The 454,876-nt window shown below is 66.1% G+C and carries 410 protein-coding genes, 1 other RNA gene and 8 pseudogenes (2 of these 419 cut by a window edge); 204 read left to right on the top strand and 215 right to left on the bottom strand.

What is annotated here, in order from left to right:
- The 4 genes from LRS53_RS09250 to LRS53_RS09235 form a co-directional block, all read left to right on the top strand.
- Positions 1-981, top strand: partial view of a CYTH domain-containing protein gene (locus tag LRS53_RS09250; protein WP_231355701.1) — the 3' portion only. 369 nt of this gene lie to the left of the window's left edge; only the last 981 of its 1,350 coding nucleotides appear in the window; its start codon lies off the left edge, out of view; the stop codon is at positions 979-981.
- 187 nt (positions 982-1,168) lie between these two features.
- Positions 1,169-2,950, top strand: a complete 1,782-nt coding sequence (locus tag LRS53_RS09245) for a GspE/PulE family protein (protein WP_017639492.1) — start codon at positions 1,169-1,171, stop codon at positions 2,948-2,950.
- A gap of 39 nt (positions 2,951-2,989) precedes the next feature.
- Positions 2,990-7,336, top strand: a complete 4,347-nt coding sequence (locus tag LRS53_RS09240; RefSeq protein WP_231355700.1) for a PAS domain S-box protein — start codon at positions 2,990-2,992, stop codon at positions 7,334-7,336.
- A gap of 73 nt (positions 7,337-7,409) precedes the next feature.
- Positions 7,410-7,724, top strand: a complete 315-nt coding sequence (locus LRS53_RS09235; RefSeq protein ID WP_064308157.1) for a DUF2388 domain-containing protein — start codon at positions 7,410-7,412, stop codon at positions 7,722-7,724.
- Between the two features lie 81 nt (positions 7,725-7,805).
- Here the strand turns inward: LRS53_RS09235 and gcvH are convergent, their stop codons facing one another.
- Together gcvH and LRS53_RS09225 are read right to left on the bottom strand one after the other, a co-directional pair.
- Entirely contained in the window at positions 7,806-8,189 is a 384-nt protein-coding gene (gene gcvH, locus LRS53_RS09230; protein ID WP_017639489.1) for a glycine cleavage system protein GcvH, read from the bottom strand.
- A gap of 77 nt (positions 8,190-8,266) precedes the next feature.
- Positions 8,267-9,310 carry a glycoside hydrolase family 5 protein gene (locus LRS53_RS09225; protein WP_331275296.1) on the bottom strand — a complete coding sequence of 348 codons (1,044 nt, stop codon included), beginning with the start codon at positions 9,308-9,310 and terminating at the stop codon, positions 8,267-8,269.
- A 442-nt stretch (positions 9,311-9,752) separates the two neighbouring features.
- Between LRS53_RS09225 and LRS53_RS09220 the strand changes: the two genes are divergently transcribed.
- From LRS53_RS09220 to LRS53_RS09205, 4 genes are all read left to right on the top strand, one after another.
- A complete protein-coding gene (locus LRS53_RS09220; RefSeq protein ID WP_231355699.1) occupies positions 9,753-11,078 on the top strand; it encodes a PQQ-dependent sugar dehydrogenase in 1,326 nt (441 codons plus the stop codon).
- 126 nt (positions 11,079-11,204) lie between these two features.
- Positions 11,205-11,879, top strand: coding sequence for a response regulator (locus tag LRS53_RS09215; protein ID WP_064308173.1), 675 nt, complete (start codon positions 11,205-11,207; stop codon positions 11,877-11,879).
- Positions 11,876-13,252 (top strand): sensor histidine kinase, encoded by a 1,377-nt coding sequence (locus tag LRS53_RS09210; RefSeq protein WP_093256920.1) that lies wholly within the window; start codon positions 11,876-11,878, stop codon positions 13,250-13,252. Before LRS53_RS09215 ends, LRS53_RS09210 begins: the two co-directional genes overlap by 4 nt.
- A 108-nt stretch (positions 13,253-13,360) precedes the next feature.
- On the top strand, positions 13,361-13,975 hold the full coding sequence (locus LRS53_RS09205; RefSeq protein ID WP_017639484.1) for a glutathione S-transferase family protein: 615 nt from the start codon (positions 13,361-13,363) through the stop codon (positions 13,973-13,975).
- 7 nt (positions 13,976-13,982) lie between these two features.
- Here the strand turns inward: LRS53_RS09205 and LRS53_RS09200 are convergent, their stop codons facing one another.
- Positions 13,983-15,218 carry an HD-GYP domain-containing protein gene (locus LRS53_RS09200; protein WP_231355698.1) on the bottom strand — a complete coding sequence of 412 codons (1,236 nt, stop codon included), beginning with the start codon at positions 15,216-15,218 and terminating at the stop codon, positions 13,983-13,985.
- Positions 15,219-15,324: 106 nt separating this feature from the next.
- Here LRS53_RS09200 and LRS53_RS09195 point away from each other — a divergent pair, with 106 nt between their 5' ends.
- Complete coding sequence (locus tag LRS53_RS09195) at positions 15,325-16,212, top strand: acyltransferase (protein WP_231355697.1); 888 nt, start codon at positions 15,325-15,327, stop codon at positions 16,210-16,212.
- A 72-nt stretch (positions 16,213-16,284) separates the two neighbouring features.
- On the top strand, positions 16,285-17,718 hold the full coding sequence (gene mdtD / locus LRS53_RS09190; RefSeq protein WP_231355696.1) for a multidrug transporter subunit MdtD: 1,434 nt from the start codon (positions 16,285-16,287) through the stop codon (positions 17,716-17,718).
- 87 nt (positions 17,719-17,805) lie between these two features.
- On the opposite strand, the gene LRS53_RS09185 is transcribed toward mdtD, so the two are convergent.
- Positions 17,806-18,015 (bottom strand): cold-shock protein, encoded by a 210-nt coding sequence (locus LRS53_RS09185; RefSeq protein ID WP_017639480.1) that lies wholly within the window; start codon positions 18,013-18,015, stop codon positions 17,806-17,808.
- 412 nt (positions 18,016-18,427) lie between these two features.
- On the opposite strand from LRS53_RS09185, the gene LRS53_RS09180 reads away from it, so the two are divergent.
- Positions 18,428-19,120: an HAD-IA family hydrolase gene (locus LRS53_RS09180; protein ID WP_231355695.1), complete on the top strand. Its 693-nt coding sequence runs from the start codon at positions 18,428-18,430 to the stop codon at positions 19,118-19,120.
- Positions 19,121-19,163: 43 nt separating this feature from the next.
- Here the strand turns inward: LRS53_RS09180 and LRS53_RS09175 are convergent, their stop codons facing one another.
- On the bottom strand, positions 19,164-20,378 hold the full coding sequence (locus tag LRS53_RS09175; protein ID WP_173148743.1) for an NAD(P)-dependent oxidoreductase: 1,215 nt from the start codon (positions 20,376-20,378) through the stop codon (positions 19,164-19,166).
- 287 nt (positions 20,379-20,665) lie between these two features.
- Positions 20,666-22,159: a lipid II flippase MurJ gene (locus LRS53_RS09170; protein ID WP_231355694.1), complete on the bottom strand. Its 1,494-nt coding sequence runs from the start codon at positions 22,157-22,159 to the stop codon at positions 20,666-20,668.
- 316 nt (positions 22,160-22,475) lie between these two features.
- Here LRS53_RS09170 and LRS53_RS09165 point away from each other — a divergent pair, with 316 nt between their 5' ends.
- Both LRS53_RS09165 and LRS53_RS09160 read left to right on the top strand, forming a co-directional pair.
- Entirely contained in the window at positions 22,476-22,730 is a 255-nt protein-coding gene (locus LRS53_RS09165) for a YebG family protein (protein WP_007161283.1), read from the top strand.
- Positions 22,731-22,786: 56 nt separating this feature from the next.
- The gene (locus tag LRS53_RS09160) at positions 22,787-23,740 is read left to right on the top strand and encodes a nucleoside hydrolase (RefSeq protein ID WP_231355693.1); all 954 of its coding nucleotides are present in this window, start codon (positions 22,787-22,789) and stop codon (positions 23,738-23,740) included.
- 83 nt (positions 23,741-23,823) lie between these two features.
- Here the strand turns inward: LRS53_RS09160 and fba are convergent, their stop codons facing one another.
- From fba to epd, 5 genes are all read right to left on the bottom strand, one after another.
- Entirely contained in the window at positions 23,824-24,888 is a 1,065-nt protein-coding gene (fba, locus tag LRS53_RS09155) for a class II fructose-bisphosphate aldolase (RefSeq protein ID WP_059316498.1), read from the bottom strand.
- A 118-nt stretch (positions 24,889-25,006) separates the two neighbouring features.
- Positions 25,007-25,336, bottom strand: a complete 330-nt coding sequence (locus LRS53_RS09150; RefSeq protein ID WP_064308164.1) for an MliC family protein — start codon at positions 25,334-25,336, stop codon at positions 25,007-25,009.
- The gene (locus LRS53_RS09145) at positions 25,333-25,530 is read right to left on the bottom strand and encodes a hypothetical protein (protein ID WP_017639473.1); all 198 of its coding nucleotides are present in this window, start codon (positions 25,528-25,530) and stop codon (positions 25,333-25,335) included. The genes LRS53_RS09150 and LRS53_RS09145 overlap by 4 nt, the downstream gene beginning before the upstream one ends.
- A gap of 5 nt (positions 25,531-25,535) precedes the next feature.
- Positions 25,536-26,699 (bottom strand): phosphoglycerate kinase, encoded by a 1,164-nt coding sequence (locus LRS53_RS09140; protein ID WP_231355692.1) that lies wholly within the window; start codon positions 26,697-26,699, stop codon positions 25,536-25,538.
- A 27-nt stretch (positions 26,700-26,726) separates the two neighbouring features.
- A complete protein-coding gene (epd, locus tag LRS53_RS09135; protein WP_017639471.1) occupies positions 26,727-27,770 on the bottom strand; it encodes an erythrose-4-phosphate dehydrogenase in 1,044 nt (347 codons plus the stop codon).
- A gap of 462 nt (positions 27,771-28,232) precedes the next feature.
- On the opposite strand from epd, the gene nrdH reads away from it, so the two are divergent.
- The 7 genes from nrdH (at position 28,233) to tssI (ending at position 36,204) form a co-directional block, all read left to right on the top strand.
- Positions 28,233-28,457, top strand: a complete 225-nt coding sequence (gene nrdH / locus LRS53_RS09130) for a glutaredoxin-like protein NrdH (protein ID WP_017639470.1) — start codon at positions 28,233-28,235, stop codon at positions 28,455-28,457.
- A 10-nt stretch (positions 28,458-28,467) separates the two neighbouring features.
- Positions 28,468-28,872, top strand: coding sequence for a class Ib ribonucleoside-diphosphate reductase assembly flavoprotein NrdI (gene nrdI, locus LRS53_RS09125; protein ID WP_183631641.1), 405 nt, complete (start codon positions 28,468-28,470; stop codon positions 28,870-28,872).
- Positions 28,854-30,995 (top strand): class 1b ribonucleoside-diphosphate reductase subunit alpha, encoded by a 2,142-nt coding sequence (gene nrdE, locus LRS53_RS09120; RefSeq protein WP_231355691.1) that lies wholly within the window; start codon positions 28,854-28,856, stop codon positions 30,993-30,995. Before nrdI ends, nrdE begins: the two co-directional genes overlap by 19 nt.
- A 10-nt stretch (positions 30,996-31,005) precedes the next feature.
- The gene (gene nrdF, locus LRS53_RS09115) at positions 31,006-31,986 is read left to right on the top strand and encodes a class 1b ribonucleoside-diphosphate reductase subunit beta (RefSeq protein ID WP_160922002.1); all 981 of its coding nucleotides are present in this window, start codon (positions 31,006-31,008) and stop codon (positions 31,984-31,986) included.
- Between the two features lie 196 nt (positions 31,987-32,182).
- Positions 32,183-33,718 carry a DNA-3-methyladenine glycosylase 2 gene (locus tag LRS53_RS09110; protein WP_231355690.1) on the top strand — a complete coding sequence of 512 codons (1,536 nt, stop codon included), beginning with the start codon at positions 32,183-32,185 and terminating at the stop codon, positions 33,716-33,718.
- On the top strand, positions 33,718-34,224 hold the full coding sequence (locus LRS53_RS09105) for a methylated-DNA--[protein]-cysteine S-methyltransferase (RefSeq protein WP_231355689.1): 507 nt from the start codon (positions 33,718-33,720) through the stop codon (positions 34,222-34,224). The genes LRS53_RS09110 and LRS53_RS09105 overlap by 1 nt, the downstream gene beginning before the upstream one ends.
- 117 nt (positions 34,225-34,341) lie before the next feature.
- Positions 34,342-36,204, top strand: coding sequence for a type VI secretion system Vgr family protein (tssI, locus tag LRS53_RS09100; protein WP_231355688.1), 1,863 nt, complete (start codon positions 34,342-34,344; stop codon positions 36,202-36,204).
- A gap of 68 nt (positions 36,205-36,272) precedes the next feature.
- On the opposite strand, the gene tkt is transcribed toward tssI, so the two are convergent.
- The 5 genes from tkt to LRS53_RS09075 form a co-directional block, all read right to left on the bottom strand.
- Positions 36,273-38,270, bottom strand: coding sequence for a transketolase (tkt, locus tag LRS53_RS09095; protein WP_231355687.1), 1,998 nt, complete (start codon positions 38,268-38,270; stop codon positions 36,273-36,275).
- Between the two features lie 94 nt (positions 38,271-38,364).
- Positions 38,365-38,964, bottom strand: coding sequence for a PqiC family protein (locus tag LRS53_RS09090; RefSeq protein WP_231355686.1), 600 nt, complete (start codon positions 38,962-38,964; stop codon positions 38,365-38,367).
- On the bottom strand, positions 38,961-40,607 hold the full coding sequence (locus LRS53_RS09085; RefSeq protein WP_231355685.1) for a PqiB family protein: 1,647 nt from the start codon (positions 40,605-40,607) through the stop codon (positions 38,961-38,963). The genes LRS53_RS09090 and LRS53_RS09085 overlap by 4 nt, the downstream gene beginning before the upstream one ends.
- Positions 40,591-41,232: a paraquat-inducible protein A gene (locus LRS53_RS09080; protein ID WP_442968491.1), complete on the bottom strand. Its 642-nt coding sequence runs from the start codon at positions 41,230-41,232 to the stop codon at positions 40,591-40,593. The genes LRS53_RS09085 and LRS53_RS09080 overlap by 17 nt, the downstream gene beginning before the upstream one ends.
- Entirely contained in the window at positions 41,229-41,870 is a 642-nt protein-coding gene (locus LRS53_RS09075) for a paraquat-inducible protein A (RefSeq protein WP_231355684.1), read from the bottom strand. Before LRS53_RS09075 ends, LRS53_RS09080 begins: the two co-directional genes overlap by 4 nt.
- Positions 41,871-42,085: 215 nt before the next feature.
- On the opposite strand from LRS53_RS09075, the gene LRS53_RS09070 reads away from it, so the two are divergent.
- The 5 genes from LRS53_RS09070 (at position 42,086) to LRS53_RS09050 (ending at position 48,709) form a co-directional block, all read left to right on the top strand.
- Positions 42,086-43,084, top strand: a complete 999-nt coding sequence (locus LRS53_RS09070) for an ArsR/SmtB family transcription factor (protein WP_231355683.1) — start codon at positions 42,086-42,088, stop codon at positions 43,082-43,084.
- Positions 43,085-43,200: 116 nt separating this feature from the next.
- A complete protein-coding gene (gene metK / locus LRS53_RS09065) occupies positions 43,201-44,391 on the top strand; it encodes a methionine adenosyltransferase (RefSeq protein WP_231355682.1) in 1,191 nt (396 codons plus the stop codon).
- Positions 44,392-44,561: 170 nt separating this feature from the next.
- Positions 44,562-45,191, top strand: a complete 630-nt coding sequence (locus LRS53_RS09060; RefSeq protein ID WP_231355681.1) for a phosphatase PAP2 family protein — start codon at positions 44,562-44,564, stop codon at positions 45,189-45,191.
- Between the two features lie 157 nt (positions 45,192-45,348).
- Entirely contained in the window at positions 45,349-46,398 is a 1,050-nt protein-coding gene (locus tag LRS53_RS09055; RefSeq protein WP_231355680.1) for a polyamine ABC transporter substrate-binding protein, read from the top strand.
- Positions 46,385-48,709: a putative bifunctional diguanylate cyclase/phosphodiesterase gene (locus LRS53_RS09050; RefSeq protein WP_231355679.1), complete on the top strand. Its 2,325-nt coding sequence runs from the start codon at positions 46,385-46,387 to the stop codon at positions 48,707-48,709. The genes LRS53_RS09055 and LRS53_RS09050 overlap by 14 nt, the downstream gene beginning before the upstream one ends.
- A gap of 51 nt (positions 48,710-48,760) precedes the next feature.
- Here LRS53_RS09050 and LRS53_RS09045 read toward each other — a convergent pair whose 3' ends face one another.
- From LRS53_RS09045 to thiI, 4 genes are all read right to left on the bottom strand, one after another.
- Positions 48,761-50,698: an autotransporter domain-containing SGNH/GDSL hydrolase family protein gene (locus LRS53_RS09045; RefSeq protein ID WP_231355678.1), complete on the bottom strand. Its 1,938-nt coding sequence runs from the start codon at positions 50,696-50,698 to the stop codon at positions 48,761-48,763.
- A gap of 478 nt (positions 50,699-51,176) precedes the next feature.
- Entirely contained in the window at positions 51,177-51,566 is a 390-nt protein-coding gene (locus LRS53_RS09040) for a lysozyme inhibitor LprI family protein (RefSeq protein ID WP_231355677.1), read from the bottom strand.
- A 146-nt stretch (positions 51,567-51,712) separates the two neighbouring features.
- The gene (gene typA, locus LRS53_RS09035) at positions 51,713-53,530 is read right to left on the bottom strand and encodes a translational GTPase TypA (RefSeq protein WP_017639451.1); all 1,818 of its coding nucleotides are present in this window, start codon (positions 53,528-53,530) and stop codon (positions 51,713-51,715) included.
- 157 nt (positions 53,531-53,687) lie between these two features.
- On the bottom strand, positions 53,688-55,142 hold the full coding sequence (gene thiI, locus LRS53_RS09030) for a tRNA uracil 4-sulfurtransferase ThiI (protein WP_231355676.1): 1,455 nt from the start codon (positions 55,140-55,142) through the stop codon (positions 53,688-53,690).
- A gap of 386 nt (positions 55,143-55,528) precedes the next feature.
- On the opposite strand from thiI, the gene glnA reads away from it, so the two are divergent.
- The 5 genes from glnA (at position 55,529) to ntrC (ending at position 60,975) form a co-directional block, all read left to right on the top strand.
- Complete coding sequence (glnA, locus tag LRS53_RS09025) at positions 55,529-56,935, top strand: glutamate--ammonia ligase (protein ID WP_017639449.1); 1,407 nt, start codon at positions 55,529-55,531, stop codon at positions 56,933-56,935.
- 174 nt (positions 56,936-57,109) lie between these two features.
- Positions 57,110-57,628: a DUF4124 domain-containing protein gene (locus LRS53_RS09020; RefSeq protein ID WP_160922016.1), complete on the top strand. Its 519-nt coding sequence runs from the start codon at positions 57,110-57,112 to the stop codon at positions 57,626-57,628.
- Positions 57,628-58,266 carry a DUF4124 domain-containing protein gene (locus tag LRS53_RS09015; RefSeq protein ID WP_231355675.1) on the top strand — a complete coding sequence of 213 codons (639 nt, stop codon included), beginning with the start codon at positions 57,628-57,630 and terminating at the stop codon, positions 58,264-58,266. The genes LRS53_RS09020 and LRS53_RS09015 overlap by 1 nt, the downstream gene beginning before the upstream one ends.
- A 171-nt stretch (positions 58,267-58,437) precedes the next feature.
- On the top strand, positions 58,438-59,502 hold the full coding sequence (gene glnL / locus LRS53_RS09010) for a nitrogen regulation protein NR(II) (protein ID WP_231355674.1): 1,065 nt from the start codon (positions 58,438-58,440) through the stop codon (positions 59,500-59,502).
- Positions 59,503-59,514: 12 nt separating this feature from the next.
- Positions 59,515-60,975, top strand: coding sequence for a nitrogen regulation protein NR(I) (ntrC, locus tag LRS53_RS09005; protein WP_231355673.1), 1,461 nt, complete (start codon positions 59,515-59,517; stop codon positions 60,973-60,975).
- Between the two features lie 1,089 nt (positions 60,976-62,064).
- On the opposite strand, the gene LRS53_RS09000 is transcribed toward ntrC, so the two are convergent.
- The gene (locus tag LRS53_RS09000; RefSeq protein ID WP_231355672.1) at positions 62,065-62,622 is read right to left on the bottom strand and encodes a hypothetical protein; all 558 of its coding nucleotides are present in this window, start codon (positions 62,620-62,622) and stop codon (positions 62,065-62,067) included.
- A gap of 72 nt (positions 62,623-62,694) precedes the next feature.
- Here LRS53_RS09000 and LRS53_RS08995 point away from each other — a divergent pair, with 72 nt between their 5' ends.
- Entirely contained in the window at positions 62,695-63,162 is a 468-nt protein-coding gene (locus LRS53_RS08995) for a tRNA (cytidine(34)-2'-O)-methyltransferase (protein WP_231355671.1), read from the top strand.
- A 76-nt stretch (positions 63,163-63,238) separates the two neighbouring features.
- The gene (locus LRS53_RS08990) at positions 63,239-65,587 is read left to right on the top strand and encodes an FdhF/YdeP family oxidoreductase (protein ID WP_231355670.1); all 2,349 of its coding nucleotides are present in this window, start codon (positions 63,239-63,241) and stop codon (positions 65,585-65,587) included.
- 280 nt (positions 65,588-65,867) lie between these two features.
- Here LRS53_RS08990 and putA read toward each other — a convergent pair whose 3' ends face one another.
- Together putA and LRS53_RS08980 are read right to left on the bottom strand one after the other, a co-directional pair.
- A complete protein-coding gene (gene putA / locus LRS53_RS08985) occupies positions 65,868-69,836 on the bottom strand; it encodes a trifunctional transcriptional regulator/proline dehydrogenase/L-glutamate gamma-semialdehyde dehydrogenase (RefSeq protein ID WP_231355669.1) in 3,969 nt (1,322 codons plus the stop codon).
- 259 nt (positions 69,837-70,095) lie between these two features.
- On the bottom strand, positions 70,096-71,085 hold the full coding sequence (locus LRS53_RS08980) for an LLM class oxidoreductase (protein ID WP_184289817.1): 990 nt from the start codon (positions 71,083-71,085) through the stop codon (positions 70,096-70,098).
- Positions 71,086-71,516: 431 nt separating this feature from the next.
- Between LRS53_RS08980 and LRS53_RS23850 the strand changes: the two are divergent.
- Positions 71,517-72,551: pseudogene (locus LRS53_RS23850) on the top strand (methyl-accepting chemotaxis protein); the annotation flags it as partial.
- A complete protein-coding gene (locus LRS53_RS23845; protein WP_442968505.1) occupies positions 72,534-73,409 on the top strand; it encodes a methyl-accepting chemotaxis protein in 876 nt (291 codons plus the stop codon). The pseudogene LRS53_RS23850 and the gene LRS53_RS23845, both read left to right, overlap by 18 nt.
- A 358-nt stretch (positions 73,410-73,767) precedes the next feature.
- On the opposite strand, the gene LRS53_RS08970 is transcribed toward LRS53_RS23845, so the two are convergent.
- The 4 genes from LRS53_RS08970 to yrfG form a co-directional block, all read right to left on the bottom strand.
- The gene (locus LRS53_RS08970) at positions 73,768-76,092 is read right to left on the bottom strand and encodes an FdhF/YdeP family oxidoreductase (RefSeq protein ID WP_231355667.1); all 2,325 of its coding nucleotides are present in this window, start codon (positions 76,090-76,092) and stop codon (positions 73,768-73,770) included.
- A gap of 16 nt (positions 76,093-76,108) precedes the next feature.
- Positions 76,109-76,924, bottom strand: coding sequence for a formate dehydrogenase accessory sulfurtransferase FdhD (gene fdhD, locus LRS53_RS08965; RefSeq protein WP_231355666.1), 816 nt, complete (start codon positions 76,922-76,924; stop codon positions 76,109-76,111).
- Positions 76,925-77,018: 94 nt separating this feature from the next.
- Positions 77,019-77,912: a LysR family transcriptional regulator gene (locus LRS53_RS08960; RefSeq protein WP_017639436.1), complete on the bottom strand. Its 894-nt coding sequence runs from the start codon at positions 77,910-77,912 to the stop codon at positions 77,019-77,021.
- Positions 77,913-77,981: 69 nt separating this feature from the next.
- Positions 77,982-78,641 (bottom strand): GMP/IMP nucleotidase, encoded by a 660-nt coding sequence (gene yrfG / locus LRS53_RS08955; protein ID WP_231355665.1) that lies wholly within the window; start codon positions 78,639-78,641, stop codon positions 77,982-77,984.
- A gap of 63 nt (positions 78,642-78,704) precedes the next feature.
- On the opposite strand from yrfG, the gene nudE reads away from it, so the two are divergent.
- A complete protein-coding gene (gene nudE, locus LRS53_RS08950; protein WP_231355664.1) occupies positions 78,705-79,271 on the top strand; it encodes an ADP compounds hydrolase NudE in 567 nt (188 codons plus the stop codon).
- On the top strand, positions 79,268-80,110 hold the full coding sequence (gene cysQ, locus LRS53_RS08945; RefSeq protein ID WP_231355663.1) for a 3'(2'),5'-bisphosphate nucleotidase CysQ: 843 nt from the start codon (positions 79,268-79,270) through the stop codon (positions 80,108-80,110). Before nudE ends, cysQ begins: the two co-directional genes overlap by 4 nt.
- 4 nt (positions 80,111-80,114) lie before the next feature.
- Here cysQ and LRS53_RS08940 read toward each other — a convergent pair whose 3' ends face one another.
- Genes LRS53_RS08940 through LRS53_RS08925 form a run of 4 tightly spaced genes read right to left on the bottom strand, consistent with a single transcriptional unit; the run spans position 80,115 to position 84,442 of the window.
- Positions 80,115-81,344 (bottom strand): 2-octaprenyl-3-methyl-6-methoxy-1,4-benzoquinol hydroxylase, encoded by a 1,230-nt coding sequence (locus tag LRS53_RS08940; RefSeq protein WP_231355662.1) that lies wholly within the window; start codon positions 81,342-81,344, stop codon positions 80,115-80,117.
- Between the two features lie 19 nt (positions 81,345-81,363).
- Complete coding sequence (gene ubiH / locus LRS53_RS08935; protein ID WP_231355661.1) at positions 81,364-82,545, bottom strand: 2-octaprenyl-6-methoxyphenyl hydroxylase; 1,182 nt, start codon at positions 82,543-82,545, stop codon at positions 81,364-81,366.
- Complete coding sequence (pepP, locus tag LRS53_RS08930; protein ID WP_017639430.1) at positions 82,532-83,881, bottom strand: Xaa-Pro aminopeptidase; 1,350 nt, start codon at positions 83,879-83,881, stop codon at positions 82,532-82,534. Before pepP ends, ubiH begins: the two co-directional genes overlap by 14 nt.
- Positions 83,882-83,887: 6 nt before the next feature.
- Positions 83,888-84,442, bottom strand: coding sequence for a UPF0149 family protein (locus LRS53_RS08925; protein WP_231355660.1), 555 nt, complete (start codon positions 84,440-84,442; stop codon positions 83,888-83,890).
- Positions 84,443-84,540: 98 nt separating this feature from the next.
- Between LRS53_RS08925 and LRS53_RS08920 the strand changes: the two genes are divergently transcribed.
- The 4 genes from LRS53_RS08920 (at position 84,541) to LRS53_RS08905 (ending at position 85,958) form a co-directional block, all read left to right on the top strand.
- A complete protein-coding gene (locus tag LRS53_RS08920) occupies positions 84,541-84,771 on the top strand; it encodes a TIGR02449 family protein (protein WP_017639428.1) in 231 nt (76 codons plus the stop codon).
- Positions 84,768-85,076 (top strand): cell division protein ZapA, encoded by a 309-nt coding sequence (locus LRS53_RS08915; RefSeq protein ID WP_017639427.1) that lies wholly within the window; start codon positions 84,768-84,770, stop codon positions 85,074-85,076. Before LRS53_RS08920 ends, LRS53_RS08915 begins: the two co-directional genes overlap by 4 nt.
- A 59-nt stretch (positions 85,077-85,135) precedes the next feature.
- Positions 85,136-85,313, top strand: a non-coding RNA gene (ssrS, locus tag LRS53_RS08910) — 6S RNA.
- 9 nt (positions 85,314-85,322) lie between these two features.
- Positions 85,323-85,958 carry a 5-formyltetrahydrofolate cyclo-ligase gene (locus LRS53_RS08905; protein WP_068384686.1) on the top strand — a complete coding sequence of 212 codons (636 nt, stop codon included), beginning with the start codon at positions 85,323-85,325 and terminating at the stop codon, positions 85,956-85,958.
- Here LRS53_RS08905 and LRS53_RS08900 read toward each other — a convergent pair.
- Complete coding sequence (locus tag LRS53_RS08900) at positions 85,925-86,092, bottom strand: hypothetical protein (RefSeq protein WP_017639425.1); 168 nt, start codon at positions 86,090-86,092, stop codon at positions 85,925-85,927. The two genes, LRS53_RS08905 and LRS53_RS08900, sit on opposite strands and share 34 nt — an antisense overlap.
- 182 nt (positions 86,093-86,274) lie before the next feature.
- Between LRS53_RS08900 and LRS53_RS08895 the strand changes: the two genes are divergently transcribed.
- Positions 86,275-86,730, top strand: a complete 456-nt coding sequence (locus LRS53_RS08895) for an EVE domain-containing protein (protein ID WP_231355659.1) — start codon at positions 86,275-86,277, stop codon at positions 86,728-86,730.
- A gap of 6 nt (positions 86,731-86,736) precedes the next feature.
- Here the strand turns inward: LRS53_RS08895 and LRS53_RS08890 are convergent, their stop codons facing one another.
- Positions 86,737-87,144: a flagellar basal body-associated protein FliL gene (locus LRS53_RS08890; RefSeq protein ID WP_017639423.1), complete on the bottom strand. Its 408-nt coding sequence runs from the start codon at positions 87,142-87,144 to the stop codon at positions 86,737-86,739.
- A gap of 45 nt (positions 87,145-87,189) precedes the next feature.
- Complete coding sequence (locus LRS53_RS08885) at positions 87,190-88,215, bottom strand: DUF5924 family protein (RefSeq protein ID WP_017639422.1); 1,026 nt, start codon at positions 88,213-88,215, stop codon at positions 87,190-87,192.
- A gap of 190 nt (positions 88,216-88,405) precedes the next feature.
- Between LRS53_RS08885 and glpT the strand changes: the two are divergent.
- Positions 88,406-89,736 (top strand): annotated as a pseudogene (glpT, locus tag LRS53_RS08880) (glycerol-3-phosphate transporter).
- Between the two features lie 86 nt (positions 89,737-89,822).
- Here the strand turns inward: glpT and LRS53_RS08875 are convergent.
- The 5 genes from LRS53_RS08875 to LRS53_RS08855 form a co-directional block, all read right to left on the bottom strand.
- Positions 89,823-90,791 carry a CDP-6-deoxy-delta-3,4-glucoseen reductase gene (locus LRS53_RS08875; RefSeq protein WP_231355658.1) on the bottom strand — a complete coding sequence of 323 codons (969 nt, stop codon included), beginning with the start codon at positions 90,789-90,791 and terminating at the stop codon, positions 89,823-89,825.
- A gap of 11 nt (positions 90,792-90,802) precedes the next feature.
- The gene (gene ubiD / locus LRS53_RS08870) at positions 90,803-92,269 is read right to left on the bottom strand and encodes a 4-hydroxy-3-polyprenylbenzoate decarboxylase (protein ID WP_017639419.1); all 1,467 of its coding nucleotides are present in this window, start codon (positions 92,267-92,269) and stop codon (positions 90,803-90,805) included.
- 118 nt (positions 92,270-92,387) lie between these two features.
- Positions 92,388-93,650 carry a transcription termination factor Rho gene (rho, locus tag LRS53_RS08865; protein WP_017639418.1) on the bottom strand — a complete coding sequence of 421 codons (1,263 nt, stop codon included), beginning with the start codon at positions 93,648-93,650 and terminating at the stop codon, positions 92,388-92,390.
- A 227-nt stretch (positions 93,651-93,877) separates the two neighbouring features.
- The gene (trxA, locus tag LRS53_RS08860) at positions 93,878-94,204 is read right to left on the bottom strand and encodes a thioredoxin TrxA (protein ID WP_017639417.1); all 327 of its coding nucleotides are present in this window, start codon (positions 94,202-94,204) and stop codon (positions 93,878-93,880) included.
- A 193-nt stretch (positions 94,205-94,397) separates the two neighbouring features.
- Positions 94,398-95,093 carry a FadR/GntR family transcriptional regulator gene (locus tag LRS53_RS08855; protein WP_017639416.1) on the bottom strand — a complete coding sequence of 232 codons (696 nt, stop codon included), beginning with the start codon at positions 95,091-95,093 and terminating at the stop codon, positions 94,398-94,400.
- A gap of 266 nt (positions 95,094-95,359) precedes the next feature.
- On the opposite strand from LRS53_RS08855, the gene LRS53_RS08850 reads away from it, so the two are divergent.
- From LRS53_RS08850 to ppx, 5 genes are all read left to right on the top strand, one after another.
- Positions 95,360-96,142: a transporter substrate-binding domain-containing protein gene (locus LRS53_RS08850; RefSeq protein WP_017639415.1), complete on the top strand. Its 783-nt coding sequence runs from the start codon at positions 95,360-95,362 to the stop codon at positions 96,140-96,142.
- 3 nt (positions 96,143-96,145) lie between these two features.
- A complete protein-coding gene (locus LRS53_RS08845) occupies positions 96,146-96,811 on the top strand; it encodes an amino acid ABC transporter permease (RefSeq protein ID WP_160922037.1) in 666 nt (221 codons plus the stop codon).
- Positions 96,808-97,458 (top strand): amino acid ABC transporter permease, encoded by a 651-nt coding sequence (locus LRS53_RS08840; protein ID WP_173148739.1) that lies wholly within the window; start codon positions 96,808-96,810, stop codon positions 97,456-97,458. The genes LRS53_RS08845 and LRS53_RS08840 overlap by 4 nt, the downstream gene beginning before the upstream one ends.
- Positions 97,445-98,176, top strand: a complete 732-nt coding sequence (locus tag LRS53_RS08835) for an amino acid ABC transporter ATP-binding protein (protein ID WP_231355657.1) — start codon at positions 97,445-97,447, stop codon at positions 98,174-98,176. The genes LRS53_RS08840 and LRS53_RS08835 overlap by 14 nt, the downstream gene beginning before the upstream one ends.
- 111 nt (positions 98,177-98,287) lie before the next feature.
- Positions 98,288-99,787 carry an exopolyphosphatase gene (gene ppx / locus LRS53_RS08830; protein WP_026083659.1) on the top strand — a complete coding sequence of 500 codons (1,500 nt, stop codon included), beginning with the start codon at positions 98,288-98,290 and terminating at the stop codon, positions 99,785-99,787.
- A gap of 879 nt (positions 99,788-100,666) precedes the next feature.
- Here ppx and ppk1 read toward each other — a convergent pair.
- Positions 100,667-102,886, bottom strand: a complete 2,220-nt coding sequence (ppk1, locus tag LRS53_RS08825; RefSeq protein WP_068384676.1) for a polyphosphate kinase 1 — start codon at positions 102,884-102,886, stop codon at positions 100,667-100,669.
- A 9-nt stretch (positions 102,887-102,895) separates the two neighbouring features.
- Positions 102,896-103,918 carry a porphobilinogen synthase gene (gene hemB / locus LRS53_RS08820; protein ID WP_231355656.1) on the bottom strand — a complete coding sequence of 341 codons (1,023 nt, stop codon included), beginning with the start codon at positions 103,916-103,918 and terminating at the stop codon, positions 102,896-102,898.
- A gap of 263 nt (positions 103,919-104,181) precedes the next feature.
- On the opposite strand from hemB, the gene LRS53_RS08815 reads away from it, so the two are divergent.
- A complete protein-coding gene (locus LRS53_RS08815) occupies positions 104,182-104,736 on the top strand; it encodes a DedA family protein (protein ID WP_017639408.1) in 555 nt (184 codons plus the stop codon).
- 121 nt (positions 104,737-104,857) lie between these two features.
- Positions 104,858-106,978 (top strand): putative bifunctional diguanylate cyclase/phosphodiesterase, encoded by a 2,121-nt coding sequence (locus tag LRS53_RS08810; RefSeq protein ID WP_231355655.1) that lies wholly within the window; start codon positions 104,858-104,860, stop codon positions 106,976-106,978.
- A gap of 17 nt (positions 106,979-106,995) precedes the next feature.
- Here LRS53_RS08810 and LRS53_RS08805 read toward each other — a convergent pair whose 3' ends face one another.
- Positions 106,996-107,457 (bottom strand): YaiI/YqxD family protein, encoded by a 462-nt coding sequence (locus LRS53_RS08805; RefSeq protein WP_231355654.1) that lies wholly within the window; start codon positions 107,455-107,457, stop codon positions 106,996-106,998.
- Positions 107,458-107,558: 101 nt separating this feature from the next.
- Here LRS53_RS08805 and LRS53_RS08800 point away from each other — a divergent pair, with 101 nt between their 5' ends.
- Positions 107,559-108,323: an SDR family NAD(P)-dependent oxidoreductase gene (locus tag LRS53_RS08800; RefSeq protein ID WP_231355653.1), complete on the top strand. Its 765-nt coding sequence runs from the start codon at positions 107,559-107,561 to the stop codon at positions 108,321-108,323.
- Positions 108,324-108,332: 9 nt separating this feature from the next.
- Here the strand turns inward: LRS53_RS08800 and LRS53_RS08795 are convergent, their stop codons facing one another.
- From LRS53_RS08795 to LRS53_RS08785, 3 genes are read right to left on the bottom strand one after another with little or no spacing between them, the layout of a single operon-like run.
- Positions 108,333-108,968, bottom strand: a complete 636-nt coding sequence (locus LRS53_RS08795) for a LysE family transporter (RefSeq protein WP_231355652.1) — start codon at positions 108,966-108,968, stop codon at positions 108,333-108,335.
- 4 nt (positions 108,969-108,972) lie between these two features.
- Positions 108,973-109,551, bottom strand: coding sequence for a mechanosensitive ion channel family protein (locus LRS53_RS08790; protein ID WP_017639403.1), 579 nt, complete (start codon positions 109,549-109,551; stop codon positions 108,973-108,975).
- Positions 109,551-111,464: an ATP-binding cassette domain-containing protein gene (locus tag LRS53_RS08785; RefSeq protein WP_231355651.1), complete on the bottom strand. Its 1,914-nt coding sequence runs from the start codon at positions 111,462-111,464 to the stop codon at positions 109,551-109,553. Before LRS53_RS08785 ends, LRS53_RS08790 begins: the two co-directional genes overlap by 1 nt.
- A gap of 47 nt (positions 111,465-111,511) precedes the next feature.
- Between LRS53_RS08785 and LRS53_RS08780 the strand changes: the two genes are divergently transcribed.
- Positions 111,512-111,976, top strand: a complete 465-nt coding sequence (locus LRS53_RS08780) for a TIGR02444 family protein (RefSeq protein WP_231355650.1) — start codon at positions 111,512-111,514, stop codon at positions 111,974-111,976.
- On the opposite strand, the gene LRS53_RS08775 is transcribed toward LRS53_RS08780, so the two are convergent.
- The 8 genes from LRS53_RS08775 to LRS53_RS08740 form a co-directional block, all read right to left on the bottom strand.
- Positions 111,973-112,449, bottom strand: a complete 477-nt coding sequence (locus LRS53_RS08775) for an Rsd/AlgQ family anti-sigma factor (protein ID WP_017639400.1) — start codon at positions 112,447-112,449, stop codon at positions 111,973-111,975. The genes LRS53_RS08780 and LRS53_RS08775 overlap by 4 nt on opposite strands.
- 304 nt (positions 112,450-112,753) lie before the next feature.
- Positions 112,754-113,239 carry a disulfide bond formation protein B gene (locus LRS53_RS08770; RefSeq protein ID WP_017639399.1) on the bottom strand — a complete coding sequence of 162 codons (486 nt, stop codon included), beginning with the start codon at positions 113,237-113,239 and terminating at the stop codon, positions 112,754-112,756.
- 88 nt (positions 113,240-113,327) lie between these two features.
- Complete coding sequence (locus LRS53_RS08765) at positions 113,328-114,536, bottom strand: heme biosynthesis HemY N-terminal domain-containing protein (protein WP_231355649.1); 1,209 nt, start codon at positions 114,534-114,536, stop codon at positions 113,328-113,330.
- Complete coding sequence (locus tag LRS53_RS08760) at positions 114,533-115,699, bottom strand: uroporphyrinogen-III C-methyltransferase (RefSeq protein WP_231355648.1); 1,167 nt, start codon at positions 115,697-115,699, stop codon at positions 114,533-114,535. The genes LRS53_RS08765 and LRS53_RS08760 overlap by 4 nt, the downstream gene beginning before the upstream one ends.
- A gap of 17 nt (positions 115,700-115,716) precedes the next feature.
- Entirely contained in the window at positions 115,717-116,475 is a 759-nt protein-coding gene (locus LRS53_RS08755) for a uroporphyrinogen-III synthase (RefSeq protein WP_231355647.1), read from the bottom strand.
- Positions 116,472-117,410 (bottom strand): hydroxymethylbilane synthase, encoded by a 939-nt coding sequence (gene hemC, locus LRS53_RS08750; RefSeq protein WP_231355646.1) that lies wholly within the window; start codon positions 117,408-117,410, stop codon positions 116,472-116,474. The genes LRS53_RS08755 and hemC overlap by 4 nt, the downstream gene beginning before the upstream one ends.
- A 93-nt stretch (positions 117,411-117,503) precedes the next feature.
- On the bottom strand, positions 117,504-118,250 hold the full coding sequence (locus LRS53_RS08745; protein ID WP_017639394.1) for a LytR/AlgR family response regulator transcription factor: 747 nt from the start codon (positions 118,248-118,250) through the stop codon (positions 117,504-117,506).
- 4 nt (positions 118,251-118,254) lie between these two features.
- On the bottom strand, positions 118,255-119,331 hold the full coding sequence (locus LRS53_RS08740) for a sensor histidine kinase (protein WP_017639393.1): 1,077 nt from the start codon (positions 119,329-119,331) through the stop codon (positions 118,255-118,257).
- 128 nt (positions 119,332-119,459) lie between these two features.
- Here LRS53_RS08740 and argH point away from each other — a divergent pair, with 128 nt between their 5' ends.
- Together argH and LRS53_RS08730 are read left to right on the top strand one after the other, a co-directional pair.
- A complete protein-coding gene (argH, locus tag LRS53_RS08735; RefSeq protein ID WP_017639392.1) occupies positions 119,460-120,854 on the top strand; it encodes an argininosuccinate lyase in 1,395 nt (464 codons plus the stop codon).
- Positions 120,855-121,131: 277 nt separating this feature from the next.
- A complete protein-coding gene (locus tag LRS53_RS08730) occupies positions 121,132-121,896 on the top strand; it encodes an endo alpha-1,4 polygalactosaminidase (RefSeq protein ID WP_231355645.1) in 765 nt (254 codons plus the stop codon).
- Positions 121,897-122,127: 231 nt separating this feature from the next.
- Here LRS53_RS08730 and LRS53_RS08725 read toward each other — a convergent pair whose 3' ends face one another.
- Both LRS53_RS08725 and LRS53_RS08720 read right to left on the bottom strand, forming a co-directional pair.
- On the bottom strand, positions 122,128-123,003 hold the full coding sequence (locus LRS53_RS08725) for an NAD(P)-dependent oxidoreductase (RefSeq protein ID WP_068384664.1): 876 nt from the start codon (positions 123,001-123,003) through the stop codon (positions 122,128-122,130).
- A 36-nt stretch (positions 123,004-123,039) separates the two neighbouring features.
- Positions 123,040-124,026: a magnesium transporter CorA family protein gene (locus LRS53_RS08720; RefSeq protein WP_017639389.1), complete on the bottom strand. Its 987-nt coding sequence runs from the start codon at positions 124,024-124,026 to the stop codon at positions 123,040-123,042.
- Positions 124,027-124,081: 55 nt separating this feature from the next.
- Between LRS53_RS08720 and LRS53_RS08715 the strand changes: the two genes are divergently transcribed.
- Entirely contained in the window at positions 124,082-124,360 is a 279-nt protein-coding gene (locus LRS53_RS08715) for a hypothetical protein (protein ID WP_231355644.1), read from the top strand.
- On the opposite strand, the gene rnk is transcribed toward LRS53_RS08715, so the two are convergent.
- Complete coding sequence (rnk, locus tag LRS53_RS08710; RefSeq protein WP_017639387.1) at positions 124,357-124,740, bottom strand: nucleoside diphosphate kinase regulator; 384 nt, start codon at positions 124,738-124,740, stop codon at positions 124,357-124,359. The two genes, LRS53_RS08715 and rnk, sit on opposite strands and share 4 nt — an antisense overlap.
- Before the next feature lie 190 nt (positions 124,741-124,930).
- Positions 124,931-125,260, bottom strand: coding sequence for an iron donor protein CyaY (cyaY, locus tag LRS53_RS08705; protein ID WP_059316577.1), 330 nt, complete (start codon positions 125,258-125,260; stop codon positions 124,931-124,933).
- 169 nt (positions 125,261-125,429) lie between these two features.
- Between cyaY and lptM the strand changes: the two genes are divergently transcribed.
- The 17 genes from lptM (at position 125,430) to LRS53_RS08620 (ending at position 143,847) form a co-directional block, all read left to right on the top strand.
- Positions 125,430-125,555, top strand: a complete 126-nt coding sequence (gene lptM / locus LRS53_RS08700; RefSeq protein WP_007161378.1) for an LPS translocon maturation chaperone LptM — start codon at positions 125,430-125,432, stop codon at positions 125,553-125,555.
- A 9-nt stretch (positions 125,556-125,564) separates the two neighbouring features.
- Positions 125,565-126,812, top strand: coding sequence for a diaminopimelate decarboxylase (gene lysA, locus LRS53_RS08695; RefSeq protein ID WP_231355643.1), 1,248 nt, complete (start codon positions 125,565-125,567; stop codon positions 126,810-126,812).
- Between the two features lie 10 nt (positions 126,813-126,822).
- Positions 126,823-127,653 carry a diaminopimelate epimerase gene (gene dapF, locus LRS53_RS08690; RefSeq protein WP_231355642.1) on the top strand — a complete coding sequence of 277 codons (831 nt, stop codon included), beginning with the start codon at positions 126,823-126,825 and terminating at the stop codon, positions 127,651-127,653.
- Positions 127,650-128,336, top strand: coding sequence for a DUF484 family protein (locus LRS53_RS08685; protein WP_017639383.1), 687 nt, complete (start codon positions 127,650-127,652; stop codon positions 128,334-128,336). Before dapF ends, LRS53_RS08685 begins: the two co-directional genes overlap by 4 nt.
- 15 nt (positions 128,337-128,351) lie before the next feature.
- Entirely contained in the window at positions 128,352-129,245 is an 894-nt protein-coding gene (gene xerC / locus LRS53_RS08680; RefSeq protein ID WP_231355641.1) for a tyrosine recombinase XerC, read from the top strand.
- Positions 129,242-129,964 carry an HAD family hydrolase gene (locus LRS53_RS08675; RefSeq protein ID WP_231355640.1) on the top strand — a complete coding sequence of 241 codons (723 nt, stop codon included), beginning with the start codon at positions 129,242-129,244 and terminating at the stop codon, positions 129,962-129,964. Before xerC ends, LRS53_RS08675 begins: the two co-directional genes overlap by 4 nt.
- A 959-nt stretch (positions 129,965-130,923) precedes the next feature.
- Complete coding sequence (locus LRS53_RS08670) at positions 130,924-132,303, top strand: pyridine nucleotide-disulfide oxidoreductase (RefSeq protein WP_231355639.1); 1,380 nt, start codon at positions 130,924-130,926, stop codon at positions 132,301-132,303.
- A gap of 44 nt (positions 132,304-132,347) precedes the next feature.
- Positions 132,348-133,520, top strand: a complete 1,173-nt coding sequence (locus LRS53_RS08665) for a DegT/DnrJ/EryC1/StrS family aminotransferase (protein WP_231355638.1) — start codon at positions 132,348-132,350, stop codon at positions 133,518-133,520.
- A 19-nt stretch (positions 133,521-133,539) separates the two neighbouring features.
- Positions 133,540-135,075: an oligosaccharide flippase family protein gene (locus LRS53_RS08660; protein WP_026083658.1), complete on the top strand. Its 1,536-nt coding sequence runs from the start codon at positions 133,540-133,542 to the stop codon at positions 135,073-135,075.
- A 1-nt stretch (position 135,076) separates the two neighbouring features.
- A complete protein-coding gene (locus LRS53_RS08655; RefSeq protein ID WP_231355637.1) occupies positions 135,077-136,012 on the top strand; it encodes a glycosyltransferase in 936 nt (311 codons plus the stop codon).
- A gap of 57 nt (positions 136,013-136,069) precedes the next feature.
- Positions 136,070-138,283 carry a polysaccharide biosynthesis tyrosine autokinase gene (locus tag LRS53_RS08650; protein WP_017639376.1) on the top strand — a complete coding sequence of 738 codons (2,214 nt, stop codon included), beginning with the start codon at positions 136,070-136,072 and terminating at the stop codon, positions 138,281-138,283.
- A 39-nt stretch (positions 138,284-138,322) separates the two neighbouring features.
- Positions 138,323-138,853, top strand: a complete 531-nt coding sequence (rfaH, locus tag LRS53_RS08645; RefSeq protein WP_017639375.1) for a transcription/translation regulatory transformer protein RfaH — start codon at positions 138,323-138,325, stop codon at positions 138,851-138,853.
- 35 nt (positions 138,854-138,888) lie between these two features.
- Positions 138,889-139,887, top strand: coding sequence for a glycosyltransferase (locus tag LRS53_RS08640; RefSeq protein WP_017639374.1), 999 nt, complete (start codon positions 138,889-138,891; stop codon positions 139,885-139,887).
- Positions 139,884-141,131 carry a glycosyltransferase family 4 protein gene (locus tag LRS53_RS08635; protein ID WP_231355636.1) on the top strand — a complete coding sequence of 416 codons (1,248 nt, stop codon included), beginning with the start codon at positions 139,884-139,886 and terminating at the stop codon, positions 141,129-141,131. The genes LRS53_RS08640 and LRS53_RS08635 overlap by 4 nt, the downstream gene beginning before the upstream one ends.
- Positions 141,132-141,161: 30 nt before the next feature.
- Complete coding sequence (locus LRS53_RS08630; protein ID WP_064307772.1) at positions 141,162-142,250, top strand: glycosyltransferase family 4 protein; 1,089 nt, start codon at positions 141,162-141,164, stop codon at positions 142,248-142,250.
- A gap of 58 nt (positions 142,251-142,308) precedes the next feature.
- Positions 142,309-142,602 (top strand): hypothetical protein, encoded by a 294-nt coding sequence (locus LRS53_RS08625; RefSeq protein WP_143075257.1) that lies wholly within the window; start codon positions 142,309-142,311, stop codon positions 142,600-142,602.
- 45 nt (positions 142,603-142,647) lie between these two features.
- Entirely contained in the window at positions 142,648-143,847 is a 1,200-nt protein-coding gene (locus LRS53_RS08620; protein WP_017639370.1) for a glycosyltransferase family 4 protein, read from the top strand.
- Positions 143,848-143,850: 3 nt separating this feature from the next.
- Here LRS53_RS08620 and LRS53_RS08615 read toward each other — a convergent pair whose 3' ends face one another.
- Positions 143,851-144,714 carry an isocitrate lyase/PEP mutase family protein gene (locus LRS53_RS08615; protein ID WP_017639369.1) on the bottom strand — a complete coding sequence of 288 codons (864 nt, stop codon included), beginning with the start codon at positions 144,712-144,714 and terminating at the stop codon, positions 143,851-143,853.
- A 298-nt stretch (positions 144,715-145,012) separates the two neighbouring features.
- Between LRS53_RS08615 and LRS53_RS08610 the strand changes: the two genes are divergently transcribed.
- The 20 genes from LRS53_RS08610 to LRS53_RS08515 all read left to right on the top strand — a co-directional run bounded on the left by LRS53_RS08610 (position 145,013) and on the right by LRS53_RS08515 (position 172,993).
- A complete protein-coding gene (locus LRS53_RS08610) occupies positions 145,013-146,221 on the top strand; it encodes a methyltransferase (RefSeq protein WP_173148617.1) in 1,209 nt (402 codons plus the stop codon).
- Between the two features lie 138 nt (positions 146,222-146,359).
- On the top strand, positions 146,360-146,572 hold the full coding sequence (locus tag LRS53_RS08605; protein WP_017639367.1) for a hypothetical protein: 213 nt from the start codon (positions 146,360-146,362) through the stop codon (positions 146,570-146,572).
- A gap of 470 nt (positions 146,573-147,042) precedes the next feature.
- Positions 147,043-148,452 (top strand): undecaprenyl-phosphate glucose phosphotransferase, encoded by a 1,410-nt coding sequence (locus LRS53_RS08600; RefSeq protein ID WP_017639366.1) that lies wholly within the window; start codon positions 147,043-147,045, stop codon positions 148,450-148,452.
- 156 nt (positions 148,453-148,608) lie between these two features.
- A complete protein-coding gene (locus tag LRS53_RS08595; RefSeq protein WP_017639365.1) occupies positions 148,609-149,046 on the top strand; it encodes a low molecular weight protein-tyrosine-phosphatase in 438 nt (145 codons plus the stop codon).
- Between the two features lie 15 nt (positions 149,047-149,061).
- A complete protein-coding gene (locus LRS53_RS08590) occupies positions 149,062-151,278 on the top strand; it encodes a polysaccharide biosynthesis tyrosine autokinase (RefSeq protein ID WP_231355635.1) in 2,217 nt (738 codons plus the stop codon).
- A gap of 201 nt (positions 151,279-151,479) precedes the next feature.
- Positions 151,480-152,355, top strand: coding sequence for a glycosyltransferase family 2 protein (locus LRS53_RS08585; protein ID WP_017639363.1), 876 nt, complete (start codon positions 151,480-151,482; stop codon positions 152,353-152,355).
- Positions 152,348-153,088, top strand: coding sequence for a WecB/TagA/CpsF family glycosyltransferase (locus LRS53_RS08580; RefSeq protein WP_017639362.1), 741 nt, complete (start codon positions 152,348-152,350; stop codon positions 153,086-153,088). The genes LRS53_RS08585 and LRS53_RS08580 overlap by 8 nt, the downstream gene beginning before the upstream one ends.
- Before the next feature lie 85 nt (positions 153,089-153,173).
- Complete coding sequence (locus LRS53_RS08575; RefSeq protein WP_231355634.1) at positions 153,174-154,451, top strand: hypothetical protein; 1,278 nt, start codon at positions 153,174-153,176, stop codon at positions 154,449-154,451.
- A gap of 55 nt (positions 154,452-154,506) precedes the next feature.
- Positions 154,507-155,778, top strand: a complete 1,272-nt coding sequence (locus LRS53_RS08570) for a flippase (protein ID WP_068384637.1) — start codon at positions 154,507-154,509, stop codon at positions 155,776-155,778.
- A 57-nt stretch (positions 155,779-155,835) separates the two neighbouring features.
- Positions 155,836-156,870: a glycoside hydrolase family 5 protein gene (locus LRS53_RS08565; protein WP_231355633.1), complete on the top strand. Its 1,035-nt coding sequence runs from the start codon at positions 155,836-155,838 to the stop codon at positions 156,868-156,870.
- Positions 156,871-157,155: 285 nt separating this feature from the next.
- Positions 157,156-158,268 (top strand): polysaccharide biosynthesis/export family protein, encoded by a 1,113-nt coding sequence (locus tag LRS53_RS08560; protein ID WP_231355632.1) that lies wholly within the window; start codon positions 157,156-157,158, stop codon positions 158,266-158,268.
- Between the two features lie 364 nt (positions 158,269-158,632).
- Entirely contained in the window at positions 158,633-161,356 is a 2,724-nt protein-coding gene (locus LRS53_RS08555; protein WP_231356114.1) for a bifunctional glycoside hydrolase 114/ polysaccharide deacetylase family protein, read from the top strand.
- Positions 161,337-164,933 (top strand): tetratricopeptide repeat protein, encoded by a 3,597-nt coding sequence (locus LRS53_RS08550; protein ID WP_231355631.1) that lies wholly within the window; start codon positions 161,337-161,339, stop codon positions 164,931-164,933. The genes LRS53_RS08555 and LRS53_RS08550 overlap by 20 nt, the downstream gene beginning before the upstream one ends.
- Positions 164,934-164,955: 22 nt before the next feature.
- Positions 164,956-165,471, top strand: a complete 516-nt coding sequence (locus LRS53_RS08545) for a penicillin-binding protein activator LpoB (RefSeq protein ID WP_231355630.1) — start codon at positions 164,956-164,958, stop codon at positions 165,469-165,471.
- Positions 165,471-166,844, top strand: a complete 1,374-nt coding sequence (locus LRS53_RS08540; protein WP_231355629.1) for a PelD GGDEF domain-containing protein — start codon at positions 165,471-165,473, stop codon at positions 166,842-166,844. Before LRS53_RS08545 ends, LRS53_RS08540 begins: the two co-directional genes overlap by 1 nt.
- Entirely contained in the window at positions 166,822-167,811 is a 990-nt protein-coding gene (locus tag LRS53_RS08535; RefSeq protein WP_017639353.1) for a tetratricopeptide repeat protein, read from the top strand. The genes LRS53_RS08540 and LRS53_RS08535 overlap by 23 nt, the downstream gene beginning before the upstream one ends.
- The gene (gene pelF / locus LRS53_RS08530) at positions 167,808-169,331 is read left to right on the top strand and encodes a GT4 family glycosyltransferase PelF (protein WP_231355628.1); all 1,524 of its coding nucleotides are present in this window, start codon (positions 167,808-167,810) and stop codon (positions 169,329-169,331) included. Before LRS53_RS08535 ends, pelF begins: the two co-directional genes overlap by 4 nt.
- A gap of 1 nt (position 169,332) precedes the next feature.
- Positions 169,333-170,703, top strand: coding sequence for an exopolysaccharide Pel transporter PelG (gene pelG, locus LRS53_RS08525; RefSeq protein WP_231355627.1), 1,371 nt, complete (start codon positions 169,333-169,335; stop codon positions 170,701-170,703).
- An 81-nt stretch (positions 170,704-170,784) separates the two neighbouring features.
- A complete protein-coding gene (locus LRS53_RS08520; protein WP_017639350.1) occupies positions 170,785-171,396 on the top strand; it encodes a hypothetical protein in 612 nt (203 codons plus the stop codon).
- Positions 171,397-171,499: 103 nt separating this feature from the next.
- The gene (locus tag LRS53_RS08515) at positions 171,500-172,993 is read left to right on the top strand and encodes an aldehyde dehydrogenase (RefSeq protein ID WP_160922064.1); all 1,494 of its coding nucleotides are present in this window, start codon (positions 171,500-171,502) and stop codon (positions 172,991-172,993) included.
- Between the two features lie 102 nt (positions 172,994-173,095).
- Here the strand turns inward: LRS53_RS08515 and LRS53_RS08510 are convergent, their stop codons facing one another.
- A complete protein-coding gene (locus LRS53_RS08510; protein ID WP_231355626.1) occupies positions 173,096-173,554 on the bottom strand; it encodes an Lrp/AsnC family transcriptional regulator in 459 nt (152 codons plus the stop codon).
- A gap of 110 nt (positions 173,555-173,664) precedes the next feature.
- Here LRS53_RS08510 and LRS53_RS08505 point away from each other — a divergent pair, with 110 nt between their 5' ends.
- Positions 173,665-174,264, top strand: coding sequence for a LysE family translocator (locus LRS53_RS08505; RefSeq protein WP_231355625.1), 600 nt, complete (start codon positions 173,665-173,667; stop codon positions 174,262-174,264).
- 19 nt (positions 174,265-174,283) lie between these two features.
- On the opposite strand, the gene gmk is transcribed toward LRS53_RS08505, so the two are convergent.
- Positions 174,284-174,904 (bottom strand): guanylate kinase, encoded by a 621-nt coding sequence (gmk, locus tag LRS53_RS08500; protein WP_133860406.1) that lies wholly within the window; start codon positions 174,902-174,904, stop codon positions 174,284-174,286.
- 10 nt (positions 174,905-174,914) lie between these two features.
- Positions 174,915-175,775, bottom strand: a complete 861-nt coding sequence (locus LRS53_RS08495; RefSeq protein ID WP_231355624.1) for a YicC/YloC family endoribonuclease — start codon at positions 175,773-175,775, stop codon at positions 174,915-174,917.
- A 172-nt stretch (positions 175,776-175,947) separates the two neighbouring features.
- Between LRS53_RS08495 and rph the strand changes: the two genes are divergently transcribed.
- The 4 genes from rph to LRS53_RS08475 all read left to right on the top strand — a co-directional run bounded on the left by rph (position 175,948) and on the right by LRS53_RS08475 (position 180,605).
- A complete protein-coding gene (gene rph / locus LRS53_RS08490; RefSeq protein WP_017639344.1) occupies positions 175,948-176,670 on the top strand; it encodes a ribonuclease PH in 723 nt (240 codons plus the stop codon).
- Between the two features lie 16 nt (positions 176,671-176,686).
- The gene (locus LRS53_RS08485; protein ID WP_017639343.1) at positions 176,687-177,049 is read left to right on the top strand and encodes a DUF4870 domain-containing protein; all 363 of its coding nucleotides are present in this window, start codon (positions 176,687-176,689) and stop codon (positions 177,047-177,049) included.
- A gap of 306 nt (positions 177,050-177,355) precedes the next feature.
- Positions 177,356-178,654, top strand: coding sequence for a membrane protein (locus LRS53_RS08480; protein ID WP_017639342.1), 1,299 nt, complete (start codon positions 177,356-177,358; stop codon positions 178,652-178,654).
- A gap of 46 nt (positions 178,655-178,700) precedes the next feature.
- The gene (locus tag LRS53_RS08475) at positions 178,701-180,605 is read left to right on the top strand and encodes an acyltransferase family protein (protein WP_231355623.1); all 1,905 of its coding nucleotides are present in this window, start codon (positions 178,701-178,703) and stop codon (positions 180,603-180,605) included.
- 227 nt (positions 180,606-180,832) lie between these two features.
- On the opposite strand, the gene garD is transcribed toward LRS53_RS08475, so the two are convergent.
- From garD to LRS53_RS08425, 10 genes are all read right to left on the bottom strand, one after another.
- Entirely contained in the window at positions 180,833-182,389 is a 1,557-nt protein-coding gene (gene garD, locus LRS53_RS08470) for a galactarate dehydratase (protein WP_231355622.1), read from the bottom strand.
- Positions 182,390-182,410: 21 nt separating this feature from the next.
- The gene (locus tag LRS53_RS08465; protein WP_017639339.1) at positions 182,411-183,769 is read right to left on the bottom strand and encodes an MFS transporter; all 1,359 of its coding nucleotides are present in this window, start codon (positions 183,767-183,769) and stop codon (positions 182,411-182,413) included.
- Positions 183,770-183,935: 166 nt separating this feature from the next.
- The gene (locus LRS53_RS08460) at positions 183,936-184,973 is read right to left on the bottom strand and encodes a LacI family DNA-binding transcriptional regulator (RefSeq protein WP_231356113.1); all 1,038 of its coding nucleotides are present in this window, start codon (positions 184,971-184,973) and stop codon (positions 183,936-183,938) included.
- Between the two features lie 256 nt (positions 184,974-185,229).
- Positions 185,230-186,270, bottom strand: a complete 1,041-nt coding sequence (locus LRS53_RS08455; protein ID WP_231355621.1) for a threonine aldolase family protein — start codon at positions 186,268-186,270, stop codon at positions 185,230-185,232.
- Positions 186,267-188,078: an aminopeptidase P family protein gene (locus LRS53_RS08450; RefSeq protein ID WP_231355620.1), complete on the bottom strand. Its 1,812-nt coding sequence runs from the start codon at positions 188,076-188,078 to the stop codon at positions 186,267-186,269. The genes LRS53_RS08455 and LRS53_RS08450 overlap by 4 nt, the downstream gene beginning before the upstream one ends.
- Before the next feature lie 120 nt (positions 188,079-188,198).
- The gene (locus LRS53_RS08445) at positions 188,199-188,369 is read right to left on the bottom strand and encodes a hypothetical protein (RefSeq protein WP_017639335.1); all 171 of its coding nucleotides are present in this window, start codon (positions 188,367-188,369) and stop codon (positions 188,199-188,201) included.
- 119 nt (positions 188,370-188,488) lie between these two features.
- Positions 188,489-189,430 carry a LysR family transcriptional regulator gene (locus tag LRS53_RS08440; protein WP_026083654.1) on the bottom strand — a complete coding sequence of 314 codons (942 nt, stop codon included), beginning with the start codon at positions 189,428-189,430 and terminating at the stop codon, positions 188,489-188,491.
- Positions 189,431-189,662: 232 nt separating this feature from the next.
- Positions 189,663-192,713: an efflux RND transporter permease subunit gene (locus LRS53_RS08435; protein WP_231355619.1), complete on the bottom strand. Its 3,051-nt coding sequence runs from the start codon at positions 192,711-192,713 to the stop codon at positions 189,663-189,665.
- Positions 192,710-193,780 (bottom strand): efflux RND transporter periplasmic adaptor subunit, encoded by a 1,071-nt coding sequence (locus LRS53_RS08430; RefSeq protein ID WP_231355618.1) that lies wholly within the window; start codon positions 193,778-193,780, stop codon positions 192,710-192,712. Before LRS53_RS08430 ends, LRS53_RS08435 begins: the two co-directional genes overlap by 4 nt.
- On the bottom strand, positions 193,777-194,880 hold the full coding sequence (locus LRS53_RS08425) for an efflux RND transporter periplasmic adaptor subunit (protein ID WP_231355617.1): 1,104 nt from the start codon (positions 194,878-194,880) through the stop codon (positions 193,777-193,779). The genes LRS53_RS08430 and LRS53_RS08425 overlap by 4 nt, the downstream gene beginning before the upstream one ends.
- A gap of 308 nt (positions 194,881-195,188) precedes the next feature.
- Between LRS53_RS08425 and LRS53_RS08420 the strand changes: the two genes are divergently transcribed.
- Positions 195,189-195,416, top strand: coding sequence for a hypothetical protein (locus LRS53_RS08420; RefSeq protein ID WP_143075250.1), 228 nt, complete (start codon positions 195,189-195,191; stop codon positions 195,414-195,416).
- Positions 195,417-195,541: 125 nt separating this feature from the next.
- On the opposite strand, the gene LRS53_RS08415 is transcribed toward LRS53_RS08420, so the two are convergent.
- The gene (locus tag LRS53_RS08415) at positions 195,542-195,751 is read right to left on the bottom strand and encodes a DUF1127 domain-containing protein (RefSeq protein WP_017639329.1); all 210 of its coding nucleotides are present in this window, start codon (positions 195,749-195,751) and stop codon (positions 195,542-195,544) included.
- Positions 195,752-196,106: 355 nt separating this feature from the next.
- Positions 196,107-197,495: a GABA permease gene (gene gabP, locus LRS53_RS08410; protein WP_064307758.1), complete on the bottom strand. Its 1,389-nt coding sequence runs from the start codon at positions 197,493-197,495 to the stop codon at positions 196,107-196,109.
- Positions 197,496-198,069: 574 nt separating this feature from the next.
- Between gabP and LRS53_RS08405 the strand changes: the two genes are divergently transcribed.
- Genes LRS53_RS08405 through LRS53_RS08390 form a run of 4 tightly spaced genes read left to right on the top strand, consistent with a single transcriptional unit; the run spans position 198,070 to position 202,621 of the window.
- Positions 198,070-198,801 (top strand): gluconate 2-dehydrogenase subunit 3 family protein, encoded by a 732-nt coding sequence (locus tag LRS53_RS08405; RefSeq protein ID WP_231355616.1) that lies wholly within the window; start codon positions 198,070-198,072, stop codon positions 198,799-198,801.
- Complete coding sequence (locus LRS53_RS08400; RefSeq protein WP_231355615.1) at positions 198,801-200,588, top strand: GMC family oxidoreductase; 1,788 nt, start codon at positions 198,801-198,803, stop codon at positions 200,586-200,588. The genes LRS53_RS08405 and LRS53_RS08400 overlap by 1 nt, the downstream gene beginning before the upstream one ends.
- A gap of 11 nt (positions 200,589-200,599) precedes the next feature.
- Positions 200,600-201,943 (top strand): cytochrome c, encoded by a 1,344-nt coding sequence (locus LRS53_RS08395; RefSeq protein ID WP_231355614.1) that lies wholly within the window; start codon positions 200,600-200,602, stop codon positions 201,941-201,943.
- A gap of 57 nt (positions 201,944-202,000) precedes the next feature.
- The gene (locus LRS53_RS08390; protein WP_231355613.1) at positions 202,001-202,621 is read left to right on the top strand and encodes a DUF2268 domain-containing putative Zn-dependent protease; all 621 of its coding nucleotides are present in this window, start codon (positions 202,001-202,003) and stop codon (positions 202,619-202,621) included.
- A gap of 2 nt (positions 202,622-202,623) precedes the next feature.
- Here LRS53_RS08390 and LRS53_RS08385 read toward each other — a convergent pair whose 3' ends face one another.
- Positions 202,624-203,538 (bottom strand): LysR family transcriptional regulator, encoded by a 915-nt coding sequence (locus LRS53_RS08385; protein WP_231355612.1) that lies wholly within the window; start codon positions 203,536-203,538, stop codon positions 202,624-202,626.
- A 103-nt stretch (positions 203,539-203,641) separates the two neighbouring features.
- On the opposite strand from LRS53_RS08385, the gene LRS53_RS08380 reads away from it, so the two are divergent.
- The 3 genes from LRS53_RS08380 to gpmA all read left to right on the top strand — a co-directional run bounded on the left by LRS53_RS08380 (position 203,642) and on the right by gpmA (position 206,095).
- On the top strand, positions 203,642-204,631 hold the full coding sequence (locus tag LRS53_RS08380) for an aldo/keto reductase (RefSeq protein WP_231355611.1): 990 nt from the start codon (positions 203,642-203,644) through the stop codon (positions 204,629-204,631).
- Positions 204,632-204,992: 361 nt separating this feature from the next.
- Complete coding sequence (locus tag LRS53_RS08375) at positions 204,993-205,220, top strand: hypothetical protein (RefSeq protein ID WP_231355610.1); 228 nt, start codon at positions 204,993-204,995, stop codon at positions 205,218-205,220.
- A 128-nt stretch (positions 205,221-205,348) separates the two neighbouring features.
- Entirely contained in the window at positions 205,349-206,095 is a 747-nt protein-coding gene (gene gpmA / locus LRS53_RS08370) for a 2,3-diphosphoglycerate-dependent phosphoglycerate mutase (protein ID WP_064307752.1), read from the top strand.
- Between the two features lie 458 nt (positions 206,096-206,553).
- On the opposite strand, the gene LRS53_RS08365 is transcribed toward gpmA, so the two are convergent.
- From LRS53_RS08365 to LRS53_RS08350, 4 genes are all read right to left on the bottom strand, one after another.
- Positions 206,554-207,528: a YihY/virulence factor BrkB family protein gene (locus LRS53_RS08365; RefSeq protein WP_231355609.1), complete on the bottom strand. Its 975-nt coding sequence runs from the start codon at positions 207,526-207,528 to the stop codon at positions 206,554-206,556.
- 127 nt (positions 207,529-207,655) lie between these two features.
- Positions 207,656-208,498: a glycosyltransferase family 2 protein gene (locus LRS53_RS08360; RefSeq protein WP_064307750.1), complete on the bottom strand. Its 843-nt coding sequence runs from the start codon at positions 208,496-208,498 to the stop codon at positions 207,656-207,658.
- On the bottom strand, positions 208,495-209,532 hold the full coding sequence (locus LRS53_RS08355; protein ID WP_231355608.1) for a hypothetical protein: 1,038 nt from the start codon (positions 209,530-209,532) through the stop codon (positions 208,495-208,497). Before LRS53_RS08355 ends, LRS53_RS08360 begins: the two co-directional genes overlap by 4 nt.
- A gap of 7 nt (positions 209,533-209,539) precedes the next feature.
- Entirely contained in the window at positions 209,540-210,616 is a 1,077-nt protein-coding gene (locus tag LRS53_RS08350) for a glycosyltransferase (protein ID WP_231355607.1), read from the bottom strand.
- A gap of 187 nt (positions 210,617-210,803) precedes the next feature.
- Here LRS53_RS08350 and LRS53_RS08345 point away from each other — a divergent pair, with 187 nt between their 5' ends.
- Positions 210,804-211,535 carry a glutathione S-transferase gene (locus tag LRS53_RS08345; protein ID WP_017639317.1) on the top strand — a complete coding sequence of 244 codons (732 nt, stop codon included), beginning with the start codon at positions 210,804-210,806 and terminating at the stop codon, positions 211,533-211,535.
- A 49-nt stretch (positions 211,536-211,584) separates the two neighbouring features.
- Here the strand turns inward: LRS53_RS08345 and LRS53_RS08340 are convergent, their stop codons facing one another.
- Complete coding sequence (locus LRS53_RS08340; RefSeq protein ID WP_026083651.1) at positions 211,585-211,776, bottom strand: CsbD family protein; 192 nt, start codon at positions 211,774-211,776, stop codon at positions 211,585-211,587.
- A 247-nt stretch (positions 211,777-212,023) separates the two neighbouring features.
- Between LRS53_RS08340 and gloA the strand changes: the two genes are divergently transcribed.
- The 3 genes from gloA (at position 212,024) to LRS53_RS23610 (ending at position 214,653) form a co-directional block, all read left to right on the top strand.
- Entirely contained in the window at positions 212,024-212,548 is a 525-nt protein-coding gene (gene gloA, locus LRS53_RS08335) for a lactoylglutathione lyase (RefSeq protein ID WP_017639315.1), read from the top strand.
- Positions 212,549-212,743: 195 nt separating this feature from the next.
- Positions 212,744-214,372 carry a methyl-accepting chemotaxis protein gene (locus LRS53_RS08330; protein ID WP_269216680.1) on the top strand — a complete coding sequence of 543 codons (1,629 nt, stop codon included), beginning with the start codon at positions 212,744-212,746 and terminating at the stop codon, positions 214,370-214,372.
- A gap of 158 nt (positions 214,373-214,530) precedes the next feature.
- Positions 214,531-214,653: a hypothetical protein gene (locus LRS53_RS23610; protein ID WP_256562921.1), complete on the top strand. Its 123-nt coding sequence runs from the start codon at positions 214,531-214,533 to the stop codon at positions 214,651-214,653.
- A 42-nt stretch (positions 214,654-214,695) separates the two neighbouring features.
- Here LRS53_RS23610 and LRS53_RS23840 read toward each other — a convergent pair whose 3' ends face one another.
- Positions 214,696-215,559: a methyl-accepting chemotaxis protein gene (locus LRS53_RS23840; protein WP_371099768.1), complete on the bottom strand. Its 864-nt coding sequence runs from the start codon at positions 215,557-215,559 to the stop codon at positions 214,696-214,698.
- Positions 215,551-216,321 (bottom strand): annotated as a pseudogene (locus LRS53_RS23835) (MCP four helix bundle domain-containing protein); the annotation flags it as partial. The pseudogene LRS53_RS23835 and the gene LRS53_RS23840, both read right to left, overlap by 9 nt.
- A gap of 669 nt (positions 216,322-216,990) precedes the next feature.
- Between LRS53_RS23835 and LRS53_RS08320 the strand changes: the two are divergent.
- The 3 genes from LRS53_RS08320 to LRS53_RS08310 all read left to right on the top strand — a co-directional run bounded on the left by LRS53_RS08320 (position 216,991) and on the right by LRS53_RS08310 (position 220,153).
- Positions 216,991-217,698, top strand: coding sequence for a carbonic anhydrase (locus tag LRS53_RS08320; RefSeq protein ID WP_017639311.1), 708 nt, complete (start codon positions 216,991-216,993; stop codon positions 217,696-217,698).
- A 209-nt stretch (positions 217,699-217,907) separates the two neighbouring features.
- Positions 217,908-219,455 carry a SulP family inorganic anion transporter gene (locus LRS53_RS08315; protein WP_231355604.1) on the top strand — a complete coding sequence of 516 codons (1,548 nt, stop codon included), beginning with the start codon at positions 217,908-217,910 and terminating at the stop codon, positions 219,453-219,455.
- Positions 219,456-219,877: 422 nt separating this feature from the next.
- Positions 219,878-220,153 carry an HU family DNA-binding protein gene (locus LRS53_RS08310; protein ID WP_017639309.1) on the top strand — a complete coding sequence of 92 codons (276 nt, stop codon included), beginning with the start codon at positions 219,878-219,880 and terminating at the stop codon, positions 220,151-220,153.
- Between the two features lie 88 nt (positions 220,154-220,241).
- Here the strand turns inward: LRS53_RS08310 and LRS53_RS08305 are convergent, their stop codons facing one another.
- The gene (locus tag LRS53_RS08305) at positions 220,242-220,409 is read right to left on the bottom strand and encodes a rubredoxin (RefSeq protein ID WP_007161456.1); all 168 of its coding nucleotides are present in this window, start codon (positions 220,407-220,409) and stop codon (positions 220,242-220,244) included.
- Between the two features lie 174 nt (positions 220,410-220,583).
- Here LRS53_RS08305 and LRS53_RS08300 point away from each other — a divergent pair, with 174 nt between their 5' ends.
- Positions 220,584-221,732: an MFS transporter gene (locus tag LRS53_RS08300; RefSeq protein WP_231356112.1), complete on the top strand. Its 1,149-nt coding sequence runs from the start codon at positions 220,584-220,586 to the stop codon at positions 221,730-221,732.
- A 54-nt stretch (positions 221,733-221,786) separates the two neighbouring features.
- On the opposite strand, the gene LRS53_RS08295 is transcribed toward LRS53_RS08300, so the two are convergent.
- The 4 genes from LRS53_RS08295 to LRS53_RS08280 all read right to left on the bottom strand — a co-directional run bounded on the left by LRS53_RS08295 (position 221,787) and on the right by LRS53_RS08280 (position 225,138).
- The gene (locus tag LRS53_RS08295) at positions 221,787-222,563 is read right to left on the bottom strand and encodes a MetQ/NlpA family ABC transporter substrate-binding protein (protein WP_044341151.1); all 777 of its coding nucleotides are present in this window, start codon (positions 222,561-222,563) and stop codon (positions 221,787-221,789) included.
- 68 nt (positions 222,564-222,631) lie between these two features.
- Positions 222,632-223,414 (bottom strand): MetQ/NlpA family ABC transporter substrate-binding protein, encoded by a 783-nt coding sequence (locus LRS53_RS08290; RefSeq protein ID WP_371913873.1) that lies wholly within the window; start codon positions 223,412-223,414, stop codon positions 222,632-222,634.
- A 51-nt stretch (positions 223,415-223,465) separates the two neighbouring features.
- A complete protein-coding gene (locus LRS53_RS08285; RefSeq protein ID WP_231355603.1) occupies positions 223,466-224,131 on the bottom strand; it encodes a methionine ABC transporter permease in 666 nt (221 codons plus the stop codon).
- Positions 224,131-225,138 carry a methionine ABC transporter ATP-binding protein gene (locus LRS53_RS08280; protein ID WP_231355602.1) on the bottom strand — a complete coding sequence of 336 codons (1,008 nt, stop codon included), beginning with the start codon at positions 225,136-225,138 and terminating at the stop codon, positions 224,131-224,133. The genes LRS53_RS08285 and LRS53_RS08280 overlap by 1 nt, the downstream gene beginning before the upstream one ends.
- A 285-nt stretch (positions 225,139-225,423) precedes the next feature.
- Here LRS53_RS08280 and katE point away from each other — a divergent pair, with 285 nt between their 5' ends.
- Positions 225,424-227,553: a catalase HPII gene (katE, locus tag LRS53_RS08275; RefSeq protein WP_231355601.1), complete on the top strand. Its 2,130-nt coding sequence runs from the start codon at positions 225,424-225,426 to the stop codon at positions 227,551-227,553.
- A 174-nt stretch (positions 227,554-227,727) separates the two neighbouring features.
- Here the strand turns inward: katE and LRS53_RS08270 are convergent, their stop codons facing one another.
- From LRS53_RS08270 to LRS53_RS08250, 5 genes are all read right to left on the bottom strand, one after another.
- A complete protein-coding gene (locus tag LRS53_RS08270) occupies positions 227,728-228,108 on the bottom strand; it encodes a RidA family protein (RefSeq protein ID WP_064307739.1) in 381 nt (126 codons plus the stop codon).
- Between the two features lie 59 nt (positions 228,109-228,167).
- Complete coding sequence (gene spoT, locus LRS53_RS08265; protein WP_231355600.1) at positions 228,168-230,327, bottom strand: bifunctional GTP diphosphokinase/guanosine-3',5'-bis pyrophosphate 3'-pyrophosphohydrolase; 2,160 nt, start codon at positions 230,325-230,327, stop codon at positions 228,168-228,170.
- A 3-nt stretch (positions 230,328-230,330) separates the two neighbouring features.
- Entirely contained in the window at positions 230,331-230,603 is a 273-nt protein-coding gene (gene rpoZ, locus LRS53_RS08260; RefSeq protein WP_007161465.1) for a DNA-directed RNA polymerase subunit omega, read from the bottom strand.
- A gap of 99 nt (positions 230,604-230,702) precedes the next feature.
- Positions 230,703-232,049, bottom strand: coding sequence for a sensor histidine kinase (locus tag LRS53_RS08255; RefSeq protein WP_269216679.1), 1,347 nt, complete (start codon positions 232,047-232,049; stop codon positions 230,703-230,705).
- A complete protein-coding gene (locus LRS53_RS08250; protein WP_231355599.1) occupies positions 232,046-232,789 on the bottom strand; it encodes a response regulator transcription factor in 744 nt (247 codons plus the stop codon). Before LRS53_RS08250 ends, LRS53_RS08255 begins: the two co-directional genes overlap by 4 nt.
- A gap of 180 nt (positions 232,790-232,969) precedes the next feature.
- On the opposite strand from LRS53_RS08250, the gene LRS53_RS08245 reads away from it, so the two are divergent.
- Entirely contained in the window at positions 232,970-235,165 is a 2,196-nt protein-coding gene (locus tag LRS53_RS08245) for a TonB-dependent siderophore receptor (protein ID WP_231355598.1), read from the top strand.
- 59 nt (positions 235,166-235,224) lie between these two features.
- Here the strand turns inward: LRS53_RS08245 and LRS53_RS08240 are convergent, their stop codons facing one another.
- From LRS53_RS08240 to glcD, 5 genes are read right to left on the bottom strand one after another with little or no spacing between them, the layout of a single operon-like run.
- Positions 235,225-237,399 (bottom strand): malate synthase G, encoded by a 2,175-nt coding sequence (locus LRS53_RS08240; protein WP_231355597.1) that lies wholly within the window; start codon positions 237,397-237,399, stop codon positions 235,225-235,227.
- Between the two features lie 37 nt (positions 237,400-237,436).
- Complete coding sequence (locus tag LRS53_RS08235) at positions 237,437-237,841, bottom strand: heme-binding protein (RefSeq protein ID WP_017639294.1); 405 nt, start codon at positions 237,839-237,841, stop codon at positions 237,437-237,439.
- A 14-nt stretch (positions 237,842-237,855) separates the two neighbouring features.
- Entirely contained in the window at positions 237,856-239,088 is a 1,233-nt protein-coding gene (gene glcF / locus LRS53_RS08230; RefSeq protein WP_231355596.1) for a glycolate oxidase subunit GlcF, read from the bottom strand.
- Between the two features lie 11 nt (positions 239,089-239,099).
- On the bottom strand, positions 239,100-240,146 hold the full coding sequence (glcE, locus tag LRS53_RS08225) for a glycolate oxidase subunit GlcE (RefSeq protein ID WP_231355595.1): 1,047 nt from the start codon (positions 240,144-240,146) through the stop codon (positions 239,100-239,102).
- Entirely contained in the window at positions 240,146-241,645 is a 1,500-nt protein-coding gene (gene glcD / locus LRS53_RS08220) for a glycolate oxidase subunit GlcD (RefSeq protein WP_231355594.1), read from the bottom strand. Before glcD ends, glcE begins: the two co-directional genes overlap by 1 nt.
- Positions 241,646-241,852: 207 nt before the next feature.
- Here glcD and glcC point away from each other — a divergent pair, with 207 nt between their 5' ends.
- Positions 241,853-242,620 carry a transcriptional regulator GlcC gene (gene glcC / locus LRS53_RS08215; protein WP_231355593.1) on the top strand — a complete coding sequence of 256 codons (768 nt, stop codon included), beginning with the start codon at positions 241,853-241,855 and terminating at the stop codon, positions 242,618-242,620.
- Positions 242,621-242,767: 147 nt separating this feature from the next.
- Complete coding sequence (locus LRS53_RS08210) at positions 242,768-244,132, top strand: hemolysin family protein (protein WP_051226129.1); 1,365 nt, start codon at positions 242,768-242,770, stop codon at positions 244,130-244,132.
- 12 nt (positions 244,133-244,144) lie between these two features.
- Here LRS53_RS08210 and LRS53_RS08205 read toward each other — a convergent pair whose 3' ends face one another.
- Both LRS53_RS08205 and LRS53_RS08200 read right to left on the bottom strand, forming a co-directional pair.
- Positions 244,145-246,046, bottom strand: a complete 1,902-nt coding sequence (locus LRS53_RS08205; RefSeq protein WP_231355592.1) for a sensor domain-containing diguanylate cyclase — start codon at positions 246,044-246,046, stop codon at positions 244,145-244,147.
- 188 nt (positions 246,047-246,234) lie between these two features.
- On the bottom strand, positions 246,235-247,122 hold the full coding sequence (locus tag LRS53_RS08200) for a M23 family metallopeptidase (protein ID WP_231355591.1): 888 nt from the start codon (positions 247,120-247,122) through the stop codon (positions 246,235-246,237).
- A gap of 350 nt (positions 247,123-247,472) precedes the next feature.
- On the opposite strand from LRS53_RS08200, the gene LRS53_RS08195 reads away from it, so the two are divergent.
- A complete protein-coding gene (locus LRS53_RS08195) occupies positions 247,473-248,273 on the top strand; it encodes a helix-turn-helix transcriptional regulator (RefSeq protein WP_231355590.1) in 801 nt (266 codons plus the stop codon).
- A gap of 215 nt (positions 248,274-248,488) precedes the next feature.
- Here LRS53_RS08195 and LRS53_RS08190 read toward each other — a convergent pair whose 3' ends face one another.
- The 7 genes from LRS53_RS08190 to LRS53_RS08160 form a co-directional block, all read right to left on the bottom strand.
- A complete protein-coding gene (locus LRS53_RS08190; RefSeq protein WP_231355589.1) occupies positions 248,489-249,388 on the bottom strand; it encodes a peptidoglycan DD-metalloendopeptidase family protein in 900 nt (299 codons plus the stop codon).
- A 76-nt stretch (positions 249,389-249,464) separates the two neighbouring features.
- On the bottom strand, positions 249,465-250,385 hold the full coding sequence (locus tag LRS53_RS08185; RefSeq protein WP_068384558.1) for a response regulator: 921 nt from the start codon (positions 250,383-250,385) through the stop codon (positions 249,465-249,467).
- Between the two features lie 72 nt (positions 250,386-250,457).
- Positions 250,458-251,183 carry a phosphate signaling complex protein PhoU gene (gene phoU / locus LRS53_RS08180; protein ID WP_007161478.1) on the bottom strand — a complete coding sequence of 242 codons (726 nt, stop codon included), beginning with the start codon at positions 251,181-251,183 and terminating at the stop codon, positions 250,458-250,460.
- A 58-nt stretch (positions 251,184-251,241) separates the two neighbouring features.
- Positions 251,242-252,063: a phosphate ABC transporter ATP-binding protein PstB gene (gene pstB, locus LRS53_RS08175; protein WP_231355588.1), complete on the bottom strand. Its 822-nt coding sequence runs from the start codon at positions 252,061-252,063 to the stop codon at positions 251,242-251,244.
- A 22-nt stretch (positions 252,064-252,085) separates the two neighbouring features.
- Positions 252,086-253,798, bottom strand: a complete 1,713-nt coding sequence (pstA, locus tag LRS53_RS08170; protein WP_231355587.1) for a phosphate ABC transporter permease PstA — start codon at positions 253,796-253,798, stop codon at positions 252,086-252,088.
- Positions 253,785-256,070, bottom strand: a complete 2,286-nt coding sequence (locus tag LRS53_RS08165; RefSeq protein ID WP_231355586.1) for an ABC transporter permease subunit — start codon at positions 256,068-256,070, stop codon at positions 253,785-253,787. The genes pstA and LRS53_RS08165 overlap by 14 nt, the downstream gene beginning before the upstream one ends.
- 95 nt (positions 256,071-256,165) lie before the next feature.
- Positions 256,166-257,137: a PstS family phosphate ABC transporter substrate-binding protein gene (locus tag LRS53_RS08160; protein ID WP_231355585.1), complete on the bottom strand. Its 972-nt coding sequence runs from the start codon at positions 257,135-257,137 to the stop codon at positions 256,166-256,168.
- Between the two features lie 265 nt (positions 257,138-257,402).
- Between LRS53_RS08160 and LRS53_RS08155 the strand changes: the two genes are divergently transcribed.
- The 3 genes from LRS53_RS08155 to LRS53_RS08145 all read left to right on the top strand — a co-directional run bounded on the left by LRS53_RS08155 (position 257,403) and on the right by LRS53_RS08145 (position 260,872).
- Positions 257,403-258,710 carry an MFS transporter gene (locus LRS53_RS08155; protein ID WP_231355584.1) on the top strand — a complete coding sequence of 436 codons (1,308 nt, stop codon included), beginning with the start codon at positions 257,403-257,405 and terminating at the stop codon, positions 258,708-258,710.
- Positions 258,711-258,721: 11 nt separating this feature from the next.
- Entirely contained in the window at positions 258,722-259,903 is a 1,182-nt protein-coding gene (locus LRS53_RS08150; RefSeq protein ID WP_231355583.1) for a M20 aminoacylase family protein, read from the top strand.
- Between the two features lie 102 nt (positions 259,904-260,005).
- A complete protein-coding gene (locus tag LRS53_RS08145) occupies positions 260,006-260,872 on the top strand; it encodes a hypothetical protein (RefSeq protein ID WP_231355582.1) in 867 nt (288 codons plus the stop codon).
- A 159-nt stretch (positions 260,873-261,031) separates the two neighbouring features.
- On the opposite strand, the gene LRS53_RS08140 is transcribed toward LRS53_RS08145, so the two are convergent.
- From LRS53_RS08140 to arnB, 9 genes are read right to left on the bottom strand one after another with little or no spacing between them, the layout of a single operon-like run.
- Entirely contained in the window at positions 261,032-262,714 is a 1,683-nt protein-coding gene (locus LRS53_RS08140) for a glycosyltransferase family 39 protein (RefSeq protein WP_231355581.1), read from the bottom strand.
- Positions 262,714-264,111, bottom strand: coding sequence for a UDP-glucose dehydrogenase family protein (locus LRS53_RS08135; RefSeq protein WP_068384545.1), 1,398 nt, complete (start codon positions 264,109-264,111; stop codon positions 262,714-262,716). The genes LRS53_RS08140 and LRS53_RS08135 overlap by 1 nt, the downstream gene beginning before the upstream one ends.
- Positions 264,108-264,509 carry a 4-amino-4-deoxy-L-arabinose-phosphoundecaprenol flippase subunit ArnF gene (gene arnF / locus LRS53_RS08130; RefSeq protein ID WP_231355580.1) on the bottom strand — a complete coding sequence of 134 codons (402 nt, stop codon included), beginning with the start codon at positions 264,507-264,509 and terminating at the stop codon, positions 264,108-264,110. The genes LRS53_RS08135 and arnF overlap by 4 nt, the downstream gene beginning before the upstream one ends.
- On the bottom strand, positions 264,506-264,847 hold the full coding sequence (locus LRS53_RS08125; RefSeq protein WP_017639273.1) for an EamA family transporter: 342 nt from the start codon (positions 264,845-264,847) through the stop codon (positions 264,506-264,508). Before LRS53_RS08125 ends, arnF begins: the two co-directional genes overlap by 4 nt.
- Positions 264,844-266,487, bottom strand: coding sequence for a lipid IV(A) 4-amino-4-deoxy-L-arabinosyltransferase (gene arnT, locus LRS53_RS08120; RefSeq protein ID WP_231355579.1), 1,644 nt, complete (start codon positions 266,485-266,487; stop codon positions 264,844-264,846). The genes LRS53_RS08125 and arnT overlap by 4 nt, the downstream gene beginning before the upstream one ends.
- The gene (gene arnD, locus LRS53_RS08115) at positions 266,484-267,365 is read right to left on the bottom strand and encodes a 4-deoxy-4-formamido-L-arabinose-phosphoundecaprenol deformylase (RefSeq protein ID WP_231356110.1); all 882 of its coding nucleotides are present in this window, start codon (positions 267,363-267,365) and stop codon (positions 266,484-266,486) included. The genes arnT and arnD overlap by 4 nt, the downstream gene beginning before the upstream one ends.
- An 11-nt stretch (positions 267,366-267,376) precedes the next feature.
- Positions 267,377-269,356 carry a bifunctional UDP-4-amino-4-deoxy-L-arabinose formyltransferase/UDP-glucuronic acid oxidase ArnA gene (arnA, locus tag LRS53_RS08110; RefSeq protein ID WP_442968490.1) on the bottom strand — a complete coding sequence of 660 codons (1,980 nt, stop codon included), beginning with the start codon at positions 269,354-269,356 and terminating at the stop codon, positions 267,377-267,379.
- Between the two features lie 14 nt (positions 269,357-269,370).
- Complete coding sequence (arnC, locus tag LRS53_RS08105) at positions 269,371-270,360, bottom strand: undecaprenyl-phosphate 4-deoxy-4-formamido-L-arabinose transferase (protein ID WP_231355578.1); 990 nt, start codon at positions 270,358-270,360, stop codon at positions 269,371-269,373.
- Entirely contained in the window at positions 270,357-271,505 is a 1,149-nt protein-coding gene (gene arnB, locus LRS53_RS08100) for a UDP-4-amino-4-deoxy-L-arabinose aminotransferase (protein WP_231356108.1), read from the bottom strand. The genes arnC and arnB overlap by 4 nt, the downstream gene beginning before the upstream one ends.
- A 300-nt stretch (positions 271,506-271,805) precedes the next feature.
- Between arnB and LRS53_RS08095 the strand changes: the two genes are divergently transcribed.
- The 5 genes from LRS53_RS08095 (at position 271,806) to LRS53_RS08075 (ending at position 275,427) form a co-directional block, all read left to right on the top strand.
- Entirely contained in the window at positions 271,806-272,081 is a 276-nt protein-coding gene (locus LRS53_RS08095) for a hypothetical protein (RefSeq protein ID WP_007161495.1), read from the top strand.
- Positions 272,078-272,368 (top strand): cell division protein ZapA, encoded by a 291-nt coding sequence (gene zapA / locus LRS53_RS08090; RefSeq protein WP_231355577.1) that lies wholly within the window; start codon positions 272,078-272,080, stop codon positions 272,366-272,368. The genes LRS53_RS08095 and zapA overlap by 4 nt, the downstream gene beginning before the upstream one ends.
- Before the next feature lie 377 nt (positions 272,369-272,745).
- Positions 272,746-273,297, top strand: a complete 552-nt coding sequence (locus LRS53_RS08085; RefSeq protein ID WP_231355576.1) for a chorismate mutase — start codon at positions 272,746-272,748, stop codon at positions 273,295-273,297.
- A 58-nt stretch (positions 273,298-273,355) separates the two neighbouring features.
- A complete protein-coding gene (locus LRS53_RS08080; protein ID WP_068384534.1) occupies positions 273,356-274,033 on the top strand; it encodes a response regulator transcription factor in 678 nt (225 codons plus the stop codon).
- Positions 274,030-275,427 (top strand): sensor histidine kinase, encoded by a 1,398-nt coding sequence (locus tag LRS53_RS08075; RefSeq protein ID WP_231355575.1) that lies wholly within the window; start codon positions 274,030-274,032, stop codon positions 275,425-275,427. Before LRS53_RS08080 ends, LRS53_RS08075 begins: the two co-directional genes overlap by 4 nt.
- A gap of 49 nt (positions 275,428-275,476) precedes the next feature.
- On the opposite strand, the gene LRS53_RS08070 is transcribed toward LRS53_RS08075, so the two are convergent.
- From LRS53_RS08070 to LRS53_RS08055, 4 genes are read right to left on the bottom strand one after another with little or no spacing between them, the layout of a single operon-like run.
- Positions 275,477-276,709: a thiolase family protein gene (locus LRS53_RS08070; RefSeq protein WP_442968504.1), complete on the bottom strand. Its 1,233-nt coding sequence runs from the start codon at positions 276,707-276,709 to the stop codon at positions 275,477-275,479.
- Between the two features lie 23 nt (positions 276,710-276,732).
- Entirely contained in the window at positions 276,733-277,284 is a 552-nt protein-coding gene (locus tag LRS53_RS08065; RefSeq protein ID WP_231355573.1) for a DUF3237 domain-containing protein, read from the bottom strand.
- A complete protein-coding gene (gene mhpT, locus LRS53_RS08060) occupies positions 277,277-278,509 on the bottom strand; it encodes a 3-(3-hydroxy-phenyl)propionate transporter MhpT (protein WP_231355572.1) in 1,233 nt (410 codons plus the stop codon). Before mhpT ends, LRS53_RS08065 begins: the two co-directional genes overlap by 8 nt.
- A 10-nt stretch (positions 278,510-278,519) precedes the next feature.
- Positions 278,520-279,983: an alginate export family protein gene (locus tag LRS53_RS08055; protein ID WP_231355571.1), complete on the bottom strand. Its 1,464-nt coding sequence runs from the start codon at positions 279,981-279,983 to the stop codon at positions 278,520-278,522.
- A 394-nt stretch (positions 279,984-280,377) separates the two neighbouring features.
- On the opposite strand from LRS53_RS08055, the gene LRS53_RS08050 reads away from it, so the two are divergent.
- Positions 280,378-280,713 (top strand): I78 family peptidase inhibitor, encoded by a 336-nt coding sequence (locus tag LRS53_RS08050; protein WP_231355570.1) that lies wholly within the window; start codon positions 280,378-280,380, stop codon positions 280,711-280,713.
- A 55-nt stretch (positions 280,714-280,768) separates the two neighbouring features.
- Here LRS53_RS08050 and LRS53_RS08045 read toward each other — a convergent pair whose 3' ends face one another.
- Entirely contained in the window at positions 280,769-281,416 is a 648-nt protein-coding gene (locus LRS53_RS08045) for an HAD hydrolase-like protein (protein ID WP_231355569.1), read from the bottom strand.
- 97 nt (positions 281,417-281,513) lie between these two features.
- On the opposite strand from LRS53_RS08045, the gene LRS53_RS08040 reads away from it, so the two are divergent.
- Positions 281,514-282,410: an alpha/beta hydrolase gene (locus tag LRS53_RS08040; protein WP_231355568.1), complete on the top strand. Its 897-nt coding sequence runs from the start codon at positions 281,514-281,516 to the stop codon at positions 282,408-282,410.
- Here LRS53_RS08040 and LRS53_RS08035 read toward each other — a convergent pair.
- Both LRS53_RS08035 and LRS53_RS08030 read right to left on the bottom strand, forming a co-directional pair.
- Positions 282,407-282,895, bottom strand: a complete 489-nt coding sequence (locus LRS53_RS08035; protein WP_231355567.1) for a GNAT family N-acetyltransferase — start codon at positions 282,893-282,895, stop codon at positions 282,407-282,409. The genes LRS53_RS08040 and LRS53_RS08035 overlap by 4 nt on opposite strands.
- Before the next feature lie 37 nt (positions 282,896-282,932).
- Positions 282,933-283,523, bottom strand: coding sequence for a TetR/AcrR family transcriptional regulator (locus tag LRS53_RS08030; RefSeq protein ID WP_231355566.1), 591 nt, complete (start codon positions 283,521-283,523; stop codon positions 282,933-282,935).
- A 76-nt stretch (positions 283,524-283,599) separates the two neighbouring features.
- Between LRS53_RS08030 and LRS53_RS08025 the strand changes: the two genes are divergently transcribed.
- The 3 genes from LRS53_RS08025 (at position 283,600) to LRS53_RS08015 (ending at position 285,719) form a co-directional block, all read left to right on the top strand.
- Complete coding sequence (locus LRS53_RS08025) at positions 283,600-284,229, top strand: glutathione S-transferase family protein (RefSeq protein ID WP_231355565.1); 630 nt, start codon at positions 283,600-283,602, stop codon at positions 284,227-284,229.
- 158 nt (positions 284,230-284,387) lie between these two features.
- Entirely contained in the window at positions 284,388-285,146 is a 759-nt protein-coding gene (locus LRS53_RS08020) for an SDR family oxidoreductase (protein WP_231355564.1), read from the top strand.
- Positions 285,147-285,185: 39 nt separating this feature from the next.
- Positions 285,186-285,719, top strand: coding sequence for a DUF924 family protein (locus LRS53_RS08015; RefSeq protein ID WP_231355563.1), 534 nt, complete (start codon positions 285,186-285,188; stop codon positions 285,717-285,719).
- A 31-nt stretch (positions 285,720-285,750) separates the two neighbouring features.
- On the opposite strand, the gene LRS53_RS08010 is transcribed toward LRS53_RS08015, so the two are convergent.
- Positions 285,751-286,401 (bottom strand): nucleoside/nucleotide kinase family protein, encoded by a 651-nt coding sequence (locus LRS53_RS08010; RefSeq protein ID WP_231355562.1) that lies wholly within the window; start codon positions 286,399-286,401, stop codon positions 285,751-285,753.
- Positions 286,402-286,673: 272 nt separating this feature from the next.
- Here LRS53_RS08010 and LRS53_RS08005 point away from each other — a divergent pair, with 272 nt between their 5' ends.
- Complete coding sequence (locus tag LRS53_RS08005; protein ID WP_231355561.1) at positions 286,674-288,128, top strand: YdgA family protein; 1,455 nt, start codon at positions 286,674-286,676, stop codon at positions 288,126-288,128.
- A 113-nt stretch (positions 288,129-288,241) separates the two neighbouring features.
- Here LRS53_RS08005 and LRS53_RS08000 read toward each other — a convergent pair whose 3' ends face one another.
- The 5 genes from LRS53_RS08000 to LRS53_RS07980 all read right to left on the bottom strand — a co-directional run bounded on the left by LRS53_RS08000 (position 288,242) and on the right by LRS53_RS07980 (position 291,557).
- A complete protein-coding gene (locus LRS53_RS08000; RefSeq protein ID WP_442968489.1) occupies positions 288,242-290,203 on the bottom strand; it encodes a DUF7844 domain-containing protein in 1,962 nt (653 codons plus the stop codon).
- Positions 290,200-290,520: a DUF2388 domain-containing protein gene (locus LRS53_RS07995; protein WP_007160025.1), complete on the bottom strand. Its 321-nt coding sequence runs from the start codon at positions 290,518-290,520 to the stop codon at positions 290,200-290,202. The genes LRS53_RS08000 and LRS53_RS07995 overlap by 4 nt, the downstream gene beginning before the upstream one ends.
- Before the next feature lie 34 nt (positions 290,521-290,554).
- On the bottom strand, positions 290,555-290,854 hold the full coding sequence (locus tag LRS53_RS07990) for a DUF2388 domain-containing protein (protein WP_037006567.1): 300 nt from the start codon (positions 290,852-290,854) through the stop codon (positions 290,555-290,557).
- A gap of 99 nt (positions 290,855-290,953) precedes the next feature.
- Positions 290,954-291,274 carry a DUF2388 domain-containing protein gene (locus tag LRS53_RS07985; protein WP_231355560.1) on the bottom strand — a complete coding sequence of 107 codons (321 nt, stop codon included), beginning with the start codon at positions 291,272-291,274 and terminating at the stop codon, positions 290,954-290,956.
- A gap of 73 nt (positions 291,275-291,347) precedes the next feature.
- Positions 291,348-291,557 carry a DUF1127 domain-containing protein gene (locus LRS53_RS07980; RefSeq protein ID WP_064307700.1) on the bottom strand — a complete coding sequence of 70 codons (210 nt, stop codon included), beginning with the start codon at positions 291,555-291,557 and terminating at the stop codon, positions 291,348-291,350.
- A 261-nt stretch (positions 291,558-291,818) separates the two neighbouring features.
- Here LRS53_RS07980 and argC point away from each other — a divergent pair, with 261 nt between their 5' ends.
- Positions 291,819-292,772 carry an N-acetyl-gamma-glutamyl-phosphate reductase gene (gene argC, locus LRS53_RS07975; RefSeq protein ID WP_231355559.1) on the top strand — a complete coding sequence of 318 codons (954 nt, stop codon included), beginning with the start codon at positions 291,819-291,821 and terminating at the stop codon, positions 292,770-292,772.
- A 189-nt stretch (positions 292,773-292,961) separates the two neighbouring features.
- Here the strand turns inward: argC and yihA are convergent, their stop codons facing one another.
- On the bottom strand, positions 292,962-293,600 hold the full coding sequence (yihA, locus tag LRS53_RS07970) for a ribosome biogenesis GTP-binding protein YihA/YsxC (RefSeq protein WP_017639244.1): 639 nt from the start codon (positions 293,598-293,600) through the stop codon (positions 292,962-292,964).
- Between the two features lie 201 nt (positions 293,601-293,801).
- Here yihA and LRS53_RS07965 point away from each other — a divergent pair, with 201 nt between their 5' ends.
- From LRS53_RS07965 to LRS53_RS07955, 3 genes are all read left to right on the top strand, one after another.
- Positions 293,802-294,431: a thiol:disulfide interchange protein DsbA/DsbL gene (locus LRS53_RS07965; protein WP_017639243.1), complete on the top strand. Its 630-nt coding sequence runs from the start codon at positions 293,802-293,804 to the stop codon at positions 294,429-294,431.
- Positions 294,432-294,608: 177 nt separating this feature from the next.
- A complete protein-coding gene (locus LRS53_RS07960) occupies positions 294,609-296,378 on the top strand; it encodes a GGDEF domain-containing protein (protein ID WP_231355558.1) in 1,770 nt (589 codons plus the stop codon).
- Positions 296,379-296,403: 25 nt separating this feature from the next.
- Positions 296,404-297,189 (top strand): N-acetylmuramoyl-L-alanine amidase, encoded by a 786-nt coding sequence (locus LRS53_RS07955; RefSeq protein ID WP_231355557.1) that lies wholly within the window; start codon positions 296,404-296,406, stop codon positions 297,187-297,189.
- A 15-nt stretch (positions 297,190-297,204) separates the two neighbouring features.
- On the opposite strand, the gene LRS53_RS07950 is transcribed toward LRS53_RS07955, so the two are convergent.
- Positions 297,205-298,302, bottom strand: coding sequence for a GlxA family transcriptional regulator (locus LRS53_RS07950; protein ID WP_017639240.1), 1,098 nt, complete (start codon positions 298,300-298,302; stop codon positions 297,205-297,207).
- A gap of 465 nt (positions 298,303-298,767) precedes the next feature.
- On the opposite strand from LRS53_RS07950, the gene choX (LRS53_RS07945) reads away from it, so the two are divergent.
- The 4 genes from choX (LRS53_RS07945) (at position 298,768) to choV (ending at position 303,112) form a co-directional block, all read left to right on the top strand.
- Positions 298,768-299,706: a choline ABC transporter substrate-binding protein gene (gene choX / locus LRS53_RS07945; RefSeq protein WP_231355556.1), complete on the top strand. Its 939-nt coding sequence runs from the start codon at positions 298,768-298,770 to the stop codon at positions 299,704-299,706.
- A 272-nt stretch (positions 299,707-299,978) separates the two neighbouring features.
- A complete protein-coding gene (locus LRS53_RS07940) occupies positions 299,979-300,917 on the top strand; it encodes a choline ABC transporter substrate-binding protein (protein WP_017639238.1) in 939 nt (312 codons plus the stop codon).
- Between the two features lie 116 nt (positions 300,918-301,033).
- Positions 301,034-301,876: a choline ABC transporter permease subunit gene (gene choW, locus LRS53_RS07935; RefSeq protein ID WP_017639237.1), complete on the top strand. Its 843-nt coding sequence runs from the start codon at positions 301,034-301,036 to the stop codon at positions 301,874-301,876.
- Positions 301,877-301,879: 3 nt separating this feature from the next.
- Complete coding sequence (choV, locus tag LRS53_RS07930) at positions 301,880-303,112, top strand: choline ABC transporter ATP-binding protein (protein WP_017639236.1); 1,233 nt, start codon at positions 301,880-301,882, stop codon at positions 303,110-303,112.
- Between the two features lie 310 nt (positions 303,113-303,422).
- Here the strand turns inward: choV and purU are convergent, their stop codons facing one another.
- The 6 genes from purU to glyA form a co-directional block, all read right to left on the bottom strand.
- A complete protein-coding gene (gene purU / locus LRS53_RS07925) occupies positions 303,423-304,280 on the bottom strand; it encodes a formyltetrahydrofolate deformylase (RefSeq protein ID WP_093253079.1) in 858 nt (285 codons plus the stop codon).
- A 98-nt stretch (positions 304,281-304,378) separates the two neighbouring features.
- Positions 304,379-305,008 (bottom strand): sarcosine oxidase subunit gamma, encoded by a 630-nt coding sequence (locus tag LRS53_RS07920; RefSeq protein ID WP_231355555.1) that lies wholly within the window; start codon positions 305,006-305,008, stop codon positions 304,379-304,381.
- A gap of 15 nt (positions 305,009-305,023) precedes the next feature.
- Entirely contained in the window at positions 305,024-308,044 is a 3,021-nt protein-coding gene (locus tag LRS53_RS07915) for a sarcosine oxidase subunit alpha (protein ID WP_231355554.1), read from the bottom strand.
- Positions 308,041-308,340, bottom strand: coding sequence for a sarcosine oxidase subunit delta (locus LRS53_RS07910; protein WP_017639232.1), 300 nt, complete (start codon positions 308,338-308,340; stop codon positions 308,041-308,043). Before LRS53_RS07910 ends, LRS53_RS07915 begins: the two co-directional genes overlap by 4 nt.
- A gap of 11 nt (positions 308,341-308,351) precedes the next feature.
- The gene (locus LRS53_RS07905) at positions 308,352-309,602 is read right to left on the bottom strand and encodes a sarcosine oxidase subunit beta family protein (protein ID WP_017639231.1); all 1,251 of its coding nucleotides are present in this window, start codon (positions 309,600-309,602) and stop codon (positions 308,352-308,354) included.
- Between the two features lie 78 nt (positions 309,603-309,680).
- On the bottom strand, positions 309,681-310,934 hold the full coding sequence (glyA, locus tag LRS53_RS07900) for a serine hydroxymethyltransferase (protein ID WP_017639230.1): 1,254 nt from the start codon (positions 310,932-310,934) through the stop codon (positions 309,681-309,683).
- Between glyA and LRS53_RS23830 the strand changes: the two are divergent.
- From LRS53_RS23830 to LRS53_RS07890, 3 genes and pseudogenes are all read left to right on the top strand, one after another.
- Positions 310,851-311,921 (top strand): annotated as a pseudogene (locus LRS53_RS23830) (PAS domain-containing protein); the annotation flags it as partial. The gene glyA and the pseudogene LRS53_RS23830 overlap by 84 nt on opposite strands.
- A complete protein-coding gene (locus LRS53_RS23825; protein WP_409258688.1) occupies positions 311,922-312,509 on the top strand; it encodes a methyl-accepting chemotaxis protein in 588 nt (195 codons plus the stop codon). It abuts the pseudogene before it with no gap.
- 81 nt (positions 312,510-312,590) lie between these two features.
- Positions 312,591-313,019: a universal stress protein gene (locus LRS53_RS07890; RefSeq protein ID WP_231355552.1), complete on the top strand. Its 429-nt coding sequence runs from the start codon at positions 312,591-312,593 to the stop codon at positions 313,017-313,019.
- Between the two features lie 58 nt (positions 313,020-313,077).
- On the opposite strand, the gene LRS53_RS07885 is transcribed toward LRS53_RS07890, so the two are convergent.
- Positions 313,078-313,857, bottom strand: coding sequence for an exodeoxyribonuclease III (locus tag LRS53_RS07885; RefSeq protein ID WP_007160046.1), 780 nt, complete (start codon positions 313,855-313,857; stop codon positions 313,078-313,080).
- A gap of 80 nt (positions 313,858-313,937) precedes the next feature.
- Here LRS53_RS07885 and pyrE point away from each other — a divergent pair, with 80 nt between their 5' ends.
- From pyrE to LRS53_RS07865, 4 genes are all read left to right on the top strand, one after another.
- Entirely contained in the window at positions 313,938-314,579 is a 642-nt protein-coding gene (gene pyrE / locus LRS53_RS07880; protein WP_017639227.1) for an orotate phosphoribosyltransferase, read from the top strand.
- 23 nt (positions 314,580-314,602) lie between these two features.
- Positions 314,603-315,199, top strand: a complete 597-nt coding sequence (locus LRS53_RS07875) for a DUF4124 domain-containing protein (protein WP_068384510.1) — start codon at positions 314,603-314,605, stop codon at positions 315,197-315,199.
- A 143-nt stretch (positions 315,200-315,342) separates the two neighbouring features.
- Entirely contained in the window at positions 315,343-316,008 is a 666-nt protein-coding gene (locus LRS53_RS07870; protein WP_064307690.1) for a GntR family transcriptional regulator, read from the top strand.
- A gap of 15 nt (positions 316,009-316,023) precedes the next feature.
- Complete coding sequence (locus LRS53_RS07865; protein WP_231355551.1) at positions 316,024-316,875, top strand: urea carboxylase-associated family protein; 852 nt, start codon at positions 316,024-316,026, stop codon at positions 316,873-316,875.
- 61 nt (positions 316,876-316,936) lie between these two features.
- On the opposite strand, the gene argB is transcribed toward LRS53_RS07865, so the two are convergent.
- The 4 genes from argB to coaBC all read right to left on the bottom strand — a co-directional run bounded on the left by argB (position 316,937) and on the right by coaBC (position 322,192).
- Complete coding sequence (gene argB / locus LRS53_RS07860) at positions 316,937-317,839, bottom strand: acetylglutamate kinase (RefSeq protein ID WP_017639223.1); 903 nt, start codon at positions 317,837-317,839, stop codon at positions 316,937-316,939.
- Between the two features lie 74 nt (positions 317,840-317,913).
- Positions 317,914-319,308: a phosphomannomutase/phosphoglucomutase gene (gene algC, locus LRS53_RS07855; RefSeq protein ID WP_197480243.1), complete on the bottom strand. Its 1,395-nt coding sequence runs from the start codon at positions 319,306-319,308 to the stop codon at positions 317,914-317,916.
- 1,212 nt (positions 319,309-320,520) lie between these two features.
- Positions 320,521-320,976, bottom strand: a complete 456-nt coding sequence (gene dut, locus LRS53_RS07850; protein ID WP_231355550.1) for a dUTP diphosphatase — start codon at positions 320,974-320,976, stop codon at positions 320,521-320,523.
- Positions 320,969-322,192 (bottom strand): bifunctional phosphopantothenoylcysteine decarboxylase/phosphopantothenate--cysteine ligase CoaBC, encoded by a 1,224-nt coding sequence (coaBC, locus tag LRS53_RS07845; RefSeq protein ID WP_231355549.1) that lies wholly within the window; start codon positions 322,190-322,192, stop codon positions 320,969-320,971. The genes dut and coaBC overlap by 8 nt, the downstream gene beginning before the upstream one ends.
- Positions 322,193-322,327: 135 nt before the next feature.
- Here coaBC and radC point away from each other — a divergent pair, with 135 nt between their 5' ends.
- Positions 322,328-323,002, top strand: coding sequence for a RadC family protein (radC, locus tag LRS53_RS07840; RefSeq protein WP_231355548.1), 675 nt, complete (start codon positions 322,328-322,330; stop codon positions 323,000-323,002).
- Between the two features lie 88 nt (positions 323,003-323,090).
- Here the strand turns inward: radC and LRS53_RS07835 are convergent, their stop codons facing one another.
- Positions 323,091-323,759 carry a uracil-DNA glycosylase family protein gene (locus tag LRS53_RS07835; RefSeq protein ID WP_231355547.1) on the bottom strand — a complete coding sequence of 223 codons (669 nt, stop codon included), beginning with the start codon at positions 323,757-323,759 and terminating at the stop codon, positions 323,091-323,093.
- Positions 323,760-323,900: 141 nt separating this feature from the next.
- Between LRS53_RS07835 and LRS53_RS07830 the strand changes: the two genes are divergently transcribed.
- A complete protein-coding gene (locus LRS53_RS07830; protein WP_068384497.1) occupies positions 323,901-324,278 on the top strand; it encodes a glutaredoxin family protein in 378 nt (125 codons plus the stop codon).
- 96 nt (positions 324,279-324,374) lie between these two features.
- Here the strand turns inward: LRS53_RS07830 and LRS53_RS07825 are convergent, their stop codons facing one another.
- The 11 genes from LRS53_RS07825 to LRS53_RS07775 all read right to left on the bottom strand — a co-directional run bounded on the left by LRS53_RS07825 (position 324,375) and on the right by LRS53_RS07775 (position 333,746).
- Positions 324,375-324,923 carry a DUF3299 domain-containing protein gene (locus tag LRS53_RS07825; RefSeq protein WP_231355546.1) on the bottom strand — a complete coding sequence of 183 codons (549 nt, stop codon included), beginning with the start codon at positions 324,921-324,923 and terminating at the stop codon, positions 324,375-324,377.
- A gap of 310 nt (positions 324,924-325,233) precedes the next feature.
- Positions 325,234-325,482 (bottom strand): GlsB/YeaQ/YmgE family stress response membrane protein, encoded by a 249-nt coding sequence (locus LRS53_RS07820; protein WP_231355545.1) that lies wholly within the window; start codon positions 325,480-325,482, stop codon positions 325,234-325,236.
- A 128-nt stretch (positions 325,483-325,610) separates the two neighbouring features.
- On the bottom strand, positions 325,611-326,693 hold the full coding sequence (locus LRS53_RS07815; protein WP_231355544.1) for a 5-(carboxyamino)imidazole ribonucleotide synthase: 1,083 nt from the start codon (positions 326,691-326,693) through the stop codon (positions 325,611-325,613).
- Positions 326,690-327,184: a 5-(carboxyamino)imidazole ribonucleotide mutase gene (gene purE / locus LRS53_RS07810; protein WP_007160060.1), complete on the bottom strand. Its 495-nt coding sequence runs from the start codon at positions 327,182-327,184 to the stop codon at positions 326,690-326,692. Before purE ends, LRS53_RS07815 begins: the two co-directional genes overlap by 4 nt.
- A 332-nt stretch (positions 327,185-327,516) precedes the next feature.
- A complete protein-coding gene (locus tag LRS53_RS07805) occupies positions 327,517-328,437 on the bottom strand; it encodes a dihydrodipicolinate synthase family protein (protein ID WP_231355543.1) in 921 nt (306 codons plus the stop codon).
- Entirely contained in the window at positions 328,434-329,225 is a 792-nt protein-coding gene (locus LRS53_RS07800) for an AraC family transcriptional regulator (protein ID WP_017639212.1), read from the bottom strand. Before LRS53_RS07800 ends, LRS53_RS07805 begins: the two co-directional genes overlap by 4 nt.
- Positions 329,222-330,457, bottom strand: a complete 1,236-nt coding sequence (locus tag LRS53_RS07795) for an NAD(P)/FAD-dependent oxidoreductase (protein ID WP_231355542.1) — start codon at positions 330,455-330,457, stop codon at positions 329,222-329,224. The genes LRS53_RS07800 and LRS53_RS07795 overlap by 4 nt, the downstream gene beginning before the upstream one ends.
- Complete coding sequence (locus tag LRS53_RS07790) at positions 330,454-330,690, bottom strand: (2Fe-2S)-binding protein (protein ID WP_231355541.1); 237 nt, start codon at positions 330,688-330,690, stop codon at positions 330,454-330,456. Before LRS53_RS07790 ends, LRS53_RS07795 begins: the two co-directional genes overlap by 4 nt.
- The gene (locus LRS53_RS07785; RefSeq protein WP_231355540.1) at positions 330,684-331,799 is read right to left on the bottom strand and encodes an NAD(P)/FAD-dependent oxidoreductase; all 1,116 of its coding nucleotides are present in this window, start codon (positions 331,797-331,799) and stop codon (positions 330,684-330,686) included. Before LRS53_RS07785 ends, LRS53_RS07790 begins: the two co-directional genes overlap by 7 nt.
- Positions 331,796-332,734 carry a 4-hydroxyproline epimerase gene (locus LRS53_RS07780; RefSeq protein WP_231355539.1) on the bottom strand — a complete coding sequence of 313 codons (939 nt, stop codon included), beginning with the start codon at positions 332,732-332,734 and terminating at the stop codon, positions 331,796-331,798. The genes LRS53_RS07785 and LRS53_RS07780 overlap by 4 nt, the downstream gene beginning before the upstream one ends.
- 106 nt (positions 332,735-332,840) lie before the next feature.
- Positions 332,841-333,746, bottom strand: coding sequence for a LysR substrate-binding domain-containing protein (locus tag LRS53_RS07775; RefSeq protein ID WP_059316971.1), 906 nt, complete (start codon positions 333,744-333,746; stop codon positions 332,841-332,843).
- Between the two features lie 154 nt (positions 333,747-333,900).
- On the opposite strand from LRS53_RS07775, the gene aspA reads away from it, so the two are divergent.
- The 6 genes from aspA (at position 333,901) to LRS53_RS07745 (ending at position 340,468) form a co-directional block, all read left to right on the top strand.
- Positions 333,901-335,334, top strand: a complete 1,434-nt coding sequence (aspA, locus tag LRS53_RS07770) for an aspartate ammonia-lyase (protein WP_231355538.1) — start codon at positions 333,901-333,903, stop codon at positions 335,332-335,334.
- Between the two features lie 98 nt (positions 335,335-335,432).
- Entirely contained in the window at positions 335,433-336,434 is a 1,002-nt protein-coding gene (locus tag LRS53_RS07765) for an AraC family transcriptional regulator (protein ID WP_231355537.1), read from the top strand.
- A gap of 45 nt (positions 336,435-336,479) precedes the next feature.
- Positions 336,480-336,839, top strand: a complete 360-nt coding sequence (locus LRS53_RS07760; RefSeq protein ID WP_231355536.1) for a cupin domain-containing protein — start codon at positions 336,480-336,482, stop codon at positions 336,837-336,839.
- 123 nt (positions 336,840-336,962) lie between these two features.
- The gene (locus LRS53_RS07755) at positions 336,963-337,994 is read left to right on the top strand and encodes a histone deacetylase family protein (protein ID WP_231355535.1); all 1,032 of its coding nucleotides are present in this window, start codon (positions 336,963-336,965) and stop codon (positions 337,992-337,994) included.
- 23 nt (positions 337,995-338,017) lie between these two features.
- Complete coding sequence (locus tag LRS53_RS07750) at positions 338,018-339,118, top strand: polyamine ABC transporter substrate-binding protein (RefSeq protein WP_068384477.1); 1,101 nt, start codon at positions 338,018-338,020, stop codon at positions 339,116-339,118.
- A gap of 144 nt (positions 339,119-339,262) precedes the next feature.
- On the top strand, positions 339,263-340,468 hold the full coding sequence (locus tag LRS53_RS07745) for a GGDEF domain-containing protein (protein ID WP_231355534.1): 1,206 nt from the start codon (positions 339,263-339,265) through the stop codon (positions 340,466-340,468).
- On the opposite strand, the gene LRS53_RS07740 is transcribed toward LRS53_RS07745, so the two are convergent.
- Positions 340,465-341,253 (bottom strand): helix-turn-helix domain-containing protein, encoded by a 789-nt coding sequence (locus LRS53_RS07740; RefSeq protein ID WP_017639200.1) that lies wholly within the window; start codon positions 341,251-341,253, stop codon positions 340,465-340,467. The genes LRS53_RS07745 and LRS53_RS07740 overlap by 4 nt on opposite strands.
- A 276-nt stretch (positions 341,254-341,529) precedes the next feature.
- Here LRS53_RS07740 and LRS53_RS07735 point away from each other — a divergent pair, with 276 nt between their 5' ends.
- On the top strand, positions 341,530-342,984 hold the full coding sequence (locus tag LRS53_RS07735) for an alanine/glycine:cation symporter family protein (RefSeq protein ID WP_068384473.1): 1,455 nt from the start codon (positions 341,530-341,532) through the stop codon (positions 342,982-342,984).
- Positions 342,985-343,145: 161 nt separating this feature from the next.
- Positions 343,146-344,129, top strand: a complete 984-nt coding sequence (locus tag LRS53_RS07730) for an asparaginase (protein WP_231355533.1) — start codon at positions 343,146-343,148, stop codon at positions 344,127-344,129.
- A gap of 380 nt (positions 344,130-344,509) precedes the next feature.
- On the opposite strand, the gene LRS53_RS07725 is transcribed toward LRS53_RS07730, so the two are convergent.
- Positions 344,510-345,412 carry a D-hexose-6-phosphate mutarotase gene (locus LRS53_RS07725; protein ID WP_064307051.1) on the bottom strand — a complete coding sequence of 301 codons (903 nt, stop codon included), beginning with the start codon at positions 345,410-345,412 and terminating at the stop codon, positions 344,510-344,512.
- A 170-nt stretch (positions 345,413-345,582) separates the two neighbouring features.
- On the opposite strand from LRS53_RS07725, the gene ampC reads away from it, so the two are divergent.
- Entirely contained in the window at positions 345,583-346,731 is a 1,149-nt protein-coding gene (gene ampC / locus LRS53_RS07720; RefSeq protein WP_231355532.1) for a class C beta-lactamase, read from the top strand.
- Positions 346,732-346,930: 199 nt separating this feature from the next.
- Here the strand turns inward: ampC and LRS53_RS07715 are convergent, their stop codons facing one another.
- The 4 genes from LRS53_RS07715 to LRS53_RS07700 all read right to left on the bottom strand — a co-directional run bounded on the left by LRS53_RS07715 (position 346,931) and on the right by LRS53_RS07700 (position 352,295).
- Complete coding sequence (locus tag LRS53_RS07715; RefSeq protein ID WP_093253020.1) at positions 346,931-348,601, bottom strand: Na/Pi cotransporter family protein; 1,671 nt, start codon at positions 348,599-348,601, stop codon at positions 346,931-346,933.
- Between the two features lie 163 nt (positions 348,602-348,764).
- Complete coding sequence (locus LRS53_RS07710; protein ID WP_017639194.1) at positions 348,765-349,517, bottom strand: TerC family protein; 753 nt, start codon at positions 349,515-349,517, stop codon at positions 348,765-348,767.
- A gap of 259 nt (positions 349,518-349,776) precedes the next feature.
- Complete coding sequence (locus LRS53_RS07705; protein WP_007160081.1) at positions 349,777-351,111, bottom strand: CitMHS family transporter; 1,335 nt, start codon at positions 351,109-351,111, stop codon at positions 349,777-349,779.
- A 242-nt stretch (positions 351,112-351,353) separates the two neighbouring features.
- Complete coding sequence (locus tag LRS53_RS07700) at positions 351,354-352,295, bottom strand: LysR family transcriptional regulator (RefSeq protein WP_231355531.1); 942 nt, start codon at positions 352,293-352,295, stop codon at positions 351,354-351,356.
- A gap of 100 nt (positions 352,296-352,395) precedes the next feature.
- On the opposite strand from LRS53_RS07700, the pseudogene LRS53_RS07695 reads away from it, so the two are divergent.
- A pseudogene (locus tag LRS53_RS07695) lies at positions 352,396-353,147 on the top strand (SDR family oxidoreductase).
- Positions 353,148-353,222: 75 nt separating this feature from the next.
- Here the strand turns inward: LRS53_RS07695 and LRS53_RS07690 are convergent.
- A complete protein-coding gene (locus tag LRS53_RS07690) occupies positions 353,223-354,125 on the bottom strand; it encodes a homocysteine S-methyltransferase family protein (RefSeq protein WP_231355530.1) in 903 nt (300 codons plus the stop codon).
- Between the two features lie 100 nt (positions 354,126-354,225).
- Between LRS53_RS07690 and LRS53_RS07685 the strand changes: the two genes are divergently transcribed.
- The 5 genes from LRS53_RS07685 to LRS53_RS07665 all read left to right on the top strand — a co-directional run bounded on the left by LRS53_RS07685 (position 354,226) and on the right by LRS53_RS07665 (position 359,690).
- Positions 354,226-355,047: a transporter substrate-binding domain-containing protein gene (locus tag LRS53_RS07685; RefSeq protein ID WP_231355529.1), complete on the top strand. Its 822-nt coding sequence runs from the start codon at positions 354,226-354,228 to the stop codon at positions 355,045-355,047.
- A complete protein-coding gene (locus LRS53_RS07680; RefSeq protein ID WP_231355528.1) occupies positions 355,044-355,850 on the top strand; it encodes an amino acid ABC transporter permease in 807 nt (268 codons plus the stop codon). Before LRS53_RS07685 ends, LRS53_RS07680 begins: the two co-directional genes overlap by 4 nt.
- 136 nt (positions 355,851-355,986) lie before the next feature.
- Positions 355,987-356,877 carry an SH3 domain-containing protein gene (locus LRS53_RS07675; RefSeq protein ID WP_231355527.1) on the top strand — a complete coding sequence of 297 codons (891 nt, stop codon included), beginning with the start codon at positions 355,987-355,989 and terminating at the stop codon, positions 356,875-356,877.
- Positions 356,878-356,889: 12 nt separating this feature from the next.
- A complete protein-coding gene (locus tag LRS53_RS07670; protein ID WP_231355526.1) occupies positions 356,890-358,683 on the top strand; it encodes a hypothetical protein in 1,794 nt (597 codons plus the stop codon).
- Entirely contained in the window at positions 358,683-359,690 is a 1,008-nt protein-coding gene (locus LRS53_RS07665) for a hypothetical protein (protein WP_231355525.1), read from the top strand. Before LRS53_RS07670 ends, LRS53_RS07665 begins: the two co-directional genes overlap by 1 nt.
- A gap of 9 nt (positions 359,691-359,699) precedes the next feature.
- Here LRS53_RS07665 and pdxR read toward each other — a convergent pair whose 3' ends face one another.
- Positions 359,700-361,115 carry a MocR-like pyridoxine biosynthesis transcription factor PdxR gene (gene pdxR / locus LRS53_RS07660; RefSeq protein WP_231355524.1) on the bottom strand — a complete coding sequence of 472 codons (1,416 nt, stop codon included), beginning with the start codon at positions 361,113-361,115 and terminating at the stop codon, positions 359,700-359,702.
- Between the two features lie 90 nt (positions 361,116-361,205).
- Here pdxR and LRS53_RS07655 point away from each other — a divergent pair, with 90 nt between their 5' ends.
- The 5 genes from LRS53_RS07655 to LRS53_RS07635 all read left to right on the top strand — a co-directional run bounded on the left by LRS53_RS07655 (position 361,206) and on the right by LRS53_RS07635 (position 365,112).
- A complete protein-coding gene (locus LRS53_RS07655) occupies positions 361,206-361,838 on the top strand; it encodes an FMN-binding negative transcriptional regulator (RefSeq protein WP_231355523.1) in 633 nt (210 codons plus the stop codon).
- 14 nt (positions 361,839-361,852) lie between these two features.
- Positions 361,853-362,302 (top strand): GNAT family N-acetyltransferase, encoded by a 450-nt coding sequence (locus tag LRS53_RS07650; RefSeq protein ID WP_231355522.1) that lies wholly within the window; start codon positions 361,853-361,855, stop codon positions 362,300-362,302.
- Complete coding sequence (locus LRS53_RS07645; RefSeq protein ID WP_231355521.1) at positions 362,299-362,964, top strand: GNAT family N-acetyltransferase; 666 nt, start codon at positions 362,299-362,301, stop codon at positions 362,962-362,964. The genes LRS53_RS07650 and LRS53_RS07645 overlap by 4 nt, the downstream gene beginning before the upstream one ends.
- A 67-nt stretch (positions 362,965-363,031) precedes the next feature.
- The gene (locus tag LRS53_RS07640; RefSeq protein ID WP_231355520.1) at positions 363,032-363,760 is read left to right on the top strand and encodes a response regulator transcription factor; all 729 of its coding nucleotides are present in this window, start codon (positions 363,032-363,034) and stop codon (positions 363,758-363,760) included.
- Positions 363,757-365,112, top strand: coding sequence for an ATP-binding protein (locus tag LRS53_RS07635; protein ID WP_231355519.1), 1,356 nt, complete (start codon positions 363,757-363,759; stop codon positions 365,110-365,112). Before LRS53_RS07640 ends, LRS53_RS07635 begins: the two co-directional genes overlap by 4 nt.
- A gap of 293 nt (positions 365,113-365,405) precedes the next feature.
- Here the strand turns inward: LRS53_RS07635 and LRS53_RS07630 are convergent, their stop codons facing one another.
- From LRS53_RS07630 to LRS53_RS07595, 9 genes are all read right to left on the bottom strand, one after another.
- Positions 365,406-367,349 (bottom strand): TonB-dependent receptor domain-containing protein, encoded by a 1,944-nt coding sequence (locus tag LRS53_RS07630; protein ID WP_231355518.1) that lies wholly within the window; start codon positions 367,347-367,349, stop codon positions 365,406-365,408.
- An 82-nt stretch (positions 367,350-367,431) separates the two neighbouring features.
- Positions 367,432-367,866, bottom strand: coding sequence for a CBS domain-containing protein (locus LRS53_RS07625; RefSeq protein WP_017639179.1), 435 nt, complete (start codon positions 367,864-367,866; stop codon positions 367,432-367,434).
- Positions 367,867-367,932: 66 nt separating this feature from the next.
- Positions 367,933-368,778: a metal ABC transporter permease gene (locus LRS53_RS07620; RefSeq protein WP_231355517.1), complete on the bottom strand. Its 846-nt coding sequence runs from the start codon at positions 368,776-368,778 to the stop codon at positions 367,933-367,935.
- Positions 368,778-369,632 (bottom strand): metal ABC transporter permease, encoded by an 855-nt coding sequence (locus tag LRS53_RS07615; protein WP_064307069.1) that lies wholly within the window; start codon positions 369,630-369,632, stop codon positions 368,778-368,780. The genes LRS53_RS07620 and LRS53_RS07615 overlap by 1 nt, the downstream gene beginning before the upstream one ends.
- On the bottom strand, positions 369,632-370,402 hold the full coding sequence (locus tag LRS53_RS07610; RefSeq protein ID WP_064307070.1) for a metal ABC transporter ATP-binding protein: 771 nt from the start codon (positions 370,400-370,402) through the stop codon (positions 369,632-369,634). Before LRS53_RS07610 ends, LRS53_RS07615 begins: the two co-directional genes overlap by 1 nt.
- On the bottom strand, positions 370,399-371,292 hold the full coding sequence (locus LRS53_RS07605; protein WP_269216676.1) for a metal ABC transporter substrate-binding protein: 894 nt from the start codon (positions 371,290-371,292) through the stop codon (positions 370,399-370,401). Before LRS53_RS07605 ends, LRS53_RS07610 begins: the two co-directional genes overlap by 4 nt.
- 187 nt (positions 371,293-371,479) lie before the next feature.
- The gene (locus LRS53_RS23605; protein WP_017639174.1) at positions 371,480-371,611 is read right to left on the bottom strand and encodes a hypothetical protein; all 132 of its coding nucleotides are present in this window, start codon (positions 371,609-371,611) and stop codon (positions 371,480-371,482) included.
- Between the two features lie 147 nt (positions 371,612-371,758).
- Entirely contained in the window at positions 371,759-373,564 is a 1,806-nt protein-coding gene (oadA, locus tag LRS53_RS07600; RefSeq protein ID WP_017639173.1) for a sodium-extruding oxaloacetate decarboxylase subunit alpha, read from the bottom strand.
- 10 nt (positions 373,565-373,574) lie between these two features.
- Positions 373,575-374,990 carry an acetyl-CoA carboxylase biotin carboxylase subunit gene (locus tag LRS53_RS07595; RefSeq protein ID WP_064307073.1) on the bottom strand — a complete coding sequence of 472 codons (1,416 nt, stop codon included), beginning with the start codon at positions 374,988-374,990 and terminating at the stop codon, positions 373,575-373,577.
- Between the two features lie 138 nt (positions 374,991-375,128).
- On the opposite strand from LRS53_RS07595, the gene LRS53_RS07590 reads away from it, so the two are divergent.
- Positions 375,129-376,100: a LysR family transcriptional regulator gene (locus tag LRS53_RS07590; RefSeq protein ID WP_269216700.1), complete on the top strand. Its 972-nt coding sequence runs from the start codon at positions 375,129-375,131 to the stop codon at positions 376,098-376,100.
- Here the strand turns inward: LRS53_RS07590 and LRS53_RS07585 are convergent.
- Positions 376,033-376,251 (bottom strand): PA3496 family putative envelope integrity protein, encoded by a 219-nt coding sequence (locus LRS53_RS07585; RefSeq protein ID WP_082900371.1) that lies wholly within the window; start codon positions 376,249-376,251, stop codon positions 376,033-376,035. The two genes, LRS53_RS07590 and LRS53_RS07585, sit on opposite strands and share 68 nt — an antisense overlap.
- Positions 376,252-376,325: 74 nt before the next feature.
- Positions 376,326-377,195: a transcriptional regulator HexR gene (hexR, locus tag LRS53_RS07580; RefSeq protein ID WP_017639169.1), complete on the bottom strand. Its 870-nt coding sequence runs from the start codon at positions 377,193-377,195 to the stop codon at positions 376,326-376,328.
- 340 nt (positions 377,196-377,535) lie between these two features.
- Between hexR and LRS53_RS07575 the strand changes: the two genes are divergently transcribed.
- The 3 genes from LRS53_RS07575 to LRS53_RS07565 all read left to right on the top strand — a co-directional run bounded on the left by LRS53_RS07575 (position 377,536) and on the right by LRS53_RS07565 (position 380,787).
- Positions 377,536-378,054, top strand: coding sequence for an Hcp family type VI secretion system effector (locus LRS53_RS07575; protein WP_017639168.1), 519 nt, complete (start codon positions 377,536-377,538; stop codon positions 378,052-378,054).
- Between the two features lie 132 nt (positions 378,055-378,186).
- Entirely contained in the window at positions 378,187-380,355 is a 2,169-nt protein-coding gene (gene uvrD, locus LRS53_RS07570; RefSeq protein WP_017639167.1) for a DNA helicase II, read from the top strand.
- Positions 380,356-380,358: 3 nt separating this feature from the next.
- Positions 380,359-380,787: an EamA family transporter gene (locus LRS53_RS07565; RefSeq protein ID WP_017639166.1), complete on the top strand. Its 429-nt coding sequence runs from the start codon at positions 380,359-380,361 to the stop codon at positions 380,785-380,787.
- 180 nt (positions 380,788-380,967) lie between these two features.
- Here the strand turns inward: LRS53_RS07565 and LRS53_RS07560 are convergent, their stop codons facing one another.
- A complete protein-coding gene (locus LRS53_RS07560) occupies positions 380,968-382,728 on the bottom strand; it encodes a cation:proton antiporter (protein WP_231355516.1) in 1,761 nt (586 codons plus the stop codon).
- Between the two features lie 272 nt (positions 382,729-383,000).
- On the opposite strand from LRS53_RS07560, the gene LRS53_RS07555 reads away from it, so the two are divergent.
- The 5 genes from LRS53_RS07555 (at position 383,001) to ybaL (ending at position 387,604) form a co-directional block, all read left to right on the top strand.
- Entirely contained in the window at positions 383,001-383,858 is an 858-nt protein-coding gene (locus tag LRS53_RS07555) for a Tim44 domain-containing protein (protein WP_017639164.1), read from the top strand.
- Positions 383,859-384,038: 180 nt separating this feature from the next.
- A complete protein-coding gene (locus LRS53_RS07550; RefSeq protein WP_017639163.1) occupies positions 384,039-384,440 on the top strand; it encodes an SMI1/KNR4 family protein in 402 nt (133 codons plus the stop codon).
- A gap of 68 nt (positions 384,441-384,508) precedes the next feature.
- Positions 384,509-385,267, top strand: coding sequence for an SDR family NAD(P)-dependent oxidoreductase (locus LRS53_RS07545; RefSeq protein ID WP_007160108.1), 759 nt, complete (start codon positions 384,509-384,511; stop codon positions 385,265-385,267).
- Positions 385,268-385,328: 61 nt separating this feature from the next.
- Entirely contained in the window at positions 385,329-385,811 is a 483-nt protein-coding gene (locus tag LRS53_RS07540; RefSeq protein WP_231355515.1) for an acyl-CoA thioesterase, read from the top strand.
- A gap of 74 nt (positions 385,812-385,885) precedes the next feature.
- On the top strand, positions 385,886-387,604 hold the full coding sequence (gene ybaL / locus LRS53_RS07535; RefSeq protein ID WP_231355514.1) for a YbaL family putative K(+) efflux transporter: 1,719 nt from the start codon (positions 385,886-385,888) through the stop codon (positions 387,602-387,604).
- Between the two features lie 4 nt (positions 387,605-387,608).
- On the opposite strand, the gene LRS53_RS07530 is transcribed toward ybaL, so the two are convergent.
- Positions 387,609-388,565 (bottom strand): energy transducer TonB, encoded by a 957-nt coding sequence (locus tag LRS53_RS07530; protein WP_231355513.1) that lies wholly within the window; start codon positions 388,563-388,565, stop codon positions 387,609-387,611.
- Positions 388,566-388,696: 131 nt separating this feature from the next.
- A complete protein-coding gene (locus LRS53_RS07525; protein WP_231355512.1) occupies positions 388,697-389,653 on the bottom strand; it encodes a CobW family GTP-binding protein in 957 nt (318 codons plus the stop codon).
- 66 nt (positions 389,654-389,719) lie between these two features.
- Between LRS53_RS07525 and LRS53_RS07520 the strand changes: the two genes are divergently transcribed.
- On the top strand, positions 389,720-390,055 hold the full coding sequence (locus LRS53_RS07520; protein WP_442968488.1) for an NADH:ubiquinone oxidoreductase: 336 nt from the start codon (positions 389,720-389,722) through the stop codon (positions 390,053-390,055).
- A gap of 18 nt (positions 390,056-390,073) precedes the next feature.
- On the opposite strand, the gene glmS is transcribed toward LRS53_RS07520, so the two are convergent.
- The 21 genes from glmS to rpmH form a co-directional block, all read right to left on the bottom strand.
- The gene (gene glmS / locus LRS53_RS07515) at positions 390,074-391,909 is read right to left on the bottom strand and encodes a glutamine--fructose-6-phosphate transaminase (isomerizing) (RefSeq protein WP_231355510.1); all 1,836 of its coding nucleotides are present in this window, start codon (positions 391,907-391,909) and stop codon (positions 390,074-390,076) included.
- Positions 391,910-391,975: 66 nt separating this feature from the next.
- Positions 391,976-392,746, bottom strand: coding sequence for a DeoR/GlpR family DNA-binding transcription regulator (locus LRS53_RS07510; RefSeq protein ID WP_231355509.1), 771 nt, complete (start codon positions 392,744-392,746; stop codon positions 391,976-391,978).
- 54 nt (positions 392,747-392,800) lie between these two features.
- Positions 392,801-394,168 carry a bifunctional UDP-N-acetylglucosamine diphosphorylase/glucosamine-1-phosphate N-acetyltransferase GlmU gene (glmU, locus tag LRS53_RS07505; protein WP_231355508.1) on the bottom strand — a complete coding sequence of 456 codons (1,368 nt, stop codon included), beginning with the start codon at positions 394,166-394,168 and terminating at the stop codon, positions 392,801-392,803.
- A gap of 154 nt (positions 394,169-394,322) precedes the next feature.
- Complete coding sequence (locus tag LRS53_RS07500) at positions 394,323-394,748, bottom strand: F0F1 ATP synthase subunit epsilon (RefSeq protein ID WP_007160117.1); 426 nt, start codon at positions 394,746-394,748, stop codon at positions 394,323-394,325.
- A 38-nt stretch (positions 394,749-394,786) separates the two neighbouring features.
- On the bottom strand, positions 394,787-396,163 hold the full coding sequence (gene atpD, locus LRS53_RS07495; protein ID WP_017641466.1) for a F0F1 ATP synthase subunit beta: 1,377 nt from the start codon (positions 396,161-396,163) through the stop codon (positions 394,787-394,789).
- Between the two features lie 30 nt (positions 396,164-396,193).
- Positions 396,194-397,057: a F0F1 ATP synthase subunit gamma gene (gene atpG / locus LRS53_RS07490; protein WP_007160119.1), complete on the bottom strand. Its 864-nt coding sequence runs from the start codon at positions 397,055-397,057 to the stop codon at positions 396,194-396,196.
- Positions 397,058-397,105: 48 nt separating this feature from the next.
- On the bottom strand, positions 397,106-398,650 hold the full coding sequence (gene atpA, locus LRS53_RS07485) for a F0F1 ATP synthase subunit alpha (RefSeq protein ID WP_017641467.1): 1,545 nt from the start codon (positions 398,648-398,650) through the stop codon (positions 397,106-397,108).
- Between the two features lie 18 nt (positions 398,651-398,668).
- The gene (locus LRS53_RS07480; RefSeq protein ID WP_017641468.1) at positions 398,669-399,205 is read right to left on the bottom strand and encodes a F0F1 ATP synthase subunit delta; all 537 of its coding nucleotides are present in this window, start codon (positions 399,203-399,205) and stop codon (positions 398,669-398,671) included.
- Positions 399,206-399,217: 12 nt separating this feature from the next.
- Positions 399,218-399,688: a F0F1 ATP synthase subunit B gene (locus LRS53_RS07475; protein WP_007160122.1), complete on the bottom strand. Its 471-nt coding sequence runs from the start codon at positions 399,686-399,688 to the stop codon at positions 399,218-399,220.
- Between the two features lie 55 nt (positions 399,689-399,743).
- Complete coding sequence (atpE, locus tag LRS53_RS07470; RefSeq protein ID WP_003097235.1) at positions 399,744-400,001, bottom strand: F0F1 ATP synthase subunit C; 258 nt, start codon at positions 399,999-400,001, stop codon at positions 399,744-399,746.
- A 139-nt stretch (positions 400,002-400,140) separates the two neighbouring features.
- The gene (gene atpB / locus LRS53_RS07465) at positions 400,141-401,004 is read right to left on the bottom strand and encodes a F0F1 ATP synthase subunit A (protein WP_007160124.1); all 864 of its coding nucleotides are present in this window, start codon (positions 401,002-401,004) and stop codon (positions 400,141-400,143) included.
- Positions 401,005-401,020: 16 nt separating this feature from the next.
- On the bottom strand, positions 401,021-401,425 hold the full coding sequence (locus LRS53_RS07460) for a F0F1 ATP synthase subunit I (protein ID WP_017641469.1): 405 nt from the start codon (positions 401,423-401,425) through the stop codon (positions 401,021-401,023).
- A gap of 146 nt (positions 401,426-401,571) precedes the next feature.
- Entirely contained in the window at positions 401,572-402,444 is an 873-nt protein-coding gene (locus LRS53_RS07455; protein WP_017641470.1) for a ParB/RepB/Spo0J family partition protein, read from the bottom strand.
- 9 nt (positions 402,445-402,453) lie between these two features.
- Positions 402,454-403,248, bottom strand: coding sequence for a ParA family protein (locus LRS53_RS07450; RefSeq protein ID WP_007160127.1), 795 nt, complete (start codon positions 403,246-403,248; stop codon positions 402,454-402,456).
- A gap of 8 nt (positions 403,249-403,256) precedes the next feature.
- Positions 403,257-403,901 (bottom strand): 16S rRNA (guanine(527)-N(7))-methyltransferase RsmG, encoded by a 645-nt coding sequence (gene rsmG, locus LRS53_RS07445; RefSeq protein WP_068384413.1) that lies wholly within the window; start codon positions 403,899-403,901, stop codon positions 403,257-403,259.
- Positions 403,901-405,793, bottom strand: coding sequence for a tRNA uridine-5-carboxymethylaminomethyl(34) synthesis enzyme MnmG (gene mnmG / locus LRS53_RS07440; RefSeq protein ID WP_064307085.1), 1,893 nt, complete (start codon positions 405,791-405,793; stop codon positions 403,901-403,903). The genes rsmG and mnmG overlap by 1 nt, the downstream gene beginning before the upstream one ends.
- A 444-nt stretch (positions 405,794-406,237) precedes the next feature.
- Positions 406,238-407,602, bottom strand: a complete 1,365-nt coding sequence (mnmE, locus tag LRS53_RS07435; protein ID WP_064307086.1) for a tRNA uridine-5-carboxymethylaminomethyl(34) synthesis GTPase MnmE — start codon at positions 407,600-407,602, stop codon at positions 406,238-406,240.
- A 63-nt stretch (positions 407,603-407,665) separates the two neighbouring features.
- Positions 407,666-409,381, bottom strand: a complete 1,716-nt coding sequence (gene yidC, locus LRS53_RS07430) for a membrane protein insertase YidC (RefSeq protein ID WP_064307087.1) — start codon at positions 409,379-409,381, stop codon at positions 407,666-407,668.
- Between the two features lie 2 nt (positions 409,382-409,383).
- On the bottom strand, positions 409,384-409,632 hold the full coding sequence (gene yidD, locus LRS53_RS07425; RefSeq protein ID WP_081594596.1) for a membrane protein insertion efficiency factor YidD: 249 nt from the start codon (positions 409,630-409,632) through the stop codon (positions 409,384-409,386).
- On the bottom strand, positions 409,625-410,026 hold the full coding sequence (gene rnpA, locus LRS53_RS07420) for a ribonuclease P protein component (RefSeq protein WP_026083891.1): 402 nt from the start codon (positions 410,024-410,026) through the stop codon (positions 409,625-409,627). The genes yidD and rnpA overlap by 8 nt, the downstream gene beginning before the upstream one ends.
- Positions 410,027-410,038: 12 nt before the next feature.
- A complete protein-coding gene (gene rpmH, locus LRS53_RS07415) occupies positions 410,039-410,173 on the bottom strand; it encodes a 50S ribosomal protein L34 (RefSeq protein ID WP_017641476.1) in 135 nt (44 codons plus the stop codon).
- A 525-nt stretch (positions 410,174-410,698) separates the two neighbouring features.
- Here rpmH and dnaA point away from each other — a divergent pair.
- The 4 genes from dnaA to gyrB are packed head-to-tail and all read left to right on the top strand — an operon-like array spanning position 410,699 to position 416,837.
- Entirely contained in the window at positions 410,699-412,168 is a 1,470-nt protein-coding gene (dnaA, locus tag LRS53_RS07410; protein WP_017641477.1) for a chromosomal replication initiator protein DnaA, read from the top strand.
- Positions 412,169-412,196: 28 nt separating this feature from the next.
- Positions 412,197-413,300, top strand: a complete 1,104-nt coding sequence (gene dnaN, locus LRS53_RS07405; protein ID WP_007160136.1) for a DNA polymerase III subunit beta — start codon at positions 412,197-412,199, stop codon at positions 413,298-413,300.
- A gap of 10 nt (positions 413,301-413,310) precedes the next feature.
- A complete protein-coding gene (gene recF, locus LRS53_RS07400) occupies positions 413,311-414,420 on the top strand; it encodes a DNA replication/repair protein RecF (RefSeq protein ID WP_017641478.1) in 1,110 nt (369 codons plus the stop codon).
- Positions 414,417-416,837 carry a DNA topoisomerase (ATP-hydrolyzing) subunit B gene (gene gyrB / locus LRS53_RS07395; protein ID WP_017641479.1) on the top strand — a complete coding sequence of 807 codons (2,421 nt, stop codon included), beginning with the start codon at positions 414,417-414,419 and terminating at the stop codon, positions 416,835-416,837. Before recF ends, gyrB begins: the two co-directional genes overlap by 4 nt.
- A gap of 385 nt (positions 416,838-417,222) precedes the next feature.
- Here gyrB and LRS53_RS07390 read toward each other — a convergent pair whose 3' ends face one another.
- Genes LRS53_RS07390 through glyQ form a run of 4 tightly spaced genes read right to left on the bottom strand, consistent with a single transcriptional unit; the run spans position 417,223 to position 421,539 of the window.
- On the bottom strand, positions 417,223-417,972 hold the full coding sequence (locus LRS53_RS07390; protein ID WP_173148779.1) for a lysophospholipid acyltransferase family protein: 750 nt from the start codon (positions 417,970-417,972) through the stop codon (positions 417,223-417,225).
- On the bottom strand, positions 417,972-418,514 hold the full coding sequence (gene gmhB / locus LRS53_RS07385; RefSeq protein ID WP_231355507.1) for a D-glycero-beta-D-manno-heptose 1,7-bisphosphate 7-phosphatase: 543 nt from the start codon (positions 418,512-418,514) through the stop codon (positions 417,972-417,974). Before gmhB ends, LRS53_RS07390 begins: the two co-directional genes overlap by 1 nt.
- Positions 418,515-418,516: 2 nt before the next feature.
- Positions 418,517-420,574 carry a glycine--tRNA ligase subunit beta gene (gene glyS, locus LRS53_RS07380; RefSeq protein ID WP_231355506.1) on the bottom strand — a complete coding sequence of 686 codons (2,058 nt, stop codon included), beginning with the start codon at positions 420,572-420,574 and terminating at the stop codon, positions 418,517-418,519.
- Positions 420,574-421,539, bottom strand: a complete 966-nt coding sequence (gene glyQ / locus LRS53_RS07375) for a glycine--tRNA ligase subunit alpha (protein WP_231355505.1) — start codon at positions 421,537-421,539, stop codon at positions 420,574-420,576. The genes glyS and glyQ overlap by 1 nt, the downstream gene beginning before the upstream one ends.
- A 357-nt stretch (positions 421,540-421,896) precedes the next feature.
- Between glyQ and LRS53_RS07370 the strand changes: the two genes are divergently transcribed.
- From LRS53_RS07370 to LRS53_RS07360, 3 genes are all read left to right on the top strand, one after another.
- Positions 421,897-422,481, top strand: a complete 585-nt coding sequence (locus tag LRS53_RS07370) for a DNA-3-methyladenine glycosylase I (protein ID WP_231355504.1) — start codon at positions 421,897-421,899, stop codon at positions 422,479-422,481.
- A 90-nt stretch (positions 422,482-422,571) separates the two neighbouring features.
- Complete coding sequence (locus LRS53_RS07365; RefSeq protein WP_231355503.1) at positions 422,572-423,459, top strand: lysophospholipid acyltransferase; 888 nt, start codon at positions 422,572-422,574, stop codon at positions 423,457-423,459.
- 168 nt (positions 423,460-423,627) lie between these two features.
- Positions 423,628-423,900, top strand: a complete 273-nt coding sequence (locus LRS53_RS07360; RefSeq protein WP_017641486.1) for a PilZ domain-containing protein — start codon at positions 423,628-423,630, stop codon at positions 423,898-423,900.
- Here the strand turns inward: LRS53_RS07360 and LRS53_RS07355 are convergent.
- On the bottom strand, positions 423,891-424,208 hold the full coding sequence (locus tag LRS53_RS07355; RefSeq protein WP_231355502.1) for a tetratricopeptide repeat protein: 318 nt from the start codon (positions 424,206-424,208) through the stop codon (positions 423,891-423,893). The genes LRS53_RS07360 and LRS53_RS07355 overlap by 10 nt on opposite strands.
- A 217-nt stretch (positions 424,209-424,425) precedes the next feature.
- Between LRS53_RS07355 and LRS53_RS07350 the strand changes: the two genes are divergently transcribed.
- The 3 genes from LRS53_RS07350 to LRS53_RS07340 are packed head-to-tail and all read left to right on the top strand — an operon-like array spanning position 424,426 to position 426,245.
- Positions 424,426-425,388 carry a M23 family metallopeptidase gene (locus LRS53_RS07350; protein WP_231355501.1) on the top strand — a complete coding sequence of 321 codons (963 nt, stop codon included), beginning with the start codon at positions 424,426-424,428 and terminating at the stop codon, positions 425,386-425,388.
- On the top strand, positions 425,369-425,728 hold the full coding sequence (locus LRS53_RS07345) for a hypothetical protein (protein WP_231355500.1): 360 nt from the start codon (positions 425,369-425,371) through the stop codon (positions 425,726-425,728). Before LRS53_RS07350 ends, LRS53_RS07345 begins: the two co-directional genes overlap by 20 nt.
- A gap of 16 nt (positions 425,729-425,744) precedes the next feature.
- Positions 425,745-426,245, top strand: a complete 501-nt coding sequence (locus LRS53_RS07340) for a bactofilin family protein (RefSeq protein WP_068384394.1) — start codon at positions 425,745-425,747, stop codon at positions 426,243-426,245.
- Here the strand turns inward: LRS53_RS07340 and rsmB are convergent.
- From rsmB to def, 3 genes are read right to left on the bottom strand one after another with little or no spacing between them, the layout of a single operon-like run.
- Positions 426,229-427,530 carry a 16S rRNA (cytosine(967)-C(5))-methyltransferase RsmB gene (gene rsmB / locus LRS53_RS07335; protein WP_231355499.1) on the bottom strand — a complete coding sequence of 434 codons (1,302 nt, stop codon included), beginning with the start codon at positions 427,528-427,530 and terminating at the stop codon, positions 426,229-426,231. The genes LRS53_RS07340 and rsmB overlap by 17 nt on opposite strands.
- On the bottom strand, positions 427,527-428,471 hold the full coding sequence (gene fmt / locus LRS53_RS07330; RefSeq protein WP_160922150.1) for a methionyl-tRNA formyltransferase: 945 nt from the start codon (positions 428,469-428,471) through the stop codon (positions 427,527-427,529). The genes rsmB and fmt overlap by 4 nt, the downstream gene beginning before the upstream one ends.
- A gap of 58 nt (positions 428,472-428,529) precedes the next feature.
- On the bottom strand, positions 428,530-429,036 hold the full coding sequence (gene def, locus LRS53_RS07325) for a peptide deformylase (protein ID WP_160922151.1): 507 nt from the start codon (positions 429,034-429,036) through the stop codon (positions 428,530-428,532).
- 229 nt (positions 429,037-429,265) lie between these two features.
- On the opposite strand from def, the gene LRS53_RS07320 reads away from it, so the two are divergent.
- From LRS53_RS07320 to LRS53_RS07310, 3 genes are all read left to right on the top strand, one after another.
- Complete coding sequence (locus tag LRS53_RS07320; RefSeq protein ID WP_026083893.1) at positions 429,266-430,297, top strand: LysM peptidoglycan-binding domain-containing protein; 1,032 nt, start codon at positions 429,266-429,268, stop codon at positions 430,295-430,297.
- 50 nt (positions 430,298-430,347) lie between these two features.
- Positions 430,348-431,433 (top strand): DNA-processing protein DprA, encoded by a 1,086-nt coding sequence (gene dprA / locus LRS53_RS07315; protein WP_231355498.1) that lies wholly within the window; start codon positions 430,348-430,350, stop codon positions 431,431-431,433.
- A gap of 64 nt (positions 431,434-431,497) precedes the next feature.
- Positions 431,498-432,052 carry an L-threonylcarbamoyladenylate synthase gene (locus LRS53_RS07310; protein WP_231355497.1) on the top strand — a complete coding sequence of 185 codons (555 nt, stop codon included), beginning with the start codon at positions 431,498-431,500 and terminating at the stop codon, positions 432,050-432,052.
- A 1-nt stretch (position 432,053) separates the two neighbouring features.
- On the opposite strand, the pseudogene LRS53_RS23820 reads toward LRS53_RS07310, so the two are convergent.
- From LRS53_RS23820 to LRS53_RS07300, 4 genes and pseudogenes are all read right to left on the bottom strand, one after another.
- Positions 432,054-432,371, bottom strand: a pseudogene (locus tag LRS53_RS23820) (response regulator); the annotation flags it as partial.
- 141 nt (positions 432,372-432,512) lie between these two features.
- Positions 432,513-432,752: pseudogene (locus LRS53_RS23815) on the bottom strand (ATP-binding protein); the annotation flags it as partial.
- A 201-nt stretch (positions 432,753-432,953) separates the two neighbouring features.
- Positions 432,954-434,468: pseudogene (locus LRS53_RS23810) on the bottom strand (PAS domain S-box protein); the annotation flags it as partial.
- Positions 434,469-435,595: 1,127 nt separating this feature from the next.
- A complete protein-coding gene (locus LRS53_RS07300) occupies positions 435,596-436,573 on the bottom strand; it encodes an NADPH:quinone reductase (protein ID WP_017641496.1) in 978 nt (325 codons plus the stop codon).
- Between the two features lie 118 nt (positions 436,574-436,691).
- Here LRS53_RS07300 and hemF point away from each other — a divergent pair, with 118 nt between their 5' ends.
- Both hemF and aroE read left to right on the top strand, forming a co-directional pair.
- On the top strand, positions 436,692-437,621 hold the full coding sequence (gene hemF / locus LRS53_RS07295) for an oxygen-dependent coproporphyrinogen oxidase (protein WP_231355496.1): 930 nt from the start codon (positions 436,692-436,694) through the stop codon (positions 437,619-437,621).
- 4 nt (positions 437,622-437,625) lie between these two features.
- Positions 437,626-438,441 (top strand): shikimate dehydrogenase, encoded by an 816-nt coding sequence (aroE, locus tag LRS53_RS07290; protein ID WP_064307101.1) that lies wholly within the window; start codon positions 437,626-437,628, stop codon positions 438,439-438,441.
- A gap of 112 nt (positions 438,442-438,553) precedes the next feature.
- Here aroE and LRS53_RS07285 read toward each other — a convergent pair whose 3' ends face one another.
- A complete protein-coding gene (locus tag LRS53_RS07285) occupies positions 438,554-438,979 on the bottom strand; it encodes a hypothetical protein (protein ID WP_231355495.1) in 426 nt (141 codons plus the stop codon).
- A gap of 71 nt (positions 438,980-439,050) precedes the next feature.
- Here LRS53_RS07285 and LRS53_RS07280 point away from each other — a divergent pair, with 71 nt between their 5' ends.
- Positions 439,051-439,401: a MerR family transcriptional regulator gene (locus tag LRS53_RS07280; protein ID WP_231355494.1), complete on the top strand. Its 351-nt coding sequence runs from the start codon at positions 439,051-439,053 to the stop codon at positions 439,399-439,401.
- 187 nt (positions 439,402-439,588) lie between these two features.
- Here the strand turns inward: LRS53_RS07280 and LRS53_RS07275 are convergent, their stop codons facing one another.
- Positions 439,589-440,140: a gamma carbonic anhydrase family protein gene (locus LRS53_RS07275; RefSeq protein WP_231355493.1), complete on the bottom strand. Its 552-nt coding sequence runs from the start codon at positions 440,138-440,140 to the stop codon at positions 439,589-439,591.
- A gap of 44 nt (positions 440,141-440,184) precedes the next feature.
- Here LRS53_RS07275 and prlC point away from each other — a divergent pair, with 44 nt between their 5' ends.
- A complete protein-coding gene (prlC, locus tag LRS53_RS07270) occupies positions 440,185-442,281 on the top strand; it encodes an oligopeptidase A (protein ID WP_231355492.1) in 2,097 nt (698 codons plus the stop codon).
- On the top strand, positions 442,278-442,550 hold the full coding sequence (locus LRS53_RS07265; RefSeq protein WP_017641503.1) for a YheV family putative zinc ribbon protein: 273 nt from the start codon (positions 442,278-442,280) through the stop codon (positions 442,548-442,550). The genes prlC and LRS53_RS07265 overlap by 4 nt, the downstream gene beginning before the upstream one ends.
- A gap of 13 nt (positions 442,551-442,563) precedes the next feature.
- On the opposite strand, the gene LRS53_RS07260 is transcribed toward LRS53_RS07265, so the two are convergent.
- The gene (locus LRS53_RS07260; protein WP_231355491.1) at positions 442,564-442,722 is read right to left on the bottom strand and encodes a hypothetical protein; all 159 of its coding nucleotides are present in this window, start codon (positions 442,720-442,722) and stop codon (positions 442,564-442,566) included.
- Between the two features lie 192 nt (positions 442,723-442,914).
- On the opposite strand from LRS53_RS07260, the gene LRS53_RS07255 reads away from it, so the two are divergent.
- From LRS53_RS07255 to gloA2, 3 genes are all read left to right on the top strand, one after another.
- On the top strand, positions 442,915-443,373 hold the full coding sequence (locus LRS53_RS07255) for an anti-virulence regulator CigR family protein (protein ID WP_231355490.1): 459 nt from the start codon (positions 442,915-442,917) through the stop codon (positions 443,371-443,373).
- 262 nt (positions 443,374-443,635) lie between these two features.
- Positions 443,636-444,802: a lactonase family protein gene (locus LRS53_RS07250; protein WP_184289272.1), complete on the top strand. Its 1,167-nt coding sequence runs from the start codon at positions 443,636-443,638 to the stop codon at positions 444,800-444,802.
- A 172-nt stretch (positions 444,803-444,974) separates the two neighbouring features.
- The gene (gene gloA2, locus LRS53_RS07245) at positions 444,975-445,364 is read left to right on the top strand and encodes an SMU1112c/YaeR family gloxylase I-like metalloprotein (protein WP_231355489.1); all 390 of its coding nucleotides are present in this window, start codon (positions 444,975-444,977) and stop codon (positions 445,362-445,364) included.
- Between the two features lie 9 nt (positions 445,365-445,373).
- Here gloA2 and LRS53_RS07240 read toward each other — a convergent pair whose 3' ends face one another.
- Positions 445,374-446,360, bottom strand: coding sequence for a choline sulfate utilization transcriptional regulator (locus LRS53_RS07240; protein WP_231355488.1), 987 nt, complete (start codon positions 446,358-446,360; stop codon positions 445,374-445,376).
- A gap of 118 nt (positions 446,361-446,478) precedes the next feature.
- Between LRS53_RS07240 and betC the strand changes: the two genes are divergently transcribed.
- Both betC and choX (LRS53_RS07230) read left to right on the top strand, forming a co-directional pair.
- Positions 446,479-447,978 (top strand): choline-sulfatase, encoded by a 1,500-nt coding sequence (gene betC / locus LRS53_RS07235; RefSeq protein WP_231356103.1) that lies wholly within the window; start codon positions 446,479-446,481, stop codon positions 447,976-447,978.
- A 21-nt stretch (positions 447,979-447,999) separates the two neighbouring features.
- Complete coding sequence (gene choX, locus LRS53_RS07230; protein ID WP_231355487.1) at positions 448,000-448,917, top strand: choline ABC transporter substrate-binding protein; 918 nt, start codon at positions 448,000-448,002, stop codon at positions 448,915-448,917.
- A 3-nt stretch (positions 448,918-448,920) separates the two neighbouring features.
- Here choX (LRS53_RS07230) and norR read toward each other — a convergent pair whose 3' ends face one another.
- Complete coding sequence (norR, locus tag LRS53_RS07225; RefSeq protein WP_231355486.1) at positions 448,921-450,459, bottom strand: nitric oxide reductase transcriptional regulator NorR; 1,539 nt, start codon at positions 450,457-450,459, stop codon at positions 448,921-448,923.
- A gap of 130 nt (positions 450,460-450,589) precedes the next feature.
- On the opposite strand from norR, the gene hmpA reads away from it, so the two are divergent.
- Positions 450,590-451,759 carry an NO-inducible flavohemoprotein gene (hmpA, locus tag LRS53_RS07220; protein ID WP_231355485.1) on the top strand — a complete coding sequence of 390 codons (1,170 nt, stop codon included), beginning with the start codon at positions 450,590-450,592 and terminating at the stop codon, positions 451,757-451,759.
- Between the two features lie 87 nt (positions 451,760-451,846).
- Here hmpA and LRS53_RS07215 read toward each other — a convergent pair whose 3' ends face one another.
- Positions 451,847-452,074, bottom strand: coding sequence for a DUF1161 domain-containing protein (locus tag LRS53_RS07215; RefSeq protein WP_231355484.1), 228 nt, complete (start codon positions 452,072-452,074; stop codon positions 451,847-451,849).
- Between the two features lie 44 nt (positions 452,075-452,118).
- The gene (locus LRS53_RS07210) at positions 452,119-452,334 is read right to left on the bottom strand and encodes a dodecin (RefSeq protein WP_017641514.1); all 216 of its coding nucleotides are present in this window, start codon (positions 452,332-452,334) and stop codon (positions 452,119-452,121) included.
- A gap of 218 nt (positions 452,335-452,552) precedes the next feature.
- Between LRS53_RS07210 and LRS53_RS07205 the strand changes: the two genes are divergently transcribed.
- Entirely contained in the window at positions 452,553-452,876 is a 324-nt protein-coding gene (locus tag LRS53_RS07205; protein ID WP_007160170.1) for a DUF883 family protein, read from the top strand.
- Positions 452,877-452,915: 39 nt separating this feature from the next.
- Here LRS53_RS07205 and LRS53_RS07200 read toward each other — a convergent pair whose 3' ends face one another.
- Complete coding sequence (locus tag LRS53_RS07200; protein WP_231355483.1) at positions 452,916-453,812, bottom strand: LysR family transcriptional regulator; 897 nt, start codon at positions 453,810-453,812, stop codon at positions 452,916-452,918.
- 92 nt (positions 453,813-453,904) lie between these two features.
- Here LRS53_RS07200 and trpB point away from each other — a divergent pair, with 92 nt between their 5' ends.
- On the top strand, positions 453,905-454,876 hold the 5' portion of the coding sequence (trpB, locus tag LRS53_RS07195) for a tryptophan synthase subunit beta (protein ID WP_231355482.1). Its footprint extends 237 nt past the window's final position; only the first 972 of its 1,209 coding nucleotides appear in the window; its start codon is at positions 453,905-453,907; its stop codon lies off the right edge, out of view.

Raw genomic sequence — 454,876 nt, 5'->3', positions numbered from 1 at the left:
GATTTCGTCCGCGACGCCGCGGAAATCGCCTGGGGCCGGGGCAAGACCCGTACCGTGATCGAGGTGGCCCTGGACCAGGGCGAGGTGCGCGCGGGCGAGCAGCGCGAGGCCATCGCCGAGGTCGAGCTGGAATTGCGCCAGGGCGAACCGGCGGCGTTGCTGGAGCTGGCCGAGCAACTGGCGGCCGAATTCCCGTTGATGCCGTGCGACATCAGCAAGGCCGAGCGCGGCTATCGCCTGCACGATGCGGCCAGCTACACCCTCTATCTGTCCGCACCGGAACTGGACGCCGAGACGCCGCTGGACGAAGCCGTCGCGCGCCTGGGCTGGCACCTGCTGGCCGGCAGTCAGCGCCTGGCCGAACAGTATCGCTGGAATGGCCACTGGCGCCTGCTGGTGGACTGGGTGCACCAGCTGACCGATCTGCGCGCCTTGCTCGGCAGTCTCGGCCAGGCCGCGCCGCGTGCCACCAGCCGCGAGCTGCGCCAGGCCCTCGATGACCTGCTCGCCGACTGGCGCCCGCTGGCCGCCATCGGCCAGGACGACGAAGAGGCCCGCCGCCAGGCGCCGCAGCGCTTCGCCGCCGAGCTGGAACAGCCGCGCTGGGGCCTGTTCTCCCTGCGTGCGGCGCGCTGGCTGCATGAGCGCGCCTGGATCCAGGGGCGTACCGGCCGCGGCGAGCGCCAGGGCGTGACGCCGCTGGGCCAATGGCTGCCACGCCTGCTGGCTCAGGAGGCGGCCGAACTGCCACTGCTGCGCGCCATCACCGAACCCGAGCTGATCCAGCAGCAGCTGCCGCGCCTGGAACGGATGCAGGTCTGGCTGCACCTGGCGCGTGGCGCCCTGGACCTGCCCGAGGCCGACCGCCTGTATGGCGAACTAGGCAAGCTGGCGCCGCTGAGCGCCCATGGCGATCTCGCCGGGGTGGCCGAACAGGCGCGCCTGGTCCATGGCCTGACGCCCTGGAAAGCCCTGGCCTGAGCCACCGGACGGCAGGAAAGCCTGGCGCGCCCAGCCGTCCATCCTGATGGCACAAGGCCGCGAGCGATTCCTTAAAACAAAGTCGCTATGCTGGAGGAGGCGACCAACCTGGCGGTACGGCAGGCGGGTCGTTCCCGGTCAGGCACCGGGCGCCACCCGAGTGTGACCACCTTTTCAAGGAGTCCAGATGTCCGCCATAGCTTCCCCTTCCGCTGATCGTTGGCTCGACCTGGGCGACATCCTGCGCGAGCTGGTCAGCCAGCAGCGGATCGACCAGCAGACCGCTGAGCAGTGCCTGCTCTTGCGCCGTGGCTCGGCCAATCCGCAGCAGCATCCGCTGGAGTTCCTGGCGGCGCAGAGCGTGGACGACCTCAGCCGACCGGGGCGCAAGCTGGATCTGGACAGCCTGACCCGCTGGCTCGCCGAGTACTCGGGCCAACCCTTCTACCGCATCGATCCGCTCAAGGTGGACGTGGCCTCGGTCACCCCGCTGATGTCCTACGCTTTCGCCCAGCGCAACAAGATCCTCGCCGTGGCGGTGAGCCCGGACGAGGTGACGGTGGCCAGCGCCCAGCCCTTCGTGCACAGCTGGGAGAGCAACCTCACCCATGTGCTGCAGCGACCGATCAAGCGGGTGGTGGCCAGCCCCGCGGACATCACCCGCTATACCCAGGAATTCTTTCGCCTGGCGCGCTCGGTCACCGGCGCCTCGGCGGTGGAGCAGAAGACCAGCGGCGTCGGCAACTTCGAGCAGTTGGTCAATCTCGGTGCCGCCGATGGCGAGCCGGATGCCAACGATGCCCACATCGTCAACATCGTCGACTGGCTGTTCCAGTACGCCTTCCAGCAGCGCGCCAGCGATATCCACGTCGAGCCGCGCCGCGAGCAGGGCGCGGTGCGCTTTCGCATCGACGGGGTGCTGCACACCGTCTACCAGTTCCCCGCCCAAGTCACCCTGGCGGTGGTCAGCCGGATCAAGAACCTCGGCCGCATGAACGTCGCCGAGAAGCGCAAGCCCCAGGATGGCCGGATCAAGACGCGCATGGCCGGCGAAAAGGAAGTCGAACTGCGCCTCTCGACCATGCCCACCGCCTTTGGCGAAAAGCTGGTGATGCGGATCTTCGACCCAGACGTGCTGCTCAAGAGCTTCGACCAGCTCGGCTTCTCCGCCGATGACCTGCGCCGCTGGGCCGGCATGACCGGGCAACCCAACGGCATCATCCTGGTCACCGGCCCCACCGGTTCGGGCAAGACCACCACGCTGTACACCACCCTCAAGCAGCTGGCCACGCCCGAGGTGAACGTCTGTACCATCGAAGACCCCATCGAGATGGTGGAAGACGCCTTCAACCAGATGCAGGTGCAGCACAATATCGAGGTGACCTTCGCCAGCGGTGTCAGGGCGCTGATGCGGCAGGACCCGGACATCATCATGATCGGCGAGATCCGCGACCTGGAAACCGCCGAGATGGCCATCCAGGCGGCGCTGACCGGGCACCTGGTGCTTTCCACCCTGCACACCAACGACGCCCCCAGCTCGGTGAGCCGGCTGATCGAACTGGGCGTGCCCTATTACCTGATCCGCGCCACGGTGCTGGGCGTCATGGCCCAGCGCCTGGTGCGCACCCTCTGCCCGGCCTGCAAGACGCCCACCGAGCTGGACCCGGCCGCCTGGCAGGAACTGACCAAGCCCTGGAACGCGCCGCTGCCCACCGGGGCCATGCAGCCGGTGGGTTGTCCGGAGTGTCGCGACACCGGTTACCGCGGTCGTGCCGGGGTATACGAAATCCTCACCCTCTCCGATAGTCTGCGCGAACTGGTGACGGCGGATACCGACATCACCGCGCTGCGGCGGCAGGCGTTCAAGGAAGGCATGCGCAGCCTGCGGCTGTCTGGTGCGCAAAAGATCGCCGCCGGTTTCACCACCGTGGAAGAAGTCCTGCGCGTCACGCCCCAGAGCGAACGTTAGCGCCCCAGCATCCCGCGAGCGGAACAAGGATAGCCAGCCGTGCAGACAACCGTCGTGAATCCTGCCGTAGGCGCCGAGGACGCCGAACAGCGCCGTCGCCGCCAGGAGGTCCTGACCGCCTACGGCGTGCTCGACGACCAGCCGGAGCCGGCCCTCGACGACCTGGTGGAACTGGCGGCCACCCTGTGCGAGACGCCCATCGCCGCGGTCAACCTGCTCGGTGAAGAGCAGCAGCTGTTCATCGCCGAGCGCGGCCTGGGCGTGGCGGAGATCCCCCTGGCCCTGTCCTTCTGCCAACACCTGCACGCGGCCCAGGAGGCGCGGCAGATCGAAGACCTGAGCCAGGACCCGCGCTTCACCGACAATCCCCTGGTCACCGATCCGGCCGGGCTGAGATTCTATGCCGGCGCCCCGCTGCGCACGGCGGAAGGCGTCTTTCTCGGCACCCTCTGCGTGCTGGACTGGCAACCGCGCGAATTGAGCGCCGCGCGCCTGAGCGGACTCGAACGCCTGGCGCGCCAGGTGCTACGCCTGTTCGAGACCCGCCTGCAGGCGGCGTCGCCCACCCGGCACAGCACCCTCGACGAAACCCATTACCGCGCCCTGATGGACGTCAATCCACAGATCATCTGGTTCGCGCGGCCCGATGGCAGCTTCGAATACGCCAATCGCTACTGGTACGAATACAGCGGCCTGAGTCCGGCCAACGTGGTCGCCGATCCCGATCTCTGGGCCGGCGCCATCCATCCCGAGCAGCGCCCGCAATTGCTGCGCCGCTGGCGCGAGGTGCGCGAGCAAAGAGTCGCCGGCAGCCTGGAGTTGCAGCTGCGCGATGCCGAGGGTCGCTACCGCTGGTTCGAAACCCGCACCATGCCCTTCACCAATGCCAGCGGCGAGATCGAGCACTGGGTCGGCGTGGCCCAGGACATCGACAGCCGCAAGCGGGCGGAAACGGCGCTGCGGGAGAGCGAGGCCTTCGCCCACCTGCTGCTCGAATCGACCCACGAAGGCTTCTGCGCCCTGGATCGCGACGGCCGCGCCACCCTGTGCAATCGCGCCTTCCGGCAGATGCTCGGGCTGTCCGAGGAACGAGACCTCCTTGGCGAACGCCTGGATACGCGACTCAGCTCCGCCCGCAGCGAGGATGGCGCCCGAGCCCTGCAACGAGCTGCCAGCGAAGGCGCCACCCTGCACCTGTCCGCCGATGCGCTGTTGCGCGAGGACGGCAGTCTGCTGCCGGTGGAATGGCGCGCCCAGCCGCTGTGGCGCGACGGCGAGGTCCAGGGCGCCATCTGCACCTTCGTCGATCTCAGCGAACGCATCCGCAGCCATGATCGCCAGCGCTTCCTGCTCGAACTGGGCGATCTGCTGCATGGCGTGACCCACACCGGCGAGGTCGCCTCGGTACTGGGCGACAGCCTTGGCCACCTGCTAGCCGTGCAGCGCATCGGCTACGCCCGGGTCGGTCGCAACGGCAGCCTGACCATCGACAGCGACTGGCTCGAACAGGGCCGTACCCATCGCCTCAACCTGCCCAGCCTGGGTCACTGGCACACCTCGGCGGTGGAGGAATTGCGCCGTGGCATCATCGTCAGCGTGGAAGACAGCGCCCAGGACAGTCGCCTGGGCGAGATGCGCGCCCAGTTGGTCGAGCATGGCGTGCGCGCCGGCCTGGTGGTGCCCTTGCTCGCCGAAGAGCAACTGGTTGGCCTGTTGTTCCTCTATGCCGACACGCCCCGTCACTGGACCATCGGCGATGTGGCCCTGGTGCGCGAGGTGGCCGAGCGCATCCGCATCGTCATCGAACGCACCGCGGCGGCCGAGGCCCTGCGCCTGGCCGAGCAGCGCATCGCCCTGGCCATGGACGTGGCCGACCTGGGCGTCTGGGACTATGACATCGACCGCGATCTGATCAGCTGGGATTCGCGCCTCGCCCATCTGGTCGGCGCCACGGAGCGCCGCTGCACCCTGCGTGGCGCGGCGCTGCTGCGCGCCCTGCATCCCGCCGATGCGCCCCGGGTGCGCGCCTATGTCAGCGCGGCCATCCAGGGCGGCAGCAATGCCTATGACCTGCGGCTGACCTTTCGCGTCCGCAGTCCGCGCCAGGGCGAACCGGTGTGGCTGAGCATCCGCGGCCGCGAACGTCTGGAGCCCGGCGGTCAGCGGCGGCTGGTGGGCATCGCTCGCGACATCACCCGTGAACGCCACGACGCCGATCGCATCAGCGAGACCAACCGCCAGTTGCGCCGGCAGATCGAGGAGCGCCGCGCCGCCGAGGCGCGTCAGCACGCCCTCATCGAACTGGGCGACCGCTTGCGTGAAGGGGATCCGGAAAGCACCGGCGTCGCTGCCGCCCTGGAGCTGGTGGGTACGCGACTGGGCCTGCGCCGGGTCGGCTATGCCCGTCTGGACGAGAATCGGGGCATCTTCGTCCCGCAGCAGATGTGGACGCCCAACGGCCATTGCGATCAGGCCCTGGCCTATCCCCTGCTCGCTCCCGACAGCCTGGGCAACCAGGAGGGCGCACCACCCCTGGTCATCGACGATGTCAGCCAGGATCCGCGGGCCCAGGCCAATGCCCAGCCCTTGCTCGAATTGGAGATCGCGGCGCTGGTGGACATCCCGCTCTATGAGGACGGTCGCCTGCGGGCGCTGTTCGTCGCCCATGACCAGCGCGCTCGGTTGTGGACGGAAGGCGAGGTGCAATTCCTGCGCGATGTCACCGACCGCCTCTGGGCGGCCATCTGCCGGCAGCGCTCCCAGGACGCCCAGCGCGAGAGCGAGGGCCGCTTCCGCCTCATGGCCGACAGCGCCCCGGTGTTGATCTGGGCCTGCGATGCCGATGGCCAGTTGCAATTCGTCAACCAGCGCTTCGCTCGCGAATTCGATCTGCACGACGCCGATCTGCATGACCAGGGCTGGAGTGCCCTGCTCCCGGACAGCGAATGCCCGGCCTTCGAGGGCGCCTTCAAGCAGGCCATCGCCACCCACAGCGCCCTGCGCGCCGAGGTGCGGGTGCGCAATGCCCAGGGTGAGTGGCGCTGGCTACGGCTGGAAGGTACGCCGCGACTGGAGCTCGACGGTGAGTTCCATGGCCTGGTGGGCTGTGGCGTGGACGTCACCGAGGCGCGCCAGACCACCGACCAACTGGAGCAGCGCATCGCCGAGCGCACCCAGGAGCTGGGACGCAGCCATGCGCGGCTGATCGCCGAGATCTACGAACGCGAGCGCACCGAAGAAGCCTTGCGCCAGTCACAGAAGATGGAAGCCATCGGTCAGCTCACCGGTGGTATCGCCCATGACTTCAACAACATGCTCACCGGCATCGTCGGGGCCCTCGACCTGATCCGCCTGCGCATCGCCAACGGGCGCACCCAGGACCTGGATCGCTACATCAACGCCGCGGTCAATTCGGCCGATCGCGCCGCCGCCCTCACCCATCGGCTGCTGGCCTTCGCCCGCCGCCAGACCCTGGACCCGCAGCCGGTGGACGTGCACCAGCTGGTCGGCTCGCTGCAGGACCTGCTGGTGCGTACCGTGGGCGAGAACGTCGCCCTGCGCCTGGATCTGGCGCCGGTCGCCTGGCTCGCCCACAGCGATACCCACCAGCTGGAAAACGCCCTGCTCAACCTGGTCATCAACGGCCGCGACGCCATGCCGGCGGGCGGCGAGCTGTGCATCGCCACCGCCAACCTCAGCCTCGACGCCGAGGCCGCCGCGCGCGAATCCCTGACCCCGGGCGACTACGTGCGCCTGAGCGTGGCCGACACCGGCACCGGCATGCCGCCGGAGGTCAAGGCCAAGGCCTTCGAGCCCTTCTTCACCACCAAGCCGGCCGGCCAGGGCACGGGGCTCGGCCTGTCGATGATCTACGGCTTCGTCAAGCAATCCGGCGGCACCGCGCGCATCGACACCGAGCAGGGTCAGGGCACCACCATCAGCCTCTATCTGCCGCGTCATCCCGAGCTGGCGGCGGCCACCAGCGAGCAACCGACGCTCAAGGTCGCGCCCCGTGCCGAGGCCGGCCAGACCGTGCTGGTGGTGGAAGACGAGTACGCGGTACGCATGATCGTGCTGGAGGTGCTCGCCGAACTGGGCTACATCGCCCTGGAGGCGAGCGACGCCGATGGCGCCCTGCCGATCATCGAGAGCGGCCAGCGGCTGGACCTGCTCATCAGCGACGTCGGCCTGCCCGGCATGAACGGCCGCCAACTCGCCGAGATCGCCCGCGGTCGGCGGCCCGAGCTCAAGGTGCTGTTCATCACCGGCTATGCCAAGAACGCCAAGGTGCGTGGCGAATTCCTCGGCGAGAACATGGACATGCTGATCAAGCCCTTCGACATCGATGCCCTGGCGGAACGCATCCACAGCATGATCCAGGGCTAGGCTGATGCAGCGGCCTGGAACTCAGCGGACGTCTGAGCTCTCTATAGGAGACCTCAAGAAGGAGATCTCATCCATGCGCCTGAAGAAGCTTGCTCTGGTTTCCCTGATCGGTCTGCCGCTACTGGCCGCGACCACCGCCGCCAATGCGGATGCGCGGTTCTGGCGGCATGCCGCGACCCTGGGGGCGACCTCCGGCTCGTTCTATACCACCAGCCGTGACGACCACAAGATCGTCGCCGCCACCCAGGACGACGCCAGCTCCTACCTGGCTAGCAACGGCCAGATCCGTGGTCCCTACCTGGAAGCCGCGCTGCGCGACATGCGCGCCGCCGAGCCGGGCCTCAAGGCCAGCGACAACGATCTCGCCATGCGTATCCTGACCCAATAAGGGCCAGGCAAAAAAGAACCCCGCCGGTCAACGCCGCGCGGGGTTCTTTTTTGCCGGTTGCCTGGGCGTGAGGCTGTCGCCTCAGCTCTCGCTGGCCGCGCGATAGCCGTCGGCGTCGAGCAGCCTGTCCAGCTCGGCCGCGTCCTGCGGCTTGAGCTTGAAGAACCAGGCGCCATAGGGCTCGCCATTGACCTGCTCGGGGGCGTCGGCCAGGGCCTCGTTGATGGCGATGACCTCACCGCTCACCGGAGCATAGATGTCCGAGGCCGCCTTGACCGACTCCACCACCCCGGCCTGGTCACCGGCCGCGAGGGTCTTGCCGACGTCCGGCAGTTCGATGAAGACCACATCGCCCAGGGCTTCCTGGGCATGGTCGGAAATGCCGACGGTCACGCTACCGTCGGCTTCCAGGCGCGCCCATTCGTGGCTGGCGGCATAACGCAGGTCGGCGGGAATCTGGCTCATGAGGGGTCCTCGGGGCTGGCACGGTTAAAACTCAAGGGTAGCCTGCCGACCCCAGGGACCGCCATCGCTGACCGGGCTTAATTGGGCCCGATGCTGGCGCAGCTGGTGTTGTCGACGTACTTCTTCAGGGTCGCCCACTGGGGACGATCCACGCCGTTGATGGGTTCCACCGCCAGGTTGTAGTTGCCCCAGCCCGGACCGGCAGCCCAATAGCTGGCCGGGATGCAGTGCTGCTTGAGATAGGCCAGCATGTTGTCCATGGCCACCAGCCAGCGCGGATCGTCGTCCGGCACACCGAATTCGCCGATATAGCCCTGCTTGCCGTTCTTTTTCAGCCAGTCGACGAAGGGCCTGACGCGCTTCACCCCGACCTGGGGATCGAAGCCGCTCATGTCCTTGCTGGCGTACTGGCCGCCGCCGTCGTTGTCGAAATAGACGTGGGCGGAAAAGATCAGCTTGTTGGCCGGATCCTTGAGCGCCAGCAGCGGATCGTTCCACTGTGGCCAACGGGCGGCGCTGGACCAGCCGTTGCCCTCGACGATGATCGGATGGACGTTGTCCACGGTACGGATGCCGTTGATGCCGTGCTGGGCGGCGGTCGGCCAGAAGGCCACGGCGTCGTGGGGCTCGTTCATGATGTCGTAGCCATAGAGCGCCGGATGCTTGCCGAAGCGGAAGGCCAGGCGGTAGGTCACGTCCCAGTAGTTGAAATAGGTGACCTTGCCGGCGCCGATGACCTCGCCGCGATAGCGCGCATAGTTGTGCAGGTCGAGGATCACCTTGACGTCGTACTTCTGGGCATAGTTCAGCGTCTGGGTGACCAGGGCGCCATAGTCCGGATCCAGCATGGAGTTCAGCTTGGGCTGGATACGCTCCCAGATGATCGGAAAGCGCACCAGCTTGATGCCCTTGGCGCTCCAGTCCTTGAAGTGCTGCTCGCTGGGAAAGATGTAGTTGCGGTTGTTGAGGCCGGGTAAGACATGGCTGGCGAAGCCGGCACCGGAAAAGTTGAGCCCGACCAGCTCGACCGCCTGGGCCGAACCGAAGAGGGCGCTGCTCAGGGCCAGGGTACCGGCCAGACGCAGGGAAAACTGGCGCACGCGCCGGGTAAGGGATTGCATGACTGCACCTGTGGAAAAGAAGACTCCCCGCCCCCGCAAGCTAACGGGTTCCAGCGTGGGCGAGCTCAGGCGACCGCGTTCTGTTGCGGCGCCGCTGGGTGCGACTTCGTCGTCATTGTTGGGGCTGCTATCGGCGTCACCGCCCCTAGCTTTAGTGAATTTTTTCCTGCAAAAACAGCCAGTTACGCCGTGAATCGCGTCAGATAGCCGCCACTTTTCTGCAACCACCAGCGCAACCGAGCTAACACCTTGAATCGACAAGACTTTCTGTATCCATAAAAGAACGGGTCAGACGCCGTGGCACGCAAAAAGACCAACATTCCCGAAAGAGTCATTTTCAAGACCCACTGGAGCGGACCTGCCAGATGACCCCAGGACCTGGCCCGGAACGTTCGCCGGAACCTGCGCTCTATCCTGCGAAGCCCACCGCGAGAGCCCTGCCATGCCCCTGAGCGCGCCCCTGCCGCTGCGTACCTTGGCCGTGACCCTGGCCACCTTGACCCTGCTTGGCTGTGGCGAGACCGCACGGCTGCAGCGCGAGGCCGGTTACGGCCCGGCACCGACCCTGCCGGAACCCCACAAGACCCTGCTGCCCACCATCAACGTGGCGCCGGCGGTCGGCTGGCCCGAGGGCGGCAAGCCCACTGCCGCGCCGGGCACCCAGGTGCAGGCCTTCGCCGGCGGCCTGGACCATCCGCGCTGGCTCTATGTATTGCCCAACGGCGATGTGCTGGTGGCGGAAAGCAATGCGCCCAGGCGCGAGGACTTTCCCGGCATCAAGAACTGGATTGCCGGCCTGTTCATGAAGAAGGCCGGCGCCGGGGTGCCCAGCGCCGATCGCATCACCCTGCTGCGCGATGCCGACGGCGACGGCGTCGCCGAGACCCGCCTGGTCTTCGCCGAGCACCTGCATTCGCCTTTCGGCATGGCCCTGGTGGGCGAGGACTTCTATGTCGCCAACGCCGATGCCCTGGTGCGCTTCACCTACCGCCCCGGTGCCACCCGCCTGGAAGGCCAGGGCACCCGGGTCACCGACCTGCCGGCCGGCATCAATCACCACTGGACCAAGAACGTCATCGCCAGTCGCGATGGCCGGAAGCTCTATCTCACCGTGGGCTCCAACAGCAACGTCGGCGAAAACGGCCTGGACATCGAACAGGGTCGCGCCGCCATCTGGGAGCTGGATCGCGCCAGCGGCCAGAAGCGCCTGTTCGCCACCGGCCTGCGCAACCCCAATGGCTTGGACTGGGAGCCCACCACCGGCAGGCTGTGGACGGTGGTCAACGAACGCGACGAGATCGGCAGCGACCTGGTCCCGGACTATGCCACCTCGGTACAGGATGGCGGCTTCTATGGCTGGCCCTACAGCTACTGGGGCAAGACCGTGGACAGTCGGGTGCAGCCACCCCGCCCGGATCTGGTGGCCAAGGCGCTGACCCCCGACTATGCCCTGGGCACCCACACCGCCTCCCTGGGCCTAACCTTCGCGAGCGCCGACTCTGGGCTGCCGGCCGCTTTTCACCAGGGAATGTTCGTTGGCCAGCACGGCTCCTGGAATCGCGATCCCAAGAGCGGTTACAAGGTCATCTTCGTGCCCTTCCAGGACGGCAAGCCCAGCGGCCCGCCGCGGGACCTGCTGACCGGTTTCCTCAATGCCAAGGAAGAGGCCCAGGGGCGTCCGGTCGGGGTGGTCAACGATGGTCGCGGCGGCCTGCTGGTGGCCGACGATGTCGGCAATACCATCTGGCGGGTCAGCGCCCAGCGCTGAGACCTTGTTAATCCGGCCTTAAGCGCCCGGGCCTAGGCTGGAAGCTGACCATCCTGGGGGATGGTCACCGCTCTTGCCGAGGCCGGCCCGGAGCGGTACAACCGCTCCACCGCCTGGGAAAAACCGATGAGAATTCTGCTGGCCGAAGACGACATGTTGCTGGGCGACGGCATCCGCGCCGGCCTGGCGCTGGAAGGCGATACCGTCGATTGGGTGACCGATGGCCAGGCCGCCCAGGCGGCACTGGAAACCGATCCCTTCGATCTGGTGGTGCTCGACATCGGCCTGCCCCGCCGCTCGGGACTCGAAGTCCTGGCCGCCCTGCGCAAGCGCGGCGACGCCACCCCGGTGCTGATCCTCACCGCCCGCGACAAGGTCACCGACCGGGTCACCGGGCTGGATACCGGCGCCGACGACTACCTGACCAAGCCCTTCGACCTCGACGAACTGCTGGCCCGGGTGCGGGCCCTCACCCGCCGCAGCGCGGGTCGGGCGCTGCCCCAGTTGGAGCACAACGATCTGCGGGTCGATCCAGCCACCCACCGGGTGACCCTGGCCGGTCAGCCGGTCGAACTGGCGCCGCGCGAATACGCCCTGCTGCGCCTGCTGCTGGAAAACATGGGCAAGGTGCTCTCGCGCAATCGCCTGGAGCAGGCGCTCTACGGCTGGGATGGCGACGTCGAGAGCAATGCCATCGAGGTCCATATCCATCACCTCAGACGCAAGCTCGGCAGCAGCCTGATCCGAACCGTGCGCGGCATCGGCTACGGCATCGACCAACCCGAGCGGCCGGCGCCGTGAGCGACGGCCCGGCCATCTCGCTGCGGCGGCGACTGCTGACGCTGCTGCTGTGCGGGATCTTCGCCTGCTGGCTGATCGCCGCCCTGGTGACCTACCAGCTGGTGCTGCGCCAGGTGAATCGCCTGGCGGACGAGGACATGCTCGACTTCGGTTCCGCAGCGCTGCATCTGGCCACCCTCGGCGCCGGCAGCGATCACAGCCTGCCGCCCGCGGCGCGTACTCTGGAGCGCAGCCGCACGGCCATCGCCGACTTGCCGCTGTTCAAACGGCGCAACGCCCTGGGCTATCTGCTACAGGCCGGTGACCAGCGCCTCGGCACCCCGGCGCCACCCGCCGGCCTGGCCGAGCAGCCGCCCGGTTTCAGCAGTCTGCTGGCCGAAGGGCAGCACTGGCGTGTGCTGCGCCTGAGCAGCGGCGACGGACGCATCTGGATCTACGAAAACCTGGCCGATCGGCGCGGCGCTACCAACCTGCTGCTGCTCGGCTCACTGTTTCCCCTGGCGCTGGCCCTGCCGGTGCTGGCCGCACTTATCTGGTTCGGCGTCACCCGCGGTCTCGAACCGCTGCGCCAGCTGGCCGCGCAGATCAAGCAGCGTTCCGCCCAGCGCCTGGAGCCCCTGGCACTGAACCGGGTCCCCCTGGAAGCGGCGGTGCTGGTCGAAGAGATCAACGCCCTGCTGCAACGCCTGGACGGCGCCCTGGAAGCCGAGCGCCGGCTGACCAGCGACGCCGCCCACGAGATCCGCACGCCCCTCGCCAGTCTGCTGACCCACACCCAGGTCGCCCTGAGATCCAGCGATCCCCAGGCCCACGCCCGGGGCCTGGTGCAGGTGCGCCGCAGCGCCGAACGCATCAGCCAGCTGATGGAGCAGATCCTGCTCCTGGCCCGCCTGGACAGTGGCGCCCTGCAGGAGCAGTTCGTCCCCGTCCACCTCGGTCGCCTGGCGGCGGACACCCTTTCGGAACTCGCGCCGCTGGCCATCGAAAAGCACATCGACCTGGTGCTGGAGGATCAGGAGGTCAAACTGTCCGGCATTCCTACCTGGCTGGGGGTGCTGCTCACCAACCTGGTGGGCAATGCCATCCGCTACACCCCCAGCGGCGGCCAGGTACTGGTGCGGGTTGTCGAGGACGTACCCGGTCGGGTACGCATCAATGTCTGCGACAGCGGCCCCGGGGTCAGTCCGGAAGAGCGGGCGGCGATCTTTACCCGCTTCTACCGCAGCGAGAGCGCCGGCCAGAACGTCGGCAGCGGCCTGGGCCTGCCCATCGTCAAACGCATCGTCGAAATTCATGGCGGCAGTCTGCACCTGGGCGAAGGCCTGCAAGGACGCGGGCTGGGGGTGTACGTCGAGCTGCCGGGCCTGGCCTGATCCAGCCGCCTACGACCAAGGCGATCTTTTACCCAGGCCGGCCTAGGGCTTACAGTGCAGGGCTTCGCCACCAGCGAAGGCAGTCCTGCCCTCTGGAGAGCCCGGCCCATGTCCATGATCCTGTACCACACTCCCGCCTCGCCCTTCGGTCGTAAAGTCGTGGTGATGCTCCACGAGACGGACCTGATCGAGCAGGTCGAAGTGGAAATCGTCCAGCAGACGCCGCTCAATCCCAACCGCGACGTTCTCGATACCAATCCGGCCGGCAAGATTCCCGCCCTGCGCCTGGCCGATGGCACCTGCCTGCACGACAGTCGCGTCATCCTCGACTATCTGGACACCCTGCACGAGCGCACCCCGCTGATCCCGCGTCAGGGCCCGGAGCGCTGGCGCCGCCTGACCCTGGCCTCGCTGTGCGACGCCATGATGGAAGCTGCCGTGCAGATCCGCTACGAGAGCTTCATGCGCCCGCCGGGCATGCAATGGAAACTCTGGCTGGACAACCAGCAGGAAAAGATCGCCCGGGCGCTGGACTACTTCGAGCGCGAGGCCATCCAGGAGCTGGACGGCGAATTCGACGTGGCCAGCCTGGGCATGGCCTGCCTGCTCGGCTATCTGGACTTCCGCATCCCCACCTTTGCCTGGCGCAGCGACTGTCCGCGCATCGCCGCCTGGTATGCCCGCACCGACGAACGCCCGTCGCTGCAGGCGACCCGCCCCTGAGCCGGCGCTAGGCCTGCTGCCAGAGCCGCTGCAGATTGCGAAAGCCCCACTCCTCCGGATCCTCGCGCCGCAGGATGCGTTCGTTGGCGGGGGGCCGGGCGAGATCCAGCAGCCGCTGCGGCAGGGGCGTGCGCGAGCGAGCGGAAAAGAACACCCGCACCCGCGGCGTCAGCAGGCTGTCCGGGTGCTGCTCGACCACCACCGCCAGCTGCTCGTTGCTCAGCCGCACCAGGGAGCCGATCGGATAGATACCCAGCGTCTTGACGAAGGCCTGGAACACCTGGGGATCGAAATGCCCCTGCCATTCCGCCATGCGCCGGATCGCTTCCGCCGGACTCCAGGCGGTCTTGTAGGGGCGGGTCGAGGAGATGGCGTCATAGACGTCGCAGACCGCGGCGATGCGCGACAGCAGACTGATCTGCGTCCCGGCCAGGCCACGGGGATAGCCAGTGCCATCGAATTTCTCGTGATGGTGCAGACAGACGTCGATCACCTCCGCGGCCGCGCCCCACTGCTGCAGCAGGGCGACGCCCTCCTCGGGGTGCCGCTGCATCACGGCGAATTCCGCGTCGGTCAGCTTGCCTGGCTTGTTCAGTACCTCCAGAGGGGTACGCATCTTGCCCACGTCGTGCAGCAGGCCAGCCTGGCCGGCGAGCTGCACCTGCTCCGCCGGCAGCTCCATCTGCCGCGCCACCGCCGTCATCAGGGCGCAGACCGACACCGAATGGATGTAGGTATACTCGTCGGCCGTGCGCAGCCGCGTCAGACTGATCAGCGCCGTGGGATGCCGCAGCACCGACGCCGAGATCTGCTCGACCACGGTCGCCACCTCGCTCAGCTCGATGGCCTGGCCCAGGCGCACGTCCTGGAACAGTCGCGCCACCTCCTGCTTGGCATGGGCGCTCACGGCGGAAGCCTGGGCCATTTCCTGGGGACAACTGATGGCAGTGCCTGGGGCGCTGGTCGCGAAGGTGGTGGGCGTAGGCCGGGCTGGCGCGACGGCGGGTTCAGGAGGCGTGACCGGAGCTACGGGCATCGCGCGTTCGGCCGGGGGCTGGCAATCCCGCCCCTTGGCGATATCGATCCACACGGCGGTCACGGCGCTGTCCTGGATCTTCTGCAGATCGCGCGGCTCCTGGAGCAGGAAGCGCGCCTTCCAGAACGGATGACCGATCCAGCTGCCTTCGAATCTGTGGATGTACATGCCGAGGCAGACCTCGGCACTGGTAACCTTCTTGAGCATGGCGTTCACTTCGCAGCTGATCGGCAGCAGCCATCCAGAAGCAAATGATCGCAAAATGCCAGGCCGCGCTAAAGACTATCGCCCTAAGTTCCAGACGAGAGAATCCATGCACCTCCTGACCGGTATCGCCGTCTCCCTGCTGCTCCTGCTGAACACCCTGGTCATGATCGGTCCGCTGCTGGCATTCGCCTTGATCAAGCTGCTGCCAAGCGTGGCGCTGCGCGATGTCTGCTCCCGGGTAGTCACGGCCATCGCCGAGACCTGGGCCGAGATCAACAAGGTCATCTTCGCCCGGCTTACCCCTACCGTCTGGGACATCCGTGGCACCGAGGTGCTCAGCCGGGACAGCTCCTACCTGGTCATCTGCAACCACCAGTCCTGGGTCGACATCCCCGCCCTGATCGAAACCTTCAACGGCAAGGTGCCCTACTTCAAGTTCTTCCTGAAGAAGGAACTCATCTGGGTGCCCTTCCTGGGTCTGGCCTGGTGGGCGCTGGACTACCCCTTCATGAAGAGATACAGCCGCGCCCAGCTGGCGCGCCGCCCGGAGCTCAAGGGCGCGGACCTGGCCATCACCCGCCGCGCCTGCGAGAAATTCCGTCGCCAGCCGGTGACCATCGTCAACTATCTGGAAGGCACCCGCTTCACCGCCGCCAAGCATGCCGAGCAGCATTCGCCCTATCGCCACCTGCTCAAACCCAAGGCCGGTGGCATGGCCTTCGTCCTCGCCGCCATGGGGGAGCAGCTGGACACCCTGCTGGACGTCACCCTGGTCTATCCGGACGGTCGCGTGCCCGGCTTCTGGGACCTGCTCTGCGGACGGGTCAAACGCGTTATCATCGATATCCGCGCGCGCCCTCTGGATCCGGCGCGCTGGGCGGGCGATTACAGCGAAGACGCGGAATTTCGCGCAGGCTTCCAGCAATGGGTCAGCCAGCTCTGGGCAGAAAAGGACCAACGGATCGAGGCGCTACTGGATTCCCGCTCGCATTGAATCAGCGGGGCACCCTGCCGCCTGCCGACAGTCAGAGTGCGGGTAGTCGGCTGTCTCGACAAGGACCCCTCAATGCCCACCCCGACGCTCGATACCACCACGACCCGCTGGCTTCCCTGGCTGATCGCCGTCGCCTTCTTCATGCAGTCGTTGGACGCGACCATCGTCAACACCGCCCTGCCGCGCATGGCCGCCGACCTCGGCGAGAATCCCCTGCGCATGCAGGGGGTGGTGATCGCCTACCTGCTCACCGTCGCGCTGTTGATTCCCGCCTCCGGCTGGATTTCCGATCGTTTCGGCAGTCGCCGCGTCTTCTTTACCGCCATCGCCCTCTTCACCTTTGGCTCACTGCTCTGCGCCCTGGCGCCCAGCCTCAACCTGCTGATCGCCGCCCGGGTCATCCAGGGCCTCGGCGGTTCGCTGATGCTGCCGGTGGGGCGGCTGGTGATCCTGCGCGTCTATCCGCGCAGCGAACTGGTGCGCATCCTCAGCTTCATCACCATTCCCGGCCTGATCGGCCCCCTGGCGGGCCCGGCGCTGGGCGGCTGGCTGGTGGAGGCCGTGTCCTGGCACTGGATCTTCCTGATCAACCTGCCGGTGGGCATCCTCGGCTGTCTGGCCACCCGCCGCCTGCTGCCGGACCTGCGCAGCCCTCTGCCGCAGCGCTTCGATGGCCTGGGCTTTCTGCTGTTCGGCACCTCCATGATCCTCATCAGCATCGCCCTGGAAGGCCTCGGCGAACTGCACCTGCCCCATGTGCGCGTGGTATTGCTGCTGATGGGGGGCATGGCCTGCATGGTCGCCTACTGGCTGCGCGCCCTGCATCACGACCAGCCGCTGTTTTCCGCCGAGCTGTTTCGTATCCGCAGCTTTGCCGTGGGCATCTTCGGCAATCTCTTCGCCCGTCTCGGCAGCGGCGCCCTGCCCTTCCTTATCCCGCTGCTGTTCCAGGTCGGCCTCGGCTATTCGCCGACCCAGGCCGGTCTGCTGATGATGCCCCTGGCCTTGTCGGCGATGCTGGCCAAGCCCATCGCCGGTCCGCTGATCGGCCGCCTCGGCTATCGGCGCCTGCTGGTGGGCAATACCCTGCTGCTGGGCTGCCTGATCGCCAGTCTCGCCCTGATCGGCCCTGCCACCCCCTTCGTCTGGCTGCTGATCCACCTGGGCATTCTCGGCGCGGTGAACTCCATGCAGTTCACCGCCATGAACACCATCACCCTCATCGACCTGCACGACCAGCAGGCCGCCAGCGGCAACAGCCTGCTGTCGGTGGTCATGCAACTGGCCATGAGCTTTGGCGTCGCCTGCGCCGCGGCGTTGCTGGGCGGCTTCCAGGACGACTATGGCGACACCGAGGTGCTGTCCGCCTTCCGCGCGACGTTCTTGAGCGTCGGTGCCCTGTCAATGCTGGCGGCGGCGATCTTCCTGCAGGCCTCCCGCGAAACCGGTCGCCGAATCAAGCCCCTGGTCGCCGAGCCGGAAAAGAGCGCGCAGAACGTGGAGTGACGCGGCCGGCCAGGCCGATCGAATCGGCAGAAACGAAAAACCCCGGCCTGGCCGGGGTTTTTCGTGAGCTTCGGGCGACGTCAGGTGTCAGATGACCTGTACGCGCTCTGCCTGCATGCCCTTCTGGCCTTGCACGACTTCGAAGCTGACCTTCTGGCCTTCAGCCAGGGTCTTGAAACCAGTGCCTTCGATGGCGCGGAAGTGCACGAACACGTCCGGACCGCTTTCGGGAGTAATGAAGCCGTAGCCTTTGGTTTCGTTGAACCACTTGACGGTGCCGTTCTGACGATTCGACATGACGGGTGTTGCTCCTTGGAATAACGGGTTTGTTATTGACACGTGCTGGCGCGGCAGTGCGTTGCATAGACCAAACGCCTGGTACTGAGTTGCAAGGAGTAACAAGAATCGAGCAGCAAGGGGTGGACGAAGAGCCTACCGCCTCAGGTCACGATCGACGGCGACCCAAGCAAACACAGTTCTCGAACTCTACGCCATATTTTTCTGGAAAGCGATTACCCTCCGGAGGCCGAATTCGTTTTAGACAAAGCGCGTTTTACGCCCCTTCGAAAGGCACCGACAAGCCTGTTTTCGACCGCCTGGGCAGCACCCCGGAATCACCGCCACGCCTGCCTTTGCGCTTCCCGCCACAGCTGTCGAAGGGCACGAGATCCACTGCCCCGACCATGAAATCCCCCTGCAAGGAATACCGATGAACCTTACCCCTGTGGAACTGCTGATCAGCGATTGCGATGGCGTACTGGTCGACAGCGAGATCCTCGCCGAACGCGTCGTCCTCGACGGTCTGGCCGCCCACGCACCGCGTGCCGAACTCGAAGCCCTGCTGCACGGTACCTTCGGCCTGACCACCCGGGACATCTTCGCCCTGGTCGAACAGCGCTTCGGCATCACCCTGCCGCCCACGCTGTTCAGCGAGCTGCGCGCCCAGGCCGAGACCCTGATCGCCAGCAGCGTCGAACCCATTCCCGGGGTGAAACGTGCCCTGGAAAGCATTGATCTACCGTTGGCGGTGGCCTCCAACAGCCTCAGGCACAGCGTTGAATCCTCGGTGCGCCGGGCGGACCTGGTGGATCGGGTGGCGGGCCATGTCTTCAGCGCCGACATGGTGGCCCAGCCCAAGCCGGCGCCGGATGTCTACCTGCTCGCGGCCAAGACCCTGGGCGTCGCGCCAGAGCGCTGCCTGGTGATCGAAGACAGCGCCACCGGCGCGCGTGCGGCCCTGGCCGCCGGCATGCGGGTCATCGGCTTCACCGGTGCCAGCCACATTCCGCCGAACCACGGCGACACCCTGAGCGCCCTGGGCGTGACCGCCCTGATCGCCCACATGGATGAACTGCCCGCGACCGTCGCCCGCCTCCGCGCAGCCGCCACCGACGGGCAATGAAAAAGGGGCCCTCAGGGCCCCTTCGCTTTTCGCCGCAGCGGAATCAGGACAGGACCGCCCCCACCGCCTTGGGCAATGCCATCGGTGCCAGGTCGGCAGCCGCGTTCCAGGCCGGCTCGCTCAACTGGGTTTCCAGCAGCTGGCGATGGATCGCCTCGCGATGCTGTTGCAGAACGATGTCCAGGGCGCGGCTGGGCGCCAGTTCGACGTCGTCGAAGGTGACGATCTGGCCGGGTTCCATGGCGCGCTTGAGCACGCTGTGCTTGAGCAGACCGATCGGCAGGTGATCCGGGCACTCGGCGATCTTCACCGCTTCGCCGCGCACGCTGTAGCCACCGATGCCGCGCTCGATGATGTCGCCAGCTGCCATGGGCTTCTTCATGATGGCGGCCACGCTCAGGGTCGGCGTGGTGGAGTTGTTGAGCAGGATCTTGCCGCCGGCGATCACGCGACGCAGGGTCTTGCCGACTTCCAGGGAGCAGAGGTGGAAGGGGCGTACCAGGACATAGTACGGACCCTTGCCCAGTTTGAAGTATTCGATGGCGCCGGCCTGGTCTTCGTCATGGCGACCGACCACGAAGACGCCACCGGCGGAATAGCCGCTCGGGATCACGTAGTCGACGATGGGCTGACCCAGTTGCTCGGCCATCTGCGCCAGGATGTTCGCGCTGTCCTGCAGATTGGTCGAATTCAGGCCTTCCAGACCCTGGCGGGTGATGGTGGCGCCATAGTTGTTGCCGACCACCACCTGCTCGATCTGCACCTTGGTGCCATCGGTGAAGGAGGTGGTCTGGTCGACGCTGGTGCCCTGGCGCGCGGACCAGTAGGCCATGTCTTCCGGGGTCGGGTTGTGGTTCAGATAGCCCTTCATGTTGCCGTAGACCAGCGGCTTGAAGCCCATCTGCACCGCTTCTTCGTGCAGCGCCGCCAGCGAACCCGGCTGGTCGCCCTCGGCCTCGGTGAGAAAGCCCTTGCCCGCCAGGTAGGAGCCCGTCGTCACCTGCAGCTCGGCATTGATGGTGACCACCTTGATGCCGGCCTCGAAGGCGCGCTCGATGATCTCGGTGCCATGGTAGGGATCACCGCTGCACTCCACCAGCAGGTCGCAATGATCGATGAGATCCGCCACCGACTGGGTGAGCGCCTCGGTCAGCGGATAGTCGGTGACCGTGGCGATGGGCCGGCGGGTCAGCACGCGGGTCACGGTCATGTCGTCATAGTGACGACTGATGAGCCGGGCCAGGCAACGCGAGATCATGCCGGTACCGACGATGCCGATACGGGTGACAGGGGATTGGGAGGACATAGGATCGATTCCTTTCAAAGAGAATGTCGGTAGCGAGCAAAGCCACCATGCAAAGTGCCGACCCCAACGACGTGTCCGATCTCTTGCAAATGGAAAAACCACTTCCATCAGAAATTCTTTGACTGGGATCAATCTTTCCGTGCGACTCGAAGCCAAAGCAAAAATTCATGACTTCGTAACAGATAGCGATCAATGGCTGCAGATCGCCATCTTTTTCCTTACCGTCCAGCGACGGCCGTTCAACTCGTCGGTTCTGTGCGCTCCGTGCTGGCCTCACCGCGCGCCCAATAGCCGCGGCGGAACAGATCACGTTCGCCCAGGACCAGCAACAGCAGTAGAAGGCCCAGCATCGCCACGCTGATGCTGACGATCAGCTCCAGCAGACCGACAGGCTTGGGCAACAGCACACTCAGCAGGGCCACGGCGCAGCCAGCGCCCAACCAGCGCAGCAGCAGCGACAGGTGCAGCCCGGCGAGGGAATGACGATAGAGTGCCAGCGCCATGAACACGGCCTGCAGGAAGGCGCCGGTGGTAAAGGAATAGGCCAGCCCCTGGGCGCCGAACGGCTGATAGAGCGCGGCATCCAGGGCCACGGTGATGAAGGAGCTGGCCAGGGTGGCATAAAGGAAGGTGCGGGCGCGCTGCTGCGACAGCAGGGCCCGGCCCCACAGCAGGGCCAGCCCCATCCAGGGCAGACCCATGGCATAGGCCACTACCAGGGTCGCGGTCGCCGCGCTCTGCTCGGCCCCGAAGGCACCGCGCTCCAGCAGGACCTTGACCACCGGCTCCGAATAGCTGAACAGCACCACCGAGGCCGGCACCAGGAACAGCAGGGTACCGAGCAGCGCTTTGCGCATCAGCGCGGCGTACTTGTCGGCATTGCCCTCGTTCCAGCTGCGGGTCAGCTCGGGAAAGATCATCGCCAGGATGGACAGCGCATAGAGCGTGAGCGGAATGGTCACGATGCGGTAGGAGAAGGACAGCATGGTGATGTTGCCTTCGGCCAGCAGGGAGGCGAAGAAGCGCTCGGCCAGCATGCAGCCCTGCTGGGCCCCGGCGGCGAGCAATACCGGGGCGAAGGTCACGGCGAAGGGACTGCCCGCGGGCTTCTTGAAGGCCACCGAACGCTGGCCGAGATAGCCCAGCCGCCGATGCTGGATGACGATCAGCAATACCTGGGGCAGCAGCATGCCGATGAACAGGGCGATGCCGCTCGGCTGCAGGATGACGATGGCCAGGATGGCGCCCAGGTTGAGCATCAGCGTCCGGGTCATTGGCAGGATGAAGATGCGGTCCAGGTTGAGCAGCGCGCCCTGGCAATAAAGGATGGCCTGCACGCAGATCAGCAGGGTACCGACGGCAAAGACCAGCTTGCCGGTCTCGACCTGCTCGTCGCTCCAACCCGGGGCCAGGGCATGCATCAGCCAGGGACTGGCGAGGACACCGATCACCGACAGCAGGAGACCGAACAGGCCGATGCGCCAGTACAGCCAGCGACCGACCTGCTCGTACTGGGTATTGCAGCGGTCACGGATGCGTTGCAGATAGGGAATCATGGCATCGCGCAGGGCGAGGCCGAAGAAGCTTTCGAAGAACACCGGCAGGATGAGGGCGACAAAGATCAGGTCGGCTTCCCAGCTCACGCCGAACTGCCGGGCGATCAGCAGGTCGCGCAGGAATCCCAGCAGGAAGCTGGCGACGGTGATGGCCAGGATGATCAGGGTCGAACTCACGCCCGCACCTCGGTCGACCCAGGCAGGCCACGTGCGGCAATAAGCGGACGAATAAAGATGGCAGGCATGGGCGGTCTCGTTCCGTGAGCCGGAGGTGATCCGGATAAAGGCGGGCAGAGCTGCCCGTTTGGTCCAGACTCAAAGACCAGCTTCCGCGCTTAAGTTTCCCGAGGCAATTCCAGAGACATGCAGAAATGTCGAACGATTGGCAAATTGCCATGACTGGTTGGGCACTGACCGCCGAGCGGTAGCCCTTGCAATCGGGCGGCAAGCCAACTACTGTATATATAACCAGATACAGAATACGAGGTGACGCATGGCCGTCGAAGTGTTGTATCGCAGCAGCCGAGATCCGGAGCGCCTGTTCATGGATAAAGCCGAAGCCGATCGTCACGATAAAATGTTGGAGCTGGCCGAGTCGCTCGCCAGTGTGCTGGACAAGGCCGTCCCCGGTCTTGCCGAAAAGCAGTGCGAAGACCTGGGGCTGTTCATGGCCCGCAATCGCGAAGTCTTTGCCCGGGCGTTTCGCAACCAGCCGGATGCGTTGGGCGAGTTGGACCTGCCCAGCTAGCGAGAGGCGCTGCCCCTCGGGTAGCCTGGGAAGAGATCTGAGCCGGAGAAAGCCTCTTGTCCCTTCCCATCATCTTCGATACCGATCCTGGCGTGGACGACGCCCAGGCCATCGCCCTGCTGTTTGCCGATCCCGCCTTCGAGGTGATCGGCCTGACCACGACCTTCGGCAACGTGCCGGTCAGCACGGCGACCCGTAACGCCTTGCTGCTCACCGAGCTGGCGGGCCGGGACACGCCCGTCGCCGCCGGTGTCGCCGAACCCCTGGTCAAGCCGGCCGGCAATCATGCCCTGCACGTGCATGGCCAGGATGGCCTGGGCAACCAGCAGCTCCCCGCGCCGCGCCAGGTGCCCCACGTCCTGGACGCCGCACGCTTCATCGTCGAGCAGACCCGCCTGCGACCGGGTGAGATCACCCTGGTAGCGGTCGGGCCGCTGGGTAACCTGGCCCTCGCCCTGGCGCTGGATCCCACGGTCGCCGACCGCGTCCGCGAGGTGGTGGTGATGGGCGGCGCCATCGTCGAGCCGGGCAACGTCACACCGGTGGCCGAAGCCAACATCTTTTCCGACCCCCATGCCGCGGCGCGGGTCTTTGCCGCTCCCTGGCCGCTGACCCTGGTTGGCCTGGATGCCACCCACCGCGCCGTGCTCGACCCGCCACGCCTGCAGCGCATCGCCGCGCGTCAGGGCGCCCTGGGTGAGGTACTCGCCCGCAGCTATGACTTCTATGCGGACTTCTACCGCAGCGTGAAGGACATCGACGGCTGCCATCCCCATGACAGCTGCGCCCTCGCCTACCTACGGCGCCCCGAACTGTTCCACACCGCGCGCGGCCATCTCAGCGTTGGTACCGAAGGCCTGGCGGAAGGCCAGACCTTCTTCGCGCCCGAGGGTCGCGCCTACCTGGACGGGCGCTGGTCCGGCAATCCGCTGGTAACGGTCTGCCTGGGCATGGACGGTGCAGGCATGGTGGCCTGGATGGAAGAGGTCCTGACCGCAATCGAGCGGTAAGGGGTAACGCGCCACCGTTCGGACTCCAAGCGATCGACAGGCATAAAAAAAGGCCCCTTGCGGGGCCTTTTCTACATCCCGGATCAGTTGACCTTGGGATCCAGTTCGCCGCGGGCATAACGCTCGAACATGGCATCCAGAGAGATCGGCTTGATCTTGGAGGCCTGGCCGGCGGTGCCGAAGGCTTCGTAACGGGCGATGCAGACTTCGCGCATGGCGGTCACGGTCTTGGCCAGGTACTTGCGCGGATCGAACTCGCTGCGGTTCTTGGCCATGAACTCGCGGATGGCACCGGTGGAGGCCAGACGCAGGTCGGTGTCGATGTTGACCTTGCGGACGCCGTACTTGATGCCTTCGACGATCTCTTCGACCGGCACGCCGTAGGTTTCCTTGATGTCGCCACCGTACTCGTTGATGATCTTCAGCCACTCCTGGGGCACCGAGCTGGAGCCGTGCATGACCAGGTGGGTGTCCGGGATGCGCGCATGGATTTCCTTGATGCGCTGGATCGACAGGGTATCCCCGGTCGGCGGCTTGGTGAACTTGTAGGCGCCGTGGCTGGTGCCGATGGCAATGGCCAGGGCGTCGACCTTGGTGGCCTTGACGAACTGGGCGGCCTCTTCCGGATCGGTCAGCAGCTGGCTGTGATCCAGGGTACCTTCGGCGCCCACGCCGTCTTCTTCACCGGCCATGCCGGTTTCCAGGCTGCCCAGGCAACCCAGCTCGCCTTCCACGGACACGCCGCAGGCATGGGCGAAGGCCACGGTCTGCTGGGTGACGCGCACGTTGTAGTCGTAGTCGGACGGCGTCTTGCCATCGGCCATCAGCGAGCCGTCCATCATCACCGAGGAGAAGCCCAGCTGGATGGAGCGCTGGCAGATGTCGGGGGTGGTGCCGTGGTCCTGGTGCATGACCACGGGGATGTGCGGGAATTCTTCCACCGCGGCCAGGATCAGGTGCCGCAGGAAGGGAGCGCCGGCGTACTTGCGGGCACCGGCGGAGGCCTGGACGATGACCGGCGAATCGGTCTTGTCGGCGGCTTCCATGATGGCGCGCATCTGCTCGAGGTTGTTGACGTTGAAGGCCGGGACGCCATAGCCGAATTCGGCGGCGTGATCCAGCAGCTGACGCATGCTGACGAGTGCCATTGGTGATTATCTCCCTACAAAGGCGGTGGTGGCGCCAGCCTGCATGAGCGGCTGGCAGGGTTCAAGCGGCCGACCCCTGGCCGCTGTGGATTAATCGGTTCAGCTGACATTCGCCGCTTCAAGGCGTCCGGCAGCCGCGGCCGATGAGGTCGTTGTTGGCGATCCAGTAGACGAGACCCTGGTCGCCACGAATATGGAAAGCCACCAGCCCATCGGTATAGGACTGGCCATCGGTGGCCGGTTCGCGGTTGAGATGACGGATCAGGCCATCGCCTTCCAGCTTGAGGTCGACGATGGACTGGCTGCGATCCACATAGCGCCAGTCGAAGGCCGCCTTGGAGTCGCAGACCCAGTGCGTCCAGCCGCCGGTCTGCGGCGCACTGCGGCCGGCACAGCCGGCCAACAGGGCGAGACCCAGCAGACCGAGGGCGAAGGTACGCCCCTTCACTGGGCGCAGCCGCTGGTGGGACGACCGGCGTTGGCGTTACCGGTGAGCGTATCGACGCGCTCGCCGTTCTGCGCCGTGGGCGTGGCGGCCGCCGCAGGGGGCGGCGCGAACACCGCGCAGGCCTTGTCGGCATTGCCACCGGCGCAACCGGCCAGCACGAATACAGCGGAACACACGAGCAGCGGCGTACGCATGGCGATTACTCCTGGGCGCGTTGCTGGAGGACTTCGACGGCTGGCAGGACCTTGCCCTCGACGAATTCGAGGAAGGCGCCGCCACCGGTGGAGATATAGGAGACCTTTTCACCGATGCCGTACTTGTCGATGGCGGCCAGGGTGTCGCCACCGCCGGCAATGGAGAAGGCGTCGCTGTCGGCGATGGCCTGGGCCAGGGTGCGGGTGCCTTCGCCGAACTGGTCGAACTCGAAGACGCCCACCGGACCGTTCCAGAGGATGGTCTTGGCCGACTTCAGCAGGTCGGCGAATTGCTGGGCGCTGACCGGGCCGATGTCAAGGATCATGTCGTCGTCGGCCACGTCGTTGATGGACTTGGTGACGGCTTCGGCGGTCTCGGCGAACTCCTTGGCGACCACCACATCCACCGGCAGCGGCACGTTGACCTTGGCGGCGATGGCCTTGGCGGTGTCCACCAGATCGGCTTCGTACAGCGACTTGCCGACCTTGTAGCCGGCCGCGGCCAGGAAGGTGTTGGCGATGCCGCCGCCGACGATCAGCTGGTCGCAGATCTGCGCCAGGGAATTGAGCACGTCCAGCTTGGTGGAGACCTTGGAGCCGGCGACGATGGCGGCCATCGGGCGGGCGGGATTGCCCAGCGCCTTGCCCAGGGCGTCCAGCTCCCCGGCCAGCAGCGGACCGGCCACGGCGACCTTGGCGAACTTGGCCACGCCATGGGTCGAGCCCTCGGCGCGGTGGGCGGTACCGAAGGCATCCATGACGAAGACGTCGCACAGGGCGGCGTATTGCTTCGCCAGCTCATCGGCGTTCTTTTTCTCGCCCTTGTTGAAGCGCACGTTCTCCAGCAGCACCAGCTGACCCGGCTCGACCTGGAGGCCGTTCAGGTAGTCCTTGACCAGCGGTACCTCGCGGCCCAGGGCCTTGCTCAGGTAGGCGGCGACCGGCGCCAGACTGTTCTCTTCGCTGAATTCGCCTTCGGTGGGACGGCCCAGGTGCGAGCAGACGATCACAGCGGCACCCTTCTCCAGAGCCAGCTTGAGGGTCGGCAGGGCGGCGACCAGGCGGGCATCGCTCTTGATCTGGCCTTCCTTCACCGGGACGTTGAGGTCTTCGCGAATCAGGACGCGCTTACCCTTCAGATCGAGGTCGCTCATTTTCAACACGGACATACAGGCAATCCCTTAGTTGTGCTTGTTTCAGGTGGGCTTGGCGATGCGCAGCCAATGGCCGGCGACGTCGAGCATGCGGTTGGCGAAGCCCCACTCGTTGTCGAACCAGACCAGCAGATTGACCAGCCGGGGGCCGGAAACGCGGGTCTGGCTGCCATCGACGATGGCGGAATGGGGATCGTGGTTGAAATCGCAGGAGGCGTGGGGCAACTCGGTGTAGTCGATCAGCCCGGCCAGGGGGCCGCTCTGGGCAGCGTCACGCAGCAGGGTGTTGAGCGCCGGCGCGGTGGTGTCCTGGCGGACGATGCAGGTGATGTCCAGGCAGGAGACGTTGACCGTGGGCACACGCACGGCGCGGGCCTGGATGCGCCCGCCGAGCTCCGGCAGCAGGCGTTCGATGCCCCGCGCCAGGCCGGTCGCCACTGGGATGATCGACTGGAACGCCGAACGCGTCCGCCGCAGATCTTCGGCATGGTAGGCGTCGATCACGGGCTGGTCGTTCATGGCCGAGTGGATCGTGGTGATGGAGACGTACTCCAGACCCAGGGTCTCGTGCAAAAGTTTCAGCACCGGGACACTGCAGTTGGTAGTGCAGGAGGCATTCGAGACCAGCGTCTCGTCGCCGCGCAGGCTCAGCTGGTTGACGCCGTAGACCACGGTGGCGTCCACGTCGGTCTCGCTGACCATGGGCTGGGAGAACAGCACCCGCGGCGCGCCAGCGGCCAGAAAGCGCCCGGCCTCGGCGCGGGTGCTGAAGGCACCGGAGCATTCCAGCACCAGATCGACGTCCAGCGCCGCCCAGTCGACCCGCTCGGGTTCGGCCTCGCGGCGGATCTCCAGGGCTTGGTCGCCGATGCGCAGGCGCTCACCCTCTAGCGCGACCCGGCCGGGAAAGCGGCCATGGGTGGAATCGAAGCGGGTGAGGTATTCCAGGCTGGGCCGGTCGGCCAGGTCGTTGAGGGCGACGATGGCGAGCTCGGTGGCCGCGCCGCGCTCGTGCAGCGCACGCAACACGCAACGACCGATGCGACCGTAGCCGTTGAGAGCGAGGCGATAGCGAGCGGAACTCATGCGTGAACGGACTCGGGCGCAAGCGAAAGGCCGATTATGCGGCGGTTCGACGACGAATGGGAGTCGCCAGGGTAGCCCACCGGCCTTTCTCACTACAAAAAAGCGCCCTCCTTGGCAGACGCAGAAAAATTCCACCGTCTGGCTTGGGCGTCCTGCGGTATCCGGGTCGGAGCGTTGTCTGCCGTGAACAGATAGAGGTAGCTCCCAGGGAAGCAGGACTACCGGCCGGCCTGCGATGCCCTAGCAGAAACGGTCATCGAAAGCTGATAGAGCAGAGCCATGACCTGGATCAAAAACCCTACTTGTTGTGCTGTAGAAATTGCAAAACACTATATGTAGTATCTGGACCGAACTTGAGACCCAAGACGAGCTCCAACGAGAAGACCCGTGCCGCCACGGCAAACGCCGGCTGGCGTCAGGCTTTTTCCCTTGAGTTCGCCACACTGAGGACAGGAGTCAGCCATGACCATCACCATCTACAGCAAGCCTGCCTGCGTTCAATGCAACGCCACCTATCGCGCCCTGGACCGTCAGGGGATCACCTATGAGGTGGTGGATATCGAGCAGGATGCCCAGGCGCGCCAGACCGTGGAGTCCCTGGGCTATCGCCAGGTGCCGGTGGTGGTGGCCGGTGATGACCACTGGGCCGGTTTCCGCCCGGACAAGCTCGGTCAGCTGGTGGCCTGAGGCCAGGGCCATGGGTGAGCTGCTGTATTTCTCCAGCACCTCGGAGAACACCCACAGATTCGTCGAGAAACTCGGTCTTCCGGCGCGGCGCATTCCTCAGGATCCCACCGCCGAACCGCTCAAGGCCCGCGAGCCCTACATCCTGGTCTTGCCGACCTATGGCGGCGGCGGCAGCAAGGGCGCGGTGCCCAAGCCGGTGATCCACTTTCTCAACGATCCGCACAACCGGGCCCTGATCCGCGGCGTCATCGCCGCCGGCAACACCAACTTCGGCGAGGGCTACTGCCTGGGTGGACGCATCGTCGCCCAGAAATGCGCGGTGCCCCTGCTCTACCAATTCGAATTGCTCGGCACGACGGAAGACGTCGACCGGGTGCGCACGGGAGTGAACGACTTTTGGCAACGTCAGGCCTGACCCCGACCGGCAGCGACGCGGACTATCATGCACTCAACGCCATGCTCAATCTCTATGGTCCCAATGGCGAGCTGCAGCTCGACAAGGACCGCCAGGCGGCGCGGCAGTACTTCCTCCAGCACGTCAACCAGAACACGGTGTTCTTCCATAACCTGGACGAGAAACTCGGCTATCTGGTGGACAAGGGCTACTACGAGGCGGCGGTACTGGAGCAGTACAACCCGGCCTTCGTCAAAGCGCTGTTCGAGCGCGCCTATGCCTACAAATTCCGCTTCCAGAGCTTTCTCGGCGCCTTCAAGTACTACACCAGCTACACCCTCAAGACCTTCGACGGCCAGCGCTACCTGGAACGCTACGAAGACCGGGTGTGCATGGTCGCCCTGAGTCTGGCGCGCGGTGACGAACATCTGGCCGAGTCCCTGGTGGACGAGATGATCAGCGGGCGCTTCCAACCGGCCACCCCGACCTTTCTCAACGCCGGCAAGCGCCAGCGTGGCGAGCTGGTGTCCTGCTTCCTGCTGCGTATCGAAGACAACATGGAGTCCATCGGCCGCGCGGTGAATTCGGCGCTGCAGCTCTCCAAGCGCGGCGGCGGCGTGGCCTTCCTGCTGAGCAACGTGCGCGAGGTCGGGGCGCCGATCAAGCGCATCGAGAACCAGTCCTCCGGCATTATCCCGATCATGAAGCTCCTGGAAGACGCCTTCTCCTACGCCAACCAGCTGGGGTCGCGCCAGGGCGCCGGGGCCGTCTATCTCAATGCCCACCACCCGGACATCCTCAGGTTCCTCGACACCAAGCGCGAGAATGCCGACGAGAAGATCCGCATCAAGACCCTGTCCCTCGGCGTGGTCATCCCGGACATCACCTTCGAGCTGGCCAAGCGCAATGCCGACATGTACCTGTTCTCGCCCTATGACGTGGAACGGGTCTATGGCGTGCCCTTCGCCGACATCAGCGTCAGCGAGAAATACGCGGAGATGGTCGCCGATGCGCGCATCCGCAAGCGCAAGATCAACGCCCGGGAATTCTTCCAGACCCTGGCGGAGATCCAGTTCGAGTCCGGCTATCCCTACCTGATGTTCGAAGACACGGTGAATCGGGCCAACCCTATCGCCGGGCGCATCAACATGAGCAACCTCTGCTCGGAGATCCTGCAGGTCAATACCCCCAGCCGCTTCAGCGAAGACCTGGGCTACGCGCACATCGGCCAGGACATCTCCTGCAACCTGGGCTCGCTGAACATCGCCCGCACCATGGATTCACCGGATCTGGGCCGCACCGTGGAAACCGCCATCCGCGGTCTCACCGCAGTTTCGGAGATGAGCGATATCCGCTGCGTGCCCTCGGTGGCCGCCGGCAACGCCGCCTCCCACGCCATCGGCCTGGGCCAGATGAACCTTCACGGCTACCTGGCCCGTGAACACATCCACTACGGCTCGGCGGAAGGCCTGGATTTCACCAACCTGTACTTCTACACCGTCACCTACCACGCGGTGCGCGCCTCCAATCGCCTGGCCATCGAACGCGGCCAGAGCTTCCAGGGCTTCGCCGATTCCAAGTACGCCAGTGGCGCCTATTTCGACCAGTACACCGAGGGCGACTTCACCCCCCGTACCCCACGGGTGGCCGAGCTGTTCGAGGTGGCCGGCATCCACCTGCCGACCCGCGCCGACTGGCAGGAACTCAAGGCTTCGGTGATGCAGCACGGGCTGTTCAACCGCAACCTCCAGGCCATCCCGCCCACCGGCTCGATCTCCTACATCAACCACTCCACTTCGAGCATTCACCCCATCGTCGCTAAGGTGGAGATCCGCAAGGAAGGCAAGCTGGGCCGTGTCTACTACCCGGCGCCCTACCTCGCCGACGACAACCAGGAGTATTACCAGGACGCCTACGAGATCGGCCCGGAAAGGATCATCGACACCTATGCCGAGGCCACCCGCCATGTCGACCAGGGGCTGTCGCTGACGCTGTTCTTCCGCGACACCGCTACCACCCGCGACATCAACCGGGCGCAGATCTATGCCTGGAAGAAGGGTATCAAGACGCTCTATTACATCCGCCTGCGCCAGGCCGCCCTGGAAGGCACCGAGGTGCAGGGCTGCGTGTCCTGCAGCCTGTGAGGAAATCGCCATGAACGCACCCGTCAACGCGCCGCGCCTGAACCGCATCAACGCCATCAACTGGAACCGCATCCAGGACGACAAGGACCTGGAGGTGTGGAATCGCCTGACCGGCAATTTCTGGCTGCCGGAAAAGATCCCGCTGTCCAACGACATCCCCTCCTGGGCGACCCTGACGCCCAAGGAGCAGCAGCTGACCATCCGCGTCTTCACCGGCCTGACCCTGCTGGACACCATCCAGAACGCCGTGGGCGCCCCGACCCTGCTGGCCGATGCCGTCACCCCCCACGAAGAGGCGGTGATCGCCAACATCGGCTTCATGGAAGCGGTGCATGCGCGCTCCTACAGCTCGATCTTTTCTACCCTCTGCTCGACGCCGGACGTGGACGAGGCCTATCGCTGGAGCGAGGAGAATCCCTATCTGCAGACCAAGGCCGACCTGATCCTGGCGCGCTACCACGCGGACGACCCGCTGCTGCGCAAGGTGGCCAGCGTCTTTCTGGAATCCTTCCTCTTCTATTCGGGCTTCTACCTGCCGATGTACTGGTCCAGCCGCGCCAAGCTGACCAATACCGCCGACCTGATCCGCCTGATCATTCGCGACGAGGCGGTGCACGGTTACTACATCGGCTACAAATTCCAGCAGGCCCTGGCCAAGGAAACGCCGGAGCGCCGCCAGCAGGTCAAGGACTTCGCCTACGAGCTGCTGCAGGACCTCTATGACAACGAGGTGGCCTACACCGAGGACCTCTACGACAGCGTGGGCTGGAGCGAGGACGTGAAGAAATTCCTCCACTACAACGCCAACAAGGCGCTGATGAACCTGGGCTTCGAGGCGCTGTTCCCCAGCAGCATGACCGACGTCAGCCCGGCGATCCTGGCCGCCCTGTCCCCCAGCGCCGACGAGAACCACGACTTCTTCTCCGGCTCGGGCTCGTCCTACGTCATCGGCAAGGCGGTGAGCACCGAAGACGAGGATTGGAATTTCTGACCTTAAATCGCGGCCATGGGCCGCTCCTACAGAAGTATCGAACGCCTGTAGGAGCGGCCCATGGCCGCGATAGGCATTTACTCGAAAACCAAAGCGGCCGCAGCGCCGGACCGCCATGGCCGCGATAAACCTCCACCTCGGCGCCCATGTCCGAAAACGGCCAGTCACCCTTCCCGGCCGGTGCTAACCTGCCGCCATGAACGCCTTCCCCGACATTCCCGCCTTCGAACGTGCCCGCCTCGCGCGGGACCCGCGCTTCGACGGCCTGTTCTACACCGCAGTGCTCACCACCGGCATCTATTGCCGACCGGTGTGCCCGGCGCAACCGCCGCGCCCGGAAAACGTCAGCTACTACCCCAGCGCCGCCGCCGCCGAGGCCGCCGGCTATCGCCCCTGCCTGAGGTGCCGCCCGGAACTCTCCCCTGCCGGTGGCCACTGGCAACGCGGCGACGCCACCCTGGCGCGTGCCCTGCGACTGATGGACGAAGGCCTGGAGGAAGGCGGTCTGCCCGCCCTCGCCGCCCGCCTCGATCTCAGCGAACGTCAGTTGCGCCGGCTGTTCGTCGAGCGCCTAGGCGCTGCGCCCCTGGCGGTGCTCACCACCCGCCGGCTGCTGTTCGCCAAGCAATTGCTCAGCGAGACCCGACTGCCGATCACCGAGGTGGCCCTGGCCGCCGGCTTCGGCAGTCTGAGACGCTTCAACACCGCCTTTCGCGATGCCTACGACCTGGCCCCCAGCCAGGTGCGCAAGGGCCAGGCCGCGGCTTCGCCAGTGCTGGTCCTGCGCCTGGCTTATCGTCCGCCCTATGATTTTGCCGCCCAGCTGGATTTCCTTCGCGGTCACGCCCTGCCCGGAGTCGAGGTGCTGGACGACACCAGCTACGCCCGGGTGATTGGCACGCCCGAACAGCCGGGCTGGCTGCGCGTCTCGGCCTGGGATGCCGACACGTCAGCGCTGCGCCTGGAATTGCACAGCGCCGCACCCGGCGAACTGCAGGCGGCAGTGGCACGCATCCGCCGCATGTTCGATCTGGACGCCGATCCCGAAGCCATCGCCCAGGGCCTTTCCGTCGACCCGACCCTGGCCGAACTGGTGGCGCGCCGGCCCGGCCTGCGCCTGCCCAGCGGCTGGGACGGCTTCGAGATCGCCGTGCGCGCCGTCATCGGCCAGCAGGTCAGCGTGGTGGCGGCTACCACCATGACCGCCCGAGTGGTGCAGCGCTTCGGCCGCCCCTGGGGCGAGCCCGGCCACGAGGCCAGTCGCCCGCCGGCGGGCCTGCACCACTTCTTTCCCACGGTGGAGGCCCTGGCCGAGGCCGCTCTGGAAGACCTCACCGGCCTCGGCCTGATCCGCGCCCGCGCCGGTACCCTGGGCACCGTGGCCCGGGCCTTGCGCGCCGGCGAGGTGGACTTCGACAGCGGACGCACCCTGGACGACTTCACCCGGCGCTGGATCGCCCTCAAGGGCATCGGCCCCTGGACCGCCCAGTACATCGCCCTGCGCGCCCTGGCCCACCCCGATGCCTGTCCGGTGGAAGACCTGGTGCTGCAGAAACGCCTGGCGCCGCCCGGCGAGCGCCTCACCGCCAAAGCGCTGTATGCCCGAGCAGAGGCTTGGCGGCCCTGGCGCGCCTACGGGGTGATGCAGGTCTGGCGCGAAGCCACCTGGAAGGCGCCCGCCGATACTCCCGCCGAACCCGTCCCCACCCGTCTCGCCAAGGAGTCGCCCTGATGATCGCCTACTGCCTGCTGGACAGCCCCATCGGCCCCCTCACCCTGGCCGCCGACGACAGCGGCCTGCGCGTGGTGGAATTTCCCGAGAATCGCTACCTGGCCAAGCGCGACAACAGCTGGGTCGCCGCCGACCATCCGATCCTCGCCCTGGCCTGCACGCAGCTTGGCGAGTATTTCGCCGGCCAGCGTCAGCGCTTCGAGCTGCCCCTGGCGCCGCGCGGCACCCCCTTCCAGCTGGAGGTCTGGCAGGCCCTGGCGGAGATTCCTCACGGCCAGACCTGGAGCTACGGTCAACTGGCCGGCCACCTCGGGCGGCCCCAGGCGATGCGGGCAGTGGGCGCTGCCAACGGGCGCAATCCGTTGCCTATAGTGCTGCCCTGCCACCGGGTGATAGGGGCCTCCGGCGCCCTGACCGGTTTTGGCGGCGGCCTGCCGACCAAGCAATTCCTGCTGGAGCTGGAAGGGGCCTTGCCACGACAGCAGGATTTCCTCGCCCTGGGCTAGACCGCTACTGCGCCAGAATTCGCCTGTGAAATCGCTCTAGAATGCGCCTCTTGCAGCTTGAACTCGTGCAGTCTGGCTGATCACATGGGCGTTTTCGATTCGCAAGGATGCGATCCGATGTTCACCCCAGCCGATACCCCTCAGTTCACCCTGACGCTGGACGGCGTCGCCCATGATTTCCAGGTGTTCGCCTTCGACGGTCGCGAGGCCATCGGCCAGCCCTACCGCTTCCAGCTCGAACTGGTCAGCGAGCGCCCGGACTGGCCGCTGGAGTCGCTGCTGCACCGTCGAGCCTTTCTCGCCCTCGGTCCGGCTGACCTGGGCGTCCACGGTCAGATCGCCGCCGTCGCCCAGGGGGATTCCGGCCACCGCCTGACCCGTTATCGCATCGAACTGGTGCCGCGCCTGGCCTACCTCGCCCACCGGACCAATTCCCGCATCTTCCAGGGGCTCAGCGTCCCTGAGATCCTCGCTCAGTTGCTCCAGGAGCACGGCATCCTCGACGGCGACTATCGCTTCGCCCTGGGCCCGACCCGCTATCCACCGCGCGCCTACTGTGTGCAATACGGCGAAAGTGATCTGGCCTTTCTCACCCGCCTTTGCGAGGAAGAGGGCCTGCACTTCCACCACCAGCATCGGCGCGACGGCCATGTGCTGGTCTTTGGCGATGACGCCACCGCCTTTCCGCGGTTGGCCGCCACCCGCTATCGGCCCGGCAGCGGTCTGGTGGCCGACGAGCCCGTCATCAGCCGCCTGGCGGTCGGCCTGCGGATCCGCAGCAGCGCCAGCCTCCTGCGCGATCACGATCCGCTGCACCCACGGCTGTGCCTGCAGAGCAGCACGGGAGCTGCGGCCCAGCCCAGGCTGGAAGACTATGGCTTTCCCGGCCACTTCACCGATCGCGCAGTCGGCCAGCGCCTCAACACTCGCCGGCTGGAGCGGCTGCGAGGCGACGTCCACCAGGCTCAGGGCGCGAGCGATCAGCCCAGCCTGGCGAGCGGGCATTTCCTGCTCTTGGAGCAGCATCCACGCGCCGATTGGAATCAGCTCTGGCTGCTGACCGACGTCCGCCATCAGGGGCGTCAGCCCCAGGTGCTGGAAGAAAACCTGCCCCAGGCCTCCGCTGAGGACTTCTACCAGGGCTATCGCAATACCTTCGTCGCCCGGCCCTGGACGCTGCCCTTCCGCCTGCCCCTGCGTCATCCCAGGCCCAGGCTGCTGGGTGCCCAGACCGCCGTGGTCACCGGACCGACCGGCGAAGAGATCCACTGCGACGCCCTCGGCCGGGTCAAGGTGCAATTCCACTGGGATCGCCAGGGCCAGGCGGACGAGCGCAGCAGTTGCTGGCTGCGCGTCGCCAGCGGCTGGGCCGGGGCGGGCTACGGCGCCCTGAGCGTGCCGCGGATCGGCATGGAGGTGCTGGTGGGCTTTCTCGAAGGGGATCCCGACCAGCCGCTGGTGATCGGCTGCCTGCATCACGCCGAACACCGTCCATCGCTCGATCTGCCCCGGGACAGGACCCGCAGCACCTTCAAGAGGCTAAGCAGCCCGGGCGGCAACGGTTACAACGAACTGCGCCTGGAGGATCGTCAGGGCCGGGAGGAGATCCACCTCCATGCCCAGCGTGACTGGAACGAACACATCGGTCATGACCACCGTAGCGAGATCGGCCACGAGCGCCATCAGCGCATCCGGGCCAACAGCTACAGCACCTTCCACGCCGAAGAGCACCGCATCACCCATGGCGAACGCCGCACCGAGGTGCGCGCCGATGACCACCTGGACGTCGACGAGAGTCAGCACCTGCGCCTGGATGGCGGCCTATTCGTCGAAACCGGTAGCGAAATCCAGCTGCAAAGCGGACAGAAGATCGTCCTGGAAGCCGGCGCCCACCTGACCCTCAAGGCGGGCGGCAGCTTCGTCCAGCTGGATGCCGGGGGCGTCACTCTGGTGGGGCCGAGCATTCGGGTGAATCCCTGAGCGCCTGCTACCTGTCAGGCATGAAAAAGCCCCGCCTAGGCGGGGCTTTTCGTATTACCGCGGCACACTCAGTCTTCCAGCAACTCGCCGGCGACAGCCAGGACGTTGTCCAGGGTGAAGCCGAAGTGCTCGAAGAGCGCCGCCGCCGGAGCGGATTCGCCGTAGGTGTGCATGCCGATGATACGACCGTCGAGACCGACGTACTTGTACCAGAAGTCGGCGATGCCGGCCTCGATGGCGATGCGCGCGCCGACTTCCACCGGCAGGACCTGCTGGCGGTACTCGGGGCTCTGGCGGTCGAAGACGCTGGTGCTGGGCATGGAGACCACACGCACCTGGCGCCCTTCGGCGGTCAGGCGATCATGGGCCTGCACCGCCAGCCCCACTTCGGAACCGGTGGCGATGAGGATCAGCTCGGGTTCGCCCACGCAGTCCTTGAGCACGTAGCCACCACGGGCGGCGTTGCCCAGGGTGGCGGCGTCACGCACGCTGTGGGTCAGGTTCTGGCGCGAGAAGATCAGCGCGCTGGGACCGTCGCGACGCTCCAGGGCCGAGGTCCAGGCGATGGCGGATTCCACCGCGTCGGCCGGACGCCAGGTATCCAGGTTGGGGGTGTAGCGCAGCGAGGCCAGTTGCTCCACCGGCTGGTGGGTGGGGCCGTCTTCGCCGAGGCCGATGGAGTCGTGGGTGAAGACATAGAGCACCCGCTGCTTCATCAGCGCCGACATGCGCACCGCATTACGGGCGTATTCCATGAACATCAGGAAGGTAGCGCCGTAGGGCACCAGGCCGCCGTGCAGGGCGACGCCGTTCATGATGGCGCTCATACCGAATTCACGCACGCCGTAGTGGACATAGTTGCCGCTGGCGTCTTCGGCGGTGACGCCCTTGGCGCCCTTCCACAGGGTCAGGTTGGAGCCGGCCAGGTCGGCGGAACCGCCGAGCAGTTCGGGCAGCAGCGGACCAAAGAACTGCAGGGCGTTCTGGCTGGCCTTGCGGCTGGCGATGGTCTCGCCCTTGCTGGCGACGTCCTGGATGAAGGCGGCGGCGCGCTCGGCGAAATCGGCGGGCAGGTCGCCGGCCATGCGGCGCTTGAACTCGGCGGCCAATTGCGGGTGGGCGTGGGCGTAGGCGGCGAACCGCTCGTTCCACTCGGCCTCGGCGGCGGCGCCGCGCTCCCGGGCGCTCCACTCGGCATAGATGTCGGCGGGAATCTCGAAGGGCGCATGGGCCCAGCCGAGCAGCTCGCGCGCGGCCTGGATCTCGTCGTTGCCCAGGGGCGCGCCGTGGCACTCTTCCTTGCCCTGCTTGTGCGGGGCGCCGTAGCCGATCACGGTCTTGCAGCAGATCAGGGTGGGCTTGTCGCTCTTGCGCGCGGTGTCCAGGGCGGTCTGGATCTCGTCGGCGTCATGGCCGTCGACGTTGCGGATCACCTGCCAGCCGTAGCTCTCGAAGCGCTTGGGGGTGTCATCGGTGAACCAGCCTTCGACCTCGCCATCGATGGAGATGCCGTTGTCGTCGTAGAAGGCGATCAGCTTGGACAGGCCCAGGGTGCCGGCCAGGGAGCAGGCCTCGTGGGAGACGCCTTCCATCATGCAGCCATCGCCCAGGAAGGCGTAGGTATGGTGGTCGACGATCTGGTGGCCATCACGGTTGAACTGGGCGGCCATGACCTTTTCCGCCAGGGCGAAGCCCACGGCGTTGGCGATGCCCTGGCCCAGCGGACCAGTGGTGGTCTCAATGCCCGGGGCGTAGCCGTACTCGGGGTGGCCCGGGGTCTTGCTGTGCAGTTGACGGAAATTCTTCAGGTCGTCGATGGACAGATCGTAGCCGGACAGGTGCAGCAGCGAATAGATGAGCATGGAGCCGTGGCCGTTGGACAGCACGAAGCGGTCACGGTCGGCCCACTGGGGATTGCCAGGGTTGTGCTTGAGCTGATCGTGCCAGAGCACTTCGGCGATGTCGGCCATACCCATGGGGGCGCCGGGGTGGCCACTGTTGGCCTTTTGCACGGCATCCATGCTGAGGGCGCGGATGGCGTTGGCTCGATCACGACGGCTGGGCATTGCGGTGTCTCCTGGCAGAGGCAGAGCGAAAGGGCGGCCATTTTCGCTCAGCCAGGGCACTTCCAGCAATCGGCGCGGTCGTGTAGGCGTTGCCTCAGCCCGTCGGGCACTCCGTGTCGCGATCGGCCACGAAGGCCCGTGCGACCGGCTCGATGCGCTTGGCCAGGGCGCTCAGCGCCTGGCGGTGCGCCGCGACAACCTCGGCATAGGAGGCGCCGGCGGGCTGGCTGATCCGGCTGCCACAGGTAAGCACCCGCTCACCCCCGGGCTCGGCCAACCGCAGGGTCCAGAGCGCATCCTGCTGGACGCCACGCCCGGGCTGCGAATCGAAGCGCTGCAGGTCCACCTTGATGCGCAGCACTGGTGCGCCGCTGCCACGGGGGGCATCGCCCAGGTCCAGGGTGCCCAGGTCCCGGGACAGGTCGGCGGACAGCGCACTGCGCACCTCGTCGGCCAGGGGGGCGATCCAACGCTCGTTTTCCAGCAGCGCGATGCCCTCGCCCTGGCGGATCACCAGCTGCGGCTGATCCACCTGCGGCGGCACCGAGACGCCCTGCAGGGCGAAGCGAAAGCTGGCCGCGCGACCACTGGCAGCGGGCTCCGCGGCACTGGTCAGGGTGTGGTAGTTGAGCGGCGCCTTGGACGAACAGGCGGCCAGCAGCAGGGGCAGAGCCAGGCAGGTCAGGCGCTTCATTGCAGTTTTCCTTTGGCGGGATCACGGGAGCCCGGTTCGAACTTGGGCGGCGGATCGGTCACCAGACCGCGGATCAGGGATTCCGGATGGCGGCCGAGGTAGTCGCCGAACACGCGCAGGGAGCGCGCCATGCGCTGCATCTCTTCGAGGGTCTGGGTCAGATTCTGCTGCACCGGGGAATCCGCGCCCAGGCTCTGGCTGGCGCTGCCGGTGAGTTGCTGCACGCCCATCAGGGTGGTGGTCAGCTGCGGTAGGACGCCCGCGTTGAGCTGCTTGAGAGTGCCACTGAGCTGCGCCAGGCTGGTGTCGAGATTCTTGCCGATGGAATCGAAGGGGATCTTGTCGATCTTGTTGACGATGCCGGCCATCTGCTCCTGCAGACGATCGAAGCTGCCGGTGACGGTGGGGATCGACAGCGGCTTGGCCTGGGGATCGAAGGCCACCTTGGGCGCGTTGGGCACGAAGTCGACGGAAATGTAGAGCTGTCCGGTCAAGAGGTTGCCGGTACGGGCCTGGGCGCGCAGGCCACGGGCCACCCAGCCAGCGAACAGCCTGCCGTCGCGGTCCTTGGTCTCGATGCGCTTGCCGACGTCACCCAATCGCTGGGGATAGATGACCGCGCCGACGATCAGCGAGAAGCGATCCTGGGCATCGTCGTAATCGGGGGTCAGGGAGACCACCCGGCCCACGTTCATACCGAGGAATTCCACCGGCGCGCCGGTGGCGAGGCCACGCAGCGACTGCTGGAATCTCATGCGCACATAGATGGGCTCGCCGTCTGGCGGTGCCAGGGCGCTGGTCTGATCGTCGAACAGAGTGAAGCCCTGGTCTTCCTGGGCCGCCTCCGGATCCTTCGGCCACTCCGGGGTAACGAAGGCGATGCCGCCCGCCACCACCGTGGCCAGCGACTGGGTATTGAGCTTGAGTCCGGAGGCGCTGAGGGAAACATCGACGCCGCTGGCGTTCCAGAAGCGGCTGTTGGCGGTGACGAAGCGATCATAGGGCGAATCGACGAAGATCTGCGCGCTGACGCCCTTGCCATCCTGGTTGAGGTGGAAGGACACCACACGGCCGACCTGGATGCGCCGGTAATAGACTGGCGAGCCCACGTCCAGGGAACCGATGTCGTCGGCGGTGACGATGAATCTCTTGCCCGAGGCGCCATGGATCAGCGCTGGTGGCTGCTCTAGGCCCTGAAAGTCGCGTTTAAGATCGGTAGAGTCACCGATGTCGGCGCCGATGAAGGCACCCGACAGCAGGGTATCGACCCCGGAGACGCCATTGACGCCGAAGCGCGGTCGCACCACCCAGAAGCGCGCGTCCTTGGTGGCGAAGCCCTCGGCGGACTTTTCCAGTTCGATGGTGGTGATCACCCGATTGCGATCCGGCGCCAGCTGGATGTCACTGACGGTGCCGATCACCACGTTCTTGTACTTGACCTGGGTCTTGCCGGCTTCCAGGCTTTCGGCGGTGAGAAAGGTCACCGTGATGGTCGGTCCGCGCGAGGCCCAGCTATGGATCACCATGGACAGCCCGATCAGGGCCGCCACGATGGGCACCAGCCAGATCAGCGATACGCTCCAGCGACTGCGGCGTACCTCGGGGGTAGGCGCCAGGGCGTCGGGTTCATGCCTGTCCGTCATCGTTCACCTCTGCATCCCAGATCAAGCGGGGATCGAAACTCATCGCGGCGAGCATCGTCAGCACCACCACGAAACCAAAGAACACGATACCCAGGCGCGGCGCTGCCGAACTCAGGGCACCGAAGTGCACCAGCGCCGAGACCAGGGCCACCACGATCACGTCGAGCATCGACCAGTAGCCGATCAGCTCGACAAAGCGATAGAGCCGGGCGCGCTGAGCCATCGCCCAGTCGCTGTGTCTCTGGCAACTCACCAGCAGGGTGCCGAGCACCAGAAACTTGATGGAGGGCACCGCCACGCTAGCGATGAAGATCACCAGGGCGACGCCCCAGGAGCCGCCTTCCCAGAATTCGATCACCCCTTCGAGAATGGTGCTCTCCACGCCGCGCCCCAGGGTACCGGTGAACATCACCGGCAGGGTATTGGCCGGGATATAGAGAATCAGCGCGGCGATCAGGTAGGCCCAGGTCTTGGCATAGACATTGGGCTTGCGGCGGTGCAGCGCCGAGCCGCAGCGCGGGCAGCCGGCCTTGTGGTTGCGCGGCGCGGTGCAGACCTTGCCGCAGACGTGGCACAGGCAGAGGCCGAGTTCGTCGGCGCGGGGTGGCAACTGGGGCGCGGTCACGGCTCGCGCTCCCCGACGGCGTCCCACAGCGGATGCAGGTCGCGCTTGGCGATGATCAGCAGCACCACCATCAGTCCGACCATACCGAACAGGCCCAGGCCCACCACCACGTGCAGCAAGCCGGCCAGCTTGATCACCGCCACCAGGGCGCCGAGCACGAAGACCTCGATCATGCTCCAGGGCCGCAGGTAGTGCAGGGTGACCATGGCCGTGGCGAAGCCGGGGGCCCGGCGACCGGCCTGGGCGAAGCCGAGCACCCAGAGCAGCAGCGCAATCTGCAGCAGCGGCACCACGAACAGGGTCATGGCCACCACCAGCGCCATGGGTCCGGCGAAGCCGCGACTCATGGCGATCACCGATTCCAGCAGGGTCGCCTCGCTGTGCAGGCCGCGAAAGCTGAGCTGCAGGATGGGCCCGACATTGGCGATCACGAACAGCACCGCGGCGGCGATCGCCAGGGCCAGCAGGCCCTGGATGTCCAGGCGGCTGGCGCGATAGAGCAAGGCGCCACAGCGCAGGCAATGCGCCCGCTCGCCCGCCGCGAGGGATTCGAGACGATGCACCGAATCGCAGTGCTCGCAGATCACCAGGCGCGTGCCGGTGGCGGGCGCGGAAGGGGACGGTGGCTGGACGGACATGGGGCTACCCGGTGACGCTCCTGGAAGGGGGCTGCAGGTTGGACGCGCGAGTTTCGCGGTCGTTACCGCAAGGCCGCGACGACTGCCGGCCAAACGGCCCCGGCATCTTACCTACATCTACGGACGTATGCGCGAGTCGATGCTTCGGACAAGCATCAAAACTTTTTGATGCTTTTCTTGCGAGGCCAGGATCGGGTCTCTAGACTAGCGCCCCTATGACCCCGCTACGTGTGCCGGCGCTCGGCCAAGAACCAGGAGATACCCTCGCCGCCCTGTGTAAGGCTGGCGGCGATCCCCTGCGCCTGAACGTTCTGCGCGCCCTGCACAGCGCCTCCTTCGGCGTGCTGGAGCTGGCGCAGATCTTCGCCACCGGCCAGTCCGGCATCAGCCACCACCTCAAGGTGCTGGCTCAGGCCCAACTGGTAGCCACGCGCCGCGAGGGCAACGCCATCTTCTATCGCCGCGCCCTGCCCCGCCCAGGCAGCCTGGGTGGCGCCCTGCACGCCGCCCTGCTCGAAGAGGTGGACGCCCTGGCCCTGCCCAGCGCGGTGCAGACACGGATCGGCGAGGTGCATGCCCAGCGCGCCGCGGTGAGTCGCGACTTCTTCGCCCGGGTGGCGGAAAAATTCCAGGCTCAGCAGGATCTCATCGCCAGTCTGCCGCAATATCGCGACGGCCTGCTCAGTCTGCTGGACGCCCTGGCTCTGGATCCGCGCGGCTGCGCCCTGGAAGTGGGCCCCGGCGACGGCGCCTTCCTGCCGGATCTGGCGCGCCGCTTCGCCCGGGTGGTGGCGGTGGACAACAGCCCGGCCATGCTCGAACTGGCGCGCCAGCGCTGCCAGCGCGACGGCCTCGCCCAGGTCGACTTACAGCTGGCCGACGCCCTCACCGAGCCCCTGCCCCAGGCCGACTGCGTGGTCCTCAACATGGTCCTGCACCATCTCGCCGCACCGGCGGAGGCCCTGCAGCAGCTGGCCCGCCGCGTGGCGCCGGGTGGCAGCCTAGTGATCACCGATCTCTGCCCCCACGACCAGACCTGGGCGCGGGCCGCCTGTGGCGATCTCTGGCTCGGCTTCGACCAGGACGAACTGGCCCGCTGGGCCCAGGCGGCCGGCCTGCAGGCGGGCGAAAGCCTCTACCTCGGCCTGCGCAACGGCTTTCAGATCCAGGTGCGCCAGTTCGCGCGCCCGGATCAGGGAAACACCCCGTCATGAGGCCACCTGGCCAGTGGCGGGCGGACCCGACGCTCAAGGGCGTCATGTCCAGCAAGGAAACTGCTGTCTCGACCGGCCTGCGGGCCCCTACCCCTTGGTAATTTAGGAACCATTCGATGAGCGAATATTCCCTGTTCACCTCCGAGTCCGTGTCCGAAGGCCATCCGGACAAGATCGCCGACCAGATCTCCGATGCCGTGCTCGACGCCATCATCACCCAGGACAAGCACGCCCGCGTGGCCTGCGAGACCCTGGTCAAGACCGGTGTGGCCATCGTCGCCGGTGAGGTCACCACCTCCGCCTGGGTCGACCTGGAGCAACTGGTGCGCGACGTCATCGTCGACATCGGCTACGACAGCTCGGACGTCGGCTTCGACGGCGCCACCTGCGGCATCATCAACATCATCGGCAAGCAGTCGGTGGATATCGCCCAGGGCGTCGATCGCAGCAAGCCGGAAGACCAGGGCGCCGGTGACCAGGGCCTGATGTTCGGCTACGCCTGCAACGAGACCGATGTGCTGATGCCCGCGCCCATCACCTTCTCCCACCGCCTGGTGGAGCGTCAGGCCGAGGCGCGCAAGTCGGGCCTGCTGCCCTGGCTGCGTCCGGACGCCAAGTCCCAGGTGACCTGCCGCTACGAAGGCGGCAAGGTGGTCGGCATCGACGCCATCGTGCTGTCCACCCAGCACAATCCCGAGGTCAAGTACGCCGACCTGCGCGAAGCCGTGATGGAGCTTATCGTCAAGCACGTCATCCCCGCCGAGCTGCTGCACAAGGACACCCAGTTCCACATCAACCCGACCGGCCAGTTCATCATTGGCGGGCCGGTGGGTGACTGCGGTCTGACCGGCCGCAAGATCATCGTCGACAGCTACGGCGGCATGGCCCGTCACGGCGGTGGCGCCTTCTCCGGCAAGGACCCGTCCAAGGTCGACCGCAGCGCCGCCTACGCCGGTCGCTACGTGGCCAAGAACATCGTCGCCGCCGGTCTGGCCGAGCGTTGCGAGATCCAGGTGTCCTACGCCATCGGCGTGGCCCAGCCCACCTCCATCTCGATCAACACCTTCGGCACCGCCAAGATCAGCGACGAGCGGATCGTGCAGCTGGTGCGCGAGCATTTCGACCTGCGCCCCTACGCCATCACCACCATGCTCGACCTGCTCCACCCGATGTACCGGGCCACCGCGGCCTACGGTCACTTCGGTCGCCATCCCCAGGAAATCACCGTGGGCGATGACACCTTCACCACCTTCACCTGGGAACGTACCGATCGCGCCGCCGCCCTGCGCGCCGCTGCCGGTCTGTAAGACGCCTCCCGGCAAAGAGCCCCGCCACCGCCGGTGCCGGGGCTTTTTTCTGGGTCTGCAACCGGGATCCCAGCGCTTTCTTGCGCCAGTCCACAGGCTGGCACGCGCGATGCAACCTCTGGGCGTCCGGTGGTCAGAATGCCTCGTCTTCTCCAGGAGTCTGCTTATCCATGTGGCTGTTCATCACCAACTTCGGCGATTCCTCGGTGATGCTCCCCTGCGCCGTGCTGATCGCGCTCTGGCTGCTGGCCGGCCTGTCCGCGCGGGCGGCGCTGCTCTGGTTGCTGCTGTTTGGTGCTGCCAGCCTCAGCGTTGCCCTGTCCAAGATCGCCTTCTTCGGCTGGGGCCTGGGCATTCCGCGTCTGGATTTCACCGGATTCAGCGGCCACTCCATGCTGGTGGGCAGCGTGCTGCCAGTGCTGGGCTGGCTGCTGGCCAGTCGGGCGCGACCGTCGCTACGGCTGACCGCGGCCGCCCTGGGCGCGCTGTGCGCCCTGCTCATCGCCGTCTCGCGGGTGGTGCTGGGCTATCACTCGATCTCGGAAGTGGTGACCGGCCTGCCCATCGGCTATGCCGCCAGCGGCACGCTGCTCTGGCTGCTGCGTGGCCAGGAGGTCAACCTGAAGCCACGCCAGGCCGCCCTGGGCGCCAGCCTGCTATTGTTGCCCCTGCTGTTGCTGCATGGCACCAACGCGCCGACGCAACGGGTGCTGGAACGGCTGGCGGTGAAGTTCGCCGACGAGCAGAATCCCTGGACCCGCGCCCATCAGCGCGCCGGGGTGGCGCCGCTGCAGAACTGAGGGGACTTAGGGCTCAGCGCGAGCACTATACAGCGCCTGCGGCTGGCGAATACGCAGAGGACTTCTAGACTGGCAAGAGCCCTGACGTTTCCGGGGTGAACGTCAGGGCCTTTCGGCCCCTCATATTCAAGTCAGTCCTTGCCGCCGAGTCGTCCGCATGCGCTACTGCCTCCCCCTTGTCTGCAGCCTGGTGTTCATCGGGTTGCCTGCATCACCCGTGACGGCTGCCGACCCGTTGCGGCTCTATACCTGGGAAGGCTATTTCAGCGGCACCCTGCTGCAGCGCTGGGCCAAGACCCATCCCCCCCTGCAGGAAATCTATTTCGACAGCAGCGACGTGCGCGACGCCACCCTGGCGCGCGGCGATGTCGATCTCGACCTAGTGGTGATCAACGAGGTCAGCGCCACCCGCCTCGGCCAGGACGGCCTGCTGGTGCGCATCGATCCCCAGCGCCTGCCCCATCTGAGCGAGCTTGATCCGCGCTGGCGCCAGAGCTGCGGCGACTATGCCGTGCCCTACGTCTGGGGCACCCTGGGCCTGCTCTATCGCAGCGATCGCCTGGCCCAGACGCCCACGTCCTGGCTGCCGCTGCTGCAGCCGGAGCCGACCCTGCACGGCCATATCGCCATGCTCGAAGACCACGACGACCTGCTGGTGGCGCCCCTGATCACTCTGGGCGCCGCCATCAACAGCGACGATCCCGAGTTGCTCAGACGCAGCTTCGCCCTGCTCAAGGCCCAGGCACCGGCGGTGCTGACCTATCAGTACGTGGTCAGCGCCCTGCACAATCCGGCCTACATTGATCGCATCGAGCTGGCGCTGGGCTACAGCGGTGACCAGCACCTGCTCAATGCCGCGACGCCCGGGCAGCCCTGGCGCTTCACCACACCTCGCGAAGGCAGCCTGCTGTGGGTGGACTGCGTGGCACTGCTCAGCAGCTCCCGGCACCAGGCCGCCGCCTGGCGCTTCATCGATTTTCTCAACGAACCGCGCAATGCCGTGCTGGCGACCGAGGAACTGCATCTGGCAACCCCCAATGCGGGGGCCCTGCGCCTGCTGCCGGCAGACCTGCGTCAGGACCCCAGCCTCTTTCCCCCCGAGGACGTCCTCGCCCGCAGCCAGGTCTTTCGCGAAGGTCCGCCCGACACCTTCCAGACCCGGCAACGCATTGGCAGTGCCCTGGTAGGTGGCCATGACGCTCAATAGACGCGCCCTGCTGTTGATCCTGCCGGTCGCCCTGCTCTGCATGCTAACCCTGGTGGGGCTGGGCTACACGGTGCAGCGCGAAGCGGTGATCGGCCTCGAACGCTCGCGGGTCAACCACGACCTGGCGGCGCTGGAAACCACCTACCGCGAGTACGACCATTTCAGCCGCAATCTGCTCTATGCCCTGTCCAACAGCGCCGCCCTGGGCAACTTTCTGCGGCAGACCAAGGTGCCCTATCGCAACGAAGCCCTGGGTACCCAACTGCAACTGGCGGTGCGCCAGCTGGCCGGCGACGATGCGCCCAGCCACATCTCCCTGGCGATCGCCCGCCCCGATCTCAGCCTGGCCTACTACTACGAACGCAGTGGTGATCCCTTCGCCCAGCTGACCGGCGCCCAGCGGCAGTTGCTCGAACGCCTGGCTCACGAGCCGAGCGGCCCGCTGGAGCGGCGTGACTACCTGCTCGACGAACAGGGGCGATCGCTGCTGGTGGCGACCACCTCGCTGCTGCCGAGCACGGCCGGACCACCCCTGCTGGGTCAGCGCGGCCTGGCGATGACGCTGCAACTGGCGGTCAGCCCGGACCGGATGGAGGCCATGCGCCGTACCCTGGAACAGAGCTATGGCGCGCCCCTGGAATTCAGCCGGACGCTGCCCGTACGCACCAGCGATTTCACCGCTGTCGTGCGCCTGTCACCCGATCTCTATGTGCGCCTGACCCCAGACCCGGGGCACCTGGACAAGCAATTGCGCCGCCTGGCGATCGCCTATTTCAGCGGCGGCCTGCTGGTGACCCTGGCCTGCATCCTGGTACTGATCGTCCTAATCCGCCGCTATATCACCCGGCCCATCGCGCGGCTGGACACTCAGCTCACCGAGGTGCTGGAAGGCCAGCGCCAGGCGCTCGAAACCGGCGACGAGCCCGGTGAGATCGGCCATCTGGGCGCCAACATGAAGCGCCTGCACGACAACAACCTGGCCATCCTGGCGCAGTTGCGCACGGCCCTGCGCACCGACGTCCTCACCCAGATCGGCAACCGCCGCTACTTCCAGCTCATGGGTGAATCCTGGCTGGCGGGCAAGCCGGACGGCCGCGGCATCGCCCTGCTCTATTTCGGCCTCGATCATTTCAAGTCGGTCAACGACCGCTTCGGCCACGAGGTGGGCGATGAGCTGCTGCAGGCCGTGGCCCAGCAGACCCAGCAACAGCTCGAGGCCTATCAGACGGGCAACGAGCTGGTGCTCACGCGGCTGGCGGGCGATGAATTCGCCATCCTGCTGCGCGGCCCGGCGGCAGAGACCGACGCCCTCGCCCTGGGCCAACAGCTGCAACAGAACCATGACAACGGCACCCTGGTTGGCGAGCGTCGCTATGCGGTGACGCTGAGCATCGGCCTGGCGACCCCCGAGGCCCCGCTGGACCTGGCCGACCTGCTGGCCCAGGCCGACCTGGCTCTGAACCGGGCCAAGAACGAAGGCGGCAACCGCCTGGTGCACTTCACCCCGGAGCTGGCCGCGCGCCAACGCCGTTACGATCTGCTGGACGAGCACCTGCGGCGAATGAATCCGGACGAGGAATTCCACCTCGTCTACATGCCGGCGGTCGACAGCAGCGGCCAGGTACGCTCCGCCGAAACCCTGCTGCGCTGGAATTCACCGCGCCTGGGTCCGGTATCGCCGGCGGAATTCATCCCCATCGCCGAACGCCAGGGGCATTTCCGCTGGATCGATCGGTGGGTCGTGGACCAGGCTTGCCGCGAGTATCGGGCGCTGCAGGAGGTGCTGGGCAGCGATCTGGTGCTGTCCGTCAACCTGTCATCCGCGCAATTGGATCAGGCCGACATCGTGCCCTATCTGCGCGAGCGGGTGCGCCACCACGGCGTCGATCCGGGCCATCTGGAACTGGAATTCACCGAGACCTTCGCCGCCGAGCTGAACGAGCGCACCCTGGGGCTGCTGCACGAATTGCGCGCCGAGGGCTTTCGCGTGGCCATCGACGACTTCGGCGTCGGCTACACCTCCATCCAGCAGGTCACCGACTATCCCGCCGACACCATCAAGTTCGACCGGCTCATCGTCGAGCGCCTCAGCCAGCCCGGTAACCAGGCAAGCCTGGATGCTTTGATCGCCTTCTGCCATGCCCGCGACGCCCAGGTCATCGCCGAGGGCGTGGATACCGAGCTCAAGCAGCTGTGCCTGCAGCAGGCCGGTTGCGATCTGCTGCAGGGCTTTCTGGTCTGCCCGCCGCGGCGTCTGGACGAGTTGCGCGACTGGCAACGCCAACGGCTGGGTGATCCCAGCCGGGTCTAGGGATAACGCGCGCTGACAAGGTCGGCGCCCGTTATCCAGGTCGAGCGACGCTTAGAAATCCAGCGACAGGCCCAGCCCCACGCCCTGCTGCTGGGTATCGCCCGCGCCGGCATAGCTGTAGCCGCCGCGCAGGGTCAGCTCCGGGGTCAGCCGCTGGACCACGCCCAGACTCAGGCGGGTGCGCTCGCTGTCGGGCTGGTAGCCATCCAGGGTGTAGTCCAGACCCGGCACGCTGTTCAGGCGCATGCTCACATCGCGGGTGCCGTCGGCGAATTCCCGCTCGCGACCCAGGTCGGCGAACAGCGCCGTGGCCGGTGCCAGTTGCCAACGACCCTGCAGGCCGAGCCCGAGGCGCCGCGAGGTGCTCGACTGGTCGTCGAACTCCAGCGCCGTGGCATCGTTGCCGCGCTCGCGATAGCCATCCACCTGGACGCGGGCATAGTCGGCGCTGAGATAGGGACTCAGGTGCCAAGGGCTGCCGGCCGCTGCCAGGTCATAGCCCAGGCGCGCCGAGAGGGCGCGCAGATCGCCGTCGGTATCGCCCTGCTCGCTGCGGGTGGTCGGGCCGAGGGCGAAGCGCCGGCTCAGGTCGTCGTAGTCCAGCCGTCCGCCGGTGGCGGTGAGATCGCCCCAGAGGCGCTCGCCCTGGTACTGGGCGAAGGCGCTGAGCAGATAGCTGTTGAGGCGATAGCTGGAATCGGCCGCGCCGGGTTCCAGGTGTTGCCGCGCGACCCCGGCGGCGACGCCGAGGCGCCATTCCTCGCTGAGCCGATAGCTGCCGCCCAGGTCCAGGCTGTAGCCGTTGCCATCGCCGCCGGCGGTGCTGCGCTGGTCGTCGACGTCCAGGCGTCGCGCGCTGGTATCCACATAGCCCTGCCAGCGACCTATCGGCTGCCAGGCATGCCAATCGCCCAGCCAGCGCTGGTGCAGGCCGTCCTGGTGCGCCCTGAGGGTGGACTGGGCCATCTCCGGCAGCAGGGTGACCTCCCAGGGCGCCGCCAGCAGCGAATAGGCGTAGTCGGCGATCAGTCGCTGACCGGTGATGGTCAGGTGGACGCGATCGTTGAACAGCAACTGGCTGGGATCGGCCGCCGCCGCGCCTAGGCCGTAGGTAGCGTTGCGGGTGCAGCTGTCGCCGCTGAAGCAGGTGCCGGTGAGATTCTGTCCGCTGGCCAGCCCATAGCGCCCCGGCTCGGCCACCACCTCGGCGAGCAGCTGCGGCACGTTGAGGCCGATGATCTCGGCGTCGATGCCGGCCAGGCGCGCCACCAGGGCCTGGTTGTAGACCCGACTCAGGGCCGAGCTGGCCGCCTGTTGCGGCGAACCGGCCAGGGCCGGGGTCTGGCCGATGTCCGGCAGCAGCCAGACCACCATATAGCGCGCGCCGGCCTGCTGCAGCGCGGCGACGCCGTCACCCAGGCGATTGGCCGCAGCCGCCGCGGTGGCCGGCGAGGTGACCAGCCCCTGGAGGAAGTCGTTACCGCCGCCGCTGATGTAGAACAGGGTGTTGGGATCCAGGCTCAGCCCCTGGCTGGCGAGCCCGGGCAGGTAGCCATCGCGGCTGCGCAGGGTCAGCCCACCTACCGCCACCACCGAGCCATTGCGGGCGGTGATGGAGTCGCGGATCTGCGCCGTGGTGTAGCCGCCCGTGGCCCAGTTGTCGCCATCGCTCAGGCCGATCCGCTGATTGATCAGCGAGGTAGAGGCGTCCAGGGTCCGGACGTCGAAGCCCAACTGCTGGCCGAGCAGGATCGAGGATACCGGTCCGGTCACCGCGCCGCTCGCCGGGCTGTAGCCGGGTCCGACGCGGTTGGTGAATCTGAGGCTGGCGCCGTTGATCCCGGTGTCGGGAAATTGCCCGGCATCGAGCAGGCTGTCGCCGAACACGGTGAAGCCACTGTAGGGATTGGGAGCCGCCTGGGCGGTTGCCGCGAGCGCCGTCGCCAGGGCGATGGCCAGCGGCAGGCGTTGCCTGAGAAAAGATGTCATGCCTGCATCCTAGATTGTTGTTATCGGAGCACGCGTCAGGGCGTGTCGTCTCACGCTAGACGGTTTTTGTGTCCCTGTATCCGGATGTGAACAAAAAAGTACGAGACGTTCGTTGCAGTGCTGAAAGGCAGGGGCCAGAGCGGTCGCTCAGGTGATGGGCAGCGGGACGCTGATGCGGTTGCGCTCGCACCTCAAGCCCTGCCCAGGGCCGCAACACCTTTGGATGATAGGAGTGTTGGGCTTCGCTGCGCTCAGCCCAACCTACGCAGGGCCGCTTTCCCCTCTTCCCCTAGGAGAAGGTTGGGGTGAGGGAGGCCCGAATAGCAAGAACGCTGGGCCGCTTTTCCCCCTCTCCCCCTGGGCGAGGGTTGGGGAAAGGATGGCCCGAATGGCAAGAGCGTTAGGCCGCTTTTCCCCCTCTCCCTCTGGGAGAGGGTTGGGGAGAGGGAACCGCCGGATCCCGCTCCCGCGGCTCACCTCACTGCCCCAGCTTGCCCGCCTCACAGCCGGTACTGGCGCACTCGCGCAGGCGCTCCTTGAGGGTCTCCAGGCGGCTTTCGGTCAGGCTGACGGCGCAGTCCAGATTGACGAAGTAGCCATCGGCTTCCTCGCGGGCGCACTGGCTGTCACGCTGCTTGATCCAGGCCAGCTGGCGCTGCTTGAGCACGGCCTGCTGATCGGCCGACAGCTGCTTGCGCAGTTCGCCATAGGTCTGGTTCAGCGACTTGTCGCTCTGGGCGAACAGGTTGCTGGCGCAGTAGACGGTATCGAAGGCGTTGCGCGGCGTGCCGCAACCGGCGGCCTGGGCAGTGGCGAGACCGAAGAGACCGGTCAGGGTCAAGACGGCGACGAGGGTGTTCTTGAGCATGGCAGCATCCTGCAGAAGAGGCCGTTCCGGGTGGCGCGACCGTAAGACAAACGCTAGCAGAGCCGCCAGTCCCACGCGCGGCACCTGCTGAAAAACAGCCAACAAAAAAGCGCCCGAAGGCGCTTTCCTGTACTACCCGGGCGGGATCAGACCTTGGAACGCTCGAAGCGCTTGCGGTCGTTCTCGTTCAGGTACTTCTTGCGCAGACGGATGGACTTGGGCGTCACTTCCACCAGCTCGTCGTCGGCGATGAATTCCAGCGCCTGCTCGAGGGTGAACTTGATCGGCGGCACCAGGGCGATGACTTCGTCCTTGCCCGAGGCGCGCATGTTGTCCAGCTTCTTGCCCTTGGTGGGGTTGAGCACCAGGTCGTTGTCACGGCTGTTGATGCCGCACAGCTGGCCTTCGTAGATCTCGTCGCCCGGAGCCAGGAACAGCTTGCCGCGGCTCTGCAGGGTTTCCAGCGAGTAGGTCAGCGCGGTACCGGTGGCCATGGACACCAGCACGCCGTTCTGACGGTTGCTCACTTCGCCGGCCTTGATCGGGCCGTAGTGGCTGAAGGTCGAGGTCAGGATGCCGCTGCCCGAGGTCAGGGTCAGGAAGTTGTTACGGAAGCCGATCAGGCCACGCGCCGGGATGGTGTATTCCAGGCGGATACGGCCTTTGCCGTCGGGGATCATGTTGGTCAGATCGCCCTTGCGCAGACCCATCTGCTCCATCACCGAGCCCTGGTGCTGCTCTTCGATGTCGATGGTGACGTTCTCGTAGGGCTCCTGCTTCTCGCCGTCCTTCTCGATGATCACCACTTCCGGACGGCCCACGGCCATCTCGAAGCCTTCGCGGCGCATGTTCTCGATCAGTACCGACAGGTGCAGCTCGCCACGCCCGGAAACCTTGAACTTCTCGGCCGACTCGCCCGGCTCGACGCGCAGGGCCACGTTGTGCAGCAGTTCCTTCTCCAGACGGTCCTTGATGTTGCGGCTGGTGACGAACTTGCCTTCACGACCGGCGAACGGCGAGTCGTTGACCTGGAAGGTCATGCTCACGGTGGGCTGGTCGACGGTCAGCGGCGGGCGCGCTTCGACGTTCTGCGGATCGCACAGGGTGTCGGAGATGAACAGCTCGTCCATGCCCGAGACGCAGACGATGTCGCCGGCTTCGGCTTCGGCCACTTCCACGCGCTGCAGGCCGGAGTGGCCCATGATCTTGAGGATACGACCGTTGCGCTTGCTGCCGTCATCGCTGATGGCGACGACCGGAGTGTTGGCCTTGATGCGGCCACGGGCGATGCGGCCGATGCCGATCACGCCGAGGAAGCTGTTGTAGTCCAGCTGGGAGATCTGCATCTGGAAGGGGCCGTCCAGATCGACCTGGGGAGCCGGGACGTGGTCGACGATGGCCTGGAACAGGGCATCCATGTTGTCGTCCATCTTCTCGTGGTCCAGACCGGCGATGCCGTTCAGGGCGCTGGCGTAGACGATCGGGAAGTCCAGCTGCTCATCGGTCGCGCCGAGGTTGTCGAACAGGTCGAAGATCTGGTCGATGACCCAGTCCGGACGCGCGCCGGGACGGTCGATCTTGTTGACCACCACGATCGGACGCAGACCGGCCTTGAAGGCCTTCTGGGTCACGAAGCGGGTCTGCGGCATGGGGCCGTCCTGGGCGTCGACCACCAGCAGCACGGAGTCGACCATGGACATCACACGCTCCACCTCGCCACCGAAGTCGGCGTGGCCGGGGGTGTCGACGATGTTGATGTTGTAGTCGCCCCACTTCAGCGCGGTGTTCTTGGCCAGGATGGTGATGCCACGTTCCTTTTCCTGGTCGTTGCTGTCCATCACCCGCTCGTTTTCCGCTTCTTTGCGGTCCAGGGTGCCGGACAGGCGCAGCAGCTTGTCGACGAGGGTGGTCTTGCCATGGTCGACGTGCGCGATGATGGCGATGTTGCGTAGATTCTCGATCACAGTGGTGTTCTCGGTATAGAAATGAAGGAGCTTCAGCCAGCAGGCTGACAGCCGGAGATTGCAAAGGCGCGAAACGCGGCCGACCGGTATGTGGCCGGCAGGCTAGAAGAGGTCGGGAGGGCGGTGGCGGATACTGCCACCCAGCAGGCCCGGCTGCTTAGGCCGGACGATAAACGCGCACATTGGCGTGCCCTTCGGTGAGCAGGTGATGGGCGTGCAGCCGGCTCATCACCCCGCGGTCGCAATAGAGAAGGTACTGGCGATTCTCGTCCAGTTCCTTGAAACGGCTGTTGAGCGCGAAGAACGGCATGGTCTGCACCTCGATGCCTGGCAGCTCCAGCGGCAGGTCTTCCTGGGCGTCGGGATGGCGAATGTCCACCACGATCTGCCCGGGCAGCGGCTGGTCCACCTCTTCCACCTGCACGTCCTTGCCCAGTTCCTCGATCACCTTGTCGACGGTGATGAAGCGTGCGCGTTCCAGGGCGGCGTCGAGCACCGCCAGGTCGAACTTGCCTTCCTCGTGCTCCACCCGCAGGGCCTTGGCCTTGGTGGTGGGATTCACCGAGATGATGCCGCAGTACTCGGGCATGTGCTTGGCGAAGTCGGCGGTGCCGATGCGCTGGGCGGTGTCGATGATGTCCTGCTTGTGGCTGGCCAGCAGCGGGCGCAGCACCAGGGTATCGGTGGCCTTGTCGATCACCGCGAGATTGGTCAGGGTCTGGCTGGAGACCTGGGAGACGGCTTCGCCGGTTACCAGCGCCTCGATCTGCAACTGCTCGGCGATGCGACTGGCCGCGCGCAGCATCATGCGCTTGAGGATCACGCCCATGTGACTGTCGTCGCACTGGGTGAGGATCTGCCCCACCACTTCCTCGAAGGGCACGCTGATGAACAGCACGCGCTGGGAGCGCCCGTACTTTTCCCAGAGATAGTGGGCCACTTCCATCACGCCCAGTTCGTGGGCTCGCCCGCCGAGATTGAAGAAGCAGAAATGGCTGACCATCCCGCGTCTCATCATCTGGTAGGCGGCCACGGTGGAGTCGAAGCCACCGGACATCAGCACCAGCACCTGCTCCAGGGCGCCCAGCGGATAACCGCCCAGGCCTTCGTGGTGCTCGTCGATGATGAACAGCTGCTGGTCGCGGATCTCCAGGCGGACGTTCACCTCGGGATTCTTCAGGGCGATGCCGGCGCCGCCGCAGCGTTCGCGCAGGCCACCACCGACATGGCGCTCCACGTCCATCGAGGAGAAGTCATGGCGGCCGGCACGCTTGCAGCGCACCGAGAACACCTTGCCGCGCACCCGCTCGCCGAAGTGGCGCACGCAGAGTTCCAGGATGGTCTCGAAGTCACCCAGCGGATACTCGTGCACCTCGAGGAACTGGCCGATGCCCGGGGTGCAGGCCAGGCGCTGCTTCATGTCCGCCAGCAGCCGCGGCTCGCTTAGCGCGGTCTCCAGGGTGATGTTGTCCCAGACCCCTTCCACGCGGACATCCGGATCCAGATCGCGCAGCACGACACGAATGTTCTTCACCAGCTGGCGAATGAAATTCTTGCGCACCGGGCGACTCTTGATGGTGATTTCCGGAAAGACCTTGATGATGAGCTTCATGAGCGGGAAACGGGGGGCGGGTTAACGCGAAAGAAAAGGGCCAATATCATACCTGAAAACCATCACGCACTCGAATCCAGCCGACAAAATCACTTGAGGCGCCATTTAGGTGCAGCGATGAATTAGAAAGCACCAAATTGGTGCGCTGATGCGTCGCTGATTGGCCTGAAAACGGCACGACAGGCGTCAGGAAGGGCCTCCAGCCCATTTAAGGGCACTGGCATACAACTTGCTCTCTTGTGAGGCAGCCGCCCCTGGGCCAGCATAGGGCGCTTTTCGTGGAACGCCGGTCGTGGACCAGGCAGTACGGAAGCGCCCCTCAAGGGCACAGCTGATACCGGGAGTACCGCCAACCGCTCCCGGCCGAAATTCCTCTGGAGGAAACCATGTCGAAGGCTGTTCAACTGATCAAAGAAAACGACGTGAAGTGGGTAGACCTGCGCTTCACCGACACCAAAGGCAAGCAGCAACACGTCACCATGCCGGCGCGTGACGCGCTGGACGAAGACTTCTTCGCCCACGGCAAGATGTTCGACGGCTCCTCCATCGCCGGCTGGAAAGGCATCGAAGCCTCCGACATGATCCTGCTGCCCGACGACAGCACCGCCGTTCTGGATCCCTTCACCGAAGAGCCGACCCTGATCCTGGTCTGCGACATCATCGAACCCTCCACCATGCAGCCCTACGAGCGCGACCCCCGCGGTATCGCCCGTGCTGCCGAGGAATACCTGAAGTCCACCGGTATCGGCGACACCGTGTTCGTCGGCCCGGAGCCCGAGTTCTTCATCTTCGACGAAGTGAAGTTCAAGTCGGACATCTCCGGCTCCATGTTCAAGATCTTCTCCGAGCAGGCGTCCTGGAACACCGATGCCGACTTCGAATCCGGCAACAAGGGCCACCGTCCGGGCGTCAAGGGCGGCTACTTCCCGGTACCGCCGGTCGATCACGACCACGAAATCCGTACCGCCATGTGCAACGCCCTGGAAGAGATGGGCCTGGTCGTGGAAGTCCACCACCACGAAGTGGCGACCGCTGGCCAGAACGAGATCGGTGTGCAGTTCAACACCCTGGTCAAGAAGGCCGACGAGACCCAGACCCTGAAGTACGTCGTGCACAACGTGGCCGATGCCTACGGCAAGACCGCCACCTTCATGCCCAAGCCCCTGTACGGCGACAACGGCTCCGGCATGCACGTGCACATGTCCATCTCCAAGGATGGCAAGAACACCTTCGCTGGCGAAGGCTATGCCGGCCTGTCTGATACCGCCCTGTACTTCATCGGCGGCATCATCAAGCACGGCAAGGCGCTGAACGGCTTCACCAACCCGTCCACCAACAGCTACAAGCGTCTGGTGCCCGGCTTCGAAGCTCCGGTCATGCTGGCCTACTCGGCCCGTAACCGCTCCGCCTCCATCCGTATCCCCTATGTGTCGAGCCCGAAAGCCCGCCGCATCGAAGCCCGCTTCCCGGATCCGGCTGCCAACCCCTACCTGTGCTTCGCCGCCCTGCTGATGGCCGGCCTGGACGGTATCCAGAACAAGATCCACCCCGGCGATGCCGCCGACAAGAACCTGTACGATCTGCCGCCGGAAGAAGGCAAGAAGATCCCCCAGGTCTGCGGCAGCCTGAAGGAAGCCCTGGAAGCCCTGGACGCCGGTCGCGCGTTCCTGACCAAGGGCGGCGTCTTCACCGACGAGTTCATCGATGCCTACATCGAGCTGAAGTCCGAGGAAGAGATCAAGGTGCGTACCTTCGTGCACCCGCTGGAATACGATCTGTACTACAGCGTCTGATCCCGCTGCAGTAACTGAAAGAGGCCTCCTTCGGGAGGCCTTTTCTTTGCGCGGGTTTTCTTTGCGTAGGAATAGCCGCCGCGACCGGCGCCAGCGCGGAGCGGCCGAGCTGCCTACCTGACCACACGACGCGCCTGCTACCCTTGATCTCCATCGCCCGGCCGAGATTCCGCCATGCCTCGCCTGCTTGCCTGCTGTCTGCTCTGCCTCGCCTGCTCCGCCCAGGCCGCGATCTACAAGTCGGTGGATGCCGAAGGCAACACGGTATTCAGCGATCAGCCCTCGGCCAATGCCAAGCCGGTGCAGGTGGCGCCCACCAACACCGTGGACAATCCACGACCGGCGCCGCCCATCCCCAGTGCGCCCGCGGCGGCGACCCCTGCCGGCCCGGCCTTCAGCCGTCTGGAAGTCAATGTGCCCGACGACGAGGCCATCCGCGCCAACAATGGCACCTTCTCGGTGGGGGTAGCCGTGGAACCGGCCCTGGGCCCGGGGCAGTCGCTGCAACTGCTGGTGGACGGCGCCCCCTATGGCAGCCCCGGTCAGAGCACCCGTTTCGGCGTGGCCAACCTGGAGCGCGGCGAGCACCGCTTCGCCGCCCAGGTGCTGTCCGGCACTGGCGAGGTGATCCAGACCAGTGCCGAGAAGACCGTTACCGTGCAGCGCATCAGCGTCAACAGCCCGGCTCGCTGATGCGCGCGCTCCTGGCACTGGTTCTGCTCTGCCTGCTGCTGCCCGCCCAGGCGGCGGTCTACAGCTATGTAGACAAGGACGGCAATCGGGTCTACACCGACCAGCCACCCAAGGGCGTCAAGGCGACCCAGGTGCCGATCACGGTGCCCAACAACCTCAATCAGCAGGGCCAGCCGACCCGCAAGCTGAGTCCGACACCGGCCGCACCGGTGGCCAGGACGCCCAAGGCCGCGCCCTTCCGCTACCAGATGCTGCGCATCCTGGTACCTGAGCCCGATGCTACGGTGATCGATCAGCAAGGGCAGCTCATCGTCAGCCTGGTCAGCGAACCGGAGCTGCAGCCGGGTCACAGCTACCGGCTGCTGCTGGATGACAAGGAAGCCGGCGTCGGTCGCAGTCCAGTGTTTCCCCTGGACAACCTGGATCGTGGCACCCATAGCCTGGTGGCGGAGATCCTCGCCGCCGACGGCAATGTGCTGGAGCGGACACCGGCGCAGCCCTTCCATCTGCGCCGCCCCTCGCTGGAGCAGAAGCGCCGTGCCCATCCCTGCAGTGACAAGGACTGGGGCAAGCGGCCGGAATGCCCATTGGACATGAAACCGCCCGAACCCTGGAAATCCTGGCTACCCTTCCTCTAGCGCACCTATTTGGTGCGCTTTTTCATTGTGCACCATCTTGATACAAATCCAGTTTCGTTCCGCCCGTCGCGCGGCGGCTGTTAGTGCACGTTTCAGCCATCTGCCCTAACTCGGGGCGTCTTGGTTTGCTTCTTGCATTTTCCCATCGTCCCTATAGCGCTGTGGCCCCTCATGCCTACCGACGTCATTCACCGACTCCTGCTCGACAACCTCACCACCGCAGTCATTCTGCTCGATGCAGAGTTGCGCCTGGAGTACATGAACCCGGCGGCCGAGATGCTCCTGGCCATCAGTGGCCAGCGCAGCCATGGCCAGTTCATCAGCGAGCTGTTCACCGAATCGCCCGAGGCCCTGCAGGCGCTGCGGCAGGCGGTCGATCATGCCCATCCCTTCACCAAGCGCGAGGCGCTGCTGATCTCCACCTCGGGCAACAGCCTCACGGTGGACTATGCGGTGACCCCGATCCTGGATCGCCACAACACCCTGCTGCTGCTGGAAGTCCATCCGCGTGACCGGCTGCTGCGCATCACCAAGGAAGAGGCCCAGCTCTCCAAGCAGGAGACCACCAAGCTGCTGGTGCGCGGCCTGGCCCACGAGATCAAGAATCCTCTCGGTGGCATCCGCGGCGCGGCCCAGCTGCTGGCCCGCGAGCTGCCGGAAGAGGCGCTCAAGGACTACACCAACGTCATCATCGAGGAAGCGGATCGGCTGCGGAATCTGGTCGACCGCATGCTCGGCTCCAACAAGCTGCCCAAGCTGGCCGTTACCAATGTGCACGAGGTGCTCGAACGGGTCTGCAGCCTGGTGGAAGCGGAAAGCCAGGGACTGATCAACCTGGTGCGCGACTACGACCCGAGCATTCCCGACCTGATGATCGACCGTGAGCAGATGATCCAGGCGGTGCTCAACATCGTGCGCAACGCCATGCAGGCCATCTCCCAGCAGAACGAACTGCGCCTGGGCAGGGTCACCCTGAGAACCCGCACCCTGCGCCAGTTCACCATCGGCCACCACCGCCATCGTCTGGTGTGCAAGGTGGAGATCACCGACAACGGCCCGGGCATCCCCCAGGACCTGCAGGAAACCATCTTCTATCCCATGGTCAGCGGTCGCCCCGACGGCACCGGCCTCGGGCTCGCCATCACCCAGAACATCATCACCCAGCACCAGGGGCTGATCGAGTGTGAAAGCCATCCTGGCCACACCGCCTTCAGCATCTTCCTGCCGCTGGAATAACGAGGAGTACGCATGAGCCGTCAGGAGACCGTCTGGATCGTCGACGACGACCGTTCCATCCGCTGGGTCCTGGAAAAAGCCCTGCAACAGGAAGGCATGACCACCGTCGCCTTCGACAGCGCCGACAGCGTCATGACCCGCCTCGGTCGCCAGCAACCGGACGTGGTGATCTCGGACATCCGCATGCCGGGGACCAGTGGCCTGGACCTGCTGTCGCGCATCCGCGAGATGCACCCGCGCCTGCCGGTCATCATCATGACCGCCCATTCCGACCTGGACAGTGCCGTGGCCTCCTACCAGGGCGGCGCCTTCGAATACCTGCCCAAGCCCTTCGACGTCGACGAAGCCGTGGCCCTGGTCAAGCGCGCCGGGCAGCACGCCCAGGAGCAGCAGGGCTTCGCCGAACCGGCGCACCTGACCCGCACCCCCGAGATCATCGGCGAGGCGCCGGCGATGCAGGAGGTGTTCCGCGCCATCGGCCGCCTCTCGCACTCCAACATCACGGTGCTGATCAATGGCGAATCCGGTACCGGCAAGGAGCTGGTCGCCCACGCCCTGCACCGCCACAGCCCGCGTGCCGCCGCGCCCTTCATCGCCCTGAACATGGCCGCCATCCCCAAGGACCTGATGGAGTCCGAGCTGTTCGGCCACGAGAAAGGCGCCTTCACCGGCGCCGCCGCCCAGCGCCGGGGCCGCTTCGAGCAGGCCGATGGCGGCACCCTGTTCCTCGACGAGATCGGCGACATGCCGGCCGACACCCAGACCCGCCTGCTGCGCGTGCTGGCCGATGGCGAGTTCTATCGCGTCGGTGGCCATACCCCGGTCAAGGTGGACGTGCGCATCATCGCCGCCACCCACCAGAACCTGGAAGGCCTGGTGCGCGAGGGCAAGTTCCGCGAAGACCTCTTCCACCGCCTCAATGTCATACGCATCCACATTCCGCGCCTGGCCGACCGCCGCGAGGACATCCCCGCCCTCGCCCGCCACTTCCTCGCCCGCGCCGCCCAGGAGCTGGCCGTGGAGCCCAAGACCCTGCGCGGCGAGACCGAGGAGTACATGAAAGGCCTGCCCTGGCAGGGCAACGTGCGCCAGCTGGAGAACACCTGCCGCTGGATCACGGTAATGGCCTCCAGCCGCGAGGTGCTGATCGACGATCTGCCGCCGGAGCTGCTCAACCAGCCCCAGGACGCCGCCCCCGCCGCCAACTGGGAACAGGCGCTGCGCCAATGGGCCGACCAGGCCCTTACCCGCGGCCAGTCCAGCCTGCTGGACAACGCCGTGCCGGCCTTCGAGCGCATCATGATCGAGACCGCCCTCAAGCACACCGCCGGCCGCCGCCGCGACGCCGCCGTCCTGCTCGGCTGGGGCCGCAACACCCTGACCCGCAAGATCAAGGAGCTGGGCATGAAGGTGGACGGGCCGGATGAAGAGGGGGAGGACCGAGGCTCTCTACCGTGCCGTAGGTTGGGCTGAGCGTAAGCGAAGCCCAACATTGCCAGGCTTGAACTTCATATCGGTGCCTTAGCTGCTTATCGTGTTTTGCTGGTAGCTCTTTTTTCGCCCACTCGGGCGACTCACTTTTTTCAGTCGCGGCTGCGCGCCCCGGACAAAAGTAAGCAAAAACGCTTGCCCCGACCATCCGGCCCTCCGCTGCGCTCCGGGTTCGCTCACACCAGCGCCGTTCCGGGGTCGGCCTACACGGGCCGTCCATGGCCCGTTAGGCCTCTCGCCGCATCCATGCGGCTCGACCCACTCCATGACACTGGCGTTCGCCCTCCTGAACGGGGCGACTCGCCAGACTGAAAGTGTTGGTTGAAGAAACGGAAGCGACTCATAGCGTGGACAAGGGCGAAGCCTTGTCCACTGATGGTGTCGGTGCCCAACAGTGGAAAACGCTGCGCGGTTTTCCACGCTACGCCCCCCCCTGAACTCCGAACTCTCAGGCTGGCGCCCCGTCCCCGTCAGTGAGGCCGAGTGCAGGTGTCGCGGAGGGGGGATGCGAGGCAGGACGCCGAGCAAGGCGCGAGGGGCAGGAGGCCCCTTCGTGCCGTGCCCCCGGAGCGCAGCGGAGGGCCGAAACGTGGGGACAGCGTTTTTGGTTACTTTTGTCCGGGGCGCGTAGCCGCGACTGGCAAAAGTGACTCGCCCGAGGGGGGCGAAAATAAAACGATCAGCAGACTGCGATAATCAGCTGAGGCAGCCTTAAGCCCGAACCCGAGACGTTTGGGCTTCGCTAACGCTCAACCCAGGTAACAAAGCCCCCCAAAACACCCAAACCAAAACTTGGCACACCTCCTGCAATACCCTAGTTAACTACCCTTTTGGGGACCTCGGTACAGGCAGGCTGGGGAATCCCCTCTTTTCTTCTCGAGGCCATCACCCACTGTGACGGCCTCTTTTTTTCGTCCGTGAAAAATCGCAAACCCCAGGCTAGAGCGCTTTTCACCCCACGGCCAAGCCCATGGGATTGGCAATGGCAGCCGAAGCACCAAGGCAACCCGGCACCCCACCCCGTTCCGCTCTGGTGCAAACAGCCAGCCTCTTGCCTGATAACGGGGCATTTCAAGGGGTCAGTGGGACCTCGACGTGGAGCACCCAGTCCTCGCCTTCCTCGACGATACGATCGCTGGCCTGCAGGGCGCCGCCGACGCCTACCAGCAAAATCTTCAGGTCCTGTCCGTCCTGGCGTACCGCCCAGGAAAAGCTGCCGCCCGGTCGTACCACTCGTCCCTGGCGTTCGCCACCGTCCCAGCGGGCCCGGGGCAGACGCAGGCTGAGGGCGCCGTCGGGGCGATAGCGTTCGTAGAACAGCGAGCGATCGGCGGTGATCAGCAATTCGAAGCGGCCGGCTTCCTGGCGACTGTCCACCCCCAGGATGACCGGGCGGCGGGCCTCGGACGACCAGGGATCGGGATGAGTACGCTGGTACACCAGCTGGCCGATGATCATGCCGAACAGGCCGGCGCCCAGGGCCGCCGAAGCCAGCCAAAGGGTCAGGCGCTGGCGCTGGCCGCGCCATTCGGCCTTGAGCAGTTCGGGATCCTCCACCCGCGCCAATTCCTCCCGGCGGGCACGCTGTTCGCGCAACAGCCAGTCGACCAGCCGGCGCCAGAGGTTCATCGCCCTACCCCGCTCGCGACGGCGCGACGGCGGCGCAGTACCATAGGCGCTTTGCCAGGCGCCCTGCCCTTCATGTTCGACATCATCCTCTACCAACCGGAAATTCCGCCCAATACCGGCAACGTCATTCGCCTGTGCGCCATCACCGGCTGCCGCCTGCATCTGATCGAGCCGCTGGGCTTTGCGCTGGACGACAAGAAATTGCGCCGCGCCGGCCTGGACTACCACGAGTGGTCCAGCGTGCGGACCCATGCCAGCCTCGCGGCCTGTATAGCAGATTTGCAGCCACCCCGACTGCTGGCCTTCACCACCAAGGCCAGCCATCCCTTCACCGAGATCGCCTATGCGCCGGGCGACGCCCTGCTGTTCGGCCCGGAAAGTCGCGGTCTGCCGACCGAGGTGCTGGAGTCCCTGCCGCCCGAACAGCGGCTGCGCCTGCCCATGCTGCCCAATCGCCGCAGCCTCAATCTGTCCAACACCGTGGCCGTGGCCGTCTACGAAGGCTGGCGCCAGCTGGGCTTCGCCGCACCGCCTGGCTGACCGCCAGAACCTTACTGCCAGACGCGCCGTCCCATGACCTACAGGCACATCGCCAGACCGTCACACGAGGCGCACCATGAGCAAGATCGGCAAACCCAAGGTTGAACGCTACGACGCGCCCTCCGGTGGTTGGGGCTCGGCGCGCTCGGTGACCGAGATCGTCTTGCGCGAGCGGGTGCCGCTCAAATCCGGTGCCCTGCTGACCCGGCAGAACAAGCATGGCGGCTTCGCCTGCGTGAGTTGCGCCTGGGCCAAGCCCGGCAAGCCTCACCCACTGGAATTCTGCGAGAACGGCGCCAAGGCCACCGCCTGGGAGGTCACCAGCAAGAGGTGCGGACCGGAGTTCTTTGCCGGTCATTCCCTCACCGAACTGCGCGGCTGGCGCGACTACGATCTGGAAGAAGTCGGACGCCTGACCCACCCCCTGCGCTACGACGCCGCCAGCGACCGCTATCGGCCGGTGAGCTGGGCTGAAGCCTTCGCCGACATCGGCGCCGAGCTCAAGGCCCTGGATCCGGATTCGGTGATCTTCTACGCCTCGGGTCGCGCGGCGCTGGAGACCTCCTACCTCTATCAGCTCTATGCCCGCCTGTACGGCACCAACAATCTGCCGGACAGTTCCAACATGTGTCACGAGAGCACCTCGGTAGCCCTGCCCAAGAGCATCGGCGTGACCGTGGGCACCGTGACCCTCAACGATTTCGATCAGGCCGACTGCCTGCTGTTCTTTGGCCAGAATCCCGGCAGCAACAGCCCGCGGATGCTGCATGACCTGCAGGAAGCACGCAAACGCGGCGCGCCCATCATCACCTTCAATCCCCTGCGCGAGCGTGGCCTGGAGACCTTCGTCAATCCGCAGTCGCCGGTGGAGATGCTGACCGATCACCCCACCCAGATCAGCACCCAGTACCATCAGCTCAAGCCGGGTGGCGACATCGCCGCCCTCGCCGGCATGTGCAAGGCGCTGCTGACCGCCGATGACCTGGCTCGCGAGCAGGGCCAGCCCGCAGTGCTAGATCATGCCTTCATCGCCGAGCACTGCCATGGCTTCGCCGAGTTCTGCGAGTGGCTGCAGCGTCAGGAATGGCCGCAACTGGAGCGCCAGTCGGGTCTGACCCGCAGCGCGCTGGAAGCGGCTGCCGCCGTCTATGGCCGTCGCCAGAAGGTCATCGGCATCTATGGCATGGGGCTGACCCAGCATCGCCATGGTGTGGAAACCATCCAGATGCTGACCAACCTGCTGCTCATGCGCGGCAACATCGGCAAACCCGGTGCCGGCATCTGCCCGGTGCGCGGCCATTCCAATGTTCAGGGTCAGCGCACCGTGGGCATCACCGAGAAACCGGAACTGGCGCCGCTGAAGCAGCTCGGCGAGCGCTTCGGCTTCACCCCGCCGCAGGACAAGGGCCGCAACACCGTGGAGGCCTGCGAAGGCATCCTCGATGGTTCGGTAAAGGCCTTCATCGGCCTGGGCGGCAACTTCCTGCGCGCCATTCCCGAGACCAGCCTGATGGAACCGGCCTGGCGCACCCTGCGCCTGTCGGTACAGATCGCCACCAAGCTCAATCGCAATCACCTCGTCCCAGCGGACAAGGCCTATCTGCTGCCCTGCCTGGGGCGTACCGAAATCGATCGCCAGAATGGCGTGGAGCAGGCTCACAGCACCGAGGACAGCACCGGCTGCATCCACGGCTGGCGCGGCGTGGCCGAGCCGCCTGAAGGTGACCTGCTGTCCGAGTCGGCCATCGTCGCTGGCCTGGCCAAGGCCACCCTGCCAGACAACCCCAAGGTCACCTGGGATGCCTGGGTGGCCGACTATGCGCTGATCCGCGACGAGATCGCCCTCTCCTTCCCGGAGATCTTCCACGACTTCAATGCCAGGATGTGGGAGGTGGGCGGCTTCCATCGACCGCTGCCGGCGGCCAAGCGCGAGTGGAAGACCGAGACTGGCAAGGCCAATCTCATCGTGCCGCGCAGCCTGGATGCAGATCCGGACATGCCTGCCAGCGGGCGTGACGTCCTCACCCTGATGACGTTGCGCAGCAACGACCAGTTCAACACCACCATCTATGGCTATCACGATCGTTTCCGCGGCGTGAAGGGCACCCGCGCGGTGCTCCTGATGAATCGCAACGACATCGAACGCCTGGGCCTGGCCGAAGGCGACAAGGTGCAGGTGTCGACGGTGGCCGATGACGGCGTGCGTCGTGAGGTAGGGCCGCTGCGGGTCACGCCCTACAACATCCCGGAAGGCGCCTGCGGTGGCTATTACCCGGAATGCAATGCCCTGATTCCGCTCTGGCACCATGCCGAAGGCAGCAAGGTGCCGGCGGCCAAGGCCATCCCGGTACGCCTGAACAAGCTGATCGCCGCCAACGACGGCGGCTTTCCGGTGGAGCCGGAGGGGTACGGGGCACAATACTGACGGCTGGCAACCAATGCGTGGCCAGAGATTGTCCCGGCTACGCCAGGACAGTCCAAAAAGCAAAAAGCCCAGCACTGACATGCTGGGCTTTTTGTTGCGCTCACCCTAACCCAAGGTATGAGTTCGAGCACCCCGACAACTAGGCTGATCATTGGGCTTCTGCGCTCAACCCAACCTACGGATGTGCTCTGATAGGTTGGGCTGGGACAGCTCCATCGTCGCAGCCCAACGGCTACACGAACGTCGGACTTCGCTGCATTCAGCCCAGCCCGACGATCCCTTAGCCGATGGTCATCAGACTGGCATTACCGCCGGCCGCTGCCGTATTCACGCTCAGGGCGCGCTCGATGAGCAGGCGCTCCAGCGGAATGGCGGTCTCGCCGCGGGCCAGGCCCTGGACGCCGACGATGGGGCCGTTACGCTTGGCTACCAACTGGCAGACCTGGCGCAGCTGGTCGGAGTCACCATGGTGCAGGACCGCCTCGAAGGCGACTTCATCCTTGCGCCAGTCGGCGGCTACCTGCACCCGCGACCGCACTGCTTGCGGCAAACGATTCAGGGTGGCCTTATGCGCCTCCTCGACCAGCGCGGTGCTGCCTACTGCCATGACCGCCGCCAGCTGTAGCAGCAGATCGCTTTCGTCTGCCGCCAGGCACAGTACTCGGCTGCGCGGCAGCAGGCTGTAGCTGTTGCGCTCACCGGTCGGGCCGGGCAGCAGGCGGGTCAGGCCGCTCAGGGACTCCTCGGCGAATCTCAGGCAGGCCTGCTCCAACTCGCCCAGGCCCTGTTGCTTGGCCCAGTCATGCAGAGCGCCCAGCGGATTGCCGGCCTGTTGACGCAGGGCATCGCGCACCTGCCATTCAGTCTCGCCGGTACTGCCCTTGGCCAGGGCCACGGCCGGATCGCCATCCGGACGGGTGCTGAGCAGGCGATAGAGGTATAGCGGACCACCGGCCTTAGGGCCGGTACCGGAAAGGCCTTCGCCACCGAAGGGCTGCACTCCGACCACCGCACCGACCATGTTGCGGTTGACGTAGAGGTTGCCGGCATGGGCGCGCTCCACCACCTTGGCGATGGTCTCGTCGATGCGGGTGTGGACGCCAAAGGTCAGGCCGTAGCCGGTGGCGTTGATCTGGTCGATGACCTTGTCCAGGTCCTTGCGGCCATAGCGCACCACGTGCAGCACCGGCCCGAAGACCTCGCGCCCCAGCTCGGCCAGGCTCTCCAGCTCGATCAGGGTGGGCATGACGAAGGTGCCGCGGTGGATGGCATCGCCTTCCACCCGTCCACCCTGGTGCACCCGACGACCTTTGCCGCGCAGGGCCTGGATGTGCTTGTCGATGGTGGCCTTGGCCTCGCCGTCGATCACCGGGCCGATGTCGATGGCCAGGTTCTCCGGGTTGCCCAGGCGGCATTCGGCCATGGCGCCCTTGAGCATTTCCAGTACGCGATCGGCCACGTCCTCCTGTACGCAGAGCACGCGCAGGGCCGAGCAACGCTGACCGGCGCTGTCGAAGGCGGAGGCGACCACATCGGCTACCACCTGCTCGGCCAGCGCCGAGGAGTCGACGATCATGGCGTTCTGGCCGCCGGTTTCGGCGATCAGCGGGATCGGCCGGCCCTGGGCGTCCAGGCGTCCGGCGATGTTGCGCGCCAGGATCTGGGCCACCTCGGTGGAGCCGGTGAACATCACGCCCTTGACCCGCACATCGTTGACCAGGGCGGCGCCGATGGTGGAGCCCTCACCCGGCAGCAGCTGCAGCACGCCTTCGGGGATGCCGGCTTCCAGCAGGAGGCGCACGGCCTGGGCCGCGATCAGCGGGGTCTGCTCGGCCGGCTTGGCCAGCACGGTGTTGCCAGCGGCCAGGGCCGCGGCGATCTGGCCGCTGAAGATGGCCAGGGGGAAGTTCCAGGGACTGATGCAGACCACCGGACCCAGCGGGCGGTGGCTGTCGTTGGCGAAGTCGCGACGCACCAGGGCAGCGTAATAGCGCAGGAAGTCCACTGCCTCGCGTACCTCGGCGATGGCGTTGGCGTAGGTCTTGCCGGCTTCGCGCACCAGCAGGCCCATCAGCGGCTGGATCTGCGCCTCCATCAGTTCGGCGGCACGATCCAGGGCGGCGGCGCGCTGCTCGGGCGGGGTGGATTGCCAGATGGGCGCGGCGGCCAGGGCTTCTTCCAGGGCGATGTCAACATCGGCGCGGGTGGCGTTGCTGACCTGACCGACGCGGTCGCGGCGATCGGCCGGGTTGAGCACCGGCTGCGGAATCGACGGCTCACTGGCGCGACCCAGCAGCGGACGCGCCTCCCAGGCGGTGTTGCCACTGGCCAGCAGCGCAGCGGACAGCGAACCCAGGCGGTGTTCGCTGGACAGGTCCAGACCGCTGGAATTGCAGCGCTCGGCGCCGTACAGGGCACTCGGATGGGGAATGCGCGGATGCGGCAGGCCGATGCCGCCTTCGTTGGTGGACTGCTGCTCGATCTGCACCACCGGATCGGCTACCAGCTCGTCCAGGGAGATGGAGTGGTCGGCGATGCGGTTGACGAAGGAGGTGTTGGCGCCGTTTTCCAGCAGGCGGCGGACCAGGTAGGCCAGCAGCGTCTCGTGGGTGCCCACCGGAGCATAGATGCGGCACGGGCGCGCCAGCTTGCCGTCCTTGACGCTGCCCACCACCTGCTCGTACAGCGGCTCGCCCATGCCGTGCAGGCACTGGAATTCGTACTGACCGGGGTAGTAGTTCTGCCCGCCGAGCTGATAGATGGCCGCCAGGGTGTGGGCGTTGTGGGTGGCGAATTGCGGGTAGATGGCTTCCGGCGCGGCCAGCAGCTTGCGCGCACAGGCCAGGTAGGCCACGTCGGTGTAGACCTTGCGGGTATAGACCGGATAGCCCTCCAGGCCTTCCACCTGGGCGCGCTTGATCTCGCTGTCCCAGTAGGCGCCCTTGACCAGGCGGATCATCAGGCGGCGACGACTGCGGCGGGCCAGGTCGATCAAATAGTCGATCACCAGCGGGCAGCGCTTCTGGTAGGCCTGGATGACGAAGCCGATGCCGTTCCAGCCGGCCAGCTGCGGCTCGAAGGACAGGCGCTCCAGCAGATCCAGGGAGATCTCCAGGCGATCGGCTTCCTCGGCGTCGATGTTCAGGCCGATGTCGTAACGCTTGGCCAGCAGAGTCAGCTCCAGCAGGCGCGGATAGAGCTCGCTCATCACCCGGTCGTACTGGGCGCGGCTGTAGCGCGGATGCAGGGCCGACAGCTTGATGGAGATGCCCGGGCCTTCATAGATGCCACGGCCGTGGGAGGCCTTGCCGATGGAGTGGATGGCCTGCTCGTAGGAGGCCAGGTAGCGGCGGGCGTCGGCCTCGGTCAAGGCGGCTTCGCCCAGCATGTCGTAGCTGTAGCGGAAGCCCTTCGCCTCGAACTTGCTGGCGTTGGCCAGGGCCTCGGCGATGGTCTCGCCGGTGACGAACTGCTCGCCCATCAGGCGCATGGCCATGTCCACGCCCTTGCGGATCACCGGCTCGCCGCTCTTGCCGATGAGGCGATTGAGCGAACTGGTGAGGCCGGCTTCGTTATGGGTCGAGACCAAGCGGCCGGTCAGCAGCAGGCCCCAGGTGGCGGCGTTGACGAACAGCGAGGGGCTGTTGCCCAGGTGCGGCTGCCAGTTGCCGGTGCTGATCTTGTCGCGGATCAGGGCATCGCGGGTGCCCTTGTCGGGGATGCGTAGCAGGGCTTCGGCCAGGCACATCAGGGCCACGCCTTCCTGGGACGACAGCGAGAACTCGCGGAGCAGGCTCTGCACCATTCCAGAGCGCCCGGTTGCACCCTTGGCATTGCGCAGCTTCTCGGCGATGCGGTGGGCCAGTTCATGGGTAGCCTTGGCCTGGGCTGCCGGTAGGCGCGCCTGCTCCAGCAGCAGCGGCAGTAGTTCCTCTTCCGGCCGGCGATAGGCGGCGGTGATGGCCGAGCGCAGCACCGATTGCGGCAGGATGCTTTCGGCGAATTCCAGGAAGGGCTGGTAGACCGGATCGGCCAGGGCCTCGACGGCTTCGTTGTCGCCCTCGGCCAGGCGCTGGGCGATGCCCTGCAGATCGGCCAGGCTCGCGCCGCTTTCCAGGGTTTCCAGATAGGTATAGATAGCCTGCTTGATCAGCCAGTGAGGTGTCCGATCGATACGACGTGCCGCTTCCTTGAGGCGATCGCGGGTGGCTTCGTCGAGCTTTACGCCCAGGGTAGTGGTGGTGGCCATGCGCAGGTCCTCAAGCAAGAAGGCATCGAAATTCGGCGCAGCTTAGCGCCGCTCGAAATAAAAGTGCAACTAAGTGCAACCCTTGAGGCTCTACCGTCGATCCGGTTGCACCAGCAGGCGGGTAACAGATCGCAAAACTATGCAGAGATCAGGCCAAGGGGTGCGACCGGGTTGAACCCCTGGCATAGGGGAATCCGGCATCAGGAGGAAATCGTTAGCCCGGCAAGTGTTACCTGGCTTCACACCCGGGCGGCGCTTACTACTGCAGGGAGGGAAAATGCGGCAGCACGAATTCGCCCAGTTCCTGGACGACCTCGCTGGCCGGACGCCGGGAGGGACGCAGGTTTAGAGCCAGGTGATTGACGCCTGCCTCCTGCAACTGGGCGAGGTAGTCCACCAACGCCCGGCGTCCACAGGACAGCCCGGCATGGATGGGCCGTGGCGGCTGGGCCGGATCGCTGGCCAGTTCGAAGAACAGCCCCTGGGCGAAGGGCTTGAACAATTCGCGCCCGCCGATCTCGTCCAGCGCCTCGCGCCAGACCCGGGTCAGCGCGGGGACGTGTTCGACCGGCACGAAGTAATAGAACCAACCATCGGCCTTGGCGGCGATCCAGTCCACCGTTTGCCGACTACGCCCGGTCACCAGCGCCGGAATGCGACCGTGCACCGGCTTGGGCACCAGATCGGCCTGCCCCTGCAGATCGCCGAAACGGCGGAATTCACCCAGGGGAAAATTCGTCTCGCCGGCCAGGCGGAACATCTCAAAGGCATCGCGAAAGCGCTCGCCCCGGCGCTCGAATTCGCTTTCCAGGCCAAAGGCCGGATATTCCACCGGGCGATCGCCGGACGCCACCCCCAGCACCAGCCGACCATCGCTCAGCTGATCGACCGAGGCCGCCATCTTGGCCAGGTGCAGCGGATGGCGCAGGGTGATGACGGCGCTGCCGGTGGCCAGCGTGAGGTGCTGGGTGATACCGGCCAAGTAGCCGAGATAGGTGAAGGGCTCGAACACCTGGCCGGCATCGTTGAAGCCCGGGTCATAGAAGGGCACATCGCGCGCCCAGAGTGCAGCGAAGCCCAACTGGTCGGCCAGCCGCGCCAGCCGGGCATGGTCGCGTAGGGTCGGCATGGGGTCATCGGGATAGCCTTCCAGCGGCAGCAGAAAGCCCAGAGTCAGGCGACCGGGCGCGAACAGCCGCGAAAAGCCCGGATGACGGATGAAGGCGCGGCGACGGTCCGTGGTGGACATGGGACTCCTGGCCGGAAAGGGTAAGCCTAATCTCCTCTATGGAGTCTAACCCTCCGGCAGGGTTCGGTCAGCTTCGCTGCAGCGGACATCCTGACCCCACCTGGCAGCAGCCCCGAGTCAGGGACTCGCCGGACTCGCGCCAACCATCGCCCGGTCATTCTCAACCTTCCAGAGCTGGGAAATCCGACTCAATCTAGTAATACCTTTGAATTAAAAATATTTACCACTGAACATTCAAATCCAGATAACTACTTATATTCATTGAGTCATTTCTAATGGCGGCAGTTCAGGCCTTGATGCGGAAACGAAACTATTCATAAATAATTATACTAAATAAATAACTTGTTGACAGGGTTGGCAATTTCCATCTTCATTCAATCGCTTAATACCTTACTTTTCAGTGACCGCGGTAGTGCGGCCAGGGTCTCGCCATGCAATTGAAAAATATCAGTGTCCGCTCGAAGCTGTTCCTGGGCTTTGCCTTGCTCATCATCCCTACGCTACTTGTCGCCTATAGCGGCTGGAGTGGTATCGAGTCGCTGAATCGACGCAGCACCCGCATCGAGTCCATCGATCAGCTGGGTTTCTATAGTCGGGACATGCGAATCGAAGGCCAGGCGTTCTCTCTCGACGATACGCCCGAGCAGGCGAACCAGTGGTTAAAAGTCACCAATCTTTTCGCGGACGAATTGCAGAGCATCGGCGCAGGCTCCAAAGTCCTGCGGAATCAACAACTCACTCAACAGGCAGAAGAGTTGCTCAAGCGGTATCGGGCCTTGCAGCAGACCCGAGTGAGCCTGTCAGCGGAGCAGGGCAAAAGTCGCGAGGCAGGAACCAAGATCGGCGATGACCTTACCGAGAGCCTCAAGTCGCTGTTGCACGCCAAGCAAGAGACGGAACAGGTGGCAGCCCAGCAGCAACTCAGCGAACTCTTCGCCGCCAGTCAGAAGATGCGCCTGGAATTACGTTCCTATAGAGCCGCTCCCAGTGCCGCTCAGCAGCAGCGCGTCAACCAGAGCCTCGATCAGGCCAGGACTGAGCTGCAGGACGTGATGATCTACGTACCTGCCGAGCAATTCCAGGCACTACAGAGCCAGCTCGACGCCTATGCCCGCTACTTCGCGCAGCAGGTCGACCTGCAGGCGAAGGTGACCGAAGTGCGCCAGGGACTCGACCAGAGCATCCAAAAGCTGCTGGATATCTCCAACGAGCTTAAGAACGTCCAAAGCGAGTTACGCCAGGCCGACATGAGCAACGCCAGGTATTCGCTACTGGGTTGGCTACTCGCCATCATCACCCTGAGCCTGGCCACCGCCTGGATCATCACCCGATCCATCGTGACTCCCTTGCGCGAGACGATACGCCTGGCCGAACAGGTCGCCAGCGGCGATCTGACCGTACAGGTCGCGGTCACGCGTCAGGACGAACTCGGCATGCTCCAGAGCACCATGCAACGCATGACCGGGAATCTGCGCGCCCTGATCAGCGAACTGCGCGATGGCGTGGTGCAGATGGCCAGCGCCGCCGAGGAGCTTTCCGCCATCACCCAGCAGACCCGCGCCGGCGCCACGGCGCAAAAGATCGAGACCGAGCAGATCGCCACTGCCATGCAGCAGATGAGCGCCACCATCGGCGAGGTGGCCCGCAATGCCGGACTGGCCTCCCACTCGGCTCGGGATGCCACGCGCAAGACCCGCGACGGCGACACCATGGTCAATCAGGTCATTACCCAGATCGAAGCCCTGGCCCAGGAGGTGAACACCACTCAGGACACCATGGAATCGCTCAAGCAGGACGCCGATCGCATCAATGGCGTGCTGGACGTGATCAAGGCGGTTGCCGAGCAGACCAATCTGCTGGCGCTCAACGCCGCCATCGAGGCCGCCCGTGCGGGTGAGGCCGGTCGCGGCTTTGCCGTGGTGGCCGACGAGGTACGCGGCCTGGCCCAGCGCACCCGTTCCTCCACCGACGAGATCGCCGGCCTGATCGCCAGTCTGCACGGCAGTACCGACCAGATGACCGCCGCCCTGGAGCGCAACATCCAGTTGACCGACAACAGCGTCGCCTTGACGCGCCAGGCAGGGGCCGTGCTCGGCAGCGTCAGCACTGCGGTGGGCGAGATCGAGACCATGAACGAGCAAATCGCTGCCGCAGTGGAACAGCAGAGCGCCGTCGGCGAAGACATCAGCCGCAGCATGGTCAAGGTGCATGAGGTGACCGACCAGACCGCCACCGCCAGCGAGGAAACCGCCCGCTCCAGCGGCGAACTGGCGCGCCTGAGTCTGCAGCTGCAGGAGTTGGCGGGACGTTTCAAGGTCAGCTAGGTCGAGTCCGCGGTCGCGGTCAGGGGGCCTGCACCTGAAACCGCGACCGACGCTCGAGCCAGCCCTTGGTCGCCAGACGCCGGCGAAAGGCCGCGGGGCGGATGCGCTGCACGGCCGCCCTTCCCTCCGAGCCTTTTCAAAGGCTGCTGCGCGTCGGCCAAACCGCGTTGAAAGTGGCCTGGAAGGCCAGCCCCGTCGGAATGCTCCTTTACTATTCGTAAACCCGAGCGCAGGCCCGATCCGCTTCCTCAGCTATTTTCGCAGGACCGCCTAGTCTTTTCGCGGGGCCGCCTAGGCCCTGTTTGGCTCTAACTCGCGAGACTTTGGACAGGCTCTCCGAGAGGACAGCCTACCCCGGTCAGGCCACCGAGGCGATGCGGTTGCCGGCGCTGGCCTTTTCGACCTTGATGGCGACGAACTTGGAAGTGGGCGTGAAGCTGCCCTCGCCATAGCTCTCCAGGGGCACCAGCGGGTTGGTTTCCGGGTAGTAGCCGGCAGCCTGGCCGACCGGGATGTCGAACGGCAGCGCGGTGAAGCCGCGGACCCGGCGCTCGATGCCGTCGTCCCACAGGGCGACCAGATCCACCTTCTCGCCGGCCGCCACGCCCAGGCGATCCAGATCGGCCTGGTTGACGAAGACCACGTCGCGCTGGCCCTTCACGCCGCGATAGCGGTCATCCAGGCTGTAGATGGTGGTGTTGTACTGGTCATGGGATCTCATGGTCTGCAGGATCAGGTCCGGCTTCACGCCCTGGCGGCGGACCGCGTCCGGCAACAGGTCATGCAGCAGCGCATTGGCGGCGAAGTTGGCCTTGCCAGTGGCGGTATTCCACTCCCGGCGACCGGCCTTGTTGCCCAGGTAGAAGCCACCGGGGGTGGCCAGGCGGGCATTGAAGTCCTGGAAGCCAGGGATGACGTCGGCGATCAGGTCGCGGATGCGGTCGTAGTCCTCGATCAGCCAGTCCCAATCCACCGGATGGTTACCCAGCACGGCCTTGGCCAGACCGGCGACGATGGCCGGCTCGGACTTCATCTGCGCCGACAGCGGCCGCAGGATGCCGGCGGAGGCATGCACCATGCTGAAGCTGTCTTCCACGGTGATGGCCTGCTTGCCGCCCTTCTGCACATCCATCTCGGTGCGACCCAGGCAGGGCAGGATCAGCGCCTGCTGACCGGTCACCAGGTGGCTGCGGTTGAGCTTGGTGGCGATGTGCACGGTCAGCCGGCACTTGCGCAGCGCCTTGTGGGTGCGTGGGGTGTCCGGGGTGGCCTGGGCGAAGTTGCCGCCCAGGGCGATGAAGACCTTGGCCTGCCCCTGCTCCATGGCGGCGATGGCCTCCACGGTGTTGTGACCGCGATTGCGCGGCGGTTCGAAGGCGAAGCGCTTGGCCAGGGCATCGCTGAGCCAGGCCGGGGCCTTCTCGTCGATGCCCATGGTGCGGTCGCCCTGGACGTTGCTGTGGCCGCGCACTGGGCAGAGACCGGCGCCGGGCTTGCCGATCTGGCCGCAGAGCAGCTGCAGGTTGGCGATCTCCTGCACCGTGGCCACCGAATGGCGGTGCTGGGTGATGCCCATGGCCCAGCAGATGATGACCTTCTCGGCGCGGGCATACATGCGCGCGGCCTGCTCGATCTCGTGCAGCGACAGCCCCGACTGGCGCTCGATCAGCTCCCAGGAGGTGGCGTCGACCTGGGCCAGGTAGTCGTCCATGCCGAGGGTATGGGCGGCGATGAACTCATGGTCGAAGATACGCTTGGCGCCCTTGGCAGCGGCCTCGCGCTCCCACTGCAGGAGGTACTTGGCGATGCCGCGCAGCGCCGCCATGTCACCGCCCAGAGCCGGACGGAAATAGGCGGTGTTGGTCGGCCGCGAGTCGTTGGTGAGCATCTCCAGCGGATTCTGCGGATGCTGGAAGCGCTCCAGGCCACGCTCCTTGAGCGGGTTGAAGCAGACCACCTGGGCACCGCGCTTCACCGCGTTGCGCAGGGTCTCGATCATGCGCGGGTGGTTGGTGCCCGGATTCTGGCCGATGACGAAGATGGCATCGGCCTCGTCCAGGTCATGATAGGTCACGGTGCCCTTGCCGACGCCGATGCTGCGGCCCAGGCCGACGCCGCTGGCCTCGTGGCACATGTTCGAGCAGTCGGGGAAATTGTTGGTGCCATAGGCGCGCACGAACAGCTGGTAAAGGAAGGCCGCCTCGTTGCTAGCGCGACCCGAGGTATAGAACTCGGCTTCGTCGGGGCTGGCCAGGGCCTTGAGCTCCTTGGCGATCAGCGCGAAGGCGGCGTCCCAGGCGATGGGCACATAGCGATCGGTGGCCGCGTCATAGCGCAGCGGCTCGGTCAGCCGGCCCTGGTATTCGAGCCAGTAGTCGCTCTGCTCCTGCAGCGAGGTCACGCTGTGGCGAGCGAAGAAGGCGGCGTCGACACGGCGCTTGGTAGCCTCCCAGTTGACCGCCTTGGCGCCGTTCTCGCAGAACTTCACCAGGCCGTTTTCCGGCGCCTCGCCCCAGGCACAGCCGGGGCAGTCGAAGCCGTGGTCCTGGTTGGTCTTGAGCAGCGTACGCAGATTCTTGAAGGCGTTGCCGCTGTCGAGCCAGAAGTGCACCACGCTCTTCAGGGCGCCCCAGCCGGCGGCGGGGCCTTGATAGGGTTTGAAGGACTGCTGAGGTTTGTTCATGGCGATTCCCGTGGGATCAAGGGGCTACCGGCGCCGGGGCATAGACCCGCGGCGGCGACCGATGTGGCAGGTGGATCAGATTGAGACGATGACGGCGCGCCCACTCCACCGCCAGCCCGGTGGGGGCCGACAGGGTGATGAGGGTGGCGAGTCCGGCACGCACCGCCTTGTGGATGAGTTCGAGGCTGCAGCGACTGGTGACCACCACGCAGCCCTCGCGCACCGGCTGGCGCTGGCGCAGCAGAGCGCCGATGAGCTTGTCCAGGGCGTTGTGGCGGCCGATGTCTTCGCGGCACAGGGTCAGTTCGCCCTGACCGTCGATGAACAGCGCGGCATGCACCGCCCCGCTGCGTTGACCCAGATCCTGGGCGGCGTCGATACGCTGGCGCAGGTCATGCAGGTGGGCAGCGGGTGGCAGCGGCACCTTGCGCAGGCGATCCAGCTGCGGCAGCGCCTGCTCCAGGGCCTCGACCCCGCACAGGCCACAACCGCTGGTACCGGCCAGTTGCCGACGCTGCTGCTTGAGCGCCCAGAAGGTGCGGCTGCTGATCTCGACATCGACATTGAGGGCTTCACCGACCCGGCGTACCTGGATGCCATAGATGTCGTCGATGGTATCGACGATACCGGCGCTGAGGCTGAAACCGACCACATAGTCTTCCACGTCGGCCGGGGTCGCCATCATCACCGCATAGCTGATGCCGTTATAGGCGATGGCCAGCGCCACTTCCTCGGCCAGCGGCTGTTCGCCCCGCACAATAGGCTGCTCCAGCTCGGCGAAGGCATAGCCAGCGGGGGGCGCGGCAACGAGGTCTGGCGATTGCTGGGACATGGGCGAAAACGACCTGCGGCGGTTTGACACAGATCAAAGATTAACCAGCACATCCCGGGGCGTCTAATCGCTATGACCGATGCCTTGATAAACGCTATCTATCACTCTCGGCGTAGAGCGCCTTGACCGCCTGGAAACAAGCATCGGCGACCGCCAGTCGGGGTTCGGTCCGACGAATGAGCAGGCCCAGGGGCGTCAGGGTGCGGGCCGTGTCGATGGGAATCAGCCGGGCGTGGGGCGTAAGGCGATCGAAGCCGCCGGCCAGGGGCACCACGGCGCAGCAGAGTCCGGCATTGACCGCCTGCAAGAGCAGATAGACCGCATCGGTCTCCAGCACCGGCTGCGGCGTCAGCCCCAGGCTGCGAAAGCCGTGGTCCACCGACTGGCGAAAATGCATGGCGCCGGTCAGCAGACCGAGCGGCAACCCGGCCACCGCCTGCCAGTCCAGCGCGGCCTGGTCGAAGCTGAAATGGCGCTCGTCATAGAGCAGGCCCATGCGCGTCTCGGTAAGGGTCAGGCTGTCGAAGCGCGTCGGATCCAGGTGTTCCAGGTAGGAGATGCCCAGCTCCAGGCGATTGCTGGCCACGGCTTCGAGGATGCGCTCAGTGCTCAGCACCTGGAGCTGGAAATGCAGCTTGGGGTGCAACAGGCGCAGGTGCTGCAGCAGCGGCATGGGATCGAAGCTGGCCAGGGGCACCAGGCCGACCCGCAGCGTACCCACCAGTTGCCCCTGGAAGGCCTGGGCTTCGGCATAGAGACCGTCGTGGGCGGCCATCAGGGTGCGCGCCCAGGCGAGGATGCGCTGGCCGGCTTCGGTGAAACCCTCGAAGCGCTGCCCGCGGCGCACCAGCTCCACCCCCAGCTCGTCTTCCAGGCCGCGCAGGCGCATGGACAGGGTCGGCTGGGTAACGTGACAGCGCGCCGCCGCCTGGCCGAAGTGCCGCGTCTCGTCCAGGGCGATGAGAAAGCGCAGTTGCTTGATGTCCACCGGTCTACTCCGCGCTCGCCTGCTTTACCCCCTCTCCCCCTGGGAGAGGGTTGGGGTGAGGGTCTTTCTTCAAGCGGGCAGCAACTCCCGATAATCCCGCACCGCCGCGAACTCCTCACTGTCCTTGGGCCCGCGGCGGCTGTCCGGCTCATGGATCGCCAACAGGTGGGCCACCCCGTAGTCGCGGGCGCTGCGCAGGATCGGCAGGTTGTCGTCGATGAACAGGGTGCGTGCCGGATCGAAGGCGAAGTCCGCCTGCAGGGCGTGCCAGAACTGCTGCTCTTCCTTGGGGAAGCCATAGTCGTGGGAGCTGATCAGCCGGTCGAAATAGGGCGCCAGCTCGATGCGCTCCAGCTTCAGCGACAGGGAGTCGCGATGGGCGTTGGTGATCAGCGCCACCCGCTTGCCGGCGCGCTGCAGGGCGGCCAGGAAGGTGTCGGCGTCGGGTCTCAGGGCGATCAGGTGAGCGATCTCCTCCTTGAGTTCGCGCATGGAAAAGCCCAGCTCGGCGCTCCAGAAGTCCAGGCAGTACCAGGTCAGCTTGCCCTGGTGGCTGAAAAACAGCGGCTCCAGCTCGGCCTTGGCCAGCGCCAGGGACTGGCCGTGGCGCTCGGCATAGCGCTGCGGCAGGTACTCCAGCCAAAAATGGTTGTCGAAATGCAGATCGAGCAGGGTGCCGTCCATGTCCAGCAACACGGTATCGATACGGCTCCAGTCGAGAGGGGTCATGGTGACTCCGGATAATGTAACAAGCGGGTTATCATACCCGTCCGCCCAGCCCAGGAGCCGTCCATGCGCCAGAAACCCACTGTTCTCGCCCGACAGATCGTGGCCAAGAGCCGTCTGTTCACCGTCGAGGAGATGCAGTTGCGCTTCGCCAACGGCGAGGAGCGCACCTACGAGCGCCTGGCCAACAAGGGCACCGGTCACGGTGCGGTGATGGTGGTCGCCCTGCAGGACGCCACCCGCGCCCTGCTCATCGAGGAATACTGCGGCGGCGTGGAAGACTACGAACTGTCGCTGCCTAAGGGCCTGGTGGAGCCGGGCGAAGAGATCCTCGACGCCGCCAATCGCGAACTCAAGGAAGAAGCCGGCTTTGGCGCCCATCGGCTGGAATACCTGACCGCCCTGTCGCTGAGCCCCGGCTACATGAGTCAGCGCATCCACGTCGTGCTGGCCCGCGATCTCTATCCCGAGCGCCTGCCGGGCGACGAACCCGAGCCGCTGGAGGTCAGCAGCGTCGACCTGCGCGAGCTGTCGCAGCTGGTGCAGAATCCGTGCTTTTCCGAAGGCCGCGCCCTGGCCGCCCTCTACCTGGTGCGCGACCTGCTCACCCAACGCGGAGAGCTGCCGGCATGATGGCGCCCGTTTCCATTACCGCCCCGCTGGTACTCAACGTCATCGACCTGGTACGCCAGGCCGGTGCGGCCATCCTGCCCCATTGGCGCCAGAACGTGGCGGTGCGGCAAAAGAGCGACGACTCGCCGGTGACCGCCGCCGACCTCGCCGCCCATCGGGTGCTGGCCGAGGGCCTGGCGCGCCTGACCCCGGACGTGCCGGTGCTGTCGGAAGAAGCCTGCGACATCCCCTTCACGGCGCGCAGCGCCTGGGACGTCTGGTGGGTGGTCGATCCTCTGGACGGCACCAAGGAATTCATCGACGGCAGCGAGGAATTCACCGTCAACGTGGCCCTGGTCGAACGCGGCCAGGTGATCTTCGGCGTGGTTGGCATCCCCACCCGGGATGTCTGCTTCAGCGGCGGGCGTGAACTGGGCGCCTTCCGCATCCAGGGTGAAGACGGCGTCGAGATCGGCGTGCGCAATCAGCCGGAAGACGCCTTCACCGTGGTCGCCAGTCGCCGCCACGGCAGTCCGGCGCAGCAACGGCTGCTGGAGGAGCTGGGCAACACCCTCGGCGAGCCCAAGTTGGTCAGCGTCGGCAGCTCGCTGAAGTTCTGCCTGCTGGCCGAAGGCCTGGCCGACTTCTACCCCCGACTCGCCCCCACTTCTCAATGGGACACGGCCGCCGCCCAAGGCGTGCTGGAAGGCGCCGGCGGCGAGGTCCTGACTCTGGACGGTCAGCCCCTCACCTACGAGATGCGCGAGTCCTTCCTCAATCCGCACTTCCTCGCCCTGCCCCGTGAGGCCGCCTGGAGGCAGCAGGTGCTGGAGCTGGCCGGCTCCTTGGGCGACGCCTGAGCCGTCAGACCACGACCCTGGCCAGCTCCGGCACATCACCCGACAGGCCCAGGGCGCGGCGCACGAACAGCGCCTTGGCCTCGAAATGGCGGTCGACCTGCTTGAGCGCGGCGTTGCGCAACCAGCGCAGCGGCAGGCGGTCGTCCTGGAACAGGCGCTGGAAGCCTTCCATCGCCGCCATCATCGCCAGGTTGTGCGGCATGCGGCGGCGCTCGTAACGTTCCAGCACCCGCTGTTCGGCGATGGATTCACCGCGCGCCTGGGCATGGCGCAGTTCCTCGGCCAGCACCGCGGCATCGAGAAAGCCCAGGTTGACGCCCTGCCCGGCCAGCGGGTGGATGACGTGGGCGGCATCGCCGATCAGCGCCAGGCCAGGCTCCACGTAGCGCTTGGCATGGCGCTGGCGCAGCGGGATGCACAGCCGCGTGTCGCTGCACTCCACCTTGCCCAGACGCTGCTCGAAAGCCTCGCCCAGGGCCTGGCAGAAGGCCGCGTCGTCCAGGGCCATCAGCCGCTCGCCCTGCTTGGGCGTGCAGGACCAGACGATGGAGCACCAGCGGGTATCGCCACCGCGGTCCAGCGGCAGGAAGGCCAGCGGGCCGTCGTCGGTGAATCTCTGCCAGGCGGTGCGCTGGTGCGATTCGGCGCAGCGCACGCTGGTGACGATGGCATGGTGCAGATAGTCCCACTCGCGGGTTTCCAGACCGGCCAGGCGGCGTACGGCGGAGGTGGCGCCATCGGCGGCCACCACCAGGGGGGCGCGGATCTGGCGGTCACCGGCCAGTTGCACCAGCCACTGGTCGCCGGAGCGACGCAGCAACTCCAGGCGCGCCTCGGGCAGGAGCAGGACGTTGGCCTCGGCCAGGCGTTCGAGTAGGGCGTCCTGCACCACGCGATTCTCGACGATATGGCCGAGCACTTCGGCATGTACGCTGGCGGCATCGAAATGCACGGCGCCGGTGCCGGAGCCATCCCAGACATGCATCGCCTGGTAGGGACTGACGCGGCGCGCGAGGATGCCATCCCAGGCACCCAGGCGCTGCAGGATGCGCTGGCTGGCCAGCGACAGGGCACTGACCCGGGGCTCGAAGGGTAGGTCGCCCTCGGTCGCGCCGGGTGTGAGCGGGCCGCGGTCGAGCAGCACCACCGACAGGCCGCTGTCGGCCAGGGCCAGGGCCAGAGCGCTGCCGACCATGCCGGCACCGACGATCACCAGATCCGCATGGGTCAGCATGCTCGTTTCTCCTCGCAGGTCAGGGACGGGTACCCAGGCCCATGGCCTGGCGGGCGAAGGCACTCTTGGCCGGCGGGCACAGCTCCAGGCCGACCAGGCCCAGGTTGCGTCCGGCACTGAGCCAGGGCCGACTGTTGGAAAACAGCCGGGTGATGCGATCGGAAAAGCCGATGGTCAGCTGCTGATCCAGACGCTGGCGCTGCAGATAGTTCTGCAAGGTGGCGAAATCACCGGGCGCCGCAGCGCTTTCCAGCAGGCACTCGGCCAGGCTGTCCACGTCGCGCAGGGACAGGTTGAAGCCCTGACCGGCGATGGGATGCAGGCTGTGGGCGGCGTTGCCCAGCACCACCAGATGCGGGCGGACCTGTTCGTTGGCCTCCAGTAGGGTCAGCGGATAGGCGTGACGGGTGCCGACCTGGGTGAAGCTGCCGAGGCGATAGCCCACCGCCTGCTGCAATTCGGCGAGAAAGACCGCGTTCGACGCCTGCTGCAGGCGCAGCGCCTCGGCATCCGGCTGGGTCCAGACCAGGGCGCTGCGCTGGCCCGGCAGGGGCAGCAGCGCCAGGGGACCATGGGGCGTGAAGCGCTCGAAGGCGCGGCCGCCATGCCCCAGATTGGTCGAGACGTTGGCGATCAGCGCGGTCTGCTCGTAGACCGTGCGGCGCACCTCGATGCCGAGGGATTCGCGCAGCGCCGAACGGCCGCCGTCGGCCAGTACCGCCAGGCCGCATTCGAGGACGTCGCCATCATCCAGCTCCAGACGATAGCCATCGGGTATGGCGGTGAGCGTGCGCACCTCGGCCGGGCAGCGCCAGTCCACCACCTCGCGATCCAGCCTCTGCCAGAGCACCTGGCCGATCCAGGCGTTCTCCACCACATAGCCCAGCGCTGGCAGATTCTCGTCACGGGCGAGCAACTGGGTCACGCCGAAGCGGCCCTGGTCGGAGACCTGGATCTCTTGGATCGCCTCGGCATGTTCGGCCAGGGCCTCCCACACGCCGAGACGCTGGTAGATCAGCCGTGAACCATAGGACAGCGCCGAGGAGCGGGCGTCGTAGCTGGGCTGATAGGTATCGCCGGGGGCGAAGGGTTCCACCAGCAGGATGCGCCAGCCGCGCGCCTTGGCGCCGGTTTGCAGGGCCAGGGCCAGGCTGGCACCCACCAGACCGCCGCCGATGATGGCGATATCAGGACGTTGCATGAGCGTTCTCCCGGCGGTCGCGCGCGGCCGCCATCAAGCCTTCGATCTCCGCGGCCGCCTTGGGCAGGCCGGCGGTCAGCACCTCGCAACCACTGCGCGTCACCAGCACCTCGTCCTCGATGCGGATGCCCAGGCCACGCCATTTGCGCGGCACCTCGGCGTCCGGCGGGATATAGAGTCCGGGCTCCACGGTCAGCACCATGCCCGGCTCCAGCATCCGCCACTGGTCGCCGATGCGATATTCACCCACGTCATGGACATCCAGCCCCAGCCAGTGACCGGCGCGGTGCATGTAGAACTCGCGACAGGCGCCCGCCTCGATCAGGTCGTCCAGTTGGCCCTGGAGCAGGCCCAGGGCCAACAGCCCTTCGGTGATCACCCTGACCGTGGCCTCGTGGGGTTCGTTCCAGTGCCGCCCGGGTGCCACGCAGGCGATGGCGGTCTGGTTGGCCGCCAGCACGATGTCGTACAGCTGCCGCTGCTCGGGCGAGAAGCGGCCATTGACGGGAAAGGTACGGGTTACGTCGCTGGCATAGCACTCCAGTTCGCAGCCGGCGTCGATCAGCACCAGGTCGCCGTCGCGCAGGGGCGCGTCGTTGGCCTGGTAATGCATCACGCAGGCGTTGGCCCCCGCGGCGACGATGGAGCCATAGGCCGCCAGCCGTGCGCCCCCCTGGCGAAAGCAGTAGTCCAGCTCCGCCTCCAGGTGATACTCGCGCAGCCCCGGCCGGCAGGCCTGCATGGCACGCAGGTGGGCGGCGCAGGTCAGCTCGGCGGCGGCCTTGAGCAGGCGCACCTCGGCGGCCGACTTGTACAGTCGGCTGTCGTGCAGCAGGGTATCCAGCGCCAGCAGCTCCCGCGGCGGCGAAGCGCCCTGATCGGCCTTGGCGCGGATCAGTTCGATCCAGTTGAGCAGTTGCCGCTCGAACTCCGGATGGGCACCCATCGCGTAGTAGACCCGCTCGCGGCCTTCCAGCAGGCCGGGCAGGATGTCGTCCAGATCGCCGATGGGAAAGGCGTCGTCCGCGCCATAGTCGGCCAGCGCCCCTTCCTGACCCGCGCGCCGGCCCTCCCAGCGCTCCATCTCCAGATCCCGCTCGCGGCAGAACAGCAGATATTCACCATGGGCACGGCCGGGAATCAGCACGGCCAGGGCCTCGGGTTCGGGAAAGCCGGTGAGGTACTGGAAATCGCTGTCCTGGCGATAGGGCTGCTCGATGTCGCGGTTGCGCAGGCACACCGGCGCAGCGGGCAGCAGGGCGATGCCGCCGTGGCCGATCTCGGCCATCAGGGCGCGGCGGCGGCGGGCGAATTCGGCCTTGTGGATTCGCGGCATGGCCGCTCAGTGCACCACGGGCGCAGGTTCGGGGAGGGGGCCGCGGCCGTACTCGCCATAGAGCAGCAGCGGGGCCACGCGCAGGTATTCGGTGACTTCCATGAAGTCGTTCTCACCCTCTTCGCCTTCCTCGGCGGGCTCCTGAATCTGGGCGATGGCTGCCAGATCTTCGAGCACCTCGCGCGCCTCGCCGGAGACTTCGCCCGTGCGCCCGGACAGGCCGAAGCCGGCCAGAAAGCCCTGGCACCACTCGCCCAGGGCGGCGGTGCGCTCGACCAGGGGGAATTCGTCCGGTGGCAGCATCAGCACCAGGGCCACCTGCTGGCCGGCGAATTCCTGCTGCACCATGCCCAGGAGCCCCGAGAGCGCCGCCTGCAGACGTTCGCCCGGCGCGCCACCGAGCAGCTCGCTGGCCGCGGCCAGCCAGTCGTTCTCGTCGAAGCCCGCGCCGCCACAGACCCGACCGAGCAGGTGACCGTGGAGTTCGGCGGGCGAGACCGGCAGAGCGGCCTCGGCAAGCAGGGTGGAGAAGGCGGCGTAGGCGGATGCTGAGCTGGACATGGCGTCGAGGTGAGGCGCTGGCTAGAATGAAGCCTTATCCTACGCGCTGACCCCGCCGGCGGCCAATCTCGTTGCACCCTTCTGGAGCTGTAGCCCTCATGAGCGAGTCTCGCGACACGCCCCTCGACGCCGATCTGGAAGCCCTCGGTGACCGTGTGGAGCGCCTGCTCCTGCGGCTTGAGGAATTGCAGCGGCAGAATCGACAACTGCGCCAGGGCGAGCGCAACTGGCGCCAGGAGCGCGCCGAGTTGATCGAAAAGAACGAATTGGCCAGATCGAAGGTCGAAGCGATGATTTTACGCCTGAAAGCTTTGGAGCAGGACTCATGAGCATCGAGACCGTGACCGTCCAGATAATGGAAAAGGAATATCGCATCAGCTGCCCGGCTGACGAGCGCGCCAACCTGGAGAGCACCGCTCGCTACCTGGACGGCAAGATGCGCGAGATCCGCGCCAGCGGCAAGGTCATCGGCGCCGACCGCGTGGCCGTGATGGCCGCCCTCAACATCACCCACGAACTGCTGCACCGCCAGGACGACGTCAGCCTGGAAGTCAGCAGCACCCGCGAGCGGGTCCGCGACCTGCTGGATCGCGTCGACCGGGCGCTTATCACCGAACACGACACCACTGCCTGACCGCCGACCCGGGGATCGGCGGGGGTTTGCATCTTGGCTCAGGGGCGTATACTGGAGGTCACTCTCTGGTGTGTGCGCCAGTCGGTCATGTCCCCGAGCCGATAAGCAACACCCCGGGGGTTGCTCGTAAGACTGGTGTGCATGTCCGCTACGGCGGAAAGCCTAAAGGTCTACGACTTCTCCCACCTTGAACCAAGGGTTCAAGGGCTACACCGGCAGCGGCATTCCGGAGAGCTCATTTCTTCCATGACCACCCCGCCTTCTACCGATCTCAGCAGGCCCGCGCTGCGCAAGCTTCTCCGCCAGCGACGTCGCGCCCTCACTCCCGTACAGCAACGCCAGGCCGCCCGCGAACTGTATCGCCAGCTTGCCCAACATCCGCTGTTTCGTCGCGCCCGCCATATCGCCTTCTACCTGCCCAGCGATGGCGAGATCGATCCGCGTCCATTGCTCGAAGAAGCCCAGCGCCGCGGCAAGGCCACCTATCTGCCGGTACTCTCCCGCTGGCCACGCACCGCCATGATCTTTCAGCGCGTCGGCCGCGGTGAATCCTGGGTGCGCAATCGCTTCGGCATCGCCGAGCCACGCCCGGATCGGCGCCTGGGTCGGCCGACCTGGGCTCTCGGGCTGATCCTGATGCCGCTGGTGGGCTTTGATCCCCAGGGCGGACGCCTGGGCATGGGCAAGGGCTTCTATGACCGCAACCTGGCCTATCTGGCACGCCGGCGGCAATGGCGCAGCCCGCAGCTGATCGGCTGTGCCCATGAATGTCAGAAGGTGGAGCGACTGGCACTGGCGGCCTGGGACGTGCCCATGGCGGCCGTGGTGAGCGATGGCGGCTGGTACGGTCAGCGTACCGGAGAGACTTCCCGCGCCGGCTGAGCGTCGCTGGTGTAGCGAGCGTATTGCTGCTGGTTCTGGCGCTGCTCCCAGAAGCTCTGGGTATACCCGGTGGTGACCACGCCCAGGGTAAAGATCAGGACCAGCACCCACAACAGATCAGGTTTGCGTTTCATCGAACTGGGCCACCCCCTTGCTGGCACCTTTGGGCAGGACAGGACGTCGCCCTGTTATGCTCAGCGCGTACGATCAGACTACATCCGGAATGCGCGGCATTCTGCGACAAGCGGTCGCCCCTTGCAATCGACCAGACCCTTTCCTGGAAGCTCCCGAGCCTCCATTCGTCAGGAGACGAACCGTGGCCTGCTGGCTGTTGAAATCCGAGCCCGATGAGTTCTCACTGGACGACTTGCAACGCCTGGGCCAGGCGCGTTGGGACGGCGTGCGCAATTACCAGGCACGCAACTTCCTGCGCGCCATGAAACCCGACGAGCTGTTCTTCTTTCATCATTCGAGTTGCGCCGAACCGGGCATCGCCGGCATCGGCCGGATCGTAGGCGAAGCCTTCGCCGACCCCACTGCCCTCGACCCAGAAAGCCCCTACCACGCGCCCAAGGCCAGCGCCGCAGACAATCCCTGGACGGCGCGCCAGGTGGCCTTCGTCGAGGCTTTTCCGCGAGTGCTGAGCCTACCGCGCCTGCGCCAGTTGCCGGCACTCGCCGACTTCGCCCTGCTGCGCAAGGGCAATCGTCTGTCGGTGATGCCGGTCAGCGCCGAGGAGTGGGCGGCGATCGTCGCCGCGGCCCGCGCCTGACCGCGCTCAGGGCTGGATGATCAGGTTGTTGAACAGCAGGTCTTCCACCAGGGGCTTGCCTTCCTCCTGGGTGAGCACGTTCTGCACCTGCTTGAGCGCCTCCTGGCGCAGTTTTTCGCGGGCTTCCACGCCGGCCAGGGTCTCGTCGGTCTGCTGGGCGAAGAGCATCACCAGCTGATTGCGGATCAGCGGCTCGTGGAACTCGACCTTATCCTTGGCTTCCTTGCCGGTCATCATCAGGGCGATGTCGGCCTTGTAGTACTTGAGCTTGGGCCCGCTGCCATAGTTGCCGACCAGGGCCGGGGTCAGGTTGTAGAATTCGGTCTTGGGGGCCTCCCCCTCCTTTTTCTCTTCGTTCGCCCAGGCAGTGAAGGCCAGGCAGAAGGACAACAAAACGGCGGCGACGGCTTTCACGGCGAATCCTCTAGAGATGGATGGCTGCAGCATAGCCAGCGGAATTCAAGGGGTCACCTCGAACCTGAGGGTTCCGATCACCTGGCCGACGTCCGTAACCACTTGCACCTGCCAACGGCCGGTCACGTCGCCGGGAAAGTTCTGTTTGTGGGTCCAGGCGCGATAACCGGCCTCGCGACCGCCGCTGATATCCAGGGGAATCCGATCCACCTCCCGACCGGCATGACGCCAGACATGGTAGATACGCTCGTTCAGGCCACGCGGTGCGTTGATGGCGGTGAAGGCATAGAGCCCCTGGGCGCGCAGCTGGGCGCTGCTCAGGCTCTTCACCGCATCGCCGGGCTGGCGCTTGAGGCTGTCGAAGTTGGTGCTCATGCCCATGTCGGTCAGCCACAGGGTGGCCGGCGGCACCCAGGCGCGCCCCAGCCAGCCAAAGGCGCCAATGGCCAGGCACAGGCCCAGCAGCCCCAGCCAGCGCCAGCCCAGGCGCACCCGGAAGGCCACCGCCAGACTGGGAAAGGACAGCAGCACGGCGACGCCCAGGGCCAGTTCGTAGCTCTGGGTAGTGGTCAGGTGCAGGATGATCGGTAGCGCCGTGAGCAGTACCGCGAACAGCGTCAGGGTGTGATAGCTGAGAAATACCCAGCGCCGCGGCGCCAGGGTCTTGTAGTAGAGCGGATCGATGATGGACACCAGGGCGGCCGCGCCGAGCAGTCCGGTGAACAGCGCCTGGCCGCTGTTCCAGGCCGTGGTGATGGCAAAAAACGGCAGGCAGAAGAACAGACTTTCCTGGTGGATCAACTGGGTGGCGTAGCGTAGCAGCGGTGGTGGCAATTCCCAGCCGAAACGGCGGCTGACCCAGCCCCGCAGCACGTTTTCCAGCATCAGCCAGACCCAACTCGCCAGCATGATCACCGCCATCACCGGGGCGAAACCCTTCTGCCGGTCCACCAGCAGGAAGCTGCAGATCCCCGAGATGAAGCCGGCCAGGGCGATCAATCGCGGATAGCGCTCGAACAGGGTGGTGATCAGGGTCAGGGCGCGGGAGGACAGGACTTTCCAGGCAGGCATGATGACTCGTGAAAACGGCAGCAAAGACGCGCCACCCTAGGCGCGCAACCCGTACAGATCAAGGGGGAATCCGGGCACCCACTGCCGCAGGGCGGAAAAGCCTATGCAGGCTGTAATATCATTGTAATATTCGAAAACGAACCTGGAATGTTCGCTTTCGATTAATACCTATAACAATACCGAGGCTCCCATGCTTGGAATCTTCGCCCCTGCGGCCCATCGCCCGCCGATCGCATCGATCCCGTCTACCGCCGTCTTCGCTGGCAGATCTTCGCCGGGATCTTTATCGGCTACGCGGGCTACTACCTGTTGCGCAAGAACTTCTCGCTGGCCATGCCCTATCTGGTCGAGCAAGGCTACAGCCGCGGGGAACTGGGCGTGGCGCTCTCCGCGGTGGCCATCGCCTACGGCCTGTCCAAGTTCCTCATGGGCCTGGTCTCGGACCGCTCCAACCCGCGCTATTTCCTGCCCTTCGGGCTGGTGATGTCGGCGCTGGTGATGCTGCTGTTCGGATTCGCGCCCTGGGCGACCTCCAGTGTCAGCATCATGTTCGTCCTGCTGTTCCTCAACGGCTGGTTCCAGGGCATGGGCTGGCCGCCCAGCGGTCGCACCATGGTGCACTGGTGGTCACAGAAGGAGCGTGGCGGCGTGGTCTCGGTATGGAACGTCGCCCACAACGTCGGCGGCGGCCTGATCGGCCCGCTGTTCCTGCTCGGTTTGGCCTGGTTCAACGACTGGCACGCGGCCTTCTATGTCCCGGCGGTCGTGGCCCTGGCGGTCGCGGTGTTCGCCTTCATCGCCATGCGCGATACCCCGCAATCCTGCGGCCTGCCGTCGGTGGAACACTGGAAACAGGATTTCCCCGAAGGCTACAGCGAAGGTCATGAACGCGAATTCTCCACCAAGGAGATCTTCGTCGAATACGTACTGAAGAATCGCCTACTCTGGTACATCGCCTTCGCCAACGTCTTCGTCTACCTGCTGCGCTATGGCGTGCTGGACTGGGCCCCCACCTACCTCAAGGAGGCCAAGCACTTCTCGGTGGACAAGACCTCCTGGGCCTACTTCTTCTACGAATGGGCCGGCATCCCCGGCACCCTGCTCTGCGGCTGGCTCTCGGACAAACTGTTCCGCGGTAACCGCGGCGCCACCGGGGTGGTGTTCATGCTCGGCGTGCTGGTCGCCACCCTGGTCTACTGGCTCAACCCGGAAGGCAATCCCGGCATCGACCTGGCGGCCCTGGTATCCATCGGCTTCCTGATCTACGGCCCGGTGATGCTGATCGGCCTGCAGGCGCTGGAACTAGTGCCCAAGAAGGCCGCCGGCACCGCCGCGGGCTTCACCGGCCTGTTCGGCTATCTGGGCGGTTCGGTGGCGGCCAACGCCCTGGTGGGCTACACCGTGGACCACTTCGGCTGGGATGGTGGCTTCATGCTGCTGGTCGGCTCCTGCGTCCTGGCCATCGTCTTCCTGGCGATGACTCTGAGACACACCGGCATGGTGGCCAAGTCGGCGCGATAGCGCTGGACGCCATTGAAAAATCGCGGCCATGGGCCGCTCCTACAGGTAGAGCTTACCCGTAGGAGCGGCCCATGGCCGCGATAGGCTCACCCCCGCGGCGCGTAGGCGAAGACGTCGGCGCGCATCTGGTGCGCGTCCATGCCGGCGTCCACCAGGGCATCCAGGGTGGCATAGACCATCGCCGGCGAGCCGCTGGCATAGACGTGCAGGCCGCCCAGGTCAGCGAAATCCGCGCGCACCACCTCATGCAACAGACCGCAGCGCCCTTCCCAGCCACAGGCCTCGCTCACCACCCGGTTCAGGGTGAGATTGGGCAGTTCCGCCCAGGCGTCCCAGGCCTCGATGGCATAGAAGTCGTCCGGCGTGCGCACGCCCCAGTAGAGGTGCACCGGATGGGCGAAGCCCCGGGTACGGGCGTCTTCGATCAGGCTGTGCATCTGCGCCATGCCGGTCCCGGCGGCGATCAGTACCAGGGGGCCTTCAGGCAATTCGGCCAGATGGGCGTCGCCATAGGGCAACTCGACCTGGGCCATGCCCCTGCTTTCCAGTTGCGCCAGCAGCGCCTGGCTGCTGGCCTCGCGGGCCAGCACGTGCAATTCCAGCTCACGCCCCTGGTGGGGCGCCGAGGCCAGGGAAAAGGCCGATTGCTTGCCGTCATCGCGCTGGATCAACAGGTACTGACCGGCGTGATAGCGCGGCGCCCGGCCGGCCGGCGCGCGCAGGCGCACCCGGCGGACATCGCCCCCCACGTCATCCAGGGCAACCACCTGACAGGCCAGCTGACGCACCGGCAACTCACCGGGCGCCAGGACGCCATCCCACTGCAGCAAGCAATCGCCGAGCGGTACCGCCACGCAGACATAGACCTCGCCGTGATCGACGGTCTTTCCGTGCTGGGTGACCTGCCCCTCCACCAGCAGCGCGGCGCAGAGCTGGCAGTTGCCGTTGCGGCAGCTGTGCGGTCCGCTGTAGCCGAGACGCTGCGCGGCGGCCAGGATGGCTTCGCCGGGCTGGGTTTCCAATACCGCACCCGAGGGCTGCAGGGTGACCTTCATCGTCGTCTCCGTTAATCGATCCCGAGACTGGACCACATCTCGTCCACCCGTTTGACCACCGCTTCGTCCTTGACGATCGCCCGCCCCCACTCACGCGTGGTTTCGCCCGGCCACTTGTGGGTGGCATCCAGGCCCATCTTCGAGCCCAGGCCGGAGATCGGCGAGGCGAAGTCCAGGTAGTCGATGGGGGTGTTGTCGATCATCACGGTGTCGCGCTTGGGATCCATGCGCGTGGTGACCGCCCAGATGACATCGTTCCAGTCGCGGGCATTGATGTCGTCGTCGGTGACGATCACGAACTTGGTGTACATGAACTGCCGCAAGAACGACCAGACGCCCAGCATCACCCGCTTGGCATGGCCGGGGTACTGCTTCTTGATGGTCACCACCGCCATGCGGTAGGAGCAGCCTTCCGGCGGCAGGTAGAAGTCGACGATTTCCGGAAACTGCTTTTGCAGGATGGGCACGAAGACTTCGTTGAGCGCCACGCCGAGGATGGCCGGCTCGTCCGGCGGTCGCCCGGTGTAGGTGCTGTGATAGATGGGGTCGCGCCGGCGGGTGATGCGTTCCACGGTGAACACCGGGAAGGTATCGACCTCGTTGTAGTAGCCGGTATGGTCACCATAGGGGCCTTCCGGCGCCGTCTCACCCGGATGGATGACCCCTTCCAGCACGATTTCGGCGCTGGCCGGCACCTGCAGGTCGTTGCCCACGCACTTGATCAGCTCGCTGCGACTGCCGCGCAGCAGGCCGGCGAAGGCGTATTCGGACAGGGTATCGGGCACCGGCGTGACCGCACCGAGGATGGTGGCCGGATCCGCGCCCAGGGCCACGGCCACCGGGTAGGGCTGGCCGGGATGCTTCTGGCACCACTCGCGGAAATCCAGGGCGCCGCCGCGGTGGCTCAGCCAGCGCATGATCAACTTGTTGCGGCCGATGACCTGCTGACGATAGATGCCAAGGTTCTGGCGTTCCTTGTTGGGTCCGCGGGTGACGGTCAGGCCCCAGGTGATCAGCGGCGCCACGTCGCCCGGCCAGCAGTGCTGGATCGGCAGCTTGCCCAGATCGACCGCCTCGCCTTCTTCGATCACTTCCTGGCAAGGCGCATCCTTGAGGACCTTGGGCGCCATGCTGATGACCTTCTTGTAGATCGGCAGCTTCGACCAGGCGTCCTTCAGGCCCTTGGGCGGCTCGGGCTCCTTGAGAAAGGCCAGCAGCTTGCCGATCTCGCGCAGGGCGCCGACGTCTTCGGCGCCCATGCCCAGGGCCACGCGCTGGGGCGTACCGAACAGGTTGCCCAGCACGGGCATGGAGAAGCCCACGGGATTCTCGAACAGCAGCGCCGGGCCCTGCTTGCGCAGGGTCCGGTCGCAGATTTCGGTCATCTCGAGGATCGGCGAGACCGGGGCGGTCACGCGCTTCAGTTCACCACGCTGCTCCAGGCTGCGGATGAAGTCACGCAGATCTCGGTATTGCATGCGGCCTCTTGGCACTGGGGAAAGTCTGGCAGTCTACCGCCTGAGTCGCGCATCGAGAAAGCATTGGCCCAGAAACGCCAAAGGCCGGGATTTCCCGGCCTTTGCTTGCGACTGCGCCTTACTTGCTGCGCTTCATCGAATCGAAGAACTCGTTGTTGGTCTTGGTCTGACGCAACTTGTCGAGGAGGAATTCGATCCCGGCGATCTCGTCCATCGGATGCAGGATCTTGCGCAGAATCCACATGCGCGACAGCTCTTCCTCGTCGGTGAGCAGCTCTTCGCGGCGGGTGCCGGACTTGTTGATGTTGATGGCCGGGAAGACGCGCTTCTCGGCGATCCGACGCTCCAGGGGCAGTTCCATGTTGCCGGTGCCCTTGAATTCCTCGTAGATCACCTCGTCCATCTTCGAGCCGGTTTCCACCAGCGCGGTAGCGATGATGGTCAGGCTGCCGCCTTCCTCGATGTTACGGGCGGCGCCGAAGAAGCGCTTGGGCTTCTCCAGGGCGTGGGCGTCGACACCACCGGTGAGCACCTTGCCGGAGCTGGGGATCACGGTGTTGAAGGCCCGCGCCAGACGGGTGATGGAATCCAGCAGGATGACCACGTCCTTCTTGTGCTCGACCAGGCGCTTGGCCTTCTCGATCACCATGTCGGCGACCTGCACGTGGCGGGTCGGCGGCTCGTCGAAGGTGGAGGCCACCACTTCACCGCGCACGGTGCGCTGCATCTCGGTCACTTCCTCGGGACGCTCGTCGATGAGCAGCACGATGAGGTAGCACTCGGGATTGTTGCGGGTGATGTTGGCCGCGATGTTCTGCAGCATGATGGTCTTGCCGGCCTTGGGCGGCGCGACGATCAGACCGCGCTGACCCTTGCCGATGGGGGCGCAGAGGTCGATGACCCGACCGGTGAGGTCTTCGGTGGAGCCGTTGCCGGCTTCCATGGTCAGGCGCTTGTTGGGGAACAGGGGCGTGAGGTTCTCGAACAGCACCTTGTTCTTGGCGTTTTCCGGCCGGTCGAAGTTGATGGTGTCGACCTTGAGCAACGCGAAGTAGCGCTCGCCCTCTTTCGGCGGACGAATCTTGCCGATGATGGTATCGCCGGTGCGCAGGTTGAAGCGGCGGATCTGGCTGGGAGAGACATAGATGTCGTCGGGACCGGCCAGGTAGGAGGAGTCGGCGCTACGCAGGAAGCCGAAGCCGTCCTGCAGGATCTCCAGCACGCCATCTCCGGAAATCTCGTCGCCACCTTTCGCATGCTTCTTGAGCAGCGCGAAGATGATGTCCTGCTTGCGGGACCGGGCCATGTTTTCCAAGCCCGCGGCATCCGCCATTTCCAACAGTTCCGTGATGGGCTTTTGCTTGAGTTCGGTCAGATTCATAGACGTATGTTGACGTGAGAAGAGGCGAAGGAGGGAATCGAGCTGAGCGGTCGGATGCGAGATTAGCTTCGCGGGATGCGTTCTGAAGAGGAGAACTGACGGCTGCAGCAGATGAGAAGACGACCCGCTGATGGGGTCGTGGGCTGGAATCTAGCACCTGCATGGGTGCTCGTCCAGCCGTCCAGGCATAAAAAAGCCCCGCATGGCGGGGCTTTCGACTGGATTCCTCAGACGTTGGCGTCGAGGAAGGCGGCCAGTTGCGACTTGGACAGGGCACCGACCTTGGTGGCCTCGACCGCGCCGTTCTTGAACAGCATCAGGGTCGGGATGCCACGCACGCCGTACTTGGGCGGGGTGTCCTGGTTTTCATCGATGTTCAGTTTGCAGACCTTGAGCTTGCCCTGGTAATCCTTGGCGATCTCGTCCAGGACCGGGGCGATCATCTTGCACGGACCGCACCATTCGGCCCAGTAGTCGACCAGCACGGGGCTGTCGGACTTCAGCACGTCCTGCTCGAAGCTGGCGTCGCTGACGTTGGTGATGTATTCGCTCATTGACTCTCTCCGAATTCGGGTGCGACTTGAAGTATGGCCATGATAGCCCTGCTGCCGTCACTTCGAAAGCATTCGAACATTGATGGTGACTATGACGGGCATTGATGGCAGAGGCAGCTCACGATCCGGCGAGCCGGCGATAGGGTCTTTTTAGCACCGTTTGACCACCGCGCCGCCGATCATGGACAGCTGGTTAGACAGCGGGCACCGGGAAAGGGGTTCCACTGCGCAGCGCCGCATTGCGGATATGTTCGCGCATGGCCTTTTGCGCCGCTGCCGGCGAGCGGCGACTCAGGGCCCGAAGGATACGCCGGTGTTCCTGCCAGGTTTCCAGTGCCCGCTCGGGCCGGACGAAGGGCAGCTTCTGACTTTCGTGAAAGCGCTCGGGGCTGGTGGTGATCACTGCCAGCATGGCCGGATTGTCCGCGGCCAGCAGCAGCTGGCGATGGAAATCGAAGTCCAGCGCGGCCGCTTCTTCCAGCTCATTGGCCCGCAGCGCCCGGTGCAGGGCGGCGAGATTGACCTCCAGGCGATCCAGGTCGGCGGGGCCCAGGGTAACGGCGGCCAGACCGGCCGCGAAGCCTTCGAGGGCAAAGCGCAGCTGGAAGACATGGGCGGCGGCGACCTCGCCAGCGAAGGGCCAGTGTCCGTCCGCCGTGCTCGCCGTCTCCTGGACATAGACCCCACGTCCAGGCTGCACGCTGACCAGGCCCAGGGCACTGAGGGTGGACAGCGCCTCGCGCAGGGAGGCGCGACTCACTCCCAGCCGCTCGGCCAGCTCACGCTGCGCCGGGAGCGCCGCGCCGGGGGCATAGCCTTCGGTCTCGATCAGCCGGCGAATGGCGTCGACGGCATATTGGGGTACGGCGCGGGTGGCAGCGAAGGGCATGGGGTGGTCAGGCCAGTCAGTCCGGAAGTTCGCCTTTTATGCCGATTTTCCCACCAGTTCAAGCCTGGCCCCATGGCGGAGCACGACACGGCAAGCGCGCACCAAAGCGGCCCACACCAAAAGCAGAGGTCTGCTTAGCCGCCGTTCAACTGTTCAGACCAGTAAGACCAATCCTCAGGTCTGACGGCCCTCGCTTCCGTCTGGCCAGGGACTGGCACATGAAATGCACTAAGCACAGCCACCCATCCTGCTTCCGGAGTCTCGTCATGCTCAAGCGCTGGACCGCCCTCTCCCTGCTCGCCCTGGGCCTGACCGCCCTGCACACCCCCGTCCAGGCCGACCAGCTGGCCGATATCCAGCAGCGCGGCACGGTGCGCATCGCCGTGCCCCAGGACTTTCCGCCCTTCGGCACCGTGGGCCCCGACCTCAAGCCCCGCGGCCTGGACATCGACACCGCCCAGTTGGTCGCCGACAAGCTGGGCGTCAAGCTGGCGCTGACCCCCGTCACCAGCACCAACCGCATCCCCTTCCTGACCACCGGCAAGGTGGACATGGTCATCTCCAGCCTGGGCAAGAATCCCGAGCGCGAACAGGTCATCGACTTCACCAAGCCGTATGCGCCCTTCTTTCTCGGCGTCTTCGGCGCCAAGGGCAGCGGCCTGAGCACGCCCGAGGAGTTGGCCGGCAAGACCATCGCCGTGACCCGCGGCGGCATCGAGGACATGGAGCTGAGCAAGGTGGCGCCCAAGGAGGCGGTGATCAAGAGATTCGAAGACAACAACGCCACCATCGCTGCCTATCTCGCCGGCCAGACCGAATTCATCGCCAGCGGCAGCTCGGTGATGGCCTCCATTGCCGAGAAGAAGCCCGAGCGCGCGCCGGAAATGAAGCTCACCCTGAAGAATTCGCCCAACTACATCGGCCTGGCCAAGCACGAACCGGCACTCAAGGCCAAGCTGGACAGCATCATCGACGCCGCTCGCGCCGACGGCAGCCTGGATCGCCAGGCCGAAAAATGGCTGGGCCAGCCGCTGCCCAAGGACATGTAAGGCATGGCCTATCAGTTCGACTTCCAGCCGGTCCTGCAGCAGGGTGACCTGCTGCTCAAGGGCGCCCTCTTCACCCTGGAGCTGACCGCCATCGGCGCGGTGCTGGGCATCGCCCTGGGCATCCTGGGCGCGGTCTGCCGCGCCTGGCAGCTCAAGCCCTTCGACCGGGTGTTCGGCGTCTATGTCGAGCTGATCCGCAACACGCCCTTTCTGATCCAGCTGTTCTTCATCTTTTTCGGCCTACCCTCGCTGGGGGTGCATATCAGCGAATGGCAGGCGGCGGTACTGGCCATGGTGATCAACCTGGGCGCCTATTCCACGGAGATCATCCGTGCCGGCATCCAGGCGGTACCCAAGGGCCAGCTGGAAGCCGCCGCGGCCCTGGCCATGACCCGCGCCGAGACCTTTCGCCACGTGATCCTCAGGCCCGCCCTGGCCAAGGTCTGGCCGGCGCTGTCGAGCCAGGTGGTGATCGTGATGCTGGGTTCGGCGGTCTGCTCGCAGATCTCCACCGAGGAGCTGACCTTTGCCGCCAACTTCATCCAGTCGCGCAACTTCCGCGCCTTCGAAACCTATCTGCTGACCACCCTGCTCTATCTGGTCATGGCCATCGGCGTACGCCAGCTGCTGCACTGGATCGGTCGGCGCTTCATCCAGGGAGGCCGCTGATGGACTTCACCCTCTGGGACATCGTCCGCAACCTGGGCACCGGGCTGTACTGGACCTTTGTCCTCTCGCTGGCGGCCTTTGCCGGCGGCGGTCTGGCCGGCCTGCTGGTGCTCTGGGCACGACTGTCGCCGCTGCGGACGCCACGCACGCTGGCGCGCCTGCACATCGAGCTGTTCCAGGGCACGCCACTATTGATGCAGCTGTTCCTGGTGTTCTTCGGCGTCTCGCTGCTGGGGCTGGAGATTCCCGCCTGGCTGGCCGCCGGCGTGGCCCTGACCCTGTTCACCAGCGCCTACCTCGCCGAGATCTGGCGCGGCTGCGTCGAGGCCATTCCCCATGGCCAGTGGGAAGCCTCGGAAAGCCTGGCCTTGACCCGCTTCGAGCAGTTGCGCCACGTCATCCTGCCGCAGGCCCTGCGCATCGCCGTGGCGCCCACCGTGGGCTTCTCGGTACAGGTGGTCAAGGGCACCGCGGTGACCTCCATCATCGGCTTCACCGAGCTGACCAAGATCGGCGGCATGCTCGCCAATGCCACCTACCAGCCCTTCACCGTCTACGGCCTCGCCGCCCTGGGCTACTTCCTCCTCTGCTACCCCCTGTCGCTGGCCGCGCGCTGGCTGGAAAGGAGACTGCATGCCGCTGCTTAGAGTGACCGCCCTGCACAAACACTATGGCAATCACCATGTGCTCAAGGGCATCGACCTGACCGTCGAGGAAGGCCAGGTGGTGGCCATCATCGGCAAGAGCGGCTCGGGCAAGAGCACCCTGCTGCGCACCCTGAACGGTCTGGAGTCGATCAACGACGGCGTCATCGAGGTGGATGGCGAGTACCTGGACGCCACGCGGGTCAATCTGCGTTCCCTGCGGCAAAAGGTCGGCATGGTGTTCCAGCAGTTCAACCTCTTCCCGCATCTCACGGTGGGCGAGAACGTGATGCTGGCGCCCCAGGTGGTCAAGAAGACGAGCAAGGACGAGGCCCGCGCCCTGGCCCGACAGATGCTCGACCGGGTCGGCCTGGCGGAAAAATTCGACAGCTATCCGGATCGGCTGTCCGGCGGCCAGCAGCAGCGGGTGGCCATCGCCCGCGCCCTGGCCATGTCGCCCAAGGTGCTGCTGTGCGACGAGATCACCTCGGCACTAGACCCTGAGCTGGTCAACGAGGTGCTGGCGGTGGTCAAGCAACTGGCCAGCGAAGGCATGACCTTGATCATGGTCACCCACGAGATGAGATTCGCCCGCGAGGTGGGCGACAAGCTGGTGTTCATGCATCAGGGCAAGGTGCATGAAAGCGGCCATCCCCAGGCGTTGTTCGCCCAGCCGCAGACCCCGGAACTGGCCCAATTCATCGGTCAAGTGGCCTCCTGAGCCGAAAAACCCCATTTTTTCTGCCACTTTGCGCAACCGTCACCGCTGTGCGCTTGAAGCCGTCACCGGCTAGCTGGCACGATGGCGCGGTTTATCGCCGAGAGCCTCCAGATGCAGCCTTCGCCAGCCGAACCCCACGAACTGATCGCCGCCATCGATTTGGGCTCGAACAGCTTTCATATCGTCCGGGCACGCAATTTCCACGGGGAGATCCGCATCCTTGAGCGGCTGGGCGAAAAGATCCAGCTGGCTGCCGGCCTGGACGACTCGCGCCTGCTCAGCGAAGAGGCCATCCAGCGTGGCCTGGACTGCCTGCGCCGCTTCGCCCAGCTGATCGCCGGCATGCCGCGCGGCGCCGTGCGGGTGGTGGGCACCAACGCCTTGCGCGAGGCACGCAATCGCGCCGAATTCATCCAGCGCGCCGAAGCCGTGCTCGGCCATGCGGTCGAGGTCATCTCCGGTCGCGAAGAGGCGCGTCTCATCTATCTGGGCGTGTCCCACTCCATGCCCGATGTGCCCGGGCGTCGCCTGGTCACCGATATCGGCGGCGGCAGCACCGAATTCATCATCGGCCAGCGCTTCGAAACCCTGCAGCGCGAGAGTCTGCAGATGGGCTGCGTCAGCTTCACCAAGCGTTTCTTCGCCGACGGCAAGATCACCGCCGCCCAGTACGCCCGTGCCTATACCGCCGCGCGTCTGGAATTGATGAACATCGACCAGGGTCTGCGCGAGATGGGCTGGCACCAGGCCCTTGGCGCCTCCGGCACCATTCGCGCCGTGGCTCTGGCGATCCAGGCCGCCGGTCGCGGCACTGGCGAGATCACCCCGGACGGCATCGAGTGGCTCAAGCGCAAGCTGCTCAAGCAGGGCGACATCAACCTGCTCAACATCGACGGCGTGAAGCCGGATCGGCGCGCCATCCTGCCCGGCGGCCTGGCCATTCTCGAAGCCCTGTTCAAGGCCCTGGAACTGCAGGAGATGCACCTCTCCGAAGGCGCCCTGCGCGAAGGGGTCCTTTACGACATGATCGGCCGGCACAGCCACGAGGACGTGCGCGAACGCACCCTCAAGGGCCTGGCCGAGCGCTACCACGTCGATCAGCGCCACGCTGAGCGGGTGGAAAAGCGCGCCCTGAAGTCCCTGGCACAGGTCGCCGAGGCCTGGGCCCTGACCGACGAGAACCATGCCGAACTGCTGCGCTGGGCGGCGCGCCTGCATGGCGTGGGGCTGGACATCGCCCACTACCAGTACCACAAGCACGGTGCCTACCTGATCGAGCACTCGGACCTGCCCGGCTTCTCCCGCCGCGATCAACAGGCCCTGGCCCTGCTGGTACGCGGCCATCGCCGCAACATCCCCTTGGAGCGCCTGCAGGAGCTCGGCCCGGAAGGCGAGCCGCTGCTGCGCCTGACCCTGCTGCTGCGCTTCGCCATCCTCTTCCACCACATCCGCCACAAGAGCATCCCGGACGTCCAGCTCAGCGCCGGCGAGCGCAGCCTGGACGTGCAGTTCCCCGACGGCTGGCTGGAGGAAAATCCCCTGACCCAGGCCGACTTTGAACTGGAAGCTCAGTGGCTGGAGCGGGTGGGGTATCGGTTGAGCGTTCGCTGAGGGGATTTTTCGTAGGTTGGGCTGAGCGTCAGCGAAGCCCAGCGCTTTGGGCTTTGACTCAGCTTAATCCTTGGCTGATTACCAGGTTCTGCTGATGGCCCTTGTTTCGCCCACCCGGGCGACTCACTTTTTTCAAACGCGGCTGCGCGCCCCGGACAAAAGTAACCAAAAGCGCTTGCCCCACGTTTCGGCCCTACGCTGCGCTCCGGGTCCCCTCGTTCCGGCGCCGCTCCAGGGGCACGGCACGAAGGGGCTTCCTGCCCCTCGCGCCTTGCTCGGCGTCCTGCCTCGCAACCCCCGCCACGACACCGGAACTCGGCCTCACTGACGGGGACGGGGCGCCAGCCGGAGGCCACAGTGTTTACAGACAGAACTAGAGCGGATTCGTAGCGTGGAAAACCGCGCAGCGTTTTCCACAGGTGAATACCGACGTCATCAGTGGACAAGACTTGGCTGTTGTCCACGCTACTAGTCGGCTCTGGTTTTCCAACCAAAACTTTCAGGCTGGCGAAATCGCCCCGTTCAGGAGGACGGACCCTAGCGTCGTGGAGTGGGTCGAGCCTCATGGATGCGGCGAGAGGCCTAACGGGCCATGGACGGCCTGTGTAGGCCGACCCCGGAACGGCGCTGGGGTGAGTGGACCCGGCGCTTCGCGCCGGGCCGGATGACCGGGGCAAGCGTTTTTGGTTACTTTTGTCCGGGGCGCGCAGCCGCGACTGGCAAAAGTGACTCGCCCGGGTGGGCGAAACGAGAACCATCAAAACACTCGATAGACAGCCAAAGCCGCACTACTGAAGCCCCGCAACGTTGGGCTTCGCTGGCGCTCAGCCCAACCTACGGAACGGTCAGGGCCCATGGCGGCATGGGCCCGAAACTCCCTCAGCGGGTATTCACCACCGGACTGGCCAGCCGCTCCAGCAGCGTCGCCTGCACGCTACGGGCGTTCTGGTTGCCGGTCGGCGACTGCCGCACGTAGCTGCCGTCTTCCTGCAGCACCCAGGCCTGGGTGTTGTCGGTGAGGTAGCCTTCCAGCTCCTTCTTGACCCGGCTGATGAGTTTCTTGCCTTCCACCGGGAAGCAGGTCTCGACGCGCATGTCGAGGTTGCGCTCCATCCAGTCGGCGCTGGAGAGATAGAGCTTCTCGTCGCCGCCGTTGAGGAAGTAGTAGATGCGGCTGTGCTCCAGGAAGCGGCCGATGATGGAGCGCACCTGGATGTTGTGGGACACGCCCGGTACGCCCGGACGCAGGCAGCACATGCCGCGCACCACCAGGTCGATCTTCACCCCGGCCTGGCTGGCCTTGTAGAGGGCGCGGATGACCTTGGGATCGGTAAGGCCGTTGACCTTGGCCATGATCTGCGCCGGTCGCCCCTCGCTGGCCGCCACCGCTTCGCGGTTGATCATCTCCAGCAGGTTCTTCTTCAGGGTGAAGGGCGCGTGCAGCAGCTTCTTCATGCGCAGGGTCTTGCCCATGCCGATCAGCTGGTTGAACAGCTTGTGCACGTCCTCGGTGAGGGCCACGTCGGCGGTCAGCAGGCTGTAGTCGGTGTACAGCTTGGCGTTGCCGGCGTGGTAGTTGCCAGTGCCCAGGTGGGCATAGCGGCGCAGCTCGCCGTTCTCGCGGCGCAGGATCAGCATCATCTTGGCGTGGGTCTTGAAGCCCACCACGCCATAGATGACCACGGCGCCGGCCTGCTGCAGGCGGCTGGCCAGCTGCAGGTTGGATTCCTCGTCGAAACGCGCGCGCAATTCGATGACCGCGGTTACCTCCTTGCCGCTGCGCGCCGCGTCCACCAGCGCGTCGACGATCTCGGAGTTGGCGCCGCTGCGGTAGAGCGTCTGCTTGATCGCCAAGACGTTGGGGTCCTTGGCCGCCTGGCGCATCAGGTCGATCACCGGGGTAAAGGACTCGAAGGGGTGCAGCAGCAGCACATCGAGCTTGCCCAGCACGTTGAAGAGGTTGTCCTTCTTCTGCAGCAGCTTGGGAATGGTCGGGGTGAAGGGGGCGTTCTGCAGCTCCGGGTGGCTGTCCAGGCCGGTGATGGAGAACAGCCGGGTCAGGTTGACCGGGCCGTTGACCTTGTACAGCTCGTTTTCGCCCAGGCCGAATTGCTTGAGCAGGTAGTCGGTGAGGTGTTTCGGGCAGATGTCCACCACCTCGAGCCGTACCGCATCGCCATAGCGCCGAGAGAACAGCTCGCCGCGCAGGGCGCGGGCCAGGTCTTCGACATCCTCGGTGTCCACCGAGAGATCGGCGTTACGGGTCAGACGGAACTGGAAGCAGCCCTTGACCTTCATGCCGGGGAACAGATCGTCGGCATGGGCGTGGATCATCGAAGACAGGAAGACATAGTTGTCCCCGGGTCCGGCGACCTCCTCCGGCACCCGGATGATCCGCGGCAGCAGGCGCGGCGCCGGGATGATGGCCAGGCCCGAGTCGCGGCCGAAGGCGTCCATGCCCTCCAGCTCGACGATGAAGTTGAGGCTCTTGTTCACCAGCAGCGGGAAGGGGTGGGTCGGATCCAGGCCGATGGGGGTGATGATGGGCGCGATCTCGTCGCGGAAGAACTTGCGCACCCAGGCCTTGATCTTTACGTCCCAGTAGCGCCGGCGGATGAAGCGGATCTGCTGCTCGGCCAGGGCCGGCAGCAGCACGTCGTTGAGGATGGCGTACTGCCGCTCCACCTGGCCGTGGACGATGTCGCTGATGCGCGCCAGCGCCTGGTGCGGCAGCAGGCCGTCGGCGCCGGCCTGCTCACGGGCGAAGGTGATCTGCTTCTTCAGGCCCGCCACGCGGATCTCGAAGAACTCGTCCAGGTTGCTGGAAAAGATCAGCAGGTACTTGAGCCGTTCGAGCAGCGGATAGGATTCGTCGAGGGCCTGCTCCAGCACCCGGATGTTGAACTGCAGCTGCGACAACTCGCGATGGATGTAGAGGCTGCTGTCATCCACATTGGCCGCCGGCACGCTAGGCACGGCCGGCAATTCGGCGGGGGCCGGCACCTCGGCGTCCAGCGCCAGCGTCTCTTCCGTGGATTCTGGAGACTCGGCGGCGACGGACTGTTGCAGATCGGTTTCGACGAAATCCTGGCTACTCATTGAAGCTCCTTAGGAACGCGAAGGCCCCTGGCAAAGTTGTTGGGCGGCGCGCTTGGCGAAATAGGTGAGGATGCCGTTGGCCCCGGCACGCTTGAAGGCCAAGAGCGACTCGAGGATGACGGCTTCGGACAGCCAGCCGTTCTGGATCGCGGCCATGTGCATGGCGTACTCGCCGCTCACCTGGTACACGAAGGTCGGCACGCGGAATTCCTCGCGGACCCGGCGGACGATGTCCAGATAGGGCATGCCCGGCTTGACCATCACCGAGTCGGCGCCCTCGGCCAGGTCGCCGGCGATCTCGTGCAGGGCCTCGTCGCTGTTGCCCGGATCCATCTGGTAGGTGGCCTTGTTGCCCTTACCCAGATTGGCGGCCGAGCCGACGGCGTCGCGGAACGGCCCATAGTAGGCACTGGCGTACTTGGCCGAGTAGGCCATGATCTGCACGTTGTGATAACCGGCGTCTTCCAGGGCGGCACGGATGGCGCCGATGCGACCGTCCATCATGTCCGAGGGCGCGATCACCTGGGCCCCGGCGGCGGCATGGGACAACGCCTGCTTGACCAGCACCTCGACCGAGATGTCGTTGAGCACGTAGCCGCGCTCGTCGAGGATGCCGTCCTGGCCGTGGGTGGTGAAGGGATCCAGGGCCACGTCGGTGATCACCCCCAGCTCGGGGAAGTGTTCGCGCAAGGCACGGGTGGCGCGCTGGGCGATGCCGTCGGGGTTGTAGGCTTCGGCACCGTCCAGGGACTTGCGCTCGGTAGGGGTGACCGGGAACAGGGCGACCGCGGGGATTCCAAGGGCCACCAGCTCGGCGGCCTCTTCCAGCAGCAGGTCGATGGACAGCCGCTCGACGCCAGGCATCGAGGGGATCGCCTCGCGGCGGCCTTCACCGTCGAGCACGAATACCGGCAGGATCAGGTCATCCACCGTCAGCACATGCTCGCGCATCAACCGACGGGAAAATTCGTCACGGCGCTGACGACGCATGCGAGTGGCAGGATAGCTACGGTTGATGGGGGTAAAACTCACGATCGACTCCCGGACCCGGATCACGGGTCAGTGTGAGGGGTTATAGGCCACAATCATGACCGATTGGTAACAACGGATGACAATATGGTGTGCCTATAGGTGCTATCCAAGGCAGACGCCGGCTGGACCCGGCGTGACACAGAGTCGCATGGAAATCGCGGACTGACCGTCTGGCACCCGGCGGACGGAAGTTCGTCACACTTTCTTTCCAGACGCCAACCGGGGTAGGCTGCGCCATCCTTATCCACCTCGTGTAGCGCCGAATGCTCCAGCAATTCCTCCACGATTTCGGCTATTTCGCCCTTTTTCTCGGTACTTTTTTCGAGGGCGAAACCATTCTGGTGCTGGCCGGCTTTCTTGCCTTTCGCGACTACATGAACATCCAGACGGTCATCTTGGTCGCCTTCTGCGGCAGCTACGCCGGCGATCAACTCTGGTATTTCCTCGGCCGACGCCACGGGCGCAAATTGCTGGCGCGCAAACCCAAATGGGAAGCTGCTGGCGAGAAGGCCCTGGCGCATATCCGGCGCCACCCGGATCTCTGGGTGCTCAGCTTTCGCTTCGTCTATGGCCTGCGCACGGTGATGCCGGTGGCGATCGGCCTGTCGGGTTATCCCCCGGCGCGCTACCTGATCCTCAATGGCATCGGCGCCATCGTCTGGGCCACGGTGCTAGGCTATGCCGCCTACCACTTTGGTGCCGTCCTCGAAGGCGTGCTGGGCAATCTCAAGCGCTATGAACTGATGGTGCTGGGCGGTCTGGTAGTCATCGGGCTGCTGCTCTGGCTGTGGCGACGCAGCCGTACGCCCAAGACCTGATTGCCAGCCAGCTCTTTACTCGGTACGTCTATCGAAACCGGATTAAAGGCTCGGTCAGCGCTGCCGATGCCCTGAGCATCAACCTCTTTCAACGCCCCGTGCGGCAAGCTGGCGATCGAGCATGCTGAACTTCTCCACCTTGCTTCCCCCCGGCCATCAGATCCTGGCTGCCAACGAGTACGAAAGCGTACTCGTGGTCCTGTCGTACCTGATTGCCAGCGCCGCTGGCTATACCGCCCTGGCCATGGACGACTGGGTCACCAATAGCCGCTCCCGTCGCGGCAGCGAGCTGGCCAAACTGATCGGCGCCATCGCCCTGGGCGGCGGCATCTGGTCGATGCATTTCCTCGCCATGCTGTCGTTCAAGATCGGCATCCATGTGCACTACGCGCCGTGGCAGACCCTGGCCTCGTTGCTGATCGCCATCGCCGTGTCCTACACGGTCATGCATCTGATCGGGCGTGAATCCCTCACCGCACCTCAGTACCTGCTCGCCGCCCTGGCTGCCGGCCTGGGCATCGCGACCATGCACTACACCGGCATGCTGGCCATGCAATCGGTCGCCGTGCAGCTCTATGATCCGCTGCTGGTGGTGGTCTCGGTGATGATCGCCAGCCTCGCCTTCCTGGGCGCCCTGCTGCTGGCCTTCCGCCTGCGTGGCAGGACCGGTATCAGGACCTTCTGGCTGCGCCTGCTGGGCAGCCTGGTCCTGGGCTTCGCCATCGTCTCCATGCACTTCACCGGCATGGCCGCCCTGACCCTGGCCGTACCCATCGGCTTCGAACCCGACGGCTTGGCGGAAATGAACCAGCACCTGGAGCTGGGCATGGGCATCGCCTTCGGCACCCTGTTCATCATCATGGTCGGCCTGCTCGCGGCCTGGGCCGGCGAACGCTTCCATGCCCAGCGCCTGCGGCTGGAGCGGGTCTCGACCACCCTCGACCAGATCACCCTGCACGATCCCCTCACCCACCTGCTTAACGGCGGCAGCTTCATCCAGACCGTCGACCGGACCATCGGCCAGGCCCGCACCGGTGAGCAATTCGCCCTGCTGATGCTCGACATCGACCACTTCAAGCGTATCAACGACAGTCTCGGCCATGCCCTGGGCGATGAACTGCTGATCCAGATGGCGCAGCGGATCCGCGCGGTCCTCGACAACGACCTGCCACTGGCCCGCTATGCCGGTGACGAATTCAGCCTGCTGCTGCCCCTCGGCCAGCGCGGCGACAGCCAGCCTCTGGCCATGCGCCTGCTGGAGCAGTTGCGACCGCCCTTCGAGCTGGCTGGACAGCGTATCGCCATGACCTTCAGCCTGGGTATCGCCCACTATCCCCAGGACGGTGCCAATGCCGGCCAGTTGCTGCGCAGTGCGGGCCTTGCGGTCGGCCATTGCAAGCGCAGCGGGCGCAATCGCAGCCAGAGATTCACCACCGAACTCCAGCGCGATGCCGACGACCTGCTCAGCCTGGAGATGGACCTGCGCCATGCCCTGAGCCAGGGCGGCCTGCATGTGGCCTATCAGCCCATCGTCGATCCCGCCGGTGCTCCGGTGGCCCTGGAGGCCCTGGTCCGCTGGCAGCATCCGGTGCTGGGTCCGCTAAGTCCCGAGCGCTTCGTCCGCGTCGCCGAGGAAACCGGCTTGATCGCCGACCTGGATGGCTGGGTGATGCGCCAGGCCTGCGCCGATTTGGCCCAGCTGCATCGCGAAGGCCATGCGGCCCTACGGGTATCGGTAAATTGCTCGGCGCTGAATCTGAGCGATCGGCTACTGCCTCAAGCCATTGCCCGAACGCTACAGGCCGAGGATCTGCCGGCATCGGCGCTGATCCTAGAGGTGACCGAGAATGCGCTGATGCACAGCCTCAACGTCGCCGTTGAGGTGCTCAACGAAATCCGTACCCTGGGCGTGCGGGTGTCCATCGACGATTTCGGCAGCGGCTATTCGTCCCTGGCCTACCTGAGCCGGCTGCCCGTGGACTCGCTCAAGGTGGATCGCGCCTTCGTCCGCACCATTCCCAAGCAGAGCAACGACATGGCCATCGCCGCGGCGATCATCGCCATGGCCCACAAGCTGGGCCTCAATGTCGTCGCCGAAGGGGTGGAAACCGTCGAGCAACGCCAGTTCCTGCAGGCCAATGACTGCAACTTCATGCAGGGCTACCTGTTCGGACGACCCATGCCGTTGCCGCACTTGCGCACCTGGCTGCAGCAATCCGCCATTGCGTCCGTGCCGGCCTAGCCGGCTGCAGATCGCAGCTAGCCCGCGACGTTGCGCTGGAGGCGGGTGATCAGCCGATCCAGGGCATTGGCGAAGGCCTGGCGATCACGCTCACCATAGCCGGCCTGGCCCCCACCCATCTGCCCTTGGTCGCGTAGATCGGTCATCAGATTACGCATGGCCAGGCGCTGGCCCATGTTGCGCTCATCGAATTCCTGGCCACGCGGATCGAGGGCGACCACACCCTTCTTCACCAGCCGATCGGCCAGGGGGATGTCGCTGCAGATCACCAGGTCACCCGGCTGCGCCTGCTCGACCAGGTGGTCGTCGGCGGCATCCGGTCCACTGGGGACCACCACCAGGCGTACGCAGGCGAACGGCGGCTTGATCTGCGGCTGACCGGCCACCAGCACCACCTCCAGCTTGCGCTTGAGGGCGAATTTGCAGACCAGCTCCTTGGCGGCGCGTGGACAGGCATCGGCATCGATCCACAGGATCACGAGGGATTTCTCCGGTAAAAGCCCAGGATACCGCGCCGCGGCGACGCACCCCAGCGCAGCGGTGCGGTCGGACAGGGATAGCGATCGGATTGGAGCTCCCCATGACCTTCTGGCAACGCCTGGAGCGACCTGCCCAGGCGCTGGTGTATGGCGCCACCGGCGGCCTTGGCCTGGCCCTGTGCGAGCAGCTGCTGGCCCGCGACGACGTCGCGCGGGTCTGGGCCTGCGCGCGCCACGCCGAGACTCATGAAGCCCTGGCCGCACTGGCACGGCGACATGGCCCGCGGCTGCGGCGGCTCGACCTCGATCCGTTGGCCGCAACCGACGTGGCGGCCCGGCTGGCGGCCGAGACGCCACGCCTGGATCTGCTGCTGTGCGCCTCTGGGCTGCTGCAGGGCGAGCGGGCGCGTGCCGAGAAGAGCCTGGCACAGGTGGACCAGGCCGGCCTTCTGGAAAGCTATCTGGCCAATGCCGTACTGCCGCTGCTGCTGATCCGCCAGTTGACGCCGCTGCTCAAGGGTCAGCACCCCTGTCAGATCGCGGCACTCTCGGCACGGGTCGGCTCCATCGGCGACAATCATCTGGGTGGCTGGTATGGCTACCGGATGGCCAAGGCCGCGCTCAACCAGGGACTGCGCTGCGCCAGCATCGAACTCGCCCGGCTCAACCCCCAGAGTTGCGTGCTGGCCCTGCACCCCGGCACCACCGACACGGCCTTGTCCCGCCCTTTCCAGGCGCGGGTACCGGTCGACAAGCTGTTCACGCCCGCCTATGCGGCCGAGCGACTGCTGGAGGTGCTGGCCGCGCGCGCGCCGGCCGAAACCGGCAGTTTCTGGGATTGGCAGGGGCACCCGGTAGTCTGGTAGCGCCTGGCTTCACACCGCGGCGCGGCGCACCGTGGACAGCAACGCTGCGGCGGCCAGGAACAGGCTGGCGAAGACCCGATTGGTCAGACGTTGCTGGCGCGGGGTGCGCAGCAGGGTCAATACCCGGGCGGCGAGGCCCGTGTAGCCGGCCATGACGATCAGGTCGACGGTGACCATGGTCGCCCCGATGATCAGGTACTGCGCGGCCAGGGGCGCCTGGGGATCGACGAATTGCGGCAATACCGCGAGCAGGAAGATCAGCGCCTTGGGGTTGCTCACGTTGACCAGGAACCCGCGCATGACCAGGGCGCTGATACGCGGTGGCAGACGTTCGCCGACCACCTGCTCGCCCAGGTCCAGCGGCGCCGCGCGCCATTGGCGGATGGCCAGGTAGGCGAGATAGAGCACCCCGAAACTCTTGATCAGGGTGAAGGCCAGCTGCGAGGTCGCCAGCAAGGCGCCGACGCCCACGGCGACCACGGCGATCTGCAGGGCCAGCCCTAGCTGCAGGCCCAGCGCCGTCCAGTAGCCGCGCCGGAAACCGTGGTTGACGCCCGCGCTCATGGAGGCGACGGCGCCTGCACCTGGCGAGAGGCTGATCATCCAGCAGGCGATGAAGAAACCGGTCCAGACCTGCAGACTCATGGGTTCACCTGTCGAGATGGAAATCGAAGGAGCCATCGGCATCGCGCCAGCGGCGTACCGACTTCTGGAAGAACTGGGTGTTGGGAATCTGCACCAGGGCGCCCTCCTGGTTGTCGTCCAGTTCCTGCAAGGTCACGAAGAGCATGTTGATGGCCACCACCCGGCCCTTGATGCCGGGCTTGTCCGAGGCGTCCAGCACCTCGATGCGATCACCCAGGCGGAAGGGTCCGACGGTAAAGATCAGCACTGCGCAGAACAGGTTGGAGAGCACGCTCCAGATGGCGAAGAAGGCCACCGCGGCCACGGCGACGAAACCGGAAATGGCCGTCCAGAGCACCGCCGCGGACACCCCGAAGCGCTCCAGGGCCATGAGGATGGCGCTGCCCATGATCAACCAGCGCAGGGTCCCGCGCAGCCCCAGGACGATCTGCGGCGGCAGCGGATAGCGCTCGCCCAGGCCGGTGACCGTGCGGGCCACGATGCGCTGCAGCACGTAGCCGATCAGCAGCACCAGGGCGACCTGACCGGCCACCAGCAGGTAGTCGCCCCAACCCGGTAGCCAGGTGTGCAGCCACTCGATCATCAGGCCCCCTCGAGTTCGGCTTGCAGGCTTTCCAGCCGTTCCAAGGCCTCCAGCCATTGTTCTTCCAGCTCGGCCTCGCGGTTCTTGGCGGCGGCCTGATCGGCCAGCGCTTGGCGCAGCTCCTCCTTGCGCGCGGCGTCATAGAGGCCGCTGTCACCCAACCGAGCTTCCAGGGCGGCGAGTTTTTCCTGCAGCTTGCCGAGTTCGGCTTCCAGCTTGTCGGCGGTCTTCTTCAGGGGGGCCAGCTGCTGGCGCAGGGCCGCGGCGGCCTGGCGCTGGGCCTTGCGATCGGTCTTGTCGACCGCAGCGCCCTCGCCGGTAGCGAGGCCTGGCTCCTGACGAGCGCGGAAATCCACCAGCCAGCGACTGTAGTCGTCCAGATCGCCGTCGAAGGCCTGCACCTTGCCATCGGCCACCAGCAGGAATTCGTCGGTGGTGCTCTTGAGCAGGTGACGGTCGTGGGAGACCACCAGCACCGCCCCGGCGAATTCCTGCAGGGCCAGGGTCAGGGCCAGGCGCATGTCCAGGTCCAGGTGGTTGGTGGGCTCGTCCAGCAGCAGCAGGTTGGGCTTCTGCCAGGCGATCAGCGCCAGGGCCAGGCGCGCCTTCTCGCCACCGGAGAAATTCAGCACCGCCTCGTCGCAGCGCGGCCCGCGGAAATCGAAGCCGCCGAGGAAATCGCGCAGACTCTGCTCGCGCTCGCCGGGGGCGATGCGCTGCAGGTGCAGCAGCGGACTGGCCTTGACGTCCAGCGAATCGAGCTGATGCTGGGCGAAATAGCCGATGGCCAGGTTCTCACCACGCTGCAGCCGGCCGCCGAGGGGTTCGAGTTCCGCGGCCAGGGTCTTGATCAGGGTCGACTTGCCGGCGCCATTGGGGCCGAGCAGGCCGATCCGTGCGCCCGGCGTCAGTTGCAGCTTGACCGGATGCAGGATGGTGGTCTCGCCGTAGCCGAGCCGACCCTCGGCCAGGTCGAGCAGTGGGCTGGACAGCTTGTCCGCCTCGCGGAAGACGAACTCGAAGGGCGAGTCGACATGGGCCGGCGCCAGCTCTTCGAGACGCTCCAGGGCCTTGATCCGGCTCTGTGCCTGGCGCGCCTTGGTCGCTTGGGCCTTGAAGCGGGCGATGTACTTCTCCATGTGGGCGCGCTGGGCCTGCTGCTTGTCGTAGGCCTGCTGCTGCTGCGCCAGGCGTTCGGCGCGGGTGCGCTCGAAGCTGGAATAGCCGCCGCGATAGAGCACCAGTTTCTGCTGGTCCAGGTGCACCACATGATCGACCACGGCATCGAGGAAGTCGCGGTCGTGGGAGATCAGGATCAGGGTGCCGGGATAGCCCTGGAGCCAGTCTTCCAGCCAGAGGATGGCGTCCAGATCCAGGTGGTTGGTGGGTTCGTCCAGCAGCAGGAGGTCCGAGGGGCACATCAGCGCCTGGGCCAGGTTCAGGCGCATCCGCCAGCCCCCGGAGAAGTCGCCGACCTGGCGCTCCATCTGTGCGGCGGTGAAGCCCAGACCGGCCAGCAGCTTGCGCGCCCGGGCATCGGCGGTATAGCCGTCGGCGGCCTCGAAGTCGGCATGCAGCCGGCCGAGGGCGTTGCCGTCCTGGGCGGCTTCGGCCGCCGCCAGCTCGCGCTGAATGCGGCGCAGGTCGATGTCACCGTCCAGCACATAGTCCACCGCCAGCCGCTCCAGGGTATCCACCTCCTGGCGCATGTGGGCGATGCGCCAGGCCGCCGGAATGTGGCAGTCGCCGGCGTCGGCCCCGAGCTGCCCACGCAGGAGGGCGAAGAGACTGGATTTGCCGGCGCCATTGGCACCGATCAGACCGGCTTTCTGGCCGGGATGCAGGGTCAGCTCAGCGCTTTCGAGCAGACGCTGTGGACCACGCTGTAGAGTAAGGTTCTGTAGTCGGATCATGGCGGCGGAGTGTAGCAGCTCCACCACCCACGAATGGGGAGGCGGACATGCAAGAGGACCTGTGGGAATTCGCGTTGGCAGTATACGCCCGGCCCGGCGTGGAAGGCGCCTGTTTGCGTCTGCAGGAAGCCGGTGCCGATGTCTGCCTGGTGCTGACGGCGCTTTGGCTGGATCGGCGCGCCTGCGCCCTGGATGCCCAGGGGCTGACCCGGCTGCAGCGGGCCTCGCAGCACTGGCAGGACACGGTGGTGCGCCCCCTGCGCCAGTTGCGGCAGGCCTGGAAGGCGCCGTCCGGCGCCGACGAACGCCTGGCGGCGCTGCGCGAACAGCTCAAGGGATTGGAATTGGCCGCGGAGCGTGAACAGCTCGCCCGCCTGGCGCGACTGGCCGGACATTGGCCGTGCCGCGATGCGCAGGACTCAAGGGGCTGGCTGCATGCACTGGCACCGCGCGAGGCAGTGCCAGCGGACCTCGACCTGCTGGCCGAGGCGGCACGAGCGATCCGGGTCTAGACTGACGCCAGCCGCGGTTGCTGGTGCGAGGTGTGCAGCACCTCGATCAGGCAGTCTTCCAGCTCGAAGCGCTCGCGCAGGGTTTCACCCAACAGCTTGAGTTCGATGGTCAGCAGACCCGGGTCCCGATAGGCCCCGCGCTCGAATCTGTCGTTGAAGTTCAGCGCGGCGTCGGTCAGGGCCTGCAGGCGCGGATAGACGCTGTCGGCGAACTCGATGGCGCGCTCGTCCTGGAATTCCCGGGCTTCGGCCACCAGTTGCTCGTAGATCTCGAAATGCGCGGTGGACATGTAGTCGACCAGCATGTCGCAGAGCCGCTCCAGTTCGCTCACCTCGCGTACCGGTGCCAGCAGGGGCTCCATGTCCAGGGTTTCATAAGCGGTCACCAGCTCGCGGCGGGCAATCAGCCAGCGGTCGATCAGCTGGTGGACCCCACCCCAGCGTTCCTGGGCATTGCGGCAGGTTTCTAGCATGACGGCAGCTCTCTATGCGGGCGAAACGATCCGGGCGCAGGCACCCGGCTGTTATCAGGAACTATACCGACATCGTCCCGCCAGGCGAGTGCCGTTGCTCGGAGAAAGGCCTGGTGTGGTGTTTCAGAAGTTACCTACACAATTTTGGCGGCGCTTTTTCTCCGCAGCGGCGGACCGCCTTGGACGTCGTTGCCACTCCTCGTCATAGCCCTGCTATGACTCGTCCCGGCGCCTAGTCCATTCGGGGCGCCGAACCGAACAAAAATCACTCGCCAACTCTTGCGCGAACTTCAGAAACACCACACTAGCGACGGCGGAAGATCTTGATCAGGCTCAAGGCCATGAGCACCACGAAGGCCAGCAGGCTCCATTCCGGGATGCTCAGGCCGAACAGCGTCCAGTTGACCTCGGCGCAGTCGGCGGTGCCGTGCAGAACCAGGCGGATGATCTCCTGGAAGGGCAGTGCCTGCATCATGTAGTCCAGGCTTGGCAGGCAAGCCGCCAGCTCTTCCGCCGGTACCGTCTGCAGATAGACCTGGCGACCCGCGGTGGCGGCGCCGGCCGCGGCCAGCAGCAGTAGGACCACGCCATAGATGCGCCGCCCACGCTTGCCGGGCGCCTGGATGCCCGCGATCAGCGCCACCACCCCGACCAGGATGAAGAAGATCCGCTGCACGACGCACAGCGGGCAGGGCTCGAGGCCGACCACGTGTTCAAGATAGAGACCGACACCCATGAGCACCGCACAGGTGGCGGCCATGAACAGAAAGATGAAGCGGGGACTATTCACGGACGCGCCGTCTCCAGCAAGGAATTGGGACGTTACGGTAGTGAAAGCCCGGGCACCTTTCAAGGACCCGGGTAGACGAGACGCGCCGTCAGACCCTGGGGGTCGGCAGCGACGTGGCATCCGACTCGCGCCATTGACTCTGCAGGAGCTGCTGACTGCGGTTCACATCGCCAAGCTGGATGGCCACCCGGGCCAGTTCGCCGGCGGTAACGGCAGACGGCCGCTGCGCCAGGCTGCGCTCCAGGTACTCCCGCGCCTTGCCCCACAGCTGGTTGTTCATGCACAGCCGCCCCAGGGCCAGCAGCAGCACCGGATCCTGGGGCCGATCCTTGAGCCAGCCTTCGGCATGGTGCAGCGGCCGGCTGGCGTCACGGGGACGCAATTGGCCATAGAGTTCGACCAGACGCTCGTCCCACTGGCGATTGAGGGTGATGTGCAAGACCTCTTCGGCCAGATCGTCGCGGCCGATGGCACGCAGCTGACGGGCATAGGCCAGCACCACCGAGGCATCACCCTTGAGCGCCGTCGGTACCTGCTGCCACTTGGCATCTACCGCCGATTCCGCGCCCTGGGCGGGGACCTCGTCGAGGGTGGCGATCCAGACCTTGCGTTCCAGGTCGTCCTGCTCCTGGGGCCGCAAGACCTGCTGCTTGCGCAGCTGCGGCAACAGGGCGATCAACGCCGGCCAGTCGCGCAGGGTCACCTGCAGGCGCTGCAGTTGCAGCAGCACCTCGCCATTCTTCGGATACTTGGCCTGCAACGGCGCCAGGCTGTCGCGGGCTTCCAGGTACTGGCCACGATCGATTTGCAGCCGGGCCTGCTGCAGGCCGATGGCCAGGTCGGCCTGGGGCTCACGCTCACGGGCCTGGCGCAGCAGGCGATCGCGCTCTTCCAGGTCGCCGAGTTCATTGGCGGCGCGGGCCGCGCCCAGCAGCACGAACAGCGGCTGGTCGGCGTGCTCGGCAGCGCCCTTCAGGTGCTTGAGCGCGCCGCTCCAGTTGCCTTCGGCCAGTTCCAGCTGGCCCTTGTGGCGCGCCTGCTCCAGACGGCGTTGGCGGTTGTGCCGCGACCAGGGGTTGAGTACCTTGCCGGTCAGGCCCAGGGCGCCCAGCACCAGCTTGAGGATGTAGAGCGCCAGCCAGACCGCCACCAGCAGGGCCAGAAAGGCCCAGAGACTCGATTCGTAGCGGAAGTTGCTGTAGGACAGCAGCACGTAGCCCGGCTCCTTGGCCAGCACCACGGCAACGCCCAGGCCGACGAGCAGGGCGAACAGGAACAGCAGGTACAGGCGCTTCATGGGCGATTCTCCTGAGCCGCGCCGGCGGCGGCATTGTTCGGCTGGATTTGCTGACGTTGCGCGATGTAGGCCTGCAGCGCGGTCAAGGCCGGCGTCAGGTCAGGCGCTTCGAAGGTGACCGGCCGCTCGGCCAGCTCCTGCAGGCGCAGCTTGACCGCACGGCTGTCGGGATTCTGGTTGTTGAAGTGGGCGGCGAGGACGTCTTCGGCCTGCTCGATGGCGAGTCGATAGACCTCCTGATTGCCGTTGAGCACGGCCCACTGCGCCTGCTCCAGTGCCAGGCTCATGGCAAGGCGCACCTGGGCCAGGGACTCCTCGGCCAGCAGCGGACGGATCGGCTGGTCGGCGGAAAAGTCGATGCGGAAATAGCTGGAGATGCGCTGGCGGAAATCCTGCCACCATTGCTGCAGGGCGTTGCTTGGCGGAACCGCGGCCTTTTCCACGCCAGGCTGGTCGGCCACGGTGGTGGAGAAGCGCGGCGGCAGGGGCTCCAGGCTCTGCACCTGGTTGCGCAGCGAGGCCAACTGGACGAACTGTCCGGTACGATCCAGATCAGGCAACTGACGCAGGGTCTGCTGGGCATTGGCCACCTGCTGGCGCGCGTTGAAGGCGGCCGGATCGTTTTGCGCCTTGAGGATGTCATCGACGCCCTGCAGCAGATTCTGGGCGCTGGGCACATCCTGCAGCGCGACCATGCGCAGAGTCGCCATGCGCAGCAGGTGCTCGGCTTCGGTCAGGCGCCAGGCCTGGCGACTCTGGCCGACCACCTCCTTGAACTGCTCGGCGAGGTGCTGCTGATCGCCCTGCAGGGCGCCCAACTGACGGCGACGCTCTTCCAGCTCGTCGGCCGAAGGCAGACGCCCCAGATCGGCACTCAAGGCCTGGTTGCGCATTTCCAGCTGGCGCAGCTGGCTGCGCAGATCCTCGGCCTGGGCGGCCTGGCCCTGCTCGGCCTGCCGCACCTGCTGCAGTTGCCAGACGCTCCAGCCACCGACACCCAGGCCACCGGCGGCTACCAGCAGGGCCAGCAGCGCCAGACCGGACGCCTTGCCCGACCCCTTGCGGCGCGCACCCGTCGGAGGGGGGGGCGGCGGCGGCGAGGCGGAAGTCACGACTGGATCAGGAGAGACGTCGTCGGCGCGGGGGGCTTGAGTTTCGCTCACGGGAATTCCTTGTAGGGTCAATCCGGATGGTGATGGGCAAGCGCGGTGATCAAGGCGCTGGCGCTGGCGCCCTGGCACTCGATGATGAGTTCACAGCCGCTGGCGCGAGCCAGTTCGGCCACACGGGCGCTGGGTACCAGCAGGGGATAACGGCGCACCGCGGGCCAGTCCGCACCCGCACAGGCCTGCAGATGCGCGAAACCCTGCCCACTGCTGACCATGATGGCATTCAGGCGTTCCGCTGCCAGGGTCTCTAGAACCTGCCCTGCCGGGTACTCCGGGCACTGGCGGCGATAGAGTTCGAGTACCTCGACGCGCGCGCCGCGGGCGGTGAGGGTTTCGACCAGCAGATCACGGCCGCCCTCCCCGCGCAGGAGCAGCACCTCGGGTTCCGGGCGCTGCAGGGCTTCCTGCAAGGCCGGCAGCGCCAGCAGGCCTTCGCTGTCTTCGCGCTGGGGATGATGCACCTGCAGTCCATAGTCTTCGAGCACGGCGGCAGTGGCCGCGCCCACGGCGAACCAGGCCTGCAACGGGGGTTGCGGCCAGTAGCGGTCCAGGGCGGCGAGCCCCAGGCGAGCGGCCGGCTTGCTCACCACCAGCACGGCAGCATAGCGGTCCAGATCGAGCCAGAGGGTGCGCTGCTCGGGGGTTTCCGCCAGCGGCTGGAGTTCCAGCAGCGGCAAACTGGCACTGGCGATGTCCGCCGCGGCCAGGGCAATGGCCAGGGGTGGATTCTCCTCCGCCGGCCGGGTCAGGAGCAGGCGCCAGCCGCTCATGACGCGCCGGAGGCCCCGTAAACGGCGTCGAGAATGTCCTGGGCGCCCTGGGCCAGCAGGTCTTCGGCCACGGCTACACCGAGACCGGCCGGATCGTTGACGGGACCACGGGCTTCGGCACGCAGCAGCAGACCGCCATTGGGCTGGCCGACCAGCCCACGCAACCAGAGCAGCTCGCCTTCCTGCACGGCATAGCAGGCGATGGGCACCTGGCAGCCGCCGTTGAGGCGACGATTCAGGGCGCGTTCCGCAGCGACTCGGCGCTCGGTGTCGAAATGGTGCAGGGGTTCGAGCAAGGCATGGACCTCGGCATCGTCGGTGCGGCATTCGATGCCCACAGCACCCTGGCCACCCGCGGGCAGGCTGTCTTCGACGGTCAGGGATTCGCGGATGCGCTCGGCGAAGCCCAGGCGGATTAGGCCGGCGGCGGCCAGGATGATGGCGTCATAGTCGCCGGCGTCGAGCTTGGCCAGGCGGGTATTGACGTTACCGCGCAGGAAGCGGATCTCCAGGTCCGGCCGCAGGGCCAGCAACTGGGCCTGGCGTCTCAGGCTGGAGGTACCGACTACGCTGCCCTGGGGCAGATCGGCGAGTCGCGCATAGCGATTGGAGACGAAGGCGTCGCGTGGGTCTTCCCGCTCGCAGATGGCGTATAGCCCAAGGCCCGCAGGAAATTCCATGGGCACGTCCTTCATGGAGTGCACGGCGATGTCGGCGCTACCGTCGAGCAGGGCGTTTTCCAGCTCCTTGACGAACAGACCCTTGCCGCCGATCTTGGCCAGCGGCGCGTCGAGCAGCTTGTCGCCGCGACTGGTCATGGGCAGCAGGCTCACCCGCAATCCCGGATGCGCCGCTTCGAGGCGGGCTTTCACATAGTCGGCTTGCCACAGTGCCAGGGCACTCTGGCGCGTGGCGATACGGATTTCGCGGAGCATGGGCATTACCGGCACGTCAGATTGCCGGCCATGATAGCAGGTCGACCGGCGCCCCTCCCCCGCTACGCGCCAGTCATCGACCCGGAAGCGACGTCAGATGCTGTGCATCAGGCGGCGCACACCGGCCACATGGCGGCGGCTGACGGTCAGGGCATCGCCGTTCATGCCCTTGAGGAACAGCTGGAAGTGGCCCAGAGGGGTGCGCTGCAGACGCTCGATGCGCTCGCGGGAGACCAGCGCATTGCGGTGGATACGCACGAAGCGCTCGCCGAATTCGTCTTCCAACGCCTTGAGCGGCTCATCCAGCAGCACCTCGCCGCCGGAGTGTCTCAGGGTCACATATTTGTGGTCGGCGATGAAATAAACCACGTCGTCCAGCGGAATCAGCTCGATACCCTTACGGGTCCGGGCGCTGATATGGCTGCGCGGCCCCGGACCACCGCTGGCCGGCGGCTTGGTCAGGGCGGCAAGCTGCATCCGGTTCGGACGCTGGGCCTTGCCCAAGGCGGCAGCCAGGTCTTCCTGGCGCACCGGCTTGACCAGATAGCCAACGGCACTCACCTGGAAGGCGTCGAGCGCGTATTCATCGTGAGCGGTCACGAAGATCACTGCGGGCGGCGATTCGCGCTCGCAGAGTCGCGCGGCCACCTGCAAACCGTCCAGACCCGGCATGCGGATGTCGAGCAGGACGATGTCAGGCTTGAGGTTTTCGACCAAAGCGAGGGCTTCCTCACCGTTGGTGGCTGTTGGCTCCAGGGCGGTATAACCGTCCAGTTGCCCCACCAGACGGGCCAGACGCTCGCGCGCCAAGGGTTCGTCATCGACGATCAGGACATTCATAAGCTCAGGCTTCCCGCATGAGTCGCTCGCATGGATAGCGAAGAGACGTTGTATGCCGCTGGTCGCGGCGTTCGATTTTGAGACTCGCAGCTGGTCCGAAAAGTGCCGTTAATCGCGCCTCGATATTGCTCAAAGCTTGACGAGTACCCTTTGGCGGGCGGGGCTGCTGCTCCACCTCGGGATCGTAGGGGTTACTGATCACCAGTTCGAACACCCCTTCTCGGTAGGTGGCGAAGATGGTTACCAAACCGCCTTCGATACGCGGCGCGACGCCGTAGATCAGGGCGTTTTCCAGCAGCGGCTGCAGAGTCAATTGGGGAATCGGCAGATCCGCCGGCACTCCGTCCACGTCCCACTGCAGTTGCAGGCGATCACCCAGGCGCAGGCGTTCGATCTCCAGGTAGCGGCGCGACAGCTCCAGCTCCTGGGACCAGCGCACCTTGGTGCCGGGCTGGGCCAGGCTGGCACGGAACAGGGCCGAGAGGTCCAGCACCGCGCGCTCGGCCTTGTCCGCATCCAGGGCGATGAGACTGGCGATGCTGTTCAGGCTATTGAACAGGAAGTGCGGACGGATGCGCGCCTGCAGGGACTCGATACGCGCGTGCAGTTCGGCCTGCTGCTGGCGGCGCCACTGGCTCTGCAGCCAGAAGTAGCGCAGCAGCAGCATGGACATGATCAGGGCGATCAGTGCATGGCGCATGTACAGCCGCACCTCGCCGGTCCGCTGCAGCGGACCGGCCAGTTGCAGCCAGTCGGCCACCAGGGTGCAGAGCAGGGTCAGGGCCACCACGATGGCGCAGCAGAAGCCGCCAGCCACCACCGGGCGATGCCGCGCGAGCCAGGGCCGCAGGCGACAGAGCAGCGCCGCCGACAGCAGCACGATCCACTGCACGAACAGCGACACCAGCGCCAGCCGGATCCAGTTGAACTGCAGGGTGAAGGGCTCCGCCAGGACCAGCACCAGCACCAGCAGCTCGGCCAGCACCACCAGCACGAGCAGGGCTTCCGGTTCGCAGAGCGCCGGGACGAAGAAATCGTCGACCTTGACCGGCCGAGGGGTTTTGCGGCGTTCGAGTATCATGGAGCCAGTGTGGGTCAGATACCACTCGTCGGCAAGTCGGCTCCGTTGAATCGGGCCGGAACCCGCTCAGGACTGCTATCATCGGCCCCCTCTCACTTCCACCGACAAGCCCAGCAGCAGGCCGATCCATGAGCAGCGAAAAAACCAACCAGTCCTGGGGCGGACGCTTCAGCGAACCCGTCGACGCCTTCGTCGCCCGCTTCACCGCTTCGGTGGACTTCGACAAGCGCCTCTACCGCCACGACATCCTCGGCAGCCAGGCCCATGCGCGCATGCTGACCCAGGCCGGCGTGCTCAGCGAAGCCGAGCGCGACGCCATCGTCGCAGGGCTGGACGAGATCCGCCGCGAGATCGAGGCCGGTACCTTCGAGTGGCGCGTCGATCTGGAAGACGTGCACATGAACATCGAGGCGCGCCTGACCGAGCGCCTGGGCGTGGTCGGCAAGAAGCTGCACACCGGCCGCAGCCGTAATGACCAGGTGGCCACCGACATCCGCCTCTGGCTGCGCGACGAGATCGACGCCATCCTCGTCGAGCTGAATCGCCTGCAGGCCGGCCTGCTGCAACTGGCCGAGACCGAAGCCGACACCATCATGCCCGGTTTCACCCACCTGCAGACCGCCCAGCCGGTGACCTTCGGCCACCACCTGCTGGCCTGGTTCGAGATGCTTTCCCGCGACCACGAGCGCCTGGTCGACTGCCGCAAGCGCGTCAATCGCATGCCCCTGGGCAGCGCGGCCCTGGCCGGCACCACCTACCCCATCCAGCGCCAGGTCACCTGCGAGCTGCTGGGCTTCGAGGCCATCGGTGGCAACTCCCTGGATGGCGTCTCGGATCGCGACTTCGCCATCGAATTCTGCGCCGCCGCCTCCCTGGCGATGATGCACCTGTCGCGCTTTTCCGAAGAGCTGGTGCTCTGGACCAGCGCCCAGTTCCAGTTCATCGACCTGCCCGATCGCTTCTGCACCGGCTCCTCGATCATGCCGCAGAAGAAGAATCCCGACGTTCCCGAACTGGTACGCGGCAAGACTGGCCGGGTGTTTGGCGCCCTTACCGGCCTGCTGACCCTGATGAAGGGGCAGCCGCTGGCCTACAACAAGGACAACCAGGAAGACAAGGAACCCCTGTTCGACGCCGCCGATACCCTACGAGACTCCCTGCGGGCCTTCGCCGACATGGTCCCGGCCATCAAGCCCAAGCGCGAGATCATGCGCGAGGCAGCGCGTCGCGGCTTCTCCACCGCTACCGACCTTGCCGACTATCTGGTGCGCAAGGGCCTGCCGTTCCGCGATTGCCACGAGATCGTCGGCCATGCGGTGAAGTACGGCGTGGATAGCGGCAAGGACCTGGCCGAGATGAGCCTGGACGAACTGCGTCGCTTCAGCGATCAGATCGAGCAGGACGTCTTCGCCGTCCTGACCCTGGAAGGCTCGGTCAATGCCCGCGACCACATCGGTGGCACCGCACCGGCCCAGGTCCGCGCCGCCGTGAAGCGCGGCCGCGAGCTGCTGGCCAAGCGCTGAAAGCTGTCTTGCGCTCCCCACCGCCTCTCAGCGGTGGTTGCCCGGGAGCAGGCAAGCCGTCCATCGGACGGCTCTGCCTGACGGAGAGCCAGGCCGTATGGCCTTGGTAGCACTGTGCCCGCCTGCAATCCGTCTACGACAGGGCTCTCTGGCTGAAGGCCTTGGCAGGCCGCTAAGCGGCCGCCGACCAGCCGTCGATAGGCACGACCACCGGCACTCAGGACAGTGACCAGGCCGCCGATACTGGAGACTTGACCAGCCGTTCGAGTCAAGTCTCATGCGCCTTTCAGCCTGCTCCATCCTGCTTTGCGGAATGTTCGCTGCGGCTTCCAGCCAGGCCGCCCTGCCGCCGCCGCTGCCACAGACGCTCACCTGGCATGTCCAGCTGAACGGCGTGCTGCAGAAGCCCAATCGCACCCTCTACGACATCGATCTCTATGACACCAGCAAGGCGGTGATCGCCAATCTGAAGGGCAATGGGAAGACGGTGATCTGCTATTTCAGCGCCGGTACCTGGGAGGACTGGCGGCCCGACGCCGCGCTCTATCCCAAGGCCGCTCTGGGCAAGGCGCTGGACGCCTGGCCGGGCGAACGCTGGCTGGACATCCGCCGTGCCGACGTCCGCGCCTTGCTGGCCAAGCGGCTGGACCTGGCGGTGCAGAAGGGTTGCCAGGGCGTGGACCCGGACAACGTCGACGGCTACTCCAACCCCAACGGCCTCAAGCTGACCAAGGCCCAGCAGCTGGACTTCCTCAACTGGCTGGCCGACGAGGCGCACAGGCGCAGTCTGCTGGTGGGTCTGAAGAACGCCGTGGATCTGGTGCCGAGCCTCTACACCAAGTTCGACTTCGCCCTCAACGAGAGCTGCTACGACTACGCCGAGTGCAACGCCTACAGCTACTTCCGCACCCAGAAGAAGCCGGTGATGATCATCGACTACGGTCTCTACAGCACCAAGCGCTGCAGCCAGGCCAAGACCTCGGGCTACAACCTGCAGTTCTATCCGCTGTCGCTGGCGGCGCTGGGCACCGCCTGCAAGTAGCCATGGCGCGGGATCTGGGTCAGGTCGCGCGAGCGGGAGCCACGTCCAACGCGGCTTGGCCGACGCGCAGCGGATTTTGAGCAGGCGCTCAGAACTTGTGTACGATCTTTTGGACTAGAGCCAGACAAGGCAAAAACAGCTGAGGAAGCGCAGTTTACAAGTTGTAAATGAGCATTCCGAAGCTGTTTTTAACGCCGTATGGCCGACGGCCAGGAGATCGTAAACAGGTTCTCAGTCGAGGCCGGCCTTCTTGTGCGACCTCTGCCCCAGCGCGATCCAGTCCAGATCGCCCTCGCCCTGGGCGACGGCCTCCAGCAGGTTGTCTCTCAGGACGCTGGCGAAGGGTAGCGGTACCGCCTTTTCCTGACCGGCCGCCAGGGCCAGGCCGACGTCCTTGAGTCCCAGGCTGAGCTTGAAGGCCGCCGGCGAGAACTTTCGCTCGGTCAGCAGGCGTCCGTAGTTCTGGTACACCGGGGCGGCGAACAGGGTGCTGGTGAGGATTTCCAGCAGCGCTGCCGGCTCCACGCCATAGCTGCGGGCCAGGGCGGTGCTCTCGCCCATGGTCTCGATGGCGCTGGCGATCATGAAGTTGCCAGCGATCTTCACCACGTTGGCCTGGCGCGGCTCCGCGCCCACCGGCCAGGTCTTGCGTCCCAGCACGTCGAGCAGCGGCTGGACGCGCTGGATCGCCTCGGGCTCGCCGGCCACCACGATGTTGAGCTGGCCACTGGCAGCTACGTCGGTGCGGCCGAAGACGGGTGCCGCCACATAGCCCAGGCCGGCCTCGGCATGGCGCGCGACCAGTTCGTCCACCAGGGCCACCGACAGGGTGGCCATGCTGACGTGGATCAGCCCGACCCGTGCCTGCTCAAGGGCGCCGCTGTCAAGGATTACCTCGCGGGTGGCGGCGTCATTGGCCAGGATGCTGAAGACCACCTCCACGTCGAAGGCCTCTGCCGGCGTCGCCGCCGCGCGGGCACCCTGCTCGACCAGCACCTGGACCGGCGCCTGGGAGCGATTCCAGACCACGACCTCATGACCGGCCTTGAGCAGATTGGCGGCCATGCCCTGGCCCATGCCACCCAGGCCAATGAATCCGATACGCATAGTGTTGCCTCCTCGAGGTGCGATGGATGCCGCCGACTACAGCCAGCGGCGAAACTTGAACCAGGCATAGGGAATCAACGCCGAGACCACCATGGCGCCCAGCGCCAGCGGATAGCCGAAGTGCCAGTCCAGCTCCGGCATGACCTTGAAGTTCATGCCGTAGACGGTGCCCACCAGGGTCGGCGGCAGGAACAGCACCGAGGCGATGGTGAACACCTTGACGATGTTGTTCTGCTCCACGCTGATCAGGCCCAGGGTGGCGTCGAGCAGAAAGCCGATCTCGCCGTTCATTTTGGCCTGGTAATCGCTCAGCGAGCGGACGTCGCGCTCCAAGGTCTTGAACCAGGTCTTGGCCGTGCCGGAGATCCAGGTGGCGCCCGCCCGGCGCAGGTAGGAGACGATGCGATTGATGCCCAGCAGACTCTCGCTGAGCTGGGCCAGCAGCTGATTGCTGCGCCCCAGCTGCTTGACGATGGATTGCAGGTCGGTCTTGGGCTGCTGCTTTTCCTGCGGTGAATCCAGGGGTTCGCGAAACACCGCCTTGGCCAGGCGATTGAGATGCGCCTGCACCGATTCGAGGATGTCGGCCACCCGGTCCACCAGGCTATCCAGCAGCGAGGCGAAGATGACATCGCTGCGACAGTGCTGGCTCGCCTGCTGCTGGGCCTTGCCGAGAAAGGTCTTGAAGGCCGCCAGTTCGGCGTAGCGCACCGTCACCAGCCACTCGGGCGTCAGCACGAAATTGACCACCGAGGCCTGCGGCTGATGCTCGCTGAAGCCACTGACGACGGTGGTGGTCAGGTGCAGAGCCTGGTCGGTCTGGTAGAGTCGCGAGGATTCCTCGATCTCGGCGATCTCTTCCCGGGTGGGGATGTCCATCGCCAGTGCCTGCTCCAGATAGCGCTCCTCCGCCTCGCTGGGGTCGAGCAGATCGACCCAGAGCAAATCGTCCGGCAACGCGTCTCCCGGCGACAGCGGCTGGGCCACCAGCTCGTTGGCGGACAGGCGATAGCAGGTGATCATCGAGAAGACTCCAGGCCAGAATCAGGGGTCGCACTGTAACAAAAGGTATCCGAACATGATTGACCACACCGATGACGAAGAATCCTTTGTCTCCTCCCATCTGATCGAAGCGGTGGAGAACCAGCTTGCCGCTGCCGAGCCGGCCTATGTCCAGGCCGTGCTCAACAAGCTGACCCTGGTCGGCTACGAACGCGAGGAAGCGGTGCTGCTGATGGCTCAGGCACTGTCCTTCGAGATCGAAGCCATGCTCGCCGCCGATCGCCCCTTCGACGGCGCCCACTACGAGCGCCTGCTACGGGCCCTGCCGGAACTGCCCGAGGTCGCGGACGACTAGGCCTCGACCGGCTCCAGCGCCAGCAGCTCCACCTGCTGCTCCTTGCCGCCGGGCACCGGCCAGCTGAGGCGCTCGCCGGGGGTCGCCCCGAGCAGCGCGCTGCCGGCCGGCGCCAGCACCGAAATCCGGCCCTCCGCGCCGGCGTCCTCCGGATAGACCAGCACCACCTGGTACTCCTTGCCGGTGTCGGTCTCACGGCAGCGCACCCGCGAATTCATGGTGACCACCGCGCCGATCTCCTCGGGCGCCACCACTCGCGCCTGAGCCAGTTCCTCGTCCAGGGCCTCTGCCACGGGCCCGAATTCGGGCAGGGCGTCGAGCAGCCGTTCGAGACGGGGCAGATCGACGGCGGAAACGGTGATGGGCGATGCATGACGCATGGCGGACTCCTGGAAGACGAGACGATGCGGCCCAACCGCGCGGTGCGGCGGACCACCGGGATGACGGGCGACCGGCGCCCAGCGAGAAGCCGCACAAGGGCGGCAAAAGAAAACGGCGCTCGAAGGGCGCCGTCAGATCACGCTAGCACAGGGCTCAAGGCTCGGGTCAAGCCGCACCGACCGCAGGTCATTACAGCCCGGGCAAGGCCACGCTCTCGCCGGTCTGCTCCAGGGTCACCCGTACCAGCAGCGCGCCGAGGGTCTCGGACGAGGTGTCGCAGATCCAGCTCTGGCCGTCCCAGTCGAAGTGATAGCCACCCGACCGCGCGGCGACCCAGAGCTGCACCAGCGGGGGCTGGCGGCTGAGAATGACCTGGCTGCCGTTGTCGAACTTGATCGTCAGCACGCCACCGGCATTTTCCAGATCGAGGTCCAGCCCGCTGTCGTCATAGGCGTCTTCGACCTGGCGCTGGGTCTGGTCGACGAGGTGATGGAATTGCGCTTCGCTGAGCCGGCTCATGACGATCCTCGAAAGAAGGGAAAGAATCGCCGCACGGTAGCGGGCCGCCCAGATGGCGTCCAGTCGCGGCTGTTGCCGGCAGCTGCGCTTCAGCCATCCGGGCGTGTCAAAGAGTCGCTCAACCCCGTTATACTCCGGGCAATATTCGCCTGAATAAAGGTTTCGCGTCATGAAGCGCCTGTCTCTCCTCTTCATCGCCTGCGCCTGCCTGCTGGCCGGCTGCGGTCAGAAAGGCCCGCTGTACCTGCCCGACGACCAGAAAGCCGCCAAAGAACACCGCCACGACGTGTTCTAGGGAGCCACCATGGAAGTCTTCGCTGTCCGTGCAGGTGAACTGCATGCGGAAGGGGTCGCCCTGAGCGCCGTGGCGCAGGAATTCGGCACCCCCGCCTACGTCTACTCGCGAGCGCACATCGAGGGCCAGTACCGCGCCTATACCGATGCGCTGGCCGGTCTGCCGCACCTGGTCTGTTTCGCCGTCAAGGCCAACTCCAACCTCGGTGTGCTCAATGTCCTGGCCCGCCTCGGCGCCGGCTTCGACATCGTCTCCCGCGGCGAGCTGGAGCGCGTCCTGGCCGCTGGTGGCGACCCGCACCGGGTGGTGTTCTCCGGGGTCGGCAAGACCCGTGACGACATGCGCCGCGCCCTGGAAGTGGGCGTGCAATGCTTCAACGTCGAATCCACCGACGAGCTGGAACGGCTGCAGCAGGTGGCCGCCGAACTGAACGTGGTCGCGCCGATCTCGCTGCGGGTCAATCCCGACGTCGACGCCGGCACCCACCCCTACATTTCCACCGGTCTCAAGGAAAACAAGTTCGGCATCGACATCGCCGACGCCGAGGCGGTCTACGCCCGCGCCGCCGCGTTGCCGAACCTGGAAATCCTCGGCGTGGACTGCCATATCGGCTCCCAGCTCACTACCCTGCCGCCCTTCCTCGACGCCCTCGACCGCCTCTTGGCGCTGATCGATCGCCTCGCCGAGCGCGGTATCGTCCTGCGCCACCTGGACCTCGGCGGCGGCCTGGGCGTGCGCTATCGGGACGAGCAACCGCCGCTGGCCGGCGACTACATCCAGGCCATCCGCGAGCGCATCGCTGGGCGCAGCCTGACCCTGGTGTTCGAGCCGGGCCGCTTCATCGTGGCCAATGCCGGCGTCCTGCTGACCCGCGTGGAATACCTCAAGCACACCACCCACAAGGATTTCGCCATCGTCGACGCGGCGATGAACGATCTCATCCGTCCGGCGCTGTACCAGGCCTGGATGGCGGTGGAGCCGGTGGTCGCGCGCCAGGGCGAAGCCCGCCGCTACGACTTGGTCGGTCCCATCTGCGAGACCGGCGACTTCCTCGCCAAGGACCGCGAGCTGGTGCTGGCCGAGGGCGATCTGCTGGCCATCCGCTCCGCTGGGGCCTATGGCTTCACCATGAGTTCCAACTACAACACTCGCGGCCGTGCGGCCGAGGTGATGGTGGATGGCGACCAGGCGCACCTGGTCCGTCGGCGCGAGACGCTGGAAGAACTCTTCGCAGGCGAGAGCCGGCTGCCGGCCTGAGGGGAGTTCCATGCAACTGCGCTTCACCAAGATGCACGGTCTGGGCAACGATTTCATGGTCCTCGACCTGATCAGCCAGCACGCCCACATCCAGCCCAAGCACGTCCGTCTGTGGGGAGATAGAAACACCGGGGTTGGCTTCGACCAGTTGCTGATCGTCGAGACCCCGACCACGCCGGACGTGGACTTTCGCTATCGCATCTTCAACGCCGATGGCTCCGAGGTCGAACAGTGCGGCAATGGCGCCCGCTGCTTCGCCCGCTTCGTCTTCGACAAGCGCCTCACGGTCAAGAAGCAGATCCGCGTCGAAACCAAGAGCGGCATCATCGAATTGCACCTCAAGGGTGATGGCCAGGTGCGCGTCGACATGGGCGCACCGCGTCTGCAGGCCGCCGAGATCCCCTTCATCGCCGAGGCGGAGACCCTGAGCCATGCCGTCCAGGTCGACGGCGAGACGGTCGAGCTGGCGGTGGTCTCCATGGGCAACCCCCACGGCGTGCTGCGGGTCGCCGACGTCGACCAGGCGCCGGTGCTCACCCTCGGGCCCAAGCTGGAGTGCCATCCGCGCTTTCCGCAAAAGGCCAACATCGGTTTCCTGCAGATCATCGACACCCAGCGCGCCCGCCTGCGGGTCTGGGAGCGCGGTGTCGGCGAAACCCGCGCCTGCGGTACCGGCGCCTGCGCCGCCGCCGTGGCCGGGATTCGCCAGGGCTGGCTGAAATCGCCGGTCAGCATCGAGTTGCCGGGCGGTCTGCTCAACATCGAGTGGGACGGCGTCGGCCAACCGGTGCTCATGACCGGTCCGGCCACCCGTGTCTACGAAGGCCAGGTAAGAGTATGAGCGATACCCCCGAACTGACCGCGGACCAGGTCGCCGACTGGCTGCTGGACCATCCGCACTTCTTCGCCGATCGCGAAGAGCTGCTGGCGGAGATGCGTGTCCCCCACCAGCGGGGGACCGCCATCTCCCTGGTCGAGCGGCAACTCGGCCTGCTGCGCGATCGCAACGGCGAGATGCGCCATCGCCTGGCCCACCTGATGGACGTGGCCCGGGACAACGACCGGCTGTTCGACAAGACCCGCCGGCTGATCATCGGCCTGCTGGACGCCAACAGCCTCGAAGAGGTGATCGGCACCGTCGAGGACAGCCTGCGTCATGAGTTCAAGGTGCCCTACGTCGGCCTCATCCTGTTCCACGAGCACCCGCTGCCGGTCGGCCGCAGCGTCACCCCCGCCGAAGCGCAAAAGGTGATCGGCGGCCTGCTGGGTGGTGAGAAGACCACCAGTGGCGTCCTGCGCGCCCACGAACTGGCCTTCCTGTTCGGTGACTCGGCCAAGGAAGAAGTCGGCTCGGCTGCCGTCGCCGCCCTCTCCCACCAGGGCCTGCATGGGGTCCTGGCGATCGGCAGCCCCGACCCCCAGCACTATCGCAGCAGCCTGGGCACGCTGTTTCTGAGCCATGTGGCGGAAGTCCTGGCGCGGGTACTGCCCCGCTTCCCCGTCCCCTTGCGCACGGTGCGCTGAGCCCGGGAGCGGAGCATGCAGATCCAGCTCGATGCCTATCTCGACCATCTGCGCCTGGAACGCCAGGTTTCGCCCCACACCCTCGACGGCTACCGCCGCGATCTGCGCAAGCTGCTGACCTTCGTCGAAGCCGAAGGGCTGAGCGACTGGGGCGGCCTGGACAGTCGCCGCCTGCGCGCCCTGATCGCCCAGCTGCACCGGGCCGGTGCCTCCAGCCGCAGCCTGGCGCGATTGCTTTCAGCCTGTCGCGGCTTCTATCTCTACCTGATTCGCGAAGGTCACTGCAGCCAGGACCCGGCCCATGGGCTCTCGCCGCCCAAAGCCCAGAAGGCCCTGCCCAAGGTGCTCGACGTCGACCGCTCCATGCAGCTGCTCGACGGCGCCGTGGAAGACGACTTTCTCGCCCTGCGCGACCAGGCCCTGCTGGAGCTCTTCTACAGCTCCGGGCTGCGGCTGTCCGAACTGGTGGGTCTGGACCTGGCGGATGTGGACCTGGCCCAGGGCCTGGTTCAGGTGCGCGGCAAGGGCAACAAGGAGCGGGTGCTGCCCATCGGCAGCAAGGCCCGCGACGCCCTGGAGACCTGGCTCAAGGTCAGGCCCCAGGCCGCCCCGTGTGACGATGCCCTGTTCATCGGCCAGCGCGGTCTGCGGCTGACGCCCCGCGCGGTACAGTTGCGGGTGCGCGAGGCCGGCGTGCGCGAACTGGGCCAGCACCTGCATCCGCACATGCTCAGGCACAGCTTCGCCAGCCACATGCTCAGCGCCTCCGGCGATCTGCGCGCGGTGCAGGAATTGCTCGGCCACGCCGACATCGCCACCACCCAGATCTACACCCACCTGGACTTCGGCCAGCTCGCCGAGGTCTATGACAAGGCGCACCCCCGCGCCAAGCGCAAGGCCAGCCGATGACGATTCGCCTCGTGACCTTCGACCTCGACGACACCCTCTGGGAAATTGCTCCCGTCATTCATTCCGCGGAGGCCCTGCTGCGCGACTGGTTCGCCGATGCCGCTCCGCGGCTGGGCAGCGTTCCGGTGGAGCACCTCTGGGCGATCCGTGATCGCCTGCTGCAGCAGGACGCCGGGCTCAAGCACCGGGTCAGCGAGATGCGCCGTCGGGTCATCCACCAGGCACTGCTCGATGCCGGCTATGGCGAACCCGAGGCCGCCCAGCTGGCCGAAGCGGGCTTCGCGGTCTATCTGGCCGCCCGCCAGCAGGTCACCCTGTTCGACGACGTCCACCCCACCCTGGAGCAACTGGCCGATCGCTACACCCTGGGCGTGCTGACCAATGGCAATGCGGACGTTCAGACCATCGGCCTGGCCGACTACTTCCGCTTCGCCCTGAATGCCGAGCAACTGGGCGTCGGCAAGCCCGACCCCAAGCCCTTTCGCGAAGCCCTGCGCCTCACCGGCATTCCCGCCGAGGCCACCGTGCACGTAGGAGACAACCCCGTGGATGATGTCGAGGGCGCCCAGCGCGCCGGTATCCGCGCGGTCTGGTTCAACCCCTTGCAGCATCCCTGGCAGGGCCCCGGCAAACCGGATGCGGAGGTCCGCAGCCTGAGCGAGCTTCCCATCGTGCTGGAGGGATGGTCAGGCAGACCGAAAAATAGTAATACTAAATAATGAAAAGCTGATTTTTTCGTGCTTGCCAGCCGTCTGCCTGCTCCTTCGATTCTGTTAACCAATCGTCAAAATATTCGTCACACTTGCAGCCTGCATTAGCAGTTGCTTTGCGACCCTCTTCACCAAAAACTTCGGGAGCCGACGGTTTTTTGCCAAGCACACCTCATTTGGCCGTCTATTCCCTAAGAACAACAGCAGTAATGGCCGTCTCGCTGACCAACTTCCCCTGCCGGACCTCGCGTTGACAGTCCAAACCCTTTTGACAATCATTGCCGCAGATTCGAAGTAGCGCTGGGATTGCGCGCTGAATCTGCTGCCGTACAGGTCAGGGAAGACAGCATTACCTCCCCCTCCTCTGCGTCTCGCCGATGGTTTCTCAAGTTTCTGGACGTTGCGTTGTCAGGCCTTGATATCGGTAACTAAACCCTCTGTTCATTCCGTCCAGGTGCAAACCCGTGCGGTAGCCATGTCCGAACCGGACCGGTTACCAGCCAAGACGCGGTAAACCTGTGCGGTAGCCATGCCCAGGCGCTGGACAGAGCGGGACGATCACCGTGCCAGCGAGCACCTGCAGGACTACATGGATGTCATCTGAACTGGACTTAATTCTCTTTGCTCACGCAACTTCGGTCTTGCCTGAAACGGGCAAGCGAATGGCGGTGCGGGCAAACAAGCTACCGCGGGCTTCAGCGCCCTGCGTGCTGGTTCGGATGAGTTCGCAAAGAGTGGAAAGCGCTCGCTAGACAGTCTCGAGCAAGTTGGCGAAGTCCTGGCACTGACAACCAAGCATTAGTTATCCGCACTGGCTGTCGCGAGCCCTGACCGACGTTCATCAGACGGTCATTTACTCAATAAAGATTAAAAAGCTCTGCTGCATTTTTTGCTGACTGCCGGGCATGGCGAAAGCCAGTTTCAACCACGTTAATTGCGCCCTGATGGCGCACGGAGAGGATGCCCCGATGGCAAGGAATGATCTATCGGAAGCGACATTAGGATGTCTAATTGGCGGCGCTGGTCCGGCGGGCCTGGGATTCCTGTTCAATGCCATCAAGCGTGGCGCCCTGGAGCAGCTAGCCCAGGCGGGCACCATCATCGTCGACGCCGGGACCGAACTCGGTGCCGGCAAGCTGGGTGACTATCAGATCATCGCCAACTCGGTGAGCGACGTCTTTCTGGACTGTCTGCGCGACCCCCTGTTGGCGCCCATCCTGGCGCCGCTGCAGGCCTCGCCGACCTTTCGCCACCTCAAGTTGAATGCTCAGGAAGCGCCGGCGCTGCCCATCGTCGGCCAGCTCTTCCAGCAGGCCGCCGGCCTGATCCTGCCCTGGCTGGAACGCCAGTACGGCATCCCCACCTGGCGCCAGACCCGTATCACCGAGGTCACCTGCGAAGGTTCGAGCTATGTCGTCTGGCTGGAACAGGCCGGCGCCATCCGCCGCGTGCGCACCTCCAGCCTGGTGCTGAACCTGGGCGGCAAGCAGACCCGCTCCAGCTTCGAGGAAAGCAGCCAGGCCATGGGTCTACAGCTGCCCCAGAGCGCCTCGATCGACAGCTCCGACAGCCTGCTGCGCCTGCAACCCGAGGCCCTGCGCCAGCGCTATCGTGCCAGGCTCAAGGATGGCGGTCTGATCTGCGTGGTGGGCGGGTCCCACAGCGCCTTTTCCGCCCTGGACAACCTGGCCAGTGCCCTACACCACGACGGCCTGCGCGAACTGACCCTGGTCCATCGCTCGCCGATCCGACTGTTCTACGAGACCGCTGCCGAAGCCCTGGCCGCCGGCTATGACTTCGACCCGCTGCAGGATATCTGCCCCATTTCCAAGCGGGTCAACCGCTCGGGCGGGTTGCGCTACCGAGCCCACGAGATCGGTCGCCAGGTCCTGGCCGGTCAGGGCATCGGCGGTACCCCGGTCAAGGTCAAGACGCTGCAACTGGATGGCAGCGCCGAGCGCCTCGCCAGCGCCCAGACGCTGTTCGACAGCGCCGCCCTGCTGGTTCAGGGCATGGGTTACCAACCCATAGTGCCCGAGCTGCGCTGCCAGGACGGTCGTCCGCTGACCCTGCGCACCCTGCGCGGCGGTCTGGATTCCGATGCGGCCGGCAGCCCGCTGGACCAGCACGGCCAGCGCCTCAAGGGCCTGCACCTGTTCGGCCTGGGTTCGGGGCTGGCGGTCGACCCCCGACTGGGCAGCGAAGCGTCCTTTTCCGGACGCATCTATGGGGTCTGGCAGTTCCACAACGATGCCAGTCGCGAGGCCCTCGAATCGGTTCTGGAGCGGCTGGACAAGCCCGGCGCCCCCTTCCGGCCGATGGCCAGCCCCGTCGCCGAACACGCTTGACCGAACCGACACGTATCAAGGACTCGATAAGCAGGTACCGGATCATGATCAATGTGACCAAGCCCTACCTGGGCGACAAGGAACGCTTCAAGGCGTATATCGACAAGATCTACGCCAACAACTGGATCACCAATCAAGGCCCTCTGCACGCTCAGCTCGAAGAGCGCCTGCGCGATTATCTGGGCGTCAGAAACATCATCCTGGTCAACAACGGTACCCTGGCCCTGCAGGTCGCCTATCGCGCCCTGGGCCTGTCCGGCAGCGCCATCACCACGCCGTTCAGCTTCGTCGCCACCACCAGCACCCTGCACTGGGAAGGGATCCGCCCGGTCTTCGCCGACATCCACCCGGAAACCTGGAACCTGGATCCGGCCAACGTCGAAGCCGCCATCGAGCCTGACACCTCGGCCATCGTCGCCACCCACGTGTTCGGCAATCCCTGCGATGTCCGTGGCCTGCAGCAGGTCGCCAACCGCCACGGCCTCAAGGTCGTCTACGACGGCGCCCATGCCTTCGGCACCCGCTTCGAAGGCCGCTCGGTGCTGCAGTGGGGCGACATCACCACCGTCAGCTTCCACGCCACCAAGCTGTTCCACACCATCGAAGGCGGCGCGATCATCACCGAAGACGACGAGCTCGCCGAGCACGTCCGCCGCATGATCAATTTCGGCATCGTCGATGCCGAGCGCATCGAAGGCGTGGGCATCAACGCCAAGCTCAACGAGGTATCCGCGGCCATGGGGCTGTGCATCCTCGACGAGCTGGAAGACATCCTGGCCCGCCGCGCCGTCATCGGTCAGCACTATGAGCGACGCCTGCAGGGCGCCTTCGACCTGCAGCGCCCCACCTACGGCAGCCAGCTGAACTACAGCTACTTCCCGGTGGGCCTGCGCGACGAGCCGAGTCTGCTGGACACCAAGAAGGCCCTGAACGCCGTCGGCATCAATCCGCGCCGCTACTTCTATCCGTCGCTGGAAACCCTGGACTACCTGCAGCCCCAGGCGATCAAGCCGGTCTCGCGCAAGCTGAGTCACCGCATCCTCTGCGTGCCGCTCTATCCGGACCTGCCGCAGGCGACCCAGGACCTGCTGATCGACACCCTGCTGTTGGCACAACAGAAAAAGACCAGCATGGAATCCCTGCGGGCACTCATCACCCCGGCACAGCTGCTGCCGAGCTGGGATTTTCCCGGCGACTCCTCTCCTGTTCTAACTTGATCCTGGCCCGCTATCTCCCATGACCAGTCCCGCGAAAGTGTCGGTGTTGCGCAACACCCTGATCAATTATGCCGGCCAAGCCTATGCGCTGCTGATCGGCATCTTGATCCAGCCGATGTATCTCGGTCATCTGGGTGCCGAAACCTATGGTCTGATCGGCTTCTTCGCCGTGCTGCAGACCTGGCTGCAACTCCTCGACGTCGGCATTTCCGCCTCGCTGGTGCGTGACGTCGCCCATGGCCGTGGCCAGACCGGCGCGGGGCGTACCCGTGGCCAGCTGCTGCGCTCGCTGGAATTCATCTTCATCCCCCTGGCGACCCTGGCCTTCGTCGCCATCGAGCTGAATTCGGAATGGATGGCGGGCCACTGGCTCAACGTCCAGGGCCTGCCCACGGAGACCGTGGCCCACTGCATCGGCCTGATGGGGCTGATGATCGCCTTCCGCCTGCTGTCGACGCTGTACAAGAGCGGCGTCCAGGGCGTCGAGCTGCACGGCTGGCTGAATCTGGTCAACGTATTGATCGCCACGGTGCGCTATTTCGGCGGCCTGATCCTGGTGATGTGGATTTCCCAGGAGCCGCTGGACTTCTTTGTGTTCCAGGCCTTCGTCGCCGTGTTCGAGATGCTGGTCTATGCGCTCAAGGCCTATCGCCTGCTGCCCAACCCCACCTGGTGGAGCGGCTTCGACTGGCAGCGGGTCAAGCCCATCGTGCCCTTCGCCCTGAGCATGTCCTTTACCTCGATCCTGTGGATCGCCCTGACCCAGCTCGACAAGCTGGTACTGTCCAAGGCGCTGCCCCTGGCCGAGTACGGCTACTTCAGCCTGGTGGCGCTGATCTCCACCGGCATCGTGACCCTGACCAATCCACTGGTGCAGGCGCTGCTGCCGCGCATGACGGTGCTGGTGTCCCAGGACAAACCGCTGGAACTGGAACGCCTCTATCGCAACGCGGCGCGCTTCGCCTTCGCCATCCTGCTGCCGCTGGCGGCCATGGTGGCCTTCCATGGCGAGGCGCTGATCTTCGCCTGGACCGGCGACAAGGTCTCCGCCCACTGGAGCGAGCCGATCCTGTTCTGGTACGCCCTGGGCTCGGCGCTGCTGGCCCTCAGTCAGTTCCAGTTCTATCTGCAGTACGCCTACGGCAAGTTGCGCCTGCACGTCTGGTACAGCCTGGTGTCCGCGGCCATTTCGGTGCCCATCGTGATCCTGGTGGTCCTGCATTACGGCGCCTACGGCGCGGCGCTGGCCTGGTTCTTCATGCGCCTGATCCCCTTCGTGATCTGGCCGATGATCGTCCACGGCCGCTTCGCGCCGAATCTGCAGCGCTACTGGAACCAGGACCTGCTGGTGGCCGTGGTGGTGACCGCCATCGGCGTGGGCCTGAGCAAGTTGCTGTACCAAGAGATTCAACCGCAGGAGCGGTTTGCCATTCTCGCCACCCTCGCCCTGAGCGGTGGCCTGACCCTGGTGTTGATGGCGCTGAGCTATGTGCTCTGTTCTCCGAAACAGACCCGCTCGCGCCTGTTTTCCCAACTCTACAAAGCAGGTATCTGACATGGACGCTCGGACCGAAGCAGAGATCATGAAGAACTGGCCGACGGATTGCAGTCGGCCGGTCGCCAGCATCGTCTGCCTGACCTTCAACCATCGCGACTACATCGGCCAGGCCATCGATGGCTTTCTGCGCCAGCAGACCGATTTTCCCTTCGAGATCATCATCAACGATGACGCCTCGACCGATGGCACCCGGGACATCCTCAAGGACTACGAGCGCCGCTATCCCCGGCTGATCCGCCTGATCCTGCAACAGGAAAATCAGTACAGCCAGGGCAAGCCCTATGGCATGCCGGTGTTCCAGCACGCCCGCGGCGACTACATCGCCTATTGCGAAGGCGACGACTACTGGAACGACCCGCGCAAGTTGCAGCTGCAGGTGGATTTCCTGGAGCGCAATCGGGACTACGCCCTGACCTTCCACGCCTCCTATGCCTTCAACAGCAAGGGGATCGTCAATCCGCAGCGTTTCAGTGGCCAGGATCACTACGACCGCAGCGAAACCGACCTGAAGAAGGCCCTGCCGCTGTCCACCCTGACCGCCTGCTTCCGCAATGTCCTACGGGAACTGCCGCCGGAGCTGGAAACCGCTGCGCTCATGGACATCGTCTGGTGGTCGCTGCTGGGTGCCCACGGCAAGGGCAAGTTCATGGACGAGATCCGCCCCGCCGCCTACCGCGTGCACGAGAACGGGATCTTTTCCATGCGCGCCAGCCAGAAGCGCCTGCAGATGGATCTCCACACCCAGTACTGCCTCGCCAACTACTACTACCGGCTGGGCGAGCGTGACCTGCATGTCTTCTTCCTGCGCCAGGTCCTGAGTCTTTCGCTGTCCTCGATTCCGCCGACCCAGAAGGTCAAGGCGCTCTTGCGGGCGGTAAGCAACATCACCCTCAACATCGGCCGACGCTTCGCCCCCAAACGCGTCAGCTACTGAACGTACACAGAGCAGTTTTCCGGCTGCGCTGTATCCAGCTAAAAGGAAGGGACCCCAATGACCGTCATGCAGCGCTCTTCGTTCGAACAACACGAAGAACAACACCTGGACCTCAAGACGATGGCCCTCACGCTTCTTGATCACAAGAAGCTGATCGCGGGCATCACCGCGGGCTTTCTCGCCGTGGGCATCACCTATGCCGTGCTGTCCACCCCGCAATACATCGCCGGGGCGATGATCCAGATCGAACCCAAGAAGAATGCGCTCACGGCGGTCGCCGAGACCGTGGTGCGCCCCAACTCGGCCTCGCCGGCCGTGGCCGAGATCGAGCTGCTGAAATCCCGCGCGGTGCTGGCCAAGACCGTGGAGAACCTGCGCCTGGACATCGAGGCCAAGCCACGCTTCTTCCCGCTGATCGGCCACTACCTGTGGCGCACCTACGAAGCCGACAAGCCGGGTCAGCTGGCGGACAGCTGGCCGCAACTGCGCGGCTTCGCCTGGGGCGGCGAAAAGATCGACGTCTTCCAGTTCGATGTCCCGGACGACATGTACGGCGAGACCCTGACGGTGGTCGCCGGCAGCAACGGTCGCTATCGCCTGCTGGACAAGGACAAGCAGCCGCTGCTGGATGGCCAGGTCGGCCAGATGGCCAGCGGTAACGGCTACCGCATGCAGATCAAGACCCTGACCGCGCGCCCCGGCACCGAATTCAAGGTGACCCGCAACCGCGTCATCACCACCGCACAGCTCTATCAGAACCGCATCAAGACCAGCGAAGCGGGCAAGGAATCGGGCATCATCTACCTGTCCCTGGCGGACGAGAATCCCGACCTGGCCAAGAGCGTGCTGTCCGAGATCAGCCGCCTGTACGTGCTGCAGAACGTCGAGCGCAGCTCGGCGGAAGCGGCCCAGCGCCTGGACTTCCTGCGTGGCCAGCTGCCGGCGGTGCGCAAGGACCTGGAAAGCGCCGAAGCGGCCCTGAACAGCTATCAGACCAACAGCCGCTCCGTGGACATCAGCCTGGAAACCAAGGCGGTCCTGGACAAGATCGTCACCCTCGACACCAACATCTCCCAGCTCAAGCTCAAGCAGGCCGAATACGATCGCCTCTATACCCGTGATCACCCCAGCTACAAGACCCTGCTGAACCAGCTCGCCCAGCTGGAAGTGGAAAAGCGCAGCCTGCAGCGCAAGGTGGAAGCCCTGCCCAGCACCCAGCAGGAACTGCTGCGTCTGAATCGCGACATGAAGGTCACCAACCAGACCTATCAGCTGCTGCTCAACCAGGCCCAGGAACAGGACATCATCCGCGCCGGCACCATCGGCAACGTGCGCCTGGTCGACAACGCCGACGTCAACCTCGACGAGCCGGCCACCAACCGCAAGATCGCGCTGATCCTGTCGCTGCTGCTGGGTCTGGTGACCTCCGTGGTGGTGGTCTTTGTCCGCCAGGCCTTCCAGAAGGGCATCGAGAATCCCGACACCGTCGAGCAAATCGGCCTGCCGGTCTATTCCACCCTGCCCTTCACCAAGGACCAGGAGCGCCTGAACCGTCGCCTGAAGAAAAAGACCCGTACCGGCGAACCCAATCTGCTGAGCGTGGTGCAGCCGGCCAACCTGGCGGTGGAGTCCCTGCGCAGCCTGAGATCCAGCCTGCACTTCGCCATGCTGGAAGCCAAGAACCGGGTGATCATGATTTCCAGCCCGACCCCGGGCGTCGGCAAATCCTTCGTCTCCAGCAACCTCGCCGCAGTGGTCGCCCAGTCGGGGCAGCGCGTGCTGCTGATCGACGCCGACATGCGCAAGGGCTATCTGCACCGCGTGTTCGGCCTGCAGCCGCAAGCCGGCCTGTCCGAGCTGCTGACCGGTCGCAGCAAGCTGCGTGAAGCCATCGTGCCGAGCGGTATCGCCCAACTGGACATCATCAGCTGTGGTCAGTCCGCACCGAATCCCTCGGAGCTGCTGATGCACGCCAACTTCTCCCGTCTGCTGGACGAAGTGGGCGGCCTCTATGACCTGGTGATCATCGATACCCCGCCGATCCTGGCGGTGACCGATGCCGCCCTGGTGGGTCGTCTCGCCGGCACCACGCTGCTGGTCACCCGTTTCGGCCAGAGCACCCTCAAGGCCGTGGAGAACTCCCGCCGGCGCTTCGCCCAGAACGGCATCACCATCAAGGGCGCCATCCTCAACGGCGTGCAGCGCAAGGCCTCGACGTCCATGGAAGACGATGGCGTCTACGGCTACTACGAATACGGCCCCCGTACCTGATACGCCGCAACCGATCGCCCCTAGAGAAGGAACTCGCCCATGACGCTCGCCCCTCCTACCGGTCACTGGTATCTGGTGCAGACCAAGCCCAATCAGGAAGCCAGGGCCGAAGAAAACCTGAGCAGACAGGGTTACGTCTGCTTCCGGCCCCAGCGCGAGCGCAAGGCGTCCGGCAGAAGTCGTGCGGTTGGCAGCGAGTCGCTGTTCCCGGGGTATCTGTTCATTCAGCTCAATGACGTGAACGACAACTGGTACCCCATCCGCTCGACGCGCGGCGTCAATCGGATCGTCAGCTTCGGCACCCAGCCGACGGCGGTGAGCGAAGGCATCATCGACGACATCCGCCAGCGACTCGCCGCCCTGGCGGAACCTGCGCCTGCCCACCAGCCCGGCGCGACCGTGCGGGTGCAGTACAGCCAGGAGCTGGAGATGGACGCGGTGTTCCTGAGTGCCGATGGCAACGAGCGGGCCATCATCCTGCTGCGCATCCTGCAACGCGAACAACGGGTCAGCGTCGCTCTTGATCAATTGTCGGCAGCGGCTCCCGTCAACCAACGGCTGCGCGCCTGACCAAGAACTGTAAGACCCTTTGGAGGAGTCTATTCATGCAATGCAAGACCACGGTCGTGACCGTCACCTACGGCAATCGCCTCGGCTATCTGGAGCAGCTGGTCACCCGCGCCCTGGCCGAACGCACCATTCACCAGGTCGTCGTGGTGAGCAATGCGGCGACGGTATCGCTGGATAGCCTCGAAACCCGCTGGCCCGGTCAGGTCAAGGTAATCGCCCTGAGCGAGAACACCGGCTCCGCCAACGGTTACGCCGTGGCCCTGGAAGCCGCTCTGGCCAGCGACACCACCCATATCTGGATGATGGACGATGACAATGCGCCCCTGGGCGATGCCCTCGACGTGCTGCACCGCCGCCTCGACGAACTCGGCGCCGTCCATGGTCGCGACAAGGTAGCCGTGCTCGGCTATCGGCCGACCCAGCAGGCCGACATCGCCCAGTGCATCCCGACCAAGATGATCACCCAGCCGCGTTCGAGCTACTTCGGCTTCCACGTGGCGCGCATTCCCTACAAGATCTGGCGCCGCCTGCCCTGGGGCCGTCCGCGCGGTGGCCAGCCGGAAGCCCTGGTCGAGCTGCCCTTCGCCCCCTATGGCGGCATGCTCGCCCACCGCAGCCTCTATGAGCGCATCGGCCTGCCCCTGCGCGAGCTGGTGCTCTATTCCGACGACACCGAGTACACCTACCGCATCACCCAGGCCGGCGGAAAGCTGTTCATGGTCACCGAGGCGGAACTCGAAGAGCTGGAGCACTCCTGGAACATCAAGGAAGGCACCAGCAACGTCTACCAGAACTACCTGCAGGCCGGCTCGGACTTCCGCGCCTACTACGCCGCGCGCAACCAGGCCTGGTTCGACAAGAACGTCTGGGCCAGCTCGCGGCCGATGTACAACCTCAACCGCTACGTCTTCCACACCCTGCTCAAGTGGTTCGCCCGTGATGACAAGAGTCGCCAGCGCCTGGCGCTGATCCGGCAGGCGGTCCAGGACGGCGAAACCGGCGCGCTGGGGATAAACCGCAGCTATCCGCTATGAAACTGCTCTTTCTCAACAGCTTCTATCCGCCCCATGTGGGCGGTGGTGCGGAGCTCATCCTGCAACGCAGCGTGGAAGGCTTCCAGCAGCGCGGCCACGACGTCGCCGTGCTGGTGACCGGTCCCGAGCAGGGTGTGCATGAGGAGACGGTGAACGACGTCCGCGTCTATCGCGCCGGGCTGAAGAACTTCTACTGGCCCCTGACCCAGCAGCGCCCCGGTCCGCTGGCACGCTTCGGCTGGCACTTTCGCGACCAGTACAACAGCGCGATGCGGCCCCCCCTGCGCCAGGTCCTGCAACGGGAAAAGCCGGATCTGGTGGTGTGCCACAACCTGTCCGGCTGGTCGGTAGCGGCCTGGGACGAGATCCGCGCCAGCGGCGTCCCCATCGTGCAGGTGCTGCACGACATGTATCTGCTGTGCCCGAAGAACACCCTGTTCAAGAAGGGCCAGAGCTGCCAGAAACTCTGTGGCAGCTGCGCCGCCCTGCGCCGGCCCCACGCCGAGCAGTCCGCCAAGGTGGATGCCGTCGTCGGCGTCAGCCGCTATCTGCTGGACACCATCGTCAACAAGGGCTACTTCGGCGGCGTGCCGCGCCAGGTGATCCACAACGCCAGCCTGATCGCCGGCAGCAATGGCGAAACCTCGACACCCAGTCCCGAGGGCGTCGTCCGCTTCGGCTACATGGGCACCCTGTCGGAAAACAAGGGGGTGGGCTGGCTGATCGAGCAATTCCAGCGGCTGTCGCTCAACGCGACCCTGACCATCGCCGGCAAGGGCCAGCTGGACTATGAAACCCAGCTCAAGGCCATGGCCGATCCGCACAAGGTCAGCTTCGTCGGCTATCAGAAGCCCAAGGACTTCTACCGGAACATCGACGTCTTCGTGGCGCCGTCGCTGTGGGCCGAGCCCTTCGGCATGGTCGCCGTCGAAGCCTGCGCCTTCCAGAAGCCGGTCATCGCCACCCGCATGGGCGGCCTGCCGGAGATCGTCCGGGATGGTGTCAACGGCCTGCTCTGCAACGCCGACGACCGCGACTCCCTGGGCCGCGCCCTGCAATGCCTGCATGACGATGCCGAGCTGCGCCAACGGCTGAGTCTGCTGAGCCGCACCGCGGTGGCCGATCTGCTGAACATGGACACCATGCTCGACCAGTACCAGGCGCTCTTCGAGGACGTGCTGGGCAAGGCGCAGCACGGCGCCGCCAAGCAGCTTCACGTCCCTCACACACAGCTTTCCAACTGATCCACCCAGGTCACGGCAACGGGCAGAATCATGATCATCGTCAATTCCCGCTTCATCACCCAGGATCTTCGCGGCGTCCAGCGCTTCGCGGAATGCATCTCGCTGGAGCTGGCGAAGCTGAGATCCGACCTGCGCTTCGTCGCGCCGCCCGGCGCCGTCAGGCCCGAGGTGGCCAAACGGCTGGGCATCGAAGTCATCGGCACCCGTCAGGGCCAGCGCTGGGAGCAATGGGACCTGCCGAACTGGCTGAAGAGCCAGGGCAGCCCGCTGCTGCTGTCACTGTGCAGCACGGCGCCGCTGCTCTACAGCAACCAGATCGCCACCCACCACGACATCAACTACGTGCGCTTTCCCGAGAGTTACTCGTGGAAATTCCGCACCTCGTACCGCTGCCTGATTCCCATGCTGCTCAAGCGCTCGAACGCCCTGATCACCGTGAGTGAATTCTCCCGCGACGAGATCTCGCGCTTCTATCGCTACCCGAGCGACTCGATCACGGTCGTGCCCAACGCCGTGGCCGACGCCTTCACCCTGGCGCCGCGGATCGACAGCGTCGACACCCCCTATCTGCTGGCGGTGTCCTCGCCCAGCTACCACAAGAACTTCTCACGGATGCTGGAAGCCTTCGCCGCCCTGCCGCGGGACCTCAAGGTCGAATTGCGCATCGTCGGCGACAGCCACGCCGTGTTCGGCCAGAGCGATCTGGCGACCCTGGCGGCCAGGGATCCGCGGGTCAAGCTGCTCGGCCGCATCGACGATGGCGAACTGGCGCGCCAGTATCGCCAGGCCACCGCCTTCGTCTTTCCGTCGCTCTACGAGGGGTTCGGCATCCCGCCCCTGGAAGCCCAGGCCTGCGGCTGCCCGGTGATCTCGGCCAATACCGCCTCCATGCCGGAAGTGCTGCAGGACAGCGTCCTCTATTTCGACCCCTACGAGACGGCCAGCATCACCCAGGCGATGCGCACCATCCTGCAGGACGCACCGCTCAGGGAGGCGCTCCGCGCCAAGGGCCTGGCCAACATCCAGCGCTTCAACTGGCAGACCTCCGCGAGAAAGGTCTCCGACCTGCTGGACAGCGCCCTGGCGACCACCACGAAGTCCGCGGCCAGGGCCGCCTGAAACGACCCCACAACAACAATTCAGCGATCAAGAACTCATGGAAGAGACAAGCAAAGCCATGGCTGGCCAGCGCCGTTCCTCTGTACCCCTGACGCTCGACGAATCGAACGTGTCCGGACGCGTCCTTCAGGTCGCTGATTGCCACCTTCTGCGCAGCAGCTCGGACGACACCGCGGCAGAGACCGCGGAGCGCCCGGAGAACGCTGAATGTTTCGAAACGCCTGCAACAGACGCCGTCTTTGCAAAAAGCCCAACCATCAAGTTGCACGAACTCGACAGCGCTTCGGACGACATCGAGATCACCCGGCTGCCCTGGGGATATGCAGTGACCAGAAAGACCCGCACTCCATGATTCAGCACCAGCACTTGATTTCATTTCACGCTTAAGGAAGACGACATGAAAATCGCCATCGTTCACGATTGGTTGGTAACCTTTGCTGGCGCCGAACGCGTGCTCGCCGAACTGCTCGACATCTGGCCGGAGGCGGACCTGTTCAGCGTGATCGACTTCCTTTCGGACGAAGATCGGGCGCAGCTGCAGGGCAAGCAGGCGACGACCACCTTCATCCAGCGGCTGCCCCAGGCCAAGAAGCGCTATCAGACCTACCTGCCGCTCATGCCGCATGCCATCGAGCAGCTGGATCTGTCCGGCTACGACCTGATCATCTCCAGCAGCCATGCGGTGGCCAAGGGCGTCCTGACTGGTCCGGACCAGCTGCACATCAGCTATGTCCACTCGCCCATCCGCTACGCCTGGGACCTGCAGCACCAGTACCTCAAGGAAGCAGGGCTCGATCGCGGCCTGAAGGGCAAGCTGGCACGCGTCATCCTGCACTATGTGCGCATCTGGGATCAGCGCACCGCCGCCGGCGTGGATGCCTTCGTCGCCAACTCCCACTTCATCGCCCGGCGCATCAGCAAGGCCTATCGCCGCGAAGCCAAGGTCATCTATCCGCCGGTCGACATCAGTCGCTTCACGCCCAGCGGCGGCAAGGACGACTTCTACCTGACGGCCTCGCGCATGGTGCCCTACAAGCGCATGCCCATGATCGTCGAAGCCTTCAGCTCGATGCCCGACAAGAAACTGGTGGTGATCGGCGCCGGCCCCGAATTCGAGAAGGCCAAGGAGGTCGCCGGTCCCAACGTCACCCTGCTGGGTTACCAGGACTTCGACTGCCTGCTCGACCACATGCGCCGAGCGCGGGCCTTCGTCTTCGCCGCCGAGGAAGACTTCGGCATCACCCCCATCGAAGCCCAGGCCTGCGGGACCCCCGTTATCGCCTATGGCCGGGGTGGCGTGCTGGAAACCGTACGCGGCCTGGATGCGCCCCATCCCACCGGCGTCTTCTATCCGGAGCAGAGCGTCGCCTCGCTGTGCGCCGCCGTGCGCCAGTTCGAAGCCCTGGAAACGCCGATCAGCCAGCAGGCGTGCCGGCAGAATGCCGAGCGCTTCGCCACCAAGCGTTTCCGTCAGGAAATGCGTGCCTTCGTCGAAGCCCGGGTTGCCGCGCTGCATCTGCCCGCCGACCTGGATCTGGAGATCGTCACGCCCTTTCCCAGCAAGGGTCTGCAGCCGAGTTCGCTGAGCACCGCCTGATCGTTACTCCTTCACGTCCATGAATTCCCGCGCCCAGACTCGATACTCCTGCAGTGTCGAGTACTTGGTGGACAGCTCGGACGCGGACAGGTCGGACGCGGTGATGTCGCGCTGCTCTCTCAGGCAATCGTAGGTCGCCTTGATCGCCGCGAAGTAGGCGGCGTGACCATTCACCACCACCCGCACCCCGGCCTTGGCCAGGCGGGCGTTGTCGCGCAGCTGGGGATTGCCGTAGGTCACCAGCATCACCGGCACGCTCAGGTGCTGGGTGATCTCTTCCAGATGATCGAAGTCACGAATCCCGACCATGCAGATGCCGTCCGCGCCCGCCGCCTCATAGGCCTTGGTACGGGAGATGACCTCTGCGGTGCTCAGTTCGGTGGCGTTGGTGCGGGCAAAGATGCTCAGGGCTTCGTCGATACGGGCTTCCAGCGCACCCTTGATCTTGCCGATGCCCTCTTCGACGCTCACCAGGTCGGTGGACTTGCGGCCATAGCCGGCCGGCAGCACGGTGTCCTCGATGGTCAGGGCAGCCACCCCGGCGCGCTCGAGCTCGGTGATGGTGCGCATGACGTTCAGGGCATTGCCGTAGCCGTGATCGGCGTCGGCGATGATGGGCAGCCGGGCGACCCGGCCGATGCGCGTGGCCTGTTCGACGAACTCGCTCAGGGTGATCAGGGCGAAGTCCGGAGCGGCGAGCACCTGCAGGGAAGCCACCGACCCGCCGAGGATGCCCATTTCGAAACCGAGGTCGTTGGCGATGCGCGCCGACATGGGATCGAAGACGGACGCCGTGTGGTAGCAGCTGTCCGATTTCAGCAGGGCTCTGAACGCTAAGCGCAGCTTGTGCGGGGAGGTTGGCTTCATAGAATTTTCCTTCTGGGATAAACCGAACAGACAATGTTAGCGCGACAAGTAGTGGTCACACGACCAGATGTCCGGCTTTGAGATAAATCGATTCATCCAACTGACCCACGGTCGCCGTTCGGCCTCGCCGCTCAGGCGCCGCAAGCCGCAGGTCGAAACTCGCGGAGATCGGATCAGCCCGGGTAACCCGCCGCTTGCCCAGACGCTGGAGATTTCGATACCCAAGCATGCCCAGGCAAAGTGACAATAGTGGCCAGGCTCAGCCTTTCTGCCAATCCCGTCATTGCCCAATGCCATCATGCTTGCTGCCGATTTTCTAGACCGCTTCACCGCCCTGGATCTTTTCCTGACCCGGCATCAGCACCTGTGGCGGCCCAGACCCTTCGTCGAGCGTGAGCTGCCCTGGGAGTCGAGCTGCCCGGAACTGGCCGATTGGTTGCGCGCCCGCAGCCTGGAAGCGGCGGAGGCGGCCCATAATACCCCTCAGCTCCTGGCTGCACCTGAACCCTTCCACTCCCTGGCCAAGACCTCGCTGGCGCTCACTCAGGTCCCCGAATACCAAGACGCTCCTGGCCGCAATCTGTCCGGCAGGCAAGACGTCGACGTACCGGGGCGCAAGTGGCTGCAGATCGAGGCCTTCAGCCGCAAGCTGGACTTCCAGCGACCGGTGCGGCGCTGGGTCGATTGGTGCGCGGGCAAGGGCCATCTGGCCAGGCACCTGACCTATCAGGGTGCACCAGCGGTCTGCCTGGAGGTCGATGCGGCCCTCGTCGCGGAAGGCGCAAGGCTCAGCCACCGGGCCCGGGCCTCCGTGCACCATTATCAGGCCGATGTGCTCCAAAGGCTGGCAGGCGACCAGCTTGGCAGCCGCGACACACCCGTCGCCCTGCATGCCTGCGGCGACCTGCACACCCAGCTGCTCAGGGTGACGGCAGCGCGCGGCTGTCAGCAACTGGCCCTGGCGCCCTGTTGCTATGACCGCATCTCCGCCGAAGTGTATGGCCCCTTGTCCGCGCCGGCGAAGGCCTCGGCACTGCGGCTGGACCGGGAAGCCCTGCGTCTGGCCCTCTGTGAAACCATCACCGGCGGGCAACGGGTACGCCGGGATAGAGACCTGTCCATGGCGCGACGGCTGGGCTTCGATCTGCTGCAACGCGAGGTCACGGGGCACGATGTCTATCTCAATACGCCGCCACTGCCCAGCCACTGGCTGCGCCAGCCCTTCGCCGCCTTCGGTGAAGAGCTGGCAAGACGCAAGGATCTGCTGCTGCCGAACGGAATCGACTGGCCGCTCTGGGAAAGGCGAGGCTTCCAGCGGCTGGCGGAAGTTCGTAATCTCGAGCTGTTGCGCGGCCTGTTCCGCCGTCCCCTGGAGCTCTGGCTGGTATTGGATCAGGCGCTGTTCCTACAGGAGCAAGGTTACAGAGTGACGCTGGGGACCTTCTGTCCAGCGCACCTGACACCGCGCAACCTGCTGCTGACGGCGGAAAAACCCCATTCGGCCTAGGCTCACAGCCGCTCTATCCTGCACGTTTGTCGGAATCTGAGCGACGGAATGTAAAAAATACCTTTTGGTGATGGACTTCTCACAAAGTCTGCACAATAGTTAGGTTGCAATCTCGCAAAAAAAGCAGGAATAACAAAAATGCGCTACTACCTGCCCGTTTGGACCGGCGTCGCCGGTTGCCTCGTCTTCGCCCAAGCCCAGCTGCCCTGGCTTGCGGTGGCCTCCCTCCTCGTCAGCTGGTCCTTCTTGCTGTTCTCGCACGACAACGCAAGGAATTCAGCCTGGCATTCCAAGATCTCCACCCTCCCCGTCAATTCCCCCTTGAGCTTTCAGTCCCACCATCGCCATTGAGGCGTGCTCCAGGCCAGGGACTGGCCTACACCCGACCTGACAGGTCTGGCTGTCTCATTGTTTAGTGAAGCAGCGCACAAATCCTGTATCCCGCATTAAAGTCCGACGGAACGTTTTCCTCCCTTCTGCTGCCTGGAAAAACCGCTCATCGCACCCTGCGACGAGAGAAGTGTGCCGGCCGTCCGCCCGCACTGTGACGCACTCCCTCCTTCTTTACATCCCCTCTCCTGCCGCACCTCGCCTGGCGTGCTATTTGCCCTGATTTGGGCTTGCTCGACAGCGCCTCCCCGCCTTTCTACCGTGTGAACCTCTTAATCAGTGCCGAGTCCTAACGTCGCTACAGCCATCATGGCATTTAGCGATCGGTGGCCAGTCATCGGTCCTAGAGCGCCATAGTGAACATTTCAGACGCTGGTAGCTGCCTCGCCCAGTTGAAAGTTCGTGCACGGTATACGCACAAGGATGGAACCATGAATTTGAAAGAACGCGGCATTTTGCATACGAATTCCTCGGCAATCTCGCTCGCACACCGCCTGCTCGACCTCGCCGTGATCACGCTGAGCGCCTACGTGGCAGGTACCTGGGCGTCGGAAACCGGCATGCGTCCCGAGCATTGGGTCGTCATCTTCCTGTCCTTGCTGATCTTCCATTTCCTCACCGAGCTGAACCACGTCTATGGTTCCTGGCGCGGTGAACGCATCACCGATGAACTGCTCAAGATCGCCACCTACTGGGTGCTGACCTTCGCGACCGTGTTCATGGTCGACTACTTCTTCTTCGACCAGTCCTACCTCTCGCCTGGCGTGATGCAGGGCTGGCTGGGCCTGACGCTGGGTACGCTGTGCGGCTATCGCGTGCTGCTGCGCTCGATCATGCACTCCCTGCGCAAGGCCGGCATCAACACCCGCAATGTCGCCATCGCCGGCAACGGCATGGTCGCCCAGCGCCTGGCGCACACCATCAGCACCGCGCCCTGGATGGGCCTGCGCATCGCCGGGTTCTACAGCGACAACCAGGACACCGGTGAAGAAGGCGTGCCCAGCCCAGTGCTGAATGGCGGTCTCGACCGGCTCATGCAGGACGTCCGCTCCGGCCAGGTCGACAAGGTCTATATCACGCTCGGCATGGCCGATCAGAGCAAGATCAATTGGCTGGTCCAGGAGCTGAGCGACACCACGGCGTCCGTCTACATCATCCCGGACATCTTCATGTTCCACCTGCTGCATGCCCGCAGCGAAAGCCTCGATGGCCTGCCCAGCATCAGCATCTTCGATACCCCGATGGATGGCGCCAGCCACATCGTCAAGCGGATCGAGGACATCGTGTTGTCTTCCATCATCCTGGCCATGATCTCCCTGCCCATGCTGGCCATCGCCATCGGCATCAAGATCACCTCGCCCGGTCCGATCTTCTTCAAGCAGAAGCGCTACGGCATGGATGGCAAGCCGATCGAAGTGTGGAAATTCCGCAGCATGAAGGTCATGGAAAATGGCGCCAAGGTCACCCAGGCGACCAAGAATGACACCCGCATCACCCCGTTTGGTGCATTTTTACGACGTACGTCTCTCGATGAATTGCCTCAATTCATTAATGTACTCCGCGGCGAAATGTCCATCGTCGGTCCCCGCCCCCATGCCGTCGCTCACAACGAGCAATACCGCAAGCTGGTGCAGGGCTACATGCTCCGCCACAAGATGAAGCCCGGCATTACCGGCTGGGCTCAGGTCAATGGCTGGCGCGGCGAGACCGATACCCTGGACAAGATGCAGAAGCGGGTCGAGTTCGATCTGGACTATATCCACCACTGGTCTTTCTGGTGGGACGTCAAGATCATCTTCCTCACGCTGTTCAAAGGCTTCATCAATAAGAACGCATACTGAGACCGGCCGGGGCCACTGGCCCGCCCCTCAGCACGACGATCTGGAGCCTGGACTCCCGACCCTAATTACATCGGCAGCAAGCGATCCCTGGAGACAGGCATCGCTGGCTATCTGCCGTCGATACCTGTTGTCCGGACAACAGGAAGGTTTTGAAGAATGATCAAGTCGATATTGGTTGTATGCGAAGGGAACATCTGCCGCAGCCCGGTCGCAGAAGCACTACTGGCCAAGGCGCTGGAAGGCCGTGACGTCCAGGTCGGTTCCGCTGGCATCAGGGCACTGGTTGGCCATGGCATCGAGAAGAACGCACAAGAGGTACTACGGCAAAACGGCATAGATTTCACCACCCACCAAGCTCGCCAGGCGGATGCAGAGATGCTGCGCAAGGCGGATTTGATTTTGACCATGGAAGAGTTTCACTCACGCTCCGTCGAAAGTATTGCTCCTGAAGTCAGGGGTAAGGTTTTTCTGATCGGGAAATGGTTGAGCAATCAAGAAGTACCAGACCCTTATCGCCTTTCTAAAGAGATGTTTCAAAATGTCCACATACTTTTGACGCGCTGTGTAAACAGTTGGCTTCCATACATCAAATAGGGAAGAAGGAATTTCATGACCACGATGCCTCGCTTTACTCCCGAAGTTAAGAATGAGTCGGATATCAACTTTTCCGCACTCTTCGGTATGTTGATCGATTACAAATGGCAACTCCTGTCGGTAATCGGTATTTTCGCCGCGCTCGGTATTGGCTACGCCATCTTGGCCACGCCCATGTATTCGTCCAACGCCATGATCCAGATCGAACTGGAAAAGAAGGGCGTTACCCGGTTGACTGAACAGTCCACCGGCATGCCGCCGCCCATGCCCGAGGCGGTGACCGAGATCGAGCTGCTCAAGTCGCGCTCCGTGATCGGCAAGGCGATCGAGAACCTCAAGCTGGATATCGAGGTCAAGCCGCGCTATTTCCCGCTGATCGGCAACTTCGTCGCGCGTCGTTTCGAGCCGCAGAATGACACCGACGTCGCCTCGCCCCTGCTGGGCCTGAACAGCTTCGCCTGGGGCGGTGAAAAACTGGTCCTCGACCAGCTGGAAGTGCCTGACAGCAACCTCGACAAGCCGATGAAGCTGAAGGTCGAGGACAACCAGAATTTCACCGTCTTCAATGCCGATGACGAAGTGGTGCTGCACGGTGGCCTCGGCCAGCCGGTGAGCAATGCGGGCTACCAGATCAAGGTCGCCACGCTGCAGGCTCGCCCGGGCACCGAATTCACCATCATGAAGAAGCGTTTCTCCAAGACCATCCAGGAATACCAGGGTCGCATCGTCGCCGGTGAGCGCGGCAAGATGTCGGGCATCATCGGTGTCGGCCTGCAGGATGCGGATCCGCTGAAGGCCCAGGCCATCGTCCAGGAGGTCGCGGACATCTATGTTCAGCAGAACATCGATCGCAACGCCGCCGAGTCCACCCAGAGCCTGGAATTCCTCCGTGCCCAGATCCCGGTCGTGAAATCCGATCTGGAAAAGGCCCAATCCGCGCTGAACTACTACCAGACCAACAAGAAGTCGGTCGATATCGACAGCGAGACCAAGGGCGTTCTGGAACAGACCGTTGCGCTGGACAACCAGATCTCCGAGCTGAACCTCAAGCGCACCGAGATGGATCGCAAGTTCACCCGTCAGCACCCGGCCTACCAGGCGCTGATGAGCCAGCTGGCTCAGCTGCAAGCTGAGCGTGCCAAGCTGCAGAAGCGCGTCGAAGTACTGCCGGAAACCCAGCAGGAACTGCTGCGCCTGAACCGCGACATCGAAGTGACCGGCCAGACCTATGCGCTGATGCTGAACAAGGCCCAGGAGCTGGAAGTCATTCGCGCTGGCACCGTGGGTAGCGTACGTATCATCGATAACGCCAACGCCAATGTCGATGACCCGTCCGCCCCCAACAAGCCGCTGATCATCGCCGTCGCCATCATCCTGGGCGGTATCGTCGGCCTGGCCATCGTCTACACCCGTCACACTCTGCGTCGTGGTGTCGAGACGCCGGAAGCCATCGAGCAGATCGGTCTGCCGGTCTACGCCTCGATCCCCTACAGCAAGAATCAGGCGGACACCACCAAGGTACTGGGCACCAAGCAGCCGGGCGAATCCTCGCTGACCGCTCTCACCCACCCAACCGATCTGAGCACCGAGGCGCTGCGCAGCCTGCGCACCAGCCTGCACTTCGCCATGATCGAGGCCAAGAACAACATCCTGATGATCTCCGGTCCCAGCCCGGGCGTCGGCAAGTCCTTCGTGTCCTCGAACCTGGCCGCGGTGATCGCCGAGTCCGGCCAACGCGTGCTGCTGATCGACGGCGACATGCGCAAGGGCTATCTGCACAAGCTGATGAACACCAAGCAGCAGGACGGCCTGTCCGATCTGCTCAGTGGCCGTATCGCCCTGAACGATGCCATCAAGAAGACCGAAGTCGGCAGCCTGGATTTCGTCTCCTGCGGCCAGTTCCCGCCGAATCCGTCGGAACTGTTGATGAGCCTCCGCTTCACCACCGTGCTGAAGAAATTCAGCGAGCTGTACGACATCGTGATCATCGACACCCCACCGATCCTAGCGGTGACCGAGGCCGGCATCATCGGCAGTCACGCCGGTACCAGCCTGATCGTCGCACGTTTCGGCGTGAACAGTGTCAAGGAGCTTGAGGCGACCAAGCGCCGCTTCGACCTCAACGGCATTCCGCTCAAGGGCGTGATCTTCAACGCCGTGGAGCGCAAGGCCAGTAACTACGGCTCCTATGGCAATTACCACTACTCCTACGAGCAGAACGCCAAGAGCTGATGCACTACCCCGGCTGGACGGTCTGATCGCCGTCCAGCCGATCCCTTCAGGGATCGCGGCAGTATTCGTACAGGCGCATCGAACAAGAAACTACCTCACACAGCGATTTCGAAGGGTTTCCTCCTGAACCCGGCCACGCTTGGCAGCCTTGCATCTCGACGCTGTACCGGATTGATGATTCTGAAGAATAGGAACACGCCAATGAACGTAGTCATGGTGCTCAACTACAAGGCCCCCAACGAAACCATCAGTTGCGTGGAGAGCATCCTCAAGCACTGCCCGTCCATCGATCACGCGGTGGTGGTGGACAACGATTCCCAGGACGGCTCCATCGACGTCCTGCAACGCTGGCAGGCCGACAACGCCCTGAGCCAGGTCACCGTGCTCGCCAGCCCGCGCAACGACGGCTACGCCGGCGGCAACAACTACGGCATGCGCTGGGCGCTGGACAATCTGGCGGTCAAGCATTTCTGGGTCGTCAACAACGACGCCTACGTCAAGGACGATGCCTTCGCCCCGCTGCTGGCCGAGCTGCAGCGCGCGCCCAAGACCATCGTCGGCTCGGTGATCCTGAGCTCCCAGACCGGGCGCCTGGAATGCTATGGCGGCGGCATCCTCTATCCACTGCTGGGCAAGTCCAAGCTGCTGGGCAAGGACATCGACGTCAGCGAGATTTCCCAGCTGGACCGTGAACCCGATTACATCATGGGTTGCAGCATGGCCTTCTGCGCCAGCCTGCTGACCGAGATCGGCTTCATGGACGAAGCCTACTTCATGTATTCCGAGGAAGTGGACTGGCAGCACCAGGCCAAACGCAAGGGCGTCGTGCTCAAGGTCTCACGCGAGAGCCAGCTCTATCACTACGGCTCCATGAGCTCGGGCGGTCGCAGCGCCTTCTATCACTACTTCCGTAATCGTGCGGCGACCCGCTTCAATCGTAAATTCCATGGCACTCCCTATGCGCTGGTGTCCGCCGTGCTCCTGTCCGGCATCACCGTGCTCAAGGAATTCAAGAATCCGAAACTGGCCTGGTCCGGCGTCAAGGGTGCCTTCAAGGGAGCGACGATGCATGTCTAACCTAAGCAACCAAGCCTTCGGTATCGACTTCTTCACCGGTACCAAGGACGAGCTGATGAGCTCGATCAGCCAGGACATCCATCGTCCCTACAGCTACATCGTCACGCCGAACATCGACCATGTCGTGCAGCTGCAGAGCAATCCGGACATGCGCGAGTCCTATCAGCGCGCCGGCAAACGCATCTGCGACAGCCGGATCCTGATGCCCATCCTCAAGTCGCTGGGCGTCGCCGTGCCCGAGGTCATCACCGGCAGCGATCTCACCCTGAGCATCCTGCGCAAGGCCAACGACGAGCGCCTGTCGGTGGTGCTGATCGGTTCGAGCGAGAATGACGTGGGCAAGCTGCGCCGGATGTATCCGCACATCCAGCTGGCGCACTACAACCCGCCGATGGGTTTCATCAACGATCCGCTGGAGACGCAGAAATGCGTCGACTTCGTGATGCAGAACCCTTCCGAGTTCATCCTCTATGCCGTCGGGGCGCCGCGCCAGGAAAAGCTCGCACGGCAGATCGACAGCAGCAAGCGTACCGGCGTCGGCCTGTGCATTGGCGCCTCCATCCTGTTCGCCGTCGGCACCGTCAAGCGTGCCCCGCGCTGGATGCAGAAGGCCAAGCTGGAATGGCTGCACCGGATGTGTTCGGAGCCCAAGCGGCTGGCCAAGCGTTACGTGCACGATGCCCTGAGCATCCTGCCCATCTATCTCAAGGAACGCAGCAGTCGACGCACCTGAGGCGCTGCCCCCGCAGCATTCTCAGCCGCAAGGAAGATGACCACCGGACAAGCAGTCCGGTGGTCCCGTCTGGATGGGTAGGTCTATGAGCATTCTCCGTAAAAGTACCGTTTCCTTCGTTCTCCTGATCCCGTTGCTGATCCTGCACCTGGACGTGTTCGGCGAAAGCCCGCACAACCCGGTCGGCATCCTCTATCTGAACGAGTTGTATCTGGCCATCTGCATGGCCTTCACCTTCTTCTACCTGCTGACCAGCATTGGCACCCAGCAGCGCGAATTCAAGATCCTGATGACCTACGCCGTCTATTCGTCGGCGGTCTTCATCGGGTTGCCGGCGATCTTTTCCTTTCTGTTCTACGGTCAGCCGATCTTCTACGGCCTGATCGAAGAGCGGCGGATCCTGTTCAGCTTCGGTTTCGCCACCCTGATGTTCCTTGGGCGCAACATGAGCGCCTCGCAATTCGAGAAAGCCCTGCTGATCACGGCGCTACTGGCAGCGGTCATGGCCTGGATGTTCAAGTTCGGCGCGCTGCCGGATCTACGTGACAAGCAGTCCTCCTTCGACCGTCCGGACCGTTCTTCCATCGGCGCGCCGGCGCTGTGCCTGGCCTACTTCTACTGCATCCAGACCTGGAACAAGGGCATCTCGCCGATCGACGGCTCGGCGCGCAGCAAGACCGTGCACATCGTGCTGGCCATGTTCTTCCTGCTGACCCTGGTGTTCGGCACCCAGACCCGGCAGCTCATCGTGCTGGCACTCTGCTTCACCGTGTTCTGCCTGAAGAGCAAGTCGATCGTCTGGATCTGCGTCTCCGCCCTGCTGCTGTCGCCCTTCTTCATCTTCCCGGACCTGATGAAGGTGCTGGGGCTGAATCTGGATTTCTACGCTCAGTCGGTGGAGGACGGCCCCACCGATGGCGTGCGCGAGCAGACCATCGGTTACATCTTCTCCCACCTCAGCCAGAACCACTGGCTGCCCAGCGGCTCGCTGTCGCTGATGTGGAACAACGGCTTCATTCCCTACTTCGGCGAGTATTTCTTCCTGTCCGACGTAGGCGTGTTCGGCACCCTGTTCCGCTTCGGCTTCCTGGCCTTCATCATCATCCCGGTGTCGCTGTTCCTCTACTATCGCTGGGCGAAGATGCTGCACCCCGATACCGGTTTCGTGGTGACCGCCACCCTGGCCCAGCTGGTGATCTGGCCGCTGGCCGGTTTCTTCGAGTATCTCCAGGCCACCATCTGCTACCTGATGGTGATCCAGGCGCTGCGCGCCCTGCATCACTACAGTTCCGCACCCGTCCAGGAGACCTACGTCAGCAGCCCCTACCCGCGTCCGAGCAGCCAGCTGGCTCGTTCGGTCTGATCCCTCGTGCCGCCCGGCGTCCGCCGGGCGGCCCCAAGGAGTTTTCACCCCCACGATGTCGATGATCAAAAACAGCACCTGGAACATCCTGGGTGTCGTCATTCCCAGTGCCATCGCGCTGCCCACCATGGGCGTGCTGTCGCGTCTGCTCGGTGTCGAGCAGTTCGGCCTGTTCACCCTGGCCTTCGCCATCGTCGGCTATGCCACCCTGTTCGATGCCGGCCTGTCGCGCGCGGTGATCCGCGCCGTCGCCATGCACCACGGCGACAAGGGGCTCAATCGACTGGTCATGGGCACGGCCACCGGCGCCGTCATCGGTCTGAGCCTGCTGGCGACGCTGCTGCTGTGGTTCGGCGCGGGCAAGGTGGTGAGTCTGCTGCACGTCTCGCCCGAGCATTTCGACAATGCCGTGGCCGGCTTTCGCTGGCTGAGCCTGTGCGTACCGCCCTTCCTGCTGGCGACGGTCTGGTTCGCCTACCTGGAGGGCAACGAGCGCTTTGGTGAATTCAACATCCTGCGGACCTTCTCCAACAGTCTGCTGGCGATCGCGCCGCTGATCGCGGTGCTGATCGAACCGAGCTTTTCCGCCACTGTGATCGGCCTGGTGCTGGCCCGGGTGGTCTCCATGGCGCTGGCCTACTGGCCGCTGCACAAGGACTTCCCGGAAGGCATCCGCACCTTCAAGGTGGAGGTGTTCAAGGAACTGCTGAAATTCGGCAGCTGGATGACGGTGAGCAACATCATCAGTCCGCTGATGGTCTATTTCGACCGCTTCGTGCTGTCGCACATGGTAGGCGCCAGCCGGGTGTCCTTCTACACCGCCCCTGCCGAGGCCGTGTCGCGGATGCTGATCATCCCCAATGCCGTTGCCCGGGTGGTGTTCCCACTCCTGAGCAAGAGCGGCGAAGACGCCGCGCGCCAGGCCAACAAGGCGTTCTGGGGCCTGCTGCTGATCAGCTTGGCGATGGTGTTGCCGATCCTGGTGCTGGCGCCCTGGATCATGACGGTGTGGATGGGTCCGGAGTACGGCGGCGATGCCGCGCAGATCCTGCGTATTCTGGTGGTAGGCTTCATCTTCAACGCCCTGGCGCAGATTCCCTTCGCCAAGATTCAGGCCCGGGGCCATTCGCGGACCACCGCGATGATCCATCTCGCCGAGCTGTTGCCCTATCTGGGCCTGCTGGTGGTGTGCATCCAGCATTTTTCCATCATGGGCGCCGCCATTGCCTGGACCATCCGGGTAACCGTGGACTACCTGGCGCTGGAATACTTCGCTCGGCGCACGCCGCCGCTGCAACCCACACCCGTCTATCAGCAGAGTCCCTGAGGGCGCTCTGCTTAGACGAACGTTCGCAATACACGAGAGGTGCTGTCCGTGTCACGAGTGAAACGTCGTATCGGTGGTGGCCTGCTGGCCACCGTATTACTGTCCGCGGCGCTTTATGGCCAGGCGCAGGCAGCGCCGGCGACAGCCAAGGTGGATCTGATCGGCATCAACATGTCGGCCGCCGGCTTCGCGGGTCAGGTCCTGCCGGGCGTGGAAGGTACCAACTACTTCTATCCCACCGAGGATTACTTCCGCCGCTACGCGGCCAAGGGCTTCCGCTTCATCCGCTTCCCCTTCCTCTGGGAACGGGTGCAGCCCCAACTGGGCGGTGAGCTGGACCAGGCCCAGGTCGCCCTGCTGCAGCGCACCCTGGATTTCGCCGACAAGTACGGCATCCGGGTGATCCTGGACATGCACAACTACGCGCGCTATCGCGGTCAGTTGATCGGCTCGCCGCAGGTGCCCTATGCCAGCTATGCCGATGCCTGGAAGCGCCTGGCCACCACCTTCCAGAAGCATCCGGCGCTGTACGGTTACGACGTCATGAACGAACCCCATGACACCCAAGGCCTCTGGCCCCAGGCCGCGCAGACGGCGGTGGACAGCATCCGCAGCGTCGACATGAAGACGCCGATCTTCATCGCCGGTGACAGCTGGTCCAGCGCCCAGCGCTGGCCCCAGGCGAACGGCGATCTGCTGATCAAGGATCCGGCGGACAACCTGATCTACGAAGCCCACATCTACTTCGACGAGGACTCCAGCGGCAACTATGCCTCCGGCACCAAGGGTGTCCATCCCATGATCGGGGTGGAAAGAACCCGGCCCTTCATCGAGTGGCTGAAAAAGCACAATTTGCGCGGCTTCATTGGCGAATATGGGATACCTGCACACCCACAGTGGCTGGAAGCCATGGACAATCTGCTGAGCTATCTAGGCGAGCAGTGCGTACCTAGCGCCTATTGGGCAGCCGGTCCGGGCTGGGGCGACTATCCCCTGGCCATCGAACCAAAGAACGGCGTGGAAAAGCCCCAGACGGCGCTGCTGGAAAAACACCTGAACCGGCATGACTGCCAGGCCATAGGACCTCGTTGAGGGAGATGTGACAGATTTCGAACGGCGTCACCTTTTTCCGCTCCGGGGGCGCTGAACTCGATGGCTAAAGGCCAGTCCTAGACCAGCAGACTTAGGTGCTCGTACAACTAAAAGCTGAGACCTCGAGTTCTCTCGCACGCTGGGCAGGCTAGCCGCATGGAAACCGGTCCACTGTCGAGAAGTGCCTCGTCTCGCGAAGGAACACCATGAATAACCGGCTCGTTGCTTCTACCTTCCGATTTATTCCTCTTGCTCACACTCAATCAGCAATCAAGGACGAATGACATGAAAACCAAATTTACCGCTCTGGCCTTGCTGTCTGGCATCGTCCTGCAGGGTTGTGCCTACTCCCCGGGTCAGTACCTGGACCAGGACGACCTCAAGAGCGACCCAAGCATCCAGGGCACCAAGGTCCAGCTGATCCCGATCACCAGCTCGCTGCTGATGAGTCAGGATTCCGCGGCCCTGACCAAGGCTCCCGACCTCAAGCCCCTGCTGGACTACAAGCCGCAGGCTTACCGCGTCGGTGCGAGCGACCTGCTCTACATCACCGTCTGGGATCACCCCGAACTGACCGCTCCGTCCGGCGCCCAGCAGCAGCTGGAAGCCAACGGTCGCCTGGTACGCCCGGATGGCACCCTCTTCTATCCCTACGTCGGCACCGTGCGCGCCGCCGGCAAGACTCTGGAAGAGATCCGTACCGACATCTCCCGTCGTCTGGCCACCTTCATCGACAATCCCCAGGTCGACGTCAGCGTGCTGAAGTTCGGTAGCCAGAAGGTCACCATCTCCGGCGCCGTGAACAAGGGCGACGCCATTCCCCTGACCACTAAGCCCATCACCCTGGTGGAAGCCCTGGGCCAGGTTGGCGTGGCCAACACCGGTGGTGCCGACCTGACCGGCGTGACCCTGGTGCGCGACGGCAAGGAATACCGCCTGGATACCGACAGCCTGAACCGCAAGGATTCCAAGCTGTACGGCATCTACCTCAAGGACGGTGACAGCATCCACCTGCCCTACAACGACGCCCGCAAGGTCTACGTGGTCGGTGAAGTCCGCACGCCGTCCGCGGTCAGCTACAAGATCACCAACCTGAACCTGATGGAAGCCCTGAGCCAAGCCGGTGGCATCCAGCAGGAAACCGCCAACGCCGATGCCGTCTACGTCATCCGTGGCCCGGAAGACCTGAAGGCTCCGGGTGCCACCGCCCAGGTCTTCCACCTGGCGGCCAAGAACCCCACCGCCTACGTGCTGGCGCAGAATTTCCATCTGCAGCCGCAGGACGTGGTCTTCGTCGGCCCGGCCGGTATCACCCGTTGGAACCGCTTCGTCAGCCAACTGCTGGGCTCCTCTAACGTCCTCTCCTCCAGCGCCAGCCTGAACAGCAGCTTCAAGTAATAGCGCTCGCTTGCCGTCATGCCGGTTACCGCCGCGCATGACGGCAATTCTCCTGACATTCAGCTACATCCCCTCCTGCCTTCCTGCGCTACACCTCCCCCCATCGCCACACTTGAAAATCGCTGCCTAGACGCGCTTGCCTGGCGGCCATCAATTATTTCGATACCTATTAACCTGGTAATTGCTGCCGCTCGGCTTGGCACGGGCAGTTTTTCGTCACGCTTTTGCGTAATGTAGCTAACCTGATACCGAAGTTGGGTACGTTTAAGGACTGGGTGTGGCGTCAGGCAAGGCAACAAGGGCGGGGTCCCGCTTCGGTGGGTGGCGCAAGCTGACGGTCTGGCTGCTGGGCTATCTGTCCTTCATGGGCACGGCCCTGGCCGCGCCCGCCAGCGTGGCCTTCTGGTACGCGGAAAAACCGCCAGTGGCCGAACTCGCCCAGTTCGACTGGGTGGTGCTCGAACCCGGCCATGCCAGTGCTGCCGATGTCCGCGCCCTGCGCGAGGGCGGTGCCCAGCCCTTCGCCTATCTGTCCATCGGCGAATTCGCCGGCGACGCGGCGGCGCTGGAGAAGGCCGGCCTCAGCGCGGGGGCCAGCCCGGTGGCCAACAAGGCCTGGGGCAGCCAGGTGATGAATCTGGCCACGCCGGTCTGGCGGGCCCATCTGCTCGAACGCGCCGCCCAGCTGGCCAAGGCCGGTTACACCGGACTGTTCCTCGATACCCTCGACAGCTTCCAGCTGGTGGCCGAAGACCAGCGCGAAAGCCAGCGCCTGGCGCTGAAGAGCCTGCTGGCCGAACTGCACCGTCGTCAGCCATCGCTCAAACTGTTTTTCAATCGCGGCTTCGAGGTGCAACCCGAGCTGCCCGGCGTGGCTGCCGCCATGGCGGTGGAGTCCATCTATGCGGGCTGGGATGCCGGCAAGAAAACCTATCGACCGGTCAGCGCCGGAGATCGCGAATGGCTGAAGCCGCGGATCGAGGCGGCGCGCAGTGCCGGCATCCCGGTCATCGCCATCGAATACCTGCCGCCAGAACAGCGTGACGAAGCCCGGCGCCTGGCCAAGCGGCTGCGCGACGAAGGCTATGTGCCCTATATCACCACGCCTGATCTCAATACCCTGGGTATCAGCTCGGTAGCCCTGCAACCACGACGGCTGGCGCTGCTCTACGATGGCCGCGAAGGCGCCCTGCGCCAGTCGGCGGTGCACCGCTTCCTGGGCAGCGCCCTGGAGTACCAGGGCTATCGCCTGGACTATGTCGATGCCTCCAAGCCGCTGCCCGCGATCTGGCCCAGTGCCCTCTATGCCGGGGTCGTGATGTGGATGACCAGTGGTCCGCCGCCCAATGCCCGGGCGTTCAACGACTGGATCGGTCAGCGCCTGGACGAAAAGACCCCCCTACTGATCCTCGGCGGCCTGCCGCTGGACAACGAGGCCCTGCTCAAGCGTCTGGGCCTTGGCGTCAATCGCAAGCCGCTGCCCGACAACCTGACCCTCAAGGTGCTTGAGCCTGCCCTCGCCGGTAACTTCGAGGCGCCGGTCAAGTTGCGGACCCGCGGCCTGCCCGCCGTGCAGACGCTGCCCGGGGGACCTGCGCCGGTGGTCAGCCTCGCGGGCCAGGGCGAGACCTTCGTGCCCATGGGCGTAGCCCCCTGGGGTGGCTTCGCCTTCGGTCCCTATGTCATGGAAGACGGCCCCGAAGCCAGTCGCTGGATCATCGATCCCTTCGCCTTTACCGCCAGGACGCTGCACCTGCCGCCCATGCCGGTGCCCGATCCGACCACGGAAAACGGTCGACGCATCGCCACCGTGCATATCGACGGCGACGCCTTCGCCTCCAAGGCGGAGATTCCGGGTGCGCCCTTTTCCGGCCAAGTGGTGCTGGAGCAGTTCATCCAGCCGCATCCCTTTCTGACCTCGGCGTCGATCATCGAGGGCGAGGTCGGGCCCAAGGGCCGCTATCCGGAACTGACCGCGCAGCTGGAGCCCATCGCCCGTCGTCTGTTTGCCGATCCCAAGGTGGAAGTGGCCACCCATACCTTCAGCCATCCCTTCTTCTGGCAACCGGCGGTGGCCGAGCAGAGCGAGAACTTCGAAGCCCAGTACGGCTACATGATGCAGATCCCCGGCTACGACAAGGTGGATTTCACCCGGGAGATCGTGGGTTCGACCCGCTATATCAACGAGCGCCTGACCACCCCGCAGAAGCCGGTGAAGATGGTCTTCTGGTCCGGTGACGCCCAGCCCGATGCGGCCACCCTCAAGCTCGCCTACGACAACGGCCTGCTCAACGTGAACGGCGGCAACTCGCACATCACCCGGGCGCAGCCTTCGGTAAGCGGACTCTATCCCTTCATCCGCCCCACCCCGGGCGGCCTGCAGTTCTATGCGCCGATCATCAACGAGAACGTCTACACCAATCTCTGGCGCGGTCCCTACTACGGCTTTCGCGATCTGCTCTATACCTTCGAGCGAACCGAGCACCCCCGCCGTCTGCGTGGGCTGCACCTCTACTATCACTTCTACTCGGGCACTAAGCAGGCCTCGCTCAAGGTCATGGAGGAGATCTACCAGGGCATGGCCGCCGAGCGTCCCCTGTCGCTGTGGATGAGCGATTACCTGAGCCGACTGCACGGCTTCTATACCGCCAGTCTCGCCCGCGAAGAAGACGGCAGCTGGTCGATCAAGGCCCTCGATGGCTTACGCACCCTGCGCCTGGATCCGCGCCTGGGCTGGCCGGATCTGCAGCGCTCCAAGGGCATCGCCGGGGTGCGTGACCTGCCGCAGGGGCGTTATGTCCACCTGGCCGGCGAGAGCGCCCAGCTGGTGCTGCGCGACAGTCGCGATCCCACCCCCGCGCTCGAAGAGGCCAACATTCCGCTGCAGCAATGGGAGTACCTGTCGCCGACCCGTATCCGTTTCGCCTTCGCCGGGCAGTTTCCGCTGGAGCTGACCCTGCGCGCATCCTCGGCCTGCGAGGTGCGGGTCGGTCGCGAGCGCTACAAGAGCCAGCGGGCTGCGGCCGGACTCCAGACGTTCAAACTTTCGCTAACACGAGTGAGTGACGGTGAGATCGTCTGCGGCTAAGAAAACCCGGCTCCTGAGTGGTTGGACGCTGCTGGGGGTCGCGCTCCTCATCGCACTGGTGCTGGTGCTGACCTTTCATGGCAAGCAGGTCTTCCTGCCCGGCGAGGAACCGGCCGACCAGGTGTCAATCAGCTACGCCCAGGTGCTGCTCAAGGCAACCCCGGACGATACCGGGCTGCGCATGAAGCTGATCGACCAGCTGATCGCCCTGGGGCGCATCGACGAGGCGCGGCGGCAGTTGCAACTGCTGCCGAAACCGCTGGCATCGACGCCCTTCTATGCCGTGGAGCTGGACATCCTGCAGGCGGAAGCCCAGCCGCAGGGCCTGGCCGATGCCGACCGCGAACGCCTGGCGCAACGGCTGAGCGCCCTGGACGTGGCGACCCTGAGCACGCCCCAGCTGCAACGGGTGGCCGAGCGCGCCCTGCAGCTGGCCGATCCGGCCACCGCGGCAGAGCGTTTCGTCGAACTGGCCCGTCGCGATCCGCCCCGGCGCCAGCAATGGCTGGAACAGGCGGCGCGTTGGAGCCTGGCCGGCGGGCGTCAGCAGGAGGCCGCGCGCCTCTATCTGCGGCTGGCCGATCTCGCCGACTCGGCCCAACAGCGTCAGGGCTACCGGCACCAGGCCTTCGATGCCTGGCTCGCCGCCGGCCAGGGCGCCGAAGCCGCCGCCCTGCTGGAACAGGAGCTGCCCCGGCTGCAGCACGATGCCCGTGGTCTGGACTGGCTGCAGGCCGGGGTGGCCGCGGCCCAGGGCAGCGGACGCCTGGATCTGGCCCAGCGCCTGATCGAGCGCTGGCGCGAGTGGCAACCGGACGATCCGGCCGCCCTGGAGGCCGCCTACCGGCTGGCCCTGGCGCGCGGTGACACCGAACGCGCCTGGGAGGAAGGTCATCAACTGCTGGCGCTGCGTCCTGACGATGAGCCACTGCTCGCGGAGCTCGCCCAGCTGGGTGAATGGACCGGACGGGTGGACGAGGCACTCGACCTCTGGCTGCGCCTGCTCGCCCGCCAGGATGACCCCGCCCGTCGCGATCATGCCTGGAAGCTGGCCGCCCGGGCCTTTCGCTTCGATGCCGTGGTCGAATTGCTCGGTCGGGTGTCCCACGAGCGCCAGCTGGACAAGACCGAACTGGATGCCCTGATCTTCGCCTACGAGTCCCTGGGTGATCCCGAGGCGGAAGAACGCTGGCTGCGCGGCTACATCAAGCGCCAACCGAAGCAGCGCCTGGTGTGGGAGCGGTTGCAACAGTTGCTGGCCCGCACCGAACAGGGCGAGGCCGAAGCCGAAGGCTGGGCCGCCTTTGGCAAGCGCTTCCCGCTGACCACCGAGGAGTACCTGGCCTGGGCCGACACCCTGTGGACCCTGTTCAAGCCCGAAGAGGCCTGGGCGGTACTCGAACGGGTCCCGGCCAAGCAGCGCCAGCGCGACGACTACTGGCGGCAGCGCGCGGAACTGGCCTGGGAACTGGAGCGCGACGCGGACGCCCAGGTGGCCTTCGAACGCCTGGCTACCAGCAGCAAGGGGCTGACGGCCAACGACGAGGATCGGCTGCTGGAGTTGTACCGGCGCACGGCGCCGCGCAAGGCGCTGGCGCTGCTGGAGCAGAGCTGGGAGAAGCGCAAGGACCAGCGGCGCCTGACCGAAGCCCTGCAATGGGCCGAGCAACTCAAGGATGCCACCGCGCTGGAGCGGCTGCTGGCCAGCGCCGCCCGCGAACCGGCGTCGGCCGACAATCCCGCCGTCTGGCTGGCGCGGTCGGGTCTCGACTTCCAACGCGGGCGCATCGCCCAGGCCGAAGAAGGCTATCGCCGGGCCCTGCAGCGCTTCCCGGACGACGACCGCTTCCGCGAGCGCCTGCTGTGGCTGCTCATCGACCAGAATCGCCAGACCGAACTGGCCACCCTGTTGCGCGACTGGAAGGGCCGGGCCCGCGACAGCGACGTGCTCTGGCTGCCCTTCGGCAGTGGCCTGGTGCTGCTGGGCCAGGCGGATGAGGCGCTGGGCTGGTATCGCCGCTATCTGGACGCCCATGCCCAGGACTGGCTGGTCCAGGCCGCCTATGCCGATGCCCTGGACGCCGCCGGCCACCAGGACGCGGCGTTGCGGCTACGCAAGGCGGTCACGCCGCATCTGGCCAACGACGAGGTGCCCGCCACCCCCGAGCGCTATGCCACCTATCTGCGACTGCTCTCCAGCCTGCGCGGTCCCCAGGCAGCCCTGGCCCAGGCGCGCGCCTGGCAGGACGGCTCGCCAAGCATGCTGCAGCTCTGGTTCGACCAGTGGCTCGACGCCCTCAGTCAGAACAACGACGACGGCCTCAAGAGCGAATGGCTGGCCTGGGCCAAGAGCCGTGGCCTGAAGGTGCGCCAGTACGAGCATTTGCAGGAGGTCCTGCGCCGGCAGAATCGCGGCGAGCTGGAGAAGTTGCTGGCGACCGGCGATCTGGATCCGGCGCAGCGCGTCGAGGTGCTGCAGCGCCTCGGCCATGCCGGCGACGCCCAGGCCGCGGCCCTGACCGCGGCCGGCAACGAGCCGCCGGAGGTCATCCAGCGACAGTTGCTGCGCCAGGCCACCGAGCAGGCCGAACGCACCCCCAACGGCGTCCAGGCCGGCTGGGAACGCCGTGACTATGGCGGCCTGGTCGAGCAGGGCACCGAGGTACGCGCCGCCCGGCGACTCAGTGATGACGTCTACGCCGATGTCCAGTTCAAGCAGAATCGCGTGGAAAGCGACGGCCTCAAGTCCGATGCCCTGGGCAACGAGCACCAGATGCTGCTCAAAGTGCTGAAGAATCTGGCCAACGGCGGTCTGGAAACCACCGTGGACGCCAGTCAGCGGTCGGACAGCAATCGCCTGGGCCTGGGCGTCGCCCGCACCTGGCGTATCGATGGCAACACCGAGATCGAAGCGGCCCTGGACTGGCACCGGCAACCCGACGAAAGCGGCTATCTGCGCGCCCTGGGTCGGCGCGACAGCGTCAGCCTGGCCGGCCGCCACAACCTCACGTCACGCGACCAGCTGAGCTGGCGGGCGGCGCACAATCGCTATTCCAGTCGCGACGGCGATGCCCTGGGCAGCGGCTTCGCCTTCAACCTGGAGCTGAGCCATATTATCTTCTTCGAAGGCCCTACCTGGCAGGTGCGCAGTGGCATCACCTACCAGCAGAACAAGGCGCGCAGCACCCTGCCCGCCAGCGTCACCCGTTATTTGCAGCCTCTGGCCGGCAGTGGCGAGAACGGCGAGGTCACCGTGGCCGACCTGGAGGCCCTGGGCGGTACCCAGCTCTTGCAGGATCGCTATGGCCAGCTCTATGTCGGCAGCAGCTGGCGGCGTGGCATTCCCGGTTCGCTCAACCGCACCCATCCCCAGTACACCTGGTTGGTGGATACCCTGGTCGGCTGGCAGTGGACCGAGCGCGAATTCAACTACGGTTTGAATGTCGGCCTGGGCATGGCAGTGCTCGGCGACGACGAACTGGCGTTCACCGCCGGCTACCAGTCCGCGCCCCAGGGCAGCGGCGGTCAGGCCGGCAGCACCCTGGGCATTCAATACAGCAATCGAATCGGTCGCTAGACCGCTTCAAGGGAGAGACCTCATGAACATCACGCGTCTGCTCGTCGCCAGTGTCGCCACCGTGCTGCTGGCCGGCTGCTCGAGCTTTACCCGACCCAGCGGCGAGGCCCTGCCCAAGGATGCCCGCTGGGGCCTGGTGCCCCTGGCCAACTATGCCCAGGCGCCCATGGCCGGCGACCGGGCGGCGCAGATCCTGGTCAGCGTGCTCGGCGAGCGCGGCATCCGCCCGCAGGTCTACGACGACAGTCAGGGCGGCAACCCCACCGACGACGAGAAGGCCCGCCAGCGCGCAGCCCTGGACTGGGCGCGCCAGCAGAATCTGCAATACGTGCTCACCGGCAGTGTGGACGAGTGGCAGTACAAGAACGGGCTGGACGGCGAGCCGGCGGTGGGCGTGACCCTGCAGGTGGTCGAGCCGGCCAGCGGCCGGGTGGTCTGGAGCAACAGCGGCGCCCGCTCCGGCTGGTCGCGCGAGAGCCTGGCGGCCACCGCACAAAAGGTCCTGCGCGGCACCGCGCAAAAGCTGCAGTTGCGCTGATGGCCTTGCAATCCGTCCACAAGGACTACACCCTGGCGCCGCGCGCCAGTGGCCGCCTGTCCTGGCTGGAGACCCTGCTGGTCACGGCGGCCGCTCTGGGCCTGGGCTTCTGGCTGGTGCCGGAAGACCCCCTGATGGTCGGCCTGGCCTTTCCCTGGGTGGTGTTCGCGCCCATCCTCATGGGGGTACGCTATGGCTTCATGCGCGGCCTGGTGAGTGCCGGCCTGCTGGTGGTGGCGCTGCTCTATCTGCATCGCCAGGGCTATCCGGCCTACGAAGAGATCCCGCCGTCCTTTATCGTCGGCGTGCTGCTCAGCGCCATGCTGGTGGGCGAATTCCGCGATCTCTGGGATCGCCGCCTGGAACGCCTGGACCTGGCCAACGACTATCGCCAGCTGCGTCTGGACGAATTCACCCGCGCCCACCACCTCCTGCGCATCTCCCACGATCGCCTGGAACAGCGCGTCGCCGGCAACGACCTCAGCCTGCGCAGCTCGCTGCTGGACCTGCGTCGCCAGCTGCGCGAGGTGCCCCGCGAGCAGGATGCCTTGCAGGCCCTGGCCGAGCCCATCGTCGGCCTGTTGACCCAGTACGGTTCGCTGCGCGTGGCGGGCCTCTACCGGGTCGACGCCAATGGCCGGGTGGATCGTCGCGCTCTCGCCAGCCAGGGCGAGATGCACGGCATCGATCCCGACGACCTGCTGGTGCGCCTGACCCTGGAGCGCGGTGAGACCCTGAGCATCCGCCAGGCGCTGCTGGAGCGCGGCGAGACCCAGCATTCGGCGCTGCAGGCCTGCGTGCCGCTGCTGGATACCGAGGAGCGGCTGCTGGCGGTGCTGGCCATCGAGCAGATGCCGTTCTTTTCCTTCAACGAGCGCACCCTCAATCTGCTGACCATCCTCGCCGGCCACATCGCCGACCTGCTGGGCAGCGATCCCCAGGCGCTGGCCCTGGCCGACGACGACGCCCAGCAATTCTCCCAGCACCTCAAGCGCTCGCTGCGCGATGCCCAGCAGCACGCCCTGCCCGCCTGCCTGTTCTGCTTCGAGATGACCGAGGCCGATGGTGGCGAACGCGCCCTGGCGCTGCTGGAAGGCAGCCGCCGCGGCCTCGACCTGCAACTGCGCCTGACCAATCAGGCCGGCCACCCCTGCCTGCTGGTGCTCTTGCCGCTGACCTCCTCCGACGGCCTGGAAGGCTACCGCCGCCGGCTGCGTCAGCTGCTGGCCGAGCGCCATGGCCAGGACAGCACCTTGGAAAACCTGGGCGTGCGCAGCCACGAGCACGAGCTGCTACCCAAGACCCGCGCCCAGGAGTTGCGCGTCTTCCTGTTCAACGAGTGTGGTCTGCATGAACAGCAAGTGGCTGTTTAGCGGCGCCTTCGCCTTCGAGGCCAGCAGCTGGGCGCTGCTGTTCGCCAATCTGCCGGTAGCGGCGGCGGCCCTGGCCTTCGCCACCGCCCATGCCGCCGGCAGTGCTCTGCTGGCGGGCGGTGCCTGGCTGTTGCTGCCGCGACGCTACCAGCGGCCACTGCCCTGGAGTCCGCTGTTTCTCTTTGCCCTGGCCTTCTTCATTCCGCTGCTGGGCGCAGTCGGGGTGATCGCCGCGGTGTTTCCGGCGCTCTATCTGCCGCGCAAGCACCGCGAGATCGCCTGGGAGGCGCGTAGCGTGCCCAATCTGCCGTTCCGCCCACTGGAGCGGCGCGAGGAGATGCTGTTCAGCGACGGCGGCCTGCAGGACGTGCTGCGCCATGCGCCCAGCACCGACAAGCGCCTGACCGCGCTCTTCGCCACCCGGCGCATGCCCGGACGCGACGCCATCCCCATCCTCAAGCTGGCCCTGCGCGATCCGGCCGACGACGTCCGGCTGCTCGCCTATTCGATGCTCGACCAGCAGGAAAGCCAGATCAACCAGCGCATCGAGACCCAGCTCGGCGAATTGGCCAGCACGCCTGCGGAACGCCAGCCAGCGCTGCATGGCACTCTGGCCCGCGGCTACTGGGAGCTGGCCTATCTGGGCCTGGCCCAGGGCAGCGTCCTGCGCCACGTGCTGGGTCAGGCGCGGGAACACATTGAGCTGGCCCTGGCCGGTGAAGAAAACGAAGAACTGCGCATCCTCGCCGGCCGCATCGCCCTGGAACAGGGCGAGCCGGAACGGGCCCTGGAATTCTTCCAGGCCGCCGAAGCGGCGGGCGTACCCCTGGCCCAGCTGGCGCCCTTCCGCGCCGAAATCGCCTTTTTGCGCCGCGATTACGCGGTCATCCCGGCACTGCTCGACAGCCTGCCGGCGGATCTGAAGAAGCGGCCGCCGTTCGCCGCCCTGGTGAAGTACTGGTTATGAAAGACGCCACCGCCGCGACCGTGACACCCGATGTCTGCCTGCTGCTGGAGGGCACCTGGCCCTATGTCCGCGGCGGGGTGTCGAGCTGGGTCAACCAGTTGATCCTTGGCCTGCCGGAGCTGGCCTTCTCGGTGTTCTTCATCGGCGGCCAGCGCGAGAACTACGAGAAGCGCCACTACGCCATCCCGCCCAACGTGGTGCACATCGAGGAGCACTTCCTCGCCGGCTCCTGGGTGCCCAAGGCAGCGCCCATCAGCCCGCGGCGCCAGGCGCCGGTGCAGCTGCTGCGCGACCTGCACGCCTTCCTGCACCACCCCGACGAACCCAGCGCCGCCCAGGGTGATGCCCTGGTGGACGCCTTCGCCCAGGGCAGCGTGACCCTGGACGACTTCATGTACAGCCGCGCCAGCTGGGAAGCCATCACCGAGGGCTACGAGCGCTATTGCACCGATCCTTCATTCGTTGACTACCTCTGGACCCTGCGCGCCATGCAGGCGCCGCTGCTGATGCTGGCCGAAGCCGCGCGCCGCCTGCCCCGACCACGGATGATCCACTCCATCTCCACCGGATATGCCGGCATGCTCGGCGCCATCCTGCAGCGCCGCTGGGGCTGCAACTTCCTGCTCAGCGAGCACGGCATCTACACCAAGGAGCGCAAGATCGACCTGGCCCAGGCCAAGTGGATCGCCGAAGGCCCGGACGAGGCCCTGCGTACCGGGCTGGACGTGGACGTCAGTTATATCCGCCGGCTGTGGATCCGCTTCTTCGAGCGTATCGGCCTGCTCACCTACAAGGCCGCCGATCCGATCATCTCGCTCTACGATGGCAACCGCCGCCGGCAGATCCAGGACGGTGCCGATCCCGCGCGCTGCCGGGTGATCCCCAATGGCATCAGCCTCACCCAGTGGCAGGACGCCCTGGAGCGGCGCCCCGAAGGCGTGCCGCCGGTGGTGGGGCTGCTGGGTCGGGTGGTGCCGATCAAGGACGTCAAGACCTTCATCCGTGCCATGCGCGGGGTGATCAGCGCCATGCCCGAGGCCGAGGCCTGGGTGGTCGGTCCCGAGGACGAAGACGAGGAATACGCCGCCGAATGCCACAGCCTGGTCACCAGCCTGGGCCTAGAGGGCAAGGTGAAATTCCTTGGCTTCCAGAAGATTGGCGACATCCTGCCCAAGCTCGGCCTCATGGTGCTGACCTCCATCAGCGAGGCCCAGCCTCTGGTGATCCTCGAAGGCTGGGCCGCCGGCGTGCCGGTAGTGAGCAGCGACGTGGGTTCCTGCCGCGAGCTGATCGAGGGTTCGCTCCCCGAGGACCGCGCCCTGGGCACCGGCGGCAGCGTGGTCGCCATCGCCGATCCCCAGGCCACCGCCCGCGCCATCCTCGCCCTGCTGCGCAACCCCGGTCGCTGGCAGGCCGCGCAGCGCACCGGGCTGGCTCGGGTCAATCGCTACTACACCGAGCCGCTGATGCTGGAACGCTATCGCGAGCTCTACCAGGACGCCATCGGGAGGGTCGTCTGACATGGCCGGCATCGGCTTCGAACTGCGCAAGATCCTCGCGCGCGACTCCTACACCGCCACCCTGCGCGCCTATGTCTATGCCGGCCTGATCAGTTCGGGCCCCTGGGTGCTGTCGATCATCAGCGTCATGCTGATCGGCGTGCTAGCCACAGGCATCGTCACCCCCAGCGTGCTGATCCGCCAGTTTCTGGTCACGGTGACCTACCTCATGGCCAGTTCGTTGATCCTCACCGGCGGTTTGCAGCTGTATTTCACCCGCTTCGTCTCGGATCGACTGTTCGAAGAGAAGCAGACCAGCATCCTGCCCAATCTGGTGGGCATCCTGCTGCTGGTGACCCTGGTCGCCGGCGGCCTGGGCTTCCTGCTGCTGGCCACCCTGTTCGACCAGCCCTTCGCCTACCGGCTGCTGGTGCTGGCCAACTTCGTCACGCTATGCGATCTCTGGCTGGTGATCATCTTCCTGTCCGGGATGAAGGCCTACAACCGCATCCTGGTGGTGATGACCCTGGGCTACGCCATCATGATCGCCGCCGCCTTCGTACTGCGCTTCCTGGGCATGGACGGCCTGCTGATGGCCCTGCTGCTGGGTCACGCCGCCCTGCTGTTCATGTTTCTCTACGACATCATCCGCGAATACCCGGCCAATCGCCTGGTGGCCTTCGACTTCCTCGACCGCAAGCAGATCTTCATAAGCCTGCTGGTCACCGGGCTGTTCTACAACCTGGGCATCTGGGTCGACAAATTCGTCTTCTGGTTCAATCCGCTGACCTCCGATGCCGTCATCGGCCCCCTGCGCGCCTCCATCCTCTACGATCTGCCAATCTTTCTCGCCTACCTCGCCATCATCCCCGGCATGGCGGTGTTCCTGGTGCGCATCGAGACCGACTTCGCCGAGTGGTACGAGCGGGTGTTCAACGCCGTGCGCGGCGGCGAGACCCTGCAGCACATCAGCCAGCTCAAGGAACAGATGATCCTGGCCATCCGCCAGGGCCTGCTGGAGATCTGCAAGGTCCAGGGTCTGACCCTGGTGCTGGTGTTCCTGCTGGCGCCGCAGTTGCTGGCCTGGCTCGGCATGTCGCACTACTACCTGCCGCTGTTCTACATCGACGTGGTGGGGGTGAGCATCCAGGTGGTGTTCATGGCGCTGCTCAACGTCTTCTTCTACCTGGACCGGCGCGACACCGTGCTGATGCTCTGCACCCTGTTTCTCGGCCTCAACCTGGCGCTGACCCTGCTCAGCATCGAGCTGGGCCCGAGCTTCTTCGGCTATGGCTTCACCGTCTCCCTGGCCTGCTGCGTGCTGCTCGGCCTGCACCGCCTGGACCGGGTGCTGGACGACCTGGAATACGACACCTTCATGCTCCGGCACTGAGGTGCCGCTGGCACCGGACGAACGGTGTGACCCGCTCCTGCTGCAGGCGTCCAACACAGCTCACCCCTGCAGGACCCTGCCATGAATACCGCCGCCTTGCGCCTCGTGATCCAGACCACCCAGGTGCGCGCTCGGGACAGTGGCGAGGCCAGCCGTACCTTCGCCGACCAGGCGGCGCGCACCGCCAGCGCCGATGCCACGCGCGGTCCGGCCCTGGAGCGCTTCGCCAGCGCCTATGTCGACAAGGTGCCCGATGCCTTGGAAGCCCTGCTGTTGCAGGCACGGGCGGTGGCCTTCGAGGCGCCCCTGGCCGGAGTGCTGGAACGCGCCCTGGCCGGTTTCGCCCCGGCGGCCCTGGCCCAGGCGCCGTCCGCCAGCCTGGCGCTGCTGGCCGCGGCCTATCGCCTCCATCGCCTGCTCGAAGGCCTCCAGGAACGCCTCGCCGCCTGGTGGGGTGCCGCCCGCGAACCGGCCGCGCCCAGCCTGGGCAATCTCATCGCCCACCAGGTGCTGGGGCAGCTCACCGTCGCCGCCCTGGAAGACGCCGTGGACGGCTGGCTCGACGACCTGGACGCCAGTGTCGCGGCGCCGCTCACCCAGCAGTGCTTTCAGCCACGGCAACGGCGCGGCGCCCTGGCCACGGCGCGACCCGCCCTGACCTTGAGTCGGCAACGCCAGCGCAGCGTTCGATAAAACGCACGTTTCGGCGCCTTTGGCGGCCGACTGTCAAATATATTGATAACCCTCCCGGGCCGGTTTAGGGTGGCTGCTCACCGCCAACAGCGAGGAGTCACCCATGAGCTTGCCCAGCCGCGCCGAGTGGGAGCAGCGCTTCCAAGGTCTCACCCTGGAAGGTCGCGCCTTCATCGACGGCGCCTATGTCGATGCCGCCGCCGGCGCCACCTTCGATTGCCTGAGTCCGGTGGACGGACGCTTCCTCGCCAAGGTCGCCCGCTGTGACGCCGCCGATGCCGACCTGGCCGTGGCCGCCGCCCGCGCCGCCTTCCAGAAAGGCACCTGGGCGCACCTGGCGCCGGCCCAGCGCAAGCGGGTGCTGATCCGCTTCGCCGACCTGCTGCTGGCCAATGCCGAAGAGCTGGCGCTGCTGGAAACCCTGGACATGGGCAAGCCCATCGCCGACGCCTTCACTATCGACGTACCCGGCTCGGCCAATGCCATCCGCTGGAGCGCCGAGGCCATAGACAAGCTCTACGACGAGGTCGCCCCGACGCCCCATGATCAGCTCGGCCTGGTCACCCGCGAGCCGGTCGGCGTGGTCGCCGCCGTGGTGCCCTGGAACTTCCCGCTGATGATGGCCTGCTGGAAACTCGGTCCGGCGCTGGCCACCGGAAACTCGGTGGTGCTCAAGCCCTCGGAGAAGTCGCCGCTGACCGCCATCCGCGTCGCCCAACTGGCCCAGCAGGCGGGCATCCCCGCCGGCGTGTTCAACGTGCTGCCGGGCTACGGCCATGAGGTCGGCAAGGCCCTGGGCCTGCACCCGGACGTCGACACCATCGTCTTCACCGGCTCCACCCGGGTCGCCAAGCAGCTGCTGGCCTATTCCGGCGAATCCAACATGAAGCGGGTCTGGCTGGAAGCCGGTGGCAAGAGCCCCAACATCGTCTTCGCCGATGCGCCCGATCTCAAGGACGCCGCCGCGGCCGCCGCCAGCGGCATCGCCTTCAACCAGGGCGAGGTCTGCACCGCCGGTTCGCGCCTGCTGGTGGAGCGTTCCATCAAGGAAGAATTCCTGCCGCTGGTGATCGAGGCGCTCAAGGGCTGGAAGCCCGGCCATGCGCTGGATCCGGAGACCAATGTCGGGGCCCTGGTGGACACCACCCAGCTGGAAACCGTGCTGCGCTACATCGAGGCCGGCCATGCCGAAGGCGCCACCCTGGTGGCCGGTGGCAAGCGCACCCTGGAAGAGACCGGCGGCGTCTATGTCGAGCCGACCATCTTCGACGGCGTGAGCAACGCCATGAAGATCGCCCGGGAAGAGATCTTCGGCCCGGTGCTCTCGGTGATCACCTTCGACACCGCCGAGGAAGCCGTGCAGATCGCCAACGATACCCAATACGGCCTGGCCGCGGCGGTCTGGACCCGCGACATCTCCAAGGCCCACAAGACCGCCCGCGCCCTGCGCGCCGGCAGTGTCTGGGTCAACCAGTACGACGGCGGCGACATGACCGCCCCCTTCGGCGGCTTCAAGCAGTCCGGCAACGGTCGCGACAAGTCCCTGCACGCCTTCGACAAGTACACCGAGCTCAAGGCGACCTGGATCAAGCTGTAAGCGTGCAGGAGGCCGGCCCAGCCTGGACCGGCCTCGCGCCTTTCCTCACGACGGGAGCGAAGCAAGCACGCCCCTGACGCGCTGCTGGACAGCCGTCGCGCATCAGCCAGCAGCCTCTTCGATGGGTAACGGACGCGGCGCTAGCCGGGTCGATAGCACCACCGCCGTCTCGGTCCGTCCATAGGGATCGAATACCGCGAGGGTGCGCTCCAAGTCGGTCAACGAGGGTGCCACCACCTTGAGCACGAAGGCCGCCTCGCCGGTGACATGGAAGGCTTCCCGCACTTCGGGCATGTCGGCCAACAGGGCCTCGATACGCGGATAGCGCTCGGCCGGCACGAACAGACGGATCAGGGCAGTGATGGGATAGCCTACGGCATGGCTGTCGATTTCCGTCCGATAGCCATGGATCACCCCCCGCTCTTCCAACCGTCGGAGACGCTCCGCCAAGGCTGGACTGGATAGCCCCACCCGCCGGCTCAGTTCGGCGAGACTGAGCCGTGCATTCGTCTGCAACTCCCTGAGTAGACGCCGATCGAGACGATCCAACGACTTACCCATCGACGAACCTCCATTCCTTCGGTTTGCCCCACAGCATACCTGCGAAAGGCCATGGAGCCGCGGCCTGCCAGATTGCCAGACTGGCTTCCTTCATCCGGGAGGAACGCCTCATGGTCGTCATGCAAGGAATGTTGTTGGGGATCGCCATCGCCGCGCCAGTGGGTCCGATCAGCCTGGTGTGCATGCAGCGCAGCCTCACTGGTGGCTTCGGCGCCGGCCTGAGGTTCGGTGTGGGTATCGCCCTGGCCGATGGCCTCTTTGCCGTGGCTGGAGCCTTAGGCGCCACCGCCCTGGCGACCTTGTTCGGCACCCTGCAGCCCTGGCTGCAACGTCTAGCAGCGTTCTATCTGGGCTATTTGGGCTGGCGTACCTGGCACGCTGCGCGAGCAACGGCGCCAGCCCAGGCACCGACGCCCGGCGGCTACCGGGAGATCGCCACGGGCTTCTCACTGACCTTGGCCAATCCCCTGACCATCGTCAGCTTCGCCACCCTGTTCATGGGTCTACCACCGAGCGCGCCCTCGCTGAGCAGCCAACTGAACCTAGCCGCCGGCCTGTTCCTCGGCTCCCTGCTCTGGTGGCTAGCGCTGGCAGGGCTCTGCGGCAGTCTGAAACGGACGCTGAAACCCCTCTGGCGGCGCAACATCGACCTGCTGGCAGCGCTGGCATTGGCCGGCCTGGGACTGCTCGTCCTGCTGCGCAGCTTTTGAGCAGACTCTGTTGGCCGGCTCAGCCCAGCAGATCCACCAGCAGGTCGTCATGCCGACGCTGCTGGCGATCCAGGCGCAGCTGGCGGGTGCGGAAGATCGATTTGAGGTCTTCCAGGGCACTGGCGAAGTCATCGTTGATGATCAGGTAGTCGTACTCGACATAGTGGCTCATCTCGCTGACCGCCTCGCGCATGCGCCGCTCGATGATCTCGGCGCTGTCCTGGCCGCGATTGTCCAGACGTTGGCGCAGCGCCGCCTGGCTGGGCGGCAGGATGAAGATCGACTGGGCGTGGGGCAGCTTGCGACGGACCTGCTGGGCGCCCTGCCAGTCGATCTCCAGGATCAGGTCGTGACCCTCGGCGAGGTCACGCTCCAGGGCGGCCTGGGAGGTCCCGTAATAGTTGCCGAACACCTCGGCGTGTTCGAGAAAATCGCCGTGCTCGAGCAGGTTGGTAAAGGTCGCGCAATCGACGAAGTGGTAGTTCACCCCGTCGGTTTCGCCTGGGCGCATGGCGCGGGTGGTGTGGGAGACCGACAAGCGGATGTCGGGCAGGGCGTCCAGCAGGGCCTTGACCAGGCTGGTCTTGCCGGCGCCGGAGGGCGCGGAAACGATATAGAGGGTGCCGGGAAGGGCTGTCATGGAGGTTCGCCTATTCGATGTTCTGCACTTGCTCACGCATCTGTTCGATGAGCACCTTGAGATTGATGGCCGCCTGGGAGGCGCGGGCGTCGATGGCCTTGGAGCCCAGGGTGTTGGCCTCGCGATTGAGTTCCTGCATGAGGAAATCCAGCCGCCGACCAGCCGCGCTACTGCCCGCCAGGACCCGCCGTACCTCGGCCACATGGGTCTCCAGGCGATCCAGCTCCTCGGCCACGTCGCTCTTTTGCGCCAGCAGCACCAGTTCCTGCTCCAGTCGCGCCGGTTCGAATTCGACGCCCGCCTCGGCGCAGCGCTCGAGGATACGCCGGCGCTGCAGGGCCAGCAGCTCGGGCAGCAGCGTCCTGAGCGTCGTCACCTCCGCCAGCACCTGGACCAGCCGCTCCTCGATCAGGCGCGCCAGTTCGCGTCCCTCGCGCTGCCGGCCTTCGAGCAACTCATCCAGGGCCGCCTCGAACAGCGCCAGGGTCTGGGCCCCGAGTTCGGCGTCATCCACCTCGGCGCCTGCCAGCACCCCCGGCCAGGCCAGCACGGCCAGGGGATCGAGCTTGGCCGGCCGGGCGATCAGCGCCGCGACATCTTCAGCGGCCGCCACCAGTTGCGCGGCCCGGCGGGCGTCTACGCGCAGGACCGCGTCTTCGTCGCGCGCCTCGCGCAACACGCACTCCACCTTACCCCGCGACAACCGTCGGCGCAGCGCCTCGCGCACACCGGATTCGAGCTCGCGAAAGGTCTCCGGCAGCCGCAGGTGCGGCTCCAGGTAGCGGTGATTGACCGAGCGCAGCTCCCAGCTCAGGGTGCCCTGGGGCCCCGGTCGCTCGATCCGGGCGAACGCCGTCATGCTATGCACCATGGCAGGATCCTCGTCTGACGATGCGTGGATCTGGGGCGATCCAGAGCGCCCACGCATGTAAAACGCACGATTCTAGCGCACCTGATCGGAGCGACCCAATGCATCCGTGTCGCATGAGCCGGACGCTCTCTATACTATGGACCTGATACCCATGCCTTACAGGAAGCCCGCAATGAAGCGTCCCAGTGGCCGCGCCGCCGATCAGCTGCGCCCCATCCGCATCACCCGTCAGTACACCAAGCACGCCGAGGGTTCGGTTCTGGTGGAATTCGGCGATACCAAGGTGATCTGCACCGCCAGCGTCGAGGCCGGGGTGCCGCGCTTTCTCAAGGGCAAGGGCCAGGGCTGGCTCACCGCCGAATACGGCATGCTGCCCCGCGCCACCGGCGAGCGGAATCAGCGTGAAGCCGCCAAGGGCAAGCAGGGTGGTCGCACCCTGGAAATCCAGCGGCTGATCGGTCGTTCGCTGCGCGCCGCCGTGGACCTGTCCAAGCTGGGCGAGAACACCATCTACATCGACTGCGACGTGATCCAGGCCGATGGCGGCACCCGCACCGCCTCGGTGACCGGCGCCTGCGTGGCCCTGGTCGATGCCCTGGGCGCGCTCAAGCGCCGCGGCAACCTCAAGGGCAATCCGCTCAAGCAGATGGTGGCCGCCATCTCCGTGGGCATCTACCAGGGCACCCCGGTGCTCGACCTGGACTACCTGGAAGACTCCGCCGCCGAGACCGATCTCAACGTGATCATGACCGATGCCGGCGGTTTCATCGAAGTTCAGGGCACCGCCGAGGGCGCGCCCTTCCAGCCGGCCGAACTCAACGCCATGCTCGAACTGGCCCAGGGCGGTCTGCGCGACCTGTTCGAGCTCCAGCAAGCCGCCCTGCGCGGCGAGTAACGAAAAGGGTCAAGCCATGCACGATCTCGTCCCCGCCCCCAGCGCCGAAGCCCGGCGCTGGGCCATGCTCTGCCACTACGCCGCCTTCCTGGGCTTCGTGGTGCCCTTCATCGGTAACGTCATAGGTCCGCTGGTGGTCTGGCAGTTCAAGCGCGAGGACGATCCCTTCATCGACCGCCAGGGCAAGGAGGCGCTGAACTTCCAGCTCACCGTCACCCTGCTGCACATGATCTGCTGGCTGCTGGTGTGGGTGCTGATCGGCTTTCCGCTGATGCTGCTGGTGGCCTGCGTGGCCTTCGTGCTGACGGTGATCGCCGGCATCAAGGCCAACCAGGGCCGCGACTACCGCTATCCCCTGACCTGGCGGATGGTTAATTAACGAGCTTTTTGTGGCCTGCTTCTGATATCCGCGCTGAGGATTTCCGGTCGGTCTGTCGTCGTTTGACAGGCGCCGGAAGCCCTCCGCTATCATCCCCCGCGTCTTGCTTTCTTTACCTGTCGTCCGTGGCCGTTTCTGACCGCCATGGGCGGTAGCGTGCCTGCCTTTCGCTGGCAGACCTCATCCAGCCCAGGGACCACGCCAAGGTGGCGAACCCTCTGCTGGTTACCCCTTTCGCGCTTTTCACGTCAGCGCAGCGGGCCACCCATGGCCGGCTGTTTCGGCATCAACACAGGGATGATGATCATGTCGGCCGTAGTCGCCCCCCCGCAATCGGCGTTCCAGCAGGCTTTGTCCTGGCGCTACTCGACCCTCGCGGTCTGGACCGCCATCTCGCTGCTGTTCGTCGAGACCTTTTCCGGCGCCCTGCGCTATTACCTCGACATGGCCGGCGCCTCGGCGCTGATCTACCTCCCCAAGATCGCCTGCCTGGCGCTCTTCGCCCTGCAACTGGCCACCGCCAAGCTGCCGCGCATCCTCTGGGTGGCCCTGCTCAGCATCCCGGCCTATGCGGCCCTGGCCCTGCTGCACGGCGCCAGTATCAACAACGTCTTCTTCTCGCTGTTCGTCTACAGCCCGCTGCTGTTCGGCCTGCTCTGCGGCCGTGAGTTGCTGGAACAGCGGCGCCTGCTCGGCCGGGTGGTCCTGGGCCTGCTGATCGCCTCGCTCATCGGCATCCTGCTGGACAAGTACACCTCGGTCCCCTGGAAGGGCTACAGCTACACCCTGGGTGGCAACGACATCGCCGGCAACACCAACTGGATGGCGGGCGAGGCCGACCGCATCGCCGGCTTCGCCCGCGTGTCCAACGTGCTGGCAGCCCTGATCGCCGTCTACTGCCTCTATCTCTCCTACTTCGCGCGCTCCTACACGCTCTGGCTGCTGATGGCCCTGACCGGTCTCTTCGGCATCCTGCTGACCACCAGCAAGGCCCCCGCTGCCGCCTTCGCCTTCACCCTGGTGCTGATGCTGGGCCGTCGCTTCCAGTGGTCCACCTACCTGCTGCTGCTGCTCGGCGTGGTCGGTGGCCTGCTGCTGCCGATCCTCAGCCTGATCCGCGACTTCGATCCCCACGTGGTCACCAGCGACAGCGGCCTGGCCTCCTTCTACGACCGTCTGGTCAACACCTGGCCCAACGTCGTGGAGGTCATGAGCGAGCCCGGCTGGACCCTGACCGGTGCCGGCTTCGGCATGTTCGGCAGCACCATGGCCGCCTTCCCCGTGCCGGGCATGGACCTGATGGTCAACTGCGACAGCAGCGTGGTCTATCTCTGGTGCGTGTTCGGCGTGGTCGGCATCGCCCTCTACTGCCTGCAACTGCCGCTGTTCATCCGCCTGCACCTGAGCCGCGATCGCGAAAGCCACACCCTGCTGGCCATCGCCTTCTGCCTCTGCCTGATCGGCTGGACCACCGACCTCTTCGAGATCGGCGTGGCCAACCTCTTCATCGGTATCACCCTGGGCTATCTGCTGCTCAAGCCCAAGACCGATCCCGGCCTGCACCTGGTCCGCCCGGCACCGGAAACCCTGGCCCCCCACGCCTAGCCCGACGCCCCTCTCCCGCCTTCCCCTTGCCGCCCGGATGCCGCTCATGGACTTCAGGAAAGATATCAATGGGCTGCGCGCGATCGCCGTGATCGCCGTCGTCCTCTTCCACTTCAATGCCGACTGGCTACCGGGCGGTTTCGCCGGGGTCGACGTCTTCTTCGTCATCTCCGGCTTCCTGATCACCGGGATCATCTTTCGCGCCCTCGAACAGCAGCGCTTCCGCCTGTCCGCCTTCTATCTGTCCCGCGTCCGCCGCATCGTGCCGGCGCTGGCGGTGCTCTGCGCCGTACTGCTGATCGCCGGCTGGTTCTTCCTGCTGCCCAACGCCTATGGCGAACTGGGCAAGCACGTGGCGAGCAGCCTGGGCTTCGTCTCCAACCTGGTCTACTGGAAGGAAGCCGGCTACTTCACCGCGGCCGCCCATGAGAAATGGCTGCTGCACACCTGGTCGCTGTCGGTGGAATGGCAGTTCTACCTGATCTATCCGCTGGTGCTGGTGCTGCTGTCCAAGGTGGTATCGCTCAAGACCCTGCGGGTGCTGATCCTGCTCGCCACCGCGGTCGGCTTCGCCTTCGCCGTCACTGCCTCGCTGCTTTGGCCGGAAGCGGCTTTCTATCTGCTGCCGACCCGCGCCTGGGAGCTGATGGTGGGTGGCGCCGCCTATCTCTTCCCGCTGCAGCTCGCCGCCCGCTCGCGCCGGCTGCTGGAAGGCGCGGGGCTGATCGCCCTGGCGGTGGGTTTCCTGACGCTCGCCGAAGGCGATGTCTGGCCAGGCTACTTGGCGCTGATCCCGGTGCTCGGCACCGCCGCCATCATCCTGGCCGCACGCCAGGATTCGCTGGTCACCGGCAACGGCTTCTCCCAGTGGACCGGCACCCTCTCCTATTCGCTCTACCTCTGGCACTGGCCGGTGGTAGTGTTCATGAGCTATGCCGGCCTGCTCGACCAGACGCCGCACCTGCTGCTGGGCATCGCCGCCTCCTTCGCCCTGGGCTGGGCCTCCTACACCCTGGTGGAAACCCGCGCCTTGCGCCGGAAGGGCCAGAGCGGTGCGGCCCTGGCCACCGGCACCGGACTGCTCGCCACCCTGTTCCTCAGCGCCGGCGCGGTGAATGCCACCGACGGCGCCATCACCCCACTGCGCAGCATCAGCCAGTCGGATCGCGCGCAATTCGTCCAGGAGTACCTGGATCGCCAGAAGAATCTCCATGATCTCTACTGGCTCAAGTGCGACGCCTATTCGGCCTTTACCCAGCGTCATCAGGACGCCATCGACCCCAGCTGCACCCATGCCCAGGGCAAGGGCGGCCTCTTCGTCTGGGGCGACTCCCATGCCCAGGCGCTGTCCTTTGGCTTGCGCAGCCTGCTGCCGGCCGGCCTGCCCTACTACCAGGTGGCCTCGGCAAGCTGCAAACCACGCCTTACCGACGACCTGGGACGGCAGACCGAGACGCGGGTGACCTGCAACTACTCCAACCGCACCGCCCTGGAAGCCATTCAGCGCCTGCGCCCGGACGTGGTGGTCATGGCGCAGAAGGCCGATCATGAAAAGACCGACTGGAAGGCCATCACCGAGCGCCTGCACAGCTATGGCGTCAAGCGCATCGTGCTGCTCGGCCCCGTTCCCCAGTGGAGTCCGTCACTGCCCAGCGTCATCGCCATCCGCCATTGGGGCTCCACCGATGACCACATCGCCGACTCCGCCCTGGATCGCCATGTCCTCGCCACCGACCAGGCCATGCGCCAGGCCAGGCTCCCGGCGGGGCTGGAGTACATCTCCCTGGTGCAACACCTCTGCGTCGAGGATGCCTGTCGGGTAAGGGCCGCGGATGGCCGTACCCTGCTGCAGATCGACGATGGCCACCTGAGCGACAAGGGCTCACTGTTCATCGTCGGTCACTATCTGCTGCCGAGCCTGCAACTGACGCCGGCCACCGCCCAGCGCTAGTGTGGTGTTTCAGAAGTTCGCGCAAGAATTGGCGCGTGATTTTTTGGCCTGGGCCAGGCGCCGCGACGAGTCATAGCAGGGCTATGGCGAGGAGTGGCAACGCAGTCCTGGCCGAAAAAGCGCTGCCAAAATTGTGTAGATAACTTCTGAAACACCACACTAGTTTCCAGGCGCCACGAAAAAGGGCCGATCCCAGGGGGATCGGCCCTTTTTTATTGTCCTGTGGCTCAGGTCACCGGGGCGGGATTGAACAGCGCCAGGTCGTTGTGCAGGCGATGGCGCTCCGCCCAGGTCTGGCGGCGACCGCTGGCCACGTCCAGGTAGCACTGGAAGATCTCCCAGCCCATCTCCTCCAGCGACAACCGCCCACTCACCACGCGCCCGGCATCAATGTCGATCAGATCCGGCCAGCGCTCGGCCAGCTGGGTGCGGGTCGAGACCTTGATCACCGGCACCATGGACAGCCCATAGGGGGTGCCGCGACCGGTAGTGAAGATGTGCAGGTTCATGCCCGCGGCCAGTTGTAGGGTGCCACAGATGAAGTCGCTGGCCGGGGTGGCGGCGAAATACAGGCCCTTGCCTCTGATCTTCTCGCCCGGAGCGATGACCCCGGCGATGGGGCTGGTACCCGACTTGGCGATCGACCCCATAGCCTTTTCGACGATGTTGTTCAGGCCGCCCTTCTTGTTGCCAGGGGTGGTATTGGCGCTGCGATCGGCCATGCCCCGCTCCAAGTAACGGTCGTACCAGTCCATCTCGCGGATCAGCGCATCGGCCACCTCCGGGGTGGCAGCGCGCGGGGTCAGCAGGTGGATGCCGTCGCGCACCTCGGTGTTCTCGGAGAACATCACCGTGGCACCGGCGCGCACCAGCAGATCGGCGGCCACGCCCAGGGCCGGGTTGGCGGTGATGCCGGAGAAGGCATCACTGCCGCCGCACTGCATGCCCACCACCAGCTCGGAAGCCGGCACCGTCTCGCGGCGGCGCTGATCGAGCACCTCCAGACGCGCCTCGATCAGACCCATGATCTGCTCGACCATGCCGGCGAAGCCGTTGGCCGAATCCTGCAGGCGAAACAGCCAGTCCTCTTCGTTCTGCCCGGCGGTGAGGTCGTCGCCCGGCATCAGTTGGCTGGCCTGCAGCTTCTCGCAGCCCAGGCCGATGACCAGCGCCTGGCCGCCGAAGTTGGGATTGCGACTGATGTTGTGCAGGGTGCGGATCGGGATCACCGCATCCGGGGCATTGATGGCCACGCCGCAGCCATAGCTGTGGGACAGCGGCACCACGTCGTCGACATGGGGATAGCGCGGCAGGATCTCCTTGCGCACCCGCTCCACGCAATGATCCAGCACCCCCACCACGCACTGCACGGTGGTGGTCACCGCCAGGATGTTGCGGGTGCCGACGCTGCCGTCCGGATTGCGGAAACCCTCGAAGGTGTAGCCCTCCAGGGGTTCGCCGATCTGGCCGGGCGCGGTGGCCTTGGGCAGGTTGTCCAAGGCGGGCGGCTCCGGCATGCGCAGCAGGGCTTCGGTGATCCAGCTGCCGGCCGGGATGTCCTGCAGGGCGTAGCCGATGACCTCGCCATAGCGCACCACCTCGGCGCCTTGCCTGAGGTCCACCAGGGAGACCTTGTGGCTCTGGGGAATGGCCTCGACGGTGGTCAGGCCGTCGGCGAAGGCGGTGCCGGCGGCCACGCCGGGTTCGTTGACCACCACCCCGACGTTGTCCTGGGGGTGGAGCTTGATGTAACGCGGCGAATCACGGTGATCGATCAGGTGCATTTTCTTATCCTCCGCCGGGGCTCAGGCCCGGACCGGGTCAGGCTGGGTCGCGCCCAGGATCTCGCCGTCGGCGGTACGCAGCTCGACGCGCTGGATGCGACCGACGATGAACAGGTAGCTGAACACCGCCACCAGGGCATTGGCGCCGACGTAGACCAGCGCCCACTTGAAGGAACCGGTGGCGGCGATGATGTAGCCGATGACGATGGGGGTGGTGATGGAGGCCAGGTTGCCGAAGGTGTTGAACAGGCCGCCGGAAAGCCCGGCGATCTGCTTGGGCGAGGTGTCGGCCACCACCGCCCAACCCAGGGCACCGATGCCCTTGCCGAAGAAGGCCAGGGTCATGAAGCCCACCACCATCCAGTCGGCATCGACGTAGTTGCAGAAGATCATGCTGGTGGAGAGCAGCAGGCCACAGACGATGGGCAGCTTGCGAGCGAAGGTCAGGGAGTGACCGCGGCGCAGCAGGTAGTCGGAGATCACCCCGCCGAGCACCCCGCCGATGAAGCCGCAGATCGCCGGCAGCGAGGCGATGAAGCCGGCCTTGAGGATGGTCATGCCACGCTCCTGCACCAGGTACACCGGGAACCAGGTCAGGAAGAAATAGGTGATGGCATTGATGCAGTACTGGCCGAGGTAGACGCCCAGCATCATGCGGTTGGTCAGCAGCTGGGTGATGTAGTGCCACTTGGGACCGCCGCCCTGCTGGCGGGCGCCGTTGTCCATGTCCACCAGGCCGCCGTTGTCGCGGATGTGCGCCAGCTCCGCGGCATTGATGCGCGGATGCTCCTTGGGGTTGTGGATGTACTTCAGCCAGACCCCGGAGAAGAGGATGCCCAGGGCGCCCATGATGACGAAGACGTGTTCCCAGCCGAAGTGGAAGACGATGCCGCCCATGATCGGCGCGAACAACGCGGTGGCGAAATACTGCGCCGAGTTGAAGATCGCCGAGGCGGTGCCGCGTTCGGCGGTAGGGAACCAGGCGGCGACGATGCGTGCATTGCCCGGGAAGGACGGCGCCTCGGCCAGGCCGACCAGGAATCTCAGCATGAACAGGGTGGTCACCGCCCAGGCCACCGGCAGGCCGCCGACCAGGCCTTGCAGCAGGGTGAACAACGACCAGAAGAAGATGCTGCCGGCATAGACCTTCTTCGAACCGAAGCGATCCAGCAGCCAGCCGCCGGGAATCTGCCCGGCCACATAGGCCCAGCCGAAGGCGGAGAAGATATAGCCGAGGGTGACGGCGCTGATGCCGAGGTCTTTCTGCAGGCTGGAGCCGGCGATGGCGATGGTGGCGCGATCGGCATAGTTGATGGTGGTCACCACGAACAGCATCAACAGGATCAGGTAACGCACCCGGGTGGGTCTTGTGGCATCCATGGGGATCCCTCTTGCGTGATTGTTTTTATTGAAGGCGCGGAATGCTGGATGATTGCGCAATCATGCCTTGATGCGACAACCTGACTCAGCCCCGGCGTTTGTCCAAGACTAAGCCATGATTGCGCAACCATACAAGTATGACGTCTAACGACTTCGACGCCGGTGGTCAGGTCGTGGCGCGGTCGATGATGTGGAAGCCGGTGTCGATGCGCACCGCGTCCCGGGCCCGCTCGCCCTGGTTGAACCGTTGCAGCAGCGCCTCTGCTGCCAGGGTGCCCATGCGATCGCCTTCGACGCTCACCGACGACAGCGCCGGGTGCATCTGGGCAGCGCTGGAGAGATTGCCGAAGCCGAGCACCGCCAGATCCTCGGGCAGGCGCAGCCCGCGACTCGCGGCTTCCGCCATCACCCCCTGAGCGACGGTGTCGGAGCTGCAGACCACCACGTCGAAGCCATCGTCGCGGGCCAGCAACTGGCGCAACCCCGCCCGCCCGGATTCCACCAAGGCTGGCGCCGGCAGGATTTCCAGCGGCGGTTCCGCCAAGCCCAACTCGGCCAGCCGGGCGACCAGGCTGCGGCAGCGGCGCAGAGCGCGGGGATCGTCCACCGAGACCACGGCGAAGCGCCGATAGCCGCGAGCGTGCAGGTGCTCGGCCTGGGCCCGGCCCACTGCTTCGTGGGAGAAGCCCACCTGCATGTCCAGCGGATCTTCGCCCAGGTCCCAGGACTCCACCACCGGGATGCCGGCCTGGGCCAGGCGCTGGCGACTGGCCGCGGTGTGCAGGGTGCCGGTGAGCACGATGCCATCGGGTTTGCGCCCCAGCACCGCGGCCAAGAGTTGCTCCTCCTGTTCGGCGCTGTAGCCGGTCAGGCCCAGCAAGGTCTGGTAGCCCGCCTGGGACAACCGCGCCATCAACGCCTGAACGGTCTCGGCGAAGATGGAGTGGACGATGGTCGGCACGAACAGCGCCACCAGGCGGCTGCGATTGGAGGCCAAGCCACCGGCCAGCAGATTGGGTACGTAGCCGGTGACCCGCACGGCTGCCAGCACCTTCTCCCGCGCCGCCTCGCTGACGATCTCCGGTCGATTCAGCGCCCGCGAGACGGTGATCGGCGACACCCCGGCGACCCGGGCCACGTCGATGAGCGTGGGGGCAGCGGGATTGACCGCGGCAGTGAGGGCTTTGCTGGACTTCTTGGCCATGGATCGCCAGGGATGATGGAGAGGTTGGCCATGGTAACGGTTGGTGGGGGCGGCGTCCCCGGTGAACACCGTAGCGTGGAAAACCACGCAGCGTTTTCCGTATGGGAATGGGTACCGATGGATGAGAAAGCAGCGAATCCCGTAGGAGCGGCCCATGGCCGCGATACACCCTATGCCAGGTTTGATCGCGGCCATGGGCCGCTCCTACAGAATCGAGTACGCGTCAGCAGCGGCCGCCTCGCCATGGCGGTACAACCTAACCCCCCATCGCCAGGCGAATATCCGCCGCCAGCTCCAGCACGCGAGCCTCTTCGGTGTCCCAGGAGCACATGAAACGCGCGCCCCCGCTGCCGATGAAGGTGTAGAAGCGCCAACCGCGGTTGCGCAGGAATTCCAGCGCCGGCTCGGACAGCTGCAGGAACACCGAGTTGGCTTCCACCGGGAACATGAAGTCCACCCCGGGCACGTCGCGCACGCGCCCGGCCAGCAGCTGAGCCATGGCGTTGGCGTGGCGGGCGTGGCGCAGCCAGGTGTCGTTTTCCAGCACGCCGAGCCAGGGCGCGGAGAGGAATCTCATCTTGGACGCCAGCTGGCCGGCCTGCTTGCAGCGGTACTCGAAGTCCTCGGCCAGATCGCGGTTGAAGAAGAGGATGGCCTCCCCCACCGCCATGCCGCTCTTGGTGCCGCCGAAGCAGAGCACGTCGACGCCAGCCTTCCAGGTCACCTCGGCCGGGGTGCAGCCCAAGCCGGCCACGGCGTTGGAAAAGCGCGAGCCGTCCATGTGCAGGTGCAGGCCGAGGTCGCGGCAGGTGGCGCTGATGGCCTGCAGTTCGTTGAGGCCATAAAGGGTGCCCACCTCGGTGGCCTGGGTGACGGTCACCGCGCGTGGCTTGGGAAAGTGGATATCGGCGCGCTTGGTGGCGATCTGCTGGATGGCACCCGGGGTCAGCTTGCCCTGGTGGGCCGGCGCCAGCAGCAACTTGGAGCCGTTGGAAAAGAATTCCGGCGCCCCGCATTCGTCGGTCTCGACGTGGGCGGTGTCGGAGCAGATCACGCTGTGGTAGCTCTGGCACAGCGCCGCCAGGGCCAGGGAGTTGGCCGCGGTGCCGTTGAAGGCGAAGAACACCTCGCAATCGGTCTCGAACAGCTGGCGGAAGCGATCGGCGGCGCGCGCCGTCCAGGTGTCGTTGCCATAGGCGGTCTCGTGACCGACGTTGGCCGCCGCCATGGCCGCCCAGGCCTCCGGGCAGATGCCGGAATAGTTGTCACTGGCGAATTGCTGGGCGTTGCTGCTCATGCGGCAGTCCTCGCGACGGGTTCGGTACGGGCCAGCAGCCAGTCACGGGCGGCGCCTTCCACTAGCGGCAGCACGCGGCGGCGGACCTCGGCGTGATAGCCATCCAGCCAGTCCAGCTCGTCGGCGCGCAACAAGGCGAGATCCAGGCAGCGGGTATCCAGCGGACAGAGGGTCAGGGTCTCGAAGGCCAGGAAGTCGCCGAATTCGGTGGTCTCGGCGCGGGTGCACAGGAGCAGGTTCTCCAGCCGCACGCCCCACTGGCCGGGACGATAGATGCCCGGTTCGTTGGAGGTGATCATGCCCTCGCGCAGGACATGGTGCGGGGTGACCGTGGCATAGAAGGAAATCGACTGCGGTCCCTCGTGCACATTGAGGAAGTAGCCCACGCCATGGCCGGTGCCATGGCCGTAGTCGATGCCGGCGGCCCAGATCGGCTCGCGCGCCAGGGCGTCGAGCATGGGCGCGGCGACCCCGGCCGGAAAGCGCGCCCGCGACAGCGCCAGCATGCCCTTGAGCACCAGGGTGAAGTCGCGCTTCTGGGCGGCGCTGGGGGTGCCGATGGGCACCACCCGGGTGATGTCGGTGGTGCCGCCCAGGTACTGGCCGCCGCTGTCGATCAGCAGCAGGCCGTCACCCTGGAGTTCGGCATGGGCTTCTTCGGTGGCCCGATAGTGCGGCAGGGCGCCACCAGCGTTGAAGCCGGCGATGGTGGCGAAGCTCAGGGAGACGAAGTGGGGCCGGGCAGCGCGGGCTTCGCTCAGCCAGTCGTCCACGGTCAGCTCGGTGAGGCGCTCGCCGCGGGCCAGGGCGGCCTCGAAACGGGCGAAGAAGACGCACAGGGCCGCACCGTCCTCCTCCATGGCGGTGCGTACCTGGGCCACTTCCTCAGCGGTCTTGCAGGCCTTGAGCAGGGTCGAGGGATTGATCTGCTCCAGGCGCTTGACGCTCGTCGGTGCGGCCTCGGCGAGGCCCAGGGTGACCCGCGCCGGGTCCACTAGCAGGGTGCTGTCCGCTGGCAGCAGGCCCAGCTCGGTGGCGGCCTGGGCGTAGTCGGCCAGCGCCACGCCATCCGCTGCCAGGGCCGCGCGGATCTCCGCCGGCACCTTGGCCCGATCGATGAACAGCTGACAGCTGTCCCTGCCCAGCAGCAGGTGGGCGAGGAACACCGGGTTGTAGGGCGCGTCGGCGCCACGCAGGTTGAGCAGCCAGGCGATGTCGTCCAGCGAGGAGATGAAATGCCAGTCGGCCTTTGCCTCCGCCAGCGCCTGGCGCACCTGGGCGAGCTTGGCGCTGCGCGGCTGGGGCGCATGGGGCGCGGCATGGGCATAGAGCGGCGCGGCCGGTAACGCGGGGCGATCGCTCCAGATCGCCGCCAGGGGATCGAGGTCGGTACGCAACTGGATGCCCTTGGGCTCCAGCGCCCGGCGCAGGGCGGCGGCGGAGCCTAGGGACAGCACCTGGCCGTCCACCAGCACCGTGCCACCCTCGGGCACCTGGTCGGCCAGCCACTGCAGGTGGGCCTGGGGCTGGCTGGCGACCTGCTTCATCAGGTCGATGCCGCTGTCCGCCAGCTCCTGGGTGGCCTGCTCCCAGTAGCGACTGTCGGTCCAGACGCCGGCGGCCTGGCGGGTCACCAGCAGCAGCCCGGCGGAGCCGGTGAAACCGGATAGCCAGGCCCGCCCCTGCCAGTGTTCGGGCAGGTACTCGGACAGGTGGGGATCGGCGCTGGGGATCAGGCAGGCATCGGCGCCCTGCTCGGCCAGGAAGGCGCGCAGGTGGGCGAGTCGTTGAGCGGGGGTGGCGGTCATGAGCACCTCGACAAGGTCAGAAGCTCAGTGTGCCGCAGATATAAAAAAGCCGCACCCAAAGGGTGCGGCGGAGAAAGACCAAAGGAGCAAAGAGGGGTGGTCTTTCGAAAACTGAGCGGCTCAGCGACGCAGGTTGGCGGCAGGAGCGGCCTGATCGCCGTAGTGCTGCATGGCGGCATGATTCTGATCGACCAGCTTGTATCTCAGGCTGGGATTGTCGTCGGCAGCAGCGAATTGGGCGGCGGTCAGGGTGGCAAGGGTCAGCAACAGGGCGGACAGAGAACGTTTCATAGCGAACTCCTAAAAAGGTCGTGTTCATCGGGGTACGGGACCATTCTAGGTAATGAATGCAGCCTAATAAATAGCATGCTAACTAATTCACTATTACAAAACCTGCAACAAGCCATGGCTTAGTCCTTAGCCCAGTAGCGTTGGTCTTCCAGCACCAGATTTTCTACCTGCAGGCGCTCGGGAAGTTCTTCCTTGAGGAAGTCGATCCAGGTCTTGATCTTGGCGTCGAGAAAGCGCCGCGAGGGATAGAGCGCATGGATGGTGCGCTCGCGTAGGCGGAAGTTGGGCAGTAGCCGTACCAGACTGCCATCGCGCAGGTAGTTGACCGCGATGTAACTGGGTAGCAGACAGATGCCCATGCCCTGCCGCGCCACGCTGGCCAGGGCCTCGGCGACGTTGACCTGGAAGACGTAGCGCGGCGCTACCTGCAGCTCGCCTTCGGGGCCAGCGAAGACCCAACGCTCGGAGAAGTTGGGATCCAGCAGCCGCAGGCAGTCGTGCTCGGCGAGATCGGCCGGTACCTTGGGCGCCGGACGCTGCGCCAGGTAGCTGGGCGCCGCGCAGACCACGCTATAGACGCCACCGAGACGCTGGGCGACGAAATCCGAATCGGCCAGCTCGGTGTCCAGGGTGATGGCGATGTCATGCCCATCCTCCAGCAGTGCCGGATGGTTCTGCGAAAGCGTCATGACGATCTCGACGTGGGGATAGCGGGCGCAGAAGCGCGACACCAATGGCGCCAGCAGCTGGGTGCCCAGGCCGGTCATGGAATGCAGGCGCAGATGGCCATGGGGCTTGAGATGGGCACCGCTGGCTTCGGCTTCGGCCTCGCCGACATCCTGCAGGATGCGCCGGCAGCGTTCGAGATAGCGCTCGCCCGCCTCGGTCAGTGCGAGCCGCCGGGTGGTGCGGTGCAACAGACGGGTCTGCAGGTGGCTTTCCAGTTCCGCCAGCAGGCGCGACACCTGGGCGGTGGACAGGGCGAGGGTGTGGGCGGCAGCCGTGAGACTGCCCAGATCCACCACCCGGACGAAGATGCGCATGCCTTGGAAAATATCCATTATTGCCTTTTTCGCAATGGAGTTTCGTCAAGCTGTCACTTTATTGAAAAAGTCACACGCCCGATAGTGGTGCGGTGAGCTGCTGTGGATTCGACATTTTGACCGCGCGAATCCTTCCCTCCGGCAGTGGCTCCTTGGATAGCTCCTTGCGGCCTTCCGACAGACGTCTCCTCTGGAGACCTCGGTCGGAAGGCCGTTTTTTTTGCCCGGCTTTTGGGCCAGGCCCGCTGCCTCAGCCCTTCCGCTCCGGCTCGCGAATGCGGTAGCTGGCGATATAGAGCGCCGGCAGGAACAGCAGGGTCAACAGCGTCGCCGCGACGATACCGCCGATCATGGCATAGGCCATGGGCCCCCAGAACACCTCGCGGGCGATGGGAATCATGCCCAGGCTGGCCGCGGCGGCGGTCAACAGGATCGGCCGGCGGCGGTGGCGGGTGGCTTCCACTACGGCGTCCCAGGGCGAGCGACCGTCACGCTCGAAGGCGTCGATCTGGGTCACCAGGATCACCGAGTTGCGGATGATGATGCCGATCAGCGCCAGCACCCCGAGGATGGCGACGAAGCCCAGTGGCTGGCCGAAGGGGATCAGCCCCAGCACCACCCCGATCAAGCCCAGGGGCGCCACGCTCGCCACCAGGAACAGCTTGCGGATGCTGTGCAGCTGGATCATCAGGAAGGTAGCCATGAGAAACAGCATCAGCGGCACCACCTCGGCGATGGGGCCCTGGGCCTTGCTGCTCTCCTCCACCGTACCGCCCACCGCCACCTGATAGCGCGGCGGCAGCTTGGCGATGAAGGCATCCACCTCCGGCTGCAGCTGCTTGACCAGGTCCGGTGCCTGGATCTCGCTGAGAATGGACGCCTTGAGGGTGATGGTGGGCAGGCGGTCGCGGCGCCACACCAGCGGCTGCTCCAGGGCGTAGTCGATGCGAGCGAAGGCCTTGAGCGGCACCGCGACGCCCTGGGGCGTCATGATCTGCAGATTCTCCAGGGTCTCCACCGAGCGCCGCTCGGCCTCGCTGGCCCGCGCCACCACGTTGACCAGGTAGATGTCGTCGCGCACCTGGGTCACCGGGGTGCCGGTCACCACGCCATTGAGGATCTGCGCCACGTCCTGGGAAGAGAAACCCAGCTGCCGCGCCTTGTCCTGGTTGACCTCGACCTTGAGCATCCGCGCCGGCTCGTTCCAGTCGTAGAGGAAGTCGCCCAGCTGCGGACTCTTGCCCAGCACGCTGGCCAGGGCCAGGGCCTGGCGGCGTACCTCGGCGACGTCCGGACCACTGATGCGGTACTGGATCGGCCGCCCCACCGGCGGGCCCATTTCAAGGGGCTGGACGTAGCCGGACAGCCCGACGAAGTCCTGGCGCAGGCGCTGTTTGAGCTTGGGCAGCAGCCGATTGCGGGCTTCCAGATCCTTGGCCACCAGGATCACCTGGCCATAGAAGGGATTCTCCAGCTGCTGGTCCAGCGGCAGGTAGAAGCGCACCGCGCCCTGGCCGACATAGGAACTCCAGTGGGCCACGTCCGGATCGTCGGCCAGGGTCTTTTCGAACCTGTCCATCTGCGCGCGGGTGGCGTCGAGGGAGGCGTTCTGCGGCAGGTTGAAATCGATCAGCAGCTCGGGCCGATCCGAAGACGGGAAGAACTGGTTCTGCACGAACTTCATGGCGAACAGCGCCGCGGCGAACAGCAGCACCGTGAGGATGATGGTCAGCCAGCGATGGCGCATGGCGCCCAGCAGCAGGCCGTCGGACCAGCGCGCCAGGCGACCGGGCTGGTCATGATCCTTCTGCTTCACCTTCTTCGGCAGGATGTGCACGCCGATCACCGGCGAAAAGAACACCGCGACGATCCAGGACAAGAGCAGCGCCACGGCGATCACCGCGAACAGGGTGAAGGTGTACTGGCCGGCGCTGCTGGAGTTGAGGCCGATGGGCACGAAACCGGCCACGGTCACCAGGGTGCCGGTGAGCATGGGAAAGGCGGTGGACTCGTAGGCGAAGGTCGCCGAGCGGTGCAGCGACTCGCCCTCCTCCCGTTTGGTCACCATCATCTCCACGGTGATCATGGCGTCGTCCACCAAGAGGCCCAGGGCGATGATCAAGGCGCCGAGGGAAATCCGCTGCATGGTGATGCCGCTGTATTCCATGAAGACGAACACCAGCGCCAGGGTCAGGGGGATCGACAGCGCCACCACCAGGCCGGCGCGCACGCCAAGGCTGATGAAGCTCACCACCAGCACGATGATGACCGCCTCGAACAACGCCTGGGTAAAGCCGCCGACGGCCTTTTCCACCACCTGCGCCTGGTTGGAGACCACGTGCACGCCGATGCCCACCGGCAAGGCGCCGGTCAGCTCCTGCATCTTCTCGGTCAGGGCCGCGCCAAAGGTCTGGATGTTGCCACCGCTGCTCATGGCGATGGCCAAGCCAATGGCCGGCTGGCCCTTGTAGCGGAACAGCGAACTGGGCGGATCGGCATACCCGCTGCGGATGTCGGCCAGATCGGTGAGGCGATAGAAGCGATCGTCGATGCGCAGATTGACCGCGGCCAGATCGGCGGTGGAGCGGAATTCGCCACTGGTACGCACGCTGATGCGCTCGGCGCCGGATTCGATGGTCCCCGAAGGCGTCACCGCGTTCTGCTGCTGCAGACTCTGCATCACCTGGCGCTGATCCAGCCCCAGGGCGGCCAGCTTGCGGGTGGAGAAGTCCAGGTAGATGACCTCGTTTTCCGCACCGATCAGTTGCACCTTGCCGATGCCCGACACGCTGCGGATCTCGCGGCGCACCTGCTCCACCTGGTCGCGCAGCTGGCGCATGCTGAAGCCGTCGCCGGTGAAAGCATAGATGCTGCCGAAGACGTCACCGAATTCGTCGTTGAAGGCCGGTCCCTGGATGCCCTGGGGGAATTCGCCCTGGATGTCGGAGACCTTCTTGCGCACCTGGTACCAGATGTCGGGAATCGCCTTGGCCGGCGTGGTGTCACGCAGATAGACGAACACCGTGGACTGGCCCGGCCGGGTAAAGCTCTTGGTGTAGTCCAGCGAGTCCAGTTCTTCGAGCTTCTTTTCCACCCGCTCGGTGACCTGGCGCAGGGTCTCCTCGGTGGTCGCCCCCGGCCAGCGGGTCTGGATGACCATGGTCTTGATGGCGAAGGACGGGTCTTCCTCGCGGCCCAGCTTCATGTAGGAGAAGACGCCCATCAGCAGGGCGACGAACATCAGGTACCAGACGAAGGATTGGTGGCGCAGCGCCCAGTCCGACAGGTTGAAGCCTTTCATGGCCGAGCGCCCTCCTGATCCTTCACCCGCTGTCCCTCCTCGAGACTGTTGACCCCGGCTATCACCACCCGCTCACCGGCGCTCAGACCGTTGCCGATCCATGCCAGGCCGTCCGCCTCGCGCAGCACCTCGACCGGCCGCTGGCGCACCTGCGCCTGCTCGCCTTGGCCTGCCACCACCCAGACCGAGGTCTGGCCGTTCTGGCGCCGCAGCGCCTGGGTTGGCAAAGACAGGCCCGCGACCGGTGGCGACGCCAGTTCGCCCTGTACCAGACTGCCGATGCGCAATGCGGCCGGTGGCTCGTCCAGGGTCAGGCGCACCCGCCGGGTACGGGTGGTGGCATCGGCCTGGGGCTCGATCTCGCGCACCTGGCCCTGCACCGCCACGGTCGGATCCAGCGCCATGCGCACGGTCAGGACACGACCAGGGGTCAACTGGCCGATGGCCTGGGCCGGCAGGTCCAGCACCGCCTCGCGGATGTCCGGGCGGGCGACCCGCACCACCGGCTGACCGGCGGACACCACCTGACCGACCTCGGCCTGCCAGGCGGTGATCACGCCGTCGAAATCGCTGTAGAGCTCGGCATAGTTGCGCTGATCGCGGGCCTGTCGCTCGGCGCTCTGGGCCTGTTCGCGGGCGGCCTCCAAGGTATGCAGGCGGGTCAGCGCCTGGTCCAGCTGGGAGCGCGAGCCGACGCCCTGGTCGAACAGCTGCTGCTGACGCCGGGCATCGTTGCGGGCATCGCGCCATTGGGCGTCGGCATCGGCGCTCTGGCCCTGGCGACTGCGTAGGGCATTGTCCTGATCGGTGGGGTCCAACGCGGCCAGCAACTGGCCGCGGCGCACCGGCTGACCCACGTCCAGCAGGCGGCGGGTCATGCGGCCACCGACGCGAAAGCCCAGCACGCTCTCGTAGCGCGCCTGGATGCTGCCGGCGAACACCTCGCGCTGGGGTTGCGGCGCGCTGAGGGTCAGGGTCGCTACCGGCCGGATCGGCGGCGGTGGCGCCTCGTCGTCGGAACAGCCGGCGAGAACCAGCAGCAGGCAGAGCGGCAGGAGGGGCTTCATGGGCGCACCTCGTTGAAGGCGGAGCGCTCGGCGACCTCGACCTTCTGGCCGGGACTCAGGGCCTGGCCGCCGGCGACCACTATACGGTCGCCGGCCTTGAGGCCGTCGCTGACGATGATGCTGTCGCGGGTGTAGCGCTCGATGCGTAGCGGCTGCAGGCTGACCCGGCCGTCTTCGTTCAGGCGCCAGGCGGCGGGCTGGTCGGTGGTGCCGTTCAGCGCCGTCCAGGGCAGGGCGAAGCCCTGCTCGGCCACGCCCTCCAGCTGTGCATTCACCACCGCGCCAAGGGTCATGGCGGTGGGTGGCCGGTCCAGCTGTACCTTGATGCGTACCGTGCCGCTGCTCGCCACCGTCGGGGCGATCTCGCGCAGGGTGCCCTGGGTCGCGATCGCCGGTTGCGCCTGCAGGGCGACGGGCAGCCGCTGGCCGACCTGGAGTTCGCGGGCCAGGGATTCGTAGAGATCGAAGACGGCATCGAGTTCGCCGCTCACCGCCAGGTCGAAGATCGCCGCGCCGGCCTGCACCACCTGACCGGCTTCGGCATGGCGGGCGGTCAGCACCCCAGCGGCGCTGGCGCGCAACTCGGTATAGCCCAGCTGCTTGCGCGCATCGTCGCGCTGGGCTACGGCGGTTTGCAGCGCACTGCGGGCGCCATCGAGGGTGGCCTGGGCCTGGTCGTACTGGCTGCGACTGGTATAGCCCTTGGGCAAGAGTGCGGCCTGGCGCTCGAAATCGACCCGCGCCAGCCGGGCGCGGGCTTCCTGGGCCTCCACCTGGGCCTGGGCGGCGGCCAGGTTGTTGCGCAGATCCTGGGGATCCAGCCGCGCGAGGATCTGGCCCTCGCGTACCCGATCCCCGACGTCCGCCAGCCGCTCGCTGATCTTGCCGCTCACACGGAAGCCGAGCGGTGCCTGCACCCGCGCCTGGACATCACCGGTGAAGGGAATGCACTGGGCATCCTTTATCGGGCTCAGCTGCGTCACCACCACCCGCGCCGGTTCCTCGGTGGGCGGTCGCTCCTGGGAACAGCCCGGCAACAGCGTTACCAGGGCCAGAGCGACCGTTACCTGGCAGAGGTGAGCAAGGCGGAGAGCCCTCATGATTATCCTTATCGGTGGAAGAGGCGCGATCTGCGAACTGACCACAGGCGGCGCGGGGGGTTCGTCCGACGAATTGTCCGGCGCTGGGCGCTGCTTGGGAAGCGCTACGGCGGTGCCGCCTGCGCAAATGGTCGGTACCAGAGCGGCAACTTGCCCACAAATGTTCACAAATGCTCTGGAACCCGGCATTCCAGGGCGCAGTCAACTACAACGAGCGCTGTGGACCTGCCCGTTCGCAGCTGATGCCCGTCTCTCCACTGGAACGGGCCCAACCAGATTCCCAGGTTTACTTCGACGAGGCCGAACTCATGAAAAAGCTGCTGATCACCTCTACCGCTGCTGTGATGCTGTCGATGGCCACGGGTGTCTTCGCGGCCGAAACCTCCAAGAGCGCCACGGCCGTCAATGGTTCGGCTACCGAAGCCGTACCGGGCAAGACCACCGTCAAGGGCGGTGCTGATGGTGGTGCCGAAGTCCCCTTCAAGAGCGAGAAGCCCAACAAGGTCGACGCGCGCAACCAGAACAACATGCAGTAAGCCCAGCTTTCTGGCGGTAACACAAAGCCCCGGCATGCCGGGGCTTTTTGCTGCCTGACGTTTAAGACGCAGACAAAACAAACCCCGCCGAAGCGGGGTCTGTGGAAACTGTGCAGCAGCCGGGCTTAGCGCCAGAACGGCTTGTGCATTTCCTGGTAGCGCTGGGCCTCGGTGATACCGGCGTCAGCCAGCATACGGGTGTCCAGGCGAGCCAGTTCGTTACGGCTGGCGATGCGACGCTGCCAGGTGGACAGGGTGGAGATAACGCGCAGGGCAACGGGCACACGGTTGCTGGGCTTGGCGTTGTACAGCGAGGAACTGAAGGTGCGTTCCATGGTGGCTTTCCTTCCCGCTTGTGACGGGTACTGGTCATCGAATGGCGCCATTGTCTCGCCAGGCGAGTGCTACCACCAGTAACAGTACAAGGAAAGGTTCGCGGATCACTCAGCACACAATTGCAACTGTACTGCTGCAATTTGGGTCATTCTGTAACGCTTTGCACCATTGCAGTGCAAAAATTGGTTACCAGAGGGAACATCGCGGAAATTCGAGCTATACAGTTGGCCCGAGGCCAACGAAACAGGACTGCTGTTCTACCTGTTACCGCACCCACTGTCCAGCCTGGAAACGCCGTCATGCTCCAGAAAGGAGCGCTTCCGACGCCCGGTGGGCGCCGGAAGCCTCTCACCGTCAACGCGCGGCAGCGGCCAGGCTCGGGGCGGCAGGCTGACGCCGACCCACCCAGGTACCGATGGCCACGACCACCAGTGCCAGCAGCCCGGTCGCCAGGATCTCGAAGCGATGGGCGTCGCTGAACAGCATCACGGTCAGGGCGCCAACGATGAAGACGATCACCGCCCAAGTCAGCCAGGGGAACAGCCACATACGGAATTCCAGACGCTCGCCACGGGCCATCAGCTTGCGTCTCAGGCGCAGCTGGGTCACGGCGATCACTAGGTAGACCAGCAGGGCTACGGCACCGGAGGTGGACAGCAGGAAGCTGAACACCGCCTCGGGCATGGTGTAGTTGGCGATGGTGGTCAGGAAACCCACGGCGGTGCTGGCCAGCACCGCCGTACGGGGCACGCCAGCGCTAGAGGCACGGCCCATCTTGGCCGGGGCATCGCCACGGCGGGCCAGGGAGTAGAGCATGCGCGACGCGGTGTAGAGCGCCGAGTTCAGGCAGCTGGCCACGGCGACCAGGACCACACAGTCGACGATCAGCTTGGCATTGGGAATCGACAGCACTTCCAGGGCGCGCTGGTAGGACCCCACCAGCGGCAGCTGGGCGTCGTTCCAGGGCACCATGGACACCACCAGGAAGATGGAGACCAGATAGAACAGCGCGATCCGCCAGATCACCGAGTTGGTGGCCTTGCTGATCTGCCGGGACGGATCCTTGGACTCGGCCGCGGCGATGGTGACGATCTCGGTCCCCATGAAGCTGAACATGGTGGTCAGCAGGGCGCCCAGCACCGCACCGAAGCCATTGGGCATGAAGCCACCGGTATGGGCCATCAGATTGCTCAGGCCACTGACCTCACGACCTGGCAGAGCACCGACCAGCGCAGCCGCGCCCAGAGCGATGAAGGCGACGATGGCGATGACCTTGAGCAGGGCGAACCAGAATTCGAACTCGCCGTACTTGGCAACGCTGAACAGGTTGGTCACGGTCAGGATGCCGGTGATGATCAGCGCGAACTGCCAGGTGGCAATGGCCGGGAACCAAGCATTGAGGATGGCGGCCGCAGCCACGGCTTCAAGCGGAATGACCAGCACCCAGAACCACCAGTACAGCCAGCCGATGGTGAAGCCGGCCCAGCGGCCGATGCCCTGTTGGGCATAGGACGAGAAGGAGCCGGTATCGGGTGAGGCGACCGCCATTTCACCCAGCATGCGCATGACCAGCACCACCAGGGTGCCGGCCAGGGCGTAGGCCAGCAGCACGGCCGGGCCGGCAGCGGCGATGGCATGACCGGAGCCGACGAACAGACCGGCACCGATCACTCCAGCGATGGACAACATGGTCACATGGCGCGGTTTGAGCGCCGGAGAGAGGTTGCATTCTACGTTGGACATAAGGTGTTACCTGACAACGGAAAGCCTCCCAAGTGCAACTTGCGCGCCACCCCCGCTGAAATCGGCACAAAATGAACTCAAAGGGTGCAACGCTTCGCGCAAAGTCGCGAAAAAGCGGCACTTTGCCTAGCTATTGCACTAACTATTTGATGTGCAAAACGATTTCTTTCGTGTGCCGCTGCGCTTCCACCTTGCTTCGTTAGGTATCACTTTGTGCAACTTGCACCATCATGGTGCCGACAAAGGTGGAACCTCAGGTAACCGCATGTGACGAGGATGCTACTGCCTCCACCCGGCGAGGCAGCACGAATGCCTCGGTCTCCTCAAGAAATATCCTTTCCACGGTAAAGGTCCATCGCAGCTACTCGGACTGACGAAATCAGGACTTCAAAGGCCAACAAAGAGGCCTTTGCGCATCGCCGCCCGGGTGAAGGGAACTTGAATGGCTGCCAAGCCTCTGCACAGCTGCGACAAAATGTAACTGCAGTGGCCATATATTGGTAATATTCCAACATATTAGCTAGCTAACCATAAGCCCTGCGGATCACGTCGGGCACCTGATGAGGCCCTGATCATGTCCGCAGACGATTCCGTCCCGGCCCGTCGCGACTTCCTGCGCAAGTCCCTGAGCCTGATCCCCGTGGTGGCCCTGGCGGGCGGCACGAACCCCGGCCTGGCCTTCGCCACGCCCGCCGCGGAAAACAAGCCTGGCAGCAGTCCGCGCGCCGACCACTACCAGCCGGTGTTCTTTTCCGCCGAGGAATGGGCCTTCGTACAGGCTGCGGTGGCCCGGCTGATTCCGGCGGACGAACTGGGTCCGGGTGCCCTGGAAGCCGGCGCGCCGGAATTCATCGATCGGCAGATGCAGACCGCCTATGCCCGCGGTGGCCTCTGGTACATGCAGGGCCCCTTCGCCGCCGATGCCGCACCGGAAATGGGCTATCAGAGTCGCCTGGTGCCGCAGGATCTCTATCGCCTGGGGATCGCCGCGGTGGACCGCTGGACCCGTCAGCAACACGGCAAGGTATTTGCCGAGCTTGCACCCGCCGAGCAGGACGCAACCCTCAAGGCCCTGGAAAGCGGTGACGCCGCCCTGGACGGCGTACCAGCCAAGCTGTTCTTCGCCCAGCTGCTGCAGAACACCAAGGAAGGCTTCTATTGCGATCCGCTGCACGGCGGCAACAAGGAACTGGTCGGCTGGAAACTGGTGAATTTCCCCGGCGCCCGCGCCGACTTCATGGACTGGGTGGAGCGTGACGAACGCTATCCGCTGCCCCCGGTCTCCATTCGCGGGGAGCGCGGTTGATGGCCAAGGTACTGCCCAGCAAGAACGTGGTGATCGTCGGCTTCGGCTGGACGGGGGCCATCATGGCCAAGGAACTGACCGAGGCCGGCCTGGACGTGGTGGCCCTGGAACGCGGCAGCTACCGTGACACCTATCCCGACGGCTCCTATCCCCAGGTGATCGACGAACTCACCTACAGCATCCGCAAGAAGCTGTTCGTCGATGTGTCCAAGGAAACCGTCACCATCCGCCACAGCGTCAACGACGTCGCCCTGCCCAACCGCCAGCTGGGCGTCTTCCTGCCCGGCGATGGCGTGGGTGGCGCGGGCCTGCACTGGTCGGGCGTGCACTTCCGGGTCGATCCGGTGGAGCTGCGCCTGCGCAGCCACTATGAAGAACGCTACGGCAAGAAATTCATCCCCGACGGCATGACCATCCAGGACTTCGGCGTCAGCTACGCCGAGCTGGAGCCCTACTTCGACTTCGCCGAAAAGGTGTTCGGCACCTCGGGCACCGCCTGGAGCGTCAAGGGCCAGGTGGTGGGCGACGGCAAGGGTGGCAATCCCTATGCCCCGGATCGCTCCAGCGACTTCCCGCTGCCGGCGCAAAAGAACACCGTCTCGGCACAGCTGTTCGAGAAGGCCGCGCGCGAGGTGGGCTATCACCCCTACAACCTGCCGTCGGCCAACACCTCGGGCCCCTACACCAATCCCTATGGGTGCCAGATGGGCCCCTGCAACTTCTGCGGCTACTGCAGCGGCTACGTCTGCTACATGTATTCCAAGGCCTCGCCGAATCTCAATATCCTGCCGGCGCTCAAGCAGGAGCCGCGCTTCGAGCTGCGCAGCCAGGCCCATGTGTTGCGGGTGAACCTGGACAGCACCGGCAAGAAGGCCACCGGGGTGACCTACCTGGACGCCCAGGGCCAGGAGCTGGAACAGCCGGCCGACATCGTCATCCTCGCCGCCTTCCAGTTCAACAACGTACGCCTGATGCTGCTGTCGGGCATCGGTCAGCCCTATGATCCCAAGACCGGCGAGGGCGTGGTCGGGCGCAACTTCGCCTATCAGAACATGGCCACCATCAAGGCCTTCTTCCGCCAGGATCAGCACCACACCAATCCCTTCATCGGCGCCGGTGGCAACGGCGTGGCAGTGGACGACTTCAACGCCGACAACTTCGACCATGGCCCCCACGGCTTCGTCGGCGGCTCGCCCATGTGGGTCAACCAGGCCGGCACCCGGCCCATCGCCGGGGCGGCCAATCCACCCGGCACACCCCAATGGGGCAGTGCCTGGAAAAAGGCCCAGGCCGGCTACTACAACCACCAGCTGTCGATGGACGCCCATGGCGCGCACCAGTCCTATCGCGACAACTACCTGGACCTGGACCCCACCTACCGCGACGCCTACGGCCAGCCGCTGCTGCGCATGACCTTCGACTGGAAGGACAACGACATCCGCATGACCCGCTTCATGGCGGCCAAGATGAAGAAGATCGCCGAGGCCATGAGCCCCGAGCACATCAGCGTTTCGGTCAAGGATTTCGGCGGGCACTTCAACACCGCCAGCTACCAGACCACCCACCTCAACGGTGGCGCCATCATGGGCACTGATCCCAAGACCAGCGCGGTCAATCGCTACCTGCAGAGCTGGGACGTGCACAACGTCTTCGTGCCGGGCGCCTCGGCCTTTCCCCAGGGCCTGGGCTACAACCCCACCGGCCTGGTGGCGGCCCTGACCTACTGGGCGGCGCGCGCCATCCGCGAGCAATACCTGAAGAACCCCGGCCCCCTGGTGCAGGCATGAGAGGCGCGCCCATGATCCTCCGTACCCTCGCGACCCTGCTGCTGGGCGCCGGTCTGGCCATGACGGCCCAGGCCGCCGAAGATCCTGATCCGGCGCTGGTCAAGAAAGGCGAATACCTGGCCAGGGCCGGCGACTGCGTGGCCTGCCACACGGCGCCGGGCGGTCAGCCCTTCGCCGGCGGCCTGCCCATGCAGACGCCCATCGGTACCCTCTACTCGACCAACATCACCCCGGATCGGCAGACCGGCATCGGCGACTACCGCTTCGCCGACTTCGACGCCGCTATCCGCCAGGGCATCGCCAAGGAGGGACACACCCTCTACCCGGCCATGCCCTACCCCTCCTACTCCCGGGTGACCGAGGGGGACATGCGCGCCCTCTATGCCTACTTCATGCACGGGGTCACACCGGTCGCCCAGGCCAACCGCGACAGCGACATCCCCTGGCCGCTGTCCATGCGCTGGCCCCTGGCGATCTGGCGCCAGTTGTTCGCTCCCGAGGTGGTGCAATTCCAGCCGGCCCCGGACCAGGATCCGGTGGTGGCTCGCGGCGCCTATCTGGTGGAAGGCCTCGGCCACTGTGGCGCCTGCCACACACCACGCGCCTTCACCATGCAGGAAAAGGCCCTCTCGCCTGCCGATGGCAAGGACTTCCTCGCCGGCAGCGCACCCCTGGAAGGCTGGATCGCCAAGAATCTGCGTGGCGATCATCGCGATGGCCTGGGCAGCTGGAGCGAAGACCAGCTGGTGCAGTTCCTCAAGACCGGTCGCTCCGCCGACAGCGCCGTGTTCGGTGGCATGACCGAGGTGGTGCAGCACAGTCTGCAATACCTGAGCGACGCCGACCTGCGCGCCATCGCCCGCTATCTCAAGGCCTTGCCGCCCAAGGATCCGCACGATGCGCCCTTCCAGCCCGATGGCCGCGCCGCCGCGGCGCTCTGGAAGGGTGACGACAGCGCCCGCGGGGCCCAGGTCTATGTGGACAACTGCGCCGCCTGCCACCGCACCGATGGCCAGGGCTACGACCGGGTGTTCCCGGCACTGGCCGGTAATCCGGTGCTGCGCACGGCCGACGCCAGTTCGCTGATCAACATCGTGCTCAAGGGCGGTACCCTCCCCGGCCTGCACACGGCACCCTCAATGATCGTCATGCCGCCTTTCGGCTGGCGGCTGAACGATGCCCAGGTGGCCGACGTGGTCAGCTTCATCCGCGCCAGCTGGGGCAACGACGCTGCCCCGGTCAGCGCCGCCGATGTCGCCAAGTGGCGCACCGATGACACCCGCGCCACCTCGGGCGATGACCTGGGCCAGGCCCTTGGTCACGGTCAGCCAGAGCCGCGCGAAGCGGGCAAGTAGCGAACGAAGGGGCGCGACCTCGTCTATAAAGACAGGCCGCGCTCCGGAGATGCCTGGATGACCTGCGTACTACATCTGCTCAACGCCAATGGTCGCTTGGACTCCTGGCGCGCCATCCTGCAGGAGACCTTCACCGATGCCCTGTCCCGTATCGCCGCGCACCTGCCCGAGCAACGGGTAGACGTGGTGGTGCAGGCGGGCGCCTGGGTGATCCCGGAGTTGGGTCTGAATGGCTACAGTCCGGACGCCGAGCGGGTGTTTCTGACCCTGGATCCCGACAGCCCGCGCCTGCAGCAAGCCTTCCCTGACAGCTTCACCGCCCTGCTTGGCCACGAATTGCACCACTGCCTGCGGCATGCCGGCCCCGGTTATGGCAGCACCTTGGGCGAGGCCCTGGTCAGCGAAGGCCTGGCCTGCCAGTTCGAGCGCGAGCTGATTGGCCGGCTACCGTTCTATGCCCAGGCCGCACCCCAGGAAATGGCGGCACACTGGGAAGCACTAGATGCTGAACTGGGCCAACCGTACGATCACGCCCGCTGGTTCTTCGGCAGTGGCGACCTGCCTCGCCACCTCGGTTATGCCCTGGGCAGCTGGCGAGTCGGTCGGTACCTGCAGCGTCACGGCCTGACGGCTGCCACCAGCGGGCAACGCCCTGCTGATACCTTCCTCGCAGGATGATCTCAACGCCGCAGCCAAGCCGGATCGACCCCGGCGAATATCTCCGTTAGCCATCCGACCCAGGCGCGAACCCGTGGCGAGGTCTGGCTGGCCAGGGGGTAGACCGCCGCCAGCGGCAGGCCCGGCGGCGGCAGGTCGGGCAGTACCTCGCATAGCCGGCCAGCCGCCAGGTCCGCCGCCACGTGGTAAAGCGGTGCCTGGATCATGCCCAGCCCGGCCAGGGCGGCACCGACATAGACGTCGGCGCCGCTGAGGGTCAGCCGTCCGGGTTGATTCAGGCAGTGCAGCTCACCCTCGCGCAGAAATTCGAAGGGCAACCGGCGACCGCTGCGCTGGGAGCGGTAGTGCACCAGCTGGTGACGAGTCAGGTCAGCCAGGCTCTTCGGCTGCCCCTCTCGCGCCAGATAGCCGGGGCTGGCACAGGTCACCTGCACCAGTTCACCCAGCGCGTGGGCGGCCAGGCCTTCGTCGAGCAGGGGTCCGCTGCGCAGCACACAGTCGATGCCCTCGCCGATCACGTCCACTGGTCGATCATCGGCGCTGATGACCAACTCCAGCTCCGGATAGCGCTGGCAGAAATCCGGCAACGCCGGCATCACCAGGGCCTGCCCCAGGGCACCAGGCAGATCGACGCGCAGTCGTCCGCGAGGCTGACGCCGGCGCTGACTGAAGGCGCCCTCGATATCGTCCAGCTCGGCCAGCCAGCCGACGCAGCGCTCGTAGTAGGCAGCGCCGTCCAGGGTCGGACTGACCCGGCGGGTGGTGCGATGCAGCAGTGTCACTCCCAGATAGGCTTCCAGCTGCTGCACCAGCAGGGTCGCCATCGCCGGTGACAGACCGAGATCGGCGGCGGCCCGGCTGAAGGAACGGCGCTCGACGATGCGTACGAAGCCACGCATGGCTGCCAATCGGTCCAAGATCATTCAGTCCTATCGAATACTGCCTGCCTTGATAACAGCTTTGTTCAATTTTGCTCAATAGCCAGACTGAGGGTCTCATTCATGAAAGGGAGCGAACGTCATGTTGCAACGACGACTGGGCCGCAATGGCCCACAGGTATCTGCCCTGGGGCTAGGCTGCATGGGCATGAGCGAATTCTATGGCGCCACCAATGAGGCCGAGGCCCTGGCCACTCTGGACCTCGCCCTGGAGCGTGGAGTGACCCTCCTGGACACAGCCGACGCCTATGGTCCTCATCACAACGAAGAGCTACTCGGCCGTGCTCTGCGCGGACGCCGCGAGCAGGTGTTCCTGGCCAGCAAGTTCGGCCTGGTGCGCAGCGACGATCCCAACACCCGCGGGGTGAACGGCCGCCCCGAGTACGTGCGCCAGGCCGTGGACGGAAGTCTGCGCCGGCTGGGGGTCGAGCAGCTCGATCTCTACTACCAGCACCGGGTCGATCCCGAGGTACCCATCGAAGAGACGGTGGGCGCCATGGCCGAGTTGGTATGGGCCGGCAAGGTGCGCTATCTGGGGCTGAGCGAGGCGTCCAGCGAGACCCTCACCCGCGCCCACCGGGTCCACCCCATCGCCGCCCTGCAGAGCGAATTCTCGCTGTGGTCACGAGACCCGCAGGAACATGGCGTCCTCGCCACCTGCCGCGAGCTCGGGGTGGCGCTGGTGGCCTACAGCCCCCTGGGCCGTGGTTTCCTCACCGGCGCCCTGAAATCGCCGGACGACTTCGCCACCGACGACTATCGCCGCCTGAGTCCGCGCTTCCAGGGCGAGAACTTCCAACGCAACCTGGAATTGGTGGAGCGGGTGCGGGCCTTGGCCGGCGCCAAGGGCGTCACGCCCAGTCAGTTGGCCCTGGCCTGGGTGCTGACCCAGGGCGAAGACATCATCCCCATCCCCGGCACTCGGCGGCGGCGTTATCTGCTGGAGAATCTCGCCGCCCTCGAGGTGCAGCTGAGTGGAGATGAAACAGCTGAGCTGGATCGACTCTTTACCCCGGAGCAGGTGGCCGGCACGCGGTATCCCGCGGCCTGGATGCAGCTCGTCGAGCGCTGAAGACCATCAAGCCCATCGCCGACCAGCGGGCTTGCGCGGCTGGCATCGATCCTGCTAGCTTGATTGGGTTAGTACCAAGCTGACCCCAATCGCTGGACGCCTTTCCGCTCGTTGTAGCAGCGCGAAATAAGCGTCATCCGGATCGAATCGATCCCTCGATTGCTCAGGATCTGCCGCCCTGGCCTCTGAATCTCGTGCCCGGCCGGTTGCCTGCCTTCCCAAGTACTTACCTGCATGCCTGGGCGTCTCGCCCACACGCTGCCTTCCTCCAGCCAGAGATTCAGCCGTCGGCCGTTATGGGTACGAGGTTGCTGGAGTTATTTCACCGCGCCGACTGAGCGTGGATCCCAAGGATAGTTAGATGAACATTCAAAATCAGGCCATTGCGGCCATGCAACACCTCCAAGCGGCCTTCGCGCCGTTTCAATGCATCACCACCCCGGCTTCGCGCAAAGGCGGCTTCAGTTTCACCGTGATCGACGAGCGCGGTGTCGCCTGTCGCAGCGAGCGCCTCTACCCCGAGCAGTACAACGCTGCCGACGGCCTGGAGCGGGTCATCGCCCGTACCCTTCGCGCCCTGGTGGCCTAAGGCTCCCTGCGAGTGCCGGACGCATCACGGTTTCCGTGATGCCCATGCCGGCAGCCTCCATCTGCGGTATGTTTGGCACAGCTTCGCGTAGGCGTGAGCCAAACAATGAATCCCAAGATGGAGGTCGCATGTCGCAAGTCGTATTCATCCGCCATGGCCAGTCGGCGTGGAACCTGGAAAACCGCTTCAGTGGCTGGGCGGATGTGGATCTGACCGAACAGGGGATCCGCGAGGCCCACGAGGGCGGCAAGGCACTCAAGGACGCCGGCTTCCTTTTCGACGTGGCCCACGTCTCGGTGCTCAAGCGCGCCGTGCGCACCCTGTGGCACGTGCAGGAAGGCATGGACCAGATGTGGCTGCCAGTGGTGAGCGACTGGCGCCTCAACGAACGTCACTACGGTGGCCTGACCGGTCTGAACAAGTCCGAGACCGCTGCCAAGTTCGGTGAAGAGCAGGTCTTGGTCTGGCGCCGCAGCTACGACGTACCGCCGCCCGAGCAGAGCGTCGAGGAGCAGCAGGCCCTGGCCGCTGATCCGCGCTATGCCGGTCTGTCGCTGGATCAGGTGCCGCGCACCGAGTGCCTCAAGGATTGCGTCGAACGCGTCCTGCCCTACTGGAACGAAGTCCTGGCCCCGGCCATTCGCAGTGGCCAGCGCGTGCTGGTAGTCGCCCATGGCAACTCCATGCGCGCCCTGATCAAGTACCTGGACAACATCTCCGACAGCGACATCGTCAGCCTTAACATCCCCAACGGCGTGCCGCTGGTGTACGAGTTCGACGAAGACCTCAAGCCCACCAAGCACTACTACCTGGCCGACCCGGACGAGGTCGCCGCCAAGATGGCTGCGGTGGCCAATCAGGGCAAGGCGAAGTAAGGCGCTTGTTCGCGGCCATGGGCCGCTCCTACAGGCTTCAAGGCAACCGTAGGAGCGGCCGCATCGGCGGACCGCTATGGCCGCGATGAGCGATACGCCCAGACCCACAGCGTGGCAAACCGCTTGGCGTTTTCCACAATAAAGGTCGCCGGTAGGCGATGGATAAGGCGGGCGCCGTTATCCACCCCACGGCCTGCTGACTTATTGCGGTCACGGGTCGCCGTAGGTTGGGTTGAGCGCAGCGAAGCCCAACAGGTCTCGCCTCAAGGTGCTGGCCATGTCGGGCTTCGACGGTGAAGCCGTCTCAGCCCAACCTACGATCTGCGCGGTCGTCCGCACAAAGCCGTTACAAGCCGAACCCTTGGATCCGTAGGGTGGAAAACTGCGTAGCGTTTTCCACCCTCAAAGTCTGTCGGTGTACGGTGGATAAGGCCGGCGCCGTTATCCGCCCTACGCCTTTAGGCATGACCGTTCGGGCGCGTTACCAACCGCGCCTCACTCACCACGCCTTCGTCCTGCCCCGCCTGAATCTCTTCGTCGGCCTCCACACCACCGTCGCCGGGCGTCTTCTCGCCCTTCTCCTTGCCTTCGTCACTGTGGTGCTCGATCACCGCATTGATTTCCGCGCCGAACAGCAGCACGGCTGAAGACAGATAGAAGTACAGCAACAGCACGATGATGGCGCCGATGCTGCCGTAGGTGGCGTTGTAGTTGGCGAAATTCTGCACGTAGTAGCCAAAGCCCAGCGATGCCAGGATCCAGACCACCACCGCCAGCATCGAGCCGGGTGTGATGAAGCGAAAGCTCTGCTTCACGTCTGGGGTGACGTAATAGAGCGCCGCGACGGCGATCATCAGCAGGAACACCGCCAGCGGCCAGCGGATCAGCGCCCAAAGGGTCACCATATAATCTTCCAGCCCTACATAGGCGGCCAGCCAGTTCATCACCTGAGGACCCAGCACCATCAACGCCGCAGCGCTGAGCAGCAGCCCGGCGAGACCTACGGTGTGCAGTACCGACAGCGGGATGCGCTTCCAGGCCGGGCGGCTTTCCACTACGTCGTAGGCACTGTTCATGGCGGTCATCAGCGAGCGGAAGCCACCTGAGGCGGACCAGAGCGCGATGATGATACTGAAGGACAGCAGACCACCCTGCTGCGTCTGCAGCTGGTCGATGATGGGATTGACCGTATCCAGCGCAGTGGGCGGCAACAGGTAGGCAGCCTGTTCGCGCAGGAAGGTGAAGAAATCCGGCAGGTGCAGGAAGCCGATCAGGGCGATCAGGAACAGCAGGAAGGGAAACAGCGAAAACAGCATCTGGTAGGCCAGGGCTGCCGCATAGGTGGGCATGTCGTCAGCAACGAACTCCTGGACGGCACGCTTGATGAGGGTGAACGGCGCAATGCCGCGCAGGTTGAAGGCAAACAAGGACATAACGGCTCCTGACGAACGCTCCCCGGAAAGGATTTCTGAGGGCTGTCCGCAAGGGCCTGCGCCCGGCGGCTTTTCAGACCAGCCCTACCTTCAGAGTGGCAGCGGCCGGGTTGGTTGCGCCCAGGTGTCAGAAGCCGGAGCCGGAGGCGTCTCGGCAAGCAGCGACCTCAGCGGCGCTGGGCGCCCTGACCATCTCTATTCCGCGGCTTTCATCGAAGTCGATATAACCGGCGGCGGCGAATTCGCGTAGCCAGCCATCCATGGGCCAGAGCCCCCAGCGTGCCCGAAACCGTCGCGCATTCTCCAGGATGCTGGCGAAGTGATTGAGTGGCGGATGGTAGGTGGGATGGTACTGGTGGAAGGCCCGCGCCTCGGCCTGATAAACGCGCACCTCGGCTTCGCGGGCACGAAAGGCGAAGTCGGTGTCTTCACCGCCATAGCCGCGATAACCCTCGTCGAAACCACCGATGCGGCTGAAGGTGGAGCGGGTGCAGGCGAAATTCAGTGACCAGAACAGTGGATGGGGAATCGCTTCCCCGCTCGGCCGATCCCGGTGCAGCGGATGGACGACGCCGGTTGCAAGCAACTCGTCCGGTGTCCAGTCACCTTCAGCGATACCGGCTGGCAGGTAGTGGACGAACCCCTGATGCAACGCGGCGGGTCGCGCCTTCAAGGCTTGGCGATAGACGTCGAGCAACGCCGGTGCGGGGATGCAATCCACATCGAGAAACACCAGCTCTTCTCCCGGCGCGGCCGCCACGGCCGCATTGCGCGCGGCGGCCAGGGGCAGGACGCCGTCGCCCTCGACGTGGAGTACCTGGATCGGAAAGCGTGGGCTGTGCAGTGCCCGCGGTGGCTCGTTCATCTGCACCACCACCAGGGCGGCAGGCGGCGTTGGAGCCAACTCCAGCCCCCGGATGAGATTGGCCAGTTGTCGTTCGCGGCCATGGACCAGGGTCAAGACGATCATGCCAGTACCTCCCGGGCGACTGCCTGGATGCAGGCCGCCGCGCGGCGAGCGCCTTCGCCGTCGCTTACCAGGGTCCAGCGCTCGGGATCGAGCTGACGCGCCCTGGCCAGCAATCCTGGCCAGGCGTCGGCAGCGGGCCAGTGCTCGCAGGTCACCGCCAGCGCCTGCTCGGCCAGACGGCGACTGGTGGACAGCTGTTCATCGAACGGCCGGGCTTCCGACAGGCAGACGAAGCGGCAACGTAGATCGGCCAGCTCCGCCACCAGGCTGTCGCCAGCGGAGCCGACCACCACCTCGGCAGTGGCCAGCCAGGGGCCGGGATCGGCGACGTTCCCAAGGAAGCGCAGATTGGCCGGCGCTAACGTGGCGTCGTCCGGTACCGGGCCCAGCACCGTCCAGTGCCACTCGGGACAGGAATGGGCCGCCGCGATCAGTCGCGTGCGGCTGAAGGCAGTGCCCCCATGGCCGGCGATGACGGTGACCGTACCGGGCTCGCGCACGCTGTCGAGCCGTTGCCCGGCATAGCGCGACAGGCTGCCGGCATAGCAGGTCTTAGCCCGCCAGGCGGCCGAGGTAGCGGGCTCCTCCAGGAGGTCCGGATAGGGCGCCAGCAGGCAGCTGGCGCTGGCATAGGCCAGTTCGTGGGCCGCATCGAAACGACTACCGCGCTGGCGCAGATAGATCGTCGGTACGCCGCATAGCCGAGCCAGCAGCGCAACCTCGACCGAGACGTCGACCACCAGCAGGCAGGGCCAGGCCCGGCGGAACCAGTCCACCAGCAGGCCCATGCGCTCGCGCAGCCCTGCCACCCCCAGCGGCGCATAGTGCAGGCAGGCGAAGGCTTCGCCCTCGACACCCGGGGCCACGTCGGGCGGCAGCGGGCAGAGCTGGACGTTGGGCAGCTCCACCTGTTCGGGCAGGCGACTGCTGAACAGGGTCAGGGGGCCATCGAAAGCGGCGGCGATGGCCAGGGCACGGGTCACATGGCCGGCGCCGTGATGGTGGGCGTAGTAGCCGATGTTCAGCTCAGCCACGGGCGGTCTAGCCACGGGCCACCCGACCGGCGGCGACATCGGCGAGCAGGCGCTCGTAGCGATCAATCATCAGGCGATGGCTCCACTGGGCCTCGGCCCGCGTTCGGCAGGCCTCGCGGGACAACGACAGGGCCTCGCGCAGGGCTGCGGCCAGGGCCGGGACATCACCCGGCGGGGCCAGGGCGCCGGTCTCGGCGGTGAGGAGTTCCGGCAGGGCACCGCGGGCGAAGGCCGCCACCGGCGTACCACAGGCCAGCGCCTCGGCGACGATCAGGCCGAAGGGTTCGTCCCAGCAAGGGGTCACCAGGCAAGCGCGGGCCTGGGCGACTTCGACAGCCAGGGCGGTGCGGTCCAGGTGACCGAGGTAAACGGCCTGGTCACCCAGACGCGGCGCGATCTCCTGGCGAAAGTAACGCTCGTCGGTGGCCTGGCCAGCCAGGCGCAGGGGCACACCGGCCGCCCGTGCGGCGTCCAGCGCCAGGTGCGGCCCCTTGTCGGGCACCAGGCGACCGAACCAGAGCGCATGGTCGCCGATTGGGGTACTGCGTGGCCGCCAGGCGTCGAGATCGATGCCGTTGGGAATCACGTGGCAGGCCGGCGCCAGGTGCGCCCAGTTGTCGGCATTGGCCTGAGACACGGTGCAGTAATGACCGCCACCGCGCTTGTGCAATTCGCCGATGGCGTTGATCAACTCGAAGAACGGCGGGGTATGCAGCACCGTGAGCATGGGCGTGCGGATCAGCCCGGACATGGTCACCGGCACATAGTGCAGGGCATTGTTGAAGATGACGTCGAAGCCATGGCTGTCGATGCGCTGCATGCAGTCGAGATAGCCGTGGTGCTCGTCGAGGTACTCGGAGCTGAGCACGTTGCGCTTGCGCCGGCAACCATCCGTCCCGTAGTTGCCATCGTCGAGGATGGGCACCACCTCCAGCTCCGGCGCCGAGGCCGAACTGGCGAACAGGGTCACCCCATGGCCACGCTCGCGCAGTTGCAGGGTGATGTCGTAGGTGAAGGCCTCGAGACCGCCGGCGAACGGCTGGCGTACCGGGTGTTTCACGTGGGTGAGAATACCTATGCGCATGGAGCCGTCCGCTTGCTGTTGACCGTCATCCCACCGTCCTCATTGCTAGCCGCTGGTTGATAGGAGTCTCAGCGATGGGAATTGGTTGTGCGCTTCGTCGTGAAAGCCGCGCGGCGGGAAAACCTCCGAACCCCGCAGGGAGTCAGCCTTCCTGGACCCGTATTCCCAGCAGACGACGGAGGTTTCCATGCGTTATGAACTGCACTACTGGCCCAGCATCCAGGGCCGCGGCGAATTCGTCCGCCTGGCGCTCGAAGAAGCCGGCGCGGACTACCTGGATGTGGGCAACGCCCCGGAGGACGAAGGCCTGGGCGTGCCCGCCATGGAGGACTACCTGCAAGGCAAGCAGACCCACCGCCCACCCTTCGCCCCGCCCTTTCTCAAGGCCGGCGACGAGGTCGTTTCCCATGTCGCCAACATCCTCCAGTACCTGGGGCCGCAGCTGGACCTGGTGCCGCCGGACGAGGAGTCACGCTTCTGGGTACATGGCCTGCAACTGACCATCACCGACCTCACCGCCGAGGCCCACGATGTCCACCATCCGGTGGCCATCTCCCTGACCTATGAAGAGCAGCAGGACGAAGCCCGGCGCCGGGCCAAGGCCTTTGCCGGCGAGCGAATCCGTACCTATCTGAGCTATTTCGAACGAGTGCTGGGTTACAACCCGGCGGGTGATACCTGGCTGGTGGGCGAGCGGCGCTCCTATGTCGACCTGTCGCTGTTCCAGGTGGTGGCCGGCCTGACCTATGCCTTCCCCAACGCCATGCATCGTCTCGCCCCAGAGATCCCACGGGTCCTGGCCGTGGCCGAACGGGTGGCGGCCCTGCCCAACATCGCCGCCTACCTGGCCTCGTCGCGCCGCCTGCCGTTCAGCGAGAACGGCATCTTCCGTCACTATCCGGAGCTGGATCCGGCCTGACGGGCAAAGAAAAGGCCGCCCGGGGGCGGCCTTTTCACTGTGGCTGGATTCAGGCGCGGTCGATGGTGTTCTTGACCGCTTCCTTACCCTTGCCCACGTTCTTTTGCAGTTTGCCTTCGGCTTCCTGGGCACGACCCTCGCCTTTCATGCGCGAGTTGTCGGTGGCATCGCCGACGCCTTGCTTGACCTTGCCGGCCACTTCTTTGGCGGTACCCTTGATCTTGTCGCTGGTGCTGCTCATATCAGTCTCCTTGGGATCGCACAGGCAGTGCGCTTGTAAAATCCGACTACGGCTCTAACCGGGTGGTTTCGACCACTCGTCGCCCAGCGTAACGGCCAGGAGCCTCAGGAAGCTTTGGGCAGCGGCCCTGGAAGCCTTTAGACTTCCCGCCCTTTTTCGTGAGCGATTGCCCAGGCGCCGCCCCTTGGCGGGAACGTTGCGCAGGGCCGCCTCTCCAAATTCCACACCCCTTCAATGGAGACTTCTGATGTCGCTGAGCCAATTCGACAACCTGCCGGGCGTGACCGCCCAGCCCGACGCCGCCACCCGCGAGTTCGTCTTCAACCACACCATGCTGCGGGTCAAGAACCTGGAGACCTCGCTGGACTTCTATACCCGCGTACTGGGTTTCACCGTGGTCGATCACAAGGACTTCCCGGACGCCAAGTTCAGCCTGACCTTCCTCGCCCTGGTCGATCGCAACCAAGTGCCCACAGACCCGGAAGCCCGCCAGCGCTGGCGCAAATCCACGCCGGGCATTCTCGAGCTGACCCACAACCATGGCACCGAGAACGATGCCGCCTTTAGCTACCACAACGGCAACAGCGATCCGCGTGGCTTCGGCCATACCTGCGTGGCGGTCCCGGACATCCGCGCCGCCTGCGAGCGTTTCGAGCAGTTGGGCGTAGCTTTCCAGAAGCGCCTGACCGACGGCAGCATGAAGGAAATCGCCTTCATCAAGGACCCCGACGGCTACTGGGTCGAAGTCATCCAGTTCACCCCGCTGTCCTGATCCCTCCGGGCCCGGCGTCCGTCGGGCCCACCCTGCCTGCCCTTCTGAAGACATCCGACGACTTTTCGGCGCTTAACTGATACCGACTGGCTCCAAGCCATCGACGCCTGCTCATGCCTTCGGCGTACTGCTGGCGAATAGCCTTACCAAAGTCGTATTGCGACCCCAGCCAGCGACGTCTTCAGAGAGCCCATCATGAAAAAAACAACAAGAATTCGGACGGGAATGTACAGCGTCCTCAGCCTGTTCGTCGCCTGCCTGCTGCTGGCTTGCCTGTATGGGTGGCTCAGCGCCCGGACCAGTGCCCAGCAGATCCGCGACCTAGATAGTCTGACCATGGAGCAGCTGGACAAGGTCAACAACGCCGCCACCTGGATCAGCCGCGCCAGTGCCAACTCCCATACCGCCATGCTCGATCGGGTCAATGGCGATGCGGCCAAGGCCGAAAAAGGCACGGTGCTGGCGCTGGAACGCCTGAACATCGCCCGCACGCTGATCACCGAGATGCTGGCCAGCACCACCGAGCCCAAGTTGCGCGGCCAGATCGATGCCATGCTCAAGGCCTTCGATGCCTACAAGGTCATCGTGGAAAATCAGATTATGGCCTGCCGCGCCGGTGATCTGCCGGGCTACATTCGCATCAGCGATGGCGCCAAGGACGCCAGCACCGCCTTCGCCGACACCCGCAAGGTCTTTACCGACGAGATCACCGGGCGCATCGACGCCACCCTGGCCGCCTCCGACAGCCGCGTGCTGCAGGCCGAGATCGGCACCCTGGTACTGGTTGGTCTGACCCTGCTGCTGGCGGTGCTCTCCGGCTGTTTCATCGCCCGCCGGGTGCTGGCCCCGTTGAACGAAGCCGGCGAGCACTTCGCCGCCATGAGCGAAGGCGATCTGACCCGCCGCATCGAGGTGCGCAGCCATGACGAGATCGGCCAGCTGTTCGCCGGCCTCGCCACCCTGCAACGCCGCCAGCGCGACACCCTGGCCCAGCTCAATCGCACCGCCGAGCAACTCGACGGCGCCGCCCAGGAACTGGGCCAGGTCACCGCCCAGAGCAATCGCACCCTGAACCAGCAGCAACAGGAACTGGAACAGGCCGTGACCGCGGTGACCGAGATGACCACCGCCGTGGAAGAGGTGGCTCGCAATGCCGCCTCCACCTCGGATACCGCCCGCGAATCCGATCGCCTGGCCACCGGCAGTCGTGGCCAGGTGGCCCAGGTCCTCAGCGAATTGCAGAGCATGCAGACCACGGTCAACGAAAGTGAAGCCGTGATCGCCAGCCTGGCGCAGCAGGCCAACCAGATCGGCAAGGTGCTGGACGTGATCCGCGCGGTCTCCGAGCAGACCAATCTGCTGGCGCTCAACGCCGCCATCGAAGCCGCCCGTGCCGGCGATGCCGGGCGTGGCTTCGCCGTGGTGGCCGACGAGGTGCGCAGCCTGGCCCAGCGCACCCGCCAGTCGACCCTGGAGATCGAGCAGATGATCGGCAACATCCAGGCCGGCACCGGCCAGGCGGTAACCGCCATCCAACGCAGCAACACCCTGGCCGGTACCACCCTCGAGACCACCGAGCGCACCGGCCAGAGCCTGGAGCACATCTTTGTCGCTATCGGAGATATCAACGAGCGCAACCTGGTCATCGCCAGCGCCGCCGAGGAGCAGGCCCAGGTAGCCCGCGAGGTGGATCGCAACCTGATCAACATCCGCGAACTGGCAGGCGTGTCCAAGCGCGGCGCCGACCAGATCGAGACCTCCAGTCGCCAGCTCGCCGAGCTGACCCGCGAGATCCACAGCCTGGCCGCGCGCTTCCGCGTCTAGCCCGGCGCGCCGTCGCTCCCAGGAAGAGTCATCCTGGGGCAGCGGTGGCTTTACCCATCTTTACCTTTTCTTGGCATGACGTCGCTGCCGGTACAGGCGAAAATTGGCCCCAGGCGCCCAGCGTGGCGCCGGTTTTCGCTACGGAGCTGCCTGACGTCATGACGACCTGCCCTACCCCGCGCGGCCCTCGCCTGAGGTGCCTGCTGCTGTCCGTTCTCGCCTCGCCCCTGGGCCTGCTGGTGCTGTTGACCGGCGTGCTGCAGCTGCTCGGTCCCGGCTAGTGGCGCAGCGTCCGGTCACCACAGCGACCGGACGCGCCAGGATCACAGGCGGAAGCGCGTCACCAGCCCATTGAGGTCCACGGCCAGGCGCGACAGCTCGGCGCTGGCGGCGCTGGACTGCTCGGCACCCGCCGCGGTCTGGACCGACAACTCGCGAATGTTCACCAGGTTGCGATCCACCTCGCGGGCGACCTGGGCCTGCTCTTCCGCCGCGCTGGCGATGACCAGGTTACGTTCGTTGATGCCGCCGATGGCGCCATGGATGCGCTCCAGGGCATGGCCGGCACCGCGCGCCACTTCCAGAGTGGACTGGGCGCGCTCGGTGCTGCTGCGCATCGCCGCCACCGCTTGATCGGTACCCTGCTGGATGGTGCCGATGGAGGTCTCGATCTCGCGGGTCGATTCCTGGGTGCGATGGGCCAGCGCCCGCACCTCGTCGGCCACCACCGCGAAGCCACGACCGGCCTCGCCGGCGCGCGCCGCCTCGATGGCGGCGTTGAGCGCCAGCAGGTTGGTCTGTTCGGCCACGCTGCGGATCACATCCAGCACCTTGCCGATGTCGTTGACCTGGACCGCCAGATCGCCCACCAGGGTGGCGCCGTGTTGGACATCCTCGCTCATGGTGGCGATAGCGCCCACGGTTTCCTGCACCAGATCGCGGCCATCACGGGCCACACCGGCCGACTCCTGGGACGCCTGGGAGGTGTTGACGGCGTTGCGCGCCACCTCGTCCACCGCCGATGACATCTGGTTCACCGCGGTGGCGGCCTGTTCGATCTCGGCGTTCTGGCGTTGCAGACCGCGACTGGATTCATCGGTCACCGCATTGAGTTCTTCCGCTGCCGAGGCGAGCTGGGTGGCCGAGCCAAGGATGCCCTGCAGGGTCTGGCGCAGCTGGCCCTGCATGGTCTTCATGGCCTGCAACAGGCGCGCGGCCTCGTCGCGGCCTTCGCTGTGGATCTCTTCGCTGAGGTCGCCGGTGGCGATCACCTCGGCCGCCCGCACGGCCCGGGCGATGGGCTGGGTGATGCTGCGGATCAGCAGCCAGGCGAAGACCACGGTCAACCCCGCGGTGGCACCCAGCAGCACCACCAGCCACTGGATGGCGCGACTGTAGTCGGTGGCGGACTGGGCGTTGGCGGCGGCGGTCTGCTGGTCGACCAGATCGGTGAGTTGCCTGAGCACCCCGTTGACCGCATCGGAGTTGGCCAGCAGGTCTTCGTTGAGCAGCCGGCGCAGGGGCTCCAGCTGATCGGCGGCGGAAAACGCCAGCATGCGTTGCTGCAGACCGTCGTACTGGGCGATCAACTGGCCGTAGCGACCGTAGGCGGTGCGTTCTTCGGCGGACTGGATCAAGGCCTCGTAGCGCTGCTGGGCGGCGCGCATCTGGCCGTTGCGCTGCTGGAACAAGGCCTGGGTCTTGGCGATGATTTCCGGCTCGCGATTGAGCAGCAGACGATAGGAGAGCACCCGCAGGCGCAGGGTCAGGGCGGTCAGCTCGTCGAGGGCGGCCACGCGCGGCATGGCGCGTTCTTCGATGGCCAGGCCCGAGGCGCGGATATCGTTCATCTTGACCAGGGCGGTGCCGCCGAGCAGCAGCAGGAGCAGACCGATAAAGGCGAAACCGAGCGTGGCGCGCCGCGCGATGGAGAGGTTGCGAAAGGACATGGAGAGTTTCCGTTGAGCCTGGAAAGTTCCCCTATCGACCGCTGGCGGCAGATCCTGAGGCCAATTATCGACCTGGATCCGGACGGCTTGCAGAAGCATGCGTCGAGCAAAGCCACCAAACCCTTGTCTCATAGGGCATTGGAGCTATTGAAAGGCTGGCGAAAGGTCTAGGCTGCGGCACTGTGCCGCAGATCACAGGCTGGATGCAAAGCGGGCGAAAGGCGAGCAATCTCCACCAGCGGCATTGTGTTCACATTTTTGCACATCTCTCGCAAGCCACTGATCATCAAGGAAATCTGTTCGGCTATCGCGATTTACATTTTCTTCACGGGGAAAAGCGTGATCCGGCGGCGAAATGCAGGGTTCGTGTCGATAAAAGGGCTAAATGCACTGATCATGTTGCGATAATGGCGGGATGATCTCAGTATTAGTTTGAAATATCTTCTGCGTTGTCGGTCACGAGCTATTGTTTCAGCGTGGATTAAGGTTGTGTTCACCAAGATGCGACACCGGGTGCCAGGACACCGCCCGACTACGCGATGGATTGCCGGAAAATGAAGCCACCAGAGCCCGAGATGGCCGGGGCGTATCGAAGCGATGCCAGGGGGCGTCTAGCCACTAACCAGCGCTTGCCGCTGCCATTGCGTACTTGAGAGAGGTCAGAAACAGATGAGCGACAACACGGATACCTTCGGCGCACCCGACGAGGCCCTTTTGCAGCTGGTCGATGGTTTCAAGCGTTTCCGCCAGGATGTCTTTCCCGAACAGGAAGCGCTGTTCAAGAAACTCGCCAGTGCACAGTCGCCCAAGGCCATGTTCATCACCTGCGCCGACTCGCGCATCGTCCCGGAACTGATCACCCAGAGTTCGCCAGGCGATCTGTTCGTGACCCGTAACGTCGGCAACGTGGTACCCCCCTACGGCCAGATGAACGGCGGCGTCTCCACCGCCATCGAATACGCGGTCGTGGCCCTGGGCGTGAAGCACATCATCATCTGCGGCCACTCCGACTGCGGCGCCATGAAAGCCGTACTCAATCCCGATCCGCTGGAAAAGATGCCGACGGTAAAGGTCTGGCTGCGCCATGCCGAGGTCGCCCGTACCGTGGTCGAAGACCATAGCCATTGCGACTGCGGCCACGGCGGCACCCTGGGTTTCCTGACCGAGGAAAACGTAGTGGCCCAGCTGGTGCACCTGCGCACCCACCCCTCGGTGGCTTCGCGCCTGGCCAGTGGTCAGCTGCAGATCCACGGCTGGGTCTATTCCATCGAGACCAGCGAGATCAAGGCCTACGACGCCCAGCAGGAACGCTTCCTGCCCCTGGATGGCGAAAACATGCCAGTCGCCACCCCGCGTCCGCGCCTGCAGCAGGCCTGATCCACCGCGGTCATCCGGTTCGCCGGCTGGCCGCCCGGAGACGGGTCCCTGGACCCGTCCCTATAACAGCGCACCGCGCCGGACGATCCCACCTGGGGCTCCATCGGGATCGCCCACCCTTTCCGCTAGCCGCCTGAATCCCGCACCGTGTCATATGACGTGATATGACGCGCGGGCACCTTTTTCCTAGTCGCTGGAGGACCAGGACCATGCTTGGCAATCAACAGACCCCGGGGCGCAATCTGTCGCGTGACGCCCTGGCCTCACTCGTAGTGTTTCTGGTCGCCCTGCCGCTGTGCATGGGGATCGCCATCGCCTCCGGCATGCCACCGGCCAAGGGCATCATCACCGGCATCATCGGTGGCCTGGTAGTCGGCTTTCTAGCCGGCTCGCCGCTGCAGGTCAGTGGTCCGGCCGCCGGCCTGGTGGTGCTGGTGTTCGACCTGATCAACCGGCACGGCCTCGAGGCCCTGGGCCCGGTACTGCTGCTGGCCGGTCTCATGCAGCTCGTCGCCGGTCTCACCCGGCTGGGTGCCTGGTTCCGCGTCACCTCGCCAGCGGTGGTCTACGGCATGCTCGCGGGTATCGGCATCCTCATCGTGCTCTCGCAGCTGCACGTCATGCTGGACGCCAAACCAGCGGCGTCGGGCCTGTCCAATCTGCTGGCCTTCCCGGGCGCCGCCCTCACTGCGGCCGGCCAGTGGAACGGCAGTGGCAGCGGCGCCCAGGCGGCGCTGATCGGCCTGCTGACCATCGCCAGCATGTGGCTGTGGGAGAAATTCCGCCCACAGCCGCTACGCTTCCTGCCCGGCGCCCTGATCGGCGTGACCCTGGCGACCCTGGCCAGTCTTTGGCTGGCGCTGGACATCCGCCGGGTCGAAGTGCCCAACAATCTGGCCGATGCCATCGACTGGGTGACCTTCGCCGATCTTGGCATGCTGGCCAATACCGAGCTGGTGGTGGCCGCCCTCGCCCTGGCCTTCATCGCCAGTGCCGAGACCCTGCTCTCGGCCGCCGCGGTTGACCGCATGCACAACGGGCCGCGCTCGCACTTCGACCGCGAACTGGGTGCCCAGGGCATCGGTAACCTGCTCTGCGGCGCCGTCGGGGCGCTGCCCATGACCGGCGTCATCGTGCGCAGCTCGGCCAATGTCCAAGCCGGCGCCACCAGTCGCGCCTCCACCATCTTCCACGGCCTCTGGCTGCTGGCCTTCGTCGCCGCCCTGCCCTTCGTGCTCAAGCTGGTGCCAGTGGCGAGTCTGGCCGGCGTGCTGGTGTTCACCGGCGTCAAGCTGGCCGACCCCAAATCGCTGACCGGACTCAAGCGCTATGGCCGCGCGCCCATGGCCATCTATGCCCTGACCGCGCTGATGATCGTCGCCACCGATCTGCTGACCGGGGTGCTGGTGGGCTTCGGGCTGTCGATCGCCTTCCTGGCGGTCAAGGCGGCACAGCTCAAGGTCAGCCTGACCTATCGCGAAGACCAGCCGGACCAGGCCGACCTGCGCCTGGTGGGCGCCGCGACCTTCCTGCGCGTGCCCCAGCTGACCAAGGTGCTAGAGCAGGTCAAGCCGGGCACCACCCTGCACGTGCCCCTGGAACGCGTCTCCTATATCGACCACGCCTGCATGGAGCTGCTGGAAGACTGGGGCCGCACTCAGGCCAGCAATGGCATGCGCCTGGTGATCGAGCCCAAGGCGCTGGAGCGGCGCCTGGAAGGTCAGGCCCCCGCCGGGCAAACGGTGATGTCGACCTAGGCGCCAGTTTGCTAGCGATGGCGGAGCCTTCTGGCCGCTCCGCCATCCGGTCTTTTTGGTAACGAAATGATGCAAGACGCCTTGACATCAAGAGTCTCCATTCGACCCGACAGTGGCTTGCCAGAGCATCTCGCTAAAATCTGGACGGCCTCGCCATTGGTCATATTGTGGACAATCTGTCCACAAATAGCGCGCAAATCAGCGGATAGGGGCCGAAGCCGGGGTCAGTTATCCTACCAACGGCTAATAGTCTGCTAATTAACTTTCGCTCTTCTCGGCTTTGCCTTATAACGCTATCTGGTTCGACTTTTGTCGCACCAAAGATCTTTGTGTCGGGCCGCCCTCTATCTCCGGGGTAATCGCTTTGCCAGGAAAGCCATGCGACGCCCACACGGCTAAAAATGACTCCACGAGAGGTAGCTATGCGCAAGCCTGAATTGGCGACTGTGATTGCAGAAAAAGTCGGACTTCCTAAGGAACAAGCCAACGTCGTGCTCAACACGCTGCTGGACGAGATCGCGAATGCGCTGCACCGCAAGGACAGCGTGACGCTGGTCGGCTTCGGTACCTTCCTGCCGCGTCACCGCGGTGCTCGCATGGGGAAGAATCCCCAGACCGGCGAGCCGGTCAAGATTCGTGCGAGCAACACGGTGGCGTTCAAGCCCGGCAAGGCACTGAAGGACAGCATCGAAGGCTGAGGATGAAGCGGCAGGGATGGCCGCTGCAGCCACAAGGCATCGCTCGTGCGATGCCTTTTTTGTGTCCGCGTGGCGCACGCGGAGCCGATCAGCCGATGGCGATCATCTCGAAGTCACCCTTGCCCACGCCGCAATCCGGGCACAACCAATCCTCGGGCACATCTTCCCAGCGCGTTCCGGGAGCGATGCCGTCGTCCGGCCAGCCCAGGGCTTCGTCATAGATATAGCCGCACACGATGCACTGCCATTTCCGCATGTTCTGTTATCTCTCAACCGGCTTCAGGTAGCGCGCACGCTACGCGAAAGCCTGGCAAAGGCCAACCGTGCCAGAACCCAGGCCGCTGCCGGTGGCTCTATAGCGGCTCTTGGCGACTGTCCGTCGTCCGCGTTCATCAGCTAGGCTAAGCCCATGACTTCCTCACCCTCCCCCATGCCTTGGGCCATCTATTTCGCCGTATTGGGCAGTGTCATCAGCGTGGGCCTGGCCATCGGCCTGTCGATGCCGCTGGTCTCGCTGCGCCTGGAGGGCTGGGGCTATGGCAACTTCGCCATCGGTGTCATGGCCGCCTCGCCGGCCATTGGCATCCTGACCGGCGCCAGCCTGGCCGGGCGCCTCGCTTCACGAGTCGGCACGCCACGACTGATGCAGCTATGCCTGGTGACCGGTGCCGCCTCGCTGATTCTGCTGTCGCTGCTGCCCAGCTACCCCCTGTGGCTGCTTCTGCGCCTGGCGCTCGGCGCCATCCTCACCCTGGTCTTCGTGCTGGGCGAAAGCTGGATGAACCAGGTCATCACCGATCGCTGGCGGGGTCGCCTGGTGGCCCTCTACGGCAGCAGCTACGCCCTGAGCCAACTGGCCGGTCCGCTGCTGCTGGGCGCGCTCGGTACCGAGGGTGACCAGGGCTTTTGGCTGGGCGCCGTGCTCATGCTCGGTGGCGCCGCCCTGCTGCTCGGCCGCCAAGGCGCCCCAGCCGCCGGCGGCCACACCGCCGCCTGGCAGGCGCTGCTGGATTTCTGCCGCGGCGCTCCGGCCATCGCCTGGGCGGTAGCGCTGTTCGCCTGCTTCGAGGCGATGATCCTTACCCTGCTGCCGGTCTATGCCCTCAACCAGGGCTTTGGCCAGCAACTGGCGCTGTACATGGTCAGCGCCGTGGTGGTGGGCGATGCTCTGCTGCAGCTGCCCCTGGGCCTGCTCGCCGACCGCCTCTCGCGCCAGGGCCTGTTCCTAGGCTGCACCCTGGGGCTGCTGGCGGTCAGCCTGGCCTTGCCACTGCTGTTGCACACCCCGGGCGTCTGGCCGCTGCTGGTGCTGTTCGGCGCCACCGCCGGCGGCCTCTTCACCCTGGCACTGATCCTGGTAGGCGAGCGCTACCGTGACGCCGAGCTGGTCAGCGCCAATGCCTGCATCGCCCAACTCTGGGGCCTCGGCTGCCTGGTCGGTCCGCTGGTCACCGGCGCCGCCAGCCAATGGCTCACCGGCCATGCCCTACCGCTGCTGATGGCGGCCGGCGCCGCGGTATTGCTGGTGATCGTTGGGCGCCGAGGTAGCGCGCCGGCGACGGTCACCGAGGCGACCTGAGCAGCCCATGAAAAACGCCGGCACTGGGCCGGCGTTTTTTATTTCAAACCACGATCAGAACGCGGGCACCACGGCACCTTTGTACTTCTCTTCGATGAACTGCTTCACCGCCGGGGTGTTCAGCGCCTTGGCCAGCTTCTGCACGGCGTCGCTGTCCTTGTTGTCCGGACGGGCGACCAGGATATTGGCGTAGGGCGATTCCTTGCCTTCCAGCAGCAGGGCGTCCTGGGTCGGGTTGAGCTTGGCTTCCAGGGCGTAGTTGGTGTTGATCAGCGCCAGGTCGACCTGATTCAGCACGCGCGGCAGGGTCGCGGCTTCCAGCTCCTTGAACTTGAGCTTCTTGGGATTCTCGGCGATGTCCTTGGGCGTGGCGAGGATGTTGGCGCTGTCCTTGAGCTTGATCAGGCCGGCCTTCTCCAGCAGCAGCAGGGCGCGACCGCCGTTGGTGGCGTCGCTGGGGATGGCCACGACGGCGCCTTCGCGGACTTCGTCGAGCTTCTTGATCTTCTGCGAGTAGATGCCGAAAGGCTCGACGTGCACCTGGGCGACGGTCACCAGGTCGGTGCCACGGCTCTTGTTGAACTCATCCAGGTAGGGCTGGTGCTGGAAGAAATTGGCGTCCAGACGCTTCTGGGCCACCTGCAGGTTGGGCTGCACATAGTCGGTGAAGACCTTGATCTGCAGGTCCACCCCTTCCTTGGCCAGCTGGGGTTTGACGAATTCGAGGATCTCCGCGTGAGGCACCGGGGTGGCGGCGACGCTGAGGGTCTCGGCGGCGTGGGCGGTCAGGCTGGCGGCCAGCAGGGCGGCGGTAGCGAGCAGTTTCTTCATGGCAGTTTCCTAAGGCGGGGTGGAACCGCCGGTGCCTCTGGGGGCGCCGGCGGCGATGGAGCTGAGACTCAGAAGGCGGGAACGACGGCGCCCTGGTACTTCTTCTCGATGAATTGCTTCACCTCGGGGGTGGTCAGGGCCTTGGCCAGCTTCTGGATGGCCGGGTCATTGGCCTTGTCGGCGCGGGTATAGAGCAGGTTGGCATAGGGCGACTCGCCGCTCTCGATGAAGAGGGCGTCCTTGGTCGGCACCAGCTTGGCTTCCAGGGCGTAGTTGGCGTTGATCAGCGCCAGGTCGACCTGGTTCAGCACGCGCGGCAGGGTCGCGGCTTCCAGCTCCTTGAACTTCAGGTGCTTGGGATTCTCGACGACGTCACGCGGGGTGGCGGTGACGTTGCTCGGATCCTTGAGGGTGATCAGGCCCTGCTTGGCGATCAGCAGGAGCGCACGACCGGAGTTGCTCGGATCGTTGGGGATGGCCACGGTGGCGCCGTCCTTGAGCTCCTTGATGTCCTTGATCTTCTGCGAGTAGGCACCGAAGGGCTCGACGTGCACCGCCACCACCGGCACCTGGTCGCTGCTCGGGTTGCTCTTCTGGTAGCTGGCGTAATAGGGCTTGGTCTGGAAGTAGTTGGCATCCACCTGCTTCTGATCGGTCTGGCGATCGGGCTGGATGTAGTCGGTGAAGACCTTGATCTTCAGGTCCACGCCTTCCTTGGCCAGCTGCGGCTTGATGAATTCCAGGATCTCCGCATGGGGAACCGGATTGACCGCGACGGTCAGGGTCTCGGCGGCCTGGGCGGCGGTGGCAACACCTAGGCCGAAGGCCAGGGACAGCAGGGTACGTTTCAGCGACATCTGGGATTTTCCTTGTGCAAAACCTTCGAGTGGATGAAGCCTGAATCAACGACGACTGAAATGGGCGACGAGCCGATCGCCGACCATCTGCAGTACCTGGACCAGCACCAGCAGCAAGAGCACCGTGACCACCATGACGTCGGTCTGGAAGCGCTGGTAGCCGAAACGAATGGCCAGATCGCCGAGGCCGCCGCCGCCGATCACCCCGGCCATGGCGGTGTAGGACACCAGGGCGATGGCGGTGACGGTGGTGGCCGCGATCAGCCCGGGCAGGGCCTCGGACAACAGGGTGCGGGTGACGATCTGCCAGAGACTGGCGCCCATGGCCTGGGTCGCCTCGATGATGCCGCGGTCGACCTCGCGCAGGGCGGTTTCCACCAGCCGGGCGAAGAAGGGCGCGGCGCCCACCACCAGCGGCGGGATGGCGCCCTCGACGCCCAGCGAGGTGCCGATCAGCCAGACCGTGATGGGGATCATCAGGATCAGCAGGATGATGAAGGGCACCGAGCGCAGCACGTTGACCACGAAGGAGAGGATGCCGTAGACCAGCGGCTGCTCCAGCAACTGGCGGCGGCTGGTGAGAAACAGCAGCACGCCCAGCGGCAGGCCGAGGATCAGGGTGAAGAGCATGGACCAGCCGAGCATGGCCAGGGTGTCCTGGGTCGCCTGCCAGATCTCGGCCCAGTCGATGTTGCTGAAGAGTTCGTCCATCAGCGCAGGACCTCCACGGTGACGTCGGCGGCCTGGAAGCGAGCCAGGGCGGCGTCCAGGTCACCGCCCACCAGGGCGATGGTGAGCTGGCCATAGGGCTCGTCCCGGATGCGGTCGATGCGACCGCCGAGAATGCTGTAGTCCACACCGGTCTCCCGGGCGACATGGCCCAGCAGCGGTGCATAGGTGGCTTCGCCGCGGAAGGTCAGGCGCAGGATGCGCCCTTCGACATGGGCATAGGCGTCGGCTAGTTCGGCCTCGTCCTGGTGCTCGGCTTCGAACACGAAGCGGCGGGTGGTGGGGTGCTGCGGATGCAGGAAGACATCGGCCACGGTGCCCTGCTCCACCACGGCGCCGCCGTCGAGCACGGCGACGCGGTCGCAGACGCGGCGGATCACGTCCATCTCGTGGGTGATCAACACGATGGTCAGGCCCAGTTCGCGATTGAGCTCGGCCAGCAGTTGCAGCACCTGGGCGGTGGTCTGGGGATCGAGGGCGCTGGTGGCCTCGTCGCAGAGCAGGATCTTCGGCTCGGTGGCCAGGGCGCGGGCGATGCCGACGCGCTGCTTCTGGCCGCCGGACAGTTGCGCCGGGTACTTGCGCGCCTGGTCGGACAGACCGACCCGCGCCAGTAGCTCCTCGACCCGCTGGGCGATCTGCGCCCGCGAACGGCCGCCGGCCAGTTCCAGCGGCATGGCCACGTTGGCCGCCACGGTCTTGGACGAGAGCAGGTTGAAATGCTGGAAGATCATGCCAATGCGGCGGCGGAAATCGCGCAGCTCGGTCGCGCCCAGGGTGGTGACCTCGGCGCCATCGACCTGCAGGCGACCGCCACTGGGGGCTTCGAGGCGGTTGATCAGGCGCAGCAGGGTGCTCTTGCCGGCACCCGAATGGCCGATCAGGCCGAAGATCTCGCCGGCTTCGATCCTCAGGTCGATCGGCTGGAGCGCCGCGACCTCGCGACCGCGCGTGCGGTACGTCTTGTGGACAGCGTGGAATTCGATCAATGGAAAAACCTTGTGGGTATCGTCAGACAACAGGATGGTGATCCAGCCGCGCAGTTTAACGTGCGCGCTTATATCTGCTTAGCACTTGTTGTCGGGTATTACGCCAATAAAGGCATATGGCCAGCCCAGACCCTGGTCGGGCGCCAGGCAAACAGCCCGTCGCTTCGCATCAGCCAAGCGGAACACCGGCTCTGGGCCGCAAGTCACTAGAAGACTGCCTGAATTCGCCCCACATTCCGTAGGGGACGCAAAGAGCGCCCTACAGGCGCCTGATGAGGACTTTCCATGGCTACGCCCCCCAAGAGCGAACTCGCCGGTACCGATACCCTGGATCGCCAGAACACCTCGAAGAAACTCGAGCAGCTGGAGCAGTTCCGCTCCGATGCCACCGGCCAGGCACTGCGCACCAACCACGGCGTGAAGATCGCCGACAACCAGAATTCACTGCGCGCCGGCACCCGCGGACCCTCCCTGCTCGAAGACTTCATCATGCGGGAGAAGATCACCCACTTCGACCACGAGCGCATCCCGGAGCGCATCGTCCATGCCCGCGGCACCGGTGCCTATGGCTACTTCCAGCCCTACCAGGACTGGTCCGACCTGACCAAGGCCGCCCTCTTCCGCGACCCCAACCACCAGACCCCGGTGTTCGTGCGCTTCTCCACCGTGCAGGGCCCGCGTGGCTCGGGCGATACCGTGCGTGACGTGCGCGGCTTCGCCATCAAGTTCTACACCGAGGAAGGCAACTGGGACATGGTCGGCAATAACATGCCGGTCTTCTTCATCCAGGACGCCATCAAGTTTCCCGACTTCGTCCATGCGGTGAAGCCCGAGCCGCACAACGAGATCCCCACCGGCGGCAGCGCCCACGACACCTTCTGGGACTTCGTCTCCCTGGTGCCCGAGTCGGCGCACATGGTGCTCTGGACCATGACCGACCGTGCCATCCCGGTGAACCTGCGCAGCATGCAGGGCTTTGGCATCCACACCTTCCGCATGATCAATACCGCCGGCAAGGGCGTCTTCGTCAAGATCCACCTGAAGCCCGCCGGTGGCGTGCGTTCCCTGGTGTGGGACGAAGCCCAGAAGCTGGCGGGCAAGGACACCGATGCCCACCGCCGCGACCTCTGGGAAGCCATCGAGGCCGGTGACTATCCCGAGTGGGAATTCGGCGTGCAGATCATCCCCGAGGAAGACGAGCACAAGTTCGACTGGGACATCCTCGACGCCACCAAGATCATTCCCGAGGAGCTGGTACCCATCACGCCCCTGGGCAAGCTGGTGCTCAACCGCAACCCGGACAACTACTTCGCCGAAACCGAGCAGGTGGCCTTCTGCCCCGGCCACATCGTGCCCGGCATCGACTTCAGCAACGACCCCCTGCTGCAGGGTCGGCTGTTCTCCTACACCGACACCCAGATCAGCCGCCTCGGTGGGCCGAACTTCCATGAACTGCCGGTCAACCGTCCGGTGGTGCCGAACCACAACGGCCAGCGTGACGCCAAATACCGCATGACCATCGACAAGGGCCGTGCCTCCTACGAGCCCAACTCCATCGACGGTGGCTGGCCCAAGGAAACGCCGCCGGCACCCCAGGATGGCGGCTTCGAGAGCTATTACGAGCGCATCGACGGTTACAAGGTGCGCGAGCGCAGCGAGTCCTTCGGCGACCACTTCTCCCAGGCCACGCTGTTCTACAACAGCCTGTCGGAAGCCGAGCAGGCCCACGTCGCCGATGCCTACAGCTTCGAGCTGGGCAAGGTCGAGCGCATGTGGATCCGCAAGCGTCAGGTCAACGAGATCCTCGCCAACATCGATCTGGACCTGGCGCAGAAGGTCGCCAAGAAGATCGGCGTGACGCCGCCCACCGCACCCACCGTGCAACCGCGCCAGATCTCCATCGACAAGTCGCCGGCGCTGAGCCAGCTCAACCTGCTGTCCGGCAATATCAAGGGCTTCAAGGTAGCGGTACTGGTGGGTGACGGCGTCATCGCCAGTGAAGTGGACGCCATCAAGCAGGCGCTCAAGGCCGAAGGCGCCCACGTGAAGGTGCTCGGCCCCACCGCCGGCCCGGTCAAGGCCGCCGATGGCAGCGAAGTGGCCGTGGACGGCTCGGCCGAGGGCATGCCATCGGTAGCCCTGGACGCGGTCTATGTGCCGGGCGGCGCCGAGAGCGTCAAGGCCATGCTCGACGACGGCGTGATCAAGCACTACCTGCTGGAAGCCTACAAGCACCTCAAGGCCATCGCCCTCACCGGCGAAGCCGAGCAGCTGCTCAAGGCGGTCTACCTGAGCCCCGACGAGGCACTGCTCACCGGCGGTGACTTCAAGGCGGTACAGCAGGATTTCTTCGCCGCCATCGCCAAGCACCGTTGCTGGGCGCGGATGCCGAAGATCAAGTCCATCCCGGCCTGATCCAGGCAGGCATGAAAAAGCCGACCGTCGCGAGACGGTCGGCTTTTTTATTTTAGGACTATCGCGGCCATGGACGAAGTCGCTCTGGCATTGGCCTAATCGCGGCCATGGCCCGCTCCTACAGAGGCCGATGCTCCTGTAGGAGCGGCCCATGGCCGCGATCAGCGATACCGATCAACCCAGCACCAACACCCCGTCCATTTCCACCTGGGAGCCCTTGGGCAACGCGGCCACGCCGATGGCGGCGCGGGCGGGATACGGCTGCTGGAAGTAGCGACCCATGATCTCGTTGACGGTGGCGAAGTGCGAAAGGTCGATCAGGAAGATGTTCAGCTTGACGATGTCGGCCAGCGAACCACCGGCGGCCTCAGCCACGGACTTGAGGTTTTCGAACACCTGGACCACCTGGGCCTCGAAGCCGTCTACCAGCTCCATGCTGGTGGGATTGAGCGGGATCTGCCCGGAGAGATAGACGGTGTCACCAACCTTGATCGCCTGGGAATAGGTACCAATGGCGGCAGGCGCCTTGTCGGTGTGGATCACTTGCTTGCTCATGGGTCGCTCCTGTGCGGGAAAGGCTCGATTCTGCAAGCCCGTGGCGACCCACTGCAACCTCAGCTACGAACCCGAGTGATACCAGCCACGCCCTTGAGCGTCCGCAGCTTCTTGATCACCCGCGCCAGATGGACACGGTCGCGCACGCTGACCACCAGCTGAACCACGCTGACCCGGCCATCGCGCTCGTTCATGCCGATCTTCTCGACGTTGGCGTCCGCGGCGGTGACGTTGTTGGCCAGCATGGCGATCAGGCCGCGCTGGTGCTCCAGCTGGACGCGCAATTCGACGCTGAATTCGCCAGTGACATCCTTGGCCCAGTTGAGCACGATGCATTTTTCGCTGTTGTGGCGGAATTCGGCGATGTTCCGACAGTTTTCCAGGTGGATCACCATGCCCTTGCCCGCCGACAGGTGGCCGACGATGGGATCGCCCGGAATCGGCGTGCAGCACTTGGCGTAGCTGATCACCAGGCCTTCGGTGCCACGGATGGCCAACGGCCCCTGGGGCGTGGTGCTGGCCTGGTGCTCCAGCGGCTCTTCCTGCTCGCTGCCGGACACCAGGCGCCGCGCCACCACATAGGCCATGCGATTGCCCAGGCCGATCTCTTCGAGCAGGTCTTCCAGCACCACGCCCTTGTACTCGCCCAGCACCGAGAGGATGCGCATCGGCGAGATCTTCGACAGCTGGGTTCCGAAGCCGGATAGCGCCTTGTTCAGCAGCCGCTCGCCAAGGCTGATGGACTCGGAGCGACGCTGCTGCTTGAGCGCATGGCGGATATTGGTGCGCGCCTTGCCGGTGACCACGAAGTTGAGCCAGGCCGGATTGGGCCGGGCACCGGGCGCGGTGACGATCTCCACCGTTTCGCCGCTGCCCAGCGGCTGCGACAGCGGCGCCAGGCGACGATTGATGCGGCAGGCGATGCAGCTGTTGCCCACGTCGGTATGCACCGCATAGGCGAAATCCACGGCCGTGGAGCCCTTGGGCAGCTCCATGATGCGGCCTTTGGGGGTGAAGACGTAGACCTCGTCGGGAAAGAGGTCGATCTTCACGTTCTCGATGAATTCCAGGGAGTTGCCCGCACGTTGCTGCAACTCGAGGATGCCCTTCACCCACTGGCGCGCGCGCAGGTGGCTGGCGCGCGGCTCGTCGCCCCCGGCCTTGTAGAGGCCATGGGCGGCGATGCCGTTGTTGGCCATCTCTTCCATCTCGCGGGTGCGGATCTGGATCTCGATGGGCACGCCGTGCATGCCGAACAGGGTGGTGTGCAGGGACTGGTAGCCGTTGGCCTTGGGGATGGCGATGTAGTCCTTGAAGCGCCCCGGGAACGGCTTGTAGAGATTGTGCACCGCGCCGAGCACCCGGTAGCAGGTGTCGACCTTGTCGACGATGATGCGGAAGCCGTAGACGTCCATGATCTCGTTGAACGACTTACGCTTGCCACGCATCTTCTGGTAGATGCTGTGCAGGTGCTTTTCGCGCCCGACCACCTCGCCGTCCAGACCGTCGCGGGCCAGGCAGTTGGCCAGGGATTCCTGGATCTTGCCGAGGATCTCGCGGCGATTGCCGCGCGCGGTCTTGACCGCCCGCTGGATGCGTTCGGCACGCATCGGGTGCATGGCGCGAAAACCCAGGTCCTCGAATTCCACGTAGAAATCGTGCATGCCCAGCCGGTTGGCGATGGGCGCGTAGATTTCCAGGGTTTCCTTGGCGATGCGCCGGCTCTTGTCCGGCGGCATGGCGTCCAGGGTGCGCATGTTGTGCAGCCGGTCGGCCAGCTTGACCAGGATGACGCGGATGTCCTTGGACATCGCCATGGTCATCTTCTGGAAGTTCTCCGCCTGGGCCTCGGCCTTGGTCTCGAACTTCATCTGGGTCAGCTTGCTGACCCCGTCCACCAGCTCCGCCACCGTCTCGCCGAACTGGCCGGCGAGGGCTTCCTTGGCGATGCCGGTGTCCTCGATCACGTCGTGCAGCATGGCCGCCATCAGACTCTGATGGTCCATGTGCATGTCGGCGAGGATGTTGGCGACGGCCAGCGGATGGGTGACATAGGGCTCGCCGCTACGGCGGCGCTGCCCGTCATGAGCCTGCTCGGCGTAGTAATAGGCCCGCCGGACCAGATTGACCTGGTCGGGGGTCAGGTAGTCCGCCAGTCGCTCGGCCAGCAGGTCGATGCCGGTCGGGCGGACGTCACCATAGGCAGGCTCGGCGGCCATGGCTTAGAGCGCCTCGCCGTCCGCTTCTTCGTTGACTTCGAAGGCGGCGAACAGCGGCTCTTCTTCAACGATGTCGTCCAGACGGATGACTTCCTCGTCGACCAGGCCTTCGGCGATCTCGCGCAGGGCGACGACGGTGGGCTTGTCGTTGTCCCACGGTACCTTGGGCTCCTTGCCGCCGGTGGCCAGCTGGCGCGAGCGCTTGGTGGCGAGCATGACCAGCTCGAATCGGTTGTCTACGTTGTCCAGGCAGTCTTCGACAGTAACGCGGGCCATGGTCTTCCTCGTGGCGATGATGATCCCGGGAACGGGGGACCCGATAGTATAAAAATTCGCCAGTGGCAAGGGAAGAGGCGGTGGTCGGAGGCTAGGCGGTCAGGCCGCTGGCAGTCGCAGCGTCAGGCGCAGACCCGGATGACGATTCTCGGCCTGGAGTTCGCCACCCTGCAGGCGGATCGCCGAGCGGGCGATGGACAGCCCCAGGCCATAGCCGTCGCCGCCAGGACGAGCGCCGTTGAGACGACTGAAGGGTTCGAAAATGAAGTCCAGCGCCGCCGCGGGCACGCCCGGCCCCTGATCCTCGATCCAGAACAGCCAGTCCGGGCCCTCGCGTCGACCATCCAGGCGGATATGGCCAGTCAGCGGCGAGTGGCGGATGGCATTGCGCAGCAGATTCTCCAGCGCCCGGCTCAGGGCATTGAGATTCGCCAGTACGGTGGCGTCCGCCGGCAGGCCGCAGTGCAGCCGAGCGCGTGGCCAGCCGCTTTCGAAAACGGCATCTTCGACCAGGATGTCCCAAAGCGTTGCCAGAGCCACGGACTCCCGTGGCAAGGCCGGCGGCTCGGTATCCAGCCAGGCCAGTTCCAGGGTCAGTTCCACCAGCTGCTGCATGCCTTGCACCTCCCGCGCCAGCCGGGCGCGCAGGGCATGGGCGTCGTCCTGACCTTCGCAGAGCACCTGCAGGCGCGACAGCGGGGTACGCAACTCATGGGACAGATCGCGCAACAGCCGCTGCTGATACCGCGTCTGGCCCTGCAGCCGAGCCGCCATGCCATCGAAGGTGCGGCCGAGATCGCCCAGCTCGTCGCGACGGCGGGTGATCTCCGGGGCGACGAAGGCGGCGCCCCGGGCGCCGGTGATCAGGGCCTGCTGGCGCAGGCGCCGCAGCGGTACCATGAGTTGCCGATAGAGCAAGGCGCAGAGCGCCAGGGTAACGATCAGCGGCAGCAGACCGTGGCTGAGCAGCCGGGAGACCAGGCCCACCGGATCGGGCTTGAGGCGCGCCGGCAACTCGAGAATCAGCCGGCCCTCCTCTGGCCGCTGGGGAAAGGGCACCTCCAGCAGTGGCGCGCCCTGGGTCCGAGCGCTGAGCGGCCAGTCGAGACCGCGCACCCCGCGCAGGCGCTCGGCTTCGGCGCGGGTCAGGGGCGCCTGGGCCAGGGACTGGAACAGCGGATCCAGGGCGATGGCCCAGACGCCCTCGGTCTCGCGCAAGCGCGCCAGGACCCTCTCCACTCCCGCACGTCCCTCGCTATGCCAGGCACGCTCCAACTGTCCGGCCAGCTCGCTGAGTTCGGCCCGCGCCGCCGGCTCCAGATGATAGCCACGGATCTCCATGGCCCGGCCCCAGCTCCAGCTGAGCCAGACGATCAGCAGGCAGGCGCCCAGGGTCAGGGCCAGCAGTTTCCAGAACAACGAATGGCGCGACGGCAGCGCGCTCATGCCTCGGTCCGAAGCAGGACGTAGCCCTGGCCCCAGACGGTGCGGATCTCCACCGCAAGGCAACCGGCCTGCTGCAATTTGCGGCGCAGATGGCTGACGTGCATGTCGAGACTGCGATCATGGCGCGACCAGGCGCGCTGCAAGGCCTGGTGATAGATCAGCGGTTTGCTCAGGACCACGCCGGCCTGGCGCCAGAGCAGCTGCAGCACGCGGTACTCCGACCCCGTGAGGCCCAGCCAGACATCCCGGTGGCGCACGTCCTGCTGCAACGTGGCGAACGCCAGCGGCACCTGTGCGGCCAGGGGTTCCGGCACGTCGCCCGCGGCGCGCTCGAAGGCGATGCGCCGGCGCAGGGCCTCGATGCGCACCTGCAATTCGTCGAGGCTGAAGGGTTTGGGCAGGTAGTCGTCGGCGCCACTGCGAAAGCCTTGAATGCGATCACCCTCGCTGCCCAGCGCCGAAATCAGGATCACCGGCACACCACTGCGCTGGCGCAGCTCGCGCAGCAGCTCCAGGCCATTGCCACCGGGCAGCAGGATGTCCAGCAGCACCAGCTCGACCGGCTCCGCGGCCAGCCACTGCCGCGCCGCCGCGGCGGTCACGCAGAGCCGCGGCCGGTAGCCACGCGCCTGGAGCTGGTCGCCCAGGTGGGCGCCCAGTACCGGATCGTCTTCGACGATGAGGAGGCGCAGCCCGGATAGAAGCGCCTCGGACCGCTCTGGCAAGGGGGACAGCTGCATGGCAACACCGGATGGGAGCGGAGACGGAGAGAAACTGTAATTTTCGTAAAGATAATATTTCTCAATTGAAAACGAATACTAACATCCTGCTCCGCGCAGATCAGCAGAGCGGTGCCCAGACCCCGAGTGGCCCTGGCAAAGCCGCCCCGAGCGCCTCTCGTCTTCTCTCTGGAGCATCGGATGCAACCTCGAATCACCCTCCTCCGTCTGGCCGTGCTGGCGGCCGTCACCCCTGTCGCTCCGGCGTTCGCCGTGGACGCGGACCCGCACCTGACCCAGGCCACCGCCCTGGAAGACACCGTCGTGCTCGGCACCGCCGAGGAAGAACTCAAGCAGGCGGCCGGCGTGTCCATCATCACCGCCACGGACATCGCCAAGCAGCCACCGACCAACGACCTGTCGGACATCATCCGCAAGATGCCGGGCGTCAACCTGACCGGCAACAGCGCCAGTGGCCAGCGCGGCAACCAGCGCCAGATCGATATCCGCGGCATGGGTCCGGAAAACACCCTGATCCTCATCGACGGCAAGCCCGCCAGCAGCCGCAACGCGGTCCGCTATGGTCGCCGCGGCGAGCGCGACAGTCGCGGCGATACCAACTGGGTGCCGGCCGAGCAGGTGGAGCGCATCGAGGTGCTGCGCGGTCCGGCGGCGGCGCGCTATGGTTCGGGGGCGGCCGGCGGGGTGGTCAACATCATCACCAAGGGGCCGACCACGGAGCAGCATGGCAGTCTCAATCTGTTCGCCAACGCCCCCGAGCACAGCGAGGAAGGCGCCACGCGGCGGGCCAACTTCGGCCTCAGCGGCCCGCTCACCGACACCCTCTCCTATCGGGTCTACGGCAACCTGAACAAGACCGATCGCGACGACGACAGCATCAACGCCGGCCATCAGCCGCCGGGCGAGACCCCGCCCGCCGGTCGCGAAGGGGTGCGCAACCGCGACCTCAACGCGCTGCTCAGCTGGCAGCCGACCCCGGCACAACGCCTGGATCTGGAGGCGGGCTTCAGCCGCCAGGGCAATCTCTACGCCGGCGACAGCCAGAACAACAACGACATCACCAGTGCCAACCTGTCGCGCTGGCTGGGCCGGGAGACCAATAGACTCTATCGCGACACCTTCGCCATCACCCACCACGGCGACTGGGATTTCGGCAGCAGTCTGGCCTATCTGCAGTACGAGCACACCCGCAACAACCGCCTCATCGAAGGCACCGGTGGCAGCACCGAAGGTGCCATCGCCGGCAGCGAGTACGGCAGCATCAACCTCAAGAGCTACACCGCCCACGGCGAGGTCAACCTGCCGCTGGACGCCTGGGTGCAGCAGGTGCTGACCCTGGGCGCGGAATGGACGCGCAGCGAACTGGACGATCCGGTCTCCACCACCCAGGGGCTGGGCTTCGGCACCATTCCCGGCTATGCCACCGGCGCTCGCGGCAGCGATTCCTCGGCGACCCTGAGTTCGCTGTTCGTCGAGGACAACCTGGAAGTGCGCCCGGGCACCATCGTCACGCCCGGTCTGCGGCTGGACCATCACGACCAGTTCGGCAGTAATTGGAGTCCCAGTCTCAACCTCTCCCAGGAACTGACCGAGGACCTGACCCTCAAGGCCGGCATCGCCCGTGCCTTCAAGGCGCCCAATCTCTATCAGCTCAATCCCGACTACCTGATCAGCAGTCGCGGCAACGGCTGCCCCATCGGCCGCAGCGTGAGCTGCTATCTGATCGGCAACGAGGACCTGGACGCCGAAGTCAGCGTCAACAAGGAACTGGGCCTGCAATTCCAGCGTGACGGCTGGGCCGTCGGCATCACCTATTTCCGCAACGACTACCGCAACAAGATCGTCGCCAGCAACACCGTCTTCGCCACCACCAGCAGTGGCGCCGACGTGCTGCAATGGACCAATGCCGAGCGCGCGGTGGTGGAGGGCCTGGAGGGCAACCTGACCATTCCGCTGGCGGCGCGCCTGACCTGGACCAGCAACCTGACCTGGATGCTGCAATCAGAGGACAAGGAGACCGGAGATCCGCTGTCGCTGATCCCGCGTTACACCCTCAATTCCATGCTCGACTGGCAGGTGACGCACAAGCTCTCCACCCAGCTGAACCTGACCAGCTACGGCCGCCAGAAACCGCCGAGCCGGCCGGCCCTGCGCCTGGAGGCGGCCAACGGCGTGAACGACGACGAACTGGGCAGCTACAGCCTGGTGGGCCTGAACCTAGGCTATCAGGTCAACGCCAACCTGCGCCTGGGCGCCGGCGTCGACAACCTGTTCGACAAGCGCCTGTTTCGCGAGGGCAACGCCAGCGACGCGGGCGCGGCCACTTACAACGAACCGGGCCGGACCTTCTATACCAGTCTCAGCGCCTCCTTCTAGGCCGGAAAGACAAAGCCCGCGGCGGTCATCTCGGCGCGGGCTTTGGCGTGGCGGCGGGATCAGGCGCCGGCTTTCTTCTTCAGACGCCAGGCGTGCAGCAGCGGCTCGGTGTAGCCGCTGGGCTGTTCGCGGCCCTTGAAGATGAGGTCACGGGCGGCGCGATAGGCGTAGGAGCTGTCGAAGTGGCCGGCCATGGGTTCGTAGAGCGCGTCGCCGGCGTTCTGGCCGTCCACCACCTTGGCCATGCGCTGCAGCGTCTCGTCCACCTGTTCGGCGCTGACCACGCCGTGGTGCAGCCAGTTGGCGATGTGCTGGCTGGAGATGCGCAGGGTGGCGCGGTCTTCCATCAGGCCGACGTCATGGATGTCGGGCACCTTGGAGCAGCCCACGCCCTGGTCGACCCAGCGCACCACGTAGCCGAGGATGCCCTGGCAGTTGTTGTCCAGCTCCTGCTGGATGGCCTCGGCGGACCAGTCGGGCGACTCGGCCACCGGTACGCTGAGCAGCCCGGCGAGCAATTCGCCGCGGGCAGCGTCGACGTCGCTGCGTTCCAGCTCCTGCTGGACCTGCTGGACGTTGACCTGGTGGTAATGCAGGGCGTGCAGCACGGCGGCGGTGGGCGACGGTACCCAGGCGGTGTTGGCGCCGGCCTTGGGATGACCGATCTTCTGTTCCAGCATGGCCGCCATCAGGTCGGGCATGGCCCACATGCCCTTGCCGATCTGCGCCTTGCCGCGCAGGCCGCAGGCCAGGCCCACTAGCACGTTGTTGCGCTCGTAGGCGGTGATCCACTTCGAGGTCTTCATGTCGCCCTTGCGCAGCATGGGCCCGGCCAGCATGGCGGTGTGCATCTCGTCACCGGTGCGGTCGAGGAAGCCGGTGTTGATGAAGGCTACCCGCGCGGCGGCGGCGGCGATGCAGGCCTTAAGGTTAACGCTGGTGCGGCGCTCCTCGTCCATGATGCCCAGCTTGACGGTGTTGGCCGGCAGCCCCAGCAGGGCCTCGACGCGGTCGAACAGCTGCACGGCGAAGGCCACCTCGGCCGGACCGTGCATCTTGGGTTTGACGATGTACACCGAGCCGCTACGCGAGTTGCCCTGGCGCTTGAGGTCGTGCATCGCGATGGTCACGGTGACCAGGGCATCGAGGATGCCTTCGGGGATCTCGCGACCCTCTTCCAGCAGCACTGCCGGGTTGGTCATCAGGTGGCCGACGTTGCGGATGAACAGCAGCGAGCGACCGTGCAGGGTCAGCGGCTGACCGTCGGCGCCCTGGTACTCGCGGTCGGGGTTGAGGCGGCGGGTAAAGGTCTCGCCAGCCTTGCTCACTTCTTCTGCCAGGTCGCCCTTCATCAGGCCCAACCAGTTGCGATAGGCCAGCACCTTGTCGGCGGCATCCACCGCGGCGATGGAATCCTCCAGGTCCATGATGGTGCTGACCGCGGCCTCCATGAGCAGATCCTTGACCCCGGCGGCGTCGGTCTTGCCGATGGCGCTGTCGCGGTCGATCTGGATCTCCAGGTGCAGGCCGTTGTGGCGCAAGAGCACCGCGGACGGCGCGGCGGCGTCGCCCTGGTAGCCGACGAAGGCCGCCGGATCGGCCAGTTCGCTGGTGCCGCTCTTGAGGTCCACCACCAGGCGACCGTCCTGGATGCGGTAGGCGGTGGCGTCCCGGTGCGAGCCACTGGCCAAGGGTGCCACGCCATCCAGCACCTGGCGGGCGAAGGCCACTACCTTGGCGCCGCGGGTGGGGTTGTAGCCCTTGCCGCGCTCGGCGCCATCGGCCTCGGGCAGGGCGTCGGTACCGTAGAGGGCGTCGTACAACGAGCCCCAGCGGGCATTGGCGGCGTTCAGGGCGTAGCGGGCGTTGAGCACCGGCACCACCAGCTGCGGACCGGCCTGCTCGGCGATCTCGCGATCGACGCCGGAGGTCGAGGCCTGCACCTGACCGGGCACCGGCTGCAGATAGCCGATGCTTTCCAGAAAGCTCTGGTAGGCGGGCAGGTCGGTGACCGGACCGGGATGGGCGCTGTGCCAGTTGTCCAGCTCCGCCTGCAGGCGATCACGCTCGGCCAGCAGTTCCCGATTGCGCGGTGCCAGCTCGTGCACCAGCGCGTCCACGCCCGACCAGAAGGCGGCGGTGTCGAGGCCGGTGCCGGGCAGTACTTCCTCGTCGATGAAGCGCTGCAGCTCGGTGGCCACCTGCAGGCGGCCCAGGGTAGTGCGGTCGGTCATGATGGCTTTCCTTGATAACGAAACTGTCGAGAGAGGGTTAACCCAGTGCGGCGATGGCGGCCTTGGCGACCTGCGCATCTTCCGGCGCCTTGACGCCGGAGACGCCGACCGCGCCCACCACCTGGCCGTCCACCAGGATGGGCACCCCGCCTTCGAGCATGCCCTGCATCAGCGGCGCGCTGAGAAAGGCGGTGCGGCCGTTGTTGATCATCTCTTCCAGCACCTTGGACTCCTTGCGCGCCAGGGCGGCGCTGCGGGCCTTTTCCGGGGCGATGTAGGCGCTGTTGGGCGCCGCGCCGTCGAGACGCAGCAGGGCCAGCGGATGACCGCCGTCGTCGGCCACGGCGATGCACACGGCCCAGCCCTGGCGCTCGGCTTCGGCGCGCCCGGCGGCCAGCAGGGTGTCGATCTCGGCAAGGGTGAGCACGGCTTTGGTCTTCATGGGGCCTCCAGGGTTCAGGGTTGGGTCGGAGCGGCCAGGGCCGCGTCGAGGATTTCGATCCAGTGGCGCACGGGAGTTCTCCCAGCGCCGTCGAGATGGCTCTGGCAACCGATGTTGGCGGTGGCGATCAGCTCGGGGTGACCACTTTCCAGGGCATCGAGCTTGGCGTCACGCAGCCGCCGCGACAAGTCCGGCTGGGTCAGCGAATAGGTGCCGGCCGAACCGCAGCAGAGGTGACCGTCCGGCACCGGCGCCAGCGGAAAGCCGAGGCGTTGCAGGACGCCTTCCACGGCGCCACCCAGGCGCTGGGCGTGCTGCAGGGTGCAGGGGCAGTGGAAGGCCAGCCGCGGGGTGTCCTTCAGCCGCAGCTCTTCCAGCGGCAGCTCGCGCAGCACCTCCACCAGGTCGCGGGTGCGCGCCGAGACCTCGCGGGCCTTGGCGGCATAGGCCGGGTCGTCCTTGAGCAGGCTGGCGTACTCCTTGACGAAGGCGCCGCAGCCGCTGGCGGTCTGGATGATGGCCTCGGCGCCGCCCTGCAAGGCCGGCCACCAGGCGTCGATATTGCGCCGGGCACGATCGAGGCCAGCCTCCTGGGCATTGAGGTGATAGTCCACCGCGCCGCAGCACCCGGCGCGGGGCGCGGCGTCCAGGCTGATGCCGAGGCGATCCAGCACCCGCGCGGTGGCGGCATTGGTATTGGGCGACAGCCCCGGTTGCACGCAGCCTTCGAGGATCAGCATGCGCCGGGCATGCCGAGGTGCCGGCCGCACGCCCGGGACGGCGATACGCGCCGGCAGCTTGGCCTGGACGCTGGCCGGCAACAGCGGCTTGAGGGTCTGGCCGCCTTTCAGCAGGGCGCCGAACAGCCGCGGCTGCGGCAGCACCTGGCGCAGGCCGGCGCGCAGCAGGCGCTGCGCCAGGGGCCGCGGCACCCGGCGCTCCACCTCGGCGCGGCCGATGTCGAGCAATTCGTGATAGGAGACGCCCGAGGGACAGGTGGTCTCGCAGTTGCGGCAGGTCAGGCAGCGGTCGAGATGCTCGCGGGTCTTTTCGCTGACCTCGCCGCCTTCGAGCATGCCCTTGATCAGGTAGATGCGCCCGCGGGGCCCGTCCAGCTCGTCGCCGAGCAGCTGGTAGGTCGGGCAGGTGGCGTTGCAGAAGCCGCAGTGCACGCAGCTGCGCAGCACCCGCTCGGCATCGGCGGCGCGGGGCAGTTCGCGGGCGGCGGGACTCAGATTGGTTTGCATAGGTCGCTCCCTTAGAGCCCGGCGTACAGCCGACCCGGATTGAAGATCCCCTGGGGGTCCAGGCGGGCCTTGAGGCGGCGGTGGTAGTCCAGCAGCGCGGCCGGCAGCGGATGCTGGGCCTCGCGCTCGGCGTCCGGCGTGTAGCACAGCGCATGGCCACCGGCACGCTCGGCGATCTCGCGCAGGACTGTGGCCGGGGCATCGCTCTTGAGCCAGTACTGGGCACCGCCCCAGTCCAGCAACCGGGTGCCGGGCAGCTCCAGCAGCGGGGTATTGACCGGTACCGACAGCCGCCACAGCGGCCTGGGGTCGTCGAAGAAGGCCAGCCGCTGTTCGTTGAGCTCGTCCCAGAAGGCCTCGCCCAGGGCTTCACCGCCCAGGCGATCGACCGCCGAGCGCACCGAGCCCTCGCCGCCCTCCAGGCGCAGGTGCAGACGCTGGCCGTCATGGCAGGCCGCCGAGATCGGCAGGGCTTCACGGCCCCAGACGGCGAGGCGCTGCAGGGCGCGCTCGGCGTCCAGTTCCAGACTCAGGCTCTGGGTGCAGCGCGGCCTGGGCAGGACCTTGAAGGACACCTCGGTGACCACCCCCAAACACCCCTGGCTGCCGGCCAGCAGGCGGGAGACGTCGTAACCGGCAACGTTCTTCATCACCTCGCCGCCGAATCTCAGGTGTTCGCCAGTGCCGGTGATCAACCGCGTGCCCAGGACGAAGTCCCTCAGGCTGCCGGCCCAGGGCCGGCGCGGACCGGAGAGGCCGCTGGCCAGGGTGCCGCCGACCGTGGCGCCCTCCCCCAGTTGCGGCGGTTCGCAAGGCAGCATCTGGCCTTGCTCGGCCAGGGCGGCATTGAGTTCGGCCAGCGGCGTGCCGGTGCGCACCGTGGCCACCAGCTCGGTGGGGTCGTAGTGCACCAGGCCGCGATGGCCACTGACGTCCAGCGGCTCACCCTCGACCGCACGCCCCAGGTGGGCCTTGGTATCACCGCCATGGATGCGCAGCGGCTGGCGACGGACCAGGGCCTCGCGGACCTGATCGAGGAGCAGTTCCAGGCTGTCCATCAGAAGCGCTCCAGTTCGGGGTGGGGCAACTGGCCGTGATGCACGTGCAGGCCACCGAATTCGGCGCAGCGGTGCAGGGTCGGCACGTTCTTGCCGGGGTTGAGCAGCCCGGGGGCATCGAAGGCGGCCTTAACCGCATGGAAGAAGGTCAGCTCGCCCGGCTGGAACTGGGTGCACATGGCGTTGATCTTCTCGCGACCCACCCCGTGCTCGCCGGTGATGGTGCCGCCCACCGCCACGCAGAGGTCGAGGATGCGCCCGCCCAGGGCCTCGGCCTGCTCCAGTTCGCCGGGCCGGTTGGCATCGAAGAGGATCAGCGGATGCAGGTTGCCGTCGCCGGCGTGGAAGACGTTGCCCACCGCCAGGCCGTATTCCGCCGATAAGGCCTCGATGCCGCGCAGCACCTCCGGCAGGGCGCGGCGCGGGATGGTGCCGTCCATGCAGTAGTAGTCGGGCGACAGCCGCCCCACCGCGGGAAAGGCATTCTTGCGCCCGGCCCAGAATTTCTGCCGCTCGGCCTCGTCGCGGGCCAGGCGGATCTCGGTGGCACCGGCGGCCGCCAGCAGGCTGCTGACGCGCTCGATGTCGGCGGCCACGTCGGCCTCCACCCCGTCCAGCTCGCAGAGCAGGATGGCCGCGGCATCCACTGGGTAGCCGGCGTGGATGAAGTCCTCGGCGGCTCTCAGGGTCAGGTTGTCCATCATCTCCAGCCCACCAGGGATGATGCCGGCGGCGATGATGTCGGCCACCGCCGCCCCGGCGCGCTCGATGTCGGCGAAGCTGGCCATCACCACCCGAGCACAGGGCGGCTTGGGCAGCAGCTTGACGGTCACCTCCACCACGACGCCGAGCAGGCCCTCGGAGCCGGTGAACAGCGCCAACAGGTCGAAGCCGGGGCTGTCCAGGGCGGCGCTGCCCAGGGTCAGGCGTTCGCCCTCCAGGGTGACGATCTCCACCGCCAGCACGTTGTGCACGGTCAGGCCGTATTTCAGGCAGTGCACGCCACCGGCGTTCTCGGCCACGTTGCCGCCGATGGAGCAGGCGATCTGCGACGAGGGATCGGGGGCGTAGTAGAGGTCGTGGGGCGCCGCGGCCTGGGAGATGGCCAGGTTGCGCACCCCGGGCTGGACCCGGGCACGGCGGCCCTCGGGGTCCACGTCGAGGATGCGATTGAAGCGCGCCATCACCAGCAGCACGCCCTGCTCCAGTGGCAGGGCGCCGCCGGAGAGACCGGTGCCGGCACCGCGCGCCACCAGGGGCACGTTCAGCTCATGGCAGAGGCGCAGGGTCGCCTGCACCTGCTCCACCGTTTCCGGCAGCACCACCAGCAGCGGCGTGGTGCGATAGGCCGCCAGGCCGTCGCATTCGTAGGGCTTGAGGTCTTCCCTGTCGTGCAGCAGGCAGTGCTCGGGCAGCGCAACGCGCAACCGCTGCAGCAGTTGCGCCTTGTCCGGGCGGGGCAAGGCGCCGTCGAGACGTTCGTCGTAGACCAGGCTCATCAGGTAACCGCCATTGTTGTTGTTCTGGCTGGAGAGGCTTCGTTGTACCCTGAGACTTGACCGCGAGTCCATCGCCCAAACCACTGGTCATACCAGTTTTTTCACCCTCTTCGACCAAATGATTACCCGCTTTCAGCCTGCTTGACGGCGAATCCGGCCGGTGGCTCACTAGGGCTGAATCTCGTGGTCATACCAGCAGGAACCCCCATGTCTGCACCCGCCCCCCGCCTTCCCGTCGCCGAGAACGTCAGTCAGCAGATCGAACGTCTGGTGGTGGACGGGGTGCTCAAGGTCGGCCAGCCACTGCCGTCCGAGCGGCGCCTGTGCGACAAACTCGGCGTCTCCCGGACCGCCCTGCGCGAGGGCCTGGGCCTGCTGCGCGCCCGCGGCATCATAGAAACGCGCCACGGCCAGGGCAGCTTCGTCGCCCGCCTGGCGGCGCCGGCGGCGGAGAATCCCCTGCTGCACCTGTTCAGCAGCCAGCCGCGTACCCTCTACGACCTGCTGGAGGTACGCGCCCTGTTGGAGGGCGAAGCCGCGCGCCTGGCCGCGCTGCGCGCCACCACCGCCGACCTGGTACTGATCGGGCGGCGCTACGAGGAGCTCTGCGCCGCCTGCCAGGATCCGGCCAGCCTGCCGGCAGAAACCCATGCCCGCCTCGACCACGCCTTCCATCTGGCGATCAGCGAGGCCTCGCACAATCCGGTGCTGGTGCACACCCTGCAGTCGCTCAACGAATTGCTGCTGGGCTCGGTATTCGCCTGCATCGCCAATCTCTACCATCGCCCGCCGCAACGCCGCGAGATCGATGCCCAGCACGCCCGCCTCTATGCCGCGATGAGTAGACGCCTGCCCGACGAAGCACATGCCGCCGCCCGCGAGCATATCCACAGCGTGAGGGACAGCCTGCGCGAGATCGAGCAGGAAGAGCAGCGGCTGGTGCGGGCGACCATGCGTCTGGAAGGCTGGACCTAGATAAAAGGTCCCGCCGGCAAAGGTCAGTGCCAGAGCCGCTGTCCGTCAGCCCGCAGCATGCCCCCGTCCCCTCGGCGGGCGTAACATCTTGCAACTGCCCTGCCCCGCCCCCATGCTTAACCGACCTTTCTGCAGCTCTCGGCCCTAATGGACCCTTCCACCAGTCTCGCCTCGACGTTGTTCGCCGATCTCGGCCTCGTGTTCTTCGCCTTCTTCCTCGTGCTGCTCAACGGCTTCTTCGTCGCCGCCGAGTTCGCCATGGTCAAGCTGCGCGCCACCCGTGTGGAGGCCATCGCCAAGAAGCACGGCTGGCGCGGGCGCATCCTCAAGAAGGTGCATAACCAGCTCGACGCCTACCTTTCCGCCTGCCAGCTCGGCATCACCCTGGCCTCCCTGGGCCTGGGCTGGGTCGGCGAGCCGGCCTTCGCCGAATTGCTCGAACCCCTGCTCGGCGCCGCCGGCGTCCGCAGCCCCGAGGTGATCCACGGCGTCGCCTTCTTCTCGGCCTTCTTCATCATCTCCTACCTGCACATCGTGGTCGGCGAGTTGGCGCCCAAGTCCTGGGCGATCCGCAAGCCCGATCTGCTGTCGCTGTGGACGGCGGTGCCGCTGTACCTCTTCTACTGGCTGATGTACCCGGCCATCTGGCTGCTCAACGCCAGTGCCAACGGCATCCTGCGCATCGCCGGCCAGGGCGAGCCGGGCGCGCACCACGAACACCACTACAGCCGCGACGAACTCAAGCTGATCCTGCACTCCAACCGCGCCACCGACCCGGACGCCCGGGTGCTGGCCTCGGCCGTGGAGCTGGGCGAGCTGGAGGTGGTGGACTGGGCCAATTCCCGCGAAGACCTCATCTACCTGGACAGCAAGGCCAGCCTGGAGGAGATCCTCACCCAGATCCGCCGCTCCAAGTACAGTCGCTACCCGGTCTATGACGAGGACAGCCAGACCTTTACCGGGGTGCTGCACATCAAGGACCTGCTCCTGGCCATCGCCGGGCTGGACAGCGAAGCCGCTTCCTTCGACCTCGACGACCTGGTGCATCCGCTGGAACGGGTGACCAAGCACATGCCGCTGTCCGACCTGCTGGAGCAGTTCCGCCGCGGCGGCGCGCACTTCGTGCTGGTGGAGGAAGCCGACCACAAGGTCATCGGCTTCCTGACCATGGAAGACGTGCTCGAGGTGCTGGTGGGCGACATCCAGGACGAACACCGCAAGACCGAACGCGGCGTGGTCGCCTATCAGCCGGGCAAGTTGCTGGTGCGTGGCGACACCCCGCTGTTCAAGGTCGAGCGCCTGCTGGGCATCGACCTGGACCACGTCGAGGCCGAGACCCTGGCCGGCCTGATCTACGACAGTCTCAAGCGCGTTCCCGAAGAGGAGACGGTGCTGGAGGCCGAAGGCCTGCGCATCATCGTCAAGAAGATGAAGGGTCCCAAGATCGTCCTGGCCAAGGTCATCAAGCTGGATCCCAAGGACGTCCGCCGGCGCCAGCCGGAGGAGCGCTGAGGCGACGCGGCCTCAGCCGCGTCCGCTGCCCAGTTCCGGCAGACCGTCGCTCAGGCAGACGCGATTGCGCCCGCCGCGCTTGGCCGCATAGAGCGCCCGATCGGCGTCTTCCAGCAGGCCCAGGCCGTGCTCAAGATTGCTCGGCACGCTCACCGCGACACCGATGCTGACCGACGGTCGCAAGCGCCCCTGCTCGGTCTGCAACTCCAGCCCCGCCACCTCCTGGCGGATACGCTCGGCCAGGAGCTCGGCCGCCGCCCGGTCGCTGCCGGGCAAGGCGATGACGAATTCCTCGCCGCCATAGCGCGCCGCCACCTCCCCCGCGCGCTGGACGTGCTGGCGCAACACCTCGGCCACGCACCTCAGGCACTCGTCGCCGAGGGTGTGGCCATGGGTGTCGTTGACCGCCTTGAAGTGATCGAGGTCCACCAGCAGCACCGCCAGCGGCAGTTCGGCACGGATGGCGCGGCGGATCTCCTGTTGGAAGACCCGCTCGAAATGCCGGCGATTGCCGAGCCCGGTCAGGGAATCGGTCTGGCTCTGGTGCAAGAGTTCGCGATTCAGCCGCTCGAGGCTGGCCTTGGCCTGCTGCAACTCCACGGTGCGCAGCGCCACCCGCAATTCCAGCTCGACAAAGGAGGCTTCGCGCTCGCGGGCCAGGGCGTTGGAGGCTTCCAGGGCCTGCCGCTGGGCTTCGATTCGCGCCCGCCGCTGCAGACTCAGGCCCTCGGTAAGCCCCAGCGACAGCATCACGAAGCCCAGGGTGAAACCGGCTATCTGCCCATGGAAAGCCGGACTGTCGGCGGCCAGCCAGCCGGCCACAGCCAGCAGCTGGATCGCGCTGCCCAGCAACAGCAGGGCCCAGGCGGCGCTGAACCACAACGCCATGCGGCTGCCGCGCAGCGCCAGGTAGGTGGTGGTGCCCAGCAGGCCCAGGCAACTCAGCGCCATCATGCCGAGCATTTCCTGGAAGCTCAGCAGGTGCGGCCAGATCAGCGTGACGACCAGCGCCACATTCCAGTAGCCGATCAGCAGACGATTGCCAAAGTCGATCCAGCGGCCGCCGTGATAGAGACTGAGCAGATAGCGCACGAACAACCCGCCACTCAGAAAGCACAGGGCGGCGAAGGCCAGGTGCGCACGCAGGGCGAAGGCCGGGCTCTCCGGCCAGAGTTGCCAGGCGCCATAGCCGCTGGTGACCGCCTGATAGCCGATGACGCTGAGCAGATAGAGGGCATACCAGCCAAAGCCCGAGCGGCGGCCGAATCCCCACAGCGTGAGGGTCAGCAGCAGGATGGTGATCAGGCAGCCAAAGAAGCTGCCAACCAGCCAGGCATCCTGCTGGGCCTCGCGCAGATAGGTGGCCGGGGTCACCAGGCGCAGCGGCAGGATGAAGGTCTCCCGCGAATCCAGCCGCAGGTAGACCTCCTCCACGGCGCCGGCGGTCGGCGCCAGGGCGAACATCAGCTGGCGCCCGGGCAGCGCCCGTTGCGTCGCCGGCAGCGCCAGGCCGCTCTGCTGCAGCGGGCTCCAGCGACCATCGGCTCCGCGGGTGCGCAGGTCCAGGCGATCCAGCACCGGCCAGGTCGGAATCAGCCACCAGGCCTGGTCGTCGCGACTCTGGATGGCAAAGCGCAGCCAGAGGCCCTGGCGGCCGTCATGGAGCAGCATTTCCAGTTCATCGGGCGCATGCCAGCCGTCCTCGCCACCGCTTGGGCGCGCGGCGGCCTCGGCAAAGGTCAGACTGGCGGGCGCCTTGAGAATCTCCAGTGCCGGTCGGGGATCGTAACTGCGCGCCGGATCGTCGAGGCGCAGCACCTGCGCCTGGCCGTCGAGGGCGATCAGCAACAGGACCAGCAGGTGCAAAGCCCGATTGCGCCCACCGGCGCACAGGGTGGCCAGGAATCCTTTCATAGGGCGGCATCCATAGCCTGAAGGAAGAAAAGGCCGCCGTAAAGCCCGCGCCCTGGAGGAAATAGCGTGGTGATAGCATAACGCCACCAAGCCTGGTCCTGCCAAGGGATTTCTACAGGCGACAGGGTGCCTCGGCCCTGGATGGGCCCGGTGGCGTCAGCCTGTCTGGAACGCCCTGAAGCGCGGACTCAGCGGTCGCCCAGCGCCATGTTGGGCAGGGCCGCCAGCGGCCGCACGAAACGGAAGGGAATGGAGACCATTTCACCGCCCGTGTGGGCCTGGACGACGAAATGCAGATGGGGACCGGTGCTGCGACCGGTGTTGCCCGACTCCGCCAGAGGCGTGCCGATCTCCACCCGCTCCCCGGGTCGCACCTTGACCGAACCGCGGCGCAGGTGCAGGTAGGCGCTCTGGCTGCCGTCCTCGTGGGCGATGCGCACGAAGTTGCCGGAGGGGTTGGGACCATGGCCGAACTGGCCGTTTTCGACGTCGATCACCGTGCCGGCGCGAGCGGCGCTGATCGGCGTACCTTCGGGCATGGCGATGTCCACCGCATAGCGCCCCTTGGGCGTGTTGTGGCTGAAATCACCCCCGGCGCCCTGGGTCACGTAGTAGACCCCTTGCCGCCAGGGCCAGGCGTAACCATAGCCGATGCCGTTGTCGGCACCACTCGCGACATTCGTCGCCAGCGATGGCAGGGTGCCGACCGGCAGCTGCGGACTGTAGCTGAAGGCCTGGTCGAAGTGCATGGGAAAGCCCTGCTGGCGCTTGCGGATCACCGCCAGCTGCACCGTGGAGCGCGGCTCGATGACCTGGCGGATCGGGCGCTCGGCACCGGCCACGTTGACGGTGCGTTGCAGGCGCAGTTCGACGCGCACGGGCACGTCGAAATCGTTGCGGACTTCGAAGATGCGACCTTCGCTGCCGTTGCGGACCTTGAGCTTGACCTGCCCCTTGCGGGCCGGGCTCTTGGCGGAGGTCTTGGTCAGGGTCGCCTTTTCGGCAGCCGGCGCAACGGCAGGCACGGCCAGGGCGAGACTCAGGCAGGTGATCAGGGCGGTCAGGCGTCGGTCCATGGCATAGGGCCACCATGATGGGCAAGGACAGAACCTAACAAAGCCGCGCGAGGCGGGCGATGGTCAAACCGCGGCTTTGTGAAGCCGCTGGCAAAGCATCGTCGCGAATAAAAAAGCGTGGCACTCAAATCCCTGTGCCACGCTGCCACCGATCGGACGGTAGTTCAAATACAGGCCTGATGGTTCAGGCAGGTCAGCCAAGCGGCGGGTGTTCTGTGCGACACTCCCGCAAGAGGCAGATTTTCGGCGTGCAGAGGGATCACCTCTTGGGCGCGCCCAATGCTCCGGCCATAGTGCTGCAGGTTAGGTCCTGGCACCTTGACCCTGCCCAACCGAAACGGACAGCCGCTATGCAGGAACAGACAATCGACCTGACGCGAAGCGTGGCTGCGGATGCGCCTATCCCGCCCGCCGGGCCGCTGGTATCCCAGCTTGGCACCTTCGCCCACGGCCAGGCGTGGCCGCCGCATGTGCACGATCAGGCGCACCTGATGTACACGGTCAACGGCGTGCTGGAGGTCACCACCCACGAAGGGGTCTGGTACGTTCCACCCAAGCAGGCGATCTGGATTCCGCCCCGCGTCGAGCACCAGGCGCGGGCCAACGGCGAGGCCACCCTGCAGGTGGTGATCATCGAATTGCCGAGCGGCCTGCCCTGCCCCGAGGCGGCCACCCGCATGGTGCTCATCTCGCCGCTGCTGCGCGAATTGCTGCGCTGCCTGCGACGCGGCGGCACCTCCTATGGCGAGGCCGAGCTGGGCAGCCATGTGCGGGCGCTGATGCTGGCGGAACTGGTGTTTCTCGAAGAGACGGCCCTGCACCTGCCGGCGTTGGCCGATCGCCGGCTGCAGACCATCCAGACCACCCTGCACGCCGATCCGGCCAACGATACGGCCCTGGCGACCTGGGCGCAGGAGCTGCACCTCTGCTCGCGCAGCCTGGCCCGACTGTTCCTCAAGGAAACCGGCACCAGCTTTTCCACCTGGCGCCAGCACACCCGGCTGATGCTGGCCCTGCCGCGGCTGGCCGCCGGCGAGCCGGTGACCCGGGTGGCCCTGGATCTCGGCTACGCCTCGCCCTCGGCCTTTACCCGGATGTTTCGCCGGGTGCTGGGAGTGTCGCCGAGCGAGTACCTCGACGCCCAGGGCTGAAACTGGACGAGGGTAAGAGCCTGCTCAAAGGCTGGCGAGCCAGAGCCAAACAAGGCCTAGGCGGCCCCACGAAAAGCTCTGAGCAAGCGGATCGGACCCGCGCTCGGTTTACCGATGGTAAATGAGCATGGCAACGGGGCCGCCCAGGCGGGGCTGGCCTTCCAGGGGCTTTTCAACGCCGTTTGCCCGACGCGCAGCAGCCTTTGAACAGGCTCTCAAGGTCCGCCGACGGCGAAATTCGGCAAGCTGTCCACTGCCTGGGCGAAGCGGAAGGGAATGGATTCGACCGCCTCGCCGGTGTTGCGCTGGACCACGAAGTGCAGGTGCGGCCCGGTGCTGCGCCCGGTGTTGCCTGAAGCGGCCAGGGCCTGGCCGGTGCGTACCCACTGCCCCTCGGTGACCTTGATCGAACCGCGCTGCAAGTGCAGGTAGACGCTCATGGTGCCGTCGTCGTGGAGGATGCGCACGAAGTTGCCGGAGGGGTGGTTGCCGCGACCGTCCTGGGCGTTCTCCACCTCCACCACCTGGCCGGCGCGCGAGACCACGATGGGCGTCCCCTCGGGCATGGCGATGTCCACCGCATAGCGACTCTTGGGCGTGTTGTGGCTGAAACCGCCGCCGGCGCCCTGGCTGACGTTGAAGGGCCCGCCCAGCCAGGGCAGCGGATAGGCGAAACCGGAGGCGAAGACCGGGGTGGCACTGCCCATCAGGGTGGTGAGCTGGGGGGTGTAGCGCTGCGGACGACTGGGATCCGGCGCGATCAGGGTCGCCAGGCGGGTCAGGCTGCGCGCCGGCAGGACCTTGCGGATCGGCGCCTCGCCCACCCCGCTGACGTTCTGCAGCGCCGACAGGCGCAGGGTGACGGTCACTGGCAGAAAGCTGTCGTTGCGCACCTCCAGCACCGTGCCGCCGGCATAATGCCGCGGCTGCAACTTGACCCGCTGGTCCAGCCGCTCGATGGGGTCGTCGCTGAAGGTCATCACCTTGGCGCCCTTCTGCGCCTTGTCGGTGTAGGTGACCACGCCATTGGCATCGACGTACTTGTAGATGGGCGCCGCCAGGGCGGGACCCGCAAGGGTCAACGACAGCAGCAGCAGGTGACGGGCAAGGGGCATGGGCAGGGCGTCAGAAATCCGCGATACCTGAGCGCGAAGCAGTCTCCGTGCCAGCCCCCTCATGGCGTTGCCCTCTTCAGGCGCCCGGCACGTAGTGCCGCTGGGCGGTGCCCTTGGCAATCAGCCGCGACAGGTAGTCGAGCTTGGCCGGGTCCCGGTCGATGAAGCGGAAGTTGACCTGCACCCACTCGCTGGCCGGCGTCGCTTCCAGCGCGGCGAGGGAATGCAGATAGCCGTTGAGGCGCGCCACGTCGTTGCCGTCTTCGCCCTGCTCCAGGTCGAGCACGGCGGTTTCCAGGATCTGCGGCAGCGGATCGCCGCGGCGGACCACCAGCAGGGCTTCCTTGAGGCTGATGGCCTTGATCAGGCAGGCCATGCTGGCGTTGGGCAGGCGCAGCTGGCCCTGGCCGAAATTGGCGGCCGCCTTGCCGCGGGCAGGTGCCGGCGGCGCGGCGCCGGTGAGCAGAGCGGCACTGGAGGAAGCGGCTGGCGCCGCGACCGGTGCGGCGGCGGGCTGGACCACGTCGCTGCGGCCGGCGGTCAGGGCGCCGAGGGAGTCATTGGCGAAGCCGGTGGCCGGACGCGGCTGGGCGCCGGCCTGCAACTCGGCGAGCTTGCCGGTGCGCTGCAGGGCCTTCTTGACCTTGGCCGCCAGTTGCTCGTTGGAGAAGGGCTTGCCCATGTAGTCGGACACGCCGGCCTGGATGGCCTGGACGACGTTTTCCTTGTCGCCGCGGCTGGTGACCATGATGAAGGGCACGCCCTGGTGGTCCGGCTGGGCACGAAACCAGGACAGCAACTCCAGACCGGTCATGCCGGGCATTTCCCAGTCGCAGAGGATGAGGTCGAAACGCTGCTTGCCGAGCATCGTCTGGGCGCGGCGACCATCGGCCGCCTCGTCCACCACGAGCCCGGGAAACAGATTGCGCAGACCCTTCTTGATCAGATCGCGAATGAAGGGCGCATCATCCACCACCAGTACGTTCAACTTGCTCATCGGTCACTCCATGCCAAGTCTTCCAGCATAGCAGGCGGCTCCGCAGCGCCACCCGGGGAGTGACCGGGCGGATCATTCGCGCGACCGATTGACCTCTTCGGCCATGCGCTTGAGGCCCATGTGCCGTACGTCGGTACCCTGGACCAGGTAGATCACCAGCTCGGCGATGTTGCGCGCGTGGTCGCCGACCCGCTCCAGGGAACGCAATACCCAGATGATGCTCAGCACCCGCGAGATGGAGCGCGGGTCTTCCATCATGTAGGTAGCCAGTTCGCGCAGCGCGGACTTGTATTCGCGGTCGATCAGCTTGTCGTACTGGGCCACCGAGAGGGCCAGCTCGGCGTCGAAGCGGGCGAAGGCGTCCAGCGCCTGATGGACCATCTTGCGCACCTGCTCGCCGATGTGGCGGACCTCGACGTAGCCGCGCGGGGCCTCGCCGTCCTCGGTCAGCTCGATGGCGCGGCGGGCGATCTTGGAGGCTTCGTCGCCGATGCGCTCCAGGTCGATCACCGACTTGGAGATGCTGATGATCAGGCGCAGGTCGGAGGCCGCCGGCTGACGACGGGCGAGGATGCGCAGGCATTCCTCGTCGATGCCACGTTCCATGATGTCGATCTGGTCATCGATGGTGCGTACCTGGCGCGCCAGGCCAGCATCGGCGTCGATCACCGCGCGCACGGCATCGCTGACCTGCTTTTCCACCAGACCGCCCATGGCCAGCAGGTGACTGCGGACCTCTTCCAGTTCGACGTTGTATTGCTGGGAGATGTGCTGCGTGTGGCCTTCTTTGTTGATCATGCTGTCAGTCCTGCCTGAGAGGATCGAGTCGCCGGGTGGGGCACCGGCCTGCCTGGAACTAGCCGTAGCGGCCGGTGATGTAGTCTTCGGTCTGCCGCTTCGCGGGATTGGTGAAGAGGGTGTCGGTGTCGCCGTGCTCGACCAACTGGCCCAAGTACATGAAGGCGGTGTAGTCGGACACCCGCGCCGCCTGCTGCATGTTGTGGGTGACGATGGTGTAGCGCTGTTTCAGTTCGTGGATCAGCTCTTCCACCTTGAGGGTGGAGATGGGATCCAGCGCCGAGCAGGGTTCGTCGAGCAGGAGCACATCGGGTTGCACGGCGATGGTGCGGGCGATCACCAGGCGCTGCTGCTGGCCACCCGAGAGGCCCAGGGCCGACTCGTGCAGGCGATCCTTGACCTCGTCCCACAGCGCCGCGCCGTGCAGCGCCCACTCCACCGCTTCGTCGAGCACCCGCTTCTGCTTGATGCCCTGGATGCGCAGGCCGTAGACCACGTTCTCGTAGATGCTCTTGGGAAAGGGATTGGGCTTCTGGAACACCATGCCCACCCGCCGCCGCAGCTCGGCGATCTCGGTGCCGCGGGCATAGATGTTCTGCCCATCGAGCAGGATCTCGCCGTCGATGCGGCAGTCTTCCACCAGGTCGTTCAGGCGATTGAAGCAGCGCAGCAGGGTCGACTTGCCGCAGCCGCTGGGACCGATGAAGGCGGTGACGCGCTGGCGCGGGATCTCCAGGGCGATGTCCTGCAAGACCTGCTTCTTGCCGTAGAACAGATTGAGCCGTGGCACCGACAGGGCCACGCCACCTTCGCTCGCCGCAGGCTGGGCACTGGCCGCGTAGGCGGCGGCGGTTCTGAAGATGGAGGAATCGGAAGGCATGGGGTCTCCTCGGCCGCGGGCGCTAGTCTTCCAGCAGCCGGTACTTTTCGCGCAGCCGGTTGCGCAGGAACACGGCGGACAGGTTCAGCCCGGCGATCACCAGCACCAGCAGCAGGGCGGTGGCGTAGACCAGCGGGCGGGCAGCTTCCACGTTGGGGCTCTGGAAGCCGACGTCATAGATGTGGAAGCCCAGGTGCATGATCTTCTGGTCCAGGTGCAGATAGGGATAGTTGCCGTCCAGCGGCAGCGAAGGCGCCAGCTTGACCACCCCCACCAGCATCAGTGGCGCCACCTCGCCGGCGGCGCGGGCCACGGCCAGGATCAGCCCGGTCATCAGCGCCGGGCTGGCCAGCGGCAGCACCACCTTCCACAGGGTCTCGGCCTGGGTCGCGCCCAGCGCCAGGGAGCCCTCGCGGATGCTGCGGGGAATGCGCGCCAGGCCCTCTTCGGTGGCGACGATCACCACCGGCACGGCGAGGATCGCCAGGGTCAGCGAGGCCCACAGCAGCCCCGGGGTGCCAAAGGTCGGCGTGGGCAGACTGGCCTGGAAGAACAGCTGGTCCAGGGAGCCACCCAGCACATAGACGAAGAAGCCCAGGCCAAAGACGCCATAGACGATGGCCGGCACCCCGGCGAGGTTGTTGACCGCGATGCGGATGGTACGGGTCAGCGGGCCCTGGCGGGCGTACTCGCGTAGGTAGATGGCGGCGATGACGCCAAAGGGGGTGACGATCACCGCCATCAGCAGGGTCATCATCACGGTGCCGAAGATGGCCGGGAAGACCCCGCCCTCGGTATTGGCTTCGCGCGGATCGGCGCTGAGGAATTCCCACAGCTTGCTGCCATAGAAGCCGAGCTTGGCGCCCAGGCCCATGGCGTTGGGCTGATAGGCGCGCACGATGCGGGCGAGATTGAGTTCCAGGGTGCGGCCCTCGACGTCGCGCAGCACCACGCTGTCGCGGCGGCGCTCCTGGCGCAGGCTGGCCAACTGGTCTTCCAGCTCGCCGTAACGGGCTTCGAGCTCGGCGCGGCGGGCGGCTAGATCCGCCTGGGCGGCGGCGTCGAGACGCCCGTCCAGCTCCAGGCCGCGGCCCTCCAGGCGCAGCCGCTCCAGGGCATGATTGACGCCGCCGATGTCCTGCTTTTCCAGGCGCTCCAGGCGCTCGCTCAGGTCGCGGGTGCGCAGCAGGCGGCGCTGCAGTTCGGGCACCGCCGCGGCGCCCTTGGCCACCTGGCGTCCCGCTTCGCGCACTTCCAGCGCATAGCCGTAGAAGTTGCCCCATTCGCGGCGCTCCAGCACCAGGGCGTCGGCCGGGGTCTGGCGATCCTGCAGCCAGTCGCCGACCAGCCAGACGAAGTCGCTGCCATAGAGATCGCGATTGCCCAGCTTGAAGAGTTCGCGGGTCAGGGTTTCGCCACTGTCCGCCGGCAGGGCTACCCCGGCGCTACGCAGCCGCTCGGCCGGGATCGTCTCCTGTTCCACCACCTGGCCCAGCACCAGGCGCGCTTCCAGGCCCGGCGGCGTGTAGCGCGCCTGCACCACCTCGGCCGGCCAGAAATGCGCCAGGCCGCGCACGGCGAGGATGCCGATCAGCCCCAGGGTCATGAGCACGGCGATGGCCACGGCGCCGGCGCTGAGCCAGATCCCGGGCGCGCCGCCACGCAGCCAGACGCCCAGGGAGCGTCGCTGCCTGGTGCCCTGCCCCTGCGGCGCGCCGGCGCTAGAGGGCTGCATATTTTTTCCTCAGCCGCTGGCGGATCAGTTCGGCCAGGGTGTTCATCAGGAAGGTGAAGCTGAGTAGTACCAGCGCGGCCAGGAATAGCAGCCGGTAATGGGTGCCGCCCACCTCGGATTCGGGCATCTCCACGGCGATGTTGGCCGCCAGGGTGCGCATGCCCTCGAACAGGTTGGCATCCATGATCGGGGTGTTGCCGGTGGCCATGAGCACGATCATGGTCTCGCCCACGGCGCGGCCCAGGCCGATCATCAGCGCCGAGAAGATGCCCGGACTGGCGGTGAGCAGCACCACCCGCGTCAGGGTCTGCCAGGGGGTGGCGCCCAGCGCCAGGGAGCCCAGGGTCAGGCTGCGCGGCACGCTGTAGATGGCATCCTCGGCGATGGAGAAGATGTTGGGGATGACGGCGAAGCCCATGGCCAGCCCGATGATCAGGGCGTTGCGCTGGTCGTAGGCGATGCCCAGCTCCTGGCTCAGCCAGAGGCGCAGGTCGCCGGCGAACAGCAGCCCTTCCAGCGAGGGGCTGAGCCATAGCGCCAGGGCGGTGGTCAGCAGCACCACCGGCAACAGCAGCAGGCTTTCCCAGCCTTCCGGGAGGCGCTCGCGTAGCGTGAGCGGCAGGCGCGACCAGCCAAAGCCCGCGGCGAGGATGGCCAGCGGCAGGAGCAACAGCAGGCTGAACAGCCCGGGCAGGTGGTTTTCCACGAAGGGCGCCAGGAACAACCCGGCGAAAAAGCCGAGGATCACCGTGGGCAGGGCCTCCATCAGCTCGATGACCGGCTTGACCGTGCGCCTCATGCGCGGCGCCATGAAGTAGGCGGTGTAGATCGCCGCGGCGATGGCCAGGGGCGCGGCGAACAGCATGGCGTAGAAGGCCGCCTTGAGGGTGCCGAAGGTCAGCGGCGCCAGACTCAGCTTGGGTTCGAAGTCCGCGGTGGCGGCGCTGGACTGCCAGACCCGCGCCGGTGCTTCGTAATTCTCGTACCAGACCTTGCCCCAGAGCGCCGACCAGGAGACTTCCGGGTGCGGATTGTCCAGGCGGAAGCCGAGCAGCCGACCGTTCTCTTCCAGCAGCAGCCGGTCGGCGCGCGGCGACAGCGCCAGCACCCCGGCGGCGGGGGCGAGCTGCTCACGCAGCAGGGTGCGCCCGGCGGTGCTGTGGAAGACCCCGAGTTCACCGGCGGCATCCAGCGCGACGAAGCCCTTGCGCCGCTGCTCGGGCACCAGCTGGACGATGGGCGCAGCGCCCAGCTGGAAGCTGCGGATGTGCCGCAGCACCGGCTCGCCATCCGGGCCGCGGACCATGAACCATTGGCCGATGCCGCCCTTGGCGGTGCCCACCAGCAGCGATACGCCGCCCAGCAGCTGGGCGCTGGCAGTGACCTCGTTGTCGGCGGCGTCGAGCAGCTTGTAGTGGCCGTTGAGACTGCCGTCATGCAGGTCGAAGACATCCGCCTGGGCGCGGCCATTGAGGGCATAGAGCCAGCGGCCGCGAGGATCGAGGTGAATGGCCTTGACCGCGGCATTGAGCGGCCCGAGGGTGATCGAGGTGCGGACCGGCGTGGCCTGGTCGCCGGTCACCGGGGTCGCCAACCCGCCGAGACGCAGGGCCGTCACCCGGTTGCCCTGGGCCCCGGCCAGCACCAGCAGGTCCTCGTCACCTGCGATGGCGACCCGCTCCAGGGCCGCGCGCGGCGCGCCCAGGTCCAGGGGCTCGCGCCCGTAGGGGAAGTCCAGTTCAGGGGTGATGACCCGCTCGCCCTGGGGATAGCGGGAAACATAGCGCTTGTGCGCCACCAGCACGCGACCATCGGACAGACCCAGGGCGATCAGCCCACGGGGGGCATCCTGGGCCTGGCTGCTGATGGTGACGCCAGGCGGCAACGGCAGGCGCTCGCGGATGACCGGCTGGCCGTCGGCCAGGGTGAAGAACGTCGCTTCGCCGCCCTGGGAGAGGTGCAGGCCGAGGCGATTCTGTTCGTCGATGCCCAGCAGCAGCGGCGCCCCGGTGGCCGCCAGCCAGTCGGGCTGGGGCAGCGGCTGGGCTTCCAGACTGGCGCCACGCAGCAGCGGCAGCACCACATAGGCCAGATAGAAGAAGATCAAGGTGATGGTGGCCAGCACGGCCAGCCCACCGGCCAGCACCGAGCCCCGTATCAGGCGATCCTGCAGGGCCCGCCAGCGCCGCCGCCGGCGTAGTGCAGGCGTGTTGAAGTCCAGCCGAGCAGGGCCGCGAGGATCGGGCGGGGACGGGGGTACCGGGGATATCATGGCGCAGAGCCTAATCACGTCGTGTGACAGAAAGGTTACAGCGAATGGACGACCAGAGACGCTACGCCCGGCGCGGGCGCAGGGCCTCTGGGCACTCAGTAGCCCAGGGTCTTCAGGGCCTGTTGCACCACCGCTGCCGGCAAGGGGATATAGCCATCCTTGACCACGGCCTCCTGGCCGCTGCGCGAGAGGATCAGCCGCAGGAATTCTCCTTCCAGGGGATTGAGCGGGCGATTGGGCGCCTTGTTCACATAGACGTAGAGATAGCGCGCCAGGGGATAGCGCCCGGACAGGGTGTTCTCCTGGTTGTCCGCGACGAAGTCGGTGGTGCCCTGGCGGGCCAGCGCCAGGGTATGGACGCTGGCGGTCTGGTAGCCGATGCCGGAGTAGCCGATGCCACCCAGGGACTGGCTGATGGCCTGGACCACCGAGGCCGAGCCCGGCTGTTCGTTGACGTTGGCGCGGAAGTCGCCACGGCACAGCGCCGCTTCCTTGAAGTAGCCGTAGGTGCCCGACACCGAATTGCGGCCGAAGCGCTGGATCGGGCGCTTGGCCCAGTCGCCGGTCAGGCCCAGATCGCCCCAGGTCTTGAGTTCGTGCGGACCGCCGCAGAGCCGGGTGCTGGAAAAGATCGCGTCGACCTGTTCCAGGGTCAGCTGGCGCAGCGGATTGTCCTTGTTGACGAAGATCGCCAGGGCATCGATGGCCACCGGCACCGCGGTGGGCTGGTAGCCGAAGCGCTGCTCGAAGGCCTGGAGTTCGGCGTCCTTCATCTTGCGACTCATGGGGCCGATGCCAGCGGTGCCCTCGGTGAGCGCTGGCGGCGCGGTGGACGAGCCGGCCGCCTGGATCTGGATATTGAGATTGGGATACTGGCGCTTGTAGCTCTCGGCCCAGAGCGTGACCAGGTTGGCCAGGGTGTCGGAGCCCACGCTCGACAGATTGCCGGAGATTCCGCTCACCTTCTGATAGTCGGGGATGGTCGGGTCGACGCCCTCGGCCCGAGCGGTCGTGCCACCTAGCGCCAGGGCGAGCGCCACAGCGGTCAGCGGACCTTTGATGTCCATACCGGATTCCTCGCGGGGATGGGAGACGGGCCTGGGCCGGCGACGCTCAGACGCGACCTGGCACTTTAGCCGGGCATTGTGACGGATTTATGAGAGACCGCCAGCCAGGGTGGCGGGTTCGACTAGGCTGCAAGAGGGCCTGCGCTGCACCACCCTAGCGCAGGCCTGGCGTCCGGACCTGCCTGATCGCTCTCGCTGGCGGCCTTGATGGACCGGACCAACATTTGCACAGCTAAGCATTCATCTCAGTGCAGAGGAACGCACCATGGCCCAGGCTCTTCCGACGTCCTCCACCCCGGCCGCTCAGGCGACCGCCGCCCCGGTCTCCCCGCCCTCGCGCGCCAAGCTGATCGCCGCGGCCAGCCTCGGCAACGGCCTGGAGATGTTCGATTTCACGGTGTTCAGCTTTTTCGCCGCCATCATCGGCCAGCTCTATTTCCCCTCGGATACCCCCTACGGCTCGCTCCTGATGGCAGTCGGGGTATTTGGCGTCGGCTTCGTCATGCGGCCGCTGGGCAGCATAGTGCTGGGCGCCTATGCCGACCGCCACGGGCGCAAGCAGGCCATGCTGCTGACCATCTCCCTGATGGGCCTGGGCAGCGCCCTGATCGCCTTTACCCCGACCCACGCGCAGATCGGCCTCGCCGCACCGCTGATCCTGCTCTTGGGACGGCTGTTGCAGGGCTTTTCCGCCGGCGGCGAGATCGGCGCCGCCACCACCCTGCTGCTGGAATCGGCCAGCCCCGGCCGACGCGGCTTCCATGTCAGCTGGCAGGTGATCAGCCAGGGCGGCAGTGCCCTGCTCGGCGCCGCCCTGGGCGCCCTGCTCACCCGCAGCCTGTCCGAGGCCGAGCTGCACGCCTGGGGCTGGCGTATCCCCTTCCTGGTCGGACTGCTGATCATCCCGGTCGGCCTCTATATCCGCCGCCAGGTGGACGAGACCTGGCGCGGCGCCGGCGCGGTCGAGGGCGGTCCGGTGCGCGCCTTCCTGCGCGAGCATCCGCGGCGCTTCGGCCTGGGCCTGTTGATCGTGATGTCGGCCACCCTGCTGACCTACCTGATGCAGTTCTACATGCCCACCTACATGACCCGCATCGTCGGCCTGCCGGCCACCAGCGCCTACCTGGCCGGGGTGGCCTCCAGCGCGGTGCAGATGGCCGCCGCCCTGGCCGCCGGGCTGCTGTTGGACCGCTTCGGCCGCTACAAGCCGGTGGCCCTGGTCAGCCTGGCGGTGGCCCTGCTGGGCATCTACCCGGCCTTTGTCTGGTTGAACGACCCCACCACCCAGGGCCTGGCCTTCGCCGCTCGCTTCGTGGTGATCACCGCCATGAGCGTCAACATGACCGCCGGTCTGCTGCTGATCCTCGCCGGGTTGCCGCGGCCGGTGCGCGCCACGGGTCTGGCCATGACCTACGCCCTGGCGGTGACGCTGTTCGGCGGCACCGCCCAGTTCATCGCCACCTGGCTGATCGAGGCCACCGGCAGCCCGCTCGCCCCGGCCTGGTACCTGATCGTCATGCTGCTGATAGGATGGATGGCCTTGCTGAGCTATCCCGAACGCCACCTGGATTGAGAGAGATCGCCATGAGCCTTGCCACCGCTGCGGATCAAGACGCCACCGCCCGTCATATCGCCGGCTACCTGCCGGAAATGGTCGCCCTGCGCCGCGACATCCACCGCCATCCCGAACTGGGCTACCAGGAGCAGCGCACCAGCGACCTGGTAGCCGCCGCCCTTCAGAGTTGGGGTTACGAGGTCCATCGCGGTCTGGGCGGCACCGGAGTGGTCGGTACCCTGCGCGCCGGCAGCGGCAGCAAGGTGCTGGGCATCCGCGCCGACATGGACGCTCTGCCGATCCTGGAAACCACTGGGCTCGACTACGCCAGCCAGCACCCCGGACGCATGCACGCCTGCGGTCACGACGGCCACACCACCACCCTGCTCACCGCCGCCCGCTGCCTGGCCGAGACCCGCGCCTTCGACGGCACCCTGCACCTGATCTTCCAGCCAGCCGAGGAAGGCCTGGGCGGTGCCCTGAAGATGATGCAGGACGGCCTCTTCGAGCTGTTCCCCTGCGACCAGGTGTTCGGTCTGCACAACATGCCCGGCGTGCCCACCGGCAAGTTCTGCTTTGTCGACGGCGCCGCCATGGCCTCCTCGGATACCGCCCTGCTGCGCATCCGTGGTCAGGGCGGGCACGGCGCGGTGCCGGACAAGGCCGTCGACCCCATCGTCGCCAGCGCCGCCACGGTGATGGCGCTGCAGACGGTGGTCTCGCGCAACGTGGCGCCGCTGGATACGGCGGTGGTCACCGTGGGCAGCATCCACGGCGGCGAGGCCTCCAACGTCATCCCCGACACGGTGGAGATGAAGCTCACCATCCGCGCCTTCCAGGACAGCACCCGCGACCTGCTGGAGCAACGCATCGGCGCCCTGGTGCGCGCCCAGGCGGAAAGCTTTGGCGCCACGGCCGAACTGGACTACCAGCGCGGCTATCCGGTGCTGGTCAACCACGACGGCCCCACCGCCTTCGCTCGCCAGGTGGCCGTGGACCATTTCGGCGCCGACGCCCTGCACCCCTTCGCGCCCATCCCGGCCAGCGAGGACTTCGCCTACATGCTGCAGCAGGTGCCCGGTTGCTACCTGTTCGTCGGCAATGGCCCGAGCGCCAACCTGCACAACGCGGCCTATGACTTCAACGATGCCCTGCTGCCGGTGGGCGCGCGCTACTGGGTCAAGCTGACCGAGGCCTTCCTCACCGCCTGAGGCGCCGCCCCGCCGGCACCCTCACCCGGGGTGCCGGCGACGGATTCTTCACGCGCGGGCCGCTAGACTGCCCGGTCATCGTTCAGCCACAGAGAGATCGCCATGCGCCGTGTTCCGCGCCTGGGCTGGCGCCAGGGTCTGGCGCTGGGTGTCGCCGTGCTGGCCGCGGGCTTCGCCTATCCAGCTTGGCGGCATTTCCATCCGGTGAGTGCCGCCGCGGGCTGGAGCTACCGGGAATTCGCCGCGGACATCCCCATGGTCAGTGCCCTGGCCGTGGATGCCGACGGCAGCCTGTTCGTCACCCAGGAGTTCTCCAGTCGCCGCGGCAGCCTGCTGCGCCTGCTGGCCAATGGCGAGCGCCAGCCGGTGCTGGGCGAGCTATCCAAGCCGGATGGCCTGGTGATGTTCCAGGGCGGTCTGGTGGTCAGCCAGGAAGGCGGTCCGCTGCCGGTGTTTCTCCTGCGCGACGGGCATCGCGACGCCCTGTTCGACGGTAACGACGTCGAGGGCGTCGCCACCGATGGCCAGACCCTCTATGCCATCGAGGACCTGCCGCGCGGGCGTCTGCTCAGCTACGACCCGGTGCAGCGACGCCTGGCGGTGCTGCGCGACGGCTTGGAAGAAGGCGAAGGGGTGGCGCGCTGCCCGGATGGGCGGCTGTTCTATACCGAAAAGGCCAAGGGCTGGGTCAAGCAGTGGCAACCCGGGGGTGCAGACACCCTGGTCGCCACGGGCCTCGACGCCCCCGGTTTCGTGCAGTGCTCGGCCGATGGCCTGTGGATCACCGAGGACGCCACCCACGGCGCCCGGGTGCTGCTGGTCAAGCCTGATGGCAGCCTGGTCACGGTGCTCTCGCACCTGCGCTCGGCGCAGACCCTGATCCCTCGCGGCGACGGCAATTATCTGGTCGCCGAGCAGGGGCGCAACCGCATCCTGGAACTGTCGCGAGAAGCCGGAGCCGCTCGCTAAGAGTCTGCTCATAATCTGCTGCGCGTCGGCCAAACTACGTTGAAAAGGCTTTCGGAATGCTCATTTACGATCTGTAAACTCCGCTTCCTCAAGCCTTTTCGCCTTGTTTGGCTCTAGCTCGCGAGATTATGAACAGGCTCTAAGTCGGCTCCGGGGGCCTCAGGGCAGGCGATACACCAGGCAGGGGTTGCCGTTGAGGCGGCGACCCAGCACTGGGGTGAGGTCGGCCAGCGGCGTGCCCGCCAGCAGTTCACGGTCGTCGCGGGCGAGGATGATCCAGGCACCGGACGGCAGGTGCGCCAAGTCCGCGACCTGGGGTCGGGCGATGAAGATCGGCTGCTCGTCGTGGTCCAGGTTCATCATGTAGCGGATCGCCCAACTGTCCTGGCCGAGACCAAAGAACACCAGCGGACCCGGCTGCTGCTGACGCAGACCCTCCACCTGCTGGACGAAGCCGCGGGTGTCGTACTGCAGGTCCTGCGCCGGCTCCACCACCGCGACCAGCATCAGCCACTGGGAGGCCAGCGCCAGGGCGCTCAGGGCCAGCAGCCGGCGGCTGCCGGTCAGGCGGCGCCAGCCGACCAGGGATGCGATCTGCAGGGCGACGAAGACTGGCACCAGCAGCGCCAGGGAGACGTCCGGCCAGTAGCCGTGGCGCTGCCAGAGGTGACGGCAGACCAGCATGGCGATCAGGGCGAGCCCTGGCAGGGCCAGTACCAGCGCCGTGTAGAGCGGCGCGACCCGGCGGAACCAGCTCTCCGCACGCAGCAGGCCATGGGCGGCGATGGCGGCCAGGAAAGGCACCATGGGCACCACATAGTAGGCGCGCTTGAAGTGCGGGATGGACAGTCCGACCAGGATCAGCAGACCGCTGCCGGCCAGGCCCAGCAGCAGCCGGCGCTGGGCGGTGTGCGGCCAGGCCAGCAGGCGGCGGCGCTCGGCGATCAGCACCAGCAGCGCCAGGGGCAGCACCGGCAGATAGCGATACAGACCCAGTTGCAGATAGAACCAGAAGGGCTTGCCGCTCTCGTCCAGCCGGCCGGTGACCTGCATGTGCCAGACCTCGGCGGCGAAAGCCGCCCCGCCCTCGTGATGGGCCAGCTGGATCAGCGTCCACCAGCCAAGGGCGAGCAAGGCGAGACCGGCCAAGCCATAGCCAAAGAGGCGCTGCAGGGCGAAGGTGCGGCGCGCCGGCTCGCCCCAGGCGACCACCAGCCAGTAGAGGCAGACCACGCCACAGGGCTCGATCAGCCCCAGCGGGCCGCGGATGGCGAAGCCCAGGGCGAACAGCGGCAACACCAGCAGGCGGCGCAGCGGGCGGCCGTCGCGGTCGGCGCTATGGAGCAGGTAGAAGCAGAGCAGCACCACCAGGGCGACCAGCTGGTCCAGGCAGACCGCACGAGCCTTTTCCAGCCATTGCGGGGTCAGGGCCACCAGCAGCACCGTGAGCAGTGCCCAGGCACGGCGGGTGTCGGCCAGCAGCCGATAGGTCAGCGCCAGCACCGCGGCCGAGGCCAGGGCGGTGGGCAGCACGTTGGCCAGGTGGTTGGGCGCGCCGATCACCCGCGCGGCCAGCCAGCTCAGCCAAGTGGCGGTGCCGGGATAGTCCGGATAGGGCTGGCCGTAGGTGGTGGCGAAAAAGGATGGGCCATGGCGAAACATCTCGCCGAGGAAGACCGCCCAGCGACCGTCGAAGCCCTGGGGCGCCTGGTTCCAGATGCCGAGGGTGAACATCAGGGTGGCGACCAGTCCGAGCAGCAGGCTTTCACGGCGCAGGCGACTGGCCGCCGGCAGCGCGTAGAGGGGCGCGCTGCGTGGGGTCAGGGGCATGGGCGAGACCATCAGGCGGCATCCACGCGGCGGGTGACCTGAGGACCGCCCAGGGCGGCGCCACGCCCGATGGCGAAGTATTCGATGCCGCGGCGCTCCATGCGCTCGGGATCGAACAGGTTGCGCCCGTCGAAGATCAGCGGCTGGTTGAGCTGGCGGGCGATCAGATCGAAGTCCGGCGCCTTGAACTGTTGCCACTCGGTGCAGATGACCAGGGCATCGGCCCCGGCCAGGGCGGCCTCGGGGGTACCCATCAGCGCCAGGCGTTCGTCATGACCATAGAGGCGCTGGGCCTCGGCCATGGCCACCGGATCGAAGGCGCGCACCTTGGCGCCGGCCGCCCAGAGGGCCTCCATCAGCACCCGGCTGGGCGCATCGCGCATGTCGTCGGTGTTGGGCTTGAAGGCCAGCCCCCAGAGGGCGAAGGTACGGCCGCGCAGGTCACCGTCGAAGTAGGTATTGATGCGCTCGAACAGCTTGGTCTTCTGGCGCACGTTGATGGCTTCCACGGCGCGCAGCAGATCCAGCTCCACGGCGTTTTCCTCGCCGGTGCGGATCAGTGCCTGCAGGTCCTTGGGGAAGCAGGAGCCGCCGTAGCCGCAGCCTGGGTAGATGAAGTGGTGGCCGATGCGCGGATCGGCACCGATGGCCTGGCGCACCGCCTCGATGTCGGCGCCGACGTGCTCGGCGAGTTCGGCGATCTGGTTGATGAAGCTGATCTTGACCGCCAGCAGGCTGTTGGCGGCGTACTTGGCCAGCTCGGCGCTGCGCAGGTCCATGCACTGGATGCGGTCATGGTTGCGGTTGAAGGGCGCATAGAGTTCGCGCATCAGGTCGCGGGCCACCGGCGAATCGGTGCCCACCACGATGCGATCGGGCTTCTTGCAGTCGGCGATGGCGGCGCCTTCCTTGAGGAACTCCGGGTTGGAGACCACCTCCACGTGCAGGGTGCGACCCTCTTCGGCGAGCACCTCGTGGATCAGCGCGCGGACGCGGTCGCCGGTGCCCACCGGCACGGTGGACTTGTTCACCACCAAGAGCGGATCGCGGGAGACCGGCTGGCCGATCAGCGGCTCGCGCCGCAGGCGGGCGATGGTCTCGGCCACGGCGAAGACGGCGGACAGATCGGCCGAGCCATCGGCGGCCGGCGGGGTGCCGACGGCGATGAACTGCACGGCGCCATGGGCCACGGCCTCGGCGGCCTCGTGGGTGAACACCAGGCGCCCGGCAGCCAGGTTGCTGCGCACCAGCTCTTCCAGACCCGGCTCATAGAGGGTCACCTCGCCGCGCTTGAGCTTGTCGATCTTGGCGCGATCGATGTCCATGCACACCACCTGGTGGCCGACTTCCGCCAGCACGGCGGCCTGCACCAGACCCACGTAGCCGATGCCGAAAACGCTGATGTTCATAGGGTATTCCTCAGGGTGGGAGCGGCGCTGGCGCGGGGCCCGCCGACGAGGGCGACGCCGGCCACAACCAGCGCGACGCCCAGGGTTTTCCAGGGGGTGAAGGATTCGGCGGCGCCCGGCAGCCAGGCCGCGCCGAGGTGGACGAAGACGTAGGAGAGGCCGAGCGCCGCATAGGCGCGACCCAGCGGCAGGCGTGCCAGGGCGGCCAGCCAGGCCAGCAGCGACAGGCCGTAGCAGAGGATGCCCAGGGCCAGCAGCAGACCGGCCGCGCCGAACAGCGCCGACGGCGTGCTCAGCCAGGTGGCCATCACCGGCAGCCGCACCAGGGCGGCGCGCAGAGACAGTTGCGCGAGGGTGGTGAGCAGGATGCTCAGGCCGAGCGGCAACAGGCCGTTCATAGCTGGCCTCCCAGCAGGGCGGCGCCGGCGACGATGCACAGGCAGCCGCACCAGGCGCGGGCATCCACCCGCTCGCCGAACACCAGGCGGGCCAGCAGGGTCACTGCCAGGGTGTTGAGCGAGAGCAAGGGATAGGCGACGCCCACCGGCACCCGCTGCAGCACCGCGCACCAGACCAGCAGGGCCAGGCCCAGGCAGACCAGGGCGCCCCACAGCCAGGGCGAGCGCAGTCGTGCGGCCAGGGCATTGCCGGCAGTCACCGCGCGCTTCTGGCCCAGTTGGCCGGCGCAGGTGAGGCCGATCACCACGGCGATCAGCAGGCCGTCGAGGGCGGTCACGGTGTCGGCCTCGGATAGACCAGCAGCACCAGGCGCTCGCTGGCGATGCTCTCGCCGGGCTCGGGCAGGCTGTCGAGCAGCTGGCGATCGCTGGGGCCGTCGACCCGCAGCAGGATGGCCACCGGACCCTGGTCGCGATGGGCGGCGAGCCAGGCGGCCAGGTCGCGCTCTTCGATCAGGCGGCCGCTGGCCGGTTCGCGGGCGAAGCCGTACTTGAGCTCGCCCGGACCGCCCACCAGCACCACGTCGTCGCGGTGGCTGGCCCAGGCCAGGCTGGCGGCCACGCCGAGGTCGTTGCTGACCAGCAGGCCGGCATTCTTGAAGTGGCCGAGCTGGGCCTGGATGAAGCTGCTCGGCAGCTTGTTGTCGACCAGGCTGTTGGGCAGGGCGATGGACAGCAGCGGCAGCAGCACCCAGAGCGCCAGGGCCGGCGCCAGCAGGGTGCGCCGCGGCCAGACCAGGGCGGCCAGACCGGCCAGCAGTAGCGCCAGGGGCGCCAGCAGGGCCAGGGCACGGGTCAGGCCTTCGCCGCTTTCATAGAGGCGACCGCCATAGATCAGCAGGGCGGCAACGCCGGCCAGGCCCAGCAACAGATTGCACAGGCCGTTCAGGCGCAGGGCGCCGGTGGCGCCGCGGCGGCCCGCCTCCAGCAGGGTGCGCGCCAGCAGCGGCACCAGGGCGGCCAGGGTCGGCAGCAGGTAGGTGGGCAGCTTGCCGCGGCTGAAGCTGAAGAACAGCAGCTGGCCGACCACGGCAATGCCGAGGAAGGCGGTACCGGCATGGCGGCGCTCCTGCCAGGTCCGGCCCAGGGTACGCGGTAGCAGGCCGGCCCAGGGCAGGATGGCCAGCAGCAGCACCGGGCCATAGAACCAGAACGGCCGCTCGTGCTGGGCATCCTGGCCGGCGAAACGCTGGATGTGCTCGTGCCAGAAGAAGAAATTCCAGAAATCCGCATCGCGCTGGGCCACCAGCAGCGCCCAGGGTGCCACCACCAGGATCGCCACCAGCACCGCCAGCGGACCGCGGCAGAGCAACTCGCCCAGGCGCCGCTGCAGGAGGAAGAAGGGCACGGCCACCAGCACCGGCAGCACCAGGGCGAGAAAGCCCTTGGTCAGCAGGCCGCAGCCACAGGCCAGTCCCAGCAGCGCCCACTGGGCCAGGGCCGCGCCGCGGGTCTCGGCGGCCTGGGCCTGCCAGAGGGCGAGCAGCGCCAGCGCCATCCAGAAGGCGAACTGGGCGTCGAGGGTGACGTAGGTGGCCAGACCAGCCACGGCCACGCAGGAGAGATAGACCACCCCGGCAAGCAGCGCCAGCGGGCGGTCCTGCCAGATCAGCCGGGTCAGGCGCACTACCAGGGCGGCGGTGGCGAGACTGGCCAGCAGCGGCACCAGGCGCACGCTCAGCAGCGAATCCCCGAGCCAGGCCTGGGCGATGGCCTGGGTCCAGTAGCCGCCGATGGGTTTCTCGAAATAGGGCAAGCCGAGGAAGTGCGGTACCACCCAGTCGCCACGCCGCCAGAGCTCCTGGGCGATCTGCGCATAGCGCGACTCGTCCGGAATCCACAGGCCGCGCCAGGCCAGCGGCAGGGCGTAGGCCAGCAGCGCCAGCGGCAGCAGCATCCACAGGCGTCGCCGACTCATGCCTGCACGCCCAGCCAGCCCTGGCGTCCGGCCAGGCTGCCCCGCACCAGATTGCCCGCGGGCAACTGGCGCGGATCGGTCGGCAGACGGTCGCCCAGGGTCAGGAACAGGACGCCCTCCTCCCGCGCCGCCTTGAGCAGGGCGCGAAAGTCCTCGGCGAAGGCGATGCCTTCCACCTCGGCGTGCAGGGTGTAGACGTTGAGCGCACCCGGACGGAAGCGCTTGAGCAGATAGTCGTTCCAGTCACCGGCGGCCAGCTCCGGGCCGACCACCTCGTCGAAGGTCGGCATGTCCACCGGCACCTGGGGGGTGCCGTGGCTGCCGTTGCCCAGTCGCGGGCGGAACAGCGCACTGCCGCGGCAATCGCTGTTGTACCTGAGGCCGAAGGCTTCCTTGGCCAGCACCACCCGCGGATCGGCACGCCAGCCGGCGGCGGCGGAGCAGTCGACCCGGGCGCCGAGGATGTCTTCCAGGGCCTGCAGGCCACGGCCGAATTCCGCGCCCAGGCGCTCCAGGCTCCAGCTGCCGGTGTGGGCCTGCCAGGCATGGTGATCCCAGGCGTGCAGCCCGACCTCGTGGCCACGGGCGCGGGTCTCGCGCATCAGGTGACCGAGGTCGCGGCCGATGGGCCGGCCCGGCCAGGCGGTGCCGGCCAGCAGGATGTCCCAGCCATAGAGGCTTGCGGCCTTGGATCTGAGCATCTTCCACAGGAAGGTGGGCTTCACCAGGCGCCACAGGTGGCGCCCCATGTTGTCCGGTCCGACGCTGAAGAAGAAGCTGGCCTTGACCCCGGCTTCGTCCAGCAGGTCGAGCAGCCGCGGTACCCCTTCGCGGGTGCCGCGATAGGTGTCCACGTCGATGCGCAGGCTGGCCGGGATCAGGGCTTTCATCAGGCCTCCCGCTGCGCCATGGCTTCGCGCAGGAAGAAGTCCAGCGTCTTGCCGACGGTGGCGGCCATGGCGGTGCTCGGCTGCCAGTCGATCAGGCGGCGGGCGTTCTCCACGCTGGGCTTGCGGTGGGCCACGTCCTGGTAGCCATCGCCATAGAAGCTCTTGCTCTCCACCTCGCGGAAGCCGGCGAAGGGCGGGAATTCATGGCGCAGCGGATGGGCCTCGAACTGCGCCAGCAGCTCTTCGGCCAGCTCGCGGATGCTCGCTTCGTTGTCCGGATTGCCGATGTTGATGATTTGGCCGTCGCAGCGACCGCCCTGGTTCTCGATGATGCGGAACAGCGCCTCGATGCCATCGTCGACGTCGGTGAAGCAGCGCTTCTGGGCGCCGCCGTCCACCAGCTTGATCGGGGTGCCTTCCACCAGGTTGAGGATCAGCTGGGTGATGGCGCGGGAACTGCCGATGCGCGCGGAGTCCAGACGATCCAGGCGCGGGCCCATCCAGTTGAACGGACGGAACAGGGTGAATTTCAGGCCCTTGGCGCCGTAGGCCCAGATGACCCGGTCGAGCAGCTGCTTGGAGACCGAGTAGATCCAGCGCTGCTTGTTGATCGGGCCGACCACCAGGTTGGAACGGTCTTCGTCGAAGCGCTCGTCCTGGCACATGCCGTACACCTCGGAGGTGGACGGGAAGATCACGCGCTTTCCGTACTTCACGCAGTGGCGAACGATCTTGAGGTTTTCCTCGAAGTCCAGTTCGAACACGCGCAGCGGATTGCGGGTGTATTCGATGGGAGTGGCGATCGCCACCAGCGGCAGCACCACGTCGCACTTCTTGATGTGGTATTCCAGCCACTCGGTGTGGATGGAGATATCGCCCTCCACATAGTGGAAATTCGGATCTAACTTGAGGCGCTCGATGGCATCGGAGCCGATGTCCAGGCCATAGACCTCGTACTCGCCATCAATTAGCAGACGTTCGGAAAGATGGTTGCCGATGAAGCCGTTGACGCCCAGGATCAGCACCCGGGTGCGGCGCTTGGTGCGGCGATCCTGGCGGTGCAGGCGGGCACCAACCACCAGGCCGGCTTCACGGGCCAATTGTGGGCCAGACAGATAGAGGCCGTTGTCGCCCAGCTGGCCGGCCTGGATTTCCAGGACGCCTTCGCCACAGGCGATGCGCAGCGGCTCCAGGCTCAGCACGCTGCCGGGGGCCTGGCCATGGCTTTCCTGACGCGCCTGAGCGCTCCAGACGATCAGCTTGCGATCACCGATCCAGCCGAAGGCGCCCGGATAGGGTTGGGTCACGGCGCGCACCAGGTTGCCCAGCTCCACGGCCGGACGGCTCCACTCCAGCTCGCCATCGGCGGCGCTGCGGCGGCCAAAGGTGGTGGCCTGGCTCTCGTCCTGCTCGCGCTCGGTCAGGCGGCCTTCGGCCAGGGCCGGCAGGCTGTCGCGCAGCAGCGTCTGGCTGGCTTCGCGCAGCTTGGCGTGCAGGGTCAGGGCGGTGTCGTCGGCGGCGATGGCGACGCGTTGCTGGGCGACGATGGCGCCGGCGTCGGCGCGCTGGATCATGCGGTGCAGGGTCACGCCGGTCTCGGTCTCGCCGTTGACCAGCACCCAGTTGGCCGGGGCGCGACCGCGGTAGCGCGGCAGCAGCGAACCGTGCAGGTTGTAGGCGCCGCGCTTGGCGCAGGCCAGGACGTCGTTGGACAGCAGGTTGCGGTAGTAGAAGGAGAAGATGAAATCCGGCTCCAGGGCGCGGATGCGCTCGACCCAGATCGGGTGGTTGACGTCTTCCGGGGCGTGCACCGGGATGCCGTGGCGGGCGCAGAGCTGGGCCACCGAACCGAAGAAGCGGTTCTCGCTCGGGTCATCCGGGTGGGTGAAGACGGCGGCGATGGGATAGCCGGCCTGGATCAGCGCGGCGAGGCCGGCGCAGCCGATGTCGTGGTAGGCGAAGACGATGGCGGTTTTCATCAGGGGCTTTCCTGTTACTGGACCTGGCGCAGCGGCGCCGGCGAAGGAGAAAGGGTGGCGGCGCGGATCACTTGTTCCACGTGGAACCGGGGCCGGGCACGGACGTCGTGGTACACCCGGCCGAGGTACTCGCCGAGCAGACCGAGGCCGACGAACTGGGCGCCGGTAAAGATGAACAGCACGGCGAACAGCGAGAACACGCCATCGGCCGCCCACTCGGCGCCGTGGGTGACGCGCAGCACCAGCAGCAGTGCGGCGAAGAGGAAACCGAAGATGGCCAGGCCACCGCCGAACAGGCTGAGCATGCGCAGCGGGGTGGTGGTCATGCAGGTCAGCAGGTCGAACATCAGGTTGATCAGCTTGAGGAAGCCGTACTTGGAATCCCCGTGTTCGCGCTCGGCGTGGGCCACCTCGATCTCGGTGGTGTGGCGGGCGAAGCTGTTGGCCAGGATCGGGATGAAGGTGCTGCGCTCGTGGCAGGCCAGCATCGACTGCACCACCTGGCGGCGATAGGCGCGCAGCATGCAGCCGTAGTCGCGCATGGCGACGCCGGTGGAACGCTGCACGGTGCGATTGATCAGCCGCGACGGCAGGGTGCGCAGGTAGGAGTCCTGGCGCTGCTGGCGCACGGTGCCGACCACGTCATAGCCCTGGGCGGCGGTGTGCACCAGGCGCGGGATCTCTTCCGGCGGATTCTGCAGATCGGCGTCCAGGGTGATGATCAGATCGCCACGGGCCTGCTCGAAGCCGGCGAGGATCGCCGAGTGCTGGCCGTAGTTGCGATTGAGCAGCACCGCCACGACGGGACTGTCCGGCTCGCTGGCGGCCTGCTGCAGCAGTTCGGCGCTGCGGTCGCGGCTGCCATCGTCGACCAGGATGATCTCCACCTGGCAATCCAGCAGGCGGCAGGCGGCGCGGGTGCGGCGCAAGAGTTCCGGCAGGCTGGCTTCTTCGTTGTAGACGGGGATCACCACGGATACCCGGTCGATGGCATAGGGCTTCATGCGCCTTTCTCCAGCAGGTCTTCGATGGCGCCGGCCACGCGGTCGACGTCGGCGAGGGTCATGTCGGGAAACAGCGGGATGGAGCACAGCCGGGCCGAATTCCATTCGCTGTTGGGCAGCGCCAGCTCCGGCCAGCGCTCGCGGTACCAGGGGTGCAGGTGGGTGGCGGTGAAATGGATACCGGTGCCGATGCCGCGCGCCTTGAGGCCGGCCATGAAGGCTTCGCGCTCCATCCCGCAACGCTCGGGGCAGATGCGCAGGATGTAGAGGTGCCAGGCGTGGGTCTGGGCATAGTCGGGCAGCGCCAGCGGGGCGACCGGCAGGTGCGCCAGGCGCTGGGTGTAGGCCTGGGCCAGCAGCCGCCGGCGGCTGTTGATGTCGCCCAGGCGATCCAGCTGCACCAGGGCCAGGGCGGCGTGGATGTCCGAGAGGTTGTATTTGAAGCCGGGCTCCTGCACCTGGGCCTGGGGCTTGCGGCCCAGGGCGTGACGGTCGAAGGCATCCACCGCCAGGCCATGGAATTTCAAGCGGCGCACCCGCTCGGCCAGGGTGGCGTCGTCGGTCACCAGCATGCCGCCTTCGGCGCAGGTCAGGTTCTTGATGGCGTGAAAGCTGAAGATGGCGGTGCCGCGCTGGCCGATGGACTCACCCTGGTAGCGGGTGCCGGCGGCGTGGGCGGCGTCTTCGATCAGCGCCACGCCATGCTCACGGGCCAGGGCGCGCAGCGGGGTCAGGTCACAGCTGGCGCCGGCATAGTGCACCGGCACGATGGCCTTGGTGCGCGGGGTGATGGCGGCGGCCACCTGCTCGGCGGAGACCATCAGGGTGTCGCGGTCGACGTCGACGAACACCGGGGTGGCGCCGATCAGGGTGATCATGTTGGCGGTGGAGACCCAGGTCAGCGAGGGGGTGATCACCTCGTCGCCCGGGCCGATGTCCAGCGCCAGCAGGGTCACGTGCATGGCGGCGGTGGCCGAGCACAGGGCCACGGCGTGGGCGGCGCCTACCGAATCGGCGAAGCGCTCTTCCAGCAGGTTGGCCTGGGGCCCGGTGGTGATCCAGCCCGAGGTCAGCACCCGGCTAACCGCGGCCACTTCCTCGGCGCCGATGCTGGGTCGGGAGAACGGCAGGAAAGGCTCGTCCAGCTGACGCGGGGCGGTGCTCTGGGACAGATCGGTCATGGCGGCTCATCCGAAGCGAGGGGCGCCGGGACAGGACAGCCGACGCGATGAGCCCAGGCTAAGGCGTCTTGCCTTACGGCCCCCTTAGCGCAACCTGACAACTGCCTGACAGCCGGTCAGCTCGCCGGCCACCCCCGTGAACCCCTTGGCAAAACAAGGGCTTAGCCTGTTACGAATGGGGTGCCGGTGGTCGGTGAGAGGCCTAGAATGCTGATCCCTGCCCCCTTGGCAGTCCCGAACCTGACACGAGAGACGACCGCGCCCATGCTGGACAACACCCTGAGCGAACTGGAAACCGCCATCCGCGACCTGCTGCAGCGCAACCAGCGCCTGACCGCCCGCACCCAGGAACTGGAGCAGGCCCTGCTGGCCGCGCGCGAGGAAAATGACACCCTGCAACTGAGTCTGCTGGAGCAGGAAGAACACGGCGCCAGCACCCGCCAGCGCGTGGAAGGCCTGCTGGCCCTGCTGTCTGCCCAGTCCGTCGAGCAGGCGGTAGCCGCCGACGCCGAGCAGCGCCACGCGGCCAGCGTCGAGTGAAGACCGCAGGCGCAGGCGCCAACGACGAGGTGGAGGTGCTCGGTCGCCGCTACCGCTTCAAGGTGGCCGAAGGCGACCGCGCCGCCCTGCAACAGGCCGCCGCCCGCCTGCGCGACGAACTGGTCGCCATCCAGGGCGATCGCCGCCGCGGTGACGCCATCGAACTGCTGGTCCTGGCCGCCCTGCGCCTGAGCCTGGACACCGCCGCCGATGCCGGCGCCCTGAGCGCCCTCGACGCCCGCCTCCAGGCCCTGACCGCCGAGGTACGGGCGACGCAGGAGGCCTAGCCTCATCCACAGAGGCACGGCACCCACGCCGCTCTGCCCTCTCTCCCATGGGAGAGAGTTGGGGTGAGGGCGCCGCTCCGCGCGAAGCCGACCTGCGCTCGACGCCGCCGTGTTGGGCTTCGACGATGGGGCCGTCTCAGCCCAACCTACGAAAGCCACAGGTTCCACCTGTGCGCGACTCCGTAGCGTGGATGACGGCGCAGCTTCATCCACGGAGGCACGGCACCCGCTCCGCCCCCTCTCCCTCGGGGAGAGGGCTGGGGTGAGGGCCACCCCCACTCTCTCATTCCCGCGCAACCGCCCTGCCCCGCTCATCTTGACCGCCCCGCGACCCCGTGCGAGTTTCGGGGTCCTTTCCCCTGCCCTGGAGGTCCGTCATGTCGGGTGTTCGCTGGCTCGCCCTGCCGTTGTTGAGTCTCGCCCTGGGCGCCCAGGCCGCGTCGGCACCGCTGCCGGACCTGCTGGACGCCATGGCCCAGCGCCTGACGCTGGCCGATCAGGTGGCCCGCAGCAAGTACGACAGCGGCAAGCCGGTGCTGGACGAAGCCCGCGAACGCCAGGTGCTGCAGGACGTCGCCCAGGCCGCGCCTGGCGCCAGCGTCTCCCCGGCCACCGCCCAGATCTTTTTCGCCGCCCAGATGGAAGCCAACAAGCTGGTGCAATACGGCCTGCTGCAGGCCTGGCGGCGCAACGAACAGCCGCTGCCCGCCAGCACGACGGACCTCACGGCACTCAGGACCCAGCTGAACGAACTCCAGGCCAGGCTGCTCGGCGGTCTCGCCGCCACCGGCGAATTGCGCGCCGCCGCGGACTGCCCGGCGCAGCTGGAGCACGCCCTCGCCGCCCATCTCGCCGCCGCGCGCCCCGATGATCTCCACCGCCTGGCCCTGGTGCGGGCGCTGGGCGATTTCTGCACACTGCCGCGCTGAGAGCCTGTGCATAATCGGCGGCACGGCGACCGAACCGCGTTGAATCCAAGGACCCTACATGCACATCCTGCTCGTTGAAGATGACGCCACCCTGGCCGACGGTATCCGCCGCGTCCTGGAAGGCCATGGCATGCAGGTCGACCTCCTGCGCACCGGCGCCGAGGCCGACGCCTGGCTGCGCACCACCCGCTTCGCCGTGGTGGTGCTGGACATCGGCCTGCCCGGTGGCCTGGACGGCTTCGAGGTGGTCCGCCGTCTGCGCCAGCGTGGCAGTGATCAGCCGGTGCTGCTGCTCACCGCCCGCGACGCCATCGACGACCGGGTACATGGCTTCGAGGTGGGTGCCGACGACTACCTGGTCAAGCCCTTCGCCGTGCCCGAGCTGGTGGCGCGGATCAAGGCGCTGGTCCGTCGCGCCGGTGGCCAGAACAGCGCCGACCTCACCCTTGGCGTCTTGCGCCTGGACACCGCCGCCCACCAGGCGCGCCTTGGCGACACCTCGCTGGATCTCTCGGCCCGCGAGTGGGCGGTGCTCGAACACCTGCTGCGCCAGGCCGGCAAGGTGGTCTCCAAGCAGCAGATCATCGACGCCCTGGCCCCCTGGGGCAGCGAGGACCTGACCCACAACGCCGTGGAGGTCTATGTCTCGCGGCTACGGCTGAAACTGGCCGACTCCGGGGTCGGCATCCGCACCGTGCGCGGCTTCGGCTATCGCCTGGAAGAAGCCGCGCCATGACGACCGCCACCGCGCCCAGCCTGCGCCGGCGGCTGCTGAAATGGCTGGTGCTGCCGGTGCTGCTGGTCAATCTTGGCGGCGCCCTGGTCAGCTACCAGTTCGCCCGCAAACCGGCGTTCAGCGCCCTGGACGGCGATCTCACCGATGCGGCGATCCTGTTGCTCGAACAGCTGGAAGTGGATGGCAACGGCCGCCTGTGGCTGCCGACCGAAGCCGACTACCTGCTGCGCCACAACAGCCACGACCACGTCTGGCTGGCGGTGCGCAGCCTCGAAGGCCAGCTGCTGTTCGGCGATGCCGCCATGCCGGTCCAGGAAATCACCGACGAGATGCGCGACGGCCATACCACCGCCCTGCGCACCCGCATCAACGATCGCTCGGTGTTCATGGTCGGCCGCCTGGGCGTAGTGGCCGGGCAACGGGTGGTGGCCAGCGTGGCCCAGACCCTGAGTCGCCACACCGCCGCCCTGCAGCGCATGGTGCTGACCCTGGTGGCGGTGCAGATCCTGGTCGCCCTGCTGATCGCCGCCCAGCTGCTCTGGGCGGTGCGCCGGGGCCTCAAGCCCCTGGAACGGCTGGAGCGTCAGCTCGACAGCCGCCACTACGATGACCTGGCGCCACTGCGCGAAGAGGGTGCGCCTCGCGAACTGGGCACCTTCGTCACCGCGCTCAACGGCCTGCTGCTGCGCATCCGCGAGGGCGCACGCAACCAGCGCGCCTTTCTCGATGACATGGCCCACCAGTTGCGCACCCCGCTGGCCGGCATCAGCACCCTGACCCAGTGGCTGCGCCAGCGCCATGCCGGGGATGCTGAAAGCGCCGCGGCCCTGGCGCAACTCCAGGCCGCCACCGAGCGCATGACCCGCCAGACCAACCAGTTGCTGACCCTGGCCCGCGCCGCCACCGCACGCCTGGAAAGTCCGCCACGCGAACCCCTGCGGCTGGACGAGCTGATCGGCGCAGCCATGCCCAGCCAGCTGGCCCAGGCCGATGGCCACGGCATCGACCTGGGCTACGAACTGGAGCCGCAGACCGTGCAGGGCAACGCCTTTCAGCTGCGCGACCTGCTCGACAACCTGGTCGACAACGCCCTCAGATACACCCCGCGCGGCGGTCAGGTCACGGTGCGGCTGCGTGGCCAGGCCGGAGCGACGGTACTGGAGGTGGAAGACGACGGCCCGGGCATTCCCGAGGCGGAGCGCGAGCGGATCTTCGAGCGCTTCTATCGCCTCGACAGCGGCATCCACGGCACGGGTCTGGGGCTGGCCATCGTCCGCGACATCGCCACCGCCCACGACGCCGGCATCGAACTGGCGACCGCAGCAGGCGGCCAGGGCCTGCGCGTGGCCATCCATTTCCCGCCCCTGGTCGTGACCCCGGCGGAGGCTTCGTAGGTTGGGCTGAGCCCTGCGAAGCCCAACACGCCCTGGCCAACCCTACACCTTAGCACCCTCGCCACCCCGGATTCTCCAGCAACACCGCCATCCCCTGCCCGCCACCAATGCACACCGCCGCCACGCCATACCTGAGCCCCTCGGCGCGCAACTGACGCGCCAGGGTGATGGCCAGGCGCAGCCCGGTGGCGGCCAGCGGATGACCCAGGGCGATGGCGCCGCCGTGCACATTGAGGCGCGCCGGATCCAGCTCCAGGGCGCGCTGCACCGCCAGCAGCTGGGCGCCCTGGGCTTCGTTGATCTCCAGGCGGTCGATGGCGTCCAGCGCCAGGCCGGCGCGGTCGAGCAGGCCCTGGATGGCCGGCACCGGACCGCTGCCCATGAGGTCCGGCGGCACCCCGACCACGCAGCTACTCCGCACCCAGGCCAGCGCCCGTTCCGATGCGGCGTCCGCGCCCCGCGCCAGCAGCACGGCGGCGGCGCCGTCGGCCACCGCGCAGCTATTGCCGGCAGTCTGGACGCCGCCCGGATGTACCGGCGTCAGCCGCGCCAGAGCCTCCGGCGACGTCTCGCGCGGATGGCTGTCATGCTCGACCACCGCGCAGCCCCGCGGCAGGCGCAATTCCCTTGGCGCCAGCCCCGCAGACTCGAAGCGAGCCGCCGCCACCGGCACGATCTCTTCCGCGAACCAGCCCTGGCGCTGGGCGGCCAGGGCGCGCTCGAAGCTGCGCAGCGCCCAGGCATCCACAGCCTCGCGGGCGATGCCGTGGCGCTGCGCCAGGCGCTCGGCGGTGGCGATCATGTCCAGCCCGACCGCCGGGTCCTTGAGCGCCTCCCAGAGAAAGTCGTGGAATTCCACCGGCGCGCCGAGGCGAAAGCCGCTGCGGTGGGTGTAGGCGGCGATGGGATTGCGGGTCATGGACTCGGCCGCCACACCCAGCACTCGACTGGCCTGGCCGCTCTGCAACTGGTCACTGGCCTGGCGCAGGAGTTCGAGGCCGGTGCCGCAGACCCGTTGCACCTGCAACGCCGGTACCGCCTCGGGCACCCCAGCATAGAGGCCGATATGGCGTGGCAGCAGATAGGCGTCGAAGCTGGCCTGGGCCACCGAGCCGGCCAGCACGGAATCCACCGCCCCGGCGTCGTGGCCGCGCGCCAGCAGCGCCCGGGCCACGGCGATACCCAGGTCGGTGGGTGATACCTGCCCCAGAGCGCCATTCAGATCGGTCCAGGGCGTGCGCACGCCATTCAGCAGCAGGACATCGTCGTAGAGCGCACTCATTCCGCTAGCCATCGGGTACTCCTCTATTGCAGCAGATAGGCGTCGTAGACCACCGCCTTGCCCAGGCGCATGGCACTGCCCACGCCAATGGCGCGGTTGAGCCAGGCATAGGCCGGGGCGGCGGTCTCGAAGGTCAGGGTGACGCGAAAGAAATAGCGCCGTGGGTCCACCGGCTTGCCGGCGGCCAGCTCGCGCATCACCTCTGGCGGGCCATAGCGATAGCCCTTGGTCTGCAGATAGATCAGGGCGCCGTCGTCGGTCTGCAGCAGATAGCGGGTGTCGATGATGGCCAGGCCATCGGCGGTCACCACCTGCCAGTCGGCGCCGTTGTCGAGGATCCGCCCGTGCAGGCGCTGGCCGTCGAAGCGGCCGCCGGTGATGGGGATGATGCGCCGCTTGCCCAGGTCGCTGGTCTGGCCCAGCTCCCACACCGGCGCGTCGAGGGCTACCTCGAAACGCGCCAGGGGTTCGAGCTGCAATGGTGGTGGCGTGGCGGTGGCCGGATCGCCGTCCGCCGTGGCCGCGCGGGCCAGGCCGGTCATCATCAGCAACGTGACCAGCAGCAGGCTACGCATGACGGGGAGCCTCCACGCGGGCGGTGGCCGCGGGCGCCGCCGTCCGCCTTTGCAGCAGGGCCAGCACCGCGCCCGCGGCCACCAGCACCGCCGGGGTGGTGGCCACCACCAGGGTCGCCGCACCCCCGCCCAGGGCCAGGACCTGGCCCGCCAGCAGCGGTCCGGCCATGGCGCCCAGGCGCCCGACCGCCACCGCCGCACCGGTTCCGGTCGCCCGTACCGCCGCCGGATAGAGCTGCGGCGCCAGGGCATAGAGCACCAGTTGGCCGCCAACCACGAACAGCCCGGCGGCGAAACCGGCCAGGGCCACCAGCGGATAGGCCTTGGCCAGACCCAGCCCGGCCAGACCCAGCAGGATGCCCAGGTAGATGGCCAGCACCGTCAGCCGTGGCCGCCAGCGATCCATGAGCAGGCCGAACAGCACCGAGCCGATGCCGCCGCCCAGGTTGAAGAGGATCTGCACCCCCACCGCCTGGCCGCGGCTGAAGCCCTGGCCCACCAGCAGCGAGGGCAGCCAGTTGAGCAGCATGTACATCACCGTGAGGGTGAAGAAGTAGCCCAGCCACAGCAGCAGGGTGGTCGATAGCGGGATGGCGCCCAGCCAGGCCCCGCGCGGCCCGTTCGCCTGAGGTCCGCCTCGATTGCGCAGAAAGCCGGCGGTCTCCGCCAGGTAGCGTCCGAGCAGCGGCGCCACCAGCAGCGGCGCCAGGCCGCCGACATAGAACACCGTCTGCCAGCGGCCGACGTCCAGCAGCCCCACCACCGCCGCCAGGGCGCCACCCAGGGGTACGCCGCAGTACATCAGGCTGACCGCCGTGGCGCGGGCGCGCTCGTCCACCGACTCGGCGGACAGGGCGATCAGATTGGGCAGGGCGCCGCCCAGGCCGATGCCGGTGAGCAGCCGCGCCAGCAGCAGGCTCTCCAGACTCCAGACATGGGCGGTGGCCACCGAGAAGACCCCGAAGATCAGCACGCAGGCGATCAGCACCTTCTTGCGGCCGATGCGATCGGCGCACCAGCCGCCGATGAAGGCGCCGGGCAGCAGGCCGAGGATGCTGGCGCTGAACACCAGGCCCATCTGCCCCGGCTGGAAGCCGAAGGCCTTGGCCATGGCCGGGGCGGCGATGCCCATGGCCTGGAGGTCCATGCCCTCCAGCAGGGCGACGATAAAGCACAGCAGCAGGGTCAGGCGGGCCCCGGGCGGGGCGGTCGAGAGCAGGCGCATGGTGGGCTCCTCAGAAGCGGAAGGTGGTGGCGGCCATCAGGAAGCTGGTGTCGTCGCCAGCGGCCTGACGCACGGCGGCACCGGCCTGGAAGTAGCTGTATTCCAGGTCCAGGGTCAGGTTGGCGGTTGGCATCCAGCGCAGGTTGTTGCGCCAGAGGGTGCCGGCCTTGCGCGCCGAGCTGGCCGCGGTGCCCGGCACTGTGGTCATGCCCGGCAGGTAGACGCCGTCTTCGGTGCTCTGCCGCCAGACGCCGAACAGCCCGCTTTCCAGCTGCAGGGTCGGTCGCGGCGCCAGGGTCAGCAGCGGGCCGACCAGATAGAGGTTGGCCAGGGTGGTGAGACCGGAGTCGCCATAGAAGCCATTCTTCGGATAGAGCGGATCGAAGGTGCCGACGCGGTCGTCGCCCAGGCCGTGATCGCCACTGGCGGCGTCCACCCGCAGGGCCAGACGCGGCTTCCAGGCGCCGCCCAGGCGATAGCCGGTTTCGCTGCTCAGGCCCCAGGCGCGGATCCGGGCGCCGGCCAGATGCCCGCCCTGCCCGGCCAGGTCCCAGCTCCAGTCCCAGGGACCGGCGTTGCCGAACAGGCGGATGCCGGCGGTGTAGCGCTTTTCCGCACCGGTCAGACCGTCCAGGGTGCGCTGATCGGTCTCCAGGCCGAAGCCGTAGACATCCAGCTTGAGCGGTCCGGCCAGCGGCAGGGTGCCGTAGAGGCCATAGAACTTGACCGCGTTGTTGGAGCCATCGTCGAAGCTGTCCTCGCCGGTCACCACGGGCCTCAGGCCGAAGGCGTCCAGCCGGTAGCCGTCCGGGCGACTCCAGGCCAGGCGCAGGCCGTCGAAGTTGAGGCGGATGTTGCGGGCGTCGCGGTAGGTGACGAAGGCCTGGTTGCCGTAGCCCAGCTCCTGGCGGCCGATGCGGGTCATCAGCTTGCCGCCGGCCAGCGGTGTGTTGAGGTCGATGAAGGCCTGGTGCAGTTCGGTGCGGCTCTGGTCGTAGGGCCCGTAGAGCGCCTTGTTCCAGGCGCGGGTGTTTTCCAGCTGGACGAAGGCGCGCACGGCGTCGTCGAACAGGTGCAGGTCGGCGTGCAGCTGCAGGCGCTGCTGGATGTAGTGATCGGTATCCACCCCACGCCGGCCAAAGACCGGATTGCGGATGCTGTCGAAGCGATAGCGCGCCTCGCCGCCGGTCTGCAGCCAGGCCGAATCGCCGAGGCGCTGGTAACGCAGACCGTCGAAGGGATCGGTGCGCTTGGCCGGATCGTCGAGGAAGCGATAGTCCTCGGCCCAGCGCGGCGGCCCGGGCGGCAGGGGACGCGCCGTCTCCAGGCTGTTGAGGGGCTTGGGGCGGGCACTTTCCAGGGTGGTGGAAGGCGCGGCGAAGGCGCCCTGGCTGGCCAGCAGGGAGGCGAGAGAGGCAAAGGCGAGGCACGAGCGGGCCCGTGCGCAGGCCAAAAGCGAGCGCGAAAGAGACATGAGGTGACCGTCCTGACGAAAGAGGCGGAGGGCGCCGCGAGGCGCGGGGATCAGGGCCTAGCGGGCGCGGATCGGCTGAGCGTCAGGAGGGAAAGCGGTGGGATAGCGAGCTGACATGGCGGGTGTTCCTTTTTTGTTGTTGTCGTCACCGTAAGAGGCCGTGCGGCCCTGGTTCGATGATGGTCGATGCCAAAAATGGATCAAGCCATCCCACCCGAATCTGGCCGATTACCGAACGTTATATTTGTTAACTTTATCGCTGGGAGACGACTGGTCACCTGCGCCTATCAACGTCGCCTGACTCGCGATTTGTAACAATGCCTACCCTGGAGGGGTCCATGAGGAGGCCCGTACGGGTTAAGGTTCCTTCTCTCACGATCGAAAAGGCGAACTCATGAGCTCCAAGACCCCTCTCCTGCTGGCCGGTGCCGCGCTCTTCACCCTGCTGGCGGGTTGCGGCTCGCACGAAACCCAGAGCAGCCCGACGGCGGCCTCCTCGGCCCCGAGCGGTGCCGTCAGCAGCAGTGGCCGGTGCAACTCCGATGCGGTCCAGGATCTGGTCGGCAAGGCCCTCTCCCCGGCTCTGGCCGAAGAAGGCCGGCAGCGCGCCGGTGCCCAGGTCGTCCGCGTGGTCCGTCCGCAGGACCCCATGACCATGGACTTCAACTCCCAGCGGCTGACCATCACCACCAGCGCCAGCCTGGTGGTACAGACCGCCACCTGCGGCTGATCCCTAGCGCACCCCACGACCTGCCGGCCACTGCCGCGCAGGTCGACGTCTGCCGCTAGAGGCCGAAGCCCTGGCGCAGGGCCGCCACGCTGTGGAAGTGAAAGGCCGGGCGGTGGCGCTCCAGCTCTTCCCGACTGCCGAAGCCATAGCCCAGGGCCACCGCCGCCACGCCGTTGGCCTGGGCGGCGATCAGGTCGTGCTCGCGGTCACCCAGCATCAGGCAACTCTCCGGCGCCAGGCCTTCGGTTTCCAGCACGAAACGCAGCAGCTCGGTCTTGTCGGTGCGGGTGCCATCCAGCTCGCTGCCATGCAGGGCGGTGAAGAACTCCGTCAGGGCGAAATGTCTGAGGATCTCCACGGCGAACACCCGCGGCTTGGCCGTCACCAGATAGAGCCGCCGCCCGGCCGCCTGCAGCTCGGCCAGCAACTCACGGATGCCCGCATAGACCTCGTTCTCATAGAGGCCGGTGGCGCGAAAATACCCCCGATAGGCTTCCACCGCGCGCCAGGCCCGCGCCTCGTCGAAGCCGTAGTGGGTCATGAAACTCTGCAGCAGCGGCGGGCCGATGAAGACCTCCAGCTTGCGCAGATCGGGCTCCTCGATGCCCTCGGCGCGCAGCGCCACCTGGATCGCCCGGGTGATGCCCAGGCGCGAATCGGTGAGGGTGCCATCGAGATCGAACAGCAGATGGGGGTGATGCATGGGGTGTCCTGGGCGGCGGAGATACTGGCCAGTATGGCGACCGGGGGCAGAGATCGGTAGGCTCGACTGCTCCACTGGAAATGAGTCTTGTTCGCTGATGCCGCTTTCGCCCCGTTTCGCCCGTCAGAGCGCCTGGCTGGCCCTGCCGCTGCTGCTCGCCCTCGCCGCTCCCGGCCAGGCCCGTCCCATCGATCAGCCCATGGATGCCCAGGTGCTCCAGCAGCCGGGCCACGGCTATGCCTTCAGCGAGCTCAAGCTGGATTCCGTCGATGGCGCCCGCCACTACCAGGTATGGATCGCCCGACCCGCCACCCCGGTACCGGCCGCCGGCTATCCGGTGCTCTACCTGCTCGACGGCAACGCCGCCCTGGGCGGGCTGAACGCCGAGTTGCTCGACACCCTGGCCAAGCGGCCCAATCCGCCCGTACTGGTCGCGGTGGGCTATGTCGGCGGCAAGCGCATCGACGGCCCCGGACGGGCCTACGATTACACGCCGTCGGCGCCTACCAGCGAACGCTTTCGCGAGATGGCCACCGGTGGCGCCGACGTCTTCCTGGCCTGGCTGCTGGACCGCCTGGAACCGGCAGTTGGCCGTCAGGTGCCGCTGGATCATGGCCAGCGCGCGCTCTGGGGTCACTCCCTGGGCGGGCTGTTCGTCCTCCACGCCCTGCTCACCCGCCCGGACGCCTTCGCCCAGGGCTACGCCGTGAGTCCCTCGCTGTGGTGGAGCCCTACCGTGCTGCCGCAAGACGACGAGCAATTGAAAGAGCGTTTCAAGGCGCACCCGGCCCGCCTGGTGCTACTGCAGGGCGGCGCCGAACGCGAGCTGCCCGCGCACTTCCAGAGCGAGGTCCCTGCCGATGCCACCCGGCGCCTGGCCGACCGCCTCGGCCAGCTCCCCGGCATCCGGGTGCGCTACGAGGTGCTCGAAGGCCTGGGCCACGGCCCCATGTTGCCGGCCTCGCTGAAAGCCGTGCTGAGCGAGTGGCGCTAGTCCGCCAGCCAGCGATACATCACCAGGCAATCCACCAGCCCCAGGCTGGCATGGCGATAGGCCCTGGGTAGGGTACCGACGATCTCGAAGCCGTGTTTCTGCCACAACCGCACCGCCACTTGGTTGCTGGCCACCACCGAGTTGAATTGCATGGCCTGGAAGCCCAGTTCGCGAGCCACCTGCACGGAGTGCTCGCAGAGAGCACCGGCCACGCCCTGGCCACGGGCGGCGGGAGCGACCATGTAGCCGCAATTGCAGACGTGATCGCCCGGGCCCATGGCATTGGCCTTGAGGTAGTAGCTGCCGAGAATCTGGCCATCGCGTTCGGCGACGAAGGTTGCCCGGGGCAATTCCACCCATAGTCGCCAGGCGTCGTCGCGGCTCATGTCCGGGTCGTAGGCGTAGGTCTCCCGGGCCTGGGCGACCTGCTGGATCAGCGGCCAGACCTGATCGAAATCGGCGGCTACGAAGGGGCGAATCTGCATGGGTGACTCCGGTGGACGAAAGAGTTGCCAGTGTCGCCTAGCCGGCTGCCGCTGCCAAATCATCGCCCTCTTCCAGCAGTCCCTGACCGCCCTGGCGACAGGCCGCCAGCAACTCCTCGGCCAGGCCCTCGTCGTCCAGCGCCCGCGCCAGCGCCACGCCACCGATCAGGGTGGTGACCAGCTGCAGCGCCCGGGCGCGCCGCTGCGCCGGCGGCCCCGACAGATCCCGTTCCAGCCGGCTGACGAAGCGCGCGAAGAAGCGCGTATAGCTGCCACGGATGGCGGCCTCCCGATGGGTGACATCGGCCGCCAGAAAGGCCAGCGGACAGCGCAGCGAATCGCCCTCGGCATGCTCGCGACTCAGGTAATGCTCGACCAGCTGGCCGAGGCCTGAGCGGCCGAGACTGTCGAGCCGGGCGCTGCCGACCTGGGCGGCATGGGCGATGGCCTGGTCATAGACCTCGGTCTTGTTGCGGAAGTGGTGATAGAAAGCGCCGCGGGTGAGACCGGCATCGGCCATCAGGTCATCGAGTCCGACCGCATCGAAGCCCCGGAGGGCGAACAGGCGGGCGGCGCTGTCGAGGATGCGCTGGCGGGTCTGCGCGCGCTGATCAAGGGGCCAAGCCATGGTTGCTCCAGATTATGTTCTTGAACATAAGGTCTCCTTTGCCAGCATCGCGGTTTCTTTGCAAGGAGTCTGCAGCATGAAGCCCTATCTCTTCGGCCCCGCCTTCAGCACCCTGGTGCGCAGCGTGCGCCTCCATGCTCTGGAGCGCGGCCTGGACCTGCCCTGTGGCCTCGCCCCGGGTGGCCAGGCCATCGCCTGGCGCAGCGAGGCCCACCTGGCGCTACATCCCTTCGGCCAAGTGCCGGTGCTGCTCGATGGCGAGCAACGGATCTTCGAGACCCTCGCCATCTGCAGCCATCTCGATCGTCAACTCGCGCCGGAGCACGGCGGTAATCCGGAGCAGGACGCCTGGAGCAGTGCCCTGCTGACCACAGTGGATACCCATCTGGTCCGCCGCTATCTGCTGCGGATCGCCGGGCCACGACCCGAGCCCTTCCGCACGCCGGAAGAGCAGCAGCGCGCCCTGGCCGCCGTCGACGCGACCCTGGGCGTGCTCGATCGCCAGCTGGGTGACCAGCGCTTTCTCTGCGGCGCCGAGTTCAGCCTGCCCGACGCCCTGCTGGTGCCCATGCTGGACTACCTGGAGCCCCTGCCGGAACTCCGCTGGCCGGCGAGCTGGCCCCGCCTCGCCGCCTATCTCGACCGCCTGCGCGCGCGACCCTCCGGCCAGGCGATCCTGGTGGCGACCGACTTCAAGCTGCGGTGAGCCCGTAAGAGCCACTGGAGCTACCGGTGACCACTTACCGTCCCCAACACACCCCACCATCCCCTCTCCCTCGGGGAGAGGGCCAGGGTGAGGGCTCACCCACCACCCCCGCCTACCTGCTAGCCTTGGAAGCTCCCTCCTCAGCCCAAGGACCGCCCATGACCACCGTCCGTCCCATCGCCCTCGTCACCGGTGCCTCCCAGGGCATCGGCCGCGCCGTCGCCCTCGGCCTGCTCGCGGACGGCTTCCGCGTGGTCCTGGCAGCCCGTCGCGCCGAACCCCTGGAGGCCCTCGCCGAAGAGGCCCGGCAACAGGGCGGCGAAGCCCTGGCGGTACCCTGCGATGTCACCGATGCCGCCAGCGTCGAGGCCCTGTTCGCCCGCATCCGCGACACCTATGGCCGTCTCGACCTGCTGTTCAACAATGCCGGCGTCGGCGCCCCGGCGGTACCCATCGACGAGTTGGAGCTGGACGCCTGGCACCGGGCGGTCAACACCAACCTCACTGGGGTCTTTCTCTGCAGTCGGGCCGCCTTCGCCCTGATGCGCGCGCAGTCGCCCCGTGGCGGGCGCATCATCAATAACGGCTCCATCTCGGCGCACACGCCCAGGCCCTTCAGCGCGCCCTACACCGCCACCAAGCACGCCGTGGCCGGTCTGACCAAGGCCCTGGCTCTGGACGGTCGCGCCTTCGATATCGCCTGCGGCCAGATCGACATCGGCAACGCGGCCACCGAGATGACCGAGCGCATGGCGAGTGGCGTGCTCCAGGCCGACGGCAGCACTGCCGTGGAACCGCGCATGGACGTCAAACACGTCGCCGACGCCGTCCGCTACATGGCCAGCCTGCCACTGGACGCCAACGTTCAGACACTGACGGTGATGGCGACCAAGATGCCCTATGTGGGTCGGGGCTAAGGGGTTCCACGTGGAACCCGATCAGACAGGGAGCAGGAAATGAATCCAACCGAAGTCGTCTCCTTCTGGCGCGCCGCCGGCCGGCGCCAGTGGTTCAACGGCGGCCCTGCCTTCGATGCCGAATGCCGCACTCGCTTCGAGGCCGCGCATCTGGCCGCCAGCCGCGGGGAACTGGACGGCTGGGCCACCGGCGCCGAAGGCGCCCTGGCCCTGTGCCTGCTGCTCGATCAGATCCCGCGCAATATCTATCGTCATAGCGGCCACGCCTTCGCCACCGACGGCCTGGCCTTGAGGCACGCGCGCCAGGCGATCGACGCCGGCCTGGATCAGCAGGTCGAAGCCGAGTTGCGCGCCTTTTTCTATCTGCCGTTCGAACACTCCGAAGCCCTGGCCGATCAGCAGCGCTCGCTCGACTTGTTCGAGGATCTGGGCATCGAGCACTACCGGCGCTATGCCGAGGCCCACTTGGAGGTGATCGCTCGCTTCGGTCGCTTCCCGCACCGCAACCGGGCGCTGGGGCGGCTCAGTACGCCGGAGGAACAGGCTTGGCTGGATGCTGGCGGCGGTTTCTAGCCGTTTCTTCTGGCCGCCGAGACAGGCTGCCTCAGCCCCGCCACTCCACTACCAGATCCGCCCGGGCTCTATCGCCGTCGATCAGTCGCGCATTGGGCTCGTCGGTGCTTTCCACCCAGGCCTCGGCCTCCGCGCGGCTGCGGCCGAAGTGCATGTGGCGGGCGACCAGGCGTTCACGGCGCTCCGCGGGATCGACGCGCACGTACCAGCACTCGTCGAACACCTCGGCGACATCGCTCCAGGGCGCCTGGGTCAGCAGCAGGTAGTTGCCCTCGCTGATCACCAGCTGGGTCTCGGCGGGGACCGGGATGGCATTGGCGATGGGCTCCTCGATCTCGCGATTGAACAGCGGCGCATAGACGGTCTCCCTGGCCACCGGCGTCTTCAGCCGCTGCAGCAGGGCGCGATAGCCGCGCGCATCGAAGGTGTCCGGCGCGCCCTTGCGTTGCGCGCGACCCAGGCGGGCCAACTCGCGATTGGCCAGGTGATAGCCGTCCATGGGCACCACCACGGCACGCTCGCCCAGCGCCGCCGCCAGCAGCTCGGCTACGGTCGACTTGCCCGCACCCGGGGTGCCCGCGATGCCCAGCAGGCGACGTCCACCCTGGGCCAGCAGTGCCGCGGCGCGGGCCAGCAGTTCAGCTGGGAGTTGCAGGCCATCGACCGGACGCTGGCTGCTCATGCCGGCACCCCCGGCAACGTGAGGATGGAAACCGCAGGCAGACATGGGAAAACGGTCATGGCGAAGGTTCCGGCAATAGGGATCGCGGCACGCTAGCACCCACCGCCGCGGTCGTCGACTCGGGGGCTGCGCCGGCGGAAAGCGATCACAGTCTGCAGCCATACGAGCGGATCACCGCTGCGCCCCCTCGGCATCCACCCGGCGCTCTCGTACACTCCGCTTCCAATCGGCCGCAAGCCGCCGTGTGCCTTATACAAAGGGATTTGGTCGCCATGAAGAAACCATTACTCACCACCCTCGCCGGTGTGGCCCTGGTCGCCGTCGGCACTGCCGTGGGCGGCGCCTGGTACACCGGCACCCGGCTGGAGGGCGAATTGCGCCAGGCCGCGAGCCAGGCCCAGGTGGCCCTGCAGGCGCAACTGCCCGAGTACCCCTTGCAGCTGCAGCTGGTCGAGCTGCAACGCGGTGTCTTCAGCAGCACCGCCACCTTCAGCCTGACCGTGCAGGCCGAGGATCGGCCGCCCGTGGAGGTACTGCGGGTGCTCGACGACATCCAGCACGGCCCCTTCCCCCTGACCCGCCTCAAGTCCCTGCAGCTGGCGCCGGTCATGGCGGTCAACCGCTTTACCCTGGCGCGTACGCCGCTCACGGCCGATCTCTTCACCCTGGCCAAGGGCGCCGAACCCGTGCAGCTCGACGCCACCCTGGGCTACGACCGTGCGGTGGACGGCGGCCTGACCCTGGCCGCCCTGCACCTGGACCAGCCCCAGGGCGCGGTGGCCTTCTCCGGTCTGAACGCCACCTTCCACACTGACATGGAGGCCAGCCGACTGCGTCTGGACAGCACGGTCGGCCAATTCAGCCTCAATGTGCGCACGCCGGATGGCTGGGCCAAGCTGGAGACCGAAGGTTTCGGGCTGACCGGCGACAACCGCCGCAATGCCGATGGCTTCTGGCTGGGCCCGGGTCAGCTGCGCCTGGGGCGCCTGCTGCTGGCCATGCCCGGCAAACCCGCGGTGGAGCTGCGGGACCTGCAGCTCCAGGGCGACACCCAACAACAGGGCCAGCAACTGGCGGGGACGCTCAATGCCAGCCTCGGCCGACTCGACATCGCCGGCCAGACCCTGGGCAAGGCGAGTCTGAGCAGTCACTACAGCAATCTCGACAGCCCGGCCCTGGCCCAGCTCAACGCCCTGCTGCAGCACCTGCAGCTGGATACCGAGCAGGGTCTCGATCCCACCACCCAGGCGACCTTGCAGCAGCACCTCGGCGATGTGCTCGCCGCGCGTCCCCAACTGGTGGTGGATGACCTGCGCTTCGATACTCCCGGCGGCAGCAACCACCTGCGCCTGGACCTGACCCTGGCCAAGCCAGCGACCTACGATCTACCGCCGGAGCAACTCGCGGCCCAGCTGCTGGCCGGTCTCGATGCGCGCCTGTCGGTGGCGCGGGGCAGCCTGGTGGATGGCGTCCTGTTCCAGGGCGGCGCCCAGCGCACTCAGCCAGCCATGCAGCAACAGGCCCAGGCCACCGCCGAAGCCTTGGCCGGCATCGGCCTGAACAGCGGCCTGCTCAAGGCCGAAGGCGAGGATCTGGTGGCCACCCTGAATTACAGCGCCGGGCGGCTGATGCTCAACGGCCAGGAGGTACCGCCGGAACAGCTGCTGGCCCTGCTGGAACGCCCGCAACCCACGGCACCCGCCAAACCCCAGGGCAAGGCGCCGTAGCGCTAGTGGATGTTTGGGCTGTTGGGCTTCGACGATAAAGCCGTCTCAACCCAACCTACGCAGGCTCCGTAGGTTGGGTTGAGCTACGCGAAGCCCAACAGGCCCCAACCGACCTACTTCAACTCCAGCCCGCCACTGGCCTTATTCAGCTCGCGCAGGTGCTTGCCGAGCAGGTCCAGGTTACCTTCGGTCAGGTCCAGGCCGTCGCGGGCCTCTGGCGAAAGCAGCTGGCGGACCTCGTTGTTGAGGGTGTCTCTGAGGCTGCGCAGGTGCGCCTGGCGCTTCTGGCTCTCGGCGGTCAGCTGTTCCCACTCGCCCGGTTGCGGCAGGCCGTAGCCGTCGGTGCCGAGCAGCTCGGCGGGGCGGCTCAGGTAGCCGCTGTCCTTGAGGATCTGCTCCAGGGCACCACCGGCCTTGCCGAAGCGCGCCTTGTCCACCGCATCCTGGCCCAGGTAGCGATCCTTGAGCTCGGTCTGCGCCTGCAGCAAGGCTCGGCGATAGGCCGCCTGCTCCAAGAGCAGCAAGGCGGCGCTGGCGCGCAGATCGGCGCGCTGGAAGTGCTCGCGGCGCTGCTGCGGGGTCAGCGCCAGCCAGGCCTCGACGTCCCCCTGGGGCAGGTTCAGGCGCTCCCTGGCCACTTTGAACATGGCCTGGAAGCGCTCGCGGAAGCTGTCGAAGCGATAGCCCAGCCGCAGCGCCTCGCGCGGATCGTCCAGCACCGAGGTGTCCACCAGATCCTTGAACCTGAGCGCGTCCATCAGCCCGGTGGGGGTGATGACATCGAGCTGGGCATCGGCCAGACGCGGCACGCCGTCGTGCAACAGCTTGAAGGTTTCCACAGCGCAGTTGTTGGTGACGAAGTAGTACTGGCCGTCATAGCTCCAGTGCACCTGGGCGGTGCGTTCGAGAAAATCGGCGATCTCCGGGCGGGTCAGCTTGAGCGGGACCGATTGCAGGCCGCGCAGCTCCACCTTGGTGTACTCGTCCACCACCTGGGCCAGCGGCAGCACGAACAGCCGCGAGGGGTAGGAGCCGGTCAGACCGCGCCAGCTGGAGAGCTGGACGTCGTTGACGAAGGCCCGGAACGACAGCACCAGGTGGTATTGCAGGTCCAGCCGGCAATCCGGGCCGCGTGGCCGACCGGGGGCGCAGACCACCAGGCGCAGCATGCTGTGGCCCCAGCGGCTCATGACCTTCTCGTTGCCCTCGGCCAGCAGGTAGTCGACCGCATAGACCCGCTCCGGATCGAGCCAACCCAGGGGCGCCTCGCCGAAGTCGTTGCCGGCGTTGAGATAGGGATAGCGCCCCGGACAGGCATCGTGCGCCGGCGACCAGCCGAAGTGCTCGGCGAAGTAGCGCTGCAGCGCCGGCCGCCGGCAGGCGTAGCTCGGGTCGAGCAGGAAGTACTCCATGTTCACCGCCACGAATTCCTTCGGGTTGGTGACTTCATAGAGATCGGGACTGCGGGCGATGAAGAGGTTCTTGGACTCGCGATTGCCATGCTTGCGCGTCTTTACCTGCCAACCGGCCAGGTCCAGCAGCCGCGGATCGTCGGACAGGGTGTAGCTGCGCCCGGCCTGGCCCTGGCATTTCACCGGCAGCTGGTCGGAGGTTAGCCCCAGGCCGCCGCAGGAGAGGATCAGCTGGCGCTGCGCGGGCGTCCAGACGCGCTCGCGGTCATAGAAGTGGGTCAGCTCGTGCAGCACCGTGGCCAGCAGTTCGCGGTGCTGGGTGCCGTGGGGGCGACCGGTCTGGATGCGGGTGTCGCTGCCGTCCACCAGACTGGGCAGCAGGCGGCGATTGAGCAGCAGGTTGCGCCGATCCGCCTCGCCATAGGCTTCTTCCAGCAGCTCGCTGCTCCAGCGTACCGGGATGCGCTCATCCAGCGCCGCCTTGAATTTGGGTGGCAGCAGGGCCTGGGCTTCAGCCAGCAGTTGCTGGGTCGCCTGTATCTGCGCGGGCGTCAGGCCCTGGGTGTCGAGTTCGAGGTGCAGGGCGGCCTGGGCCCCACCGAGGGCCAGGCCGGCCGCGAGGCCGGCCAGCCACTGCCGCAGCCGGCCGGCGCGGTTCTTCACAGCGCCAGGATGGCCTGGGCCAGCTGCAGGTCGTTGGCCTGGCGCGCAGCCGGGAACTGGTCGCGCAGGCTGCGGAAGGCTTCTTCCAGCTGGACGCCACGGATGTCGCCGTCGGTGGCGACGAAGCTGGCGGCATCGCCACGCGCGGCCTGGATCATCTTGGCGTCGCGGATGGAGGTGGTGGTGTCGGAAGTGAAGTCGATGCTGCGCTGCAGCGCCCGCACCACGATGTTACTGGTGGCCACCAGGGTCTGGGCCTGAGCCAGGCTCGAAACGCCCAGGGTCAGGGCAGCGGCGATAAGCAGGGAACGGCGCATGGATACTCCAGGGATGTCACGGAATTGAAACGGACTACTGACTCAGAATCGCCTGGGCGAGTTCCCGGTCGGAGGCGTGCAGCGCCGGATCGGCCGCACGCAGGGCTCTCAAGGTTTCTTCCAGCTGGGCACCGCGCAGGGCGCCGTCGGTGGCGACGAAGGCCGCGGCATCGTCACGGGCCGCCAGGACCAGCTTGTTCTGGAAGGGACCGGTGGTGAGCTGGCTGGTGCCGTAGATGGTCTTGACCAGACCCTCGGTGGTGGAGTCGAACGCCAGGACCGGCGTGGCGAGACAGAGGCCGAGCAACAGCGCGGCAGAACGACGGATATGCATGGATGACGACCCTCCGGTGGCAGATGGTCGCCAAGGCTAACGCAGCCCCCCGTTCCGGGCTAGCAGCCACGGAGTACGGGGGTATCGCGGTGTTGCGCGTCAGATGGCGAGAATCGCCTGGGCCAGCTGACCATCACTGGCCTGACGCAGTTCGGGCGCCTGACTGCGCAGGTGGTCCAGCGCCGCTTCCAGGCGTACGCCGCGGATGTCGCCGGCGCTGCCAACGTAGGTGGCCGCATCGTCACGGGCTTCCTGGACCAGCTTGTCGTTCTTGAAGGAGCCGGTGATGGACGAGGTGGTGTCCGAGGTCGCATCGATGGCGTTGACGATGATGTCGGTCGTGACATAGAAGCTCGACGCCGAGGCGGCGGTGGACAGGCAGAACAGCGCCGCGGCGGCGCCCAGGTGCAGGGTTTTCATGGGGGACTCCCGTCTGGATAGGCTTGACTGAGACTACCGCCAGCCCGAGGAAGTCGCACTTCGGCGCAGATTTTCACTCCCGCCAGAAGGGCTTGCCGCCTTCGCGGTACTGATCCGCGAGATTCAGTCCCAGATCGGCCAGGGCGCGGCTGTCCAGTTGCTGCAGTTGCCGTCGGCTCTGGACCCGCGATCGCCAGCGGACGAGCAGCTCGCACAGGTGGCGTAATCCACGCCGGTGAATGACGAAACGGGCAAGGGCGATACCGGGCGATAAGCGATCCATGGCGAGATCCAGCGAGGTGGCAGAGGAGTCTCAGCTTCGCCGCTGGCACCGGAGCGAACCACTTACAGCTGCGCGACACTGTATCCGTACAAAATTAAAAATTTTTAATCTGTACCTGTCGCTACTGTCCGGACCGCTCTAGCAGGGCGGACTGCGCCGGTTGGAAGGCACACGGCTGTATCCCCGCCCTGCGGCGTATGCCTGATCTGCCCGAGTCGCTACAATCGACCCTTTCAGCGCCCATTCGCGAGAGGCACCGCCATGAGCTTCAAAGTTTTCGTCGACGGCCAGGAAGGCACCACCGGCCTGCGTCTGCTGGACTACCTGACCGGCCGTTCGGACATCGAACTGCTGCGCATCGACGAGAGCAAGCGCAAGGACCCGGCCGAGCGCGCGCGCTTTCTCAATGCCGCCGATGTGGCCTTCCTCTGCCTGCCCGATGCCGCCTCCCGGGAAGCGGTCGGTCTGGTGACCAATCCCAACACCTGCATCATCGACGCCAGCACCGCCTTCCGTACCGACAGCGGCTGGACCTACGGCCTGCCCGAGCTGGCCCCCGGTCAGCGCGAGGCGCTACGCGCCAGCAAGCGCATCGCCAACCCCGGCTGCCACGCCACCGCCTTCATCCTGCTGGCCCGACCGCTGGTGGATGCCGGCCTGCTGGCCCCGGACACCCCGCTGTCGGCCTTTTCCCTGACCGGCTACAGCGGTGGCGGCAAGCAGATGATCGCCGCCTACGAAGCCGGCGGCGAGGCGCGCCTGCTGAGTCCGCGTCCCTATGCCATGGGCCAGGGCCACAAGCACCTGCCGGAAATGCGCGTGCAGAGCGGTCTGGCCGCCGCGCCGGTGTTCAGCCCCATTGTCGGCCCCTTCCTCAAGGGCCTGGCGGTGACCATCCCGCTGCACGCCAGCCAGCTGCGCCCGGGCACCAGCGCGGCCGACCTGCAGGCGGCGCTGGCCCGCCACTATGACGGCGAAGCCTTCATTCGGGTGGCGCCGGTAGCTGCCGAGGAGGAGTTGGACAATGGCTTCTTCGACGTCCAGGCCAACAACGATACCAACCGCGCCGACCTCTTCGTCTATGGCAATGCCGAGCGGATGACGCTGGTGGCGCGCCTGGACAACCTGGGCAAGGGCGCGGCCGGCGCTGCGGTTCAGTGCATGAACGTGCACCTGGGCGCCGACGAGGGTCTGGGACTCGCCAGCGGCCGCTAGTCAGGGCGCCGGCTTTCTGCACGGGCGGGGCGAACCTTTCTCGAGGCGCCCCGTCTGAATTGCTGAACGGTTCGGATAACCGTTCTGCTCCTTTGCTGTTTAGTGTTGGCAGATGCTGGACCCCTGCTGTGGCGGTCCAGTCTTGAACTCCGGACTTCTCCCCTCCCCCGATGGAAGTCCGGAGTTTTTTTATGCCTCGGCGGCGGGCTCGTCGAGACCCAGCCAACTGGCCAACACCCGCTGGGCATCTTCTATCCCCTGGCGCTTGGGCGCCGAGAACAGCTGGATGCTGGCGGTATCACCCCAGCCCTGACGCACCTCGCGCTGGACCTTGAGCAGGGCGTTCTTCTGCGCGCCGAAGGCCAGCTTGTCGGCCTTGGTCAGCAGGATGTGCAGCGGCATGGAACTGGCCTGGGCCCAGTCCAGCATCAGACGGTCGAATTCGGTCAGCGGATGGCGGATATCCATCATCAGCACCACGCCGCTGAGCGAATTGCGGCTGCTCAGATAGGCTTCCAGGTGCTCCTGCCAGTGCTGCTTGAGCGGGATCGGCACCTTGGCGTAGCCATAGCCGGGCAGGTCCACCAGGCGCCGCTCCTCGTCGAGGGTGAAGAAGTTGAGCAGCTGGGTGCGCCCCGGCGTCTTCGAGGTGCGCGCCAGATTGGCGTGGGTCAGGGTGTTGAGCGCACTGGACTTGCCGGCGTTGGAGCGACCGGCGAAGGCCACTTCCAGACCGCTGTCGAGCGGGCACTGATCGACCTTGGCGGCACTGATGAGAAAGGACGCCTGCTGGCACAGACCGACGATGGGATTCTTGAAGCTGGACATGGGGGTACTCGCGAGCGCGCGGCAAAGCCAGCAGTATATCGGATGCGCTGGGCGAGGACCGCGCTCCTGGCAACCTGAACGAAGCCTGAACATGGCCGGCCTCGACGGCGTCAGCGACTAGGCGCGGCGATGCACCCGGCTACAATGCCCGCAATCCGTCATGCCCGGTTGGTGGGCGTGCTTTCTTCCAGGAGTAGTCCCATGCGCAACCTGCTTTTCTCCGCCGTGTTCGCCGCCGCCAGTCTGTTCGGCGCGGCCGCCCATGCCGACGACATCCAGGCCGGCAAGCAGTACACCGAACTGAGCAGTCCGGTTCCGGTGTCCGAACCCGGCAAGATCGAAGTGGTTGAGCTGTTCTGGTACGGCTGCCCGCACTGCTACGCCTTCGAGCCCACCCTCAACGCCTGGTCCAAGAAGCTGCCCGACGACGTCACCTTCAAGCGCGTGCCGGCCATGTTCGGTGGCGTCTGGAACGTCCACGGTCAGCTGTTCGTGACCCTGGAAGCCATGGGCGTGGAAGCCAAGGTGCACGACGCCGTCTTCGCCGCCATCCACAAGGAGCACAAGAAGCTCGCCACCCCCGAAGAGATGGCCGACTTCCTCGCCACCCAGGGCGTGGATCGCGACAAGTTCCTCAGCACCTACAACTCCTTCGCCGTGAAGGGTCAGGTGGAAAAGGACAAGAAACTGGCCATGGCCTATCAGATCACCGGCGTACCAACCATGGTGGTCAACGGCAAGTATCGTTTCGACCTGGGCTCCTCGGGTGGTCCGGACGAAACCCTGAAAGTCGCCGACTTCCTGATCCAGAAAGAACGCGCCGCCAAGTAAGCTTCATCCGCCGCCGCGTCCTGCGGCGGCGGCTCCTCAGTTCGTCCCGCCCAAGCGGCCTCTGGTCGTCCTGCTCAAACTTTCCCCGAAACCGCCGATACCCTAGCCACTATCAAGTTGGTTGGGCGCCCCGTCGTGCCTGCCTGCTGGCCACCCTCAAGCCTTTGGAGCGGGCGGATGGAGCGCGCGGACGTCGAACGCTGGAAAAACAAATACCTGGAGAGCCTCGAGAATCTCGAACGCCTGGAGAGCCGGTGGGAAAACCGCCTGGACCTGGTGCGTCGTGGCCTCGTGCGCAGCAGTCTGGCCGCCGAAGGCAACGACGCGGCGGTGGACGCCTGCCTGGTCGAATTGCGCGACATTCTCCGCCGGGACGACAGCGACGCCGATCTCGCCAAGCTGATTCCGCGCCTGGAGCGCACCGTGCTCGATTCCGAGCAGCGCCGGGAATTGCGTGCGCGCCAGGTAACCGAGGCCTTTGCCGAACTCTGCCGGCTGCTGCAGACCCTGGAGTTGCCGCGTGACCAGCGCAAGGCGCTCAAGGGTTTCGCCAAGCGCGCCCAGGCCGCTGCCGGCCAGCCGAGCGAGCTGCCCGCGCTGCTCGGCGAGTTCAGCCGCCTGCAGCAACAGGCCCTGAGCCAGCTGCACCCCGAGCAGCCCGCCCGCCCCGGCTTCCTGCAGCGCCTGCTGGGAGGACGAGGCGAGCATGCGGAAGAGGCGCCAGCGACGCTACCGGCGCAGATGCCCGACGCCGCTGCGCCTCTCGCCCAGGCCGAGCCGGCGGAAACGTCCGAACCGCCAGCGCTGGCCAGTCCGCCAGCCGCTGCCGTCGAGATCAGCGGCGATGCTTCGCTTGCGCCGGCCGATCCGGCCTATGCCCTGCCACCGGTGCCCGAGCCCGGCTACAGCGCCATCGCCCCGCATCTGGAAGCCACCCTTTTGCGCCTGCTCGACGACCTGGCGCTGCCCGATAGCCACAAGCCCCAGGCCGAGCACCTGCGCCAGCGCATCCAGGGCAGTCTGAACTGGTACGAACTGGTACCGGTGCTCGACGACCTGTCGGTACTGGTGCTGGCCCTCAACCATTCCGGGCAGAGCGAATTCCAGCTCTATCTGCGCCGCCTCAACGAGCGCCTCGCCGCCTTCCAGACCGGTCTGCAACACGTCCACGACCAGCGTCAGGACGGCCAGACCCAGGAGCGGGCCTTTGGCGAGGCCCTGCGCGGTCAGGTCAACGAACTGCAGAGCGAGGTCCAGGAGGCCACCGACTTGGACAGTCTCAAGCTGTCCCTCGACAGCCGACTGGAAGGCCTGCTGACCAGCCTGGCCGAGCAGCAGAGCCAGCGCGAGACCCGCGAGCAGGAAGCCAGCGAGCGATTCAACGCCCTCACCGAGCGCGTCGCCGGCATGGAGCGCGAGGCCCAGCAGTATCGCGGCCACCTCGAAGAACAGCGACAGAAGGCCCTCTGCGACCCCCTCACCGGGCTGCCCAATCGCGCCGCCTGGAGCGAACGCCTGGAACTGGAGGTGGCCCGCTGGCAACGCCATGGCGGCGACCTGCTGCTGGCGGTGCTCGATGTCGATCTGTTCAAGCGCATCAACGACGGCTACGGTCACCTGGCCGGCGACAAGGTGCTCAAGATCATCGCCAGCGAATTGCAGCGCCGCCTGCGCAAGACCGACTTCATCGCCCGCTTCGGCGGCGAGGAGTTCGTCGTGCTGTTGAGCGCCACGCCGGTCGCCGGCGGGGTGACCCTGATCGAGCAGCTACGCGCCGCCGTCGCCGCCTGCCCCTTCCATTTCAAGGGCGAGCGGGTGGTGATCACCCTGTCCGCTGGTCTTGCCGCCTTTGCGCCGGGCGAGGATGCCGATACCGTATTCGAACGTGCCGACCAGGCGCTCTACCGCGCCAAGCGCGCCGGACGCGATCGCCTGGACGTGGCCTGACCCTTCCGCCGTTCGCGAGGTAATCGTGCGAAATCCCTTCAAGTTCCTCCCCTGGCTGCTCTGCGGCCTGCTCCTGGCCGGCTGCTCCAGCGGTCCGCGCATCAACGACGACTACACCGCCCGCGACCAGGACAGCCGGGTGCAGTACATCGTGCTGCACTACACCGCAGCGGGCTCCCAGCAGTCGCTCAAGCTGCTGACCCAGGCCGGCGTCAGCGCCCACTACCTGATCGACACCGATGGCACCATCTACCGTCTGGTGGATGAGAATCGCCGCGCCTGGCATGCCGGCGTCAGCGAATGGGAAGGCCGTACCTGGCTCAATTCCACCTCCATCGGCATCGAGATGGTCAACCTGGGCTTTCGCGACACCCCGGCCGGACGCCAGTGGTATCCCTTCAGCGAAGCCCAGATCCAGGCGCTGATTCCGCTGCTCAAGGACATTGAACAACGCCACGGCCTGGATCGCCGCGCCATCGTCGGCCACAGCGACATCGCCCCGGGACGCAAGCAGGATCCGGGTCCGCTGTTTCCCTGGGCGCGCCTGGCCGCGGCGGGGCTGATCAACTGGCCGAATCAGAACGTGGTCGCCCAGCGCCAGGCCAGCCTGGGCGGCGTGCTGCCGCCGCCGGCCTGGTTCCAGGATCAGCTGGCGCGGATCGGTTATGCGGTGCCGCGCACCGGCGTGCTCGATGCGGCCACCCGCGATGTCATCGGTGCCTTCCAGATGAAGTACCGGCCCGGCCGTTTCGACGGCCAGCCGGATCTGCAGACGGCGGCATTGCTGCTCAGCCTGCCCAGCGGTCGCTAGGCCGGCCGAGGCGACCTACAGCCGCACGCTGGCGAAGGTGGATTCGCCCTGGGCCTGACTCAGGGCCGCCAGCGCGGACGAGGCCGGCATCAGCGACAGCTCCTGGGACAGCGGCATCAGTGCGATGGGCTGCTGGATGGTCGGACCCTGGCGCTCGTCGCGCGGCGGGATGCCGAAGTATTCGCGGTAGCACTTGGAGAAGTGCGGGGTGGAGACGAAGCCGCACACCGAGGCCACCTCGATGATCGACAGGGTGGTCTGCTTGAGCAGCTGCCGGGCGCGGATCAGCCGCAGCTTGAGGTAGTAGCGCGACGGCGAGCAGTGCAGGTACTTCTGGAACAGGCGCTCCAGCTGGCGCCGGGACACATCCACATAGACCGCCAGCTCGTCGAGGTCGATGGGCTCTTCGAGATTGGCCTCCATCAGCGCCACGATCTCCTGCAGCTTGGGCTGGTTGGTACCCAGCATGTGCTTGAGCGGGACGCGCTGGTGATCCTGCTCGTTGCGGATGCGCTCGTAGATGAACATCTCCGAGATCGCCGCCGACAGCTCGCGACCATGCTCGCGACCGATCAGGTGCAGCATCATATCCATCGGCGCGGTACCGCCCGAGGCGGTGCAGCGGTTGCGGTCGATGGTGAACAGACGGGTGCTGAGCACCACGCGCGGATAGGCTTCCTGCAGGGCCGCCAGGGTTTCCCAGTGCACGCTGCAGTCGTAGCCGTCGAGCAGACCGGCACGGGCCAGGGCCCAGCTGCCGGTACAGACCGCGCCCAGCTTGCGGCCCTGGCGCGCCTGGCTCTGCAGCCAGGTGCAATGCTCGCGCGACACGCTACGCTGGATGCCCACGCCGCCGCAGACGATCACCATGTCCATTGCCGGGGCGGCGCTGACGGCGCTGTCCGGAGTGATCTGCAAGCCGTCGCTCGCCCGCACCGGACGGCCGTCCAGACTCAGGGTGCACCAGCGATAGAGTTCGCGTCCCGACAGCTGGTTGGCCATGCGCAGCGGCTCCACCACCGACGCCAGGGAGATAAGTGTGAAGTTGTCCAGCAGCAGAAAGCCGATGGACTGGATCGCACGGGCCTGTGACGAGGTGGGAATGGGCGACATGGTTTGAATCTCCTTCACGCAGGCTGGGGCCCTTTGCTGGGCTCTAATGAGGTGCGGCGGACAACGTTGGGCGAAAGATGTGTCGCGGACGCATAAGTCATGTCGCAATTCCCATGCCGAAAATGGGTGAACCCCGCTGCAGGCAGGCTGTCTGGGGCGAATAATCCATTAAGCAGCGGTCAATGGCGTTGATTAGATAGGGTTTTTAATTGCGACCTTTCAGGTCTGAGACCGACCTCTGGGAGATAGCACTTCGCCAGAGGTATCCCATCGGTAACACCAGGACATAACCGATGCGCGCCAAAATGTGGCATGGCGACTCAGTTGGCACGGTTGTAGTTCAGGCCAGCGACCGTTGGTCGCCCTTCTGGCCACTTGTGGCGAAAAGCCATCAAGACCGGGACCAGACGGACCGGTACGTGCAGTGGCCAGGGTCCTTCCCTTCGCGATTCCCTGGAGTTCAGGATGAAAATCTCCCAAGCGCTGTGGTTGTCCGGTCTGTTGCTGAGCTCGACCGTGCAGGCGGGCGAGGCCGAAAGTTGCCAGCAGGTGCGCCTGGCCGATGTCGGCTGGTCGGATCTCAATATCACCAACGCCATGACCCGCTATCTGCTCAGCGCCCTCGGTTACGAGACCGAGGTGCTGCGCCTGTCCCTGCCGCAGACCTACGACGCCCTGGCCGCAGGCGAGGCCGATGTCTTTCTCGGCAACTGGATGCCGGCGCAGGCCAAGCTCAGCCAGCCCATGGTCGACGCAGGAGCGGTCGAACGCCTGCACGCCAATCTGGAGGGCGCTCGCTACACCCTGGCGGTGCCCGAGTATGTCTACGAGGCCGGGGTCAAGAACTTCGCCGACATCGCCCGCTTCGCCGAGCGTTTCGACCGCACTATCTATGGCATCGAGCCCGGCAACGACGGCAATGCCCTGGTCAAGAAGATGATCGCCAGCAACGCCTTCGGCCTGGGCGACTTCAGGCTCGACGAATCCAGCGAGCAGGGCATGCTGACCCAGGTGCGGATGAAGGAGCTGCTGGACCGCCAGTGGATCGTCTTTCTCGGCTGGGAACCGCATCCGATGAACGTCCGGCACAAGCTGGCCTACCTGGACGGCGGCGACGACTACTTCGGACCCAATCAGGGTGGGGCGACGGTCTACACGGTGGTGCGCAAGGGCTATGCCCAGCAGTGCCCCAACGTGGCCCGGCTGCTGGGCAACCTGGAGTTTTCCCTGGACATGGAAAACCAGCTGATGGATCGGGTGCTCAACGAAAAGGACAATCCGCGCCGCGCCGTGCGCAACTGGCTCAAGCGCAATCCCGAACGCCTCGACGCCTGGCTCAAGGGCGTCGCCACTCGCAGCGGCGCGCCGGGCAACGCCGCGGTGAAGGCCAGCCTGGCCAACTGAGTCGCGGGCCTGTGCGATGGCTATCAACCCCTCTGGGCAGCGGCTCGCCGCAAGGGGCATGTGCGCTCGCACCGCCGCCTCGCGCGGCCACGCCGCCCTAGGCGCGGACCTGCCCCGGGGCTCGTGCTGGATACGACATTTCCGCTTCTGGTTGCGACGCCGCGTACACTGGTAGCGACGCAGGCGGTAGGCGAGCCTGGGGGGATGGGTTACAGATAAATACACGTGGGGCGCACCGAAAGGTACCCCGCCAAACGCAAGGAGATGTGTCCATGAAAGGTTGTTCCCGTTGGCTCTTGAGTGCCGCTCTGCTGGCGCCACTCGCTGTTCAGGCGGCCGAACCGGCTTCCTGTGCCAAGGTGCGCTTTGCTGACGTCGGCTGGACCGACATCACCGTGACCACGGCCGTGACCAGCGAGGTGCTGCACGCCCTCGGCTACCAGACCACGACCAACATGATCTCCGTACCGGTTACCTACAAGTCCCTGCAGAACAAGGACATCGACGTCTTCCTCGGCAACTGGATGCCGAGCATGGCGGCGGACATCAAGCCCTATGCCGACAATGGCAGCGTCGAGACCGTGCGCGCCAACCTGGAGGGCGCCAAGTACACCCTGGCCGTCCCCCAGTACGTCTATGACGCCGGGGTCAAGAGCTTCGCCGACATCGCCAAGAACGCCGACAAGTTCGACGGCAAGATCTACGGCATCGAGCCGGGCAACGATGGCAATCGCCTGATCCAGGGCATGATCGACAAGAACACCTTCGACCTGGGCAAGTTCAAGCTGGTGGAGTCCAGCGAGGCCGGGATGCTGTCGCAGATCCAGCGCGCCGAGCGGCGCCAGCAGTGGGTGGTCTTCCTCGGCTGGGAACCCCACCCGATGAACACCCGCTTCAAGATGGCCTATCTCCAGGGCGGCGACGACGTCTTCGGCCCCAACTACGGCGGCGCCACCATCTACACCAACGTGCGCAAGGGCTACGTCCAGGAATGCCCCAACGTGGGCAAGCTGCTGACCAACCTGTCCTTTACCCTGGACATGGAAAACCAGCTGATGGACAAGGTGCTCAACGAAAAACAAGCCGCGAGCGCCGCCGCCAAGGCCTGGCTCAAGGCGCATCCGCAGGTGCTCGACCAGTGGCTGGCCGGCGTGACCACCCGCGATGGCAAGCCTGCGCTGGAGGCGGCGAAGACCGCCCTGGCCCCCTGAGCGAACACTAACATTCGACTGTCCCGCGCCAGTTCGGGCGGGTACTGCCACAGCCGAAGCACGAATCAGCGGTTCTCGTGCTTCGACCTGTCCACTCCTACCTGACGGGCACCGTTATGTTAATCACCGACCACAAGCTCCCTCTCGGCCAGCAGATCGCCGATTTCATCGACTGGCTGACGCTGCATGGCGCCAGCGTCTTCGACAAGATCTCCGATGTGCTGTCCGGCCTCATCCACGGCCTCACTGCCGGCCTGATGTGGTTCCACCCGCTGGCCTTCATTGCCCTGGTCGCGGTAGGGATCTATCTGCTGCAACGCAGCATCGGCCTGGTGATCTTCGCCCTCATCTCCCTGCTGCTGATCCTCAACCTGGGGTACTGGCAGGAAACCATGGAAACCCTGGCCCAGGTGGTCTTCGCCACCCTGGTGTGCATCGCCGTCGGCGTGCCGCTGGGTATCATCGCCGCGCACAAACCCTGGTTCTACACCGGCCTGCGCCCGGTCCTGGACCTGATGCAGACGGTCCCCACCTTCGTCTATCTGATTCCGACCCTGACCCTGTTCGGCCTGGGCGTGGTGCCCGGGCTGATCTCCACGGTGGTCTTCGCCGTGGCCGCGCCGATCCGCCTGACCTGCCTGGGCATCCAGGACGTTCCCGCCGAGCTGATGGACGCCGGCAAGGCCTTCGGCTGCTCGCGCTGGCAGCTGCTGACCCGCATCGAGCTGCCCCACGCCATGCCCAGCATCGGCGCCGGCATCACCCAGTGCATCATGCTGTCGCTGTCCATGGTGGTGATCGCCGCCCTGGTGGGCGCCGATGGCCTCGGCAAGCCGGTGGTGAACGCCCTCAACACCGCGGACATCGCCCTGGGCTTCGAAGCCGGCCTGTCCATCGTCCTGATCGCCATCCTGCTCGACCGGGTGTGCAAGCAACCCGCCCCACGCGAGGTTAAATAAGTCATGACCGCCATACGTTTCGAACACGTCGACGTCATCTTCGGCAAGCAGAACAAGCGCGCCCTGGAGCTGCTCGACCAGGGCAAGGGTCGCAGCGAGATCCTCCAGGAAACCGGCCAGGTACTGGGCGTCGAGGACGCCTGCCTGGAGGTCCAGAAAGGCGAGATCTGCGTGCTGATGGGCCTGTCCGGCTCGGGCAAGTCCAGCCTGCTGCGCTGCATCAATGGCCTCAACACCGTAAGTCGCGGCAAGCTGCTGATCGAGCACCAGGGCGCCGAGGTGGACATCGCCAACTGCTCGCCCGCCGTGCTCAAGGACATGCGCACCACCCGCATCGCCATGGTGTTCCAGAAGTTCGCCCTGATGCCCTGGCTGACCGTGGCCGAGAACGTCGGCTTCGGCCTGGAGATGCAGGGCCGCTCGGCTGCCGAGCGCAAGAAGCTGGTCGACGAGAAGCTGGAGCTGGTGGGCCTGACCCAGTGGCGCAACAAGAAGCCCGACTCCCTCTCTGGCGGCATGCAGCAGCGCGTCGGCCTGGCTCGGGCCCTGGCCATGGACGCCGACATCCTGCTGATGGACGAGCCCTTCTCCGCCCTCGACCCGCTGATCCGCCAGCAACTGCAGGACGAATTGCTGCAGCTGCAGGCCAAGGTCAACAAGACCATCGTCTTCGTCAGCCATGACCTCGACGAAGCCCTCAAGATCGGCACCAACATCGCCATCATGAAGGACGGCCGCATCATCCAGCACGGCCGCCCCGAAGACATCGTGCTCAATCCGGCGGACGAATACGTGCGCACCTTCGTTGCCCATACCAATCCGCTCAACGTGCTCAGCGGCTATAGCCTGATGCGTGGCCTGGACAAGTGCGGTCGTGAAGGCAACGAGATCTGCCTGGAGCGCAGCCACGATATCTGGCTGGCCCTGGAAAACCAGACGGTCAAGGCCCTGCGCCGTGGCGGCGAGAGCCTGGCCCTGCAACGCTGGACCCCGGGCATGCCGGTCACCAGCCTGCAACGCCAACCGACCCTGGCACCGGCCGACATCCGCATGCGCGATGCCCTGGAGATCCGCTACCACACCGGGCACAAGCTGGTGCTGGAGACCGAAGGCCGCGCCGTGGGCATCCTCGGTGACAAGGAGCTCTACCACGCCCTGCTGGGCAAGAATCTGGAAAAGGCCGGCGAAGACGTCGCCCCGCCTGCGGTCCGCTCGACCCTGTCCCAGGCCGGCTGACCGCCTGCCCCGCCACCCGCCTCTCCCCTACGGAGGCGGGTGCGCACCGCCCTCCTGCTCCACCGCCGGCAGCACCATCCACGGCGCGCTTACCCGACACCTCTGCTCATCCCGAGCTACACCTCCATCCCTGGCCGTCGCTCAGCCTGACCCTGTTCACCTAGCACGGCCAAAGGACGCGCGCACGTCTCCGGGCAGCGCCTGATGGGTACCGCCGTGCCGATAGAAAAATGATCGAGGTGGCGCAGGACAGGCAGGCTGCGAACGCCTTGGCGATCTCGCAGCCTGCCGGGATGGGTAGCGAGAAGGGTTAGAGCACCACCGTCCGCCCGGCGTTGAGGAAGACGCGGCGTTCCAGGTGATAGCCCACCGCCCGGGCCAGGGTCAGGCACTCGATGTCACGGCCGCGGGCCACCAGGTCTTCGGCATAGTGGGCGTGGTCCACGGACTCGACGCCCTGGGCGATGATGGGGCCTTCGTCCAGGTCGTTGTTGATGTAGTGCGCAGTGGCACCCACCAGCTTGACGCCCTTGGCATAGGCCTGGTGATAGGGCCGCGCGCCCTTGAAGCCGGGCAGCAGGGAGTGGTGGATGTTGATCGCCCAGCCGTCGAGGCGACGGCAGAGTTCCGGCGACAGCACCTGCATGTAGCGGGCGAGGATCACCAACTCGGCGCCAGTCTCCTGCAGCACCTGCCAGACCCGAGCTTCCTGGGCCGGCTTGTCCTGGGGATCCAGGGGGAAATGGTGATAGGGAATGCCGTGCCAGGCCGCCAGGGGTTCCAGGTCCGGGTGGTTGGAGATCACCGCCACCACGTCCATGGGCAATTGGCCGATGCGCTGGCGATAGAGCAGGTCGTTGAGGCAGTGGTCGGCCTTGGAGACCATGATGGCGACCTTGGCTCTATAGCCTGGCGGGGTCAGTTCGAAGGTCATGTCGAAGGGGGTGAAGCGCAGGTCGAGGCCGACGCGGAACAGGCCTTCGTTGAAATCGCCGGGCACCTGGAATTCCACCCGGATGAAGAAGCGCTGGGCCTCGCGATCATCGAAGCTGTGGTGCTGGGTGACATAGCAGCCCTGCTCGAACAGGTAGCGCGTGACCACGTCCACGGTGCCGAGGCGACTCGGGCTCTGGGCGGTGAGGATCCAGGTATCGGGCGTGCGGCTCATGATGAATTCCTTTGCATGGAGATGAAGCCAGAATCACAAAACCCGACCTGCGCACAACACAGGTCGGGTTCGATAGAGCGACTGAACGCAGCGATCGGTCAGGCCTCGATGCGCAGTCCGTACTCGGCGCTCGCGTCCTGCAGCCACAGCCAGACGTAGTCGGCGAAGCTGCGGCGCACCACCAGCTCCCAGGTGTCTTCCGCCGTGTGGCGGATGATCAGCTGGGACTTGGCGAACACCGTACCCACGGCCTTGCCCACCGGGAAGTTGCTCGGGTGGACGTCGTAGGAGGTGGACTTCATCAGCACTTCACGCACCTTGGGGCCCTTGAGTTCGACCAGCGTCTGGCCGCCGCCGACATTGACGATGGCGACATGGCGCTCGCCCAGCGCCTGGCGCAGGGCCTGCTCGGTGGCGAACTCGCTGCCACCGGGCACCACCAGCAGCCATTCGTCCGGGCCGAGCCACTGCAGCGAGCTCTCGCCCTTCTGGGTGATCGCCAGCGGACCGGGCACTTCCAGGCCGACCACGCTCTGCACGGCGCCGGTGAAGCCTTCGTCATGGGCATCGCCACGGAGCACCAGGTGACCCAGCAGGGCCCGCTCGCGCAGGATCACCCCGGCGGTGGCCGGGCCCCGTCCGGCGAGCTTGCTCAGCTCGGCGTGGAACAGCGGGGATTCGGCGCGCGCCTTGGCGGAGTATTGGTCGTACACATTGATGTTGTTCATGGGGCGCTATCCTCGTTAGGCGACGTTCTGCCGCTCACCCTTGGGGTCGTAGAACACCGGCGAGACGATCTCGGCAGCGATGTAGCGGCCGTCGGCCAGCGGGGCGTAGACGGTCTGGCCCATGCGGCCCAGCCCACCCTTGACCATCGCCATGGCGAAGCCGTAGCCCAGGGTCGCGCTGTGGTAGCTGGAGGTCACGTGACCGACCATGTCCATGGGGATCGGCTGGTTGCGCTCGAACACCAGCTGCGCGCCTTCCGGCAGCACGTCGCGGGCATCCAGGGGCTTGAGGCCCACCAGCTGCTTGCGATTCTCGCGGACGCAGTCCACGCGATGCATACCGCGCTTGCCGATGAAGGAGAAGCTCTTGTTCAGGCTCACCGCCCAGCCCATGCCCAGGTCCTGGGGCGTGACCGAACCATCGGTGTCCTGACCGATGATGATGAAGCCCTTCTCCGCTCGCAGTACGTGCATGGTCTCGGTGCCATAGGGGGTCAGGTCGAACTCCTTGCCCGCGGCGACCACCTGCTCCAGCACGCCCATGGCGTAGTTGGCCGGCACGTTGATCTCGTAGGAGAGCTCGCCGGTGAAGGAGATGCGGAACACCCGCGCCGGCACCCCGCCCACCTGGCCTTCCTTCCAGGCCATGAAGGGGAAGGCGGCGTTGTCCAGATCGATGTCGGTCAGCTTGGCCAGCAGCTTGCGGCTGTTGGGACCGGACAGGGTCAGGGTCGCCCAATGGTCGGTGACCGAGGTGAAGTACACCTCTAGCTCCGGCCATTCGGTCTGGTGGTACAGCTCCAGCCATTCGAAGACGCGCGCCGCGCCGCCGGTGGTGGTGGTCATCAGGAAGTGGTTGTCGGCGAGACAGGCGGTGACGCCGTCGTCGAAGACCATGCCGTCTTCCTTGCACATCAGGCCGTAACGGGCCTTGCCGATGTCCAGCTTGGTCCAGGCGTTGGTGTAGACGCGATTGAGGAACTCGCGCGCATCCTTGCCCTGGATGTCGATCTTGCCCAGAGTGGAGGCGTCGAGCAGGCCGACGCTACGGCGCACGGCCAGGCACTCGCGGTTGACCGCGGCATGCAGGTCCTCGCCCGCCTTGGGGAAGTACCAGGGGCGTTTCCACTGGCCGACGTCCTCGAACAGCGCGCCCTGCTTGAGGTGCCAGGCGTGCAGCGCGGTGTAGCGCTTGGGCTCGAACAGGTGGCCGCAATGCCGTCCGGCGATGGCGCCGAAGGTGATGGGCGTGTAGTTCGGGCGGAACATGGTGGTGCCGACTTCCGGGATGGCCTTGCTCTGCACGCGGGCAGCGATGGCCAGGCCGTTGATGTTGCCCAGCTTGCCCTGGTCGGTGCCGAAGCCCATGGCGGTGTAGCGCTTGACGTGCTCGATGGACTCGAAGCCCTCGCGGCAGGCCAGCTCGATGCCGGCGGCGGTCACATCGTTCTGCAGGTCGACGAACTGCTTGGGCGCCCGCGACGACGGCTTGTCGTGGGGCACCTGGAACAGCGCCAGACTCGGCTCTTCCTGGCGGAATTCGGCCTGGGGCAGTTCACCGCTGACCACCTTGGCACCGGCTTCGGCCGCCGCGGTGGCGCCAGCCTCGAAACCATCGGCCAGGACGTCGCCCAGGGCGAATACGCCGTTCACGCCACCGGCGCAGACCCGCTTCTGCGGCGCCGGACCGGGCACGAAGGCCTGGATGTCCTCACGCCACTGCGGACGACCGCCCAGGTGCGAGGCCAGGTGGACCACCGGGCTGTAGCCGCCGGAGGTGGCGATCAGGTCGCAGTCGAGCCACTCGCCGCCACCCAGGGTGCGGAAGGCGGTCAGGTCGATGGTGGCGATCTTGGCGCCGGTCACGCGGGTGTTGCCACGGGCTTCGCTTACGGCGGTGCCGCCCATGACCCGCACGCCACGCTTGCGCACTTCCTCGACCCAGGCACCGCGCGGATTGGGCCGCGCATCGGCCACGGCCACCACCTGGCGACCGGCTTCGAGCCAGTCCAGCGCCACGCGGTAGGCGTAATCGTTGTTGGTGGACAGCACCAGCCGCTGACCCGGGGCCACGGCATAGCGGCGGATGTAGGTGGAAACGGCGCCGGCCACCATGTTGCCCGGCAGGTCGTTGTTGCCGTACACCAGCGGCCGCTCGTGGGCGCCGGTGGCCAGTACCACGCGGGTGGCGCGGACACGGTGCAGGCGCTGACGCACCTGGCCATGGGGCGCGCGATCACCCAGGTGATCGGTCAACCGCTCGTGAATGGTGAGGAAGTTGTGGTCGTGGTAGCCGTTGACCGTGGCGCGCGGCAGCAGGACCACGTTGTCCAGGCCCTGCAGCTCGGTGACCGCCTTGGCCGCCCAGTCGGCGGCCGGGGCGCCGTCGAGACGCTCGCGGCTGTCCAGCAGGCTGCCACCGAATTCTTCCTGCTCGTCGGCCAGGATCACCCGGGCACCGCTGCGACCGGCGGCCAGGGCCGCCGCCAGACCGGCAGCGCCACCGCCCACCACCAGCACGTCGCAGTGCTGGTTGAAGTTGTCATAGGTGTCGGGATCGACCTGGGTCGGCGCACGCCCGAGGCCAGCGGCCTTGCGGATGTACTTCTCGTAGGTCATCCACAGGTTCTGCGGATACATGAAGGTCTTGTAGTAGAACCCGGGCGGCATCATCTTGCCGCCGACCTTGCCGAGAATGCCCATGAGGTCGTTGTTGACGCTCGGCCAGCCATTGGTGCTGGCGGCGACCAGGCCCGGATACAGCGCCTGCTGGGTGGCCCGCACGTTGGGCACCTGGGTGGCCTCGGTGGCGCCGATCTGCATGATGGCGTTGGGCTCTTCGGCACCGGCGGCGACGATGCCGCGGGGGCGGGAGTACTTGAAGCTGCGCCCGATCACGTCCACGCCGTTGGCCAGCAGTGCCGAGGCCAGGGTGTCACCCTTGAAGCCCTGGTAGGTCTGACCGTTGAAGGTGAAGGTGATGGCCTGGCTGCGGTCCAGGCGACCGCCCTGGGTGAGTCGATGGACCTGGCTCATGTGCGCTCTCCTCGCTCGGCGGTGAAGCGGGGCTGCTCGCCGATCGGATAGGTTTCGAGAATTTCGTAGGTCTCGGTGTTACGGGTCGCGTTGAAGTACTGGCGGCAGCCCGACGCGTGGACCCACAGCTCGTGACGCAGACCGCGCGGATTGTCGCGGAAGAACATGTAATCGCCCCACTCCGCGTCGCTGCAGGCCTCGGGATCCAGCGGACGCGGGATGTGCGCCTCGCCAGCGGCGTGGAATTCTTCTTCGGAGCGCAATTCCCCGCAGTGGGGGCAGTGGATGTACAACATGCTCGGGCTCCTTAGTGCGCGACGGCCGCTGCGCCGTGTTCGTCGATCAGCGCGCCGGTGTGGAAACGGTCGATGGAGAAGGGCTTGGCCAGCGGATGCATCTCGCCGGAGGCCAGGGACGCCGCGAAGACGTTGCCCGAGCCGGGAGTGGCCTTGAAGCCGCCGGTACCCCAACCGCAGTTGAAGAACAGGTTTTCCACCGGGGTCTTGGAAATGATCGGGCAGGCATCCGGCGAGGTGTCGACGATGCCGCCCCACTGACGGTTCATGCGTACCCGCGAGAGGATCGGGAACATCTCGACGATGGCCTGCAGGGTATGCTCGATCACCGGGTAGGAGCCGCGTTGGCCGTAGCCGACCCAGCTGTCGATACCGGCGCCGATCACCAGGTCGCCCTTGTCGGACTGGCTGATGTAGCCGTGCACCGCGTTGGACATGATGACGCTGTCGATGATGGGCTTGATCGGTTCGGAGACCAGCGCCTGCAGCGGGTGGGATTCCAGCGGCAGGCGGAAGCCCGCGAGCTTGGCCATGTGCCCGGAGTTGCCCGCGGTGACCACGCCGACGCGACGGGCGCCGATGAAGCCGCGATTGGTTTCCACGCCGATCACCTTGCCGTCCTGCTTGCGGAAGCCAGTGACTTCGGTCTGCTGGATCAGGTCCACGCCCAGGGCGTCGGCGGCGCGGGCGAAGCCCCAGGCCACGGCGTCGTGACGGGCCACACCACCACGACGCTGCACGGTGGCACCGAAGATCGGGTAGCGGGTGTTCTTGCTGCAGTCCAGATAGGGAATCTCCTCGGCCACCTGGCGGGTGTCGAGCAGCTCGCCGTCCACGCCATTGAGGCGGTTGGCACTGACCCGGCGCTCGGAATCGCGCATGTCCTGCAGGGTGTGGCAGAGGTTGTAGACGCCGCGCTGGGAGAACATGACGTTGTAGTTCAGGTCCTGGGACAGGCCTTCCCACAGCTTCATGGCGTGCTCATAGAGGTGCGCCGACTCGTCCCACAGATAGTTGGAGCGAACGATGGTGGTGTTGCGTGCGGTGTTGCCGCCGCCCAGCCAGCCTTTCTCGATCACCGCGACGTTCTTCACGCCGAATTGCTTGGCGAGGTAGTAGGCGGTGGCCAGACCGTGACCGCCACCGCCGACGATGACCACGTCGTAGACCGGCTTGGGCGTCGGGGTACGCCACATCCGCTGCCAGTTCTCGTGATGGCTCAGGGAGTGCTTGAAGAGGCCGAAGCCGGAATAGCGTTGCATCTGGAGACTCCTGCAGACGACGCCCCTTTCCGCGAGGGGGAAAGGGGTTGGATAGGGGTTGCGTCAGGCGCGCGGCGACTAGCGGTAAACCGGGTAGTCGCGGCACAGCGCGGCCACCTGGCGCGCCACCTGGGCTTCCACATCGGCATCGCCGAGGTGGTCGAGGATGTCGCAGATCCACCCGGCGACGCGTTCGCTTTCGCTGACGCCCAGGCCACGGGTGGTCAGGGCCGGGGTGCCGATGCGCAGCCCCGAGGTCACGAAGGGCGACTGGGGATCGTTGGGCACGGCGTTCTTGTTCACGGTGATGCAGGCGCGACCTAGGGCGGCGTCAGCATCCTTGCCGGTGATGCCCTGCTTGATCAGGCTGACCAGGAACAGGTGGTTGTCGGTGCCACCGGAGACCACGTCGAAGCCGCGGGCCTTGAACACGCCAGCCATGGCCTGGGCGTTCTTGATCACCTGCTGCTGGTAGGTCTTGAAGCCGGGCTCCAGGGCTTCCTTGAAGCACACGGCCTTGCCGGCGATGACGTGCATCAGCGGACCGCCCTGGGCGCCCGGGAACACCGCGGCGTTGAGTTTCTTCTCGATGTCGGCGTTGGCCTTGCACAGGATCAGGCCGCCACGGGGGCCGCGCAGGGTCTTGTGGGTGGTGGTGGTCACCACGTCGGCGAAGGGCACCGGGTTCGGATAGACACCGGCAGCGACCAGACCGGCCACGTGGGCCATGTCGACGAACAGCAGGGCGCCCACGCTGTCGGCGATGTCGCGGAAGCGCTGGAAGTCCAGGGTCTTGGAATAGGCGGAGAAGCCCGCCACGATCATCTTGGGCTTGTGCTCCTCGGCCAGACGCTGGATCTCGTCATAGTCGATCAGCCCGGTGTCGGTGTTGATGCCGTACTGCACCGCGTTGTAGAGCTTGCCGGAGGAGCTGACCTTGGCGCCGTGGGTCAGGTGACCGCCATGGGCCAGGCTCATGCCCAGGATGGTGTCGCCGGGTTGCAGCAGCGCCAGGTAGACGGCCGAGTTGGCCTGGGAACCGGAGTGCGGCTGGACGTTGGCATAGTCGGCGCCGAACAGCTGCTTGGCGCGCTCGATGGCCAGCTGCTCGACCTTGTCGACGTGCTCGCAGCCACCGTAGTAGCGCTTGCCCGGATAGCCTTCGGCGTACTTGTTGGTCAGCACGCTGCCCTGGGCTTCCATGACGCGCTGGCTGGTGTAGTTTTCGGACGCGATCAGTTCCAGGTGATGCTCCTGGCGCCGCGCTTCCTCGCCCATGGCGGCGAACAACGCATCATCGTAGCCCTGGATTTGGTCCTGCTTGCTGAACATCGCGGCGCTCCTAAAGTCTGTGGCGGTGAAAACCACCCCCTTGGCCGCGATGGTAGGCCCGGCCCCAACCCCCAAGATGCCTGTTTACGCCCCGGGCCGGCGCGTTTGCGACAGCCGTCCAGACGCCGTGTTCCACCGCTCGCCGAGTCCCTTCAAGTCGGCTCGCTTGGAGCCGATAGGCTGGCTACGTCTTTATCCCAGCCAGCGAGTTCTGCCATGTTCAATGCGCATCTAAAGAAGACCATCGCTCGGCTGGAAGCCGAGGCGAACGCCAACCAGGGCCTGACCCAGGCACTGGAGCGTTCCATGGCGGTGATCGAGTTCGATCTCGACGGCACCATCCTGCGCGCCAACGACAACTTTCTCCGGCTGACCGGCTATCGCGCCGACGCCCTGGTCGGCCAGCAGCACCGCCGACTCTGCCCGGCCGCCGTGGTCCAGGGTCGCGACTATGGCGATTTCTGGGCGCGCCTGAAACGCGGTGACTTCGTCTCCGGCACCTTCCAGCGCCTGGACGCCCAGGGCCGTACCCTCTGGCTGGAAGCCAGCTACAACCCGGTACCCGACAGCAGCGGCAAGATCGCCAAGGTGGTGAAGTACGCCCTCGACATCACCGCCCAGGTCGAGCGCGACAGCGAAGCCCAAAGCAAGCTCAAGGCGCTGGACCGCGCCCTGGCGCGCATCGAGTTCGACCTGGACGGACGTATCCTGGACGCCAACGACAACTTCCTGGCCACCCTGGGCTACGGCCTGAAGGAGATCCAGGGCCAGCAGCATCGGCTATTCTGCGAACCGGCTCTGGTCAACAGCAGCGAATACGCCGACTTCTGGCGCCGCCTCAACGCCGGTGAATTCTTTCGCGGCCAGTTCAAGCGCCTGGGCAAGCATGGTCGGGTGATCTGGCTGGAAGCCAGCTACAACCCGGTGTACGACGCCACCGGCCGGCTCTATAAGGTGGTCAAGTACGCCAGCGATATCAGCGAGCGGGTGGAAAAGCACGAAAGCGACGGCCGCAGCGCCTCGCGGGCCTATCACATCTCCGCCGAGACCGAGAAGGTCGCCGAGCACGGCACCCGGATCATCCAGGCCGCTGCGGGCGAGATGCGCGAGATCGCGCACAACGTCAGCGCCTCCGCCGAGGTGATCGGCCAACTGGGTCAGCGCTCGGAGCAGATCACCGCCATCGTCAACACCATCCGCGGCATCGCCGACCAGACCAACCTGCTGGCGCTCAACGCCGCCATCGAGGCCGCCCGCGCTGGTGACCAGGGCCGTGGCTTCGCCGTGGTCGCCGACGAGGTCCGCCAGCTGGCGGGGCGCACCAGCAGCGCCACGGCGGAAATCGCCGAGATGATCGGCCGGATCCTCAGCGAAACCCAGCAGGCGGTCGCCAGCATGGAAAGCACCCAGGGCCGGGCGGCCAAGGGCGTCGAGCTGGCGGACCAGGCCGGTGCGGTGATCGTGCAGATCCGCGATGGCGCCAGCGACGCCGTGGAAGCCGTGAGCATGTTCGCCAGCAAGCTGGACGAATCCGAGGTGATTCCCAAGGGCGCGCGTAACTGGGTGGGCCATTGAGGGTGCTGGCTTGATCGGGATCAAGCGTCCCTGACGACCAGGGTCTAGCATGAAGGCATACCCCTCTCGTGGAGATGCCCCATGCACAATGTCCTGGTCGCCTACGACGGTTCCCCCAGCGCCGACAACGCCCTGCGCTACATCCTCGACCTGGTGAAGGCTGGGTTGTCGCTGCAATTGCATCTGCTCAACGTGCAGAACGAGCCGGAGATCTACGGCGCGCCTTTCGACGACCGCATCTTGCGCGAATGGCGCGGCAGCCTGCAGGACAAGGCCGAAGACATCCTGGTGCGGGCGCGCCCGGCCCTGCTCGAAGCCGGTATCGAGGCTCAGAGCCATGTCGGTTTCGGCAGCATCGCCGAGACCATCGGCGAGACGGCGCGGCGCCTGGAGGTGGACACCGTGGTCATGGGCACCCGCGGGCTGGGGTCGCTCAGTGGCCTGCTGCTCGGCTCGGTGGCCCATCGCGTGGTGCACCAGGTGCCCTTGCCGGTGATCCTGGTGAAATAGCCGCCCAACAAAAAACCAGCCACTGGGCTGGTTTTTTCGTTTCCGGGCACCGCGTGGATCAGATGCTCAGGGTCCAGTCGTAGTCGACGATCAGCGGCGCGTGCTCGGAAAAGCGCGGTTGCCGCGGCAGGCGCGCCGACCGCACGAAGCGGCGCAGACCCGGGGTAAGGATGTTGTAGTCGAAGCGCCAGCCCAGGTTCAGGTGCTCGGCCTGGTCGCTGTCCGGCCACCAGCTGAACTGGTCGCCTTCGCGACTCACTTCGCGCAGGGCATCCACATAGCCCATGTTGCCGATCACCTCGTCCATCCAGGCTCGCTCGGGGGCCAGGAAACCGGGGATCTGCTGGCAATCGCGCCAGTTCTTCACGTCCTGCTTCTGGTGCGCCACATACAGCGAGCCACAATAGATGTACTCGCGACGCTTGCGGCGCTGCTTGTTCAGGTAATGGGTGAAGTCGTCCATGAACTTGAACTTCATGTTCAGATCCTCATCACCGCGCTTGCCCGAGGGCAGCAGCAGGCTGGCGATGCTGACCTTGTCGAAGTCCGCCTGCAGATAGCGACCGAAGCGATCGCAGGACTCGAAGCCCAGGCCGCTGATCACCGCCTTCGGCTGGACGCGGGTATAGAGTGCGACCCCGCCCTGGGACGGCACTTCGGCGTCGCAGGCATAGAGGATGTAACCTTCCAGCGCATAGGCCGGATCGTCCATGTCGTAAGAAGAGGCGCGCGTATCCTGCAAGCAGATCACGTCGGCATTCTGCGCCTTAAGCCAGGGCAACAGGCCCCGCTCCACAGCGTCCTGAATACCATTGACGTTCAAGCTGATGATCCGCATAAATGGCCCCCAAAAAATCGTGGATGTATGATACCCGAGCTAAACCGGTTTAGCTAAATACAAGCCGCGCAAGGACTTATATGCAGGCGTATCAGCGTAATTTCATTCGTTTCGCCATCGAGCGCGGAGTTCTGCGCTTTGGTGAATTCACCCTGAAATCGGGACGCATCAGCCCCTATTTCTTCAACGCCGGCCTGTTCCACAGCGGTGCGGCGCTGGCCCAGCTCGGCCGTTGCTACGCCGATGCGCTGGTGCAGGCCAACCTGCCCTTCGATGTCCTCTTCGGCCCGGCCTACAAGGGCATCCCCCTGGCCGCGGCCACGGCGGTGGCCCTGGTCGAGCACCACGGCCGCGATGTGCCCTGGTGCTTCAACCGCAAGGAAGCCAAGGACCACGGCGAGGGCGGCCTGCTGGTGGGCGCGCCCCTGACCGGTCGGGCGCTGATCATCGACGACGTCATCACCGCCGGCACCGCCATCCGCGAGGTCATGCAGATCATCGACGGCCAGGGCGCTAGCGCGGCCGGGGTGCTCATTGCCCTGAACCGCCAGGAGCGCGGCCGCGGCGAGTTGTCGGCCATCCAGGAAGTCGAGCGCGACTATGGCATCCCGGTGCTCAGCATCGTCGCCCTGGACCAGGTGCTCGAATACCTGGCCGAGGACGCCGAGCTCAAGCGTCACCTGCCCGCCGTCCAGGACTATCGCGCTCAATACGGTATCTAGTCGTCAGCCCAGGAGAGACGGTCATGGTCGTACGTCGCGCCGCTGCCAGTCTGTTGCTCATCGCCCTGCCGCTGGCCGGCCAGGCGGCCGAGCTGTATCGCTATCTGGACCGCAACGGCACCCTGGTCATCGACCGCCAAGGCGTGCCGCCGGAATACGCCGGCAAGGGCTACGACGTGCTCAACGAGCAGGGCCGGGTGATCCGCAAGGTCGCACCGGCACTGCCCGCCGCCGAACTCGACCGCCGTGAACGCGAGCGCCAGCAGGCCCTGGTCGATGGCCAGCTGCGCAGGCTCTACAGCAATGTCGAGGACGTCGACCGTGCCAAGGCGCGCAAACTGGCCGAGCTGGACGGCCTGCTGCAGATCAAGAAGGCCAACCTGGAAGCCACGCGCCAGTTGCAGAGCCAACTGATGGAGCAGGCGGCGGTACAGCAGCGCAATGGCCAGGCGCTCCCGGCCGATCTGCAGGCCCGCCTCGACGCCGCGGCGGCCGATCAGGTGCGTCTGCAGGCCGATCTGCAGCGCTTCGACGAGCTGCGCAGCAGCACCAGCGCTGCCTTCGACGCCGACCGTGCGCGCATGCAGCGACTGGAAGCGGCTCAGGGCGCGAATCGCTAGTCCTGCAGAATCCGCTACCTGGTCGTATCCGGCCATCGCCACCTGGGTAGCGACGAACTCCCTGACTCTTTCAAGCCAGATTCTGGCACGCACCGTGCAAAACGGTTTTCAACACATTGTTGAACAATCGGGCGTGAAGATTCATGAGCGGCAAAGACGCCAGCGAGCTACCCCTGGGGGCGCAGCTGCTGCTGGAAATGCGCGAAGACATCATCGGCGGTCGCCTGCTGCCCGGCACGGCGCTGGTCGAGAGTGAACTGGTCAAGGCCTACAACGCCTCGCGCAACACCATCCGCGAAGCCCTGCACCAGCTGGATCGCGAGGGCCTGGCCACCTATGTGCGCCACAAGGGGGTGATGGTGCGACGCCTGGGCCTGGCCGAGGTGCGTGACCTCTTCACCGTGCGCCGCACCCTGGAACTGCAGGCCATCCTCACCAGCCGCCCGCTACGTGAATACCAGTCTGATCGGATGCTGGACGCCCTGGAGGCCGCCGAGCTGGCGCAGTCGCGGGAAGACTGGCGCGCCCTCGGCACCCACGGCCTGCATTTCCATCAGCACATCGTCGGCCTGCTGCGCAGCCCGCTGTTCGATGAATTCTTCGCCACCGTCGCCGCCCAGATGCGCCTGCTGTTTTCCCTCGCGCCCGACGAGGAACACTTCCAGCGGCCCTGGACAGCCCGTGACCGCCAGATCCACGACCTGCTCGGCGCCGGACAGCGCCAGGCGGCGGCCGAGGCCATGGCCAGCTATCTCGACGATTCCGAAAACCGGTTGCTGGATCTGCTCAGCGCAGCCAGGCCGCTCTGACCGAGGAGACCTCCCATGTACAAGGACTACCCCGCTGCCTACCAGTCCACCCAGGGCTCCGCCCTGCAGGTCGATCAGGCCTTCTATGATCGGCTGCGTGAACGCAAGGACGGGCGCACCCTGATCGAGCAATTCGAGATTCCGATCCGCACCGGCCGTGCCTGGAAGGTCCCGGCGGGCCATCTGTTCCGCGTCACCACCCCGCACGGCCCCCAGGTCGGCGACTTCAACGTCTGGAACGCCGAGGATCCACGCGAACGGATGTGGGCCGCGCGTACCCGGCAACTGCAGGGTGCCCACGTCAGCACCTACGACCGCCTCTGGTCGAATCTGCCCTTCCTGCGGCCGCTGCTGACCATCACCGACGACAGCCTGGCCAGCTATGGCATCGACGAACACGGCGGCCGCCTGCATGACCTGCTCGGCACCCGCTGCGATCCCTACGTCAACAAGATGCTCACCGGCGAGGACTTCCACCACCACTGCCATTCGAATCTGACTCGCGCGGTGCTGCCCCACGGCCTCACCGAATTCGACGTCCACGATGTGCTGAACATCTTCCAGTGCACCGGCCTCAACCACGACGACCTGTACTTCATGAAGGCCTGCCCGGCCAAGCCCGGCGACTACCTGGAATTCTTCGCCGAGATCGACGTGCTCTGCGCCCTGTCCACCTGCCCGGGCGGCGATCTGTCCCTGGCGATGTGGGGGCCCGAGGCCGAGGACCCGCTCAAGGTCTGCCGTCCACTGGGGGTGGAGATCTATCGGGTCGAGGAAGAGCTGCTGCAGGGCTGGGAATCACCCAAGCGAGCGGCCTACAACGGCCAGCACGGCTTGACCCTGCCCAAGGCCAGTTGGGAACAGTAGGTTCCGGCAGCAATGAAAAACGGCGCCCTGGAGCGCCGTTTCTGGGTCCGACCGAAAGCGCTCAGCGCTTGCGGTTGGAGATCAGCGTACCGACGCCAACGTCGGTGAAGATTTCCAGCAGCACCGCGTTGGGCACCCGGCCATCGATGATGTGGGCACTCTGCACCCCGCCCTGCACCGCTTCCAGCGCGCAGCGGATCTTCGGCAGCATGCCGCCGTAGATGGTGCCGTCGGCGATCAGCGAATTGACCTGCTCGGTGGACAGCCCGGTGAGCACCTGGCCCTGCTTGTCCATCAGGCCGGCGATGTTGGTCAGCAGCATCAGCTTCTCGGCCTTGAGCGCCTCGGCCACCTTGCCTGCCACCAGGTCGGCGTTGATGTTGTAGGACTCACCGTCCGGACCCACGCCGATGGGCGCGATGACCGGGATGAAGTCGCCGCGCACCAGCATGTTGATCAGGTCGATGTTGACCCCGGTGACCTCGCCCACGTGGCCGATGTCGATGATCTCCGGCTTGGTCATCTCCGGCGTCTGCCGGCTGACCTTGAGCTTGGTGGCGCGGATCAGACCCGCATCCTTGCCGGTCAGGCCGATGGCCTTGCCGCCATGGCGGTTGATCAGGTTGACGATGTCCTTGTTGACCTGGCCGCCCAGGACCATCTCCACCACATCCATGGTCTGGGCGTCGGTGACGCGCATGCCGTCGATGAAGTGACTCTCGATGGACAGGCGCTTGAGCAGGTCGCCGATCTGCGGACCGCCGCCATGCACCACCACCGGGTTGATGCCCACCGCCTTCATCAGCACGATGTCACGGGCGAAGCCGGCCTTGAGCTCGTCGCTCTCCATGGCGTTGCCGCCGTACTTGATCACCAGCGTCTTGCCGACGAACCGGCGGATATAGGGCAGCGCCTCGGACAGCACCTCGGCGACGTGCGAGGCATCCTCGCGGCTCAGGGTCATGGCTCACCTCTCAAGGTCGACTAAGAAAAGACAAAGGGCGCCTAGGCGCCCTCTGTGCTACCGCTGACTCACGTTCAGAACGGCAGATTCAGATCCGGCTCCACCGCCAGCAGCTGCTTGCGGAACACCGTCTTGATGCGCTCCAACTCCTCGAGGGTTTCCGCCTCGAAGCGCAGCACCAGCACCGGCGTGGTGTTGGACGCACGCACCAGACCCCAACCGTTCTGGTAATCGACGCGAACGCCGTCCAGGGTGGTGATCTGGGCATCGCCCCACTGGGCGTCGCGCTGCAGGGTCTCGATGATGCCGAACTTGCTCTCTTCGGTCACCTGGATATTGATCTCCGGGGTGGAGATGTCTACCGGGAAGGTATCGAACACCTGTTGGGCGCTGTGCTTCTCCTGGCTGAGGATCTCCAGCAGGCGCACGGCGCTGTAGATGCCGTCGTCGAAACCGAACCAGCGTTCCTTGAAGAACACGTGGCCGCTCATCTCGCCGGCCAGCAGGGCGCCGGTTTCCTTCATCTTCTTCTTGATCAGCGAGTGGCCGGTCTTCCACATGATGGGACGACCGCCGTAGCCGGCGATGAGGTTGTTCAGGCGGCGAGTGCATTTGACGTCGAAGATGATGTCGGCGCCCGGATTGCGGGAGACCACGTCCTTGGCGAACAGCATCAGCAGCTGGTCGGGATAGATGATCTTGCCTTCGTTGGTCACCACGCCGACGCGGTCGCCGTCGCCGTCAAAGGCCAGGCCCAGGTCGGCGCCGGTTTCCTTGACCTTGGCGATCAGGTCTTCCAGGTTTTCGGGCTTGCCCGGATCCGGATGGTGATTGGGGAAGTTGCCGTCCACCTCGCAGAACAGCGGGATGACCTCGCAGCCCAGGGATTCGATCAGCTGGGGGGCATTGACCGCGGCGACACCGTTACCGGCGTCCACCACCACCTTGAGCTTCTTGGCCAGCACCACGTCGTTGCGGATGTAGTCGGCATAGCTCTTGAGCACGTCGACCTGCTTGATCTGGCCCTGGCCGCTGGCCACGTCGCCGGTCTCGATGCGCTCGCGCAGACGCTGGATGGATTCGTTGGCCAGGGTCTCGCCGGCGATGACGATCTTGAAGCCGTTGTAGTCCGGCGGATTGTGGCTGCCGGTCAGCATGACGCCGGACTTGCCTTCGAGCACGTTGGCGGCGTAGTAGAGCACCGGGGTCGGCACCATGCCGACATCGCTGACATTGGCGCCGCTATCGGCCACGCCCTTGATCAGTTGGGCGACCAGTTCGGGGCCGGACAGACGGCCATCACGGCCGACGGCCACGTTGGGCTCGCCACGCGCCAGGCTCTCCGAGCCGATGGCGCGCCCGATCCAGTAGGCGGCTTCGGCAGTCAGGGAGTCACCCACCACGCCACGGATGTCGTAGGCGCGGAAGATGCTGGCGTTGAGTTGGGGGGCTTGCGGGGTAGTGCTCATCGGGGGTTTCTCCAATCCCAGGAGATCCTGGTCTTCGTCGAGGATACTGATATCGAGGATGTCGGTGGTCTGGAACAGCGGCTCGCTCTGTTGAACGCGGCCTCTGTCGGCAAACTCCGCCAGGGTCTTGGCCACGGCATCGCTAGGTGCCGCAGCATATAGGTCCGGCGACGACCCGGCCGATCGGCTGGCCAATCGGGCCGTCGACTTGGCCACGGGTTCCATTACCGCCAGGCGCAAAGTCGGGCTTTTGGCTATCTGATTGGATTCAAGTTCCTCGGCATAGGCCGTCAGACTGCGGACGTCGTCACGGAGCCGACGTGACAGCTCCCGGGAAAACAGCCAAAAGCCCGCCAGCACGCCGAACAGCGCCAGCAGCAGCGCTACCAGGGGAAGGCCCAACGGGGTATCGGCGCCGGCCTCGGCGGCCGGTGCCAGTTCCAGCGTCCAGAGCGGGCTGCCGGTGGCGAGCCGGCGCATCAGCGCCGGATCACCGGGGCTGCCGCCGCTGGCCAGGACCTGCACACCGCCACCGGGAAATTGCTGCAGCAGGCGCCACTGGCCGACATTCGCCGGCGGCGTGGCCCAGCCCTGCAGCACCGCCGGCAGCGCTTCCACCAGCACGGCGCTGCCGAGCAACTGATCGCCACGGCGGATGGGCTGGGCACTGTAGACCAGCCAGCGATCCCCCAGGCGATAGGCTTCCGGTGGAGTCCGCTGGCCGCTTTCCAGGCGCTTGAGCAGATCGAGGGCGGCATAGTTGAGGGGACCGGGACGGTCGTCTTCGATCTGGCGCATGCCGGCCGGCACCACCAGCACATCGACCACGCCGAGGCGCTCGCGCAGCTGGCTTTCCGCCGCCGCGCGCGCCGCGGGGTCATCGCCCTGCAAGGCCTGCAGCACCAGGGCATCCCCGGCGACGCCCTGCAGCCGGCGGGTCAAGCCGACCAGCAATTGATTGAGGGAGGCCGCCTGGGCCTGCAGCGCCTGGTCCGCCTGCTGCTCCTGATTGCGCGCGCCCTGCGGCTGCAACACCAGGAACCACAGCAGCAGCGCGGCCAGCAGCAGACCGGCGAGCGCCAGCAGCAGCCCCGCGCCCATACCGGGCAAGCCCGCGACCCGAGGGGCCGTCTTGCGCACATCCTTGCCGTTCTTGCCCCTTGCCATGCCGTTCTTCTCCTTTATGTCACGGCGCGCCTTGCGCATCTGGCGTCAGCGGGTACCGGAGTGCCCGAAGCCGCCAGTACCCCGTTCGGTCTCGGTAAAGCTCTCGACGATGTCGAAGTGCGCCTGGACCACAGGTACGAGCATCAGCTGGGCGATACGTTCGCCGATGCTCACAGTGAAGGTGGTCTGGCCGCGATTCCAGCAGGAGACCATGAGTTCGCCCTGGTAGTCCGAGTCGATCAGGCCGACCAGGTTGCCCAGCACGATGCCGTGCTTATGACCCAGCCCCGAGCGCGGCAGGATCAGCGCCGCCAGCGACGGATCGGCCACATGGATGGCAAGCCCGGTGGGGATCAGCGCGGTCTGGCCCGGCTCCAGCACCAGATCCTCCTGCAGCATGGCGCGCAGGTCGAGGCCGGCCGAGCCGGGGGTGGCGTAGGACGGCAGCGGGAAATCGCGCCCCAGGCGCGGGTCGAGGATCTTGGCTTGAAGGCTATGCATGGTTCTGGGCGGTATCTTTGAGATGGGTGGAAATCAGGGCGATGAGCTGGCGGGCGATCTTGCCCTTGCTGGTCTGCTCGAAGCGGATCTCGTGCAGGCCACGGTCGATCACGGTGACCGCGTTGTCTTCGCTGTTGAAGCCGATGGCCGGATTGGCCACATCGTTGGCGACGATGAGGTCGAGATTCTTGTCACGCAACTTGCGTTGGGCGTACTCCAGCAGATTCTGGGTTTCCGCGGCGAAGCCGACGCTGAAGGGCCGATCCGGGCGGCCCGCCAGCGTGGCGAGGATGTCCGGGTTGCGCACCAGCTCCAGCAGCAGGCCGTCACCGCGGGTGGGGTCCTTCTTCAGCTTGTGCGGCGCGATGACCTCGGGGCGATAGTCCGCCACCGCCGCCGAGGCGATGAGCACGTCACAGGGCATCAACGCCTCGCAGGCGGCCAGCATGTCGCGGGCGCTGATCACGTCGATACGCTCGACGCGATCAGGCGTCGGCAAATGCACGGGCCCACTCACCAGGCTGACGCGGGCACCCGCCTCCGCCGCCGCTTCCGCCAGGGCGAAGCCCATGCGACCGGAGCTGTGGTTGGTGATGTAGCGCACCGGGTCGATGTTTTCCTGGGTCGGGCCGGCGGTGATGACTATGTGGCGACCGGTCAGGTCGAGGCGCTGGAAGCAGTCGGCAGCGAGCTGGGCGAGGTCGGTGGCTTCCAGCATCCGGCCGGGGCCGACGTCGCCACAGGCCTGACTGCCGCTGGCCGGGCCGAACAGCTTGATGCCACGGCTGCGCAGGAGCTCGGCATTGGCCTGGGTGGCCGGATCGCGCCACATGGCCTGGTTCATGGCCGGTGCCAGGGCGACCCGGGCATCGGTGGCCAGCACCAGGGTGGTGAGCAGATCGTCCGCCACGCCCTGGGCCAGGCGCGCCATCACATCGGCGGTGGCCGGCGCGACCAGCACCAGATCGGCCCAACGGGCCAGCTCGATATGCCCCATGGCCGCTTCGGCGGCCGGATCCAACAGATCCAGGTGCACCGGCAGCCCGGACAGCGCCTGCAGGGTCAGCGGCGTGATGAATTCGCGCCCGCCGCGGGTCAGTACCACCCGCACCTCGGCGCCCTGATCCTTGAGGCGGCGCACCAGCTCGGCGCTCTTGTAAGCGGCGATGCCACCTCCGACGCCCAGCACGATGCGTTTACGATGGAGCCGCTGCATATAGCCTTTCCGTTCTCGAACCGTCTAGAACGGGCATCGCACGGCCAATCGAGGCCTGCGCGCACCCGCGAATGATCCGGTTAAGATAGCACAGCGCCTGCAGGACGCAGACGCCCCGCCAGACAAGGAGCGCCCATGAGCATCAAGGATTGGCCGGCCCAGGAACGGCCGCGGGAGAAACTGCTGGAACAGGGCGCCCAGGCCCTCACCGACGCCGAGTTGCTGGCGATCTTTTTACGCACCGGCGTGGCCGGTAAAAGCGCGGTGGATCTCGCCCGCCAGTTGCTCGGGGAATTCGGCAGCCTGAGAGCCCTGCTGGAGGCCGACCTCGCCGCCTTCAGCGCCCACCTCGGCCTTGGTCCGGCCAAGTACAGCCAGCTGCAGGCGGTACTGGAAATGGGTCGGCGCCATCTCGCCGAAGGCCTCAAGCGCGACTCGGCGCTGGAAAGCCCCCAACAGGTCCGCGACTATCTAAAGGCGCGCCTGCGCCACGAACCCCACGAAATCTTCGGTTGCCTGTTCCTCGACACCCGCCACCGGGTGCTGGCCTTCGAAGCCCTGTTCCACGGCACCATCGACGGCGCCAGCGTCTACCCCCGCCAGGTGGTCAAGCGCGCCCTCGCCCACAACGCCGCCGCCGTCATCCTCACCCACAACCACCCTTCCGGCATCGCCGAACCCAGCCAGGCCGACCGCCTGCTCACCACGCGTCTGAAGGACGCCCTGGCGCTGGTCGATGTGCGGGTGCTGGATCATTTCATCGTGGGGGATGGGGAGCCGCTGTCGATGGCGGAATATGGGTGGCTCTAGGTTTCCAACTTCATTCCGGACATAACTGACGCCAACTTCATGGAGCACGGGCAAGAACGGGCTTAGATAAGATTTTGATCCTGACGAGCTACAGGAGCGTCTTGATTCTGTTATCCAACAACCCCGGAAACCTCGTATACCACGTCTGATTCAACGGCGACGGATGCGGTAGTGGATAGAGGGTCAGCGTCTTGCGGGTGCCCTCCTCTGTTTCCAGGGTAACCTCGATGCTGCTTTCGAAGCGGTCTTCGCTCTTCCAGAAGGCTTCCAGGCGGGCGCGTTCTTCCTTGGGTTGGCCGATGCCAAACCAGAGGAAGGCCTCGCGACCGAAGGTGATGAGCTGGGTGCCGTGCCAGTGTTCCACCAGCAGGCGGCGCATCAGGGGGTGGAAGGTCTTTTTCACCCGTTCCGACCAGGCTTTGTTACCGACTGGTTTGTAGGGCACGGTGTTGGCCCAGAAAAATTGCTGGCTCAGGCTGCGACTGGCTTCGAAGTCGGCTGGGGGCTGGCCGTGCAGGTGGGTATAGAGGACCTTGCGGGCGATCTGGCCGCCGCTGCCAATGAAGGGCTCGCCGTACTTCACTTCCTCCCGCCCCGGATCGCGACCGAAAAAGCCCAGGGGCGCCTCCGGATCGCCCAGACCGATGATGGGGTCCAGCGGGTCCTTGGCGAATTGTTGATAGACCGGAAGATCGACACTCGGAAGATCGGCAGCGAGCTGGCGAAAGGCTTCGCGCTCTGCGGAAGACAGCGGCATGCAACAGCTCTCCATCGAGGAATTAATCCCTCTAGTAGAGCGCTGCCCGGCGGTTGACGTTCCGTAACGACTGGCGGAGCGGCAGCCCTGGGGCGATAGGGTAAACTGCCCGGCTCGAACGACCTCTCAAGGTGAATCCCGTTGATCAATCTGCTACGCAACGGCCTCGGCCAGGTGATCGTCGGCCTGGATCTGGTGACCCGGCCGCGCAAGCTCCAGCGCCCTGAGCAGGCTCAGGCTGCCATCGAGGCGGAGCTGGCGAATCTGTCGCTCTATCAGTTCCAGGCCTGCCCTTTTTGCGTGAAGACGCGGCGGGCGCTGCATCGGCTGAACCTGCCGATCCGCCTCAAGGACATCAAGAAGGATCCACAGCTGCGCGCCGAGCTGGAACAGGGCGGTGGCCGGGTGAAGGTGCCTTGCCTGCGGATCGACGAAGGCAGCCAGAGCGTATGGATGTACGAGTCGGACGACATCATCGCCTATCTGGAGCAGCGCTACGGCGAGCGGCAGCCGGGGTAACGTTCAGGTAGCGACTAGGATGGACAAGGCGGCGGCGTTGCTCAGGCTGACGCCTTGGCGTATTGGGCTCCGCTGCGCTCAACCCAACCTACGGGGCTAGAGGTCGCTTTCTTCGACCTTGCGGACCTTGCTGGCGTCCAGGGTATAGGACGCTTCAGCCAGGTCGTTGTCGACCGCCTCGGTGTGCAGGGTGCCGATGACCCAGTAGGGCTCGTAGATATCGGGTAGCGGCACGCCTTTGGGGTAGCGCACCAGCACGATCTGGTTCGGCGGCGGTGGCGGGACGTGGATGCAGGCACCCGGATAGGGCACCAGGAAGAATTCGCGGAAATTGCCCTTGGCGTCGGTCTCAAGCGGCACCGGAAAACCGCCCAGGCGCACGTTCTTGCCATTCAGGGCGGCCACGGTGCGGGTGGAATGCATCACCTCGGGCAGGCCATTGTCCTTCTGCTTGAGCCCGCCCGGCGAGCCGAACCCGCCCGGTGCTTCGGGGCTGTTGTGGCTGATCTCGGGCATGGTTTCCAGGGCCCGGCGATCTTCGGCGGTGAGCAGATCGAGCCAGTCGGTTTCCGGCGGTTCGCCCTTGGCGGCGTGGGTCAGCAGCGGCAGGCTGGCGAGCAGCAGGGTAATGAGCAGTCTGGGCATGGTCGGCAGGTCGGACGCAAAAGTCCGAGTGTGCGGCGCGCCAGGTCAGGGGTCCAGCCCCAAGGCCGCAAAGCAGAGCCTCGCCCATTAAAAAGCCCCTGGATCGACGGGCGACACCAGGGGCGGAAACGCTGTGCTACTTGGCTTCGCCGAGGCGAAGCGGCGTCTTAGAACCTATTCACGATCTGCTGCGCGTCGGCCAAACGGCGTTGAAAATGACTTCGGAATGCTCATTTACCCTTTGTAAACTCCGCTTCCTCAGCCATTTTCGCCTTATTTGTCTCTAGCTCGCGAAATCGTGAACACGTTCTTAGCGACGCTTGGTCACCATGCCGTAGATGAACAGCACGATGATGGCACCGATCACGGCGCCAATGAAGCCTGCGCCTTCACCGGCACGGTAGATGCCCAGTGCCTGGCCCAGGTAGCTAGCGACCACGGAGCCGACGATGCCCAGAATGATGGTCATGATCCAGCCCATGCTGTCGTCACCCGGCTTGAGAAAGCGGGCAACCAGGCCGACGATGAGACCGATGATGATGGTTGCGATGATGCCCATGTGAAGAATCCCCTGTTTGAGTGCTGGTAAGACAACGCCGGTCAGCAGGCGTCGTTGTACTCTCCGACCACCGGTGATCCTTCGAGGTTCAGGGGAAAACGGCTTCCGTGTGCGGAAGCCGTCTGGCATCAGGCCTGGATCAGGGCTTCCAGGGCGGCGATGCGGGTCTGCAGGGTCGCGGCATCGGCGCTGCGCAGGGTGGCGTGACCGACCTTGCGCCCGGCCTTGAAGGCCTTGCCGTAGTGGTGCAGGTGGCAGTCTTCCAGGGCGGTGACGGCCGCTACCGGCGGCACCGAGCCAATGAAGTTGACCATGGCGCTCTCGCCCACCTTGGCGGTGGAGCCCAGCGGCAGGCCGGCCACGGCGCGCAGGTGGTTCTCGAACTGGCTGCACTCGGCGCCTTCGATGGTCCAGTGCCCGGAATTGTGCACGCGCGGGGCGATCTCGTTGGCTTTCAAGCCACCCTCGACTTCGAAGAATTCGAAGGCCAGCACGCCAACGTAGTCGAGCTGCTCCAGCACGCGGCGGGCATAGTCTTCGGCCAGGGCCTGCAGCGGATGGTCGGAACTGGCCACCGACAGGCGCAGGATGCCGCTTTCATGGGTGTTGTGTACCAGCGGATAGCAGGCCACCTCGCCGTCACGACCGCGCACGGTCACCAGGGACACCTCGCCGGTGAAGGGCACGAAGCCTTCCAGCAGCAGGGGCACGCTGCCCAGTTCGGCGAAGGCGCCGGTGACGTCTTCCGGCTGACGCAGGACCTTCTGGCCCTTGCCGTCGTAGCCCAGGGTACGGGTCTTGAGCACCGCCGGCAGGCCGATACGAGCCACGGCGGCGTCCAGGTCGGCCTGGGACAGGACATCGGCGAACGCAGGAGTAGGAATGCCCAGGTCGCGGAACATGGACTTTTCGAACAGGCGATCGCGGGCGATGCGCAGGGCTTCGGCGGACGGATAGACCGGCACGAATTGCGAGAGGAAGGCCACGGTCTCGGCCGGGACGCTCTCGAATTCGAAGGTCACCAGATCGACCTCGTCGGCCAGCTGGCGCAGGTGATCCTGGTCGCCGTAGTCGGCGCGCAGGTGTTCGCCCAGGGCAGCGGCGCAGGCATCCGGCGCCGGGTCGAGAAACGCGAAGTTCATGCCCAGCGGCGTGCCGGCCAGGGCGAGCATGCGGCCCAGCTGGCCGCCACCGATGACACCGATCTTCATGCCTGCTCCCTCGGATCGGGATTGTCCAGCACGGTGCGGGTCTGCTCGTCACGGAAGGCGTTCAGCCGCTCGTGATACTCGGGATACTTGCCGCCGAGGATGCTGGCGGACAGCAGCGCGGCGTTGATGGCGCCGGCCTTGCCGATGGCCAGGGTGGCGACCGGCACACCGGCGGGCATCTGCACGATGGACAGCAGGGAGTCGACGCCCGAAAGCATGGACGACTGCACCGGCACGCCGAGCACCGGCAGGTGGGTCTTGGCGGCGCACATGCCCGGCAGGTGGGCGGCGCCACCGGCACCGGCGATGATCACCTCGATACCGCGACCGGCGGCCTCTTCGGCGTACTGGAACAGCAGGTCGGGGGTGCGGTGGGCGGAGACCACCTTCACTTCGTGGGGAATGCCCAGCTTGTCCAGCATGTCGGCGGTGTGGCTCAGGGTGGACCAGTCGGACTTGGAGCCCATGATCACGCCTACGAGTGCGCTCATCGTCGTGCCTCTGAAATGAAGAAGCCACGCGGCGGACGTGGCTTGGGAAATGAGCGGCACAGTATAGACGAAAGCGGGGCGGAGCGTGCCCCTGCGCCGGGTATCGCCTGTCGGTTGCAGGACAGGCTGTGGCGCCCATGGGATGGGTGGTGGTGTGGGGTGAAAGGTACGGGCCAGAGGCCTGGGGTGGGGCGTGGCGTTAGGGGGTTGGCTTTTATCGCGGCCATGGGCCGCTCCTACAGCAGCAGCTCCTACCGTAGGAGCGGCCCATGGCCGCGATTAATGCAGAGCGGGCGCGTTAGCGGATCACCTTGGCCGCGATAAGCCCTGCCTCAGATCCCTACATCCGGCAATTGCGGACGGGTTTCCAGGGCCTTGGCCATCAGGCGTTCGACGAAGGCGCGATCCGCGTCGGGCAGGGCCAGGCGGGGTGGGCGGGTCAGGGCGCGGCCGCGGCCGGCGAGTTCTTCGCAGAGTTTGATGCACTGCACCAGGTCCGGGCGGGCGTCCAGGTGCAGCAGCGGCATGAACCACTCGTAGAGCGGCATGGCGTCGGCGAAGCGGCCGGCCTTGGCCAGGCGGAAGATGGTTTCGCCTTCGGTGGGGAAGATGTTGGACATGCCCGAGACCCAGCCCTCGGCGCCCACGGCGATGCTTTCCAGCACCACGTCGTCGAGGCCGGCGAAGAGCACGAAGCGATCGCCCACCTCGTTGCGCACGTCGATGAAGCGGCGGGTATCGCCGGAGGAATCCTTGAAGCAGACGATGTTGTCGACGTCGGCCAGGGAGATGAGGATGTCCGAGGTGACGTCGTTCTTGTAGATCGGCGGGTTGTTGTAGACCATCAGCGGCAGGTCGAGGGCGCTGGCCACGCTGCGGAAGTGGGCGGCGGTCTCGTGGGGCTTGGCCGAGTAGACCAGCGCCGGCATCAGCATGATGCCGTCGGCCCCGGCGCGACCCACCGCCTGGGCGGTGCGGGTGGCGTTGAGGCTGGTGAATTCGGCCACGCCGCAGATCACCGGCACGCGACCACCGGCGGCGTCCTTAGCGACCTCCACCAGGGCGATCTTCTCTTCCAGGGTCAGGGAGGTGTTCTCGCCCACGGTGCCGCACATCACCAGACCGGAGACGCCATCGCGCACCAGGTTGCTGATCACGCCATGGGTCTGGTCCAGATTGACCGAGAAGTCATCGTTGAATTGGGTGGTGACGGCGGGAAAGACGCCGCTCCAGTTGACGCGGGGAGTGCTCATGCAGGGGTTTCCTCCAGACGCAGACGGGGCTTGAGAGAGTCGCGGTATTGCCGGGGCGACAGGCCGGTGAGACGGCGGAACTGGCGGCTGAAGGCGCTGTGGTCGGTATAGCCACAGGCCAGGGCCACTTCGGTGACGGGCAGATCGCGGGCCAGCAGACGCGAGGCGGCGTCGAGCCGGGCCTTGTGCAGCAACTGCTGGGGCGTGAGGCGCAGGATGCGTTTGCACTGGCGTTCGAGCTGGGAGACCGACAGGCCCACCCGCTGACTCAGTTCGCCCACCGAAAGCGGCTGGGCATAGTGCTCGCGCAGATAGCGATCGACCTCGGCCACCTTGGCGTGGGCCGGATGATCGGCGGCCGGTGCCTGCAGGTCGTGGGAGATGCCGGCCATGCCCATGAGTCGGCCCTGGGCATCGTGCAACGGCAGCTTGCGGGTCAGGCACCAGCCTGGGGTACGGCCGGCATAGAGGTGCAGCTCCAGTTGATCGTCCAGCGCCAGGCCCTCGCGCAGCACGCGGCGATCCTGTTCGGCATAGGCGCCGCCCAGGGGGGCGGGAAAGACTTCCTCGGCGGTCTTGCCGAGCAGTTCGCTGACGTCTTCATAGCCGCAGCGCTGGGCCAGGGTCAGGTTGACCAGCACATAGCGCGCCTCCAGGTCCTTGACGAAGAACACCACGCCGGGAATGGCGTCGAGCAGCGGCGCCACCAGGCTCAGGCTGGCGAGCAGCGCGGGCAGGTCGGCGGGCCGGGCGCGGTTCAGGGCGTCCAGGTGGGCAGCGGCGTTCATCTCTCGTCCTCGGTCAGGGCCAGCAGACTGTCGATACGGGTGGGTTGCAGGGGAAAGCGCGGAACCGGGGGCGTCCAGCCCAGCAATACGCAGGTAGCCTGGCCGCAGATGCGGCCCTGGCAGGCACCCATGCCGCAGCGGCTACGCAGCTTCGCCTGGGTCCAGTCGGCATGACCGACCAGGGCACCAAGGGCCACGTCTTCGCAGCGGCAGACCAGGGTATCCGGCTGGGCGAGACGGGCAATGGCCGGATTCAGGGCGAAGGTGCGGGCCAACTGGGCGGCGAAGCGGCGCCAGGGGCGTGATTCCGCCTGCACGGCATGGGCAGCGTCGAGCTGGCTGGTGGCGACCAGGCCGGCGATCCGCCCGGTGACCTGGGCCAGTTCGTTGCCGCCGATTCCGGTGCATTCGCCGGCCGCCAGGATATGTGGCTGGCTGGTGCGCTGGTGTTCATCCACCGCCACGGCGCCGTCCAGGGTGGCACAGCCCAGGCTCTGGGCCAGTTCGACATTGGGCACCAGGCCATAGCCACAGGCCAGGCGGTCGCAGGCGACCTCCCAGCGACGCTCGCCCTGGCGCAGGCGCACGGCTTCGAGACGCTCGGTGCCGAGCGCCGCTTCGACCCAGGTACCCGACCGATAACGGGGTGTGGCCAACGTCAGCGCCTGGCGCAACTTGTTCGGCCAGCGCCAGAGCCCCAGGCCGAAGTCGAGCACGGCGCGGCGCCTGGCCTGCTCGGCGACCAGGGCGATGCGGGCACCCGCCTGGCGCGCCGTGGCGGCACTGGCCAGCAGCAGCGGACCGGTACCGGCGACGACGATGCGTTCATCGGCGACTTCGACGCCACCCTTGATCAGTGCCTGCAGGCCGCCGGCACCGGTCACGCCGGGCAGGGTCCAGCCGGGAAACGGCAGCAGCAGTTCGCGGGCGCCGGTGCAGAGGATGAGGGTATCGAAGGCCAGCGTGCGGCCGCCGTGTGCGTCCTCCAGCAGCAGCTGGTGTGCGCCCAGGACCGCGGCGACCCGGGTCTGGGTGAGCAGGGTCACATCCGCCGGCAGGCTACCGACCTCGGCGGCGACCTGGCCCGCACGGGCGCGCCAGATCTGGCCGCCGGGCAAGGGATTGTCGTCCAGCAGCACCAGCTTCAGGCCGCGGCCACTGGCGGCGCGGGCAGCGGCGAGACCCGCCGGGCCGGCGCCGATGATGAGCAGATCGCAGCTCGCGCTATTCATGACAGGCGCTCCACCTGCATGCTGTCCTGGCAGGGGGTCTGGCACGCCAGCCGGCGTACGCCATCGACCTGCACCCGGCATTCCTGGCAGATGCCCATGCCGCAGAAAGGCGCCCGGGCCTCACCGCCTACCGAACGGCGCGCGGCGGGGTTGCTACTCTTGGCCAGAGCGGCGGTGAGCAGACTGCCAGGGCGGACTTGCAGGCGCTCGCCATCGATGAACAGGGTCAGCATGCCTGGCTCCTCGGCGCGGTGGTGAAACGCGCCGGTGCGAAGGGTTCCACGTGGAACGTCGAAGACTCGCCGAATAGTCCGTTGGCGATGGCTTCGGCGGTGGCCGGCGCGGTGGTGACGCCCAGGCCTTCGTGACCGACCGCCAGCCACAGACCGGGCTGGTCGGGGTGGGCGCCGATCAAGGGCAGGCCGTCGGGACTGGCGGCGCGCTGGCCGGTCCAGCCGCGGATCAGCGAGGTATGGGTCAGGCCCGGCAGGAAGTCCAGGGCGCGACGCAGCAGCTGGCCGACCACCGCGGGTTCCACAGCCATATCCGGACGCTCGAATTGCCGCGACGAACCAATCAGCAACTGCCCCGTGGGCCGTGGCTGGACGTTGAAGGCCACCGAAGCACCGCTGCTGGCGTGAGCGCTGGCACCGTAGCCGATTTCCACCAGCTGATGGCGAACCTGCTCGGGATAGCGGTCGGTAATCAGCAGATGGCCTTTCTTGGGTACCAATGGCAGGTCCGGACAGAGACTGGCGGCCTGCAGGCCGGCGGCAAGCACCACGGCATCGGCAGTCAGCCAGCGGCCATCGTCCAGCCGCACGCGCCGGCCTTCGACGGCAGTCACCCGGGCGCGCTGGCATTCGATCAGCGGCGAGCGCTGCAGCAACCAGGCGGCGACTACCGGGGCATAGAGCAGGCCGTCGCCAGGTACCTCCAGGCTGCCGGCCAGGGCAGTCAGTGCCGGTTCGGCGGCAGCGGTCGCCGCAGCGTCGAGCGGCTGGTTGGCAACGCCCTGGGCATCCAGGCGCTGACGTTTCTCTTCGATCAGCTCCAGCTCAGCGGCGTCGCGAGCCAGCCAGAGGGTGCCGCAGTTGCGGTAGTCGGCGGCGCCCGGCAACTGGGGCACCAGCTCACGCCAGAGTGCCAGGGAGCGGGCGCTCAAGGTCAGTTCGGCGGGGTCGTCGTCCATCACCACCAGGTGGCCCATGCCAGCGGCGGAGGCGCCGGGCAGGCCGGCGTCCAGCACCCGCACGCGACAGCCGCGCGCGGCCAGGGCCGCGGCGCAACTGGCACCGACGATGCCGGCGCCGACGACGAGGACCTCCGCTACCGACTTCACCCCGGAATGCCCCAGGCGAAGGGATCGTCGGCGGCCAGCAGCAGGGTCGCCTCGGCCATGACGTGGGCGCGTCCACGGATCACCGGCAGGATGCGGCCCTCGTCGCCCGGCTGGTAATGGGCCTCGAAACGACTGCCGATGACGCTGGCCTGCTGCCAGACGGCGCCAGGTTCGAGATCGCCGTCCGCCGCCAGGCAGGCCAGCTTGGCGCTGGTGCCGGTACCGCAGGGCGAGCGGTCATAGGCGCGCCCTGGGCAGAGCACATAGCTGCGACTGTCGGCGCCGTCCGGGTCGTCGGCGAAGAGTTCGATGTGATCGATATGGCCGCCCTGCTCGCCGGTGATCCCCGCGGCTTCCAGGGCGCCCCGCAGGGCCAGGCTGAAGGTGAGCAGCTCTTCGAGGTTATCGGCGGCGACGCGCTGGCCGTGATCGGCACAGAGAAAGAACCAGTTGCCACCCCAGGCGATGTCGCCGGTGGCCGGCCCATGGCCGGGAATCTCCACCTGCACGCCCTGCCGGTAACGATAGGCCGGGACATTACGCACGCTGACGCTGCCATCGTCGTGCAGGGTGGCGGTGACATCGCCCACCGGCGTCTCGATCAGGTGATCGCCGGTACCGATCCGGCCGAGATGGGCCAGGGACACCACCAGGCCGATGGTGCCATGGCCGCACATGCCCAGATAGCCGACCTCGTTGAAGAACACCACGCCAGCGCTGGCGGCAGGAGATACTGGCTCACAGAGCAGGGCGCCGACCAGCACCTCGTTGCCGCGCGGTTCGCGCATGCAGGCCCGGCGGAAGGCGTCATGCTCGCTGGCCAACAGGGCGCGGCGCTCGGCCATGCTGCCCTGGCCCAGATCGGGAAAACCATCGAGGACCAGGCGCGTGGGTTCACCGCCGGTGTGGGAGTCGATGACGCGGATGCGCTGCATGGCTGACCTCCGTGAGAGAGGCTCCAGTGTCGCGCAGACAGGCGCAAAAGGCTTGCAGGACGTCGGCTAGCTAAAAGCCGATATCGGCATAATCGCCTGCCGTCGATCAGCCGCCGTGGCTTTGACTTTCCAGATGTCGCCAGACCTGCTGCACCAGCCGCTTGCGCAACAGGGCACAGCGGTAGAGGCGGATCTCCAGGCCGACCTGCCAGGCGGCGTCGCCACACACGGCCAGTTCGCCCCGGGCCAGTTCCGCGGCCACCGACAACTGCGGCACCCAGGCCACGCCCAGGCCCTGCAGGGCCATGGTCTTGAGGCTGTCGGCCATGGCGGTTTCGTAGAGGGTCACGGCGCGCAGCTTGCGCTGGCGCAGGAGCAGATTCACCGACCGGCCGAGAAAGGCACCCGCGCTGTAGGCCAGCAGCGGCACACTGCTCTGCCCGTCCAGCTGGAACATGGGGCGGCCCTCGCCATCGGTGGCGCAGACCGGCAGCATGGCGGTGTGCGCCAGGTGCAGCGAAGGAAACAGCTCCGGGTCCATCTGCAGGGCGGCGTCGGGATCGTGGAAGGCCAGCATCAGGTCGCAGGCACCGTCGCGCAGGGCGTGGATGGCATCGCCGACATTGGTGGCCACCAGGCGACTGGCCAGCGCCAGGCCCTGGCCGCGCAGGCCGGCGATCCACTGCGGAAAGAAGCCCAGGGCCAGGGAGTGGGCGGCGGCGAATTGCAGCACCTCGCCCTGCCCGCCTTCCAGGTGATGCAGATGGCGCACCGTCTCACCCAGTTGCTCCACCACGCTGCGCGCCGTGACCAGAAACAGCTGACCGGCCTCGGTCAGGCTGATCGGGGTGTGGGATCTGTCCACCAGGGTCAGGCCGACGCTTTCCTCCAGCGCGCGGATGCGTCGGCTGAAGGCGGGCTGGGTGACGAAACGTTTTTCGGCGGCCTGGGAAAAACTGTAGGTGGCCGCCAGGGCCACGAAGTCTTCCAGCCATTTGAATTCGATGTTCATGGCGCCCATACGTCGTCTGATCTCGTGAGGTCACAACCTGAGTTATGCCGATCCGGCATGAGGCTTGGCGGATTGGCATTGGCCGGGATCGGCTGGCAGGCCTAGATTCTAGGGCATCGCGGCGTCCGCCGCTTGATCGAAGCCCAACGCTATCATGTCCGACTCTGCATCATCCGTCCGCCTCGAAAAAGATCTTCTCGGTACCCTCGACGTCCCCGCCGATGCCTACTACGGCATCCAGACCCTGCGCGCCGTGCAGAACTTCCGCCTCTCCGGCGTGCCCCTCGGTCACTACCCCAAGCTGGTGGTGGCCCTGGCCATGGTCAAGCAGGCGGCAGCCGACGCCAACCACCGGCTCGGCCACCTGCCGAGCAAGAAGCACCAGGCGATCAGCGATGCCTGCTCGCGCATCATTCGCGGCGAATTCCACGACCAGTTCGTGGTGGACATGATCCAGGGCGGGGCCGGCACCTCGACCAACATGAATGCCAACGAGGTGATCGCCAACGTCGCCCTGGAGCTGCTCGGCCATGCCAAGGGCGAGTATCGCCACCTGCACCCGAACAACGACGTCAACATGGCGCAGTCGACCAACGACGCCTACCCCACCGCCATTCGCCTGGGCCTGCTGCTCGGCCATGACGCCCTGCTCGCCAGCCTGGACAGCCTGATCACCGCCTTCGCCGCCAAGGGCGTGGAATTCGCCGAGGTGCTGAAGATGGGTCGCACCCAGCTGCAGGACGCGGTGCCCATGACCCTTGGCCAGGAATTCCATGCCTTCGCCACCACCCTGGGCGAAGACCTGGCGCGGCTGAAGAGCCTGGCGCCGGAGCTGCTCACCGAGGTCAACCTGGGCGGTACCGCCATCGGCACCGGCATCAACGCCGACCCCGGCTATCAGTTGCTGGCCGTGCAGCGCCTGGCGGACATCAGCGGCCAGCCGCTGACCCCGGCCGCCGACCTGATCGAAGCCACCTCGGACATGGGCGCCTTCGTGCTGTTCTCCGGCATGCTCAAGCGCACCGCGGTGAAGCTGTCGAAGATCTGCAACGACCTGCGCCTGCTCTCCAGCGGTCCGCGCACCGGCATCAACGAGATCAACCTGCCGCCGCGCCAGCCGGGCAGCTCCATCATGCCGGGCAAGGTCAATCCGGTGATCCCCGAGGCGGTCAACCAGGTGGCCTTCGAGATCATCGGCAACGACCTGGCGCTGACCCTGGCGGCCGAGGGCGGCCAGCTGCAGCTCAACGTCATGGAGCCGCTGATCGCCTACAAGATCTTCGACTCCATCCGCCTGCTGCAGCGCGCCATGGACATGCTGCGCGAGCACTGCATCACCGGCATCACCGCCAACGTCGAGCACTGCCGCCGCCAGGTGGAGCACTCCATCGGCCTGGTCACCGCGCTCAACCCCTACCTGGGCTACGAGACTTCCACCCGCATCGCCAAGACGGCGCTGGAAACCGGTCGCGGCGTACTGGAGCTGGTGCGCGAGGAAAACCTGCTGGACGAAGCGACCCTGGACGACATCCTGCGCCCGGAAAACATGATCGCCCCGCGGTTGGTGCCCCTGAAGGCCAAGGTCTGAGCCTCGTACGCCAGACCTGAGCGGTAAGCGCGGCAACTCCCCGTGAGCGCGGTATCCTTCTTGCTTGGAAGGCTGCCACCGCTCCGGGGAGTTTTCACATGCGTCAGTCCGGCTTGATCAATCTCAACCTGGTGTCCCTGGTCCTCCAGCAACTGGCGGCCGACACGCCTGCCCGGGCGGAACCGCTGCTGGCTGGTAGCGGCCTGCAGCTGGACGACCTCGAACAGCCCCATCGGCTCATCACCCTGGCCCAGGAACAGCGGGTCATCGCCAACGCCCTGCCGGTCGCCCCGCCCGAACTGGGGCTGCTGCTGGGCTGGCGGCTGCGCGTCTCCGGCTACGGCCTGCTCGGCTATGCCCTGCTCAGCGCCCCGGCCCTGGGCGCGGCGCTGCAGGCGGCCCTGGCCCACCAGGGGCTGCTCGGTGCCTATTTCACCCTGCGCCTGGAGCGCCACGGCGAGCTGGCCTGGCTCAGGGCTGATGACCACCCCTTCGCACCCGAGTTGGAACGCTGCAACGCCGAGTGCTGCCTGGCCTCGCTGCGGGCGATTTGCTGCGACCTCCTGGGTACGCCTCTACCCCTGGTGCAGGTGGCCTTTCGGCACCCCGAGCCGACCTATCGCGAGCGCTATGACGATTGCTTCGGCGCCGCGCCCCTGGCCTTCGGAGCCACCTTCAATGGCCTTGCCTTTCCCGCCACCTGGCTGGAGCGCGGCCTGCCGCTGGCCGATCCAGTGACCCATCGCGACGCCCTGGAGCAGTGTGGTCGCCTGGCTCCGGAACAGGATCGCCAGCGCGCCCTGCTCGCCCGCATCCGCACCCTGCTGGGCGCCGACCTGGCTGCACCACCCTCCTTCGCGGCCCTGGCCGGCCACCTCGGCATGGCGCCGCGCAGCCTGCGCCGACACCTGCAGGCGGGCGGCAGCGGCTATCAGCAACTGCTCGACGAACTGCGCTTCGAACGGGCACGTGATCTGCTGGCCCAGGAGCGCCTGCCCATCTATCGCATCGCCGAGGTGATGGGCTTCAGCGAAACCGCCAGCTTCCGCCATGCCTTTCGCCGCTGGAGTGGGCAATCGCCACGGGGTTATCGGCTCTAGCGGCTGGCGTATGCTGGCGGTTCCTGCACACCGAGAGGCTCTGCCATGCCAGCCCTGCACCTGCTCGCCGCACGCGGCCAACCTACCGACCAATACCGGCTGCCGGCGGAAAAGCGCCTGGAAGGCGATCCGCTGCAGAGCCTCTGGCTCGACTACGAGGATGCCAGTGGCGTCTTCGCCGTCGGCCATTGGCACAGCGAGGTGGGCAAGTGGCGCGTCCAGTACACCGAGGAGGAGTATTGCCAGGTCCTCGAAGGCCTGAGCCTGGTCACCGATGACCAGGGCCGCACTACCCGCCTGGGGCCGGGCAGCACCTTCGTCGTGCCGCGTGGTTTCCAGGGGACCTGGGAGGTCGTGGAGCCAACCCTGAAGCGGTTCGTGGTCTACGAAGCCAAGGGCAGCTGACATCTCTTGTGACGGCGCAAGGTGAGAATCTGGCCGGATCTATCCCATTTTGGCCGCTGCGCCTCTCGTCGCGAGGCGCCGGGCTGGCAAGAATCAGGAGAGAACCCGCCGCCCGGAGTCACCATGCGCATCCACCACAGTCCCGATCACGCCCTGCACCATGGTCGCTGCGAATTGATCGACGGCCAGCTACAGCCCTGTTTCGAAAAGCCCCAGCGCGTCGAATTCATCCTCGCCGAGTGTCACCGCCGGCAGCTCGGTGAGGTGGTGGCGCCCAGGGACTTTGGCCGGGCGCCCATGGCGCGTGTCCACAGCGAGGCCTATCTCGACTTTCTCGCCGGTGCCTGGGACGAATGGGCCGCCGGGGGCGAGACCGTGGATCTGCTGCCCTATACCTGGCCCGCACGCACCCTGCGGCAGGTGCTGCCGCCCACCAGCCTGCATGGGCGTCTGGGCTACTACAGCTTCGACGGCGGCGCTCCCATCACCGCTGGTACCTGGCAGGCCGCCTACAGCGCCGCCCAGGTGGCCCTGAGCGCCGGTGCCGAGGTCGCCGCGGGCACGCGCAGCGCCTTCGCCCTCTGCCGTCCGCCGGGCCATCACGCCGCCGCCGATGTCATGGGCGGCTACTGCTATCTGAACAACGCCGCCATCGCCGCCCAGGCCGCCCTCGACGGCGGCGCCCGGCGGGTCGCCATCCTCGATGTCGACTACCACCACGGCAACGGCACCCAGGACATCTTCTATTCCCGCGACGATGTCCTGTTTCTCTCGTTGCACGGTGATCCGGGCTTCGAGTTCCCCTTCTTCCTTGGCTATGCCGACGAGACAGGCACCGGGGCGGGCCAGGGCTTCAACCTCAATCTGCCGCTGCCGGCCGGCAGCGCCTGGGACAGCTGGAGCGCCGCCTTGGAAGTAGCGCTGGCGCGACTCCAAAGCTATGCCCCGGACCTGCTGCTGGTCTCCCTGGGCGTGGATACCTTCAAGGCCGATCCCATTTCCCAGTTCAAGCTGGAGAGCGACGACTACCTACGCCTGGGCGAACGCCTGGCGCGGCTCGGCCTGCCGACCCTGTTCGTCATGGAAGGCGGTTACGCCGTGGCGGAGATCGGCATCAACACGGTGAACGTCCTGGCCGCCTTCGACGGCGCCTGATCCCCCTCCCGAGGAATCCGACCATGCACAGCCTCCTGCGTCCGCTCACCGCCCTGCTCGGTGGCGCCCTGCTCGCCACCGCCGTCCAGGCCGCCGATCCTGGCGAACTGCGGGTCTACAACTGGGCCGACTACATCCTGCCCGAGACGCCCAAGGACTTCGCCAAGCAGACCGGCATCCGTGTCACCTGGGACACCTTCGACAGCAACGAGTCGCTGGAAGCCAAGCTGCTCACCGGCCGCTCCGGCTACGACCTGGTGATCCCCTCCAACCAGTTCCTGGAAACCCAGATCAAGGCCGGAGTGTTCCAGAAGCTGGACAAGACCAAGCTGCCCAACTGGCAGAATCTCGATCCCGAGTTGCTCAAGCTGCTGGAGGTCAACGATCCGGGTAACCAGTACGGCGTGCCCTACATGTACGGCACCATCCTCATCGGCTTCAATCCGGCCAAGGTCAAGGCGGCGCTGGGCGCGGACGCACCGGTGGACAGCTGGGACCTGGTGTTCAAGCCGGAGAACATGGCCAAGCTCAAGAGCTGCGGCGTGGCCATGCTGGATTCGCCCTCGGACATCCTGCCGGTGGTACTGCACTACCTGGGGCTGGACCCCAACAGCGCCAACGCCAAGGACTACGAAAAGGCCACGGCGCTGATGCTCAAGATCCGCCCCTACATGGCCTACTTCAATTCCACCAAGTACATGACCGATATCGCCAACGGCGACATTTGCGTGGCAGTGGGCTATTCGGGCAGCTTCTACCAGTTCGGCAACCGCGCCAAGGAGGCCGGCAACGGCGTGGTGGTGGACTGGCGGCTGCCACGCGAGGGCGCGCCCATCTGGTTCGACACCTGGGCCATTCCGGCCAGCGCCGCCAATGTCGACCAGGCCCATGCCTTCATCAACTACCTGCTCGAACCCAAGGTGATCGCCGGAATCAGCGACTACCTCGGCTACCCCAACGCCAACAAGCCGGGCATGCCGCTGGTGACCGCCGCCATCCGCGACAACCACGACCTGGTGCCCACCCCGGAAATGCTCAAGAAGCTCTATGTGGTGCAGCCGCTGCCGCAGCCCATCGAGCGGGTCCGCACCCGTGCCTGGAGTCGCATCAAGGCCGGCAACTAGCGGCAACGGCGTCCACGACCATCCGAATGGTAGCCAATGGCTACCATTCGGCGGTTACATCCCCGCGCCCGGGAACCCTCTATCGCGCTAAGGGACTTACTGTGCTGAAGTGACCCATTGGATTTACCTGCCAGGTACGGCGTCATGTCCCTCAGTCTCGCCCTCACCCGAGCGCTGGCTCGCCCTTTCTGGGCCCTGCGCTTCGAATCGGTATTGGAACGGCATTACCAGCACGACATCGCCCGTTCGCGCCGGCGGCACCTGCGCATTACCCTGACCGTGGCCATCCTCGCCTACGCCAGCTTCTCGATCTGGGACTGGATCCTGATGAACGAGGCCTTCTGGCTCATCAGCCTGCTCAGCGCGCTGGTGGTGATTGGCGGCGGGCTGGTCTTGCTGGCGCTCGGGGTGATACCCGCCGAACATCCCGCGCGCGAGTGGCTGGGCATCCTGCCCTGTCTGCTGGCCTATCTCCCGCCGCTGCTCGACGTCGAGGCCACCGATGCCGCGCATCGCGCCCTCTGGCTGGCGACCATGCCGCTGATGACGCTCTTCACCAACAGCTGCATCGCGCCGCCCCTGCGCCAGGCCGCGGTCCACAGCCTGTTCGCCCTGCTGGCCATCGGCCTGGCCACCCAGATGCATACCCTGCCGGCTCTGGAGGCTTCGCTGGTCATGACCCTGGCGTTCGCCACCGCGAGCTTTACCCTGCTCAACAACTTCTGGATGGAGCGCGCCCGCCGTCAGGGCTATCTGCTGATCCTGCGCGACCGCTTACGCAACGAAGAGCTGGCCGCCACCAATCGCGTTCTGGAACAGCAATCGGCCACGGACCCCCTCACCGGCGTGGCCAACCGCCGGGCGCTGATGCAGGCCCTGGCCACCGCCCTGGCCTATCCCCCGCCCCGGCCATTGCTCCTGCTGATGATCGACGTCGATCACTTCAAGGCCTTCAATGACCGCTATGGGCATCCGGCCGGCGATCGCTGCCTGCAACAGGTCGCCACCGCCCTGGCCAATGAATTGCGCGCCGGCGACTGCCTGGCCCGCTACGGTGGCGAGGAGTTCGCCATCCTCTGCACCCCTTCGCGCGAGGAGGATGCCAGCAAACTGGCCCAGCGCCTGCTCGATGCGGTACGGCGCCTGGAGATTCCCCACCTCGGCCCCCCTGCTGGTCCGCGCGTGACCGTGAGCATCGGCGGCGCCTGCGCCCGACTGGACCACGACTGCGCCGAAACCTTTCTCGAAGCCGCCGATCGCCAGCTCTACTGGGCCAAGCAGGCCGGGCGCGACCGCGCCATCCTGGAGGATTGCGATCGCTGCCAGACCCAGGTCGCTGAACCCAGCTAGCCCAGGCGATAGACCCGATCGACCAAAGTCGCGCTGGCCAGGCGCTGGCGCAGATCGTCGTCCAGGTGAGGGTCCTGCCAGTCGTAGAGACCGATGCGGCCATAGGCCTGACCGCGCCGGGGGCGGGTGCCCAGGTACTCCCAGACCACTCGGGTGCAGGCCGGCTCGCGGCGGTCGGAGGCGCTGACGCCCAGCTTGAGGCCGTTGAGGCGATCGATACGATTGCGCGCGCTGGGCAGCAGCACCGTCTGCGACAACTCGTTGCCGGTGAGGGATTCGTAGTCGGTGAAGAACAGCCGGCTTTCCAGGCTCATGGCCAGGCCCAGGTAACGAAAGCGTGCCTGGCTCGTGGCCTCGCCCTGACGACGCAGGCGTTCGAAACGCACATAGCGAAAGACGCCTTCCTCCTCGAACAGCCGCACCAGCCCACAGAGCACTACGCCTGGGGTGGAGAGCGACGGATAGTATTCGTGGTAGTAGCCCTGGTAACGGACCAAGCCTTCCTGGCGTTCGCCGAACAGGGCCAGCGCCTGCCCCGCCCACCCCGTCTCCTGGCTGACCGGTGCCCCCAGGCGCGCCGCGAATTGCCGTTGCGGCAGCTGCAGATCACTGGCCGGCAATCCGAAGAACTCCGCCAGTCGCTGCAGGTTGTAGGGCGACGGACGGCTCTGGCCGTTGAGGTAGCGATTGAACTGGGCACGGTTGATACCGACGGCGCGACAGACGGCGGCAATCGAGCGGTGGCGCTGGCAGAGCAGCTGCAAATTGGCGGAAAAATCGCTCATGAACCCTGCCCAAGCTTGACAGACGGCCGGAAAACTAGCATCAAGTCGCGCCATTTTGAAGCGAGGCGCGGAATTGTCCACGCCGGTGGGATAGCCGAACCTAGGCGGCCCGGTCCGTCTTACTGCCCGTTCCACCCGGACCGATCCGTCCCAGCGCCCTGTCCCGGTCGTCTCCCCACGACCGGGCGCGGTGTCGGGAGCGGGATATTCCACAATAATAGCCCCAAGGCTTGCGAGCCGGCCTTGGAGCATCACTAGCATGCTCGAGGATTCTTCATGCACTACCTAGAAATGCTCAACGACTTCCTGTCCGGCCACGTGCTCATCGTGCTGATCGTCGGCCTGGGCAGCTATTTCACCCTGCGCTCGCGATTCGTGCAGGTGCGCCACTTCCCGCACATGTTCACGGTGTTCAAGGATTCCCTGCGCAACAGCGGCGACGGCCTGAGTTCCTTCCAGGCGCTGATGCTCAGCCTGGCCGGCCGCGTGGGTGCCGGCAACATCGCCGGTGTGGGCCTGGCCGTGACCCTGGGTGGCCCCGGTGCGGTGTTCTGGATGTGGGTGACCGCCCTGGTCGGCATGGCCAGCAGCTTCTTCGAGTGCACCCTGGCGCAGGTCTACAAGCGCGCCGATGGCGACGGCCTCTACATCGGCGGTCCGGCGTACTACATCCAGCACGGCCTCAACAAACGCTGGATGGCGCTGATCTTCTCGGGCCTGCTGCTGGTGACCTACGGCTTCGCCTTCGTCGGCCTGCAGTCCTTCACCGTGACCCACTCGCTGGAAAACGCCTTCGGCCTGCCGGTGCAGTACACCGGGATCGCCCTGGCCATCCTGCTGGGCCTGGTGTTCATCGGTGGCATCAAGCGCATCGCCGCGGTCTCCGACGTCCTGGTGCCGGTCAAGACCCTGGCCTACATCGCCGTCACCCTCTATGTGATCGTCACCCAGATCGACCTGGTGCCCGGCACCCTGCTGACCATCGTCAAGAGCGCCTTCGGCCTGGAGCCGGCCTTCGCCGGTCTGCTGGGCGCCGCCATCACCATGGGCGTCAAGCGTGGTGTCTTCGCCAACGAAGCCGGCCTGGGCGCCGCGCCCAACGTCGCCGCCGTGGCCGCGGTCAAGCACCCGGCCGCCCAGGGCGTGGTGCAGGCCTTCAGCGTCTTCCTCGACACCTTCGTCATCTGCACCTGCACCGCGCTGCTGATCCTGCTCTCCGGCTTCTACGCCCCGGGCTTCGACGGCGACGGCATCGTGCTGACCCAGAACTCCCTGGCCGCGGTGGTCGGTGACTGGGGCCGCATCTTCATCAGCGTCGCCCTGTCGCTGTTCGTCTTCACCTGCATCCTCTACAACATCTACCTGGGCGAGAACGGCCTGCGCTACCTGCTCGGCCGCGGCAAGGCCGTGCTGCTGGGCTATCGCGGCCTGGTGCTGGTACTGATCTGCTGGGGCTCCATGCAGAACCTGACCACGGTGTTCGCTTTCGCCGACATCACCATGACCTGCCTGGCCTTCGTCAACCTGATCGCCCTGGCCATGCTGATCAAGGTCGGCATGCGCATCCTCAACGACTACGACGCCCAGCGTCGTGCCGGGGTCGACCAGCCGGTGTTCGATGCCGACCAGTTCCGCGACCTGGACCTGGATCGCCAGGCCTGGCCGTCGCTGGATCGTCTGGAAGACACCGTCGCCGAGGCCCGCGCCGCGCAGCCGCGCCAGGCGCACTGACCGCCGCAGCGGTCACCTTGGGCTGCGCTGCGCTCAACCCAACCTGCGCCATCCGTAGGTTGGGTTGAGGCGGCTCCAGCGCCGAAGCCCAACGGCCCCGAACCATGATTCGCTTGTCTGCCCCCACCTCGCGTGGGGGCAGTCCTATCAGGAAGTCCCCCATGACCTCACCCTACCTGCACATCCTCTACACCGGCGGCACCATCGGCATGCAGGCGACCGCCGCCGGCCTGGCCCCAGCCGCCGGTTTCGAGGCGCGCATCGAGGCCCTGCTGGCCAGCCGCCCGGAACTGGGCAACCCGACCTGGCGGCTGCAGGAGCTGCTGCCGCTGATCGACAGCGCCAACATGAGCCCCGCCGCCTGGGAGCGCATGGCCCAGGCCATCGTCGCCGCGGCCGCGGACCCGGCCTGTCGCGGCGTGCTGGTGCTGCACGGCACCGATACCCTGGCCTACAGCGCCGCCGCCCTGGCCTTCCGGCTGCTGGGTCTGGCCATTCCGGTGCTGCTGACCGGCTCCATGCTGCCGGCCGGCGTGCCGGACAGCGATGCCGACGGCAACCTGGCCGACAGCTTCGCCGCCTTCGCCAGCGGACTGACGCCGGGGGTGCAGGTGCAATTCCATGGCGAACGCCTGCCGGCGGCGCGCTGCACCAAGCAGGCCAGCAGCGGCTGGAAGGCCTTCGTGGCAAGTGCCCGGCCGCGCAGTGGTGACGCCCTGGTCGCCGCACCTGCGGCCCTGCGCTTCGACCAGCCGCGCCAGGCGGTACGGGTAGCGGTGCTGCCGCTGTTTCCGGGCGTCGATGGCGCCACCTTGCGCGGTCTGGCGGGCAGCGGCGTGCAGGGGCTGGTACTGGAGTGCTATGGCAGCGGCACGGGCCCCGCCGACGACGCCGACTTCCTCGCGGCGCTGGCCGAACTGCGCGATGCCGGGGTACCGGTGGTCGCCCTCAGTCAGGGTGCTCGCGGCACGGTGGAACTGGGCACCTACGCCGCCGGCAGCGGCCTGGCCGACGCCGGGGTGATCTCCGGTCGCGGCATGACCCGCGAAGCCGCCCTGGGCAAGCTGCACAGCCTGCTCGGCTGCGGCCTGGAGCGCGCGGCGGTGGCCGAGTGGATCGGGCGGAATCTGTGCGAGGAGTTGTGATCTTCGGCTGGGTGCCGGCTGCTCCCTCACCCCGGCCCTCTCCCAGGGGGAGAGGGGGCGTTTGGGTAGACGCCGCAGCACGGCAGTGACCCTGCCAAGCCAAGAGTGAGCCCTGCGCACGCTCCAATACCCAACACGCCAAAGCCTATCGGAGCATCCCCTCTCCCTCTGGGAGAGGGCCAGGGTGAGAGTCCGCTTGAAGCCTGACAGCCCCAAGCCCTTCGCACCAAACTCCCCTGCGCGCCCCCTCTCCCCCCGGGAGAAGGCCGGGGGAAGGGCCCGCTTGACGCCTGACACAACGCACCAAACTCCCCTTGAGCGCCCCCTCTCCCTTTGGGAGAGGGCCGGGGTGAGGGCAAACCCTGACGCCAAAGTAGCCCCTACAGCGCCTCGCGCCACAGGCTCACCGCCATCTCGGCCGAGGCGCCCGGCGCCACGGTCAGGACGTCGTCCATTACCCGGGCGGTCTCGATGCACAGCATGCCGGTCCAGGCGTCGTCGGCGAACTGGCTCAGGCGCGCGGCCTTGTCGATCCAGGGATTCCACAGCACCGCCGAATGGCTGTTGCGGGTCTCGACGAACAGTCGGCGCTGCCACTGAGTATCGCGGATCGCCAGACGCGCCGGCAGCCCGACATAGACCCGGTCGGTCTCGGCGGTGATGGTCGGCTCGCCGTTCTGCCGCTTGCGGGTCCAGCCGTCCAGGCAGTCGTAGTAGTCGGCGTTGGCCAGGCCTTCGATGCCCACCTCGCGCACGTCGCTCACGGCAAAATAGGTGTGCAGCGCCTGGCTCAGCACCAGCGGGTGATCTTCCAGATTGCGCACGCTTAGGGTCAGCTCCAGGCGTTCGCCCACACTCAGGCTCAGGGTCAGCTCGGTGGCATGGGGCCAGCCCGGAGTAGTCTCGGCAGAGGTGCGGTGGTGGAAATCCAGGCGCACCCGGTCGGTATCCACCTCGACGCCACCCGCCTGCCAGGCGACCTGGCGCGCCAGGCCGTGGGCCGGGGCGTCCGCGGTGGTGGTGCACATCGCCTGGACTTCGGCCGGATTCTTCAGCAGGTCGCCGAACCAGGGCCAGCAGACCGGGATGCCGCCACGGATCGGGGTGCCGGGCTCGAACACGGCTTCCGGATTGCCCCAGACGATGTCCGGTTCGCCGTCGAAGCCGTAGCGCAGCACATGGGCGCCCTGGCAGGCCACCAGGGCTTCGGCCTGGCCGACGCGGATGCGCCAGACGGGCAATTGGCCCAGTTGGATCTGTTCGACGAGGGGGGCAGCGGACATGGGATGACTCCTGGAAAAGGTGAGAGGCGACTGTAGTCCAGTCGAGGACCGGGCTCCAGCCAGCCATGGACAGCGCCGGCGGCAAAAGCTTCCAACGTCGCCCGCGTCTCATACCCGCTCGGCGGCGCTCGGCTAGACTCCTGGCCTCGTCCCCCAGGAGCCGCTCCGCCATGTCGGCTTTCCCGCGCCTTTCCGTTCTGCTCGGCCTGACCCTGCCGCTCCTGGCCAACGCGGCGACCTCTCTCGACGACGAGGTCCGCACCGCCGCCCGCGCGGTGATGGCCGAGCAGGACATTCCGGGCCTGGCCGTGGGTGTCACGGCCCCGGGCCTGCGCCGGCTCTACTACTTCGGCACCGCCGATCGCCGTAGCGGCCAGGCGGTGGACGCCGCCACCCTGTTCGAGATCGGCTCCCTGAGCAAAACCTACACCGCCACCCTGGGTGGCTACGCGGCGGCGACGGGCCGGCTGCGGCTGGACGAAACGGTTGCGCAGGTTCGCCCGGCCCTGGCCGGCAGCGCCATCGGCCAGGCCAGCCTGCTGCAGCTGGCCACCTACAGCGCCGGCGGCCTGCCGCTGCAATTTTCCGACAGCGTCACCACAGACGACCAGACGACGGCCTTCTACCGCGCCTTCCAGCCGCCCTTCCCCGCCGGCAGCCGCCGCCTCTACTCCAATCCCAGCATCGGCCTGTTCGGCGCCCTGGCGGCCCAGCGGCTCGACGAGCCCTTCGCCCCGGCCCTGCAGCGCCACGTACTGACGCCCCTGGGGCTCAGTCACACCTATCTGCAGGTGCCGGCAGCGGCTCAGGCCCACTACGCCTGGGGTCATGGCAAGAACGACCAGCCGCTGCGGGTCAATCCGGGCGCCTATGCCGAAGAGGCCTATGGCATCAAGACCACTGCCGGGGATCTGCTGGGTTTCGTCGAGGCCAACCTGACTCCTGACCGGCTGCCGGCACCCCTGGCCAAGGCGATCGACGCCACCCAGCGGGGCTACTACCGCAGCGGTGCTATGACCCAGGGCCTGGGCTGGGAGGCCTACGCCTATCCGCTACCCAAGGCCCGGCTGCTGGCCGGCAACACCCCGGCGATGGCCCTGGAGCCGCAGCCGGTGGACTGGCAGCACCCGCCATTGCCGGCAACGGGCGCTCGGTTGCTGAACAAGACCGGCTCCACCAACGGCTTCGGTGCCTATGCGCTGCTCATCCCGGAGCGCCGGATCGGCCTGGTGATCCTGGCCAACCGCAACTACCCGAATTCCGCGCGGATCGAGACGGCCTGGCGGATCTTGCAGCAGCTCGATGGCGGGGTGCAGTAAGCGAACGTGTTGCCGCGGCCATGGCACTCCGCTCTACCGGTCGCCGTAGGTTGGGTTGAGCGCAGCGAAGCCCAACGTCGTCTTGGGACGCAGGCATTGTTGGGCTTCGACGATGGAGCTGTCTCAACCCAACCTACGGACCAAAGCGAGGGCGTAGGTTAGGTGGATGACGGCGCAGCCTCATGCGCGAAGTCCAACCTCAGGCCCCGCCCGACTCCTCCCGCCCCTCCGCCGGCACCTCGTGCTCGGTGGCGTAGCCAGCGTCGGCCGCTTCCAGCACGCCATGGGCGATGCTGCAGAACAGCGAATTGACCCGGCGCATGTCGCTGAGCAGGCCCAGGTGCAGGGAGCTGGTCTCGAAGCTCTCCACCACCTGCTGATGCAGCCGCTCGACGTGGGCATGGGCATAGCGCCGCTCCAGCAGGCGGAAGCGCTGCTTGAGCCGACGCAGGCGGCGCGCTGCGTCCAGGTCGCCGGACAGATAGACCGACAGGCACAGCTTGAGGCTGTCGACCAGCAGCCGGTGGAGCGCGGAGAGCTCGTCCACCCCGGAGGCCGAGAAGGACCGCCGGGCAGCGATCTTCTTGCTGTCGACGTCGCTGGCCATGCGCTCGATCAGATCGCCGGCCTGCTCCAGGTTGATCGCCAGTTCGATGGTCTCGGCCCAGCGCCGGCTGTCGCGCTCGTCCAGGTCGTCGCGCGGCATGCGCGCCAGGTACAGCTTGATCGCCGTGTAGAGAGCGTCGACGTCGTCGTCGAGACGGCGCACCTCACGGGCCAGCTGCTTGTCGCCGGCATTGATCAGCACCAGCAGGTGCTGCAGCATCTGCTCGATGACATCGCCCATGCGCAGGAGCTCGCGCGAGGCGTTGGTCAGCGCCAGGGCCGGGGTATCCAGGGCCGCGGTGTCCAGGTGGCGCGGTCGCAGGATGGTCTCGGCACTGTCCTTGGCCGGCAGCATGGCGGTGCAGAAGCGCGCCAGGGGCCCGGTCAGCGGCAGGAACAGCAGGCAGCGCACCAGGTTGTAGGCGACGTGGAAACCGATCACCACCTCGGCGTCGTTGAAGTCGTAGCCCTGCAGCCAGTCGGCCAGCAGGCCGATCCAGGGCAGCACCAGGATGCAGCCGGCGAGCTTGAACAGCAGGCTGCCCACCGCCACCCGCCGCGCCTCCACGCCCTGCTTGGCCGCGCCCATCAGCGCCAGCACGCCGCTGCCCAGGTTGGCACCCACCACCAGGCACAGCGCCACCTTGAGCGAGATGACCCCGGAGCCGGCCAGAGTGGCGGTCAGCAGCACCGCCGCCAGGCTGGAATAGGAGACCATGGCGAACACCGCGCCGGTCAGGGCGTCGAGCAGCTGGTCGCCGGTCAGTGAAGAGAACAGCACCTTGACCCCGGCGGCGTGGGTCATGGGCGAGGCGGCCTCGACGATCAGCTGCAGCGCCAGGATGATCAGGCCCAGGCCGATGGCGACCCGGCCGAGCTGGCCGGCGCGGGTCTGCTTGCGACCGAGAAAGAACACCACCCCAAGAAAGATCAGCAGCGGCGATAGCCAGGACAGGTCGAAGGTCAGCACCCGAGCCATCAGCGCAGTGCCCACGTCGGCGCCGAGCATGATGGCCAGCGCCGGGGTGAGCGGCACCAGGCCTTGGGCGACAAAGGAGGTCACCAGCAGCGCCGTGGCGTTGCTGCTCTGCACCAGGGCGGTGACGGCGATGCCCGAGAGAAAGGCCAGCGGCATGCGCTGCATGCTGCGGCTGAGCACCCGCCGCAGGCTGGCGCCGTATACCCGCAGGATACCGGTGCGCACGATATGGGTGCCCCACACCAGCAGGGCGACGGCGGATAGCAGATTGAGCAGTGTCAGCATCGTGGCGCCCTCCCGGCGCGTGTCCAAGAGCTCCTGGCGAGCTTGTCACAAATCGTAATGACCGTTCTGCACAGACGCACGAGCCCGAAGGCAGGGCACCTTCGGGCTCGTGGGGACTTGCTGGATTAGGCGGCGGAGACCCGGGTGGGTTCCGCCGCGGCGCTTAGATCTGCTCTTTGCGCAGCTTGACCGCGTCGCGGGCCTTGGCCTTGCCGCGCAGGCGGATGTTGATAGCTTCCACCGCCAGCGAGAAGGCCATGGCGAAGTAGACGTAGCCCTTGGGCACGTGGACTTCGAAGGCTTCGGCGATGAGCACGGTACCCACCACGATCAGGAAGGACAGCGCCAGCATCTTCAGGCTCGGGTGCTTGTCGATGAAATTGCTGATGGCCCCGGCCGCCAGCATCATCACCAGCACCGCGACGATGATCGCCGCCACCATCACCGGCACATGGCTGACCATGCCGACCGCGGTGATCACCGAGTCCAGGGAGAAGACGATATCGATGATGGCGATCTGGATGATGGTGCCGATGAAGCCGCTGCCCTTCTTCTGGGGTGCATCCTCGTCTTGTTCTTCCTCGCCTTCCAGGCCGTGGTAGATCTCGGCGCTGCTCTTCCACAGGAGGAACAGACCACCGAAGAAGAGGATGAGGTCACGCCCAGAGATGCCCTGGCCGAAGACAAAGAACAGATCGGCGGTGAGACGCATCACCCAGGTGATGGACAGCAGCAGCAGGATGCGGGTGACCATGGCCAGGGCCAGGCCGAAGAAGCGGGTCCGCGCCTGCATGTGCTTGGGCATGCGGCTGACCAGGATGGAGATCATGATGATGTTGTCGATGCCCAGAACGATTTCCAGGGCCGTCAGGGTAAAGAAGGCGACCCAGATTTCCGGGTTGGTCAGCCAATCCATTGCAAAATCCTCTCGTAGCTAAGGCGCGCTCAGAGCCTGTTCATAATGTGCTGCGCGTCGGCCAACCTGCGTTGAAAAGGCCTTCGGAATGCTCATTTACCATTCGTAAACTCCGCTTCCTCAGGCCTTTTCGCCTTGCTTGGCTCTAGCTCGCTAACTTATGAACACGCTCTTGGCGCGCGCTCTAATGGAAAAGGCGCGTCGGACGACGCGCCGTTTTCGAACAGCCGGCAAGGCTAGTCGTACATTTGGTAAAACTCTAGCGGCTGTACAGCGGAAACACACCCAGTAACAAAGCGCCGACCAGCAGGAACATGCAGGTCACGGTGGCCCATTTCAGGGTGAAGCGCTGATGGTCACCGAACTCCACCTTGGCCAGGCCCACCAGCAGGTAGGTCGAAGGCACCAGGGGGCTGAGCAGGTGCACGGGCTGACCGACGATGGAGGCCCGGGCGATCTCCACCGGACTGATGCCATAGGCCGCAGCGGCCTCGGCCAGCACCGGCAGCACGCCGAAGTAGAAGGCGTCGTTGGAGATGAAGAAGGTGAACGGCAGGCTGACCAGGGCGGTAATCACCGCCATGTACGGGCCCAGGGCGTCCGGAATCACCGCCAGCAGGCCCTTGGACATGGCGTCGACCATGCCGGTACCCGAAAGGATGCCGGTGAAGATGCCCGCGGCGAAGATCAGCGAAACTACTGCCAGGACGTTCTCGGCATGGGCGGCGATGCGCTGCTTCTGCATGTTCAGGCAACGGTAGTTGACGGTCATGGCGATGCCGAAGGCGATCATGAACAGCACCGGCATCGGCAGCACGCCGACGATCAGCGCGGCCATCAGCGCCAGGGTCAAGAGGCCGTTGAACCAGCGCAGGTGCGGGCGGCGGGCCTCGGCGCACTGGGAGACGGTGACGTCGGCGCCTTCGGTCTCGCCGATCTGCAGGATGCCCAGGCGCGCGCGCTCGCTGCGACCATAGAGGTAGGCCAGGAAGAACAGCCAGGCGATGGCCAGCAGCATGGGCGCAATCATGGGCACGAAGACATCGGCCGGATCCACGTGCAGTGCACTGGCGGCGCGGGCGGTCGGACCGCCCCAGGGGGTCAGGTTCATCACCCCGCTGGAGAGCAGCATCAGGCAGGTCATGATCAGCGGATTCATGCCCAGGCGCCGGTACAGCGGGAACATGGCCGCCACGCAGATCATGTAGGTGGTCGAGCCGTCACCGTCCAGGGAGACCACCAGGGTCAGGAAGACGGTGCCCATGGCCACCTTGAGCGGATCGCCCTTGACCAGCTTGAGGATCCAGCGCACCGCCGGATCGAACAGGCCGGTATCGATCATCACGGCGAAGTAGAGGATCGCGAACAGCAGCATCACGCCGGTGGGCGCCAGCTTGCGGATGCCGTCGAGCATCATCGGGCCGAGGGCGTCGAGCTTGACGTGGCCGAGGCTGGCGAATTCGCTGGACAGCGCCCAGGCCAGCACGGCGAAGGCGATCGGCACCATGGTCAGGGCGATCAGCGGAGACAGGCGCTTGGTCATGATCAGGTACATGAAGGTCATGACCATGGCGAAGCCGAGGAAAGTCAGCATGGGAATACCTCTGAATTTTCGCGAAGAGAAGGAGGGTTCAGCCGCGGCGCAAGGGCGCGGTGAGGGCGAAAATCCAGGGGAGGCGGGCGCACGGGGACGCCTGGAAGGACAGATACGACATGGCAAGAATCCTGGTTATTTTTGTAGGCACGTCGCCCGCTCACGGGGGCGGGTCTTGAGCGGATCCTAAGAGGTCAACCTTTCGCCAGCCTTGCGTGGTGGCGAATGGATGTTGCCGGATGTCACGAAGCCGACACGGACGAGGGCTGTTCGCCCCGCTGCCAGCCCGGGATGCTCAGGTGCTCGACGAAGAAATCGAGCAGCACCTGGATCTTGGTCGGGCGACTGCGCGCCGAGGGGGTCACGAAATAGAGGCCGCCACGGGTCAGCTGCCAGTCCGGCAGCAGCGGCACCAGCCGGCCATCGGCCAGGTAGTCGTTGGCGATGAAGTCCGGCAACTCGGCGATGGCCAGGCCTTCCAGCAGCACCGGCAGCAGGGCTTCGGAATTGGTGACGCGCAAGGGACCACGCGGCAGCACGCTTTCCTCGCGACCGTCGTCCCCGCTGAAGCGCCACACCTGGCTGCGCGCCCGGTAGGCGTAGCTCAGGCAGGCATGTTCGGTCAGCTCCTGCGGATGTTGAGGACGGCCATGGCGCTCGACATAGGCCGGCGCCGCCACCAGCAGCTGGCTGACCGCGCAGAGCCGCCGGGCGACCAGCGAGGAGTCGGGCAAGGCGGCGATGCGCAGGGCGGCGTCGAAGCCCTCCGCCACCAGATCCACGGTGGCATCGGACAGGTGCAGATCCACCGTCAGCTGGGGATAGCGGCGCAGCAGCTCGGGCAGCAGCGGCGCCACCCAGCGCAGGCCGAAGGCCATGGGCACCGCCAGCCGCACCTGGCCGCGGGGCTGCACGGCGCGCGCCTGGGCAGCGCTTTCGGTCGCCTCCGCCTGGCGATAGAGATCACCGGCCTGGGCGGCCAGCTCGCGGCCGAATTCGGTCAACGCCAACTGCCGCGAGGTGCGATTGAACAGCCGCCCGCCGAGGCGCTCCTCCAGGCGCGTCACCGCCCGCGAGACAGTGGCCACCGACACGCCCAGCACCCGCGCCGCGGCGGCGAAGGAGCCCTCCTCGGCGACCTTGGCGAACATCGCCAAGCCTTCGAAATCCGGCAATCTGCTCATTTCATTTCTGCAACGATGACTTGCCAATCATTCTATTTTGCAGAGAGGCCAGGGTCGATAGGCTGACTCCACCTGATCACAACCACTCGGAGATTCAGCCATGACCCTCAAGCTCGCCGACAAGATCGCCCTCGTCACCGGCGCCACCAGCGGCATCGGCCTGGCCGCCGCCAAACTCTTCGCCCAGCAGGGCGCCCATGTCATCCTCACCGGCCGGCGGCAGGCGGAACTGGACGCCGCGGTCGCCCAGGTCGGCAACGCCACCGGCATCGCCGTGGACTCCTCGCGCCTGGACCAGCTCGACGCCCTCTATGCGCGCATCCGCCGCGAACACGGACGCCTCGACGTGCTCTACGTCAACGCCGGGGGGGCAGCATGCTGCCCCTCGCCGAGGTGACCGAAGCCCACTACGACGACACCTTTGATCGCAACGTGAAGGGGGTGCTGTTCACCGTGCAGAAGGCCCTGCCGCTACTGGCGGACCATGCCTCGGTGATCCTGGCCGGCTCCACCGCCGCCAGTACCGGCACCCCGGCCTTCAGCGTCTACGGCGCATCCAAGGCCGCCGTACGCGCCTTCGCCCGCAACTGGATCCTGGAGCTGCAGGGCCGCGGCATCCGCATCAACACCCTGAGTCCGGGTGCCACCCGCACCCCGGGGCTGGTGGAACTGGCCGGTCCGGATGCCGCCCAGCAGCAGGGTCTGCTGGACCACCTGGCCAGCCAGATCCCCCTGGGTCGCGTCGGCGAGCCGGAGGAAATCGCCAGGGTTGCCCTGTTCCTGGCCTCCAGCGATTCCAGCTTCGTTAACGGCGCGGAACTCTTCGCCGATGGTGGCCAGGCGCAGGTCTGAACGGCGTCTGGCGGCAAGAAAAAAGCGGACAACGCCCTGAGCGCTGTCCGCTTTTTTGCCGACTGAATGCGGGCGTCAGCCGCGCAGTCGCGTGTTGAGCACGGCGATGTGCTCCGGGCCGATGCCGCAGCAGCCGCCGATCAGGCTCGCGCCACGCGCCTGCCAGTCCTGGGCGAAGCTCAGGTAGCCGGGCGGATCCAGGTCCGGACGCAAGGGGTCGAGGCCGTCGTTGGCGGTGGCCTCTTCCGGCTGGGGCGGGAAGGCGTTGGCATAGGCGCCAAAGGGAATCTCGACTCCCGCCGCGGCGAAGGTCGCCCGCGCGGTATCCAGCGCCGCGGCCATCACCTCGGGCTGGCTGCAATTGAACAGCAGCGCCCCGGCGCCCAGCTCCACCGCCAGCTGCGCGGCCTCGGCCACCGGCTCGCCGGATCTCAGCCGTGGGATCTCGTCGACGTCTTCGTCCTTCAGGGTGAAGGACAGCCACAGCGGCTTGCCATCCCCGGGCAGCCCGGCGGCGATGGCACGCACCTCGGCCAGGGAACTCTGGGTTTCCGCCAGCCAGAGATCGACATGGGGCGCCAGGCCGCGGATCAGCGGCTGCAGCACCTCGTCCACCCGCGCCGGCTCGAACAGATCGGGGCGATAGGAGCCGAACAGCGGCGGCAGCGAACCCGCCACCCGCACCGGCTGACCACTGGCCACCACCGCCTGCCGCGCCAGCTGACCGGCCCGCGCGGCCAGGGCCTCGCCTTCGGCGGCGAAGCGCTCCTCGCCGATATGGAAGGGCACCACCGCATAGCTGTTGCTGGTGATCACCTGGGCACCGGCCTCGATATAGGCCCGATGCACCGCCTCCACCTGCTCCGGCGCCTCGCTCAGGGCCAGGGCCGACCACTCCGGCTGACGAAAGGGCGCGCCACGGCGCTGCAGTTCGCGGCCCATGCCACCGTCGAGCAGAACTAGATTCATGTTGGCCATATAGCTATTTCACTTTTCCTTATAACCAAAACAGAGTTCAATATCGGTTCTCATATCTCTCTAATACCAGGCCCTCTTTCCCTTTGCAAAGGACGCCCCCATGAGAACCGCTCTGCTATCGGCCCTCGGCCTGACCCTGGCGCTGGCCGCCACCTCGGCCTCGGCCGGCGCCACCCTGGACCGCATCAAGGCCAAGGGCGAGCTGGTCAATGTGCTCATGGAGAGCTATCCGCCCTTCTCCCAGCTCAATGCCCAGAATCAGCTGGAAGGCTTCGACGTGGACGTGGCCAAGGCGGTGGCCGACAAGCTGGGCGTCAGGCTGCGCCTGGAAACCCCTTCCTGGGACGTGATCGCCGCCGGTCGCTGGAGCGGTCGCTACGACGTCTGCATCTGCTCCATGACGCCCAGCCAGGCGCGCGCCCAGGTGTTCGACTTCCCGGTCAACTACTACGCCTCGCCGGCGGTGATCGTGGTCAACGCCGGTGACGACCGCATCCAGGGTGCCAAGGACCTCTCCGGCAAGAAGGTCGGCGTCACCAGCGCCTCCTCCTACGAAGGCTACCTGAACAAGGACCTGACCATCGAAGGCCAGGAGGACAAGCCGCTGAGCTATCCCTTCGACCAGGTGCAGGTGGTGCCCTTCCCCGACGACAACGTCGCCTTCCAGGACCTGGGCCTGGGCGCCGGCAAACGCCTGGACGCGGTGCTGACCAACCTGGTGACCGCCCAGCCGCGCCTCGCCCAGGACGCCAAATTCAAGCTGGCGGGCGCGCCGCTCTATGCCGAGCCCAACGCCGTGGCCATCGAGAAGGGGGATGCGGAATTCGCCGCCAAGCTGCGCGAGATCATCGAGGGGCTGCGCCAGGACGGCACCCTCAAGCGGATCTCCGACAAGTGGATCGGTGCCGACATCAGCCAATGAGTCAGCTACCACCCCCGGTCGAATCGCGTCCCCTGCTGAGCTTTCGTACCCGCGTCTGGCTGACCTGGCTGGCGCTGCTGGCCGGGGGTGTGTGCTTCGTGCTCGGCTTCGACCTCAAGTTCGCCAGCGTCTGGCCGCGCCTGCCCAATCTGGTGGGCTGGCGCCTGGGGCCCAACGGCTTCCTGCAGGGCGCGGCCTTGACGCTGTTTCTCAGCCTCAGCTCCATCCTGGTATCGGTGCTGCTGGGCTTCGCCGCGGCCCTGGGGCGGCTGTCTTCCAGCGCCCTGGCCTATGGCGTGGCGACCTTCTACGCCTCCTTCTTTCGCGGCACCCCGCTGCTGATCCAGATCCTGCTGATCTACCTGGGCCTGCCGCAGATCGGCGTGGTGCCCGGCGCCATCAGCGCCGGCATCCTCGCCCTGTCGCTGAACTATGGCGCCTACCTCAGCGAGATCTTTCGCGCCGGCCTGCTTGGCGTCCCCGCCGGTCAGCGCGAGGCGGCCCTGGCCCTGGGCCTGTCGCCGCGGGTGATCTTCTGGCGAGTCACCCTGCCCCAGGCCATGCGCAGCATCATCCCGCCCACCACCAGCCAGTTCATCTCCATGCTCAAGGACTCCTCTCTGGTTTCGGTGATGGGCGTCTGGGAGGTGATGTTCCTCGCCCAGTCCTATGGCCGCTCCAGCTATCGCTATCTGGAAATGCTCACCACCGCGGCGGTGCTTTACTGGCTGATGTCCCTGGCCATGGAATTCATGCAGTCGCGCCTGGAGCGGCACTATGGGAAGGCCTATCGGGGGCGTTAGCGCCTTTCGCTGCGCCTTCTGGGCCATGCTAGCCCTTTGATGCCAAACCCGCTTTCAGTGAATCAGGTCACAACGTCTCTGGAGCAAGCCTCTACCATTCCCTCCTCCTAAATTTTCGCTTCGGAAAGGACTCGTTATGAAGCCTCGTCATCGCCTTGCCGTTCTCTGCCTGGGTGGCAGCCTCGCCGTCACTGGCTGCTCCAACATGTCGCAGAACGAATGGCTCAATCAGGAAAACGTCGGCACCGTGGTCGGGGCGGCGGCCGGCATCCTCATCGGCAGTCAGATCGGTGGTGGCAGTGGCCGTACCGCCGCCATGCTGGCCGGTGCCCTCGCCGGTGGCGCCCTGGGCAAGACCCTTGGGGCCAAACTCGACCAGCGTGATCGCGAGGCCCTGGCCGTGCAGACGCAAAAGGCGCTGGAGCACGCCCAGGATGGTCAGGTGACCACCTGGACCTCCGACCACAGTGGCGCCACTGCCCGCATCGTGCCGGTGGCGACCGAGACCGAAGCCCGCCAGGTGGCGGTCAAGCGCACGCCCAAGGTGCAGAAGGTCGAGCAGTTGACCCTGCTCAACAAGCCCTATCAGTCGATCAAGTCGGCCAACCTGCGCGCCGCGCCCAACGACAACGCCGCCAAGGTCGGCGGACTGCCTACGGGTACCCGCTTCACCGCTTTGGGCCGTACCGGCAACGACTGGATCGCCGTGGGCCGCAAGGGCGTCACCATCGGCTATGTCTACGCGCCCCTGGTGACACCGGCGACCGCTGCCACGCTGGCGACCGCTGGCAAGACCAAGGCTCAACCGGTACCTGCGGTGGATCTGGACACCCTGGACGTGGCCAGCGCCAAGCAGCAGGGCGTGGACCTCGACGCCGCCGATCTCGATGCCGCGCCGGTGCAGGACAAGGTCGCCGCCAAGACCACCTGCCGCACCCTGAACTACAGCCTGAGCCAGGACGGTCAGCAGGATCAGCAGACCACCAAGGCCTGCCAGGCCGCTGACGGTGCCTGGGAACTGATCTAAGGAAGGATGACCATGAAACCCACCCTGCTGGCCCTGACGCTGCTGGCCACGGCCACGGCTGCCCAGGCCGAAAGCACTCGCCTCGCCTATTCCAAGGCCGAAGACGTCGAGGTCTTCGTCGATCACTCTGCAGCCGCCTGGTGCGCCCCCGACCTGGCGCTGCGCTTCGTCTATGGCAAGCCTGCCGAGGCCATGCCCGTCGAACGCCTGATGCCCAAGATCGGCGCATTGCTCGGCAAGCAGTGCGACCAGGCCGAACGCCTGACCTGGACGGCGACCGGTACCACCGACGCCCGGCTGAAGGGCTCGGCCACCAAGGCCACGGCCTGGACGGCGCAGGTACAGAATCCGGCTGCCGTCGAGCCGCCCAAGGCGGCGCCTGAGACGGCCAGGCCTGCCACTCCCCCGGTAGTCCCAGAGGCACCGGCACCCGCAGCGCCAGCGGCCCCGGTCGCCGAATCGACACCTGTCGCGCCGGCCAAGGTCGAGCCTGCACCTGCAGCCAAGGCGCCTGCCGGTCAGATCGCCACCGATTTCGATGTCGCCGGCTGGCGTCCGGGCGATGGCGAGGCCGAACTGGCCAAGAGCGACTTCATGACCACCCTCAAGGACAGCCAGGGTTGCGCCTTCCGCGTCCCCTTCAAGGCCGAGGAAGACAGCCGCTACCTCCAGGTTCGCTCCAGCGGTATCCGTTGCGAGAACGGCCTGGCCCAGGGCGAGGGTGAACTCGTTCTGGAGCGGAGCGACGGCAAGCAGTTGCAGCGCTGGAAGGGTTTCTTCCTCAACGGACTGCCGCTGGACGACCACCTGCCTCCCCTGCGGTTTGTCGGTTTCGACGATCAGAAGCGCGCCCTGTTCCTGCTGGCTAGCGACCCGGCCACCGCCAGCTATAGCCTCTTGCGGCTACGCTACTCCTATCAAAGGGGTTGGCTCGTGAACTATCCAACGGTCCTTTTCGTGACAGCCGATAGTGAGCAATTCCGCCAGCTCTCACGGATTCAGCCCATCATCGAGCAGACCCAGCACCAGATATCGGCACTAAAGGTGGACATCCAGCAATTCTCCGTTCTTGCCATGCGGGATTTCCACAAAGGCTCTACGCAACAGTCATGGGGTAGCGGCGAGGTCAGCCAGGACTACTGGCTCTACGAGGTTGCCATTGGTCAGAACTGGCGCAACAAGGCCTGGCAATTCAATCCCGAACAGGCCACCAACTACCTTTTCCGCTGGGACGAGAAGCAGGCGCGCCAGCGCGAGCAGGCCGCACGCGAGCGTGAGCGCGAAGCCCGGCAGGCACGGATGCAGCAGGCGGCCCGTGCCCGTGACCAGCTCGATACCTACGAGCGCCTGACCCGGGAAGCGCGCAGCAATCCCCAGGCGCTGCTGGCGCGGCAGGTCAACGATGTGGACTACGCGCCGGGCAGTGGTGGCGACTATGGCGACCTGGTGCGTGGCGCTACCCATCCCGTACGCCTGATCGCCAGGGTGACCAAGACGAATAGCGATGGCTGGACCCTCGACTATCCCTATCCGATCCAGGCGCAGGTACCAGCCGGCACCTCGGCCAAGACCGGCTGGTATGTCCTGAGCGGCACTCTGCAGCTCGATCCGAAGGCGCGTGACGCCGACGACCTGCCCCTGACGCACCTGACGGCCAAGGTCGTGCAGCCCTGCACCAGCGAAGGTTGCAGCGACCTGCGCGATCCCCTGGCGCTGGCACGGGTGCAATTCGAAGACCCCGCCTGGACCCCCGAGGCGGCCCGCCAACAGCTCAAGGATGCCGGTCTCGGCGAGGAGCGCTTCTGATGAAACGGACTCTCAACGTCAAACTCCTGGCCGGGGCAGCGCTGGTCGTGGTGATCGGCGGCTATTTCGGTCTCAAGGCCTACGCCGCTCATGTCGCCGACGGACGTCTGCGCGACTGGCTGTTCGAACACCGCCTGCAGGACCGGATCAGCTGGCAGTCGCTGTCCTCCTCACCGCTGGGCGGCACGATCAAGCTGCACGAGGTGCGCATCAGCGATGGGCCGAGCATCGCCCAGTTGACCCTCTCCGACCTCAAGGACGAACCGGCTCACCGCCGAGCCGATGTCCAGTTCGAAGGCGTGGCTTTTCCGCCCGACGCCAAGGGGCGCTCGACGGCGCTGCACCTGCCCCTGGTTGGTGGTCTGCTGCTCGCCAGCGGGCGTGCCGAACTGGCGCCCTTTTCCGGCCGGCTGAAATGGAACGTCGAGGATGAGCTGGCGGACATCGGCCTGACCCTGGACCTGCCGGAACTGCTGGACGTGGATGCGAGCCTGTCGCTGGCTCAGGTCCGCCGCCTGGCGGAAGACCTGAGTGACATGGCTGAAAATGGCCAGCAGGTGGGCCAGCGCGGTCTGCTGTCATCCTTCGGTCTGCTGGGCAAGCTGCAGCAGAGCGCGCAACGCGCCGAACTTAAGGGCTTGCGGGTGGATGTCACGGATCAGGGCTATTTCAAGCGCAGCCTGGCCCTGACCCGCCGTTATCTGCCGCTCGACCCTACCGCGGGCGACTTCGACAAGCAGCGTGACCGGGTCCTGGCCGCGGCGTACCAGCAGCAGCGCAATGACTGCCTGCAGGAGTTCCAGAGCCTGGGTGCGCGCGGCAAGGATCTCTGCAAGGGTCTGGTCGATCTGGCCTCTGGCGAAGAAGACGGTCTGCGGGTAAGCCTTGCGCCCAAGGAGCGCGTGCGTCTGGGCGATACCCTGGAGGTCGCGCTGACCGCAGCCCTGGATCCCGCGGGCGCCGCCGGCCTGCTGGACCGCCTCAACCTGGAGTCGAAAAGCCTCTGACGGCAGCGCTCAGGCCCAGGCTCTCCGCAGCCTGGCCAGCGCCTCGACAATCCGCGCCTCCGGCACCGCCGCAAAACCCAGCACCAACCCGGCGCGAGCGTCGGCCGGGGTCGGGGCCTCGGGCAGCCAGTATCGCGACAGCGCATTGAGTTCCACCCCGACCGCGGCCGCCCAGGTCACCAGTTCGGCTTCGCGGGCCAGGTGGGTGACCGGCAGGCACAGATGCAGGCCGGCCACCGGGACGCCCGGCGGGGCGCAGCCGGCAACCTCTGGCCAGCCGGCCAGCAGGGCATCGCGGCGACTGCGCGCCGCACGTCGCATGCGCCGGATGTGGCGCTGGAAATGGCCCTGTTCGATGAAATCGGCCATGACCGTCTGGGTGGCGCTGTCGAGATGGCGGATGCCGGCCCGTTGCAGCTCCAGCAGCGCCGGCACCAGCGCGGGCGGGGCCACCAGATAGCCCAGGCGCAGACCGGGAAAGGCGATCTTGGAGAAGGTGCCGACATAGAGCACCCGACCGTGACGATCCAGCGCGGCCAGGGGCGCCAGCGGCGCGCCCTGGTAGCGGTACTCGCCGTCGTAGTCGTCCTCGACGATCCAGCCGTCCCGCTGGCGCGCCCAGTCCAGCAGCGCCAGGCGGCGCGGCAGGGACAGCACCGCGCCGGTGGGATACTGGTGCGAAGGAGTGACGTAGACCAGCCGGCAGTCCGGCAGCCCTGCCAACTGCTCCACCATCAGCCCGGCCCCATCCACCGCAACGCCCTGCAACCGCGCCCCGCTACTCTGCAAGGCCAGGCCCGCGGCGCGATAGCCAGGATCCTCCATGGCCGCCCGGGCTCCGGGCGCCAGCAGCAACCGGGCGCAGAGTTCGATGGCCTGCTGGGCACCGCTGGTGATGAGGATCTGCTCGGGTGCGCAGACCAGGCCCCGCGCCTGGCGCAGGTAGGCGCTCAGCAGGCGGCGCAGCCGCGGTTCGCCGCCAGGTTCGCGATAACCCAGCAGCGCCGGCTCCGGCTGGCGCCAGAAGCGCTGCTGCAACCGCGCCCAGGTGGCGAAGGGAAACAGGTCCACCGCCGGCAAGCCGACCCGAAAGGCGCACGGCGCGCCGGGCGGCACGCTGGCCAGGGGTACGGGTGTCGCACTGGCCGTGGCTTCGGGAGCAGCCAGCGCCCGGGTCACGGGCGCGACATAGGTGCCGTCACCCGGACGGCTGTCGAGAAAGCCCTCGGCCAGGAGCTGCTCGTAGGCGGCGGTTACGGTATTGCGCGACACGCCCAGCAGCCGCGCCAGTTCGCGACTGGCGGGTAGCCGCACTCCAGCGGCCAGCTCGCCGGCCAGGATGCGCTCGCGCAGGCCCTGGTAGAGCTGGCGCGCCAGGCCCTGACCCGATTCCAGCAACAGCCCCGACGGCTCGAATCCCAGCATGGATTGGCACCCTGAAAGTCATGGACATTGGCTCTTACAGGGAGCCAAAGCCGACCTTAGCATGGCCGGACGTCACTGGAGTTCCTGCCCATGTATCCCAATCCCGCCTTCCGCCTCGACGACCTGCCCAGGCTGCACCAGCACCTGCGCGATCACGCCCTGGCGCTGCTCATCAGCCAGACCGACACCGGTCCGCTGGTGAGCCATCTGCCGCTCTGGCTGGAGCCCGACGAGGGCCCCTATGGCACCCTCTACGGCCATCTGGCGCGTAGCAATCCCCAGGCCCCGGCGATGGTCGAGGCGGGACAGGTACTGGCGGTGTTCCAGGGACCCCAGGCCTATGTCAGCCCGGCCTTCTATCCCGGCAAGGCCGAACATGGCCGGGTGGTGCCGACCTGGAACTACCAGGCGGTGCACGCCCGCGGCCGCGTCGAGGTGTTCGATGACCCCGAGCGCCTGCTACCGCTGCTGGAGCGCCTCACCGACCAGCACGAAGCCGGGCGCGCCCGGCCCTGGCAGGTCGCGGATGCACCAGCGGACTTCGTGCGGGGCATGCTGCGCGCCATCCGTGGTCTGCGCCTGCCGCTGGACAGCCTCCAGGGCATCGCCAAGCTCAGCCAGAATCGCACCGCCGCCGACCGCGAAGGCGTCCGCCAGGGGCTGGCCGCCAGCCCTGTACCCGGCGACCAGGCCCTGGCCGCCCTGATCCCCTCTCCCGCCTGACCTTGGAATCACCCATGACCATCCGCCCCCTGACCGAAACCGATCACGCCGTCTGGCACGACCTCTGGCAGGCCTACCTGGCCTTCTACGAGACCGTCCTGCCAGCAACGACCTATGCCCGCACCTGGCAGCGCCTGCTCGATCCCGCTCAGCCCCTGAATGGCGCCCTGGCCTGGGACGGCGAGCGGCCCCTGGGCCTGGTGCATTTCATCTATCACCCGTCCTGTTGGACCGAGACCGACTACTGCTACCTGCAGGATCTCTATGTCGCCGAAGGCCATCGCGGTGGCGGCCTGGGCCGCGCCCTGATCGAGCATGTCTATGCCCGTGCCGAAGCGGATGGCTGCGACCGGGTGCACTGGCTGACCCAGGAGACCAACCAGGCGGGACGCCAGCTCTACGACCGCATCGCCACCCGCCCCGGCTTCATCCAGTACCGCCACCTGCTGGGAGACAGGGCATGACCGCCCTCGACTGGACCCCCGCCCGCCTGCCTCAGCCGCGCCTGCTGCAAGGCCATCATGTACGTCTGGAACCCCTCGATCCGCAGCGCCACGGCGCCGATCTCTGGCAGGCCCTGCACCACCATGACCCGGCCCTGTGGGACTTTCTGCCCTATGGCCCTTTCACCGAGCAGGCGGCCTTCGACGGCTGGCTGGCGGGCCTGGCCGAAGGTCCCGATCCGCTGTTCTACGCCGTGGTGGATCCCCGCGACAGCCGTGCCCTGGGGCAACTCAGCCTGATGAGCATCGTCCCTGAACACGGTAGCATCGAGATCGGCCATGTCGCCTTTGGCGGGCGTCTGCAGCGTACGCCCCTGGCCACCGAGGCCTTCTATCTGTTGATGCAGGAGGCCTTCGCCCTGGGCTTTCGCCGTCTGGAGTGGAAATGCGACAACGCCAATGCCCGTTCCAAGCGCGCCGCCGAGCGACTGGGCATGCGCCCTGAAGGTCTGTTCCGCCAGCACCGGGTGGTCAAGGGTCGCAACCGCGACACCGCCTGGTTCAGCTTACTGGATCACGAATGGCCCGCGGTGGACGCAGGCTTCAGACGTTGGCTGGCGGCGGAGAACTTCGATGCGGCAGGGCGCCAGCTGAGCGCCCTGGCGATCACGTCCAGCAAATGAGAAGCAATACCAAGGAGGCGGGCAAAGCGCTATCCTAGAGAGGTTGCTACCACCAGTCTCCTTTGCCGTGACCGCCATCCACGTTCTGCTCGTCGACGACCACCGCAAGCTGCGCGAACCCCTGGCGATCTACTTGCGGCGCCAGGGGTTCGAAGCCACCACCGCGGCCGATGCCACGCGAATGAAGGCGCTGCTCGCGCAGCAGCGCTTCGATGTCATCGTCCTCGACGTGATGCTGCCGGATGGCGACGGCTTCAGTCTCTGCCGTGAGCTGCGCCAGCGCGACACGACGCCGGTGATCCTGCTCACCGCCCGGGGCGAACTGGACGATCGGGTGCTGGGCCTGGAACAGGGCGCCGACGACTACCTGACCAAGCCGTTCGAACCGCGTGAATTGGTGGCGCGGATTCGCACCCTGCATCGTCGCTCCCGGACGACCGCGCCGCCGCCTCCGCGCGAGTCCATCCCAGCGGCAACCTATCGTTTCGCAGGCTGGCACTACGCCGCCGTCAGTCAGCGCCTGCAGTATCCCGATGGCAGCACCCGCCGCCTGGGCCAGGCGGAGGCCCGCCTGCTGCTGGCGTTCCTGTGCCAGCCCCAGACCGTGCTGCATCGCGATCTCTTGCTGGACCGGGTGCGACCGCCCGATCGCGAGTTGGAAGACCGCAGCCTGGATCGCCAGGTCAGTCGGCTGCGCCTGCGCCTGGCCGATTCGACCGGCGAGTCGCCGCTGCGCACCGTCTGGGGGCGCGGCTATCTGCTGGACTGCCCGGTAGAGGCACTGGACGGGCCATGATCGCTCCCTGGCGGCGCTGGCTGCAGGGCATCACGCCGCGCCTCTGTCTGCTGTTCTGCGCCGCCTTGCTGCTGGCGCACGCGGCCGCGGCGCTGGTCCTGCACCAGACCGGCGCGCTGGTCCATTCGCTGTCCTATGGCCAGGCCTTGGAGCGCCTGGCGGTGGCCCGTACCGCGGTCGAACGCCTGCCGACGGTACAGGCGCAGGCCCTGCTGCGAGTGCTGGCCGAGGCACCGGCGCAGGTCTGGGTGGCCGCGACGCCTGAGGTGACGCCCTTCGCCATGCTCGCCGAGGAACGTCGCCTGACCCGGGATCTGGCGCGACGCCTGGGGCAGACCGAAGACGGCCTGGTGATGCAGTTGGAAGGCCTGGCGGGCGACGCCGCCCGCGCCTCACCGCTGACCCCGGCCGGCTGGGCCCCCCTGCGCTTGCGCAGCAGCGTGCGCCTGCCGGACGGTCGCTGGCTCAATGCCGTGCAGTATCCGGCGCGCAGCGACGGCTGGCTGACCGCCCTGGGCTGGTCGCTGCTGCTGGGCGCCCTACCGGTGCTGCTGCTGGCTTGGTTGTTGATCGGCCAGCTGGTACGGCCGCTGCAACGGCTCACCCGCGCCGCCGAGGGACTCAGCCGGGGCGAGCGCAGTCGATTGGAGGTCCGCCAGGGCCCGCGCGAGGCCAGGGAACTGGCCGCGGCCTTCGAGCTGATGCAGGAGCGGCTGCTGCGCCACCTGGACGATCGGGTGCGCATGCTGGCCGCCATCAGCCACGACTTCAACACTCCGCTGGCCGCACTGCGGGTGCAGCTGGCCCTGCTAGAGCCCTCGGCCGAACGCGACGACATGGAGGAAAGCCTGGCCGAACTGGACGCCATGGTGCAGGAAACCCTCGACTTCATCCGTGGCGAACGCCAGACCGAAGCCCATCAGGAGGTCGACCTGAGTGCCCTGCTGCAGGACCTGCACGGGCGTTACCGGGCGCTGGGCCAGCCGGTGACCTGGTCGGGCGCCGCCGCGACACCGCTCCGCGGTCGTCCGCTGGCGCTCAAGCGCGCCCTGGGCAATCTGCTCGACAACGCCCTGCAGCACGGCGGCAGCGCCGTCCTGGAGCTGTCGCGACCCGAGCCACAGCTGCTCCGATTGGACATCCTCGACGACGGCCCCGGCTTGCCGGAGGATCAGCTGGAGCAGGTCTTCGAGCCCTTCTACCGGCCCCCGGGGCAGGACTCCGCCCGCGGCCTGGGTCTGGGCCTGGCCATCGCCCGCGCCTGCATCCTCGCCCATGGCGGGGAACTGCAGCTGCACAATCGCCCGCAAGGCGGCCTCTGCGCGCGGATCCTGCTGCCGTCGACCCCCTAGCAGCCGGATATCCCGTAGGAGCGGCCCATGGCCGCGATAGTCCAAACAAAAGGCCTTGTCACGCCAGAACAATCACTCCCAAAGTAGCGACACCTGATCGATCAGGATTTCGCTGGGGCTGGACACGAACGCCTGCTCGGCTAGCCCCTCTCCCTTTGGGAGAGGGTTGGGGTGAGGGCGCGCCTCACAGCGGATTTCCTGGTGGAAAAGGCTCCGCCGTTTCCCACGCTACGGTTCCGGCACCAACGCGCGTCCACCACAGTGGAGGTTCCACGTGGAGCATCCGAGTCCCCCTAGAAACTCAAGGTCGCACTCACCCAGAGATGCCGGCCGTAGTTCACCGTGCCATAGGTCTCGTCGTCCAGGCGGCGGTCGTTCAGGTTGCGGATGGCGGCATTGAAGCTCAGGTTGCGCGTCGCCACGAAGCCACCGCCCACGTCCCAGGTGGTATAGGCCGGGGCGGCCTCGCCGGTCAGGGTAGCGTCGTACTCTTCACCGTAGTAGTCCAGCGCCGTCCACAGGTTGAGGCGGTCCGACAGGGTCCAGTCCAGGCGGACGTTGGCCTTGCGCTCCGGGGTCAGGGCCAGGGGCGCACCCTGGTTGGGACCGCTGCGCTGCTCTGAGTCGAGATAGGTGAAGTTGCCGCCCAGACGCAGGGCCTCGGTGATGTCCCAGCCACCGCTGAGCTCCACACCGCGGATCACCGCCTCGTCGACGTTGATGCGATCCATGCGGATATAGCCGTTCCAGCGCTCGGTGGTGGTGACCGTGGACAGCTTGTCCCGGAAGTCGTTGTAGAACAGCGTCGCCGCCGCCTCCAGATTGCGCCGGTTGGACCAGAGCGCCGCCACCTCGTAGTTGGTGCTGGTTTCCGGCTTGAGATCCGGATTGCCGAGCATGACGAAGCGGTTGCGCCGCAGATAGGCATAACCCGGCGCCACGGCGCGGATTTCCGGTGCCTTGAAGCCGCGCGAGACGCCGCCCTTGAAGGTCCACTCGGAGGTTGCATGCCAGACCCCATAGAGCCGCGGACTCCAGTGATTGCCATACAGCTCGTGGTGATCCAGGCGCAGCCCGCCGGTGAGGGCGAAGCTGTCGGTGATGGCCCACTCGTCCTCGGCGAACAAGGCCTGCTGGGTCACCGCGAAGGAGTACTGACGGCGATCGTTCAGCCCCTGGTTCCAGTCCTGCACCTCGCCGCGGTTGTATTGCAGACCGGTGGTGAGCAGGTGGTCGTCCAGTGGCGTCACTAGCTTGGCGTCGAACACGGTGTTCTCGACCTGCGGCTTGCGCCCATAGACATCGGTCTGCGCCGGCGTGGCCAGGCCTTCGCGGGAGGTCTCCTCGTGCAGCAGCGACACGTCCGAGCGCAGCCCGCCGGCCCAGTGGCCAGTGTGACTCAGCGACCAGTGATCGCGGTCGTTGTCCTGTTGGCGGGTCGCCCAGTTGTCGCTCAGGCCGTCGCCGTTGCGCAGACGTGTCTGCCCGGCCTCCAGCAGAAATTCATGATTCTCGTTCGGGGTGAAGGCCAGGCGCCCGGTCAGGTCGCGATGGCGCGCCTTGCTGAAGCCCTGGGTCTGCTCGATGTCGTCGTCGGCCTGGCGATCCAGGTAGCGGCCCCACAGCTGCAGGCCGAGCAATTCGCTGTGCAGCGGCCCGCTGAGAAAGAACTGGCCCTGGCGCGAATTGCCCTGATCGCTGTGCTGCTGGGCGATGTAGTCGGTGGTCAGGGAGCCATGCCAGGTGGCGGTGTTCTTCTTGGTGATGATGTTGATCACCCCACCGATGGCATCGGAGCCGTACAGCGAGGACATGGGCCCCCGCACCACCTCGATGCGCTCAATGGCCGCGGCTGGTGGGATGAAGCTCTGCTCGTAGCCGCGATTGCCGTTGACCCGTGACTCCCGCGCGCTTTGCCGCTTGCCGTCGACCAGAATCAGGGTGTAGTCCCCCGGCATGCCGCGGATGGAGATGTCGGTCTCGTTGGCCGCGCCGTTGACCACTACCCCCTCGACGTCGCGCAGGGCATCGCCCAGATCGCGGATCGGGCGCTTGCGCAGGGTCTCGGCGTCGATCACCGTGACCGAGGCCGGGGCGTCCTCCAGCCGCTGTTCGAAGCCTGAGGCGGTGACCACCGTGGTGTCGAGATCGGTGATCTCTTCGGCCTGGATCGCCAGACTGGCCACAGCCAGGCCGAGCGCCAGGGGCGTAGGGATGAAGCGTTGCAACCTTGCCATGCAGCGTGCCCTCCAGACGGGAAAGGGCACGGATGGTAATGATTGACGTTACGCAAATTGGGACAGGTTGGGACAGATGCCCTCACTCGCCGCGGATGTAGCCTTCCAGGTGGCGGATCAGCTCCGCCTGCTGCACGGTGGTCGCCTTGACCAGGTCACCGATGGACAGCAGTCCGATCAGCTTGCCATTGCCCATCACCGGCAGGTGGCGCAGGTGGTGGTCGGTCATCATCTGCATGCAGTCGCCCACGGTCTGCTGCGGCAGCACGATGATGACCGCCTCGGTCATGATCTCGCTGACCGGGGTGGCATAGGAGGAACGCCCCTCCAGCGCCACCTTGCGCGCATAGTCACGCTCGCTGACGATGCCCACCAGCTCGCCATCGCGCATCACCGGCAGGGCCCCGACGTTCTTTTCCGCCATCAGCCGCAGGGCGTCGAGCACCCAGGCGTCCGGAGCGATGGTGTAGACGTCCTGCTGGGTCTTGAGGGCGAGCAACTGGGCGACGGTTTTCATGGTGGTTCTCCTGAGGTAAGGCGAGCGTGACCGGCGACGCCTGGCAGAGCCGGTCAGCTGATTACATCAGGCCGCTTGAACGCCCTTGTCGCCCGAACGACGTCGATCCCGCCACAGGCGCCATGCCAGGGCCAGCAGGAAACCGACCGTCAGCAGCAGCACCATGGTCGGTGCTGGCGCGCTGTCCCAGACCAGGCTCAGCAACACCCCGCCCAGGGCGGCCGCCACGGCCAGCGTCGTGGCCACCAGCAGCATCCAGCCAAAGGAGTGGGTCAGCAGGAAGGCGGTGGCACCGGGGGCGATCAGCAAGGCCACCACCGGCACCATGCCCACTGCCTGCAGGGCGCCGACCACGGTCAGGGCGATGAGTCCGAGCAGGCCGTAGTGCAGCAACTCCACCCGCAGGCCCAGGGCCCGTGCCTGGGCGGCATCGAAGGCCAGCACCAGCAGGTCGCGCCAGCGACAGACCAGCGCCAGCAGCACCAGGGCGGCGATCACCGCCATCTGCCAGAAGGCCTCCGGGGTCACTCCCAGCAGATCGCCGAGCAGGATGTGGTCCAGGTGCAGCTCGGTGGGCAGCCTGGCGTGCAGCACCAGGCCCAGGCCGAACATGCCGGAGAAGACCACGCCCATGAGGGTGTCCTGCTTCACCCGGCTGTGGCGCTTGAGATAGCCGGTGGCCAGGGCGCAACCCAGTCCCGCGACGAAGGCGCCCACGACCAGGGGCGCCCCCAGCGCCGAAGCCAGCACCAGGCCGGGAAACACCGCGTGGGCGATGGCGTCGCCCAGCAGCGCCCAGCCCTTGAGCACCAGGAAACAGGACAGCAGCGCCGTGGGTACCGCCACCAGCACGGCCATCAGCAGCGCCTGGCGCATGAAATCGACTTCCAGGGTCAGCAGCAGCCAGTCCATCAGCCCGTCTCCGCCGTCTGCCGGGCCCGGCGCCGATTGGCCAGCAGGCCGTGACGCGGCGCCAGCACGAAGGCCAGCAGAAAGATCAGCGTCTGCAGGACCACCACGCAGCCTCCGGTGGCGCCGTCGAGGAAGTAGCTGAGATAGGTGCCCAGCAGGCCGCTGCCGACGCCGATGGCCACGCTGATCAGCACCACCCGCGAGAAGCGATCACTGAGCAGATAGGCCGTCGCCCCCGGCGTCACCACCAGGGCGATGACCAGGAAGGCGCCCACCGTCTGCATGGCCGCCACGGTGCTCAGCGCCAGCAGGGTAAAGAACAGCAGCTTGTAGCCGGTGGGATTGAGGCCGCAGGCACGCGCCTGGCCCTCGTCGAAGAACACCAGCAGGAGGTCGCGCCACTTGAGCAGCAGCACCAAAAGGGAGACGGCGGCGATGATCAGCAGCTGGCGACTGGCCTCGGGGGTGATGGCCAGGATGTTGCCGAAGACGATGGTCTGGATGTCCACCGCCACCGGCGCCAACGAGACCAGGAACAGGCCGCCGCCAAAGAAGGCGCTGAAGATCAGGCCGATGATGACGTCTTCTTTCAGCCGGGTGTACTGCCGCAGCCCCAGCATGGCCCCGGCCGCCGCGCCGCCGGCGAGAAAGGCGCCCAGGGCCAGCGGCAGCCCGAGCAGATAGGCGCCGGCCACCCCCGGTACCACGGCATGGGACAGGGCATCGCCGATCAGCGACCAGCCCTTGAGCATCAGATAAGCGGAGAGAAAGGCGCACAGCCCACCCACCAGGGCCGCCGCGCCCAGGGCGTTTTTCATGTAGCCGTAGGCCAGGGGTTCCAGCAGCCACTCCATCAGGCACGCTCTCGCCACTGGGGCGGTTGCGACGCCTGGCGTCCCCCCTCGAACAGGCGCAGGGCGCCACCGAAGGTCCGCTCCAGATTCTCCCGGGTAAAGACCTCGGCCGTCGGCCCCTGGGCCAGCACGGTGCGATCGAGCAGCACGGTGCGGTCGCAGAAGCGCTCGATGCTGGCCAGGTCATGGGTCGAGACCAGCATCGAGCGACCCTCGGCGCGCAGGGCCTGGAGCAATTCGATGATGGCGCGCTCGGAGGTGGCGTCCACCCCGGTGAAGGGTTCATCCAGCAGGATCACCCGGCTGTCCTGGGCCAGTGCGCGGGCGAGGAAGACGCGCTTCTTCTGGCCACCGGAGAGTTCGCCGATCTGCCGTTTGCGCAAGTCGGTCAGCCCTACCCGGGCCAGGGCGGCGGCCACCGCCTGGTGATCGGCGGCGCGCGCCAGGCGCAGGAAATTCATCCGGCCATAGCGCCCCATGAGCACCACGTCTTCCACCCGCACCGGAAAGTCCCAGTCGACGTCTTCGCTCTGGGGCACATAGGCGACCAGATTACGCTTCAGGGCCTGGGCCACCGGCAGGTCATCGACCCGCACCTGACCGGTGCGCAGGGGCACGAAGCCCATGATCGCCTTGAACAGGGTGGACTTGCCGCTGCCATTGACGCCCACCAGGGCGGTGATGGACCCGCCGGGCACCACCAGGCTGGCGTCGCGCAGGGCGGTATGGCCATTGCGATAGGTCACGCCGACCCCGTCGAGAGCGATCATGGCGCTAGCCCCTTGACCAGGGTTTCGGTGGTGACCCGCAGCAGGTCGAGATAGGTGGGCACCGGACCGTCGGCGGCGCTCAGGGAATCCACATAGAGCACCCCGCCGTAGCGGGCGCCGCTCTCCCGCGCCACCTGCTCGGCCGCTGCGGCGGACACGGTACTCTCGCTGAACACCGCCGGAATCCGCTCGGCGCGCACTGTCTCGATCACCCGGCGCACTTGCTGCGGGGTGCCCTGGGCATCGGCGTTGATTGGCCAGAGATAGAGTTCCTTGAGGCCCAGGTCACGCGCCAGATAGCTGAAGGCACCCTCGCTGGAGACCAGCCAGCGGCGCTGCTCGGGAATCCCCTGCAGCTGCTGGCGCAGGGGATCGAGGGTGGTGGTGATGCGCGTCTTGTAGGCTTCGGCGTTACGGCGGTAGGTCTCGGCATTGGCCGGATCGTGCTGCACCAGCGCATCGCGGATGTTGTCGACGTAGACCAGCGCCGCCTGCGGCGACATCCAGGCATGGGGATTGGGCTTGCCGGCATAGGGGCCCTGGGCGATGGCGATGGGCGCGACGCCCTGGGAGACCACCGCGCTGGGCACGTCCTTCATGCGGCTGAAGAAACGCTCGAACCAGAGCTCCAGATTCAGGCCGTTCCACAGCACCAGCTGGGCATCGCGTGCCTTGAGCAGATCGCCCGGGGTGGGCTGGTAGTTGTGGATCTCGGCACCGGGCTTGGTGATGGACTCCACCTGAGCGGCGTCGCCCGCCACGTTGCGCGCCATGTCGGCGATCACCGTGAAGGTGGTGACCACCTTGAACGGCTCCGCCGCCTGGACAGGGTTGCCCAGCAGCAGTCCCAACAAACCCATCAGGGTCCAGCGTTTCGTCTTCTCCAGCATCCGGCCAGCCTCTCGGTATTTATAGCCTTGGCTAAATTAGATAGCACAACCTATCAGAGGTGCAGCGAGACTTTGTAACCTGGGATGAGAACGCTCGACAGGGATACGAGCAGGGAAAGGCGCCTCGGCAGGAACGCACGCGAGGCAGCGCGGCAGGACCAAGCGGCCCTGCCTGCTAGGTAGAAGGTCAGTGCGCGGTGTGCGCCAGGGCAACGCGCGACCGCTCGGGCTGGGGCTCCAGCGGACGACGTTCGGCAGGCTGGTCGAGCAGCTTGTCCAGCAGACCACGCAAGGCACGTCTCTTGAGATCTTTCAGCATCGCGAATCCTCCCGGGATCGTTATAGCCTTGGCTATATTAAATAGCAGACCCTATCGAGAGGCGTTAGTGCTTTTTCTCAATCGAATGGATAGAAACCGCCCATAAAAAAGGGGGCCTAGTGGCCCCCGAGGGAAATCGAAGTGATCTCAGCCTTCGATTTCAATCAAGACTTCACCCGGATTGACCCGGTCGCCCTTGGCCACTCGCACCGCGGTGACGGTGCCGGCAATGGGCGCCTGGATCTCGGTCTCCATCTTCATGGCTTCGGTGACCAGCACGCCCTGCCCGGCCTTGACCTGATCGCCTTCCTTGACCAGCACCTCGACGATGTTGCCCGGCATGGTGGTGCTGACATCGCCCGGACGCTCCGCCTGGCGCCGCCGCTGGCCGCCTTCGGCGACGAAATCGCCACTGGCCTCGAACACCACCTCTTCCGGCACTCCGTCGATGGACAGGTAGAAGTGCCGCTTGCCCTCGCTCTTGAGGCCGATGCCAGTGATGTCGACCTGGTAGGTCTCGCCGTGCACATCGACGCTAAAGGCGGTCGGCACACCCTGGCCACCCACCGCGGCCACGCCATCGGCCGACGGCATGGGCAGCAAGGCTTCCGGCACCAGGGTGCCGGCAGCGCGTTCTTCGAGGAATTTGCGTCCGATATCGGGGAACATGGCGAAGGTCATCACGTCCTCTTCGCGCTTGGCCAGGTCGCCGATCTCGGCACGCAGCCGCGCCAGCTCGGGGCTGAGCAGATCGGCCGGACGTCCCTCGATGACCTCTTCCTGGCCGATGGCCTGCTTGCGCAACTGCTCGCAGATGGCGCCCGGCGCCTTGCCATAGCGACCCTGCAGATAGAGCTTCACCTCGTTGGTGATGGTCTTGTAGCGCTCGCCGGCCAGCACGTTGAAGAAGGCCTGGGTGCCGACGATCTGCGAGGTCGGCGTCACCAGGGGCGGATAGCCCAGGTCCTTGCGCACCCGCGGGATCTCCTCCAGCACCTCGTTCATGCGATTGAGGGCGCCCTGCTCGCGCAACTGGTTGGCCAGGTTGGAGATCATACCGCCCGGCACCTGGTTGACCTGCACCCGGGTATCGACCCCGGTGAATTCGCTCTCGAACTGGTGGTACTTCTTGCGCACCGCATGGAAGTACAGGCCGATTTCCTGCAGCAGTTCCAGGTCCAGCCCGGTGTCGTAGGGCGTATCGCGCAAGGCGGCGACCATGGATTCGGTACCCGGGTGGCTGGTGCCCCAGGCCATGCTGGAGATCGCCGTATCTATACGGTCGGCGCCGTTCTCCACCGCCTTGAGCTGGCACATGGCGGCCACCCCGGCGGTGTCGTGGGAGTGCACCACCACATCCAGCGTCAGGGCCTCCTTGAGTGCCTTGACCAGCTCGCCGGTGGCATAGGGGGTGAGCAGACCGGCCATGTCCTTGATGGCGATGGAATCCACGCCCAGGTCGGCCATGCGCTTGGCCTGGTCGACGAAGGCCACCACGCTGTGCACCGGGCTGGTGGTGTAGCAGAGGGTACCCTGGGCGTGCTTGCCGCTGGCCTTGACCGCGCGGATGGCGGTCTCCAGGTTACGCACATCGTTCATGGCATCGAAGATACGGAAGACGTCGATGCCATTGGCTGCCGCGCGCTCGACGAAGGCCTCGACCACGTCGTCGCTGTAGTGCCGATAGCCCAGCAGATTCTGCCCGCGCAGGAGCATCTGCAGGCGGGTATTGGGCAGCGCCTGGCGCAGCTGGCGCAGACGCTCCCAGGGGTCTTCCTTGAGGAAGCGCACGCAGGCGTCGAAGGTGGCGCCACCCCAGACTTCCAGCGACCAGTAGCCGACCTGGTCGAGCTTGGCGCAGATCGGCAGCATGTCTTCGGTACGCATGCGGGTCGCCAGCAGCGATTGGTGGGCGTCGCGCAGGATGGTGTCGGTGATCTGGATGCTTTTCATTGTTCTGTCCTTACAAACCGGCATGGGCGGCGATGGCGGCGGCGATGGCGATGGCCAGGTGCGTCGGGTTGCGCTTGATCGAGTACTGGGTCAGCTCCGGATGGCTCTCCACGAAGCTGGTGTTGAAGCGCCCGCTGCGGAATTCGGGATCGCGCAGGATGGCCTGATAGTAGGGCGCGGTGGTCTTCACCCCCTGCACGCGCATGTCGTCCAGGGCGCGCAGGCCACGGTCCATGGCCTCTTCCCAGGTCAGCGCCCAGACGATCAGCTTGAGGCACATGGAATCGTAGTACGGCGGGATCACGTAGCCGGTGTAGATGGCGGTGTCGGTACGCACCCCCGGGCCGCCCGGCGCGTAGTAGCGGGTGATCTTGCCGAAGCTCGGCAGGAAGTTGTTCTTGGGATCCTCGGCGTTGATGCGGAACTGCAGGGCGAAGCCGCGGTGCTGGACGTCTTCCTGGGCAAAGGACAGCGGCAGCCCGGAAGCGATGCGGATCTGCTCGCGGACGATGTCGATGCCGGTGATTTCCTCGGTGATGGTGTGCTCCACCTGCACCCGGGTGTTCATCTCCATGAAATACACCTCGCCCTCGGCGAGCAGGAATTCCACGGTACCGGCGTTCTCGTAGCCCACCGCCTTGGCGGCGCGCACGGCGAGATCACCGATGTAGGCGCGCTGCTCGGGGGTCAGCTGGGGGCTGGGGGCGATCTCGATCAGCTTCTGGTTGCGTCTCTGGATGGAGCAGTCGCGCTCGAACAGATGCACGGTGTTGCCGTGGCTGTCGGCGAGGATCTGCGCCTCGATGTGCTTGGGATTGACGATGCACTTCTCGAGAAACACCTCGGCCGAGCCGAAGGCCTTGGTCGCCTCGGAAATCACCCGCGGATAGGCTTGCTCCAGCTCCTCACGCGAGTTGCAGCGGCGGATACCGCGCCCGCCGCCGCCGGAGGTGGCCTTGAGCATCACCGGGTAACCGATACGATCGCCTTCGCGCAGGGCCTCGGCGATGTCCGCCACGTTGCCTTCGGTGCCCGGGGTGCAGGGCACGCCGGCGGCGATCATGCTGCGCCGCGCTTCCGTCTTGTCGCCCATGCGGCGAATGACCTCGGCGGACGGCCCGATGAAGCGGATACCGCGCTGGGCGCAGATTTCCGCCAGTTCGGCGTTTTCGGAAAGGAAGCCATAGCCGGGATGCAGGGCATCGCAGCCGGTCTCCACGGCCAGGTTCACCAGCTTGCGCGGGTTGAGATAGCCCTCCAGCGGATCGCTGCCGATCCCATGGGCTTCGTCGGCACGTTTCACGTGGAGCGCTTGGCGATCGGCGTCGGAATAGACCGCTACCGAGCGGATGCCCATCTCGGCACAGGCACGCACGATGCGCACGGCGATCTCGCCCCGATTGGCGATAAGTATCTTCTTGATCACACCTGGCTCCTTGTCTGCTGCAACCTGCAGCCGCTTGTTATTGCCGGTGATTTGAAGCTACGCCAGGGCCTCTCTTATGGAAAATAAATAATTGTTGGATACTCCATAAGTCATCCCTTATGGATCTCGCCGATGCCCATGCGCAAGCCCTTGATGCGACTCACCTTCCGCCAGCTGCAGGTGTTCGAGGCCGTCTGCGAGGCCCGCTCCTACAGCCGCGCGGCCGACATCATGGCGCTCACCCAGCCGGCGGTGAGCCTGCAGGTGCGCCAACTCGAAGAGGTGGTGGGCGCGCCGCTGTTCAATTACGTCAATCGCACCCTTTATCTCACCGAAGCCGGCGAGGCCCTGCGTCAGACCGGTCGCGATCTCTTCGCCCGGCTGGGCAGCCTGGACATGCAGCTGTCGAATCTGCGCGGTGCCCTGCACGGCCAGCTACGCCTGGGGGTGGAGAGCAGCGCCCAGTACCTGGCGCCGCACCTGTTCAGCCAGTTTCGCAGCAGCCATCCCCAGGTCGATCTGGCGCTGACCGTGGGCAACCATGCCCGGGTGCTGCGACGGCTGACGGAGAATCGCGAAGACGTGGCGCTGATGTCCGGCGTGCCGAGCGGCACGGATCTGGAGTTCCTGCCGCTGCTGGACAACGCCATCGTCGCCGTGGCGCGCCCGGGCCATGCGCTGGCCGGGCGCCGCGGGCTGAGCCTGCGCGACCTGACGACCTATCCGCTGCTGGTGCGCGAGGTCGGTTCAGGCACGCGCCAGGCCTGCGAGGACTATCTCAAGCAGAAGCGCGCCCACTTCGCCGAACAGCTGGAGATCGGCGCCTTCGAGGCACAACGCGAAGCGGTCCGCGCCGGCCTCGGGCTGGCACTGCTGCCGCGCCAGGCCATTCGCAGCGATCTCGCCGCCGGCAGCCTGGTCGAGCTGAACGTCGCCGAATTGCCGCTGCGACGTTCCTGGTGCGTGGTCCAGGTCCGTGGCAAGCCGCTGTCGCCAGTGGCCCAGGCCTTCGTCGGCTATCTGCGCGGCCAGCGCAGCCTGATCAATGCGTTAGGTATTGCCCTGGAGCCTGCAGGCGCTGAGCCTGACGCTCGTCCAGCAGCTGATTGAGAAACAGCAGTTCATCGAGCTCCACGGCCAGGCGCTGTTCTTCGGCTCGGGCCTCGATGGCGCGACGGAATTTCATCCGCCGCTGATCCTGTAGCTTTCTGCGAGTCTTGCTGTCGAGACGAACGCTGGATTCCTGGATGAGAGCGGTCATGCCAATTCCTCCGGGCTGGGATCGGAATGGGCAGCTTCACCCTAACAGGTGACGGTTTGGCGACAGCGAGACGACTATTGGGTGTCGCTGTGCTTGGTCGACTTCGACGACAGCCGCAAGCTGCGCAGGCTGCGCTTCACGCTCTTGAGGTGCTCGACCAGCGCCGGACCGCGGGACATGGCCACCCCCATGGCCAGGACATCGATCACCACCAGGTGGGCGATGCGCGAGGTCAGGGGCACATAGATGTCGGTGTCCTCGTGCACGTCGATGGCGATGTTGACCGTGGACAGATCGGCCAGCGGCGTCTGCCCCGGGCAGATGGTGATCAGCGCGGCGCCATTATCACGAACCAGATTGGCGGTGATCAGCAGGTCCTTGGAACGCCCCGACTGGGAGATGCAGATGGCCGCATCGGAAGGCGTCAGGGTCGCCGCCGACATCGCCTGCATGTGCGGATCGGAATAGGCGGTGGCGCTGAGCTGCAGGCGAAAGAACTTGTGCTGGGCGTCGTTGGCCACCGAACCCGAGGCGCCAAAGCCGTAGAACATCACCCGCTGGGCCTTGGCGATCGCCTCGATGGCCGTTTCCAGGGCGCGCATGTCCAGGCGCTCGCGCACGTCCATGAGGGTGTGCAAGGTGGTGTCGAAGATCTTCAGGCTGAAGTCTTCCACCGCATCGTTCTCGTGGATGGCGAACTGGCCGAAACTGGCCCCCGCCGCCAGGCTCTGCGCCAGGCGCAGCTTGAGATCCTGGAATCCATCGCAGCCGATGGCGCGGCAGAAACGCACGATGGTGGGCTCGCTGACGCCGACGTTGTGGGCGAGGTCGGCCATGGAGCTGTGCATGACGGCAGCCGGATCCACCATGACCTGCTCGGCGACCTTGAGCTCCGACTTGCGCAGCAGGTGGCGGGATTGAGCAATGTGTTGCATGAGGTTCACAGGCGTGTCTCGTCTAACGGGCGGATGTAGTGCGCCGTACTTATACTACATAACGGTCGTTAAGGCTCTTGGTCATTACGATTCAGCAGGGCCTTTTTCACGGTCGTACCGGCACCTGGTAGTCGCCTGAACGAGCCACTACCGGAAGCGGGGCAGCTTTTGAACCGCTCTGCGCAAGGCCTTGCGCAGATTTCCGCGCAGGAGCACACAGTCGCTCCGCCCGTGCTCTGTAGTCTTTTTTCAACCTACTGATCAGAAAGGATTTTTCAGTTCTGGCACAACCCTTGTTAGGTCTTGGTACCCGGGCCATGAAGCCCTATCACCAGGCAAGGAGAGCACCATGCCAACCCCCGCGTACCTGTCCCTCGAAGGCACCAAGCAAGGCCTGATCACCGCTGGCACCTTTACCGAGGACTCGGTCGGCAACATCTTCCAGGAAGGCCACGAAGACCAGATCCTGGTCCAGGCCTTCAACCATCAGGTGATCATTCCCCGCGATCCCCAGTCCGGTCAGCCCACCGGCCAGCGCGTGCACAAGCCGCTGATGATCACCAAGGTCTTCGACAAGGCCTCGCCGCTGATCTTCAACGCCCTCACCTCCGGCGAACGCCTCGGCAAGTGCCGGCTGGAGTGGTACCGCACCTCGGCCACCGGCACCCAGGAGCATTACTTCACCATCGAGCTGGAGGACGCCATCATCGTCGACGTCCAGTCGCGCATGCCCAACTGCCAGGACCCGAGCATGGCGCACTTCACCCACCTCGAAGACGTCTACTTCACCTACCGCAAGATCGTCTGGACCCATGAGGTCTCCGGCACCTCCGGCTCCGACGACTGGCGCTCGCCGATCGCCGCCTGACGCATCGATCACAGGCGTCCTTTCGAACCCCGGCCAGACCCGCTGGCCGGGGTTCGGCTGTCCTGCCTTACCCGCTTCGCCTCCCATCCGTCCGGTTTGGCGCTCCTTTCACCGCATCGGTAGAATGCGGCGATGAACGACGACATCTCCCTGCTGCTCAATTCCCTCAACGATGCCCAGCGCCAGGCCGTGGCCGCGCCCCTGGGTCGCCAACTGGTCCTGGCCGGTGCCGGCTCGGGCAAGACCCGGGTGCTGGTGCACCGCATCGCCTGGCTGATCCAGGTCGAGCGCGCCTCGCCGCACTCCATCCTCTCGGTGACCTTCACCAACAAGGCCGCCGCCGAGATGCGCCACCGCATCGAGCAATTGCTGGGCATGAGTCCGCAGGGCATGTGGGTCGGCACTTTCCACGGCCTGGCCCACCGTCTGCTGCGTGCCCACTGGCAGGAAGCGGGGCTGTCGCAGAATTTCCAGATCCTCGACAGCGATGACCAGCAGCGCATCGTCAAGCGGGTGATCCGCGAACTGGGCCTCGACGAGCAGCGCTGGCCAGCGCGCCAGGCGCAGTGGTTCATCAACGGCCAGAAGGACGAAGGCCTGCGGCCGCAGCACATCCAGGCCGCCGGTGACCTCTTCCTCAGCACCATGCGCAGCATCTACGAAGCCTACGAGGCGGCCTGCGCCCGTGCCGGGGTGATCGACTTCTCCGAGCTGCTGCTGCGCGCCCTGGATCTCTGGCGCAACAATCCCAGCCTGCTGGAACACTACCAGCGGCGCTTCCAGCATCTCTTGGTGGACGAATTTCAGGACACCAACGCCGTCCAGTACGCCTGGCTCAAGCACCTCGCCCAGAACGGCGCCAGCCTCATGGTGGTGGGCGACGACGACCAGTCCATCTATGGCTGGCGCGGTGCCAAGATCGAGAACATCCAGCAATTCAACGAGGACTTCTCGGCCGAGATCATCCGTCTGGAGCAGAACTACCGCTCCACCGACACCATCCTCAAGGCCGCCAACGGCCTAATCGCCCACAACTTCGGCCGGCTCGGCAAGGAATTGTGGACCGATACCGGCGAAGGCGAGGCCATCACCCTCTATGCCGGCTTCAACGAGCACGACGAGGCACGCTACATCGTCGAGACCATCGAGAGCGAGTTCAAGAAGGGCACCCGGCGCAGCGAGATGGCCATCCTCTACCGCTCCAACGCCCAGTCACGGGTGCTGGAAGAGGCACTGCTGCGCGAGAAGATCCCTTATCGCATCTATGGCGGCCTGAGGTTCTTCGAGCGTGCCGAAATCAAGAACGCCATGGCCTACCTGCGGCTGATCCAGCATCGCCACGACGATGCCGCCCTGGAGCGGGTGATCAACGTGCCGCCGCGGGGCATCGGTGAAAAGACCGTGGAAGCGCTGCGCACCGCTGCGCGTGCCCAGAACACCTCGCTGTGGCAGGCGTTGCACGACCTGGTCGGCGCTCGCGCGGTGTCCGGTCGCGCCGCCTCGGCGCTCAACGTCTTCGTCGAGCTGGTCGATACCCTGGCGCTCAAGGCCGAGGACCTGTCCCTGCACAATCTGGTGCAGCAGATCATCGAACAGACCGGCCTGGTCACCTTCCACAAGGAAGAAAAGGGCGAAAAGGGTCAGGCTCGGGTGGAAAACCTGGAAGAACTGGTCAGCGCCGCCCGCTCCTTCGACTTCAGCGGCGACGAGGAGATGACGCCCCTGGCGGCCTTCCTCGACCATGCGGCGCTGGAGTCCGGCGATACCCAGGCCGACAGCCACGAAGACAGCGTCCAGTTGATGACCCTGCACAGCGCCAAGGGCCTGGAATTCCCCCTGGTATTCCTGGCTGGCATGGAGGAAGGGCTGTTCCCGCACAAGATGAGCCTGGAAGAGCCTGGCCGGTTGGAAGAGGAACGCCGCCTGGCCTATGTGGGTATCACCCGCGCCATGCGCCGGCTGGTGATGAGCTATGCAGAGACCCGTCGGCTCTATGGCAGCGAGACCTACAACAAAGTCTCGCGCTTCGTCCGCGAGGTACCGGATGGCCTGATCCAGGAGGTGCGCCTGTCCAATGCGGTCAAGCAGCCCTTCGCCGGCAGTCGTCCCAACCTCTTCGCCCAGGCACCGGTGCCGGAAACCACCTTCAGCCTCGGCCAGCCGGTGCGTCATGCCCTGTTCGGCGACGGTGTCATCCTCAACTACGAGGGCTCCGGCGCCCATGCCCGGGTGCAGGTGAACTTCAAGTCCGAAGGCAGCAAGTGGCTGATGGTGAGCTACGCCAAGCTCGAACCGCTCTAGGCGATGACCAGTTCCTGGCTGTTCTGGGCGCTCCTGGCAGCGGCCTTCGCCGCGCTCACGGCCATCTTCGGCAAGCTCGGCGTGGAACAGGTCAACGCCGACTTCGCCACCCTGTTACGCACCCTGGTGGTCGTGGTGGTCCTGGCGGCCATCGTCTTGGCTACCGGGCAGGCGCAACCCCTGGCCAGCATCGCCGGCCGTAGCTATCTGTTCCTGCTGCTCTCGGGCGTGGCCACCGGCCTGTCCTGGCTGTGCTACTACCGCGCGCTCAAGCTAGGCCCGGCCTCGCTGGTGGCACCGGTGGACAAGTTGAGCGTGGTGCTGGTGGCGATCTTTGGTGTGGCGCTGCTGGGCGAGCGCCTGGATCTGCGGCAGTGGTGCGGCATCGCCGCCATTGGTGGGGGTGTACTGCTGCTTGCCTGGCGACCTTGAAGGGGCGCAGGAAAAGGGCCTGACCGCCGGTGGGAGATTGCCGGAAGGCAGAAAGCGGCCAAGCCCATTTCCTGCATTGCGCATTCCTTTGCCATCGACCCGCTTATTCAAACGAGCGACTTAGAGCGATTCTGCCGCGTCGATCCCCAGCCGGCAATGGCTGGATTGCGCAAAAGCGGCCTAATGATGTCCACCCTTGTCCTGCTCCAGAGTTTCGATGAAGGCGATCTGCAGCCGCGAGTGGACGCGAATGAACCAGCGCCACAGCACCGCGATCACCACCACCGCGACCAGGCCGATCAGCAGCAGCAGCTCGCCGCGCGGCAGGATGCTGCTACTCAATGCCGCGAGCAGCACCAGGATGCCGGCCAGCGACAGTAGCGGGATGAATTCGCTGACCAGTCGCCGTACCGGCTGGGTATAGCGCCCAGCCTGGTTCTGTCGCACGCTGAGTTCGGCCATCAGCATGGCCAGCGCCTTGAGCTTGCGATAAGCGGCGATCAGGCAAGGCAGTGAGAGCAGCAGCGCCCCACCCCAGATGCAGGCCTTCTGCAGATCGGGATCGGCGATCCAGGTGCTGAGCCAGCCCGCCAGCCCGCCGGCGAAATAGGCGCCGCCCAGGAAGATGGCGATGACCAGCGATAGGTTGATGCCGACCTGCAGCAGGATGCGCCTCATCATGCCGGCCAGGACCGCCTTCTCGCCCTGGGGCTGGATGCTGCGCAGCCATTCGCCATAGATACCCAGCACCCGTTGCATGGGCTGCGGCAGCCAACGCCCGATCCACAGCGCCAGTGGATCGGCGGCCTTGATCAGATAGGGGGTGAGCAGCGTGGTGACCGCCGAGACAGCCACCGCCACCGGATAGAGGAAGTGACTGGTGACGCCCAGGGTGATTCCCAGGGTGGCGATGATGAAGGAGAACTCGCCGATCTGCGCCAGGCCCATGCCGACCCGCAGCGACGTCCGACCGTCGTTGCCGGCGATCAGGGTTCCCAGGCTGCAAGCGAGGATCTTGCCCAGCACCACGACGACACTGATCACGGTGATCGGCCAGGCGTATTCCACCAGCACCTTGGGATCGAGCAGCAGGCCGATGGCGACGAAGAAGATGGCGCTGAACATGTCGCGCAGCGGCTCCACCAGCTTCTCGATCTGCAGCAGCTGGCGCGACTCGGCCATGATGGCGCCGATCAGGAAGGCGCCCAGCACCACGCTGTATTCCAGCTTGGCCACCAGCAGGCAGAAACCGAAGCACAGCCCCAGCACCGTGATCAGCAGCATCTCGTTGCTTTCGAAGGTGGCCACGTAGGCCAGTAGGCGCGGTACCAGCAGGATGCCGATGACCAGCGCCACGATCATGAACAGGCTGAGCTTGCCTAGGGTCGAGGCCACCGCGCCCGGCTCCACCGAGCCGCTCACCGCCAGGCCCGACAGCAGGGCGATGATGCCGATGCCGAGGATGTCCTCGACGATCAGCACGCCAAAGATCTGCTGGGCGAAGCGCTCGTGCTTCATCTTCAGTTCGTTGAGCGCCTTGACGATGATGGTGGTCGAGGAGATGGCCAGGATGGCGCCGAGGAACAGCGAATCCATGTGCGACCAGCCGAACATCTGCCCCACCTGGTAACCCAGCCAGAGCATCAGGCTGATTTCCAGGAAGGCGGCGATGAAGGCCGTGGCACCTACGCGGAACAGCTTGCGCAACGAGAATTCCAGGCCGAGGCTGAACATCAGGAAGATCACCCCCACCTCGGCGAGGGTCTTGATGCTTTCTTCGTCGTGGATCAGACCGAATGGCGGTGTATGGGGTCCGATGATGAAGCCGGCGAGGATGTAGCCCAGGACCACGGGTTGCTTGAGGCGGTGGAAGAGGATGGTCACCACGCCGGCCACCAGCATGATGACGGCCATGTCCTGGATAAAAGCTAGAGCATGCATCGGCCGGGCCCTCCTATGACGGGCCGGGTTATCTCCCGACACCTGCGCTGACTGGAGTCCAAGACTAGCATCTGCAAACTCTTGTGACGGATTTTGCAAAAATCTGTAATAGATTGATGTGGCTAGAGATTTTCCGCTGTCTGCGGGGGCGACGTTGGTCGCCAAGGCGGCGAGCGCAAAGGGCAAAATACCGAAACAATTCACGCTGGCTGTACTTGACCGGGCAGCGCAAGATGTATCCAACACCAGACTCTTCACAGAGAGAACACCACATGCAACGCCTGATGAGCTTCTTCATGATCCTGTGCCTGGGCCTCACGCTCAGCCTGGACGCCAACGCCAAGCGCATGGGCGGCGGCAAGTCCGCTGGCGCCGCGCCCATTCACCAGACCCGCCAGGCCGCGCCGCCGCAGCAGCCGGGCATGGCCGCGCCCGCTGCTGGTGCTGGCGCCGCCGCTGCCGCCCGTCCCAGTGGCGCCTCGCGCTGGCTTGGCCCGCTGGCCGGTATCGCCGCCGGTGGCCTGCTGGCCTCCATGTTCATGGGTGACGGCTTCGAAGGCTTCCAGTTCTTCGACTTCCTGATCCTCGCGCTCATCGCCTTCGTGATCTTCCGCCTGATCGCCCGTCGCAAGCAGCAGGCCGGTCCGCAGCCTGCCGTGGCCGGTCATGCGCCCATGCAGCGTGAGATGCCCAACCAGCCCACCAATGGCGGTCTGTTCGGGGGTGCCACTGCTGGCGCCGCGCCGGTGATCAACGCGCCGAGCTGGTTCAATGCCGAGCGCTTCGTGGCCGCCGGTCGTGATCACTTCATGAGCCTGCAGCAGCACTGGGACGCCAACGAGATGGACAAGATCTCCGAATTCGTCACCCCGCAGATGCTGCAATGGCTGCGTGACGAGCGCGCCGCGCTGGGCGAAGGCTTCCAGTCCACCTACATCGAGAACCTGAACGCCACCCTGGACGGTGTCGAGGATCTGCAGGGCAAGACCATCGCCACCATCACCTTCAACGGTGTGTCCAAGGAATCGCGTTTCGACCAAGGCCAGCCGTTCAGCGAAAGCTGGCGCATGGAGCGCATGGCCGGCGAGAACCAGCCTTGGCTGCTGGCCGGTATCCGCCAGAACGCCTGATAACGGCGCTTTACCCGAAAGCCCGGCTCTACGCCGGGCTTTTTCATGGGCGTCGCCTGCCGAACATCTCTCGAAACCGCTATCAAGTCCGTACGGAAGCTGCCGTTATCCCGGACTGAACTGCTAACCTTGCGCGCCTCTTTCCCCTTTATCCGGCGCGCATTCCGAGAGAGGCCTGCTATGGAAGACGTCATCGAACGCCTGCGTGAAGAAAACGAACCTGTTCCCGTACCCCTGGAGCTGCCCGACGAAGACCTGCTGGTCGAGATCGAGGAAGAACTGCTCATCAGCCTGCCACCGGAATTCCGCGAATTCCTGCTGACCGTCAGCGACGTGGTCTATGGCCGTATCGAACCGGTGACCGTCACCGATCCCCAGTCCCATACCTATCTGCCGGAAGTGGCTGCCACCGCCTGGGACGAAGGCCTGCCGCGGGAGTACATCCCTCTCTGCGCCAGCGACGATGGTTACTACTGCGTCAGCCAGGAAGGCGAGGTACTGTTGTGGGAAGACGGTGACCTGACCGACGAGTCCTGGGATTCGGTCTGGATCTGGGCTCGCGACGTCTGGTTGGAAAGCTGACCGAGCCGGTACTGAACGACCTTGCCTGACACGGGTCTGGATAAGGCCATCACTCCGGAGGAAGCGTCATGAGCACTCCCGTCGTCCTGATCACCGGCGCCGCGGGCGGCCTCGGCCGCGCCCTGGCGCAACGCTTCGCCCAGAGCCGCTGGCGCGTCGCCGCCGCCGACCGCGATGCCGAAGGCCTGCATGGGCTCAACGGCATCGTCGGCCTGGATTCCAGCGTGACCGCCGATATCTCCAGCGCCGAAGGCTGCCGCTCCCTGGTCAGCAAGGTCATGGCCCGCACCGGGCGCCTGGATGCCCTGATCAACGCGGCCGGCATCTGGCGCGAAGGCGAGGTAGAGACCTTTACCGAGGACGACTACGACCTGGTGATGGCGGTCAATCTCAAGGCCACCTTCTTCATGTGCTCGGCGGCCATCCCCTTCCTCAAGGAAAATCGCGGCGTCATCATCAACGTCGCCAGCGGGGCCGGGCGCCAGCCCATCGCCGGCGCCGCGGCCTATGGCGCCGCCAAGGCGGCAGTGCGTTTCTTCAGCCAGAATCTGGCGGTGGAACTGGCGCGCGATGGCGTGCGGGTCAATGCCGTCTCGCCGGGCGACATCGACACGCCCATGCTGGACTTTCAGGCCGCCCACTATGGCAGCGGCGACCCGGCCGGTTATCGTCGCAACCTGCTCAATCGCTACCCCCAGGGCGATACCGCACGCTTCATCCAGCCGGAGGAAGTGGCTGAGTTCGTCTATTTCCTCTGTCAGCCCCAGGCGGCGGCCATTTCCGGCGCCGACCTACCCATCGACTTTGGGCTCTCTGCCGGCCGTTGATGGCTGTGACAGACGGCGCCGTTGCGCCGTCTACAGGATTTTCCCCCCCGAGGATTAGCCCATGGAAGCCGGCAACCACCAGTTGAGCATGACCATCCTGATGACCCCGGACCTGGCCAACTTTTCCGGCAATGTCCACGGCGGCGCCCTGCTCAAGCACCTCGACGAAGTGGCCTACGCCTGTGCCAGCCGCTATGCCGGACGCTATGTGGTGACCCTCTCAGTGGATCAGGTGATCTTTCGCGAGCCGGTGCATGTCGGCGAACTGGTAACCTTTCTCGCCTCGGTGAACTACACCGGGACCACCTCGATGGAAATCGGCGTCAAGGTGATCACCGAGAACATCCAGCAGCGTTCGGTGCGCCACACCAACAGCTGTTTCTTCACCATGGTGGCGGTAGACGAGAACGGCAAGTCCTGCCCGGTCCCGCATCTGGAACCGGTGACCGCGGACGAGAAGCGACGCTGTGTGCAGGCCCAGCAGCGCCGGCAGATCCGTCGGGAACTTCAAGAGCGCTATCAGGCACTCAAGGAAACCTTTTGAGTTTTGCCGGCTAGGTCGCTGTCGTTCGACGGCAGCGGCTCCAGGATCTGGCAATCCAAATCCTTGGAGCCAGCATGTCCCATGACACCCCTCTGATATCCACCCTGGCCATCGGCCTGGTCCTGGCCTTCGCCTTCGGCACCCTGGCCACCCGCCTGCGCCTGCCGCCCATCGCCGGCTATCTGCTTGCCGGCGTGGCCGCCGGCCCCTTCACCCCCGGCTTCGTCGCCGATCCCGAGCTGTCCAAGGAACTGACCGAAATCGGCGTCATCCTGCTGATGTTCGGTGTGGGCCTGCACTTTTCCATCAAGGATCTGCTGGCGGTCAAACTCATCGCCATTCCCGGTGCCATCGTGCAGATCGCCGCCGCCACTCTCATGGGCATGGGGGTGAGCCACCTCCTGGGCTGGGGCCTGGGCAGTGGCCTGGTCTTTGGCCTGTCACTGTCGGTGGCCAGTACCGTGGTGCTGCTGCGGGCCCTGGAAGAACGCCAGATGGTGGAAAGCCGGCGCGGACGGATCGCCGTCGGCTGGCTGATCGTGGAAGACCTGCTGATGGTGTTGGCCCTGGTGATCCTGCCGGCGCTGGCCGGGCCCCTGGGTGGCGATAGCGGCGAAGAGCCGGGCCAGAGCCTGGGGCTGGAACTGGGCCTCACCGCGCTCAAGGTGAGTGCCTTCATCGCCCTGATGCTGCTGGTGGGGCGACGGGTCATTCCCTGGCTGCTGGCCCGGGTAGTCCGTACCGGTTCACGCGAACTCTTCACCCTGGCGACCCTGGCCATTGCCATGGGCATCGCCTATGGCTCGGCCTCGCTGTTCGGGGTGTCCTTCGCCCTAGGCGCCTTCTTTGCCGGCGTGGTGCTCAACGAATCGGAACTCAGCCATGACGCTGCGGAAAATTCGCTGCCCCTGCGCGAAGCCTTCGCCGTGCTGTTCTTCTTTTCCGTAGGTTGCCTGTTCGATCCGGAGATCCTGCTGGAGCAACCCCTGGCGGTGCTGGCGACGGTGGCGGTGATCGTCCTCGGCAAGTCCATCGCCGCGACCCTGATCGTCCTGGCCTATCGCCGCCCCCTGAGCGTGGCCCTGACCATCGCCGCCAGCCTGGCGCAGATTGGCGAGTTCTCTTTCATCCTGGCCAGCCTCGGCCTGTCACTGAAACTGCTCGACCAGGGCGCCCACGACCTCATCCTGGCCGCCGCCATCATCTCCATCATCCTCAATCCCCTGCTGTTCCACGGTATCGATCGCCTGCAGCCGTGGATGGAGCGCCGCGAGGGTCGTCGGCTGATCAATGCCAAGGGCAAGCACGCACCGGAACTGGACGACGAACCCGAGCCGATCGAGCAGAGCGGTCACCTGGTGCTGGTGGGCTATGGACGGGTGGGTCGCTACATCTGCGATCGCCTGGATCGCCAGGGACCGCCACTGATCGTGATCGCGGACGAGCCGGAACACGTCACGGCGCTACGCCAGCAGGGTTTCACCGCGATCCTGGGCAACGCGACCCAGGACAAGGTGCTGGCGCGGGCCAAGCTCAAGGAGGCACGCGCCCTGCTGCTGGCGATTCCCAACGGCTTCGAGGCCGCCGAGATCGCCCGCCGCGCTCGCGAGCTGGCGCCGGACCTGCATATCCTCGCCCGTGCCCATCACGATGACGAGATCCGGCATCTGGAGAACCATGGCGTGGATGAGGTGATCATGGGCGAACGCGAGATCGCCCATGGCATGTTCCGCTATCTGGGCCTGGAGCGGCCCGGGGAACATGAGGCGGCGCCCAGGGGCTCTGCCGCCTAGCGACCTAGCGGCGCTGGATCTTGAAGTTGAAGGTCTTGGTGGCCTTGCGCGGCACGATCTGACCGCCGGAAACCCGGGGGGCGAAGCGCCATTCGCCCAGCACGTCGAGCACGGCGCGCTCCAGTTGCTTGTTGGAGGCTTCCAGCACCTGGATGTCAGCCAGTCGACCGTCGGCGGTCACGGTGAACATCACCCTTACTTCGCCGCCCACGCCGCGGCGACGCAGCATTTCCGGATACTCCGGCGGTGTCATCTTGATCGGCCGGATGTCGGCGTCGTCGATGCTGCCTGTGGGCAGGCCAGCGGTCTTCGGCGGACCGGAAGGCGCGGCGGCCGGTGCCGGCTGACTGGGCGCAGCCGTTGCCGCCGGTGCTGGTGATGGCGTCGCCTGGGCCACGGGCTCAGGGGCTGGTTCGACCTTTTTCGGCAGCGGCTTCTGCTGGCTGTGCTCGACCGGCTTGGGCTTCGGCTTGGGTTTGGACTTTTCCACCACCGGCTTGGGAGGCTCCACCGGTTTCGGCGGTTCCACGGGCTTGGGCGGCTCCGGTGGCGGCGGTTCGGGTTGCGGTGGCGGCGGCGCGGGCGGTGCCGGGGTTGGCGCAGGCGGCTCGGGAACCGGCTTGGGCAATTGGATGAAGCTGACCTGCATGGGCTCATCGCCCTTGGCGATCTTCAACTCCGGCGGCGCCTGAACCACCATGAACAAGGCCACCGCCATGCTGGCGTGCATGATCAACGACAGCGCCGAGGCAGCGCCCCAGCCGCGGCCGCGCGGTGGCTGCTCGCCCGGCTCGGCCGCACCAACCGGGGTCAGCACCGGCGTCACGATCTCTTCGTTACGCTCGGGCATGCGGAACGACAGGATGGTGGCCGAGGGTTCGCTACGCTTGGCATTGACCCCCGCCACGGGCTCCACGTCACCTGCCAGGGCGGCCCTGACGGGACCCTGAACGGATTCCACCTCATCACCATCGGAACGTGCAGCAACTACGAGAGGTTCAGGCTTGGCAAGGGACGTTGGAGCCATGGGAGCTATACGCAGAGGAAGTAAATTTAATAATCATTATCATTAACTGAAAAGATTTGGCAACCTCAAATGTCGCGAATGGTGCCGCGCAGGCCTTTTTCAAGCGCCTCTAGGTCCGGCATCTCATCCAGGATCAACTCCAGCCGATTGTCGCGGCGCCACAGGGTCGACTCCCAGTCGCCTTGCCCAGCCAGACCATTGTAGGCCTGCCAGCCATCCGCCAACTGCAGCACCGCCTTCAGCCTGAGCAGCCCGGGGAGACCACTTAGGAGGGCCAGCAACGCCGGGCCATCGAAGCGGTGGCTGGGATGCCAGCGCCAACCGACGACATGGTGTCCTTCCTGGGTATGGCTGAAGCGCAGCGGGCGCGCGGGCAGCAACAGTGCCTGGGGACTGGAGGCCACTCCGAGCTCGGGTAGCTCATGGTCAGCCGACGCCTCTCCGTCAACCAGAGGCAGTTCGGCCAGGGTGATCCGCCCGCCTTCGGTCCAATGCAGTGGCCGGTCGCCCAGTCCCGCAGGCAAACCCGTCCGATCCAGGCCGGCGCTCTTGTTGAGCACGATCAGACCAGCCTGCTCCAGTGCCTGTTGTTGGGCCTCAGGCAGGGCCTGGCCTGCCAGTAGTTGTCCGGCATCCACCACCCAGATCAGGGGTTGCAGAGTCAGTACCCCGGTCCAGGGCGGCGCCTGGAGTTGCCGATAGAGGCTGGCGGGATGGCCCAGGCCGGAAGGCTCGATGAACAGCCGCTGCGGTCGCGCGCGCTGGAGCAACCGGGTGAGGGCTACCTGCAGGGGCACGCCTTGGACGCAGCACAGGCAACCACCCGGGACCTCGGCGATACTCAGGCCCGCGTCATCGCGAGTCATCAGCGCAGCGTCGAGACCGACCTGGCCGAATTCGTTGACCAGGATCGCCCAACGCTCATTGGCGGGACGCTGGGCGAACAGCTGGCGGATCAGGGTGGTCTTGCCGGCGCCCAGGGGACCGGCGATCACATGGGTCTTGATATCGGCGAGGCGCATGGCGAGAGGTCGGATGCTAGAGTGGCGATTTCATCAGGGAGATGGGCTGGAATGTGGCGATTGCTGATGACTCTGCTGCTGTTGCCGTCGTTGGCGCTCGCCGATGCCTGCGTGATCCGCAGTCGTCAGGGCAGTGTGGACGTGCAGCTCTGCCAGAGCAATATCGACATCCCCGCCCAGCTGTTCCGCGACGGCTTTTGCCAGCCGCAACTCAAGGACCAGCAGACCGAGGTCCGCTTCGTCGACCGCTGTCCGGTCGGTGAGATCGGCATCTGTCAGGGCGCACGCAGCCCAGGCGTGCCCTACCGACAGGATATCCACTACTACGGCGAACCTGGCGACGGCCGCTTCCTGGCCGTCGCCTGCCGGCAGCAGAATCAGGGCAACTGGCGCGTGCCCTGAGGTTCCACGTGGAACCGTTTATTCCACGGTCACCGACTTGGCCAGGTTACGCGGCTGGTCCACGTCGGTGCCCTTGAACACGGCTACGTGATAGGACAGCAGCTGCAGCGGTATAGTGTAGAGGATCGGCGACAGGGCATCGTGGATATGCGGCATGGGCACGATGCGGGTGCCTTCGCCTTCCTCGAAGGCCGCGCGCTCGTCGGCGAAGACGATCAACTGGCCACCCCGCGCCCGTACCTCCTGCAGGTTGGACTTGAGCTTTTCCAGCAACTCGTTGTTGGGCGCCACCGTCACCACCGGCATATCGGCGTCGACCAGGGCCAGGGGACCATGCTTGAGCTCACCGGCCGGATAGGCCTCGGCGTGGATGTAGGAGATCTCCTTGAGCTTGAGCGCCCCCTCCATGGCCACCGGGTACTGCTCGCCACGTCCGAGGAACAGGGTGTGGTGCTTTTCAGCAAAGGATTCCGCCAGCTTTTCCACGGTCTTGTCCATGGCCAGGGCTTCGTCCAGGCGCGCCGGCAGACGGCGCAACTCGGCCACCAGTTCGGCTTCGATGCCGGCATCCAGGCGTTGCTGGCAGCGGCCCAGGCTCAGGGTCAGCAGGAGCAGCGAAACCAGCTGGGTGGTGAAGGCCTTGGTCGAAGCCACGCCGATCTCGGGACCGGCCTGGGTCAAAAAGCTCAACTGGGATTCGCGTACCAGCGAGCTGGTCGCCACGTTGCAGATCGCTAGGCTGCTCAGATAGCCGGATTGCTTGGCCATGCGCAGGGCCGCCAGGGTATCGGCGGTCTCGCCGGACTGGGAGATAGTGACGAACAGGGTGTCCGGGCTGACGGCGACGCGGCGATAGCGGAATTCGCTGGCCACCTCCACCTGGCAGGGAATGCCTACGTATTCCTCGATCCAGTAGCGCGCGACCGAACCGGCATGGAAGCTAGTGCCGCAGGCGACGATCTGGACCTGACGGACCTTGGCGAACAACTCGGAGGCCGCCGGACCAAAGGCTTCGGGCAGCACCTGACCTTCGCCGAGGCGCCCTTCCAGGGTGCGCTGGACCACGCTGGGCTGCTCGTGGATCTCCTTGAGCATAAAGTGGCGATAAGCGCCCTTGTCGGCGGCCTCGCTGCCTTCGTGGTACTGCACCGTCTCGCGCTGTACCGGCTCGCCATCCACATTCCAGAGATTGACCTGATCCAGGCGGATCTCGGCCACGTCGCCCTCTTCCAGGTAGACGAAGCGATCGGTCACCTGGCGCAGCGCCAGTTGGTCGGAGGCCAGGTAGTTCTCGCCCAGGCCGAGGCCGATCACCAGGGGACTGCCGCTGCGGGTCGCCACCAGGCGATCCGGCTGCTGGCGCCAGACCGCCGCCAGGCCGTAGGCACCGTGCAGCTCCTTGACCGCTGCCTTGAGCGCCGTGGTCAGGTCGCCACTGTCCTGCAGCTTGAGGTGCAGCAGGTGGACGATGACCTCGGTATCGGTCTGGGAGGTGAAGACATACCCCTGAGCCTTGAGCTGTGCCCGCAGGGCTTCATGGTTCTCGATGATGCCGTTGTGCACCACCGCCACGTCACCCTGGGAGAAATGCGGGTGGGCATTGGCTTCGGTGGGTGCACCATGGGTCGCCCAGCGGGTGTGGGCTATGCCCAGGCGACCGGCCAGGGGATCGGCCAGCAGCGCCGCTTCCAGCTCGCTGACCTTGCCGATGCGGCGCAGGCGCTGCAACTCGCCATGAGCATCCAGCAGCGCCAGACCGGCACTGTCGTAGCCACGGTATTCCAGGCGCTTGAGACCCTCGACCAGAATGGCGGTGATGTTACGCTCGGCAATGGCGCCGACGATTCCACACATGCTTACCTCCCGTTGCCGTCTTATCCACAGCGTCCCGGCAGGGCCGCCTGTGGATGACCTGATTGTCTAGTTGTCCACCGGGGCGCAGATGACCTGCACCCCGCGGGTTTCGATCGCCCGGGCCGCTTCGGCGGGCAGTCGCTCATCGGTGATGAGCACGTCCACTGTTTCCCAAGGTAGTTCCAGATTTGGAATTCGCCTGCCCAGCTTGCTCGCTTCGGCCATGACCACTACCTCCCGCGCCACCTCGGCCATCACCCGCGACAGCGACAGGTGCTCGTTGAAGGTGGTGGTGCCCCGCTCCGGATCGAGACCGTCGGCGCCGATGAACAGCTGGTCGAAATCGTAGGATCTGAGCACCTGCTCGGCGACCTGGCCCTGGAAGGATTCCGAATGCGGATCCCAGGTGCCACCGGTCATCAGCAGCATGGGCTCCTGTTCCAGCTCGCGCAGGGCCATGGCGACCTGCAGGGAATTGGTCATGACCACCAGTCCAGGGCGGCGATCGAGTTGCGGAATCAGCGCCGCCGTGGTGCTGCCGCAGTCGACGATGATCCGCGCGTGTTCGCGCAGGCGCTGCGCCGCGGCCCTGGCGATGGCCTGCTTGAAGGGCGATGCCTGGGGCGGTGCCTCGGCCAGCAGTTCCTGGGGCATGGCCACCGCGCCGCCATAGCGACGCAGCAGCAGGCCATTGCGCTCGAGGGCGGCCAGGTCCTTGCGGATGGTGACCTCGGAGGTCTCCAGCTGCCGGGCCAGCCCGTCCACGCTGACCTCGCCCCGCTCTTGGAGCTGGGCGAGGATGGCGTGACGACGTTGCGCAGTATTACGACGAGTCATAAATTTCGATTCGAAAGATAATGGATCGAATCAAAACCTAATAGCGGCGTGTCGTCAAGCCTTGGGGGCCTTCTTCGGTCGCTGCCAGCCAGTCTTGTTGACCTGCCTGGCCCTCCCCAACGCCAGGGAGTCGGCCGGCACGTCCGCGGTGATAACCGAGCCCGCCGCTGTGGTCGCACCAGCGCCCAAGGTGACCGGCGCTACCAGGGAGCTGTTGGAACCGACGAAGACATCCGCACCGATTTCGGTTCGAAACTTATTGGCTCCATCGTAGTTGCAGGTGATGGTACCCGCGCCTATGTTGCTGCCTGGACCGATGCTGGCATCACCCAGGTAGGTGAGGTGACCGGCCTTGGCGCCATCCTGCAGATGGGCGTTCTTGAGTTCGACGAAGTTGCCCACATGGGCCTTGCTGCCCAGTTCGCTGCCGGGACGCAGACGGGCGAAGGGACCGACGTCGGCGCCCTCCCCGATCACGGCGCCGTCCAGATGGCTGTTGGCCTTGATGATGGCGCCGCGCTTGAGGACGCTGTCCTTGATCACACAATTCGGACCGATGCTCACCCCATCCTCCAGCACCACCCGACCTTCGAGGATGACGTTGACGTCGATGGAGACGTCGCGGCCGGCCTCGACCTCGCCGCGCTGATCGAAGCGCAGGGGATCCAGCAGGGTCACGCCCTGCAGCATCAGGCGCTCGGCGGCACGCTGCTGGAAGTGCCGCTCCAGCTGCGCCAGTTGCCGGCGATCGTTGGCGCCCTGGACTTCCATGGCGTCCGCCGGCTGGCTGGTGGCGATGGTCAGGCCGTCCGCCACTGCCAGGGCGATGACGTCGGTCAGGTAATACTCGCCCTGAGCGTTGCTGTTGGACAGGCGGCCCAACCAGTCCGCCAGCCGCCGACCCGGCACCGCGAGGATGCCGGTATTGCCTTCACGAATGGCGCGCTGGGCGTCGCTGGCGTCCTTGTGCTCGACGATGGCGGTTACCCGCCCCTGGTCATCGCGCAGGATGCGGCCATAGCCGGTGGGATCGTCCAGCTCCACGGTCAAAAGCGCCAGGTGCCGGTCATCCACCTGCTGCAGCAGACGCTGCAGGGTCTCGGTCTGGATCAGGGGGACATCGCCATAGAGGATCAGCACCCGCTCCGCCGTCAGCGCCGGCGCCGCCTGGGCCACGGCATGGCCGGTACCGAGCTGCTCGGCCTGGACCACGAAGCTCACGTCATCGGCGGCCAGCTGGCTGCGAACCTGGTCGGCGCCATGGCCGATGACGACGTGGATGCCTGCCGGCTGCAGTTCGCGGGCGCGGTCGAGGACATGCCCCAGCATGCTGCGACCGGCCACGGGGTGCAGCACCTTGGGTAGAGCGGATCTCATGCGGGTGCCCTGGCCAGCAGCCAGGATGACGATTTCCAGGGACATCGGAACCTCGGAGACAGAGGGAAGAGACGGGCCGCGATCGAGGGCAACAGGGCCCCACGAGCGCCGACCACGCGGAATTTCTCACGCCACTTTTCGGGCGACAAAAGAAAAGGGTAGCCGAAGCTACCCTTGTCGTTACAGCCTGACCTTGCGCTTAGCGCTTGGCTTGCCGCTTGAGCTGCTGGATGGTGCGCAGCTGGGCGGCGGCTTCGGCGAGCTGAGTGGCGGCAGCGGTGTAGTCGAACTCCGTGCCCTTGTCGCTCAGGGCTGCCTCGGCGCGCTGCTTGGCTTCCAGAGCGGCAGCTTCGTCGATGTCACCGGCGCGGCTGGCGGTATCGGCCAGCACTTCGACGACATTCGGCTGCACTTCCAGAAAACCGCCGGAGATGTAGAACACCTCCTCGGCGCCCCCGGCCTTGACCAGGCGGATGGGGCCCGGTTTCAGATCGGTGAGCAGCGGCGCATGGCCCGGGGCAATACCCAGATCACCCAGGTGGCCGTGGGCGATGATCATCTCCACCGCGCCGGAGAAGATTTCCCCTTCCGCGCTGACGATGTCGCATTGGACTGTCTTGGCCATAGCGTGCCTCTAAGAGCGCCCGTTGCCGGGCGCGGCAGTTACAGTTTCTTGGCTTTCTCGATGGCTTCGTCGATGCCGCCGACCATGTAGAACGCCTGCTCGGGCAGGTGATCGTAGTCGCCACGCAGGATCCCGGAGAAGCCGGCGATGGTGTCCTTGAGGGACACGTACTTGCCGGGCGAACCGGTGAAGACCTCGGCCACGAAGAACGGCTGGGACAGGAAGCGCTGGATCTTACGCGCGCGGGATACCAGCTGCTTGTCGGACTCGGACAGTTCGTCCATGCCCAGGATCGCGATGATGTCCTTCAGCTCCTTGTAGCGCTGCAGCACGTACTGGACGCCGCGAGCGGTGTCGTAGTGCTCCTGGCCGATCACGTTCGGGTCCAGCTGGCGCGAGGTGGAGTCCAGGGGATCGACCGCCGGGTAGATACCCAGGGAGGCGATGTCACGGGACAGAACCACGGTAGCATCCAGGTGGGCGAAGGTGGTCGCCGGGGACGGGTCGGTCAAGTCATCCGCAGGGACGTAAACGGCCTGGACGGAGGTGATCGAACCCAGCTTGGTGGAGGTAATGCGCTCCTGCAGGACACCCATCTCCTCGGCCAGGGTCGGCTGGTAGCCCACCGCGGACGGCATACGACCCAGCAGCGCGGACACTTCGGTGCCGGCCAGGGTGTAGCGGTAGATGTTGTCGACGAACAGCAGGACGTCACGGCCTTCGTCACGGAATTTCTCGGCCATGGTCAGACCGGTCAGGGCCACGCGCAGACGGTTGCCCGGCGGCTCGTTCATCTGGCCATAGACCAGGGCGACCTTGTCCAGAACGTTGGAGTCCTTCATCTCGTGGTAGAAGTCGTTCCCTTCACGGGTACGCTCGCCCACGCCGGCGAACACGGAATAACCGCTGTGCTCGATGGCGATGTTACGGATGAGTTCCATCATGTTGACGGTCTTGCCCACGCCGGCGCCGCCGAACAGGCCGACCTTGCCGCCCTTGGCGAAGGGGCAGACCAGGTCGATGACCTTGATGCCGGTTTCCAGCAGGTCGTTACCGCCTGCCTGCTCGGCATAGGACGGGGCCTTGCGGTGGATTTCCCAACGCTCTTCCTCGCCGATGGGACCGGCTTCGTCGATGGGGTTGCCCAGCACGTCCATGATGCGGCCGAGGGTCTTGACGCCGACCGGGACCTTGATGGCCTCGCCGGTGTTGCCAACGTTCAGGCCGCGCTTGAGGCCTTCGGTGCTACCCATGGCGATGGTACGGACCACGCCGTCGCCCAGCTGCTGCTGGACTTCCAGAGTGGTTTCGGCACCCTGCACCTTGAGGGCGTCAAAGACGCGCGGTACCGCGTCGCGCGGGAATTCCACGTCGATCACGGCGCCGATGATTTGTACGATACGTCCGCTACTCATTTCGCGTTCCTCGAATATTTAAGCTGTCCGTCAGACCGCGGCGGCGCCGCCGACGATTTCCGAAATTTCTTGGGTGATCGCAGCCTGGCGAGCCTTGTTGTAGACCAGCTGCAGCTCCTTGATGAGATCGCCGGCGTTGTCGGTGGCGTTCTTCATCGCGATCATCCGCGCGGCCTGTTCGCTGGCAGCGTTCTCGACCACGGCCTGGTACACCTGGGATTCCACGTAGCGCACCAGCAGACCGTCGAGCAGGGTCTTGGCGTCGGGCTCGTAGAGATAGTCCCAATGCTTGCCTTGCAGCTCACCGCCCTCGGCCGGCACCAGGGGCACCAGCTGCTGGATGGTCGGCTTCTGGGTCATGGTGTTGACGAAGACGTTGGACACCACGTACAGACGGTCGATACGGCCGTTCAGGTAGGCATCCAGCATCACCTTGATGCTGCCGATCAGATCGCCGATCGCCGGGGCTTCGCCGAGGTGGCTGATGGCCGCGACCACGTTGCCGCCGAAGCTGCGGAAGAAGGAGGCACCCTTGGCCCCGATCACCGCCAGATCGATTTCCACACCCTTGCCGCGCTGGTCGCTCATGTCGCGGACCAGAGCCTTGAACAGGTTGGTGTTCAGACCACCGGCCAGACCCCGATCGGAGCTGACCACGATGTAACCGACGCGCTTGACCTCGCGTTCCACCATGAAGGCATGGCGGTACTCGGGGTTGGCGTTGGCCAGGTGGCCGATCACAGCGCGGATGCGCTCGGCATAAGGCTTGCTGGCAGCCATGCGGGCCTGAGCCTTACGCATCTTGCTGACCGCAACCTTTTCCATGGCGCTGGTGATCTTCTGTGTGCTTTTGATGCTCGCGATCTTGCCGCGAATCTCTTTTGCGCCTGCCATGTGACACCTATCGGGTTGGCAAACGGGGGCTGGCGCCCCCGTCGCGGCTTACCAGGTTTGCGTGGCCTTGAACTTCTCGATTCCCGCCTTGATGCCGGCGTCGATCTCGTCGTTGAAGTCGCCCTTCACGTTGATCTTGGCCATCAGGTCGGCGTGATCGCGGTTGAAGTAGGCGATCAGGGCCTGCTCGAAGCTACCGATCTTGTCCAGGGACACATCGCTCAGGAAACCACGCTCGGCGGCGTACAGGCTCAGGGACATCTCGGCGATGGACATGGGCGCGTACTGCTTCTGCTTCATCAGCTCGGTGACGCGCTGACCATGCTCGAGCTGCTTGCGGGTGGCTTCGTCCAGGTCCGAGGCGAACTGAGCGAAGGCCGCCAGTTCACGGTACTGGGCCAGCGCGGTACGGATACCGCCGGACAGCTTCTTGATGATCTTGGTCTGGGCCGCACCACCCACACGGGATACCGAGACACCGGCGTTGACCGCCGGGCGGATGCCCGAGTTGAACAGGCCGGCTTCCAGGAAGATCTGGCCGTCGGTGATGGAGATCACGTTGGTCGGAACGAAGGCGGACACGTCGCCGGCCTGGGTCTCGATGATCGGCAGCGCGGTCAGCGAGCCGGTCTTGCCGGTCACGGCGCCGTTGGTGAACTTCTCGACGTAGTCGGCGGAGACGCGGGACGCGCGCTCGAGCAGACGGCTGTGGAGATAGAACACGTCGCCGGGATAGGCTTCACGGCCCGGCGGACGACGCAGCAGCAGGGAGATCTGGCGATAGGCCACGGCCTGCTTGGACAGATCGTCATAGACGATCAGGGCGTCTTCACCGCGGTCGCGGAAGTATTCGCCCATGGTGCAACCCGAGTAGGGCGCCAGGAACTGCAGGGCAGCCGATTCGGACGCACTGGCTGCCACCACGATGGTGTTGTGCAGAGCGCCGTTCTCTTCCAGCTTGCGTACCACGTTGGCGATGGTCGACTGCTTCTGACCAATGGCGACGTAGACGCAGCGGATGCCGCTGTTCTTCTGGTTGATGATGGCATCGATCGCCATGGCGGTCTTGCCGATCTGACGGTCACCGATGATCAGCTCACGCTGACCACGACCAACCGGGATCATGGCATCGACGGCCTTGTAGCCGGTCTGCACCGGCTGGTCGACCGACTGACGCCAGATCACGCCCGGCGCGACCTTCTCGACGGCGTCGGTGGCGCTGGCATTCAGCGGACCCTTGCCATCGATGGGGTTGCCCAGAGCGTCGACGACGCGACCCAGCAGTTCCGGACCGACCGGGACTTCCAGGATGCGGCCGGTGCACTTGGCGCTCATGCCTTCGGCCAGACCCAGGTAGCTACCCAGGACCACGGCGCCGACGGAGTCTTGCTCCAGGTTCAGCGCCATACCGTAGATGCCGCCCGGGAATTCGATCATTTCGCCGTACATGACGTCGGCCAGACCGAAGATCCGCACGATACCGTCGGATACGCTGACGATGGTGCCTTCGTTACGGGCTTGCGAGGTCACGTCGAGCTTGTCGATGCGACCCTTGATGATTTCACTAATTTCGGAAGGATTGAGTTGCTGCATGCTACTGCCCCTTCAAACTCAAGGTTTCAACGCTTCGGCCAGTTGCGCGAGCTTGCCGCGAACGGAGCCATCGATTACCAAGTCGCCGGCGCGGATAACCACACCACCGATCAGGCTCGCATCCTCGGATGCATTAAGTCGCACGTGTCGACCTAGCCTTGCGCTGAGAGCCTTGGCGAGTTTGTCTTGCTGTTCTTCGCTCAGGGCGAAAGCACTGGTGACTTCCGCCTCGATGGATTTTTCCTGCTCGGCCTTGTACGCCTCGTAGATCTCGGCGATGGCCGGGAACAGGTCGATCCGGTTGTTTTCTGCCACGGTCCGAACGAAGTTCTGGGACTGTGCATCCAGCTGATCGCCACATACGTCGATGAGCAATCCGGCCTTGGCGTCCGCAGTCAACTGCGGCTGCTGAAGCAGCTGGCGCACGGTCCCATCTTGGGATACCGCGGCGAGCAGCCCGAGCGCGGCCGACCATTGGGTCAGCTGCTGCTGGGACTGTGCGAACTCGAAAGCCGCCTTGGCATAGGGCCGGGCCAGCGTGTTCAGTTCTGCCATTGGTGGCCTCGCTTAGATTTCCGCTGCCAGTCGGTCGACCAACTGGGCATGAGCATTGGCATCAACGGTCGATCCGAGGATCTTCTCGGCGCCGGCCACGGCCAGCACGCCGACGCGAGCACGCAGAGCGTCCTTCGCGGTGTTGATTTCCTGCTCGATTTCCGCCTGAGCCTGCGCCTTGATCCGGTCGCCTTCGGCACGGGCCTTGGCCTGTGCGTCCTCGACGATCTGAGCGGCACGCTTGTTGGCTTGCTCGATGATCTCGGCTGCTTGGCCCTTGGCTTCGTTCACTTTCTGGTTGGCTTGCTGCTGTGCCACTTCCAGATCACGAGCCGCGCGGTTGGCAGCGTCAAGGCCATCGGCAATCTTCTTCTCACGCTCACGCAGCGCCGAGATGATCGGCGGCCACACGTACTTCATGCAGAAGAGCACGAAGATGAAGAAGGCAACGGACTGGCCTATCAGGGTTGCATTAATGTTCACGCCAACACCTCGCTCGTTCGTTGTCCATCAGTCCTGCCTACACCCGCGAGGGTGATCAGCCGGCGATCTGACCAACGAAGGGGTTAGCGAAGGTGAAGAACAGGGCGATACCAACACCGATCATGGTCACGGCGTCGAGCAGACCGGCGACGATGAACATCTTGACTTGCAGCATCGGAACCATTTCCGGCTGACGAGCGGCGCCTTCGAGGAACTTGCCACCCAGCAGACCGAAGCCAATGGCGGTACCCAGAGCGCCCAGGCCAATCAGCAGAGCAACGGCGATCGCGGTCAAACCAACTACAGTTTCCATCTTTCCTCCCGACTTTTTTAGTCGTCTTGGTTAAGGTTGAAGCGAAAAAGTTTTCCCAAGTTACCCGGCGGACGAGGTCCTCCGAGACTCACGGCAGAACCGCCCCCGGACGCCGTCAGCAGCGTCCGGAAGCCATTCCTTAGTGACTTTCTTCGTGCGCCATCGACAGGTAAACGATGGTCAGCATCATGAAGATGAAGGCCTGCAGGGTGATGATGAGGATGTGGAACACCGCCCACGCCCACTGCAGCACGATACCCAGACCGCCCAGTGCCAGACCATTGGCGAACATGATGGCGATCAGGATGAAGATCAGCTCGCCCGCATACATGTTGCCGAACAGTCGCAGTGCCAGCGAGATCGGCTTGGCGATCAGGGTGACGAATTCGAGCAGGAAGTTGATCGGAATCAGGATGATCTGCAGCAGCGGATTCTTGCTGCTGAAGGGGTGCAGGGTTAGCTCGCCGAAGAAACCGCCGAGACCCTTCATCTTGATGCTGTAGAAGATGATCAGGCCAAACACCGACAGGGCCATGCCCAGGGTGGCGTTCGGGTCGGTGGTGGGCACCACGCGGAAGTAGGTGTGCTCGCCGAACAGCATGCCGGCCACGGACGGCAGCCAGTCCACCGGCACCAGGTCCATCAGGTTCATCAGGAAGATCCAGACGAAGATGGTCAGGGCCAGGGGCGCGATCAGGGCGTTCTTGCCATGGAAGGTGTCACGGACGCTGCCGTCGACGAATTCCACCAGCACTTCGACGAAGTTCTGCAGGCCGCCGGGCTGACCGCTGGTGGCCTTCTTGGCGATGCTGCGGAACAGCACCAGGAAGATCAGGCCGAGGGCGACCGACCAGCCGAGGGTGTCCACGTGGAAGGCCCAGAAGCCCATTTCCTTAGCTTCAGCGGGGGTGTGGGCGAAGCTCCAGCCGTTCACCGGATGCATACCATAGGTCAGGTTCTGCAGGTGGTGCTGGATGTAGCCCGAAGCGGAGTCTGCTGCCATGTGTGCCTCGAATGCCTTAAGGTCTAGTCGGTTTTTTCAGTAGCAAGGGCGCGCCAGCATTGACCATCAGCGTCAACAGATAGACGCCGAACAGTGCAGGAGCCGAAAGCGGTTTTACCCCGGCAAACGTCAGTGCAAAGAGCACTGCCGTGAGAATCAGTTTGCCCGCCTCGCCCGAGTAGAAAGAACGGACGATGTCTCGGGCGGCATGGGCGCCGCGATAGCGGAACGCCTTGAACGAAAAATACAGATTGGGCAGCCAGGCAATCAGCCCACCCAACAATCCGGAATAACCGGCGACCTTACCGACGAAGCAATACAAGACAACGGCGGCACACGACGCGACAGCCAGTTGGACGAGCAGCAGGCGAAAGGCAGGCTGATGATGGAAGGGCAGGCGTTTGGGCGTGCGGCGGTCCATCGGCTCGAAGTCCTCTGGTGTCGGCTTAATAGTTGTTTTCACTGGCATGCTTTGTGCCGACAAAAAGCGGGCAAAGTATAGGGGCGCGCCAGGGGTGGTTCAAGCCACCCCGGACAGATTGCCTTTATTGCCGGAAGGCATTTGTGTCAGCGAATGTGCGCCAGTACGCCTTGAAGTTCGTCCAAAGAGGTATAGCGGATCACCAGTTGACCCTTGCCCTTCTCGCCATGGCGGATCTGCACGTTGGCGCCCAAACGCTCGGCCAGACGCTGCTCCAGACGGCTGATGTCCGGATCCACGGCTGGTGCCTTCTCAACCGGCTCCGTTCCGCTGAGCCACTGGCGCACCAGAGCCTCGGTCTGGCGGACGGTGAGACCCCGTGCGACAACGTGCCGCGCCCCTTCGGCCTGGCGGGCCTTGGGCAGACCGAGCAGCGCCCGGGCATGGCCCATTTCCAGCTCGCCCTTGGCCAGCAGGTCCTTGGCGTCCTCGGCCAGCGCCAGCAGGCGCAGCAGATTGGTCACGCCCGAGCGCGACTTGCCGACGGCTTCGGCCACTTGGGCCTGGGTCAGCTCGAATTCGTCCTGCAACCGCTGCAGGGCCATGGCCTCTTCCAGCGGATTGAGATTCTGCCGCTGGATGTTCTCGATCAGCGCCAGGGCGATGGCCACCTGGTCGGGGACGTCGCGCACCAGGGCGGGGATGCGGTCCAGGCCGGCCTGCTGGCTGGCACGCCAGCGGCGTTCACCGGCGATGATCTCGTAACGGCCTTCGCCGATGGCACGCACCACGATGGGCTGCATCAGCCCCTGGACGCGAATGGAGTTGGCCAGCTCTTCCAGAGCGGTCGGATCCATGTGCCGGCGCGGCTGGTACTTGCCGCGCTGGATGATGTCCACCGGCAGCGATTGCAGTTCGCTGACCGGGGTGGCGGCGGCCTGCTCCTGCAGGACCTTGACGCTGGCACCGCCGAGCAGGGCGTCGAGACCGCGGCCCAGACCTCGTTTCTTCACAGCCATGGGGATTCCTTAGGCAGTCTTGGCGACGCGAGCCGCCTTACGCTGACGTTTGACCAGCTCGCTGGCCAGCTCCAGATAGGCCGCGGCCCCCTTGGAGCTCTTGTCGTAGACCAGCGCGGGCATGCCGTAGCTGGGTGCTTCGGCCAGGCGGACGTTGCGCGGAATGATGGTTTCGTAGAGCTCGTCGCCGAAGTGCTGCTTGAGCTGGGCGGCGACGTCGTTGGCCAGGCCGATGCGCGGATCGAACATGGTGCGCAGCAGGCCTTCGATCTTGAGCTGCGGATTCAACCGCTGGGCGATGTGCTGGATGCTGCCGATCAGATCGGTCAGGCCTTCCAGGGCGAAGTATTCGCACTGCATGGGGATGATCACGCCGTCGGCGGCCACCAGCCCGTTGATGGTCAGCATGGACAGCGACGGCGGGCAGTCGATGAGCACGTAGTCGTAGTTGTCCCGCACGGGGGCCAGGGCGTCGCGTAGGCGACTCTCGCGCCCGCTCATCTCCAGCAGCTCGACTTCCGCGGCGGTGACGTCGCGGTTCGAGGGCAGCAGCTGGTAGCCGCCGTGCTCGGAGAAGTGCATGGCGTCGAGCAGACCGCAGGCGCCGGTGAGGACGTCCAGCACCGAATGCTCCAGGGCATGCTTGTCCACCCCACTGCCCATGGTGGCGTTACCCTGGGGATCGAGGTCGATCAGCAGCACCTTGCGCCGGTTGGTGGCGGCCAGAGAAGCAGCGAGATTGATGCACGTGGTGGTCTTGCCCACCCCGCCCTTCTGGTTGGCTATCGCGTAAACCTTGGCCATGTACCGCCTTACCCCTCTCCGTTCGTGCGGCGCAGTATCAGCAAGTGCCGCTGGCCTTGGCAACCGGGAACCGCGAGGACGTGCGCCGCCGCAACTTGGAAATCCGCTGGTAGCTTGGCCAGTTCGTCGTCGGGGTGCAGCCCCTTCATCGCCAGCCACTGTGTTTGGTTGTCGCCCAGGTGGCGCGTCCAGGTGGCGAAGTCGTCGATGGCGCTGAACGCCCGCGAGACGATGCCGGTGAAGGGCGCGGCAGGCTGGTAGGCCTCGACGCGGGCGTGGACCACGTCGAGATTGGCCAGGCCCAGTTCGATCCTGGCCTGGGTCAGGAAGCGGGTCTTCTTGCCGTTGCTGTCGAGCAGGGTGAAGCGCGACTCGGGAAAGAGGATCGCCAGGGGAATGCCCGGCATGCCGCCGCCGCTGCCGACATCCAGCCACTGCCCCGCGCCTACGTAGGGGACGATGCTGAGGCTGTCCAGCAGGTGCCGCGAGACCATCTCGTTGGGATCGCGCACCGCGGTGAGGTTGTAGGCCTTGTTCCACTTGACCAGCAGGTCCAGGTAGCCCAGCAACCGCTCTTCCACGGCGGCGGTTAGGGCCACGCCGAGGGTCTCGGCGCCCTGACGCAGTTCGTTGGCTTGGATCGCGCTGGCCATCAGGCGCTGTGCTCCAGGCTGCGACCGGCGCTGCGCTTCTTGAGGTGGATCAGCAGCAGCGAGACCGCCGCTGGCGTGACGCCGGGAATGCGCGAGGCCTGCCCCAGGGTCTCGGGACGGGCCTGGGCCAGCTTGTGCTGGATCTCCTTGGACAGTCCGGAAATGCTGGCGTAGTCGAGCTCCGCGGGCAGCGCCACGGCATCGCTGGCGCGCAGTCGCTGGATCTCGTCCTGCTGGCGATCGATGTAGCCGGCGTACTTGGTCTTGATCTCGATCTGCTCGGCGACCTGGGTCTCGGCCGGCGTCTCGCCCACCGCGGCCATCAGGCCGGCATAGTCGATCTCCGGCCGGGCCAGCAGGTTCTGCAGGTTGTATTCGTGATTGAGCGGCGTGCCGAAACGCTCGGCGACCGCCGTGCCCTGGGGCGTTCCCGGACGGATCCAGGTGGCCTTGAGACGCTGCTCTTCCAGGACGATGCCCTCGCGCTTGGCTTCGAACAGCGCCCAGCGCTGGTCGTCCACCAGGCCCAGCTCGCGGCCCTTTTCGGTCAGGCGCAGGTCGGCGTTGTCTTCGCGCAGGATCAGCCGGTACTCGGCGCGCGAGGTGAACATCCGGTAGGGCTCCTGGGTGCCCAGGGTGATGAGGTCATCCACCAGGACGCCGAGGTAGGCCTCGTCGCGGCGCGGACACCAGGCTTCACGGCCCTGAGCGCGCAGCGCGGCGTTGGCCCCGGCGAGCAGACCCTGGGCGCCGGCTTCTTCGTAACCGGTGGTGCCATTGATCTGGCCGGCGAAGAACAGGCCGGCGATGACCTTGGTTTCCAGGCTGTACTTGAGATCCCGCGGATCGAAGAAGTCGTATTCGATGGCGTAGCCGGGCCGCAGGATGTGGGCGTTCTCCATGCCACGCATGGAACGCACCACCTCGAGCTGCACATCGAAGGGCAGCGAGGTGGAGATGCCGTTGGGGTAGAGCTCGTGGGTGGTCAGGCCCTCGGGTTCGAGAAAGACCTGATGGCTGTCCTTGTCGGCGAAGCGATGGATCTTGTCTTCGATGGACGGGCAGTAGCGCGGCCCTACCCCTTCGATCACGCCCGAGTACATGGGCGAACGATCCAGGTTGGCGCGGATGATGTCGTGGGTGCGGGCGTTGGTATGGGTGATCCAGCAGCTGACCTGGGCCGGATGCTGCTCGCGATTGCCGAGAAAGGACATTACCGGCAGGGGGGTATCTCCGGGCTGCTCGGTCATCACCGAGAAATCCACCGAGCGGCCGTCGATGCGCGGTGGCGTACCGGTCTTCAGCCGCGATACCCGCAGCGGCAGTTCCCGCAGGCGCTGGGCCAGGGCGATGGCCGGCGGATCGCCCGCTCGTCCACCGCTGTGGTTCTGCAGGCCGATGTGGATAAGACCACCGAGGAAGGTCCCGGCGGTCAGCACCACGTTGTCGGCATGGAATTTCAGGCCCATCTGGGTGACCACGCCGGCGACGCGATCGCCTTCGACGATGAGGTCGTCACAGGCCTGCTGGAATATCCACAGGTTCGGCTGGTTTTCCAGCGTATGGCGGATGGCCGCCTTGTACAGCACGCGGTCGGCCTGGGCGCGAGTGGCACGCACGGCAGGTCCCTTGCGGCTGTTGAGAATGCGGAACTGAATGCCGGCGAGGTCCGTGGCCGCGGCCATGGCGCCGCCCAGGGCATCGATCTCCTTGACCAGATGGCTCTTGCCGATGCCGCCAATGGCGGGGTTGCAGCTCATCTGGCCGAGAGTTTCCACATTATGCGTGAGCAGCAGGGTGCGCACACCCATGCGAGCGGCCGCCAGGGCCGCTTCGGTACCGGCATGGCCGCCACCGATCACGATGACGTCGAAACGGGAAGGAAAGTCCACCACGCACCTCGTGCCTGTTGGCAGGAATTCAAAGGAAAGCCGGCAAGTATAAGGCCTGAGCGGCTCTTGCAGAAGGGGTTCTGGCCAAAAAATGACCAGCCGTCAAGAGAGACCTCCAATATAAACAATAGGGAAGAAAGTTTTAAAAGGACTGATATAGAGCTTATGTATATGCAGGCACTTCGCTGTGGATAAGGTTATCCAGGCCTCGTCAGCACTGGGCTGGGGAAAACCTGAGCTCCGTGCATGTCTTGTGCTGTGGATGGATACAAGCTCTCAGCATCCTGTGGAGCCTTTGCCTGTTTATCCACATGCGCAGTCATGGACAACTCGTGCACCGATTTATGGGCAGACCTCAGGCAGGGTTATCAACAGGGCTCTGGAAGGGAGAGATGAGGACAGTCAAGGCCTGCCTTGCACAGGCCTGGAACGGCGGGCGGGGAATTACTTGCCGATGCAGAAGCTGGAGAAGATGCGGCCGAGCAGGTCGTCGGAGCTGAAAGCGCCGGTGATCTCGCCGAGCACCTGCTGGGCTTGGCGCAGGTCTTCGGCCAGCAGCTCGCCGGAGCCGGCCAGGGTGAGCTGACGATAGCCATGGTCCAGGGCACTGGCGGCTCTTTGCAGGGCATCCAGGTGACGCCGCCGGGCGCTGAAGCCGCCCTCGGTGGTCTGCTCGAAGCCCATGCAGGCCTTGAGGTGCTCGCGCAAGGCTTCGACACCGCCGCCATCGGTGGCGCTGAGGGCGATCTCGACCGGTTCGCTGGTGGCCAGCAGGCCGGTAACCTCGCCGGTGAGATCGGCCTTGTTGCGGATCACCGTCAGCTTGTCCAGCGGCGGCCGGGTGCTCAGCAGCTCTGGCCAGAGCGCCTGGGGATCCCGGGCTTCCGGCGCGCTGGCATCCACCACCAGCAGCACCCGGTCGGCGCCGGCGATGGCGTCCAGGGCGCGCTGGACGCCAATCTGTTCGACCCGGTCGGTGGTGTCGCGCAGGCCGGCGGTATCGACCACATGCAGCGGCATGCCGTCGATGTGGATATGTTCGCGCAGGACATCCCGGGTAGTGCCGGCGATGTCGGTGACGATGGCGGCTTCGCGACCGGCCAGGGCATTGAGCAGGCTGGACTTGCCGGCATTGGGACGGCCGGCGATCACCACGGTCATGCCATCGCGCAGCAGGGCGCCGCGATTGGCTTCGCGCTGGACCTCGTGCAGCTCGGCCTGGACGTCCTCCAGCAGGCCCTGCACGCGGCCGTCGGCGAGGAAGTCGATTTCCTCCTCGGGAAAGTCGATGGCGGCCTCGACATAGATGCGCAGGCGGATCAGCTGCTCGACCAGGCTTTCCACCCGGCGCGAGAATTCGCCCTGCAGCGAGCGCAGGGCATTGCGCGCCGCCTGTTCGGTGCTGGCCTCGATGAGGTCGGCGATGGCCTCGGCCTGGGCCAGATCGAGCTTGTCGTTGAGAAAGGCGCGTTCGCTGAATTCCCCGGGGCGGGCCAGGCGTGCACCCTCTTCCAGGGTGCGGCGCAGGAGCAGATCGAGGATCACCGGACCGCCGTGGCCCTGGAGTTCCAGCACGTCTTCGCCGGTGAAGGAGTTGGGGCCGGGAAAGAACAGGGCGATGCCGGCGTCCAGCACGCTGCCGTCGGCGGCGAGGAAGTTGCCGTAGTGGGCATGCCGAGGCGGCAGCTCACGGCCGCAGATCGCCCGCGCCAAGGGGGCGGCCAGGGGACCGGAGACGCGGACGATGCCGACCCCGCCGCGCCCGGTGGCGGTGGCGATGGCGGCGATGCTGTCGGAAGGCAGGGACATGACGATCCTCCAGAAAGCACGACGCCCCAATCAAGGGGCGTCGTGTGGACAGGGTGAGCGAGGTCAGGCCTTCTTGCTGGCCGCCTCGATCTTCCGGGTAATGTACCACTGCTGCAGGATCGACAGGCAGTTGTTGACGATCCAGTACAGCACCAGACCGGCCGGGAACCACAGGAAGAAGAAGGTGAAGACGATAGGCATCATCTTCATGACCTTGGCCTGCATGGGATCCGGCGGTGCCGGGTTGAGCATCTGCTGCACCAGCATGGTGGCGCCCATGATGATCGGCAGGATGAAGAAGGGATCCTTGGCCGACAGGTCGGTGATCCAGAACATCCAGGGCGACTGGCGCATCTCGACGCTTTCCAGCAGCACCCAGTACAGCGCCAGGAACACCGGCATCTGCACCACGATGGGGAGGCAGCCACCCAGGGGATTGATCTTCTCCTTGCGGTACAGCTCCATCATCGCCTGGGACATCTTCTGGCGATCGTCGCCATGCTGCTCCTTGAGCGCCTGCAGTCGCGGACCGACGGCGCGCATGCGCGCCATGGAGCGGTAGCTGGCGGCGGACAGCGGGAAGAACAGCAGCTTGATGATGATGGTCAGGACGATGATCGACCAGCCCCAGTTACCCAGGATGCTGTGGATATGCTGCAGCAACCAGAAGATCGGCTGAGCGATGAACCACAGGAAACCGTAGTCGACGGTCAGCTCCAGACCGTGGGACAGGGTCTTGAGGTGCTCCTGGATCTTCGGACCGGCATAGAGGGTCAGCGAGGTCTCGCCCTTGCCACCCGCCGGCACGCTGAACTGCGGACCGGTGAAGCCGACGATGTAGTTGCCCTGGGCGTCCTTGCGGGTGGTGATCTGGTGCTGCTCGTCCTTGTTCGGCACCCAGGCGGTGACGAAGTAGTGCTGCAGCCAGCCGACCCAACCACCCTGCACGGCTTCCTGCAGGCGATTCTTGTCCATGTCGCTCATGGACACCTTGCGATAGGGCTCGGCCGGGGTACCGACGGCGGCGCCCAGGTAGGTGGACACGCCGGTGGCGGTGGTCGCCGAGGGATCGCCGCTCTTGTCCCGCTTGAGCTGGGCGTAGAGCACGCCGTTCCAGGCGTTGGCGCTCTGGTTGTCGATCAGGTAGCTGACCTGGATCTGGTAGGCGTTCGGGTTGATGCAGGTGATCTTCTTCTGCGCCTTCTCGGCGTCCGAGCAATCGACCTTCAGGCCCCGGTGGAAGGTGAATCTCTTGGTGTAGTCGACGCCGTTGGCCTGGTACTTGAGATCCACCACCAACTGCTGTTGGCCATCGGCGAGCACGTAGCTGGACTGGGCCGAGGTGTACAGCGGACGCCCGGCGCTGTTGGCGTCGGGACCGTTGGCACCGGTCAGGCCGCTCTGGGCCAGGTAGAGACGCTCGTTGCCGTTGTCGAACAGCATGAAGGGCACGTCGGGATGATCCTGACGGCGGGGGTACTGCACCAGACCGAGCTGGACGATGTCGCCGCCGCGGGGATCGATGGCCAGATCCAGGACGTCGGTACGTACCTTGATGAGCGCAGTGCTTGCCTGAGCGGTCGAGTTGTCCACCGGCGCCGCAGCCTTGGCGTCAGCGGGAACATCGGTGGGCACGTTGGGAGTGTCACCCGGCAGGACGCTGGTCTGCGTCTTGGCCGTGGGCAGATCGGCCTGGCCGTAATCCTTGTTCCACTGGAAAACCAGGGTGTAGGACACGATCGCCAAGGCGGCAATGAGTAGCGGGCGCTTGATATCCATGTTTACTCGGCCATCGAAGAGGTCGGGGCTGGGGTCTTTGCGGGAGGAACGGGATCATATCCGCCTGAGTGCCAGGGATGGCACCGGCACAGTCGCCGTGTGGTCAGCCAGCCACCACGCAGCAGCCCGTGGCGCTCGATGGCTTCGAGGGCGTAACCGGAACAGGTCGGATAGAAACGACAGTGACTGGCCATCATGGGGCTAATGGCATAACGGTAGAAGCGAATCAGCAGCAGGGCCGGTTTACGCATGAGCACCGTCGGGACTGTCGGTTGGGTGGGCAACGGTCTTGCTCGCCTGGCGATTGAGACGTTTCCACAGTTGCAGCAGCTGATCGTGCAATTCGGGATTGTCGACTTCGCCAAGTCCCTTGCGGGCGACGAAGACCAGATCGAAGCTGCCCAGGCGGTCCTGATTCAGACGGAAGGAATCTCGGATGACCCGCTTGATGCGATTGCGCTCGACAGAAAGCTTGACGCTCTTCTTGCCGATGACCAACCCCAGACGGGAATGGTCGAGCCCATTGGCATGGGCGAGCAGCAGCAGGTGCTTGCCGGATGCCTTGTGGGTGGGAGAGTCAAAGACCGCTTGGAACTGTTGGGAGCTCAGTAAGCGCCTGTCCCGACCGAAACCCTGACTCACCACCTGACCGGGCAATCAGATCGCCAGACGCTTGCGGCCTTTGGCACGGCGACGGGCGAGAACCTGACGGCCGTTCTTGGTTGCCATACGAGCACGGAAACCGTGGACACGGGCGCGCTTCAGGGTGCTGGGTTGGAAGGTGCGTTTCATGGACTTTTACCTAGGTGAAAGCGGCAAGGCATGAGTGCCCCGCGCAAAGAGACCGGCGATTCTAGAGAAAGCCTCGATGCAGGTCAATTTCCAACCAGCACCGGCTGACAGGAGACCAGGCAAATAAAATCAACAGGTCAGAAGGTTTTAAAAGACTGTTGAAGTGAATATGTATGGTGCAGCGGATTTCTGTGGATAGATCGTGCCAGGGCAGATGGCCTCTGCGCTGAGCGGGAACGGAAGTCTGTTTTCAACAGGTGCAATTCGGGTGCTCTGCCTGCTGAGAGGCTGTGGATAAGCAGACCTGTTACGCACAGCACGATTATCCACAACAAAAAGCCCCGGGATGTCCAGAGAGGTCAGACGGCGTTATCCACAGAGCTGACGGTCATGGGTCCGCCCCTGATGGCCGTAACGGCTATCTACCGGGAAACTGCGTGGCCATGTGGATAACCTGGGTGGGGAGGGATACAATGGGCGTTTGCTCATGGCCCGTCCGGGCCGCTCCAGTTCTTGGGAGACGCTGTGTCGGTCGAACTCTGGCAACGTTGCGTGGATGTGCTGCGCGACGAGCTGCCTTCGCAACAATTCAATACCTGGATCCGGCCACTGCAGGTGGAAGCGGAAGGGGATGAGCTGCGGGTGTTCGCGCCCAACCGCTTCGTGCTCGACTGGGTCAACGAGAAGTACCTGAGCCGTATCCTCGAATTGCTCGAGGAACATGCCGACGACGGCATCGCTCCGGTGCTTTCCCTGCTAATCGGCAGCAAGCGCAGCAACAAGCCGCGCCCGGCCCAGACGCCCAGCAGCCAGAGCAGTCCGCTGCCACCCCCGGTGCAGGCGCCGCAACCGATCCAGTCGGATATCGTCACCGCGGGCGTTGCCCTGGAAGACGTGACCGCGGAACTGGCCGAGGCCGACGAGCCGGCGGTCAAGACCGAGCGTACCGTGCAGGTGGAGGGTGCGCTCAAGCACACCAGCTATCTGAACCGGACCTTCACCTTCGAGAACTTCGTCGAGGGCAAGTCCAACCAGCTGGCTCGTGCCGCGGCCTGGCAGGTGGCGGACAATCCCAAGCACGGCTACAACCCGCTCTTCCTTTATGGGGGCGTGGGTCTGGGTAAGACCCACCTGATGCACGCGGTGGGCAACCACCTGCTCAAGCGCAATCCGAACGCCAAGATCGTCTATCTGCATTCGGAGCGCTTCGTCGCCGACATGGTCAAGGCGCTGCAGCTCAACGCCATCAACGAATTCAAGCGTTTCTACCGTTCGGTGGATGCGCTGCTGATCGACGACATCCAGTTCTTCGCCCGCAAGGAGCGGTCGCAGGAGGAGTTTTTCCACACCTTCAACGCCCTGCTCGAAGGTGGACAACAGGTGATCCTCACCAGCGACCGCTATCCCAAGGAGATCGACGGCCTGGAAGAGCGGCTCAAATCGCGTTTCGGCTGGGGTCTCACCGTGGCCGTGGAGCCGCCGGAGCTGGAGACGCGGGTGGCGATCCTGATGAAGAAGGCCGACCAGGCCAAGGTCGACCTGCCCCACGACGCCGCCTTCTTCATCGCCCAGCGCATCCGCTCCAACGTGCGGGAACTGGAAGGCGCGCTCAAGCGGGTGATCGCCCATGCCCACTTCATGGGCCGGGACATCACCATCGAGCTGATCCGCGAATCGCTCAAGGATCTGCTGGCGCTGCAGGACAAGCTGGTCAGCATCGACAACATCCAGCGCACCGCGGCCGAGTACTACAAGATCAAGATCGCCGATCTGCTGTCCAAACGCCGCTCGCGTTCGGTCGCCCGGCCGCGGCAGGTCGCCATGGCGCTGTCCAAGGAGCTGACCAACCACAGCCTGCCGGAAATCGGCGACGCCTTTGGCGGACGCGATCACACGACGGTGTTGCATGCCTGTCGCAAGATCGCCGAACTTCGGGAATCCGACGCGGATATTCGCGAGGATTACAAGAACCTGCTGCGTACCCTGACCACCTGACGGACGCGGCCCTGGCAAGGACCTGACCATGCATTTCACCATTCAACGCGAAGCCCTGTTGAAACCGCTGCAGCTGGTGGCCGGTGTCGTGGAACGTCGGCAAACGCTGCCGGTGCTGTCCAACGTACTCCTGGTCGTGGAAGGCCAGCGGCTGTCGCTGACCGGTACCGACCTGGAAGTCGAGCTGGTTGGCCGGGTCGATCTGGAAGAAGCCGCCGAAGCCGGTGAGATCACCGTGCCGGCGCGCAAGCTCATGGACATCTGCAAGAGCCTGCAGCCCGATGCGCTGATCGACATCCGCACCGAGGAACAGAAGCTGCTGATCCGTGCCGGACGCAGCCGTTTCACCCTGTCCACCCTGCCGGCCAACGACTTCCCCACCGTGGAAGAAGGTCCGGGTTCGCTGAAATTCAGCATTCCCCAGGGCCGCCTGCGCCGCCTGATCGAGCGCACCGGCTTCGCCATGGCTCAGCAGGACGTGCGCTACTACCTCAACGGCATGCTGCTGGAAGCCAGCACCGGACGCCTGCGCGCCGTGGCCACCGACGGTCACCGCCTGGCCATGTGCATGCTGGAGGCCGATGTCGACCAGGCCGAGAAGCACCAGGTCATCGTGCCGCGCAAGGGCATCCTGGAGCTGTCGCGCCTGCTCACCGAACCGGAAGAGCCCGTCAACGTGGTCCTGGGCCAGCACCATATCCGCGCCACCACGGGCGACTTCACCTTTACCTCCAAGCTGGTGGACGGCAAGTTCCCCGATTACGAACGCGTCCTGCCACGGCATGGCGACAAGCTGGTACTGGGCGAGCGTCAGCACCTGCGCGAGGCCTTCAGCCGCACCGCCATTCTCTCCAACGAGAAATACCGGGGCATCCGCCTGCAGCTGGAAAACGGCTTCATGAAGATCCAGGCCAACAACCCGGAGCAGGAAGAAGCCGAGGAAGAGCTGCAGGTCGACTACGATGGCGGCAGCCTGGAGATCGGCTTCAACGTCAGCTACCTGCTCGACGTGCTGGGCGTGATGACTACCGACCAGGTGCGCATCACCCTGTCCGATTCCAGCAGCAGTGCGCTGTTGCAGGAGGCGGGCAACGACGATTCCTCCTATGTCGTGATGCCGATGCGCCTCTGATCGCCGCTCGATGACGCTGATCCGCTTCAACGCCGACCGCCTGCGCAATCTGCAGGCGGTCGCGCTTCAACCCTCGCCACGGGTCAATCTGCTGCATGGCGCCAACGGCAGCGGCAAGACCAGCCTGCTGGAAGCCATCCACCTGCTGGGGCTGGCCCGCTCCTTTCGCAGTACCAAGCTGGCGCCGGTCATCCAGCATGAGCAGGCCAGCTGCACGGTGTTCGGCCAGGTGCGGCTGCCCGGTGGCCAGGACTGCAACCTGGGCATCCAGCGCGAGCGCGGTGGCGACTACCAGATCCGCATCAACGGCGAGAATGCCCGTAGTGCGGCGCAGCTGGCCGAGGTGCTGCCGCTGCAGTTGATCAACCCCGATGGCTTCCGGCTGCTCGAAGGCAGTCCCAAGATCAGACGGCAGTTTCTCGACTGGGGCGTGTTCCACGAGGAACAGCGTTTCCTGCCCCTGTGGCAACGCCTGCAAAAGGCGCTCAGGCAGCGAAATCACTGGCTCAGACGTGGTAAAATCGACCCTGCGGCGCAGGCCGCCTGGGATCAGGAACTGGCCCTGGCCAGCGGCGAGATCGATGGCTTTCGCCAGGCCTATATCCAGCGTCTGAAGCCGGAGTTCACCGCGGTGCTGGCCGAGCTGATCCAGCTCGATGGCCTGACCCTGAGTTACTACCGCGGCTGGGACCGCGAGCGCGATCTGCGCGAGGTGCTGGCAGACAGCTTGCCACGGGATCTGCAGCTGGGGCATACCCAGGCCGGTCCCCAGCGCGCCGACCTGCGGATCCGCATCGGCAACCACAACGCGGCGGACATCCTGTCGCGCGGCCAGCAGAAGTTGGTGGTGTGCGCACTGCGCATCGCCCAGGGGCGGTTGGTCAACCAGGTCAAGCGGGGCCAGTGCGTCTATCTCATCGACGACCTGCCTTCGGAACTGGACGAGGGACACCGGCTGGCCTTGTGCCGGCTGCTGGAGGCACTGGAGTGCCAAGTCTTCATCACCTGTGTCGAGCGCGAGACGCTACAGGCCGCCTGGCGGCCGGAGACAGAGGTCAGCGTGTTTCACGTGGAACACGGCCATATCAAGCAGACCCACACTAGCGGGAGCCAAGCATGAGCGAGACCAATACCTACGACTCTTCCAGCATCAAGGTGCTGAAGGGACTGGATGCCGTGCGCAAGCGCCCCGGCATGTACATCGGCGACACCGATGACGGCACCGGCCTGCACCACATGGTCTTCGAGGTGGTGGACAACTCCATCGACGAGGCCCTGGCCGGCTTCTGCAGCGAGATCAGCATCACCATCCACATGGACGAGTCCATCACCGTGCGCGACAACGGTCGCGGCATCCCGGTGGACATCCACAAGGAAGAAGGCGTCTCGGCGGCCGAGGTCATCATGACCGTGCTGCACGCCGGCGGTAAGTTCGACGACAACACCTACAAGGTGTCCGGCGGCCTGCACGGCGTGGGCGTCTCGGTGGTGAACGCCCTGTCCGAGGAGTTGCGGCTGACCATTCGCCGCGCCGGCCAGGTGTGGGAGCAGGTCTATGTCCACGGCGTACCCCAGGCGCCGCTGGCGGTGATCGGCGAGACCGACACCACCGGTACCCAGGTGCACTTCAAGCCATCGGCCGAGACCTTCAACAACATCCAGTTCAGCTGGGACATCCTGGCCAAGCGGATTCGCGAGCTGTCCTTCCTCAACTCCGGCGTCGGCATCGTCCTGCGCGACGAGCGCAGCGGCAAGGAAGAGCTGTTCAAGTACGAAGGCGGCCTGCGCGCCTTCGTCGACTACCTGAACACCAACAAGACCGCGGTGAACGAGGTGTTCCACTTCCAGGTGCAGCGCGACGACGATGGCGTCGGCGTGGAAGTGGCCCTGCAGTGGAACGACAGCTTCAACGAAAACATCCTCTGCTTCACCAACAACATTCCCCAGCGCGACGGCGGCACCCATCTGGCCGGCTTCCGTTCGGCGCTGACGCGCAACCTGAACAGCTACATCGAGGCCGAGGGCCTGGCCAAGAAGTTCAAGGTGGCCACCACCGGTGACGACGCCCGCGAAGGCCTGACCGCCATCATCTCGGTCAAGGTGCCGGATCCCAAGTTCTCCTCCCAGACCAAGGACAAGCTGGTCTCCTCCGAGGTGAAGACCGCGGTGGAACAGGAGATGGGCAAGCACTTCTCCGACTTCCTGCTGGAGAATCCCAACGAGGCCAAGGCGGTGGTCGGCAAGATGATCGACGCGGCCCGGGCCCGGGAAGCGGCGCGCAAGGCGCGGGAGATGACCCGCCGCAAGGGCGCGCTGGACATCGCCGGCCTGCCCGGCAAGCTGGCGGATTGTCAGGAAAAGGATCCGGCGCTGTCCGAACTCTACATCGTGGAGGGTGACTCCGCCGGTGGTTCGGCCAAGCAGGGCCGCAATCGGCGCACCCAGGCGATCCTGCCGCTCAAGGGCAAGATCCTCAACGTCGAGAAGGCGCGCTTCGACAAGATGCTCTCCTCCCAGGAGGTGGGCACCCTGATCACCGCGCTGGGCTGCGGCATCGGCCGCGAAGAATTCAACATCGACAAGCTGCGCTATCACAACATCATCATCATGACCGATGCCGATGTCGACGGTTCGCACATCCGTACCCTGCTGCTGACCTTCTTCTTCCGCCAGATGCCGCTGCTGATCGAGCGGGGCTACATCTACATCGCTCAGCCGCCGCTGTACAAGGTGAAGCGTGGCAAGCAGGAGCAGTACATCAAGGACGACGAGGCGATGGAGGAATACCTGACCCAGACCGCCCTGGAGGAAGCCAGCCTGCACGTCAACGAGAACGCCCCGGGTCTGTCCGGTGTGGAACTCGAAAAGCTGGTGAACAGCTATCGCCAGGTGATGAAGACCTTCAAGCGCCTGTCGCGGCTGTATCCGGCCGACGTCAGCGAACACCTGCTGTACCTGCCCCGCGTGGGCGTGGAGCAGCTGGGTGACGAGGCTGCCATGCGCGAGTGGCTAGCCACTCTCGAGACGCGCCTGAAGGCCGCCGAGCGCAATGGCACCACCTACACCTTGAGCCTGCGCGAAGATCGCGAGCGCAGCCTGTGGCTGCCGGAGGTCGAGACCCGGGCCCATGGCCTGTCCAGCTACGTGACCTTCAACCGGGATTTCTTCGGCAGCAACGATTACCGCCTGGTGACCGAGCTGGCTGCCCAGCTGGACAACCTGCTGGAAGAAGGCGCCTATGCCAAGCGCGGCGAACGCCGTCGCCCGGTCAGCACCTTCAAGGAAGCCTGGGAGTGGCTGATGGTCGAGACCAGCAAGAGATTCAACATCCAGCGCTACAAGGGCCTGGGCGAGATGAATCCGGATCAGCTGTGGGAAACCACCATGGATCCGAACGTGCGTCGCATGCTGCAGGTGACCATCGAGGACGCCGTGGCGGCCGACCAGATCTTCAACACCCTGATGGGCGATCACGTGGAGCCGCGTCGCGATTTCATCGAGAGCAATGCCCTGGCGGTGTCGAACCTCGACGTCTGATTCCAGCGGTTATGCACAAGCCCCGCCATGCGGGGCTTTTTTGTGGAAAACATTCTGGCTAGACGGAGATGCCGTTTCGTTCCCTGGGAAGGATTGCCGCTCATCTTATAGCCAGAGGTTTTGTGGATAGTTTTCCTCAGCTGCTTTTCGCGAACCCAGGAAAGCAGCACAAAGAGGCCGTGCCATGCGGCATAGAGACACAGGCTATAACGGACGATCCTGTGGATAAGCCTGGGAATAAGCTTATCGGTACTTGTGGATGACAGGGGATTCGCGGTAGCGGCCCACGATCAGGACGCAGGAAAACCTTAGGATTTCCTGTGGATAAGTCTGTGGGAAACACAAGGAAAACTGCCGGAAACAGCCAGGCCTTGCGGCCTGGCGATCAGGCGACGCAGCGCTCGACCGGGCTGGCGTCGGGCTTGGGGGCGAGAGCCTGTTCGATGAAGGCGAAGCAGCGGGCATTGAGATCGACAATGGCGCGGGGATCCTGGCCCTGGGGATAGAGCAAGGGGCCGATGCTGACCTTTATGGTTCCCGGCGACTTGATCCAGGAACGATTGGGCCAGTAGGCGCCGGCATCGTGGGCGATGGGCAGGATGGGCACGTTCAGGCTGCAGGCCAGGGCGGCGCCACCGCGGGAGAACTTGCCCAGCTGACCGTAATCGATGCGCGTGCCCTGGGGAAAGATCAGTACCCAGCAGCCTTGGGCCAGGTAGCGGCCGCCCTGCTCGGTCAGCTGCTGGAGAGCCAGCTTGCCGTTGTCGCGGTCGATGGCGATGGGCTTGAGCAGCGAGAAGGCCCAGCCAAAGAAGGGAATCCGCAGCAACTCGCGCTTGATCACCTGGGAGGTGGGTTCGAACTGGGCGGACAGGAAGAAGGTTTCCCAGGTGCTCTGGTGGTTGGCCACGATCACGCAGGGCTGCGCCGGGACGTTTTCCAGCCCTTCGATTTCGTAACGAATGCCGCAGATGACCTTGGCCAGCCAGACGGCAAAGCCGGTCCAGGCCTTGACCACTAGCCGATAGCGGGCGCGATAGGCCAGGAAGGGCGCGATCAGCAGGCTGACGCAGGACCAGAGGATGCCGCTGGTCCCCAGCAGCACGTAGAACAACAGGGTACGCAAGAGCCGCATCAGCGCGTTTCCTCGAGCAGGTGATCAGCCACCGCGGCCAGGTCGGCGAAGACCCGGGTGCCGGCTGGCAAAGGCTTGGCCAGGGTGCGCTCGCCCTTGCCGGTGCGCACCAGATAGGGGGTGCAGCCCAGGGCCACGCCGGCTTCCAAGTCGCGCAGGCTGTCGCCGACCACGGGGACTCCCGCAAGATCAGGGCGGCCATACTGGGTGGCGATGGCGCGGAACAGGCCGGGCAGCGGCTTGCGGCAGCTACAGCCCGCTTCCGGGCCATGGGGGCAGTAGAGGATCAGATCGACCCGACCGCCCTCCTCCGCCAGCAGGCGTTGCAGCTTCTCGTGCATGGCCGCCAGGTCATCTTCCGTGAAATAGCCCCGGGCCAGACCTGACTGGTTGGTGGCCACGGCTACCTGCCAGCCGGCCCGGTTCAGCCGGGCGATGGCGGCGAGGCTGCCGGGCAGCGGTTGCCACTGCTCGGCGCTGCGCACGTAGTCATCGGAATCGACATTGATGACGCCGTCGCGGTCCAGCACGATCAGCTTCATGCCTAGCCCAGCACCGAGATGTCGGCGATGCCGAGGAACAGGCCGCGCAGGTGGGCGAGCAGCGCATAGCGATTGGCGCGGACGCGCTCGTCCTCGGCGTTGACCAGTACCTCGTCGAAGAAGGCATCCACCGGGGCGCGTAGACTGGCCAGGCGTTCCAGGGCTTCGCGGTAACGGCGGGCTTCGGCCAGGGGCGCGGCATCCTGCTCGGCGTCGGCAATGGCGGCGGCCAGGGTGCGCTCGGCGTCGGTCTCGAACAGGGCGGCATCGGCCTGGGCCGCGACCTTGCCCTCGAACTTGCCGAGCAGGTTGGAGACGCGCTTGTTGGCGGCGGCCAGGGCTTCAGCCTCCGGGAGGCGACGGAAGGCCTGCACGGCCTGGACGCGCTGGTCGAAGTCCAGCGCCGAGGCCGGGCGCAGGGCGCGCACGGCCAGGTAGGCGGCGGTGTCGATGCCTTCGTCCTCGTAGCGGGCGCGCAGCCGGTCGAAGACGAAGTCCAGCACCTGCTCCTGCAGGCCGGCAGCCTTGACCCGCTCGCCGTAGCCGGCGATGGCGAAGGCAACGGCGGCCGGCAGATCCAGCTCCAGGCCTTTCTCGATGAGGATGCGCAGCACGCCCAGGGCCTGACGGCGCAGGGCGAAAGGATCCTTGCTGCCGGTGGGCAGCATGCCGATGCCGAAGATGCCGACCAGGGTGTCGAGCTTGTCGGCCAGGGCCACGGCCGCACCGGTCAGGGTCTGCGGCAGTTCGGCGCCAGCGCCACGCGGCATGTACTGCTCGTTGAGGGCCAGGGCCACGTCTTCCGCCTCGCCGCCCTTCCTGGCGTAGTAGTAGCCGGCGATACCCTGCATCTCGGGGAATTCGCCGACCATCTCGGTGGCCAGGTCGCACTTGGCGAGCACGCCGGCGCGGTGGGCGCGCTCGGCATCACCGCCGATGCGTTCGGCGATGAACGCGGCCAAGGCGGCAACGCGCTGGGCCTTGTCGTAGACCGTACCGAGCTGGGCCTGGAAGACCACGTTCTTGAGGCGCTCGTTGAAGCTTTCCAGCGGCTGCTTCTGGTCCTGCTTGAAGAAGAACTCGGCGTCGGTGAGACGGGGGCGGACCACCTTCTCATTGCCGCTGACGATCTGCGCCGGATCCTTGCTCTCCAGGTTGGCCACGGTGATGAAGCGCGGCAGCAGCTTGCCCTGGGCGTCCAGCAAGCAGAAGTACTTCTGGTTGTCCTGCATGGTGGTGATCAGGGCTTCCTGGGGCACCTCGAGGAAGCGTTCCTCGAAGGCGCACACCAGCGGCACCGGCCATTCCACCAGGGCGGTCACCTCGTCCAGCAGCGCGGGCGGCACCACGGCGCTGCCCTGCTCCGCCGCAGCCAGTTCGGCCACGCGGGATTCGATGAGCTGGCGGCGCTCGGCGAAGTCGGCCAGCACATGGGCGGCACGCAGGTCGGCGGCGTAGTGGGCCGGGGCGCTGATGCGCACGGCATCGGGATGGTGGAAGCGATGGCCGCGGGACTCACGACCGGCACGGCGGGTGAGGATCTCGCAGTCGATGACTTCGTCACCGAGCAGCATCACCAGCCACTGGGTCGGCCGGACGAATTCCTCGCGGCGGGCGGCCCAGCGCATGCGCTTGGGAATCGGCAGCTCGGCCAGGGAGGCTTCGACGATGCCGGGCAGCAACGCGGCAGCGGGCTGACCGGGGATGCTCTGGGAGAATCTCAGCTTGGGACCGCTGCGATCGATGGCGCTGATGTCGACGCCACACTTGCGGGCGAAGCCCAGGGCGGCCTGGGTCGGCTGGCCATCGGCGCCAAAGGCGGCCTGGAGCGGCGGGCCGTCCAGGTTGACGCTACGCTCGGGCTGCTGGGTCTGCAGGGCTTCGACCAGCACGGCCAGGCGGCGCGGCGCGGCATAGGCGCGGGCGCTGGTGTAGCCAAGGCCGGCCTGCTTGAGGCCCTTCTCGATGCCGGCGAGAAAGCTGTCACTGAGGGTCTTGAGCGCCTTGGGCGGCAGTTCTTCGGTACCCAGTTCGACCAGGAAATCCAGAGTGGTGCTCATCATTCGCCCTCCTTGAGCAGCGCCTGGACATCGTCGCGACCCAGGACCTCGTCACGCAGCGCCGGGGTGGACAGGGGGAAGCCCAGGCGGGCACGGGCCTTGAAGTAGCCCTGGGCGACGCTGCGCGCCAGGGTGCGCACGCGCAGGATGTAACGCTGGCGCTCGGTCACCGAGATGGCGCGGCGGGCGTCCAGCAGGTTGAAGGTGTGGGAAGCCTTGAGCACCATCTCGTAGGTGGGCAGCGGCAGGTCCAGGGCGATCAGCCGATTGGCCTCGGACTCGTAGAAGTCGAACAGCTCGAACAGCTTGGGCACATTGGCGTGCTCGAAGTTGTAGGTGCTCTGCTCCACCTCGTTCTGGTGGAAGACGTCGCCGTAGGTCACGGTGCCGAAGGGGCCGTCGGCCCAGATCAGGTCATAGACCGAGTCCACGCCCTGCAGGTACATGGCCAGGCGTTCGAGGCCATAGGTGATCTCGCCGGTCACCGGGTAGCATTCGATACCACCGGCCTGCTGGAAGTAGGTGAACTGGGTGACTTCCATGCCGTTGAGCCAGACTTCCCAGCCCAGACCCCAGGCGCCCAGGGTGGGCGATTCCCAGTTGTCCTCGACAAAGCGCACGTCGTGCACCAGCGGATCCAGACCGATGGCGGCCAGGGAGCCCAGGTAGAGCTCCTGGAAGTTGTCCGGATTGGGCTTGAGGACCACCTGGAACTGGTAGTAGTGCTGCAGGCGGTTGGGATTCTCGCCATAGCGGCCGTCGGTGGGGCGGCGGCTGGGCTGCACATAGGCGGCGTTCCAGGTCTCGGGACCGATGGCGCGCAGGAAGGTGGCGGTGTGGAAGGTACCGGCGCCAACTTCCATGTCATAGGGCTGAAGTACTACGCAGCCCTGCTCGGCCCAGTATTGCTGCAAGGCCAGGATCAAGTCTTGGAAGGTGCGCACGGTGGGCTTGGACTGGCTCACGAAAGATACCCGTTCGGCTGCGACGAAAAGCCGGGGAGTATAGCTGAAAGCCGGAGGTGGCCACATGGGGGCTTTAGGGCTGCCCGACGGGAAAGTGCCTGCTCCCGTTATCGCAACCGTGGGCCAGCGTAGGTTGGGTTGAGCGTAGCGAAGCCCAACAGTGTCTCGGGGCGCCGGCGATGTTGGGCTTCGACGATAGCGCCGTCTCAACCCAACCTACGGTCTAGCGCTGCCATGGCTGCGATACGCTGGCAACCTGATAGCGTGGAAAAGCGCCTGGTGAGGCCGTTGGATTCGTCTCATCACCCTGGCAACTGCGCTAAGGTGACGTCTCCCCTCGCCGTCCGAGCCTTCGCCATGCCGCGTTGCTTCTGGTGCACCGCCGATCCGCTGTACATCGAGTATCACGACCACGAATGGGGCGTGCCCCAGCGCGATCCGGCGGTGCTCTTCGAATTTCTCTTGCTGGAAGGCTTTCAGGCCGGGCTGTCGTGGATCACCGTGCTGAAGAAGCGCGAGCGCTATCGCCAGGTGCTGCACGGCTTCGATCCCCGGCGCCTGGCGCAGCTGAGCGATGCCGAGATCGAGGCGCTGATGCAGGATCCGGGCATCATCCGCAACGGCGCCAAGCTGCGCGCCGCCCGTCAGAATGCTCAGGCCTGGCTCAGACTCGAAGACCCGGCCGGCTGGCTATGGTCATTCGTCGGCGGTGCGCCGAAGATCAACCATTTTCGCGACAGCCACGAGGTACCGGCGATCACCCCGGAAGCCGAGGCCATGAGCAAGGCGCTCAAGAAAGCCGGTTTCACCTTTGTCGGCCCGACCATCTGCTATGCCTTCATGCAGGCCATGGGGCTGGTGATGGACCACACCCTCGATTGCGACCGCCATGCCGAGCTGGCGTCTTTGTCGGCAGAACCGCAGGAAAAGTCGAATGTATAGGCGTCAGTTGGCGCGAACCTTACGCTTTCTTAACGTTTCCGGGGCTTGTAGACGCTAAACTGTCGGCGCATTCAGACAGGAGTCCCTCTTTTGGAAAGATTCAAAGGCGCGCTGATGATCGCCTTCCTGCGCCTTTTCGCCCTGCTGCCCTGGCCGCTGGTGCAGCGCCTGGGTGGATTCATCGGCTGGTGCATATGGAAGCTGCCGACTCGCGCCAGCAAGGTCACCCGCATCAACCTCGCCCATTGTTTTCCCGAACTCGATGCCGCCGGTCTGGAACGGCTGTCGCGCGAGTGCCTGCGCGGCATCGGCAAGACCCTGACCGAAAGCGCCTGCGCCTGGATCTGGTCACCCCAGCGTTCCCTGCGCCTGGTGCGCGAGGTGGAAGGCATGGACGTCCTGCAGGAAGCCCTGGCCTCCGGCGATGGCGTGGTGGGCATCACCAGCCATCTGGGCAACTGGGAGTTGCTCAACCACTTCTACTGCTCCCATGCCAAGCCGATCATCTTCTACCGACCGCCCAAGCTGAAGGCGGTGGACGACCTGCTCAAGCGCCAGCGGGTCCAGCTGGGCAATCGCGTGGCGCCCTCCACCCCGGAAGGCATCATCAGCGTGATCAAGGAAGTCCGCCGCGGTGGCGCCGTGGGGATCCCGGCCGACCCGGAGCCGAGTCGCAGCGCCGGGCTGTTCGTGCCCTTCCTCGGTACCACCGCCCTGACCAGCAAGTTCGTGCCCTCGCTGCTGGCGCGCGGCAAGGCCCGCGGGGTGTTCTTCCACGCCGTGCGCCTGGCAGACGGCAGCGGCTACAAGGTGATCCTGGAAGCCGCGCCCGCAGCCATGTACGACCCGGATCCAGAGGTCTCGGTGGCCGCCATGAGCGAGGTGCTGGCCGGCTACGTACGGCGCTATCCGACCCAGTACATGTGGAGCATGAAGAGATTCAAGAATCGTCCGGACGGCGAGGAGAAGTGGTACTGAGGTCTTTCGCCCGGGTCCTGCCCGGGCGTTGAGGGGCAGGCGGTGGTCCTACGACCTATCGCTCGGCGCTTCGCCAGGACCGTTCGGTCGGCGCGCGGCTGACAGCCGCTGGGCTTTGCCGGAAGCTGCCCGGACCTCTAGGGAACGCCCAAGCCAGGGAGTCAGGCGATGAATTCGCGCGATCAGCGCCAACATACCCGTACCCCACTCAAGTGCCGGCTGTGGATCGCCTATCCGGATGGCGAGATCGTCGGTGAGACCCGCGACCTGTCCGATGGCGGCGTCTATGTGGTGCATCCCGAGCTGACCCGGCTACCGCAGGGCACCCGCGTGGTCGGCCAGGTACTCGATCTGCCGATCGAAGCGCCCAAGGTGACCATGGAAGTCATGCGCACCGACGCCGACGGCGCGGGCCTTAGGTTCCTGCGCGATCAGGACTGAGCGCGGCGCGCCAGGCGCTTGAGAAACACCGTCATCTCCTTTTCCGCCTGCTTGTCGCCCTTGGCCTGCGCCGCCTGCAGGCCCTGGGTCCAGGCCGCCTCGGCGCTGGCCAGATCGCCGCTCCCCTCATGGGCCTTGCCCAGCAGTTTCCAGGCCGCCGAATAGGCCGGATCGAATTCGACGCAACGCGCCAGGTGCTCGATCGCCCGCGCGGGCTCCCCGGCATCCAGATAGCCCTTGCCCAGACCGAATCTGAGCAGGGCGTTGTCCTGGCCGCGAACGAGCATTTTCTCCAGGGATTCGAGCATGGCGGACTCCGGTAGCAGCGGGAGGGACGGGCCGATTCACGACCTTGAGCCGAACATTCTGCCCCGACTACCGGCAGCCTGGCGATCCGGCGCTGAAAGTGCCATATGTCCGGTGGACGGGCAGGTTGGTCTGGAACAGGCCTTTTGCCATCATTTTGTGACGTGTTTCACTTTAAGCTGACTGATCTATCGGCGCCTAAAACGGCCGCAGGATCTGATGAAGCTGTTTTCTTCCCTCAGTCGCAAGCTTGTGCGGGACGGTGCCCACATCGTCGACCCGCGTCAGGCAAAGAGCCCCTGGCTGCTGATCCTGACGCTGACATCGCTGCTGACATCCGTTCTGGGCTGCTGGCTGGGTGGTCGGGTTTCGCCTGCTGCAGCTCCGGCCACCCCTGTCGCTGCCACTCCGGGCAGCGCCAGCACAACGGTGGCCCTGGAGCGAATGGGCGTGCTGGTCGGCCGGCTGCAATCGCTGGAGGCCGATACCCAGGCGCTGCAGCGGATGCTGGAGCAGAACAGGCAATTGCGCGACCAGGTGAGCGCGGTCGACCCCAGTCTGCTGGTCGAGCCTTCCACGCGAGGTGCCCAGGGCGGTGCCTGGCTGCCGGCGCGATCCTGTAACGCCGGCGCCGCCAGCCAGGGCTTGCCTCTGCGCATGCTGGGTGCCAGCGAACAGGTAGCGCTCTGCCTGCGTCAACAGCTGGATCTGCTGCTGAACCGGGTGGCCAGTCGCAATGCCGCCCTAATGGCGATTCCCTCGCTACGCCCAGTGGAACAGGCCCGTCTGGGATCGCTGTTCGGCAATCGGGTCGATCCCTTTACCGGTCACCTGGCGTTTCATTCCGGTGTCGACTTCGCCGCGCCCACTGGCACCCAGGTACACGCCGCTGCCGGGGGGCGTGTCCAGGTCACGGGCGCCCTGGGTGGCTATGGCAATCGGGTGGAGGTCGCTCACGGCAATGGCCTGGTCACCCGCTATGCTCATCTGAGCCGCATCTTCGTCAAGGAAGGCCAGGTGGTCACCCCCGGGCAACTCCTGGGTGCGGTGGGCTCCACTGGACGCTCGACCGGACCTCATCTGCATTTCGAGGTCTTGCGTGACGGCCAATTCCTCGACCCCCAGCGCTTTCTTGCCCTGGGCCGACTGGAGCCCGAGCGCGATGGCCAGGCGCGCGACTAGTCGAGCGTCGAGTCGCGAGCTGCTGCGCGGCGAATTTCGCCTGCAGCCGGTCCCGCGACGGCGACTGGCCGGCTGGGTTGGTTTGTGCCTGCTGCTGTTGATACCGCTCGCGTTGCTGGTGGTCGGGCAGCGGATCCACCAGCGATACCAGGCGGAACTGAATCACCTGCAAGCCGAGAATCAGCACCTGCGCGATCGTCTGGCGCAGCAGACGCTGGATCTGCAACTGGGCACGGCTGCCGAGCGCCAGCTGACCGAGCGCAACGCTGCTCTGCTGGCGCAGGTCGAGCGCCTGAGCGCGGAGCTGGCCTTCTTCCGTCGCCAGAATCAGAAACCCTAGCTGGAGAGCAGCACGGATGTTCAACAGAAAGAAGGCGGTTCCTCGCCCCGCGGTGAATGGCTTTTCCAGTCTCATCGCCGACAACCTGTCGATCCGCGGTGATCTGGAGTTCAGCGATGGTCTCAAAGTCGACGGCCGGGTATGCGGCAGCATCAGTTTCAAGTCCGGCACCACCAGCCTGCTGGCGATCAGTGCCAATGGCGTGGTGGAGGGCGACGTGAGCAGCTACGACGCCCTGATCGATGGCACCATCGTCGGCGATCTGCGGGTCGAGCATCTGCTGGAGCTGCATTCCAATGCGCGGGTGCAGGGCAACATCACCTATCGCCAGCTGAGCATGGAGAACGGCGCCGTGGTGGAAGGCACCCTGAGTCGCCTCGAAGAAGGCTCCCCGGTGCTGGAGCTGCCCCAGGCGGAGGTACGCGCGCAGTTGCCGCACCCAGCCGCCACCGCGGAGAAGCGTCCGCAGCAGGGTACGAACCAGCCGCTACCGCCAGAGGCTAGCGAGCAATCTTGATCAGCTTGCAGTAATAGAAGCCGTCGTGGCCTTCGGGCTGCGGCAGGAGCTGTCGACCATGGGGCTGGGCGAGGCCCCAGGGCGCGGGGATGTCCAGTTCGCGGACGCCCGGGGTGCGAGCGAGAAAGGCGGCGAGGTTGTCGCTGTTCTCTTCCGGCAACACCGAGCAGGTGGCGTAGACCAGGATGCCGCCGACGTCCAGCGTCGGCCAGAGGGCGTCCAGTAATTCGCCCTGCAACTGCACCAGGGGCGCGATATCGCTGGCCTGACGGGTCAGCTTGATGTCCGGATGGCGGCGGATCACCCCGGTGGCGCTGCAAGGAGCGTCCAGCAGGATGCGCTGGAAGGGCGTGCCGTCCCACCAGTCGGCCACGGCGCGGCCATCGGCGGCCAGGGTGCGGGCGGTGAGGCCCAGGCGCGCCAGATTCTGCTCGACGCGCTCCAGGCGACCGGCATCGGCGTCCAGCGCCACCACCTCAGCCAGCGCCGGTTCGCGTTCCAGCAGGTGGCAGGTCTTGCCACCGGGCGCGGCGCAAGCGTCCAGCACCCGTTGTCCGGGCGCCAGCTCCAGCAGCTCGGCGGCCAACTGCGCGGCTTCGTCCTGCACGCTGAGACGCCCCGCGGCAAAGCCCGGCAGGGCGGTGACGTCCTGGGGCTGCAGCAGGCGGATGCCGTCGGCGCTGAAGGCGCAGGGCACGGCCTCGATGCCGGCGGCGGCCAGCTCGGCCAGATAGCTGTCGCGACTGCCCTGGCGGCGATTGACCCTGAGGATCAGCGGCGGGTGCAGGTTGTTCGCGGAGGCGATGGCTTCCCACTGCGCCGGCCAGCGCGCCTTGAGCGTCTTCTGCAACCAGCGTGGATGAGCCAGGCGCGCGGCCGGGTCATGCTCCAGGGCCGGCAGCAGGCTGTCGTATTCACGCTGGGCACGGCGCAGCACGGCGTTGAGCAGGCCCTTGGCCGAGGACTTCTTCAGCTTGTCGACGCAGCCCACCGTCTCGCCGATGGCGGCGTGGGCCGGGATGCGGGTGTGGAACAGCTGGTAGAGCCCGATCAGCAGCAGGGCTTCGAGATCGCGGTCGCCGGCCTTGAAGGGTTTCTGCATGAGCTTTTCCGCCAGCAGCGACAGGCGCGGCTGCCAGCGGGCGGTGCCGAAGGCCAGGTCCTGGGCCAGGGCGCGGTCACGCGGATCGACCTTGGCCAGTTGCTCGGGCAGGCTGCTACCGAGGGAGGCGCGCCCGGCCAGGACCGCCGCCAGGGCGCGGGTGGCCGCCAGCCGCGGATTCATAGACCCAGTACCTGGCCGGGGGCGAAGCGTTCGCGGCGGGCGTTGTAGAGATCGGCGAAGCCCAGCGGCTTGCCACCGGGCAGTTGCAGCCGGGTCAGGCGCAGGGCGCCCTCGCCACAGGCGACCAGCAGGCCTGCGCGATCGGCGTCGAGCACCATGCCGGGAACGCCCTGCCCTTCGGCCAGCTCCGCGCCCCAGACCTTGAGCGGCTCGCCAGCCAGGGCGGTGTGGCACAGCGGCCAGGGATCGAAGGCGCGGATACGCCGCTCCAGCTCCACCGCCGGCCGACCCCAGTCCAACCGGGCCTCGTCCTTGTTGAGCTTGTGGGCGTAGGTGGCCAGGTTGTCGTCCTGTACCTCGCCCTGCAGACTGCCGTCGGCCAGCCCCGGCAGGGCCTGGACCACGGCGGCGGCGCCCAAGGCGGCCAGGCGATCGTGCAGGCTGCCACCGGTGTCCGTGGCGGTCAGCGGCGTGGTCACCTTGCTCAGCATGGGGCCGGTATCCAGACCGGCTTCCATGCGCATCACGGTGACCCCGGACTCGGCATCGCCGGCTTCCAGGGCGCGCTGGATGGGCGCGGCGCCGCGCCAGCGCGGCAGCAGCGAGGCATGGCTGTTGATGCAACCCAGGCGCGGGATATCCAGCACCGCCTGGGGCAGGATCAGGCCGTAGGCCACTACCACCAGCAGATCGGGTTCCAGAGCCGCCAGGGTGGCCTGGGCCGCGGGATCGCGCAGGGTCGGCGGCTGCTGCACGGGAATGCCGTGGCTCAGTGCCAGCTGCTTGACCGGGCTCATGGCCAGTTTCTGGCCCCGCCCGGCGGGACGATCCGGCTGGGTATAGACGGCGGCAATGGGATAACCGGCGTCGATCAGCGCCTGCAGGTGCACGGCGGCGAATTCCGGGGTTCCGGCGAAGACGAGGCGAAGGGATCTGGACATGGCGGACCTGGCGGAAAGGGCGAGCGGCGGACGCCGATGACGCCGTCCGCCAGGGCGATCAGGCCTTGTGGCGCTGCTGCTTTTCGAGCTTCTTCTTGATGCGATCGCGCTTGAGCGGCGACAGGTAGTCGACGAACAGCTTGCCGTCGAGGTGATCGATCTCGTGCTGGATGCATACCGCCAAGAGGCCGTCGCATTCCAGCTCGAAGGGCTTGCCGTCGCGATCCAGGGCCTTGACCCGGACGCGCTCGGGGCGGCAGACCTTTTCGTAGAAACCAGGGATCGACAGGCAGCCTTCCTGGTACTCGCCCAGTTCCTGGGTGAGCGGCTCGGCCTCGGGGTTGATGAAGACCAGCGGTTCGCTCTTGTCTTCGCTGACGTCGATCACCACCAGGCGGCGATGAACGTTGACCTGGGTGGCGGCCAGACCGATGCCGGGCGCTTCGTACATGGTCTCGAACATGTCGTCGATGGTCTGGCGCAGGGCATCGTCGACCACGTCGATGGGCTTGGCGACGGTGCGCAGGCGGGGATCGGGGAATTCGAGGATGTCTAGGATCGCCATGGCGTTGAGGGCACTTGTGGAATACAGTCAAGGGGCGCTGCTAAGATGCCGCAGCGTTGTTTCCACCCGGCTCGAGCTGGTCCCGAGCGGTGGATGACGTCGGTCGACGGGGATGAGCGCCTGCGCTGCCCGGGGCCGACGAAGGTGGCGATCAGGGCACGACTGGGGCGATTCCCCGACGTTTGCGTGAAGACGGTTCTTCAAAGCTAAGTGTAAAGGGATTCGACGCATGAGGAAATCTTTGTTCGCCCTGCTGCTGGTCGCCGGGGGCGCCCTGCAGTCGGCGTACGCAGCGGTCACCCTGCGTCAGGATCACCCGGAGAGCTATACCGTGGTCCGCGGCGATACCCTCTGGGACATCTCCGCCAGATTCCTCAGCAAGCCCTGGGAATGGCCGGAGATCTGGCAGGCCAATCCGCAGGTCAAGAATCCCCATCTCATCTATCCCGGCGATACCCTGGTGCTGAGCTACGTCGACGGCCAGCCGCGGCTGCAGCTCAACCGCGGCGCCTCGCGTGGCACGGTCAAACTGTCGCCCACGGTGCGCAGCACGCCCATCGCCGAAGCCATCCCGGCCATTCCGCTGGAAGCGGTCAACAGCTTCCTCTTGCAGAATCGCGCCATCGATTCGGCCGAGCAGTTCCAGGCGGCGCCCTATGTGGTGGCCGGCAACGCCGAGCGCGTGGTGAGCGGCGCCGGCGATCGCATCTATGTGCGCGGCAAGCTGCAGCCGGGTGTCTCGGCCTATGGCATCTACCGCCAGGGCAAGACCTATGTCGATCCCAAGACCGGTGCCTTTCTCGGCATCAATGGCGACTTCATCGGCAGCGCCGATCTGGTCACCCAGGAGGGCGACATCGCCACCCTGCGGCTGACCCGCACCACCCAGGAGGTACGCCTGGGCGACCGGCTGTTCCCTACCGAGGAGCGGCTGGTGAATTCCACCTTCATGCCCAGCGCCCCCGCCCGCGACATCAACGGCCTGATCCTCGACGTGCCGCGCGGCGTCACCCAGATCGGCCAGTTCGATGTGGTGACCCTCAACAAGGGCGCCCGGGACGGTCTGGCCGAGGGCAATGTGCTGGCGGTCAACAAGACCGGCGAGACGGTACGTGATCGCATCACCGGCGAGCTGGTGAAGATCCCCGACGAGCGCGCCGGGCTGCTGATGGTCTTTCGCACCTACGACAAGATCAGCTACGGCCTGGTCCTGACCGCCACCCGCCAGCTGGCGATCATGGACAAGGTGCGCAACCCCTAACCTCTTCCGGGTCGCCAGGACGGCGACCGGCCACCCTCAAGGATGACAGCATGGCCAGCCTCTCCCCTGCCGAGCTGGACGCTCGGCTTCGCCTGCATGCCCTGCCGGAGCTCGGTGCCGTGCGCCAGCGCCTGCTGCTGGATGCCTTTGGCAGCGCCAGCGCCGCCCTCAGTGCCCCCGCCTCGGCCTGGCGCGCCCTGCGCCTGCCGGCGGTGGCCGCGGACGCCCGCCGCAGCCCCGCGACCCGCGAACGGGTCGACCAGGCCCTGGCCTGGCTGGAGGGCCCCGAGCGCCATCTGCTCTGCGTGGGCGACGAGCGCTATCCGGCGCTGCTCGCCGAGATCGCCGATCCACCGCCGCTGCTGTTCGTCGAAGGACGGGTCGAGTTGCTCGAACGACCGCAACTGGCCCTGGTCGGCAGCCGCCAGGCCAGTGCCCAGGGACTCGACAATGCCCGGCGCTTCGCCCACAGCCTGGCCGCGGCCGGTTTCTGCATCACCAGCGGCCTGGCGCTGGGCATCGATGGCGCGGCGCACCAGGGCGCGCTGGACGCCGGCGGCGGTACGGTGGCCGTGCTGGGCACCGGCCTCCGACAGCTCTATCCCCGCCGTCATCTGGGCCTCGCCCGGCGCCTGCTGGCCGAGGGTGGGGCGCTAGTTTCGGAATTGCCGCTGGACTGCACGCCCCAGGCCGCCAACTTTCCGCGGCGCAACCGGATCATCAGCGGCCTCAGCCTGGGTACCCTGGTGGTGGAGGCCAGCCCCTCCAGCGGTTCGCTGATCACCGCGCGGCTGGCCGCCGAGCAGGGCCGCGAGGTGTTCGCCCTGCCCGGCTCCATCCATCATCCCGGGGCGCGAGGCTGTCATCAGCTGATCCGTGAAGGGGCGCAACTGGTGGAGGGCGTGGAGCATATCCTCGAAGCCCTGCAGGGCTGGCGCAGGCTGGCCCCGGTCGCCACGGCCGCGGTGGTCGAGGATCACCCCCTGCTGCGGCAGCTGGCCGCCGGACCGCTCAACAGCGAAGAGTTGGCGCGGCTCTGCCGCCTGTCGTTGCCGGAGGTGCTGGTCCAGCTGACCGAGTTGGAGCTGGAGGGCCGGGTGGTGGCGCAGCAGGGCAGCTGGACGCGTCTCGGCTAGCGGTGGATGGCTACCATCGGCGGCGCGCTCGGGTAGACTTCAGGGATTTGGCGGAGGCAAGGCGATGCACAACAGCTGGCGAGTGCGGCAGGCGGCGCGAATCGTGCGCGAGGGGGGCGTGCTGGCCTACCCCACCGAGGCCGTCTGGGGCCTGGGCTGCGATCCCTGGGATCAGGCCGCGGTCTATCGCCTGCTGACGCTCAAGCGGCGGCCCATGGAAAAGGGCTTGATCCTGGTGGCCGATACCATCCGCCAGTTCGACTTCCTGCTCCACGATCTGCCGGAAGATTCCCTGGCCAAGCTGGCCAGCACCTGGCCGGGCCCCAACACCTGGCTGGTGCCGCACCACAATCGCCTGCCCGGCTGGGTGACCGGCGCCCACGCCACCGTGGCGCTACGGGTCTCCGAGCATCCGCTGGTGGGCGAACTCTGCGCCCTCACCGGTCCGCTGATCTCCACCTCGGCCAATCCCGCCGGCCGCCCGGCCGCGCGCACCCGGCTGCGGGTTCAGCAGTACTTCCCCGATAACCTGGATGGCATCCTCATGGGCGAACTGGGTGGGCGCAATAATCCCAGCGTGATTCGCGATCTGGTGACCGGCAAGGTCTTCCGGCCCTAGGTCAGTCCAGCAACTGGCGCAGCAACCGCGCCAGGGCATCGATCTGGAACGGCTTGGCCAGCGAGAGCTCGCCGTTCGGGGTCGGCCGTTCGGCGTGACCGCTGACGAACAGCACCGGCAACTCCGGCCAGCGCTCGCGCAGGCGCCCGGCCAGATCGGCGCCGTCGAGATCCGGCAGGCCGAGATCGGTGATCAGCAGGTCACAGGGCAGGTCGCCGTCGACCAGAGTGAGCGCCGCTGAGGCACTGGCCGCGGTGCGCACGCGATAGCCCAGCTCGGTGAGCATCTCGCGCAGCAACAGCCGCACCGAAACATCGTCTTCCACCAGCAGCAGGCGTTCGCCTCGGCTCTGGGCGATGGCCGCCTGGGGCCTATCGCTCGCTGCCGGTCGCTCGGGCTGGGCACAGGGCAGCCAGAGGCTGACCCGGGTGCCGCTGCCCAGTTCGCTCTCCAGGGTCACGTGGCCACCCGACTGCTTGATGAAGCCATAGAGCATCGACAGGCCCAGACCGGTGCCCTGGCCGATGGGCTTGGTGGTGAAGAAGGGATCGAAGGCGCGATCCACCACCTCGACCGGCATGCCGCTGCCGGTGTCGGCGATGGTCAGGCGCACATAGTCACCCGGCGGCAGGTCATGCTTGGCGGCCAGGTCGGTGAGGTGATCGAGGGCGGTTTCCAGGGTCAGCTGACCCCCCTCGGGCATGGCGTCGCGGGCGTTGATCACCAGATTCAGCAGGGCGTTCTCCAGCTGGTTGGTGTCGGTGCGCGCCGGCGGCAACTGCAGCGCGAGGCTGCTGCGCAGGCTGATGCGTTCGCCCAGGGTGCGCTGGAAGAGTTCTTCCAGGGACAGGATCAGGTCATTGACGTCCACCGGCCGCGGGTCGAGGGTCTGCCGACGCGCGAAAGCCAGCAGGCGATGGGTCAGAGCGGCCGCGCGGGTGGCGGATTGCTCGGCGGTGTCCAGGTAGCGCTGCAGGTTGTCGTGGCGGCCCTGGTCCAGGCGCCGACGCAGCAATTCCAGGGAGCCGCTGATGCCGGTGAGCAGGTTGTTGAAGTCGTGGGCGATGCCGCCGGTGAGATGGCCGATGGCTTCCATCTTCTGTGCCTGGCGCAACGCGGCCTCGGCGTTCTGCAGGGCCAGGGCGGCGTCGTGCTCGACGGTGACGTCGCGGCCGAAGACATAGATGCGGCCATCGTGATCGGCGGTGGCCTTCCACATCATGTGGCGCCAGTGGCCGTCGCGTGTGCGCAGGCGGCCCGGCAGGTCGCTGAGCACCTCGCCATGGCGCAGGGCGGCCAGGCGCGGGAACACCGGTGGATCGTCCGGGTGCTCCAGCGAGGTCGGCGGCTGGTGGCGCAATTCCTCGTCGTCCCAACCCAGGGTGCGGCCCCAGGCCGGATTGCGACTGAGCCAGCGTTGCCCCTGGATGACACCGAGCAGGTCGTCGGCCACCCGCCACATGCGGTCACGCTCGACGGTGCGCTCATGGACGCGCTGTTCCAGCAGTTCGGCCAGGCGCCGCAGGCGGTGTTCGGCCATGCGGATCTCGCTGACGTCGGTGTGCACGCCCACCCATTCGCAGACCACGCCGTTTTCCCGCACCGGCAGGGCGCGCACGCTGAAGGTGCGCCACTGACCGTCGCGGCAGCGCAGCCGGTGTTCGTCGTGGAAGTCCACCTGTTGCTGCACCGCCAATCGCCAGCGGCGCAGGGTGCGGGGGGCATCCTCGGGATGCAGGGCAGCGGCCCAGCCGTCCTGCTGATACTGGGCATAGCTCTGCCCGGTCAGGGTGCTCCAGGCGAGTTGTTCGCCGAGCAGGTGCCCCTGGGCATTGCTGGTCCAGACCACCCCCTGCACCGCCTCCACGGCGTTGCGGAAGCGCTGGTTGGACAGGTGCAGCGCGGCTTCGGCCTGCTTGCGCTGGGTGAGATCCACCACCACCAGACTCACCGACAGCTCCTGGCCGATTTCCGACTGCAGCGGCGAGCCATGCAGGCTGACCCAGACCACCGAGCCATCCGGGCGCAGGAAGCGCTGGTCCAGCTTGAAGCTGTCGCCGCGCTCGCGCAGGGTGTCGAGATGGCGCTCCAGGATGGCCCGGTCCTCGGGATGGGTCTGGGCCTGCAGGGTCTGTTCCAGCACCCCAACCTCGTTGCGATCGAGCAATTCGCAATAGCGGCGATTGGCGAGCAGGATGCGCCCGCGGGCGTCGGTCTGGCAGATGCCGACTGCCGCCTGGTTGATCAGGCTGGCCAGCCGCGCGCTGTGTTCGCGCAGGGCATTTTCCGCATCGACCCGCTGCTGAACGTCGTCGAACAGGGTGACCGAGGCGATCACCTCGCCGGTGGCCGAGCGAACGGGCGCGCTGGATACTTCCAGCAGCCGGATGCTGCCGTCGGGCCGTCGATAGCGCATCAATTCGGGCGGTACCGCCTGGCCGCTACGCAGGACCCGGACCGTGGGATAGTCGTCCACCGCATAGGGCTGGCCATTGGCATGCAGGGCGCCGATGGCGCCATAGCGTTCGTCCAGCGTCTCACCGGCCGGGCGCTTGCCCAGGAGGAGGTCGACGCGGTCATTGAGCATCACCGCTTCCTCGCTGCCGGCCTCGGTGATGGAGATGCCCAGGGGCGCCTGCTGCAGCACGCTGGCCAGGAGCCCCTGTTCCAGCGACAACCGCCGTTCCAGGTGCCGGACCTGGTCCTGGGTCTGCTGCCGCACCAGCAGGGCGCCCAGCAGCAGGGCCAACTGGTCCAGCAACAGCCGGGTGTCCGCCTCGACGGCGTTGCTCAGCTGCAGATAGCCCAGGGGCTGCGCCGCAGCGCCGAACGGGAGGAGCGACTGATCCGCCGGCAGGCTGCCGGCCTCGGCCACGGACAGCAGCCGCGCCTGGGGATCGTCGGCCAGGTCACGCAGGGCCTGGGTGGCGCACAGGCGCAGAGCGGCAAGATCCGCCGTGCCGCTGAGGCGCCGCGACCATTCGCCAAGCGCCTGCAGGCGTTGTGGCAGATCCCGCTCGGCACTGCGCCGGGCGGCGAAGCGAGCCCGACTCGCTGGGGCCTGCCAGACGTGCAGCAGCCAACCCACGGCGACATCCGCCCGGCGCAGCGGCACCAGGTGCAGGTCGAGGCGCACCAGATGACCATCGCGATGGCGCAGGCCCTGGGTCTGGCAGCGTTCGAGGGCGGTCAGCCAGCCGTCCGCCGGGGGTTCCGGGAGCAGCAGGCCGACGATGGACTCGCCGACCTTGTCCTGCGCGCTCCAGCCCAGCAGCCGGGCGACGGCCGGGCACCACTGCCCGATGCACCCTTCGGCGGTCAGGGTGATCAGTGCCGTGTCCGTGGCGGTGTCGAGCAGGTTGGCGAGGGGGCTGGAGATGGGCATGACGAGGGCAGCGATCCGGCCGATTCTGGAAAGAGCGTCGAGACCTTGGCGGCCTGACTGTCCGAGATAGACCGGCGTTTACCCCCGTCGTGCCGCCTGGTTACGGGAAACTTAATGGCCGTCACGATTTACCCGGCCAGGCGCGCGAACGTCTAGCCTCAGGGCAGCAGGATGGTCGAGCCGCTGGTCTCGCGGCCTGACAGCGCCCGGTGCGCCTCCTGCACCTCGGCCAGCGGATAGCGGCGACCGATGTCCACCTGGATACGGCCATCGGTGATCAGCTCGAACAGCTGATCGGCCATGTCCTGCAGCGCTTCGGGCGAGGCGGCGTAGGTGGCCAGGGTCGGCCGGGTCACATAGAGCGAACCCTTCTGCGAGAGGATGCCCAGGTTGACCCCGGTGACCGCGCCCGAGGCGTTGCCAAAGCTGACCATCAGGCCGCGCGGGGCCAGACAGTCCAGCGACATCTCCCAGGTGTCCTTGCCGACGCCGTCGTAGACCACCGGCACCTTGGCACCCTCGGTCAGCTCGCGGACCCGCGCCGGGACGTCTTCCTGGCGATAGTCGATCACTGCCCAGGCGCCCAGGGCCTTGGCCTTTTCCAGTTTTTCCGGCGAGCCGGCGGTACCGATCAGGCGTACGCCCAGGGCCTTGGCCCATTGGCAGGCCAGGGAGCCGACGCCACCCGCCGCGGCATGGAACAGCACGGTGTCGCCGGCCTGCAGTGGATAGGTCTGGCGCAGCAGGTACTGCACCGTCAGGCCCTTGAGCATGACCGCAGCGCCCTGCTCGAAGGAGACCGCCTCCGGCAGGTGCACCAGATGCCGCTCGGGCAGCACATGGACCTCGGCATAGGCGCCCAGCGGACCGGTGGCGTAGGCGACGCGGTCGCCGGCCTTGAAGCGGGTGACGGCATTGCCCACTGCCTCCACCACCCCGGCACCCTCGGTGCCCAGGCCCGAGGGCAGCGACGGCGGCGGATAGAGGCCGCTGCGGTAGTAGGTCTCGATGAAGTTGAGGCCGATGGCGTGGTTGCGCACCCGCACCTCGTCGGGGCCGGGCGCGGCGGGTTCGAAATCCACAAGTTCGAGTACTTCGGGACCACCGGTGCGGCTGAACTGGATGCGCTGGGCCATGCTGTCGGTTCCTTATTGACGTGAGCCTTCATCCAAGCCGCAACCGCGGGCCACGTCAACCGGTCGGATACGGGTGTTATGCTCTCCGCCCTCCCCGCCTGTTGTGGAAATCCTTGCGATGAATCCCTCCCTGGAGGCCGTCAAGGCCTATCTGCTCGATCTGCAGGAGCGCATCTGCGCCGCGCTGGAAGCCGAGGATGGCGCCGCACCTTTCGTCGAAGACGCCTGGACCCGGCCGACCGGCGGTGGTGGCCGCACCCGGGTCATCGCCGAGGGCGCCCTGCTGGAAAAGGGCGGCGTGAACTTCTCCCATGTGCATGGCGACAGCCTGCCGCCCTCGGCCAGCGCCCATCGGCCGGAACTGGCCGGACGCAGCTTCGAGGCCATGGGCGTGTCCCTGGTCATGCACCCGCGCAATCCGCATATTCCCACCGCGCACGCCAATGTGCGCTTCTTTCTCGCCGAGAAGCCCGGCGAGGCACCAGTCTGGTGGTTCGGTGGCGGTCTCGACCTCACCCCCTACTACGGCAACGAGGCCGACTGCGTGCACTGGCACCAGGTCTGCCATGACGCCTGCGCACCCTTCGGCGCTGACGTCTATCCGCGCTACAAGGCCTGGTGCGACCGCTATTTCCACCTCAAGCACCGCGGCGAACCGCGCGGCATCGGTGGCCTGTTCTTCGATGACCTGAACGACTGGGACTTCGACACCTGCTTCGCCTTCCAGCGCGCCATCGGCGATGCCTTCGTCGACGCCTACCTGCCCATCGTCCAGCGCCGCCGTGACCAGCCTTATGGCCAGGCTGAGCGGGAATTCCAGGCCTATCGCCGTGGGCGCTACGTGGAATTCAACCTGGTCTACGACCGTGGCACCCTGTTCGGCCTGCAATCCGGCGGCCGCACCGAGTCCATCCTCATGTCGCTGCCGCCCGAGGTGCGCTGGGGTTATGACTGGAAGCCCGTGCCCGGCTCGCCGGAAGCGCGCCTGACCGATTTCTTTCTCACCGACCGCGACTGGCTCGCGCTCGCCCCGACGCCTGCAGGATAGACCCATGGATCGCTACGCCGTCTTCGGCAACCCCATCGCCCACAGCAAGTCGCCGCTGATCCACAGCCTGTTCGCCGACCAGACCGGTCAGCGCCTGCACTACGGGCCGCTGCTGGCACCGCTGGACGGCTTCGCCGAAAGCGCCCGCAGCTTCTTCCAGAGCGGCCTGGGCGCCAACGTCACGGTGCCCTTCAAGGAAGAGGCCTACCAGCTGTGCGACGACCTCACCCCGCGCGCCCGGCGCGCCGGGGCGGTCAACACCCTCAAGCGCCAGCCTGACGGTCGCCTGCTGGGCGACAACACCGATGGCGCCGGGCTGGTGCGGGACCTCACCGTCAACGCCGGTCTGCAGCTGGCTGGCCAGCGCGTCCTGGTGCTGGGCGCCGGGGGCGCGGTACGCGGCGTGCTGGAGCCGCTGCTGGCCTGCCAGCCCGGGCAACTGGTGCTGGCCAACCGCACCGAACTCAAGGCGGTGCAGCTGGCGCGGGAATTCGCCGAGCTGGGGGCCATCGAGGTGGCCGCCTTCTCCACCCTGCGCGAGCCCTTCGACGTCATCATCAACGGCACTTCCGCCAGCCTCGGCGGCGGTCGCCCACCGATCTCGGAAGCGGTGATCGGTCCGCAGACGGTGACCTACGACATGATGTACGGCAAGGACCTCACCCCCTTCAATCGCTGGGCGCAGGATGAGGGTGCCTTCCACACCCTGGACGGCTTGGGCATGCTGGTGGAACAGGCCGCCGAGGCCTTCGAACTCTGGCGCGGCGTGCGCCCCGACGGTGCGCCGGTGCTGGCGGAGTTGCGGCGGCAGCTGGGTTAGTTCCGGGATGCTGTTGGGCTTCGCTGCGCTCAGCGCCAACCTACGGCCATGGCTGTGATCAGTTGTAGGTGGGGTTGAGGTGGCTCCATCACCGAAGCCCAACGGGCCGCGGTCAGCCCGCCAGCCGGGGCTGAAGTCTGCCGGAGGTCGAAGACACCGGCCACGCCTGGGCGATGCCGAAGCCGATTTCGATCACCAGGAACAGGGCCAGCAAGGGACTGGCACCCTGGTACAGCGCCCAGGCCTGCCAGAGGGCGAACAGGCCCCTGGCCACGGCGTCGTAGCGCCCCAGTGCCACCGAGGGGCTGGCCAGCCGCAGCGCCGCCCAGACGCATACCACTGAGCCGAGCAGGTTGCCCAGTAGCAGGGCTTCTGGGCTGAAGGTCGCCAGGGGGGCGAATCCCAACCACTGCCCCAGGGCGTCGAGCTGCCGCAGCAGCCAGGCGAGACTCCAGGGGGTGGCGAAGGGCGCGGTGACCAGCAGATCATAGAGGGCGCTGGCACGGACCAGTCGCAGATAGGGCGCAAGCTTCCACATGGACGGACTTCCTTGAACGAGAGGAAGTCCAGTGTCGACCCTGGAGCTAGGTCCAGGGTCAAGGAGAACGGATGCGTATCGGCACCCTCGCCCAGGCTACCGGCCTGAGTCGCGACACCCTGAGATTCTACGAGCGCCAGGGGCTGCTCAAGGCGCCGCGGCGGGCCAACGGCTATCGTGACTATCCGCCCGAAGCCGTGGAATGGCTGGGCTACATCCGTACCGCCCAGCGACTGGGTTTCAGCCTGCAGGAAATCGCCGTCAACCTGGAGGACGTCGAGCGCGCTGCCGATCCCGACGCCTATCTGCAGGAACTGCTGCGCGACAAGCTCAGGGTCATCGAGGCGCGTATCGACGAATTGCAGGCGTTGCGTGGGGTGCTGTATTCGCGCCTGGGTGAAGCCTGTCCGCTGCGGACGTAGCTGAGCGTTGGGCTTTGCTGCGCTCAACCCAACCTACGACCGTGAGCGGCCATCGCGGCCATGGGCCGCTCCTACAATTGCGTTGGAGCCTGTAGGAGCGGCCGCATCGGCGGACCACCATGACCGCGATCAGTTGTAGGTTGGGTTGAGGCGGCTCCATCGCCGAAGCCCAACAGGACCAGGCCTGCTAGGCCCCCTCTTCCCCATAGCCTTCAGCCAGATGCTGGTCCTTGAGCTTCACGTAGTTGCCGGCGCTGTAGCTGAAGAAGGCGAGCTCCTTTTCCTCCAGCGGGCGGATCTGCTTGACCGGGCGGCCGACGTAGAGGTGGCCGCCTTCCAGGCGCTTGCCCGGCGGAACCAGGCTGCCGGCGCCGATCACCACGTCATCCTCCACCACCGCGCCGTCCATGACGATGCTGCCCATGCCCACCAGCACCCGGTCGCCAATCGTGCAGCCGTGCAGCGTCACTTGGTGGCCGACGGTGACGTCGGCGCCGATCAGCAAGGGATAGCCGTCCGGATTGAAGGGGCCGGCGTGGGTGATGTGCAGCACGCTGCCGTCCTGGATGCTGGTGCGGGCGCCGATCCGGATACAGTGCATGTCGCCACGGATCACCGTCAGCGGCCACACCGAGCTGTCTGCGCCAAGGCTCACGTCGCCGATCACCACCGCGGTGGCATCGACGAAGGCGCGTTCGCCCAGGTGCGGGGTCTTACCTTGGAAGGTCCTTATGGTCACGATAGATACCTTTTCTCGTCGGAAGGGTCTTGAGACCTATTAGGATGGGCTCCATATATAACTGTCAAAGCCATCGCCCCGAGGGGAACGCCGTGAGCGCCAGCAATCCGCTGCTTCAGTCCTACGACCTGCCGCCCTTTTCCACCATCAAGCCCGAACACGTCGAGCCGGCCATCGACACCGTCCTGGCCGAGAACCGTGCCGCCCTGGTCAAGCTGCTGGAGACCCAGAAGGAACACCCCACCTGGGCCGGCCTGGTGCTGGCGATGGACGAGCTGAACGATCGGCTGGGCCAGGCCTGGAGTCCCATCGGCCACCTCAACGCCGTGTGCAACAGCGCCGAGCTGCGCGCCGCCTACGAGGCCTGCCTGCCCAAGCTGTCGGCCTATTCTACCGAGATCGGCCAGAACAAGGATCTTTTCCAGGCCTACAGCCGCCTGGCCGAAAGCGAAGAAGCCAAGGGCTTCGACGCCGGCCAGAAGACCACCCTGGAGCACGCCCTGCGTGACTTCCGCCTGTCCGGCATCGACCTGCCACCGGCCGAGCAGCAGCGCTATGCCGCCATCCAGGCGCGCAAGTCCGAGCTGGGCAGCAAGTTCTCCAACCAGCTGCTCGATGCCACCCAGGCCTGGACCAAGCACCTCACCGACGAAGCGACCCTGGCGGGCCTGCCCGAGTCGGCCAAGGCACAACTGCAGGCTGCCGCCCAGGCCAAGGAGCTGGACGGCTGGCTGGTGACCCTGGAATTCCCCAGCTACTACGCGGTGATGACCTACGCCGACGACCGCGCCCTGCGCGAGGAAGTCTATGCCGCCTATGCCACTCGCGCCTCCGAGCAGGGCCCCAACGCCGGTCAGTTCGACAACGGCCCGGTGATGGAAGAACTGCTCGACCTGCGCCAGGAACTGGCGCGTCTGCTGGGCTACGCCAACTACGCTGAGCTGTCGCTGGCCACTAAGATGGCCGAGAGCAGTGATCAGGTGCTGGGTTTCCTGCGCGACTTGGCGGTGCGCTCCAAGCCCTTCGCCCAGCGCGACCTGGAAGAACTGCGCGCCTTCGCCGCCGAACAGGGCGTGCAGGACCTGCAGAGCTGGGACACCGGCTACTTCGCCGAGAAGCTGCGCCAGCAGCGCTATTCGCTGTCCCAGGAAGAGGTCCGTGCCTGGTTCCCGGTGGACAAGGTGCTCTCCGGCCTGTTCGCCACGGTGCAGAAGCTCTATGGCATCGAGATCGCCGAGCTGCGCGACTTCGAAAAGTGGCATCCCGATGTGCGCCTGTTCGAGATCAAGGAGAACGGCACCGCCATCGGCCGCTTCTACTTCGACCTCTATGCTCGCGCCAACAAGCGCGGTGGCGCCTGGATGGACGGTGCCCGCGACAAGCGCCGCGATGCCCAGGGTCGCCTGATCGATCCGGTGGCCTACCTGGTCTGCAACTTCACCCCGGCTAGCCCCGGCAAGCCGGCGCTGCTCACCCATGACGAGGTGACCACCCTCTTCCACGAATTCGGCCATGGCCTGCACCACTTGCTGACCCGCGTCGAGCACGCCAGCGTCTCCGGCATCAACGGCGTGGCCTGGGATGCGGTGGAGCTGCCCAGCCAGTTCATGGAGAACTGGTGCTGGGAGCCCGAGGGCCTGGCGCTGATCTCCGGTCACTACGAGACCGGCGAGCCGCTGCCCCAGGAGCTGCTGGACAAGATGCTGGCGGCCAAGAACTTCCAGTCCGGCCTGATGATGCTGCGCCAGCTGGAATTCTCGCTGTTCGACTTCGAATTGCATGCTACCCATGGCGACGGCCGCAGCGTGCGCGAGGTACTGGAAGGCATCCGCGACGAGATCTCGGTGGTGCGTCCGCCGGCCTACAACCGCTTCCCCAACAGCTTCGCGCACATCTTCGCCGGCGGTTATGCGGCGGGCTACTACAGCTACAAGTGGGCCGAGGTGCTGTCCGCCGATGCCTTCGCCAAGTTCGAGGAAGAAGGCGTCTTCAACCCCGAGACGGGGCGCGCCTTCCGCGAGGCCATCCTGGCCCGCGGCGGCTCCCAGGCGCCCATGGTGCTGTTCGTTGACTTCCGCGGTCGCGAGCCCAGCATCGACGCCCTGCTCCGCCATTCCGGGCTGAGCGAGGAGGCGGCGTGAGCGAGCCGATCCGCAAGAGGTTCATCGCCGGGGCGGTCTGCCCGGCGTGCCAGGCGCAGGACACCCTGAAGATGTGGACCCAGGACGGTACGCCCCACCGCGAGTGCCTCTCCTGCGGCTACAGCGACACCCTGGACGAGCGTGGTAATTCGGTCCCCAAGGAATTGCCGACGCGGGTCAATATCAGTGCACTGAAACCCAAGAAGCCCGATCCCAAGGTCCAGGCCGTACAGTTCTTTCCCAATCCCAAGCTGAAAAAGCCGGAATAGCGAAAGGCGACCTTCAGAAAAGCCGCGCCCGGTCATTCAGGCGCGGCTTTTCCGTTTCCAGGCTGGGGAACATCGATCCGCGCACGGCTTGAGTGCAGGCGAAAACGGGCGTCAGCGCAGGGGGGTCCCAGGCTTTATCCACAAAAAGCGGATTCGATAGCCAGCCGATCATCTTTTTAACCTATTGATAACAAAGGGATTTTATTGAGTCTCTGATTGGCGTCAGGGTTTTCTCCTGAAGTTATACCGATTTTATCCCCGATTTATCCACAGCCTGGAGGGTCCTGGAATGACTTGGGAGTCTTTTCCTGCAATCAGACTCCAAGCGGATAGCCGACGCCATCGTCCCTGACGAGGAAACCCCATGCGTACCGTCCTTTCTGCTGCAGTCCTCTGTCTGATAGGCAACCTGGCCCTGGCCGCGCCGCCGGAACATGGACCGGGAGGACCCAAGGGGCCGCATGGCCCGGGCTGGCAGGACCAGGGCGGTCCGCATGGCAAGGGACCGGGTCCCGAGTCGCGTGGCCAGGGTCGCCCGGGTGCCGGACCGGCTGCCGGCGGCCCGCCGGATCTGGGACCGGCGCGGGAGCTTATCCAGGCGCTGCGCGGCCAGATCGGTCGCGGGGGCGACCTGCCGCCGGGGCTGCGTCTGGAGCGCGGGCGCCCTCTCCCACCTGGTTATGGCCGACCGCTGCCGCCGGGTATCGCCCGCCAGTTGCCGGATTATCCGGGCTACGAATGGCGGCGCCTGGGGACCGACATGGTACTGGTCGCCGTGGGCACCGGGATCGTCTACGCCATCCTGCAAGGCGTACTGGACTGACCGGGACGATTCTTTTAGCGGTAGCCATGGAGTAGCGCCGAGCTCACCGCAGGCTCTGGCACAGGCTCCTTGGGCCTGCCGGCCCGGCGGAACTGGCCGGCGCGCCATCGCAGGCGATAAATGGAGAAAGACCTCTGGCACAGTGCCAGCCCGGATTTCAGTAGAATAACCGCCGCGCGCGGCCGCCTTCCGCCTTCAGACGGTAGGGAAACCGGGCCGCTTCGCATCGGTCTCAACGCTCATCGCTCGCTAAGGATTTCCCATGAGAGCTCTGCCCCGTCTGCTGCCGCTGGCCCTGTTCGCCCTGCTCGTGGGGCATAACGCCCCGGCCCGCGCCGAACCCGGTCTGTTCAATCTGCTGGTGGGCAGTTACACCGCGGGCAGCAGCCAGGGACTGTATGTCTACCGCTTCAACAGTCGCAATGGTCAGATCGATGGCCCGCTGCGGATCGTCAAGGCCTCCAATCCGTCGTTCCTGACCCTGTCCCGCGATGGCCGGACCCTGTTCGCCGTCAACGAGAACGGCCGCGGTTCGAGTGGCGACAGCATCGGGCGGGTCACCTCCTATCGCTTCGAACCGGGCAATGGCCGTCTGCAGCAGATCAGCCAGGTCAAGAGCCTGGGCGACGAGCCGACTCACTCTAGCCTCAGCACTGACGGCAAGTTCCTGTTCGTGGCCAACTACTCCAGCCTGCCGGAAGGTTCCCTGGCAGTGCTGCCGATCCAGGACGGCGGCGTGCTCAGCCCAGTGGCGCAGATCGAGTTCCATCAGCCCAGCGAACAGCACCCACGCCAGCAATCCAGCCATGTGCACGCGGCGGTGACCACCCCGGATGGCCGCTTCGTCTTCGCCCCGGATCTGGGCGCCGACAAGGTGTTCGTCTATCGCTATCTGCCGCAGCAGCCGGAGCGGCCGCTGGTGGCCGCCGAGACGCCCTTCGTCCCGGTGCCGGAAGGTAGCGGTCCGCGCCATCTGGTGTTCAGCGCCGATGGCCGCTATGCCTACCTGACCCTGGAGCTGGCCGGCCAGGTCATGGCCTTCGCCCATCAGGACGGCATGCTGCGACAGTTGCAGAGCTACAGCCTGACGCCCCAGGAATTTGTGGGCGAGCGGGATGCCGGGGCCCTGCACTTGTCCGGCGACGGGCGCTTCCTCTATGTCGCCAGTCGTGGCACGGACAACCAGCTGGCGGTGTTCGCGGTCAATCCCGACGGCACCCTGACCTTTGTCCAGCGCCATCCGGTCAATGGCCTGTCGCCACGGGAGTTCGCCATCGACCCGTCCGGGCGGTACTTGCTGGTGGCCAACCAGAAATCCAACCAGCTCAAGGTCTTCGCCCGGGATCCCGACAGCGGCACGCTCGGCGATGAATTGCAGAGCCTGGATGTGGGCGCCCCGGCCGACCTCAAATTCGTCGCGGTACCCTGAGAAGCTGTTCACGATCTGCTGCGCGTCGGCCAACCTGCGTTAAAAACGCCCTGGATCGCCAGCCCGGTCGCAATGCACATTTACCGTCCGTAAACTGCGCTTTCTCAGGCATTTTCGTGGGGCCGCCCAGGCCTTGTTTGGCTCTAGCTCGCGAGATCGTGAACAGCTTCTTATGACCCACTTCGACCGTCTGCACCACGTGGCGCTGATCTGCGCCGACTATGAACGCTCCCGGCACTTCTACACCGAGATCCTCGGGCTGCCGGTGATCGCCGAGACCTATCGTGAAGCCCGGCGCTCCTGGAAGCTGGATCTGGCGGTGGGCGAGCATGCCCAGCTGGAGCTGTTTTCCTTTCCCGATGCTCCCCCCAGGCCGTCGCGCCCGGAGGCCCAGGGCCTGCGCCACCTGGCCTTCGCCGTGGCCGACCTAGACACCACCGTCGCCCACCTGCACGGCCATGGCGTGGTCACCGAGCCGATCCGCACCGACGAGCTGACCGGCAAGAGATTCACCTTCTTCGCCGACCCGGACGATCTGCCGCTGGAAGTCTACGAGCGCTGAGTGCTGCGGTCAGGTCGCCAGCCGCGCACCGGCCAGTGACTCGCGCGGTGCCTCCAGCTCTTCCAGCAGCCAGTCCAGAAAGCGCTGTACCAGTCGCTGGCGCCGCTTGCGCTCGGGCAGGATGGCGTAATAGCCGTAGCGCGAGGTGGCCAGTCCGGCGAAGGGGCGACAGAGCAGCTCCTGGTGCAGCAGGTCGTCCACCAGGTGGCGCCAGCCGATCGCCAGGCCCTGGCCGGCAATGGCCGCCTGGATCACCAGGGTGTAGTTGTCGAAGCTCAGCACCGCGCCGGACGGTGCCGCGGGCAGGGGCGCCAGGTCCAGCGCCGGCAACAGGGTCTTCCAGTCGTACCAGCGACTGTTGGGCGCCGCCTTGAGGTGCAGCAGCGGCCAGCGCCCCAGCTCCGTGGCGGGCAGCGGCGGTTGCCGGCCCTGGAGCAGCCGCGGACTGCACACCGGAAAGACTTCCTCGTGAAACAGCGGCCAGGCCTCGCCATGCTTGAAGCGGCCGTTGCCGAAGCCCAGGGTGATGTCGATCTCCGGGCCGGGCAGCGGCACTCGATCGCTGGTGACCAGGCTGACGTCCAGTTCCGGATGGCGGGCATGGAAGCGCGGCAGGCGCGGCAGCAGCCAATAGGCGGCGAAGGCGAAGTCGGTGGCCACCTGCAGGACTTCATGGGCAGGCCGGGCGGTGACCAGGCGTACCCCTTCGTCCAGGGTGGCGAGGCCGGCCTCGACGTATTCCTGCAGCAGCCGTCCGGCTTCGGTGAGCAGGATGCCGCGATGGACCCGATCGAACAGCCGCACCTGCAACTGGGCTTCCAGGCGCTTGATCTGCTGGCTGATGGCCGGCTGCGTGGTGCCCAGTTCGCTGGCCGCCGCGGTAAAGCTCAGGCGGCGCGCCACTACTTCGAAGGTGCGCAGGCTGTCTAGTGCCAGGGCAGGGCGGTCGGCAGGCGTCGTGGCGTCCAAGGTGAAATCCCTGTGAGGGTCAGACATAAGCCCAGCTTATCCGAAACATCATCTTCTATGCCCTTCACGTGATTTTCCTGGCGTCGGATGATGGGTTATCCATAAGCAACCCTGATTCGAAGCGGAGGCCCTCTTGTCCAAGCCGATGAACATCCTCTTTCTCATGGCCGACCAGATGGCGGCGCCCATCCTGCCGCTGTACGACGCCGCCTCGCCGATCAAGCTGCCGAATCTGCAACGCCTGGCCGAGCGCGCCGTGGTGTTCGACTCCGCCTACTGCAACAGCCCGCTGTGCGCGCCCTCGCGCTTTACCCTAGTGAGCGGCCAGCTGCCGTCGAAGATCGGTGCCTACGACAACGCCGCCGACTTCGCCGCCGATATCCCCACTTATGCTCATCACCTGCGCCGCCTCGGCTATCGCACCGCGCTGTCGGGCAAGATGCACTTCTGCGGACCGGATCAGCTGCACGGCTACGAAGAGCGCCTGACCAGCGACATCTATCCGGCTGACTATGGCTGGGCGGTGAACTGGGATGCGGCGGACGTGCGCCCGAGTTGGTACCACAACATGTCCTCGGTGCTGCAGGCCGGGCCCTGCGTGCGTACCAACCAGCTGGATTTCGACGAAGAGGTGGTCTTCAAGGCGCGCCAGTATCTCTACGATCACGTGCGTCGCGGCGACGACCAGCCGTTCTGCCTGACCGTGTCCCTGACCCACCCCCACGATCCCTACACCATTCCGCGGGAGTACTGGGACCTGTACGACGACGTCGACATCCCCGTGCCGGAGGGCACCATTCCCCAGGCCGAGCAGGACCCCCACAGTCAGCGCCTGCTCAAGGTGATCGACCTCTGGGACAAGCCGCTGCCCGAGACCAAGATCCGTGACGCACGCCAGGCCTACTACGGTGCCTGCAGCTATGTCGACGCCCAGGTCGGCCACCTGCTCAAGACCCTGGAGGAGTGCGGCCTGGCCGATGACACGGTGATCGTCTTTTCCGGCGACCATGGCGACATGCTCGGGGAGCGCGGACTCTGGTACAAGATGCACTGGTTCGAGATGGCCGCCCGGGTACCGCTGCTGATCCATGCGCCCGGCCGCTTCGCCCCGGCGCGGGTGCAGGCCTCGGTGTCGACCATGGACCTGCTGCCGACCTTCGTCGAGCTGGCCGGCGGCAGGCTGCCGGCGGAGTTGCCGCTGGATGGTCGTTCGCTATTGCCGCACCTGGAAGGCCGGGCAGGGCATGACGAGGTCATCGGCGAATACCTGGCCGAGGGCACCGTCAGCCCGCTGCTGATGATCCGCCGCGGCGCTTACAAGTACATCCATTGCGAACTGGATCCGCCGCTGCTGTTCGATCTGCAGAACGATCCGCTGGAGCGCGAAAACCTGGCCGCCAGCCCCGACTATGCCGAGCTGCTCGCCAGCTTCCAGGCCGAGGTTCGCCAGCGCTGGGATCTGGCGCGCCTGCACGGCGAGGTACTGGCCAGCCAGCGGCGGCGGCGCTTCGTCGCGGCGGCCCTGGAGCAGGGCGAGCGGACCAGCTGGGATCATCAGCCCTTCGTCGATGCCAGCCAGCAATACATGCGCAATCACATCGATCTCGACGACCTGGAGCGTCGCGCCCGCTACCCTCAACCCTGAACCGCAAACCGGAGCACGGCCATGAAACACGGAATCATCGCTACGTTCACGCTGGCCCTGGTCAGCCTGTCGGCCCAGGCCGAGGATCAGGCCTGCGGAACGGTTCGCCTGGCCGATCCGGGCTGGAGTGACATCGCCGCCACCAATGCCCTCACCGGGGCGGTGCTGACGGCGCTGGGCTACACCAGCAAGGTCGAGACCCTGGCGGTGCCGATCATCTACGGCGGCATGCGCAACGGGCAGGTGGACGCCTTCCTCGGCAACTGGATGCCGGCACAGCAGGCGCACTATGACCAGTTCGTGAAGACCGGCCAGGTGACCGAGCTGGCGCAGAACCTGGTCGGTACCGAATTCACCCTGGCCGTGCCCACCTATGTCTGGGAGGGCGGGGTGAAGGGCTTCGCCGACCTGGCCAAGCATGCCGACCAGTTCGGCAAGAAGATCTACGGCATCGGCGCCGGTGCGCCGGCCAACCAGTCGTTGCAGAAGATCATCCAGGACAACGAATTCGGCCTGGGCGGCTGGCAGCTGGTGGAATCCAGCGAGCAGGCCATGCTGTCCCAGGTCGGACGGGCGGTGAAGCGTGACAAGTGGGTGGTCTTTCTCGGCTGGACGCCGCACCCCATGAACGTCGACTACCCGATCAAGTACCTGACCGGGGGCGACAAGTATTTCGGTACCGCCGGCACGGTGAACACCCTGACGCGCAACGGCTACGCCGAGCAGTGCCCCAATACGGCCCGGTTGCTGACCAATATGAAGTTCACCCTGGACATGGAAAACGCCGTCATGAGCGCCGCACGGGACAAGGGCGGCAGCTACGATGCCGCCGCCAAGGCCTGGCTCAAGGCCCATCCCCAGGTGCTGGAGCCCTGGCTGCAGGGCGTCACCACCCGCGACGGCCAGCCCGGCTTGCCAGCGGTGCAGAAAGCCCTTTGAGGGCTACCTGAGACCGAGCCGTCGCGCCAGGCGGGCGAGATTGGCGCGGTCCAGGTCGAGGGCGGCGGCGGCCAGGGTCCAGTTCTGGCCATGCTGCTCCAGGGCCAGGGTGATGGTCTGGCGCTGGAAGGCCTCCGTGGCTTCGCGCAGGGAGGTGGCGGGCAGGACGAGATCCTCGTCGGGTAGCGCCGTGGTGCCCAGCGGCAGGCCGAGCTGCTCGCTGTCCAGGGTCAGGATGCCGCCGCGTTCCTCGCTGCCGGCATGGGCCTTGAGCGCCGCCCGGCTGACGAGGTGCGACAGTTCGCGCACGTTGCCCGGCCAGGCGTAGGCCAGCAGGGTGCGCTGCGCCGCAGGCGTCAGCCGGAGGCCGCGCAGGCCCAGGCGGGCGCGATTCTGCTCCAGGTAGAAACCGGCCAGCAGCAGGACATCCCGGCCACGCTCGCGCAGGGCGGGTACCGCCAGCGGATAGACGCTCAGGCGGTGGTAGAGATCAGCGCGAAAGCGTCCGGCGCGCACGCAGTCGGCCAGGTCGCGGTTGGTGGCGGCGATGATGCGCACGTCCACCTTGAGATCGCGATCCGAGCCTAGCCGCTGCAACTGGCCGCTCTGCAGTACCCTTAGCAGCTTGGCCTGCACCGTCAGCGGCAATTCGCCGACCTCGTCGAGAAACAGGGTGCCGCCATCGGCCAGTTCGAAGCGCCCGCGGCGTTCGCTGACGGCACCGGAAAAGGCGCCGCGCACATGGCCGAAGAGTTCGCTTTCCACCAGCGCCTCGGGCAGCGCCGCGCAGTTGAGGCTGATCAGCGGCCGCTGCTGACGCAGGGAGCGGGCATGCACGGCTTCGGCCACCAGTTCCTTGCCGACTCCGGTCTCGCCGGTGATCAGCACCGTCAGGTCGCTGGCCGCCACGGTCTCGATCTCCTGGCGCAGCCGCAGGCTGGCCGGACTCTGGCCGATGAGTTCGCGAGGCCGCTGGTGCCCCACCGATTGCTGATAGGCCACGGCCAATTCGTGCTCGCTGACGATGCGGGCGGAGAGCTGACCGATGCGCTCGGCGGCGGCCACGGTGGCGGCGGCCAGGCCGGCGAAGGCGGCGAGGGTGGTGAGATCCTCGGGTCGGGCATTCTGCGCCTGCAGCGAATCCAGGGTCAGCAGGCCCCAGAGCTGGTCCTGCACATAGAGCGGACAGCCCAGGCAGTCATGGACCTCCAGGTGCCCCTGCACGCCTTCCACCAGGCCATCGTAGGGATCGGGCAGATCGCAATCGAGGGCGAAGCGGGTGGGCGCGCGACTCGCCAGCAGCAGGGCCAGACGCGGGTGCTCACCGACCTTGAAGCGGCGTCCCAGGGTGTCGGCTGCCAGCCCGCGCACCGCCAGGGGCACCAGCACCTCGCCATCCAGGCGCAGCAGGGCCACCGCATCGAAGGGCAGGACTTGGCGCAGGGCATCGAGCAGACTGGCGTAGCGTTGTTGATCGGGCAGGTCGCGGGCCAGATCCGCCACCAGCGGTACCATCACATCGAGCAGAGTGGGGCGGGTCAATTTGACCTCGGCGAGTCATAGGGACCTGGTCATTATGACCTGCGCACTGGCTAAAAGCCTGATCCAGGGCAAGTTTTAGGATGGCACGACTCGTGATAGGGACAGGGCAGTCCTGTTGGAGATCCCTGCCATGCTGTCATCCGACCAAAAAGCCATCATCACGGCCACCGTCCCCCTGCTGGAAACCGGAGGCGAGGCCCTCACCCGGCACTTCTACGCCAAATTGCTGGGCGACAATCCCGAGATCCGCCCGCTGTTCAATGGCGCCCACCAGGCCAGTGGCGCCCAGGCCCGGGCGCTGGCCCGGGCGGTGCTGATGTACGCCCGCTACATCGATCGCCTGGATACCCTGGGGCCGCTGGTGGAGCAGATCGTCAACAAGCACGTCTCCCTGCAGGTCCAGCCGGATCACTATCCGCTGGTGGGTATCGCCCTGCTGCAGAGCATTCGCGAGGTGCTGGGAGCCGAGGTCGCCACCGATGCGGTGATCGATGCCTGGGCTGCCGCCTATGGTCAGCTGGCCAACCTGCTGATCGGTGCCGAGGAACAGCGCTATGCGGCCCAGGCCGAGGCGCCTGGAGGCTGGCGCGGCGGACGCCCGTTCCGCATCGCGCGGATCGAACCGGAAAGCGAAGAGATCAGCTCCTTCTACCTGGAGCCGGTGGACGGCCTGCCGACCAGCATCGCCCAGCCCGGCCAGTACCTGGGTCTGAGCCTGATCCTGGACGGGGTCGAATACCGACGCAACTACTCGATCTCGGCGGCCAGCGATGGCCAGGGCTATCGCATCAGCGTCAAGCATCAGCCAGGTGGGGTGGTTTCGCGTTACCTGCACACCGATGCCCATGAAGGCGGCGTGTTGCAGGTCTTCGCGCCAGCCGGCGAATTCGTCCTGCAGGAATCGACCAAGCCGCTGCTGCTGATCGCTGGCGGCGTCGGCATCACGCCGCTGTTGCCCATGGTATCGGCGGCCCTGCCCAGCGGCCGGCCGATCCAGCTGATCCACTGCACCCGCCATGTCGGGGTGCAGGCCTTTGGACACTGGCTTGAAGAGCAGGCCGCCCATCATCCGCAGTTGCAGCTGTACTTCTGCTACAGCGAACCGGTGGCGGAAGAGGTCTATGCCTCGCGGCTGGACCGGACGCGCCTGCAGCGCTGGTTGCCCAAGGATCGCGATCTGGACGCCTACCTTCTCGGCCCGCAGCCCTTCATGGCCCAGGTGCGACGGGATCTGCTGGAGCTGGGGGTGCCAGAAAAGCAGATCCGTCATGAATTCTTCGGACCTGCTACGGACCTTTAGATGCGACAACGCCCGCCACCTCTCGGTGGCGGGCGTTGCATCGGCAGCGGCCGGCGCTGCCTGGGGCAGCACCCGGCAGCCGGAGACCTAGCGACGCTGGTAGACGATTTCCTTGCTACCGCCTTCGCAGTTGCCCACCACCTTGGCGGAGGCGCTGGCGCTGCCCTTGTCCACCACCTCAAGACTGTAGTGCGCTACCCGCTTGGCCTGCAGCTTGGCATCGATATCGGCCTTGACCGTGTCACACGAGGTGCCAGCGGCGAAAGCTCCGCTGCTCAGGGCCAACAAACCGAGGGTAATCACGACTCTACGCATCTTGCCTGTCCTTTTGCGAGGGGAAAGAGGTCTTGAATAGCTGCTCAGCTGGCTTCGATACGAAAGCCGATCTTCAGGGTGACCTGATAGTGCGCCACCTTGGCGTCCTGGATATGACCGCGGATTTCACCCACTTCGAACCATTCCAGGTTCTTCACCGACTTGGAAGTCTCGGCGAGGGCATTATTAATGGCGTCCTCGACACTGGTGGTGGAAGAGCCAACGATTTCCAGCTTCTTGTAGGTGTGATGATCGGACATGAAAATCTCCTGGGTCAGCAATGACGAGCGCTGCAGCGGATAGCCGGCAACGCGTTGACCGGTGTCGCGGTCGACTCGCCGGGAAGGGTGCCTCTGACATTTGAGGCCGCGAAAGGTCCCGATAAGTTCACTGCCCAGGCTCTCGGATACGGCTATGCAGCACTTTCCAACGGCTCGGTAGTCACATTTCCTGAATCCGTCCATCTCAGGAGGTTGTCATGGCCCGTAACACCGACTACCAGGCGTCCATCGCCAGCATCGAGAACGAAATCAACAGCCTGCTCGACTCGCTGGCATCGCTGAAGAAGAACGCGGCGCGCGAATCCCGCAGCAGCCTGAACTCCTTCAAGAGCACCGCTCGCGAAGCCCTGCATCATTCGGGCGATTCGCTGGAAGAAGTCTATGACGACGTGCGTCGCCTGACCCGTCAGTACGGCCGTGCCGCCAGTGGCGTGGCGCGCGAACATCCCTGGGCCACCGTCGGCATCGCCGCTGGCGTGACCGTTCTGGTCGGCTGGGCGCTGCTGCGCGGCGACCACTGATCGTGGCAGTTCGAGGCATCCCACGGGATGTCTCGGGCGCTAGCGCTCGGCCAGCTCCTGTCTGAGCCAAGCCGCCAACCGCTCCACCCGCTCGTCCGCCAACCGACCCGGCGCCCATAGCGCCAACTCCGCACCGGTCGTCGCGAAGCCCCAGGGTGCGACCAGCCTGCCCGCCTTCAGATCTGCCGCCACCAGTGGTTCCGGTGCGATCGCCACCCCCAATCCCGACAGCGCCGCCTCCAGCAGGTAATAGAGGTGCTCGAAGCCCTGCCCGTACCCCAGCACCGGTGCCGCCAGGCCCTGGGTTGCGAACCACTGTGGCCAGGCCTGGGGCCGCGACAGGGTGTGCAGCAGTCGCTCCGCCAGCAAGGCCTGCAGATCACCGTCCCTGAGCCGCAGATAGGCCGGACAGTAGGGACTCAGCACCGGCCCGATCCGCTCGGGCGCCAGGTGATAGGGCCGGACATCGTGAGGCGGCGCCGTCTCGGTGAACAACAGGCTGGCGTCCAGACCGGCAGCGGCCAGCGGGGTATCGTCGGTACGGGTCGAAAGGTGCAGGCGCAGCTCCGGCAGATCGCGATTGAGGCGATCCAGTCGCGGAATGAACCAGCGGGCCACCAGGCTGCCCGGGCAGCCCAGCACGAAGGGTCCCTGGCGACTGCCAGCCTTGAGTTCAGCGCACACCTCGCGTAACCGTTCGAAAACCTCACCGCTCACCTCGCGCAGGCGCAGCCCGGCCTCGGTCAGCGCCAGCCCCCGACCTTCACGGCGAAACAGCGCCACCCCGAGCTGTTCCTCCAGTGCACGAATCTGGCGACTCACGGCGCCGTGGGTCACATGCAGTTCGTCTCCGGCGCGACTCATACCGCCCAGACGAGCGGTGGCTTCGAAGGCACGTAGGGCATTTAGGGGAGGCAGGTCGCGGGGTTCGCTCATCTGTGAGATTTCCTGACGGGTCATCGCGATCTTATCGATTTATCACCGGCACTCAAGCAGGTAAGGTAGATCCATCTTCGCAGGAGAATCCCATGACCCAGACCGCTTATCGCCAGGGCCCCGACGCTCAAGGCATGTTCGGCCAGTTTGGTGGCCGCTATGTCGCCGAAACCCTGATGCCGCTGATCCTCGATCTGCAGCGCGAATACGAGACCGCCATGGAAGATCCGGCGTTTCTCGAGCAGTTGGCCTATTTTCAGCGCGACTACATCGGCCGGCCCAATCCGCTGTACTTCGCCGAGCGCCTGACCGAGCATTTCGGTGGTGCCAAGATCTATCTCAAGCGCGAAGAGCTGAACCACACCGGCGCGCACAAGATCAACAACTGCATCGGCCAGATCCTGCTGGCCAAGCGCATGGGCAAGACGCGCATCATCGCCGAGACCGGCGCCGGCATGCACGGCGTGGCCACTGCTACCGTGGCTGCGCGCTTCGGCCTGCCCTGCGTCATCTACATGGGCACCACCGACATCGATCGCCAGCAGGCCAACGTCTTCCGCATGAAGCTGCTGGGCGCCGAGGTGATTCCGGTCACCGCCGGTACCGGTACCCTCAAGGACGCCATGAACGAGGCCCTGCGCGACTGGGTGACCAACGTCGCCGATACCTTCTACCTGATCGGCACCGTGGCCGGTCCGCACCCCTATCCGGCCATGGTCCGCGACTTTCAGGCCGTGATCGGTCGTGAGACCCGCGCGCAGATCCTGGAAAAGGAAGGGCGCCTGCCCGACAGCCTGATCGCCTGCGTCGGCGGTGGCTCCAATGCCATGGGCCTGTTCTACGAATTCCTCGATGACACCGATGTCGCCATCGTCGGCGTCGAGGCCGGTGGTCACGGCGTGGACACCGACAAGCATGCCTCCAGCCTCAACGGCGGAGTGCCCGGGGTACTGCACGGCAATCGCACCTTCCTCTTGCAGGACGACGACGGCCAGATCATCGACGCCCACTCCATTTCCGCCGGTCTGGACTATCCCGGCATCGGCCCGGAGCACGCCCACCTG

This window comes from Pseudomonas sp. PLB05 (assembly GCF_021106615.1).
Taxonomy (GTDB): Bacteria; Pseudomonadota; Gammaproteobacteria; order Pseudomonadales; family Pseudomonadaceae; genus Chryseomonas; species Chryseomonas benzopyrenica.
This window is presented reverse-complemented; position numbering and strand designations above follow the sequence as displayed.

Coding starts and splice junctions, on each gene's coding strand:
- LRS53_RS07210 (WP_017641514.1), bottom strand. CDS start 452,334: ATGTCCGATCATCACACCTACAAGAAGCTGGAAATCGTTGGCTCTTCC.
- LRS53_RS08020 (WP_231355564.1), top strand. CDS start 284,388: ATGACCACCGTCCGTCCCATCGCCCTCGTCACCGGTGCCTCCCAGGGC.
- LRS53_RS08815 (WP_017639408.1), top strand. CDS start 104,182: ATGCTCCAGCAATTCCTCCACGATTTCGGCTATTTCGCCCTTTTTCTC.
- LRS53_RS23605 (WP_017639174.1), bottom strand. CDS start 371,611: ATGCTGAAAGATCTCAAGAGACGTGCCTTGCGTGGTCTGCTGGACAAG.
- LRS53_RS07360 (WP_017641486.1), top strand. CDS start 423,628: ATGAATTCGCGCGATCAGCGCCAACATACCCGTACCCCACTCAAGTGC.
- LRS53_RS08400 (WP_231355615.1), top strand. CDS start 198,801: ATGGCCAAGGTACTGCCCAGCAAGAACGTGGTGATCGTCGGCTTCGGC.
- ntrC (WP_231355673.1), top strand. CDS start 59,515: ATGAGCCGTCAGGAGACCGTCTGGATCGTCGACGACGACCGTTCCATC.
- LRS53_RS07760 (WP_231355536.1), top strand. CDS start 336,480: ATGCCAGCCCTGCACCTGCTCGCCGCACGCGGCCAACCTACCGACCAA.
- LRS53_RS07940 (WP_017639238.1), top strand. CDS start 299,979: ATGAAAGGTTGTTCCCGTTGGCTCTTGAGTGCCGCTCTGCTGGCGCCA.
- LRS53_RS08605 (WP_017639367.1), top strand. CDS start 146,360: ATGCGCTACTACCTGCCCGTTTGGACCGGCGTCGCCGGTTGCCTCGTC.
- LRS53_RS23610 (WP_256562921.1), top strand. CDS start 214,531: ATGACGACCTGCCCTACCCCGCGCGGCCCTCGCCTGAGGTGCCTGCTG.
- ampC (WP_231355532.1), top strand. CDS start 345,583: ATGTCGGCTTTCCCGCGCCTTTCCGTTCTGCTCGGCCTGACCCTGCCG.
- LRS53_RS07555 (WP_017639164.1), top strand. CDS start 383,001: ATGCAACGCCTGATGAGCTTCTTCATGATCCTGTGCCTGGGCCTCACG.
- yihA (WP_017639244.1), bottom strand. CDS start 293,600: ATGTCCAGCTTCAAGAATCCCATCGTCGGTCTGTGCCAGCAGGCGTCC.
- LRS53_RS07350 (WP_231355501.1), top strand. CDS start 424,426: ATGAAGCTGTTTTCTTCCCTCAGTCGCAAGCTTGTGCGGGACGGTGCC.
- LRS53_RS08580 (WP_017639362.1), top strand. CDS start 152,348: ATGTCTAACCTAAGCAACCAAGCCTTCGGTATCGACTTCTTCACCGGT.
- pdxR (WP_231355524.1), bottom strand. CDS start 361,115: ATGCTGGGATTCGAGCCGTCGGGGCTGTTGCTGGAATCGGGTCAGGGC.
- argH (WP_017639392.1), top strand. CDS start 119,460: ATGAGCAGCGAAAAAACCAACCAGTCCTGGGGCGGACGCTTCAGCGAA.
- LRS53_RS07700 (WP_231355531.1), bottom strand. CDS start 352,295: ATGAGCAGATTGCCGGATTTCGAAGGCTTGGCGATGTTCGCCAAGGTC.
- LRS53_RS09175 (WP_173148743.1), bottom strand. CDS start 20,378: ATGATCTCGCGTTGCCTGGCCCGGCTCATCAGTCGTCACTATGACGAC.
- dnaN (WP_007160136.1), top strand. CDS start 412,197: ATGCATTTCACCATTCAACGCGAAGCCCTGTTGAAACCGCTGCAGCTG.
- LRS53_RS07745 (WP_231355534.1), top strand. CDS start 339,263: ATGTCCCTCAGTCTCGCCCTCACCCGAGCGCTGGCTCGCCCTTTCTGG.
- LRS53_RS08575 (WP_231355634.1), top strand. CDS start 153,174: ATGAGCATTCTCCGTAAAAGTACCGTTTCCTTCGTTCTCCTGATCCCG.
- LRS53_RS09245 (WP_017639492.1), top strand. CDS start 1,169: ATGTCCGCCATAGCTTCCCCTTCCGCTGATCGTTGGCTCGACCTGGGC.
- LRS53_RS08475 (WP_231355623.1), top strand. CDS start 178,701: ATGGACTTCAGGAAAGATATCAATGGGCTGCGCGCGATCGCCGTGATC.
- LRS53_RS08635 (WP_231355636.1), top strand. CDS start 139,884: ATGAAACTGCTCTTTCTCAACAGCTTCTATCCGCCCCATGTGGGCGGT.
- LRS53_RS07655 (WP_231355523.1), top strand. CDS start 361,206: ATGTATCCCAATCCCGCCTTCCGCCTCGACGACCTGCCCAGGCTGCAC.
- spoT (WP_231355600.1), bottom strand. CDS start 230,327: ATGGCCGCCGAGCCTGCCTATGGTGACGTCCGCCCGACCGGCATCGAC.
- pyrE (WP_017639227.1), top strand. CDS start 313,938: ATGCAGGCGTATCAGCGTAATTTCATTCGTTTCGCCATCGAGCGCGGA.
- gloA2 (WP_231355489.1), top strand. CDS start 444,975: ATGACCCACTTCGACCGTCTGCACCACGTGGCGCTGATCTGCGCCGAC.
- LRS53_RS08085 (WP_231355576.1), top strand. CDS start 272,746: ATGTCGGGTGTTCGCTGGCTCGCCCTGCCGTTGTTGAGTCTCGCCCTG.
- purE (WP_007160060.1), bottom strand. CDS start 327,184: ATGAGCGCACTCGTAGGCGTGATCATGGGCTCCAAGTCCGACTGGTCC.
- LRS53_RS08395 (WP_231355614.1), top strand. CDS start 200,600: ATGATCCTCCGTACCCTCGCGACCCTGCTGCTGGGCGCCGGTCTGGCC.
- pepP (WP_017639430.1), bottom strand. CDS start 83,881: ATGCCGCGAATCCACAAGGCCGAATTCGCCCGCCGCCGCCGCGCCCTG.
- LRS53_RS07725 (WP_064307051.1), bottom strand. CDS start 345,412: ATGTCCGCTGCCCCCCTCGTCGAACAGATCCAACTGGGCCAATTGCCC.
- gmk (WP_133860406.1), bottom strand. CDS start 174,904: ATGACAGCCCTTCCCGGCACCCTCTATATCGTTTCCGCGCCCTCCGGC.
- LRS53_RS09015 (WP_231355675.1), top strand. CDS start 57,628: ATGCGCGCGCTCCTGGCACTGGTTCTGCTCTGCCTGCTGCTGCCCGCC.
- LRS53_RS07775 (WP_059316971.1), bottom strand. CDS start 333,746: ATGAACATCGAATTCAAATGGCTGGAAGACTTCGTGGCCCTGGCGGCC.
- LRS53_RS08660 (WP_026083658.1), top strand. CDS start 133,540: ATGACCAGTCCCGCGAAAGTGTCGGTGTTGCGCAACACCCTGATCAAT.
- LRS53_RS07885 (WP_007160046.1), bottom strand. CDS start 313,857: ATGCGGATCATCAGCTTGAACGTCAATGGTATTCAGGACGCTGTGGAG.
- LRS53_RS09070 (WP_231355683.1), top strand. CDS start 42,086: ATGACCCCGCTACGTGTGCCGGCGCTCGGCCAAGAACCAGGAGATACC.
- LRS53_RS08650 (WP_017639376.1), top strand. CDS start 136,070: ATGACCGTCATGCAGCGCTCTTCGTTCGAACAACACGAAGAACAACAC.
- LRS53_RS09185 (WP_017639480.1), bottom strand. CDS start 18,015: ATGTCGAATCGTCAGAACGGCACCGTCAAGTGGTTCAACGAAACCAAA.
- LRS53_RS08990 (WP_231355670.1), top strand. CDS start 63,239: ATGAGCAAGATCGGCAAACCCAAGGTTGAACGCTACGACGCGCCCTCC.
- argB (WP_017639223.1), bottom strand. CDS start 317,839: ATGACCCTGAGCCGCGAGGATGCCTCGCACGTCGCCGAGGTGCTGTCC.
- LRS53_RS07585 (WP_082900371.1), bottom strand. CDS start 376,251: ATGACCGCTCTCATCCAGGAATCCAGCGTTCGTCTCGACAGCAAGACT.
- LRS53_RS08030 (WP_231355566.1), bottom strand. CDS start 283,523: ATGGCTTGGCCCCTTGATCAGCGCGCGCAGACCCGCCAGCGCATCCTC.
- LRS53_RS08970 (WP_231355667.1), bottom strand. CDS start 76,092: ATGAACAAACCTCAGCAGTCCTTCAAACCCTATCAAGGCCCCGCCGCC.
- uvrD (WP_017639167.1), top strand. CDS start 378,187: ATGAACGACGACATCTCCCTGCTGCTCAATTCCCTCAACGATGCCCAG.
- glcD (WP_231355594.1), bottom strand. CDS start 241,645: ATGAGCCTGGTCTACGACGAACGTCTCGACGGCGCCTTGCCCCGCCCG.
- dprA (WP_231355498.1), top strand. CDS start 430,348: ATGGCCAGCCTCTCCCCTGCCGAGCTGGACGCTCGGCTTCGCCTGCAT.
- LRS53_RS08920 (WP_017639428.1), top strand. CDS start 84,541: ATGAGCGAGTCTCGCGACACGCCCCTCGACGCCGATCTGGAAGCCCTC.
- LRS53_RS08440 (WP_026083654.1), bottom strand. CDS start 189,430: ATGGATATTTTCCAAGGCATGCGCATCTTCGTCCGGGTGGTGGATCTG.
- LRS53_RS09000 (WP_231355672.1), bottom strand. CDS start 62,622: ATGAACCTCTGGCGCCGGCTGGTCGACTGGCTGTTGCGCGAACAGCGT.
- cyaY (WP_059316577.1), bottom strand. CDS start 125,260: ATGAGCCGGCTCAGCGAAGCGCAATTCCATCACCTCGTCGACCAGACC.
- LRS53_RS08900 (WP_017639425.1), bottom strand. CDS start 86,092: ATGAAACGCAAACCTGATCTGTTGTGGGTGCTGGTCCTGATCTTTACC.
- LRS53_RS07835 (WP_231355547.1), bottom strand. CDS start 323,759: ATGCCGCTGTCTTCCGCAGAGCGCGAAGCCTTTCGCCAGCTCGCTGCC.
- LRS53_RS07590 (WP_269216700.1), top strand. CDS start 375,129: ATGCGCAAGCCCTTGATGCGACTCACCTTCCGCCAGCTGCAGGTGTTC.
- LRS53_RS08245 (WP_231355598.1), top strand. CDS start 232,970: ATGCAACCTCGAATCACCCTCCTCCGTCTGGCCGTGCTGGCGGCCGTC.
- phoU (WP_007161478.1), bottom strand. CDS start 251,183: ATGATCAACAAAGAAGGCCACACGCAGCACATCTCCCAGCAATACAAC.
- LRS53_RS08610 (WP_173148617.1), top strand. CDS start 145,013: ATGCTTGCTGCCGATTTTCTAGACCGCTTCACCGCCCTGGATCTTTTC.
- tkt (WP_231355687.1), bottom strand. CDS start 38,270: ATGCCCAGCCGTCGTGATCGAGCCAACGCCATCCGCGCCCTCAGCATG.
- LRS53_RS08540 (WP_231355629.1), top strand. CDS start 165,471: ATGGCCTTGCAATCCGTCCACAAGGACTACACCCTGGCGCCGCGCGCC.
- ppx (WP_026083659.1), top strand. CDS start 98,288: ATGCAGCCTTCGCCAGCCGAACCCCACGAACTGATCGCCGCCATCGAT.
- nrdF (WP_160922002.1), top strand. CDS start 31,006: ATGAACGCACCCGTCAACGCGCCGCGCCTGAACCGCATCAACGCCATC.
- rho (WP_017639418.1), bottom strand. CDS start 93,650: ATGAATCTGACCGAACTCAAGCAAAAGCCCATCACGGAACTGTTGGAA.
- LRS53_RS08510 (WP_231355626.1), bottom strand. CDS start 173,554: ATGGGTAAGTCGTTGGATCGTCTCGATCGGCGTCTACTCAGGGAGTTG.
- aspA (WP_231355538.1), top strand. CDS start 333,901: ATGTCCGACTCTGCATCATCCGTCCGCCTCGAAAAAGATCTTCTCGGT.
- def (WP_160922151.1), bottom strand. CDS start 429,036: ATGGCGATCCTAGACATCCTCGAATTCCCCGATCCCCGCCTGCGCACC.
- LRS53_RS09060 (WP_231355681.1), top strand. CDS start 44,562: ATGTGGCTGTTCATCACCAACTTCGGCGATTCCTCGGTGATGCTCCCC.
- ppk1 (WP_068384676.1), bottom strand. CDS start 102,886: ATGAGTAGCCAGGATTTCGTCGAAACCGATCTGCAACAGTCCGTCGCC.
- betC (WP_231356103.1), top strand. CDS start 446,479: ATGAACATCCTCTTTCTCATGGCCGACCAGATGGCGGCGCCCATCCTG.
- LRS53_RS07605 (WP_269216676.1), bottom strand. CDS start 371,292: ATGCTGGAGAAGACGAAACGCTGGACCCTGATGGGTTTGTTGGGACTG.
- LRS53_RS09110 (WP_231355690.1), top strand. CDS start 32,183: ATGAACGCCTTCCCCGACATTCCCGCCTTCGAACGTGCCCGCCTCGCG.
- LRS53_RS09195 (WP_231355697.1), top strand. CDS start 15,325: ATGCACCTCCTGACCGGTATCGCCGTCTCCCTGCTGCTCCTGCTGAAC.
- LRS53_RS09145 (WP_017639473.1), bottom strand. CDS start 25,530: ATGCGTACGCCGCTGCTCGTGTGTTCCGCTGTATTCGTGCTGGCCGGT.
- mhpT (WP_231355572.1), bottom strand. CDS start 278,509: ATGCGCCTGCTCTCGACCGCCCCGCCCGGGGCCCGCCTGACCCTGCTG.
- gmhB (WP_231355507.1), bottom strand. CDS start 418,514: ATGAAGCTGATCGTGCTGGACCGCGACGGCGTCATCAATGTCGATTCC.
- LRS53_RS08455 (WP_231355621.1), bottom strand. CDS start 186,270: ATGAGCAGCAACGCCCAGCAATTCGCCAGTGACAACTATTCCGGCATC.
- choW (WP_017639237.1), top strand. CDS start 301,034: ATGTTAATCACCGACCACAAGCTCCCTCTCGGCCAGCAGATCGCCGAT.
- LRS53_RS08980 (WP_184289817.1), bottom strand. CDS start 71,085: ATGTCCACCACGGACCGTCGCCGCGCCTTCATCCGTCATCCGGGCTTT.
- gloA (WP_017639315.1), top strand. CDS start 212,024: ATGTCGCTGAGCCAATTCGACAACCTGCCGGGCGTGACCGCCCAGCCC.
- LRS53_RS08250 (WP_231355599.1), bottom strand. CDS start 232,789: ATGCAGCTGTCCCCCTTGCCAGAGCGGTCCGAGGCGCTTCTATCCGGG.
- LRS53_RS08415 (WP_017639329.1), bottom strand. CDS start 195,751: ATGGAACGCACCTTCAGTTCCTCGCTGTACAACGCCAAGCCCAGCAAC.
- mdtD (WP_231355696.1), top strand. CDS start 16,285: ATGCCCACCCCGACGCTCGATACCACCACGACCCGCTGGCTTCCCTGG.
- LRS53_RS07705 (WP_007160081.1), bottom strand. CDS start 351,111: ATGCTGACTTTCCTCGGCTTCGCCATGGTCATGACCTTCATGTACCTG.
- coaBC (WP_231355549.1), bottom strand. CDS start 322,192: ATGCAGCGGCTCCATCGTAAACGCATCGTGCTGGGCGTCGGAGGTGGC.
- LRS53_RS08200 (WP_231355591.1), bottom strand. CDS start 247,122: ATGGACCGACGCCTGACCGCCCTGATCACCTGCCTGAGTCTCGCCCTG.
- LRS53_RS08285 (WP_231355603.1), bottom strand. CDS start 224,131: ATGGACGAACTCTTCAGCAACATCGACTGGGCCGAGATCTGGCAGGCG.
- arnF (WP_231355580.1), bottom strand. CDS start 264,509: ATGAACGGCCTGTTGCCGCTCGGCCTGAGCATCCTGCTCACCACCCTC.
- glcE (WP_231355595.1), bottom strand. CDS start 240,146: ATGGACAGCCTGGAACTGCTCCTCGATCAGGTCCGCGAGGCCCTGGTC.
- arnT (WP_231355579.1), bottom strand. CDS start 266,487: ATGAGTCGGCGACGCCTGTGGATGCTGCTGCCGCTGGCGCTGCTGGCC.
- LRS53_RS07500 (WP_007160117.1), bottom strand. CDS start 394,748: ATGGCCAAGACAGTCCAATGCGACATCGTCAGCGCGGAAGGGGAAATC.
- LRS53_RS09075 (WP_231355684.1), bottom strand. CDS start 41,870: ATGTCCGTCCAGCCACCGTCCCCTTCCGCGCCCGCCACCGGCACGCGC.
- LRS53_RS09165 (WP_007161283.1), top strand. CDS start 22,476: ATGGCCGTCGAAGTGTTGTATCGCAGCAGCCGAGATCCGGAGCGCCTG.
- LRS53_RS09205 (WP_017639484.1), top strand. CDS start 13,361: ATGTCCATGATCCTGTACCACACTCCCGCCTCGCCCTTCGGTCGTAAA.
- LRS53_RS08720 (WP_017639389.1), bottom strand. CDS start 124,026: ATGATCACCTGCTATCGCCTGTCCGCCAACGAGCTGGTGGCCCAGCCG.
- gabP (WP_064307758.1), bottom strand. CDS start 197,495: ATGTCCAACGTAGAATGCAACCTCTCTCCGGCGCTCAAACCGCGCCAT.
- LRS53_RS09180 (WP_231355695.1), top strand. CDS start 18,428: ATGAACCTTACCCCTGTGGAACTGCTGATCAGCGATTGCGATGGCGTA.
- LRS53_RS08140 (WP_231355581.1), bottom strand. CDS start 262,714: ATGGTCTCGCCCATGCCCCTGACCCCACGCAGCGCGCCCCTCTACGCG.
- LRS53_RS07915 (WP_231355554.1), bottom strand. CDS start 308,044: ATGAGCCAGGTCCATCGACTCACCCAGGGCGGTCGCCTGGACCGCAGC.
- LRS53_RS08585 (WP_017639363.1), top strand. CDS start 151,480: ATGAACGTAGTCATGGTGCTCAACTACAAGGCCCCCAACGAAACCATC.
- LRS53_RS07610 (WP_064307070.1), bottom strand. CDS start 370,402: ATGATCGCTCTCGACGGGGTCGGCGTGACCTATCGCAATGGCCATACC.
- LRS53_RS08795 (WP_231355652.1), bottom strand. CDS start 108,968: ATGAGTCTGCAGGTCTGGACCGGTTTCTTCATCGCCTGCTGGATGATC.
- fdhD (WP_231355666.1), bottom strand. CDS start 76,924: ATGTCCCAGCAATCGCCAGACCTCGTTGCCGCGCCCCCCGCTGGCTAT.
- LRS53_RS08435 (WP_231355619.1), bottom strand. CDS start 192,713: ATGAAAGGCTTCAACCTGTCGGACTGGGCGCTGCGCCACCAATCCTTC.
- LRS53_RS07340 (WP_068384394.1), top strand. CDS start 425,745: ATGTTCAACAGAAAGAAGGCGGTTCCTCGCCCCGCGGTGAATGGCTTT.
- LRS53_RS08685 (WP_017639383.1), top strand. CDS start 127,650: ATGAGCGATACCCCCGAACTGACCGCGGACCAGGTCGCCGACTGGCTG.
- LRS53_RS07310 (WP_231355497.1), top strand. CDS start 431,498: ATGCACAACAGCTGGCGAGTGCGGCAGGCGGCGCGAATCGTGCGCGAG.
- mnmE (WP_064307086.1), bottom strand. CDS start 407,602: ATGTCCCTGCCTTCCGACAGCATCGCCGCCATCGCCACCGCCACCGGG.
- LRS53_RS08025 (WP_231355565.1), top strand. CDS start 283,600: ATGAAGCCCTATCTCTTCGGCCCCGCCTTCAGCACCCTGGTGCGCAGC.
- LRS53_RS07250 (WP_184289272.1), top strand. CDS start 443,636: ATGAGAGCTCTGCCCCGTCTGCTGCCGCTGGCCCTGTTCGCCCTGCTC.
- LRS53_RS08505 (WP_231355625.1), top strand. CDS start 173,665: ATGGTCGTCATGCAAGGAATGTTGTTGGGGATCGCCATCGCCGCGCCA.
- metK (WP_231355682.1), top strand. CDS start 43,201: ATGAGCGAATATTCCCTGTTCACCTCCGAGTCCGTGTCCGAAGGCCAT.
- katE (WP_231355601.1), top strand. CDS start 225,424: ATGGCTACGCCCCCCAAGAGCGAACTCGCCGGTACCGATACCCTGGAT.
- LRS53_RS07200 (WP_231355483.1), bottom strand. CDS start 453,812: ATGAGCGAACCCCGCGACCTGCCTCCCCTAAATGCCCTACGTGCCTTC.
- LRS53_RS08570 (WP_068384637.1), top strand. CDS start 154,507: ATGTCGATGATCAAAAACAGCACCTGGAACATCCTGGGTGTCGTCATT.
- LRS53_RS07285 (WP_231355495.1), bottom strand. CDS start 438,979: ATGTGGAAGCTTGCGCCCTATCTGCGACTGGTCCGTGCCAGCGCCCTC.
- LRS53_RS07615 (WP_064307069.1), bottom strand. CDS start 369,632: ATGGAGTGGCTGCTGGAACCCCTGGCCTACGGCTACATGAAAAACGCC.
- LRS53_RS08740 (WP_017639393.1), bottom strand. CDS start 119,331: ATGATACTCGAACGCCGCAAAACCCCTCGGCCGGTCAAGGTCGACGAT.
- glcC (WP_231355593.1), top strand. CDS start 241,853: ATGTCTGCACCCGCCCCCCGCCTTCCCGTCGCCGAGAACGTCAGTCAG.
- LRS53_RS08190 (WP_231355589.1), bottom strand. CDS start 249,388: ATGCCCCTTGCCCGTCACCTGCTGCTGCTGTCGTTGACCCTTGCGGGT.
- LRS53_RS07950 (WP_017639240.1), bottom strand. CDS start 298,302: ATGTCGCCCATTCCCACCTCGTCACAGGCCCGTGCGATCCAGTCCATC.
- LRS53_RS07995 (WP_007160025.1), bottom strand. CDS start 290,520: ATGCGCCGTTCCCTGCTTATCGCCGCTGCCCTGACCCTGGGCGTTTCG.
- glcF (WP_231355596.1), bottom strand. CDS start 239,088: ATGCAAACCAATCTGAGTCCCGCCGCCCGCGAACTGCCCCGCGCCGCC.
- gyrB (WP_017641479.1), top strand. CDS start 414,417: ATGAGCGAGACCAATACCTACGACTCTTCCAGCATCAAGGTGCTGAAG.
- LRS53_RS08350 (WP_231355607.1), bottom strand. CDS start 210,616: ATGCGCATAGGTATTCTCACCCACGTGAAACACCCGGTACGCCAGCCG.
- nudE (WP_231355664.1), top strand. CDS start 78,705: ATGCGCCAGAAACCCACTGTTCTCGCCCGACAGATCGTGGCCAAGAGC.
- LRS53_RS07545 (WP_007160108.1), top strand. CDS start 384,509: ATGAGCACTCCCGTCGTCCTGATCACCGGCGCCGCGGGCGGCCTCGGC.
- LRS53_RS23845 (WP_442968505.1), top strand. CDS start 72,534: ATGCAACGCATGACCGGGAATCTGCGCGCCCTGATCAGCGAACTGCGC.
- LRS53_RS08460 (WP_231356113.1), bottom strand. CDS start 184,973: ATGGCCAAGAAGTCCAGCAAAGCCCTCACTGCCGCGGTCAATCCCGCT.
- rnk (WP_017639387.1), bottom strand. CDS start 124,740: ATGCGTCATGCATCGCCCATCACCGTTTCCGCCGTCGATCTGCCCCGT.
- nrdI (WP_183631641.1), top strand. CDS start 28,468: ATGGGTGAGCTGCTGTATTTCTCCAGCACCTCGGAGAACACCCACAGA.
- hemC (WP_231355646.1), bottom strand. CDS start 117,410: ATGCTCCGCGAAATCCGTATCGCCACGCGCCAGAGTGCCCTGGCACTG.
- LRS53_RS09020 (WP_160922016.1), top strand. CDS start 57,110: ATGCCTCGCCTGCTTGCCTGCTGTCTGCTCTGCCTCGCCTGCTCCGCC.
- cysQ (WP_231355663.1), top strand. CDS start 79,268: ATGATGGCGCCCGTTTCCATTACCGCCCCGCTGGTACTCAACGTCATC.
- LRS53_RS08785 (WP_231355651.1), bottom strand. CDS start 111,464: ATGATCCGACTACAGAACCTTACTCTACAGCGTGGTCCACAGCGTCTG.
- yidD (WP_081594596.1), bottom strand. CDS start 409,632: ATGCGTAAACCGGCCCTGCTGCTGATTCGCTTCTACCGTTATGCCATT.
- LRS53_RS08445 (WP_017639335.1), bottom strand. CDS start 188,369: ATGAAACGTTCTCTGTCCGCCCTGTTGCTGACCCTTGCCACCCTGACC.
- LRS53_RS07680 (WP_231355528.1), top strand. CDS start 355,044: ATGAGTCAGCTACCACCCCCGGTCGAATCGCGTCCCCTGCTGAGCTTT.
- LRS53_RS08905 (WP_068384686.1), top strand. CDS start 85,323: ATGACCACCCCGCCTTCTACCGATCTCAGCAGGCCCGCGCTGCGCAAG.
- LRS53_RS07370 (WP_231355504.1), top strand. CDS start 421,897: ATGCCGCGTTGCTTCTGGTGCACCGCCGATCCGCTGTACATCGAGTAT.
- LRS53_RS07675 (WP_231355527.1), top strand. CDS start 355,987: ATGAAGCCTCGTCATCGCCTTGCCGTTCTCTGCCTGGGTGGCAGCCTC.
- LRS53_RS08365 (WP_231355609.1), bottom strand. CDS start 207,528: ATGTCCTTGTTTGCCTTCAACCTGCGCGGCATTGCGCCGTTCACCCTC.
- LRS53_RS08345 (WP_017639317.1), top strand. CDS start 210,804: ATGCGTTATGAACTGCACTACTGGCCCAGCATCCAGGGCCGCGGCGAA.
- LRS53_RS08655 (WP_231355637.1), top strand. CDS start 135,077: ATGGACGCTCGGACCGAAGCAGAGATCATGAAGAACTGGCCGACGGAT.
- LRS53_RS07730 (WP_231355533.1), top strand. CDS start 343,146: ATGACCTCACCCTACCTGCACATCCTCTACACCGGCGGCACCATCGGC.
- purU (WP_093253079.1), bottom strand. CDS start 304,280: ATGAGCCGCACGCCCGATACCTGGATCCTCACCGCCCAGAGCCCGAGT.
- LRS53_RS07990 (WP_037006567.1), bottom strand. CDS start 290,854: ATGCATATCCGTCGTTCTGCCGCGCTGTTGCTCGGCCTCTGTCTCGCC.
- LRS53_RS08995 (WP_231355671.1), top strand. CDS start 62,695: ATGTTCGACATCATCCTCTACCAACCGGAAATTCCGCCCAATACCGGC.
- rfaH (WP_017639375.1), top strand. CDS start 138,323: ATGACGCTCGCCCCTCCTACCGGTCACTGGTATCTGGTGCAGACCAAG.
- epd (WP_017639471.1), bottom strand. CDS start 27,770: ATGAGTTCCGCTCGCTATCGCCTCGCTCTCAACGGCTACGGTCGCATC.
- rpoZ (WP_007161465.1), bottom strand. CDS start 230,603: ATGGCCCGCGTTACTGTCGAAGACTGCCTGGACAACGTAGACAACCGA.
- ubiD (WP_017639419.1), bottom strand. CDS start 92,269: ATGCAATACCGAGATCTGCGTGACTTCATCCGCAGCCTGGAGCAGCGT.
- LRS53_RS08465 (WP_017639339.1), bottom strand. CDS start 183,769: ATGGATGCCACAAGACCCACCCGGGTGCGTTACCTGATCCTGTTGATG.
- LRS53_RS08155 (WP_231355584.1), top strand. CDS start 257,403: ATGGCCCAGGCTCTTCCGACGTCCTCCACCCCGGCCGCTCAGGCGACC.
- LRS53_RS08235 (WP_017639294.1), bottom strand. CDS start 237,841: ATGAAGACCAAAGCCGTGCTCACCCTTGCCGAGATCGACACCCTGCTG.
- LRS53_RS08315 (WP_231355604.1), top strand. CDS start 217,908: ATGCTTGGCAATCAACAGACCCCGGGGCGCAATCTGTCGCGTGACGCC.
- LRS53_RS09235 (WP_064308157.1), top strand. CDS start 7,410: ATGCGCCTGAAGAAGCTTGCTCTGGTTTCCCTGATCGGTCTGCCGCTA.
- LRS53_RS08195 (WP_231355590.1), top strand. CDS start 247,473: ATGCAGGAACAGACAATCGACCTGACGCGAAGCGTGGCTGCGGATGCG.
- gpmA (WP_064307752.1), top strand. CDS start 205,349: ATGTCGCAAGTCGTATTCATCCGCCATGGCCAGTCGGCGTGGAACCTG.
- LRS53_RS08625 (WP_143075257.1), top strand. CDS start 142,309: ATGGCTGGCCAGCGCCGTTCCTCTGTACCCCTGACGCTCGACGAATCG.
- LRS53_RS07740 (WP_017639200.1), bottom strand. CDS start 341,253: ATGAGCGATTTTTCCGCCAATTTGCAGCTGCTCTGCCAGCGCCACCGC.
- LRS53_RS09200 (WP_231355698.1), bottom strand. CDS start 15,218: ATGCTCAAGAAGGTTACCAGTGCCGAGGTCTGCCTCGGCATGTACATC.
- LRS53_RS08075 (WP_231355575.1), top strand. CDS start 274,030: ATGACGACCGCCACCGCGCCCAGCCTGCGCCGGCGGCTGCTGAAATGG.
- choV (WP_017639236.1), top strand. CDS start 301,880: ATGACCGCCATACGTTTCGAACACGTCGACGTCATCTTCGGCAAGCAG.
- fba (WP_059316498.1), bottom strand. CDS start 24,888: ATGGCACTCGTCAGCATGCGTCAGCTGCTGGATCACGCCGCCGAATTC.
- LRS53_RS08925 (WP_231355660.1), bottom strand. CDS start 84,442: ATGTCCAGCTCAGCATCCGCCTACGCCGCCTTCTCCACCCTGCTTGCC.
- atpA (WP_017641467.1), bottom strand. CDS start 398,650: ATGCAGCAACTCAATCCTTCCGAAATTAGTGAAATCATCAAGGGTCGC.
- LRS53_RS08535 (WP_017639353.1), top strand. CDS start 166,822: ATGAACAGCAAGTGGCTGTTTAGCGGCGCCTTCGCCTTCGAGGCCAGC.
- LRS53_RS08055 (WP_231355571.1), bottom strand. CDS start 279,983: ATGTCTCTTTCGCGCTCGCTTTTGGCCTGCGCACGGGCCCGCTCGTGC.
- LRS53_RS07320 (WP_026083893.1), top strand. CDS start 429,266: ATGAGGAAATCTTTGTTCGCCCTGCTGCTGGTCGCCGGGGGCGCCCTG.
- prlC (WP_231355492.1), top strand. CDS start 440,185: ATGGGCTCCATATATAACTGTCAAAGCCATCGCCCCGAGGGGAACGCC.
- LRS53_RS07450 (WP_007160127.1), bottom strand. CDS start 403,248: ATGGCCAAGGTTTACGCGATAGCCAACCAGAAGGGCGGGGTGGGCAAG.
- LRS53_RS08725 (WP_068384664.1), bottom strand. CDS start 123,003: ATGCGTATCGGATTCATTGGCCTGGGTGGCATGGGCCAGGGCATGGCC.
- pstB (WP_231355588.1), bottom strand. CDS start 252,063: ATGCCTTCCGATTCCTCCATCTTCAGAACCGCCGCCGCCTACGCGGCC.
- LRS53_RS07685 (WP_231355529.1), top strand. CDS start 354,226: ATGAGAACCGCTCTGCTATCGGCCCTCGGCCTGACCCTGGCGCTGGCC.
- LRS53_RS09055 (WP_231355680.1), top strand. CDS start 45,349: ATGCGCTACTGCCTCCCCCTTGTCTGCAGCCTGGTGTTCATCGGGTTG.
- LRS53_RS07455 (WP_017641470.1), bottom strand. CDS start 402,444: ATGGCTGTGAAGAAACGAGGTCTGGGCCGCGGTCTCGACGCCCTGCTC.
- garD (WP_231355622.1), bottom strand. CDS start 182,389: ATGCACCTGATCGATCACCGTGATTCGCCGCGTTACATCAAGCTCCAC.
- LRS53_RS07575 (WP_017639168.1), top strand. CDS start 377,536: ATGCCAACCCCCGCGTACCTGTCCCTCGAAGGCACCAAGCAAGGCCTG.
- LRS53_RS08630 (WP_064307772.1), top strand. CDS start 141,162: ATGATCATCGTCAATTCCCGCTTCATCACCCAGGATCTTCGCGGCGTC.
- LRS53_RS07460 (WP_017641469.1), bottom strand. CDS start 401,425: ATGGACCGCCGCACGCCCAAACGCCTGCCCTTCCATCATCAGCCTGCC.
- LRS53_RS08305 (WP_007161456.1), bottom strand. CDS start 220,409: ATGCGGAAATGGCAGTGCATCGTGTGCGGCTATATCTATGACGAAGCC.
- gcvH (WP_017639489.1), bottom strand. CDS start 8,189: ATGAGCCAGATTCCCGCCGACCTGCGTTATGCCGCCAGCCACGAATGG.
- LRS53_RS08560 (WP_231355632.1), top strand. CDS start 157,156: ATGAAAACCAAATTTACCGCTCTGGCCTTGCTGTCTGGCATCGTCCTG.
- LRS53_RS08850 (WP_017639415.1), top strand. CDS start 95,360: ATGCTCAAGCGCTGGACCGCCCTCTCCCTGCTCGCCCTGGGCCTGACC.
- LRS53_RS08835 (WP_231355657.1), top strand. CDS start 97,445: ATGCCGCTGCTTAGAGTGACCGCCCTGCACAAACACTATGGCAATCAC.
- LRS53_RS07215 (WP_231355484.1), bottom strand. CDS start 452,074: ATGCGTAGAGTCGTGATTACCCTCGGTTTGTTGGCCCTGAGCAGCGGA.
- LRS53_RS09085 (WP_231355685.1), bottom strand. CDS start 40,607: ATGACGGACAGGCATGAACCCGACGCCCTGGCGCCTACCCCCGAGGTA.
- LRS53_RS08160 (WP_231355585.1), bottom strand. CDS start 257,137: ATGGACATCAAAGGTCCGCTGACCGCTGTGGCGCTCGCCCTGGCGCTA.
- LRS53_RS09040 (WP_231355677.1), bottom strand. CDS start 51,566: ATGCTCAAGAACACCCTCGTCGCCGTCTTGACCCTGACCGGTCTCTTC.
- LRS53_RS08070 (WP_442968504.1), bottom strand. CDS start 276,709: ATGAGTGCGCTCTACGACGATGTCCTGCTGCTGAATGGCGTGCGCACG.
- LRS53_RS08185 (WP_068384558.1), bottom strand. CDS start 250,385: ATGAGCAAGTTGAACGTACTGGTGGTGGATGATGCGCCCTTCATTCGC.
- LRS53_RS08765 (WP_231355649.1), bottom strand. CDS start 114,536: ATGAAGCGCCTGTACCTGCTGTTCCTGTTCGCCCTGCTCGTCGGCCTG.
- dapF (WP_231355642.1), top strand. CDS start 126,823: ATGCAACTGCGCTTCACCAAGATGCACGGTCTGGGCAACGATTTCATG.
- aroE (WP_064307101.1), top strand. CDS start 437,626: ATGGATCGCTACGCCGTCTTCGGCAACCCCATCGCCCACAGCAAGTCG.
- LRS53_RS09225 (WP_331275296.1), bottom strand. CDS start 9,310: ATGCAATCCCTTACCCGGCGCGTGCGCCAGTTTTCCCTGCGTCTGGCC.
- LRS53_RS08555 (WP_231356114.1), top strand. CDS start 158,633: ATGGGCACGGCCCTGGCCGCGCCCGCCAGCGTGGCCTTCTGGTACGCG.
- glyS (WP_231355506.1), bottom strand. CDS start 420,574: ATGAGCACCACTCTGGATTTCCTGGTCGAACTGGGTACCGAAGAACTG.
- LRS53_RS08875 (WP_231355658.1), bottom strand. CDS start 90,791: ATGAAGGTCACCCTGCAGCCCTCGGGTGCGGTATTGGAAACCCAGCCC.
- LRS53_RS07510 (WP_231355509.1), bottom strand. CDS start 392,746: ATGACTCGTCGTAATACTGCGCAACGTCGTCACGCCATCCTCGCCCAG.
- LRS53_RS08320 (WP_017639311.1), top strand. CDS start 216,991: ATGAGCGACAACACGGATACCTTCGGCGCACCCGACGAGGCCCTTTTG.
- oadA (WP_017639173.1), bottom strand. CDS start 373,564: ATGAAAAGCATCCAGATCACCGACACCATCCTGCGCGACGCCCACCAA.
- LRS53_RS08940 (WP_231355662.1), bottom strand. CDS start 81,344: ATGCTGACCCATGCGGATCTGGTGATCGTCGGTGCCGGCATGGTCGGC.
- LRS53_RS07875 (WP_068384510.1), top strand. CDS start 314,603: ATGGTCGTACGTCGCGCCGCTGCCAGTCTGTTGCTCATCGCCCTGCCG.
- LRS53_RS08775 (WP_017639400.1), bottom strand. CDS start 112,449: ATGCTAGAAACCTGCCGCAATGCCCAGGAACGCTGGGGTGGGGTCCAC.
- LRS53_RS08340 (WP_026083651.1), bottom strand. CDS start 211,776: ATGAGCAGCACCAGCGACAAGATCAAGGGTACCGCCAAAGAAGTGGCC.
- arnA (WP_442968490.1), bottom strand. CDS start 269,356: ATGAAAACCGCCATCGTCTTCGCCTACCACGACATCGGCTGCGCCGGC.
- LRS53_RS08310 (WP_017639309.1), top strand. CDS start 219,878: ATGCGCAAGCCTGAATTGGCGACTGTGATTGCAGAAAAAGTCGGACTT.
- LRS53_RS07665 (WP_231355525.1), top strand. CDS start 358,683: ATGAAACGGACTCTCAACGTCAAACTCCTGGCCGGGGCAGCGCTGGTC.
- LRS53_RS08480 (WP_017639342.1), top strand. CDS start 177,356: ATGTCGGCCGTAGTCGCCCCCCCGCAATCGGCGTTCCAGCAGGCTTTG.
- LRS53_RS07565 (WP_017639166.1), top strand. CDS start 380,359: ATGACCAGTTCCTGGCTGTTCTGGGCGCTCCTGGCAGCGGCCTTCGCC.
- putA (WP_231355669.1), bottom strand. CDS start 69,836: ATGGCCACCACCACTACCCTGGGCGTAAAGCTCGACGAAGCCACCCGC.
- LRS53_RS07240 (WP_231355488.1), bottom strand. CDS start 446,360: ATGTCTGACCCTCACAGGGATTTCACCTTGGACGCCACGACGCCTGCC.
- atpG (WP_007160119.1), bottom strand. CDS start 397,057: ATGGCAGGCGCAAAAGAGATTCGCGGCAAGATCGCGAGCATCAAAAGC.
- tssI (WP_231355688.1), top strand. CDS start 34,342: ATGTTCACCCCAGCCGATACCCCTCAGTTCACCCTGACGCTGGACGGC.
- LRS53_RS08730 (WP_231355645.1), top strand. CDS start 121,132: ATGCGCCTTTCAGCCTGCTCCATCCTGCTTTGCGGAATGTTCGCTGCG.
- fmt (WP_160922150.1), bottom strand. CDS start 428,471: ATGTCCAGATCCCTTCGCCTCGTCTTCGCCGGAACCCCGGAATTCGCC.
- LRS53_RS07550 (WP_017639163.1), top strand. CDS start 384,039: ATGGAAGACGTCATCGAACGCCTGCGTGAAGAAAACGAACCTGTTCCC.
- pelG (WP_231355627.1), top strand. CDS start 169,333: ATGGCCGGCATCGGCTTCGAACTGCGCAAGATCCTCGCGCGCGACTCC.
- radC (WP_231355548.1), top strand. CDS start 322,328: ATGAGCATCAAGGATTGGCCGGCCCAGGAACGGCCGCGGGAGAAACTG.
- rsmG (WP_068384413.1), bottom strand. CDS start 403,901: ATGGCCAGCGCGATCCAAGCCAACGAACTGCGTCAGGGCGCCGAGACC.
- LRS53_RS08595 (WP_017639365.1), top strand. CDS start 148,609: ATGATCAAGTCGATATTGGTTGTATGCGAAGGGAACATCTGCCGCAGC.
- LRS53_RS08210 (WP_051226129.1), top strand. CDS start 242,768: ATGGACCCTTCCACCAGTCTCGCCTCGACGTTGTTCGCCGATCTCGGC.
- glmU (WP_231355508.1), bottom strand. CDS start 394,168: ATGTCCCTGGAAATCGTCATCCTGGCTGCTGGCCAGGGCACCCGCATG.
- LRS53_RS08065 (WP_231355573.1), bottom strand. CDS start 277,284: ATGCGTAGCCTGCTGCTGGTCACGTTGCTGATGATGACCGGCCTGGCC.
- LRS53_RS07280 (WP_231355494.1), top strand. CDS start 439,051: ATGCGTATCGGCACCCTCGCCCAGGCTACCGGCCTGAGTCGCGACACC.
- LRS53_RS08270 (WP_064307739.1), bottom strand. CDS start 228,108: ATGAGCAAGCAAGTGATCCACACCGACAAGGCGCCTGCCGCCATTGGT.
- LRS53_RS09215 (WP_064308173.1), top strand. CDS start 11,205: ATGAGAATTCTGCTGGCCGAAGACGACATGTTGCTGGGCGACGGCATC.
- LRS53_RS08040 (WP_231355568.1), top strand. CDS start 281,514: ATGCCGCTTTCGCCCCGTTTCGCCCGTCAGAGCGCCTGGCTGGCCCTG.
- LRS53_RS09045 (WP_231355678.1), bottom strand. CDS start 50,698: ATGACATCTTTTCTCAGGCAACGCCTGCCGCTGGCCATCGCCCTGGCG.
- yrfG (WP_231355665.1), bottom strand. CDS start 78,641: ATGACCCCTCTCGACTGGAGCCGTATCGATACCGTGTTGCTGGACATG.
- LRS53_RS07905 (WP_017639231.1), bottom strand. CDS start 309,602: ATGCAACGCTATTCCGGCTTCGGCCTCTTCAAGCACTCCCTGAGCCAT.
- LRS53_RS08485 (WP_017639343.1), top strand. CDS start 176,687: ATGCACGATCTCGTCCCCGCCCCCAGCGCCGAAGCCCGGCGCTGGGCC.
- LRS53_RS08405 (WP_231355616.1), top strand. CDS start 198,070: ATGTCCGCAGACGATTCCGTCCCGGCCCGTCGCGACTTCCTGCGCAAG.
- LRS53_RS08620 (WP_017639370.1), top strand. CDS start 142,648: ATGAAAATCGCCATCGTTCACGATTGGTTGGTAACCTTTGCTGGCGCC.
- LRS53_RS08845 (WP_160922037.1), top strand. CDS start 96,146: ATGGCCTATCAGTTCGACTTCCAGCCGGTCCTGCAGCAGGGTGACCTG.
- LRS53_RS07390 (WP_173148779.1), bottom strand. CDS start 417,972: ATGCGGCTCTTGCGTACCCTGTTGTTCTACGTGCTGCTGGGGACCAGC.
- LRS53_RS08050 (WP_231355570.1), top strand. CDS start 280,378: ATGAGCTCCAAGACCCCTCTCCTGCTGGCCGGTGCCGCGCTCTTCACC.
- LRS53_RS08670 (WP_231355639.1), top strand. CDS start 130,924: ATGGCAAGGAATGATCTATCGGAAGCGACATTAGGATGTCTAATTGGC.
- LRS53_RS07980 (WP_064307700.1), bottom strand. CDS start 291,557: ATGGATCGCTTATCGCCCGGTATCGCCCTTGCCCGTTTCGTCATTCAC.
- LRS53_RS07710 (WP_017639194.1), bottom strand. CDS start 349,517: ATGGATTGGCTGACCAACCCGGAAATCTGGGTCGCCTTCTTTACCCTG.
- LRS53_RS07690 (WP_231355530.1), bottom strand. CDS start 354,125: ATGGCCAACATGAATCTAGTTCTGCTCGACGGTGGCATGGGCCGCGAA.
- LRS53_RS07540 (WP_231355515.1), top strand. CDS start 385,329: ATGGAAGCCGGCAACCACCAGTTGAGCATGACCATCCTGATGACCCCG.
- LRS53_RS09140 (WP_231355692.1), bottom strand. CDS start 26,699: ATGTCCGTGTTGAAAATGAGCGACCTCGATCTGAAGGGTAAGCGCGTC.
- LRS53_RS08745 (WP_017639394.1), bottom strand. CDS start 118,250: ATGAATGTCCTGATCGTCGATGACGAACCCTTGGCGCGCGAGCGTCTG.
- LRS53_RS08430 (WP_231355618.1), bottom strand. CDS start 193,780: ATGAAGCCCCTCCTGCCGCTCTGCCTGCTGCTGGTTCTCGCCGGCTGT.
- LRS53_RS08095 (WP_007161495.1), top strand. CDS start 271,806: ATGCTGGACAACACCCTGAGCGAACTGGAAACCGCCATCCGCGACCTG.
- LRS53_RS08450 (WP_231355620.1), bottom strand. CDS start 188,078: ATGACCGCCACCCCCGCTCAACGACTCGCCCACCTGCGCGCCTTCCTG.
- LRS53_RS08715 (WP_231355644.1), top strand. CDS start 124,082: ATGATTGACCACACCGATGACGAAGAATCCTTTGTCTCCTCCCATCTG.
- LRS53_RS07865 (WP_231355551.1), top strand. CDS start 316,024: ATGTACAAGGACTACCCCGCTGCCTACCAGTCCACCCAGGGCTCCGCC.
- LRS53_RS09090 (WP_231355686.1), bottom strand. CDS start 38,964: ATGAAGCGCCTGACCTGCCTGGCTCTGCCCCTGCTGCTGGCCGCCTGT.
- glmS (WP_231355510.1), bottom strand. CDS start 391,909: ATGTGTGGAATCGTCGGCGCCATTGCCGAGCGTAACATCACCGCCATT.
- LRS53_RS07750 (WP_068384477.1), top strand. CDS start 338,018: ATGCACAGCCTCCTGCGTCCGCTCACCGCCCTGCTCGGTGGCGCCCTG.
- LRS53_RS07765 (WP_231355537.1), top strand. CDS start 335,433: ATGCGTCAGTCCGGCTTGATCAATCTCAACCTGGTGTCCCTGGTCCTC.
- LRS53_RS08240 (WP_231355597.1), bottom strand. CDS start 237,399: ATGACCGACCGCACTACCCTGGGCCGCCTGCAGGTGGCCACCGAGCTG.
- nrdH (WP_017639470.1), top strand. CDS start 28,233: ATGACCATCACCATCTACAGCAAGCCTGCCTGCGTTCAATGCAACGCC.
- LRS53_RS23840 (WP_371099768.1), bottom strand. CDS start 215,559: ATGCAGGGCCAGCTGCGCCAGACCCTGCAGGGCATCCTTGGCTCGGCC.
- LRS53_RS07870 (WP_064307690.1), top strand. CDS start 315,343: ATGAGCGGCAAAGACGCCAGCGAGCTACCCCTGGGGGCGCAGCTGCTG.
- LRS53_RS07300 (WP_017641496.1), bottom strand. CDS start 436,573: ATGGCCCAGCGCATCCAGTTCAGCCGCACCGGTGGTCCCGAAGTACTC.
- pelF (WP_231355628.1), top strand. CDS start 167,808: ATGAAAGACGCCACCGCCGCGACCGTGACACCCGATGTCTGCCTGCTG.
- rph (WP_017639344.1), top strand. CDS start 175,948: ATGAAGCGTCCCAGTGGCCGCGCCGCCGATCAGCTGCGCCCCATCCGC.
- LRS53_RS08755 (WP_231355647.1), bottom strand. CDS start 116,475: ATGAGCGGCTGGCGCCTGCTCCTGACCCGGCCGGCGGAGGAGAATCCA.
- lysA (WP_231355643.1), top strand. CDS start 125,565: ATGGAAGTCTTCGCTGTCCGTGCAGGTGAACTGCATGCGGAAGGGGTC.
- LRS53_RS07790 (WP_231355541.1), bottom strand. CDS start 330,690: ATGCTGACCCTGTTCATCGATGGCGAGCGCCTGCAAGTCCGCCCTGGC.
- LRS53_RS07805 (WP_231355543.1), bottom strand. CDS start 328,437: ATGAGCACTCCCCGCGTCAACTGGAGCGGCGTCTTTCCCGCCGTCACC.
- LRS53_RS08205 (WP_231355592.1), bottom strand. CDS start 246,046: ATGAAAGGATTCCTGGCCACCCTGTGCGCCGGTGGGCGCAATCGGGCT.
- LRS53_RS08300 (WP_231356112.1), top strand. CDS start 220,584: ATGCCTTGGGCCATCTATTTCGCCGTATTGGGCAGTGTCATCAGCGTG.
- LRS53_RS08330 (WP_269216680.1), top strand. CDS start 212,744: ATGAAAAAAACAACAAGAATTCGGACGGGAATGTACAGCGTCCTCAGC.
- LRS53_RS08360 (WP_064307750.1), bottom strand. CDS start 208,498: ATGATCGTCTTGACCCTGGTCCATGGCCGCGAACGACAACTGGCCAAT.
- LRS53_RS08545 (WP_231355630.1), top strand. CDS start 164,956: ATGAACATCACGCGTCTGCTCGTCGCCAGTGTCGCCACCGTGCTGCTG.
- xerC (WP_231355641.1), top strand. CDS start 128,352: ATGCAGATCCAGCTCGATGCCTATCTCGACCATCTGCGCCTGGAACGC.
- arnC (WP_231355578.1), bottom strand. CDS start 270,360: ATGAAGCCCTATGCCATCGACCGGGTATCCGTGGTGATCCCCGTCTAC.
- ybaL (WP_231355514.1), top strand. CDS start 385,886: ATGTCCCATGACACCCCTCTGATATCCACCCTGGCCATCGGCCTGGTC.
- LRS53_RS08380 (WP_231355611.1), top strand. CDS start 203,642: ATGTTGCAACGACGACTGGGCCGCAATGGCCCACAGGTATCTGCCCTG.
- glyA (WP_017639230.1), bottom strand. CDS start 310,934: ATGTTCAGCAAGCAGGACCAAATCCAGGGCTACGATGATGCGTTGTTC.
- LRS53_RS08145 (WP_231355582.1), top strand. CDS start 260,006: ATGCGCCGTGTTCCGCGCCTGGGCTGGCGCCAGGGTCTGGCGCTGGGT.
- atpE (WP_003097235.1), bottom strand. CDS start 400,001: ATGGAAACTGTAGTTGGTTTGACCGCGATCGCCGTTGCTCTGCTGATT.
- LRS53_RS08135 (WP_068384545.1), bottom strand. CDS start 264,111: ATGAACATCAGCGTTTTCGGCATCGGCTACGTGGGTCTGGTGCAGGCC.
- thiI (WP_231355676.1), bottom strand. CDS start 55,142: ATGAAGCTCATCATCAAGGTCTTTCCGGAAATCACCATCAAGAGTCGC.
- argC (WP_231355559.1), top strand. CDS start 291,819: ATGAGCTTCAAAGTTTTCGTCGACGGCCAGGAAGGCACCACCGGCCTG.
- LRS53_RS07520 (WP_442968488.1), top strand. CDS start 389,720: ATGACTCTGCTGCTGTTGCCGTCGTTGGCGCTCGCCGATGCCTGCGTG.
- LRS53_RS07620 (WP_231355517.1), bottom strand. CDS start 368,778: ATGGACTGGCTGCTGCTGACCCTGGAAGTCGATTTCATGCGCCAGGCG.
- LRS53_RS08255 (WP_269216679.1), bottom strand. CDS start 232,049: ATGAGCGCGCTGCCGTCGCGCCATTCGTTGTTCTGGAAACTGCTGGCC.
- LRS53_RS08640 (WP_017639374.1), top strand. CDS start 138,889: ATGCAATGCAAGACCACGGTCGTGACCGTCACCTACGGCAATCGCCTC.
- LRS53_RS08885 (WP_017639422.1), bottom strand. CDS start 88,215: ATGCCTGCCTGGAAAGTCCTGTCCTCCCGCGCCCTGACCCTGATCACC.
- LRS53_RS07715 (WP_093253020.1), bottom strand. CDS start 348,601: ATGCTGACACTGCTCAATCTGCTATCCGCCGTCGCCCTGCTGGTGTGG.
- LRS53_RS07780 (WP_231355539.1), bottom strand. CDS start 332,734: ATGCAGCGCATCCGCGTCATCGACTCCCACACCGGCGGTGAACCCACG.
- LRS53_RS07795 (WP_231355542.1), bottom strand. CDS start 330,457: ATGAATAGCGCGAGCTGCGATCTGCTCATCATCGGCGCCGGCCCGGCG.
- LRS53_RS08590 (WP_231355635.1), top strand. CDS start 149,062: ATGACCACGATGCCTCGCTTTACTCCCGAAGTTAAGAATGAGTCGGAT.
- LRS53_RS08855 (WP_017639416.1), bottom strand. CDS start 95,093: ATGCCCTTCGCTGCCACCCGCGCCGTACCCCAATATGCCGTCGACGCC.
- LRS53_RS09050 (WP_231355679.1), top strand. CDS start 46,385: ATGACGCTCAATAGACGCGCCCTGCTGTTGATCCTGCCGGTCGCCCTG.
- LRS53_RS07735 (WP_068384473.1), top strand. CDS start 341,530: ATGCACTACCTAGAAATGCTCAACGACTTCCTGTCCGGCCACGTGCTC.
- LRS53_RS08515 (WP_160922064.1), top strand. CDS start 171,500: ATGAGCTTGCCCAGCCGCGCCGAGTGGGAGCAGCGCTTCCAAGGTCTC.
- LRS53_RS07255 (WP_231355490.1), top strand. CDS start 442,915: ATGCGTACCGTCCTTTCTGCTGCAGTCCTCTGTCTGATAGGCAACCTG.
- LRS53_RS07480 (WP_017641468.1), bottom strand. CDS start 399,205: ATGGCAGAACTGAACACGCTGGCCCGGCCCTATGCCAAGGCGGCTTTC.
- LRS53_RS07670 (WP_231355526.1), top strand. CDS start 356,890: ATGAAACCCACCCTGCTGGCCCTGACGCTGCTGGCCACGGCCACGGCT.
- LRS53_RS07965 (WP_017639243.1), top strand. CDS start 293,802: ATGCGCAACCTGCTTTTCTCCGCCGTGTTCGCCGCCGCCAGTCTGTTC.
- LRS53_RS07345 (WP_231355500.1), top strand. CDS start 425,369: ATGGCCAGGCGCGCGACTAGTCGAGCGTCGAGTCGCGAGCTGCTGCGC.
- LRS53_RS07985 (WP_231355560.1), bottom strand. CDS start 291,274: ATGAAAACCCTGCACCTGGGCGCCGCCGCGGCGCTGTTCTGCCTGTCC.
- recF (WP_017641478.1), top strand. CDS start 413,311: ATGACGCTGATCCGCTTCAACGCCGACCGCCTGCGCAATCTGCAGGCG.
- atpD (WP_017641466.1), bottom strand. CDS start 396,163: ATGAGTAGCGGACGTATCGTACAAATCATCGGCGCCGTGATCGACGTG.
- LRS53_RS07525 (WP_231355512.1), bottom strand. CDS start 389,653: ATGCGCCTCGCCGATATCAAGACCCATGTGATCGCCGGTCCCCTGGGC.
- LRS53_RS07910 (WP_017639232.1), bottom strand. CDS start 308,340: ATGTTGTACATCCACTGCCCCCACTGCGGGGAATTGCGCTCCGAAGAA.
- rsmB (WP_231355499.1), bottom strand. CDS start 427,530: ATGAATCCGCGGCTGGCGGCCACCCGCGCCCTGGCGGCGGTCCTGGCC.
- LRS53_RS07890 (WP_231355552.1), top strand. CDS start 312,591: ATGCACAATGTCCTGGTCGCCTACGACGGTTCCCCCAGCGCCGACAAC.
- LRS53_RS09220 (WP_231355699.1), top strand. CDS start 9,753: ATGCCCCTGAGCGCGCCCCTGCCGCTGCGTACCTTGGCCGTGACCCTG.
- LRS53_RS08780 (WP_231355650.1), top strand. CDS start 111,512: ATGCAAGAGGACCTGTGGGAATTCGCGTTGGCAGTATACGCCCGGCCC.
- LRS53_RS08390 (WP_231355613.1), top strand. CDS start 202,001: ATGACCTGCGTACTACATCTGCTCAACGCCAATGGTCGCTTGGACTCC.
- LRS53_RS07645 (WP_231355521.1), top strand. CDS start 362,299: ATGACCGCCCTCGACTGGACCCCCGCCCGCCTGCCTCAGCCGCGCCTG.
- LRS53_RS07800 (WP_017639212.1), bottom strand. CDS start 329,225: ATGAACGCCGCTGCCCACCTGGACGCCCTGAACCGCGCCCGGCCCGCC.
- LRS53_RS07755 (WP_231355535.1), top strand. CDS start 336,963: ATGCGCATCCACCACAGTCCCGATCACGCCCTGCACCATGGTCGCTGC.
- LRS53_RS08425 (WP_231355617.1), bottom strand. CDS start 194,880: ATGAGGGCTCTCCGCCTTGCTCACCTCTGCCAGGTAACGGTCGCTCTG.
- LRS53_RS07560 (WP_231355516.1), bottom strand. CDS start 382,728: ATGCATGCTCTAGCTTTTATCCAGGACATGGCCGTCATCATGCTGGTG.
- LRS53_RS08520 (WP_017639350.1), top strand. CDS start 170,785: ATGAATACCGCCGCCTTGCGCCTCGTGATCCAGACCACCCAGGTGCGC.
- pstA (WP_231355587.1), bottom strand. CDS start 253,798: ATGCAGCCCTCTAGCGCCGGCGCGCCGCAGGGGCAGGGCACCAGGCAG.
- LRS53_RS08165 (WP_231355586.1), bottom strand. CDS start 256,070: ATGATATCCCCGGTACCCCCGTCCCCGCCCGATCCTCGCGGCCCTGCT.
- LRS53_RS07820 (WP_231355545.1), bottom strand. CDS start 325,482: ATGGGCATCATCGCAACCATCATCATCGGTCTCATCGTCGGCCTGGTT.
- yidC (WP_064307087.1), bottom strand. CDS start 409,381: ATGGATATCAAGCGCCCGCTACTCATTGCCGCCTTGGCGATCGTGTCC.
- trxA (WP_017639417.1), bottom strand. CDS start 94,204: ATGAGCGAATACATCACCAACGTCAGCGACGCCAGCTTCGAGCAGGAC.
- LRS53_RS07205 (WP_007160170.1), top strand. CDS start 452,553: ATGGCCCGTAACACCGACTACCAGGCGTCCATCGCCAGCATCGAGAAC.
- LRS53_RS08375 (WP_231355610.1), top strand. CDS start 204,993: ATGAACATTCAAAATCAGGCCATTGCGGCCATGCAACACCTCCAAGCG.
- LRS53_RS08675 (WP_231355640.1), top strand. CDS start 129,242: ATGACGATTCGCCTCGTGACCTTCGACCTCGACGACACCCTCTGGGAA.
- LRS53_RS08600 (WP_017639366.1), top strand. CDS start 147,043: ATGAATTTGAAAGAACGCGGCATTTTGCATACGAATTCCTCGGCAATC.
- algC (WP_197480243.1), bottom strand. CDS start 319,308: ATGAGCACTACCCCGCAAGCCCCCCAACTCAACGCCAGCATCTTCCGC.
- LRS53_RS07815 (WP_231355544.1), bottom strand. CDS start 326,693: ATGAAGATCGGTGTCATCGGTGGCGGCCAGCTGGGCCGCATGCTCGCC.
- LRS53_RS07625 (WP_017639179.1), bottom strand. CDS start 367,866: ATGAAAACCGTCGCCCAGTTGCTCGCCCTCAAGACCCAGCAGGACGTC.
- atpB (WP_007160124.1), bottom strand. CDS start 401,004: ATGGCAGCAGACTCCGCTTCGGGCTACATCCAGCACCACCTGCAGAAC.
- LRS53_RS07635 (WP_231355519.1), top strand. CDS start 363,757: ATGATCGCTCCCTGGCGGCGCTGGCTGCAGGGCATCACGCCGCGCCTC.
- LRS53_RS07920 (WP_231355555.1), bottom strand. CDS start 305,008: ATGAACAACATCAATGTGTACGACCAATACTCCGCCAAGGCGCGCGCC.
- LRS53_RS09105 (WP_231355689.1), top strand. CDS start 33,718: ATGATCGCCTACTGCCTGCTGGACAGCCCCATCGGCCCCCTCACCCTG.
- choX (WP_231355487.1), top strand. CDS start 448,000: ATGAAACACGGAATCATCGCTACGTTCACGCTGGCCCTGGTCAGCCTG.
- LRS53_RS08010 (WP_231355562.1), bottom strand. CDS start 286,401: ATGAGCAGCCAGCGTCCGGTCGATGGCCTGCAACTCCCAGCTGAACTG.
- LRS53_RS08615 (WP_017639369.1), bottom strand. CDS start 144,714: ATGAAGCCAACCTCCCCGCACAAGCTGCGCTTAGCGTTCAGAGCCCTG.
- lptM (WP_007161378.1), top strand. CDS start 125,430: ATGAAGCGCCTGTCTCTCCTCTTCATCGCCTGCGCCTGCCTGCTGGCC.
- LRS53_RS08495 (WP_231355624.1), bottom strand. CDS start 175,775: ATGGTGCATAGCATGACGGCGTTCGCCCGGATCGAGCGACCGGGGCCC.
- LRS53_RS07260 (WP_231355491.1), bottom strand. CDS start 442,722: ATGATCGGCTGGCTATCGAATCCGCTTTTTGTGGATAAAGCCTGGGAC.
- rpmH (WP_017641476.1), bottom strand. CDS start 410,173: ATGAAACGCACCTTCCAACCCAGCACCCTGAAGCGCGCCCGTGTCCAC.
- choX (WP_231355556.1), top strand. CDS start 298,768: ATGAAAATCTCCCAAGCGCTGTGGTTGTCCGGTCTGTTGCTGAGCTCG.
- LRS53_RS08295 (WP_044341151.1), bottom strand. CDS start 222,563: ATGAAGAAACTGCTCGCTACCGCCGCCCTGCTGGCCGCCAGCCTGACC.
- LRS53_RS07650 (WP_231355522.1), top strand. CDS start 361,853: ATGACCATCCGCCCCCTGACCGAAACCGATCACGCCGTCTGGCACGAC.
- LRS53_RS08810 (WP_231355655.1), top strand. CDS start 104,858: ATGCTGAACTTCTCCACCTTGCTTCCCCCCGGCCATCAGATCCTGGCT.
- LRS53_RS08150 (WP_231355583.1), top strand. CDS start 258,722: ATGAGCCTTGCCACCGCTGCGGATCAAGACGCCACCGCCCGTCATATC.
- glnA (WP_017639449.1), top strand. CDS start 55,529: ATGTCGAAGGCTGTTCAACTGATCAAAGAAAACGACGTGAAGTGGGTA.
- LRS53_RS08420 (WP_143075250.1), top strand. CDS start 195,189: ATGAAAAAGCTGCTGATCACCTCTACCGCTGCTGTGATGCTGTCGATG.
- LRS53_RS07355 (WP_231355502.1), bottom strand. CDS start 424,208: ATGCTCGAATCCCTGGAGAAAATGCTCGTTCGCGGCCAGGACAACGCC.
- LRS53_RS08665 (WP_231355638.1), top strand. CDS start 132,348: ATGATCAATGTGACCAAGCCCTACCTGGGCGACAAGGAACGCTTCAAG.
- LRS53_RS08790 (WP_017639403.1), bottom strand. CDS start 109,551: ATGATCGAGTGGCTGCACACCTGGCTACCGGGTTGGGGCGACTACCTG.
- LRS53_RS07630 (WP_231355518.1), bottom strand. CDS start 367,349: ATGGCAAGGTTGCAACGCTTCATCCCTACGCCCCTGGCGCTCGGCCTG.
- LRS53_RS08080 (WP_068384534.1), top strand. CDS start 273,356: ATGCACATCCTGCTCGTTGAAGATGACGCCACCCTGGCCGACGGTATC.
- LRS53_RS07960 (WP_231355558.1), top strand. CDS start 294,609: ATGGAGCGCGCGGACGTCGAACGCTGGAAAAACAAATACCTGGAGAGC.
- LRS53_RS08035 (WP_231355567.1), bottom strand. CDS start 282,895: ATGCAGATTCGCCCCTTCGTAGCCGCCGATTTCGATCAGGTCTGGCCG.
- glnL (WP_231355674.1), top strand. CDS start 58,438: ATGCCTACCGACGTCATTCACCGACTCCTGCTCGACAACCTCACCACC.
- ubiH (WP_231355661.1), bottom strand. CDS start 82,545: ATGCAACGTCCTGATATCGCCATCATCGGCGGCGGTCTGGTGGGTGCC.
- hmpA (WP_231355485.1), top strand. CDS start 450,590: ATGCTGTCATCCGACCAAAAAGCCATCATCACGGCCACCGTCCCCCTG.
- dut (WP_231355550.1), bottom strand. CDS start 320,976: ATGCATAGCCTTCAAGCCAAGATCCTCGACCCGCGCCTGGGGCGCGAT.
- LRS53_RS08915 (WP_017639427.1), top strand. CDS start 84,768: ATGAGCATCGAGACCGTGACCGTCCAGATAATGGAAAAGGAATATCGC.
- hemF (WP_231355496.1), top strand. CDS start 436,692: ATGAATCCCTCCCTGGAGGCCGTCAAGGCCTATCTGCTCGATCTGCAG.
- LRS53_RS08045 (WP_231355569.1), bottom strand. CDS start 281,416: ATGCATCACCCCCATCTGCTGTTCGATCTCGATGGCACCCTCACCGAT.
- LRS53_RS07825 (WP_231355546.1), bottom strand. CDS start 324,923: ATGCCCAGACTGCTCATTACCCTGCTGCTCGCCAGCCTGCCGCTGCTG.
- LRS53_RS08005 (WP_231355561.1), top strand. CDS start 286,674: ATGAAGAAACCATTACTCACCACCCTCGCCGGTGTGGCCCTGGTCGCC.
- LRS53_RS08800 (WP_231355653.1), top strand. CDS start 107,559: ATGACCTTCTGGCAACGCCTGGAGCGACCTGCCCAGGCGCTGGTGTAT.
- LRS53_RS08015 (WP_231355563.1), top strand. CDS start 285,186: ATGAATCCAACCGAAGTCGTCTCCTTCTGGCGCGCCGCCGGCCGGCGC.